The sequence below is a fragment of the Paraburkholderia sp. 40 genome, from assembly GCF_050434105.1.
In the GTDB taxonomy this organism is placed as follows: Bacteria; Pseudomonadota; Gammaproteobacteria; order Burkholderiales; family Burkholderiaceae; genus Paraburkholderia; species Paraburkholderia tuberum.
On the sequence record NZ_JBNPVY010000004.1, the window covers coordinates 1,326,446 to 1,787,818 of the forward strand.

The following is a 461,373-nucleotide window of genomic DNA, read 5'->3' on the forward strand; positions in this document are numbered from 1 at the left end:
TGGTCGAGGACCTTGTCGCTATATGCCATGATTACACTCCTTGATTCGTTTCAACCTGCAATGCGATGAACGTTCGATGTCCGCTTCGTCCAGCCGGCGCGTCAGTGCGCGGCCCACTGGATGGTCGACAGATCGATCCCGTCCTTGTGCATTTCCCACAGCGGCGACAGATCGCGCAGCTTGGAAATCTTCGACTTCAGCAGGTTGATCACGTAATCGATTTCCTGCTCGGTCGTGAAGCGCCCCACCGTGAAGCGGATCGAGCTGTGCGCGAGTTCGTCGTTGCGGCCAAGCGCGCGCAGCACGTACGACGGCTCCAGCGACGCCGATGTGCACGCCGAGCCCGACGACACCGCGACGTCCTTCACCGCCATGATCAGCGATTCGCCTTCGACGAAATTGAAGCTGATGTTCAGGTTGTGCGGCACACGCTTTTCCATGTCGCCGTTCACATACACTTCCTCGATTTGCGACAGGCCTTTCAGCAGCCGGTCACGCAGCATGCGGATGCGCTCGTTTTCGGTCGCCATCTCTTCACGCGCGATACGGAACGCTTCACCCATGCCGACGATCTGGTGCGTGGCGAGCGTGCCCGAACGCATGCCGCGCTCGTGACCGCCGCCGTGCATCTGCGCCTCGATTCGGATACGCGGCTTGCGACGCACGTAAAGCGCGCCGATGCCCTTCGGGCCGTAGGTCTTGTGCGCCGAGAACGACATCAGGTCGACCTTCAGCTTCTGCAGATCGATCTGGATCTTGCCGGTGGCCTGCGCCGCGTCGACGTGGAAAATGATGCCCTTCTCGCGCGTGATCTCGCCAATCGCCTCGATGTCCTGGATGACGCCGATCTCGTTGTTGACCGACATCACCGACACCAGAATCGTGTCCGGGCGCAGCGCCGCCTTGAAGGCGTCGAGGTCGATCAGACCGTCGTCCTTGACATCCAGATAGGTGACTTCGAAGCCTTCGCGCTCGAGCTCGCGGGTGGTGTCCAGCACCGCCTTGTGCTCGGTCTTCACCGTGATGATGTGCTTGCCCTTGCTCTTGTAGAAGTGCGCGGCACCTTTCAGAGCGAGGTTGTCCGACTCCGTCGCACCCGAGGTCCAGATGATTTCGCGTGGATCAGCGTTCACGAGCGCGGCCACCTGCTCGCGCGCTTCCTCGACTGCGCGCTCGGCGGTCCAGCCATAAGCGTGACTACGCGACGCGGGATTGCCGAACTGCTCGCGCAGATACGGGATCATCTTGTCCACCACACGCGGATCGATCGGCGTCGTGGCGCTGTAGTCCATGTAGATGGGCAGATGGAGAGAGTCGTTGTTCATCAATTGCTCCGGGGACGTCATGTGCTCTGGCTTCTGGGTTCGATATGGGGCTGCGGCGAGGGTTTTCTTTTGCGTGCCGCGCTTCACGAACCGGCCATGTTGAAAACGGAATTGGGACCCTTGGGCGCCACGCGGACGGGTTCGACCGCCGGAGCGTCGTTGCGCCTGTCGCGCAGCACGGCCGGCGTGCCTTCGCGCGAACGCTGCTGATCCACCAGATCCTTCAGCGAAACCGAATCGAGGTATTCGACCATTTTCTGGTTCAGCGTCGACCACAGTTCATGCGTCATGCAGTGGCCGTCGTGCTGCTTGGTGCCTTCGCATGTGCCCTTACCGCCGCACTGGGTGGCGTCGAGCGGTTCGTCGACCGCGATGATGATGTCGGCCACCGTCACCTCTTCGGCACGGCGCGCGAGATTGTAGCCACCGCCCGGTCCGCGCACGGACTCGACGATTTCATGACGGCGCAGCTTGCCAAACAGCTGCTCGAGATACGACAGGGAGATGTGTTGGCGCTGGCTGATACCCGCAAGCGTCACCGGGCCCTGCTCCTGGCGCAGCGCCAGGTCGATCATCGCCGTGACGGCGAAACGGCCTTTCGTGGTGAGTCTCATATGATGTGGGAACCGCAATTCTCGACAAGTTTGGTCAAGTATAAATACATGAGCAAATGAGTCAAGTATGGGCGGTAAATTTTGTGTCATTCGCTTAATTGATCGCCATACGTCGACGCCGCGCCCCCACCCGTGGTGCGCCTGCGTTCTTCGCCCGATGCCTACGCGAGCAACTGCGGGCGCAGCGCGGCGATCAGCCCGCGGCAGGCTACTTCGCACTGATCGAGCACGACCTCGAAGCCTTCCGCGCCGCCGAAATACGGATCGACAACCTCTCGCGCGCCGCTCCAGCGGCCATCCGACTCAGGCACGAACTCCATCAGCAGACGGATCTTGTCGCGCTGTGCGGGCGGGCACAGTTGACGCAACGCGGCGACGTTTCGGTCGTCCATGGCAATCAGCAGATCGAAGCGCTCGAAGTCCGCGACCGTGATCTGGCGGCCCCGCAGCGCGTCGAGCGCATAGCCGCGCTGGCGGGCCGCGTGTTGCGCGCGTTCGTCGGGTGCCGCGCCGATGTGCCAATCGCCGGTGCCGGCCGAATCGATCAGGATGCAGTCCCCAAGCTTCGCCTCGTCGACCAGATGACGCATCACGCCCTCCGCCGTCGGTGAACGGCAGATATTCCCGAGGCAAACGAAACAGATGGATACAGTTTTCATCAGGGATTTTCGACGCTCGAGGCGCCGCGCGTCAGGTCGTCAGACAGTCAGCAGACTGCGCCGCGATTATACAAATCTCGACAGATTCGCGCCGAGCGGGGCGCAGCCAGCAAAATCAGCGGCTTCGGACCGTCGCGGTCCGCCGCGTCGGCTTACGATGCCTCGGCGAGCGGCGTCGCCGTGACGGCACGCATTGGCTTGGCCGGCAATGCCGACGCCGTATCGATCATGCCGTACGACACCGCGCGTGCGAGTTCGGCGGTCAGATGGTTGGCGTCGAGCGGCATCTGCGAAGCGCGTGAAGCGGTTTGGCCGTTGACGTGCAGAAAGGCGAGCACCGCGAGCGGTACAACGATAGCTAGGGGCCAGTACACCGATATTGTCTTTTTCATGATGTGTTTTTCAATTAGGGGCGCATGAGCTTATGACGCACTATGCCCTAACGAAATGCTATAGGAATTCACAATCGGGAAAAACCCACCCGCGCGAGATAGATCGTTGCTTGATACGAAACAGTCAATTGACACGTCTTTCGGGAAGAGTGGGGCATCGCTGGCACACAAAAGTAAAGCTTACAAACGCATACAAAGCCGCCGCGACGGACGGCGACAATGACGGTCTTATTCTTATCCTTACGCTTCTTTGCACTTGCATCGGTCCCACAAAATGAAACGCATTGCACCTCTCGCTGGCCTGGTGGCCGCCGCGCTGCTCGGCGGCTGCGCGATCTATCCGGACGGCACACCGACGTACGGCAACGGCTACGGCGCCTATAGCGGCTACAACGGTTATGACGATTCCGCATACGCGCCGGGTGCCGCAGTCGTGCCGCAAACCAATGTGTACCTCGGTTACGGCGATTACGGTCCGGGACGCTACTACGGCCCGGCGCCGGGCTCTGGCTATCGCGGCTATCCGGATCGCGGTCATCCGAACGACAATGACTGGCAGCACGGCGCTCACGGCAACGGTCATGGCAACAATGGCGACGGTCCTGGACAAGCGCACGGCGGCCCGCCGCCGCAGGGCGCAGCGGGCGGTCCGCATGGCCCTGGTGGCGCCAATGGCGGCCCGCACCCCGGCGCGGGCGGCCCGCCGCCGGGCCAGCCGCAAGCCGGCAACGGCGGCGGACGAGGCAACGATTTGGGGAGAAATGCGCCCGCGCGTCAGCCGGGGCAGATGACCGAACATTGAAGACCAAGCGGCGCTGAAGCATCCCGCCGGCTTCTTCGCCCATTTCGACGGCTGCGCGAGCGTGCAGCCGTCAAATCAATCCCAATGCCGCCCGCTCAGCCAATATGGCTGCGCTGCGCGGCATACAACTCGCGGAACGTACGACCCACCGGCGCCGGCATGTCGCGCGTATCTGTCCAGCCCGCGCCGCCGAGCGGCAGTTTGGCGATCGACCGATTGCGCCCACCCATGCGCTCCAGCACGCGCACGGCGAGTTTGGTAAAGAGCGCATAGGCATCGGGATGCAGCGCGAGCCAGCCCCACAGCGCCAACCCGGCGCGCTCCTTCCACGGCCGCAGGTGTCGCTCCATCTGCTTTTCGCGCAGCTTGCGCAACAGATCGGACAGCGGGATACCGACCGGGCACACGCTATTGCATTCGCCGCATAACGTCGCCGCTTGCGGCAGGTCGAGCGCCTTGTCGATGCCGACATAGCTCGGCGTCAGCACCGACCCCATCGGCCCCGGATAGACCCAGCCATACGCGTGCCCGCCGACCTTCTGATACACCGGGCAATGGTTCATGCACGCGCCGCAGCGGATGCAGCGAAGCATCTCCTGGAAGTCGCCGCCGATCAGCCCTGTGCGGCCACCGTCGACGAGCACCACGTACATATGCTCGGGCCCATCCTGATCGCCCGCGCCACGCGGCCCGGTCAGCATCGAAAAATAGTTCGAGGTGGCCTGGCCGGTTGCCGAACGCGGCAGCAGGCGCATAGCCGTCGCGAGATCCTCGAGCGTCGGCAGCACCTTCTCGATGCCGGTGACAGCGACATGCACGCGCGGCATCACCGTGCACATACCTTCGTTACCCTCGTTGGTCACGACCGCGACCGAGCCCGTTTCCGCGATGATGAAATTGCCGCCCGTCACGCCCATGTCCGCGCTCAGAAAATGCGGCCGCAGCATCTCGCGCGCCTCACGCGTCATGTCGGGAATCTCGGTGAGCCGCGGCCGGCCGTGCGTCTTCGCGAACAGATCGGCGATCTCGTCCTTATCCTTGTGAACGACCGGCGCGATGATGTGGCTTGGCGGCTCGTTGTCGTTGATCTGCAGGATGTATTCGCCAAGGTCGGTTTCGATCGACTGCACGCCCATCTGCCCGAGCACTTCGTTCAGACGCATTTCCTCGGTGACCATCGACTTGGTCTTGATCACCTTCTTCACGTCGTGCTTGCGCGCGATGTCGCCGACGAGCCGCGCGGCCTCCTGCGTGGTCTCCGCGAACAGCACAGTCACGCCGCGCCGGGTCGCCTCGCGCTCGAAGGTTTCGAGCCACACGTCGAGATTCTCGAGCGCGCGATCACGGCGCTCCTTGAGCGCGGCCCGCGTCGCGGGGAAATCGATCGCGGTCATCGCGCTCGCGCGCGCCGACACGAACTTCGTGGACAGCTTGGTCAGATTCTGCTGCAGGCGCTGGTCGGCGAGTTTCTGACCGGCGCGAGCCTTGAACTGCATCGATTGGACTTGCATGGCGGCCCTGATGAGATCGGATTGAAACGCGCGGCGCATTCGCGCCCGACGCAATGCGTGACAGACAAGATAAACGTGACGCGAACAATGGCGGTGTTCGCCGCGCGGGGATTACACGTCGCCGGCCAGCACCTGTGCGATATGCAGCACGCGCGTCGTCGAGTCGCCGTTGCGGCGCAGCCGCCCTTCGATATTCAACATGCAGCCGAGGTCGCCGAGCACCACCGCACCGGCGCCGCTCGCGGCGATGTTCGCGCACTTTTCGTCGACGATCGCGGTCGAGATATCGCCGTATTTGACCGCGAAAGTGCCGCCGAAGCCGCAGCAATGCTCGCAGCCTTTCATCTCGGTGACCGCGACGCCGACCTGCGCGAGCAGTTCGCGCGGCTGTTCCTTGACGCCCAGTTCGCGCAAGCCCGAACACGAGTCGTGATAAGTCACCTGTCCCGCGAACTCGCCCGGTTGCAACTGCACCTTCGCGACGTTGACGAGGAAATCCGTCAGCTCGAACACCTTGCCGCGCAGGCGGCCGAAACGGTTCATCAGTTCGGGATCGTCGCGGAACAGGTCGCCGTAGTGCGCGCGGATCATGCCGCCGCACGAGCCCGACGGCACCACCACATAGTCGAACTGTTCGAACTCGCGCAGCGCTTTCTCGGCAAGGTCGCGCGCGAGGCGGCGGTCTCCCGAGTTATACGCAGGTTGCCCGCAACAGGTTTGCGCGGGCGGCACGACGACCTCGAAACCGGCGCCTTCGATCAGCTTGATGACGGAGAAACCGATCTCGGGACGCATCAGATCAATCAGGCAGGTGACGAACAATCCAACTCGCATGAGCCCTCCTTTCGGGGAAACGTCCCTGATTATCCGCTGTTTGCCGGTGCAATACCAACGGCCGGAAGGCATAGGAAGCACGCCGCACCGGATTGGAAGTGCGCCTCGAAGCGTTCGCTTTTTTCACAATACGAGATACAATCAGTTTTCGCTGTTTGACGCATCCACCGATTCTCATATGAGCGATACGAACCCGGATCCCAAAACTTCGATCCAGGTGATCGAACGCATGATGCGCCTGCTCGACGCACTGGCGGCGCATAGCGACCCGGTCAGCCTGAAAGTACTGGCCATCCGCACCGAGCTGCATCCATCCACCGCGCACCGCATCCTGAACGATATGGTGATGTGCCGGCTGGTCGACCGTTCAGACCCGGGCACCTACCGTCTTGGCATGCGCCTGCTCGAACTGGGCAATCTCGTCAAGGCGCGCCTGTCGGTGCGCGACGCGGCGCTCACGCCGATGCGCGAGCTGCACCGCGAGACCGGGCAGACCGTGAACCTGTCGGTGCGTCAGGGCGACGAAATCGTCTATATCGAACGCGCGTATTCGGAGCGCTCGGGCATGCAGGTGGTACGGGCGATCGGCGGGCGCGCGCCGCTTCATCTGACCTCGGTCGGCAAGCTGTTCCTCGCGGCCGACGAAGCCACCCGCGTGCGTGCCTACGCAACACGCACCGGTCTGTCGGGCCACACGCAGAACAGCATCACCGATCTCGCGAAACTCGAGCGCGAGCTGTCGCATGTGCGCCAGCAGGCCTGCGCGCGCGACAACGAGGAACTGGAGTTGGGCGTGCGCTGCATCGCCGCCGGCATCTACGACGATACCGGCAAGCTGGTCGCGGGACTGTCGCTGTCGGCGCCGGCCGATCGTTTGCAGGATTCATGGCTCGGGCAGTTGAGCCAGACCGCGTTGATGATTTCGGAATCGCTCGGCTACCGGCCGCAGCCACAGCAGGACCATGCGCACGGCGGGCACGGCTCACATGGCTCGCACGGCCAGCATTAGTAAACGGTGCGGCCGCCCAACCGCCGTTGCACCCTTTGCCCTCCCGCCGGCGCCATGAAAAAGCCTCGCATCCGCGAGGCTTTTTCTTTGCACGTCAGCTGCAGCCGGACTGACTACCACCGGCTGAGCATGCGTTGCGGCTTCAGGTACCCGGACCGCCGGCATCGGCGCTCGTGATACGCGGCTGGTCGCCGCCGTTGTCGAGCCACGTACGCAGACGCGTCGCGTCCGCGAAACGCGAGTACTTGCCCGACGAATCGAGCAGCACCAGGATCATCGGCCGGCCATGGATGGTCGCCTGCATCACGAGACACTCGCCCGCTTCGTTGATGAAGCCGGTCTTCTGCAGACCGATGTCCCACGTCGGGTTGCGCACCAGCGCGTTCGTGCTGTTGTACGCGAGCGTGCGCTTGCCGGTGTACACCTCATAGCTGTGATCGGTCGAGAACTTGCGGATCAACGGGTACTGATACGCCGCGTTGACCATCTTCACGAGATCGCGCGCGCTCGACACGTTCATGCTCGTCAGACCGGTCGGGTTCTCGAAGTGCGTGTCGTTCATGCCGAGCTGCCTGGCCTTCGCGTTCATCGCCGCGAGGAACGCCGGACGGCCGCCCGGGTAGTAGCGCGACAGCGCCGCCGCCGCGCGATTTTCCGACGCCATCAGCGCGATGTGCAGCATGTCCTCGCGCGACAGCACCGAGCCCACCGACAGACGCGAACCGGTGTTCTTCTCGTAGTCGCGGTCTTCGTCGGTGACTTCGATCTGATCGGTCATCGGCTCTTTCGAATCGAGCACCACCATCGCCGTCATCAGCTTGCTGATCGATGCGATCGGTACCACCGCGCGCGAGTTCTTGTCGAACAGCGTCTCGCCGCTGTTCTGGTCGATCACATAGGCGACGCTCGAGCGCAGCATCAGCGCGTCCGGCGTCTCGTGCAGACCAAACGCCTGGCCGACGCTCGGCTGGCGCGGCTCGTACGCGACGCGTCGCATCACCGAACGGTGTCGGCCGTTCGCCGTGAACGTAACGCGCTTGCGTTTGACGCCGGCGTGCGGGGCATCTTCGTCCGCCGCAGCGGCTTTCACGGCGTCACCCTTGCCGGCTTTCGCAGCAGGGCTCGACACCTTTTCGGTGGCGGCCGCCTGCGCCGGCTTCCTGGCAGTTTTAGCGTGTTTGGAAGTTTTTGCGGATGCTGCAGACGTAGCTGCAAAAGTGCTGACAGGCGTAGCGAACGCCGCTGCGACGGCCAGCGAGACGGCCACCGACAGAGCGGTGCTGCGCGCCGCGCCGTGGAGCACTTTTAGCGACGAAAACATGTCGGTTTTCATGGGTGTTCGATAGGGAGCGGCGAGAGGTTTCCGCAAGTGTAGTAAAGCAACGAAAAATTAGCAATTTGAAGCACTTATGCGCGCTCCTTAAACCGGCTTGTCAGCTCCGATCGCGAAAACACAAATAAGTGCCGCGCCTCGATCGAAAAAAACGATCGTCGCCAGCAAGCCTCGCCATTGCCGCCGCCCGGCCCAATCGAGCAGATCCTTGCAGGATAACGGCAATTTTGAGACAACCTTGATCCGGGGAAATACTGTCAGCACAGGCGGAAACTACTGCGCCGCGCCATGAAGGCGTTGCGAGCGTGCGACGGACTTTTTTAAGTGTCTGACGAAAGTCGCTAACGCGCGTTCGACTGCCATCGTTCTTTAACGTTCCTTGTCATCTTGTGGTTTACATCGAATTGATGATGATCGGTTTTTAGGGGCGAATTGCTGCCACACGGAAAAAATAATCTCCCGACAGCCTGCTGAACGGCTGGTTTATGTCGCACCAGCATGGTGCAACGAGCAATCGTTCCGCGTCATATTAATGACATGCCTACTGTATAACCTATTGTTTTGTCGGCACTTTCTTAATATTGTGCGACGCACAAAAAACGCTTGACATTCCTCGTGGGCATCCTAAAATGGGAACCATTGCTGCGATGCACAATACATCGCGGTCCGGGGAGACGATGAATCTGCGTCTCGCCACCCACCCAATGCGGTCCGCACAGACCGGCCGCGATCCAGGAGCGTAAACCATGACTCTGCTGACCCCTGAGCAATTCGCCGCAGCCCAAAAAGCCAACTTCGAAACCCTGTTCGGCCTGACGACCAAAGCATTTGAAGGTGTCGAAAAGCTGGTCGAACTGAACCTGCAAGTTGTGAAGTCGACGCTCGCCGAAAGCCAGGAAAATGCCCAACGCGCGCTGTCCGTGAAGGACGCGCAGGAACTGCTGGCACTGCAAGCAAGCCTCGCACAGCCGGTGGCTGAAAAGGCGCTGTCGTATGGCCGCCATGTGTACGAAATCGTTTCGGCAACGCAGGGTGAATTCACCCGCGTCGCGGAAGCGCAATTCGAAGAGCAAAATCGCAAGGTTCAGGCGCTCGTCGAAAACGTCGCCAAGAACGCACCGGCCGGTTCGGAAACCGCTGTCGCCGTGATGAAGTCGGCTATCACCGCCGCCAACACCACGTACGAAACGGTCCACAAGGCAACCCGCCAGGCTGTCGAAATCGCCGAAAGCAACTTCAACGCAGCTGCAACGGCCGCTTCGAAGGCAGCTTCGCAAGCCGCTGCGCAAGCATCGCGCGCCGCCGCCAAGAAGGCCGTCTAAGCTTCACGCGTCAACACGCCAGGCTTTATGCCTCGCGTCGTCTTTCGCGCCGGCCCAGCCTATGCGCTGCGCCGGCGTTATCGCAAGCAACAGCGTCGTGCCGTTGCCGCTTATACGGTTTGATGAGCCGAACGCTCCGATACGTTGCAATGGCGTATCGTTTGCCCGGCCGCCAAGCCGGGATTTTTTTGCCCGCTACCGGCCGCCACGAAAACAGAAACGGCGCGCTCCGACATGGAGCGCGCCGTTTTTCTTTGCCGTACGGCTCGACCGGCTTTGCCGCGCCCGCATGTCGTCACGCAGGCGCGGCGCACCGCGTTACTTCTTCTTGACGGGCGGCAGATCGGTACAGACGCCTTCATACAACTCGGCCGCCATGCCGATCGATTCGCCGAGCGTCGGATGCGGATGGATCGTCTTGCCGATATCCGTTGCGTCCGCGCCCATCTCGATCGCGAGACAGACTTCGCTGATCAGGTCGCCCGCATTCAGACCGACGATACCGCCGCCGATCACGCGATGCGTTTCCTCATCGAACAGCAGCTTCGTGAAGCCCTCGTCGCGACCGTTGGCGATCGCGCGACCCGATGCGGCCCACGGGAACACCGCCTTGCCGAACTTGACGCCTTCGTCTTTCAGCTGGTCTTCCGTCTTGCCGGCCCATGCCACTTCCGGATCGGTGTAGGCCACCGACGGAATCTGCAGCGCGTCGAAGTACGCCTTCTCGCCATGCGCGGCTTCCGCCGCCACGTGGCCTTCATGCACAGCCTTGTGCGCGAGCATCGGCTGACCGACGATGTCGCCGATCGCGAAGATGTGCGGCACATTCGTGCGCTGTTGCTTGTCGACTTCGATGAAGCCGCGATCCGTCGCCGCGACGCCGGCCTTTTCCGCGCCGATCCGCCCGCCGTTCGGCGAGCGGCCGACGGCCACCAGCACGAGGTCGTAGCGTTGCGGCTCGACCGGCGCCTGCTCGCCCTCGAACGACACGTAGATACCGTCGTCCTTCGCTTCGGCGGCGATGGTCTTGGTCTTCAGCATCACGTTCGCGAAACGCTTGCTGTTGTACTTCTCCCAGACCTTGACCAGATCACGGTCCGCGCCGGTCATCAGGCCTTCGAGCATTTCGACGACGTCGATCTGCGCGCCGAGCGTCGAGTACACGGTCGCCATTTCTAGACCGATGATGCCGCCGCCGATCACGAGCATGCGCTGCGGAATCTGGCGCAGTTCGAGCGCGCCGGTCGAATCGACGACCCGCGGATCTTCCGGAATGAACGGCAGCTTCACCGCTTCCGAGCCCGCTGCGATGATCGCCTGCTTGAACCTGACGACCTTCTTGCCGCCCTCGGTCTGCACTTCCATGTGGTACGGATCGACGAACGCACCCGTACCGACCACCACTTCGACCTTGCGCGCCTTCGCCATGCCGGCGAGACCGCCGGTCAGCTTCTTGACCACGCCGGACTTGAAATCGCGCAGCTTGTCGAGATCGATCTGCGGCTTGCCGAACGTGATGCCGTGCGCGGCAAGATCAGCCGCTTCGTCGATGACGAGCGCGGTGTGCAGCAGTGCCTTCGACGGGATGCAGCCGACGTTCAGACACACGCCGCCGAGCGTCGGATAACGCTCGACTAGCACGGTCTTCATGCCGAGGTCGGCGGAGCGGAACGCGGCCGAATAACCGCCAGGGCCCGAACCGAGCACGAGCATGTCGCACTCGATGTCGGCGCTGCCCGAATAGCTGCCGGCTTGCGCAGCCGCTGCGGCGGCCTTCGGCGCCGCAGCGGCAGGCGCCGGCGCGGGAGCCGCCTTCTCGGGCGCTTTCGGCCCCGCAGCGGCCGCAGCCGCGCCGCCCGCCGTTGCCTCGACGAGCGCGATGACCGTGCCCTGCGAGACCTTGTCGCCCGGCTTGATACGCACTTCCTTGACGGTGCCGGCGGTATCGCTCGGCACTTCCATCGACGCCTTGTCGGATTCGAGCGTCAGCAGCGACTGCTCTTTTTCGATGGTGTCGCCCGGCTTGATGTTGACTTCGATGACGTCGACGTCCTTGAAGTCACCGATGTCCGGCACTTTTACTTCGACGAGACTCATGGTGTCCCCTTCTCTTATTGATCGATGATGAGCGGCGCCTTCGACGCGCACAGCACACGCGAGCGCGAACGCGCGGACGGCGCGACGCGGATCGGTCGAAACCATCCGCGCACGCGCCGGCGGACCTCACCAGCCGGTCAAAGAATCACACGCCGGAAATCGGCAAGAATCGAACCGAGGTATGCGTTGAAGCGCGCGGCTTCCGCTCCGTCGATCACGCGATGGTCGTACGACAGCGACAGCGGCATGGTCAGGCGCGGCTCGAACTGCTTGCCGTCCCACACCGGCTTCATCGCGCTGCGCGAAAGGCCGAGAATCGCGACTTCAGGCGCATTGATGATCGGCGTGAAGTGCGTGCCGCCGATACCGCCCAGCGACGAGATCGAGAAGCAGCCGCCCTGCATCTGGTCCGGCTTCAGCTTGCCCTCGCGCGCGGCCTTCGACAGGTCGGCCATTTCCTTCGCGATGTCGACGAGGCCCTTCTTGTCCGCGTCGCGAATCACCGGAACGACGAGGCCGTTTGGCGTGTCCGCGGCAAAACCGATGTGGTAGTACTGCTTGAACACCAGGTTGTCGCCATCGAGGCTCGCGTTGAAGGTCGGGAATTTCTTCAGGGCCGCCACGCAGGCCTTGATCACGAACGCGAGCATCGTGAACTTGACGCCCGCCTTCTCGTGTTCCTTGTTCAGCTTGACGCGCAGCGCTTCGAGCTCGGTGATGTCCGCTTCGTCGTTGTTCGTGACGTGCGGGATCATGACCCAGTTGCGATGCAGGTTCGCGCCCGAGATCTTCTTGATACGCGACAACGGCTTCGGATCGATCGGACCGAACTTCGTGAAGTCGACCTTCGGCCACGGCAGCAGATTCAGCTCGCCACCGCCGGCGGCCGGCGCCGCCGCACCAGCCGGCGCCGCGCGCTGGCCCGTCATCACGCCCTTCACGAACGCGGTCACGTCGGCCTGCGTAATGCGGCCCTTCGGACCCGTGCCCTTCACCTGGCCGACATCGACGCCGAGTTCGCGCGCGAACTTGCGCACCGACGGCGACGCATGGCTCGGATGACGCGAGCCGCCTTCTCCAGCCGGGATCAGCGGCGCCTGCGCGAGCGCGGACGGCGCGGCCGGTGCCGGGGTCGGCGTGGCCGGCGCGTCGAACGGCTTTTCAGTCGGCGCCTTCGCGGCCGGTGCCGGCGCGGGTGCCGGGGCAGCGCCGCCTTCCGCTTCGATCACGACGATGACCGAGCCTTCCGACACGGTATCGCCAACCTTGACCTTCACTTCCTTGACGACGCCGGCGGCCGAGCTGGGCACATCCATGGTCGCCTTGTCGGATTCGAGCGTGACGAGCGACTGTTCCTTCTCGACACGATCGCCGACCTTCACCGCGATCTCGATCACGGGAACGTCTTTGTAGTCGCCGATATCCGGCACCTTGATTTCCTGCACGCCACCGCCTGCTGCCGCGGGCGCGGGCGCCGCAGCGGGAGCTGCCGCCGGCGCAGGAGCAGGAGCAGGAGCAGGAGCAGGAGCAGGAGCCGGTGCGGCGGCCGCCGCCGGCGCGGGCGCCGCGGCAGCGGCGTTGGCGCCTTCCAGCACGATGATCAGCGTGCCTTCGGACACCGCATCGCCGACCTTGACCTTCACTTCCTTGACGACGCCGTCGGCCGAGCTCGGCACGTCCATCGTCGCCTTGTCGGATTCCAGCGTAACGAGCGATTGCTCTTTTTCGACGGTGTCACCCGCCTTCACCAGCACCTCGATCACAGGGACGTCCTTGTAATCGCCGATGTCCGGCACCTTGACTTCGATCGCTTGACTCATTGTTAGTGTCTCCTGGGCCGCGCACGCCGCCGGCCCCTCGCGATGAGGAGCAAGCGCGTGCATCGTGGCACACGGGTGATGCCTTAGACGGTCATCGGGTTGGGTTTGGCGGGATCAAGGTTGTACTTCTTGAGCGCCTCGGCGACCACCTTGCGTTCGATCGTGCCTTCGTCCGCCAGCGCGTTCAGCGCGCCGACCGTGACCCAGTAGCGATCGACTTCGAAGAAGTGACGCAGCTTCTCGCGCGTGTCCGAACGGCCATAGCCGTCGGTGCCCAGCACGACGAACTTCTGCGGCACGAACGCGCGGATCTGCTCGGTCAGCGCGCGCACGTAGTCGGTCGATGCGATGACCGGACCCGGCGCATCTTTCAACAGCTTCTCGACGTGCGACAGCTTCTTCTCTTCGGTCGGGTGCAACAGGTTCCAGCGCTGCACTTCGTGACCTTCGCGCGCGAGCTCGGTGAAGCTCGGGACGCTCCACAGGTCGGCGTTGACGCCCCAGTCGTTTTTCAGCAGGTCGGCCGCGGCGATCACTTCGTTGAAGATCGTGCCCGCGCCCATCAGCTGCACGTGCGGCGCCTTTTTATCGGCTGCGGTCTTGCTGAACGAGTACATGCCCTTGATGATGTCGGCCGCCACGGTCTCGCCCTGCGGGATCGCCGGGTGCTCGTAGTTCTCGTTCATCACGGTGACGTAGTAGTAGACGTCTTCCTGGTCGGCGACCATGCGGCGCAGACCGTCCTGCACGATGACCGCGAGTTCGTAGCCGAACGTCGGGTCGTAGCTGATGCAGTTCGGCACCGAAGCCGCCCACATCAGCGAGTGGCCGTCTTCGTGTTGCAGACCTTCGCCGTTCAGCGTCGTGCGGCCCGCCGTGCCGCCCAGCAGGAAGCCGCGCGAGCGCATGTCGCCAGCGGCCCATGCGAGGTCGCCGATGCGCTGGAAGCCGAACATCGAGTAGAAGATGTAGAACGGGATCATGATCTCGCCGTGCGTCGAGTACGACGTCGCGGCCGCGATCCAGTCGGCCATGCCGCCGGCTTCGTTGATGCCCTCCTGCAGGATCTGACCGGTCTCCGACTCACGGTAGAACATCAGCTGATCGGAATCTTCCGGCACGTACTTCTGGCCGTCCTGATTCCAGATACCGATCTGACGGAACAGACCTTCCATACCGAACGTACGCGATTCATCCGGCACGATCGGCACGACGCGCTTGCCGAGCGCCTTGTCCTTCAGCAGGATGTTCAGGATCCGCACGAACGCCATCGTCGTGGAGATCTCGCGGCCTTCGCCCGTGCCCTTGAGCAGCGGCTCGAATGCCGACAGTTCCGGCACCGGCAGCGACTCGGCCTTCTGACGACGCGCCGGCAGATAGCCACCCAGGTCCATGCGCTTCTGGCGCATGTATTCGAGTTCCTTCGAGCCTTCCTCGAACGTCAGGTACGGCACGTCGACGATCTGCTCGTCCGTGATCGGCAAACGGAACTGGTCGCGGAATTTCTTCAGCTGCTCCACCTGCATCTTCTTCTGCTGGTGGGTGATGTTCATCGCCTGGCCGGCTTCGCCCATGCCGTAGCCCTTGATCGTCTTGGCGAGGATGACGGTCGGCTGGCCCTTCGAATTCGACGCTTCCGTGAACGCCGCGTAGATCTTGTGCGGATCATGGCCGCCGCGGTTCAGATTCCAGATGTCGTCGTCGGACCAGTCGGCGACGAGCGCCTTCAGCTCCGGCGTGTTGAAGAAGTGCTCGCGCACGAACGCGCCCGACTCCGACTTGTACGTCTGGTACTCGCCGTCGACCACTTCCATCATGCGACGCATCAGCACGCCCGACTTGTCGCGCGCGAACAGCGCGTCCCAGCGGCTGCCCCAGATGACCTTGATGACGTTCCAGCCCGCGCCGCGGAATTCGCTTTCGAGTTCCTGGATGATCTTGCCGTTGCCGCGCACCGGACCGTCGAGACGCTGCAGGTTGCAGTTGATCACGAACACGAGGTTGTCCAGACGCTCGCGGCCGGCCATACCGATCGCGCCAAGCGATTCCGGCTCGTCCGTTTCGCCGTCGCCGAGGAAGGCCCAGACCTTGCGGCCGTCGGTCTTCGCGATGCCGCGCGCCTGCAGGTACTTCATGAAGCGCGCCTGGTAGATCGCCATGATCGGGCCCAGGCCCATCGACACGGTCGGGAATTGCCAGAAGTCCGGCATCAGCCACGGATGCGGATACGACGAGATGCCCTCGCCGCCGACTTCCTGGCGGAAGTTGTCGAGCTGCTTGTCGGTCAGGCGACCGAGCAGGAACGCGCGCGAGTAGACGCCCGGCGACGAGTGGCCCTGCACGAACACGAGGTCACCGCCATGCTCGGCCGACGGTGCGTGCCAGAAGTGGTTGTAGCCGACGTCGTACAGCGTGGCGGCCGACGCGAACGACGCGATGTGGCCACCGACGTTGGTTTCCTTGCCGGCGCGCAGCACCATCGCCATCGCGTTCCAGCGGGTGTATGAGCGGATACGGTGCTCGATGTCCTGGTCGCCGGGGTTCTTGGCCTGGCGCGCGACCGGAATCGTGTTGATGTAAGGAGTGTTAGCGGAGAACGGCAGATGTTCGCCGTGCACGCGTGCGAATTCGATCTGTTTTTCGATCAGGTAGTGGGCACGGTCAGGGCCAACAGCAGAAATCACGCCATCCAGCGCTTCCAGCCATTCGCCGGTTTCCTGGGGATCGTCGTCTTTATCGGCGGCGACATATTTCATGACTTCGTCGGGTACAGCGGACATGCTCGTCTCCTGGGTATGGGAACGCACTTTTGATCAGACGACGCGGACGCAGGAATGGCCGCGGCAGCTCCGGCCGATTGTAATGAGGGTCCAGACGTCAGCGCAACCAAATTTTCAAATTACGAGATCAATTCTCATAATGCGGCAAATTGCTGCAACGCAACCTGGTTTGACTGCCGATCGACTGATCCGTCGGCTAGTTTGCGCCGATCAACTGCACTTTCCGTGCTTTTTTGCGTCATTTGTCGGGGACGTGCTGAGCTACAATGCCACGCATGTTGACCGAACGGCTCTTCTCTCGCTCGGCGCGCACCGCGGGTTCGCCGGCGGATTCGTCGCCGTCCTCGCGCTGGCACCACGGACCCTGGTGGTCCAATTCCTATTTGCTGACGCCGCTCCTGTCGATCCTGGTGTTCCTGGTCGTCATGAGCCTGATTCTGTGGAGTCTGAACCGGCGCGAGCAGCAACAGCAGGAAGACACGCTGTACCGCAACGTCGCGTGGGCGCAGCAGCAGATCCGCCTGTCGATGACGGGCGCGCAAGAGCAGATCCAGGCACTCGCGCGCGACCTCGCCGCCGGCCATGCCGACGAGCATTCGTTCCAGGTGAGCACCACGGACATCATGCAGGGGCATCCTGAGATCCTCTACATGAACTGGTACACGGGCCAGCAGCAGCCGCGCTGGCCCAACGCCGCGCCGCCGGTGCTCGGCCAGCGGCTCGCGCGTCCGAACGACGCGCAGATGGACGAAGCTGTCAAGGCCGGCTTCGCCGAGGCGCGCAACACGCGCCGCCAGGTGTACTCGCCGCTCATCTACGACGACCTCGGCAACGGCTTCATCACGCTGCAAACGCCGATCTTTCGCGATCGCGATTTCCTCGGCACCATCGCCGCGGTCTTCTCGGTGGAAGGCATTCTGAAGCGCGACATCCCGCCCGAGCTGTCGGCCAAATACAAGATCTCGATCATCGACGTGAACAACCGCGAGTTGACCACCACGTCGACCCGCCCGCGCCTGCCGCGCGACATGTTCTACGACCTGCCGCTCGACCCGCCCGGGCCAGGGCATCTCGGTGCGCGTGTACGCGTTCCCGCAGATCACCAACTTCACGAACAACACGCTGGTGTGGCTGGTGGCCGGCCTCTCCTGCTTCGTACTGTGGAGCCTGTGGAGTCTGTGGAAGCACACGCGCCAGCGCTTCGAGGCGCAGCAGGCGCTCTACGCGGAAGCGTTTTTCCGCCGCGCGATGGAAAACTCGGTGCTGATCGGCATGCGCGTGCTCGACATGCACGGCCGCATCACGCACGTGAACCCGGCGTTCTGCCGCATGACCGGCTGGGACGAAAGCGACCTCGTCGGCAAGAGCGCGCCGTTCGCCTACTGGCCGCGCGACGCGTACCCCGAGATGCAGCGTCAGCTCGACATGACGCTGCGCGGCAAGGCGCCCTCGTCCGGCTTCGAGCTGCGCGTGCGGCGCAAGGACAGCTCGACGTTCCACGCGCGGCTCTACGTGTCGCCGCTGATCGACAGCTCGGGCCGCCAGACCGGCTGGATGTCGTCGATGACCGACATCACCGAGCCGAAGCGCGCGCGCGAAGAGCTCGCCGCCGCCCACGAACGCTTCACGACCGTGCTCGAAAGCCTCGATGCGGCGGTGTCCGTGCTCGCCGCCGACGAAGCCGAGCTGCTGTTCGCGAACCGCTATTACCGGCATCTGTTCGGCATCCGCCCGGACGGCCACCTCGAACTCGCGGGCGGCGGCTTCGACGCCTCGCAGGCGTCGTCCGATTCGATCGACATGGTCGACACCTTCGTCGGCCTGCCCGCCGCCGCGCTGACCGACAGCGCCGCCGACGCGCAGGAAATTTACATCGCGGGCATCCAGAAGTGGTTCGAGGTGCGGCGCCAGTACATCCAGTGGGTCGACGGCCATCTCGCGCAGATGCAGATCGCGACCGACATCACGACCCGCAAGCGCGCGCAGGAACTCGCGCGCCAGCAGGACGAGAAGCTGCAGTTCACGAGCCGCCTGATGACGATGGGTGAAATGGCCTCGTCGCTCGCGCACGAACTGAACCAGCCGCTCGCCGCCATCAATAACTATTGCTCCGGAACCGTCGCACTGGTTAAATCCGGTCGAACGACGCCCGACAATCTGCTGCCGGTGCTCGAAAAGACCGCGCAGCAGGCGGTGCGCGCCGGCATGATCATCAAGCGTATCCGCGAGTTCGTGAAGCGCAGCGAGCCGAAGCGGCAGGCCACGCGGGTCGCGGATATCGTCGCGGACGCGGTGGGTCTCGCCGAAATCGAGGCAAGGAAGCGGCGCATTCGCATCGTTACCGATCTGCGCTCGCGGCTGCCGGTGATCTACGTCGATCCGGTGCTGATCGAGCAGGTGCTCGTGAACCTGCTGAAGAACGGCGTCGAAGCGATGGCCGAAGCGCGCCCGAACGCGGTCGACCCAGTCATCCGCGTGGTCGTGCGACTGGAGAGCGGCTTCGTCTGCATCAGCGTCGTCGACCAGGGGCCCGGCGTCGACGAAGCGACCGCCGAGCGTCTGTTCGAACCGTTTTACAGCACCAAGTCCGATGGCATGGGCATGGGGCTGAACATTTGCCGTTCGATTATCGAATCGCACCGCGGCCGTCTGTGGGTGGTCAACAACGTCGAATCCGACGGCCACATCACGGGCGCCACGTTCCATTGCAGTCTGCCCATTGGGGAGCCTGACGGCCCGAGCAACGGCGGGTCCGAGGCGCCGATACCACAAACCGTTACGGGAGAGCTATGAACAGCCCAGTCACCACACAGGAAACCGTCTTTGTCGTCGACGACGACGAGGCCGTGCGAGATTCGCTGCGCTGGCTGCTGGAGGCGAACGGCTACCGCGTTCAGTGCTTCTCGAGCGCCGAGCAGTTCATCGACGCATGGCAGCCGCATCAGCATCCGGGCCAGATCGCGTGTCTGATCCTCGACGTGCGGATGTCCGGCATGAGCGGGCTAGAGTTGCAGGAACGCCTGATCGCCGACAACGCGTCGTTGCCGATCATCTTCGTGACGGGCCACGGCGACGTGCCGATGGCGGTGTCGACGATGAAAAAAGGCGCGATGGACTTCATCGAAAAGCCGTTCGACGAAGCCGAACTGCGCAAGCTTGTCGAGCGCATGCTCGACAAGGCACGCAGCGAAAGCACCAGCGTCCAGCAGCAGCGCGCCGCGGCCGAGCGCCTCGGCAAGTTGACCGCGCGCGAGCATCAGGTGCTCGAGCGGATCATCGCGGGCCGCCTGAACAAGCAGATCGCCGACGACCTCGGCATCAGCATCAAGACGGTCGAAGCGCATCGCGCGAACATCATGGAAAAGCTGAACGTCAACACGGTCGCCGATCTGCTGCGACTCGCGCTGTCGAACAAGCCGCAAACGGCGCAGTAACAGAGGCACGGGCGGCCTTTCGTTCGGAGGGGTTGGTACGTGGCCGCCATCCGTGGCGGTTGCGTCGCCGATTCGCGACGGCCTGACCGACGCCGAGTCCGGCGTGCGCGTGGCGTGCGAGCGGCCTGCCCCGCCGCTCGCAGTGCGCTTCCTGGCCGCCACAGGACCGCCGCCTCACATCCCGGACGCTCCCACGCGCGCCGCGCGCCCCGAATCCACTGCGAAAGCGCGCCCCCGCGCCGGTATAATGTCGGACTTCGCAGCGGCACCTTGCCCGAACCGGCAGCGCGCCTGTCGCAGGGCGACGGGGCTCCGTCAGCCAGCCGAAGCACGCCGTCGCGCGCCCCTCCGCGCGAGCGCTTCGCCCCGCCTGCCAAACCGTCTGTCCCGACCTGATTCCCGATCCCAATCTCGACCCAACGTTCGACCGACCATGACTGCCAAACTGATCGACGGCCTCGCCCTCTCCAAGACCCTGCGCGCCGACGTCGCGGCGCGCGCCGCCGCCCTGACCGCCCGCGGCCATCAGCCGGGCCTCGCCGTGATTCTGGTCGGCGACAATCCGGCCAGCGAAGTGTATGTGCGCAACAAGGTGAAGGCCTGCCACGACAACGGCCTCGGCTCGTCGTTTGACCGCTATCCGGCCGATCTGCCCGAAGCCGACCTGCTCGCGCGCATCGACGAGCTGAATCGCGATCCGGCCATCCACGGCATTCTCGTGCAGCTGCCGCTGCCGAAGCACATCGACAGCCACAAGGTGATCGAGGCGATCGCGCCCGAGAAGGACGTCGACGGTTTCCACGTCGCCAATGCGGGCGCGCTGATGACGGGTCAGCCGCTGTTCCGTCCGTGCACGCCGTACGGCGTGATGAAGATGTTCGCGGCCTACGGCATCGATCTGAAGGGCGCGAACGCGGTCGTGATCGGCCGCTCGAACATCGTCGGCAAGCCGATGGCGCTGCTGCTGCTCGAAGCGGGCGCGACCGTCACGATCTGCCACAGCAAGACGCGCGATCTGGCTGCGCACACGCGCAACGCCGACGTCGTGGTCGCCGCGACCGGTCTGCGCAACATCCTGACCGCGGACATGGTGAAGCCGGGCGCGACCGTGATCGACGTCGGCATGAATCGCGACGACGCCGGCAAGCTGTGCGGCGACGTCGACTTCGCGGGTGTCAAGGAAGTGGCCGGCCATATCACGCCGGTGCCGGGCGGCGTCGGCCCGATGACGATCACGATGCTGCTCGTCAACACGATCGAAGCGGCCGAGCGCGAGGCGGGCGCGGCCAAGGCATAACCGCCGGGCGGTGAGCGCGAGGCGGAGTGAGGCGAGTCATCCGTCTCGTCCACCGGGTCATCACCCGCCCTTCTCTCTCGCAGAACCACCACCTCCTTACCGCGTCGCCGGATCCCACGGCCCACGCCCTGCCCCAACGCGCGCCCAACGCGCCGCAACATCTGTTAATTTGTCAGCCGATGGATTGGAATCGGCGCCCCCGCCCCAATAATGTCCGTAGCCGGTGCCGCCATGCGCCATGCGCCGGGCGCCGGGCGTCGAGCGACCCAGCACGAGACGGCACGCGCGAGCGCCGCACCGCCCCCTTCACCCGCGTCAGACAGGAAGCCTTATGTCCACTACCGCCACGCATCAAGACAACCCGCTCCTCGATTTTTCCGATCTGCCGCGCTTTGGCTCCATCCGACCCGAACACGTGACGCCCGCCCTCGACGTGCTGCTCGCAGACGCGGCGGCCGCCGTCGAGCGTGCCGCGCTGCCGGCCACGCCCGCGTCGTGGGCCGACGTCGTCGAACCGGTCGAGCGCGCCACCGAGCCGCTGTCGCGCGCGTGGAGCGTGATCGGTCATCTCAATGCCGTCGCCGATACGCCCGAGCTACGCGCCGTGTACGGCGAAAACCTGCCGCGCGTGACCGAGTTCTGGTCGAGCGTCGGCCAGAATCTCGCGCTTTACGAGAAGTACAAGGCACTGAACGCCAGCGACGAATTCGCATCGCTGAACGGCGAACGCAAGAAGATCCTCAGCAACGCGCTGCGTGATTTCCGTCTGTCGGGCGCCGAGTTGCCGGAAGACCAGAAGCCGCGTTTCGCCGAATTGCAGGAGCGCCAGGCGGCGCTGTCGAAGGCGTTTTCGGATCACGTGCTCGATGCGACCAACGCGTATGCGTACATCGTCGATGCGGGCAACGAAACGCAACTGGCGGGACTGCCCGAAGACGTGATCGAAACCGCGAAGGAAGCCGGCGAGCGAGACGGCAAGACTGGCTACAAGTTCACGCTGCACTTCCCGTCTTATTTCCCGGTCATGCAGTACTCGGAAAACCGTCCGATGCGCGAAGCGATGTATCGCGCCTATGTGACGCGCGCGTCCGAGCTCGGCGCGCAATACGGCAACGGCAAGACCGAGTGGGACAACACCCTGGTGCTCGCCGACGAACTGAAGCTGCGCGCTGAAGAAGCGCAGATGCTCGGCTACGGCAATTTCGCCGAAGTCTCGCTCGCGCCGAAGATGGCCGAATCGCCGGCGCAGGTAATGGCCTTCCTCGAAGACCTCGCGACGCGCGCGCGTCCGCATGCCGAGCGGGACTGGAAAGAGCTGCGCGAATTTGCCGCGAGCGAACTCGGCATGACCGATCTGCAGCCGTGGGACATGACGTTCGCCGCCGAGCGCCTGCGCCAGAAGCGCTATTCGTTCTCGGAAAACGAAGTGAAGCAGTACTTCCCGGAAGACGCGGTGTTCAAGGGCCTGTTCAAGGTCACCGAGACGCTGTTTGGCGTGCGCATCCGCCGCGACGAAGCGGCCGTCTGGCATCCGGACGTGCGCTTCTTCCGCGTCGAGAATCAGGACGGCGGCCTCGTCGCGCAGTTCTATCTCGACCTGTATGCACGCGAAGGCAAGCGCGGCGGCGCCTGGATGGATGATGCGCGCGGTCGTCACAAGCTCGCGCATGGCGCGGTGCAAACGCCGGTCGCGTATCTGACCTGTAATTTCTCGGCGCCGGTCGGCGGCAAGCCCGCCTGCTTCACGCACGACGAAGTGATCACGCTGTTCCATGAGTTCGGCCACGGCTTGCATCACATGCTCACACGCGTCGATGAGCTCGGCGTGTCGGGCATCAACGGCGTCGAATGGGATGCGGTCGAGCTGCCTTCGCAGTTCATGGAGAACTTCTGCTGGGAGTGGGACGTGCTGTCCGACATGACCTCGCACGTCGATACCGCGAAGCCGCTGCCGCGCGAGCTGTTCGACAAGATGCTCGCCGCGAAGAACTTCCAGAGCGGCCTCGGCACGCTGCGGCAGATCGTGTTCTCGATGTTCGACATGCAACTGCATACCGGCTTCGACTCGAACGGCGCGAAGAGCGCCAACGAACTCGCGCGCGAAATCAACGAACGCTTCCACGTCGTGCCGCAAGCGCCGTTCTCGCGCTGGCCGAATACGTTCAGCCATATTTTCGCGGGCGGTTACGCGGCCGGCTACTACAGCTACAAGTGGGCCGAAGTGCTGTCGGCCGACGCGTATGCTGCGTTCGAGGAAGCCGCGCAAGCGGCGGGCAGCGTGCTCGATCAGACGACCGGCATGCGCTATCGTCGCGAGATTCTCGAAGTGGGCGGCAGCCGTCCGGCGATGGAATCGTTCAAGGCGTTCCGTGGCCGCGAGCCGAATATCGATGCGCTGCTGCGGCATAACGGCATGGCGCCGGGTGCCGCGCGCTGAGCGATTGAAACGTCGCGATGATCGTTCGTTCGGCCTGGATGCGATGGCGCTGAATGAACGATGCCGGTAGAAAAACCGGCGGTCTGCTCGCGCAGGCCGCCGGTTTGTCATTGATGCGCGAGATACGTCGCTACGCGCGATGGAGCTTGAAATCGACCTGCTCAGGCCGCCCTTCGAGCGATAACGACACGCTCGCGGCCGGCGCGCGGCCGACCACCCTGCCCCGGCTCACCACCACGAGCCGCGCGGCGCGCAGACGGATCGCCTCGAGCTCGTCGCGCGCATCGAGCACGACGAGATTGGCCGCGCATCCGGGCGCGATGCCATAGTCTTCCAGACCGAGAATGCGCGCCGCGTTCACGGTCACCGCGTCGAAACAGGCGTGCATGCCGTCGACGCTGGTCATCTGCGCAACATGCAGGCCCATCTGCGCGACTTCGAGCATGTCGGCCGAACCGAGGCTGTACCACGGGTCCATCACGCAGTCGTGGCCGAACGCGACCGTGATGCCCGCGGCCAGCATCTCCGGCACCCGCGTCATGCCGCGCCGTTTCGGGTACGTGTCGCTGCGGCCTTGCAGCGTGATGTTGATCAGCGGATTCGCGATCGCCGCGACGCCCGACTCGCGAATCAACGGCAACAGCTTGCTCACGTAGTAGTTGTCCATCGAATGCATCGACGTCAGGTGCGAACCGGCGACACGTCCGTGCAGGCCGAGCCGGTGCGTTTCGGCCGCGAGCGTTTCGATGTGGCGCGATAGCGGATCGTCCGATTCGTCGCAATGCATGTCGACGCGCAGGCCCTTTTCGGCCGCGTACTCGCACAGCATGCGCACCGACTGCGCGCCGTCGGCCATCGTCCGCTCGAAATGCGGAATGCCGCCGACCACGTCGACGCCCATGTCGATCGCGCGCTTCAGATTATCGAACGCACCGGCGCTGCGCAGCAGACCGTCTTGCGGGAAGGCAACCAATTGCAGATCGAGATACGGCGCGACGCGGCGCTTCACTTCGAGCAATGCCTCGACCGCGAGCAGACGCGGATCGCACACGTCGACGTGGCTGCGGATCGCGAGCAGGCCGCGCGCGACCGCCCAATCGCAATACTGCATCGCGCGTTCGATCAACGCTTGCTGCGTGAGCTCGGGCTTCAGCTCGCCCCATAGCGCGATGCCTTCGAGCAGCGTGCCCGACGCGTTCACGCGCGGCAAACCGTACGACAGCGTCGCGTCCATATGGAAATGCGGGTCGACGAACGGCGGCGTGACGAGCGAACCGGCCGCGTCGATTTCGTCGCGCGCGCTCGCGGCCAGGTTCGGCTCGATGGCGACGATACGGCCCGCGTCGATGCCGATGTCGACTGGGGACTGGTGATGCGGGGACAGCTGGGCGGCACTGCGCGGCAGCGTCGCGTGGCGGATGATCAGATCCATGTTCGCTCCGGTTGATCGCATTCGGACTCGCTACGATTCTATCGGCGCCAGAATAATGCGGGCACCGATGCGTACCGGCGCGCAGGCCGAAATCCGTACCGGCTGCGCGCGATGCGACGCGCCTATACTCGCCGTTTCGGCCATGCACTGACGGAGCGTACAGATGAAAACGATCGGCGTGATCGGCGGAATGAGCTGGGAGTCGTCCACCGAGTATTACCGGCTGCTGAACCGACACGCGAAGGCGCGGCTCGGCGGCCATCACAACGCGCGCAGTCTTCTGCTGACCGTCGATTTCGCGTCGATCGAGGCGAACCAGCGCGCCGGCGACTGGCACGCGCTCGGCGAACAGATGGCCGACGCCGCGCGCCAGCTCGAACGCGGCGGCGCCGATCTCGTGATTCTTGCGACGAACACGATGCATCGCGTGTGCGAATCGATCGAGCAGGCAATCACGGTGCCGTTCCTGCACATCGCCGATCCGACGGGCGCGGCGCTGCGCGCGGCGGGCGTCGAGCGGGTGGGCCTGCTCGGCACGCGCTACACGATGGAGCAGACGTTCTATATGGGCCGGCTGCGCGAGCGCTATGGACTCGACACGCTCGTGCCTGATGAGGACGAACGCGCGGACGTGCACCGCATCATTTACGACGAGCTATGCCACGGTAACGTGGCCGACGCGTCGCGCAAGGTTTATCAACGCGTGATCGAGCATCTGGCCGCGCGTGGCGCGCAGGCGGTGATACTCGGCTGCACCGAGATCACGCTGCTGATCAAGCCGGAAGATTCGGTGCTGCCGGTGTTCGATACCACTGCGTTGCATGCGCAGGCGGCGGTGGAGTGGGCGATCGGGGCGGAGTGAAAATGGGCGCGGGGCTCTGCTTTTGCGCCGGAAGGAAAACAGATTCGCCTCCCTTTGTCGGTGAGAGAAGGCGCGAGTCGAAAGCGATAGATCGACACTGAGAACGTCCCGTGCATAGACGTCGGACCGCACGGGACTGTCCGCAACTGGCAAAAAGCCGATCATTCGCTCAGAACGCGCTGGATCTCGTCGAGAAAAGAGGCGGTTGTGTAGCCCCAGCCTTCGGGACGAAACCCCCTCCTGAACACCTGTTTGAAAGTGGCGTCCAGGTCACTCGGATGTTCGCTCCTGAACGAGTCAATTTCGCGAATCAAATTTTCATAATCGTAAGGGCTGTCTTTCTTGTAACACGCGATAATTTCTTGCACGTTCTCCCCGAACAGGTCGAAGTCCTGGCCGAAATACACATTAAAAATATGCTCCATTGCTGGATAGCGCTCGGAGTAACTCATTGATTTCTCATTCAAGGTAGGCGGTAAGGACGTAATATGGCATGCCGTTATAGGTTTCGTATTTCAGGACGACGAACACCTGGTTCATGCGCGTGAGTGTGCCTGTTTCCCGCGTCACTCCATATCCAATGTCGCCTGAGACGACTTTGGTTACCATGATCGTCGCGCTTCGAGTCGAAGACTGCGCCCACGTCCTGATTCTTCCAGCATTGGCATCCACTGCTTCAGAAATGGCACGTTCGGCCTGCTCGAGATTTGTAAATGACGACACGATGTCTCGCCCGGACTCGCGTTTCAGCCGCTCCCTGAGCCATGCTTCGTTCTTACCAACATGCTTCTGGAGCGTGTGCCCTCCGAGCCTTGGATTGAGCGCTTTCGCCTCGTGCATTTGCAGATGGATCCGGCCCATCGTAACGCTGGCCGCACGTGCTGCCTTGATCGAGCCAGCAAAGCCGAACGGCACGGCCATATCGATAGACAGGCCGATCTGGTCTGCCCTGTCAGGGCTGACCCGCATCGCCTCTGCCAGCTTCGCCGTGCCGTGCTGAGTCAAGGTGGCGGTATCGCGCCCTGTCCAGACCTGACGCAGGCCCGCCGCGGCCGTGTCCGAACCATGCGCCCCGAACACTACACATCCGGCCTTGCTTGCCATCGTCGGTTCGGGCAACACGCACAGCGCTGCCGCTCCAGCCATTTCAAGCACCCCGCCGACAACCTGCAAACCGCCCCACAGACGGTTGGAAAGCATTTCGGTGGGGCTAATCGAGTGGCGAGCCAGCACGGCCGACAGCTGCGGGGCGCTCAGCACCACGCGCACGCTGTCTGAATCCTGTTCATATGACATCTGAAACCTACTCCTGGTCGTTGGGACGACCACGCTAACCGTCGGCTTAGACATCGGATATGGGCGATGGATGATTCTTGCGTCCCATCGGTCAACGAAGATTCGGATACTGACTCGCGCTCGGCGAACGGATGGCCAACGCCGCGCGCCAACTCGAACGCAGCGGCGCCGATCTCATGATTCTCGCGACGAACACGAGCCGGAAGATTCAGTGCTGCCCGGCTTCGATACCGCCGCGTTGCATGACGAGGCGGCGCTGCAGTGGGCGATTGGAGGAGAGTGACGATGGGATCGAGGCCTCGATCCCGCGCGAATCGTGTTGCCTATTCACGCGCGCAGCATACGCAGCGAGCGCCACAAGCAAAACGTAGCGCCGAAAGTCAAAAAGCCCGCATGGCTTGCGCGATGCGGGCTTTCAACAATGCTTTGGTTGCGGGGGTAGGATTTGAACCTACGACCTTCGGGTTATGAGCCCGACGAGCTGCCAGACTGCTCCACCCCGCGTCAGAGAAAAAAGAGTATATCGGATCGCTGACACAACGTCAAATGTTGGCGCGAAATACATATCGAGTGCGATCGAGCAAGCGGCACATTCGCGCGGCGCGATGCGTCGCGCGCGCTCTATCTTTGGTCTCGCATCCTTCCAGGCGTGTCATCTCAGGTTCTCGGTATCCCGGCGCTTCGAAGGTCGCGGCTTCGCGCGAAGGGTTGAGCAACGCAATCGACCACGTCATTAGCACGCTGCAACGGCATCGCGTAATGGCGAATTACCGGCCCGACAATCTGCGCAGCACGCGACTCCTCGAGCGGCTCGGCTTCGAAAACGAAGGCCTCGCGCGTGCGTATCTGAAGATCGACGGCGCGTGAGCCGATCATGTGCTGACATCGCGAATCAACTCGCGCGACTGACGCCGATAGCCATGCAAGCGCCGCAGCGCGCCGCGCGGCCCGTGCTGCGCGACCACCGCCACAGCCTGAAACGCGACCGGCGCAAACACCAGCCCGAGCAAGGTCGCCGTCACGACGCCGCCGAACACGCCCGTACCGATCGACCGGCGGCTTTCCGCACCGCCGCCGCTCGCCAGCACCAGCGGCACGACGCCCAGCAGGAACGCCGACGACGTCATCACGATCGGGCGAAATCGCGCGCCCGCCGCGCGTATCACCGCGCGCGTCAGCGGCACGCCGCGTAGGCTCAGGTCGCGCGCGAATTGCACGATCAAGATCGCGTTTTTCGCGGACAAGCCGATCACTGTGATCATCCCAACCTTGAAGTAGACGTCGTTCGGCATGCCGCGCATCAGCATCGCCGCAATGGCGCCGACTACGCCAAGCGGTACGACCATCAACACCGCGAGCGGAATCGTCCAGCTTTCGTATAGCGCGGCCAGCGCCATGAACACCGCCAGCAGCGACAGTCCGAGCAGCAACGGCGTCAGCCGCGCCGCCGCGCGTTCTTCGCGCGCCGCATCGACCCAGTCGAACGCGATGCCCGCAGGCAAGCTCGCCGCGAGCCGCTCCATCGCCTCCATCGCCGCCCCCGAACTGACACCGCTCGCCGCACGGCCGTTCAGATCGAGCGACGGATAGCCGTTGTAGCGCGTCAATGCGACTGGCCCGATGGTCCAGCGGCGCGTCGCAACCGACGACAGCGGCACCATCGCGCCCGACTGGTTCGGCACCGACAACGCCAGCAGATCGGTTTCCGTCATCCGCGTCGACGCATCGCCCGCCACCAGTACGCGGCGCATCCGGCCACCCGCCGGAAAATCGTCGACGTAGTACGAGCCAAAGGTGCTGCCGAACACGTCCGCAATCCGGTCGAACGATACACCGAGCGCGTACGCCTTCGCGCGGTCCACGTCGAGTTCGATACGCGGCGCGTCGGGCAGATCCTCGAAATGAATCGACGTCAGCGACGGATCGGCCTTCGCGCGCTCGGCAAGCTGGTCGCGGGCGGCCTTCAACGCGTCGCGGCCCAAGCCGCCGCGATCTTCGAGCCGGAACGTGAAGCCGTCCGAATGCCCGACGCCCGGCACCGACGGCGGCAATTGCGCCTGCACGTTGCCGTCGAGAATCCGGCTGAACGACCGGTTCAACGTGTCGCGCAGCGTCATCGCATCAACGCCGCGCTGGCGCCAGTCTTTCAGCGTGACGAATGACATCGCTACGTTCTGTCCGCTGCCCTCGAAACTCCAGCCGATCACGCTTGTCACGTTCGCCACCGCCGTTTGCATGCGCAAAATCGACTCGGTCTTTTCGACGACGGCGAGCGTGCGCGCCTGCGTCGCGCCGGCCGGCAACTGGATCATCACCTGCAGCTGGCCCTGGTCTTCGACGGGCAGGAAGCCGCCCGGCATCCGCCAGTACAACGCGCCGCACAGCAGCAGCAATACGGCATACACCGCGAGCAGCGGCCCGACCCGGCGCATCGCGGCGGCCGTCATGGCCCGGTAGGCGCGCGACGCGCGATCAAAGCCCTGTTCGAAACGCGTCGAGAGGCGGGCGGCAACGCCACGCAAACCGCGTCGCGCGTCACGCTGACGGACCGATTGCGCAGGCGCGCTCAGCAGGTTCGCGCACAACGCGGGCGTCAACGAAAGCGCCATGAAAGACGACACCAGCATCGACGCAATCATCGCGACCGCGAACTGCCGGTAAATCCCACCGACGCCGCCAGGAAAGAACGCCATCGGCACGAACACGGCGGTCAGCACCGCCGTCACGCCGACGATCGCACTGCCGATCTGTTTCATCGCTTTCAATGTCGCGTCGCGCGGCGCCATGCCCTCTTCGTCCATCACGCGATGCACGCTCTCGACCACCACGATCGCGTCGTCGACCAGAATGCCGATCGCCAGCACGAGGCCGAACATCGTGAACACGTTGATCGACAAGCCGAATGCGTACATCGTGACAAACGCACCCATCAGCGTGACCGGAATCACCACTGTCGGCACCAGCGCGTAGCGCAGATCGCGCAGAAACAGCCACATCACGAGAAACACCAGCAAGATCGCCTCGGCCAGCGTGATCAGCACTTCGCGAATCGCAACGTTGACGAAGCGCGCGCTATCGAACGGCACCTGAACCGCGACGCCCGGTGGCAAACGGCTCGCCAGTTCCGCGAGCCGCGCCCGAATCGCGTCCGATGTTTCGAGCGCGTTGCCGCGCGGCCCGAGTTGAATCCCGACCGTCGCCGACGGCTTGCCGTTCAGGCGCGACCAGAACGTATAGTTGTCGCGGCCGATCTCGACCCGCGCGACGTCGGCAAGCCGCACTGCCGAGCCGTCGGGGTGCGCTTTCAGCACGATCTGGCCGAATTCCTCCGGCGACAGCAACTGCCCTTTGACATTCACCGACGCGGTCAGCTGCTGGCCGTCCACCAGCGGCGCGGCGCCGAGTGCGCCTGCCGCGACGCTCGCGTTTTGCGCGGCAATCGCGGCGTTGACGTCGGACGCGGCGAGGCCGAATTCGCGCAGCTTCATCGGATCGAGCCAGACGCGCAACGCTTCGTCGGCGTCCCACAGTTGCGCGGAACCGACGCCCGGCGCGCGCTTCAGTTCGCGCATGATGTCGCGGCTGAGGATATCGCTCAGTTGCGCGGAATCGCGCGTGCCATCGGTGGATGTCAGCGCGACCAGCATCAGGAACGTATTGGCGGCCTTGAAAACGCTGATACCCTGCTGCACCACCTGTTGCGGCAAACGCGGCTCGACCTGCTTGAGCCGGTTCTGCACGTCCATCATCGCGATATCGGGGTTGGTGCCGGGCGCGAAGGTCGCCGCGATTTCAAGGTTGCCGAGGCCGTCGCTGCCGGTTTCGTAGTAAAGCATCCCGTCGGCACCGTCGAGACTTTCTTCGATGATGCTGCCAACGTTCGCATCCACGGCTTCCGTCGATGCACCCGGATAGACGGCGTCGATCACGATACGCGGCGGCGCGAGTCGTGGATATTGCGCGACCGGCAGTTGCGTCAACGCGAGCGCGCCCGCGATGATTACCGCAAGCGCCAGAATCCACGCAAAGACCGGTCGGTCGATAAAAAAGGCGGCCAAGGCATGCTCACGCGTGTAGGTTCGGTGCGAGCGCGACCGGCGAAGCGAACACCGGCGCATCGGCGAAACGGGCCATATGGAATGCATCGACCAGCTTGCCGTCGCGCATCGCGAACGCTGGCGAGCGTCCTTCCTCGACGAAACCGAAGCGCTGGTACAGAGCGATCGCGCGGTGGTTGTCGACGAACACGGTCAACTCCAGCCGACGCAGGCCGAGCAGCGTATCCGCGCACTCGACGGCCGCCGCGAGCAGCGCCGTGCCGACGCCGCGCCCGACGTAATCGTCATGCACGCAGAGACCGATTCCCGCGCAATGCGCCATCCGGTGCATGCGCGGCAACACGTCGATCATCCCGACTACGCGACCGCCCGCCTCCGCGCACAGTCCGAGCGTGTTCGCGGGCATTTTTTCGAGCCAGCTCCCAACCGTCGCGTTCGAGCGATACGGCGTCTGCAACGTGCCATGCCGCGCGCCGGGGCAGTTCATCAACGAAGTGATCGCGTCGAGGTCGGACTCTTCGCGGGCGCGGACAATCACATGCGCCGTGTCGGGTTTCAACGAGACGTTCATACGGCCGCCTCGATTTCCGCTTGCAGATGACCCATCGGCGCGCGTAAGCGGCCCATGAACACCGAGTCGATCAGCATGCCGTCGCGCAGCACGGCGCCGCGAAAGGTCGCTTCGTGCGAAAAACCGAACTTGCGATACAGCGCAATCGCGCGATGGTTGTCGGCGAACACGTTCAGCTCGAGACGGCGCAGCCCGTACCAGTTGTCGGCGGCATCGATCAGTTCGGCCATCAGCCGCGTGCCGACGCCCTTGCCCTGCCAGTCGTCGTGCACGCTGATACCCAGCCAGCCGCTATGCGCGCGACGCAGCGCGCCCGGATGCAGATCGGCCGAGCCGACCAGCGTATCGCCCACCAGCGCTGCAATCGCCATCGACGGCGCCGCGAGCTTCGCGAGCCAGCCTTGAGTCTGCTGCAAGGTCGGATACGGACGCATCGGGTTCTGGCGCATCACACCGGGGCATGAACGCAGCGCGTGGAGTTGCGCGGCGTCGTCCGGATGCAGCGGCCTGATGCTGATCTCGACCGGTTCGGCCCCGAACCGTGTCGTGCTCTCAAATATTGTCTTTGGTTCTGTCATTGTTATGGCGTTCAGTCTGTCATCGGAAACTCGCTCACAGCGTCAGTTCGAACGAGCGTGCCAGCAAGCCGGGTAGTTTCCAGCCGCCGGTCTGCCGCTCGCCCCACGTTCCATCGTTCAGCAGCAGTTCCGGCTGGGCGTCGAGACGTTCGAGTTCGCTCGACAGCAAACGGTACAGGCTGTCGTCGAAACGCATCGCGTCGACCGGCGCGACGATCTGCCCGCGTTCGACCCAGAACGTCGCGAAACGCGTCATGCCGGTCAACCGGCAATTCATCCGGTCAGAAAAATTCACGTACCAGAGATTGCCGACATACAGCCCGGTATCGAGTGCGGCAAGGATATCGGCGGCGTCGAGATCGCCGCCAGCCATCGCCAGCGACTCGGGCGTTTCGCTGGCGAGCGCGCCGTTCGGCGTCAATCCGTATTCGCGCGCGCTACGGGCGTTGGTCAGTTGCCCGGCGTTGCGGCCGTCGTGAATCAACGGCACGCTGTCGCGCTGATAACCGTCTTCGTTGAAGCGCGGCGTGATATTCAGGCTCAGGTCTTCGGTCATCGACACGCGCGGATCGAGCGCGACTTCGCCGCTGTGCAGCCGGTAAAACGGGCTGCGCGCGGTGGCGTTCGCGCGCGCGGAAAACCCGCCCCACGACGCCGTGCCGACCAGTTCCAGCATCGCCGACGGCGCCAGATACGTGCGATACCGCCCCGGCGACAACGCGCGCGGCGTGTGTCCAAGCACCGGCAAACGTGCGGCGGCCTGTTCTACCTTCGCGGCGAACACGCTGTCGTCCCAGTGGTCGCCGGTGTACGTGCTTTTGATCGCACGGCCGCTCGGGTCGTACAACGACCAGCTAAAGCTGAAGTTGCTGACTTCGTACCAGCCGCGACTGCCGCGCGACGACGAGAAGCCGCGCACCATCGAGCCACCTGCATAGAAGCCGACGAAATCGAGTCCGCGCGCGCTTTCGGTGGCGATCCGCAACAGTGCGTCGGGCGCGGGCAGCTTGCCGCTGCGGCGCGTCGATTGGGTCCATTGGGTGGCGTCGTACAACAGATGCGGGTCGTCGGGCGCATCGCGCAAGCCGTCGCGCAACGTATTCAGCGCATCGGCGATATCGCGCAGATCCGTCGCTGGATCGCCGCATACCGTGAAGCTCGAATACGCCTGCCTGGCGCCGTCGATCAGGCGGACGGTCAGTTTGCCTTGCGACACCTGGCCGATCTGCCGGACCTTGCCACCGTTGAAGCGGATAAAGTCGGATTGCTCCGCCGACAGCCTCGTCAACACCACTTCGTCGCCGCTGAGCAGCGTGTCGATCGCATCGGCGAGCAGCGCGAAATGCGCGTGCCAATCCGGCAACTGCGCGTTCGAGGCGAAATCGAAGCCGCTCGATGCATTGACTGCATTGGTTGTCGTCATCGCGCGCCTCCGAATACATCGACATGCGTGAACACGCACGGCGGCGACGCATGGCCGACGCGCACCAACTGCGCCGGTTCGCCTTTGCCGCACATCGACGTGCCGAACACTTCGCGCGTGCCGGCATTGCCGACCGCGCTCAGACTGCGCCAGAAATTCGCGGATATGCCGCGATAATTCGGTTGCTTGACGATTTGCGTGAGCTTGCCGTTTTCGATCAACTGGCCGAACTCGCAGCCGAATTGAAACTTGTTGCGGTGATCGTCGATCGACCACGACGTATTGGTGCGCATCAGGATGCCGTGTTCGATGCCGGAAATCATTTCGCCCAGCGTGCTGGTTCCCGGTTCGATATTCAGGTTCGCCATCCGGTCGATCGGCGCGCGATTCCAGCTCGACGCACGTGAATTCGCGACGCCCGCCATCTTTGCGCGCTGTTGCGACAGCGCGCCACCGAGCGGACGTTCGAGTACGCCATCGCGAATCAGATACTGTTTGCGCGCTTCAGTGCCGTCGTCGTCGAATGCGTACGACGCGGCTTCTTCTCGCAACGACGGATCGAATGTCACGTTGAGCAGTTCCGAGCCGTAACGGTAAGTGCCGAACATCTCCGGCTTCACGAAACTCCATCCGGCGAAGTTGCGTTCGTCGCCGAGAATCCGGTCGAGTTCGAGCGGATGCCCGATCGATTCGTGAATCTGCAACATCATTTGATCGGGCATCAGCAGCAGGTCGCGCGGACCAGCCGGACAGTTCGGCGCGGCCAGCAAGGTCAGCGCGTCGGTGGCGAGCCGCACGCCTGCGCCGTCGAACGCGTAGCGGTCCAGCACTTCGACGCCGCCTTGCGCGAGCGTGCCGTAATTGCCGCCGAGCGTGCGCACCTGCGTGTCGCCGTTCGCGTGCGCCGCGACGCTCATTTCCGGCATCACGAGGCAAAAGCGCTGGTCGATTCGCGCGCCGTCGCTGGTCAGATAAACCTGTTCGGTGCGCGTGATCTGCACGGATGCCGTGCGCTCGACGATCCGGTCGTCGATTTTCGCGGCGGCGCATTCGTGCGCGAGACGCGCGAGCCATTCGCCGCGCGTCGGCAGCGGCTGGTCGGCATTGGGCGAGACATACGCGCCGCTGAGCGCTTCGCGCGACACCGCGCGATGGTCGATCAGCGATGCGCCGGCGCTCGCCAGCGCACGTTGCGTCGCGATATCGAGCGCAGCCTGCAAGCCCCCGATGGACAGATCCGTGGTTGCCGCATAGCCCGCGCCCGCGCCGGCCCACGCGGTCAGCATGGCGCCGCGTTCGCGCTGCGTGCGCAGCGGCTGCGCGACGTCGTTGCGTACTTCGTGGTCGTCGATCTGTTCATCGACAATCCGTAAGGACCAGAACGCCGCATTGCTCTTCAACGCACGGGCGGCCTGCGTCCAGCGCGATTCGCTCATTGCAGTACCTCGGGTTCGTCGTGCTCCGGCGCGATCATCGACGCGGCGAGCAACGACTGCGTATAAGAATGTGACGGCGCATGCAGCACGTCGAGCGTGTCTCCCGCCTCAATCACGCGGCCGTTCTTCATCACGATCACGCGATGCGCCATCGCACGCATCACCGCCAGATCATGGGTGATCAATAGATAGCTTAACCGGTACTTCTTCTGCAAGCCCGCCAACAACTTAAGCACCTGTTGCTGGATCGACACATCGAGCGCGCTGGTCGGCTCGTCGAGAATCAGCACTTCCGGTTCGACCGCCAACGCACGCGCGATCGCTATCCGCTGCCGCTGCCCGCCGGAAAACTCGTGCGGATAGCGCAGCATCGATTCTTGCGGCATGCCCACTTCTTCGAGCATCGTCCCCACCCGCGCGCGGCGCGTGCGCGCGTCGATTTCCGGCCGGTGCACCTCGATCCATTCCCCGACGATCTGCTCGACCGTCATACGCGGCGATAGCGACCCGAACGGGTCCTGAAACACCACCTGCATCCGCGAGTACAACGCGCGGCGCGAGTTCGCGCCACGCAAAGCCGATAACGGCGCGCCGTCGATATGGATATGACCGGCGGCGGGCCGTTGCAGACCGAGCAGCGTCGCCGCCAGCGTCGATTTTCCGGAGCCCGATTCGCCGACCACGCCGAGCGTCTCACCGCGACGCAGCGTCAGATCGACGTCGTGCACTGCGCGAAACGTCGAACCGCTGAACAGCGAGCGCCAGCCTTTCGCGGCCGTCCGGTAATCGACCGCGAGGCCTTGCACCTCGAGCACCCGACGCGCGTGTGGTTCGATCGGCCCGATCTCGCGTTGCGGTTCGCTGTCGAGCAATCGCTGCGTGTAAGGATGCTGCGGCGCTGCGAACAGCGCCTGGGTCGTATTGGTTTCGACCAGCACACCCTTTTCCATTACCGCCACGCGTTGGGCGAAGCGGCGCACGAGATTCAGGTCGTGCGTGATCAGCAGCACCGCCATGCCGCGATCGGCGGCTTCCTGTTCCTGCAGTTCGACCAGCAGATCGACGATCTGCTGACGCACGGTGACGTCGAGCGCGGTAGTGGGTTCGTCGGCGAGCAGCAGGCGCGGACGGCACGCGAGCGCCATCGCGATCATCGCGCGCTGGCGTTGTCCGCCGGACAGTTGATGGGGGTAGCTGTCGATCCGCCGTTCCGGCTCGGCAATGCCGGTACGGCGCAGCAGTTCGATGCCGCGGGCGCGCGCCGCGTTCGACCGCAAACCCTCGTGCAGACGCAGGCTTTCGGCGATCTGCTGACCGATCGTGAACAGCGGATTGAGCGCGGTCATCGGCTCCTGAAACACCATCGCGACGGCGGCGCCGCGAATCCCGCGCATCTGCTGCTCGGTTTTCTGTAATAGATCGAAGCCGTCGAGACGGATCTGGCCGCTGGTCTGCGCATGTTCGACGAGGCGCAGGATCGACAGCGCCGTGACGCTCTTGCCCGAACCGGATTCGCCGACCAGCGCAACCCGCTCGCCGCGCCCGATCGTCAGATTCAGTTCGCGAACCGCGACCTTGTCGCCGAAACGGATCGAGAACGTGTCGATTTCCAGCAAGGGCTTGTGCAACGTTGCGTCGCTCATCACTTCCTCCCGCCGAATGCCGACCCGCGTGAACGGGCGTCGAGCGCATTGCGCAACGCGTCGCCCATGAACGTCAGCAGCAACAACGTGATCACCAGCGCGGCAAACGCAGATACCGAAATCCACCATGCGTCGAGGTTGTTCTTGCCTTCCTGAAGCAGTTCGCCAAGGCTCGGCGTGGGCGGTGCGACACCCAGCCCCAGAAAGTCCAGACTCGTCAGCGACAGAATCGCGGCGCTCATCCGGAACGGCAGGAAGGTGATCACCGGCGTCATGCTGTTCGGCAGCAGATGACGCCAGATGATCTGCCAGTTGCTCAAACCCATCGTGCGCGCGGCGCGAACGTAATCGAGCGAACGGTTGCGCAGGAATTCGGCGCGCACATAGTCGGACAGCACCAGCCAGCCGAACATCGACAGCAGGATAAACAGCAGCCAAAAACTCGGCTCGAAGATCGACGCGAAGATGATCAGCAGATACAGGTCCGGCATCGAACTCCATACTTCGATCAGGCGCTGCCCGATCAGGTCGGTGCGGCCGCCGTAAAAGCCTTGCAACGCACCCGCCAGCACGCCCAGCACGATACCCGACACCGTCAGCGCAAGCGCCATCAACACCGACAGCCTGAAGCCGTACAGCAATCGCGACAGCACATCGCGGCCGTATTGATCGGTGCCGAGCCAGTTGGTCGCGGACGGCGACGCCGGAAACGGCCGCGTCGCGAAGTAATCGATCGTGTCGTAGTGGTAGTGATTCGGCGGGTAGATCGCGAAGTTGCCTTTCTCAGTCAACTGCTTGCGGATAAACGGATCGAGATAGTTCGCGCGGGTCGGAAAATCGCCGCCGAACATCGTTTCCGGATAATCCTTCACGATCGGAAAATAGTCATGGCCGTCGTAACGGACCATCAACGGCCGGTCATTCGCGAGCACTTCGCCGAGCAGGCTCAGCACGAACAGCGTTGCGAACACGATCAGGCTCCAGTAACCGAGCTTCTGCTGGCGGAAACGCTGCCATACGCGTCGCCCAGGCGACACGGACACCGGCAACGCGCCGGGCGGCAGCTTATCGGTCCAGGCTGTTGAATTGGATGCGGGGGTCGACGAGGACATAGCAGACGTCAGCAATGAGTTTGGTCACGAGACCAATCAGCGTGAACAGGAACAGCGAACCCAGCACGACCGGATAGTCGCGGCGGATCACCGAGTCATAAGACAGTTGGCCCATGCCGTCGAGCGAAAAAAGCGTTTCGATCAGCAGGTTGCCGTTCAGGAAGGCGCCGATAAACGCGGCGGGCAGTCCGGTCAGCAAAGGAATCGCGGCGTTGCGCAATACGTGCTTCCACAGCACGTCACGCTTGGGCGCACCTTTCGCCCGCGCGGTCAGCACGTATTGCCGACCAATCTCTTCGAGAAACGTATTCTTGGTCAGGATCGTGACGATCGCGAAGTTGCCCACCACCGACGCCGTCACCGGCAACGCGATGTGCCATAGATAATCGAGCACCTTGCCGAACGCGCTGAGTTCGTCGAAGTTATCGGACGTGAGGCCGCGCATCGGGAAGACCTGCCAGAACGTGCCGCCGCCAAACAGCATCAGCAGCAGCACGCCGAACACGAAGCCCGGAATCGCGTAGCCGGTCAGCACCATCACGCTGGTGGCGGTGTCGAAGCGCGAGCCGTTGCGCACCGCTTTCGCGATCCCGAGCGGCACCGACACGATGTAGGTCAGCACGACCGTCCATAACCCGAGCGTGATCGACACGGGCAGTTTCGAGCGGATCACCGCCCACACGCTCTGATGGTGATAGTAGGACTGGCCGAGATCGAAACTCGCGTAGTCCCTCAGCATCTTCAGATAGCGCGTCAGCGGTGGTTTCTCGAAGCCGAACTGCTTCTTGATCTGCTCGATCTGCTGCGGATCGACGCCCTGGCTGCCGTGATACGCGTTGCCTCCGCCTCCGCCTTCGCCGCCGCGCTGCTGGCCGTGACGCAACTGCGTCATCATCTGTTCGACCGGGCCGCCCGGCACGAACTGCGTCACGAAGAAAGTCAGCGTAACGACGCCGATCAGCGTCGGGATCATCAGTAGCAGACGTTTGATGATGTAGATAAACATAAGCCCCTCACTTCGCAGCGGCGGTGTTGGCCGCAGCGGACGGCATCTTGCGATACCAGTAGCTGACGATCCAGTCCTCGCCCTGGAAACTGACCGGCGTCACCGACGGGTAGCCGAGCGCGCTTTTGTACGCGATCCGCGTATCCGGCGCGAAATATTCGGGCACCAGGTAATAGCCGTTGATCAGCACGCGGTCGAGCGCATGGGTCGCGGTTTCGAGTTCGTTCAGCGTGCTCGCGTGGATCACCGCGCGCACCAGCGCATCGACCGCCGGCGACTTCACGCCCGGATAGTTCTCCGAGCCGACCTGCGATGCCGATGCGCTGCTGAAACGACGCTCCAGTTCGGCACCGGGAATCGTCACGCGCAGATAGATGAACGTCGTCATATCGAACTCGAAGTTGTCGATCCGCTTCTGATACAACGCACTATCTATCTCGCGCATATGCGCATCGATGCCGAGCAGTTGCAGGTTGCGCATATACGCCAGCAGTACGCGATCCATGCCCGGCTGATCGTCGATGATTTCGATCGACATCGGGTTGCCGTGCGCGTCGCGCAACTGGCCGTCGCGCACTGTCCAACCCGCTTCAGCGAGCAGGCCGCGCGCTTCGCGCAGGTTCTCGCGCAATGTGTGCGGCGCAATCGTGTCGGCCTGCCTGACCATTGGACCGAACACGGCCGCCGGCAAACTCGCGCGATACGGGTCGAGCAGCGTGAGTTCGGCATCGGTGGGCACGCCTTGCGCGGCGAACGGGCTATCGTCGAAGTAGCTGTTGGTGCGCCGGTACTGGCCGTAGAAGGTCATCCGGTTCAGCCAGTCATAGTCGAACGCAAGTGCAAGGGCATGCCGCACCCGCACATCCGAAAACATCGGCCTGCGCGTGTTGAACATCAGCCCCTGCATCTGCGCGCCGTGATCTGGAAACAGTTTGCGCTGCAACGCGCCGTTCTCGAAGTTCTTGCCGATATAACGGCGCGCCCATTGCATCGAACTGTATTCGACCATCACGTCGGTATCGAGCGCTTTCAGCGACTCGAGCTGCGTGTAATGATCGTGATAGAGCTTGAACGCGACGCGCGCGAAATGGTACATGCCGCGCCGCGACGGCAAATTTGCGGCCCAGTAAGCCGGATTGCGACGGTAGACGATCTGCGTGTCGTTCTTGCGCTGCTCGATCAGATACGGGCCGCTCGACACCGGCGGCACATTGGTCAACTGATCGAACGCGATGCGCGTGCCGTTGGCTTGCATTGCCCACTTTCGCGAGAAAACCGGCAGGTCGCCTGCGATCAACGGCGCGTCGCGTTCCACGTGCCTGAAGTCGAAGCGCACCCGCGACGGGTCGAGCACCGTGGCGCGGCTGATCACCGCGAACTGCGAGTTGAACAGCGGCGATGCCTGCGGGCTGGTCAGCGTATCGAACGAATACTTGACGTCGTCGGCGGTGATCGGATCGCCGTTCGAAAAGCGCGCTCGCGGGTCGATATGAAACACCGCTGATTTGCCATCCGGCGCCACCTCCACGTCGTCGGCGATCAATGCGTATTCCGACGCGAGTTCGTCCCAGCTGCGCTGCATCAGCGTATCGAACATCAGATGCAGGATGTCCGGCGCCGGCGCACCACGCGTCAGGAACGGATTCAGCGAATCGTAACTTTGCGCTTCGTCGTAGTTCTGGAAGACCAGCGTGCCATCGGTCGGCGCATTCGGGTCCGCGTAATCGAAATGCGTGAACCCGGACGGATACTTCGGCGCGTCGTATTGCGCGATCGACGCCCTCGCGAACGCGGGCGCCGTCGTCAACGGCACGACCAGCAGCCCCGCGACGAGCGTCATCGCAACCCGCGCCGCGAACGCCGTAACGACGCGCGCGCGCGGGCCTCGAAACCTGTCGGTTGTCATCATGCGTGTCTGGACGCGCATCGGCTCGTAGCCGACGCGCGATGCTTCGAAACCGCGCGGGCGGCGGCGGGTAGCCACCGCTCGCGTGGTTCCGGGTTGAAGGCCGGAGGGGTATAAATTGCGAAGGCCGGAAGTTCGCGTCGAAGCTGAGCTTATTCGTCGTCGTTACTCGTCGTGGTTACTCGTCGTCGGACGGTGTGGTCTTGAACGAGAACTGAACTTCGCCGACATACGGCTCGGCATTCTTCTCGCACTTGTACGCCTTGCCTGCGGCAATCACGGCTTCGTTGAACACCGACGTCGGCGGCGTGACGCGCATGATCTTCACGTCGCTGACATTGCCGTCCGTACCGATCGTCAGATGCGCGATCACGTCCGCCGAAATACCGTCCGTCAATGCCTTGCGCGGAATCACCGGCTGCACCGACTGGCAATGACCGCGGCCGTCCACCACGCCATGCAGCGCGGGTGGCGCCGGCGGCGCGGCCGGTGCCGGAGCGGGTGCCGGCGCAGGTGTCGGCGACGCGACCGCCGGAGCGTTCGGAGCCGGATTCGCCGTGGGCTGGATCACCGGCTGCGGCGTCGGTCGCGGCGGCGGCGGCGTCGGGGTCGGCTTCGGTATTTCGTGCTTCGGCTGCGCTTTGGGCGGCGCCGGCGGCGGCTCCAGCTTCTTCACCTCGGGCGGCGGTGGCGGAGGCGGCGGCGCAATCTGCACGCGCATCTCCTTCGGCGGCGGCGGCGGCGGCGGCTGGAACTTCATGTGCGACACGCCCAGAATCACCAGCGCCTCGACCAGCACCGCAACGCCGATCGCCAGCTTCATGGGCATGCGACCGTGATGCGCCGGCGTCGTCGATGCCCAGAGTGCACCGTCCAGGCGGTTTTGCGGATCTTTCATGTCGATGGCCGGTGAACTCATGTCGTCGGGTTCGTGGCCAATGCAACCGAACTGATGCCCGCCGCGCGCACCAGGTCCATCACCTTGACGATATTCTTGTAGCTCGTGCCTTCGTCGCCGGCAATCGCGACATCTACTTTCTTCGAGTCGTGAACCAGACCTTGCAGACGCGCGGTCAGTTCGTCGGGCGTCACGGGCTTCGAATCCAGATAGATTTCATCCGTCTTCGTCACGCCGATCGATACCTTGATGGTCTGCTGCAACTGCTCGGCGGTGCTCGATTGCGGCAGGTCGAGCTTGATGCCTGCGCCCTGGATCATCTTCAGCGTCGCGAGCATGAAGAACACCAGCAGGAACATCATGATGTCGATCATCGGGATGATCTCGATGCGCGCTTTCTCTTCACCGCCGAGGTAATGGCTGCGATGGTTTCGCATGGTCCGTCTCCTTGAGTGCCGGCGTCAGACTGCGAAGCGCGATACGAGCAGCGACTTGATGAGGTCGAACTGGTTGACCGTCATCCGGATACGCTTGTTGAAGTAGTTCAGGAAGATCACGCAGATGATCGCGATGGTCAGGCCGCACGCGGTGGCCGTCAGCGCGTGACCGATGCCGCCCGTCACACCGTTCGGGTTCGCGGTGCCGCTGGTGCCGAGCACGTTGAACGATTCGACCATGCCGATGATCGTGCCAAGCAGACCCAGCAACGGGCCGAGCGTCACGGCCGTATCGAGAATCCACAGGTTACGGTCGAGACGCGGCAACTGGAACATGATCGTTTCCTCGATCTCGCGTTCGACCACGGCTTCGCTCTTGCCCTTCACTTTCATCGCCGACTTCACGAGTTCGCCTTGCACGGTCTGCTTGTAGTGCTCGGCCACTTTGGCGGCATCGTCGGGATTGGCTGCATCGACGAGTTTCAGGTCATGTTCGAGGGTCTTGCCGGCACGCACGGCACGCGAGAAGAACATCAATCGTTCGATGATGATCGCGATGCCGAGCAGGAAGATGACCGCGAGGAGAGGGATCAGACCCATCGACTGGATCGAGTAGTTAATGAGGGTATTCAGCACTGCGGACTCCGGTTAGTACAGGCTCAAGCGGCCGTTGAATAACGGTAGGTTTCGAGATGCCGGCTGCCTTGTGAGTCGCCGGCTAAAGGCCCGCCACCTATGCAAAGCCCGTACCAGGTCAGGCGACCGGTTTCTCCGTAACGAACGTCGCCAGTCCTTTACACAGGACGCTTTGCCTTTTATTTCATGGACTTGCCGAGCGCGACAAAGATCTCGCATGCCCGCGGCTTGCGTGGCGCCCGCGCACGCATATAGCAAAACAAATTTATTTTTGTAATTAGAGTAAGTCCGCTTTCCGAGACTTCTTCTGCCAAAGCCTTTAATTCCCTATTGCAGAAATGGTGCGAAAAGTCGCACTTGAAGCGTTTTGGTGCAATCTCAGAATGCCTATAGACAATTTCATTACATGCACCTTTCATATTACTGTCGATTTAATATGACAATAGGCACCAATTGAAGACCAGCTACCACCCACAAATGCCTACACGTAGCGCGAAACAAGCTTACCGAACCACTTTCTTACACTTATTACCATTCCTTTCAACGGCACATTAATCGCCCCGAATTAGGGAATTTAATCGCCATGGACCATTTTTTATTTAATGCACCAATTCTGTAATTAAGCATTCTTACGGTGCGTAAGCTGCACCAAATCGTAATTAAAATAAGCCGTCTAACTTTATTTTTTTCTAATGGAAACTTTCCTGCGTTCTGTTACGCGCGAGGAATGCTTTATTTCCAGGCACTACCCGCGCGACACAATTTTTCGTAACTCTGAATTCCTAAGCAAATCAATCGCTTCGATGCATTTGCGGAGGCCGCTCAAGGCCTTTCCGACGATCCGCGACCTCACACATGGCATATCTCGTGCTCTTGCTGCGCTCGCTTCAAGACCAAGGCGCGCGTCCGACACGATCGGCGACGCACCCTGGACGGAATGTGCGGGACGGCGCGGGGATGCGCCGGACAGCGAAGAACTCGCTGACGTCAACGCACTGCAGCGCATGCGCAACTCGCGCCTGCGTTTGCGTGATCGTTCAACGGAAGTGGCCTTAACGACAAGAAGGAGCGGAAGTGAAACAAAAGCGATTGGCCTCAGCCATCAAAAGAATCATCGGAGCCGAGCTGGTGTTGACAGCGGCGTTCGTCCCGCTGGCACACGCACAGAGCCAACCTGATACAGCGGCCGCTCCGACGGCCGCAAGCACGCCAGCGGCGACTCCCCCCGCCGTCAGCAAGCTCGAAAAAGTAGAAGTCACCGGTTCGCTGATCCGCACATCGGACAAGACCGGCAACGTCGAAGTCCAGACCGTTACAGCAAGGGAAATCCAGCAAAGCGGCTACACGACCGTGGCCGACTTCCTGCGCGGCATGTCCGCCAACTCCGCGTCCAGTTGGGGTTCCACCACGATGAACGGCACGGCGCCGGGCGGCTCGGGGATCGCATTGCGCGGTCTGTCCGAGAAGTACACGCTGGTGCTGGTCGACGGCCAACGCGTCGCGAACTACGCACAGGCGGTGAACTTCACCGACACGTTCTTCGACGTCAACACGATCCCGCTGAACATCGTCGATCACATCGAAATCGTGAAGACGGGCGCCGTGTCCGCATACGGTTCCGACGCGATTGCCGGCGTGGTCAACATCATCACGAAGAAGAACTTCCAGGGTCTTGAGATCGACGGGCAACTCGGCAAGGCACAGCATCCGGGCAACGCTCAGGGCAACTTCAGCGTGCTCGGCGGCTTCGGCGACCTGAACTCGGATCGTTTCAACGTGACGGCAGCCGCCAGCTACTATCGCGATTCCGGTTCGACGCTCGACCAGCGCGACATGACCAAAAACGAAGACTTCAGCCAGTTCCCAGGTGGGTCGGCTGGTCCTCTGGGTCCGAATCAGCAGTCATTCTGGAAACTGCCCGACGGCTCGACCGCCGCGTTGAACCCATGCCCTCCGGGCAGCACTAACGCGGCGGGCGCATCGTGCGTGTACAACAACGCGAACACGTACTCGCTTATTCCACAGACGACGCGTATGAACGCGAAGGTGCGTGGTACCTTCAAGATCAACGACGACGTGCAGGCTTACGCCGACCTGTGGGCGAGCCGCAACGAGACGGTCCAGTATTTCGGCAGCCCGGCCATCACCAGCACGTCGAACGTGTTCAATCCGGTGACCGGCTCGGTGTCGCAACTCGACCGCACGGTGTCGGCGCTGAATCCGTACAACCCGTACGGAGTCGATACGCCGATCAACCTGACCTTCCCGGGCATTGCGGCGCGCGCAGACACGGTATCGACGTTCTGGAAGGCCTCGACGGGCGTGAAGGGTTCGTTCACCACGGCGAAGATCGGCGACTGGGACTGGTCGGTGGACTATGGTCATTCGCAGAGCACGGTCGACACGACGTACTCGAACATGATCAACACGGCCGCGGCTGAAAACATCCTCGGCCCGAACGGCGGCTACAACTTCGCGAACCCCGCATCGACGCCGAACGGTCTGAACGGCCTGTTCCAGAACGACTACCAGCAGGCGATCTCGAAGCTCGACAGCGTGACGGCGAAGACCTCGACCGGCAATCTGTTCAACCTGCCGGCTGGCCCGGTCGGCATCGGTTTCGGTACGGAATTCCGTCACGAAAGCTCGCTGATCAACCCGCGCACGTACTCGTCGCAAGGGATCGTCGTGCCGGCGAACGTTCAGTCCGTCGACGGCGAACGCAACATCGCGGCCGTGTATTACCAGATCGATATTCCGATCATCCACAACCTGACGTTCACGCAAGCGGGCCGCTATGACCACTATAGCGACTTCGGCGGCGCGTTCTCGCCGAACTTCGCACTGCGCTTCCAACCGGTCCAGATGCTGACAACGTACGCGTCGTACAGCCGTGGTTTCCGCGCGCCGACGCTGATCGAAAACTCGCAGGCAACCTACCTGGCTCACCAGAACCTCGTCGATCCGAACGACCCGAGCGGCGTGCCGACCAAGCACTTCACGACGGAACAGGTCAACGGCAACCCGAACCTCCAACCGGAGCACACCAAGAACTACAACATCGGCTTCGAACTGTCGCCGGATGCGTCGACCGATATCGGTGCAGCGTTCTACAAGATTCATATCGACGGCGTGATCGGTACCGACGATCCGAATGCCGTGCTGGATGCCAACGACCCGTCGAGGGTCGTGCGCAATCCTGACGGCACGATCCGCTACATCGCGCAACAGTTCATCAACCTCGGCTCGCTGGATACCGACGGCTTCGACATGAACTTCCGCAAGTCGGTCGGCACGAAGTACGGCACGTTCACGCTGTCGGGCGACTGGGCGTACGTGTGGCACTTCAAGCTGAACAGCCCGGGCTCTGCAACGCAGGACTTCGCGGGTAACAACCTCGCGCTGCTGCAACCGTTCGGTGCGTCGAATCCCCGCTGGAAGGGCAACACGAGCCTGACGTGGGATTACCGCAAGATGACCACGACGCTGAGCTGGCAGTACACGGGTCCGTACACCAACGCAGTGGCAGCCGAGTTCGGCGACGGTGGCACGGGTTCGGTGGCGTCGTATAGCCAGTTCAACCTGATGATGACGTATCGCGGCTTCAAGAACTGGACGATCTATGGTGGCATCCAGAACATCTTCGACAGGGAGCCGCCGTTCGACGTGGAGTGGCAATCAACGCCGGACATCACCGGCTACGACCAGTCGCTGTACACGAATCTGGGCCGCTTCTTCCAGATCGGTGCGACCTACCGCTTCTGATCGTCGCAGCGGGCTTTATCGCAGGACCGTAGGTCTCCTCTTGCCTCTTCGTCGTTGTTGAAGAGGATTGGCGGCGGTGCCTCGCGCACCGCCGGCTTTTTTGCTTTACGGATACCACTTGAAATACGCAATGAAACCGATTCACGCCACCCAGGCGGCGTTGGCCGCGTTCGCGCTCGCCCTTCTCTCCCCCGCCCACGCCGTGACGATCCCGCCCGGCGTCACGCTCGCAGCCACCCAGGAACTCACGCGGCAAACACCCGTCGAGGCAGAATCGATCGACCCCGCGCATATCGAGTCCTGGGCCGCCAATACCATCGGCCTCGACCTGTTCGAAGGCTTGACGCGAATCGCCGCCGACGGTGCGGTCGTGGCGGGCGTGGCGGAATCGTGGAGCCGCAGCGCGCCCGATACATGGATCTTCAAGCTGCGCCACAACGCGCGCTGGAGTAACGGCGAGCCGGTCACGGCCGCCGATTTCGTCTATTCGTGGCAACGCGTGGTCGATCCGAAGACCGGCTCGAAATACACAATCCTGGTCGAGTTCGTGAAGAACGCGAAGGCGATTCTGGCGGGCAAGGCGCCGCTCTCCAGTCTCGGCGTGCGCGCGGTCGATCCGTACACGGTAGAGGTCAAGACCGAAGACCCGACCGCGTTCTTTCCGCAACTGACCGCGATGTCGACGATGGCGCCGGTGAACCGCGCGACGGTCGAGAAGTATGGCGACGAATGGACCCGTCCCGGCCACATGGTCAGCGACGGTGCGTATGCATTGAGCGACTGGCAACCGGGCAACCGTCTCGTGATGGTGAAGAACGACAAGTACTGGGATGCGAGCAAGGTCGCGATCACGAAAGTCACCTATCTGCCGATCGAAAGCGACGAAACGGCAATGCGGATGTATCAGGCCGGCCAGTTCGATTACACGTATACCATTCCGTCCGGCATCTATAACCAGGTCAGCAAGCAGTTCGGTTCCGAGCTGAAGACCGGGATGTTTATCGCCACCTACTACTACTCGCTGAACAACGCCGACCCGGCCTTCAGGGACAAGCGCGTGCGCGAGGCGCTATCGATGGTGATCGACCGCAACCTGCTGACGTCTAAACTGACCGCAAGCGGCGAGTTGCCGCTGTACGGCCTGATTGCGACAGGCACGCAAGGCGCGGCGCAATTCCAGCCCGACTGGGCCGCGTGGCCGATGGCGAAGCGCATTGAAACCGCGCGAGACCTGCTGAAACAGGCGGGCTATTCCGCTGCAAAGCCGTTGACGTTCACGCTGACATACAACACCAACGACCTGCACAAGAAGGTCGCGCTATTCACGACATCGGAATGGCGCACCAAGCTCGGCGTCAACGTGAAGCTCGAAAACGTCGAGAACCGCGTGCTGCTGAAAATGCGCCACGACGGCAAGGTGCAGGCGTCGCGCGACGGCTGGTTCGTCGACTACAACGACGCGATGTCGTTCTTCGACCTGATCCGCTGCAACAGCCTGCAGAACGACCAGCACTACTGCAATCCGAAGGTCGATGCGTTGATCGATCAGGCGAACCAGCAGATGGACGAAGCGAAGCGCACCGCGATGCTAACGCAGGCGCACGACATCGCGATGAACGACTATCCGCTGATTCCGATGTTCCAGTACTCGGCAGTGCGGCTCGTGAAATCGTATGTGGGCGGCTATTCGCCGACCAACTACGTCGATCAGCGGCAGTCGCAGGACATGTACATCATCAAGCACTGAGCGCAAGGAGCCTTGCCATGCTGGCTTATACATTGCGCCGCGCGTTATGGGCGATCCCGACGATTCTCGCCGTGATCACCGCGTGCTACCTGCTGCTGCACCTAACGCCCGGCGGCCCGTTCGATTCGGAGAAGCATCTGTCGGCGGCCGTGCTTGCCAATCTCGACGCGAAATACCACATCGATCAGCCGCTGTGGAAGCAGTATTTGCTGTACATCGACTCGCTGCTGCACGGCGATCTCGGCGCGTCGTTCCGTTACACGGACTGGTCGGTCAGCGAACTGGTGTGGAAAGCCCTACCGGTCAGCCTCGGCGTCGGCGGCATTTCGGTGCCGATCGCGCTGGTGATCGGTGTGGCGCTCGGCACGGTTGCGGCGGTGCGCCGCAATGGTGTGATCGACTACGGCGTGATGTTGCTCGGCAATCTCGGCGGTGTGGTGCCGCCATTCATTCTCGGCCCCGTGCTGGTGTGGGTCTTCGCGATCCTGATCAAGCGCGGCGAGCATGGTCTGCTGCCCGCTGGCGGTTGGGGTGATGGCGACTGGCACTACCGCGTATTGCCGATCGTACTGCTCGTGATTATCAACGTATCGACGATTGCGCGCGTGATGCGCGGCAGCATGATCGAAGTGCTGTCCGGCAATTTCATCCGGACCGCGCGCGCGAAAGGTCTGGCCGGCCGCACCATCGTCTTGCGTCATGCGCTGAAACCGGCGCTGATGCCGGTCGTATCGCTACTCGGCTCGCTGTGCATTTCGTCGATCACCGCTGCGGTCGTCACCGAATCCGTATTCGCGCTGCCCGGTCTCGGGCAACTGGTCGTGAACGGCGCGATCAATCGCGACTACACGCTGGTGCTCGGTCTGGTCGCATTGATCACGGCATTCGCGGTCCTGTTCAATCTGCTGGTCGATCTTGCTTACGCATGGCTCGATCCGCGCATCCGGTACTGACATGAAGATTCGTCGATTCAACCTGGCCGCGCGTGCGTTCGTCGCGCCGCCGGCCGATGCGGCGTCCGCAGGCGGCTGTCTGTCCGGCGGCATCGTCATGAAGACTTCGCGCGGACCGTTCGCGATTGCCGGCATGCGCTTTTTACGTAATCGCGCGGCATTTGCAAGTCTGGTGATCCTGCTGCTGATCGTCGTCGCATGCTTTGCGGGGCCGCTGTTTCTGCCCAACAATCCGGTCGACAGCGACTGGGGATCGATCAGTCTGCCGCCGTCGTGGCTCGGCATGCATCTGTTCGGTACCGACGAACTCGGTCGCGACCTGCTCGCGCGCACGCTGGTGGGCGGGCGCGTATCGCTCGAAGTCGGGTTGCTCGGCACGCTGGTGTCCGGACTGATCGGCGTCGCGTGGGGCGCGACAGCCGGCTTCATGGGCGGACGCGTCGATGCCGTTATGATGCGCGTCGTCGACGTGATGTACGCGATTCCGTACATGCTGATCGCGATCATGATGATGACGCTGTTCGGCCGCGCATTCTATCTGGTCGTGCTGACCATCAGCGCGTTTTCGTGGCTCGATATGGCGCGCGTGGTGCGCGGTCAGACGCTGTCGCTGCGTTCGCGCGAATTCGTCGACGCGGCGCGTGCGACTGGCGTCAGCACCCGCGCCATCATCGCGCGGCATATCGTGCCGAACCTGATCGGCGTGGTGGTCGTGTATGCCACGGTCACAGTGCCCTCGATCGTGCTGACGGAATCGGTGCTGTCGTTTCTCGGACTCGGCGTCCAGGAGCCGATGACGAGTTGGGGCGTGCTGATCGAAGACGGTGCCCAAAAACTCGAATCGATGCCGTGGCTGCTGCTCTGCCCTGCCGTCATGCTGTGCGTGACGCTTTATTGCGTGAACTTCGTCGGCGACGGTTTGCGCGACGCTCTCGACCCCAAGGATCATTGACATGGCGCTACTCGAAGTGAAGGACCTGAGTGTGCGCTTCACGCGCCGCGAAGGCCCGCCGGTCGATGCGGTCCAACGCGTGTCGTTTTCGCTCGACGCGGGCAGCACGCTGGGCATCGTCGGCGAATCGGGGTCGGGCAAGAGTCAGACCGTGATGGCGCTGCTCGGTCTGCTGTCGTCGAACGGCAGCGTGTCGGGCACCGCACTGTATCGTGGCGAAGACGGCGGCGATCTGCTGACGATGAACAACGCAGCGCTGAACAGGATTCGCGGCAACCGGATCGGCATGGTGTTTCAGGACCCGATGACGGCGCTCAATCCGTTTTTGACCATTGAACGGCAGATGACGGAATCGCTGCAATTGCACAAGAAGCTGTCGCGTCGCGAAGCGCGTCGGCGTGCCATCGAGGTGCTCGACACGGTGCGGATTCCCGATGCCGCACGCCGCATCGGCATGTATCCGCATGAGTTTTCCGGTGGTATGCGGCAGCGCGTGATGATTGCGATGGCGTTGCTGTCCGAACCGGAAATTTTGATTGCCGACGAACCGACTACCGCGCTCGACGTCACCGTTCAGGCGCAAATCATCGAATTGCTGCGCGAACTGAATCGCGAGCGCGGCACGGCAATCGTCCTCATCACGCACGACATGGGCGTGGTTGCCGGGTTGTGCGATACCGTGATGGTGATGTATGCAGGGCGCACGGTCGAGCAGGCAGACGCGCACGCGCTGTTCGCCGCGCCGACCCATCCGTACACGATCGGCCTGCTGAACGCGCTGCCGCGCATCACCGACGACGACGACCGCCCGTTGCAAACCATTCCGGGCAATCCGCCCTTGCCGGGGCAAATCGGCGCGGGTTGCGCGTTCGCACCGCGTTGTTCGTTTGCAGACGATACTTGCCGCACCACAGTGCCGTCGCTCGATGCGCGTAGCGATCTGGCGGGTGCATTGCGCGCGTGCCACCGTCCGGTTCCAGCCATTCTGGGGGCCGTTCGATGAACCAGCATTCCGCTTGCAACAGTACCGAACCGCTGCTGTCGGTGAACGAACTGAAGGTGCATTTCAGCGTGCCGCGCGGCAAATTACCGTGGTCTGGCAAGGCCACGCTGCGCGCTGTCGACGGCGTGTCGTTCGATGTACGGCGCGGCGAAACCGTCGGGCTGGTGGGCGAATCCGGCTGCGGCAAGTCCACGCTCGCGCGCGCGATCGTCGGTCTTGCGCCTGCGTCGGGCGGCAGCGTCAAGCTTCATGGCGTCGAAACCGTGCAAGGCGCGAAGCGCGATCTCGGCATCTTGCGGCGCGACGTGCAGATGATCTTTCAGGACCCGCTGGCGTCGCTCGATCCGCGCATGACGATCGAGCAGATCGTCGCGGAGCCGTTGATCACGCATCGGCCCGATGTCGCGCGCGCCGATGTGCGCGCTCGCGTGCTGACCATCCTCGAACGCGTCGGCCTGAATGCGCAGCATCTGCGGCGCTATCCGCATGAGTTTTCGGGCGGGCAATGTCAGCGCGTCGGAATTGCGCGCGCATTGATCAGCGAGCCGCAACTCGTGATCTGCGATGAACCGGTGTCCGCGCTCGACGTGTCGATTCAAGCGCAAATCGTTAATCTATTGCGCGACTTGCAACGCGAACTGTCGTTGTCGCTGCTGTTCGTCGCACACGATCTGGCCGTGGTGAAAGCAATCAGCCATCGCGTGATGGTGATGTATATGGGGCGCGTGATAGAGTTCGGCGAAAAACGCGCGCTGTACGCGGCACCTGCGCATCCCTATACCCGTGCATTGCTGTCGGCCGTACCGGTTCCCGACCCGACCGTCGAGCGCGCGCGACGGCATCTGCTGCTTCAAGGCGAGATTCCGTCGCCCTTGCAACCGCCGTCGGGATGCGCGTTCCGCACGCGCTGCCCCGCCGCGATCGACGCATGCGGCGATGCGCAACCGCAAGCGGTTTCCCAGCAAGGCGATGCACGGCGGGTTGCGTGCATCCGGGTTCCCGTTCCTACCGAATAGCGCCTGTTTCATGGGCGGCAGCTCAACAACCGGGACAGCGGCGAAAGCCCACGCTCGACCGGCCCGAGGTGATGGTCAGAATGCACCCGGTGCGCGTGCCCCGCACATTGCCCGTCGTGCTCAGTCCCGATGAAGTGCGTCGTCTCATCGAGGCGGCCGGCAACCTCAAGCACCAGCCTGGTGATGGGCCAACAGAAAAAAGCCCGTTCAAGTTCCCATGAACGGGCTTTCTGGCGGAGTGGACGGGACTCGAACCCGCGCCCCCGGCCTGACACGCCGTATCATATAGGCTGCGACGCCGGACTGGCATTGGCGTGTGACTCCTGAGTAACGGAACACCAGTCGCGCAATGGTATATCGATACGTATATCACGACCACATCAAGTCAAATATTTATTGAAAATCAACAACTTGTGCAACTGATGAAAATCGCCACCTGGAACGTCAACTCCCTCAAAGTCCGCCAGCAACACGTCATCGACTGGCTCGCGAGCAGCGGCACCGACGTGCTGTGCCTGCAGGAACTGAAGCTTCCCGACGAAAAATTTCCGCGCGCCGAACTCGAGGCGGTCGGCTATCGAAGCTGGTACGCGGGTCAGAAAACCTATAACGGTGTCGGCATTCTGGTGCGCGAAGGTTTGAACGTCGACGAAAGCAGCATCGTGCGCAACATCCCCGGTTTCGAGGACCCGCAGCAGCGCGTGATCGCGGCAACCATCGACGGCGTGCGCATCATCTCCGCGTATTTCCCCAACGGCCAGGCGCCCGGCACCGACAAGTTCGCGTACAAGCTGCGCTGGCTCGACGCGCTGCACGACTGGCTCGCAACCGAGATGACGCTGCATCCGAAGCTCGCCTTGCTCGGCGACTACAACATCGCGCCCGACGATCGCGACGTGCACGATCCGAAGGCATGGGAAGGTCAGAATCTGGTGTCGCCCGAGGAACGCGCCGCGTTCGTGCGGCTGATCGGCCTCGGCCTGCTCGACGCGTTCCGCCAGTTCGAGCAGCAGGAAAAAATCTATTCGTGGTGGGACTACCGGATGATGGCGTTCCGTCGCAACGCGGGACTGCGCATCGATCACATCCTGCTGTCGAAGGCATTGGCCGACATCTGCTCGGCGTGCGACATCGACAAGGTGCCGCGCAAGTGGGAGCAGCCGTCGGATCACGCGCCAGTGTTCGCGCAGCTGGGTTGATCCGGAATACAGCGACGAAACGAGGCAGCGCTGCCTCGTGTCCCTATTGCTTCAAGCGCCGCCCAGCACACCCCACAGGAACCCGAACACCATCGCATCATGCTCGGCCTGCTCCAGCTCATCGGAGCCGCCGTGGCCGCCTTCCGTATTCTCCCGATACCACACGTGCTGCGCGCCCAGCGCCTGCATGCGCGCGGCCATTTTGCGCGCATGGCCGGGATGCACGCGATCGTCGGCGGTCGACGTCGTGAATAGCACCGGCGGATACGCGATACCCGCCGCGAGGTTGTGATACGGCGAATACGTGGCGAGCGCACGCGCTTCATCGGGTTCGTCGGGGTCGCCGTACTCGTCGATCCACGAGGCGCCCGCATGCAACAGGTGATAGCGGCTCATATCGAGCAACGGCACCTCGCAGACGACCGCGCCGAATAGCTGCGGCCGCTGCACCATGCAGGCGGCCACCAGCAATCCGCCGTTGCTGCCGCCCTGAATGCCGAGCTGTGCGGCGCTCGTCACGCCGGTCGCGATCAGCGTCTCGGCGACCGCGATGAAATCATCGAACGCGCGCTGGCGATGCTCGCCTTGCGCCGCCGTGTGCCAGCGCGTGCCGAACTCGCCGCCGCCGCGAATATGCGCGACCACGTACACGCCGCCGCGTTCGAGCCAGCCGATGCCCTGCCCCGTCAGATAGCTCGGCAGCAGCGGAATCGCGAAGCCGCCATAGCCGCTCAGCAGACATGGGCGCGTCGGGCTGTCATCGCCCGGCGATGACAGCGCTTCCTTCGGCCCAATCACCGTGTAGGGTACGCGCGTGCCATCGGCCGATACCGCATGTCCGCGCGTCACCGCGACGCGCGTCGCGTCGAACTGCGTCGGCCAACGGTCGAGCAACTCCCATTCGCCGGGCTCCTCGAACGCGAGATCGGAGAGCCAGTAGGCGGGCGGTTGCAGATAATCGTCGGTGTCGACGAACACTTCGTCGTTCAGTGTCGACTCGACCGGCGACACGTCGACCTGCGCATCGCCGCGCGACGCGAACACGCGCTCACGCCACTGCCAGGTGCCGTCCTCGCGCTGCGACGGCGTCCAGATCAGCGTCTTGCCGCGCACGTCGTCGAGATACGACACGATCAGATGATGGCGCGTATGCGACCACTCGCAGGCCGAGGTCAGCGGCGTCGGCGTGAAGAGCGGCGTCACGTCGCGCTCGCCGCGCAGAAACGCGTCCTCGCGAATCGCGAGCAGCGCGCCGCCCGGATAGCGCGCGAGATTGCCATCCCACTCGCACTCCCAATCGAGCCGCGGCTCGAGCAACAGCCAGCCCTGCCACGCCCCCACCGCGACGTGCGACGGCACTTCGTAACGATGCCAGGCGTCGCTAGCGTCGTCGAGGTAATACGTGTGCGAATCGAAAAAGTCGACGCTGCTCGTCACCGTATGCCGGCGATCGACCGGATCGTAATGCGCCTCCACGCCGATGTCGCCAAACTCGCCGCGAAACACGACGGGCGCATCGGCGAGCGCCGTACCGCGGGTCCAGCGCCGCACGTCGCGCGGATAACCGGAGCGCGTCAGCGTCTTGCGCCCATTGTCCCAGCCGACGTACAGCGTATCGCGATCGATCCACGACACCGTGTGCTTGCCCGCCTTCGCAATCGCGAAGCCATCGTCGACGAAACGCCGCGCGTCGAGATCGAACTCGCGCACGACGAGCGCATCCGAACCGCCCGGCGACATCGTGATCAGCGCGCGGTCGCCGTCCGGATAAAGGATATCGAGATCGACGCACACCCACGGCGTGCCGTCGGCCGCGCCGAGCGCGTCGAAGTCGAGCAGGTTCTGCCACACCGGCGCGCCGTTGCGCCATGCGGCCCACGCAGTGCGTCGCCAGATACCGCGCGGATTGCGCTCGTCCTGCCACAAATCGTAGGCCCAGTCCTTCCAGCGATCCGGAATCACCGGACGCTCGCGCGGCAGATAGGCATCGGCGAGCCGCCGTCTGAGCGTGTCGAACGACTCGCCGCTGCACCACGCCACGCGGGTGCGCGCATTCTGCGCGTCGACCCATGCGAGTGCGTCAGCGTCGTACAGCTCTTCGAGCGACAGGAAAGGATCGGGGGAAAGCGGCCACTCGAACGGGGCGGGAGAAGCTGAAGAAGCTGGCATCGTCGGCTGTTGGATCGGAACAGCGTTGATTATGCCTCGTGCGCGGTGGCTGACGGTTTGCGGCGGGGCGCGATGCAACAACGACGAAGGCGGCCTGAGCCGCCCCCGCCTGCCATGCAGCATCGCTCAGAACGAGCGCGTCAAGGCTCCAGATTGAGCTCCTGAATCTTGCGCGTAATCGTATTGCGCCCGATGCCGAGCCGCTCGGCCGCCTCGACCTTGCGGCCGCGCGTGAAGTCGAGCGCCTCGCGGATCACGGCCGCTTCGAAGCGGCGCGCGAGTTCGTCCATCACGTCGGCCGCGTTTTCGCGCAGCATGCGCGCGACTTCGGTGCGCAAGCCGCCTTCCCATGCGCTCAGCGCGGTGGCGACCAACGCACCGGCCGCCCCACCCGGATGCACGAGCGCGCCGCCGTTCGTGCCGGCGAGCGGCACGCCGCCCGCGATTCCCGCATTGGTCGCCACGGTGCCATCCGTCGTCGCGCCGGCAGCGGCGCCCGCACCGAGCTCGCTCCCGGCGCCGTGCGTGGGACCGAGATCGGGCGGCAGATCCTTGATTTCGATCGTCTGCGCGGGCGCCATCACCGTGAGCCAGTTCGCGAGGTTCTCGAGTTGCCGCACATTGCCCGGAAACGGCAGCGACGCGAGATACGCGAGCGCCTCCTCGGACACGCGCTTCGGTTCGACGCCGAGATCGCGCGCACTCTTTTGCAGGAAATGCCGCGTCAGCAGCGGGATATCCTCGTTGTGCTCGCGCAACGCGGGCAGCCGCAGACGGATCACGTTGAGACGGTGATACAGGTCCTCGCGAAACAGTCCCTGCCGCACGCGCGATTCGAGATTCTGGTGCGTCGCCGCGATCACCCGCACATTCGCGCGCAACGGATTGTGGCCGCCCACACGATAGAACTGCCCGTCCGACAGCACGCGCAACAGACGCGTCTGCAGATCGAACGGCATGTCGCCGATTTCGTCGAGAAACAGCGTGCCGTTCTCGGCCTGCTCGAAGCGTCCCTGGCGCATCGCCTGCGCGCCGGTGAACGCCCCGCGTTCATGACCGAACAGTTCGGACTCCAGCAAATCCTTCGGAATCGCGGCCGTGTTCAACGCGATGAAGGGGCCGTTCGCGCGTGGGCTATGTCGGTGCAACGCACGCGCGACCAGTTCCTTCCCGGTGCCTGATTCGCCGGTAATGAGCACGGTGGCCGCCGAATGCGACAGGCGGCCGATCGCGCGAAACATGTCCTGCATCGCGGGCGCCTGGCCGAGCATCTCGGGCGCTTCGGCGACGCGGTCGTCCCACGTCTGCTCGCCGCGCATGCTTTCGTCGACCGCGCGGCGAATCAGCTCGACGGCCTTGTCGACGTCGAACGGCTTCGCCAGATACTCGAACGCGCCGCCCTGGAATGCGGCGACCGCGCTATCGAGATCCGAGAACGCGGTCATGATGATGACCGGCAAGCCCGGCACCTTGTCGCGTACGGTTTGCAGCAGCTCCAGCCCGGAGCCGCCAGGCATGCGGATATCGGAGACCAGCACCTGCGGGCTGTCGTGATCGAGTGCGGCCGACGCTTCGCGCACGTTCGCGAAGCTGCGCGTCGCGAAGTTTTCGCGCGCCAGCGCTTTCTCGAGCACCCAGCGAATTGATTGATCGTCGTCTACTATCCAGATCGGCTTCATATAGGTCGGTCAGAAGTCTTGAGGTGCTTGTGTTATCTAGAGGTCGAGCGGCAGCAGAATCTGAAACTCGGTATGGCCCGGCCGGCTTTCCACCTCGATCAGACCTTCGTGCTGCTGCACGAAGGTCTGCGCTAGCGTGAGACCGAGACCGCTGCCGTCCTCGCGCCCCGACACGAGCGGATAGAAAATGCGGTCGCGAATCTCTTCGGGAATGCCTGGGCCGTTGTCGATGATATGCAAGTCCAATGCCAGCTTGCACAGGCGTTTTGAAATCGTGACCTTGCGCGCGATGCGCGTGCGCAATTCGATGCGCGCATCGCCCTGCGAGATCCGCTCGCGCAACGCCTCGGCCGCATTGCGCACGATGTTCAGCAGCGCCTGGATCAGTTGCTCCTTGTCGCCGCGCAGATCCGGCACGCTGACGTCGTAGTCGCGCTCGATCGTCAGGCCGCGCGGAAACTCCGCGAGAATCACCTGACGCACGCGCTCGCACACCTCGTGAACATTCACGTCGCCGACGATATGCGGATGCCGGTGCGGTTCGAGCAAGCGGTCGACCAGCGTTTGCAGACGGTCCGACTCCTTGATGATGACCTGGGTGTACTCGCGCAACTCGTCGCGCTGACGTTCGCCGAGTTCGAACTCGAGCAGTTGCGCGGCGCCGCGAATACCGCCCAGCGGATTCTTGATTTCGTGCGCGAGATTGCGGATCAGATGCTTGTTGACGGCCGTCAGGTCGTTGATGCGCTCTTCGCGGTCGGTGCGCAGATGCCGCTCGTTCTCGAATAGTTCGAGCAACACGTAGTCCTGCGCGCTTTCCAGAAAACCGACGATCGCATGCACGTGCAGCGGCTCGTGGCCGGGACGCTCGAGCACGGCGTCCAGATGCGTCGCGTGAAAACGGTGCGCGGCGATCGCGGTGATCGTCGCGACCAGTTCGTCCGCGTTCGAGAAGATGTCTGGCCACGCCAACTGCGTGAGTTGCTTGCGAGACATCTCCAGCATCGACTCCGCCGACGGATTCGCGAACGCGACGCGCAGCGTGCGCTTCTCGAGCACCAGCAAGACGGTCGGCAGCGCCTCGAAGCCTGGCAGCAGGCCAGAACTCACGAGCTGCATGTCGTCCGACAGCGTCTGTTCGTGTCCTTTCCTTGCCTTGATCAGATTCTTGAGAACCATCTTGCAGTCTGGCCGGTAGGAGATGGTGATAAATCAGGAGTGCTGCTTTATTGTGCTTCACCGAATGCCGTGTTGCCCGCGCGCGGCCGGCCGTGCGTACGATCTAACGAAAAAGGGACGGCGCCGCCGTCCCTTCGTGACCGATCGCGAGCGTCGGGCAAAGCGCTTCGCCGGGTGAAGGGCGAAGCGCCATGGCCGCTTACAGCGAGTAATACATTTCGAATTCGATCGGGTGCACCGACTGACGATAACGCTGCAGTTCCGTCGTCTTCAGTTCGATGTACGCGTCGAGCATCGCATCCGTGAACACGCCGCCGCGCGTCAGGAACTCGCGGTCCGCGTCGAGCGAGTCGAGAGCCTGGTCGAGGCCCGCGCACACGGTCGGGATCTTTGCATCCTCTTCCGGCGGCAGGTCGTACAGGTTCTTGTCGGCGGCTTCGCCCGGGTGAATCTTGTTCTGCACGCCGTCCAGACCCGCCATCATCAGCGCGGAGAAGCACAGGTACGGATTCGCCAGCGGATCCGGGAAGCGCGTTTCGATACGGCGGCCCTTCGGGTTCGACACGTGCGGAATTCGGATCGATGCCGAACGGTTGCGAGCCGAGTAAGCGAGCTTGACCGGCGCTTCGAAGTGCGGCACGAGACGCTTGTACGAGTTCGTACCCGGGTTCGTGATCGCGTTCAGCGCGCGAGCGTGCTTGATGATGCCGCCGATGTAGAACAGCGCGAATTCCGACAGACCTGCGTAACCATTGCCCGCGAACAGGTTCTGGCCGTCCTTCCAGATCGACTGGTGAACGTGCATGCCCGAACCGTTATCGCCGACGACCGGCTTCGGCATGAACGTTGCCGTCTTGCCGTACGTGTGCGCGACGTTTTGGATGATGTACTTCAGTTGCTGCGTCCAGTCGGCGCGCTGCACCAGCGTCGAGAACTTCGTGCCGATTTCATTCTGGCCCATGCCCCCCACTTCGTGGTGATGCACTTCGACCGGAATGCCGATCTGTTCAAGCAGCAGACATATTTCCGAACGGATGTCCTGGAACGAATCGACCGGCGCGACCGGGAAGTAGCCGCCCTTGGTGCCCGGACGGTGGCCGGTGTTGCCGCCTTCGAATTCCTTCGCCGACGACCACGGTGCTTCTTCCGAACCGATCTTCACGAAGCAGCCCGACTGATCCGTGTTCCACTGGACCGAGTCGAAAATGAAGAATTCCGGTTCCGGACCGAAGTACGCGGTGTCGCCGAGGCCCGAGCTCTTCAGGTACGCTTCGGCGCGCTTCGCGAGCGAGCGCGGGTCGCGCTCGTAGCCCTTGCCGTCAGCCGGTTCGACGACGTCACAGGTCAGCACGAGGGTCGATTCTTCGTAGAACGGGTCGATGAAGGCCGTGTTCGCGTCCGGGACCAGCAACATGTCCGATGCTTCGATGCCCTTCCAGCCGGCAATCGACGAACCGTCAAACGCATGGCCGCTTTCGAACTTGTCTTCATCGAATGCCGACACCGGCACCGAAACGTGTTGTTCTTTGCCGCGCGTGTCGGTGAAACGGAAGTCGACAAACTTGACGTCTTCGTCCTTGACGAGTTGAATGACGTCGGCCACGGATTTACTCATAACCTATCTCCTGATTAACAATTTCGGCGGATTCAGCCGCCGCCCAATCTAGCTGACCCATCCCGGAACGTCCACTTATATGGCGTCGCGAGCGGAAAATTCTGCCGGGATAAATCGATCGGCACCAATAAAGCAGATAGTGTGCCACCTCTGGGCCTCGTATGGGCCAATCCGGCGCACACCATTACGCCGCTTACGTTTGCCGGCCACGCACGAGGCGCGAGCAGCGTCGCAAACAAACGGGCGGGCATCGCAACGCACCAATTTCGCGCATTCACCGCTTTGGAAATGACGATCCCTACCATTTTGGTGCATTCAGCAGGAAATGCACCATATTTGCGCATCGAGGTTGGGACGGCGCCCGCAGCTGCCCGGCGCCGTCCAGTCTACACAGGTCTGTGCGCTGCCTGCAGCGCGCTAGAATGATCATTTGGTCCGAAGGAGATTGACGCTCATGAGCACGCTCGAACAGCTTTACGCGAAGGCGGACGCCCGCCGCACCGAGAACCAACTGCCCTACGCGGGCGCGGTATCGCCGGCCGAGGCGTTCGAACTGCTGGAACTCGATCCGCGCACGCGTCTCGTCGACGTGCGTACCCGCGCCGAGCTCGACTGGGTCGGCCGGCCGGTGATCGGTGATGGCCAATACGCGCATGTCGAATGGACGCGCTACCCGGGCGCGGTGCCCAATCAGGAGTTCGTGCAGCAACTGGCGCAGGTCGCCTCGCCCGACACGCCGGTGCTGTTCCTGTGCCGCAGCGCCGCGCGCTCGAAACTCGCCGCGATCGCCGCGACCCAGGCCGGCTTCACGAAGGCGTATGACCTGCTGGAAGGCTTCGAAGGCGACAAGGACGGCCAGGGGCATCGGAAGACGGTGTCGGGATGGTGTTTTCGCGGCTTGCCGTGGATCGGAGCCTGATGGCGCGTGGCGCACTGCCCGCATCCGCGGAAGCCCGTGGCGCGGCGCTGAAGCAGGCCGATTGAAACGGTTCGCGCCGACCACGCGTTGATTGCATCGTCGGCGCGAGTTGTGACACTGCGATGTCGCGGTTCGCGCCAACCTGACCCTCAGGCGCGGACCGCTTGTTTCGTCGAGCGCCGCGCGGGCGGCGCTCCATTGTGTTCAGGGCGCGGCCGAAATCCCGAACACATGCAACTTGCCCGCGCTGACCTGTTTCGGCAGCGTGACGCTCGCCACGAGCTTGCCCGGCGTCAGTGGCACGCTCTGCGCGAACAGATAGGTCTTGACGCCGTCGTTGCTGCCGTCGCCGGCATTGCGATAGGTCGTCGTCAACGCGATCGGGTCCACCGGCGCCGCACCGCCACCATTGAGCGTCCAGTCGTCGAACGTGAGCGTGAAAGGTGTGGTCGTGCCGTCCGCATAGGTAACGAGCGCGGCACCCGAGCTCGGGCCATTGTTCGCGGAACCGAGCAGCACCAATGAGCGGCCCGTCGTGCCGGGCGGCATCGCGATGGTCTGCCCCACCGCCACGGCGTTATCGAGCGGACCGCCAGACAACACGAAGCTCGCGCCACCGAAGGAGAACGGTTTGCCCGGCGCTGCGCCCGCCGCCGTCAAGGCCTGCGACGAGTAGCTGAACAGCGAGCCGTCGAAGTCCGCACCCAGACCATCGGTATCGGTGCTGCCGTCGCTGCCGATGCCGTGGTTGTTGAATGCGTCGGCCACATTCCGCGCGAGCGGCACGCCATACGAAGGGGGTGCGTCCGCCGCGCTCGTCCCCCACTGGGAGGGAGACGAACCCATCACGAAGTTCAGCGTGGCGCCGTCGGCGAGCGTATCGATGTCGAGCCACGAACCATGGTGGGCCGTGCCGTTGACGCTCAGGCTCTGCACATACTTCGCGCTGGGCGCACCGGGTGCATGGATACGCAGCGTCTTGCCGTTGCCCAGATGAACGGTGATCGACGCAAACTGCGGACTGCCGATCGCGAGACCGCCGACACCCGGTATCTCCGGATAAAGACCCAACGCCCCCCACACGTACCATCCGGACACCGCGCCGAGATCGTCATTGCCGGGCAAACCGTTCGGCCCTGTGCCGAAGGCGCTCGCCATGATCTGCTGGACCACGTTCTGCGTGCCCGACGGCGAACCCGCCCAGTTATATAGCCACGGCACCTCGAAGGTCGGTTCGTTGCCCATATAGAAATTGGGCAGGCTCATCCCAGCGTTCAACACCGTAAAGAACGCGTTCAGGCGCGACACCGCCGCCGTGTTGCCGCCCAGTTGCGCAAACAGTCCAACCGGGTTGAACGGCACCATCCACGTGTACTGCTCGGCATTGCCTTCGACGTAGTTGTCGGTGCTGCTCTGCGTCTGCGCAATCCAGCTTCCGTCCGGGTTGCGCGCGGCGATCAGAGGCGGCGACAGCGACGTGTTGAGCAGGTTCTGCCAATAGGCCGAGCGGCTCAGCAGCAACTTCTGGATCGTTGAATTGCCCAGTTGGCCGGCAAACTGCGAAATGGCGAAATCGCTGCTCGCGTATTCGAGCGTCGACGATGCCTGCCCCCATTCGCCATTCGTGATGTAGCCGAACTGCAGATAACTGGCGCGGCCGCCGTTCGTGGTCACGCCATTGCACGCCGTTCCGGGAACGTTGGCCATCTTGATCATGTGCTTCAGCGCGCCCGAGGTATCGAACGCTCGCGCGCCGAATGCATAGGCGCCCGCCACGATCAGCGAGCCGGCGTCGCCGGGCATCACGCCATCCTCGACGTTGTCGTTGACCCAATGCGGAATCGCGCCGCACTGATCCGCATCGTTGACTAGCGACTGCGCCATATCGCTGGTTTCCTGAGGAAACAGCGTGGCTTTGAGCGGAATCAGCGAGCGATAGATGTCCCAGCCCGAAAAGCTGGTGTACTGCGCCGCGTGGCCCGCGCTAACCGTATGGACCTGCTGGTCGAAGCCGATATATTGGCCGTTGGAATCGCTGAATACGCTCGGCGCCCACAGCGCGTGATAGAACGCCGTATAAAACTTCGTCAGCGCAGTCGTGTCCTGACTACTCACCTGAATCGTATTGAGGCGCTGATTCCATATCGCATCGGCCACGGCCTTTACACCGTCGAAATCCCAGGACGGATTTTCCTTGTCGAGATTACCCTTGGCATTGGCGACGCTGACGTATGAAATACCGATTTTCATCATGACCGTGTTCGCTTTACCGAAATTCATCACGGCGCGTCCTTGGGTAAAAGAAGATTTGTTTGCAAATGGCTGACTGAATTGCGCATAAAAGTACACCGGCACATTCGTCGAATTGCCGCAGAAATGTCCGCCGGTCGTACTGCCTGAAATCGTCCGCGCGTCCACCTGCGTGACAGAGCCGGCCACACCCGTTTGCGTGTTCGTATAGGTCGTGTCGAGCACCAGAGTAGACGACCCTTGATCAGGATACGTGAAGCGGCCGAAGCCGGTGCGCAACGTCGCCGTCAGTTCGACCTTGATCTGATTGTCCAGCAACACCGAATAAGCGCCGGCTACCGCCTTCTCATTCGCGTGGTTGAACGTTTGCGCGAGCGGCTTTGTTGCATCGAGCGTTGGCATCATGGGGAATTCGCCGTCATTGCCGGAACAGCCCGCGCCGCTCATATGCGTGAGACTGAAGCTCTGGATCGAGCCGATGTCGTAGTAGTAACCGGCCGGCGAACCAGGCTCCGCGCTGTTCGACGGAGCCGGCGTGGTATTCGTATCGGGCGCCCATTGCACCATGCCGTTCGGCAGACCCGCCGCGGGCACCACGCTGCCGGCTTGACCCGCGGGCACCGGATTCGGCGAGTCGCTCGCCAGGGTGCCGATCAGCGGATTGACGTATTGAGTCAGGCGCTGACTCGCGTTGTTGGCCGCGAAAGCTTGCGCGTTATCGTTTGCTGCATTGGCGACGGACCCGTTGGATGCGGCGTTTGCACTACTCTGAGCCGCGCCACGAAGCTGGTTCGACGCCACCGCGGCAGAGCCGGCCTGACTGCCCGGACTATCTCCTCCACAACCCGTCAAAGCACCGGTAATAAGCAAAGCGACCGAAAGACGGCGTATATCTATCACGGCTGCCTCCTGAGTATTGTTTAGTCATCCGTTTAGTCGTCGCGATTATCGTTTGACGATCGGCTCAATGACTGGAGGCCATGCTATAGGAGCGATTCGAATTGCGTCAATCGATTATCCATTCCGATTTAAGTTTATTTTAATTTACTAAACAAACTAAAATTCGCGATGGAATATCCAATTATTGGATTAATCGAGGCAATGGAATGGACCGGGTCTGGAGGAATGCCCGGTACTGCATAACGAATTTTATTTAGCAATGCCCGTAGAGATACTTGAATGCCGACGATGAGTCGCATCGAGAGGCACGCAGAAAAAGCGGCGGTTAGTTGCGCGGAGTTGCCGGCCCCGCGCTGCGCGCATGTCGATGTGCGTTGAAGCGGCATGTGCGCGCGGCGCCCGACATCCTGAACTGCGCGGGTCGTACAGTACAGCTGCCCGGCGGACCGCTGTCACCCGCTCAGCTTCGCGGCTTACCCGTGGCCGCTGCCGCCGCTGCCGCCGCTTCAGGCTCGACGATATCGCCACCGAGCAGATGCACCCCCTCTCGCAGCTTCACGAACGCCGCGGCGACGGCTTCCGGTTCACCCTTCACACCCAGATCGATGTGATGCCGCGCATACACGCCGCCGCGCTCCGCATCCCCGACGCTCGGCAGGCTGAACACCCGCACGCCCGGAAAATCGCGCTCGATTTTCTCCATCAGCGGCGTCACGCGCGACTCCGGCAACTCGAACACCAGCAGCGATTTTTCAGCGTGCGGCGTCGTGTGATGCAGATGCGCGTACTGCGTGTCGAGCACCCACTCGATCATCGGCCAGGCCATCACCGGAAAACCCGGCACGAAATGGTGTTGGCGGATCGAAAAGCCCGGAATCTTGTTGTAGCCATTCGGAATGATGTCGGCGCCCTGCGGGTACGTGCCCATATTCAGGCGATGCCGGTTCTCGGGCGAGTTCAGATCGAGCGGCGCCGGCGAGTTCGCCGGATACATGTCGCGGATACGCTCCTGAATCAGCTTCGCGGCTTCCGGATGCAGCTCGAGCGGCACGCCGAGCGCGGCCGCCGCGCACTGGCGCGTGTGGTCGTCCGGTGTCGCACCGATACCGCCTGTCGAGAACACGATGTCGCCCGACGCAAACGTGCGCCGCAGCGTCGCCGTGATGCGCTCCGGATCGTCGCCGATGTACTCCGCCCAGCCGAGCGACAGCCCGCGCCCGCGGAGCAACTCGATGACCTTCGGCAGATGCTTGTCGACGCGTCTGCCCGACAGGATTTCATCGCCGATGATGATGACGCCAAATGCCATTGCCGCCTCTTTAGTTTGATCAATAGGGAACCGGCGCGACCTCGCGCGCGCCGCCAGGCGCTTCCGCCCGCATGCGCTGCAGCGCGCGCAGGCAGTAGTCGCCGAACCATAGCGCCGAGAACACGAGGATGAACGCGTAAATCCAGATCGTCACCGTCGTGATCACCGGGAACAGCACAATCAGCCATACCGACGACGCCCACAACAGCGTCGGCAACGAACCTAGCAGGCCGCTCACGATACCGATCAGCAGCAACGGCAGCCGGTGGCGCCGCACCAGTTCGCGCCGCTCGTCGCGCGTCGCATGCAACGAGAGCGCGTCGTAGGTCATCACGCGATACGTGAGCCATCCCCACAGCAGCGGCGGAATCAACGCGAAGAATGGCGGCACGAGCCACAGCGGCAACGTGACGATCAGCAGCGCGAGACACAGCAGCGTGGTCCAGAGCGCCTGACCGAGGCTACCGTACCACGTTCCGCCGTGGCGCATCTCCAGCCCGGCGAACTGGCGGGCCGCGAGAAAGCGGATCACGGCCGACATCGACAGCATGGCGATCAGCAGCAGCACCGTGACGACGATCAGCGGGATCGCCATCGCAATCACGATGAACGGCGCGATGACCGCGTGCAGCGTCGAAAAACCGAGCACGTCGAACAGATGATAAAGCGTGGCGGTGAAGGACCAATCGTCGAGCCAGGTGCGCGTCGCGCCGGTCAGCGTCTGCCAGAAGAACCACAGGAGTACGCCCCAGCCGACCGTCGCGACGATAAACGGTTTGAAGGTCAGCCAGAGCATGCGCGGATGCAACGCGCTTGCGAGTGCGCGCCCAAACGAGCGCAACAGATCATTCATGCGAGCCAGTGCCTGCGAACGAAACGATGGACGGGAGAATCGCGCCGCGCCCGGGCCAGGCATGCTGGGGCACTGGAGGGTGCGCTCGAACGTGCACAGCATAAACCAAGGGACGCGCCGCCGGTGGAGGTGAGCAGCACGGCGGAGTGCGCGCTCGAATGGATCCGCAGTGGACTCAGAACGGTCTCTGAACCGACTCAAACGGCAGCGGTGTCGTTGCCGGCTGCGCGACGCTTCGATACGAGGCGATGCGCGATGCGCACGAAGGCGAACCAGTGCTGCGCCCAGAATCCATCGCCATAGCGGCGGCCTTCGAGCTGATCGCTGATACCGGTCGGCTCCATGTCGCGGCTCCACGACACGCTGCGGAACAACATGTCCCACCACGGGAACAGCACGCCGAAATTGCAGCCGTAATTGAGCCCTTCATGACCGTACCCGATCGCGTGGTGACGGCGGTGGAACGCCGGGCTGACGAGCAGCCGCTCGCCGAGCCAGCCGTAATACAGGCGGATGTTCGCGTGCTGCACGCTTTGCGCGAGGTTCGTGATCGCAACCAGCACGACGAACTGCGACGGCGGCACACCGATTGCGAGCGCGATCATCGCGAAGAAAGACGCCTGCAGCAGTTCGTCGAGCAGATGGTTGCGATCATCGGACCACAGCGACATCTGCCGCTGACTATGGTGTACCGCATGCAGCTCCCACCACACGCCGAAGCGGTGCTGCCAGCGGTGATACCAGTAGCCGGCGAAATCGAGTACGAGCAGATACATGACGAACGTGACGAGCGGCTGCGTGGTCACGCCGGGCCACAGGTTGTCGAAGTTCAGGTTCGCGATGCCGTGCAGCCGCAGCCAGCCTTGCACGTTGTCGAAGAACGGTTGCAGCGCGAAGAAAAAGAACAGGTTCAGAATGCCGAGCTTGGCGATCCACGTGTACAGCACGTCGACGCGCACGGCCTTGCGGTTCTCCCATTGCTCGACCGGGCGCAGCGCCTCGAGCGGACGCAGGATCGCGTACATCGCGAGCACCTCGAGCACACCGACGATGACCCAGTACAGGCTGTCGTAGGTGTCCTCGTCGTAGTCCATCAGATTGAACCGGAACAGCAGCGGCTGCACCACGTCGACGTACAGCCACGTCTGCGCGGCTGAAACGAAGCTGTCGAGTGAGGAGAAAATCAGATGGAACATGATGCTGGCCTGTTACTTCATCCTTGGTGGCTCGTGGCGTCCTGGCTCTGCTCGGTTGCCCTCGGGCACTGTCGGGCACCCTCAGGTCCCTCAAGCGCCGTTCGGCGCCGTCACCGGCGCGCGGTCGAAGAAATAGATTCCGTGCGGCGAGCGGCCCACCGCAATGGTCTGGATCAGCTTGCGCGTGTTGAGATCGATGATGCCCACGTGCTTCGCGAAGCGGAAGGTCACCCACAGATAGCGTTTGTCGGCGGAAAGTTCCATATCGTCGGGTCCCGGCATCAGGCCGGTGATGTCGCCGACGTTGGTGAGCGTGTCTTCGTCGATGATGCTGATCGTGCTAGCGACGCGGTTCGACACCGCGACATGCTTGCCGTCGGCGAGCGAGCGGAAATTGTGAGCGCCCTTGCCCGTGTGAATCGTCTTGACGACCTTCTGGTTGCGCCAGTCCACCACGGCGACGCAGTCCTCGCCTGTCATGCCGACGAGCAGGTACTTTTCCCCCGGCGTCATCCACAGTCCCGCGGGCACCTTGCCGACCTTCATCTTCCATTTGACGGTTTGCGTGGGCAGGTCGATGGCGGCGAGCTCGCCCGAGATCTGCAGCGAGACGAACACCGTCTTGCTGTCATTCGAGAACGCCATGTGGCTCGGCATCACCGCGAGCGGCAGCCGTGAAGCCAGCGTCATCTGGTTTTTCTGGTTGTCGTAGTGATAGATGTCGAGTCGATCGAGCCGCAGTCCCGTAGTGACGAGCCACTTGCGATCAGGCGAAAAACCGATTTGATAGGGATCTTCGATGTTCTCGACCCAGCGCTGTAACTGCCCCGTTTTCGGATCGACGAACATCAGGTTGTTCGACACCGAATTGGCGACGATCAGCGAGGAATTGTCCGGCGTGGCCATCAGGTGATGCGGTTCCTTGCCCGTGGGCACGGTGCCGATGACCTGGCGGCTGTTCTCGTCGATCAGGCTCAGCGTGGCCTCGCCGGAATTGAGCACGATCACGTTATTGGCGTGCGCCGCCGGAGAAAAAAAGCCTGCGGCGGCGACCAGCACCGCGGTCGCGGCGAACGTGGCACTCAAGCCGGGAAGAAAAAATTTACGCATGAAAACTCGCTTCGGAGAACAACAGTCATTGTAGAACGTTTGCCGGTCCTAGCGGTTGACGTAAGTCACTGGCGACGACCGACAAATGATGGGTGCGATGAAGCGCGACCGCGTGCGGGAGGTTTCGTCTGCCACGTCCGGTTTGATGCTCGCGCCGCGGGTTTTCGAGTGAGGAATCAATGTGTTCTCCCTGTCAGGGTCAATCATGCATCAGCCACAGGTTAAAATCGCGCAAATGATTAGCGGGAACAATAAGAATACTCCTCTTTCCTTATCAATAAAAACCTAGCCGTATTAATATATTTTTTAGCCCGATTGAATTTCGGAGTTTGCTGATATCTGAATTGCACGCGGACATCGGAGAATTCTCCATACGCGCCGCCCCGGTAGCGCCTCCCCCATGAATCCCGAGCGCACATCGCCGGGCTGACGCGCGCTCGGCCAAATAACGCAAGCCTTACCAATGACCGGTGTTTTTGTATTTTCAATATTTTCAACCCCACCAGGCAATAACTTCACGTCAAAGTCGGAATACGCGCTGCGTGCCACTAACTACGATAATGCGGAGGACTTTTAATTGATGAACAAGAATATTTCGATAATTCGCCATACCACGTCTCAAATAAAAGTCGCAGCGCCGCGAACTGCCTGCCTGCAAAAACACCGTGCTTCCGCGCGCCAGAAAAGCATCGCCCGGGCGGTTCGAAGTACCGCGGGTGTTGCAATAGCGGCGGCGGCCCTTTACGTCACGGAAGCGACAGGCGCCGGCGTCGATTCCGTCGAGGTGGGCACGGCCAGCGCGCCCGGCGACATCGCGGTCGCGATAGGCGCACAGGCCACCGCAAGCGGCAACTCATCGCTGGCGGTCGGCTCGCAGGCGAACGCGCAAAACGACGGCGCGATCGCGGTAGGGGCGAACGCCACGGCGCAGGGCGATAGCGCCGTCGCCATGGGCCTCTCCTCTTCTGCACAAGGCGAAGGCGCGAGCGCCTTCGGGCCCTATGCGAATGCGCAAGCGGAACGCGCGACCGCGGTCGGTCTGAACGCGTCGGCGCTTGGCGTCGACTCGGTCGCAGCGGGCTCCGGTTCAATAGCGGCGGACTCGGCCGCCTCCGCGTTCGGCTCCCTATCCACGGCAACCGGCGTCGGATCGACCGCGCTCGGCTACGTCGCGCAGGCCGCAGGCGCCAACTCGCTCGCCGCCGGAGCATGGGCCTCGGCGCTCGCGGACTCGAGCGTCGCGCTTGGCAGTAATGCCGTCGCCAGCGGCGTCGGCGCCATCGCCCTCGGCGTTGCCGCGCAGGCACGCGGCGCCTACGCCAGCGCAATCGGCTTCGGCGCAACGGCCGCGGGAGCCGGCGCGATCGCGCTCGGCAGCAACGCAAACGCGAGCGCCGACAATAGCGTCGCGCTAGGCGCCAACGCCAGCACCACGACGGACCTGTCGCAAAGCGCGTTTGTGCCCGTGGGAACGGGCGCCACCCCGATCGCGGCCTCCAGCGCGACGGGCGAAGTCTCGCTCGGCTCGGCGAACAACGAGCGTCGCCTGACTAACGTCGCCGCGGGCGCCGCGCCCACCGACGCGGTCAACGTGAGCCAGTTGAGCGCGGTCGACAACAAGGTCGATGCACTCGCTCAAAGCAGCGCGCTGCATTACTTCAGCGCTGCTGACCCGGCCGACGGCTCCAACGAGGCGCTCGCAGACGGCACGCACGCGCTTGCCGCGGGCAGCAATGCCAGCGCTATGGGCAGCAACGCAACCGCATTCGGCACCAGCGCCAGCGCCAGCGCAACCGACTCGACCGCGATCGGCGCGGGCGCCGTCGCCGGCACGGCCGACGCGACCTCGCTGGGCGCGTCAGCGTCGGCCTACGGCTCCGGTGCGACGGCGCTCGGCTCCAACGCCACGGCGAACGGCGCCGGCGCCCTCGCGCTCGGCTCCGGTGCCAGCGCAACCGCCGACAACGCACTTTCGCTCGGATCTAACTCGAGCGCGCTAGTTGCAAACTCCGTCGCGCTCGGCCAGGGCTCGATCGCCGATCGCGCGGGTACCGTGTCGGTCGGTTCAACGGGCAACGAGCGCCAGATCACCAACGTCGCGGCTGGCACCGCCGACACCGATGCGGTCAACGTCGCCCAGCTGAAAGCGGTGAGCGACCAGAGCAGCGCGACCGCAGCGAAGCTCGACGGCGCGGTCATGTACGACACGAACGCCGACGGCAGCATCAACCGGAACAGCGTTACGCTCGGCGGCGATACCACGGAGGGCACCGTCATCCACAACGTCGCAGACGGCGTACAGGCGTCCGACGCGGTCAACCTCGGTCAGCTGAACGCGGCGCTCGAAGGCGCGATCAATAACGCGACGATCGGCTCGGCCGACCCGTTGTTCAGCGCGGCAGGCGATAGCGCGACTGAGAGCGCGCAGGCGTCCGGCGCGCACGCGATTGCGGCCGGGGCGAACGCGCGGGCGAGCGGCGTCAACACGGTCGCCGAGGGTGCGAACGCAGAGGCGGCCGGTACGAACGCGATTGCCGTCGGAGCGAATGCACAAGCAAGCGGCACCAACGCGGCAAGCATCGGAGCGAACGCCATCGTCAGCGGCAACAACGCGACGGCGGTCGGTGCCGCAGCCAGCGCGAGCGCCGACAACTCGGTGGCGTTAGGCCAGGGCTCCGTCGCCGACCGAGCGAACACGGTATCGGTTGGCGCGGCGGGCCAGGAACGCCAGATCGCCAACGTCGCGGCCGGCGTACGAGGCACCGACGCGGTCAACGTCAATCAGTTGCAGCAAAGCGTGAGCGGCGCGATCAGCGCGTCGAATCGCTATACCGACGACCAGATCCGCTCCGCCCGTCGGGACAGCTACGGGGGCACGGCATCGGCGCTCGCGATGGCAGCTTTGCCGCAAGCGGTCCTGCCGGGACACGGCATGGTCGCCATGGCGGGTGGCACGTACGGCGGTCAATCTGCGCTCGCAATCAGCGTGTCGCAGTTGTCGGACACCGGCAAATGGATCTACAAGGTCCAAGGCAGCACCGACTCTCGCCGACAGTTCGGCGCATCGATCGGCGCGGGGATGCATTGGTGAAATCAGCTCGTGCGAACGTATCGGACCGAGTCCGGCCGCGACGGCGTTCAAAGGACGCTCGGTGTACCCCGCGCGCACCGGTGCGCGGGCCCGCTCATCGGCCGCGGTGCACACCCAGTGTCCAGCGTCCGCGAGCGAGCGCCCTGGCTTTAGCGCTGCATCGACTCCCACACCTTGTGCAGGCGCTTCACCGAAACCGGCATCGGGGTGCGCAACTCCTGCGCAAACAGCGAGATGCGCAATTCTTCGAGCAGCCAGCGGAATTCCGCAAGCCGCGGATCCACGATGCCGCCGCGCTGCGACATCGCGCGCTGATAGTGCTGCAGCAGCGGCTGGAATTCGGCGAACTGGCGCGCGTCGCGTATGGCGTCCGCGCGCAGCTTGTCGATACGCAGCGCCATCCCCTTCAGATAACGCGGGAAATGTGCGAGTTGGGCATACGGCGTATCGACGACAAAACGCTTGCCGATCAGCGCATCGAGCTGATTCTGCAGATCGGTGTACGCGGCCGCGAATGGCTTCGCCTGCAGGAGCTTCTTCGTCAGGCTCGCGTATTCGCCAAGAATCTGACCGACCAACCGCGAAATTTCCTGCGCGAGCAACGTGAGGCGGCTACGCCCTTCGTCGCGGCGGACATGGAAGCTCGCATCGTCGTCGGGCAGCGGATCCTGCAGACACGCGCGGTCGAGTGCGGTGTCGATCAGCTGATCGCGCAGTTCCTCCTGCGTGCCTCGCGGCATGAACTGCATGGCCATTTCGCGCAGGCCCGGCAGATTCTTCTCCAGATACTTGATCGGCTCCTTCAACTGCAGCGCGAAAAGCCGACGCAAGCCCGCCCGATGAATCCGCGCGGCTTCTTCCGGCGAATCGAACACCTCGACGTCGCAATGGGTGCCACGGTCCACGAGCGCCGGGTAGCCAAACAGCGTCTGACCACCACGGCGAATTTCGAGCAACTCGGGCAACTTGCCGAAATTCCACGTGGTCAGGTTTTCATAGAGCGCGGTGGCTGGTGCGCCTTCGGGTGTCGCGGATTGCGGCGCGGCCGCGCCCTTGCCGCGCGACGCGCCACTCTGAGCCAAATCTGGAGAGCGTGCAGGTGCCGCAACACCGCCGCCCGCGTCGGCCAAGGCGGCGCCCGCCGCGCCCGAAACGAGCTTCTGGAAATGCTGCTGCGCCTGAGCGCCGAGCTCGGCGCGCAGTTGCGACAAATTTCGCCCCATCGCGAGCTGCCGGCCATGTTCGTCGATGACCTTGAAGTTCATGAACAGATGCGCGGGCAGCGTCTCGAGCTTGAAGTCGGACTGCTTCATCGTGACCTGGGTCTGCTCGCGCAGGTCGGCGATCAGCGCCTCGAGCAAGCCCCCTCCTCCGAAGCGCTGTGCGCCGTGCCGTTCGGCGAAGCCCGCCGCGTACTCGGGGAGCGGCACGCAATGCCGACGCAGCTTTTGCGGCAGCGACTTCAGCAGCATCTGCGCCTTTTCTTTCAGCATCCCGGGCACGAGCCACTCACAGCGGCGCGCGTCGACCTGGTTCAGCGCGTACAGCGGCACTGCGAGCGTCACGCCGTCGCGCGGCGTGCCCGGCTCGAAGTGGTAGGTCAGCGCCATCTCGATGCCCGCCATCGTCAGCCGCTTAGGGAACAGATCCGTCGTGACACCCGCCGCCTCGTGCCGCATCAGATCGTCTCGGGACAAATACAACAGCCGCAGCTTGTCCTCCGCCTGGCCGCTCTTTTCGACCTCGTCGCGATACCAGCGCTCGAACGCGGCGCCGGTATGGATGCCGTCCGGCAGCGCCTGATCGTAGAACGCGTAGATCAATTCGTCGTCGACCAGCACGTCCTGGCGGCGCGACTTGTGCTCGAGCTGCTCGATGTCCGCGAGCAACTTGCGGTTGTGCGCGAAGAACGCAAGCTTCGTGTCGAACTCGCCTTCGACGAGCGCACCGCGAATGAACAACTCGCGCGCCCGCGCCGGGTCCTGCTTGCCGAATGCGACGCGCCGCCGGTGATAGATCGGCAGGCCGTACAGCATCGCGCGCTCGAACGCGGACACCTGCGCCGCGCGCTTTTCCCAATGCGGCTCGGACAACGACTTCTTGAGCAGATGCGCGCCGACCTTCTCGACCCACTCCGGCTCGATTTTCGCGATACAGCGCGCGTACAGACGGCTCGTTTCGACGAGCTCGGCGGCCATCACCCACTTGCCTGCTTTTTTCAAGAGCGCCGAGCCGGGCCACAAATAGAACTTGATGCCGCGCGCGCCGAGGTAGTACGGCTCGTCGTCGGCTTTCAGGCCGATGTTGCCGAGCAGACCGGTCAGCAGCGCCAGATGGATCTGCTCGAATGTCGCCTCCGCTTCGTTCAGCCGCCAGCCGTGCTCGCGCACCACCGTCAGCAGTTGCGAGTGGACGTCGCGCCATTCGCGCAGCCGCAGTTGCGACAGGAAGTTCTTGCGGCACTCGTCCTGCAGTTGCCGGTTCGATTTCTTGTGCGCGATCGCTTCGTCGAACCAGTTCCAGATCTTCAGCCACTGCAGGAATTCGGAGCGCTCGTCGGCGAACCGGCGATGCGCCTGGTCCGCCTGCTCCTGCGCTTCGATCGGGCGATCGCGCGGGTCCTGCACGGACAGTGCACTCGCGATGATCAGCACTTCCTTCAGCGCCTGCTGGTCGCGCGCGGCGAGGATCATGCGGCCAACGCGCGGATCGAGCGGCAGTCGCGCGAGTTCGCGGCCGAGCGGCGTCAGGTGGGTGTCGTCGTCGACGGCGCCGAGCTCGTTGAGCAACTGGTAGCCATCGGAAATCGCACGGCCCGGCGGCGGTTCGATAAACGGGAAGGTTTCGATCGCCGTCAGATGCAGCGACTTCATGCGCAGAATCACCGAAGCAAGCGACGAGCGCAGAATTTCCGGATCGGTGAAGCGCGCGCGGCCCTGGAAGTCGCTGTCCTCATACAGACGAATGCAGATGCCATCGGCGACCCGACCGCAACGCCCCGCGCGCTGGTTCGCGGCGGCCTGCGAAATCGACTCGACCTGCAACTGCTCGACCTTGTTGCGATACGAGTAGCGCTTCACGCGCGCAAGGCCGGTGTCGACCACGTAGCGGATGCCGGGTACCGTCAGCGAAGTTTCGGCGACGTTGGTCGCGAGCACGATGCGGCGCGCGTTCGACGCGCGGAACACGCGCTCCTGCTCGGCGGCCGAGAGCCGCGCGAACAGCGGCAGGATCTCCGTGTGGGGCGGATGATGTTTGCGCAGCGCCTCGGCGGCGTCGCGAATCTCGCGCTCGCCGGGCAGGAATACCAGTACGTCGCCGGGGCCTTCGCGGCACAGTTCGTCGACAGCGTCGACGATCGCCTCCATCAGATCACGATCAGTCTCGCGCTGCGTCTTCGGGCGCTCGCGGCCAGACGAGGTTGCACCCGAGGTCCCTTGCGCCGCCTTGACCGCCGGGCTGTCCTCGACGACCGGACGGTAACGTACCTCGACCGGATACATCCGGCCGCTCACTTCGATCACCGGCGCGGGTTTGTCGTCGCTGCCGAAATGACGCGCAAAACGGTCGGCGTCGATCGTCGCCGAGGTGACGATCAGCTTCAGGTCGGGACGCTTGGGAAGAATCTCCTTCAGGTAGCCGAGCAGAAAATCGATGTTGAGGCTGCGCTCGTGTGCTTCGTCGATGATCAGCGTGTCGTAGGCATTCAGCAGCGGATCGGTCTGCGTTTCCGCAAGCAGAATGCCGTCGGTCATCAGCTTGACCGATGCGCCCGGCGCGAGGTTGTCGTTGAAGCGCACCTTATAGCCGACCACTTCGCCGAACGGCGTGCCGAGTTCCTCGGCGATACGGCGCCCGGTCGCCGACGCGGCGATCCGGCGCGGCTGCGTATGGCCGATCAGACCATTGCCGCCGGCACCGAGACCACGGCCAAGCGCGAGGCAGATTTTCGGCAACTGCGTGGTCTTGCCCGAGCCGGTTTCGCCCGACACGATCACGACCTGATTCTCCGCGATCGCCCGCGCGATCTCGTCGCGACGACCGGAGACAGGAAGCGCTTCGGGGAACGTGACCGGTGGAATCGGATTCGGCTCGACGACCCGCGACGGCCGCGCTTCGCGCGGCGCGCGAGGCTCCTTGCGCGGCTCGCCCGATTGTTTGTCGCGCGATCCGTGACGTTGCTCGCCGCGGGTCGATCCGCGTTGCTCGCGACGTGGCCCGCGATCTCCCTGTTCGTTGCGAGACGCACGACGCTGTTCAACGCGAGGCGTGTCCGAGCGCGCGTCGCGGATTTCATTCCGCTGCTCGCTTTGCCGCGCATCACCTTCCTCGTCGCGAGCCTGCTGGCCATGCTCACCGCGAGGCGCGGCCGAAGGCGTATTGCGGCGCTCGCCTTGCGGCCCACCCCGCTGCCCGCTGTCCGGCCCATCGCTCTGCTGCTCACGGGCCGCGTCATGAAGTGCAGTACGGAATTGGCCAAGCTGCTCGCTCAACGAAGCGCCACGTTGCTCGCCACGAGCCCCACCGTCCCGCTTCGCACCAGACGCTTCGTCCGATTCATCGCGGGATTCACCGCGCCGTTCGTCACGCGCGCCAGCGTGCTCTTCGCGACCATTTCGACCTGCACTGCCCCCTTCAGGCGGCACCTTTCGCGCAGACGCGCCCGCCCCCCGACGCGCGTCACGCGCCTGATCGGGTCTCGCATCCTGCGCTGGGCGGCGCATCGTATCGCCGGGGTTAGCCGGCTCGCCGGCCGACGCCGGTTTCTCGTTCGCCCCAGCGGGACTTTTGGGTACATTCGACATGGGGGCGCATTATAATCCCCGGCATGAATTCCCAAACCGACCTCGTCCCCGCGCCCGCGAGCGTCCCGGCCCCCGCCGACTCGCCGGAAACCCTCGCCCAGCACGCGCAATTCGTCGACTGGATGCGTTCCGTCGCCCCGTATATCCACGCGTTCCGAAACAAGACATTCGTCGTGGGTTTCGGCGGCGAAGTGGTGCATCAGGGGCTGCTGAATGCGCTCGTGTCGGACATCGCGCTTCTGCAGGCAATGGGCATCCAGATCGTGCTGGTTCATGGCTCGCGCCCGCAGGTCGAGGAGCAGATGAGCCTGCACGGCGTCGAATCGGAGTTTTCACACGGCATGCGCATCACCGACGCGCGCGCGCTCGAGTCCGCGAAGGAGGCGGCCGGCGAAGTGCGTCTCGACATCGAAGCGGCGATCAGCCAGGGGCTGCCGAACACGCCAATGGCGCACGCGCACATCAGCGTCGTATCGGGCAACTTCGTGACGGCGCGCCCCGTCGGCATTCTGGACGGCGTCGACTTCCAGCACACGGGCCTCGTGCGCAAGATCGACGCGGATTCGATCCGACACTCGCTTGCGAGCCGCAAGCTCGTGCTGCTGTCGCCGCTCGGCTTCTCGCCCACCGGTGAGGCATTCAATCTGTCGATGGAAGACGTGGCCTCGGCCGCGGCGATCGCGCTGCGCGCCGACAAGATCGTGTTCCTGACCGAAACGCCGGGCCTGATGGAAACCGGCGAGAGCGGCACGGAGCTGATCCGCGAACTATCGCTCGACGACGCCTACAAGCTGCACGAAAGCGGCGAAGTGACCGGCGACGCCGCGTTCTACCTGAAGCATTCGATCCGCGCCTGCCGCGGCGGCGTGCCGCGTGCGCACATCATCCCGTACGCGCTCGACGGCAGCCTGCTGCTCGAACTGTTCCTGCACGATGGCGTCGGCACGATGATTTCGTACGAGAACCTCGAAAGCCTGCGCGAAGCAACGCCGGACGACGTCGGCGGCATTCTCGCCCTGATCGAGCCGCTCGAAACAGACGGCACGCTGGTACGACGCGGCCGTCACCAGATCGAACGCGATATCGACCATTTCTCGGTGATCGAGCACGACGGCGTGCTGTTCGGCTGCGCGGCGCTGTATCCGTATCCGCAGGAGCGCATCGGCGAAATGGCGTGCCTGACCGTCGCGCCCGAAGCTCAAGGCACCGGCGACGGCGAGCGCCTGCTCAAGCGCATCGAACAGCGCGCGCGGGCACGCGGCCTCACGCGCATTTTCGTGCTCACCACGCGCACCGAACACTGGTTCCTGAAGCGCGGCTTCGTCAAGGTTACGGTCGACGACTTGCCCGAAGACCGCCGCCGACTCTATAACTGGCAGCGCAAATCGCTCGTGCTGATGAAACAGCTTTGAGTACTTCGTGATCGCCCCCATCTGATCCGAACCGGCGTCTGCCCGCCCCACATCGATTACAGGAGAAGCACAGCATGACTCGTATGGTTCAATGCGCGAAGCTCGGCAAGGAAGCCGAAGGCCTCGATTTCCCGCCGCTGCCGGGCGAACTCGGCAAGCGGATCTACGAAAGTATCTCGAAGGAAGCCTGGCAGAGCTGGTTGAAGCAGCAGACCATGTTGATCAACGAAAACCGCCTGAACATGGCAGATCCGCGCGCGCGGCAGTATCTGATGAAGCAGACCGAAAAGTTCTTCTTCGGCGAAGGCGCGGATACCGCGTCGGGCTACGTGCCGCCGTCGGCCTGAGCTAGCCTCGTCGAGGACGACACGACACAACGCGTCGCCCAAACCGAGCAAACACACGCCTGAAAGTCCGCGCCGCGAGCGCGGATTTTTTTTCGCACCAACATCGGCCGCGCATCGCGCCCGCCGCTCGCATCGTCTTCGCCTCAAGAAGCGCTCGCCAATGTTCTACGCGGTCCGTTTTTTCAGGGCCGTTCCGACCCCGCCAGATCTCCCGTCCCGCAATGGATCGAGTCCCATTGGCGGCCCTGCCTCGCACCGCCGATTTGCATGATCCTCTGGCATCGTGCTAACATGTGCCCTCGTTTCAGCCGCAATTCACCTTCATTCGTGTTCTTTCAAGTTGGTTCATCGTGTGTTTTCCGCGCACGCGCCATCCTGGATTGAACTGTTTTTAAACAAGAAGGCTCGTCGGTCGTTTCCCCGCCTAAGGCGGAAAATTCAAGACCGGCCTTTTTCGTTTCAAGCCTTCAGCGGCGCATGGGTCAGTTTCCCGCCAGCCCCGCGTCCCTCATGCATCTGCCCCCCTTCCACGGCCACGCAGGTGCAACAGTCAGCACAATCTAGTTGAGTGTTTTTTCGCGAACTTACCGCGAGGCACGGGCGTTTGCTTCTTTTCGCCATCCGTTCCGCCGCCGGATAACCGGTGCCGCGAATAGCCTCGCCTTGCTCACGAAATTACACTTCCCAGCAACCGTGGCGGAACGCATCACGAGTTTCGTCGCAGTCATTGGAGTTTCAACCTTGACCGCTTCCAGCAACGGCTTCTGGCGACATCACAAACCGGAACAGCGTCTTTCCCTCGACGACATCACCGTCGTCGATCACTCCCTCCTGAAACGGGCCGTCGGCGCCATGGCGCTCGGCAACGCGATGGAATGGTTCGATTTCGGCGTGTACAGCTACATCGCGGTCACGCTCGGCAAGGTGTTCTTCCCCTCGTCGAGCCCATCGGCGCAACTCATTGCGACCTTCGGCACGTTTGCCGCGGCGTTTCTCGTGCGGCCGATCGGCGGCATGGTATTCGGGCCGCTCGGTGACCGCATCGGCCGTCAGCGCGTGCTGGCAATGACGATGATCATGATGGCCGCGGGCACCTTCGCGATCGGCCTGATCCCCAACTACGCGACGATCGGCATTCTCGCGCCGGCGCTGTTGCTGCTTGCGCGCCTCGTGCAGGGCTTCTCGACCGGCGGCGAATACGGCGGCGCCGCGACCTTCATCGCCGAATTCTCGACCGACAAGCGCCGCGGCTTCATGGGCAGCTTTCTCGAGTTCGGCACGCTGATCGGCTACGTGCTCGGCGCGGGCACGGTCGCGCTGCTGACGGCGACGCTGTCGAACGACGCGCTGCTGTCCTGGGGCTGGCGCGTACCGTTCCTGATCGCCGGACCGCTCGGCCTGGTGGGTCTCTACATCCGCATGAAGCTCGAGGAAACGCCCGCGTTCAAGAAACAGGCCGAAGAGCGCGAAGCCGAGGACCGCGCGCTGCCCAGCCAGTCGTTGCGCCAGCTGCTCGTGCAGCAGTGGAAGCCGCTGCTGCTGTGTGTCGGCCTCGTGCTGATTTTCAACGTGACCGACTATATGGCGCTGTCGTATCTGCCGAGCTATCTGTCCGCCACGCTGCACTTCAACGAAACGCACGGTCTGTTCCTCGTGCTGCTCGTGATGATCCTGATGATGCCAATGACGCTCGCCGCGGGCCGTCTGTCCGATGCGATCGGCCGCAAGCCCGTGATGCTGCTCGGCTGCGTCGGTCTGTTCGCGCTGTCGATTCCCGCGCTGCTGCTGATTCGGATGGGTACGGTGCTGCCCGTGTTCGGCGGTCTGATGATTCTCGGCGTGCTGCTGTCGTGCTTCACCGGGGTGATGCCGTCGGCGCTGCCGGCGCTGTTCCCGACCCGGATCCGCTACGGCGCGCTCGCGATCGGCTTCAATATCTCGGTGTCGCTATTCGGCGGCACGACGCCGCTCGTGACCGCATGGCTCGTCGACCGGACCGGCAATCTGATGATGCCCGCGTACTACCTGATGGGCGCATCGCTGATCGGCATCGTGTCGGTGCTCGCGCTGCGCGAAACCGCGCGCAAGCCGCTGCTCGGCTCGGGTCCGTGCGTCGCGACGCGCGCTGAAGCGCACGCGGTGCTGCGCGGTGAGCGCGAGGCCGAGGAGATGGATGAACGGTTCGCGGCGGCTGCGACCGCGCGTGCCTGACCTGCGCAGTCATCACGTCAGGCGTAGTTTCTGAAGCGGGCCGGCGACATTCGCCGGCCCGCTTTTTTACGTCAGCAGCGAATCGAACGTCGCGCCAACCTGCGCGCCTTCAACGGTCAGCGTGCCCGCGCACACCGGCAGCCTGAAGCGCCGCGGCCCCGCGCTGCCAGGATTGACGTACAGCACGCCGTCGCGCTGGGCGATCGACGGCTTGTGCGAGTGGCCGCTCACCACGACGCGAATGCCATCGTGCTGCGGCACGCAGCCCAGCTCGGCGATGTCGTGCACGACCAGAATCGTCACCTGCTGGATCGTCAGCCGCGCATGCGTCGGTAGAGACGCGGCCCAGTCACCGGTATCGTTGTTGCCGCGCACCGCGGTGAGCGGCGCGATCCGCGCGAGCGCGTCGAGCACGTCCGGGTTGCAGATATCGCCCGCGTGAATGATCGCGTCGCAGCCGTCGAGATAGCGCAACGCTTCCGGACGCACGAGGTTGTGCGTATCCGAGATGAGCCCGATGCGGGTAGCGGTCGAAGGTGAGCGATGTGAAGTCATGCGCAGTCTCACTCGGTCTGCGGCTGCGCAAACTCTCGCGCCGCCGCCTGAGCACGGCGCTGGCCAGCCAGCATGCGCCGCGTCAACCCCTGCACGACGACCGACACCACCGCCGCGCACGCAAACCCCGTCGCCACACCGTACTGCGGCGGCAGCATCGCCGTCACCGCGAAGAACGCCGCGAACGAGCCGCGCCCGACCACCATGCCGCGCATCAGCAGCGCCACGAAGTCCGCGCCATGCGCACGCTGCGCCGACACCGCGAGCACGATGCCGAGCAGCGGAAACACCGACAGCACGCCACTCCACGCCGCGCCCATCGATGCCGAGGCGGCCGTCACCGCGAGCGTCAGCAATGCGCCCGCGAGCATCCGCACGGCCAGATCCGCACGCCCGACGCGCGCCGCCGGCACATGGCCCGTCGCGCGCGGCAAGCAGCTCTGCGACACCGCGACGGCCGCGCACGCCGCCGCCAGCGCCCACCCAAGCGAGCCGGGCATCCGCACGATCAGCAGTCCCGCGCCGAGCCAGCCGGCCATGCCCGCGGCCAGTGCGAGCGGCCAGTCGAAGCGTCGGCAGCTCCATCCATAAGCAAGATTGAATGCCTCGGATGCGGCGATCGCCGCAACCGACGCCGCCGACGCCTGCGCCGCGAACGCCGGCCCGCGCTCGACTGCGAGCAGCAGCATGATCGGTCCGGCGACGACCGGCAGTCCCGCGAGCCATCCCGCGACCGACGGCCCCCAGACGCGCGCGGCCGCCGTCAGCGCGGCGAGAAAGGCCGGCACCAGCACGAGCTTCAGCGCGAGCGGCATGCTCAGGCCTCCAGCACGTGTTCGATGCGACGGTCCGGTACGAACCACCACGCGGCGGCGAGCGCGTACAGCACCGCCGACGCCCACGGCACGACGAACGCGAGCCCGATGCCGGTCAGGTAAATGACGACGGAGACCTTGCCCTTGAAGTCGTTGCCGAGCGCTTTGGCCAGCGTCGAGTCGTGTCCATGCTGCGAAATCAGCGTGCGCGTCAGGATGAAATACGCGATCGCCGCCATGAACAGCACGATGCCGTACATCGCGGTCGGCCACGCGGCCAGATGGTTTTCGCCGACCCAGTGCGTCACGGCCGGCAAGAGGGATAGCCAGAACAGCAGATGCAGGTTCGCCCACAACACCTTGCCGTTGACCTTCTGCGCCGCATGGAACATGTGATGGTGATTGTTCCAGTAAATGCCGACGTACACGAAGCTCAGCACGTATGCGCAGAACACCGGCACGACCGGGCGCAGCGCCGCGAGATCGTGGCCTTCGGGCACCTTCAGCTCGAGCACCATGATCGTGATGATGATGGCGATTACGCCATCGCTGAAGGCTTCGACGCGTCCCTTGCCCATGCGAGTCCCGAAGATCAATGCGGTGGGGCGCACAGCCCGCCCTCGCCTTGCGCGCGGGCCGCGCCGCTGCCGATTATCGGTGATGGTGTGAGGATTTGTCGATGCGCGAGAGCCGGCCGCGCGGATGGCTCGATCCGCCGCGGCTCACGGGTAATGGACGGCGAGCCACACGCTCGGCTCGGTGTCGCTCGTCCATGCGACGCGGTGGCGGCAATGCGCCTCGATCAGCACGTGATCGCCGGGCTTCATCGGCCGCGGCTCGGGGTCGTCGTCGAATTCGAGCATCGCCGCGCCGGTGAGCAGCACGACCCATTCGGCGCGCGGGCTGTCGTACCAGAAACCGGGCGGACTCGCCTGCCCGGTCGAGACGATCCGCTCGATCGTCACGCCGCCCCGCTCGACGAGCGCGTCGACCTGCTCCTCGGGCGTCGTCCCCAACTGCGCGACGATGTCGAAAAGATTGCCGCTGTTACGTGCGGGTTTGAGCGAGCTTGTCATCAGCGTGTCGCGCCAGCGTCAAGGCAGTTCATTGCATCGGCTTGAGCCCATCGAGCAGCGTCGGCACCAGTTCGCTGATGGTCGGATGCACGTGCATCGCGTATTGCAAAGTCGGATACGGCGCGCCTGCGGTCATGATGTCGACGAACGTATGGATCGCCTCGTCGCCCTCGATGCCGTGAATTGCCGCGCCGAGTATCTGTTTGCTGTTCGCATCGACGAGCGCCTTCATGAAGCCGTCGGTCTCGCCACGCTCGCGCGCACGGCCCACGCGCGACATCGGCATCGTCGCGATCAGCGCTTCGCGGCCACTGTTGCGCACCTCCTCCTCCGACGTGCCGACGCGCGCGAGCGGCGGATCGACGAACACCGCATACGTCATGATCCGCGTGTCGACGCTGCGCGCGCCGCCGTCGAGCAGGTTCGCCGCGACGATCTGGTAGTCGTCGTAGGACGTATGCGTGAACGCGCCGCGGCCGTTCACGTCGCCGATCGCCCACACGCCCGACACGCTGGTGCGCAGCTGGCCGTCGACGATGATCGTGCCGTGCCCGTCGGTCTCGATGCCGGCGACGTCGAGGCCGAGGTCGTCGGTATTCGGCCTGCGACCGGTGGCCAACAGCAGATGCGACGCCTCCATGGCCGGGATGTTTTGCTCGAAGCCGATGCACACGTCGTTCGCGCGATGCGCATGCGGCTCGACGCGCGTCGGCTGCACGCCGAAATGAAACTCGACGCCCTCGCGCGCGAGCACCTTCTGCACCGACTCCGCGAAATCGGCATCCTCGCGGTTCAACACGCGCTCGCCGCGCACGAGCACACTGACGCGGCTCCCGAAGCGGCGAAACACCTGCGCGAATTCGAGCGCGATATAACTGCCGCCGACGATCACCAGATGATCCGGCAACGCGCTCAGTTCTAGCAGCGTCGAGTTCGTGTAGTACGGAATCCGCTGAATGCCTTCGAGCGGCGGCACGACGGCGCGCGTGCCGGTGTTGATAAAGATTTCGAACGCGCTGAGCTCGTTCAGCAATTCCCCGTCGTGCCCGCAGATAGCGAGCGTGCGCGCGCCGGTGAAGCGCGCGTGGCCGGTGAATACCGTGATGTTTTCCGTGCCGCGCAGCCATTTCTCGACGCCGCTGCGCGCCTCTCCGATGATCTGGTCCTTGCGCGCCTTCACGGCCGCCAGATCGACGCCGACCGAACCCACCTGCACGCCGAGCTCCGCCGCATGGCGCGCCACGTGCGCCGCGCGGGCGCTCGCCACATAGGACTTGGTCGGCGTGCAGCCAACGTTCACGCAAGTGCCGCCAAACTCCGCGCGTTCGATCACCGCGGTGCGGCGCCCGCTTTGAGCGAGGCGCACGGCGAGCGGCGAACCGCCTTGTCCGGTACCGATCACGACTGCGTCGAAGTGCTGTGGCATGGCAACTCTCCCCGGCTGGGTGCAGGTCGTAGCATCTTACGCTTAGTGCCACGCGCTGCCATGTCATGTCTGGTTGTGCGGGCGCTTTGGCGACAGCCCGTCTTCCCACGCGCCGCGCGCGAGGCGGCGAAAATCAGTTGGGATTACTGCGTATGCTGCGCGGGAAATCTCAGGCGTGGCAATGAACCGCGCAAATCAACTCGCGCGAACGTTGCAGTGCGGCCTGCGCGCCGCGCGCCGCGAACACCCAGCCGACCTGGCCGAGATTGAAGTCCTGCGACACCATCACCTGCATCAGCGCGACCATCGGCAGTACGACCGATGGCCGGTAAAACTGGTTTCTGATCAACTCTGACATTACGACCCCCATTGCGGGGCGCCGCTTCGGCACCACGCACCAATAACGTTTCGATGGGGGAATTTTAGGGAGTGCGTCGCCGCCGATAAATAGCGGCAACGCGAAGTCACTTGTTCGGCAATCTGAACAATCGCATCAGGACACCTTCGCCATGTCGATCAGCTGCGCGTCGTACAGCGTGCGCGCGTACGCGTTCGCGCCGACCGGCCGGCTGTACAGATAGCCCTGCTGCTTGTCGCAATCGATCGCGCGCAGAAACGCCGCCTGCTCGGCGGTCTCGACGCCCTCGGCGGTCACGTTCATGCCGAGCGAGTGCGCCATCGCGACGACCGCCTGCGTGATCGCGACCGAATCGCGATGATCGGGCAGCCCCGCGACGAACGATCGGTCGATCTTCAGGTTATGCAGCGGAAAGCGCTTCAGGTACGACAGCGACGAATAACCGGTGCCGAAATCGTCGACCGAGACGCGCACGCCCATTGCGTTCAGCGCGCTCAGCATCGGCAGCACGGTATCGCTGTCGCTCATCAGCAATCGCTCGGTGATCTCGAGTTCGAGCGCGGCCGGTTCGAGCCCGGACTGCGCAAGACAACGTTCGATGCGCTCGAGCAGCCCGTCGTTGAACTGCCGCGGCGACAGATTGACCGCGACGATCAGATGCGGCGCGAGCGAGCGCCGCCACTGCGCGACCTGCTGGCAGGCGTGCTCGAGCACCCAGTCGCCGATCTCGACGATCAGCCCGGCATCCTCGGCGACCGGAATGAATTCGCCCGGCGACACGTTGCCGAGCTCGCTGTTGTACCAGCGCAGCAGCGCTTCCGCACCGATCGTGCGGCCGCTCTGGCTATCGACGATCGGCTGGTACACGAGGCTCAGCTCATTCGCCGCGAGCGCGCGTCGCAGCGACTGTTCGATCGTGAAACGCCGCTGCAGATGCTGATTCAGCTCGGCGGTGAAGAACTGGAAGTTGTTGCGGCCGCGCTGCTTCGCGTGATACATCGCCGAGTCGGCGTTGCGCATCAGCGTCGCGACGTCCTGGCCGTCTTCGGGAAACAGGCTGATGCCGATCGACGCGCCCAGGTAGTACTCGTTGCCCGCCACCGCGAACGGCACCGCGATCATGTCCAGAATGCGGTGCGCGAGGCCGATCAGCTCGCCGGTATTGCCGTACGCACTGGCGACGATCACGAACTCGTCGCCGCCGACTCGCGCCAGCGTGTCGTCGCGCTCGACGCAGGCCGACAGCCGTTCGGCGACGCTGCACAGCAAGGCGTCGCCGGCTTCGTGACCGGCGGTGTCGTTGACCTTCTTGAAGCCGTCGAGATCGACGAACAGCACGGCGACGCTGGTGAGCTCGCCGTCATGGTCGCCGGCCGCGCGCGGCGCGAACAGGTCGCGCATCCGCTCGGTCAGGTAGGCGCGGTTGTAGAGGCCGGTCAGCGAATCGCGCGTGGCGAGGTACTTCAGCTGGCGCTGCGCCTCGCGCACCGGCCCGATGTCGGAAAACGAAATCAGCACGGAGTCCGGCTCGCTGTCGCCGGGCCGCAGGATCGGCACGACGTTCTGCGTGATCCACACGACTTCGCCGCCGATGAGTTCGAGGCCGACCGTCACGCCGAGCATCGGCTTGCCGGTCGCAAAGACCTGCGAGACCGGACGGTTGACTTCGCCGATGACCGAGCCGTCCTCGCCGAACGCGCGTGTCATCACGGTCCGCATGCTGCTGCCGACGACCTCCGGTGTCACGTGCAGCATGCGCTGCGCACTCGGATTGCAGGCGAGCACGATGCCGGTGCGCGACTGCACGACGATGCCCTCGCTGAGATGATCGACGACCAGCCGGTGACGCTCCTCGCTATGCGCGAGGCGCTGCGCCATCGCGTCCTGATGGACTGCGAGGCCGACGCTGCTGCCGATGTCGCGCAGCATCGCCTCTTCCTCGGGGGTCGGACAGCGGGTGGCGCGGTAGTAGACGGCGAACGCGCCGAGCACGATGCCCGCGTCGTTTTCGAAGGGCACGGACCAGCATGCGCGCAAGCCGTGCGGCAACGCGAAATCGCGGAAGTTTTCCCACAGCGGATCGGATTCGATGTCGTCGACGATCACCAGACGCCGCTCGAACATCGCCGTGCCGCACGAGCCGACGCGCGGACCGATCGCCGCGCCCTCGATCGCGGCGCTGTAGGCGGGCGGCAGCGACGGCGCGCCGCCGACGCGCACATGCACGCCGTCCGGGTCGAGCAGCAGGATCGAGCAGCACGCGCCGTCGCCGAGCAGCGCCTCGGCGCGACGGCAGACCTCGTCGAGCAGCTCGGGCAGCGGCGTGTTGCGGGTGATCAGCCGCAACACGCTGCGCTCGGACGCGAGTACCTCCTCGGCCCGTTCCGGCCGGTAGCGGGCGCCCTCCGGCGCGGCTGTCGTCGTGCCACGTGATGCTGCTTCGCAAATCATAGTTGCGCCCCCCCACCCAACATCGGCAAGTTAGTGTACGCGGCACACCGGGGTTTACGCTAAGTCCAGCGTGAAAATCTGCCATGCATCGCGTGCGGACGGCTCCGGTGTGGCGTGCCAGCATCGGTTGATGCCGGTACGACGGGCGACGGCAGTGCGGGCGCCGTCTGTTCGTGGCCCGCAGGCGCCGCAGCGGCTCGACGCTGGGCCGGCAGTTGCGCGACGATCGGGTAGTCGGCCGCAGGGCCCGCGCGCACGTTGGACCCGCTGTTCGTATAGGCCTGTGACTGCGCGCTGGCCGCGCCGGGTAAAGTCAGAAGGTCCGCTGCCATGGAAAGACCGAACACGAGTCGTCGTTGCATTCGTTCCCCCTCTTTCGATGGTCGCCTTTGACCACGCCGGCCCAAGTGCCCCCACTTCCAATATTTAGACGTTGCGCCTACTTCATGACACGCGAAGGTGCGCGAGCGCCGACCGGGGCCTTCGTGCTGCCGCCCTACCGGGCTCGCGCTCGTCTGCTCGCACACGGCACACGCCCGGCCGGTCGCCCGCGCGGCAACATCTGGTAACGACCCGCCCGAATTCCCGCGTTGTTCGGACGTCCGCGAGGCGCGCGACCGGTCGATCATCGGCGGCATGACCAATCGATGCACCGACCACACCCTGATGACCCTCTTCCGTCCCCTCCTGATCGCCGGACTCCTGCTCGCGCATCCGTACGCCAACGCTGCGAGCTTCGATTGCCAGCGCGGCCGCTCGCCGGCCAAGCGCATGATTTGCGGCGACGCCGCCCTGTCGACGCTCGACGACACGTTGGGCCAACTCTACTGGAAGGCACGTCGGCGAGTCGCCCAGCGCCGCGCGTTCATCGACGACAGCGACAGCAAGTGGGCCTGGCGCGAAGCGAACTGCCGCGACGCCGCGTGTCTGCGGACGTGGTACGCGACGCGTATCGACGAATTGCAGCGACTGCTGGCGAGCCTGCCGAGCGGCGCGCAGCACGCGGCGTCCGTGGATGTGGATGCGCACTCCGACCCGTCGACGCTGCAATGCACGGCCGCGAAGCCCGATCTTGTGGTGAACGAGCAGTGTGCGAGCGTGATCGGGCAGTCCAGCAAGCGGTGGAAGTATCAGCCGCGCGATGCCGACTGGTTCTGCGGCGTCGCCACGCTCGAGGCGGCGGACATGGCGCCATCGCGATCACAACCGCAGGTGCAGGCGAGCGTCGGGCCATGAGACGGCGGAGCGCGCTGACTACGACAACAATCAACCCGTGCGCCGGATCAATTGCGCGCCGGTGGCAGTTGCGCCGGGAAGCTCAGTCGGCGGCCGACGGCTCGCCGCCCTCGCTCGTGCCGAACAGCTCCGCGCAAAGCTGCGCACCGATTTCACTCAGCGACGCGGCTCCGGTGCCATCGTCGTGGAACATCGTATCGACGAGACGGCTTCCCGAGAGCACCGTCAATTGCCGCCGCAAGCTGCTCATCGGCACGCCGGCCTGCTTCGACAGCTTCGCGAGCGACCACGCGCGCCGGGGTGTCTCGCGATGCGCGCGCCATAGCTGCGCGAGTATCGCGGCGAGTTGCGGGTCGATGTCGTCGTCATCCATATCGGTCTACCTGTCGTGATGTGTCGTTTTGCATCGCCGTAGCGCCGGTCACGCCATCGCCGTAGCCAGCTCACCGAGCGTCTTCAACGCCGCTTCGGCCTGCGCGGTCCACGGATAGCTGTAGTTGAGCCGGATGAAGTGCCGAAAATCGTTGCGCGTCGAAAACATCATCCCCGGCCCGACCGTGATCCCGCGTTCGAGCGCCGCCTGATAAAGCCGCATCGAATCGATCGCAACGGGCAACTCGACCCACAGTACATAGCCGCCCCGCGGCGTCGACACGCGCGTGCCGACCGGGAAAAAGCGCAGCACCAGCGCGCTCATGATGCTCGCCTGCTGCCGGTACACGCGGCGCACATGCCGCAGATGCCGGTCGTAGCCATCCTGACGCAGATAGTCGGCGACCGCGATCTGGGGTACGGACGGCGTCGTCAGCGTATTCAGGAACTTGAGCTTCTCGACCTGCGCGCGATAGCGCCCCGGCAGCGCCCAGCCGATCCGGTACGACGCCGTCAGGCTTTTCGAAAACGACGCACAGTGCAGCACGAGCCCCCGGGTGTCGAAGGTCTTCAGCGTCGACGGCCGCGTGTCGCCGAAATACAGCTCCTGGTAGACATCGTTCTCTATCGCCGGAATCTCATGCGCGGCCAGCAGTTCGACCAGTTGCCGCTTGCGCTCGTCGGACATGCAGAAACCGAGCGGATTCTGGAAATTCGGCATCACCATGCACGCGGCGATCTTCTGCCGCGCGATCGCCTTCGCGAGCGCGTCGATGTCGATGCCGTCGACCGGATGCGTCGCCACCTCGATCGCGCGCATGCCGAGGCGCTCGATGGCGTGCAGCATCGCGTAGTAGGTCGGCGACTCGACCGCGACGGTGTCGCCCGGCTTGGCGACCGCCTGCAGGCTCAGGTTGATCGCCTCGGTCGCGCCGAGCGTGATCACGATTTCGCCCGGATCGACCGGTAGACCGTTTTCCGCATAGCGCCGCGCGATCTGTCGGATCAGCTCGGGGTTGCCCGGCGGCAGATCGTCGATCAGATTCCAGCTCGCGTGCCGCCGCGCGATCGCGTTGGCGTACTGGTTGATGCGCCGCCACGGGAACAGCGACGGATCGGGATACGGCGAGCCGAACGGCACGGCGTCGTGCGCGCGGATGCTGCGTAGCGTCGACAGCACGAGCCGGCTCACGTCGACCGTCGCGGGCACCGGCGGCGGCGCGGACTTGCGGCCCGCGCGGGCCGCGGCGGGCGCCGGCGCAAGCGCCCGCGCGGCCGCGTCGCGCACGAAATAGCCCGACTGCGGCCGGCTCTCGACGATGCCGCGGCTCTCCAGCAGCGCATACGCGTGCAGCACCGTCTTGATGCTGACGCCGTGCTGCTGGCTCGCCTGACGCACCGACGCAATCCGCTCGCCGGCCGCGAACACGCCGCGGCGCACGGTTTCGGTGATTTCGTCGGCGAGCTTTTCGTAGAGCTTCATGCGATTCGGGTGGATTCGGGCGGCTTCAGGCATCGTCGCGCAACTGTACTCCTATTCTTTCCGATTTTCTGTATCCGACGTAGTTTGTGGAACACAGTACGCTCTCCGGCATTGGTCTGCAAACCCTATCGAATCTGTCCACCGCCACATCATGAAGAAGAACGAAACACAAGCCGAAGCCCGCATCGAGCCGTACAAGCACCCCGCCGCTGGCTGGGGCGCGCTGAAGTATGTCGCCATCAACCTGCTCAAGGAAAAGGTCGCGGGCGGCAACTACCGCACGCTGCTCAAGCAGAACCAGCCTGACGGCTTCGACTGCCCCGGCTGCGCGTGGCCGGATCGCGAGCATGCGTCGACATTCGAGTTCTGCGAAAACGGCGTGAAGGCCGTGGCCGCCGAGGCGACCGGCAAGCGCGTGACGCCCGCGTTCTTCGAGCGGCACAGCGTCACGGAGCTGATGACGCAATCCGACTTCGAACTCGAGCAGCACGGCCGCCTGACCGATCCGCTCGTCTACGACGCCGCGCGCGACCGCTATGTGCCGATCGGCTGGGACGACGCATTCGCGCTGATCGCGAGCCATCTGAAGCGTCTCGACGATCCTGATCGCGCCGCGTTCTATACCTCGGGCCGCGCGAGCAACGAAGCCGCGTTCCTGTACCAGCTGTTCGTGCGCATGTACGGCACCAACAATTTTCCCGATTGCTCGAACATGTGCCACGAGGCGACGAGCCGTGGCCTGCCGCACACGGTCGGCATCGGCAAGGGCACGGTCACGCTCGATGACTTCGAACACGCGGATACGCTGCTGATCTTCGGCCAGAATCCGGCCACCAACCATCCGCGCATGCTCGGCGAGCTGCGCGAATGCGCGAAGCGCGGCGCCACGATCGTGTCGATCAATCCGCTGAAGGAGCGCGGCCTCGAACGCTTCGCGAGCCCGCAGCATCCGGTCGAAATGCTGACGATGGGCAGCACGAAAATCAGCTCGGTATTCACCCGTCCGAAGGTCGGTGGCGATTTCGCGCTGATCAAGGGCGTCGCCAAACGCGTGCTCGAACTGGATGACGAAGCGCTCGTGTCGGGCCTCGAGCGCGTGCTCGACGTCGGCTTCATCGCCCAGCACACAGTCGGCTTCGCTGCATTCGCCGACGATCTGCGCGCCGAGCGCTGGGACACGATCGTCGCCGAGGCAGGCGTGCCGCTCGACGAGGTGCTGAAGCTCGCCGATATCTACGTGAAGGGCCGCGCGGTGATTTCGACCTGGGGCATGGGTCTCACGCAGCACAAGAACTCGGTCGCGACGGTACAACTGCTGTCGAATCTGATGATGATGCGCGGCAATATCGGGCGGCGCGGCGCGGGGCTGTGCCCGGTGCGCGGCCACTCGAACGTGCAGGGCGACCGCACGGTCGGTATCGAGGAAAAGCCTACTGAAGCGTTTCTCGACAAGCTCGGCGCAGCCTACGACTTCGCGCCGCCGCGCGAGCACGGACTCGACGTCGTCAACACGATTCAGGCGATGCTCGACGGCAAGGTGAAGGTGTTCATCGGGCTGGGCGGCAATTTCTCGATCGCGACGCCGGACACGCCGCGCACGTGGGACGCGATGCGCGCATGCGATCTGACCGTGCACGTGACGACGAAGCTCAATCGCAGCCACCTCGTGCATGGCCGCGACGCGCTGATCCTGCCGACGCTCGGACGCACCGAGATCGATGTTCAGAACGGCGTGGCACAAGGCGTCAGCGTCGAGGATTCGATGAGCATGGTGCACATCTCGTATGGGATGAACAAGCCGGCGTCGGACAATCTGCTTTCCGAAGTGGCGATCGTCGCGCGCATGGCGCATGCGACTTTGGGCAGCGGCAAGGTGGACTGGCTCGCCCATGCGGCCGACTACGCGCTGATTCGCGACGGCATCGAGAAGGTGATCGACGGTTTCGACGACTACAACGAGCGTCTGAAGAAGCCGGGCGGCTTCCATCTCGGCGTCGCATCGCGCGATCGCATCTGGAAAACGACGAGCGGCAAGGCACAGTTCATCGTCCACGCGATCGCGCTCGACACGCCGATTCATCAGGCGAAGAAGCAACATGGCGAACGCCTGATGACGCTGATGACCACCCGCTCACATGATCAGTACAACACGACGATTTACGGTCTCGACGATCGCTATCGCGGTGTGTACGGACAGCGGCGCGTGCTGTTCGCCAACAAGGACGATCTCGCGATGCTCGGGTTCGCGGCTGGTCAGCGCGTCGATATCACGAGCGTGTGGGCCGATGGCATCGAGCGACGCGTGGACGGTTTTCTGCTCGTCGAGTACGACATTCCGCGCGGCTGCCTCGGCGCTTATTATCCGGAGACGAATCCGCTGGTGCCGCTCTCCTCGATCGCAGATGGCGCGGGTACGCCGACGTCGAAGTCGATTCCGGTGTTGTTGACGGCGTCGATGGTGGAGGATGCCTCGGAACCGGCGGCTTGAAGTCAGCTCCGTTTGTCGCGCCTGCCGCGCGGCATACCTCAAACGGTCTTCTTCGCCAGATCGCGATGCGTCAGATACAGACGTAGATCGAATTCGATCTGGTGATAACCCGGCTGCATGAACTCGCACAGACGATAGAACGCTTTGTTGTGATCACTCTCCTTCAGATGAGCGAGTTCGTGCACGACGATCATCTTCAGAAACTCCGGCGCCGCGGCCTTGAATAACGACGCGATCCGGATTTCCTTCTTCGCTTTCAGCTTGCTGCCCTGCACGCGCGAAACGCTCGTGTGCAGGCCGAGCGCGTGACGCATCACGTCGAGTTTGCTGTCGAAAGTGACCTTGTCGATCTGCTCGGCGTTGCGCAGGTGTTCGCGTTTGAGTTCCGCGCAGTACTCGTAGAGCGCGCGGTCGGTTTGCACCTCGTGCGTACTCGGGTACTTCTGCGCGACGTAGGAGCCGAGCTGATCGGCGGCGATCAGCTTTCTCACCTTGTCTTGCAACGGTGCGGGGTAGCCGGCGAGGTATTTGAGGGGGGACATGAAGGCGGAGTGAGGTTGGCGAGGGTGATGTTACGCATGGTCCGGCCTGGCGACAAGTTTGATTCTTTCCGGACGACTTAAGGCGCGTAGGCGTGCACGTTGTCGATGATTTCACCGCCTGATTCAACGCCTCCATCGTCGTGCAAGATGGCGTTGTCGTCACCGCGCAATTGATTCACTCGCTTCATCGCATCAATCACCCCGCATGCTTGACGTCGAGCGACAAGTAATCCGACTCCGCTAAGGCGGTACGGCTTACGGCAGAGGGAACTGATCCGGCCTCACGCGCGAACGCTGCTTCACTTCGGGGTGATATATCCAGAGGATGCCAAGCGCCCAGGCCCCGAGGCGGTTGGCGACATTCTCTGTCAGTTCATCACCTGGAATGGCGTCAAGCCGCCAAGGCGGCTACCACGGCATTCTCGCGCAGTTCCGCAAGATCTGAGTCTTTGAGCGAGCACATTTCGAATTGCTGAAGTTCGTCGTTGTATGAGATGACGAATGACTGTGGGGCGACCATGCTTAGTATCATCGGCACTGGTTACGGGGTGTGAATTGCACTATTCGCCAGACGGCTTCGCTGGTGTCCAGACCATCGGGGCTTCAGTCGTGATCTGCAAGCGAGACCTCAAGTCAGGATTCGAAGCGGCAAGGCTCAGGACCGCCAAGCCCCCCAGCTTCCGCGCGTCCTCGTCTGTAAATGGAGCGTCGGAGTGTTCAGCGGCATCCGGCGGCACGCTGATTGCCATGACGCGATCAATCGCGGTTTGAACGAACTGTCGCGGCACAACGCAGAATTTCACCTGTCCCGTGTGTTCGTCGAAAAAACTGATAAACGCGGTTTGTCGTTGACTCATCAATAACCTCTACAGGTCTGGTAATTCGCGAATGCCCGTTGCGCGCACAGCGCATAAGTGCGCGGGTCTTGGAATATTGCGCCAGCAGCAGAACACGCTGTCATTTCCGCATGATATATCGCGTCGCACTCAGTTTCCTCGGCAGCGCTGACTCCGCGCGCCGCGATCTGCTGCACATCGCCGCTCAGCGCGTCCGGTGCGTACTCGAACGGCTTTGCATTGCCAAAATTCTGCGGCACGCGCGGACTGTTGCCATGGAGAGCGCTTGCCATGTCCGCCTCGGCCGGTTGTTGTGTGCGGGAAGGCGCTGGACCCGAACCTTTTTCCCGCTGCTTGCGTATCGCCTCCACACACTTGCGCATGTCGTCCCGCTCGGGCACAAACAGCAGGTTGCCGACCTTTACTTCGTCGTACAGGGCTTTGGCGACCTGATGGTTGGTCATCCTGTACATATGAAAGCGGTTGTCACTTCGACCAAGCATGTCGCGCAGTTCGTCCGACTGATGGGACAGCAGTATGGATGGGGCGTGTTGCAGCCACGCTGCGCGAGCCTCCTTCATGCCCTCGACCAGGTCGTCGTGTCCATCGCGGGTCGCGCTGGCCGGCAGCGCAAAATGAAACCACCGGACCACATCAAACATCCAGGGAGACTGGATGTGAAGGTATTGCGATTTGTGAAGGCTCGGCCAGAAGAAATGTTTGTGTCGCCTCTCACAGACGTTGTGGTAAGCACCGGGAAGAAGTGAAGACATCGTGCCTCGCAGTCATTTAACCAGGCACGATTCTGCAATATGTACCCATCTCAATAAAGTCCACGTTGCGTCACGCGCCGGATGCTATACCCCGTGCCTGTATACCTGCACCTTCAAATTCATCATTACCTGCAAAAAGATCAGCGACCTCTTATTGCAACTCAAAATGAAGTCAGATAAAAAATGATTCCCGCATCTTATGTGATTCAACAATGAAATTTCACAATTGAGCGGCGCTGAGAAACCTATCCAAGGAATAACATACGTTGCGAAAGACGCGTGGTGTACAGTTAATGGCCACCCCTCTCACTAGTGGCTTCGAAAAAATCCGCTGCACACGTCTCCATACCGTCATTGCTCCAGCCCGCACTTCCGGGCTTCGCGCGTATGGAACTATAGAGGTCGTCACGTATGGCAACACTTGCCCATAGGCTCTTCAAGGTCGCCCCGTTTATCGGCCTCTCCTCGTTTCAGTTCGCTATGTCCATACGTATCCGTGGCCTATGCCCGAAAGCCAGGCGCTTGCCTGGCTTTCCATCGCGAACGGGTTTGGTCTGCACGATCCTGACGATATTTATATCCCGGCAACGGTAGTTATCGAACTGCTCGTTACAGTTCTTGCCTATATGGGAATCGTGAGACTATGGCGCAAATATCGGAGGAGAAATAAGCGCGTAGATTGATGACGCGACGTAGGCTACGCATGTCGTGCGCGAACTTGATGTGTTCGCGCTTCCATCGTGACGCGGATGCCTGATCCAAGGAATCGGCTCGCTCGCACGCGGGCGTCTCATTTGTGTGGAACCGTCCACGCCGTAATCCAATCAGGGCGCCGGCTTTGTGCTCACACTCGAGGCGGCGCAATGGCGCCGGCTAAACCCTTGTGAACTCTAGTGGTGCGGGGACCGGACTTGAATAGTTCGCGAAAAGTCAAGCCAGTAGTGGATCTAGCTAATTAGCTCCAGAACAAATGCCCCCGAAAATATCCCCGAAAAAGCGCGCTACTATGGTTCGGTTACCGGGTAGGATTCTCATTTCGGCGGGAGAGCCATATCGGGCACCATTAGGCGCCACCCTGCCTGCAAAGTACCCTCACCAAAACCCAACTGCCGCTGGCCCGCCTCGATCTCCTGCGGACGATTTCGCGATCGAGGACCTAAATCCCAGATACACAACTCACGCGATTCCGCGAGCCCAGCGTCAGGGCGACGAAACACCTGGCCCCGTGATTCCCACTCAATCGTCAATCAGACGGTTGAACCCTCGTCGAGACGGCTTTCTCGCCCGGCTATTTAGCGCCGATACCGCCAGCGATACCGAAATTTCCTCCCAGCACTTGACAGCCTTCATCGGGCCCGCACTGGCAGATCAACGCCGCCAGATTTACAAAAACGTCAAGGTCGGTCGTCTCAAAATGTCCCGCAGAGAGATACCGTCAAGTCATACTCTTTTCAAAGCGGTCGGCCGAACCTCGCCGATCATTCAAAGATCGAACAGCGCTTCCCGTAAGCAAAAGCACGCTCACTGCCGCTCCAACAACCGTTAAGCACCTGACACTTGGACGAAACAGAGGAATACCAATCTATCAGGGGCTAGCGCTCCTCTCCTCCCACCGAAATCAACGCTGCCGCAATGACGGCTTCTGAGATACAACAGGCATACGCCGCACGACGCCGAATGCCCCGAACTCGGCCATACCTGCCATTCGCGCTCTCCCGGAAGCAGCTTTTTGGAATGACCGCTCCGAGCAAAGCGACTCGGCGCTATCGACCCCGTTGCCTCCTCTCGTGTTCCGCGTAAGCGGTCGTTCGCGAAGTTCGCACAGCGGCCAAGAGCTGCCGACCGGTAAGCGCACGGGCAACCCCCGTCTTGAGTGGCATTGAAGGACTTGGGAGTACCCGGGAACAGGTGTTGGATATCCGCCCCTTCCGGAAGCCAAGTAAGTTGACGTCGCAAAACGGCCCAGCCCCACGAGCGCATTCCATGATCAGCTATCTATTGACTTCGAGCCGCCCGATTTCCTGATGGGCCACGCTGGTCACCATGGTCATGGCGGCTTTCTGGATTTTGACGCCCTCTGGGTTAGCGACGAGAGTGGCGATCCGTTGAATTGCAACGCCGAGCAAAATGTCTAACTCGGGCCCCCACGGGGAAATGTGAACGAGATGTCCACCGACGATCTCGTCCCCGCCGCCGTCCTGGATGATGCCGAACAGGATCTGCGCGACCTGCCCATAAATGCCGGACGGCACCTTCACCTGCGGATGAGGCGGAACGATATCCATCCAGAGTTCCTGAATGCCCGTCCGGGTGTCTGTCCAGAGCGGATAGAACCCATTGGTGCTCGCGTCGAGGCCAAAGTATTCGCCGATGAACGACGCGATTGGATCCACGAGCGAGACGGGTGCGTCGATGGTCGGGTCCCAGGGACGGTCAGTCACGGTAAAGCGATTGAACGACACCCCGCCGTCAAACGATTGGGCCATGATCACGTCAATAAGATAGGTACTCGCCTTTGGCCCGAACTCATAAAAGGCGCATCCGATGACGCCCTTCGGATTAGCAATGATCTGCGGGTGGAAGTATTGCTGGTTCGCGGCGAGCGCACCGGTAAGGAGTGGCCGTCCGGAGGGAGCGGTGTCCCAGCCGGCGCCACCATTCGTGGACAGCGCGTAGTAGATGCGGGAGACACCTTCGCGGTAATCGGCCCACGCGACGAGCACGGTCTGTCCCGACACACAGGCCGTAGGCAGGGTAAATACCCGAAAGGTCCCTCCGGGCAGGACCGGCCAGCCATGAGGTTTCCAGGGCGGTAGCGATGACTCGAGTGTCGTGATGCCAGTGGCCGGCGACGCTACCGGATGGAAACTATTGCCACCGTCCGAGGACACCATCATCTTGATTTCACTTCCTGCGGTCCAGGCGATGTAGATGGTTCCGTCGGCAGCTACGTTGATCTCAGGCGAGAAGGGGGTGTCACTGGCGAGGATACTGCCTGCTGGATCAGTTCCGATCCCAATCCAGGTGATTCCATGATCCAGCGTGCGCGCGAAGCGCAGGCTCACGCCATCGTCCCAGGCAGCGTAGACGCAGCCGTGAAAAGCGCTACTTCCGGCATCGCCGGCAACCCATGGCTTTTCGTCCTCGGCGCTCGCATGGATGAGGCTCGGCGCGCTCCAGGTTTGTCCCCCGTCGAAAGACCTGTAGACGGCGATCCCCACGTAGTCAATCGCGGGCGGATTCCTTATCGCGGCGCACACGAGGAAGATGTTGCCGCTATCGTCCCACGCAAGCGCCGGGTCGGAAACGCCAGTCCAGTCGGGCGTTGCCAGATTCGCGGAATCGTGCCATGTGATGCCGGCGTCGGTGGAATAGACCGTCGCCGAGGTGAAATCATAGGCGGCGATGTCTTTGCACTTCCTCGACGCCGCAACCAACTGCAGCGGATTGTTGGGGTTGATGGCGAGACTGCTTTCGCTTCTCGCGTCGTTCGGACTGGCACCGCGAGTCACCTGGATGTTGGCCATCTCCGTCGCTCCCTATCCTTTTCGTGCGCGCCTGCGCACGGATCCGCACTGCTCGCGCCTGCGCAAACGGGCCGACTCGATCGCGCCCGTCAGATCTGAAGCGCACCGCCACCGACGCAACACGATCCACCGCCGTCGATACGGTGGATCGCGCACGCCGCTCACGCTGACGCACAGCCGCGCACGTCTATCCGAGGTAGTCTTGCATCGCGCGAAAATGCGGACGCAGACCCGCAGCCGTCGCCACGATATAAGTCAGCACGTTGGTGAACTCTCGCACCGCGCGCTGGTCGCCTATCCTTTGCCTTCAAGACGCTTTACTTCCTGTTGAGCTACGTGCGCCACCATGGCCATGGCTGCTCTCTGAATGCCGATACCCCCGGGGCTGGCGACAAGCGTGGCGATCCGCTGGATCGCGACACCCAGCAGAATATCCAGTTCGGGTCCCCAGGGCGGAATATGTACGATATGCCCGCCCACGATCTCGTCGCCACCGCCGTCCTGAATGATGCCGTCCAAAATCTGGGCGACTTGCCCATACAGGCCGGGCGGAATCTTGAGCAGTGCACGGGCCCGCACGATGTCGGTCCAGAGTTCCTGGATACCAGTCCGCGTGTCCGTCCAGAGCGGATAGAATCCCCGCGTGCTGGCGTCCAGCCCGAAGTAGTCACCAATGAAGGTGACGTTGGAATCTCCATGGGACCACGGTGCGTCGATGGCCGGATCCCATGGCTGGTCCGTCACGGTGGCACGATCGAACGAGATCCCGCCATCAACCGACTGGGCGATCATGACATCGATGAGTGGCGTCGACGGCTTGGGGCCGAACTCGTAGAAGGCGCACCCGATCACGCCGTTGGGATCAATGACGATCTGCGGGTGAAAGTGCTGCAAACCCGAGGGTAGCGGTCCTGCCAGCAACGGCTTTCCCGAGAGACCGGTGGGCCAGCTGGCGCCACCGTCAGACGACACTGCGCAGTAGATACGGGACACGCCTTCGCGGAAGTCGGCCCATGCCACGGCGACCGTGCTCCCGAAGACGCTGGCCGATGGGATCGTCAGCACGCGAAAGTTTCCGCCCGGAAACACCGGCCACCCATGAGGGGCCGGCAATCCGGCATTGAGCGTCGTCACGCCCGCGGCCGGCGACACGGCGGGCGTAAAACTGTCGCCCCCGTCCGTCGACACGATCATCTTGATCTCGCTTCCCGCGATCCAGACGATATAGATGTCACCGTTGGCCGCGACTCTTATGTCCGGTGAAAACGAATCATTGACGAGCACCGTCCCCGCGGGTGTCGCGCCAGGTCCCGCACCGATCCAGGTTACACCATGGTCCGTGGTGCGTGCGAACCGCATGTCGGATCCGTCGTCCCAGACTGCATAGACGCGGCCGTGAAACGGACTCGACGGATTCGTGTCTCCTGCCGCCCACTGCTTGTCATCGCCAGCGCTGTTGTGGATCGGCAGCGGAGCGCTCCAGGTCTGTCCGCCATCCGATGACTGGTAGATCACGATCCCGACGGTGTCGAAGGTCGGCGGATTGTTGCCCGACAGACCGACCAGATAGACGTTTCCCACATCGTCCCAGGCAAGCGCAGGGTCGGTGAGCAGCGTAAAACCGGATAGCGTCAAGGCGGCCGAATCATGCCATGAGATGCCACCGTCCGTGGAGTATTCGGTGGCCAGAATGAAGTCGTAATTGTGAATGTCCCCGAACTTCTTGGACCCCGCTACGATCTGCTTCGGGTTATTGGCGTTGACTGCGATATTGCTTTCGCTTCTCGCGTTATTCACGCTCGTATCGTGCGTGACCTGGATATTCGACATGATCCCCCCTTATCGATTATTCGAAAGGTCGAGTGATCGCCCGGCGCGAAACCTTTATTCATGGGGTGGTCACGAAGACACGACCAGCAGAATGAACAAAGCCCCAGGCGGTAACAGCTGGCCGATGGAGCCCGACAGCCCAGCTCGGAAAAGGCGCCTCGCAAAATCACGTGTAAACAAAACCGTGCAGGCAGGACGATTTTGTAAAGTGCGTGCAGTAAAAGCTGGAGTCCGATGGTGCGCGGCGTCATCGCCCTTTTTTGCGCGTCGAAGAATCACGTTGTTTCCGTTCGTGGTTCGCGTCCTCATCGTGGCCGCGAACGAGCTCCAGGATGGCGCTGCCGGTGGTGACATGGCTGTCATTGCGCTGGAAGATCGTCAGCCTTGTCGGCGCGTCGAGATCGAATTCCTTCGGAAGCTTCAGCGACAGCTTCATGCGAAGCGTCTGCCCTGGCGCAACCGTAAAGCCGACTCCAGCCACTCGATGGGTCAGGTTCCAGTGCTTGCCAGAAAACTCGGCCCCGTGCATGTGATTCTCGGTCGGTAAAGGCTGTTTCTCCCCTTTCCTCGGGGGCAGGACGGCGAGCTTCATGGGAACATCGGCCAGCCTGTGGCCCTTGTGGACGATGACCTCGATGAGCGTCGCGTGACTGTACGGGCTGCCGATGATGAAGGGCAACTCGATCAGGCTGTCGGCGGCCGCGAAGACATGGGCGTATGACAGGTTGCGCTGACAGACGTTGTTGTCGCCCCAGAAGTAGCTGCCGTAATCGCACGTACCGGGGGCGACCGACACCGGCGCGCCATCGGTACCGCCTGCGGAGTCGTTATTGTTGCCGCGCGCCTCTGCCAGGAGGCATGGGTGCCAGGTGCCCTCTTGAGGAATCTGTGCGGCAGGCCAGCGAATGGGTCCGAAGATACGGGTGGCGCCCACCGCCAGACTCATCGGCGCACTCTCACCGAGGTACAGGTGTCTCTGTTGAACGGCCGCCGTCTGCCAGTCGCCTGGATACCAATCCTGCGGATAACGAAACTCCAGCCCGGGCAGCGCATCGAGCGCGGGATAGTTGCCTACGGTCACGGCGAGCGTGACGTTCTCCGCGGGATTGGGCCCGAGGTTGGTGATCTTGCCGTAGATGAAATGATCCGTCACGCCGTCGCGCAGCAGATCCTGATCGACCCAGATGGCGTTGCCGTCCTGCTGCCGGCGTACGATCAGATCCGGAGCCTCCCAGTGATTGCCGGGTGACGGTACCGTTCCTGTGTCGCTCGAGGAGTCCCGGATATAAACATTCGCGGGCCGGGCCGCGACGCGCGCCGTGAACATTTCCTGGGTTCCGGTGCGCGTATCCATCCACAATGGGAAGAACCCGAGCTGGCTCGCGGCCAGACCGAAGTAGTCGCCAATGAAGGTTACGTTGGGATCTCCGTGCGCCCAGACGGCGTCCACTGTCGGGTCCCACGGCATCTCGGTCACCGTGGCCCGATCCACGAAGCTCGCCGCGTTGTCGGCCGACGCTGTCAGGACAACGTCGATCAGCGGTGTCGTGCCGCCTCCCTTCGGTCCGAAGAGATAGAGATCGCAGCCGACGTCCCCCTGTGGCGTGCAGGCAAGCTGCGGCTGGAACTCGTGTTGATCAGGGGCAGAGACAGCGCCGCCGCTCATCAGCGGCATGCCGGAGCCACTGCCCGCCTGCCAGACGGCGCCGCCATTGTTGGAGCGCGCATAGTAGATGCGGGCGATTCCCTGTCGATAGTCGGCCCAGGCAACAACCAGGTCGGTCGCATTGACCCCAACACTCGCGGTCGCGACCGTGGGCGTCCGGAACGTCCCACCGGGTAGCTGGCCGGGCAAGCCCGTGATTCCGCTCGCAACGGTCGCCGGGTTCGAGAATGAATCCCCCCCATCGGTGGATTTGACGAACTGGATGTCGGTGCCGGCGATGAAGAAGATGTAGACGCTACTGTCTGCAGCCACGACGACCTGGGGTCCGAACGAGGCCGGAGCAAGCGACGTTCCGACCGGGTTCCCTCCGGTCCCGCGCCAACTGGCCCCGTAGTCGATCGTGCGCCCGAAGAGCATGCCACCCGGACCGTCCCAGGCGGCGTAAACACGGCCATGATAGGGGCTGCCGGGATTGGTATCGCCTGCGGCCGACTGCTTGTCATCGCCAGGCGCCGAGTGAATGAGGTTCGGAGCGGACCAGGTCAAACCGCCGTCCGTAGACTTGTACACGGCGATGGCCATCGGCTCGGCTCCCTGAAACGGAAGAGCGACGAGATACGCGCCTCCGACATCATCGAAGGCGACCGTCGGATCCGAAACGCCGTCCCAGCCCGCGAGGAGCCCGAGGGGTGCAGCCTCCTGCCACGATCGGCCCGCGTCGAATGTCGAATACGCGGCGAGCGAGAACGCATACGTGTGCGGGTCGGTGAATCGTTTGGACGACCCGACCATGTTGTACGGATTGGTAGGATTGACTTCTATCGTCGATTCACTTCGGTCATTGCTGGGGCTGGCATCGCAGGTGACGCGGATGTTGTATCTTGGTCCAAGAATGAGCGGGAGCATCGCTTCTCCTAGGTAACGCTATTGGCGGTAACCTCTCTATTTTCTTATCCACCTCGGGAAATAGTTTTGCATCCGTGGTCGACACTCGGAGACGGATTGGACTACGAATCCCCGTTGTTGTTAGATCTAAGACGAACTGACCCGGCTAGAATCGCAGTCGACCACCTCAAATTTTTCGATGACCCGAGCGACCCTGATAGGGGAGCGTTGGTCGGTAGGCATCACGCATGGTGCGGGCGTACTCGCGTACCATCTACAGCGTCTCGCGCCGACGCGCCCATTCCCTGTATCGGCGTGGTCGTCTGCTTACGAGAAAGTCCAATGGCTGAAACGATTCGATAGCGCCTGTTCGGAGTGCCCGGAACCGGCCATTCGCGTTAGGTCGAACTCGCTGAGGTACGAAGGACCGCAATGGCCGAAAAGCTGCGGCCAGCCCGGCGTCAGCGAATGACCGCTGGACATGGGTGAACCGCCGTTGACACCGCTGCGATCCGTACCGATCGTAACGGGAGTCAAAATTCGTTTATGCGGCGAGGCCGGGTTTTCGCGCTGAGCGTTGAGCAGAGTGCCGCGCCTCACCCGTTCCAGGCGTCCATCCGGGGCGCAGCAGTCAACCCCGTCCCCTCCTAGCCAGGCGTGGCCGGCACGGCCACGCTGCCGCGCCTGCCGCGCGGCACCCTCACCCGGTCAACTCGTGGCATGGCATGCACCCGGCTCCCAGGTTCCCGCCCTTGACCCGCGACCGTAGCCGATAGCGGGCAGGCATCAAGGGGCGAGGGACCGTGTCGCCCGCACCCCTCCCTCGCCTTTTTCCTTGACGCCTGCCCGCTATCGGCTCCTCCAGTCGCACGGGCGGGAACCCGGGACCCTGGCGGCAGCAACGCCAACCCCGAGTTCCACCGGGAGGTGTCCAGCCGCAACGGCAAGTCACATCCCCTCGCCCGGTTCAGGTCCTCAACCTTGACTGTGGAGACTGCCATGCAACTCGCTTCCTCTTTCCGTTACGGCTCCCCGGTGCTGCGCGCTGACTCGCCCCTTTCAGACGATCAGATTCGCCGTGTTGCCCCGTCCATCTTCGCGGACGGCAAGCACGAAAGCCGTTCGGAACGCTACACGTACATTCCCACCATCGACGTGCTGCGCGGCCTACGCAACGAAGGCTTTCAGCCGTTCATGATCTGCCAGACCCGCGTGCGCGATGACGGCAAGCGCGAATTCACCAAGCATATGCTCCGGCTGCGCCATGCCGACCAGATCACCGGCGAGGAAGCCGACGAAATCGTGCTGCTGAACTCGCACGACGGCACGAGCAGTTACCAGATGCTCGCAGGCACGTTCCGGTTTGTGTGCCAAAACGGCATGGTGGCTGGCGAGAACATCGCCGATATCCGTGTGCCGCACAAAGGCAACGTCGTTCAGAACGTGATCAATGGCGCGTTCGACGTGCTCGACGGCTTCGACCTGATCCGCGAGCAGAAGGAAGGCATGCGCGCCGTGACGCTCGACCGCGACGAACAGCACGCGTTCTCCCGCTCCGCGCTCGCGCTGCGCTACGACCCGAGCGACGCCGAAGCACCCGCCCCCATCACCGAAAGCCAATTGCTCGCGCCGCGCCGTTACGAGGATCGCCGCGATGATCTGTGGACGGTCTTCAACCGCATTCAGGAAAACCTCACCAAAGGCGGCCTGCACGGGCGCTCTCGCAGCGGGCGCGCCATGTCCACGCGTCCCATCACCGGCATCGATCAGAACGTGAAGCTGAACCGTGCCCTCTGGATGCTCGCGGACGCCATGCGCCAGATGAAGGTGTAACCGACCGTGGGGCGGCGCACTCGCGCCGCCCATTCTCCCCCGTTGCTGAAGCAGGTCGACGCCGCTGCCACCGCCGAACTGCGGCCCGCGAAAGTCGCACGGGTCCCGGAAGTCCTCACCGTTCGCGAGATTTCGACCATACCCTCGTGGGCCGTCCGCGACGACGTGGATGAGGACGACTCCGTTACCGGAAGCGACACAGGAAACTCGCGGGACAGCAGCGACGACGACGCGGAATCAGCGCACAGCCGGCGTGGCCCTTCCCGACTGCCGCCATAGTGAATACGGCGCAAGGCTGCCCTTCGCGACGCGTAAGCTTCGCCTCGTACTGATGACGCGGCACAGCAGGCGGCAGCACCCTTTAGGGGCCGCCGTGTGCCTGCCGCAACTGCACCGCGCGACAATTCGCGCCCGCCGTATGACCACCCGCCCCCCCTTCCACTAAACCGTCCACGACCAGTAACATCAGGCAGAGCACGGCTCCGCCCATCAGCAATAGACGGCGCATCGAGCGTGCAAAACGCCTTTCCATCCCTGTCGCCATCGCATCCACCCGCACCACCGTTGCATCAGTTGCCTGTCCGAACGCGCCAATCGCATCATCCAGCCGCTCACGCTGCTCGCGCCCCGAAATTGCAGCTGCGCCAATCAGCCGATTACCTGCCGAGCGCGCGACCCGATTTGCTATACGCACGGTCAAAGCCGTCAGCGCCGCCTCATTGAGATTCGCCAGCGCAGCCCGATACCGCGCCTCATGTTCCCGTATCAGCTTTTCCGCGAGTTGGATCGTCGACTTGCACCGCTCAAGCGCATCCTGGTGTTGTTGCATCAGAGCATCGGTCGCGCCGCCGACTTCTCGGCGCGCGGCTTCGAGACTGCCCTCGCTCGCCCACCGAATACGTTCCCGCATCCCCTCATACAGGCGCGCATAGTATTCGAGCACCGCGATGATCGACCATAGCGCGTCGTTCTCTTGCAGATTCAGTACGCTCGATACTCGACGCATACGGGCCAGACTAGCCTCGTCCGGGACATCGCCGGATATTTCATGAAACAGGCGCATGAGCGGATCAACCGGCTGCGATCGTCTACTGCTCATGGGCCGTCCCGTCGGCGCCGATCGCCTTCGCGAACATGACATCGCACAACGCCCGCCAACGCAATAGTTCCGCTCGCTCCCCTATGTGCATCATTTCCGACGCCTTGCGGATGGACATCCGCCGACTCCGAAGTTCGTCGGCCACACGATCCGCAAGATCTGGAAAATCGAGTGAGTGCCCTCTCGCCTCAATGGTCTTGCGAAGCTGCGATAACTGATACAGCGCGAACTTGTCGGGCGTGCCGAAATAGCCATTTCGCACCACGTGCGTCACCGCATCGGGAAATGTCTTACTGAATGCGTGCAGCAGCTCGAGGCTGTCGCGCTGCCGGTTGATCACCCACAGCACGACGAGCTGACGCCGCAATTCGCCGAGCGTACTGGCGAGTGTCGCACCGAAGCGTGCGACACCCGTCTGACTGCGAGCCGCCGTGTTCACGATGACGGCGGCGTCCCGGCGTTCGTCGCAGAAGTTGACAAGACCGATCCAGCCGTCTGCCTCGTCCAGGCTATAGGCGATGCAATGCATCTCGTCCTGGACGGATTTCATCACGTCTGGATTGGAAGTATCGGTTTCAACCAGGGCGACAGGAAAGTCGTGCCGCTGCAGGTAATCGGCCAGCGCGAGTGAAACAAAGCTCTTGCCAACACCGCCCTTGCTGCCACCGACCAGATAAATGGGATAAGTCGTTGCCATATGAGCCCTCTACAGGTTTTCGATATCGGGCGTGATCTCGAACGAGAACGCATCCCGAATCACCATTGACCCCGGCGTGGTCACTGTCTTTCCCCCATCCTGCCTGGATTCCTTCTCTGCGCTGTCCGCGCTCCGCGACCTTGTCTGATTGGGCTTCTTGGCGCGAGGCGATGCTACCGTCGGAGTCGTCGTGATTTTCTTTCCCACGGGCTCAGACTTGCTTTCCTTCGTCGCGCGTTGAATCGCGTACCTCAACGTGCTGGTACTGATGTCCACGCCCTCCTGCGCCAGCTGCTGGACGATCTCTTCGAGCGTGTACCCTTTCCTTTTCGCGCCACTGATTTGAGGTTGCATCGACTTCACCGCATCGCTCACATTGACGCGATGCTCGTGCGCAGGCTTTTCCGGCAGCGCGTCGAGACGGCGCGCCGCAGCGTCCCATTGGGCTTGAGTAAAGCTCTTCACGAGCGGCATGATCCGCCTCAACACACTGCCTTCATGCCATCTTGCGGAGGAGATTAACGGTCGTCAATCCCTGAAAACAGACCCAATTCGAGGTATCGGAACGTCCAGGAGTGGACCGGAATTGCCCGGAATCAGAAATTTTTTTGCTCCGTCGCGAGCGGCAGTGCCTTCAATTGCACGCGAAGATATGCAGCGACGTCGCGCCTCCGATCTAACGATCAATCACCGTTCGTTGGCAACTGACTGTCTTTGAAATTCGTGGCTCCCGATACTATGTCAGGTGATCGCAGGACCTGCTGAAACCTGCACGGCAGACAAGGTTTTCCTGCGCTGCCACACGGGAGCAGACTCGTTTAACCTGCGCGAGCATTGACACCCTCGTGCATCGGAGCGGCTGTCTTTTTTGCGCGAAGCATGACCGGAATGGTTTTGCATGCTGCGCTCGGCATTTAGCTTTCGTGTTCCAAGTGGATCAGCTTACTCGCGCGAACGGCCGGAGATGTCCATGCGACGTCCTGTTCGTTTCACTGCGCATGTTTCATCTTCCTGCGCGGGCCACGTGTTTTTCCTGCGCGTCCAGACACGGCGTTTTGCAGCGGTAGTCCATCTGTCCGCTCGACCATGGTCAGGCCCACTCACCGGATTCGCGAACGGCGATCTTAAAGACATAAAAACCAGTAACGGCAGGATAGGCTATCGCCGGTTTCAGGCGCCGAAGGGGCCAACGCTCGAATTCCAGAGTTTCATCCGCGCCGCTTCCGAGTCGTCATAATGCTCGTCGCAGTTGCATTCGTCGCCGACGCACTGAACTGAATGCCCAACACTGAGCCCTACACAAAACACGACAATAGGATATAGCCGCTACAACCAAAATTTTTGCTCATTTCTTTTATGTCTACATGAACGCCCCCGTTTGCGCCAGATGTTCGAGGTCTTGACGAATAGGATGGGCTGCAGCTCTACATCCGGCCTCTTTGCAGCGTCCGCTTCGCTGCCGGCCCCTATGAAATCCGCTGACTCACGCCTCATTCAAATCGCGAGCTTGTGAAGCTCAGACATAAAAGCAGGCTTGGTGAATCCCGGGTCCCGCCCGATTTGTCATTACACTCGAATGCCGCCGCAACTTTTGACGTTCCATCCCTTGAAACAAGAAACCTTCCAGCAGACCGGTGAGATCAGGCTGGCCTCGTACTGACGTAATCCTTCCGATAGGGCTGTTGATGCGCCAGCACCGCCCAGATTATTCGCGCAAGCTTGTTGGCCATTGCGACGATGACGACATTCAACGGGCGCCGCTGTTTCATCTGTTCGACCCAGAGACCTGGCTCTTTCGCGCGATAGATGATGCTCCGCGCGCCGTGAACCCGTAGAGTTCTGAGATACGTGTCACCTCGCTCGCTGATTCCCTGTAGCTTGATCGTGCCGCCCGATCCGGTCTGTCCCGGCACAAGTCCGAGCCAGGCCGCAAACTCGCGGCCAGATTTGAAGGCTTTGGCATGCCCCATCGTTGCCACGGCAGCTGTTGCGGTAAGCAGCCCCACGCCTGGGATTGCTACGATTGCCTTGACCGCCTGATCACCTTTCATCCACTCCTGCATCCGGCGCTCGATCTGGCCGATCTGACGGTCCACGTCATCCAGACCTTTCCATTGCTCTCGCAGCGTATCGGTCAGTATCGCAGGCAAGCGTCCTGACAGTCTTTCCAGAACTCCCACCATTGCCTTGTCCAACGCCGCCCTGCCTACTCCCATCACCTCGCCGTACTCGCTGATCAATCCGCGAAGACTATTGGTTTGCATCGTGCGAAACTTCACCAGTTGTTGACGCATACGATGCAGTGCAAGGATGGCCTGCTGCGCTTCGCTTTTTACGGCAACTTCCTTGCAATCCATCTGGGTGGCCATCCAGATTGCCCGCGCGTCGGCCGCATCGTTCTTGTTGCGGATGTTGAACGCCTTGACGAACTTCGCCGGCATCAGCTTTACCCGATGCCCCATTTCGATCAACCGTCGGGCCCAATGCTGTGATCCGCTGCCCGACTCCATGCCGACAATGCCGACAAGGCACGGTTTGCGATTGGCAAAGTACTCGAGAAACCCCGCTCGCTTGACGGACCGGTTCACGATTTCGCCGCTTTCGGGATCCACCCAGTGAACCTGCATTACATTCTTTGCGATGTCCACGCCCACGATCATATGTGCCATGACAGATCCCCTCTGTTCGGTTGAGCAGATGAGTATGATCAACCACTTCTCAATTCGGTAGAAATTCCGCATAGCGGTGGATCGCTCACACGGACCGACTGAGTGGGGGCGTTCATATCATTCAAATTGTGGAGGGCTCCTCAATCAAAGCGCATCACCGACCGGAGCGTCCCATTCTGCGTTTCAACGCAACACGCGTCACTTCCATCCTTCAAGCCTTAGTAGTCCGGCGAACTAAAGTTGCGACATTTTTCACGTTAATCAGTCAATTTTAGACTTTGCAGGAGTGTTGCAACTTATTTCTCGAGCATTCACGTAGATGCATAAGGGCGCGGAAGTAAATATTGAGATTTTTCGGAACTTAATCCTTCCAAGCCCATGCAACGCGGCATGTTTGCCAAATTTACTTCCGAACCAATATAGCGCAACCCCGCGAGCGCTCCAACGCAACTGGCCATCCAAATTCGGCATATTTCGATGCAAGACTGCGTTCAAATGCGAAATTTCAGCGATTTCGTTATTGGGATGCATCTTTGCGTTGGCAGTTTTTTGTCATTTCTTTTTGACCGCACGGTTGCGTAGCTATCGTGTTCGCCGATGGGCGCGCGGTACGACGAGCAGTTGAGCGCACTGAACAACAGTGCTTCGGGGCTAAAATGTGAGTGCGGGCAATTTTTCCTTAGATATCCACAGATTTGCCCCCTGAATCGCACATTCACAAGTTTGCTACTCGGCCGTTCAGGCCCATTCGACATTCACAGATTTGCTGTCGCGCTTTGTGCCGCCCAGCTTCACGTGCCGAACTTGCGACCGATTGGCGATGGGTTAATAGTGCTTCGGAGCTAAAATGTGAATATTGGCTCGTTTTCCTTCGACTTTCACAAATTTCCCCCCTAAATTGCACATTCACAAGTTTGCAGTGCGCCGGAGCATGAATATGCGGTTTGACGTCGACGGCACCACAACCGTATATCAATGCTCCTGACGTGCTCTGACCGCATACGATTGCTCCGCTCGAGACCTCACGGACGAACGCCGCATAGCTATACTCCGGCGCGTTTTTGTGCCATCAGCATAGAAACCGCATAGCTATGCTCCGTTCTCAGGCGTTCAAATTCTCTTAGGTACGGTCCTTCGGCTCTCGCCGTAGTGCATACCCCGACTACGCCGTCGTCTTGCGTACGAGTGCGGCAGACGGCAACGTCGATATTTTCTGCGGCAACTTGAACCGGACGTCCTGAGCCGCAGTCCGAGCGGTAAAGAAACTCCGTGTGCCATTCATCCGTGAGATCGATCGCGACCGACGGGTACCGGCTCCGACAGGCGTGCCAGATGTGATACACGGATCGACGAACGCGCCGACGCCCGTCACGACTTCGACCTTGCGCGCCTTCGCCATCCCGGCGAACCCGCCCGTCAGCTTCTTAAGGCGACTTCCAAGTTAGCGTCACGCGACATCTCGGCAACTTCGACGACGAGCGCCGTGTGCAGCGGCGCCCTTCGATCGACTACATCAACGTTCAGGCACACGCAGCGCAACGCCGAATATCGTTCGACTAGCACTATCTTCATGCCAGGATCGGCGGCGCACGCTTCTCAGAAAGCGGAAAATCCGATTAGTCTCGCGACACGCTCCACCTTTCCGGGACCTGAAACATCCGCACCCACACTCTCTTATTGCCATGCCGTGAGCTCCGAGGCATGCCCACACGCCCTCATGACGACTCTTCAAGTGCACTGAGCTCTGCGAGCGTTATCGGCTTTAGTGGAGGCCGCACGCGTTGGAAACCAACCGCAGCAACGGAGCGACATTGCGCAGATGCAAGCAAATTAGCAACGGTGTAGCCGCATTGACGACCCTGACACGGGCCCATGCCCGCGCGCGTGAACGCTTTTAGCTGGTTCGGCCCCGGCTGGCCGAGCTGCGCGGCCAGCCGTACATCGCCAGCGGTTACCTCTTCGCAGCGACAGACAATCGTCTCATCGGGCGGCGTGAAAATCTCCGTACGCGGCCGATAGATCGAATCAAGCAGAGGCCGCATCGCCAGTTCATGTCCGAGCCGCCGATGCAGCGGCGCTGCAAGCTCGCTTGCGCGCCCGACTGAGAGTGCGCCCGAGGAAAGCGCGACGCCGGTAGCAGCAAGTTCACCGCGTGTGCACGCGGCTTTCGCGCCGCCGATGCCAGCGCCGTCGCCTGCGACATAGAGACCAGTCACGCTGGTTTCACCCCACGTATCAACTTCCGGCTCAAAGCAAAGTTGTGCTTCGTTCCATCGATGGCTGCATCCCATCGCCTGAGTGAAGTGGATAGACGGCACGACGCCTTCATGAACCAGAAGAATGTCGGCAGCCACATCGCCCGACAGCCCGTTCTCGGTGCGATAGACAATCTGTTCAAGACGGCCGATACCGAAAGCGCGAAGGCTACTGACGTTTCGAACAATGGGGAACCCCCTCCCGCGCAATCTTGCCGACCACAGTAGCCCCTTAAGGAGATCATGCCAGCCGTCAACTGCACCACGTAGAGTCGGAAGGCCCCGACGGAGGGCGCCGCGGGGAGTCGTGTCAAGCCAACCTGCAATCCTACCGCCGGCGTCGAGCAGCTGGGTCATGTAGAGCAGTGGCAATGGACCACTACCGGCTATCCAGACGGATTGATCGGGTATCTGGTGAGCGCTTTTATGCAGAATCTGCGCGGCGCCGACTGTCATTACACCCGGAAGCGTCCAACCTGGGAAAGGCATGGGCCGTTCCTGTGCGCCCGTCGCTAGTAACACATGGCGCGCGCGAATACTTTCGGCGCCATCCGCGCGGCTCAAAAAGACAATCCACTCCCCGGAACCGGCGGGTTTCCCTGGGCTAGGCACTCGCTCGATCTGCCATACACGGGTCTCCGGCAGGTAGTGCGCACCGCATTCGCGAAAGTTCTGTACCACTGCCGCGCCTGCGCTGTACGCAGCGCCTATCCCTTGATGAACACCACGTCGGACGTTTTCTTCGATGGCGCGCCATATCTGACCGCCCGGTGCTGGCTGTTCGTCTACGAGGATCGTGGTCATTCCAAGACGAGCAGAACGTATTGCGGCACTCATGCCGGCAGGTCCTGCACCTACAATCAGAATATCGAACGTTCGCATCACAAATGCACCTCACCACCAGGAAGATCGCCACCACCGTCGTCTGACTCAGCGATCGCCTCACTGAGATTGCGGCGACCGTGTTGGCGTTGGATGCGCATTCCGTCGCGCACGATCGTCAGACAGGTCTGCGTGGACGCTACACCATCGACGACAGCAAGGCATTCGAAGCACACACCCATCATGCAAAAAGGTCCGCGTGGACTGCCGCTTCGCGGCGTGGTGCGAGCGACGGGGTTGTCCTCGCGCACGAGGACTGCCGCCACGGATTCGCCTCGCTCGGCGTTCACACGCCTGCCGTCGATCGATACCGTGACCACGGCGTCCTCGGCAGGACTAGATAACTTGCGAAACATCAAAGCGCCTATGATGGAAGAACTCGAAGTTTTCTGGCAGTACGTTGCGCGCGAGAGCATCCGCAACTGGTCCAGCATGAACCGCCGCGAGGGTGATGCCGGAATGACAGAGCGCGATCCAAGCACCAGGATACGTTGAAGATTGTGCGTACACAGGATGCCCGTCCGGGGTGATGATGCGCAGACATGCCCAATGCCTAACAAGGCGAGCCATAGCAAGGTCCGGCAAAATTCGTAGGGCTCGCTTTGTCATCTTGGCGGCGGTGAAAGTAGTAGTACCGAGATCCATACCGACTTCCTCATGACTTACACCTATCATTACTGTACCGTCGCGAGTCTGGCGAATGCCGCTAGCGGGGAGGCGCAGAATTGGGTAGAGCCGTTCAGTGACCAGCAGCTGGCCACGCTGGGGACGCAACGGGACGTCGAGCGCCACCATTGCCCCCAAGGCTGTGGAACCAAGCCCGGCCGCAATGATCAACTGTCCCGTTTCGAAACAACGCGGACCTGTCGAGGTTTGCACATGAACACGAAAACTACCGTCAGGACATGGCTCAATCTTCGACACCGTGTGATTGCCAGCTAGAGTGCCGCCACGTAACTCAATGGCTTGCTGGAGCGCCCGCAACAGCTTAAGCGGATTGCAATGGCCATCGGCAACGCCAATTCCAGCCCCCACCACTTCCCGCCCGAGCCGTGTACCAGGCAGCAGCCTTTCTAATACCGATCGATCGATCATGCGCGAACACGGGTCGATTTTCGGGCTTTGCGCATTCCAGCTCGCGAGGAATTCGGCTTCCTCTTCAAAATCCGCTTCACTTAGGCAAAAGCGCAAGCAGCCATCGTTTTCATACTCGACATCAATGCCAGTTTCATCGTGCAGCGCTTTTGCGAAAACGGACCAAAGTGCGACGCTCTCGCGTGACAGCTGCTGATAGCGGGGCGCGCCATATCCCTTCCCGTATGCGCCGACAAGACCGAAATTCGCTTTCGACGCGCGCGGGTCGCAATCACCCCCGTCGAGCACAAGCGCGCGCTTCCCGCGCCCCAGCATCCCGTGCGCCAATGCGCAGCCGACAACACCGCCGCCAACTATGATGACGTCATGGTTTTCGCGTATCAAGCCCGCCTCTTTTCCTGAATGATTTGGTTAACTCTATGATCGTCGCAGCAAGGCGTCAAAGTCGAATTTCAAGTACGAGGTATTCTCAGCGGTTATGGTCCAAAACGCGGGCGCCCCCGGTAGGCGATAGAGCTCCAGAAAAAAACCGCGAGCGATTTCTCGAGCAACGCTCGCTCACCAGATTCTTCAACGAGGCGGTAGCCATCGCTGAGCGCACGGGCCGACTCTCAGGCAAACAAACCAGCGCGGACGACACGCTAAACCACGCGTGCCCATGGAATACGAGAATAGAGTGCGACGACCGCTTCCATCACGACAACAATCTCGGCAGCACGGGCGCTCACAAAAGCCCCAAACCCAGCAACGAGACGCTACACTCCATGCGTTGGTCCCAACGCATAACTTCATTGCCAAGGCGATACGATCAATGGACTGTGTTACGCGGCCGTAGCTGACCGCGAATTTAGTCAGCCAACGAAACTTCTGTGGCGGCGTTCGGCTGCGGTCGAGACAAACGCCGCAGTTGGGGTTACGCCATCTCGCAGAAAAAAAGGCAACTCAATCGAAGGCTTTGGGTGGGCGAGCATCGCGGGAGCATTCGCCAAGCAACGGTGTGCACGCTGAAGAAGGTGACGGGATGTTCGCGCGCTCAACGTAAGCCCCTACGATCTCGTGTTCATGCTATCCCAAACACAGGTCAGCATGTAGTAGCGGCAAATGACAACTGAAGCCGACGCGGAATCAAGGCCGTTTTGTAGTGGTCAAAGTTATTTCGGACAGGCAGATAGGTTCTTTCACTGTCGGTTTCGCCTCGTAGGCAACGGGCGACAGATACCCCAAAGTCGAATGCAAGCGTGCAGCGTTGTACACAAGTGCGTTTCATACTGCCCAACCTCGCTATGTTGTTGATAAATCTAGAGAGCCCTGTTGTGTCGTTGGTATTGTGGGGTGTCCGCGCCGTGCGCGAGCCCGCCCGACGAGTTCGGTAACTACGTCCCCGGTCAGCGAATTGCGATTGAAGATCCACGGCCCGTTGGGCAACGGATGTTCGGCTGGGATCTTGTTGCGCTCGACTGCAAGCCTGAGCGTTCCGGGGCTCACACCGATGAACGCCGATGCCTCGGTCAACGTCATCCATCCTTCAGCGGCACGCCGCTCGCTCGAATAGACAGGGATCTGATGGTGGTGGCTGCGCAACGCGGTGACTCGCTCCTGGGTCCAGAAGTTACCCCGGCCGGTTCGCAGGTCATTGCGATTGAGCACGCCGGCAATTACCAGATCCGGACAGATACGGACGAGCTGGCGCACGGCATCAATTGCTTCGCGTGACGTATGCGTGGTGTTCTCTCCGCGACGCCGCCGCGGCACGCGAATCTCGGTATGTACTCCGCCCTTCCAGTGGATGACGAGCACGATTTCGCTCGTTGCGTTGTCAACGTCGACGACGACTTCGTGGATCAGGGTGCGCACAATGCGCTTCTTCAGGCGGGCGTCGGCCTGCGGCCAGATCGATTCCAACGCAGCGGCAAGATCGGTAAACTCCTCTGGCTGGGTAGGCGGTATCTGGCCGGATGTGCGCGACTGTTGCTCGATACGCGATTCCAGTTCCTCCACGCGCAGTAGCGCATCATTCCAGCGCCGCTCCAGTTCGTCGGCGACTAGCCGGTTCTCGGGGTCAGCAGCGTCGTACTGTTTCTGTGCGCGTTGCGCGGCGTAGCGTGCCGCCTGAAGATCCCGCTGCAACGCGGCCAGCACTTCGTCCTGCTTGAGGGTCTCTTCTTCGCGCGCCACGATTGCTGCCTCAATTGCCGCCGGTTGAACGACCTGCAAGACCGCCTCGGCGATGGCCGCGTCCGCGCGTGTGCCACCGAACGCAATACAACGCGGTTGTCCCTTGTCCAGCCAGCCGCGATGACAGCTATAGCGCAAGGCGTCGTGCCTGTTACCCGTGTAGTGTAGCGTCAGCTTGCTCGCGCAGCGCCTGCAGCGCAACAGTCCCGCCAGCAGGGCCGCACCGTTCTTCGGTGCGCCAGCGTGTCCGGCCAGACGCAGGTTGCCACTGATCGCGCACTGGATCCGTTCGAATTCGTTCCAGTCAACGTACCCGTCGTGGGCATTCGGAATGAGCGCAAGCCACTGATCCCGCGGTTTGCGGCGATCACGTTTGCGCGGTTCCCCTGGATCGCGCATTCGGTCTTGCCATATGCATACGTGCCGCCGTAGATCGGGTTGGTCAGGATCCGGTACACCGTGCCGTAGCTCGGCCGTTTCCATTGGATTTCGCCGCGCGGCGTGCATGCCGGCAACTGCAGGCCGTGCTCCAGGAACCATAACAACGTCTGACGCACCGAACCAATCGCGCCGAACTGGCGGAATATTGAGCGGATGGCGTCCTGCACGCGCAAATCCGGATCCTTCTCCAGGCGCGGGTCTTCGGTCTTGAAATAACCCACCGGCGCCGCGACAATGAGTTCGCCGCGTTTGGCCTTCTCCCGACGAGCTTCGAGCGAACGCTGACGCAACAGATCCAGCTCGTATTCGTTCAGGCTGCCCTTCAAGCCGAGCAGCAAACGATCGTTGCTCTGCCGCGGTGAGTAGACGGTCTCCTGATCGACGAGCACCGTGTCGACGACGCGGCACACCTCAGCCAGTTGCTGCCACTCGCGACTGTTGCGCGCGAATCGTGAAACCTCGCGAGCGGCAACTGCGCCGACGTGCCCAAGACAGACCTCTGCGACCATCCGTTCGAAGCCCGTGCGCGTTTGCGTTCCGGCCGCAGAGCGTCCCAGATCCTCGTCGATCACCTCGATCTCGTTCCAGCCCAACTGATGCAGACGATCCTGCATCGCATACTGCAGCTTCTGGCTCTCCAGATTGTGGCTGACCTGGTAGGCCGACGACTGGCGCACGTACAGCATGGCCTTGCGCGCCAGATGCTGCGCCCGAATCTTGTCACTCATCGCGCACCTCCGGCTCGTGTACGGCGGCGAGCAGCCCGCGACGGTGTTGCCGCAGCAGCTGCGCCAGCAAACGCACCGTCTGCTGCCGGACCTCTTGCGGCAGGTGCTCCCATTGTGGTGTCTTCGGAAAGAGACGGAACAGGTCGAGTTGACCGCCCGGTTGTAGATTTGTCTGGCGTCGCATCAGCACCTCCTGTACGGGACAACGGATGGTGCTCGGCTTGTACCACACCGTCCTGCCCGGCACGAGGTCTCTGCGCCAGCAGGCGCTTCAATTCCCGCAACGCCTCACAGTTGACGGCGGGAGACGTTGCCGAAGTAATGCGAAAGCAGGCAACTGGATCGAACATCCACTGCGGCACTTCCCGCAAACGCGCCGTCTCGAACGGTTCCAGCGCGCAGCGCAAAACCGTCTCTGCATTCTTCCTCTCGACCGTCCTGAAAATCCACACCGTGCGCCCGCACCACGGGTGCCAGCGGTAGAGAACTTCCTTTGATTCGCTAATATGGGTGTTGTGTTGTCGGCTTGTATAATTCGCACCGACCACACTCGACGCTCGAGTACGTCAGCCGCATGACGTTCGAGAAAAACTGGTTCGCCGCCCAAGAGGGGCGAGCCGCGCAAATCTCTCAGCTATGGGATTCGCCAAACAGGGGCAAGGTCATGATTCAATCAGCCACTGCCCGGCCGGCGGTCATGTTTGCCAGGTCTGAGCGCCCTCAATCCGTCTTCTCGCAAACGCTTCGTCTTCATGCCCGCATAAGGCATCCCGCACTATTTGGTGAACTCATCAGTACGATGATCAATCTCAGCGTTCTGCTAGGTTTGCTTTGTCGCCGACTCACCGAATATCTCCGTCCACGCCTCTTCCGCAACCTGTTTAGCGCATCGTTCATACTCCTGAACACGCTCGATGTTTTTCGCCAATCTCGCATGACAGAAATGAAAATACTCGGGAATATCGGGCTTGAACCGCCTGATATCTAAGCGACAGCTCATGTCGATGACAGATAGGGGATGCACCAAGGAGATCCCCAGTCCCGCCGAGACGAATTCACACAGGGTGGGCGTAGTTTCGCTTTCTAACACGACGTTGAGGTCGACGCCGTAGGAACGGATAGCGTCATTGAAAGCACTGGTCGTCCGGTTATCTGCCGCATATCCGATAAAAGGGATTCCCTCAATATGCTCGGGGGTGATAAATTCAAGTTGGCTCAGCGGGTGTCCTTTTGGCATGATGCAAACTAACGGGCTCTCCATGATAGGCGTCACCACCGAATTTGGGCTGCTCATCAAGCTCGTTGTGAATCCAACGTCCATCTGACGCGTGGCGACGCGATCCGACACAATGTTGGACGCTCGCATATGGATCGTCGGACGAACGTCTGGACACCGAGAGAGGAACATCATCGTCGCCCGCCTGATGAATGATCCGGATAATTCCGGAAGCACTCCGATAGCAAAGTGACTCACGTCCTTCCGCCGAATGATTGCGATCGCCTCTTCAATTTGTCTTAGACCAGCAAATACTCGATCGACTTCACCGTACAAGCGCATGCCTTGTGCCGTCGCAGTTAGTCGGCCTTTAACTCGTTCGAACAGTAGAAGACCTGTCTCCTCCTCAAGGTGGACTAGCAGTTTGCTCACGGCAGGTTGGGTCACGTGAAGAACCTCGGCCGCTCGACTCACCGTGCCTTGCTCGATGAGAGCTTTAAATGCCTCTATCTGCCGTAGTTGAAGTTGTCTTTTCATATGCCGGCTGCTTTTTCTAATGTCATTCCTAGACTAGGAAAATGCTGATTAATGTGCGGCCCGTTCGGCATGCAGAAGAACAGGCGTCGAAATTTCCGGATAACGAATCGAATCGGCGCTCATTTCGGTGAATTTGGCTCGTAAACGAGCCTCTTGGTTTGCTCGCGCTTGTCTACGCCGATGTAGCCCGCGTCGCCGATCTGTCCTTTTGAAGCTATGAAGAACGCTTGTTCTGACGGTCGCAGCGTTTACCCGGCACCGCTGAGCGTCCCTGCTAGCAGTCACTTCCATATGCAACCCATTTTCAGCTCCTTGGATGCCGGGTAGACAATGCAACTCGCTCGCTGATGCAACGGTAGCCACAGCTTGCGGACGATCCTGAACAAGCAGAGACATTTTTGTCATTTCTTACATCGATGACCGATGAGTTTCCGAACTACGCGGGCTACACAAATACCGTTCTTAAACGAACTGGATCTCCGACAAGCTTTCCGTCAAACCACGCATGTCGCCTCGTCTGGCGTCCAAGATGGCCCCGACCACAATGTTCTGCTGCTCGGGAGTGGCAACGAAACGCGTGGCCTGTCGAAACTTATCCTCGAGTTTATCCCACGGAAGACCGTTATCCTTCGGGAAGGTTACAGGTGAAACAAAGCGCTGATCCCCGCATGTGACCGTGACACGGGCCGGCAGCATGCCGCTTTCCGCATAGATCTTGTCCAGCTCCGGACTTAGCGAAAGCTCCACCTTGTGTGAAAGCGCAGTGACAGAGGGATTGTTTAGGACATCGCCAGTCAGTGGCAACAGAGCCTCGTGACCGTAGTGCGCGACCAACGCGAGACAATATGGATGACTATACTGAACATCCATTATATCTCGAGGTTCTTTCCAGTTCGAAATGCGTAAGGCCGGCCCGTATGTTTCGACCACAATCCTGTCGATATTTCGACCCACTAACCGATGTTCATTGATCAGCTCGATTAATGCATCAAGCGCACCGTGTAGATGCCTGCAACAGCAATATGGCTTAAATCCCGTCGTGCGAATGTACTGGTAAGAACCGAGGTCTAGATCGTTCGGAAAATTGTAGTAACGCGTTGCGTCCAAGATATTGCGGGCGCCGTGAAATCCGTTCTGCGCTGATGCAAGCGACTCCAAGCCGGTCACGACAGCCCACGTGATGCCTTCCTTGACATGGTTTGGCTCGGGATGCGGTTTTCGGGGAGCGGGAGCGCTCGCCAACGACTGATTGGGTGCACTTTCCCCAGCAATCGCCAAAGCGTGTTCAATCACCTCGCGGGAGGACCGGCGAAGCGCCGCAGCCGTTGCGACGACCGCGTAAGGCGCCCACGTACCACTACTTCCGTAGGCGCGCGCAGCGCTAATCGCTGTACCCACTTCATAACCGATGACAATCGCATTTAATAGCTCTCCCAAGGTGGCTTTCGTCTCTTTGGCAACGGCAATGGCTGTTGGAATGACGGCGGCTCCAGGATGGCCCCGAGATGCCGGCGTGTCATCGTCGAGGTCTAGCGCAGAACCGGCGGCACTGTTTGCCCAAGCAGCTCCAATGACGGAACTGGTCTCTCCCGTGAACCAAATAGGAATGTCGCCAGGAGGTCGCGTTTCGTGAGCCGTCTTTCGGATCGCAAGGGCCGCCGCCTGCCCAACTCCAGCGCCAACAGCACTGAGCAGATCTAGGATACATTTGAGCGCAAATTCCAGCGACTCTTCTGGAGCTCGATTTTCCCGCGCCTCCACGATATAAGCGGAAAATTTTTGGACGATCCCGCCTTGGGGATAACGCTCGTCCTCGATTACATTAGTCGTCATGGTGCCTCGATAACATCAATTGAACATTTCGAACTTGATAGTTGGCTGCAAGTGACACTTTAATGCGCAACACCGCGATGTCCACCCACGATCCCGTTTTGCTGTCGGCCTGCCATAATCGACGCAGCCGGGCACTCTTCAAACATCAAGCCGTCGGCCGTGAGAAAAAAGCCGTACACAAGGGCCAACTACCCTCGTGTACCCGGACGGAGCCGCCCGTAACGGGACAATGTCGGTTCGTGCCGTCAGGCCACTTCTATGTCGTCGAACTTTTGATGCGTTCATGGACGACGGACACCGTAGCGAAGTGCTTAATGCATGGCCGCTGCAGCAGAAGATCCGAACGTGCCGCGATCGCGTCTCTTCGGACTAATCCGCCTTTCGATCATGAATATAACTCTGCTGATAAGAAAGTTCATGCTGAGATATATGCAGCCAGCTATCAGAAATACCTCTAGGGGGCGGTAGCTTTCAGAGATGATTTGCTTAGCCACTCCTGTCACTTCGACTATGGTGATTGTCGACGCAAGTGACGTTGACTTGATCATAATCATAAGTTCACTTCCATAAGCTGGGAGTGCTTGCCGCATTGCAATCGGGAAGACAATTCTGCGGAATAAAAGGACGCTCGACATGCCAATTGACCGCGCCGCTTCAATTTGTCCCCATGGTACTGACTGAACACCACCACGAATGATTTCGCTGGTGTATGCCGCAGTGTTCAGCGACAGAGCTAAAATCGCACAAAACCACGCATCGCGAAATAGCGCCCACAGGCCGAGGTGTTCCAAGACAATTCTAAACTGCCCCGATCCGTAATAAATCAGGAACATTTGCACCAGAAGCGGCGTGGACCGCACTACGTATACGTAACCATAACCGAGAGAAGCCAAAATTCTACTGTGTGAAAGCCGAGCCAATGCAACTGGGACCGCAAGCAGGAAACCAACAAAAAGCGACACGGAAGCCAATGCGACGGTCGCAGGAACCGCCGCAATAAGCTTGGGAAACGACTCATATATCAGCTGAAAATCCATCACCGACTCCTTACGCCGCGGTTAGCCCACTTCTCTGCTCTCAGAAATCCCTGGTTAGAAATCGAAGAAAGCAAAAGGAAAATCACGAAGGCGACCAGATAAAACGTAAACGGTTCTTTGAAAGATCCAGCTCCGATGGCAGCTGTGCGCATGATTTCAACCAACCCAACAACGGAAATGAGCGAGGTATCCTTTAACGCCAGTTGCCAGACATTCCCCAGACCGGGCAAGGCGAATCTCGCGGCCTGTGGGATAAGAATCCGACGAAGTAGCACTGCCCGCTCCAATCCCATTGCCACTGCCGCTTCAATTTGTCCTGTTGGAATGGCTATGACCGCGGCCCGTATGACCTCTGTCGCATAGGCGCCGGCACTGATGCCGATGCAGAGCACACCGACTGCGAACACGGGCAGTTCTATATAACCTTCGAAGCCGAAAACAGCGTTCGCGACATAGCGAAGCAACGTATCCCCACCAAAGAACACCAGAAAAATTATCAGCAGCTCGGGAATTCCGCGTACGACCGTCGTATAGACGTCAGCTAGAAAACGCAGCAAACTGAAGCTAGAGAGTTTTGCCGCGGCAAAAACCGAGCCGAGCAAAATGCCGACGGGAAATGAACACACCGCGACGGCGACGGTCATAAGGGTGCCACGCGCAAATTCATCAACCCACGCTGTGCTTCCCCATGCGAGCACTGAAATATTCACTTTCATTCCCCATCAAATTGAGTTCGGCTATGCATAAACGACCGTATTCACTTACCTATTCCTTCGGCGAATTGTCGAAGCCGAACCACTTGATGGCAAGTCTGCGCAGGCTGCCATCCGAAATTGCTTCCCCGATCGCCTTGTCGAACATCGCACGTAGTTGATCGTCATTTTTGCGAAATCCAGCGGCCACTCGGCTGCCGAACGGCCCGTTCGTCATACTAGGGCCAAATGTCCGCAGGTTCTTGCCGTCGGGCTTGTCCATCAACGGCTTGAGGAAATTGAACGAAACCATTCCCGCATCAATTCTCCCCGCCGTCAAGTCGAGCATCATGTTATCCGTGGTGTCATATGTCGAAACTCTCACGGTCGGCATGAACTTCTTCATGAATGTCTCGAAGTTGCTGCCCACCTGTACCCCAACGGTTTTTCCCTTTAGAGCGGAGGTGATTTTTTTTATCGCTGACTCCTCATCAGCATCAAATTTGTCCAAATTCAGATTTGATGGCGATATTTTGAGGGCGGTTAGATCGCTCGCCGATGTGGTGACGAAAACCATCGGAGTGGTTACGTACGGCCTGGAAAATGAGATAACCTTTTCTCGGGCGGGTGTGATCCCTATTGCAGCCATAATTGAATCGAACCGACCGGACAAGAGAGAGGGAATTAGGCTGTCATAGGCCTGATCGACGATTTCGCACTGCGATCCCATCCGTCGGCACAAGTCGCTAGCTACATCGATCTCAAAGCCAACCATCTTGCCGCTCTTGTCCTTGAAGGCATACGGAGCATACGAAGCTTCGGTACCAATCGTGATTCTCTTGTACTCCTTGGCCATAACAGGGTCGCAGAGCATCAATGCAGCAGACAGCATTCCAATAAGCGCGCCGATTTTCAGGAACTTCATGAGCATCTCCTGGACTATGTCCTATCTTCTTCGTTTTCCGATTCTCGGAATTTCAATATCGCGTTTTAAGTCAGTCAAAGTACACGCGAGAGAAATTCACGACATCTCGGCGATGCTGGATTTTTGAAAACCTCTTCTGGCGTCCCTTCTTCCTCAATGCGTCCCCTTTCAAGAAAGATCATCTTGTTGGAGACATCACGAGCAAAACCCATCTCATGAGTCACGACTATCATAGTGCGCCCCTCTTCCGCCAACTTCCTGATGACTTTGAGCACTTCTCCCACTAATTCGGGATCGAGTGCGGAGGTCGGCTCGTCGAAAAGGAGCGCAGCCGGTTGCATCGCGAGCGCACGCGCGATGCTTACTCGTTGCTGCTGCCCACCAGACAACTCGGATGGGTAACACGCATGCTTGTCCGCAACGCCAACTTTCCCAAGGAAATCCATTGCCCTATCGCGCGCTTCGTTCTTTGGTAGCTTCAGCACATGGACTGGCCCTTCCATCACATTTTGCAGCACGGTCATATGGGACCACAAATTGAAGCCCTGGAAGACCATACCGAGTTGCGTGCGCATCTGGTCAACTTTCTTGCGATCCATCCCGACGACGCGACCGGTTGCGTCGGTTTCCACGCTGATCTCGCGCTGCCCCACCGCGATGCGGCCTCTGGTAGGGACCTCGAGGAGATTCATGCATCGCAAAAACGTACTTTTTCCCGAGCCAGAACTGCCAATCAACGAGATCACGTCGCCCCGCTCAGCCTGAAGCGAGACCCCTTTGAGCACTTCGTGGACGCCGTAACTTTTGTATATGCCATCGGCTACGAGAGCCGGTGTTTTATGGCCCACCATGCCGATCGTGGTCCCGCACGCCTCTGGGGTCATTGACAAAGCGTAACTCGCAGATTGGTACGCCGATCGAAGTGCATTGACCACCTTCATCTCATCTCCTCATGACTGAACATCTCAGGTTTGACATTTACGTCAACCTGAGAAGGATTATCGTTATAGAATTAATTAAACGTTGTACTGCCTTGCGCTGTCGGACCTGCAATGAACGCGATGGAAGCGCCAAGCACACTCGACGGACGAAAAAAGGCGGCCGCCGGTCGTTCGCTCGATTTACGCCCGTCTCAGCGCCCAGCGATTGCGGATAAGCTCAGAATACGTATGCCCAAATTGGGTGTCAAAGTCGAGTTGAGACACGATGGTATTCCTCCGGGTTATACCTGCCTTGCGTTACATCGGGCACGTTTGCGGGTCGCAGGAGCGCATCTTGAGGTTGCGCCCCAAGACTTCGGTCGCCCGTTGTGGATTTGGCACAATTTGCACCGCATACGCAATGCGAGCATTCTGGTGTCAAGGAGACCGCCGCACGCCTCCGAAAATGGCCGTCTCCAGGCGCCAACCACCACAGAACCTTTCGTGATCGAGCCCCTTTTACTCTTCGATCCAATTTAACGATCGCCGAGGGTCGAAATTGTTCCAAGGTTTTCGTTTGCCTGCGGCCGATCGGCAGGGCGCCCGCAATTTGACTACCAATGTCATGAGCGACCAATGATCTCTTGACGGGCGAGGTAGGCGCTGGCTTGCCTCGGGCTGCCAGCGATGCGGCAATAATGCGGCGATGGGCTGGCCCTCGTGGGCAGGCGCGTGAGGATGTCCTGGAGATTGCGTGCGGGTCTTGCCTATTGAGTTGCGCGAAGCGTAGTAGGCCACCGGCCGATACGCGCGTCTTCGCCGGCGGTAAAGCGCACGAAGCCAGCACGGCTGTAGCCGAGACGGCATACCACTTGCCCCCGATATGTCCCTCTAATGTAAATACACCCGGTCCGTAGTCGAGCTTCTCCCGGATGTCCTCGCCGATTCGCACGCATTTCATCACCGAAACGATGATGAGGCTAACCTCAATCCTTGAAGTTATCCCCCCCAAAAATCATATTATTAGAGCTTCTTAGGCATTCGGCACGCGCAATACTATTTTTCGAACGAAGTACTCATACAGGCCTTTAACGGCTCCAGGTCAGCTTTTGAGCGCAGTTCTTCAACCGCGGCGAGCAGTTGCTCCTGCTGCGCACCAGTGGCGTGAAACCGCGTCGCCGCAACGTACTTTGCCTTGAGTTCTTCCCAAGAGAGGGAGTCACCGGCTTCGCCGCGTGGCTCGGTAACCTCCGATACATACCGACGTCCCCCGCACACGATTGTGACTCGCGCGAGTGTTCTGGCAGGGAATTGTTTATCAATTTCGGCGTCGACCGTTAGCGAGACCTTGTTGGCGAGTGCGCTCACTCCCTCGTAAGTTAAGCAGTCTATCGTGAGGGGCAAAAGCGACTCTCGTCCCGCGAGGGCGGCGAGGGCCACGCAATAAGGGATGCTGTACTGAACGTCAACAAGGGTAGCTGGGCAGGTCTGATTCGCGATGCGCAGCGCCCCGCCGTACGTCTCGATGTCGATCGCCTCAATCGCCTTCGCGTCGAGTTGATATTGCTCGATCAGCTTCAGGGTGGCTTCCAAGGGGGGGTGAACGTGCCGACAGCAGCAATAGAGCTTGTAGTAGGCATTGCAGATATGCAGAGACTCCCCGAGGGGCGATACGTCGGCAAACCTATAGAGCAGACCGCTGTCAAGTATGTTCCGGGGACCGGTGAACCCGCCTTCTGCGAGATCGAGCGCGAGCATCCCGGTCACTACGGACCATGGTATGCCCTCCTTAATGTCGCTGCTCTCCGGTGTTGGGAAGGAGAGCGGTGGCGCGCTCATGAACAACGAATTGGGCGCGCTTTCGCCTGCGATAGCCAACGCATGCTCGACAACACGACACGAGCCACACCTCAAGGCCGCGGCTGTTGCGACAACTGCGTAGGATGACCACGTACCTGTCGTACCGTATGTTGTACGGGCCGCTGCGATCGATACGCCGACTTCATAACCGATGACGATTGACGCGATCAAATCTTCCAGCCCGGCTCCCATTTCAGCCGCAACCGCAAAGGCCACCGGAATGACCGCCGCGCCCGGGTGCCCGCGCGCGCGTCGATGCCCGTCGTCGAGATCTAGCATCGACGCAGCCGCGCTATTCGCCCACGCAGCACCGACGACCGAACTGCCCGTTCCCGTGAACCACATCGGTATATCGCCCGATCCCAGATATTTACATGCTGTCGCGCGAATCGCGACAGCACCTGGCTCGCTAGCCCCTGCCCCCACCGCGCATAAGAGGTCGAGGATGCGTTTTAGCGCAGATTCCCTGGCAACCCCGGACACCCGCCTACCGCGAGCCTCGACGACATAAGATGCAATACGATGAATCGTGCTTTGCTGCAGAGAAAACTCGTCATCAGGCGGAGGATTGTTCATGACGTTCCAGAATTATGTGACCGACCAAACGTGCGTAACGCACAAATCTATGTTCAAAATGATTGCACCGCGTGCGACCGCCCAGGGATCCGATGGAAGCCCCTGATTGTCGCCACGGATACGACGGACGGGTCGTAACGTCCGTCTCCAAGGGGACTCGAAGCTTTGTCAATGAGCATGCGAGTACTTGCCGTGAAAAATCGGAATGCCGCTTTTCGCAAGTAACCCGAACCCGACCACCTCTGGCAACATCTACGCCGATCTGCGACGCCCGACCGTCCTTAATAACAATTGTGCGCTGATGCTACTGTCAACCCTCCCGACGCTCACTCGAGTGACGAGACATGTTAGGCGCGTCTCGTCGAAAAATCAAAGTCTGATTTTCAAACGTCAACATTGCAGAAGGTTATAGCGCTGCATTGTTTTATCCCGAGCATTTAACGAAATGCACGCTCTATTGGCGAGTACATCATCTCTGCATAAACGCCAGAAACAGACGGGGATATGTCGTTGCACAATGACCCGGGTCTGGGCGCGAAAGGAAGAGAGCTGGACCATACGCGGAACATCGCACTACGGGCAGGATCCGCTTTTGTCCGAAACCGAAGCCCCTATCCACGCGCCGCGTACCGAATGATGCACTGCGCTCACCGTCCAGCGCGGGAGATCACGAAGCTGCAGACGTTGGTGAAGATGAAGACAAACGGCTTGGAGCAAAGGTGCGACGTGAACTGCCTGAGTTGCTCGCTTTCCTAAAGGCAACTCCGCACCCATAACCTCCCAGAATACATCCACGATCAAACCGGACTTTGACACGAGATTTTTGCCTCTCTATGCTGAGCCCCATTAGCTTTGCTTCTCACTGGATAAGACGGAACGTGCCTTTTCTGCCGCAGTTTGATGCAGCCAATAAAAGACTTTACAAGGACAAACGCTTGTCTTGCAACCGATAGTGTTTTCGCACGTAAGAGCATCTCGCATTGAGCACCAAAACCCACCACACTCAAACGTGACGTTTCGTTTGCCCTCTCCTAAAGACGATGGGTTCGGGCTTGGGCTGAGAAATTTAGTACATAACCGCCTAGGTCGTGCACGGCCAGTGGACTATTCCAAGGTAGAAGGCACATGCAAGTGACAATCGTGGGAGCCGGTGCAATCGCTTTGGGTTATGCGGCGTATCTCATACAGAATGGACATAAACCGAAAGTCTGGTCTCCATCGGGAGCCCGGACTGCAGACTTCGTTGCTGGACTCCCCCTTCACGTGAAGGGAGCGGTCGAGGGAGAGTTCTACTTAGAAGTTTGCGGGAAAGCGGAAGATGTTGGCGACGCCGATGTCATTATTTTGGCATTGCCGGCCTACGGATACCGATTCGTCCTCGACAGCATCATCCCTCATATCCGCGCACACCATAGCGTAATCATCAGCGCTCATCTTTCATTTGCCGCTCTCTACATTTCCCAGCGCCTTGCGGCGCGGGGGCTCGTCATCCCCATAGCAGCTTGGAGCACCACGGTGCTAACGTGCAAGACTCAGTCTGCGAGAGCTATCACGGTAGGCACGATCCGCGCCAAGGTCGACATGGCCGCATTTCCAACCCGCCACATCCACCGGATTCATACCACTTGCGTTTCACTCTTCGGAGACCGGTTCGCACTGAAGGACGACATGCTGACGTTGACGCTCAGCAACATTAATCCGCAAGATCATATGGGTATTGCGCTAGCCAACTTGACCCGTATTGAGAAGGGCGAAAGCTGGAGGCAAAACTCCAATCTGACACCAACAGTCGGGAGACTCCTTGAGGCTCTAGACCAAGAGAGACTTACCATTGCAACAGCATTCGGAAAGTCAGTGAGAACGACCTTTGATCATTGCAGGCTGTCTTTTGGCGTGGTTGGTGACTCACTTTCGGCAATATCGGAACAACTGGTCCGGCAAGGGAGTAATCCGCTCGGGCCGACAGACATCGCCACACGCTACGTGCTCGAAGACGTGCCGTTCGGGTTGGTACCGACGCTTCGACTCGCCGAGCTGGCTGGGGTGAGAGCACCCTTGCACGAGAGCGGCGTGGTAATTCTCGGCGCTTGTTACGGTCGGGACTTTGTGGCGGACAACGACATTCTTCCCGAGATTGGACCGCTTCAAATGGACACCTTCAAGAGGCTTGTGGTCGACGGCTATGCCGTTCCAACCTAGATGCCATTACATCCGGCGCGGCGCTCGATGGGCGTTCGAGTCCGACGCCACCGACGCAATAAAAGGAGAAGTACTATGCCGCAAATCCAGACTTGGAGTTTACGAGAAACCAAAATGAAGATTAAAACGCTACTGGTCGCCTTGTGCGCAACGTGCATTCCATTTGCGGCATTCGCGTACGATGGAAAGGAACTTAAGTTCGGAGTCGACAGCGCTTACCCGCCATTTGAGTCGAAAACCCCGAGTGGCGAGCTCGTTGGATTTGACATCGATCTGGGTAATGCAATTTGCGCGAAGGCAATCGATTTCAGCCACAAGATATACGCCAACTTCGAAGCGCTGGTTGTAAGGGGCGGCTCGGCTCTGGTGGCAATGCCCGAATCGCCCAACGAAGAGCATATCGGAGTCTTGCAGGGAAGCACACAGGAAGCCTATGCACGGAAGCATTGGACGAATGGAGTTGACATTGTGCCCTACCCTTCGCAAGACCAGGTTTGGAATGACCTCGCGGGTGGGCGGCTCGATGCGGCACTGGCTTCTGGGCCGACGGCTGAGTCGGGATTCCTGATGCTGCGCAGGGTCGTGATTTCGGTTTCGCGCAAGGTCCGGCCATCCAAGACGCCGCCATCTTCGGTCCCGGCGTCAGCATCGGTGTGAGAAAGGGTGACAGAGCCCTGCTCGAAGCAATCAACGGTGCGATCGACAGTCTCCGCAAGGACGGGACGTATGACCGAATTGCAAAGAAGTACTTCACGTTCGACATTTACGGCGGTTAATCGACGTCAACTGCCCAGCAAAAAAGACCGCGTGCCCGACCCAGGGTTGCGCATAAAAAAGCATCGAGACACACAATATAACGTTTGGAGACCTCAATGAAAATCAAACTTCTTGCAGCTTTCGTGATGTCAGCCGCCGCAGCTCCCGCAATGGCCCAAAGTACGGTGACGCTCTACGGTCTGATCGATGAAGGAATCAACTATACGAATAACGTCGGTGGCGACAAGCTGTTCGAGCTCCAGAGCGGTACGGTCCAAGGGGGTCGTTGGGGCTTGAAGGGAGCGGAGGATCTCGGCGGCGGTCTCAAGGCAGTTTTCCAGTTGGAGAGCGGCTTTAATGTCAATAATGGCAAGCTCGGTCAGGGTGGCCTGATGTTTGGGCGACAGGCGTGGGTCGGCGTCGCATCCAACCAATACGGGACGGTTACTCTCGGTCGACAGTACGACTCCGTCGTCAACTATCTGGCTCAAACGACGGCGAATGGCACATGGGGCGGGGGCATGTTCTCCCATCCGTACGACAACGACAACACGGACAACACGTTCCGTGTCAACAATACTGTCAAGTACACAAGCCCCGAGATTGCTGGCTTTAAATTTGGCGGCACGTACAGCTTTAGCAACGACACCAACTTCGCCAACAATCGCGCGTACAGCATGGGCGTCCAATACGTCATAGGCGGCCTGCTGCTGGAAGCCGCCTATCTGCAGGCGAACAACCAGTCGTCCACCGCCGGTGGTGCAATCGGGAACAATCCCGCTGCGGATGAAAATTTTCTGGGGAACAAGCTGCGCATCTTCGGCGCGGGGGCAACCTACACGTTTGGTTCGGCCAACGTGGGCATCTCGTATTCGAATACCTTCGTCGCCAATCCGGTATCTTCGGGATACGTCGGCAAGATTGCGCCAGCCTCGGGCACGCTTTCCAACCTGCGTTACCAGAATTTCGAAATCAACGGCAAGTACCAGTTCACGTCAGCCTTCTTCGTCGGGGCGATGTATACGTACACCCTGAGCGGTTTCAACGCCACCACTGGAAAGCTAAAGCCGAATTACGAAACTGCGGGGCTGATGGCTGATTACTCACTGTCAAAGCGCACGGACGTCTATGTACAGAGTGCGTATCAGCACGTCGGTGGTGACCGTACTGGCAGCGTCCTCGACTTCGCCTTTGTGCCGGTGGCCGATGACGTATCGTCGAATCGCAATCAGGTGGTTGCACGCGTCGGCCTGCGTCATAAATTCTAAACCGGCCAGATATCGCTCGATTGACGTTCGTCCACGTTCCGAGCGAACCTAGTGGGCGGCGCCTTGCGCCAGCCCAGTTCCTACAGAAGCGGAGAGCGTCCTCACAAGCGCACCCACATGCCGGCCCTCCGCGGTGATCTCCTGCGAGTGATGTTTGCGCTTGCACATGTAGGCGCGCGTTCGTCGCATCAGCGCGTGCCTGCGTCGGCCCTTTCTTCGGCGCCCAACTGCCATAGGGTGATGGAACTGCTCAACCATATCCCGCCCCGCCTGACGATGCTGAAGCAAACTACTACCCGCAATTCAACAATACTGTTGCAGCCGGTATCGACTTAAAATCAAGCGGCCTCCAGGATTCCGAAGGCGATTCAATTTACCCGATGGATGCGGTCACTTCTTAGTAGCCGAAGCTAACGGCAATCGGAAAGTCGCGCTATCTACGAATTGCAATAGCTCCGCCTTCGACATGTGGTCTACACCGAGGCGCTTCAGATTACGGCCAGTTTGAAAATAGTTAACGCCGTTGATGGAGGAAGCGATTTCGATCACGGCTTTGATTGCCCGAGACTCTATGCCCACTCTGGCGCCGAGTTCGTACCAAGGGACCAAGATATATGGAATATCCTCACATATATATCTATGTTGCATACGATCAGGCGTTTTGACCTTCGTGGAGTTATGAGTTTTGGATTGGAAAGCGAAATCGGAGAAGTTGACACTATCTCCGCCGTAAAAGCCGATCATTTCCTCCAGGACTGTCGGCAGTCGAAAACCGAAAGCCTCTCCGATTTTCAATCGCTCATTGTCCACAGCCTCTACGACCCTTCCGACCGAGGGTGAGATCCCGTCACGATAGAAGAAAAAATCTCCTTTTGTGCTTTCTATCCATCCCGTATTTAAAATACCCCCGACAGGATGGATGACACCATTATTCGACTGCATTCCAATTGCGAAAATGTTATCCCACCATAAAAGCCTTTCCGGAAAGATTGCGGTGATTTGCGACAACTGTTTCTCATCCATGGCCTTCGAAAAAGCAGCAATCGGCAAACAATTCTTAATACCAGTGATCCGGACTTCGCCGTCCCTGACCGACGACGCATAGGGCGAGGAATTTGTCTCTAGAACTGCCTGCGGGTTTAGCTTTTTTGAACCCATTGGCGAAAAAAAATTGGCATTATTGACTATGATGACATGTCGACTCAAATCGAAACCTTTTAGATCGCCAATGAGGTCGTCATGCGCGTATGCCGGAACAGCAACCACGAGAAAACGCGAGAAGTTTACGGCCTCATCCATATCAGTAGTTACAGTCGGATAAAACTCACCCGTGATAGCCATGCTAGCCAACAAGCGACCGTTCGCTCGGATCGCATCAATATTACGACGATGATCTGGCTTCCCGTAAAGGAGAACTTCGAATCCACGACTAGCCAAATCGGCCGCGAAAGCGCATCCACAATTTCCGGCACCGATGATTGAAACTGGAAACCTTAATGGCATGTCCTCTCCGCATAAACAAACAGAAGTTTTCTGTGACGCCACCCAATATTGCGACGTCATGCAAGGCTGAACGCCGATCAGTAGTTGTGCGTTAGCACGACGACGGCATGCAACGAACGTGCCACCGCAGAACGAGGTCACCTCTTTAAACGGCTCATATACGGGTTAATCTGGTGAGCAGAACAAGACGCGATTCCTCGGCCAGTGCAGATCATGTCGCAAACGTTACAAATCCAGCATCTTGAGTTAGATCTGTCCGAATATCGACGTGTTTGTAAGGCAACGCGTATCAACCACCGCTGAACAATCATCTGTGCGGAGAGGTTATGAGGCAAAACGGTCTTTTTGCACTCAGATCGCGCAGGTATGTTGGTGCGAGCTTCTTACAAGGCCTCTCACGCCGGCCCAGTGATCGACTGTGATATTGTGGCCACAGCGATGACCGAACTCGGTTCCGATAGATAGATCAAACATCCGAGCGAGCGAGTCGGCATAATGGTCCGGCTGAACGCGAAAACTGCGTCTATCGCCGTTAATGATTCGGAAGGCCATTGGCGGGTCTCGTACGCTCTGCTACGAACGACTGTTGACATCTACCCTTTGCGATCCCGTGAACACGGGTTCCGCTGACGGATACATCTCAATGATCTTCAATTTGGCGCCCTAGCAGGTTGCGGAAATACCTCACGCGGAAGTCATCGCGACGGATAGTAAAAGCGTTGATGTGAGAAGCTCACCGGACCCCCAAGGAGATCATGCGCGGCGCCGACACGTTCACCGAAAGTCTGTTTTCCGTGCGCAAGCTGGACGATTTCGTTCCGGGCTCGCATCCGCTGCGCTCGATTCGCATCATGGCGAATGAGGCGCTGGCGAAGATGGACCGGTTGTTTGCCGGAATGTATGAGGCTGACATCAAGGGCGGCCGCCCGAGCATCGCGCCGGAGAAACTGCTGCGGGCCATGCTGCTGCAGGTGCTTTACAGCATCCGGTCCGAACGCCAGCTCATGGAGCAAACGCAATACAACCTGCTGTTTCGATGGTTTATCGGCCTGTCGATGGACGATCCGGTGTGGGTGCCGACGGTGTTCACGAAGAACCGCGAGCGTTTGATCCGGCACGATGCGGTGGTCGAATTCTTCAACGAAGTACTGTCCATCGCGCAGAAGAAGAACTGGTTGTCGGGCGAGCACTTCAGCGTGGATGGCACGCTGATCCAGGCTTGGGCGGGGCACAAGAGCTTTGTGCGCAAGGACGATGACGACAGCAGCGGGGAAGGCGGCTTCAAGGGTAGCAAGCGGAGCAACGAAACGCACGAGTCGAAGACCGATCCCGATGCACGACTTTACCGCAAGGGCAAGACGGCCAGCGAACTGCGTTACATGGGCCACACGCTGACGGACAACCGCCATGGGCTGGTGGTCAACGCCCGTGTGAGTTGCGCTGACGGCCATGCCGAACGTGACGCGGCCAAGGTCATGATCAACGATGCGCGGCAAGCATCGAGCGATGCGGCGGCGCAAATCACGCTGGGCGCGGACAAGGGTTACGACGCACAGGAATTCATCGAAGCCTGCCAGCAGATGAAGGTCACGCCGCACGTGGCACAGAACACCTCGGGTCGTCGTTCAGCAGTGCCCGATGCCATCGCACACAGCGTGGGCTATGCGATATCGCAGCAAAAGCGCAAGCTGATCGAACAAGGCTTCGGATGGGCGAAGACCGTGGGGCGCATGCGCCAGGTGATGGTGCGCGGGTTGGAAAAAGTCGACCAGATGTTCGTGTTGAACATGGCCGCCTACAACCTCGTGCGCATGCGTTCGCTAGGACAGGTCTGCCCGCAGTAGCGGAAATCGCGGTAATCGGGCGAAAAATGCGCCTCAAGCCGTCGAAAAAGGCGTTGGGTTGGCGTTGAAATTTCGCCATGCAGAAAATCTGCGGCGGCAACCGCTCAGCGAGATGGACGTTGCTTCTGCTGGGGTGTATTTCCGCAGCCTGCTAGTGCCGTAGGCCCGCGAACACCTCCAATAGAGCCTCCCACTCTGTACTTAGGGGCGTTCATTCCATATGTCGTCGCGTAGTAGCCGATGCCGCGCGACTGGGTCATCCGTCGTGAAGTGTGACGGACCCAATCGCGCGCCAGGACGGGACACGAAGGCACCGCTTGCGACAAACCACGCGCCGTTTGTCGGGAATCCGACGTCGGCAATGTTAGCCGAGGCAATTTCGCGAAATGCGCCAAAAGTTCGTTCACCGGGGATTTCGAGCTTTCAGGCCGACATGGTGCGAAAACTGCATGCAGAAAGCTATCCGACCTGGGATATTTCGACAAACCGCGACGTCCTTAACGCTGCTCAACCAATCTTTTTTGACGCGCCCGATGCGAAGTCGATCGCCGTGTCGAAGAGACAGCCGCTACAGCCATGGCGTTGTCCGTTGAGGGCTGTGCTGCCTGAAGCCCTCACGCGCAGCCCGAGCTGAAATCAGCGTTCCGTCCGCGCTGAAATGGCCCCGACAGTTAGCCGGTATGCGCCGTGTGGGCTTCGTTACCACACGCGATCGAGCAGGCACTCCTTTTCGCGGGACCTTCGCAACATGAGAAAACCTTTCGTGATGACGCGCAGAACGAAATTCTGCCTTCTGCGGTATGTCGGTTTGAATTTTGTTACGTTATGGAATCCTCATATAAGTCACGATTCGTTTGAGACATCGGAGCAGTCTGGCTACAAGTTGGCAACCGAAAATCGGCTTTTTCGCACAAGATTTAGAAACCTGCGCGGGATTGCGTTCATGTTCTACGCGATTCTTCTCTTCGCAATAAGCAATGCGGTTGCGAAGCTCATTCCGGCAAGATATCCGGCGAACGAGATGATGTTCTTTCGGATGCTATCGGGATTAATTCCCGCCGCGTTCGTGTTCGGGACTCGTCGCATTCAATGGAAGGAACTCACGATTTATCGCTTAGGCGGTCATTTCATCAGAGCCGTCACAGGGCTTGCCGCAGTAGGATTTTTCATTGCGGGTGTGCCATATCTGCCTTTATCAACTGCTGTAACGCTGAAGGAGACAGAAGCAATCTTTGTCTGCTTTTTCGGCATCGTGTTCTTGGGTGAGCGTTTTCGCCTACCTACGGCGATAGCGTCGATGTCCGGATTCGTGGGAGTCGCGGTGGCTTCCTCACCATTTAGCGCCAATGGTGCGTCGCTGCGCGCAATGATTCTAATTCTGCTGAGTGCTATGTTTAGCGCCGGTTCAGTCATCCAAGTCAAGAGACTCTCGCGAACTGACGAGCCAGCGACAATCGTCTTCTATTACACAATCATAGCGACGATTGTTAGCGGAGTGTCACTTCCCGTCGCTTGGGTAACGCCAGATCTAAGGGATTTCGGGTACATGGTTCTATTTGGGCTGACTGCAGGTGTAGCGCAACTTATGCTAACGATCGCAGTCGCGACTGTCGCCACCCCAATCGTCGCCTCATTTGGTTACCTCAGCATTGTATGGGCAATCATTTTCGACTATTTGATTTGGGGGGAGGTCATTTCTATACAGGTAGCACTCGGAACGGTCATAATTATTGCAAGTGTGCTCTACCTGTCGTGTCGCGCCTAAATGATCCTTTGTGACAGGCATTCTGCGCATGACCACGGCCCAGATACTGATATGACTGTCGCAGTCGAGTACCGCAAAGGTGACGGCGCGAGCGACAGGACGCGCCGCTCAAGCTCGTCTTCTTCCAGATGTTCGACCGACGCCTAGCCCAGTCCTGCCGCTGCGGCAAGCTGAAGATACTGCGTGATCGTCCCCAGACCGACGCTGAGGGCGCCCTGCACGCTGGCGGTGCGTGAGATCGCATGCCCACTTCAGGCGGAGTACTTCCTTGATTTTTGCGCATGGTTGTCCGATGAGCCGGCATCGTCGGTCGCTCCAACAACGGATCTACCTTAACGCCAGCGGATTGGTCTATGCGCGCGAGCGCAACGAGCAGATGTAGATCGAAACCCATAAAACGCATTTCTCAACATATCCACGCTATAGATGCAAGGCATCAACGCAATCGATTTTACAAATCAATTTTTGTGTTGCACAGTGAAGCCTATCGTTGCGGAAATGGAAATCGAAGTTGATTGATCGAATACTTCAAATTTATAAGTACTACGACAATGTTTAGACGTGTCTTCATGATTACCATACTTTTAGATGTATCTCTCGACGCGCCACCTAAGCTTACCGGAACCGTGCCCGTCGTAGCCTTTCGGTTGGGACTATCGACCGTGGAGCGGCCTACTGGCTCGATAATTGAACGAAACGGTCCAGATCTGTGAAGGTTTTCGATTGCGTATCCGAGGCGCGCGACGAGTGCCACGATCGCGCCGGATGTCACGACGTCTACTTAACCTTTGACGACAGTATCAATTCCTTTTTCATACCGAATTTTCTCGATTTATTCGGGCCATTCCGGGTTCCAGCAACATTCTGCGTTATCGGCGCGTACGCAGCGGACCAGCCGAAGCTGATCCGACGGATGATCGCGGACGGGCACGAGGTCGCAAACCACACGATGACTCGTCCGGACCTGTCCAGATGCGAACCCACCGAAGTACAACAGGAAATACTAACGGCAAGCAGGGTCATCAGGATGGCGAGCCCGCATGCTTCGCTGCGGTATATGCGTGCCCCGTATGGCATGTGGACCGAAGCAGTGCTCACTACGTCAGCGAGCGCTGGTCGGCGCGAGCAGACCCTCATGGCGCTTTCCCTCATGATTCCAGCATTGCATGACCGGGGGTTTGCAATCCGATCGCTTCCTCAACCTCACCGGACGAACCAGATACCCTATGAACATGCTTGCCGCAACTAGCACTGTCGCTGTCTCGTTTTATGCGCTGCTTTCGACTGTCTATAAAAGCACGCAGGCGCTTTATGCTCAGCCGACAAACGTGTCATCGCTGTCGGACGGCCTGGTCGACTCCGACACTCTGCCGGGCGTGGATGTCATCGTTCCCTGCTTCAACGAGGACCCGCCCACGCTCTCGGCATGCCTGGAGTCCATCGCAAACCAGGACTACGCCGGAAAACTGCGCGTCTATGTGGTTGATGATGGTTCTGCGAATCTCGACGCCGTGAGGTCGGTTTACGATGCATACACGCGCGACCCGAGATTCAACTTCATTACGCTTCCCCAAAATATGGGAAAGCGCAAGGCACAGATCGCCGCGATACGCTCCTCATCCGGGGAACTTGTACTCAACGTCGACTCGGACACGACGCTGGCGCCCGATGTCGTCAAGAAGCTCGTATTGACAATGCGAGACGCGACGATAGGCGCCGCCATGGGGCAGTTGACGGCCAGCAACCGCAGCGACACCTGGTTGACCCGTCTGATCGATATGGAGTACTGGCTGGCTTGCAACGAAGAACGCGCCGCACAGGCTCGCTTCGGCGCTGTTATGTGTTGCTGCGGTCCATGTGCTATGTACCGCCGGTCCGCGCTCCTTTTGCTGCTAGATCAGTACGAGACGCAATTTTTTCGCGGGAAGCCGAGCGACTTCGGCGAGGACCGTCATCTGACGATTCTCATGCTGACGGCAGGTTATCGGACCGTGTACGTTCACGACGCCATTGCGGCGACAGTCGTTCCAGACAGACTGGGGGCGTATCTGCGCCAACAACTGCGCTGGGCGCGCAGTACGTATCGGGACACGTTCCTTTCGCTGCGCCTGCTGCCCTGTCTCGATCGTTACCTTACGCTGGACGTGGTCGGACACAATCTGGGCTCGCTATTTCTCGGCTTATCGCTACTAGCGGGTCTCGCGCAGCTCGCATTGACAGCGACAGTGCCGTGGTGGACTGCCCTGATAATCGCATCATCGACCATGATCCGCTGTAGCGTGGCATCGGTTCGCGCTCGCCAGGTTCGATTTCTTGGCTTTTCTCTTCACACACCCATTAACCTCTTTCTCTTGCTCCCCCTGAAAGTCTATGCGCTGTGTACATTGAGCAATAGCGATTGGCTGTCCCGTGGCTCTGCGGGCAACGTATCGAACGTTCATGAAAAACAGGTCGATACTCCGGATCCGGTTACAAAGCCGAACGTGACTTCAGCGTCAAGAGCTGCAACTCCGCACCGTCGACCGGATCACGCGTGTGAGTCTTCAACATTAGCAACGTCTGACGAAGCATTCGATGGCAATTAGTTAATCGTACATAGGATCTCGAATATTGCGCCAACCCAGAACCGCCCACCATCGGCAGGGTCCGCTTGAGTGCGATCGTCTCACGCAAAGGTTCGATTGTCGCCTTCCCAACGCGAGTGCATTCACCGAAATCCTGGTACTCCATTGTCAGCAACTCTCCCACATGGCAGGCAAGGATGTTCTATCGACCAGTGCGTTTTCAATAGGGCCGCGGCAGCAGAACGGCTTCTTTTTCTCTAAGACGAGTGCGTAATTTCCCTTCTTATCTCCATGTCCAAAGCAGCAATCAGCTTCGCCGGCGTAAGTAAGTCATATGGCGACAAGATCGTAGTCGACGGATTGTCGTTCAGCGTCGCGCCTGGAGAGTGCTTCGGTCTGCTAGGGCCAAATGGCGCGGGCAAGAGCACGACGGTGCGTATGGTTCTCGGCATGGCGCCGCCCGACGCAGGCAAGATCATCGTGCTCGGGGAGCCAGTGCCGGCGCGCGCTCGCTCGGCACGTATGAGCATTGGCGTGGTGCCGCAATTCGACAACCTCGAGCCTGGGTTCACCGTGCGCGAGAACCTTCTGGTGTTTGGGCGCTACTTCGGCATGAGCACACGTGAAATTGAAGCGGTCGTGCCGTCGCTGCTCGAATTTGCCCGCCTCGAAAGCAAGGTCGATGCGCGCGTCACCGAACTATCCGGTGGCATGAAGCGGCGGCTGATGCTGGCACGCGCGCTGATCAACGATCCACAGTTGTTGGTCATGGACGAGCCTACAACGGGTCTCGACCCGCATGCGCGCCACCTGATCTGGGAACGCCTGCGTTCCCTGTTGGCGCGCGGCAAGACGATCCTCTTGACCACCCATTTCATGGAAGAGGCCGAGCGGTTGTGCGACCGACTGTGTGTGCTGGAGGAGGGGCGAAAGATCGCCGAAGGCGGGCCTCGCGCGCTGATCACAGAACAGATCGGGAGCCACGTGGTCGAGATCCACGGCGGCAATCCGCATGAGCTGCGCACGTTGATCGCGCCGCACGCGCAGCGTATCGAGGTCAGTGGTGAGACACTCTTTTGCTATGTGTCCGATCCGGAACGGGTGTGCGTACAGTTGCGCGGTCGCGCGGCGCTGCGCCTTTTACAGCGTCCCGCAAATCTCGAGGATGTCTTTTTGCAGTTAACCGGGCGCGGGATGAAGGAGTGAACGATGAGAGAGTTTTATGCAGCGGCCCTGCCCGCGAACGTGTGGAACTGGGTTGCAGTGTGGCGCCACAACTATCTGGCATGGAAAAAAGTCGCGTTTGCCTCGATTCTCGGTAACCTTGCCGATCCTATGATTTATCTGTTCGGCCTCGGCTTTGGTTTCGGGATAATGGTAGGTCGCGTCGATGGCGCATCTTATATCGCGTTTCTCGCGGCGGGTATGGTCGCCACGAGCGCGATGACCTCCGCGACCTTCGAAACGATTTACGCAGCTTTCTCTCGCATGCATGTTCAGCGCATGTGGGAAGCGATCCTGTGTACACGGCTCACGCTCGGCGATATCGTTCTCGGTGAACTGGCATGGGCCGCCACCAGGGCCTTTTTTGCCGGCATCGCCGTCATGGTGGTAGCCACCGTGCTGGGTTATGCAGCGTGGTCATCCATTCTCTATGCATTGCCTGCCATAGCCCTGACTGGCCTCGCCTTCGCGAGTCTGGCGATGATCCTCACGGCGCTTGCACCCAGTCACGATTACTTCGTGTTCTATCAAACGCTCGTTCTCACGCCCATGGTGCTCCTGAGCGGCGTGATCTTCCCGATCAGTAAGCTACCTGCCGTTTTTTGCGACGTAGCGCGCTTCTTGCCGCTCGCACATTCCGTCGACCTTATCCGTCCCGCGATGCTCGGACGCCCGGTGGGCAGTGTTGCCCTGCATATTGGCGCTCTCTGCATTTGCACGGTGTTGCCGTTCTTTCTGTCGGTGGCGCTGTTACGTCGACGCCTCATGTCTTAATGCCAGCTATGGCCAGTACGAGTGACCAGGAAAAACACCATGTCGTATCAACGCGAACGCTTCGTGCATCCGCGCACGCGCCTCATCCGCCGACGGTATCCCCACAGCCCGAGATAGCACCGGAAACGAGTCGCGATGTGGGCAAACAGCGGCGTCAGCGCGCTGCTGATCGCGTACGACCTGTAGTGAAGGTCGGCGACCCACACCTCGTGGCAGCCGAACGTTTGGGCGGCCGGCGCGTTACGCACGGTTTGCGTCAGCGCATCGCGCGCGTCGCCGGCGGGGTTCTCGACGTTGAGGAAAAGGCCGTAGCGGTGTGCGGAATCGGACATTGCAGGCCCTCTCGTGGAAAGACCACGTCAAAGGCAAGTTTTGCGCCCACATCTCGCGGTATGTAAAGTCATGACGACGTCAGCCATGCCTCAGGCAGAAGCGCGACGCTGCGACCACGCCGCGCGGCTGGGCAGGCCGAGCCCGCAACACGCCCGCGATGAAGCTCGTCACGCTCGACGAACGCAAAGCGGACCACGGCGCGCGGTGACGCGCGCACAACCGCCGCAGCGCGACCAGCGAGTCCGGGTCGATCAGATCCAATGGGCACAGCACCCGGTAGGCGCCTGACAGCAAAGCCTCGAAGCCTTCGGCACGGCTATCGTCGTCGATGGTCCCGGTGTGATGAACGAACTCGCCTCCGGCCGCCTCCACCAGCGCACGCAGCACGGCGTTGGTGCTTGGCCGCCCGCCCACATAAACCCATCGACGCCCGCTCAATGCGCGCGTCAATGCGCGGTCGTCGAGCAGCGCCTGCTCAACCGCGAACAACTCGTGCTGCAGGCTCGCGACATGTGCCCGCGCGCGCTCCAGCGACAGGCTCGCACTGCTGTCGGGAAGGCATGTGCCGCGGTTCTGATTCATGACGGGCTGCGCTTCGGATCGCACCGTTACGGCAACGGCAGGCGGCATGGGTCTCATGGCGAGTGCCTCGTGGCATGGCCCGCAAGCCGTTCGCCCGCTGCCGGAGTGAGAAACCAGCTACGCACCGTGTCGTACGTGTAGCGCGTCCGGCCGGCATGACGCGCGTGCGGCGCCAGCCGATGCTCGGACAGCGGCTTCGCCCAACCCCAGAAGTCGGCGCGCAGCGCGGGCGGGAAACCGACGCCGTCGAACGCGTGCCAAAGTTGAATCAACCAAGGTTCGCGGCCCTCTTCGTCAAACAGCAACGGCGGCCCGAAAGCCCGCCTGCAGATGCGCATGCCGCTCGCCGTAATACAGCAGCCCGCCGCAGGACTCGACCACGAAGTCGGCCACCCGCGATGCGACACAATCGAAGCGGTGACCGACGCGTGCTGCCTACTCCGCTCTAAAGCAAAGCGCATGGTCCGAACAGACACCACAACTCGGCGCCTTGCAGATGAACAGGCCCTCGCGCTCGCACAGTTGCTTGTAGAAGAACTTCTTCCACTTCATGTCATGCGTATTCTTCGCGGCCAGCCGCGGAAACCAGTGGCTGATCAATGCGGACAACTCGCACCGCGACGGCAGAAGCAGGTCTTGCCAAAGGTGGTTTTGCCCGAGGCTCGCGCAGGCCAATGCATGGGCCACGCAGTTCGCCTCGTCTGCCGGGCCGGCGCGCGGATCGGCATGGTGATTGAGCAACGCCACCAGGTCCTCCAGTTCGTCGTCACGCGGCATCGTGGCGGGCGACAAGACGCACGTAAGACCGAGCGCCGGCCCGGCACCCGGGAACCAGCGCGCAAGCATTCGGCGCGTCTGGTCGGCGTCCAGTCCGGGCATCGGCAGCACATCGACGCCGTGGTGCTCGAACCCGCTCGACAGCACGCCGGCCAGTGCCAGCACGGTGGGATCGCCCACATCCACCGCACACGCCATCAGGGTTGCATAGGCGTTCATCGCGGCATCGCTCAGAGAACGGCCGCTGCGTGCGTGTAGCACTTTTTCGGGCAGATCTTCGCGCACGCGGTGCAGCCGACGCACAGTTCCCGATGCACGATAATCATCACCTTCTTCTCGTACTCGTCGTCGTCTTCGTCTTCGTCGTCGCCGTCCAGTGCGACGTGCGCGCCGTCCTCGTTAAGCCCGACGAGTTGCAGCACGCCACGCGGACAGACACGGAAACAACGTCCGCAACCAATGCATTTTTCTTCGTCGAGCCTGTTGACGAAGGTCGGCGTCCAGGTGGCGCCGCTCGGCAGCGTAACGCTGAAGGTATCGCTCATGACGTGGCTCCATGGCTTCGCTGGTTCAGGCCGCTGCCGCAGCGGCAGCCTTGCGGGCTGCCATCAGCGCGGCGTGGGCGTCATGGCAGCGCTGGGCGACAGCGAGAATGTTCTCCCAGTTGGTCGGGAGTTCCTCTGAGAGGTCGTGCAGGTCCAACTTCGCCCGGGTCGCTTGCGCGTTGAGTTTCTTCAGGTGCGCCTTGAGTTCATCGGCATCGGTGCTCATCGTCTCGGTCCCCTCACGATTCCTTCACGCGCCGTACTGTGCGACGGCGGGGTACATCCGGATCACCTCGACCGCTTCGTCGAGAAGCTTTGCGCCCGCCTCGGCGAGCTTCTCCAGCGAAGCGAAGCCGAACCGGTGTACGTCGCGCAACTGCTTGTTGACGACAACGAGCCGCCCCGCGAGCAACACCATGCGGCCGAAGCCTTCGTGGCTCATCTTCATCATCGGCGAAACCATTTGGCCGGTCTCACGCTCGATCGCCACCGCAATCGCGCTATAGAAAAGCTCGAGCCGCCACAGCGTTTCGGGGTCGGGGTCGCCCATGATCGGAATCGCGCGGCGTTCCTCCGGCGTGTGGATGTACGGCTTGAGCAGTTGCAGGTCGGTCTTTCCGTCCCACACGCCGTGGGTGTCCTGCGCGCGCAACTGCCTGACGAGCTGCTGCACGAACGGTGCGACCAGCAGCATTTCGTCGCTGGCCTTGGACGGAATTGCGGATGATTCAGCCATGGGATACCTCATCGTCTTCAAAGTCGTATACACGTTCGCCACCCTTCGCCAGCGCCTTGCGCAGCCACGGCGGCGGCGTGCCCTTCAGCACCTGTTGCAACTTGCCGAGAATCTCCTCGATGGACTCGGGCCGCGGCACCTTGATCGGGTGAATCTTCAGCGCAACCACTCGAGCCGCGGCCGAGCCGCCGATTGCGGCGACGTACAGGATCGCGCAATCCTTGACGGCTTCGAGCTTGGGCGCGACCTTATCCTCGTCGCCGTCCTCTTCGAGCTTGCCACCAAAGTCGAACGCCTCGACGAACTGGTAGCCGTCCGGTGTGACGTTGTAGGTGACGATGCTCCTCGCCCAGCCAAAATGCGCATCGACGAACTGCCTGTCCTGGGTGGCGAACGCGATCTTCATGCTGTGTGCTCCTTTAGGTGGGTCAAGCACCGGCCGCGACGACAGGAATGCTCGCTTCCCGCGCCGGATCGCGCGCGGCCAGATCGATAGCGGCCTGCGGCAGCGGCCAGTCGCCCGGATCGTGATGCGGAATCTGCTCGATCATCAAGTTGGCGATCTCAAAGATCAGGTTCATCGTGCCGCGGTAGCCGACGTAGCGTCGATGTGCGTTTCCAACCCGGTCGAAGACCGGAAAACCGATCCGGAAGAGCGGCTTTTGCAGGTGCTCGGCCATCTGCCTGCCGTGCGAATGGGTGATCAGCAGGTCGCAGTCCGCCGCGGCGCGCTCCATGTCTTCGAGATCGCCGATCACGACCTGATCAGCGGGCAGCAACGCGTGCGCGGGCGATCGCGTCGTGCTGATGCAGCAGCGCAACTGCGCGCCCATCTCGTGCAGCATGCTGCCGACCGCGAACAGCAGATCGGGCTCTGCGCCGATCGCGACCTTGATGCCTCCAGTGTAGAAATGGCCATCTAGCATCGCATCGAGCAATTGGCTGCGCTGACGCCGGTATTTCGCGGGGACGGGTCGTCCGGAGCGCTGCGCGAGCAATTGCAGCAGACGATCGTTGGGTTCCAGTCCGGTGAGCCGCCCGAACACTTCGAACGGTGTGCCGGCGATAGCATGCAATGCCTCAGCGCCGTCGCGCGTCTGCTCGCCCACGCCAATCGTAAATGCCGATGCACCCGCGGCCCGGATCTCCGCGAGCGTGGTACCGCCCAGTGTGGTGCCGCGCCAGTCCGGCGCGACATGGCCGTCGAGCGAGCCGGAAATGTCGGGCAGCACGATGACATCGAAGCCGAACGCTTCGATGATCTCGCGCAGTTCGTCGATGTCGCCAGGCGATAGATGGCTGCCGGGCAGCAGCGTCACCTGATTGGCCACCGTTGGCAACGCCTTGACCAGCGCGTTGACGATGCCGGTAATCGCATGCCGGTAGCCGTCTTCGAATGCGCCGACATAGTCGGGGGTCGACACATAGACGATCTCAGTGTCGTTGAGTTCGGGCTTGCGCTTGCGCACGGTAACGAGATAGCCGTCCACGTCGTCGCCTTCGGTCTCGGTGAGACCCGTTGAACAGATCGCGATGACCTTCGGCGCAGCGCGCGTGCGGATGTTGAGCAGCGCGGCCTCGATGTTCTCGTAGCCGCCGAGCACCGCGGTGACTTCGTCCATGGCTGTCGTCTGCAGCGGGATCGCCTCCCTGAAGTGGCGCACCAGCAGCACGAGGCCGAACGACGTGCAGCCCTGCGAGCCGTGCATCACGGGCATGCAGGCATCGAGCCCAAGGAACGCGAGGCTCGCGCCCAGCGGCTGGCTCATCTTGAGCGGATTGACCGCACAGGCTTTCATAGATTCGACGACATCGGCCATGGCATTTTCTCGAGTTCGGGGGCGTCAGGTCGGTATACTGGGTTCGAGGCTCATCGCCCCCACCCCGGGGCGCTCGACGGCGGGCGCGCGGCTTGCGCTTGGACCACACCGAGCGCTCCCCCGTGCGCGGCGCTCGACAGCGGGCGCGCGGCTTTCGCTTGGACCACACCGAGCGCTCCCCCGTCGTCGCCCCACGGAGCAGGGATCCGCACCTGTTGCCACACCGGGTTGTAGATCGCGCGGTCGATCTCATGCACCAGCTCGACGATCCCCTCGTAGCCGCCATAAGGGTGGTGGCGTTCCTGATTGATGTCGAGCCACGGTATGCGGGCCTTCAGTGCGACGAACTGTGAGCGGCCACCCGACAGCATGATGTCGGCCCGCGCGTCCCTGAGCATCGCGTACATCTCGCGCGGCGTCATACCGTCGATCATGTGGGCGTCGTCGCCCATGATCTCCCTGATCTTGTCCTTGTCTTCCTTAGTGCTCTTCTTGACGCTGGTGCCGACGATTTCGAGCCCTGCTTCCTGCAGCGCGGAAACCACCGACCAAGACTTCACGCCACCTGTGATGAGCAACACCCGCTTGCCGGTAAGGCGCGCTTTGTAGTGCGCGATGCGCTCACACGCACGCGCTTCCTCGGCGGCGATCAGGCGCTCGGTCCGCTCGAGCAGATCGTCCGGCGCACCCTGCTGCACGAGCAGGCTGGCGATATGGCGCAGCGTGTCGCTCATGTCGCCGATTCCATAGAACGAGCCCTCGAAGTAAGGGATGCCGTAGCGCCGCTGCATCTTTGCCGCGATGTTGATCATCGACTTCGAGCAGACCATCATGTTGACCTTGGCGCGATGCGAACTTGCGATCTCGTTGTAGCGCCCGTCGCCGGAGATGCACGAGAGGATACGGATGCCTAGCGCGTCGAGCAGCGGCTTGGTCTGCCAGAGTTCGCCCGACAGGTTGTATTCGCCAATGACGTTGATGTCATACGGCGTCGTGTACTCGGGCTCGCGCGTGCCGATCACATAGTTGAGGATCGCCTCGCCGCCAAGCTTGTTGCCCAGATTCTTCGGCCCGGCGAAACCGGGGGAAATGACCGGAATCACCGGCTTGCCAAATTGTTCGGTGGCGCGCTTGCAGACCGCCTCGATGTCGTCGCCGATCAGCGCAGTGACGCAGGTCTGGTAGACGAACACTGCGGGCGGATCGTATTTCTCGATGATTTCGCGCACGCTCCTGAACAGGCGCTTCTCGCCGCCGTACACCACGTCGAGTTCGTTGATATCGGTGGTGAAGCCGGTGCGATAGAGTTGCGAACCGGATGAAGCGGCGTGCCGGTTGTCCCACGAGTTACCTTCACAGGCAATCGGCCCGTGCACGAGGTGTGCGACGTCCACCACCGGCTGCAAAGCGATCTTCGCGCCGTCGAACGCGCAACCGCCTGCGGCCGAACCCGGCGAAAGCTGCTTCGTGCAGCCCCTTTTGCGTTCCTTCTCGCTCTTGCCTTGATTCTTGTCGCAACCCGGCTCGTCGAAAACTTCGGCGATTTGGGCTTTGAGCGAAGCAGACATGACGTGCTCCTGATGGATGAACGTTTCTCTAGTGGCAAGTTCCATCCCACCGGGAAACGCCTTGAAAACGTGCCAATTGGCGCTGAAGCAGTCGCTCGCGCGCATCGCAATGGCGGGTTCGAACGGTTTGCGACAGACGGTTCGCGACACAGAAAACGACAACACGCGTTCACTGCCTGCCTTGCCGTTCCGTATGGAGCAGGACCCGTGCGATCGCATTCGCGCGCGCCTCCAGCAACGCGTCCGGCCCCAAGGGTTCGCGAACAGCCAGGTAAGCAGTCAGCGCGCGGCGCATCCGTGGAGCTTTCGCGTAGTCCCACCGCACAGATCGACAGGTACTCTGCCCGTCCGTTCGCATCGGAAACGTCGTCGACAACGCGAGCAGTTCGCGCGGCGTTACCTCGTCATTGATCTCCGCAAGGCTCAACGGGTCGGACGCCGCCACCTCGCGCTCAAAGTCGTCGTGGGCGAACCGCGCACTCATCAGCCCTGAGTCAGACTGCTCGACTACATAAATCATGCCCCGCTCCCTCGCTTAGGTTCGTCACGCAGGCTAGCTACAAACAGCGCAGCAATTTTGTTTTCAGCGGTGCCCCGCTACTCGACACCCTCCGCCGGAATCTTCGCCCACACCGCACGAGGTAACCGCGGCGCGATGCCCGCCGGGCTCGCGTCGAACTGCCGCCGAGCCGCCGACCTTGCCCCCTGCGCAATCGCAATCTCCTCGTGCGTCAACGGCAACCGGCGGCCACATGCGCGGCCCCCCGCAGCACTTTGTCGATCACCTGCCGGTTCGGGTGTTCGAGCAGCGGGACGAGGTGATCGGCCTCGCCCACACGGGGCAGGCAAACCCAGCCGTTGATGACCTCGACGTTACGGCCAGAACTGCATCTGCCGCGCCCGATGCATCCGCTGTGTCTGCCATGGCCGCGCTCTCCTCGTCAGCGAATGATGTCGTAGCTGTAGTCGGTCTTCGCCACGTCGATCGTGTTGGCGTCGAGCGCTTCGAAGAACTCGTCCAGCAGCGTGACCAGCACCCGCAACGCACCTTCATAGCCCCAGGTCGGGAAGCGATGGTAATGGTGGCGATCGAAGATCGGGAACACCATGCGTATCAGCGGCGTTTTGGTATCGCGCTCGAGATATTTGCCATAGGTGTTGCCGATCAGGAAATCGACCGGCTCTGTAAACAGCAGTGAGCGCATGTGCCACAGATCGCGTTTCGGATACACCTTGCAGCCGGCGCCGTAGGGCGACGCGTCGAACAGCGCCTGCACCTTCGCAGCCCAGGTTTCATTGCCGTTGGTCGCCAGCACGTGAGCCGGCTCGGCGCCGAGTTCCAGCAGGAACTGCGTGTAGCCCAGCATCTGGTCCGGGTCGCCGTAGAGTGCAAAGCGCTTGCCGTGCAGGTGAGCCTGGCTGTCGGCCATCGCATCGACGAGCTGGCCTCGCTCCTTCTCCAGTTGCGCCGGAATCGGCTTGCCGGTCACGCGCGAGATTTCCATCAGGAACTGATCGGTGCCCGCGACGCCAACCGGCGAGTTCAACACCACCACTTCCTGTCCATGCTCGCCAATGAACTTGCTGGTCTTCTCGCAGCAGTATTCCTGGAACACGAAGGTCGCCTTCGCGCTCAACGCGCGCTCGACTTCCTCCTTGGTCGTGCCGCCTTCGTACATCCGGAACTCGCCGTCGGTCGGCGTATTCCACGTTTCGGATGGGTCGCAGATGATGTTCACCGTCACGCCGAACAGATCGAAGATGCGGCGAATTTCCTTCATGTTGCCGACCACGTAGCCGTCGAAGCCGCCGATGAAGTTAACGCTGTCGTCGGGCACACGCTCAAGCGGCGTCGCTGTGCCGGCCTTGCCGTCCCAGAAGTGCCTGAGGATGCCGAGGAGCGCGTTGTCGTAGCCGGTCACGTGGCTGCCGACGAAGGCCGGCGTGTGCGCGAACGGCACGTCGTAGTCTTCCGGCACGCTGCCCTTCTGCTTGCTGTTCTTGATGAGCGCGTCGAGGTCATCGCCGATCACTTCCGCCATGCAGGTCGTGGAGACCGCGATCATGTCGGGCTTGTACAGGTTGTACGCATTTGCGAGGCCGTCGATCATGTTGTTCATGCCGCCGAACACCGCCGCGTCCTCGGTCATCGACGAGCTGACGCACGAGGTCGGCTCCTTGAAGTGACGCGAGAAGTGCGAGCGGTAAAACGCTACACAGCCCTGCGAGCCATGCACAAAACTGAGGGTCTTGTGAAAGCCGTTGGCCACGTACACTGCGCCGAGCGGCTGGCAGGCCTTGGCCGGGTTGATGGTGAGCGAGTCGCGTGCAAAGTTCTTTTGCCGGTAGTCTTCGCTCTTGGTCCACTCGGACGATCTGCTTGACCTGCTCGTCTGAATGGTTGAACTCGAAGTTTTCCTTTTTCGCGCGGAAAATTTTCTGGTACTCGGGCTCACGGAACAGGAGTTCCTGGTCGAGAATGTTGTCTGCAGATTGGGGCACGGGATGCTCCTGATATTCAATTCAATGGCCTGCCGGCCGGTGATCAGTCCGGTGATCGGTGCGGTGGCCGGCGCTTAGGGGGTTTTCTTCCAGGGCGCCTTGGCGAGCCCCCACACCGGGCTGGAAATGGCCATGTCCATGTCGCGCGCGAAAATGGCGTAGCCGTCGTAGCCGTGATATGGACCGGAATAGTCCCAGCTGTGCATCTGGCGAAACGGCACGCCCATCTTCTGGAACACGTACTTTTCCTTGATGCCGGAGCCGACCAGATCGGGCTGGACCTGTTCGACGAACCTCTCGAACTCGTAGCCGGTCACGTCGTCGTAAATCAGTGTGCCGTCCTTCACGTAGTGCGTGGTGCGCTGATAGTCGTCGTTGTGGCCGAATTCGTAGCCGGTGCCGACCACGTTCATGCCGAGGTCTTCGTAGGCGCCGATCACATGGCGCGGACGCAGGCCGCCAACGAACAGCATCACGGTCTTATCCTGCAGGCGCGCTCTGAACTTCGCGTTCACCGCATCGACCAGGGGACGATACTTGGCGATCACCCTCTCCGCGTTGGCTTTGATGGTGTCGTCGAAGTGGCTGGCGATCTCGCGCAGGCTCTTCTCGATCATCGACGGGCCGAAGAAGTTGTATTCCGCCCACGGAATGCAGTACTTCTCTTCCATGTGCCGGCTGATATAGTTCATCGAGCGGTAGCAATGCAGCAAATTGAGCTTGGCCTTGGGCGTATTCTCGAGCTCGGCGATCGAGCCGTCGCCCGACCATTGCGCGATCACGCGCAGGCCGATCTCTTCGAGCAGAATCCGGCTCGACCAGGCATCGCCTCCGATGTTGTAATCGCCGATGATCGCAACATCATAAGGCGTCGAAACAAATTCGGGCCGCTTGTCCGGATCGGCCTTGTCGAATATCCAGTCTCGAATCGCATCGTTAGCCAGATGGTGGCCCAGCGACTGGCTGACGCCGCGAAAACCTTCGCAGCGCACCGGCAAAATGGTGTGCCCTTCATACTGCGCACTCTTCTTCTTAGAGACCGCCTCGATGTCGTCGCCGATCAGGCCGATCGGGCATTCACTCTGGATCGAGATGCCCTTGTTCAGCGGAAACAGTTCCTGAATCTCGTCGATGATCTTGTCGAGCTTCTTGTCGCCGCCGAAGACGATGTCCTTTTCCTGGAAGTCCGACGTGAACTGCATCGTCACGAAGGTGTCGATACCGGTAGTGCCGATGTAGTAGTTGCGACGCGCGGCCCACGAGTACTGGCCGCAACCGACCGGACCATGACTGATGTGGATCATGTCCTTGATGGGCCCCCAGACCACGCCCTTCGAGCCGGCGTACGCGCAACCGCGAATCGTCATCACCGCCCGGCAATGACTTGATGTTTGATTTCACGCCACAGTCGGGCTTGCCGTCCTCGAAGGTGCCCAAATGCTTGGCGCGCCGTTTGGCCATCTTCTCCGGATAGGCCTTCAGAACTTCATCGATCAGGGCCTTGTTCGCGGCCTTGCGCTCTTCAACAGTGACGCTCATGGGGGAATGCTCCATAGGGTGAGTATCAAGCCTGGCAGCGGGTAGCCGGCATGGCCCGGTTCTTCGCGTGAAGAAGAACACCGGGCCGCGCGCGGCGGCGCTCGCTTAGGCGGTCAGTTCCGCTGCAGGCTTGCCGACTTGCGATTCGTCGATGGACGTCATGATTCCGTGCTCCATTAACAGGTCTTCCAGTTGATCCATCGTGATCGGCGTCGGGATCGTCCCGTTGCCCGCGTTGTTGTGCACCTTGGTGGCGAGCTGGCGATACTCTTCCGCCTGTTTGGATTCGGGCGCGAACTCGATCACCGTCATGCGGCGCAGCTCGGCGTGCTGCACGATGTTATCGCGCGGCACGAAGTGGATCAGCTTCGAACCGAGCATCTTCGCCAGCGCTTCGGCGAGTTCGAGTTCCTTGTCGGTCTGACGCTCGTTGCACACGAGCCCGCCGATCCGCACACCGCCGCTGTTCGCGTACTTCAGAATGCCCTTTGAAATGTTGTTGGCCGCATACATGGCCATCATTTCGCCGGACATCACAATGTAGATTTCCTGCGCCTTGTTCTCACGAATCGGCATTGCGAAACCGCCGCACACCACGTCGCCGAGCACGTCGTACGACACGTAGTCCACGCCGTCATAGGCGCCGTTTTCTTCGAGGAAGTTGATCGACGTGATGACGCCACGGCCCGCGCAGCCGACGCCCGGTTCCGGACCACCGGACTCCACGCAACGGATGTTGCGGTAACCGATCTTCATCACGTCCTCGAGTTCGAGGTCCTCCACCGAGCCGGCTTCGGCCGCTAGCGACAGGATGGTGTCCTGCGCCTTTGCGATGCAGGATCAGGCGGGTAGAGTCCGCCTTGGGATCGCAGCCGACGATCAGGATTTTCTGCCCGAGTTCAGTCAGGGCTGCCAGGGTGTTCTGCGAGGTGGTCGACTTGCCGATACCGCCTTTACCGTAGAACGCGATTTGCCGAAGTTTAGACATTGCATTTCTCCATTCAGGAAGAAGGGTTGAAATCAGGGTTGCGTAACCGCGACCATGTCAGCCTGTCGTGCCTGTATGGGTCTTCTTATATCGAGTCACGCATCGGCCGGACCTGTGTCCGCGCTGGACTCCAAACGCAGCTTCTGTGCCACGTCACCAGCGGTACTGCGACGCGTCCGCCCCGCCGCGCTGCGGCGGTTGGTTCGGGACTTTTGCGGACTCCTCTTCTGTCTTGTCGATTTCGCGACAAACCACGCGAACTTCGTCGCCAATGAAACCATTCGGGCGCGTTTGTCGTGCGATTTCTGTCGCATCGGCCTGCGTGCAGCCGGACAATCGCCGGGTTTGCGGCCTGGTTCGGTTATTGCGTTGATCGCGCCATGGACACACCAGCCACCCAACCTTCGCGACCCGTGCCACGCGAGACGCACTTCGACCGTCTAGGCGGCGAGACCGCCGTCATCCGCCTTGTCGATGCGTTCTATCGGCACATGGATACGCGGGCCGACGCGCAGCGCATTCGCGCGATGCATCACCCGGACCTGTCTTCGACGAAGGCCGTGCTGGTGCTGTATCTGTGCGAATGGCTCGGCGCCGACAAGCGGTACTCGGCACAGCGCGGCCAACCACGGCTGCGCATGCGTCATGCCGCATTCGCGATCGGCACCGCCGAACGGGATGCGTGGCTAGCTTGCATGCGCGCCGCGTTCGACGAGACGGGTGTCGATCCGGTGCTACGCGATGAACTGATGCAGGCCTTTTTCAAAATCGCCGACCGGATGCGCAATACGCAGACGTGAATCCCTCTTCAACGCTGTTTAACCCAAGGATCTGTGATGACCGAAACGCTCGCGCACAAGGAGATCGACGACACCGCGTTCGCCCGTCTCGAACATGAAGGCCGTCTGCTCAACCCGGTTCTCAAGGGGCTGACGAACAGGTTCGGCCGGGTCGGCTTCCGCGGCGAACTTGCGCTGCGGTTTGCCCCAAAGCTCGCCGACGAAGCGCGGCCGCCGGAGCTGACCTGCGATCAGGTGATGGCATGCGCGACGATCGGCCATAAGCACTTGCCGTTCTTCGCCGGGTATCTGTTGAGCTTCGAGCATCTGAAGGACGTGGCCGAGGTGCTCAGCGACACGCTCTCGGCGGATGGCAAGTACTTTCTGTTTTGCGACAACATCGACCTGAGCAAGCGATATCAGGTGCCGTACACGGGCGCGATGTTCTATGTGCTGCCGATTCTCGAGTCCACCGTCTACAACGAGATGCTCGAACTGCTGTACCTCGAAAAGAACGAATTGAAGAAAAAGGACTCAGGCGGCAAGCTGGATGCGGTAGCGGATGCGGCCATCAAGTTCGACGTGACCTTCGACACGATCACCTACAGCGAAGGACTTGAATTGATGGGGCCGGTGCGCAACCCCAACGAGAACCGGCCCGTCTGAGGCGTGGGTCCGACGGCTGCCGCCCGCGCGGCTGCGCCAACCGATGTTCCCTTGTACCCGAACGCGACCATGATCATGTACACCGACACTGCTTTCGTCCTCCGCGAACGCCTGGCCTCGCGCGTTGTCCGGAACGCCGATGCACAACTCGAAACGATCGTGCCCGCCGCACTTTCCACGTGGCTGGCGTACCACGGCTTCCCTGATCCGCATTCGCGCTGCGTGAACGGCGAAACCCCGTTGATGCGCGCCGCGCAGCATGGCGAGGACGCGGTCGTCGAAGCGTTGCTCGCACTCGGCGCACGCGCCGACGCGCTCGATGACGACGGCAACCATGCGCTCTGGTTCGCGTGCCTGCACGGCGGCCCCGCGACCATCCTGCGGCTGATCGACGCCGGCGCGCCGATCGACCATGTGAACGACGACGACATCACATGCCCGATGCAGGCAGCCGCGAGCGGTCGCCTCGACGTCCTGCAGATGCTGCTTGCGCATGGGGCGAACGCAGAACTGTGCGCACCGGATGGCCGCAGCGCGCTCGACATGGCAGCCGACCTCGGGCTGCAACTGCTGCTTGCTTTCGGATGACAGGCTTTTTGTTAGCGAGTCTTAAGAAGGACGTGCGTCGCGCGACCAGCGAAATCGGTCCACTGATCAGTCGAAAAATCGTATAGTTTGCAGCCTCGTGCGGTGTCGAAGTACCAACGCCACGAAAACCGCTGCACGACGATCCGTTCCGGAAGCATCGCTTCGAGGGTTCGCTGAGCATCGACGAGCCCGTATAGAGGGAGACTCATGTCGACGTGATGCGCGGTGTGCTCCATGATGTGATGAAACAGCGCGCCAAAACGCCAGCGAAAGGTCAAGTGCACCGTCGTGGATACGAACGGATCCGAACGCCCCCATTTCGCGCGATCGTCGTACCAGCGGATTTGCGGATGCGTGTGGTGCGCGTACACGACGAAACCCACCATCGCGCACCAGAACAGGAACGGCACCCCGAACCCGCATGCGATTGACGGAACCACCCCCCGCTGCGTCGCGCGAGCGATCCACGCGAGCGCGCCGATCCACAGCAGTGCGAACACCGATACCAGCGTGCAGTCACGGAAGAACACGGGGCGCCGGGTCGGCATTGCGGCCCGCGACGGGAAAAACATCTTCGTCCACCAAATTTCGATCATGTAGTAGAGACCGGGCGCCCAGCCGCTGCGATAGATACGTTCCAGTGCGCGCCGTGGCCCACTCAAGGCGCGATATTCTTGGATCGTCAGCGGTGCCCACACAAAATCGACGCCTTTCAGGTTCGTGTAGCCGTGATGCACCACGTTGTGACCCACTTGCCACAGGCTGTACGGCGTGAGCGACGGCAGGAAGGCGATCCGGCCCAACCAGCGGTTGAGCGTGCGGTGCCGGGTCAGGCTCTCATGACATGCGTCGTGACCGATGACGAAGAGCCGTCCGATGACGAAGCCCGCCATGCATCCGAATACGGTCTTCAGCACGAACCCGTGCGCGAACACGCTCGCGGCGAGCGCACACAATAGCAAAACGTAGTCGAACACGAGCAGCAGAAGCGCGTAGGCGGTGCGGCGTTCGGCGAACGGTGTCAGCCACGAGCGGATGACCTTGCGATGGGGCAATGGCTCATTGGCGGGAACGGGGTGATTCGGACTGTTCATGAAGAATGACCGGTAGAGCGGTGCAGCAAAACACTACGTACGCGGTCGACGGCTGCATGCCGTGTCCGCGATGATGTGACCAGACCGTTTCGCGCTGGTGGCGAGTCAGCGCGACATCATGTTCATGCTGACATTGTGCATCACCCAGATCGTGCCGAAGATCAGGAACAGCGCGGCGAGCGCGGTGTAGCATAACGCCAGCACGTTCCAGCGCTGGCCGCGCGACAGGTCGAGATGCAGGAACGTCACCAGATGCACGACGATCTGCACGAACGCCAGCAACGCGAGCGCCATAATCGCGGAGCCGGACGGCAGCAACCGTTGCGTGACGATCGAGAATGAGCCAGCAGTCAGCGCCACGGCAAGCACGAAACCGGTGATATAACCGGCGACGTCACCACGCGAGGCGGTCGTGGACGTCGAGTCTGAATGGACCATTTAGAGCATGCTCCCGAGATAGACAAACGAAAACACGCAGATCCACACGATGTCGAGGAAGTGCCAGAAGAGGCTCAGGCATGTCAGACTCGTGAGGTCGCGACCGGACAGTTCAGGCGAGCGGACGACATGCACGACGAGCACGGCCATCCAGACGAGGCCGGCTGTCACGTGCAGGCCGTGGGTGCCAACCAGCGTGAAGAACGACGACAGGAAGGCGCTGCGACTGGGCCCAGCACCGTCGGCGACCAGGTGCGAGAACTCGCGCAGCTCTAACGCGAGGAACAGCGCGCCAAGCACGAACGTCACGAGGAGCCAGCAGATCACGGCACCACGCCCCTGGCGCTGCGCGCCGAGCATCGCGAAGCCGTAGGTGGTGCTGCTCAGCAGCAGCGCGCCGGTTTCAAGTGCGACACCCGGGATGTCGAACAGGTCCCGTCCGGACGCACCACCCGCGAACTGGTGCGCCATTACGGCGAACACGGCGAACAGCGACGCGAACAGCACGCAGTCGGTCATCAGGTACAGCCAGAAGCCGAACACGGTGGGCGTTGGGCCGTGGTCAACGCTCGACCTGCCGTGATGGACGAGTAATGCAGATTGCGTCATGGATCAGGTCTCCGCGGATTCGGGTAATTCAAGGGCGGCCGGGGTGGGTGCGCTGCCGCGTCGTGCTTCGATTTCGCGCACGCGCGAGGCCGGAATCACGTAGCCATGGTCGTCGCGGAAGCTACGCGCGATCAGCGCGGCGACGATCGCGACGAAGGCCAGCACGGCGAGCCACGTGATGTGCCAGACGCCGGCGAAGCCGAGCACGAGGCTGAATGCGCCGATCAGGAACCCGTCCGCGGTGTTCGACGGTAGGTGGATGTCCTCGTAATGCGCCAGTGCGGCATTTGCTGCGCCGCTTTCCTTCATGTGCGCGAACGCGTCGAGCTTGTGGACGACCGGTATGCGCGCGAAGTTGTAGACAGCGGGCGGCGACGCGGTGGCCCATTCGAGCGTGCGGCCGTTCCACGGGTCGCCCGTCAGGTCGTCGTATTCCGGCTCGTTGCGATGGATCACGCTCACGACGACCTGGGCGATCTGGTGCACGACACCGAGTGCGATCAGCACCACGCCGCATGCGGCGACGAACAGCCAGGGATGCCAGGTCGGGTTGTCGTAGTGATTCAGGCGCCGGGTCATGCCCATGAAGCCGAGCACGTAGAGCGGCACGAACGACACGTAGAAGCCGACGAACCAGCACCAGAACGCCCGCTTGCCGAGCTTCTCGTTAAGCTTGAAGCCGAACGCCTTCGGGAACCAGTAATGGAAGCCTGCGAGATAGCCGAACACGACGCCGCCTATGATCGCGTTGTGAAAGTGCGCGATCAGGAACAGGCTGTTGTGCAGCACGAAGTCCACGCCCGGGATCGCCATCATCACGCCCGTCATGCCGCCGATCGTGAACGTGACCATGAAGCCGATCGTCCACAGCACGGGTGCGGTGAACTCGATGCGACCGCGGTACATCGTGAACAGCCAGTTGAAGATTTTCACGCCCGTGGGGATCGCGATGACCATCGTCATAATGCCGAAGAACGCGTTAACGTCCGCGCCGGAACCCATCGTGAAGAAGTGGTGCGCCCACACGAGGAATGCGAGCACCGTGATCGCGCACGACGCGTAGACCATCGTTCTGTAGCCAAACAGCGGTTTCTTCGCGAAGGTCGCGATCACTTCCGAGTAGATGCCGAACGCGGGCAGCACGAGGATGTACACCTCCGGGTGGCCCCACGCCCAGATCAGGTTCAGGTACAGCATCGCGTTGCCGCCGAGCTCATTTGTGAAAAAGTGCATGCCTGCGTAGCGGTCGAGGCCGAGCAGTGCGAGCGTCACGGTTAGGATCGGGAACGTTGCCATGATCAGCACGTTCGAGCACAGCGCCGTCCACGTGAACACCGGCATCTTCATCAGCGTCATGCCGGGCGCGCGCAGCTTGACTATCGTCACGAAGAAGTTGATCGCGGTAATCAGCGTACCGACGCCGGAGAGCTGCAGACTCCAGATATAGTAGTCGACCCCGACGCCGGGACTGAACTGCAGCTCCGACAGCGGTGGATACGCGAGCCAGCCGACCTGCGCGAACTCGCCGATCACGAGCGACAGATTGATCAGGATCGCGCTGATCGCCGTCATCCAGAAGCTCAGCGAATTCAGGAACGGAAAGGCGACGTCGCGCGCGCCGATCTGCAGCGGCACGACAAGATTGAAGAGGCCGACCATCAGCGCCATCGCCATGAAGAAAATCATGATGACACCGTGCGCGGTGAATATCTGGTCGTAGTGGTGCGGCGGCAGGTAGCCGGGGCCGTGAAACGCGATCGCGAGCTGAAGCCGCATCATTACGGCGTCGACAAAACCGCGCATGAGCATCAGCACCGCGACGATGATGTACATGATGCCAATCTTCTTGTGATCGACGCTTGTCAGCCACTCGGTCCAGAGCCACTTCCAGCGGCCGAGCTTCGTGAGCGTGACGATGACCGCCAGCACGATGAGCGCCATGAACGCGGCCGCGCCCATGATGATCGGCTGATCGAACGGAATCGCGCCGGGCGTGAGTTTTCCAAACATGGCTTACTCCGTGGTCTGCGTGCGACAGGCGGCGTCGCGGAAGGCCGTGACGTTGCCGTTGTTGTATCGGGCAACGATGTTGCGAAACAGGTGCTGGTCGATCGATGAGAAGTAGCGTACCGACTGCTTCTCGCTCGGCTTCGCGACTTCGGCGTATTCGTCCATGCTCAGGCGGTCCGGCGAAGCCTTGACCTTCCGCACCCATGCGTCGAAGTCGGGGGCGCTCGTCGCGAGCGTGCGGAACTTCATGTCGGCGAATCCCTTGCCGCTGAAGTTGGCGGACATGCCTTCGAAATTTCCCGGTGCATCCGCGATCAGGTGCAGACGGGTCTGCATGCCGACCATTGCATACACCTGGGTGCCGAGTTGCGGGATGAAGAATGAGTTCATCACCGAGTCCGACGTGATCCGGAAATTCACCGGCGTATCGACTGGCACGGCGAGCTGGTTCACCGACGCAATGCCGAGGTCCGGGTAGATGAAGAGCCACTTCCAGTCGAGCGCGACCACCTCGAGGTCGATCGGCTTCACGCTCGACTGCAGCGGCCGGTACGGGTCGAGCTCATGCGTGGTGCGCCACGTCAGGATACCGAGGTACAGGATGATCAGGGCGGGGATCGTCCAGCAGACGATCTCGATCGCCGTCGAGTGCGCCCATTTGGGTGCATAGACCGCGTGACGGTTCGACGCACGGTAGCGCCACGCGAAGAACAGCGTCAGCAGGATCACCGGGATCACGACGATCAGCATCGCCCACGTGGCGGTGGCGATCAGCGACTTCTCGGCCGCGCCGACGCTCCCTTTTGGATCAAGCACAGTCAGAGCACATCCCGATAGACAGGCGCTCAATGTCGTGACGATCGCTATCGACCGTTTCCTTAAGGCTTTTCTGTCTGTCATAGTGGTTAAGTCCGGGTTGTGGCACTTTTGACCTGAAACTGGCTTGACGCATGCGGCATCACACTCGCAGCGTCATGGTCCGACAACCGGCCAGCTTTGTGATTGATGTCGATCAAGGATGAACAAAGCGGCGGGGTGCGGTGCACTGACGCAGTGCGCGGGCAAAATCAGGCGATCGCTCATGTCTTCATGGCTGAACAGAAGCAGAGCCAGGCTGCGAGGGATGGCCTCGATCTGGCAATCGAGGGTCGTGACGGGCACGTGGCGCGGAACGAAGGACAGACTTTACGGCGCCCGTGTGAACAGGGGAACACCTTGCTGACGGTGCGGTTTGCGGGTAATGCAACGCTCGCAGCATTCTCGATGCGCGGGACAATCTGATCCGGATCAGCGAATACGCACCTTGGCGTTGCTATTTCGGAGTTCGACGAACACGTCTCGTCGCGTTGTTTGCGCCAGCCGCCGGCGGTCGTGCCGCTAGATCAGTTTTGACCAGGACGAGCTCGAGGGGCGCTCCAGATAACCGTCGAACACCATGGCCACTGCGCGCACGAAGAACCGGCCTTTTGGGGGAATCGAGATGCCGTTTCCATCGATGCTCACCAGTCCCGCCTCCCGGTATGGTTCCAGGGCGGTAAGCTCACTTGAGAAATAGCGGACGAAGTCGATCTGATGCGCTAGCGAGATCGCCGCGAAATTCAGCGGCACGCTGCACATGAGCGTCATGATCACCTCCCGACGCAACGCATCGTCAGGCGATAGGGAAATTCCGCGTTCGACCGGAAGCCGGCCTTCGTCGAGTGATCGGTAGTAGCTTTGCAACGAGCTCGTCGACTGGCTGTACGCGCTGCCGATCTTGCCGATGGCCGACACACCGAAGCCGACCAGATCGCACTCCGCGTACGTCGTGTAGCCTTGGAAATTACGATGGAGGCTACCGTTGCGCATCGCAATGCTCAGCTCGTCGTCGGGTCTGGCGAAATGGTCGAGACCGATATAGATGTATCCGGCATCGAGAAAGCGCTGGGCCGAGAGCATAAATATGCGCAGGCGCTCCTCGGTCGATGGCAATTGGGCTGCGTCAATTAATCGCTGGGCCTTGAAGCGGTCTGGTAGGTGCGCGTAGTTGTAGAGCGCGACGCGATCGGGCGCCAGCCGGATCACCTCGTCTAGTGTGTGGGCAAAGCTGGCGACAGTCTGCTGCGGCAAACCGTAGATCAGGTCGACGTTAATTGAGAGAAATCCCGCATCGCGTGCGCCGCTGAGTGCGCGTTCCACCACATCGAGTGGCTGGATGCGATTGACAGCCTGCTGGACGTCGGTAGCAAAGTCCTGTACGCCGAAGCTCGCTCGGTTGAAGCCGAGGCGCGCGAGTGGTGAAAGCGTTTTGGTGCTGACGGTTCGCGGATCGATTTCGATGGCGAGTTCTGCGTCGATCGCGAACGCGAAGCGGTTCTGCAGTTGCTGGACAAGCTCTTCGAGCTCGGCAACAGGAAAGAAGGTCGGCGTTCCACCGCCCAGATGCAGCTGCACGGTTCGCCGGTCAGGTCCGAGATGTGACGCGACCAGGTCCATCTCACGAACGAGGTAGCTCAGATATCTAGCGCTGCAGCCATGGTCGTGCGTGATGACCTTGTTGCATGCGCAGAAGTAGCAGAGTGATCTGCAAAACGGCAAATGAACATATAGCGAGAGCGGCGGATTATTCTCGGCAGTAGCACGAGCGGCAAGCTGACGTTCGTATGCCCGCTCCTCGAACCCGGGGTGAAATCGATCTGCGGTGGGATATGAGGTATAGCGAGGCCCCGAACGGTCGAAGTGGCGAACCACCTCCGCGGGAATCTCCGGACTGTCAGGCGTTCGGGATGCCGCTTCCCGCATCCGCGTGCGCTGCTTCGGCTGATAATCTGCTTCGCGGTGTATTCGTTTCTTCATCCCCATCTCCAGAACCTTCCGCGCGGACAGCGCCGCGAACACGGTTGCCCCGATTGTCCTGCATGGAGCCCGGAAAGCTCTGATCTGTGTCAATACGAGGTGTCGTTAGCGCGATAGTCCTGTGTAGGTGAGAGGCGAGGCGCGGGACGTGTTCATGATATACACGGACGTTCGTTCTGGAATAGCGCTACGCTCAGGCGCGCAATCTCGCGAAGCCGGCCGCCTGAAATTATGTGCCTGCGACCGGGCAACGGGACGGCACGCCCCGGCGAGCTCGTGTTGATGGTGACGGCAGAGCCTGCGGCCGAGCGTCCAGAAGTGCATCCAGGACGGGAAGACGTCAGATACGGGCGGGTCGGGTGCGCTAGATAGCCTTGACAACGGCTTCTTCGGGAAGCTGACTGGCTTCGCCCGCGGCACGAATTGCCAATGATCTGCCGTACAGCCTGAGTGGTCGGGCACTGGGTACGCGACGCGTGTCGCGCGGCGCTTTCGCACCCGCCAGATAGATCTGAACTGCGGAGCATCGCGCATGGCTGTGCGGTTCGGCGGCTGCAGGCAGTTTGGCAATGGCTGCGAAATCGGTCCTCCGGGTGCGAGAAACATCTTGGGTACCAGTCAATGCGGTTGAAGGCCCATAGTCCGTCCTCAAGGCTCCCGCTATCTCGACATTCCTACGCGTGACCCGATGTCGCAACTTGACTTCGGGCTCGGGACCGGTTGATCTTGCGCAAGGGCCACCCTGATTTGCGCGTCGACAATTCCCCGCATACATCAACAAGGGGAAAGCGATGAAGCTGATTAAGGCCGTCATGATCGTGGCAAGCCTGTGCGCTACCGGTTTGTTCGAAGTGCTGGCATACGCGGATGACGTAAGCGCGAACGGAAGCACGATGGCAGGCGAGGTGCGGGCGGATGGGATCCACGCCGGTGACGTGCTCGTGCGTCTGCGTGCCATCTCGATCGAGCCCGAAGTACACACCAGCGGCACGTTGTCGTCGCTCGGCGTGGGTGTCAATAACGCACTCGTGCCGGAGTTGGACCTGACCTATATGATCCGCGACGCGATCGGCATCGAGCTGATTCTCGCCACCTCGCGGCACCACGTGACGTCTGGCCTCGGCGATCTCGGTGGCGTGAACGTGCTGCCACCGACGCTGCTGCTGCAATATCACTTCAACCATGCTGGCATGATCCGACCGTATGTCGGCGCGGGGGTCAACTACACGTACTTCTACAACGACGGCCTGAGCGCGGGCTCCGAAGGTATCCAGGTATCACGCAGCAGCTTCGGTCCGGCGGTGCAGGCTGGCGTCGACGTGCAGATCACGAAGACCGTCTTTCTCAACGCGGATATCAAGAAGATCTGGATGCACACGGACGCCTCGGTCGGCGATAGTTCGTTGGGCCGGCTGGACATCGACCCACTGGTACTGGGAATAGGCGTCGGGATGAAGTTTTAGCGAGCGCAGCTAGTGTCCCTTTCCGTTGTTAAGTGCGCACGCTGCTCGGGCTGGGCGCCGATCCGGCTGTGCGTTATCAGGACGACTTCACTGCCATCGACACGGCGGCCAGCCTCGACTGCCTGCAACTGCTGCGTCAAACCTGAGAACCCCGGCAATGGCCCACCTCATCCAAAGGCCCGGCTGCTCCGGCAATGCGCGCCAGAAAGCCCTGCTGCGCATAGCCGGCCACACACTCGACGTGCGCAACCTATTGAGCTGGCTCTGGACCGCCGCACGCTGCGGGCCTTCATGGCGCCGCGGCCGGTCAGCGAGAGGTTCTACCGCGCGGCACGGCGCATCAAGTCGAGCGAAGTGGTGCCGGAAACGATCGACGCCAATGTCGCGCTGGCGCTGTTGCTGGCCGAGCCGCTGCTGATCCGTCGGCCGCTGATGCAATGCGACGAGCGCCGCATGGTCGGCTTCAATGCGGCCTTGGTGCACACCTGGATCGGGCTCGGCGCGCACGCACCGGCCCCGGACATGCCGCACGAAGGCTGCGCCGCAATGACAGACCACAGCTCGCACCAACGGGCGATCCGCTGCGCCCCATCCACCTGAAACGGAGATCTGATCACTATGCCCCTGTACGACTACCGCTGCGCGGCCTGCGGCCACGCATTCGAAACGCTGGTGCGCGCCGGCCACACGCCCGTCTGCCCGCAATGCGGCGGCACAGCGCTGGACAAGCAGGTCAGCGCGCCGGCCTCGCCCGGCAAGAGCCGCGCGATCATCTCCCGCGCGCGGCGTCAGGCGGCGCGCGAAGGGCACCTCAGCAACTATTCGCCGGCCGAGCGCCGCAAGCTGCTGCGCTGAGCCCAACGGGGAATCGCGCTGTCGATGTATATGAACCTCGAGGGCGCCTACGGGATGGCACTCAGTCTCACCGTCTTCATGGCCGGCACGCTGGATCAGGCCACCGCCGACAGCCTGCTGGAACGCGCGAAGGGCATCTGCCCGTATCTCGACGCGTGGCTTCGCAACATTGCGTCAGCACGGCCGCCCTCGCGCTCGCGCGCTTCGATGACCACGACGGATACGTCCTGCGCATGCAGTACGCGCGCCAGCGCGAGGCCGAGTTGCCTGCAGCAGAGTCGCGCCGGCGGCAACGTCGTAGGTCTTGCCCGAAGGCAGTACGGTCAATGTGGTCATGACGGCGATCTTGATAAAAGGCTACGGATAAAGAACGATGGATAGCGGCCACGCTTCACGCGGCCAGTGCGGGTTGCAAGGCATCCACCAACGCTTCGGCGAACCCGCCCAGCGGCATCGCGATGCACGTGATGCCCTGCTCTTCGAGAAAGCGCGCCTCCGTACGCGTCGGTTCGTCGGACAGCACGGCCCAGTGCATGTCGGAGGAGCGCTTCATGATCTGGCGCGCGAAACTGCGTGTGAGCTGGTCATCGAAACGGCAGCCCAGAAACAAAAAACTGCGACCGCTGCGCCACGCCTGCACGGCGGGCGGAATGGGCGTCTGGATATCGATCTCGGTCATGACTTCGACGAAGTCGCTGTCAGAGACCAGGTAGTTAGAGGCCGGCGCATGGCCGCCAATCGGCTTGTAGAGCAGCGCGCCCGAGGCCGGCACGTCATCCAGCAACGCGCCGTCTGCGCTATAGGCCGCGAACCAATGGCCGAAATGCTCGGCCTGCGACAGCCCCTGCAACTGCGCCCAGCCGCCCTGCGGCCGCGCCTGCGCCAGCGCGCAGGCGAAGGTGTCGTCGTACCAGCTGTCGACAACCAGCCCGGCGCCGATCGCAGCCAGCGCGCAATGCAGTGCCGACGGCGTCGGCGTCATGGCGAAGGCCTCATTCATGACGCTCACCAGCGACTTGCGATGCTTGAAGTTTTCGATGAACTGCGCCGCCTGGGTCAGCCGGGTGCGGATCTTGTGCAGCACGCTGACCTTGGCCGTGATGATTTCGGCGAGCGCGAGCGGCGTGGCAGGGACGGCCGTATCGGGGCACAGTGCGAGCAGCGCCGGTCCCAGGTACGGAATGACGCCGCCCGCACACAGGCGTTCGGCGATGGTCTGGACTGAAACGGTCATGGAGTGCGCCTCACAGATAAATGGCGGCGCCAGCGCCCACGTTGGTCGCGGTGTCTTTCAGCGTCTTGACGATGTACTTGACCTGGTCGGTGTCGAGCAGCGTGTGCAGCGGCAGCGCCAGCGCGCGATCGCCGATGCGCTCGGTGTCGGGCAACAGGCCGCTCTTGCGGCCGATCGCATCGCCCGCGTTCATGTAGTGGAACTGCTGATGCAGCGGATGGCTGTAGGCCACCGTCTCAATGCCGCAAGATTTCATGTCGTCGATCATTTGGGCGCGCGCGCTCTGCGTGAAACGCTTGCCCAAATGCACAACATAGAGCATCCAGTGCACTTCTTCGACGTCCTCGGCCACGTAGGCCGGCTTGATCCCTTCGAAGCTTTGCATCTCTTCGTGATACCAGGTCTCGACCTGCTTTCGCTGCGCGAGGCGCGTGTCGAGTTCGGCCAGTTGCGCGAGACCGAGCGCGGCGGTCAGATCACTGATGCCCGCCTGCAGCGGCACCCGCGAGCCGACCGAGACGGACGCGCGGTCCGTGACGCGCCGCTCGCGCAGATAGCGCAGTTCATGGACGAGTTCGTCATCGTCGGTGACGAGCATGCCGCCCGCTCCTGTGCACAGCGCGGACGGGCTGGAGAAGTCGAACACTGATACGTCGCCGAAACAGCCGACGTTGCGGCCCCGGTAGCGCGAGCCCAACGCCTCAGTACTGTCTTCGATCAGCCGCAAGCGCTGCGCGTCGGCCAGTTCGCGCAGCAGCGCCCACGCGGCCGGGTGGCCGTTGGTATTGCCGGCGAGGATGGCGCGCGTGCGAGGGCCGATCTTCTGCGCGGCTTTCTCGGCGCTCAGACAACCGCTCCAGTAGTCGATGTCGGCGAACACCGGCACGGCTCCCACCAGCGTGATCGCCTGCGCCACCTGATGCCAGGTGTGCGACGCGCAGACCACCTCGTCTCCCGGGCCGATCCCCGTCGCGCGCAACGCAATCCAGGTGGCGAGCGTGCCGCTCGCCACCGCGACCGCATACTCCCGGCCAACCCAGCCCGCAAACGCGCGCTCGAACGAATCAAGCATCGGCCCGTCGCTCCAACGCGAGGATTGCAGCACCGCGTTGACGAGATCGATCTCGCGCGCCGCGCAAGCCGGTTCGCTCAACGCGATCTCATCGATTTCCATGCGCCTTGTCCTCAGTCAGGATCAACGCATCGGCCTCTTCAGGCCGCTGCGTGATGGTCCTGTAATACCCGGCCGATATCGCGAAATAGATACTGCGCACACCGAACCGGAGCGCTGCTGTCTCGTCGCGCATCACCGTTGCGCTGACATGCATTGTGCGCACCTCGGGATAACGTTCGTGCCATTGCGCGGCAGCGTCGCGTAGCGTCGGTGCCGTGCGGAGCAGGTCCGCCGCGAAGTCCAATTGCTCGGCGTTGAGGCTCATCTCACTCCTCCACGCCAGCAATGCGCCGCGCTTCGACCGTGATGGGCAGTGGCGTATCGTCGGCCATCGCGGGCAATTCGAGTTGCCAGCCGTTCGCGAGCGTGACGAGACCGCCCCACATCCCGGGCTGCGCCATCGCGACAATGGGCTCTTCCAGGTCCTTCTTTGGCACGTAGGCGCTCAGCGCGCCCTTGCTGTCCTTGCGGATCATGACTTTCATGGTTGCGGACTCCGGAGATTGATGACAGGTTCAAACCAGGTTCAAGCGGGATGCGCTGCTTCCTCCAGCAGTGGACGAAGCAAACGCCGCGTGCAGCCAGCCCACGCGCCAGCTTCAGGTGCGCTGCATGTTCGATCGCGCTGATACGCCACGGTGCCGGCCCTCCGGCGCCGCCGCGTGCAGCCCGCACACGGCCAGGTGATTGGCTTCGGTGGCGCCGCTGGTGAAGATCAACTCTGCGGGCTTGCAACCGAGCGCTCGCGCGAGCGTCGCGCGGGCCGCAGCGAGCGTGCCCTTCGCCTGCTGCCCGACGGCATGCTGCGACGACGCGTTGCCCCACACATCCGTCAGGATGGACAGCATCGCCTGCCACGGCGGAGGCTGGCGGCATGGTCGTGTTGTGGTCGGGATAGATCGTCGCCCGGCTCCGTTAGTTTGCTTCACGGCCAGAACACGCATTCGCGATCGATGCACAGCGTGTCCAGCAGCTCGGCCAGATCGGTGCTCTCATGCTGGAGCATCCATCGGTGCGACGCATGATCGCGCGCGCTCAGGTGCCACATACCGTCTTCATCGCGCGTGAGCCAGGCTATGTCGATCAGCCCGCCATTCGCGTCGACATTGCGGGAGCAGCACGGGCTCTCGACACGGAACCCCTGCCCATCGCGCAGCACGCGCGGCAGCACATAGCGGTAGCGGGTACGCTCGCGCAACGCTTGCTCGATCTGGCGCTGGGTCAGGTCGAACGGGTGGCCCGCGCGCAAACCGTCGCGCGGCGCCGCCGCTTCTGGCGCGCTCGCCTGAACCGTCATGACATGGCTCCTTCTTCGGGTAGCAGGCCGGCGGGTGCGGGCGCAATTTCATACTCCGTGCATCCGACGACACAGTTGCCGAACTCCACCAGATAGACCGGCTCGCCGCTCTCAACCACCTGGCCGACGTTGACGATTTCGCCGACCGTACCCGCCTCGGCCAGACAATCGTCCTGGCCGCGCTCCGGAAAGCTGCCGTCGTTGCACAGGTCATCCAGCGCGATCACGCGCATGCCCCACTGATAAGCAGGCTGAACCGGTTCGATACTCATGCTGACGGCTCCTGCGGATGCGACGTTTCCGGCTGGACCCGCGTGCCGATCTTGTGCAGCGCTTCCGCCCGCTCGCCCAAGCCTTGCAGCACGTCGTCCGGCAGGTTGTCGAGCGTGCATAGCTCTTTCGCGCGCATGCCGACACGGTGGCCGCTCTCGACGAAATACACCGCGTAGATATAGAACTGCTGAAGGAAGGTGTCGATGCTGGTGACGTAGCCAATCTCGCCCTTGTTCACCAGCACTTCGCCGATGTCCTTGCCGTTGTAGGTGCCGTCGTTGCGGATCACCGCGCGTGCGATCACGCGCTCGCCGTAGTTGAAACGCGGGGGAAACGCGACCTCGATCAGGTCGTCGTCGCGGTTGATGTCAGCCATGCTTCACTCCTGCTGATCGTTGCGTCTGTCCGGTGGTCATCACGTTAGCGACCTCGCCCGACTGCCGGCGCTGCCGCGCGAGCGCGCGCACCTCTTCGTCCGCGTCATCCAGCAGCGACGCCACGATTTCGCCAGCGGCGCGCCGCGCGACTTCCCAGCGCACTCGCCAATCGGGATCGAACGCGAGGCGCGATAGCAGCGTCGCGGGCAGACGCTCGGCGACGATGCGGCGTACCTCGACCTTGCTGTCGTCGGCAATACGCAGCAACGCGGGCATCTCAAGACGCTCGGCCAGTCGCATCCGGACTACGCGATCAGGGTCGCCGATCATCTGCGGCAGCAGCGCGAGCGGCAGACGCTGCGCCACCCATTCGCGCACGCCGTAGTCGGAATCGCCCCGCATGCCGACCAATGCAGCAGGCGACAGGCGCTGCGCCACGCGAATCCGCACCTCGCGATGCGGATCGTGGATCAGGCGCGCCAGTTGCGCCTGCGGCAATCGCAACGCGAGCTGCAGCCGGACCATCTCGTCCGGGTCGCCGAGCAATGCCGGCACACAAAACACACCGGCGTGACTCTCTGGCCCGCAACCGTGCTCCGCCGGCAACTCGCGGAACCGCACGTACCCGCAGCCGGCGCAGTCGAGCGGGCCGCCCTGCCAGTGGCGCGGTGCAATGTCGCCGCCTGGTACGCGCACGTTCTGTACGCTCATGGTTGCGTCCCCGTCCAGCCGCGCGTCGGATACGCACTCAGCGCATCCATTGCATCGTCGGACCCGACGCCGGTCTCATGACGATCCAAGACCTGCGAAAGCAGCGCGCCCCCCACCCGGTCTTCGGGATCGAGCCGGCGCAATTCGCGCAGTAGCATGCGCGCTTCTTCAAAGTCGCCGAGACGCATGTTGAGGTACGCGAGGCCCTTCAGCGTGAACAGATAAAAACGCGCGGCCGCGTCATAACGCGTGGTCACGATCGCGGCCGCAAGCGGTTCGTCGCCGAAATCTGAGCCCAGCGCGGTGCGGGCGACCGCCAGCGCGTCTTCGCCGATCGCACGTGCCTGCGCCAATTGATGGCCGTAGAAGTAAAAGCGGTACAGCGCGATCAACGGCACCGGATGGCGCGGCGCGGCGGCGCGGGCGCGTTGCAACAGCGCGAGCGCCTCGTCGGGGCGCTCGCGCAACCGACCCGCCTCGGCGATCAATGCATTGACGCCTGACGGCAAGCCGCCGCCAATCGCGCTCTGCGCAAACGCGGTCATTGCGTCGTCGAGGGCACGGTCGCCTGACTCCATCGCCATCGCTCCTCTTCAGGAGATCTGACGCGGCAGCGGCGGCCGCCCGCGGCCAATCGCGCTGACATCGATGGTCGCCACGCTCGGCGGCGCCGACTCCGCACTGCTGCTGCAACCACAAGCGACCTGGTTCGGATTGGAGAAGATAAAGCCGGACTGAGTTGGCGTGTCGGCGAAATCGATCGTTATGCCTTCGAGCATCAGCCGGCTCTCAGCCGGCAGGAATACGCGCAGGCCGTTGATGTCGAGTTCCTGTTCGCCTGGTTGCAGCGCCGGCTCGGCGGTGAATTCCGCGGTATAGCCGGAACAGCCGCCGGCGCTCACCACAAGACGAAAGCCGGCGCCAGCCGGCAGGCCCGAAAAGCGCACGATACGACGCATGAACTTCTCGGCGGCGCTCGTAACAGTTACGTTGGACAGCATGATGCGTAGTCTCCTGATGGATGAATGGCCGGCCCGGCCACGAGCCAGACTCAAACCTGAACGATGCAGCCGTCCACGGGACACACGGCGACGCACTGCGGGTCGTCGTAGTGGCCTTCGCATTCGGTGCATTTCTTGGGGTCGATCGCGAACACGCCGCCTTTCTCGCTGATCGCGACATTGGGGCATTCGGGTTCGCAGGCCGAGCATCCCGTACAGGTGGACGCAATTATCTTCAGAGGCATGGAGGCTCTCCTGTTGTCCTGTCTGGAAGGGTGTGGGGTGTCACGCCGCTGAGGCTGACGAGGTGTAAGCACCCTGGCGGATCGAAGCATCGCCGCGGTCCCGGTGCACGATGGCGCCGCTGGCGATGCGACTGCGATAGTCGTTGAACCAAGCAAGCACCGCTTTTTCGATAAATTCGCCGACGTACTGATCGACCGGCTCGATGCCCGCTTGCGCCAGTTCGTCTTTCGGGCAGGCGCCGATCTTCGCGACCAGCACCGCGTGGCAGTCGTGGAGCGCGCGCACGACCGACGGTAGTTGCTCGTCGTCGCCGTAACCGCCCAGGCAATACAGGTCCACCCGGCGATGGCCGACGAACAGCGCTTCGGCTGCCGAGACCTCGAAGATCTGAAACTCCGTGACGTGCCCGAAGTGCTCGTTGACCCGGCCGCCGCCCTTCGTTGCGACCGCGACCAGCGCCTTCATGCCGTCGGCGATGCCGATCTCGCGAGAGACAGCCAGCGCTTCCTGCTTCGCGTCGTGCTGCGCCTGACGCTCGGCTTCGACGCGCTTCTGGTATTCACGGCGGCGGTCGAGGTCGTAGACCACTTCCATCTGCTCGATCTTGTCGAGCGTGAAATCCTCGCTGCGGTCCTCGCCCAGCAGGCCAACCGCATCCGCGCGGCACTGGCGGCAATGACGCATCAGGTTGGCGCCCGCCCATGCAGGCGTCCTGCACGGCCTTGAGTTCCTGCGCAGTCGGTCCGCGCTGGCCGCTCAGGCCAAAGTGAGTGCCGTGCTCGGGCTCCGAGATCAGCGGCATGATGTTATGCAGGAACGCGCCGCGTTTCTTGACGTCGCGGTTGACCTCGATCAGGTGCTCCTCGTTGATGCCGGGAATCAGCACCGAGTTGATCTTGGTCAGCACGCCGCGTGCGGTGAGCATCTCGAGACCCTTCATCTGCCGGTCATGAAGGATGCGGGCTGCTTCGTAACCGGTCACGCGCTTGTGCTTCCAGAAAATCCACGGATAGATTTTCTCGCCCACCGCCGGGTCGACCATGTTGATGGTGATTGTCACGTGGTCGATGTTGTACTTGCAGATTTCGTCCACGAGGTCGGGCAACGCCAAGCCATTGGTCGACAGGCACAGCTTGATGTCCGGCGCCTGTTCCTGCAGCATCCGAAACGTCTCGAAGGTCTTCTTGGGGCTCGCCAGCGAATCACCGGGACCGGCGATGCCAAGCACCGTCATCTGTGGAATCTCGCTTGCGACCGCCACGACCTTCTTCACTGCCTGTTGCGGCGTTAGCTTCTGAGAGACCACGCCGGGACGCGACTCGTTCGCGCAGTCGTATTTGCGGTTGCAGTAGTTGCACTGGACGTTGCAAGCCGGCGCCACCGCCACATGCATGCGCGCATAGTGATGATGGGCTTCTTCCGAGTAGCATGGGTGATTCTTGACCTTCTCCCAGATGTCCGGCGGCATGTCGTCGAGACTACCCGACGCGCCGCAGCTGGCCTTACCCTCGCCACCGTGCGTGCCGCAGCCGCCACCGGTGGACGGGTCTTCGATCTTCACGCCGAGCGGTTTAATCTGCCCGATGCTGATATAGGCCGCTGCGGGCAAGTCGCTCGCATTTGAACTCGCTTGCATGGATATCTCCTCGCAACCAACGGCGGCCGCGCGCAAGCCATAGAGCCAGATCCATGCCACTCGACAAGAACGCCAGGAATCAACGAGTTAGGATATATTTCGCAGTTCTGTTTGATCCCGGCGCGCGACGTATCCCTACAATTTCGTTGCGTCGTGTCGGTGTTGCGACAAATCTCACACGACCCGGACAGCATGTTCTGAACCAGCGAGGCCTGAAACGACGGCGAGATATCGCCGATCTCGTCAAGGAACAGCCTACCGCCGTGCGCCAGTTCGAAGCAGCGCTTACTTGGCCCCTCCGCGCCGGTGAACGCACCGTTCTCGTGGCCGAACAGCTCGCTTTCCCGCAGGCACTCAATCAACGCCGCGCAATTGCCCCGACGAACGACTCGCTGCTGTCTGGACCGCGCCACCCATGCAAACAGGAGCGCCGGTTCATCGTTCACGTTGGGCACGATCACCCCAATGCCGCTCCTTCACGCGCGGCCGACGGTGCCTTCGCCGGGCCGGAACTGAAGACGCTACTGCTCGTCACACGAAAGACCCGTAGCGCTCAGGCCGCGCAGTTGCCCGTCCGGTTCGGCCAGCACCACAAAGGCGCGCCGCCACTCCATCGTCTGCACAAAATAGTTCAGGGACTCGCGGAAGGCTTTCGCCACATCGAGCGACGAAACCAGCGTCTTGCTCACCTCGTAGTTGCCGTCCAGCGCTTGCCGGGCAACGCTTGCCTGAATGTTCACCATTGACTTCCCCTTCGTGCGCTGAGCGCTTTCGATGTACCAGCGCAAGGCGCACGATCGACGCAAAGACACAGCGTTTGAAGTAAGCGCATTTCTACGCGAGCCATCGCGCATGGCAATCCCGCGCGCGTAACGACAAATCCGACAAAAAGAACGGCGGCAATCCTCACTCGTCGGGCGCATCGACACAAAAACAACAGCGAAACAACAGCGGCCCAACTGAAAGAGGCCACTAGAGCGTGAAAATCCACTGGCATGGAAGTTGCCCTGAAGGTCGCATTACCCCGCTTTCAGGAGCCTGCGATGTCGGATTTCCAACGCGTCAGTACCGGCCTCCATCCGCGCGGCGCCAACCCGGTCCCTCTGGATCATGCCGCCACCACGCCGGTCGATCCGCGCGTGATCAGACGCATGCTGCCTTACCTGACCATATGTACGGCAATCCTGCCAGCCGTTCGCATGCCTATGACTGGGTCGGCGAAGAAGCGGTGGAACTGGCCCGCGAGCAGGTCAGCTCGCTCGTCAACGCGGACCCGCACGCGATTGTCTGGACCTCCGGAGCGACGGAATCGAACAACCTCGCGATCAAGGGTGCCGCGCACCTTCATCGCGCCAAAGGCAATCCCCTGGCGACGCTCACGACCGAGCACCAGTCGGTGCTCGGCGCGATGCTCGAACTTGATCGCGATGGCTTCGAGGTCACAGTGTTGCCGGTGCAAGAAAGCGGTCTCGTGGACCTCGCCGTGTTCGAAGCAGCGCTCCAGCCGGGCGCCGTGCTTGCGTCGGTGATGTTCGTCAACAACAAGACGGGCGTGATCCAGGACATCGCCGCAATCGGCGCGCCCCGCCGCGCCCGGGGCATCCTGCCGCTCGTGGATACCGCGCAGGCCGCCGGCAAGGTGCCGATCGATCTCGCCGCTTTGCCAGTCGATCTGATGTCGTTCTCGGCTCACAAGATGGACGGCCCCAAAGGCATTGGCGCGCTGTATGTGGGGCTCCGGCCGCGCATGCGGATCGCGTGCCGAATGCACGGCGGCGTCCACGAGCGCGGCATGCGTTCGGGGACGTTGTGCACGCATCAGATCGTCGAGGAACTGCCATTGCCGCCGGTCGAGATCCAATGCTCGGTTCTCGCCGAGGACGCGATCAAGGCGGCCGTGTCTGACTTTCGCTCGCGCCAGACGATTCGAGGCGCAGCAGCCGACGACCTGTAACTCGCCGAGCAACCGACCTGCTCGTCTAACCCGAAGTGAGTCCATTCAAGCCTGAGAGGAACCTCCATGGAAACGCTCACCCAACCGGCTTCCGCCACACCCGGCGTCACGCCCGGCCTACTCGAATTCACGCCTCAGGCCGCTGCGAAAGTGGCCTCGTTGATCGAGGAAGAAGGCAATCCCAACCTGAAGCTGCGGCTGTACGTGTCCGGCGGCGGCTGTTCGGGCTTGCAGTACGGCTTCGCGTTCGACGACCAGGTGGCGGACGACGACATGCAGATCGTCACGGACGGCGTCACGCTGCTAGTCGATTCGATGAGCCAGCAATACCTGCCCGGCGCGCGCATCGACTACGAAGACGGCCTGGAAGGTTCGCGCTTCGTCATTCACAACCCCAATGCGCAGAGCACCTGTGGCTGCGGCAGTTCGTTTTCCGTGTGAGGCAATCATGAAAATCTCACTGACTGGCGCCTCTCGACGACGAGGAGAACAACCAGTTCGACAATGCGTGGGGCCTTGACGTGCAATCGCGTCTCGCGGGCTGCGTGAAGCTGCGCGACGCCGACCTGACGATCGAACTGCCGCCACATACGCGCGACCTCGCGCGTGAGCGTTGAGGGCATGCGTCCTTAGCGCTGTGCGGCCTCTTCAAGCGCCGTAGCGGTCATCGCCGCGAGCGCATAGCCGCGCTGATAGCCGCCGCCTGTGTTTATCTTCCCGGATCGCCGTTCCTATGGATAGCCAATCCTTACAGCGTTTGCATCGCGCCGACCGCGTCCGCACGTCCTGGCTGACCACGCCCATCGCATCGCGCATCGCTTTCTGCAGCGCCGTGTTCATCACTACACCTGGCTGTTCGAAACAGGACATTCGCGACAGGTCTTCGTTGGAACCGCTTCATCACAGCGCAAGCGAACACCGGAAAGCCCCGCGGCAAGCGGCTATTCGCACTAACCGTGCATGGCGCAGTACTTGCGAACCGTATGATCAAATGCCTAAAGGACAACTTCCCGTGTCGAATCCGATCATCAACGACACCACACTGCGCGACGGCGAACAGACCGCTGGCGTCGCATTCACGGTTGCCGAAAAATGCGCGATTGCCGAGGCGCTCTCAAGCGCCGGCGTATCCGAACTGGAGATCGGTATCCCCGCGATGGGTGCCGAGGAAATCGATTGCATCCAGACCATCGTCGCGCTGAATCTCGACGCCGATCTGATGGTGTGGGGCCGCCTCACCGACGCGGACCTGGCGTCGGCCTTGTGCTGCAATCCCGACATCATTCACCTGTCGATTCCCGTGTCCGATATTCACCTTCAACACAAATTGCGCCAGCCGCGCTCGTGGGTGCTCGCGCAGGTGAATCGCGTGATCAGCGCCGCCGTCAAAAGCGGCCGCAAGGTTTCGCTGGGCGCGGAGGATGCCTCGCGCGCGGACCCCTCGTTCCTTGCCGACGTGGCGCGGCACGCGCAACAGTGCGGTGCGCAACGCATCCGCTTTGCGGACACGCTCGGCATCCTCGATCCTTTTTCGACCTATGAAGCGATTGCGCGATTGCACGACGCGGTCGATCTGGAAATCGAAATCCACGCGCGCAACGACCTCGGGCTCGCGACCGCGAACACCCTTGCCGCACTGCGCGCCGGCGCAACCCACTCCAGCACCACTGTCAATGGTCTCGGCGAACGCGCCGGAAATGCCGCGCTGGAGGAGATCGTGATGGGCGTGCGCCATATCATGGGTCGCAACACCGGCGTCGACACGACCGCGCTGTTGAGCATCTCGCGGCTTGTCGAACGGGCTTCAGGACGCCCGGTCGCGCTGAACAAAAGCATTGTCGGCGCCAGCGTATTCAGGCCCGAGTCCGGCATCCACACAGACGGGCTCGCGAAGAATGCATCGACCTGCGAGAGCTTCGATCCTGCCGAACTCGGTCGCGAACGCTCGGTCGTGCTCGGCAAGCATTCGGGTTCGCAAAGCGTGCGCCGGGCTTATGACGCGCTCGGCCTGGCCGTCAGTGAAAAGCTGCTCGTGCTGCTGCTGACCCGTATCCGCCACCATGCCACCCAGCACAAGCAAACGCCCAGCGCCGCCGACCTGTATCGCTTCCTGATCGAGTTGCGCTACACCGTCGGAGAATTGTCATGAGCGGCGTTGTAGTCGGCTTCACGAAGTGCGTCGCGCGACCCGAACAGTCGGGCACGACGACGCCGTGTGCCACCAGCGGCGCCTGCGACAAGTACTTCGCCGAGCCGACGCTCTGTCCATACCTATCCTCATCCGCTTGCAAGGAGTAAACGCGATGGAAAGCTTTGTCCAGCAACTCAAGGCGCTGTCCTCAGCCGAGGACTTCCTGCAGTTCTTCGGCATTCCGTTCGACCAGAAGGTCGTCAACGTGAGTCGACTGCACATCCTCAAGCGCTTCTTTCAGTACATCCAGCAACAGGACGCGCTGCCGGAAGGCGACGAACCCGCCCTGTTCGCGTCATATCACGCGCTGCTGCTGAAGGCTTACGGCGACTTCGTCACCTCCACGCCGGCGCAGGAAAAAGTGTTCAGGGTGTTCCGGGACACAAATGGGAGGCAGCACGTTTCAGTCGACAGTCTGCGCGCGTCGCTGCCCGCGCGCACCCTTGCCTGACAGGTGGAGCAAGACCATGCACATCGTTAAGACCATGCACATTGTCGTCTGCATCAAGCAGGTCCCGGACTCGACGCAGATCCGCGTTCATCCGGTCACCAACACGATCATGCGCCAGGGTGTTCCGGCGATCGTCAACCCCTATGACCTGTTTTCACTCGAAGAGGCGCTGCGACTGAAGGACCGCTTCGGCGGCAAGGTCACGTTGCTTTGCATGGGCCCGCCGCAGGCCGAGGAAGCGCTGCGCAAGTGCATCAGCTTCGGCGCGGACGACGCCGTGCTGCTCACCGACCGTGCATTCGCTGGCGCGGATACGCTCGCTACGTCGTACGCGCTAGCAGCGGGTATCCAGCAGATCGCGAAGGAGCAAGCGGTTGACGTCGTGTTCACTGGCAAGCAGACGATCGACGGCGACACCGCGCAAGTCGGCCCCGGTATCGCCAAACGCCTCGGGCTGCAACTGCTGACCTACGTGTCGCGCATCGTCGAGACCGTTCTCGATGCGCGCACGATCACCGTCGAGCGACGCGCCGAGGGCGGCGTGCAGGTGCTCAGGACTGCGCTGCCGTGCCTGATCACAATGCTGGAGAACACCAACGAACTGCGTTTTGCGACGCTGCCCGCGATGATTCATGCGGCCGGCTATCCGGTGCACAAATGGAACTGCGAACAGGCCGGCATCGAAGACCTCAGCAAGATCGGGCTGAAGGGCTCGCCGACAGCGGTCAGAAAAGTCTTTGGACCGACGCCGCGCAGCGAGAAAGCGGAGATGCTCGACCTCGACGCATCGAGTCTGTGCGACGTGTCGGTGAACCTGCTGCAAAAGATCTTCACGCGCCATCCAACCCTGGAAGCTGACCTGCTGATGAAGGAGGGGTCATGAACGCACCCGCCGCCCCCGCGAAGAAACCCGCCGGCCGTGCGGGACGCAACCTCGAACTGCCGGAACACCTGAAGGCCTACAAAGGCGTCTGGGTCTTTATCGAGCACGACCGTGGACACGTGCACAGCGTCTCGTGGGAACTGCTCGGTGAAGCGCGCAAATTGGCCGACACGCTCGGCAGCCGAGTGGGCATCGCGGTGCTCGGCGGCGCGAATGAACCGCTCGAACAGTTCGCCGCAGAAGCCTTCACTTACGGCGCGGACGATGCGTACATCGTCCACGACCCGGTCTTGCAAGGCTATCGCAACGAGCCGTTCACGAAAGGGCTGACCGACCTCGTCAACCGGCATCAGCCTGAGATCCTGCTGCTGGGCGCGACGTCGATGGGCCGCGACCTCGCCGGCTCCGTAGCGACGACCCTGCTGACCGGGCTGACCGCCGATTGCACCGAACTCAACATCGATCCCGCGTCGCGGGCGCTGGCGGCGACGCGCCCCACCTTCGGCGGCTCGCTGTTGTGCACGATCATGACGCTCGCGTACCGTCCGCAGATGGCGACGGTGCGCCCGCGCGTGATGCCGATGCCGCTGCGCGACGCCGAACGCACCGGCAACATCGTCCATGGAACGCTGGGGATGATCGAGACGGACATCGTCACGAGGCTGCTCGACTTTATCCCGGATGCGAGCAGCAACCGGATCAACCTGCCCTATGCCGATGTGATCGTGAGCGGCGGCAAGGGGTTGAAGAGCCCTGAGAACTTCCAGTTGGCGTTCGAACTGGCGAACGTGCTCGGCGGCGAAGTGGGTGCGACCCGGCCATGCGTGCAGGCCGGCTGGGTCGAGGGGGAGCGCCAGGTGGGACAGACCGGCAAGACGGTGCGGCCCAAGCTCTACATCGCCGCCGGCATATCCGGCGCGATCCAGCACCGCGTGGGCATGGAAAGCGCAGACGTGATCGTGGCGATCAACACCGACCCGAACGCACCCATCTTCGATTTCGCACACTACGGGATTGTCGGCAATGCGTTGCAAGTGTTGCCCGCGCTGAAGCAGGCTTTTGTGGAGCATTTGACCCGGCGCCGCAAGCAGGCTGCCTGAGGAGAATCACGATGAGAAAACCTTCACAGTTCGATGTGATTGTGGTCGGCGCCGGTCCGTCCGGCAACGCTGCCGCTTACACGATGGCCAAGGCAGGTCTGGAAGTGCTGCAGATCGAGCGGGGCGAATATCCGGGCAGCAAAAACGTTCAGGGTGCGATCCTGTACGCGAAGGCGCTCGAAGAGATCATCCCGGACTTCCGCGACGACGCGCCGCTGGAGCGCCACATCATCGAGCAGCGGATGTGGATGCTCGACGATACGTCGTTTGTCGGTACACATGTGCGCAGCGAGGATTACAACAAGCCGCCCTATAACCGCTATACGATCATCCGCGCGCAGTTCGACAAGTGGTTTTCATCGAAAGTGCGCGAAGCCGGCGCACTGCTGCTCTGCGAGACCACGGTGAAGGAACTGATCATGGACGGCGACGTGGTGGTCGGCGTGCGGTGCGATCGCGAGCACGGCGATGTCTATGCCGACGTGGTGGTGCTCGCCGACGGCGTGAATTCGACGCTCGCGCGCAAGGCGGGCTTTCATGGAGAGATCGGGGCCGGCAACGTTGCGCTCGCCGTCAAGGAGATTCTCTTCATGCCAGAGGAGACGATCCGCCAGCGCTTCAACGTCGGCGAGGACGACGGCGTCGTGATCGAGATGGTCGGCAGGATCACCGACGGCATGATGGGCACTGGCTTCCTCTATACCAACAAGGAATCGCTCACCATAGGCGTGGGCTGCATGCTGAGCGACTTCAAGAAAAACCCCAACCGCACGAGCCCCTACGTGCTCCTCGAAAAGATGAAGCAGCACCCGTCGATCGCACCGCTGATTGCGGGCGGCGAGATGAAGGAGTATTGCGCGCATCTGATTCCCGAAGGCGGTTTTCACGCAATCCCGCAGGTCTACGGCAACGGCTGGATGATCGTTGGCGATTCAGGCGGTTTCGTGAACGCCGCTCACCGAGAAGGATCGAATCTTGCGATGACCACGGGACGCCTCGCCGCCGAAACGGTGATCCACGCGAAAGCCGCGGGCCAAGGCTACCGCGCCGGCACGCTCAAGGCCTACAAGGCCGCGCTCGATCAGAGCTTCGTGATGAAAGACCTGCACAAGTACCGCGACATGCCGGCCGTGCTGCACCAGAATCCGCAGTTCTTCACGACCTACCCCGACCTCATGGCGCGCGCCGCGCGCACGATGATCACGGTCGACGGTAAGGACAAGAAAAGCAAGGAGCGCGAGATTTTTTCGAGCTTCCGCACAGCCCGTTCGCTTTCCGGCATCGTGGGTGACGCCTACAAACTCCTGAGGGCCTTCCGATGAGCACCCTACCCGTCAACGTAGAGGAAAAGCTGTTCCAGAACCGTTATCGCGTCGATGCAGGACGGCCGCACGTCCACATCAAGGATGCCGACGTCTGCCAGAGCGAATGCAGCGCGAAGAGTTGCACCTTCGTCTGCCCGGCCTCGTGCTACAAGGCCGAAGGCAACGGCGCGGTGACGCTGATCACCGACGGCTGCCTCGAATGCGGCAGTTGCCGCATCCTCTGTACCGACCACCAGAATATCGAGTGGGACTACCCGCGCGGTGGTCACGGCATCCTGTTCAAGTTCGGTTGAGGAACATCGTCATTGCCAGACCAGAACGACATGTGTTTGCTTGCACCGAGAACCGGCCGCCGCCGCATCCGCGGGGCGCCGGGCGGCAAGGGCTCGACCGCGCTGCTGAAGGCCTTCTGGGCGGAACAGCAGAAACGCTAGGCGCCCGATACCGTCGCGATCACGTATTCGGGCTGCCTCGGCTCGTGCGATCAGGGCGCGCACGTGCTCGTCTATCCCGACGCGGTGCTCTACAGCGGCGTGACGATGGCCGACGCGGAGAAAATCTTCACGCGTCACCTCGAAGGCGGCGAACCGGTGCAGCGCCTCATCCCTGCGGAGACGGTGTGGTGAACCTGCTGTCCGGGGTCGAGTCGACCGAACTGTTCGGCGGCGAGGTGTCGGCCGCCATGCGGCGCCTCATCGAAGGCCTGCACGGCGCGCCGGCCGAGCAGATCGTCGCGGTCCTGTGGAGCGTCACGCTGACCTCTCCGCAAAGCCTTGCCGCCTACTATCTGCTCTACAAGTTCCATGCCGGACGCTGCGAACTCGATGAGGCAGAGCACGCGGCCCATCTGGGACTAATAGCATCTGCGCATGCCGCCGGGTTGAATGAGAACTGGCAGATGGTACAAGCCGGCGACGCGAACTTCCACGCGCCCGGTCCTGCCTGCTTCTGGCTGTTCACGCTAAAGGCGCTCGCCTTCATCGGCCTGCGGCGCGGCGAACGCGAAACCGCCACACAGTTGATCGCACAACTACGGCAACTCGATCCGGCGGATCACCTCGGCTTCGGCGCTGCAACGGTCCGTCTGAGGAGACACACGATGTCCAAACAGCCCGCCATCGCATCGTTGGCCGACGACAATCTGGCAGCCGGCGGCGTGGCAGCAGTCGACCGTGCGCTGAGCGCGACATGGCCAACGAACCGGCGATGACAGCGCCGCGTTCGCACCACCTTAGTCGAGATACGGACCGCCCCCTAAGGTCGGACGTGCTGTTCTCGACGCTTACCGAATTAGCGCCGACACGGGGGCCGCTTCCGATCGTGATCGTGCCAAGGTCCGCCAAATCCAGATTTGACTTGTCCGAGCCATTCGCCTCAGTCGCGATGTCGCGGCCCCGACACGCCGCAAGTCCGACAGTCCTTTCAGAGACGCTTGATCTCGACACCGTATTTCCTCAGCGCGTAGCCAATCTGGCGCGGCGTCAGTCCAAGCAGCCGCGCCGCCTTTGCCTGCACCCAGCCGGATCTTTCCATGGCGGCGATGAGACGCTCGCGGTTGGTCATCTTCGCATCACTTCCGAGGACTGCGCCGCAAGCCGCTAACGGAGCCCGCTCGCTGCCGACAGGCTGGACCGCAGCAACCGCGCCCGACGTCGCAGCCTCAGCCCGCGGCGTAGCGGGCTTCACGGGCACTGGTACGATTGGCCCGGGCTGCAGCGCCATTTCGTCCGATCGGCTCTTCCACAGCATCGCGGACAGGCACTGGCCGTGGCAGCAGGCAAAGTCGTTTCTCACGATCGCTGGTCCCGGCGCCAGGGTCGCGCTCCGCTGCACGCAATTCTCGAGCTCGCGGACATTGCCGGGAAAACCGCAGTTCATCAATACTTCAATCGCGCTCGCATCGAAGGTCAGCGTACGGCCGTTCTCGCTGTTGAAATTCTTGAGAAACTCAACGGCGAGGAGCGGAATATCACTGCGCCTTTCACGCAACGGCGGCAACAGCAAGGGAACCACGCTGATGCGATAATAAAGGTCGGCGCGGAACTCGTTCCTTGCCACCGCCTCTTCCAGGTTTTTATTCGTGGCGGCAATCACGCGAACATCGACCTTAATGGTCTGGTTGCTGCCGACGCGCTCGAATTCTTGCTCCTGCAGGACGCGCAGCAGCTTTGCCTGGAACGAGGCCGAGATCTCGCCGATCTCGTCCAAAAAGAGCGTCCCCTTGTCGGCGAGCTCGAAGCGCCCCTTGCGCGAATTGAAGGCGCTGGTAAAGGCACCCTTCTCATGACCGAACAATTCGGATTCCAGCACCGTCTCATGGAGCGCCGCGCAATTGAGCTTGATGAAGGGCCGCTTGGCGCGCGGCGACAGCTCGTGAACGGCCTTGGCGACCAGCTCCTTCCCGGTACCGGATTCGCCGCGCAACAGAACTGTGCTGTTCGATTCGGCTACCACCGCGATCTTCGCGAGCAGCCCGCGCAGCGCCGGGCTGTCGCCAATGATCCCCTCGATCTGAAACTTCTTACGCTCCCCTGCAGGGTGCTTGAGCTCGGACAATGGCTTTTGCAGCCCGTCCTTCCCCGCCATCAGTCGCTCGCGGTCGCTCTTGAAAAAGCGATGCAGCTTCACCGTCTGCCCCACCAGGTTGGCGACCATGGTAAGCAGCGGCACGTCGTAATCGAGCCGGAAGTTCGACCCATAGTCCAGGATGCGGTCGATGGTCAGCGTGCCTACGACTTTCGCGTCGATGCGAATAGGGACGCCAATGAACGACACTCGCACGTTGTCGGAGGCACCGAGCACGCCCATGTCGGCGGCACTGAAGCCCGAATGCACCGCTATGTTCTCGGCGACGAGCGGCCTGTCCGACGCCATGATCTGGTCGATTGCCTTCTGCGGCAGGCGCATCCGGTAGTGCTCATCGCTGCCTTCGCTCCAGTCCGCGCCAACGGTAATGTCCGGTACGCCATCATCGTCGAAGAGAGAGACGATACCGAGCCGCATCTGAACAAACGATTGCAGGAGATCAATGACGTTGGCCAACGTGACTTCGAGCCGGTAGGGGGCGGTGAGTACCTTCGATATTTCGAAGATGCCGGTAAGCACGCTCTCGTGCCACTGCACAATAGGGACCGCGTGGTCCGTCTCGGACTTTGAGCTAGGCCTTTCGCGTACGGAAGCGATATGCAGCATGACGACGTCCCCGTTGTGGGGACCGTGCTCCCCGTCACCTTGTTCGGATTTGCGGGCATTGTGTTGCATATCATCCTCGATCTAGCGCCCAATTTCACGGGCTGACTTCAAAAGATAATGCCTTTTCATGGAAGGACGGTGAAACTGTAGTGCCTTGATTTACTTATTTTCTGCGTTTGCGATCTCGCTGTGTGGATTCCGTTAGGAACGCGAGTTCCATTGATGTCGCTCAAATCAACTGCGATTTGTCTACTCCAGGTGCAGCCGATTACAGGTGTCGTCCATCATTGATTGCTGCCTCGGTGCCCGTGAGATAACTCGCCGCATCCGAGCATAGGACGAAGATGATCTATCTTTGTGACCTCTTCGGGCGTGCCCACCCGGCGCAGCGGGATATTTGGCACAAGAAGCGCTTCCGTGTCGGGCGACAAAATGTCCGTCTTGAACTGGCCGAGGACGTATGGAAACTGTTTTCAGATCGTCAGATCCGAGCCTATCGGTCCGATTAATCTGGTTTGATAAGTCATGGCTGCGTTAGCGTAACGTTTCAAGTGCAAAAAAAAGCCCCTCCGGGCTCTAGGTGCCAGCCATCCTCACTACCTCTATTGTTTTGGCAACCCCAAGTATCTTCACGACGCGCTTCAGGTTGGTAGGCCAACACCTGTAGACTCATTTCGGTGCTGACCCGTCCGAGCGTTCGGGTCAGGAAGTGTGTGGCCCCCAATCCAGTGCTTCAGCGTGCCGAAGACATGTTCGACAGTGCTTCTGCGGATGGTCATTGCATCAGGCTTGCGCTCTAGCCGACGCTGCATTGCCTCAAGTATATGCTCATGTTCCCATCGTCGAATGCCCCGGTAGTCGCTGGGTGACATCGTTCCTTGAGCGGGCAACGCGGGCAGGCGGTAAGCGCCTCGCGTCGGCCGTTCGTGATGTGTCGCGCGCATGTGGCACGCTATCGGTAACGCGTTGATCGATACCTCGCGGATACCGGCAGGAGACGTTGCGGCGATCAGGTTGTCGCTGACGGCGGAGTGGATTGCGTGGGCAACTTGCCGACCATGTTCCAGGGCAGCAGTTCGTCGATGCGACTGATTTTGTGGTCCGCGATGTGAGTCAGGATGTATTCCAGATATGCACGGGGGTTGATGTCATTCAGTTTGCACGAGCCGATCAGACCGTACATGGCAGCGGCCCGTTCGCCTCCACTGTCGGAGCCTGCAAACAGGAAGTTTTTCCTCCCCAGACTTACACAGCGCAGAGCGTTTTCGGCGAGAGCGTTGCTGATCTCAATACGACCGTCTTCGCAGTACAGAACGAGTGCGTTCCATTGATTGAGCGAGTAGCGTATCGCCTTGGCCAACTCGGATTTTGCCGACAGGGTCGCGATCTTGTCCGTCATCCACGCCTTGATGGTCGCGAGCACCGCGAGGCTTCTCTCCTGCCGTACGCGCAATCGTTCGGCGGCGGGCTCGCCCCGGATATCAGCCTCAATGTCGTAGAGTTCGCCGATCAGCTCGAGTACGTGCCTTGTCGACTCAGTCGGCGTGCGGACATGAACGTCGTATATGTACCGTCTCGCGTGATCCCAGCAAGCCGCCTCACGAATCTTGCCGCCTGCATACAGCTCGTCGAAACCACCGTAGGCGTCGGCCTGCAGGACGCCCTTGAATCCGGCCAGATGAGTCTGCGGATGTATCCCCTTTCGGTCGGGCGAGTAGGCAAACCAGACTGCGGCCGGGTCCGTCGAGCCCGAACGGCTGTCGTCGCGAACGTACACCCACAGGCGACCCGTGCGCGTCTTTTTGTTGCCCGGTGCAAGCACCGGGATCGGCGTGTCGTCCGCGTGCAGCTTGAACGTTGCCATCGTGTAGACGCGCAGCGCTTCGGTCAACGGCTCGCACAAAGCCTCGCACTGGCCGACCCAGCGCCCCATGCTGGCGGGGTCGAGCTTAACGCCGTCACGCGCGGCAATTGCCGACTGCCGGTACAGCGGTTGATGATCAGCGAACTTCGAAACGAGGATGTCAGCAAGCAGGCCCGGATGCGCGATGCTGCGCTCAATTGGCAAGCCCGGCATCGGCGGCTGCGAGATGTGATTGCAGCAGGTGCAGACCGCCTTGCGGCGGATCGTGCGAATCACCTTGAACATGGCGGCGACACGGGCAAGCTGCTCGGACACGTCCTCGCCGAGTGGCCGCATGGTGTTGCCGCAGTTCGGGCAGCTCGGATCGGGTTCGAGCACGCGCTCTTCACGCGGCAGATGGGGCGGCAACGCCTCCTTCGAGGCTGCTGCGCCGGCGGGCACACTTGTGCCCGATGTGCGGTCGCGGCGAACATCCGCGACACCGCGCCCACCGCTCAGCTCATCCAGTTCCGTTTCGAGCCGCTCGATCTGCCGGTCCAGCTGCTCGGACTTGCGGCCAAACTGCACCCGTTTGAGTTTGTCGATCTGGGCCTTGAGCTGTTCGATCTCGATATCGCGCTCGGCAAGCTGGGCACGAGCCTCCAGCAGCAAGGCCTTAAGCGCATCGACGTCATCCGGAAGACGGGCATCATCGGTCATGCGCCGGAGTTTACGCGTGCCCCGAAGCGTTTACAACACCGATAGCGCCGCGGTTCGACGCGGCTGCCGCCAGTCAATGCCCTCGAGTAGCATCGAGAGTTGTGCCTGTGTCAGATGGACCTTACCGCCGTCGGCCTGCGGCCAGACAAACCGCCCTCGCTCAAGCCGCTTCGCCAGGAGCCATAGCCCGTCCTCCGTGGCCCACAGGATTTTGATGAGGTCACCGCGCCTGCCCCGGAAGATGAAGACGTTCCCGTCGAACGGATTCTCCTCCAGTGCAGTTTGCACCTTCGCCGCCAGGCCCTGAAATCCGGAACGCATGTCGGTGACGCCAGCCGCAATCCAGATGCGGGTGCCCGCCGGCAGCCCGATCATCGGGACAGTTCTCGTACCAGTAACCGCAGCATATCAGGCGACACGTTGCCGCGGATGCGCAGGCGTGCACGGTCAAATTCGATCTCGCAGACGTTCTCCGACACAGCCTCGCGCATGGACATCGATGTCTCGGTTTCGGCGACAACGCTCACCGGAAGAAACGGTGCAACGTCAACCTCTGACTGCTGTTGCACATGCGCCGGATGTGGTGCTCCGAATACGCCTTGAAGATATTGGCGACGCCATCTGAACAGCAGGTTGGTGTTAATGTCGTTGCGACGCGCGACCAGCGATACGGAAGCTCCCGGTTCGAAGGTCTGTTCGACCAGCTGTCGCTTGAATTCGCGCGGAAAGTTCGGGCGCCTACCGGGCGCTTCGTTCTTGCCATCTACTATGTCGGCCACTTTGGTTCCCGCCAAAAAATTTGGTGGGAACCAAATTACCTCCATTTATGGCTGCTTAGAGAACGGCCGAGATGAGGCGCTTACGGCAGGCGCTGGGCCAGTAGCCGTCGTACTTGCGCACGTTCTGGCCAAGGAAATCGAAACCGTCTGCAATGTTCGTGATCCGGGTCTTCTCTTCCGAGCGCTCCAGACCTTGAGCGGCCATAAACTGCCTGACCGCCGGAAGCACCTCGAATTCGGGCACTTCTTTCGACATACCGGTCACAATAAAGTCATCGGCGTAGCGAACGACGTTGAGCTGGGCCTTGCTACGCGCGGGGCTTCGACGCTCCCACGCTTGCATAAACTGCTGCCTCAAGTCCATCCAACGCCATGCTGCCGGTTACAACCTGCGATGGTTGGAGCGCGCCATCATCCGTCAGGGCCTGGGGCCTGTATTTTTTATCCTCGCGGTGCTGCATTGACTCGCCAATGTCACGCTGCAGCCGAGCGCTTGCTCGGCACAACCGCTTTCGATGGGCTGAGTCCTGTTCGCCGACAGGCGCACCCTTGGCTTGGCTCGCTACCGCAATCTGAATTTTGCAGGACCGACTATCTACCGGCACTATTTCTTTGATTTGTGGATAGAGCGATGGCGGCGTCACCGCGCGCAGCAGGGGCCCGGCTTGAGGTGGAGATATATGCCGCACATCAGCGCTCCCGCGAGAGTTATGGGGCCGGACGCCTGCAAAGGCACCTCGGAGCGCATGGCTTGCACGTCGGCGTACATCCGATAAAGAGACTGCGTCGCAAGCACGGGTTGCGTTGCAATCAAAAACACAAATTCAAGGCAACAACCAGATTGACACACGGCTTGCCGGTCGCGCCGAACCTGCTCGATCAGGCGTTTGCCGTCACCGTGCCGAATCAGGCCTGGTGTGGCGATATACGTTATATCGCCACAAAGCCCTCGAAACCCCACGAATCCATGACGCAAAAACCTTGCTGAAAGATGCCATTTTCTAACTTGGGTGGATTGGTCTTCGCGCGGTCTCACGCGGAGGAACCATGCGTGACGCCTCCTGCAATATTATCTCCCCCCTCATCGTAAATAGTTCATCGCGGAAATAGGCGCGTAGCCGGGCGACGGCCGCACTCATGACCGGCTGGCTCAGGTTGATGCTGCGTGCCGCCGCGGTGAGATTACGCTCAGTCATCAGAGCATCGAGCACGACGAGCAGATTTAGATCGAGGCCCTTCAAACGCATGATCCCAACTTATCCATAGTGTGGATGCGTTCCATCAAAACAATCTATTTTACGAAATGTACTGCATGGAGGATAGTGTTCCTGGTAAATCCATTTCAATTTCGCAAACCTGCTGGCGCCTTCGTCGTGCCGGGGTAGCGGATGAAGTGTGTCGTAGAACTGAGCGAAGCCGAGGAAATGACGTTGCAGCAGTTGTCGATCAATCACATGCATCGGGACACGCGCACGCGAGCGGCGGCCCTGTCGCTGCTCGGACACAGGATCAAGCGCAAGCTCACGGTCGAGCAACTCGGCGTGAGCGGGCAGTCGATCTGTGACTGGCTCACGCATGGCGCAACAGCGGCGTGTCCGGCCCGATGGACGGCCATAACGGTGGGCACATAAAGCAACACTGGCGACGCTTCATCACCTGGACGAAGGAAATCGCAGATCCCGAACTCGCTGAACTTTCTCGGCGGATGCGGCACCAAATTTCAAGTCAATTTCTCGTGGACGCTCTCATGAATACGGTAGCAAAACGTCGGGCCGGAGATCGCGCCGACACGACGCGAGAAGCGTCTGGCAGGTCGCGTAGGCGCTTACTACCGGCAAACCTTCGCATAGTTCTCCAAACCCTTTCTATATCGGCCGATAACCTTCGGACAGTTGAGGCAACCCTCGACTTCGCCTTGGCTTCGCGACGAATCGGGAGCAGCCGATTGCAGGTGCCAAATGCTTCAGCGACCTGGCGAAATGGATCTCGTGTCAATCGCGGTCAGATCGTGCGGAAGATGCGGGAGAAGGCTTTGGTAAATCTGGTGCGAAAGGCACGCGCACTCGATGTACTCTCCATCGTGGATGAGGTTCGATCGGTCAGTGAAGCGTTGACGGAAATGCTCTTTTCTTCGGGCTTCATCCCAGAACTGTCCCAGAGTGCAGATGATTTCTTGAAATCGAACCGCTTTCTCAGCAAGTCTTTCGCGTGCGTCAGGTCCACCCTCAAAGGCCGGACGGCGCAAAGGAGGCAGTCGTGAATTTTGCCGTGTCCACAGCTAGAGGACCTCTCTCCATGCGCTCTCAGGTGCGGTGGAGGGTGGTTTGGGAAAATGAGTTGCGACTCGCCGACCACATCGAACTGTCCGAGTTCTTCCGAAAGACCTACGGACCGACCGGGGTGTTTAATGCAAAACCATTCGAAGGCAATCACAGTTGGGCTGGTGCGAGGCCAGAGGTCCGTGTAATCGGCTACGACGCGCGCGGCGTAGCGGCTCATATCGGCGCACTGCGTCGTTTCATCAAGGTTGGCGCAGTCGATCTACTAGTGGCCGAACTAGGATTGTACGCGGTACGTCCGGATCTTGAGGGACTCGGAATCCCTCATTTAATGCGCGTGATGTATCCCGTGTTGCAGGAACTTGGCGCTCCATTCGGCTTCGGCACGGTTCGACACGCGTTGCGGCAACATATTGCAAGGCTGCTCGGCCGACCCGGTCTGGCGACTATTGTATCTGGAGTTCGCGTGAGGTCGACCCTTCGAGAAGTGCATCTCGACACGCCGCCCACGCGCACCGAGGACGTACTCATTGTCGTCTTACCGATTGGACGGTCAATGAGCGATTGGCCGACCGGAACGATAATTGATCGGAACGGGCCAGAGCTGTGAGGCACTGCTTATCCGAAGTGCGCAGCGAGTGCGCTGACACCACCGGACGTCGCTGCGTTTATTTGACGTTTGACGACGGCCCTAATCCACTTTGCACACCGGACGTCCTCGATGTGCTGGCGGAACACCGGGTGCCAGCGACTTTCTGCGTCATCGGCGCGTACGCAGCGGACCAGCCGAAGCTGATCCGACGGATGATCGCAGAAGGGCACGAGGTCGCAAACCACACTATGACTCATCCGGACCTGTCCAGATGCGAACCCACCGAAGTACAACAGGAAATACTAACGGCAAGCAGGGTCATCAGGATGGCGAGCCCGCATGCTTCGCTGCGGTATATGCGTGCCCCGTATGGCATCTGGACCGAAGCAGTGCTCACTACGTCAGCGAGCGCTGGTCTGGCGCCCCTCCACTGGTCGGTAGACCCGCGAGACTGGTCTCGTCCCGGCGTGGACGCGATTATCAGCGCAGTGCTGGCCTCTGTCCGCCCGGGTGCAATTGTGCTCTTGCACGACGGATGCCCTCCCGATGAGTTGGGACGATGCACTCACGCTGGTCGGCGCGAGCAGACCCTCATGGCGCTTTCCCTCATGATTCCTGCATTGCATGACCGGGGGTTTGCAATCCGATCGCTTCCTCAACCTAAGCGGACAAACCAGACACCCTATGAACATACGTGGCGCAACTAGCACTGTCGCTGTCTCGTTTTATGGGCTGCTCTCGACTGTCTATAAAAGCACCCAGACGCTTTATGCTCAGCCGACAAACGTGTCATCGCTGTCGGACGGCCTGATCGACTCCGACACTCTGCCGGGCGTGGATGTCATCGTTCCCTGCTTCAACGAGGACCCGCGCGCGCTCTCGGCATGCCTGGAGTCCATCGCACTCCCAAAGCATCTAGATGACGCTCGTGCTTTCCGTTGAGAATCTAGCAGTTGGTTTCTAAAATCCCTTACCGACTAACGATTTGTGCATCCGTCGACTCCGTGAAACCTGGGAGCTTCTGAGCCTTACCGCAATCAGGTCGGCACTGGCCCACCGCCAGATTTTGCACGGACAGGAAGATTCCCCTGTGAAACGTTGCCCGCGCGGCAAAGCGTTCGTACCGCATCCACATATAAACGTCTCAATCTGATGCACCATTACCTTGGGGGCCTGCAGAAATATTCGAAGGACATCACCCTCTTTCTGGCGCCCCACATCAACTCCTACAAGCGATTCCAGATCGGTACGTTTCCGCCGACCAAGGTCGCATGGAGCCAAGACAATCGGACGGTCGGTTTCCGCCTTTACGGCGAAGGCTCGGACGCCGTCCGCGTTGAGTGCCGCATTGGCGGTGCGGATCTGAATCCGTATCCCGCTTTTGCGGCCCTGATCGCGGCGGGGCTTGCGGGCATCGACGAGAAGCTGGCATTGCCAGACCCGCTTGTCGGCGACGCTTATCGGGATGCCGATCTATCGGAAATTCCGAAAACGCTGCGGGACGCCACCGACATCAGTTCGACATTCTGTCCGCTAGCGGATGGAACCGATCGAGCCACCTCCAGCGCGGCCGCATTGTCCGGAACGTAACATTCGCGACACGAACAATCGGACGATGCACCGCCATAACCCGACATTGTGCCGGTCAACATCCCGCAAATTGTGCTCCGACTGTAGATGCTCGCTTGGCACAACGCTTGCGATCCATCGCCGACAACTCAAGAGACCTGACATGCTCAATCCGATCATCAATGACACGACACTTCGTGACGGCGAGCAGACCGCCGGCGTCGCGTTTCGCACCGAGGAAAAATGCGCGATCGCCGCCGCACTGTCGCAAGCCGGCGTGGCCGAACTCGAAATCGGAATTCCTGCCATGGGCGAAGACGAAATGGCGTGCATCGCTGCAATCGTCGACCTGAACCTCGACGCCCGCCTGATGGTTTGGGGGCGCCTCACCGACGAGGATCTCACCGCGGCATTGCGCTGCGATGCCGATATCGTTCATCTCTCGGTTCCCGTTTCGGATATTCATTTGCAACACAAGCTGCGGCAGTCGCGCAGTTGGGTACTGGCGCAGATCGCACGCGTCGTCGGCGAGGCAGCGAAAAACCATCCCAAGATTTCCCTCGGCATGGAAGACGCCTCGCGCGCGGATCCCTCATTTCTCATAGAAGTGGCTCAATGCGCGCAGCAGCATGGAGCCCAGCGCGTGCGCTTTGCCGACACTGTCGGTATCCTGGACCCCTTTAAGACCTTCTACGCCATTGCAGCGCTGCGCGTCGCCGTCGATCTGGAGATCGAAATCCATGCGCACGACGATCTCGGGCTCGCCACAGCCAACACACTGGCCGCCCTTGGGGCCGGCGCGACCCATGCGAGCACCACCGTCAACGGGTTGGGTGAGCGCGCCGGCAATGCAGCGCTGGAAGAAGTCGTGATGGGCGCGCGGCACCTGCTGCGACGAGACACTGGCGTCGACACCAGAGCGCTGCCCGACATTTCGTCGCTGGTCGAACAAGCCTCAGGCCGCGCAGTTTCCTTCCACAAGAGCATCATCGGTAGGAGCATCTTTACTCACGAGTCGGGCATTCACACCGACGGCCTCGCGAAGCACCCCACGACCTACGAGGGATTCGATCCAGCAGAGCTCGGCCGGCAACGGTCGACGATACTCGGGAAACATTCTGGATCTCAAAGTGTGCGTGAGGCCTACGACGCTCTAGGCGTGAGGGTGTCGGAGCGGCTCATCCCGCTCCTGCTTGCGCGCATCCGCTCTTTCGTCACGCAGTACAAGCAGGCGCCAAATGCAAGCGATCTGCTCCGCTTCCTGACCCAAGCCCACAGCACGCGGGTGAAGGTGTCGTGAGTGTGGATGGCGGCCAAACTTGTCCAATAGAAGTAACGACATGCAAGAAGTTATCGAACAACTGCGTCACCTGTCGTCGGCCGAGGATTTCCTGCGATTCTTCGACATCGCATTCGACGAGAAGGTGGTGAACGTGAGCCGCCTGCCCATCCTCAAGCGCTTCTTTCAGTATATCGAGCAACAGAAAGAACTGCCGCGTAACAACTCGACGGCCGTGCTCGCCGTCTATCGATGCTTACTGCAGAAGGCCTACAACGACTTCGTTGTCTCGCTGAAACTCGTGCACAAGATATTCGCTCGCCATCCGACATTGGAGGCGGACCTGTTGATGAAGAGGGCCCCATGAACTCGCCCGCTGCCTCGGAAAAGAAGCCGGCCGCGCCGGTCAAACGGGCCGCCGGCCGTAACCTCAATCTGCCCGAACATCTGAAAGCCTACCAGGGCGTCTGGGTCTTTCTCGAGCACGACCGCGGCCACGTGCATAGCGTGTCGTGGGCGCTGCTCGGTGAGGCGCACAAGCTCGCCGACAAACTCGGCAGTCGTGTCGCTGTGGCCGTGCTCGGCGGTACCGACGAGCCGCCTGAGCAGTTTGCCAGTGAGGCGTTCAGTTTCGGCGCGGACGAAGCGTATGTGATTCACGACACTGTGTCGCTCGGCCATCGCAACGAACCGTTCACGAAGGGGCTGACCGACCTGGTCAACAAGTACCGCCCCGAGATTCTGCTGCTCGGTGCAACCTCGATGGCCCGGGATCTCGCCGGATCTGTCGCAACGACGCTCTTGACCGGCCTCACCGCCGACTGCACTGAGCTGAACATTGACCCGTAGTTGCCGCATTCTGTGCACGGACCATCACAACCTCGAATGGGCGTGTCCGCGCGGCGGGCATCGCATCCAGTTCAGGTTCGCGTAGACAAACACATCCATCGTCACATCGGCTTCCGAGCGCCGCAAAAGCGGCCGGACGCCTCACCACTCACCATATCGGAGCAAATTGATGAATCTCATTACTGGTATCGAATCGACTGATCTCTTCGGCGGCAACGTTCCCTCCCCCGTGCTACAGTTGATCGAGAGAACCCGCGGCGGCAGCAATGACGATGTGGCCGCCGCGTTGTGGACTGCGGTCCTGTCGTACCCGCGCTGCCTGCCACCCTACTATCTGCTGTATAAGTTCCATGCGAACCGGGGTGAACTTGGCGAGGCGCAGGAGGTCGCGACCAAGGCTTTGGCGGTCGCCGCCCGGCAAGCGTCGCTCGACAGCGACTGGTGTGCGGTACAGCCGGGCGACACCGACTTCACCATTCCTGGTCCGGGCCGCTTCTGGCTCTTCACACTGAAGGCGCTCGCGTTCATCAGCGTGCGGCGCGGTGAGCGCGCCGTTGCACTGAAGCTGATCGCCAAGCTGCGCAGGCTGGACCCGATCGATTGCATAGGCTTGGACGTCGTGGAAGCCTTGCTCGCACAGTCCGGATCCCGATAATCGCCGCCGGAAGATCAGCTGACAGATTGACAATATGTCCCCGGCATGGCTGCAGTTCATGGCGATCGTTTCAGTAGTCAAAGGCGACGCTCACCGCACACTTCGCGCGGGCGCGCACGCTGGGCTACCTAGACAGCCAGATCTTCATTCTGGCCCGAAGCAATTCGCGAAATCGGCACAATCGCCGCAGTTTGAAGCCTTGCAGATAATCAACGCCTCGCGCTCGCACACGCGCTTGTAGAGGAATTTTCTCCACTTCATGCCGTGGACGTTTTTTCAGCGAGCCGTGGAAACCGGTAGCCCAGCGGTGCCGACAATTCGGCGTACATCCGATAAAGAGACTGCGTCGCAAGCAGGGGTTGCGTTGCAACCAGAAACGCAAATCAAGGCAACAACCCAAATTGACACACGGCTTGCCGGTCGCGCCGAACCTGCTCGATCAGGCGTTTGCCGTCACCGCGCCGAATGAGGCCTGGTGTGGCGATATACGTTATATCGCCACAAGACCCTCGAAACCCCACAAATCCATGCCGCAAAAACCTTGCTGAAAGATCCCATTTCCTAACTTGGCTGGATTGGTCTTCGCGTGGTCTTAGGCGGAGGAATCATGCGTGACGCCTCCTGCAATATTATCTCCAGCATCCAATTGCTTGCCGGATCACTGTTGTGAAGGGCAGACCATTGGACGGCCTCGGTGAATGTGGGACGTGGCAGCGGAAGTTCGACGATCCGCAGAGGCATCGTTTTTTCGAAATACTTGACCAGCCTTAAGGGCATCGTCCCTATACGGTCAGTGTTTAATAGCATAGGCGGGATCATGCTAAAGCTCGGCACGATGACCTCGTCCCGTCTCTTGAGACCGTGCTGAAGCAAAAACCATTCCTCGATGGAGGGCTGCCGCGCACGCCCGAACTTGACCACAACGTGCCCCATCGACATATATCTCTCGAATGTGAGCTGCCCTGATAGCTGCTGGTTCGTGCGGCAGCCTACGCACACGAGCGTCTCCTCGAACAGCTTCGCTTTAGGGTGCGCGCTCGACATGAAAAATTCCGGCAAGATAAGAAAATCGGCTTCGCCGCGCCGGAGAACCTCATCGGGGTCATCGGCAAGTGGCAGCAATTCGAAACTGACGGCGGGAGCTTCCCGTGCAATACGCTCCACGATCTTTCGAAAAAATACGACTGTCATGAAATCGGAAAGAATGATCCTGAAGCGGCGATCCGATTTGGCTGGGTTGAACACGTCCTGGGAAATAACGGAGAGCTGGATGTGCACCAGAGCCTCCCGGACTGGAGCAGCGAGCCCTTCTGCACGCGGTGTTGGGACAAGTTCCCGGCCCCTCATCGTAAATAGTTCGTCGCAGAAATAGGCGCGTAGCCTGGCGACGGCCGCGCTCATGGCCGGCTGGCTCAGGTTGATGCTGCGTGCCGCCGCAGTGAGGTTACGCTCGGTCATCAGAGCATCGAGCGCGACGAGGAGATTTAGATCGAGGCCCTTGAAACGCATGATCCCAACTTATCCATAGTGTGGATGTGTTCCATCAAGACAAACGATTTTACGAATTGTACGGCATGGAGGATAGTGTTCTTGGTAAATCCGATTGAATTTCGCAAACCTGCTGGCACCTTCGTGGTGCCGGGTAGTGGATGAAGTGTGTCGTAGAACTGAGCAAAGCCGAGGAAATGACGTTGCAGCAGTTGTCGATCAATCACATGCATCGGGAGCCATCCTCCGAACCCGCCGCATGTTTGGCAACGATTGGGGATTTCCTCGGGGTTCCAGCGCTTCAGCTTTCTGGTCGCGCCATCCTTCGTCGCCAAAGAAACGCGACCCTGGACCAAACGGTACAGAATTTTCATGAATTGCGGCGCCATTTTGCAGACGGACCCTACGCGAGATTCTTTGGGACTGGTGACGTCTGACCGGTGTTCGCAGCGGCGAGCGATACCCTACCTATGTGGTAGGGGTTCGAGTCTTGCCAATAGGGGCTTCCTACCACGATGAAGGAGAGAAACATGCTGTGCTTAGGAGTGAGCGGCGGGCTAGACAAAGTTCATGAAAATTCACTCGAACTGCCGAACACATTTCTGCACGACGGCGCTGCGGTGCTTGTCCGGGACGGACGCGTAATAGCGGCCGTCGAAGAGGAGCGCCTCAACCGGATCAAGCACTCTAACAAGTTCCCGAGCAGTTCAATTGAATACTGCCTCGCATCCGCAGGGATTCAGCTCAGCGATATCGACCACATCGCGTTCTACGCTACCGAGGCCTATTGCAACGTTATGCTCGAACGCCTGTTCCTGTCCCAGCCGAACATCTCCATTCCGGTGGATGCCAAGCTGTTTCTGCGTCACTTACTAATGCGGGAATTCGGTACCGAGGTCGATCCTTCGCGAGTCTCATTCGTGAGTCACCATCTGGCGCATGCCGTGAGCGCGTTTGCGATGTCTGGATTCGAGCAAAGTCTGATCCTCGCGGTCGATGGCGGCGGTGATTTCCTCTCGGGGCTCTTGGCGCTCGGATCTGGAACCGAAATTACGCAACTCGCGACTTTCGCAGAGAATAATTCTCTAGGGCTGTTTTATCTCGAAACAATCCGGTATCTCGGTTACGGCTTGTTCGACGAATACAAGGTCATGGGGCTTGCACCTTATGGGGATCCCGCTCCCTATCGCGGGCTCTTCGAGCAATTCTATCAACTGTCCGCCAACGGTGAGTACCGCGTCTACCTGGACCGCATCGGTCCGACGTTGCTCCGCAGCATCCAGGTCCGGCGAAAGGGAATGCCATTCACACAGCAGCATCGAGATGTGGGTGCTTCATTGCAGGAAGCGCTGGAGCGGATCGTGTTTCACATTCTCCGCCATCATCGCGAGGTCACCGGTATGAAGCGGCTGTGCATAGCCGGAGGAGTAGCTCATAACTGCACCATGAACGGTAAGCTGCTGTATTCGGGACTTTTCGAAGACATCTTCGTGCAGCCCGCAGCGCATGACGCCGGTTGCGCATTAGGCGCTGCCCTTATGATGTCAAACGACTTCGGTCGGCCCGCGCCGCGTGAGCGATTGCAGGAGGTTTATTGGGGGCCCGATCTGGGGAGCGATCTGGTCGTGGAGCAAGAATTGAATGCGTGGGCCGGACACCTCGACGTTGAACGCAGTGATGACGTGGCAGGCAGAGCAGCGGACTTGATGGCCAATGGCGCCGTGATCGGCTGGGTGCAGGGTCGTTCGGAGTTCGGGCCACGCGCGCTTGGCAACCGCAGCATTCTTGCCGATCCCAGGCCGGCGGCAAACAAGGACCGGATCAACGCCATGGTCAAAAAGCGTGAGGGTTACCGACCGTTCGCGCCATCAGTGCTCGAGGACGATGCGCGCGAATTTTTTGACCTCCCAGAGGGCACCCGCGAATTCCCTTTTATGAATTTTGTAGTTCGCGTGCGCGACTCCAAGCGTCCCTTGCTCGGCGCCATCACGCACATTGACGGTACAGCGCGGCTGCAAACAGTATCGCGCAAGACCAATCCCCCCTACTGGGAGGTTATTAATGCGTTCAAGAAGCGGACAGGAATCCCAATTCTGCTCAATACTTCCTTTAATAACAACGCTGAGCCGATCGTAGATTCGGTTGCAGACGCGATTGCCACATTTCTGACGACAGAGCTGGATGGACTTGTGGTCGGGCCGTTCCTCGTCAAAAAGCGGCCCGCAACGCAGGAACATTGGACCGCGCTCGCGGTTTCACTGCCGCCCTATGCATCGCTCTATCGAGTCCGCGCTCACACAGCGCGGGATCGTCAGGAGACGGTGTGCGAAATTCGCACCGGCGGCTCCAACTGTGACAGTGTGCGTATTTCACATGAGTTGTTCGATCTGCTGATGCGGATCGAAGGCGAAGCCGTGCTCGGACATCTTCTCGATACGATTACGCCTGAGCAGACTCGACGTGAAGCCCTCGTCGAGGAGCTGCGCGGATTGTGGGAACAGCGTCGGGTTCGGCTACATCCCCCACGGGCGTTGTCACGGTAACGACGCCCTTCCAATGAGTGGCTGAAGATCTGAAACTGGTAACAGCGCTCGCGAGCTATTTTTCTAGAACGTTAAACAATAGCGTTTGGCCGCCGTGCAGTTCTTGTACCAACACGCCGGTTTCCAACGGAGCACCAGTCCCGGCCCAAGGTCCGGACACTTGCAGCGGCGCACCATAAAGGTAGGCGGAATTGACACATCAAACGAACTTCGAATTGCTGCGTCGGGAATTGGACGCAGACGATCCATGGCGGCTCGACAGCAATCCCTTTGAGCACGAGCGCCACAGGCAAATGCTTCGGATGGCACTTTCGCAGGGATCCGTCACAAATGCGCTCGAAGTCGGATGCGCAGGCGGAGCCTTCACGGAAAAATTGGCACCGCACTGCCAACGGCTCACCGTGATCGATATCGTGCCACACGCAATTGCCAGGACACGCGAACGGATGATGGACCCACCACACATCAATTGGATCGTCTCCGATGTCCAGCATTTTTCGACTGAGCAACAGTTCGATCTGGTCGTGGTGGCGGAGGTTCTCTATTACCTCGACGGCAGCGCCGAGGTGCGCGCGGCTGTCCGCAATTTAGCACGGATGCTTGCGCCCGGTGGACAGCTGGTTTTCGGATCGGCACGCGACGCCAATTGCCGGCGATGGGGCCACATTGCCGGAGCCGAGACGGTCATAGCCATCCTGGAAGAAGAGCTGGTTGAAATCGATCGTTTGAGGTGCGTCGGTCAGTCGTCGAATGAAGACTGTCTGCTCGCCTGTTTTCGAAACGCGGCTTCGCCTTCGTGTGGACCAACTTACCAGCCTTAAGCCGGGAGATATTATGCGCATCTGTGGGATCAAACTGACGCACGACGGAGCGATCGCCCTTGTCGAGGATGGAAAACTGGTTTTTTGCGTGGAGCAGGAAAAGCGAGACAACAATCCACGGTATCAGGCGATCGGCGACCTCGACGCGATCGCGATCGCATTGGCCGAGCATGGTTTCCGTGCGCACGATATCGACCAGTTTGTCATCGACGGCTGGGACGGAGTAGTCGAGTCGCAGTTTCGCGTCCTCAGTGGGTCGATTCCCGTCAGCCTGAAAGGGGCTCCTTATGCCGAACGCCGAGCCGATGATCTTCTCGCTTCGCTCGACGGCTCCGGACTGCTTGTCGGCGGCCAGTCCTTTCCTTATAAAAGCTATCCTCACGTGTCAGGCCATGTGGCCTCCGCGTACTGCACCAGTCCCTTTGCCCAAAGCGGGCAACCTGCATTCTGTTTGGTGTGGGATGGTGGCATCGTCCCACGCCTCTACCATGTAGAACGCCACCACGCCCGCCATGTTGACTGCCTGTTCCCCGTGATAGGTCACATCTACGCTGCGGCGGGTCATCACTTTGGTCCTTATAAGAAGCCGGGCGGCGCCCGGTGGGATCTGGGTGTGGCCGGCAAGCTGATGGCTTACATCGCGCTCGGCTCCGTTGACGAAGATATCGTTGAGGTATTTCGCGAGCTTTATCAGGCACGCTTTGCTGGCGACACGGAGTGTGCGCAAGCATATCGCGAGAACATCCACAGCGCGGACGCGTCACTAGCAGCTGTGGGAGAGTTCTTCGAAGCAAGCGCGCTGCGACTGGAAGCCAAGCCGCCCGAAGACGTACTCGCCTCGTTCCATGTATTCCTCGAGCGTCTTCTCGTTCATGAAATGGGTATCGCGCTGCAGCGCCATTCGATTGCGGGGCCGAAAAATTTGTGCATCGCTGGCGGGTGCGGACTCAATATCAAATGGAACAGCGCCCTGCGCGCGAGCGGTTTGTTCGACGCAATCTGGGTGCCGCCGTTTCCCAACGATAGCGGGTCTGCGATTGGCGCCGCTTGTTGCGCGCTGGCAGCCGAGAAGGGCTTCGTGCCGCTGGAGTGGTCGGTATATAGCGGACCGGCCTTAAAAGGTTGCCAAGTACCGCCCGGATGGACGGCGTCTACTTGCTCCATTGCAGAACTCGCCAGCATACTCGCCAGTAGCAAGCCCGTCATTTTCCTTGCCGGCCGAGCCGAGCTCGGACCACGAGCATTGGGGGGCAGAAGCATTCTGGCCGCCGCGACTTTGCCCACAATGAAGGATCATCTCAACGACATCAAGTTTCGAGAGCACTTCCGTCCCGTGGCGCCAATTTGCCTTGAGGATCGTGCGCCGACCATTTTTAGCCCGGGGAGCCCTGATCCCTATATGTTGTTCGATCATCAGACGCGCGCGGAATGGCGAGAAAAAATCCCTGCCGTCGTGCATCTTGACGGATCTGCCCGATTGCAGACCATTTCAAGAACTTCCGAGCATCCGGTGGCGCAACTTCTGGTCGAATACGAAAAGCTGACGGGTATTCCGTTGCTCTGCAACACGAGCGCCAACTATCACGGACGAGGTTTCTTCCCGGACGCAGCTTCAGCCTGTGCGTGGGGACGTGTCGAACGTGTGTGGTGCGATGGTTTGTTACTGACCAGGACTGGTCTGTCGCCGTCAGTCGACGAAACACTTTTCGCTACGTCGCCGTTCGAAGATTGCTGACGTTGCAGCTCAGTGGTCAGTACGACGCGGTCAATTGTCCCGGCAGCTCGCTCTATCGCAGCTACGGTCCGAAGACGATCAGCAGGCCGCCCCTGGCTCGATTTTCGCAAGCACTTATCCCGGACGGAGGTTGCTCATCGACCCGCGGAACCTCGATGCCATCCTCGGAAACTTGGCATCTTCTTCAAAATTCTGTGGGTGACGGGGCTCACGGAGCGTGCGGGTTGAAGCTGGAGAAATACAGCTTGCCGGCGATGAGAAAGAGGACGGTGCGCATCGTCGTGAAGCGCGTGTAACCGCGAGCCTTGCGCTTGGCAGCTTGAATCAAGCCGTTGATGGCCTCGATGAAGCCGTTGGTCTGGCGGGTCTGAGTCCAGGCGACGATGCCATCGAAGTGCCGGCAAATCAGACGTGCCACGTCCTTCATCGGCTCGACTTTCGAGCGCATGACGTTGGTGCACCACTGCCGGCAACATCGCGGAAACAACATGGATTTGCTTGCGCTCGAGAATCTCGCGCAGTTGCTCGCGATACAGCCAGGCGCGGGCGGTGCGTTTGGTGGCGTACTGCCTGACCAGCGCCTCGAGGTCGGTCAATTGCGCCAGATTCAGTTTGTTCACGTCCTTGAGCAGCGTCCAGCCCATCCCCTTGAGTTCCGGGTCGGCTTTCTGCTGCTGGCGGCGGACCGTATCGAGCGCCTTGGGCGCGTGGGCGACGACGTGAAACTTGTCGAATGTCAGCCGCGGATTGGGCAGATGTTCGCCCATGCCCTTGATGAACGCCGACGACATGTCAATGTTCACCGAGGTGACCTGTTCGGGCGTGCACCGCATTAAACTCAACTGCAAGTCTATCCGTCGAACCGGGTCAACTCAAACCGCGCTATCGGGTCGCTGTCAGCGCGCGTAAAGGTGGAATTTTTGAGCGGCTTCGGCACGGCAGCAGGCGCTGCCGGCGCCTCGCACCTTAAAGGGCTACCGCGTATCGACGGGCGACCACGCCAGCAGCTACGCGGCCTTACCAGGTTGTTGAGTTCGATGGCCACCGGACAGGTTCCGGCCATAGATGACATCAGGCCGAGTTCGGTGCAGAGCGAGCCGTTTAGTTCGTCACCTGGTAGATGCTTCCGGCTTGTCCGATACGCCATCTTCCCCACGAGTGCTAACACTGGAAGAATCAGGAGGTCCACTTCGCCCCAACGCCTCGGTCACCAGGCGATGCTGTTCGGCGAGATGTGCGCGAACTGACGAATGTGCACCCGATGCCGTAGAGGTGCGACAGACTGGCGTAAGAACAGATCCGGACGGCAAGATGGTCTCGAGTTCGTCGCGAACAAACCGCCAGGCCCCCTGGTTTGCGTCCTCTTCCTGTGCCCAAACAACCTCCCGCAGGTTACTAAATTCAGCCAGAATGCAGGCAAGCTCGAGTTGAGGAAACGGATAGAGCTGCTCGACCCGTATCAAAGCGGTAGCCGAATCAACGGCATCACCTCTGACCCCTTGCAGTGCATAGTGAAACTTCCCACTAGACAGTACGACTCTCCTCACACGGTTCGCGTCAGAGATCGAGCTATCCCGGATCACCGGAGAGAACGCCCCTCCGAGGAATGTCGATACTACCGAGTGCGACCGAATATCGGAGTGAAGTTGCGTTTTTGGTGCCATCACGATGAGTGGCTTGGGATGCCGTGCCGTGGCCTGCTGGCGCAAGATATGGAACCACTGAGCAGACGTCGACGGACAAACGACGCGCAAATTGTCGCTTGCACAAAGTTGAAGGAACCGGCCCAGAAACCCGTTCGAGTGCTCCGAACCGTCTCCTTCGTGACCGTGCGGCAACAGAACGACTAGCCTTGACTGATAACCCCATTTGTATTCGCCAGCCGCGATATATTGATCGATGATGACTTGCGCGCTGTTTGCGAAGTCACCCAATTGCGCCTCCCATATCGTTAGGCGCGAGGGGGATTCGACGCTATATCCATACTCGAAACCGAGCACCGCCTCCTCTGTCAAGGGCGAGTTAACAATATCAAACTTACCCTGCCCTGCAGAGACACTGGTCAGCGGGATGTGAACGCCACCAGCATCCTTCTGATCACCCTGGAGATGCCATACAGCGTGCCGGTGCATGAAGGTACCTCGCCCTACATCCATTCCTGATATCCGGACGCTATATCCATCGTCGAGCAGCGAAGCATATGCGAGGTTCTCCGCGAGGATCCAGCTTACCTGATTTCCCTCACCTGATAGAGCATCGCGCCACATCGAGAGCAGCTTGTCCACGAACTTATGAATCGCAACCCCTTGTGGAACTCGTGTAAGCGCCTGGGTTAGCGACTGAAGCCTTTCGAGGGACAGCCTCCGAATCGAAATCGTCGCATCGAGGTTCCGATCAAATCGAGGTGCGACGCTGGAATCGACTGCCTCCTTTCCACGACCAAACTGATGAAGCGCTTCCTTGCGCAGGAGATCGATTGGCGGGATCTCCTCGAACAATCCGTGATACAGCTCTGTTACTGTCGGATGAGAGTCGATAGCGCGCTGCCGAGCCGGGTGGGTGATTGCCGGGATGTCTTGCTCGAAGTGGCCGAGTCGGCGGTAGCCGATCAAGTCGATGACAATGTCCGAATTGAATGTCATCCGGTATTCGAGCGCGAGCTTCGCCGCCGTCACGACAGCATCGGGGTGGTCAGCGTTGACGTGCAGAACAGGCACATCGGCCACTCTCGAGACGTCCGTGCAATACGCATTCGCCTCTACGTTGATCTGATTTGGTGTGGTGCCGCCGATCTGATTATTAACGATGACGTGGATCGCCCCGTTCAGCGAGTATCCCTTTTTCCGCGCGAGAATCAGCGTTTCCATGACGACACCCTGCCCCGCGAAAGCCGCGTCACCGTGGACCACGACCAGGACGCAACCACTCTCTGGATGGTCGTCCTGATATGCACGCGCCATCCCACTGACTACCGGATACACGCTTTCCAGATGAGAAGGGTTGGGTGCAAGCTGCACCGACACGTCACCGTACGGCGTTTTTTTGAGGGCGATGGCGCCCAGATGGTACGGTAGATCCGTCTGCCGCAAAGCGAAATTAGAGTCCGGGTCTAGATACGTCAGGACTTTTCCGGGCGGGAAGTCCATTACATTTACGAACGCATTCAGCCTGCCTCGGTGGGACATTCCAAGAAACATCTGGCTCACTGCGTGGCGACCGGCACTTTCAATCAAGGCATCAAGCAGAGGAATCAGGCTCTCACACCCCTCTAGCGAAAATCGTTTCGCGTCACCGAAGATTTCGGCAACGTGTAGTTCCCACATCTCCGCAGAGAGGAGCCGAGAGAACACAGCGCGGCGCTTCTCGATGGCTAACTCAAAGTCCTCCGGCAGTGACTCCATATACTCAAAGAGCCAGCGCTGTCTTGTCCCATCGCGAACACCACTGCAATCCAGTCCGATCGCTCCGCAGTAAATGCTTTTGAGGCGCTGTTCAAGTTCTCCAACAGTGCTAGCCGCTTCGAATCCGACATAGGGTACAACTAGCAGGTCAGTTCCTCTGAGTCCATGGAACTCGGCCGTCAACTGCGACAAGTCCGGATGAGAGAGGAGCCCAAGTGGGTCAATGCCTGCAATACGATAGCCAATGTGCCGGTATGCATCGATAAAGCGCTCAGCCTGCGAAGGTGCGATCTTTTGTGAAGCCTTCGGAATTCGATCACTTGGTGAGCCGATGGCGATAATGGTGGTGGGCTCGTAATATCTGCTGGACATGTCGAATGTATGGTTGGACAGAATTGGTTAATCGAGTCTCGCCACCCGAATCATGACAATGCCAAAATTTCCGATCAAAGCTAGGAGACTGCAGCAGGAAATAGGGGGCTTACGTCGGATAACGAGCCGGGCCGGAGCGCTCCTCTTCAAGCATTTGCGCTCCTTCAAATCTCATCGAACCTTCCTCTCAACGTTTCGTGTCTCTCCGTCCTTCTTGCCACCCTGAGTTTCTGTCGCAGTAAGGCTGATATTCTAAATTAGAAGAGTAAAGGTCGATGACGTAATTGACGATGCAAAAGGTGAAATCGACCTTCACGCGAGTTTGTAAACGGTTGCACTACCCATTTGATGTGATCCTGTTGTGCGTTGGCACGCCATCTATCCGTTGAGGCTTCGGCACCTGAAAGAAATGATGACGGAGCGAGGCGTCTCAGCGGAACATTCAACCGTACATTGTTGGGCCATCAAACTGCTGCCGATGCTGGAAAAAGCGTTTTCCCGCAAACGCTCCGTTCTTCGGTCCGGCGGAATTCGAAAAATAGATATTCCTGAATGGCGAACCTGGATCGACAGAAGCGGCGCCTCAAGGTCCGGCAGGCTACGTACCTGAACAATATAACTGAGCAGGACCACCAGGTGATCAAGCGATACACCCGTCCCATGTTCCGGTTCAAGAGTTTCCGGTGCGCACGCATCCTACTCGGCGGCATCGAGGCGGCTCACACGATCTCCAAGGGACAGTTTAAAGGGCAACGGCACCTGATAAACATTCGCCGACCGATTCTTTCGTTGGAAGCGTAAGCAATCCTACTCATACCGTACTTTGCTCCACCTACAATCGTTATGGCGACAGAAACTTCCGGTCCGCACCGCTCGGAGGCTTTCTAGCAGCCAGTACTCACGTCATTCATTCCTCGCTTACTGATACCGAGAAAGTAACATTCTGGTTACGCCCACAGGAAAACTGTGTGGGGGCTCGCGCTCCGACTTCCAAGCGACATAGGTCGGGAACCGTGGACGTGTTGGACCGCATGGTAGGCCGTACGAACCCGCAGTTGCTCACGAAGCTGCATGAATACTACACAGATCTTCAACGAGCGTGGTTGATGCGCGTCAATCAGTTCATTGCTTCGGAAGCTTCTGTTCCCATGACACTGATAATCATATAGCCGGCCTGCTTTCGGTCCAGCAGCGACGGCCAGCGTAAAGTCAAGGTCCAAACCGACTTGATGCACGGGAGGTCAGCATGGACAAGTTTGGCGGAATCGACTTGCACTCGAACAACAGTGTGGTGGTGATCTGTGATGAGGTTGACCGGGTCCTCTACCAGCGGCGATTACCCAACGATCCGATCCAGATTCGGGCCGCTCTGGCACCGTACCGCGCCGAACTGGTCGGGGTGGTCATCGAAGCGACGTTCAACTGGTACTGGCTGGTGGACGAGTTGATGGGGGATGGCTATCAGGTCCATCTGGCGAACCCGGCGGCAATCAGGCAGTACGAGGGTCTGAAATACAGCGGCGACTTCACCGATGCAGCCCATCTTGCGCAACTCCTGCGTCTGAGGCTATTGCCAGAAGGCTACATTTATCCAGCAGAAGAGCGGCCAGTGCGGGACCTCTCGCGCAAACGAATGCAACTGGTGCGCTGCCGGACCGCACAGATACTCTCAATCGAAAACCTGCTTTCCCGACAGACAGGTCAGCGGATGACCGGAGAAGTGATCAAGCATCTGAGCGACGAGCAGGTAACCGCGCTCGGTTTTGCGCCTGATGTGACGCTCGCCATGAAAGCCAGTCTGGCGGTGATGCGCACGCTGCAGGAGGAAATCATCATCTTCCAGAAGCGACTCATGGAGCGTGTACAACTGCGCCCGGATTATGCGCTGCTGAAGTCGATACCCGGTGTCGGCCCCGTACTGGCGACAACGATCATGCTAGAGACGTGGACCATCACGCGCTTTGCCGACGTTGGCAACTTCAGCTCGTATTGTCGCTGTGTGGATAGCCGACGGGAAAGCAACAACCGCAAGAAAGGGGAAGGCAACACGAAGAATGGAAACAAGTACCTCGCCTGGGCGTTTGTCGAGGCGGCGAACTATGCTATTCGCTACTGCCCGCAGGCCAAGCGTTTTTATGAGCGCAAGAAGCGCGCAAGGAATGGAATTGAACCGGCCCGGGATTTCCGGAGGCTCCACTTCTTGAGAAAATGGAGCTATGGAAAACACCAAGAAGAAGTCCCCAAGGTACTCGCCGGAAGTTCGTGAGCGGGCTGTGCGAATGGTGCTGGAACACCAGGGCGACCGCGAATCGCAATGGAAAGTGATCGCGTCGATCGCAGCGAAATTTGGCTGCTCGGGTGAAACGCTGCGTAGCTGGGTGCGCAAGGAAGAGCGGGATCGGGGTTTGCGCCCGGGCACAAGCACGCAGGAGCAGGATCGGCTCAAGGAACTGGAGCGGGAGAACCGTGAGCTGCGCCAGGTTAATGAAATCCTGCGCAAGGCGTCAGCATATTTCGCACAGGCGGAGCTCGACCGCCGACCGAAGTGATGATCACGTTCATCGATGATCACCGGCACGTCTACGGGGTCGAGCCGATCTGCAGGGTGCTGCCAATTGCCCCGTCGACGTACTACACGCATGTGGCCCGCCGCGTCAATCCAGGCCTGGTGCCGCCGCGGGCCCAGCGCGACAGGATGCTCAAGGATGAGATCCGGCGCGTGTGGGAAGAAAATTTCCAGGTGTATGGCGCAGACAAGGTCTGGACGCAATTGAAGCGGGAAGGCATTGTCGCGGCGCGCTGCACGGTCGAGCGGCTGATGAAGCAGATGGGCCTGCGCGGTGTGGTGCGGGGCAAGACGGTACGCACGACAGTGAGCGATGGTTCGACGCCGTGCCCGAAGGATCTCGTGAACCGGCAATTCACGGCCGAACGGCCCAATGCGCTGTGGGTGTCAGATTTTACCTATGTATCGAGCTGGCAGGGCTTCGTCTATGTCGCGTTCATCATTGACGTGTTCGCCCGACGCATTGTCGGCTGGCGTGTGTCGAGCTCGGCGCGCACGGACTTCGTTCTGGACGCACTGGAGCAGGCCTTGTACGAGCGACAGCCGGCGCAGCAGGACGGGTTGATACATCACAGCGACCGCGGCGTGCAATACGTATCGATCCGCTATACGGATCGGCTGGTCGAGGCTGGCATTGAGCCGTCAGTGGGCAGCGTGGGCGACTCCTACGATAACGCACTGGCGGAAACGATCAACGGCTTGTACAAGGCAGAGGTGATCCATCGCCTCGGACCGTGGCGCAATCCGCAGGCCGTTGAAATTGCGACGCTCGAATGGGTCGACTGGTTCAACAATCGTCGGCTCTTCGGCCCCATCGGCAACATTCCACCTGCTGAGGCAGAAGCCGCTTATTATTCAAAACTCGCTGGGTCCGCCATCGCGGCGTGACTCAAGCAAAACAGCCTCCGGGAAACCCCTCAGGATTACCCATAAGTCGCTCGCGACTGTGCGATTGAAGGGCGATGGCTTGTAAACGGTGACGACCGATGTTAACTTTGATCCGGTTCGTGATCTGTGATGCCGGGCATTGTCGGACACCTCTGACCTTGATGATTGGGCAAATGAAGAGTTTGGCGCCGCCGAGCTCGGCGACGCTCGCCTGACCAGACGGCTCGTGACGCTGGCACGCAAGCTTTCGTTGGGCCCACATTGCTCTTTTCCGCAGTCGTTCAATGGTTCGGAGCTGAAGGCGGCATATCGTTTTTTCGACAACCCGCACGTGGATGTCGATGGCGTGCTGGGTGGGCACATCGGTCAAACGCTGTGTCGTATGCAACAGGTGCCAGTCGTCCTTGCTGTTCAGGACACCACCGAGTTCAATTTGTCTCATCTGCGGGCAACCGAAGGTCTGGGATATGGCTCCGATCCACATGTGCGTGGTTTCCTGATACACAGTCTGCTTGCGCTCACGCCAGAGGGGCTGCCACTCGGGGTGATCGGGATGAAGACCTGGATACGCAGGCACGAGGAGTTGGGCAAGAAACATCTGCGCGGGCAACGAACCGTACAACAGAAAGAGAGCGCGAAATGGCTCGAAGGCATCGAGCAACTGGGCGTACTCAAGACGCACTGTCCGTGCACGCATGTCATCGGCGTGAGCGACCGTGAAGGCGATGTCTATGACGTGTTCCTGGCGCAGCGGCCTGCCGGTGTCGACTGGTTGGTGCGCGCGTCGTGGAACCGACGCGTTGCTCACCCCGATCGATATTTGTGGGAAACCGTGCTGGCCTCGCCAGTGCTTGGAGAGGCGCAACTGCAGGTGCCTGCACGCGAAAACCGCCAGGCACGCACCGCACGGCTGGTTGTGCGCTGCATGCCCGTACGCCTTCGTCCGCCGCAAAATCGTCGTCGCGAGAAGCTTCCCGAAATTGAAGTGTTTGCAATTCATGCACAGGAAACGAACTTGGACGAAGGAGCAGAGCCATTGGAATGGCTTCTACTGACTTCGGTGCCTACGCAAACACACGCAGAGGCCCTCGAGCGTCTGGCATGGTATGCGCGCCGATGGACGATTGAATCGTGGCATCGTGTGCTTAAAAGTGGCTGTCGCATTGAAGCCCGCCAATTTGGCAATCTCGATCGATTCGTCCGCGCCACCGCATTGTTCGCCGTCGTAAGCTGGAGGATCCTGTACTCCATGTTGCTTGCCAGGCTTGATGGCAACCTGCCATGCGAAGTATTGCTGCAGCCAATCGAGTGGCGAGCCCTCTACTGTCGTACGCATGGCAGTACTGAAATACCTGATAAACCGCCGTCACTCGCGCAGGTCATCTTGTGGATCGCCAGACTCGGCGGATATCTCGCTCGAAAGCATGATCGTCCACCTGGTCCTACCGTCATCTGGCGTGGATTTCTTGTCCTGCACGAAATCACGATGATGTACCGAATATTCAGGCAAAACGAATAGCACCATCACATTACTTGTGGGTAATCCTGAGGGGTTTCCCGGAGGCTGTTTTGCTTGAGTCACGCCGCGATGGCGGACCCAGCGAGTTTTGAATAATAAGCGGCTTCTGCCTCAGCAGGTGGAATGTTGCCGATGGGGCCGAAGAGCCGACGATTGTTGAACCAGTCGACCCATTCGAGCGTCGCAATTTCAACGGCCTGCGGATTGCGCCATGGTCCGAGGCGATGGATCACCTCTGCCTTGTACAAGCCGTTGATCGTTTCCGCCAGTGCGTTATCGTAGGAGTCGCCCACGCTGCCCACTGACGGCTCAATGCCAGCCTCGACCAGCCGATCCGTATAGCGGATCGATACGTATTGCACGCCGCGGTCGCTGTGATGTATCAACCCGTCCTGCTGCGCCGGCTGTCGCTCGTACAAGGCCTGCTCCAGTGCGTCCAGAACGAAGTCCGTGCGCGCCGAGCTCGACACACGCCAGCCGACAATGCGTCGGGCGAACACGTCAATGATGAACGCGACATAGACGAAGCCCTGCCAGCTCGATACATAGGTAAAATCTGACACCCACAGCGCATTGGGCCGTTCGGCCGTGAATTGCCGGTTCACGAGATCCTTCGGGCACGGCGTCGAACCATCGCTCACTGTCGTGCGTACCGTCTTGCCCCGTACCACACCGCGCAGGCCCATCTGCTTCATCAGCCGCTCGACCGTGCAGCGCGCCGCGACAATGCCTTCCCGCTTCAATTGCGTCCAGACCTTGTCTGCGCCATACACCTGGAAATTTTCTTCCCACACGCGCCGGATCTCATCCTTGAGCATCCTGTCGCGCTGGGCCCGCGGCGGCACCAGGCCTGGATTGACGCGGCGGGCCACATGCGTGTAGTACGTCGACGGGGCAATTGGCAGCACCCTGCAGATCGGCTCGACCCCGTAGACGTGCCGGTGATCATCGATGAACGTGATCATCACTTCGGTCGGCGGTCGAGCTCCGCCTGTGCGAAATATGCTGACGCCTTGCGCAGGATTTCATTAACCTGGCGCAGCTCACGGTTCTCCCGCTCCAGTTCCTTGAGCCGATCCTGCTCCTGCGTGCTTGTGCCCGGGCGCAAACCCCGATCCCGCTCTTCCTTGCGCACCCAGCTACGCAGCGTTTCACCCGAGCAGCCAAATTTCGCTGCGATCGACGCGATCACTTTCCATTGCGATTCGCGGTCGCCCTGGTGTTCCAGCACCATTCGCACAGCCCGCTCACGAACTTCCGGCGAGTACCTTGGGGACTTCTTCTTGGTGTTTTCCATAGCTCCATTTTCTCAAGAAGTGGAGCCTCCGGAAATCCCGGGCCGGTTCAGTCGCACCACTGGAGGATCGTCTCGTAGGTCACGCTCACACCACGTTCGAGCAACAGCTCCTCGATGTCGCGCAGACTCAGATTGAAGCCAAAGTACCAACGAACCGCGCAACTGAAGATCGCCGCCGGGAAATGAAAGCCGTGGTACGGTGATTTGCTCTTCTTCATCCCGACATTCTTTCTGGCAGCGATCTCAAGTTGACAGTGCCAGCCAGATGGGCTACGAATGCGAACGTCCACACCCGACGTCCGGGTATCTGCATCGATGAGGCGGCTGCAGTAGATGTTCAATCAATTCGACGAAGAGATTGTTTGTGCGGGAGCGAACGAAGCGACAAAACCGATCGCATCAGGCTTTGTCTTACTGTGTCATATAATTCGTTGTGCAGTTTATTTCCGCACAGGAAAAGTACCATCTTTGTATGAGGCGTAGTCCAAGCAGGATACGCAACGTGGTAACGAAATCAGGAACGTGACGTTATGCGCGCTGGACTGCCCCGTGGGATGTAATCCGGGGGAAGGACAGGCAGCGTGCGGTCAAGGAAGTTTTTTTATCGTTTGCATCTGATCCCATCCTGAGTCGCTGAGCCAGCATAAACCCATATGCGATGATACTCACTCTGGCGTGGTGGTGAAAGCCACGCCAGTCGCGCCCCTCGTAATGATCGAGCGCGAACTCCTGTTTCAGGTCCTAATAGTCGCGCTCGATGCGCCAGCGCATCTTGGTCACGAACACAAACTGCTCAAGCTTCGCCTCCTCTGGGACCGGCTCAGATTGTTGCGTACTGGCCCGACAAACAGCAGCCCTCAAGGACCACCTGAGCGATCACTTAACCAAAAAGAGTTGACCTAGATTAAGGGTACACAGGGAGACCGCGGATAGTATGAACGAATACGAAGGGCGGATATCGACGTCCGTCACGCCAGTTCACCCACATTACTGATGCGAACGCTGCAGTGCCTACGCCAACGGGGGACCGATTCCAACGAACTATTGCATCGACCGGTTGAATCCGCCGTGACCAGTCATTGAGTCCGCGGGGAGCCCAATAGCGGAATGGGGTGGGAAGAGGCGCCCTTCTCTTGCCTAGACGGTGCTGCCCGTCCACCAACAAACTGCACTATCAATATCATGAGCATGCCAAATTACGACCTACCGAAAGACATAGCAAACCATCTGGTTGATCCGCAGTCCTATACCAACCTCAATCGTCTCCATGAAACCTATACTTGGGCGCGTGCAAACAACCCTGTCGGGCGCGCAATGGCGGACGGACATGATCCGTTCTGGGTGATCACGAAACACGCCGACGTCTCCATGATTTCACGAGACAATGTCTTGTTCCGCAACGGCGACTATTCTGTCGTCTGCAGGCCAAGAGCGTCGATCGAGCATATCATTTCCATCACCGGTAGTCCAAACATCGTCCGATCGCTCGTGCACCTCGACGGCGACGAGCACAAGAGTCTACGTGCGCTGACACAGTCGTGGTTCATGCCGAACAGCATTCTCGAGCTTGACGACCGCATTCGATCGCTGGCAAATATGTCGATCGCGAAGCTGTTGCATCACAGCGGGCAAGTGATCGATTTTGCGAATGACTTTGCATTGCATTTTCCACTGAACGTGATCATGGATATTCTCGGCGTTCCGCAGGAAGATTCCCTGCGCATGTTGACGCTGACTCAGGAGATGTTCGGAAGCGAGGATGCCGAATACAAGCGCGAAGTGCAGCGCCAAGGCGATGCGAGCGGTGCGATGGGCAAGGCTCTGCTGTCCATTGTGGCCGACTTCAAGGATTATTTCGACCGCCTGACCGAAGACCGCCGGAAGAACCCACGTAACGATATCGCAAGCTTGCTGGCCAACGCGGTGATCAATGGACAGCCTATCGATGAAGCGACCCGTCTTGGCTATTACGTGATCATCGCCGCAGCAGGACATGATACGGTTTCGTCGTCCATATCGGTCGCGATGTGGGCGTTGAGCCGCTTCCCTGAGCTACTGCCGCGACTACAGACGGATCGTTCGCTGATTCCGCAGTTTATCGACGAAACCCTTCGCTACGCATCGCCGGTGCGTCATTTCATGCGCACAGCGACTGCCGACACCAACGTCCGGGGTCGGACAATCCGCAAGGGCGATTGGCTGATGCTCTGCTATGGCTCGGCAAATCGTGACGAGCAAGTCTTCCCTGAGCCGTTCGCATTCAATATCGACCGCCAACCGAACCGGCATCTCGCTTTCGGCGTCGGCGCCCACGTGTGCCTGGGTCAGCATCTCGCGAACATGGAAATGCGCATCTTGTTTGAGGAACTGGTCCCGAGGTTGCGGCTTATTGAGCCGGCGGGCGAAATCGAATTCGTTGCGTCCAGCTTCGTGAGCGGCCCGAAGCATCTTCCAGTTCGTTGCGTGGTGCATCCGCATTGAGCCACCGGAGCCTGTAGTTGGAGTGAACCCTTGAGGCTCGGCCTTCACTGCGGAACTTACCAGGCGCCTATGTACGGGTCCCCGGCATGAAGCCGCATATGAGCTCGGGCTTGACGATGAACCGAGCGTCCTCTTTCCGCACCTCTGCATCCAGCGCAGGTTGTGGCGGCCGCACAGCATGGTGATTTCGGCGAGCAGTACGTCAGCCAGTCGGAGGCAGCGCAGTGTAAGCGGCATTGAGCGCGCGGCTATAGCAATGACAGCGGCATCGCGCGCATCAATCTTGGCATTGCCATCGAGCAGGTCGGCAATGCGGCGCATAGCCAGGCTGGTAAGGATGCGACTAAGACACCAAGGTCAGGAGCGACTGCCGCGGACAATGCTTCGATGGTGAGGGTGATCTACGACGAACAAAAGTTCACCGAACGTCTTCAGTTCGGAGATGAGTGCACAGCTTGGCCTCATCGTCGGGCCAGCGCTTTGCTGTACCAACGCTTTCAGGTTCGGGCCGAGGGCTACGGGGTGATGGTGACCTTTGCCTACGTCAACGCTCATGAATGGGTCGACTAAGCGATGTTGTTGGCTTTTCATGCATCGAGGGCTTCGCACGTTGCACGGCTCGGTCTGCAACATCGGCAGCAAGTCTCCGCATTCACGTACTGGATGGCCTAACGATGTTCCGGCTGAACTCCTATTAACGATCACCTGCCCAACCAAGCCCTGCCCCCCGGCTCACGACTGCAACTTGGAGAATCATGCCGGGCCTAGATTCCCAATTCTCAATTATCGAGGCGTGAAGATAGTAACGGAGTGCGAAACTCCACTTTCTGTCGGATTTGTTCAATGACCACGATATTGGTTCATCAGAAGCAAAAAGAGATTTGGCTTCCAAATGATAAAATCGGTATACGCAGTGGTGATGGGAGTATTTTTTGGATTAGCGTGCGATTCAAGCCGAGCGCAGAGTGGCGTTACGCTATATGGAGCATTAGATGTTCTCATTGATATCTCAAATCAGGGCAGAGGAACCTTAACTAAAATGTCGAATGGCGGCACCTTCGGATCGCGACTTGGCCTTATGGGTAGCCAAGTCTTCGGCGACGGTTACAAAGCTATTTTCAGACTTGAGAGTGGTTTCGCGCCTAATGCCGGCACCATACAGCAGGGCGGTGCACTTTTCGGCCGGCAAGCGTATATTGGCTTCGAAGGTCCTGAAGGGACTTTAACTTTTGGTCGTCAATACTCGCCAGAGTTTCTTGCTATAAGTGACAACGACGTTTTTTTGGGAGGCTTAGGAGGGAGCATCTGGGGCGTTGATCGTACTTTGCCTAATGGTACCGTCCAGGCTACGCTCCTTACCGAGGTCATTACGTGCCGCGTTAATAATTCCGTTCTTTACTCATCTCCGAAAATTTATGGATTCTCGGTTGGGTTCATGTACGGTCTCGGCGGTGTTGCGAAATCTACAAGTGGCGGAACAACTTTTAGCGGGGCAATCAATTACACCAATGGCCCCGCAACGTTTCATGCCGGATATGTCTATCAGAGAGACGCATTGGATCAGGGATATTACAAAGCATGGGGTGTCGGCGGTAACTATGGGATTGGGCCGGTAAGAGTATATCTCGGATACACCAAAGATGACTATTCAATCATAACTGGCGCATCATCGTTGAATAATTCGTTGCGGTATGCAATTGCCAATCTTGGGGCGAGCTACCAAATCACCCGTTCGACCGTATTAATGGCACAAGTTATCAAATTGATTGACACCTCGAATGGAATTACTCAGTCAAAAAGCTCGTACATTGTAGGACTCGGTGTTTTTTATTCTCTTTTGAAAAACACCAGTATATATATCGGGTATGCACAAACAAAAAATAAAAATGGGTCCGCTTACACGTTGGGGCAAGCCCTATATTACGGGGAACCGGCATACCCCAACTCCACGGCACGCGTGTTTAGATTCGGAATGCGAACGACCTTCTAGATTAAAGTTGAAAATCGGCGGCTAATTAGTCGTGCCTGAACAATCCGGCGAGCCTTATATGGCATGGCTTTGGGGCCGAAATGGTGTTGTTGGAATTGCGGGAACCTGGCATATTGACGCGTAAATCCTGCATTTTTCGACGAGGTGCAAATGGGTCCGAAGACGCCTGTGCCGGAACAAGATTTCTCCGGCAGCCGCTGCGCGAGCAGATCAGCCTGAAGCACCCATTGGTGCGACTGGCCGACCTGATCAACTGTGAGGTTTGTCGGAATTCGTGGACGCCAACGGGTTAAGCAGCGGTTTTACTCAAATGGAATCGCTGCGTGAAAGCGGCCGGCGACAGATAGTCTAGACGCGCCTGTGTGCGCTGCCGGTTGTAAAAGATTTCGATGTATTCCGTGATCTCGTTGCGGGCCTGGTCGCGGGTCGCGAACTTGCGATGATAGACGAGCTCATTTTTCAGTGAGCTCCAGAATGATTCAATTGGTGCGTTATCGAAACAATCTCCGCGTCTGCTCATTGATGCCTGCATGCCGGACTGTTTGAGGAGCTTCTGATAGGCATGGGCGCAGTACTGACTACCGCGGTCCGTATACTGTATTAGACCAGCCGGTGATCAGTGAGATGCGACGGCACGAAACAGCGCCCGCATTACCAGCTGTTTTGTCATGCGCTCGCTCATCGCATAGCCGACTACTTCTCCGCTAAACAGGTCCTTGTGGCCGGCCAGATACAGCCATCCCTCATCGGTCGCGACGTAAGTGATGTCACCACGCCAGGCCTGATTCGAAGCGCTCGCACGGAAGTCACGGTCCAGTATATCCGGCGCGACTGGCAGGTCGTGCGTTGAATTGGTCGTCGCCTTGAACTTGCGCTTTTGCTTGCAGCGCAGGCCGAGCTTCGTGCGCAAACGCATGATGCGGTGAACACCAATCTGGACGCCGCGGTGCGCCAAATCGTTCTGTAGCCGTTCCGGGCCAAAGGTTTCTCGCGTCCGCTCGTGAGTTGCACGCACCTATGCTTCGAGTCGACGCTCTTGCTGAGCGTGTAACGACAGCGGCCGTTTGCGCCAGGCAAACTAGCCACTGATGGACACGCCCAGGAACCGGCACATTGAACGCACTGGATGTTACTGTCGCATCTGTTCAGCTACGCCGTACTTCACCGCGACTCTGTCGCGAAGTACGTTGCGAACTTTTTTAACAGATCGCGCTCCATTTTTATTTCGGCCAATTCCCGCTTGACCCGCCCCGGCTCGGCCTCGACCTCTGTCAGTGGTCTCTGATGCTGCCCAACATTCTCCAGCTTGCCGTCGTTTGCAGCACGAACCCAGTTTGCTAACGTCTTCATCGAAATTGACAATCGACACGCGGCTTCGGACACGCCGAGGCCATCGGCTATTACCAGCTTTACTGCTTCTTCACGAAATTCCTTCGTGTACACAGCCTTGGGATTCGGTTCATCAATGCCTCCATTCCTCAATTTTACGGAATGTTGGCGTCCACTTTTTCAACCGGCCTCACCATCGCACGACGCGATTGATGACGATCGCCGGAAGCGATGGCCACGATAGACCGATTCGATGTTCTGAGTCCCGGATGTTATCCGAACCACTGAGCAACGTGACAACTCTCTTTGGACTGCGGGTGATCCGGCGTCTGAATCCGACAACGCCTCGTGGACAATTGACGCACCGCAAGGTTTGCGTATGTTCAAGGTGTTCAGCTTCTTAATTCCTCGTATGATTAACTCAGGCGCCCGAGGTAATGTCAAAGCTGGTCAGAATGCCATTGGGAAGAAAAGCCATCGTCATCTACGGCTTTCGTTTTCCTGCATCGAGCATCGGCTACTCAGGACGCCGGCACCACCGTCTCAATCTTAGTCGACGGGAATTGCGCTGCACTATATCGGTTGGCCAATTCCCCTCTAACGGCGGAACAACTTCCTATGGACATGCTAGACGTCATCGGTATTGGTATCGGACCGTTCAATCTAAGCCTCGCGGCGCTCATTCAGCCCACCGGTTTGCGAGCGCTCTTCTTTGAGAAGCGCATAGAATTCTCCTGGCATCCGGGGCTCATGCTGCCCCAAAGTCAACTCCAGGTGTCGCCGCTCAAGGATTGTGTGACCCTGGTGAATCCCACAAGCCCATATTCCTTTCTCAACTATCTCGCTGTACATCGACGCCTGTACAGCTTCGCGAATAAAGGTGGAAACAGCACGTCGCGACGTGAGTTCACCCACTATTACCAATGGGTCGCGCAATGCCTGGACACGCTTCGATTCGGCGAGGAGGTGATCGATATCAGGCCCTGCAATAAGGGCTATTGCGTGACCACTACCGCGCGCACATATCATGCGCGCGCGGTAGTGGTTGGGGTCGGCGTCGAACCCAAGGTGCCGGCATGTGCGCGGCAGGTGGTCGGCGAGACGGTCTATCACGTAGACGACTACCTTAACCGGAAACCGTTCAGCGAAGACGAACATGTGCTGGTGGTGGGCGGCGGGCAGAGCGGCGCGGAAGTCGTCGAGCACATGCTGACCGAGTCAGGTCCCGACAAGATCACTTGGGCGACGTCGCGCGCCAATCTGTTTGCGATGGACGACAACGCATTTGTCAATGAAGCATACATGCCCAGTTATAGCCAACGCTTTCACACGCTGCCGATCCAGCAGCGCCGGGCCATTGTCGAAAGCGAAAAGCTCACGAGCGACGGCATCTCCGCCAGCCTGTGCAACCGGCTCTATGAAGCGTTGTATGAACGCAGCGTCCATGGCACGCTAGCCGACTGCTTTCGTCTGTTGCCTTCGGTGACAATGGACGAGATCACACGCCGCAGCGGTCGCTGGCATATCGGGTTGACCTCGCTCGTCACGTCGCAGCGCAATGGCATAAGCGCGGACAGAATCATCCTGGCAACCGGTTTTCAGCCGCGCCATTTGCCATTCGTTCAGAAACTGCTCGACGGCGCAAGCCGTGAAGACGGTCTGCCAACGCTCGATCCCGATTACGCCGTGCGCTTCGATGCGCCAATGCCCGGTCCCGTGTATCTGCAAAACCAAAGCCGCGTGCAGCATGGCCTGCAAAGCGTCAATCTTTCGCTGGTCGCGTACAGGAACAGCCGCATCATCAACAGTCTGCTAGGTCGTGCGTTCTATCCGGATGTTCCGGACCGGCAACTGCTCGATAGCCTTGAGGATCAGAAGACTGAAGCAGGATCGATACTGTGCGACGCGCCTCAGGCCTCGCGTCAACCGGCAGTGGCGTAAGCGCATGACTGGCTCCTCCATTTATCTATCGACCGGCGAGCGTGCGATCTCACACGCCGAGCACTTGCCGGCATCCCTCCAATTACGGGCGTTCATTCCGTTTCTGATTGCTTCACTGGTGATCGCCGCTTCGTACGGGACGAGTTTTCTCCTGCCCGAGTACCTGCAATCCCTGGGCATGAAGAGCGATGTCGCCGGCGCCGTGATTTCGAGCGGCATGGTCTCGACCATGATCTGCTGCTGCGTGGCTGGGCGCATAGCCCAGCGTATCGGTGTCATGCCGACCATCGCGCTGGCCTCGCTCGTCATGGCAGGCAGCATGCTCTGCTTCGCCGCTGCGCCAATGGACATTCGTGCCGTCTATGCAGGCGGTTTGCTGTTGGGCGCTGGGTGGTCCGTGTTCTTCATACTCGCGCCGCTGCAAATCATCCATCATCTGTGCCCCAACGCGCGTATCCAGTACCTGACCTTCGTCTCCGGCACGCAAATGGCCGGCCTAGGCATGGCGGCGCCTTTGAGCCGCCTGATCGCCCAACATACCGGCTCGATCGCGCTGGCCTACCTTCTGTTCGCTGCGGCATGCGCGGTGGCGGCAGTCTGCGTCAAGATCGCCAGCGACGCGATGAGGGATAGGTCCTGTTTGCCGATGACGCGCGTGGCCATTACCGCGACCGACACGTTGGCCCTGCTCAGGGCACGAACAGCAGTGCCGATCGCAATGATCGCACTGGCAGCCTGTGTCTTCGCCGGGCTGGCGACTTACCAGACACCCTATGCCGTCTCGCGTAACCTCAGGCCAGACCTGTTCTTCCTGACGTTCACGATAACCAGCGTGGCACTGCGCTTGTCGCTCGCGAGAACCATGGGACGCATCAAGCCCGCGCGACTTGCGCACGCATTGTTTTTGCTGACCGGCGCCTCGCTCGTACTGTTCCTGTTGAACCACGGCAGCACGACGCTTTATATCGTCGCTACCGCGCTGTTCGCCACGGGCTACGGACTGAGCTACTCGACCCTGAACGGCATGGCGGTGAACCTCGCCGGAGACCACGGCGTTTCGGTGCCGGTGACTTCGCAAATCTTTACGCTTGCCTATTTCATCGGTCTGTTCGGATGCCCTTTCCTATGTGGCGCCCTGATTCACGTTTTCGGCGCCGATGCAATGCTCGTCGTCCTGCTAGGCGCCGTACTCGCCAATCTCGTGCTACTCGGCGTCATGCGAATGAAGGCGCATTTCGCCGCCTGACTTCTCCTTGAAAACTCCGTTCCTTAACGAGGTGGTTCGTATGCTGAATGAAACGCAAAAATCCAAGTGGCATGAAGATGGATATTTAAAAGTAGAGGGCTTTTTCGATCCGGTCACCCGCGAAAAGATTTCTGCTCTGGTCAACGATGTCTCGCGCTGGGAAATCAGCGAAAACAAATGGATGATGTGGTTCGAGAAGACCGAGGATGACCGCAAGATCGTTTCAAAGATGGAGAATTTTTTGGACTTCAACGACGAGCTGCGCGACCTGTTGCTGGCCGACAAGCGCATCCAGACGGCCGTCGAATCGCTTCTCGATGAAGATACCCGCATGCTCAAGGAACTGCTCATCTTCAAGTACCCGGACAGCGGCGGCTATCGTCCGCATCAGGACATCTATCACATCCCCCACAATATTCCTGAACGCATGGTGCATGCCGTGGTCGCCATCGGCATCGACGATTCCGATCCGGACAACGGCGGCCTGTTCTTCAGTCCGGGCAACCATCAGAAAGGTGTGTTTCCGATGGACGCCGGCGGCGTGATTCATCCGGAAGTGGCCGAGACGTTCAAGTGGGAACCCGTGCCCTGGAAGGCCGGCGACATCTTCGTCTTCGACGACTACGCGCCGCACTATTCGCAGCCCAACAAAAGCAACCGTTCGCGCCGCACGCTCTATCTGGTGTTCCAGCGGGCCTCAACTGGTGGCCCCACGCGTACGGAATACAACAAACTGAAGCGTGCCTACAACCCACCCGAAGGCAAGGAATCGGATATCCACAATCTGAAGCCGGCAAATGGCATTTTCTATCGCACCTAATGTAATTCACCGGAGGATGTGCGTGTACACAAAGCAGATTGACCCATCCATGATGCGGCCGGAATACGGCGTTCTTGTTTGCCGGCTGCTCGAACATCTGCCCGCTGGCCTGACAACAGCGTTCGGCGCGTCGATTGTTGAGGTCGTGCCGGCGGGCGCTGTCAATCTGCACTCCCATTCCGAGCATGAACTGTGGGTACTCATTTCAGGCAAGGGAGTCTTCGAGGTGAATGGCCAGGCGCGGCCAGTGGCAGATTCAACGCTGCTCTATATCGAGCCGAATCAGGAGCACGCGATTCGCAATGCCGATCCGGCAGCGAGCCTGAAATTTCTATCGATATGGTGGGACTAACGTGGCCACACGCACTTTTTTCGTTTGCCCCGCACCGCCCTGCCCGAACGGCAAACTGCATCTCGGCCATATCGGCGGGGTCTATCTGCTCACCGATCTTTTCGTTCGCTTTCAACGCATGAGAGGTCACCGCGCCTACCACGTCACAGGTGCGGACGAGCATGGCACCTATACGGTAGTGAAGGCGCGCAAGCTCGGTCGCCCGATTGACGAAGTCGCGCAGTTGCATATTGACGAGATAATGGATTGCTTGCGGGCAATGCACATCGAGCCCGATGTCTTCGTCAGAACAACGGACGCTATGCACAAGCAGAACAGTCTGAAGATCTTTCGCGAGCTGGAAGCTGCAGGCTACATTGATGTGCGTGATGGACATCAACTCTACTGCGAAAACTGTGACGAGTTCGTGGCCGATTCGCTTGCCGTCGGCCTCTGCCCCGCGTGCGATGCGTCCACCGACAGCAACTTGTGCGAAAACTGCGGTTTGGCGCAACAGCACTCGAAGTTGCGAACGCCAAGCCACACGTCGTGCGGCAAACCGCTATCGCTTCGCCCCATCGAACAGGCGGTTTTCGACATCCCTCGCATGGCAGCCATGCTTGACGATGCGATCAAGGGGAGTGAATGGGATCAAACGATTCAGCGTAAAGCGCGTGCATGGTTGCGTGACGAATTGCGGCCGCTGCCTATGTCGCGCATTTTCGACCGGGGTGTGACACTTGAAGCACCCACGAAGATTGCGGGGCAAACGTTGATGACGTGGTTCGAGGGGCTTTGGTGTTTCGAGACGGGGATCCGCTTGCAGTGCGCGCGCGACGAGGTCAACTACGACACCGTGATGCGCGACCCCGATACACGCCTCCTGTTTTTCATGGGCCAAGATAACCGCTTCTACTACACCATCGGCGTGACTGGCAGCCTGCTTGCGCGCGGCTATCCGCTTCCGGCAAAACATTCGATACAGGACTTCTACAAATTGGAGGGCGAGAAATTCTCGACCAGCCGCGACCATGCACTCTGGGCAGATGAAGTATCCCGGCAGGTCGACCCGAGTGTGTTGCGCTATGCGCTCGCTCGGATTGCCAAGCCGTTCGGCACCAACAACAACGATTTCCAGATCGGCGAACTGATCCGGTCGGCTTCGCACATCCTTGCGTGGGAAAGCGCCATCCGCCGCGATTCACTGCACTCGGCGAATGTCGATGGAAGCGGTCTTACGCCGGCGCACGACGACATAGTCCAACGTTATATCACCGCGATGGACCAGGTACGCTTCTGGAACGCCCTCGATCTGATTGACGAATACTTCGTCGCGACGGGCTTCGGCACGAGCCCGGAAACGTGGCGGCCGGTGCACGTATCCGTCTTTCTGAGCATGCTCCATCCCGTGATGCCAGTCCTGGCCGAACGCTATGGAAACGTGTTCTTTGGCGAGAATTGGACACCGGCACTCGGCGCAAACGCCACGCTATTGGCTACGCCTCCCAGAGCGACGGCCGAATTTCCGCCGTTCGGAATGCCGATTGCCGACTCGTTCATCCGCCAATATCAATCGCGCTTCCAGCGCGCCGTCGATGCCGCGTAACCAACGATGGAGCCAGTCATGTCGATGCGCAGTCGCACTTCGCTCAGTTATGGGATATTCGACTACACCTCAGGCAAGGACACAGTCGACTTCGCCTATGGGCTTCCCGATCCTTTGACGTTCGCCCGCCTGCAATGGCCGGACCCGCTTACCGTCCAGACGGGCGTCAGCATCTCCGACCTACCGCAGTACACCGACGCCTATGGCCTTCCCGAACTGCGCGGACAGCTTGGCCAAAGGTACCGGATGGGGCGTGGCAATGTCATTCTGACGAACGGCGCTTCACAAGCCCTGCAACTGCTCGCCGATGCTTTTATCGACCCAGGAGACGTCGTGCTGACCGAGGACCCGTCCTATCTCGGTGCGTTGCGCATCTTCTCTATTGCGGGCGCCACGGTGGTGCAAGTAGGTGCGGATCCCTCGGGCGTCGACCTCGATCTGCTCGAACAAGCATTGCTGCACGCAAAGGGGCGAGCCAAGTTGTACTACACCACTCCGGCGTTCCACAATCCGACTGGACGATACTTTGCACACCGGCATATGGTCGAGGTGGAGGCTCTACTGTCCCGCAACGGCGTGCGGCTGGTGCAGGACCTGGTTTATAGCGAGTTGCCCTATGGTGGCGCGTCGCCCGAGATTCTGCAGGCGGGTGGTAACATCATCAATGTGCATAGCTTCTCCAAAATCTCAGGCCCCGGGCTTCGCGTAGGCTGGGTGCTGGCCGAGCCGGAAATTGTCGACCGCCTAGCCCACCTGAAATGCGATGGAGGTGTGAGTCCCATTGTCAGCAATATGGCGCTCGCCTTATTGCAGTCGTCGTCTTTGGACGCTCACGTCGAACACCTACGGACGCACTACCGGAGCAAGCGCGACGCAATGCATAGGCTGTTACAGGCCTGCCGATTCTGCAAACCGGATTACGAGATTCCGAGTGGAGGATTTTCGTTCTGGGTCTCGCTTGCCGAAGGCGTCGATTCCGCCGAATTGGTCGGCGAGGTGCGCCGGAAGCACAATGTGAAACTCGTCGAAGGAAAGCACCATGGACCGAGCGGTGCAGCCCGTGTACGCTTAAGCTTCAGTTATCTCCAGCCGCGTTTGATCGAGCGCGGCTTGGCTCAGATAGACGATGCGCATGCGAGCCTTCTGACATCGACGCGCTTTAAGCGGCGTGGCTAGAGAATGCCAAGTACTACGGATAGTCGGTGCGAGATGTACAAGCGTAGGCCGAGCGAAGACATCTCCTGCGCCGCCCTCTACCGCAAACAACTCGACGAACGCTTTTCGGCATGGCACTACGTCACTGATTTCGCTCAGGATCCGTCCGTTATATAGGCAGCCCCCCCTTCGCGCCTGTCTCGGAACCAGTCAATTCCTGTGCGTTCTGTACGATCAGCACGTCATCGCTCTGCAGCCGATATCAACATCAAGACCTACCCGATGTAAACGGTATGGGTCCGACCAAAATCGAAACAGGAGAGCAAGTGAAGAAACTGCTGATCGTGTCGATCGCCGTCGTGCTGATAGGCTATCTCTGCAACAGCGGTATCGCGTACATACACGACAAGGACTATGCGGAAAGAGCGGCCGTGAGACTGGCCGCGTCCCCACAAGCGTCCGGCATCCGCGAAGTGTTGGACCGAAACGCGTGCTATTACTGCCACTCGACGAAAACTGTCCTGCCCAACTATGCCGCGCTACCGGGCATTCGTCAGCTAGCCGAGCACGACATACAGACGGGCCTCGCCTACTTCCGCATCGACAGCCTGTACGCGGCGCTCGAAAGTGGCGTACCGGCCCCCGAAGCCGATCTTGCAAAGCTGGAAACCGTTGTGAACGAACGCAGCATGCCACCAAAGCCGTTCCGCTTCGTACACTGGACCACCGGCTTGAGCGCCGACGATCAACGCGCGCTTCTCGACTGGATCGCGTCACAGCGACACAGCGCATATGCGACGCCCGGCGTTGCACCAGAGTTCGCTAACGAGCCGGTACAACCGTTGCCACATTCGTTGCCGACTGACGCGGGCAAAGTCGCGCTCGGGAAGCAGCTTTTCAACGATGTCAGACTATCGGTGGACAACACGATATCGTGTGCGAGCTGCCACAAGCTAGCGATCGGCGGCGTAGATGGAAACAAGGTTTCGTCCGGCGTGGGTGGCCGGTTGGGTGCAATCAACGCACCGACAGTGTTCAACTCGGCACTCAACCGCAAGCAGTTCTGGGACGGTCGCGCCGCCACGCTGCAGGAACAGGCCGGCGGCCCACCGCTGAATCCGGTCGAAATGGCGTCCACGTCATGGAGTGAGATCATCGATAAGCTGAAACAGGACTCATCGCTGACGCAACAGTTCTTGCGGGTGTACCCGGACGGTTGGTCAGGCGAGAACATCACAGACGCGATCGCCGAATATGAGATGACACTGCTAACGCCGAGTCGCTTCGATGCTTACCTGCGCGGCGACAGGGATGTGCTGAATAGCGAGGAACTGCGCGGCTACCAGTTATTCAAGGCAAACCATTGCGCGACCTGCCACGTTGGCAAAAATCTGGGCGGGCAGTCGTTCGAACGGATGGGCCTCGCGGCCGACTACTTCGCCGCGCGGGGCTACGCGCGCACCGACGCGGACAACGGCCGCGCCAACTTTACGAAAGATCCGCTCGATCGCCATGCGTTCAAGACGCCGACGCTGCGCAACGTTGAGCTGACCGCGCCCTATTTCCACGACGGCAGCCGCATCGATCTGCGCAAAGCTGTACGTGACATGGCGACATATCAGGTCGGCAAACAATTGGCGGAATCGGACATTGACGCAATCGTCGCGTTCCTGAGGACGCTAACGGGTACGCACCAACCCGCGGCGACCCATTGATCCGACCACCGCGGCTGACATCAGGGCCCGACAAAGGCACTTGCAACGGCCGCGCGCAACTATAGGTCGAATGCCAAGGGCTTCATGCGATGAGGGGTTCTGATGTCCTGATACTTTGTGTTGACAATTCTATTGGATCGCACTATGAAGAAAACGGTGCGCCACCGAGGGCTTTGGCAATTTTTATTTTTCTGATGGTCTATTTTCCCGTCGGTGCGTTGGCGGAGGTCAACGATCGTCGCGTAGTCACCTGGAATCTTCAAGGCTCTCGCCGATGATCACCAGCAGACATTGACCGTCCAAGTTCTCGCTGCGCAGCCCGGTGTGAATGCCGTCGACCCACCAATATACGTAGCGCGATTTCGACAGATCGCGTCGGCTCCAGCTCGCATGCTCGTCGGCCCACTGCGCCTTCAGACGGCTCACCACATTGGCCGACAGGCCTTTGGCGGCGTCACCGAGCAACACGCTCAGCGCTTCGCTCATGTCGCCCGTGGAGATGCCTTTCAGATAAAGCCATGGCAGCGCGGCACTCACGCGCGGCGACTTCCTCACATACGGCGGCACAATCGACGAATTGAACTTCACACCTGATCCTGAGTGATCGCGAACCTTCGGCACCTTCACGGCAATCGGGCCGGCCGCCGTCAACACCTCGCGCTCCGGCAAATAGCCGTTGCGCACCACGGCGCGCTGCCCATGCAGGGTCTTGACGTTCTCGAACCGCTCCAGCAGCGACGCGAGCTCCGCTTCGATCGCCTGCTGGATCACCTGCCGCGCTCCATGACGCACCAACTCGTCCAGTCCCAGACCGACTTCCGATAGACCTACAACCGCTTTTTCCGTAAACTTCTTCATGGTGGATAGTTTGTTGTTTGCTGGGTTCCGACTTCGACAATCAGATTCTCAGCTAAAACCTCCACCGCCTTCAATCTCCCGCGTCAACTCCCCGTACACCAGAATCGAGCTTAGCTCCCGCGCGATCGCGCTTGCCTTTAACGGTATCCGTGGGAGAGCGCTCCAGAAGCGCGCGGCAGGGTGGCCGCCCAGCGCGGGCGTCTTGCCTTCGTAACTTTCCACCCCTGGTCTGCGCACGCCCGTATCCTTCACGCGTGTGCAGTCGCTACCGCGCGGCACGAGCGCTACTGGAACGAGTTCCAAGCCAAGCAGCCGAGAATTTACGGGTCGGCCCGGCCTTGCTGCACCTACCGCGGGCGCCAGGGAGTGGTCAAACAGCGGTGCCTGATCCACTGGTTACTCTCGCGGTCCGGCATGGATGGCTCGAATTTCCTTCGGCGCCGACACTTGATCCTGCTCGTCGCATTCCGCCTGCCGGCCAGCGTCGGATCTCATCGGCGTCATCAACTACTCACTGGCAGCTATAACTGGCGGCGGTATTAGGATCGCCGGCGACGAAGGTAGCCTTCTTTGGGTACCTGACCGCAATAGCTGTATGTCGGCCACTAAAGTCGCCTTACGCAAATCAAGCCTCTGCAAGACTAGACTGATCCTTGAACCGTCCGCCGTCTTGCAAACCGCTTGTCGCAAGTTCGAGTCTGCAATGGGCGCTGCAATCTGGCACGACATTGCTAAGGATTCCAACTACTCCTTTTCAGCGATTCGCAGACAACGACAGCGCCCCCGCACTCAATGTACTCATCTCCGTTAAACCGGTGAAGTACTCACAAAATCAGTGGGAAGGACCCGACCACAGTTTTGCTGTGGTCGCACGGAGACAGCGATCAACCTGTCGCGTTCTCTGACAATCAGTGACCGGCATAGTGATGTGCCACGTCGTGTCTCCAACCACACCATTCTTGACCGCTCTACGAAAGCCACGTTGCATTCGTCCGACGACCGTCTATATTGGGGAAGAACATAGCGAGACATGTCTTTCCCGCGAATCCAGCGCAGAAAGGAGCACCTCGCAAAGGAGAACGTCGCATGGACATCCTGAAGCTCGCCATCGTCGTGGCTATCCTGTGCGGGGTTGCAAAGGGAATCCAGCTATTCAGTCGCCATTGCCGGCGTCGGTTCCGTCACAGTTTCTTTTCGGCGCGCGGCTTCTGGCTCGCGGCAATCGGCATCAATTTCCTCTGGTGGGGATACTATTTCTGGGTAACTGCCCCGCTTCGCCATACGCAGCCGTCCGGCGGACTTGTCCTCATGGCGATGGGCCTCGCTATGGCGATCTGGCTGGTAGTTGAAAACGTTCGTGAGACCGACGTCCTTCACGGCGTTGGCGGCTCGTCTCTCCAGTTCGTGCTGTTTTTCCCTGTTGCCCTCTACGGTATTCCGCTTCTCGTGATCGTGATGTTTTTCCTGCTTTTCGCGACTTATAAGGGCGGACCTGCATGGTTTGTCGATCCATGATCCTTGAACATGGGCCCATTAGTTGGAGCCCGCTCACGGCCGCATGAAGAAGTGCCGCGGCGTCGGCAAACACCTCCATATGGCAGAGATGCAGCGGAAAGCGCAAGAGCAGGATATGAGATGCCACTTGCCGCCGATCCGAGGCAATCTGGGCATCTCCGCATCAACGCTCGATGTCCGGACCTGTTTTATCGGGTTGGGCGCCACGGTCCGTCACTATGGGACTCCCGCCGACGGGCTCCCTTTCCGGTCGCGGTCCAATAGCTGGCGCATCCCGCTGCACTGGCATTGCTTTCACGAAATCAACAATGTCGACGGCCATCGCGCGATCCGCTTTTGTGGGCGACGCTGCCATCACCTTCGCCACCTCCCGCCACGCAGCAAATACTCCATCGTGAGATTTCCAGCCTGCCTGCCTCTGCTCCGTGCTCACGGCCGCCCGCCAGTACATCGGCACTTCTCCACGCGCCAGCATGTGCGCGACACCCTGCCTGGGATAACGCTGCGTAATGCCGCGCGTGCGCCTGGGTGTCGCATTCGCTTCGACGCCGTGCTCGCGAAGCTGCTCTGCGAACCGTTCACGCCAGCGCCAGAGATCCTGCTTGCGCGGATTGAGACGCCGACCATCCGGCCCACGCACTTGCACGCTCAGATGGATATGCGGATGAGCCTCGTCGTCGTGCGCCGCAAACACATAAGCGCGCCCATCCCCGAACTCGAGCGCTGCGAAATCCCGTGCAGCATCGCGCACGGCCTGTCGGTTCGTCCCCGGCGGCATCGACAGCAGAATATTGAATACCTCGCGACGGGTATTCGTCTCCGGAATCCCCCACCCTCCGAGTTGCCAGGCCCGCACAAGGTCACGTACAGCGTCGGCACCAGCAATCGAATCCCCGTTCTGGTCTTCCAGTTCGACCTGCCCGTTGCGGGAGATATAGCGCAAGTGCCGACGCACCGCGCCCATACCCTGAGCACTCGACGCCTTGTTGGTAATTTTGACCATGACTTCAGGCGAGCGCCTGAGTGTCCGGGCCAATTGATCGCGCATGCGCGTGGCTTCATCACGCATGCCTGCACGCGAAAGCCGCTGCGCGCGGGCATGCCTGAACGGTTCATGAAACAGACGGTCGCCCCAGTTCAAAAGCATCGCATCAATGTAGACCTTCGGATAAGGCATGTCACCGGCTCCATCGATCAAGATTCGCGCGAATTACGGCTGCCACGGCGCGCAGATGAACATCTATCACGTCCCGGATTGCGTCCATATTCCCACCTCCATTTCGTCCGATATCCGCCAAACTTCCGTCTCGCGCAATCTGTCCAAGCCACCGGTTGATCGCGGCAAGCTGCCGGTTCGAATCAGCCAGAACTTGCATCTCCTGCACGCCGAACTGGGGTTCCCTCAAGAACTGCGCGCGGATCAACGCAACAATCCAGCGGTTACTGGTCTGGCCTGACGCTACCGCACGCCGCTCCACCGCCTCCAGTTCAGCGCGCGCCAGCCTGATCTCGATTCGAGCGCGAGGATCGCCGACAGCGCCCCATCGGAGATTTGCTTCGGCACGGATGTCGGTATCGTCGGCATCCGCACGCAGTGCGGATGCCATCAGTAGCCGCACGCCTTCACCAACCGTCCTCCCCCTGCGCGCGCACCATTGATCCCAAGCCGGCCGCATTTCGCCGAGTTCAACGCACAGGCGTTCGCGCTGAGGCATGGCCCCCTCTAGCGCGCAGGTGAGGGTTCGGTGGGTGTCCGCTCCATCTCGCGGACCGGTGCGCGCCGCGTCACCCGGCCGTGCCCGGCTGTCCCGCTCCGAAGGTGCTGTCGGATCAAAGACCTTCGGCCGGGGCAATGGGATACCCTCCTTGCCAAACGCGTCCAGCATCTGTTCAGCACGCCGCTGCACGCGTGAAATCGACCGCGCGCTAAACCCCTGCTCCCGCATGGCGCCGACCAGAACGGCCAGATGAAGAACCTTTTCCTCGTCGGATATCGTGGAAGGCTGACGTCCCTGCCTGTTCTCGTTCATCGGCTTGCCAATAGGAGCCGTGGCATGATCGAATGCGCGCCCGGAGCGGGACACAGGCCCGGCCGCCGAGCGTTCGCGCTCCACCACTTCGACCTGCCAGGTATTGCGGTAAACGTCCTTCTCTTCCTCGCCCACCACCATGCCGTGGTCATCGAGGATCGGCACATTGACCGTGACGAGCCGCCGACCCAGGTTTTCCAGCGTAACTTGGTGCCCGGGTTCGGCACGCGACTCCAGCACCGCCCGTTCGAGATCCACACCCCAGACAACGTGGTCGGCACCCGTCGCGTCGCGGAACATCACGTAATACGAGTCGCTGCGAGCGGGGTTGTTCTGATGGGGTGCGCGGTCATGTTCGCGCAGTTCGCCGGCATACCGCCGCGGAGCATCAGGCTCGTCGCCAGTCGCCGGCTGTCGTTCAACCTGGCGTAGCCGCACATGTTCTCCGGTGCGGGGCGCCGCCGCACGAGCAGTGCCGCCCACCCCGCCAGGCATTTCGGTCGTGGATGCGGATGCGGGCGCCGGTGTGCTGGGCTCTTCTGCTCGCGCTTGCGATGCGGTCGCACGCATCGACGCATCGGCCTCGATCCGGTTGTTCAGGCGTGACTGCCGGGCGTCCGCCAAACGCGCGAGATCCGCCATCTTCGGCTCGTAGCCACTCACCTCGATTCCGAGCAACGTCCCCCGCAGCCACACTTCGCTTCGGAATACCTCATGTCCCGACACCCGAACGCGACGCCACGATTTTGCCGCCACGATGTCTACCATCGACTCCACCACATCCGGCCGATTGTGTTCCGTGACGAGGTACGGTCCCAGATCCTCGAACGCGAGCTGATACGGCGCATCTTTGAGGAAATACTGGTGACCCGCACGCAGGTATCGCTTACGAACCCGTTCGGGCGGCTGATCAAGTGGCACGCGCGCCGTGTCGTTGTTCCCCGACGGCGCATCTGCAGTCGGACCCGTACCGGGCTGCCGTACCGCCTTGGCATCGTCGCGGATCGCCTGATCACGCAGGCGTGAGCGCGCCGCGTCGAACTCGCGGCGGCGCCGGGCTGATACGGCATCCAGCGCGGTCGCATCCAGTTGACGGGTCCGACCATCGCCACCGGACTGCTCCGCAAACCCCGGACGCCCGGGAATATCGTGCTCGATCACGTTGATGACCGGAGGGGTAAAAGGTGATGTTTCAGTCATGATGCGATCTCTTCCTGATCAGGTACGACTCGCCACAAGCGGCGACACGTGAGACGACGGTTTAGCGGTCCGGCCCGGGAGGATCCTGCGACGCCGCCCGCTCCTTTGACTGCTCCAGCGCCGCCGCGCGTGCTTCGCGTATTCGTGCCCACGATCGCGCCTGCAACTGGTCGAGCATTCCCTCGAGATTCGGACTGAAATTCAACTCACGCGCGGATTTCTTGAGTGAGCCGACGGTACGCTCCAGCAGGTCACGCGCCCGATCCCACGGATAGACCTTCGGCCGGTCACCGTCGTAACCGACCTGCAATTCCGAGCCATTCACCCGGGCGTTCTGATCCATCCATCTGATCCGGTCGGAGACGAACTCCATCTGCGCCTTTGGATGAAAGACGACACTGCGCGTCGCCACCTCCTGGATCAGGTAGTGCTCAGTGTTGAACACCTCGCCGCGGTAGGGGCCGCCGTTCTCACGCGGTGTCCCCATGCGCAACGGTGTGCCGAAACGATGTTCGGCCAGCGCCCGGATCTCGTTGGGCACATCGGCCACTTCGAACAGCGGCTCACCCACCGGTGGGCGTATCGGCGCCAGACGTCGCGACTCGACCGCAGGAGAACCACCAGCCGGAGGTACCACGGAAGGCTCGGTTGGCGGGCGCTCTGGAGTCGCTGATTCGCTCGTCGGCGCAGAGGATTCCGGCGTGTTGTGCTGCTTTGGCTCGGTACGTTTCGACGAGCGACGACGAGAAACATCCTCTGCATCGTTCACCAGGGTTTCTTTCACGCGGCTCATGATTTCCTCCTTCAGGTCGTCCAGCTTTCCGCCGGTTGCAATACCTACTGTCGACTCCATACCCACAGCCGCCAGCCCGACATCCCGGTACGCGATTTCCCGCAGGCAATCGCCCACATCCCCAAAGCCCGACAGCACCGCCATGTCGTTGAAATCGGTCGGCACCTTGTCGTTGATACGCGCGCCGCTGGCGAATACCGGCAGTGCCAGACGCGCCTGCGACTCTTCCACCGCCTGACGGGCTCTGGTCTCGCCCGGACCGAGATCCCCAAGCACAACCAGCCCGACGTCGGGATATCGTTCGCGCAGGATTGCGGCGACCTGAGGCAGCGTCCCGCTCGACAGCGTCGCGAGCGCCGGCCAGTCCGTCGCCCGGTAGGCGGACAGTACGGTGGCCATGCCCTCGCCGATCAGGATCGGTGTGGAGGAGTCTCCGGCGGCCGGTGCCGGCCCGGCAATCCAGTACCCACCCTTCTTGAGGCCACCTGCCAGCGAGGATTTGAGGCCATGTTCGTCGATCAGCTCCAGCGTAGAGATCGCCTCGCCGATCCAGAACGGCACCACCAGCACGCGTCCCGTGAGCGGCTGCTCTTCGCTCGCTGGCGCATAGCCCAGCAACGCGTGCAGTTCAACGGCCTCCAGCTCACGCAGTGCCGGCACCGGCTGGAGGTGCTTGCGTACGAGATACGGGTGTTCCGGACCGACTGGGCGCGCCCACTGCCAGATCGCCTGCGCTTCACGGGCTACCGCCTCATGACGGGCCTGCTGCCGTGCCTCTTCACGTACCCGCCGTTCAAGCACTTCGGGACTCGCCGCAAATGTTGTCGCCATCCGGTCGGGATAATGCGTGCGCTTCAGATCGAAACCGTGCTGCCGCGCGAGCCAGAACAGCGAGGCGAGCGTCTTGCCACCCGACTCCTTCACCGAGCGCCACGTGGTGCGGGCAGCACGCTCGTTGTAATTGCCGGCCGTGCGGCTCCATTCGTCCCAGATCTCGAAACCAGCGTCACCAAAGCCGTTCTTGAGCGCAAATGCCATGTCTACCCACGTACCGTATTCGTCCGCGGGAATTACAGCGAGCGCAGCACGCGCGCGTGCGGTCTCGTCAACATGCGGTGCACTCATTTCCGGCCTCCCTGTATCTGCACAACACCCGATCTGGCGGCGGGCACAGGTCTGCGCTTCGCACGGATGGGTTTAGCTGGCACCAGCTCCGCGACGTCGAGGTCCGCCACCGACAAGCGACGCTTCGCCTGCGCAAGCCGTGCGGCCGGGACACCCAGCAGCATGAAGTGCCGTTCGACATAGGCTGTCACTTCGTCCTCACTGAGATCAGCCAGACGCGGCGGCAGGTCGCGCGGATCCCAGGCCTGCAGCACTTCCAGATACTCAGCCGGCAGATGAACGAGGCCGGTGCCTTCCGGATCGATCTCCTCGGGCTGCACCTCGCGCAGCCGCCGCTCGACCTGGGCACTGAAACGCGCGAGATTCATGGCAGGCACCGATGGTGCGCTTAACACCCGCGAGGCAAAGACGGGATCACGCCAGTAGGAGATCCTGTCGGCGAGGATCGGCTTGGTGTTCTCCAGCACGATGATTTCCTTGTCGCGCCCGAGCTCCTTGATCTCCTGCGGCAACAGTAGCGGCCTACGCTGCTCGGATATGCTCTCGCTCGATCCACCGCGGCCACCAAAAATCGCATTCGATCGGCTGATGCTACGGGACTGATCTGTGAAGGTGCCGAGCATTTCGGAGTAGTCGTTCGCATCTTTCTGCTCGCGCGGTGCATACAGGATCTGCATCGCGTGGTTCGTGATGAAAGTGCGCGCATCGGCCCTGCCGTAGACGGATTCGAGTTGCGAAACCGACTGCACGATGGACAGCAGCCGCAGGTTGTAGCCCGCCATGTAGGCCACCGCGCGCGCGATAATGTGGATCTTGCCAATCGCCGTCATCTCGTCGAGCAGCAGCAGGCACTGGAACCGGAGTGCGGGATCGGCCTCGGGCAACTGCTTCGTGTTGAGATTGACAACCTGCGAAAACAGCAGATTCACGATCAGGGCTGCTTCCGACAGGTGATCGGGCGTGATCCCGATATAGACCGACATCCTACGACGCCGCAGGTCGCGCGGATCAAAGTCGTTGGCGCTCGTGGCCGCATCGACAACCGGGTTGGCCCAGATCGTGAGCGGCGCGTGGAACGTCGCTAGAATGCTCGCAAGTACCTTGTCGTCGTTCGACAGGAATCGATTCAGCGCATCGACACATGGCCCGGTCAGCAAACCACGGTACTGGACGAGCGCGCGCTGCAGGTACGACTTGACCGGCATGCCGTTGCCCGACGACTGCCGCAGCACCTCGCCGATCGTGACCGGATAGTCGGGAATCGACTCCCCCTTCCCGGTCCTTCTCGCGTCGCGCCACTCACACAGCAATAGCACGATGCCCAGAAGCAGGTTGCGCGCCTGGTCCTTCCAGAAATCATCGTGCCCGCCTGGTGGATACAGCGCATAACCGATCGCGAGGATGTCGCCTACGCGGAACAGCCCGTCCGAGATCGCCGATAGCGGGTTATACCGATGCGTGCGACCATCCTCGGCGAACGGATCGAACAGATATACCTCCTGCCCGTGCGCACGCCGGAACCCGGCCGTGAGCGCATAGTTTTCACGCTTGATGTCGAGTACCACGACTGAATCGGGGTAGCTCAACAGGTTCGGGATCACGATGCCCACACCCTTGCCCGAGCGTGCGGGAGCAGCGAGCAGCACGAACTGCTGACCGGTAAAGCGCAGATAACGCCCCCGCCATACGCCGACGACGATGGCTGGTGCATCCGCAACGGGGCGCGCATTCATAGCAACCCCGCCGCGCGGATTTCCGCTTCACTGGCAAACCGCGCGCTGCCATAGAGGCGCCGACGCCCAGAGTGCTCCCATAGTGTGTAAAGCCCCATCAAGGGCCCTCCCACCGCAACGAGTAAGCCCAGAAGCGCCGCACCCGCCAGGCGCCGGCCGCCGTGCGGCATCTGGCCGTCATGCCAGGCAAGCAGCGCATCGCGCCAACCCCATAGCTCCGCATGGAAGGGATTCAGTCGCAGGCTCGCGTACAGGAAGAAGGACGCGAGCCACAGCGAAGCCACCAGAGCGCCCGTTACCACCACCAATATCACGAGCGTGACCAGGGCGGTCCGCGCGTGATGCGCTACCGTGCCGGCGGCTTCCACGTGAGTCAGGGATCGATGGTTCGTGTTCATGCCGTTCTCACGCGAACGCCGTGCGCGCCTTGCGCACAGGATCGAACCAGATTTCCGTCATGCCCCAGCGCTTGCCGATCTGCTTACCCGCGCCGTCGTAAAGGGCGTGCGCTTCCATGTGCGCGATCACGTCGATGGTCAGAAACAGCAGGCGCTTCAGCGCGGCATCGTCGTATGCGGCGGCTTCGGGATGCTCTTTCGCCATCAGCGCAAAGCGTTCGATCGCAACCGTTGCACTCGATGCGTGATAGCTGGTGATCGAGCCTGCGTGTCCGGTTGTCAGCAACTTCAGGAAGTCATAGGCTTCAGCACCCCGCAGTTCGGCAAGCAGCACGCGATCGGGCCGCATGCGCATCGTGCTCGCGATCAGATCGGCCGGCATTACGCGCGCCTGCCCGTGCCCACCCTTGCTGTACAGAAGGTGGACGCAGTTCTCGATGTGTCGGATAAACAGTTCCCGGACATCTTCGATCGTCACGATCCTCTCGGTTGACGGAATCGACCGGCACAAGGTTTTCATGAAGCTGGTCTTGCCGGAGCCCGTATTGCCGACGATGACGATATTGAGCCTCCCGGTCACGGCCAGCCGGAAGAACGTCCCCCAGTCCCGCGCCTCCAGGCACTGGACGAGCTTGCGATCCTCAGGGCGCAGCGCCGGCAGCGCCGCGTCGAGGCCATCCGGACGATGCCACACGATGTCGTCGAACAACCCTTCGTCGCGATACACGTCGAGGCTCTTTTCGCTTGCGGACGGCCGGCGGATCGTGACCGAGACCGTACGCCTCGGCACGACGGGCGGCACCACGATCTGGATACGCGCGTCATCGGGCAACAGCGCGGACAGAACGGGATGCTGGGCCGACACTTCCTGGTTTGTGAGGGTCGCGACCGCCACCGCGAACGACATCAGACGCTCGTAGTCAAGATCGGCATAGTCGTGGCCGTGCCAGCCGAGGTGTGTCTCAGTCAGCACGCGCTGCGGACGATTGATGACCACTTCCGTGACATCGGGATCGTCGAGCAGCGGCGCGAATGGCCGCATCAGCTCGCGGACCGATGCGTCGTCAGGAAGCCGCGCGAGCACCGCATCGCCAGCTCGATCCTGCATGGCAGCGTGGGCGATCATGGCGTGGCCTCCGGCCGTAGGGCGTAGACGGATCCGAAATCCAGATCACGCGCAACCACGATCGTAAATTCGGCTCCCTGCTTCTGCGTCAGCGTCGGCGGGATGTTGATCGTGCTGTCGAGCACCCGCGTGGCCATGTCGCTGCCCTGCTGCTGCGTGTTCTCGTAAACGACGGACCCATTGCTGTTGCCGCCGCGTGTGGCCAGATAGCCGATCGCGTCCTGGGCGAAGCCGAGCAGCATGGCCGCGCCGATACGCGCACGCCAGTGGTTATCCACATAGCCGTCAATCCCCATGCGCCCGAGCGAGTCAGCCGCTGGCGAATCGATCTCGACGGTCACACCGTGAGGCGTCTCGATACGGGCCGAGAGGATAAAGGTCCGCTTCTGCCCCGGCGACAGGTTCGAGCGATACTGGCTGTTGATCTGGGACCCGCGCTCGATCAGCACTACCCGCCCGTCATCGGAATAGACGTTCTTTGTCACCGTGCAGCTCGACAGCCCTGCCTCGGTCGAATCAAAAGCGGTATCGCCTGCGCAGTCGATCTTGGCACCCTGCGCAAGGATGAGGCTGCGGTTACCCAGCATGTCCGCGCGCACCCGCGGCGTGGCGGTCGGGGTCAACGCCTGGGCAAGTGCTCCGGTCCCGCTCTGACCGGGTGCGGCAGCCGACCCGGCGGAGACGGTTGCCGCCACCGGCGACGCTGCTTCCGCGACTCCGCCAGATATACCCGCCGCCGGGAGCGTCCCCGTCACGCCACCTTCCTGGCCCCCCGCCCCGGACGTGCTGCCCGCCGCGAGTAAAGGCGCATCGTAGTAGCTGCGAGCAGGTGCCCGATGCTGAACCGAAACAGGTGGACGGCCCACGACTGGCACCGACCCCGGGACAGGTGCGCTTGCCACTGGTGGCGCGGATGCCGCGCTCGCCGCAGCCGGCGTGTCGTTGAACACGCGCCCCTGAGTCGATGTTTCCGCCACGGCATCGCGATGCGCTTTCGCTTCTGCGTCGTGACGCGCAAGGAACGTGTGAATCGTCCAGACCGTGCCGGCACCGGCTACCAGGACGATGACAAGCGGCGTCAGCCACCAGACGCGCGGGCGCGTGCCCCGGTACTGCCCGAGCACCGGCATACCGCGATCAGCAGACGCTCCGGGTTCACCGGCGGAATCCCTGTCACGCGCCTCCTGGCCTCGATCAGTGGGGTCATCCGGTTCGATCGTGTTGCGGGTATCGTCACTCATCATCGCGACTCCGCAACACGCGTTTCACGCCGCTAACCGTCGTGCCATCATTGGGCGGCACGCCATCCATGTCATACGCGTCGTTCCAGATACCGACAACCTCCTCACCGAGACGTAACACGAAGCGCTTCGCCACCTCGTGAACGACGATCGTGTCGCCTTCCATATGTTTGTCGACCACGCTTTCCGTACCGTCGTCCGCCACCCGGAACGTCGCCGGGATCCGCCGGTTGCTGGGAATGCGGATATAGGTAAACCGACCATCGTCCCAGGCCGCCGTCGGCGCGATATCATCCGAATGCGGCATGGCCTGCATCGAATATCGGGTGTTGCGTATCGCGGGCGACTGGGCGAGGCGCCGGGAAACGACTTCAGCTTCGGTTTCAGCCTGCGCCTGAGCCTTCATCTCCTCCGGGTACACGAAGGTCACGCGATACATCTCGTCGCCGTTGGCGAATTTCGCCTTCAGCGGCAGCACCACCAGATCGAAGCTGTAGCTGCGTTTGTCCGTGCGGATCTCGAGATTCGAGTCATGCGCGGCAAGCTGCGGCTTCAGGTACACGTCGTGGTCGCCCCTGTTCGCCACCACCTGCCAGCCGTCGTGATCGCCGGGCGCCACCACCTGGATCTGTTCGTGCAGATCGAGCGCAATATGGGTGGCAAAGCCGCGCTGTGCTTCGATACGCACAACGGCGTCGGACGCATACACGATCTGCCGGACCCGCGAATCGTTGGACCAGCCAGGCACGTCATACGCGCGCGCAGACAGGCTCACCACCAGCAGGCCCGCAAGCCAGAGCGCCGGGAAAGGAAGTGCTCTCATGGCGTACCTCCCGCTGCCGCGGTCGAAGCCGGCGGCGTATATTCGGGATCCCGGCTGTAAGCCGTCACCCTGAAACCGAACGGATTCGCGACCGCAACGCTTTCGTGCGTGAATACAGGTGGGCGGTAGGTGTAAGCGAGCGTGATCACAAAACGCTGCGTGGGCTCGGCGTTCGCCTGGCCGTTTTTAAACGTCGTGCGCTCGAGATGCACCACCGCATGCCCCGGTTCATCGGGCGGCAGCGTGGTCGAGAGAATCCGCACACGCCGTTCGGTGCCCGGACCAAGCTGCCGGTCCAGCGCATCCGGTCCGCTATAAATACCCCGGTAATCACGTGCGACCACGTCATCGCTCATGGCCAGCACGCTGTCGTAATCCATCTGCAGCAGGCCCCAGTCGAAGCGTTCACGAGCACGCACGTATGCCTCGACCCAATGCTTGTCCTGAATTTCCTTTGTGTGCACATGACGCGCATCGAGCACGTCGATCACCTGGGACTCGCCCGTCAGGCGATCAACCTCGATCGGTAACGGCACAACCCGGTAGAACGGCACCATCACAGCAAGTGCCACCGCACTGAGCGCCGCCACGCAGACTGCGGCGTAGGCAACATGCCATGCCCGCCGTTCGGAGCGCTCCTGCAGATGCGTCAGCGACGCCTCGATGTCAAGTACGCGCCCATAGTCTTCGTGCGCGCTCATGATCCGGCTCCGACGGTCAATGCAGCGGGCGGTTTCAACGGAATGGATGACGCCGGAACGGGAAAAACGTGGTTGATCGGCACGCGATGTGATCCGTCCGGCAGGACCGGCTTTGGCGGCCCTGACGAACATCCACTAATAAGGATGACGAAGTTTACTAAAAATGATCCAATCAGAATTCTGTACATGGTCGCCCCCTCAGTTCCCGAACGAGGCCGGCACCATCTGGTCCTGCAAGCGGGTGATATTCCCTGCACGGCTCAGTACCAGCTCGCTCTGCTGCTCGGCCACGAGCCTGTCTTCCGTCTCAGCCACCATCCGGAACAGCTGCAGCTTGGTCATCTCGTTACCCACCGTGGTGGTCTCGGTCTGGATGCGCGCCTGCAGCTCGGCCACGCCCTTCGGGTCCTGCGTCACGTCGATCTGCTGCATCAGGCTCCGGATCTGGTTCAGTTCCTGCAGCTCGGTCTGATACGCCTGCAGGCCGAACGCCTTGTCCTGAAACGGCTTGTTCAACGCGCGCTGGCACACCTGCTGGTCGATACCCGCCTGGTCCTGGCAGTTGTAAATCTCACTCGCCGAGCGCAGGGACTGAGCGCTCCCGGTCAGCCCGGCGTAGCCTCCGTTCTGAACCGCGGTATAGACGCTCTGCCAGTCCGACGGCAGCGAGCCGGCAACCACCGGATTACCCAGTAGCGCACCAAAGCCGCGCGTGCCGACCGTCGACCGGTAGATCTGGATTTCCTGCTGGACCTCCTGCTCAAGCTGGAGCACCGTCGCAATGGCCTGAGCCACGTTCTGCGCGTCGAATACCGGAATGCCCTGCGCATGACCCGCGGAAGAAAGCCCCGCCCATATGACTGCGATACCGACTGTCCTGAATCGTCCTGTCATGATGATCACCTCACTCAACTACGCTGCTGTCCGAGGTTGGCGCGTGCCGCGCGTTGATACGCGGGCATCGAACCACCACCTGAATTTCCCGACCCGCCGCCTGAGCCCGTCCGGTCGCGGATCTTGCCGCCGGGGCGCGGACCGTTTCCGGTGCGATTGAATGCCTGTCCGATCGCGGTCGTGATACGGCGCGACGCGAGACCGGCCACGAATGCCCCGAATCCGGATACCGTGGCGCCGCCAGACAGCCCCGACGCCACAGAGGGCAACTGCCAGCCGACCATCGCCAGGAAAATGGCCGTCGCAAACATGCCGAGTGCTGCGCCCCACGCGGCCGACGCCTCCAGCGCTGCCTGGCCCGCTGCAACGAGGGCGGCCGGGTTGGTACCGGGCGCCGACGTTGTCACCTGGAACGGCGCGAGCTCGGTCGAGAATGCCGTCAGGGCCATGCCCAGGAAAGCTGCAACCAGCACCTGCAGCAGGGCGTAATTCGCGACTTTGGCGGTCCACGCCTCGAAGAAGCGGGCAGTCGGTGCGAAGGCGGCACAGGCAATGAAGATCGGCCCGATCCCGAGCACGAGGTCAAGCAGCATGCGCCCCATCACGACCTCGAACGCGAGCACGATCAGGAAAATCGAACCGCCCACCGCGGCCACGAATCCGCACACGATGTCGCCAATGGCGGCGGCAAGTCCACTCGGGCTGAGCCCTTCATGCGTGGCCTTTTCGGAATAAGCATCCAGCACGAGATCGATCTGCTGGTCGTAGCAGTCGAGTGCCTGGTAGATACTGGTCGCGCTAGTTGCCGTCACGCTGCTGCCGCTGACTGATCCGCACCCGGGATTGCCTCCGCCCGTCGTGTTTGCCGCGTTCTGGATCGTCTGGGCGAGGCCCGCCGTCGCGCCACTGACGGCCGTCACGACCTGCTGCTGATAGATGCCGCTGCCGAGCGCGAAGGTGAGAATCGCGGCGACCTTGAGCCCACGCCACGCGAACGCGGGCACAGCTTCCTGCGCCTCGCCCCGCACGATCGCCAGCCCATAGGCGACGACCCAGATCGTGACGGCGGTGGTCACGACGGGAACAAGCGCGCCCGACAGCGCCGACGAGACGTTCGTCACGTAGGTCGACATGCCGTTCTCGAGCGTGCCGCCGATCGCGGTAAAGAGGCCGCTCATCGCGCGCCTCCCCGCTGCGCTGCGCGGCGCTTCGCCAGATGCGCGTGGAAAACTGGCAACCACACGTCGGGGTCGTCGCCAACCTGTGCGCGGATCGTGTCGAGCAGTTCGACGTTATCGGTCGTGCCAGACAGCACATCGAGCACATCGCCCAGGCCCGCAAGGTCAAGCCGCCCGACGGCCGAGCGGTGGCCTTGCTTGACGAGGAACATGCGGCTGTTCTCGCCGAGATTGCGCACGATGTTGAACTCCGCTTCGGTCAGCTTGAAGCCGTGCACATAATCGTCGTAATCCGCCCGCGGGTTCGGCAGAAAGAAGAAGGTCGCGCTCTGCTCGACCAGTGCGCGCGCAATATCACTGCGCAGCACATCGGCCGGCGACTGCGTATCGAAAATCCCCAGGCCGTTCTGCTTGCGGATCGTCTTCTGCTTGTTCTTCGCGAAATCCGTGAAGACGGGGTCGGAGAGCCGTTTCCAGAACTCCGTCATCACGTAGATGAAGCGACGGCCGTCGATCAGACCTTCAGTCCGGTGCAGCAGGTACATCGTGACGGGCGTCGAGACTTCGGCATCATCCAGCAAGTCGGTGTCGTCGAACCCCAAAAGACCCGAGCGCGCAAGATCAATTCGGTCGGTCGGGTTGTCAAGCACCCAGCCGAGCCGCCCGCCCATGCACCATTTCGCGAGGCGCGCATGCAGGCTGTTCTCGCCCACGTTCGGCAGCAGTTGCCGCAGCATCGACAGGCGTCGCAACGGCTTGTCCATGCGGGCGACTTCCCGCACCGCGCGCGAGATGTCGAGCTCGTCTTTCGCGGACAGCGGCCAACCCGTGTCAACGAGCTTGCGCACGAGCCGCTCCCAGAAATCGAGCACGGATTCATCGGGTGTCATCTGGAACGGGTTGAGCCCGGTTGGCACGCCACGGCGAAACACGGTGTAGGTGCCGCCCATCGCGCGAATCGCGATCTCGGTACCACGGTCCTTGTCATACAGCACGGCCGTGACGCCGTACTTCATCGCCATCGCGAGCAGGAACAGCTCAAGCACCGTTTTGCCCGCACCGGCCTGGCCGACGATCTGGGTGTTGGCGAGCGCCTTTGCATCGGCCGAATCCTGCTTCTCCTGTGTGACGTGGAAATTCAGATACAGCGGCTGACCGCTCGGCGTCCTGACGATCGTGATCGCCTCGCCCCATGGATTGCCGTCGCGCTTGCCGGTCGCAAAATTGTGCAGGCTGGACAGTCCACAGAAATTCCGGGACGTGAGCTTTGCCTCACGCGGCCGGTAGCGCCAGTTGCCCGGCAGCTGCGCAAACCACGCGGCATCGGCCACGAGATCTATCAGCGCCGTCTGGAATCCAGCGTCGGCGAGCTGCGTGCGCGCCTTCGCGACGTGCTTCGACACGTCTTCAGGCGTATCGGCCAGTACGGCAAGCGAATAGTGATACTCGCCAAGCACGAAATCGCCGTTGATCAGGTCATTCAATGCCTGATCCATCGCCCCGATCTGGGAGACCGCCACATCTTCGCCGGCAATGAGCTGGTTGCGCTGCCGCTCGAGCGCTTCCTTTGCGCCAGGCTTGTCGAGGATGGTGAAGCTCTGCGTTTCGATATATTCGAAGTCGCCGTACAGCAGGCCGTTAAGCATGCCGGGCTCAGTGTCTTCGGGGTAGTCCTTCAGGTCGAGTAACGCGGCATACCGTGTCGCGGCTGGCATGCGGATCTCGACCTTCTCCACTCCGACGAACAGGCGGGAGGTCGGCAGCGCCTCACAGATTGACCCCGAGGGAACCGGCTGCGGCTCCCAGACGGCATTGACGAGATAGCCAAGCAGTTCCAGCGCCGACGAATACCGGCGAGGACGCCGGGTATAAGGGCCTGGCTTGCGATAGGCCCCGAGCGCCACCGGATCATAGGGTTTCAGGCTTGATTCGAGTTGAGCCGCCAGCTCGTCCATTGCCTTGAGTGCTTCATGCTGGTCATGCCGGATATCGTCACGCGTGCGACGCGCAGCCCGACTGAATACGCGCCCCAGCTTCGTGCGGTTCGGCCGGTAGACGAGCGTCAGATAAAGCTCGTTTGCCATCATCCGGTAGCCTGCAAAGCCCGCGTAATAGCGTGTCGCCAGTTCCTGGCAGAATCGGTTGCCGTATGGCGTGGCAAAGTGATCCGACACGCGCCGACGCAGACGATGCGACCAGAGCGCCACGTGGCCGCCGGGCAGCCCACGCACCAGCTGGTTGAATCCGTCGTGACGCACGAGGATGTCGGCCGGATCGGTGGCCTCGAATGCGATGCCCGCGAGCTTCCAGATCCGCAGGTAGTCGCCCTCGCGCGTGCTGATCACCTGATCCGTCATGTGCGTCGAATACGGGATGGTGTCGGCGAGTGCCACTTCGCGGTTCGCGACGGCGACGTGTTTCGAGGTAGCTGGCATGTCACGCCCTCCTCTTGAGGCGGACCGGCACGTAAGCGTGTACGCCCCAGGAGCGGCGGTTACCCTGACGCAGGACCATGCGCAGGCGCAATGCGTACTGCGCCAGGCGCTGGTCGTCGCGGCGCGTGATGACGCGCATCGCAACGAACACCGGGATCATCAGGAACAACAGTCCGACGCCGAGCGGCGGACTGGCCAGCAGCGCCCAGATAGCCGGAATCAGCATGCCGCCGCCAATCATGAGGAATGGCACGAGCGGTACACCCCAGATCATTGCGGGCCGCGTGCATCCCTTGAAAACCGGATCCTTGAGCGAGTTCATGATTCGTCGCCTCGGATCAGCTCGTCGGAATCAGCATGCCGGCGATTACCGTCGCGCAACCGACAAAGAGACCGCCGATAAACACGTTTGCGATATCACCGAACCGGGCATGCTGGAACATCATCCGGAAGCCCGCCCAGATGATGGAAATCGAGCAGATCACGCCGCCCACGCCGAGGAGCGTCGTCTGGATTGTGCTCAGGAGAGTGTTTACCTGCGAGAGCTGTGCCCAAGCCGGGGAGGCAACGAGTATCGTCGTAACCGTAGCGGCGATTTGACGTCCCACTTTGCGACCGGGCTGAACTCTGATCAGCATGTTCCGACAACACCGATTAACAATATGCATTCCTGAATTCATCATTGACTCCTTTCTGCTTTCGATGGGACTGCTATCGTCTGTCCAGTGGACTAAAACACCACGGCGCTGCTGTCTGGCTCGCCAACATTTGTACCCGGTGAGGCGTCAGGTGGCTCCGATACCGGGTGATCAGCTGATCGGGATCGCACCGGATTCGAAGGCACGGCATGATCAACCGGAACAACTGGAATGGGCTCAATCGCCGGTACGACTGCATGAGAGAACGGTGGCACCGGCAGCCGCGCGTTATCGACCACCCGCTGTACATAGCCGGTGCGGTACCCTGTCGAGAAGTTGCCGCTTGCGTAGCACGACAGGCTCGCGCGAAGTGCAGCCTGCAAATCGCGCATGGTATCCGCTCGCGCGCGCCGCGCCAGTTCGAAACAGCCCCGCAGTATTGCAGCGCCCGCGGCCAGGTTACGGCACGGGTCGAAGGCGCTCCGCTCGCTCAGCCCGTACATGGACCAGTTCGCACGGTTCACCTGTGCAAGCCCGACGCTGAAATTCCAGCCACCGGCAGCGAGTGCATGGGCGGTGGCCACCGCCTCGGCCTCACTCACCGGCTGACGCACCAGCCGGCCTCGCACGACCCCGATCGCATAAGGATTGAAGCCCGACTCAGTCCTCACGATCGCCGCCATAGTGATCGATGCGACTTGTGGCGCACACAACTGAGCGAGCGTGGTGAAATCGAGCGGCGGCATCATTGCCCTCCTTCACCGAAGCCGTTTTGCTGTTCGGTCGGCTGCAGGAACAGCGCAGCGGACTGTGACGGGTCATACGGCACCTGCGTGCTGCCCGCACCATAGAACTCGTTGATCGTCGGTTCCGAACCCGATACGTCCCACCAGACGCGGGTATATAGCTGGTTGTCGATCTCGACGTTGATTGCCCCGGTGGCTTGGCACAGCAGCTCGCTCTGCTCGGGACCGCCCCAGTACAGGAGATCTTCTCGGCAGTAAGCACCGCTCGCGAAGATGTTGGTCGCGAACGTACCCTGCGAGCCGCCTGCGCCAAAATCACAGGTCGGGAAAGGATCGCCGTGGCGCAGCGCGTTCCAAAGTTTCTCGATCGGCGGCACGCACGCGCCGTATTGTTCGGGACCACCCGGATTGGAGAGACAGAGGAGAACCTGGCAGCCCCAGTCGTCGGCGTGAGCCAGAGCCAGGCCGGGCGCGAAGACCGACGTACCGGCGAGCAACGACAAGGCAAGCGACCGCCGGCGCATGATGCCGTGCATCGTGCGCAACCGCGATCCGTCCACTATCGGCTGAAACATCTTCATGATCCGCTTCCTTCCATCAATGCAGCACCGGCGTATGAGAGCGGAAGCGGGAAGAGGAGCCCGCGGCGCCGAGAGGCTCACCGCAAGCTCAAGGGGATCAAAGCAGAGAAGCCTTCAAACGCAGGCTTCGGGACGTGAAATAACCACCGTGCATACACGCATCCGTCGATACGTCGGGGCCGCTCACGCGTACTCGGTTGTGCCAATCACACATTGGCACGTTGACCGGAACAGATTGTCGACTACGAACGGAGCTTTACCGCCGGCAACCGAAATTGAATCTTATCGGCCATCTGCTCCGTTTCCCAGCGTATTGCCGGGCCGTTCTACCTCATGGCTTCTCCATCAGCAAACCCGCTAATGCCTGCTTGGCGCAGGCCAGTTCGAGTTCAAACCGGCACCACGGATATCGTGGAATCCTGAGTCGACGGCAAATCACTTCGCGACCGGCGCGCCACAGGTACACCATGCGCAACAAATCCCGCTGAGGCGTTGCGAGCCGCCGCCACGCCTCTTCTATGCGAACTGCATCCGCCGGGTCATACGGACCGCGACTCGCACTCGCCCAGTTATCCAGACGGGCATCGAGCGAACGCGGTTTCAGGTGATCATCCATCGCGTGCCTCGTCGTCGGACGGGGGCGTGCGATACCCAGCGGGATCTTCAAGAAAAAGCTCGATGTCGGTCGCACGCCAGCCAACCGCCCGTTCACCCAGGCGGATCGGACGCGGAAAAGTCCCCTCCTGCATCCGCTGGTAGATTGTCGATCGTTTCAGCCCGACTTCCTGTTCGACCTGGCCGCGCCGCAATATCGCGCCCACCCCACGCAATCTATCGGACATGATTGACCTCCCGCTGTATTGCCCGAATGAGTTCCTGCATGGGCTCCATTCAAGCAGCGGGAGAACCTGACGGGCAATTCCGTCATATCGTCGGAACATCCCGTCGGGTAGTGAACGTCAGCGATGGCGGCCATCGGACTCAACAACCGAATCCGGCCTCAGTGCGGCAGCAAAGGTCTGCGCGCTGCGCGAGGCTTCACCATTGGCCTGCCCCTTGAGGCCCAGCTTCTCATCAATGGCGCGCGCAACTGTAGAAGATTTAGGCGGTCGTTCGGGATCCCACTCCGACCAATGCTCCCGCATAACGTCGAAAAGAGCCTCGAGAGTGTGCGTCAGGTGAGGAAGATGAACAATTACTGCGCCCTCACGCTCTGAAACGGCTTCATGCCTGCGGGCCTGACCTGCCACACCGGCCAAAGGCAACCGCTCGAGCCTGTGTTCCAGATGTGTGGCCCAGACATGATGCATGACGGCCGTCCGGGATATGGCGAGTTCCAGCAACCTGATACGACGATCACGCCCTCTAAGACGGGCCGTCAGACGTGCAATTAAAGCCTGCGATTCTTCACTACGACGGCGCCAGTATTCAAGATCAGGGTTTGCATCGATTTCCGGTAGTGTCGGGGCTGGATGATCCTCAGCCGATTCGAACATATTCCCTCCTTCCCAACTCTGCGCGGAGTCGTAAATGTAGTCCCCTCAGTCAAAGCACGACTGGACCAGATGCTCCGACAGTCCTCCGACATATCTTCTTATGTTTTCTTTAATTTATTGAACACATGACACCGGAGCAAGACCGAACCTGTAGGCGCGAAGAAAATTGCCGGCAATGCAGAAAAAATAACGGGCCCGGGCAGTCCGCGAAATCTGACGTGCAAGTCCAGTTCAAGGACAGTCGCAGGACGTCGCCGCGATTGTCCGCAACACGGTCATTGCCTCTTCCACCTGGTCAACCGGAACGAGGATGTGATCGTGGTAATAGCCCGCGATCGTATTGCATGGGATACCCGCCGCCGCGAGTTCGCGGCTGACTATTGCGATAAATCCAACTGCCTCGAGGCTGGAATGAACCGACAAGGTGATCAAACGGGCATCGTATGTGTACGGCAACCCAAGGCGTTGGGCATCATCGCGCTCCACGATTGCCGTTAGCCCCTCTCGCTCCCTTACGGTACAAAGGGCCAATAGCCCGGACGGCAAGACGGAGTCTGGAAAAGAACAATAGACATAGGTCGGCTCCGCCATAACTGGACGGAGAGTCGCACACAGCTTTGCAAGATTCTTTTCGCTCAACGTACCCCTCCGAAAAAAGTGACGTTATGCCACAGGAGAGGGTGTTCACGCTCCCTGTGTTTAGAAATTCTAGACGCTGCGTAGCAGTTCTAACCGCAGCCTCCCACATACGATTGGCCGACTAAGATCAGATCAATGCTTCTACTGACACAAAAACGTATCCGAGAGTAGTTCCATCGGGGACTTAACGTAACCAGAAGGAGCCTGCGATGAGTTTAGCCACATCATCGTCGGTCATGGCCGATCAGACAACTATACATTCAGCTATCGCCCTGACAGGCGCACGCTGGCACATCCCTCGCGCCAGCGCTTGGCGATCGCTATTGGACATCGCCTTGGACTGGGCGATCATGTGCTTTGCGGTCTGGAGTGCCTACCGCATCGGCGCCTGGATTACGGTTGTGGCAATCTTCGTGATCGGCAACCGGCAGCGGGCACTCGGCAACCTGCTGCACGAAGCCAGCCACCAAAACCTGAGTGCCCGCCGCAACGTCAATGACTGGATGGCGCGCATCTTCCTCGCTCCAGCACTCTTCAATGACCTGACGCTCTACCGCCTCCAGCACGCGCGGCATCATGCCTGGCTCGGCGATCCAACTCACGACCCTGACTACCTATCGAGCGTTACGCATGAGGGTGATCACTGGTTCGACGCTTACCGGCGAGTACTCAATAATCCAGCGATATTGGCTGGTTCTCTCTTCGGGCACTTCGCCGGAAGGCGACTCGCACACCGCCAGCGGCTCGAGATCGTTCTGTGGTGGGTTTCATGCGAAACCTTACTCGACGTAGTCTTCGGCATGCGTTTCGCGCTTCTGTTCTTCGCACTGTGGATGATTGCGAGAGGTACCGTGTTCCATGCCATCACAACGTTCCGCGAAATGACCGATCATTACGGACTGCAACCCGGAGGAATTTTCCAATACACCCGTGACGTTCCGGACCACGGATTCGCCTCGACCTTGCTGCATCCGCATCACAATGGCTACCACCTAACACACCATCTCCTCCCGCATATTCCCTATCGCCATCTGCCGCAGGCGCACGCACACCTGAAGCACATTTCTGCGTTCAATTGCCGAGCGATCATCTGCGACACCTACCTGAGCGGCGTACACGCCAGCGTAAAGGGTTGGGGAGCAGCTCATGTCTGAACGAACATTGAACCTGGCACAGGTAACGAGCCTGCTGGTCTCTACGAGCTGCGGTATTGGCTTTCTCCTGCGCACAGGCGAACTCGCCCTGCGCGGGGGGATGGCTGGCTGCCTCTACGCAATCGCGAGCGCCTTGGGTCTGCTCGTACTCGCCGCATGGGCGCCGGCCCTGTCGATTGGACGGCAATCCATCTGGGTCAGATTTGATCAACTCTACGGTGCCTCGGTCAGCCGCAGCGTAGCGCTACTGTCGCTCGTCTGGATGACCGGTGTCCTTGCTGCTCAGATGCGGGGAGGATCCGCAATACTGACGCTGGCCGGCTTTCGACCGACTACGGCACTCCTACTGATAGCTGGTCTTTTGATTTGCCTTTCGCTGATGCGGCTCTCATGGCTTGCCGCAGGATTCGCGATCTGCATGCTTGCGTGCAACGTCGCACTCGTGCGTACGCTGCTCGAAACGGATGGGTTCAGCGTCTGGCTGCATGCGCCAATGCAGTTCTTGGATGGGCTTCGCACAATGACGCTGGCGCATACCGGATTTACCGTCGTCTCCGTCGTGGTGATGGTCATATGTGGAGCGGACTATCAACAGTTCGTGGTCGCAGCGCGAGCTCCTACGACGGCCCGCGCTGGCTGCCTGTTTGCAGCAGCGCTCGTGTTCTTGATCGGATTTCTGCCGGCCTCCGCGGTAATCGCGGCTGCCCCGGTCTGGCATCTGGAGCACGTCGTCGATCCCGTACAGGTTGTTCCGATTGTACTGATGCATACCCTTTCGAGTTACGCAGTGAGCGCCGCGAGCGGTCTCGTTGTCGCCGTACTAGGCTTAACAGCTCTTGGTGCCGGATGCTCGATTCTGCGAGCGATGGCTGAAGCTATGGCCACACTCGGCCCACCTTCCATGACAGGACCAATCTGGTCCCGCGTCCTGCCCGTCGTACTGGGTTCCCTCGTCGCCACGCGCGAACAAAGTCTCGTCGACATGATGATCGATCTCAATATGGTCTACATCTCCGCAGTGGGTCCGCTTCTAATATTCGGCTTAGTACGTACGTCCGTCTCGCATGCAATTGCCAACGCAACAATGGTGACCGGATTCTGCATCGCCATGACCTGTTACCTGATGCGCTGGACAGGGGCAACAGAAATACCTGAAGCGGCCCCCCTGCTTTTCGCGTTGCCGACTTCGCTTGCGATTGGAGTTTTGATGGTTCGCCGATCCAACAACTTTACTTCAGCTACCCGCGCTGGGCATCGGCTACCACATTGGCCGAAGGGGTCCCCAAATGGTCAGTCCGCGACTTCGCCCTCATCCCCCTTACCGGATGACGCGGGCGCTGGTTGAACCAATGCTCGACGGGCCTCACGCATCACAGTTTCGCTAATCGCGGTCGCATTGGGCGGTGCCACCTCCCAATGATGCCAATACAGATCAACGGCAATTCTGTTACGCGGCGACAAGGCAACCAGATCACCGGAATCAATCAGAGATTGAGCCTGCATGGACGGAACAAGACCATACCCGACACCCGCCAGAATCGCCGTCAAGAGCGCCATTGGGGAGGGGAAATAATGCGTGGCATAACCGCTGACTGGGAAACCGAGCAGGCGTTCAAGGAACGCTGCATGTAAGCCATCCTTTCGATTAAAGAGCACAGCGGGGGCGGCCAGGATATTGTGCATATTGAGTCCATGCGTAAAACAGGCCGCAAAAAATTCCGGAGCAGCCACACATTCATACTCCATCGCACCAATAGGTTCTGCAACAAATCCGGTCGGCGCAGTACTCGCCGTCGAAACACACCCGATAGCCTCTCCGCGTGCCAATACCGGCAGGGTATGATCCTGGTCGTCGACTATAAGTTCCAGAGCGAAACTCTCCTTCGCTATAGCACAGGCGGCGGGGCCAAACCATGTCGCCAGCGAATCTGCATTGACCGCAATTGCGGTCTTTGCCCGCGCGTGTGCACCTGGCTTGATTTGCTGAATAGTATCCGCCTCCAATGACCTTAGCATGTGGATATGCCGAAGGAGCGCTTCACCAGCCGGTGTTGGCGTAACCCCATCACGCACAAGCAACGGCGTACCAAACGACTCTTCTAGAGCGATTATTCGTTGGGAGACAGCACCACGAGTAATGTTTAACGCGCGCGCCGCTTGCCCAAAATGTCGAAACTCAACGACTGCAAAAAATGTTTCCAGTTGTTGACGGTCGAAATTCATATAGAGCTGCCCCGATATTGGTCCGGACCACGGTTAGGGTACGAGGTTAAAAGACCGCCGGGCTTCATGCCCAGACAAACTACTTGGACGTCGGTACCTTAGCACGGCCCGGTTAATCCTACGGTAGATGCACTCTGTGCAACAATGGAAAACCGCAACTGAAGCCGCAGCACATTGGTATAGAAAACGAAGTACATGACGCATTACGATGCGTAAGGCATATGAGCATGGAGGCGAACGACACGGCAAAGAACATCATGTCGGCCTCCGGCACCGCTATTTTCATGCCTATGGCGACGCGCGCCGCGACGAACGCGCCCACTGCGCCGCAGATCCACCAGCGCAACCAGCAGCAGGCCGAGCCCGGGCCGAGATTCGAGCCGACCGCTGCGGCCTGCTTGGCGATCAGCGGATAGCGATCGCCATCCGGACCATGCCGAAGGTATTGCCCATACCCGCCATCTTCGTATTCGACAGCCCCTTGAGGGCCTGAATGAAGCAGACAGAAGCGACCGGATACAGCAGCGTGACGACGTAGATCGCCAGCACGAAGATGGTCAGGTTGATCACCGTGTGATTGATGACTTCCATCCCTGCTCTCCTTTATGATCTGCGCGCGACTTCGCCATCGCGGGACAGAAACGTGGCCGCGACGATATCGTCGGAGAGATCAATGTTCAGCGCGCCTTCCTTCGTGACGATCAGATTCAGGAAGTCGAGCAGATTGTGCGCGTAGAGCGACGACGCGTCGGCCGCGACCATCGACGGAACGTTCGTAGCCGACGAGCGCCACGCCGTGCTTCGTCACGACCCAGTCCGCTTCGTTCAGCGGGCAGTTGCTGCCGCGCCGGCCTTCATATTCGGCGCCACGTCCCGCCGCGAGGGTCCGTTGTGCCGTCTGTGGGCGCTACGTAGCGTTTGTCGTCAGCGACGCGACGGCATCGGGAATGTTCGGCAAAATGCTAGCCCCTCCGAAAGAGAGGTGGGCGCGCAAATTCGGACAGTCGGATAAGTGGAACGCTCGGGGCCTGAGCCGGCGATAATGCCGACAAAGGAACCAGGAAGATGACGAAGAGAACCCGACGGACGCACTCAGCCGCGTTCAAAGCGAAAGTGGCGATGGCGGCGGTCAAGGGCGAGCGGACGCTAGCCGAATTAGCGCAGCAGTTCGATGTGCACCCGAACCAGATCACCGAATGGAAGCGGCAGTTGCAGGAACGTGCCGCCGACGTGTTTGGCGCAGGCGGCACGGCGTCGAGCGAGCCGCAAGTCGATTTGAAGGAGCTACATGCGAAGATCGGCCAGCTCACGCTGGAGAACGATTTTTTAAGCGGCGCGCTCAACAAGGCGGGATTGCTGAGCGCAAAGCGATGATCGATCGTACACACGCATTGCCGGTCTCGCAGCAGGCGCGACTCGTTGGTATCGCAAGATCGAGCGTGTATTACCGGGCGCAACCGGTGAGCAACGCAGACCAGTTGCTGATGCGCCGGATCGATGAACTGCACATGGAGTTTCCGTTTGCCGGAGCGCGGATGCTGGCGCGACTGCTGCGTCGCGAGGGACACGAGATTGGCCGTCGGCACGTGCGCACGCTGATGAAGCGCATGGGTATCGAGGCGCTGTATTGCAAGCCGAATACGAGCCGACGCAATGCGCAGCACAAGATCTGGCCGTATCTGCTACGGGGCATGACGATCAGTCGGGCAAACCAGGTCTGGGCACTGGATACCAGTTATATCCCGATGGCGCGCGGCTTCGTGTATCTGACCGCCGTGGTGGACTGGGCCAGCCGGAAGGTACTGGCCCACCGCGTAGCGATCACGATGGAGGCGATGCACGCTGTCGAGGCGTTGGAAGAAGCGTTCGCGAAGTACGGGCAACCTGAGATCGTCAATACCGACCAGGGCAGCCAGTTCACCGCGATAGCGTTCACCGAGGCCGTGCTCAGCCGGGGCATCCGCCTGTCGATGGACGGCAAAGGTGCCTGGCGAGACAACGTGTTCGTCGAGCGCGTGTGGCGAAGCGTGAAATATGAAGAGGTGTATCTGAAAGCCTATGAATCGGTAGGCCACGCCCGGCGCTCAATCGGCGATTACATCAATCTGTACAACCAGAGACGGCCTCATTCGAGTCTGGAAGACCGCACGCCGGATGAGGCATACTTCGCAACACTGCCTGCGATCAAATTGGCAGCATGACTGCCCCGGACGTTCCACTTAAAAATATCGAGAACCTGTCCGAACAAGCGAGGCCACCTCTAACCGTCAGAAAACGGCATGTCGTTACCGGTGTGTGCGGTTGCCGTGGGCATAGCACGCACCGGTAAACGTGCGAGCAAAGCCGTCCCGAACTGAGCAACGAACGCGTCCGCTACCGTCCCCGAAAATTCCGCTTTGTTCCCGCGAGAGCCGTCCGTCCTGTGGGGGAAACGTGGGGGCAAAATCGGCCCCAAACGAAAAAGGCTCTCAGAGCCGAAGCCATGAAAGCCTTATATCTATTGGTCGGGGCGAGAGGATTTGAACCTCGCTGAGGACCGCCCAGTAAGGCTCTGGCGCTGATCCACGTACCGTATGGATACGGGTTGTGGGACAATTTGTATTGTAACGCAACGTGGCAAATTGCTCGAAAGATCGTCACGGACTAAGCTGACACTGAGTACAACTTGGGTGCGCTTTTTTGAACGACCGATTTTGCTCCGCTATCCTGCGGTATCGCGCTCGCGTCTCGGTATCGCGCTCGCGTCTCAGTCCATGTTCGATTGCGGATCCTGCGGTGTTATTTCACCTCGGCAGACTCACTGTCACGAATTGCAAAAATAGCGTCGGCCAACCTCGTGCCGGTCGATGCTAGCTTTGCTAAGACTCGGAGTTGCTCTTTACAAGGTAGGCTCGTGGTCGGCTGCGGATAGTTGAGGGCATGATCGATTTCTCCCCAAACCTCCTCAAACAGCGTACGCACTTGAATCTCGCAGGTAATGTCTACTCGCTCTTGTGGCTTAACGATGTAGTGAATACTGGTGTAGTACGTTTCACGCGTCTCTGCCCGCAGCCCAAGACTTTGAAAGAAAGCCGTCGCCTCTGGGTCCCAACTATACGCAACAGGAGGTTCGGATAAAAACCAGTAACCCTGCTCGACCTGACTCATCGTCGCCCGATGAATCTTTTCTAATTGACGGGAATGCAGATGCAATACCCTTACCCCGGCCGCGTCGTTGATACGTTCAAAAAAGTTCTCCGCCGTGATTGGACCCGCACTCCACTTTCTTGCGATCTTCTCTTTTAGATGCGACGCGTCTTTCACTCTGGACTTAACGGAATGAACCGCCGGTAGGGGTCCGGTAGTCAGCACCCGACTCGTCGTGAAGAAATCCGCTACTTGCTTGCGGAACCAATCAACTTGATCGCGCCTTGACTCGAAAGCAGCTAGAGCGGCATCCAGTTCCTCGGGCGTCGGTCCATTCATAATTGCGTTGCCTCGTTCGGCGCGAGAGCGTCAATCCGAGCGATCACATCAGCCGCGAATGTCTCGTACGCTTCCTTAGTTTCATAATACTTTTGACGACTAGCTTGAATCGTAGGGCTGTCGGACGCATCCAAATTCTCCAAATTGGGGAGTTCCCACATTGGACTGTGATACTTTTGGGCGTGGGACGGAAATGTGTTATGAGAGTGCATCACTGACATTTCGCCAATTGGCAACCGCAGGCTCGCCTCCGAGATACCCCCGCTTAACTCTGACGGCAAATGCCCGGCAATCGTCTCGGGAATTTGGCGGGCGTAATCAAAATGCGCACCTGCCATGTCCCATTCGCTGGCTCCCGCACGTCGCTTAGCGTTGTAAATGGTGTAGCCAAGAAAACGAACCATCTTCACCGGCAAAGCCCCTCGCCGAGTCGGCGAGATTAGCGTGTAAAGCGTTTTAAATTCGTGTGCCCATCGCTGGAGTGAATTCCCGATGTTGCGAATCCCATAGAGACTAAATAAGTCCGGAGCACAGGGAACCAAGAATGCGTCTACCGTACTCAACGCGACCTTATTGAGCAATCCGAGACTAGGTGACGTATCAACAATGCAGTATTCGTATTTATGCTCTTCAGCATACGCCAAAATAAGACGGCGTATTTCGCCAAGCGTGCGGAGAGCTAACGGGTGCCCGATGAAAGCATCGCTCCACCGCCTAGAGATCTGTTCCTCGAACATGTGCAAAGTAAGTCGCCCGGGTATAAGATCCAAATTCTTGGCGAGAGCGATCGGTGGCGGCAACGACTCTAGTTCTGCGGTCCCCTCCTCCGTCGGCTTCAAAAGAAAGTGCATGGTGCGCGGCTCAGTCAGCAGCCGCTTGAAATCGTCCGCCGCGACGACCTTTCGGGTATCAGCGAAGCCGGGTTCGTCAATGTACGGAGTTTCGTCATCCCACACAGATTGAATCCGCTCTACCGGAACGCCATAAATCGAAAGGTTGCATTGAGGATCGAGGTCCACCATGAGCACCTTGTGCCCCATGCCTGCCAACGCGTGTCCAAGGTGAAACGTCAGAGTAGTTTTACCGACGCCGCCTTTATTATTGAAAACAGAGATGATTTTCGGATTCATTTTAGCAACTCTTAGTCAGCCCGCTCGTTAAGAGCGCAATGATACGCCGGCCCCTTAGGCGTGGTGATTATTATTATTATTAATTTTTTAGCAGGGTATTGACTCGACTGCCAAGTCCGCCTAGACCAGATTTCACCATGCCTATTCGCGGGGACTTACGCCACACGCCCGCGCCCGCTAACCCTTGCAGCTAACGATGAGATTTCGAGTGACCATCGGGCCGTAGCCTGTCGGCGTACTGGTCATGTTGCTATTGATGACGTCGTACTTACCGCCGCACGCCTGCGCCGCAGCTTTGTAGCATTTAGTCCAACTGTCGGCGGACCCGTCACAGGAAATTGAGAATCCTTGCTTTCCATCCGGTGTCGGCATCGGTTCGACTACCGCAGCGCAAGCGGCAAGGGTGACTACGGAAACCATCACAACAAGGGTTTTTATCATTTGGTCGGGCGAAATCGAAAATCGACGGAAAGTCAGCAAACGAATAATAATCGTAACAGAGTGTAAGCGGGCGGTGGGCGGGACGAATCCGGCGTCGGGTTCGCCAAACAAGCCGCCGAGATTTTGCTGCACCTATTCGCGGGGACTTTACGGCGCGCACATGCGTCCATGCGCCCCCATAGGCGGGCGCGGGCGCGCGTCTTTCCAGCCGGGAGGGTGGCATGGTGCTGGGGTCGCTGTTTCGACGCTGACGCTGCGCTGCGGCAGTAAGTGCCAGTCTGTTCACTCCTGCTTGGCAGGTGTCTGCACGCCCAGTTGCAGGTAGATCAATACCACCAGGGGGATGAGGCCCAGGCCATAGACGAGGATGAGCAAACTGGAAACCAAATAGAGGAAGACCTTTTGCCCGTTCGTGATGTTTGCGTACCAGTTCTTCATAGTCTCTGCGGATGGTCTGTTGATGGCTCGCTTGTTAACGGCAGAAAAGGCGAAGTCTTGATGGTACTGGAAGGGCATACCTGAACCGACCTGATCAAATCGGTACTGCAAATACCGCTTGCGATACCTCAGCAGTACCGGTACCATCTAACCACCTTAACAGTACCGGAGCGGTCGAGATGATGATTCGTGCCTACATGCGGGCGTCCACTGACGAGCAGGACGCGAAGCGCGCCAAGGGTGCATTGCAGACGTTCGCCAAGGAGCACGGTGTGCGGGTGGCCTCGTGGTATTGGGAGAACGAGAGCGGTGCCAGCCTTCAACGGCCTGAGTTGTTCCGGCTGCTATCGGATTGCGAACCGGGCGACGTGCTGCTATTGGAGCAGGTGGACCGGCTCTCACGCCTGAATGCTGACGACTGGGCGCAGCTGCGCGGCGACATCTCGGCGCATGGTGTGCGCGTTGTTGCGCTCGACCTGCCGACATCGTACGCAGCGCTTAAGGCGGGCAGCGGTGATGACTTCACGGCTCGGATGCTGGATGCGATCAACGACATGTTGCTCGACATGTTGGCCGCGATTGCACGGAAGGACTACGAGGACAGGCGCAGGCGGCAGGCCGAGGGCATCGCGAAAGCCAAGGCTACACCGGGGAAGTACAAGGGTCGCGCGGTGGACACGGAGAAGCGGGATGCGATCCGCAAGGCGCTCGACAAGGGGCTGTCGTGGCAGTGGATACAGACCAACCTTGAATGCTCGCGGGCCACTATCGCGGCTGTCTCTAAGGAGATGCAGGCCGCAGAGTGACGGGCTGGCGCGTGCTAATCTGACCGCCACGAGGCCCGCCATTGAGCGGGCTTTGTGCTTTATGGGCTGACCTTGGGGCTGGCCCTTTTGCATTTCGAACGACTTAGCAGACACACCTAGTCGATGGGCGTCGATTCGACACCTAGTTGATTACGGACGACTCAGCAGACAAGAGAACGTCGCCCGGATGCCTAGTTGAATTTGGACGACTCGGCAGACACAGAACCGTGTCGCTTCGAAGCTACAACCACTATCACGAGGAATGACATGACCACTACGACGAAACAAAAGGCGCAGCGCGCCAAAGGCAGCGCGCCGCTTCATCCGCTCGAAGGCAATCGCAAGCTGCGCAAGCTGGCGGCGCTGTACCGAACGCAAGGCAGTAACGGAGGTACGCGACTAGCCGCACTGCGCGCAGGCATCGAAGCCACTCACGGCAGTTTGCCGAGCTATCTGGAGCGCACCCGCGAACCGAGCCGCAGCGTACTGGCTTGACGGCGACGGAATAGCACGAACTAGGCGCGATGCGCCGAGGCCGCTGGCGGGCCTTCTAAGCAGCCAGAGCATCAACCCAACCAAGCGGCGCACAGCCGCGAACAACCAAGGCGCAGTAAGCGCCGCATTCCAAGGAGTAACGCACATGGCATTTCCGAAATCTCAACTCGACGCATCCAGCGACCGCCGCGCATTCAATGGCCGACTCCCATCCGCAGGTAGCGGCGCGGTGCAGAGCCGTAGCTGGTCCGTAGGTCCGAACGGAGGGGCCGGCTGGGCGGGTCCGATTGGCGCGGGGGCAGCGAACCCGGTGCAGATCGACCGCAGCGCTCAGGATGCATTTACGGCAGGCGCAATGCCCGCGTCGTTGCGTGATGGCAGCGGCGCAAGCTGGAACTATTCGACCAACCCGCTTGAATACGCGGCGGCGGCAGGACTGGTCCCGGCGAGCGAGCAGGACGCAGCAAACCTCCTGAAGTATCCCGAGCTTGCCCTGCATGGGCTGGCAGGCACGGCGAATCAGGACGTTGGCCGCTTTCATTCGAGCGCGCACATCGTAGGCCCGCGAACGATTCACGCTGTCGGCGGGGCCAACACACCCGCAGCTTGCCGCTGCACTTTCCGCATGATCGCTGGCCGCCTCTGATCGTCTGACGGCAGACGCCCGCCGTGGGCGCACCACGGCACCGATAATTAGTATCCCTACTCACTTACAGGAAGCAACCATGACCCGAGCAACCAAAGCAGCAGCAACGGCGGCACACGCCGCACCGATCACCAACACCAGTTTCTCCAGCGTGCAGGAGGCACAGCACCGCCTGACCCAGTTGGGCCAAGGACTCGACGCCGTACGTGCGGCTGCTGCTGAGTATGCACGGCTACGCGAGGCGTTCGAGGGCCTTCCCACTATTGAAGCGGAGATGGCCGCGATCCGCGCAGCTATGCCCGAGATCGAGCGCAACGACTTCGAGCGGCAGGTGGACGCGTACGAGATCGACGCGATCATGCCGATTGACGAAGGCAAGTACGCGAATGCGCTCCGCAAGTACACCGTGCACGGCACGTACGAGGGACGCCCATTCGAGCAGCCGCTGGCGAATCAGAGCCGCGTACTGTTGGCCGCAGTGGCTCGCAGGCCGGAGTTGATCCCGGTTGAGATTCTGGCGCGCGCCGATGAGCCGATGGACGCGCTGCTGCGGAATGTCCGCGACGTGAACCGAGGCTATCGGGACTGAGCACGCCGAAGCGGCGATAGCCACGCAACACGAAGCGCTGCACCTATGGCGTGGCGCGATCACCGAAGTAGCCGACCCAATACAGCGCGTCACGGTGTAGCCGTGGCCGCTTCTTCAAGGCCCGCCAGCAGCGCGGGCTTTCTCTTATCAGAAGGACCAACCATGACCCGAATCACACCCCGCGCTGTCCGCGCAGCACGCATCAATCACTTCAATGAGCCGTTCAATCTGACGGCGGCACACCTTGGCATCCACCCGGCTGACGTACACCGCGCCGTCAAGACTGAGGCGCTGGACGCTGACGAGCGGCAAACGCTGGTGAATGGGTTCCTACGTGGCGAGAAGGTAACGGACCTTGCAGCCGTGAACGGCGTGACGAGCGCGTGCGTGATGAGTACCGTCCGTACGGCATTCATCCACGAGAAGGTGGAGCGCGGCATTCTGAGGTTGACCCGGTTCGACGGTAAGCGATCCATTTTCGGCGTCTAGCCGCTGGGGACAGGAGCGAGGAGCATAGGTGTCCACCTATCCGGAGGTGGACACCTATGGCTGACAAAGATCCAGAGTTAAGAGTAGTTCGACGCAGCAGCGACGGTCGCCGTCGTTACGACGATAAAGGCAAGCGTGCGCTCGTTGAGGAAGCGCTGCGTTCTGGCGTGTCGGTTGCCCGCCTGGCGCAGGAGCACGGGATCAACGCCAACCTGCTACGCAAGTGGATCACGAAGTACCTTCTGGAGCGCGAGAAAGGCATCTCGCCGGCATCGCAGGATGATGCTACCGGCGAACAGGAACGTCCGCATGCCCCGGAGGAAATCGTACTGGAGGGCGCGCTCGCGGTGATTGATGGCGCGCCCATTGACATCCCGGGTTCGCGCAAACGCTCCCCACCTGTCGCCTCGCCCACGGCATTCGTGCCTGTCGTTGCAGCACCACCAGCACTGCCAACCGCACCGCCGTCACCATCGCCATCGCCATCGCTGACGCTCGCACTGCATGTGCGACTGTCCAACGGCGTCGAGTTTGATCTCGGCGAGGCGAGCATCGACGAACTGACCACCGTGGTCCAGATGCTGGGGAGGATGCCGTGTTCCGGTTCGACGAAGGCCTGAAGGTCTACCTGCATCGGGAACCCGTCGACTTCCGGTATGGCATGAACAGCCTGTCGATTCTCGTGGAGCAGGCCATGCATTTGAACCCGATGGATTCCTCGCTCTATGTGTTTACCAACCGGAGATGCGATCGCATCAAGATCCTGGGCTGGCAGGGCAACGGTTTCTGGCTCATGCTCAAGAGACTCGAGGCAAACGATCGCTTCGTGTGGCCTGACAGCGCGAACCGGGTCGCGACACTGAGCGTCGAGCAGTTGCACTGGCTTATCGAGGGCATCGACATTGCCGCAGTCCAGCGACATCCCAGTCGAAATTATGCACGCGTGAGCTGAACACGTCACCGGCGTGCCGGTCTAAGCGGTATGCCGATCAACGTGATCATCGACGCCGACGAACTCAAGGCACTGCTCGCGATGCGAGAGGCCTATGGTTCGCTTCAGCGCGATCATGAGGAGGTTCGCAGCGCACTGCGCCTCGTGACAGCTGAGCGCGATCTCGCCGAGGAACGACTGCGCGCTTACCGTCGCGAACTGTTTGGCGCGAAAAGCGAAGCGCGCGCCTCGGACCAGTTCGGCCTGTTCAACGAAGCCGAAGCGCTCGGCGCGAACGCCACTCCCGCGCAGGAAGATACCCCCGGAACCGAGGTCGCGGCCCACAAGCGCAAGAAGCGCGGCCACCGCAAGCCTCTCGATCCCAATCTGCCGCGTGATGTCGTGCGACACGAACTCCCTGAGGCAGAGCGCTTCTGCGATCACGACGGACACGCGCTCGTCGAGATCGGCGTCGAGATCAGTGAGCAGCTCAATGTCATTCCCGAGCAGTTGCGAGTCACCCAGCATCAGCGTATCAAGTACGCCTGCCCATGTTGCGATCTCGGCATCAAGGTTACGCCGGCACCGCCCCGTATCATCCCGCGTGGGCTGCTGAGTGAATCGGCGCTCGCGTGGATCGCCACCGGCAAGTACCAGTTCGGCATGCCGCTCTATCGCCAGGCCGGTCTGCTGCGTCGCTTCGGCGGCGACATCTCGTCGAACACGATTGCCGCGAGCATGGTCCGCGTCGGTCTTGCGACGCAACCCGTCATCAACCTGATGCGCGATGCGCTGCTCGATGCCGAACTGATCTACGGCGACGAGACGACGTTCCAGGTCCTGAAGGAGCAAGGGCGAAAGCCGCAAACGAAAAGCTATCTGTGGGCGCAGATGACCGGTTCGGGCATCCCCATCCGTTGCTTCACCTATACGCCAGGTCGTGGCGCCAGGCTGGCTGACAGGCTGTTTGCCGGTGTCCGTAAAGGTGCCGCCCTGATGACCGATGGATACGAACCCTACAACGGCATCGCTGAACAGTACCAGCTCGTGCACCTCGGATGCTGGACGCACGCAAGACGGTACTTTGTGAAGGCGGAAGACAATGTCCCCAAAGCAGCGCGCCCGCCCGATCTGCTCGCGACACGCTTCATCAGCCTGATCGGAAAACTGTTCGCGGCCGAAGCGCGAAGCCAGACGTGGACGGCTGGGCGACGACAGCGATTGCGACGACGATACAGCGCGTGCGTACTCGATGTTATCGAAAAGCTGATGCTTGAGCACTCGCCTGGCGTCGTGCCCAACAGTCTGCTCGGCAAGGCGCTGACCTATCTGCACGGGCAGTGGCCGAAGCTGATCCGTTACGTTGAAGACGGCAACTGGCCCATATCGAACAACCCTTGCGAAAATTCCATTCGCCCGTTCTGCCTGGGACGCCGCGGCTGGTTGTTTGCTGACACCGTCGATGGCGCAAACGCGAGCGCCAATCTCTACTCACTGGTCGAAACCTGCAAGGCGAACAGCATTGATCCGTATCGCTATCTCACCTGGCTATTACAGCGTCTCCCGCTGGCACAGACCGTCGACGACTACGACGCGCTCTTGCCCTGGAAGATGCCCATCGATCTCCGCTGACTGAGCCCTGTAACACATCTCATGAGAACCGCGCCCTTACTCTGAGGGGTGTCGTCAATGGATCGCGTACGTTCGACGGACGGATTTGCAGCCTGCGATTTGATGCGATCTAACCTCCGTTGAGTGTTGAGTCGCGGGTTGTCCACGGGCGGGCGGCGGGTCGCCTCTCACGACCATGACGCTGCCCGCCGGTGGACAACCCGCAAGGCGATACGGTTTGCCTTTTAACGTTGAGGTTTTCGAATTCAAGCGGCGAACGATAGCCAATGCCGCTGTGTAAGCGGCGTACGTTGTACCAGCCCTCCAGGAACCAGAAGATGCGTTGCCGGGCCCGTTCACGAGTCGCAAAGAGTTCTCGCGAGAGTAGCTCCGCTTCAAGCGTGCCGAAGAACGATTCGCACATCGCGTTGTCGTACGCGTCGCCGGCCGTCCCCATCGACGGTTGCACACCGGCTTCGCGGCAGCGCCGTCCGAATGCAATAGAGGTGTATTGGCATCCCTGGTCCGAATGTAGAATTACGCCCTCGTGGCGTCGCTGCAGCAACGCCATATCGAGTGCGCGCAGCATCAGTTCGGTGTCCAGATGGCTTGACATCGCCCAGCCTACAATTCGGCGACTGAACACGTCGAGGACTACGGCCAGATACAGAAACCCCTCGCCAGTCGGGATGTAGGTGGCGTCCGCCACCCACAGCATGTTTGTCGCCTCCGCGCAGAAGTGCCGACGCACCAGATCCGGAGCGCGCCGAGCCCCCGCGCGTTGCCGCGTGGTGTGTGGCCAGCGCCGCCGGCTCGCACCATGCAGGCCGGCCAGGTGCATCAGACGTGCGACCCGCTTGCATCCCACATGCACGCCTTCCCACGCGAGCTGCGCATGGATACGTGGCGCCCCATATGTGCCGCGTGAATTCGCATGCAGCGTGCGGATGCGCTCGAGCAGTTGCGCATCGCTACACGAGCGTTTCGATGGCTCACGCACCAGCCATGCGTAGTAGCCGCTCGCGGAGACCCTGAGCAGCCGTGCCATCGTGGCAATGGGCCACCTGGCCCGGTTCGCTCTCATGAATCCGTACCGCCCTTCGGCGGAACGGCTCCCGTCTCCCTCGCGAACCAGGCCGCGGCCTGCGAGAGAATGTCCCTTTCCATCTTCAGTTGCCGGTTCTCGCGACGCAACCGTGTGAGTTCCTGCCGCTCGGCCGTGGTCAGCCCGTCGTGACGCACACCCGCATCGCGATCGGCCTGCGCGACCCAGTTGTTGATCGTCTGTTCGGTCGGCTCGAACTCGCGCGCCAGATCCTCAGGCGTTCTTCCGGCCTTAACCAGCTCGACCATGTGAGCCCGGAATTCCACAGGGTATGGGGTACGATGCCTGCCCATTTTCGACACCTCCTGATCAAAAGCATAGGTGTCCGTTTTCGCGGGTCAACTTCAATTCTGGCCGAGCAGGTGGAGGCAAGCGCCCCGCGCGCCGCCGACCGTACGGAGAAGCTGGCCGCCTGACCCGCCGCCCGAACCACCAGCCGTAGTATTTCCCTCACTTTCAGAGGGGTGCATTTCGTTTTAAATCAATGACTTGCAGTGTTCTCTATAAGATAACTTCTCTATAAGATAACTTACCGCGCGCTAGCCAGTCACCCAACGCTAACCGAGGATCGAATAATGCAGCATCCGAGCAGCACCCTTTACAAGCATGGCCGGTGTTTGGCAGACCTTATCACCACCTGCGACCGCGTAGAGTCCGTGGACGAGTGGGCAGTCTTCGAGACAGTACAGAAGTGGCGACGGCTCGCGAAGCCGCTGAGAGTGAATGGGCTTACCGTCACCCGCTATCAGGCACGGGAAGCCGTCAGTTACGTCAATCTCGTGACCGGTGAAGTAATCCCGGCAGCAGACGCAGGGAAAGCGGGCCTGTCCATCGCAGGCCACGTCAGCGAGAAGATGCTGCGGCGTGAAGCCATCCTCGGCGCACTGAGACCCGAGGCCCGAGCATTCGCAGCGTTCTGTCTGGAGTTCCGCAACAGCCGCCGAGGTGTCACACCCGGATTCGACAAGCTGTGCCATTGGTTTGCGGAATTGACCGGTAAGCGCGCCGATAACGTGCGCCGTCTCCTTCCTGCACTGCGTAAAGCCGGGATCATGGCGGGTGAATCGCTGGTCGGTGTCGAGTGGCAGATCAGCGGGAGTAACAAGAGCGCGGCCTACCATCTGAAAGAGGACGCAGATGCAAAACACAAGTTCGGGCTGATGCTGGCGAACAAGGGAGCCGGGATCACCTTCGAATGTAAGAACCTTATTGCGACCATTACCGGCAAGCTGGCCGACCCTGTATGGGCCACAGATGCCGTGGGCGAGTTCGAAGCAGAGGCCACGCTGGCCGCGCTGCTGTCGGGCGGAACACTGCCGAAGAAGCCGCTCAATAGGAAGATCACGCAGGAGCGGGAGCGCGCACTGTTGCGGGCTGTGGTTCTCCTCGCGGAGCAGGGCCTGACTGGCGTACCGGAGACAGCATGAGCGCATCGACCGTAGCCGCGCAGCTTGCCAAGGCCAAGACGCGCTGCCAGCGCATCATCGAGCAACAGCGCTGGCGGACGCGTCAGGAAGGCCGCAGAGCCGCTGGAGATGATCAGGTTAACCGACGCCCGCCCAAGGCGCGGCGGCCCGCCAGAGAGGGCGTACGCGCGTCCTAGCGGCCAGAGCAACCAACACACGACGGTCCGCAGAAGGCTGCGGACCGCAATAAACACACAGGACACCTAACATGATGAATACGATGGACACGATGAGCTGCAGCACAGGCGCGGCGTTGGAGAGCAACGACGAAGCACGGCTGTACTTCCTGAAGGGGAACCGACACACGCGAGCGGCGTACCGGCGCGCTCTGCGCGACGCGGGCGTTGAGCTTCCATCGTGGGTCGCTGATAAGCGCAATGTGACCACAAAGGACTGTGACCACTTTAGCAATGTGACCACAAAGGCCGCTGAGATCGCCCCCTCCGACGACGACCTTAACGCACTCTATGGCGGCCAGTGATGCGGACCATGTGGGCACTTCTGAATTCCGCTGCTGTCAGGCGCGCGCTCGAAGAACCTCCTCCGATGACGGCGCGGCACGTGTTGCTAGCGACCGGGGACGCCGACGCAGGCGCGTGCCCTCCTCCTTCCGGCAATCCGCCCGTTCGCGCCCAGTCGGGCACACAGAGGGCAATCAAATGACGACTGAGACAGCCAAGCGAGGGCGCGGACGCCCGCCCCTACTCTGGCCGCGATGCCAGATTGATGACCCGATCCGGGGACGTATCGAGCCGCCGAGAAGCAAACTCACGCACAGCCTGATCCGCCATTGCCGGAAGTGCAGCCAGTGCGAGGCGTTTCATTCGCGACGCTTCGACGCTGGCCGCTGGCGGGCTGCGATGCGCGGGAACAAGACGTATCAGGGGGAGCCGTGCCGGAAGTGCGGCAGCACGGCGCGGCGGGTGCATGACGGCTCTTGCTATGCCTGCCAAGCGAAGCGCCGGGGCCGCCCGATGGTGCAGCACGAGAGGCCGCTACTCAACCGGGGGCGGCGAGTCGTGAGCCGCGCCGAGCATTACCGCAAGCTGGCCGAGGCGAAGCAGGCCGGGAGGCTGGTTGCGGAAGCAACGGTAGACGTAGGTGGATGGAAAGCCGAGGGCTGGCTGTACGGTGACGGCAGGCGACACCTTCGCGTGACGGATACCGGGGCCAAGGGCGGCGGATGGGGCATGTGCGTATGCAATTCAACACGGCCTTAGGGAAGACGTTCCGCTGTCGCTGCGTGGAGTGATCCCTCGTCACAAGAAAGGCCATATTCCGGCGATCACGAAACCCTCCGAGATCGCGCCGCTAGTAAGAGCGATTAATGGCTATAACTCGCCGATTACGCGGGCCGCTCTGAAATTGACGATGCTCACTGGTTTGCGCCCGGGCGTGGTCGTAGGCGTCCCGTGGGACGAAATGGACCTCGACGGCGCCGAATGGCATGTGCCAGCACTCCGGATGAAGATGCAACACGAACACATCGTGCCACTGCCAAAGCAAGCGGTTGCGCTGTTGAAAGAACTTCAGACGCTCACGGGCCGCGGCGACTACGTCTTTCCCTCGCCTGCGCGGCAGAAAACGCCGCATTTGCACCGCCCCCCAGAGCAAAGCGCTTCGAGAGATGGGCTTTCAGGGAAAGCACGCGGCACATGGATTCCGCGGCATGCTTCGCACGGTGGGGAGGGAACGCTTGGGCATTGACATCGACGTTCTAGAGGCGCAATTTGCGCACGCAAAACGCGGCGACGTCCAGAAGGCTTATGACAGGACAACGTTCGACGAAGATCGTTGCCGCGTTATGCAGGAGTGGGCTGATTACATTGACCGGCTTTGCGATCTAAAGGCCTGGTTCTCGGCGGCCTTCGGCCTCGTCGTCGCGGCTTGGAGTGTCCCATCTTTTCTGCGCTCGTCAACTACTGGGCCGCCCCTTTTGTCATCCCCACTCGATTGACACCCCCCGCCGCAAACCCAACGCTGGGCCCGACTCGGGTCCCATCGCGCCCGCCCATACCGTCAGCGATACCTCCAGGCCGTCCATATCTTTCGGCATCCCAACCGGTCGTCGGCTCTTCGATTGTGTAAGGAACTGACCGGGCCTGGTGCAGTTCGCGTCGCCTGGACAGATATCGACGCCCGGAGGCACGCAATCTTCGGAGGCGTCGAGCGCGACAAGAGTAAGAATTCGAGCAGCAGCAGAGGCAGGCAGGCGCGCCGGGCTGATCGAGCGGATACCGTTGCACTACAGAACCTGAAAGGCGGTGAATGCGCCGCCCACGAACACTTGCTGGGAGAAGATCTGCCAAAGCCCGCCCACTCGCACGCCAATCATGCACATGTATTGGAGTGGATTTGCGCCAACGCCCGGCTCCGGGTAGCCATTTGGAAAGCCGGCGATGTTGCTGTGCCCTGCGCCATAGACCATGAAAGGGGCGGCACCTGCATGATTCGCGAAATCGCCGGCGCCAACGTTAGCATTCATTCCGCAGAGCTGCTGGGCCATGCTAGTGCCGACGTGCGGGTTCGGATGCCCCGGAATGCTGGGCGAAATATGAGCGCCATAGATCACCCCTCCCACGTCCTTCATGCAAAAACTGCAGCCGGTGAACTGTGTGGTGACCATCACGTCGGAGCCATCGAGACGTATACCGTCGATGGCGCCAAAGCTGGCAGCGCCCGGCGGTGGCCCCGGAATTACCACGATTCCTCTACCGGGGACGGCGGTCCAGTGCACGGCGCGCACGCTTGCTGCTGAAAAGCCGTACGCGCCTGCAGGAACCGGAACCCCCGCGACAGGCACGAACATGTAGCGATCCTGGGCCGCGTCGTAGGTGAAGTAAAAGTTCACGAGATTGCGGTCTAGCGCATCTGGCGCATAGCCCGTCGAACCGCGAACCATAATCTTGTTGTCTGTGAGAAACTGCAGTGGCGCGGCCGGGATAACGGTCGTCAGCAGATTTCTGCTGCCGTGGTCGCGCGCATGATGTGCATCCTCTACTATCCTGGCTTTCTGCAACAGGCGGCGATACTCAGCTGCCAACAATCCGGCACCGAGCGTCGTGGCCCGATTTGCGAGCGCATTGTTTCCAATGGCATGCCACAGGAGATAAATGACGCGTCGCATTTCGCGCTGGGCCTCGTTACCCGCGTTGTGCAGATTCTTCATCGACATCCCGTTTGAGAAATTCACGTAGCCGGCCTGGTGCGCGTTGGCCGGGGGATAGTGGTTCTGAATATAGGAACTGGCCAGAGCGTGCGCGCAGGCCTTCTCGGCGAAGGTCCCGATTGCCGAGGTTTGAATGAATCCAAGCGTGTCGTTGATCCTGACAGTCACGTCTTTCATGGCTATTCCCAAAGTGTCGTGTGCCGCAGCAATGGTCTCGCACCGATCCGTCCGCTCTCATGCATCTTTGACGCGAGTGGCGTAACAGCCCGACTCCTCTTGAACCCAAAAACCACAAGATCGTTGATATCAACTTCCCATCTCGACCTGGTTTTCGCGTCCAGATCGCTCGGGCAGAGGATGAGTAATCCGGGACGCATATCGCCACCCTCGCGGATCCTCGTGTAATTTTGCGTGCCTGGACGCCACGGTGATTCAAACCACGTGAACGAAATCCAGGTGCTTGTCCAGGATGTGAAGATGATCGCTCGGCGTCTGGATATCTTCTGTCACGGCGATCATCATCCCGTCCCTCCCCTCTCGCTTGAGGTTTTCGCGAACGGCGTCATTGTCACTGGCGGTAATGTTTACCTTCGACGACCGCTTGATCCCGATGGTGGGATTGCGCTTGCCGGTATGAAACGCAAAAGTGCACAGATCGGAGGTTGGGCTGGGGGTGAAGACTTTCCCCTTTCGCGCCTGGAAAGCCTGCTGGTTGACCAGATCCCCGCTGTGTTTGTTTTTGATGATGACGTCAGCGTTGTGGTAGTCGAGCACATAGGTCGCCACATCGGCGCATCCCAGCGCATTCTGAATCTGACTGATGTTGTGATATTCCTTACTTCCCACGTTCCAGCCGGCGATATAGAGCTCGTAGACCCTGTCACCACCGATCAACGCGACGGCGCGCGCGAACAAAGTGTTTGTGCTGCCGCGCCAGCCCTGGGTTTTGTGGACGCCCACGAGCCGGTCGACGAGGACGCAGATAATCGCAGAACAGGTCGACATCGTGGGAAATGCGAGCGCTGTACCCTCTCCCGTCTGATCATCGTGAATCGACATCACGGTCCTGGTAACCGGCATGACATTCTCCTGAATTCCCCCTGCTGTCTTCGGTATCTGACCGGCCGGTAATCTCACGTAGCCCGGGCCACTGGCGCTCCCGCAGATGCCACGGCCTGCTCCCGTCACTCATGCCACGCCTCCAAGACATGCTGAAGCAGCCCCTGTCAGGCCGGCATCGCCGCGGGGCCGCTCGCTGCGTCAATCCGACTTCTCTTCCTCCTCGATCCAGGCTTTAGTGGGTCTGGTCCGGTTATCCGTCGCCACTACACCCACGCATTTGAACTTGCTGTTCTCACGTTCGAGGCAATTCTGCAGATTTTCGGCGTCCGTCGTCTTCGCATCGACCAGCATGCCGGGCGGGATGCAGCCATTCAGATCCTGAACCACGGGTTTCAGGGCTTCGTAGATGAGGCTGTAGCGGTTTCCCTTTTTCAAGGCCACGAAATTTTGCGGGCCCAACAGAAAGTCCTTCGCCTTCTGTGATTGCAGGGACATGTTGTGCAGCGCGGCGTGCAGGCTGGCTGCCTGAAAACAGTACGTGACGAACTGCGAGCAGCTGATTCCCTTGCGACTGGAAAGCTTCACGCCCGTGATCCCGCGGTGCCAGGCTCGCACCGCGCGGACCAAAGAGTCGGCAGTCCAGGCTTCATTGGTCTGGTATTCATCTCCGCGCCGTCCGAAGGGAACGGTCGCCTTCACGACCTGTTGTTTCGTTTCGGCATATTTCACCATCCCAACCACCATGGGATCGTCGCTGCGCGTGGTCCATCTTGCGGCGAACCACGCTGCCGCCTCGGCCACGGCGGAGTTCCCGTAACGATAGACGAAGTACTTGATGTCGTCGTCGGTGACCGCTAGCGCGCCGACGGACTGCTGCACGACTCCCTGCAGGTTCCCGACGTCCTTGCTGTGGATGACGGTTTTTCCCTTGGCGTCAGCCACCCAGATCAGCGCATGCTTCGCTTCGTCGGTACTGTCGTCGTACTCGATAATGATGTCGCCGGGGGAAAAGTCCATATCTCGATCGGCTGATCAGAGCGGCCGTTGCTGTTGCGGAATGTGTGCCTGAACTGGGTACCTGAATTGCAGAGGCACCGTCATCGTATGCAGAGATCGGCCTTGACCAGAATCGCCGGGTTGATCCCGCCACTCTGGACGATCTGAACCACGATTGCACGCCCCCGCCCCGCCTCCGACGAATATTCAACGGGCTCCTCCACGACGACCCCTTCGCTAGCATCGATACTGTGACGAAAGCGCACCGCCTTGCCTTCCTTGGTGGTGGTCACCTTGAATTTTCCGTCACCGATATCTGTAACGGAATGGGTAATCTGAAATCCTGAGCATGGCGCAACCGTCCACGGTTTCGTGCCATAGACGAAGACCTGGTATAGAACCATTTCACCCGGGCCGGTTAGTGCGATCTCGGCAGGAAAGCCGTGCTCATCGTTGCTTTGTCCCAGGTATGTATCCACCTTGCTGGAAACATGAAAACCTCGATTGGCGAAACAGCCTGTGGCCTTTATCGGCGCGGATATGAGCTCGTTGCTATACACCCCCGCGAGATGCAAAAGATTGCCATCGGCAGATTCCCAAACCATCTTCACATCCATTCCGCATTTATCCTTCATCACCGTAAGCGGCACAAAGTGATCAAAACTGTAGTTGCAGGGATAACTGAAGACTGTCTTTGGAATGGTGATGGTTAGCCCAAGTTTGTTGGGTGTAGACATGTCCGCCCCTTCCGCTGAGTAGCACACGGGCCGCACTTAAGCCCGGATAAAAGGATAGGTAAACTGCACCGCCCAATCAACAAGATCAGACGTTTGGGTCTCGTCGACTCCCAAGCCGCCAGAGACGCATTTTTCCCGTTCCTATCGCTGCTCCTTCGCGACACTCTCCTCCAGGCCGCGCTTAACCTTCGCCACGTTGATCCTTCCCGCGCCCGGCGTATCGACAAGCGGCATATACGATGCAGGCGTGTGCAGCAAGCAGGCCTGCATCTCGTCGATCACGATCCGGTCGCTTGAGTCGTACCCCATGCCCTCCAGCTGGCGCGTCAGCCCCTCCCCTCAACGCGCCAGCGAATTCTCGTTGCTGCGAAAGATCAACGGCCGCTCGTCCACGGGTTTGGGATGGCGCGCCACCTGCACCGCTTGCACGACTTGTCCGTGATGCGCCGACTTTGCGCAGACCGGATCGGCCGCGGCCGGGTCGCCGGTCAACATCCAGGCCTGGCAGCGGCAACCGCCGTGATCGCCATGCCGTTCGTCACAGTCGCGACATGGCTCGCGCATCCAGCCTTCGCCGCGAAACGCGTTGAACGCGTCGCTTTCATACCAGATCTGCCGGAGCGACATGTCACGCAGGTTGGGCAACGCAAGCCCCGGCAGCGAGCGCGCCGCATGACACGGCAGCGCGGTTCCATCCGGCGCGACACCGAGAAACACCGAGCCCCAGCCGTTCATGCACGCCTTCGGACGCTGCTCGAAATAGTCGGGGACGACGAACAGGATCCGGCAGCGCTCGCCAACCAGCTTGCGATAGCGGTTCACCGTGTCCTCCGCTTCGGCAACCTGCTCCGCGGTCGGCATCAACTGGTCGCGGTTGAGCATGGCCCAGCCGTAGTACTGCGTGTTGGCGAGTTCGAGGTAGTCGGCGCCGAGATCGAGCGCCATCTCGATGATCTGCCCGACATGCGGCAGGTTGAACCGATGCAGAACGCAGTTGAGCACCATCGGATAATCGTGCGACTTGATCAGCCGCGCGACCGCGCGCTTAAGCTCGAACGTGCGCGTGCTCGTCACGAAGTCGTTGAGCTCGCGCGTCGAGTCCTGCAACGACAGCTGGATATGGTCGAGTCCCGCGAGTTTGAGCCGCTCGATGCGCGCCGCGGTCAAGCCGATACCCGAGGTGATCAGGTTCGTATACAACTGGTTGCTAGTTTCGTGAATGTCGCCGGCGTCCTGCGAGCCGCACAGTCACGAAACTAGCAACCAGTTGCTTATATCTATTGGTCGGGGCGAGAGGATTTGACTCCCGCTGAGGCCCGCCCAGTAAGGCTCTGGCGCTGATCCACGTACCGCATGGATACGGGTTGTGGGACAGCCGACAGTGTAGGCGATCTGCCAGACCAGTTGCAAGCCGTGCAGTTCGACGTGCCGTTATCGCTGATGCAAGCAGCCGTTATGACACTCAGAATTTGAATGTGACGTGGGAGCCACCGATTTGCGCGAGGTTTTCCAGAGTAACCGGCAAGCAGTTAGACGCATTGATCGTCACATGTCCCCCGCTCCCTGCGGCCAGCCGAACCAAATTCTCCAGCGTTTGTGGCAAATAAGCATGACCAGAAAGGTCTAGGTGCACGCCCGTTCGGGCGAGTGCTTCAAGTGTTTGAGGTAATGGTCCCATCTTTAATCCCGTTGTCGCATTGTTCGTGGGCTACTTCTTGTTCTTCGGAGGCGGCGGCGGTGGCAGATTCCCGGTCGGTGGCTGGTATCCCGCGCCCGGGCTCGGTTTGCTCGTTGGCTGATAACCCTTGTGCATCGGTTGGAACCCGTCGTTCGTCGGTGTCCCCGGTTTCGTCGTTCCCTTGTTCGTCGTCATCGTATGGTCCTATGAACTCGATTGACTCAATGGCGCTGCCCGCAATGAGCAAGCCGCGTGTTTTGACGTGTCGCCGAACAAAGCCTTCGGCTTCGTCTACATCCCAAGCTTCCTCTACGTAAATCTCGGGGTCAGCAGGATAGCTGGAAGCGAATGAGTTATTGCCGTACGTCGCGCCTATTCGCTTACCCGAAATCAATGTGATTATCAGGTAAAACGGCTCACGTTTGCCGAATACATAGTCCCATGCGCGGTCTACCGGGTGCGGCAACCAGCGGCCCATCCACTTTGCACGGCGTAGCATAAAGACTCCGACTGCCAACAACAGTGGGCCCACCAAGAGAATGCCGACCCAAGCGATCGCATAGACTACAGGTTGTCGCGTAGCCAGTCCTGCATAGCGCATCCAGTAGATCGGAAAAGCGAACACAGCGTAGTTGCAACAGCTAAATGCGATTGCGTCGATTACGGCCTTTGACGCGTCAAGGCGTGGCCCGGAACTGAGAATCGCGTACGTCTTCATCGCAACGAAACCGGGAATCACGAACAACACGCAAAGCAGCAGTTTGTCCGCTGAACTTACATCCATTACTCAAATCCTTGCTGAGGTTGTGCCGTGCCCATCGCGTACTCTGCGCGGACAGAAACAAGCGGGGGGCGCACGCCGGATCACGTGCGACGGGTCGTGTCTACCTGAGCGATGGACGGAAAAACCCACGCGGGACGCTCGACATTGTCAAAATAGATACCCGCACCCATGTTGTAGTCCTCGGTTAGCCTTCGCAGTTGTTCAACATCGGACTCGAAAATCGTGAAGCGATAAGTCCGTTCTGCCTTGACGCGCTTCATAGTCGTCTTGACAGAAAGCACGAGTTGGTACTCCCCCGCTTGCCAGCGGATGGGATTTCGCCCGTACATTGTTACCAATGGCGCGACGAACTGGTTGTCTGCTGTGATCGCCTGCGTACTTCCGGGCGGACGTTGGTGGATCTTCTGGTTTATGTTTGTACGCAGCGCGTATTCCACTTCTCGATACTCTCGCTCATTGTCGCGTGACAGTTGCCTAAAAAAATTAGTCACGTAGCCCCACTCGTCACGAGCTTTAAGCGTAAACGGTGCGAACAGCAGTGGAGGCGCGGACTGAGCCTGAAGATAGCTTAGACCGGACAAATTGAATGGCTCGCCGTTATCGCGCCGAAGGTTAGCCTCAAAGGACGTTACGCGCACCTCGCGCCCACCAAGGTTGCGCACAACCACGCGTACCTGTAGTAGAGGGTTGCCGACCTTGTGCGTTAAGGCCACGCGCTCGTAAAGTTCCAAGTCAAGTTTCGGAGGGCGTAGCCAGCGCCAAATGTGCGGACCGAGCGAAACGGCAAGCGCGCAGAAAGCAATTGCAGCGCTCCAAAGCGACCAGTCCAGATACCAAGGTGCGGTTTTCATAGTTGTATGCGAGGGCAGAGTGAAAGCGTCTGCGATAAGGTCTGACGTTACATTGTACTGGGGCCCCGGACCAATTTTGGTGAGCTTGTTCGCGAGGACTTACGCCGCGCACGTGCGGCCATGCGCCCCCGTAGGCGTGCGCGCACGGTACTAGCGGTCACATACGCCTGCGAGCCATCCCTGTAACCTCTCATTCTTATTGGCCTGCGGATGGTAGCTATTCAGTGTCAGTCGACCATAGAACGCGCCGTTGCCGTCAACAATGACAGGCGGGTCGTTCGCGTATTGGTTGCAAGGACTGTCATTTGAATACGGCGATCCGTATTGACCGTAACGATTAAAGATGCTGTCGGTCGCGTATGGCGAGCCGTGGTCGCCATACTTATTGTGAACTGAGTCCGTCGCGTACTCGGAGCAGTTTATGCATCCCAAGTACGTCTTGTGATCTTCACCGCCGAAAAGCATTAGCTTGGTGGTTTGCGCGTTCACTTGCGACGCGCATGCCACCGAACAGGCGGCGATTATCGCAGCGATCCATTTTGTCATTTTGATCCCCGAGTTTTCGTTGATTAAACCATGTCTAATGAAAGAACGCGACATTCGCTCCCTTCGCGCAGGTGTTCAACAAACGACCGTATGTTGCGCACGAGCAACGCGGCGCAAAAGATGTGCAACAACGCCATTGACGGCGTTTATGAACAGAGGCAGTATGTGCACACGTTTGATGAACACACCAGGACACCGACATGAGCCGCACGTTTCTCTACGCACGAGTCTCCACCGCCGATCAGGACACTGCAAATCAGGTACTGGAAGCCAAGCAAGCAGGCTTCGACATCCCGAAGTCTCGCGCCATTGCGGAGACGGTATCCGGCACCGTGGCAGCGATGGAACGCGCAGGGTTCCGGGCGCTGGTTGAGCACAAGCTGGAAGCCGGGGACACGCTGGTCGTGACGAAGCTGGACCGACTGGGCCGCAACACGAGCGACGTGCTGGCAACCGTTGAACGGCTGTCTGCGATGGGTGTCCGCCTGCACTGCCTAGCCATTCCGGGGACCGATCTGACGAGCGCAGCGGGCCGCCTAACGATTACGGTACTGGCCGCCGTTGCGCAGTTCGAGCGTGACTTGCTGATCGAGCGGACGCACGCGGGGCTGGCGAAGGCACGGAGCGAGGGGCGCGTAGGCGGCAGGCCGGATGCCCTGACGGACGCACAGAAGGCCGAGATTCGGGCAGCACTGGCGCGGGGCGATACGAGCGCCCGAGCGCTGGCGAAGGAGTACTGCGTTGCACCGAATACAATCCTGAAGGTGCAGAAGAAGAAGACCGCCGCCTTGCTGGCACAGCGAGCGCCTTTCGAAGGTTCTGGGGACAATTGAATGACAGTGACCGCCATGATGCAGCGCGCCGCGATCGAGGCCGCAGGCGCTGAAGTAACGAAGGCCCGCGCCGAACTGCGGCGCGTGGTTCTGATGGAAGCGCCTGACGTAGTGGTGGACTACGCCGTGCATTTGCTGGAAGCAGCGCGGGTCCGACTGCTGGCGTTGCCAGACCCCGACGCCGAAGGTTGAAGGTGCCCGGTTCGAATCCGTATTGGTTGAAGTAGCAACGATGAACCTGAGAGGTCCGGCATGAGTGGGCTTCTTGCTTATGGGCTGGCCGCGAGGCTGGCCCTTGTCATTTCAGGACCCTCTCCAGACACACACCTAGTCGTTAGGTCGATTCGACACCTAGTTGATTTCGGACGACTTGAAAGACACAGAACCGTGTCGCTTCGAAGCCACAACCACTATCACGAGGAATGACATGACCACTACGACGAAACAGGAGGCGCAGCGCGCCAAAGGCAGCGCGCCGCTTCATCCGCTCCAAGGCAATCGCAAACTGCGCAAGCTGGCCGCGCTGTACCGGACACAGGGCAGCAACGGAGGCACGCGACTGGCCGCTCTGCGTGCCGGTATCGAAGCTATTCATGGCAGCCTGCCTAGCTACCTTGAGCGCACGCGCGAGCCGAGCCGCAGCGTACTGGCTTGAGAGTGGCGAACGGTCGGCTGACGCGTAGCAGATCCACGCCCTGGCCGAGATAAAGGCGCACCGCGCCGAGGCCGCTGACGGGCCTTAGAGGTGGCCTCGCTTGTTCGGACAGGTTCTCGATATTTTTAAGTGGAACGTCCGGGGCAGTCATGCTGCCAATTTGATCGCAGGCAGTGTTGCGAAGTATGCCTCATCCGGCGTGCGGTCTTCCAGACTCGAATGAGGCCGTCTCTGGTTGTACAGATTGATGTAATCGCCGATTGAGCGCCGGGCGTGGCCTACCGATTCATAGGCTTTCAGATACACCTCTTCATATTTCACGCTTCGCCACACGCGCTCGACGAACACGTTGTCTCGCCAGGCACCTTTGCCGTCCATCGACAGGCGGATGCCCCGGCTGAGCACGGCCTCGGTGAACGCTATCGCGGTGAACTGGCTGCCCTGGTCGGTATTGACGATCTCAGGTTGCCCGTACTTCGCGAACGCTTCTTCCAACGCCTCGACAGCGTGCATCGCCTCCATCGTGATCGCTACGCGGTGGGCCAGTACCTTCCGGCTGGCCCAGTCCACCACGGCGGTCAGATACACGAAGCCGCGCGCCATCGGGATATAACTGGTATCCAGTGCCCAGACCTGGTTTGCCCGACTGATCGTCATGCCCCGTAGCAGATACGGCCAGATCTTGTGCTGCGCATTGCGTCGGCTCGTATTCGGCTTGCAATACAGCGCCTCGATACCCATGCGCTTCATCAGCGTGCGCACGTGCCGACGGCCAATCTCGTGTCCCTCGCGACGCAGCAGTCGCGCCAGCATCCGCGCTCCGGCAAACGGAAACTCCATGTGCAGTTCATCGATCCGGCGCATCAGCAACTGGTCTGCGTTGCTCACCGGTTGCGCCCGGTAATACACGCTCGATCTTGCGATACCAACGAGTCGCGCCTGCTGCGAGACCGGCAATGCGTGTGTACGATCGATCATCGCTTTGCGCTCAGCAATCCCGCCTTGTTGAGCGCGCCGCTTAAAAAATCGTTCTCCAGCGTGAGCTGGCCGATCTTCGCATGTAGCTCCTTCAAATCGACTTGCGGCTCGCTCGACGCCGTGCCGCCTGCGCCAAACACGTCGGCGGCACGTTCCTGCAACTGCCGCTTCCATTCGGTGATCTGGTTCGGGTGCACATCGAACTGCTGCGCTAATTCGGCTAGCGTCCGCTCGCCCTTGACCGCCGCCATCGCCACTTTCGCTTTGAACGCGGCTGAGTGCGTCCGTCGGGTTCTCTTCGTCATCTTCCTGGTTCCTTTGTCGGCATTATCGCCGGCTCAGGCCCCGAGCGTTCCACTTATCCGACTGTCCGAATTTGCGCGCCCACCTCTGCTGACCGGCGAGAATTGAGCTTGTGACACGCGGCCCGGACGGAGCGCCTTGGCGGACGCGGGTTTCCGGGCGTGAATTGCTGGCAGGTAACGTTAGAGAGCGCGAACGCGGGGCGATGAAGTCGCCTTGTGTCGCGCCGTTCATCTGTTGGCGCGGGCGTCAGCCGAGCGAGGCGAAGCCGACGCGAGCCGCGCAAGCTATTCGTCGTCGTCCGTTAGCCCACCGGGCGGGACCACGCCCCTGCATGGATGCTCGTACTCTGTCGGCTGCTGATCGTCTCCCGGCTGTGGCGGCGGACCATCGCCCTGCTGTGCATCCTGATTGTCAGGCTTTTGCATGTCATTCTCCCGAGTTTGACCACGGTTGAGGCAGAGTCATTCCGTGAATCCGATAGCGCTGCATGGCGTCCACAAGAGGCGCGAGCGGATACAGGGTCGCGCCGTAGCGTCTCCCCACCGATGCCGAGGCATGGCCGGTAATGGCGTCGCTGACTTCCTCTGTTACTCCTGCTTCTCGCATCGTGTGCTTCAGCAGGTGACGGAATGAGTGAAAGACCATTCGCGGGTCCGTGACGCCAAGCTTGCGAATCCACTTGCCGAACCACTTACCCCATAGTGCACCTTCACGCCCGTCCGTGTCTGCCTTGAGCATGGGGAATAGACGTGGGCCGCCGATCGACTGCGCGTACGTGATGAAACCAAGCGCGATCAGATCGGGATGGATGGGCAAGCGGCGGCGTGAGGTGGCTGTCTTGACGCCCTGCCCTGCGCCTTCGTCCGTGATTCGAATAGTCCAGCACGAGCGCCGCGCGCCTTGCGCGTCCGTGTACGGTGTCTCGCTGACATCGGCGGGCGATAGTTGCGCGAGTTCTTCGAGCCGAGCGCCAGTGTAGAGAGCAAGCAGCGGAAGCCAATACGACGCTTCGCCAGCACCACCCGCTGGCCGCGCATGTTCTGTGTAGACGGGCGAGCCGAAGATTAGCTTGAGGGCCGCGACATCGAACGGCAGGCGGGCCGCCTTCGCATTCGAGCGTGCGCCGACCTTCACGCCTTTAGCTGGATTCGATGCAAGCCAGCCCTGATCGTGGGCGTACGAGAGCACCGTCGAGAGCATGGTGAGAATTTTGTCCGTGTTCACGGCTGTCTGGCCGGATGACAGCAGCGCATCCTTGAAGCTGACGACGTGGGTGCGCTCGATAGACGCGACCAGGACGGGGCCAACCATCTCACGGAAGCGGCGCGCGCAGCGTTCGGCAATCTGCACGGTGCGGGCTTGGGGCTGGCGTTCCCTGGCCCATGCGTCGATGACATCGGGCAACAGGCGACCGGACGTGTTACGCGGGGACTTGGCGGGCTTCGAGATGCGCGCTGAAGTGTTGGATGGAGTATCGGCAGGCGGTGCGATGCCCGCGAGCTTATGGGCTTCACGCAGCACGGCAGCTTGGCGCGCGGCATCATCTTCGAAGCGCTCGCGCTCCTCCTCCTCAACGCCTTCGTCCTTAACGTACCTGAAGTAATACTCGCGGTCCTCCTCAGCAGCGCGCTCGCGGTCTTCCGCTTCACGCTTGCGGACGGTCGTCCGTGCTGTCTCAGAGGCGTGTGTGATGGCGTGCTTGGCTTGGGAAGCTGCGCGAAGCGCCGACCATTCGGCGTCTAGGCGGACGCCTTCGAGTCGGCAACGTGTAATGGCTTCAGCACGGTCGCTGGTACGGAGTGCTTTAGTGATCTCGGATTTACCGAGGATCGAGACGAGATCGAGCGGGACTCGACGGCGAATGTAGTAACGAGAACCGCGCTTTATCAGGTGGGTACACATAGCTGAATTCTACTCGCTGTGTAGCATCCACACGGACCCGGACCCGCGCCACATAAGACTTTGCTGGTGAAACCCTTATCCAGCAAGGAGGGGAATTGGTCGGGGCGAGAGGATTTGAACCTCCGACCACCTGCACCCCATACTGTCGCTCGAACTTACACCGATTCGGAGTCAGCCTGCCACGCCACCAATACGAATTATCTTTGCGCCCGCCTTCAGCTTGTCTAGATAGTCCGCCCACAACTGCATCATCACTCGGCGCTCCCTGATGAACTTAGTCCGGTTATACGCCGAGCCAAGATTGTCCGGTACGGCATGTGCGAGTTGGTGCTCGATCACCTCTGGTTTCTGCTCCAGTTCCTCGTGCAGGATGGTACGGGCCATCGCGCGAAAACCGTGGCCGGTAATTTCCGTTCGGGTGTCGTAACCCAGTCGTCTGAGTGCGGCATTTATCGCCGCTTCGCTCATTGGACGCAACGTCGAACGAGCGCCGGGAAAAACAAAACGCCCTTTACCGGTCAGTGCCTGCAACTCTCGCAGGAGAGCCACAGCTTGGGTTGCAAGTGGCACCAAATGTTGAGTCCGCGTCTTTGTCACTAGATAGCGCCACTCCCCCTTATCCAGGTCGAATTGCACCCACTCGGCCCGGCGAAGCTCGCCAGGCCGCACGAACAGCATCGGCGCAAGCTTGAGCGCGCAGAGCACGGGAAACGTCCCCGAGAAGCCATCGAAGGCCCTGAGCATTTCCGCCACCTTCGCGGGTTCGGTCAGCGCAGCAAAGTGCTTTTCTATTGGAGGCGGAATCGCCCCGATCAGGTCTTTTGCCGGATCGCTTTTTGCCTTGCCTTCCTTGATCGCATATCGGAAAACGCGGCTGATTTCACTGCGTACCCGGTGCGCTGAATATCGCGCACCCCTACTATCGATCCGCTTGAGCACCACCAGAATCTCGGGCGCGTCGACCTCGGTGATAGGACGCTTGCCCAGCCAGGGGAATACGTCATTTTGCAGACGGGCGAGTGTCTTTTCGTGCTGACCGATCTGCACAACCGACTTGCGCTCCTCCAGCCAGTCGCGGGCTACACCCTCAAATGAATTGTTGGCGTTGAGCCTTGCGGCGCGCTTATCAGCCTTTTTTACGTCGCTCGGGTCGATCCCGGCCGCCAGTTGTTCACGCGCCGCACTTCGCTTCCTGCGCGCTGCCGCGAGCGATACGTCAGGGTACACACCTAGCGCTAAACGTCGTTCTCTACCACCGAATCGGTATTTGAGGCGCCAGTATTTCCCTCCCGACGGCGCAATCTCCAGATACATCCCGCCACCGTCAGTCAGTCGATAGGCCCTCTCGCGAGGGGCTGCGCTACGCACAGCAATGTCAGTCAGGGGCATGAAGACCTCCTGGGGGCATTTTTTGCAAGGACGTCGGCTACTCACCAACATTCCCCCTAAGATGTCCCCACATGCCCCCGGATGTCAATGGAACTCCGCGAATTTTCTGGAAAACAAAAAACCCTCGAAGCATTGCTGCATCAAGGGTTCAAGGAATTTACAGGAATCAGGTGGAATACTTCTTGGTGCCGGGGACCGGACTTGAACCGGCAAGCCCGAAGGCGGCGGATTTTAAGTCCGCTATGTTTACCAATTTCATCACCCCGGCAGAGGTGGCAATCGCGCGTGGTCGCGAATTCTACCATCGCCCCGCGGCCGCCCCAAAAAAGCGCCCGACACCCGCATTCATCCCCAAGTCACAAACGTTGCCGATAATCCGCTCACGAAAACGATTACAGCGGGCCGAAAACCGATGACGCCGACGATCAAGGATGTCGCCGCCCACGCGGGCTTTTCCATCGCCACGGTATCGCGCGCGATCAACGCGCCGCACACCGTGAACCCCGTCACGCTCGACAAGGTACGTCAGTCGATCGACGCGCTGAACTTCCGCCCGAGCCCGCTCGGCCGGCAATTGCGCGGCGAGCGCACGCGCCTCGTCGGCGTCGTCCTGCCGACGCTCGCGAACCCGGTGTTCGCCGAATGCCTGCAAGGCATCGACGATCTCGCGTCAGCGCAAGGCTATCGGCTGATGCTGATGACCACGCAGTACGACGTGGACCGTGAACGTCACGCAATCGAAACTCTGCGCGAGCATCGCGTCGAAGGACTGATCCTGACCGTCGCCGATGCCGATACCCATCCGCTGCTCGACGAACTCGACCGCGACGGCCTGCTATACGTACTGATGCACAACGACACGGTGCGCCGCCCGTCGGTGTCGGTCGACAATCGCCTCGCCGCCTACGACGGCGTGCGCCGGCTCATCGCGCACGGCCATCGCCGCATCCTGATGCTGGCCGGCTCGTTCGCGGCGTCGGATCGCGCGCGTCAGCGTCATCTCGGCTACACGCAGGCGATGCAGCAGGCCGGCCTCACGGCCGCGCCCGCGCTCGAAGTCGATTTCAACGCCGACGAACTCGCGCCGTCCGTGCTCGCGCACCTGACGCACGGCGCAAACCGTCCGACCGCCCTCTTCTGCAGCAACGATCTGCTCGCGATGGTCGTGATGCGCGGCCTGCGTCGCGCGCGTCTGAGGATTCCGCAGGACATGTCGATTCTCGGCTTCGACGGCCTCGCAATGGGCGAACTGCTGTCGCCGGCGCTCGCGAGCATCTGCGCGCCGAATCGCGAAATCGGCTGTGCGGCGTGGCAGCGCTTGCTCGCACGCATCGGCGGCGCGCGCGACGAGCGCGCCTTCTGCGCAACCTCGCGCGCGTTGACGCTGCCGCACAGCTTGCGCGAAGGCGCGACGATCGCGGCGCTCGGGTCGCCCGCGAATCTCGACGGAGCGTCGCCGACCCACGTCCCGAGCGCTGCGGCCGCCATCGAAAAGCCGCTCGCATAAGAAGCCCAATGAAGGCACGCGCATACGCGCGCCCTGGCTGTCATCCCCAACCCGCGCAACCCATCCGACACAGGGAGACCCGCAGTGCCCCGCTCAACCTCACGCTTCGCATCCTCGCTCATACCGCTGTGGCAGAAACTCGCGCGCGCCGCCGCGACCGCACTGCCGGCGAGCCTGCTCGTCGCCGGCGCGGCGCTCGTCGCGCTCGCGCCGCAAGCCGCGCGCGCCGACGAAACCGCGATCTGCTACAACTGCCCGCCCGAATGGGCCGACTGGGCGAGCCAGATCAAGGCGATCCAGCAAAAGACCGGCATTCGCGTCCCGTTCGACAACAAGAACTCAGGACAATCGATCGCGCAGCTGATGGCCGAGCAGAAAAGCCCGGTCGCCGACGTCGTGTATCTCGGCGTATCGTCGGCGTTCCAGGCCAAGGACAAGGGCGTGATCCAGCCATACAAGCCTGCGCACTGGGACGACATTCCCGCCGGCCTGAAAGACCCACAAGGCTACTGGTTCACGATCCACTCGGGCACGCTCGGTTTCTTCGTCAACAAGGACGCGCTCGAAGGCAAGCCGGTGCCGCGCTCGTGGGCCGATCTGCTGAAGCCCGAATACAAAGGCATGATCGGTTATCTCGATCCGTCGAGCGCGTTCGTCGGCTATGCGGGCGCGGTCGCGGTGAACCAGGCGCTCGGCGGCACGCTCGACAACTTCGAGCCGGGTCTCGACTGGTTCAGAAAGCTCAGGGCGAACGCGCCGATCGTGCCGAAGCAAACCGCGTACGCGCGCGTGCTGTCCGGCGAAATTCCGATCCTGCTCGACTACGACTTCGACGCGTACCGCGCGAAGTATAAGGATCACGCGAACGTCGAGTTCGTGATTCCGCAGGAAGGCACGATCTCGGTGCCGTACGTGATGAGTCTCGTGAAGGGCGCGCCGCACGAAACGAACGGCAAGAAGGTGCTCGATTTCGTGCTGTCCGACGAAGGCCAGAAGCTGTGGGCGCAGGCGTATCTGCGGCCGGTGCGCGCGAGCGCGATGAACGCCCAGACCGCCGCGCAGTTCCTCCCCGCCAGCGAATACGCGCGCGCGAAGCCGGTCGACTTCGCGAAGATGGCCGACAAGCAGTCGAGCTTCGGCGAGCGCTATCTACAGGTGATGCATTGAACGACGTCACGTTCCCGCTGCGCTGGCGCATCGCGTTGCTCGCGCCCGCGCTCGCGGTCTTCATCGCGTTCTGGCTGCTGCCGATGGTCGCGCTCGCGCAGCTCTCCGGCGGCGGCCATGCGTTCGCGACCTATCGCGCAATGCTGACGAATGCGCGTTACATGTCGAGCCTTGGCGCGACCGTCGTACTGTCGGCGGGGGTCACGGCGGCCACGCTGGTGCTGTCGGTGATCGCGGGGCTGCTGCTCGCGCGTCGAGAGTTCGCCGGCAAGCGCACGCTGCTCGCGCTGCTGACGTTTCCGCTCGCGTTTCCGGGCGTCGTCGTGGGCTTCATGGTCATCATGCTCGCCGGACGTCAGGGGTTGATCGGCGCGCTGTCGCTGAAACTCGCGGGCGATCGCTGGGTGTTCGCGTATTCGATGAGCGGCCTGTTTCTGGGCTATCTGTACTTCTCGATTCCGCGCGTGATCGTCACCGTGATGGCATCGGCGACCAAGCTCGACGCATCGCTCGAAGAGGCCGCGCGCTCGCTCGGCGCATCGCCGTGGCGCATCATGCGCGACATCGTGTTGCCGGCGCTGTCGCCCGGACTGATCGCGGCGGGCGCCGTGTGCTTCGCGACCGCGATGGGCGCGTTCGGCACGGCGTTCACGCTCGCCACCGACATCGACGTGCTGCCGATGACCATCTATACCGAGTTCACGCTGAACGCGAACATGGTGACGGCCGCGGGCCTGTCGATCGTGCTGGGCATCGTCACGTGGGCAGTGCTGGCGATCGCGCGCAGCGCGAGCGGTTCGGGCGTGGCGGCGAGCGCGTGAACGGCGCGTCGCCGGAGCCGCGCGTTCGCGAACGCAACGACTACCTACCTATGAACTCAATCACCGCCCCTTCGCCGTCTTCGCAACCGGCAGCGCGACCGCGCGCGCGACGCGCGTGGCCTTCCACGCGAACATGGCTCGCCGCGGGTCAATGGTTCGTCACACTGCTGCTGTGCGCGTTCCTGATCGTGCCGGTCGTCATGTCGATCGTCGCCGGGCTGACGGTCAACTACTTCAAGGGTGTGTCGAGCGGACTCACGCTGCGCTGGCTCGTCGAAGTGTGGACCCAGTATCACGACTCGGTGTGGCTGTCGCTCGAAGTGGCCGCGGCGACGCTCGTCGTCACGCTGCTGACCGGCGTGCCCGCGGGCTATGTGCTCGCGCGCAGCAAGACGCGCTTCGCACGCATCGTCGAAGAGTTTCTGGTGCTGCCGATCGCGCTGCCCGGCCTCGCATCGGCACTCGCGCTGCTGGTGATCTACGGCGGCTTCACGGCGTTTCGGATGAGCGCGGCATTCATCGTCGTCGGGCATGTGGTGTTCACGCTACCGTTCATGGTGCGCGCGGTCGCGGCGGTCTGCGCGAGCAGCGATCTGCGCACGCTCGAAGAAGGCGCGGCGAGCCTCGGCGCGAGCTTCTTCCCGCGCTTCGTCACGATCGTGCTGCCGAACGCGCGGCCAGGCATCGTCGCGGGCGCGCTCGCGGTGCTCACGCTGTCGATCGGCGAATTCAACCTCACGTGGATGCTGCACACGCCCGACACGAAGACGCTGCCGGTCGGCCTCGCCGACACCTACGCGTCGATGCGCATCGAGATCGGCAGCGCGTACACGATCCTGTTCTTCATCATGACGATGCCGCTGCTCGTCGCGATGCAATGGCTCGGCGTCGATGCGACCGGCCAGCGCAGCGCGTCGAAGAAGCGCGGCGCCGCCTCTTCCTCGAAGCCCATCGACACGCCATGAAACTGACCTCGGTTCCCATCACGCTCACGCAGTGCGCCAAAACGTTTCGCGGCACGCGCGTGCTCGAACCGCTCGACCTGACGATCGGCGCGGGCGAAACCCTCGTGCTGCTCGGACCGTCGGGCTGCGGCAAAACGACGACGCTGCGCCTGATCGCGGGCCTCGAAACACCTGACGCGGGCGGCCGCATCGCATTCGGCGACGACGAAGTGACCACGCTGCCGATCGAAAAACGCGCGGTCGGCATGGTGTTCCAGAGCTACGCGCTGTTTCCGAACCTGACCGTGCGCGGCAACATCGGCTACGGTCTGAAGATCAAACGCGTGCCGGCCGCAGTCGCGCGACAACGCGTCGACGAACTGCTCGGCATGATGCGGCTCATCGCGCACGCCGACAAACCGATCGATCAACTGTCGGGCGGCCAGCGTCAACGTGTGGCGCTCGCCCGCGCACTCGCGGTGCAGCCGCGCGTGCTGCTGCTCGACGAACCGCTGACCGCGCTCGACGCGCGTCTGCGCGACGCATTGCGCAGCGAGATGAACGCGCTGTTGCGCGAACTCGGCATCACGACCGTCTACGTGACGCACGATCAGGCCGAAGCAATGGAGCTTGGCGATCGCATCGTCGTGATGAGCGCGGGACGCATCGAGCAGATCGGTTCGCCGCGCGACATCTACTATCGTCCGGCCAATCGCACGGTCGCGCAGTTCGTCGGCACGATCAACCGCGTCGCGGGCGAGCCGCGCGACGGCATGCTGGCGACGAGCGGCGGCGCCGTGCCGTTGCCCGCGCATGCGTCGAACGCACGCAGCGCGCACGAAATCTTCTTTCGCCCCGAGGATGCTCGGCTCACCGACCCCGCGCTCGCGCAGCTGCGCGGCCAGATCGAAAGCACCGCGTTCCTCGGCGAACGCACGCGTCTGACGATTGGCGGTGCCGCGCCCGAGCCGCTCTTCGTCGACGTCGCGGGCCGCATCGAGCTTGCGCGCGGCACGCCGGTCGGCATCTCGATCGAGCCGGACGCACTGATTGCGCTATCGTAGGTAAAAACAGCGCCGCATCCTGGCGCCCGACCCGAAGCAACCCGAAGGACCTCTGTCATGCTGCTGGCTCAAATTAGCGACCTGCATATCAAGCAACCCGGCGCACTCGCGTATCGCCGCGTCGATACCGCCCCCTACCTCGCGCGCTGCGTCGACGCGCTCAACGCGCTCACACCGCGCCCCGACGCGGTGTTGATCACCGGCGACCTCGTCGATCAGGGCGACCCCCAGCAGTACGCGCGCCTGAAAACACTGCTCGCGCCGCTCGCGATCCCCTACTTCCTGATGGTCGGCAATCACGACGAACGCCACGCGCTGCGCGCGGCGTTTCCCGAGCGCGAGGAATTGCTGAGCGGCGGCGAGTTCGTGCAGTACGCGCTCGACGTCGGCCCGCTGCGCGTGATCGCGCTCGATTCGCTGGTGCCCGGTTCGAGCGCCGGCATGCTGTGCGACACGCGGCTCGCGTGGCTCGAGCGGCAGCTCGATGCGGCGCGCGGCAAGCCGGTCGTGGTCGCGCTGCATCACCCGCCGTTCGCGTGCGGCATCGGGCATATGGACGAGATCCGGCTCGACCGGGCGGCGTCGCACAAGCTCGCGGCGTTGATCGCACAGCATCCCAACGTCGAGCGCGTGCTCTGCGGGCACGTGCATCGGTCGATGTTCGTGCGCTTCGGCGGCACGATCGCGAGCGCGATTCCAGCGCCCGCGCACCAGGTGGCGCTCGATTTTCGCGAGGACGGACCGTCGGCGTTCGTGATGGAGCCGCCCGCGTATGCGCTCCATTACTACGATCCGGCGACGGGCATCGTCACGCATCATGCGTATGTCGACCCGGCCGACGGCCCGTATCCGTTCTACGACGCTGGCGCGTTGATCGACTGAACCGCCGGACACGCTTCGCAACTGCCTGATACCGGCTGCGCGGGCGAGCCTCGCGCGGCCGTCAGCACGAACCCCGCCGCTCCGGTATGATCGGCACGCTTGAGGACCGCGCATGGGCCGGTCCGTCGATCCGCCCCTGTCATGTCCACTTCCGACGCTTCCGCTTCCGCTTCCTCCGCCCGGTCGTTGCGCGGCGTGTTGCTGCTGCTCGCGACGATCGCCGGTGTCTCGGTCGCAAACATCTATTTCAACCAGCCGCTGCTCGGTAACTTCCGCCAGTCGTTTCCGGGCAGCGCGTCATGGGTCGGCGCGGTGCCGGCCGTCACGCAGCTCGGCTACGCCGCCGGCATGCTGTTGCTCGCGCCGCTCGGCGATCGCTTCGACCGGCGTCTGTTGATCCTGCTGCAGATCGCCGGCATGTGCGTCGCGCTCGTCATTGCGGCGTCGGCACCGACGCTCGCGGTGCTGATCGTCACGAGTCTCGCGATCGGCGTGCTCGCGACGATCGCGCAACAGGCGGTGCCGTTCGCGGCCGAACTCGCGCCGCCGTCCGAGCGCGGCCACGCGGTCGGCACCGTGATGAGCGGCCTGCTGCTCGGCATCCTGCTCGCCCGGACCGCGGCGGGCATCGTCGCCGAATACTTCGGCTGGCGCGCGGTGTTTGGCGCATCCGTCGTCGCGCTGCTCGCACTCGCGGTCGTCATCATTTTGCGTTTGCCGAAGAGTCAGCCGACCTCGACGTTGCCGTACGGCAAGCTGCTCGTGTCGATGTGGCACCTGGTAACCGAGCATCGCGCGCTGCGCGAGGCATCGCTGACCGGTGCGGCGTTGTTCGGCGCGTTCAGCATTTTCTGGTCGGTGCTCGCGCTGCTGCTCGCGGGCGCGCCGTTTCATCTCGGGCCGCAGGCGGCAGGGCTGTTCGGTATCGTCGGCGCGGCCGGCGCGCTGGCCGCGCCGCTCGCGGGCAAGTTCGCCGACCGGCGTGGACCGCGCGCCATCATCACCATGTCGCTCGTGCTGGTCGTGATCGCGTTCGTGATCTTCGGTGCGTCGGCGAAGAGCATCGCGGGACTCGTGGTCGGCGTGATCATTCTCGACATCGGCGTGCAGGCCGCGCAGATTTCGAATCAGTCGCGCATCTACGCCTTGAAGCCCGATGCGCGCAGCCGCGTGAATACCGTGTACATGGTTGCGTATTTCATCGGCGGGGCGCTGGGCTCGGGTGTCGGCGCGATCGTGTGGCCGGTGTTCGGGTGGGTCGGCGTAACTATCGCGGGGATCGCGTTTGCCGGGCTCGGCGCGTGGAATCATTTGCGGTTGCCGGCGCGGGCTGGGCATTGATATCAGGCTGACCAGAGCCGGATAAGAACCGTCTTGTCGATTTGCCACCGCTGGGGGCAGCCTGGCAACGCCTGTCGCATTCCGTCGCGCGGAATCATCCTGCGCCCATTTCATAATTCGTCGTTACTGGATAGCTTAACGGACTAGTTTGGCACGAGTCGAAGACTTGAGCCATTTTTCATAGACGTGTTAAGCGTCGTCCCCAGCCCGATCAAGTCTGAACTACTGCGCGTGAAGTTGACGAGCCATCTGGGCGTATTCGTCGGTCGAGCAATTCCCGGAGTGGGGTGGATAATCACCGCATCTGACGTGGCAATAATCGGCTACAAGACGGTTAATGCATATAACCGCCTGGTGAAACCGGAGGATCGTCTGTAATGAACGACGTATGGCTCGATCTCGCTCGGTTCATCCGCGAAATGCGCACTCCCGCCGGGCTGCCTCTCGACGACAAGCTGACCCGTGACATGGATCTGTATCACGATCTGGATTGGGAGCCGGCGAAAATCGTCGAGGTGATGCAGGCATGGGCTGACCGCTTCCACGTGGACCTGCGCGATTTCGACGTCGCTTACCACGTTCCATCCGCCAACATGCGAAAGCGCGACATCGTCGGGGCCGCGTTGAAGTCCCCGTTCAGTTCCAGCGCGCGAGAATCACTCGGCGGACGTTCGCTTACCCTTGGGATGCTCGAAGAAGCGATGAAGCGCGGAGCGTGGAAACAGGACTAGAAACGCCAACTACGGTCGAGTCGTTACACTCCCCCACCCCTCCCCAACGCATACTCATGCAGCGCATCGAGCACGCGATCGAACTCGAACGATTTGTCGTAAAAGTGTCGCACGCCATACTGCTCGCAGCGCTCGCGGTACGCGGGCAACGCGTGATTGGTCAGCACCGCCGCGAACATCGAATCGATCAGCCCCTCGCGCTGCAGATACGCGAGCACCGGCACGCCCGAGCCCAGCTTCAGCTGCAAATCGACGATCACCGCGTCGAACGCTTCGTCGCCGAGCAGCGCGATCGCCTGATCGGCGGAATCGGCATAAGCGGCCACGCGCAGCAGGCCCGACGCATCGATCGCCTCCACGAGGCTGCGGCGGATCAGCGGCGAATCCTCGATCAGCAGCACGCGCAACGGCGCGCGGCTGGCTGACTCGGTAGCGGGGTTCGGTTCGCTGTTCATCGGAATATCTCGATCGTCCGTCATTCGATCAGGCCATTTTTGATCGCGTAATACGTGAGGTCCGCGTTGTTCGCGAGACGCATCTTCTCGAGCACCCGCGCGCGATACGTGCTCACCGTTTTGACCGACAGATGCAGCTCTTCAGCAATCTCGGTCGGCAACTGGCCGGCCGCGAGCTTGCAGAAGATCTGGAATTCGCGCTCCGACAGCGCTTCATGCGGACGCCCGGCGGCAGGCTTGTCGAGATTGTCGGCAAGCGTATCGGCGACCGCCTCCGACAGATAGCGATGCCCGCGCGCGACCGAGCGGATCGCGCGCACGATTTCTTCCGGCTCGCAGTCCTTGTTCAGATAGCCGTTCGCGCCCGCGCGCAGCAGATTGATCGCGTACTGGCTCTCGGGATAGCCCGATAGAATCAGCACGCCCTGCTCGGGACGCACCTGCTTGATCACACGCAACGTATCGATGCCGTTCTTGTCCGGCATCGCGATGTCGAGCAGCACGACGTCGAATGCCTGCTCGCGCACGAGGCTGATCGCTTCCTCGCCGGTGGCGGCCTCGGCGGCGACGCACATGTCCGGCTCGTCGGCGACGAACTGTCTGAAACCACCTCGAACGATCGCATGATCGTCAGCTATCAGCACTCGAATCATCGGTTGGGTTCCGTGCAAAGGGAGTCGCTCCGATGCGGACATTGTAATGATCCGGGGCCACGGCTGAACGCGGAATGCGAGGGCGGCATCGCACCGCAGCCGCCGGCATTCCCGAGTTCGCCCGCGACCCGGTCCTTCGACGCTTCCCTTGTCGCCTGGTGCGCTACTCGCGCCCCGCGAGCAGATCCGCCATATCGTCGGCATGCTCTTCTTCGACCGCGAGAATCTCCTCGAACAGCCGGCGCGTGGTCACGTCCTTCTCGCCGAGATACCGTACGATCTCGCGGTACGTGTCGATCGCGATGCGCTCCGCGATCAGGTTCTCGCAAATCATGTCGGTCAGATCGGTACCTTCCTTGTATTCCGAATGCGCGCGTGCCTTGATGCCGTCCGGCGCGAAATCCGGTTCGCCGCCAAGCTGCACGATGCGCTCGGCGATGCGATCGGCGTGCTCCTGCTCTTCGGTTGCGTGCTCGGCGAATTCCGTCGCGACCGCTTCGGAATTGATGCCCTTCGCCATGAAGTAATGGCGCTTGTAGCGCAGCGTGCAGACGATCTCGGTGGCGAGCGCGTCGTTGAGCAGCTTGAGCACCGTCTCGCGATTCGCGCCATAGCTCTGCGTGACCGGACCATCCGACATATGCTTGCGCGCGTCCTCGCGGATCTTCTTGATGTCCATCACGAACGTGTCGCCAGATTGCTTCGCCATCGAACTTCTCCTTTATCCGGTACTGGGGGAATCGCGCATCAGCACGAATCGCGCCTGATGCGCCGAGGGTGGAATGACGGCGCGCTTCGAACGCGGGCGCCTCGATCGGGGGTTCAAACGCCGCGCGTTCACGCGCCTTGTTGACTACCTGTTCCTACATTGCGTACTTCGCTGCCTACCTCATGTTGCGTTCATCCGGCTCGCGCGGCTAGGTTCGAAACACGCCGAGCAGCAACGTGACCACGAACACGACGAGGAAGATGTAGAACAGGATCTTCGCGATTTCGGCCGCGCCGGCCGCGATGCCGGTAAAGCCGAACACGGCTGCGATGATCGCAATCACGAAGAAGACGAGAGCATAGTGAAGCATGGCATTTCTCCCTTTTGTTGGCCTTCCAATCGACTACCAGCAAATCGCTCGCCTGCTGTGAGGGCGCGGCTTGCCGCCACTGCGATGGCCGCGCTAATCGATCGTTTTCTTCGTCACGACGAAGCCCAGCACGAGGAACACCACGCACAGCACGACAAAGACGAAGAACAGGAACTTCGCGATCGCCGCCGCGCCGGCGGCGATGCCGGTGAAGCCGAGAAGACCGGCGATCACCGCGACGATCGCGAAGAATAGTGCCCACTTCAACATGATGGCTTCCTCCCGAAACATTGCATGAACGATCGGGTCCATGCTATCGATGCGCGGCGCCGCGCGCATTCCGACGCTCGCCGTTTTTCGTGTGAGAATCCGCTTACATTGGATTACGACGACATTACGCGCGCGGCTTCGCGCGATGCCGGAGTCGATGCCGGAGTCGATGCCCTCTTTCTGGAGCCGAAAGTGTCGAATCTGCAGAACCCGCCGGAACAACCTGGCGCGCGCGCCACGGTGCGGCTCGCCGACTGGATGCGCAACCGCAGCTGGGCGATCGCGATGACGGCGGCGATCGTGATCACGGTGGGAGGCCTCGTGATTCTGGAGACCGCGCGTCAGCGCATCACCGCCGAGTATGAAACCGCGCTTGAAGCGCGCGACGTCACCGTGCGACTGAGCACACTCGCGAGCGATCTGTCGCGCCTCACCGCGCAACAAAACCAGTTTCTTGTGACGAAGGACGACGCATCCGCCCACGCGTTCTGCGCGAGCGCCGCGCGCATCCGCGACACCACGCAGCAGTTGGACCACTTCTATCGCGGCGGCCACGCGGACAGCGCGGAACTCGCGAGCTTCACGCAGATTCTCGCTCTGATCGACGCGCGCATCGGCGCGGGCGCCGCCGCGATGCAGCACGCCGCGCCGCATCCGCTCGATCTCGGCGCATGCGGGCCCGCGAGCGACGTCAACCCGGCGGACGCGTCGCTGATCGACAGTACGCTCGCGCTGCTGCGCGACAATGAGGAGCGCCGCGCTCAGCACGCGCTGGCCGCGAGCCGCGCCGACCAGCGGCTGTCGACGCTGTGCGCGGCGGGTCTGTCGGCGCTGAACATCGTGCTGTTCATTCTGCTGTTTCGCAATCTCGGCATCCAGATCGACCGGCAGGCGCGCGCGCAGCGTCAGTTGATCACGCAGCAGGAGGAACTCGACCAGCTCGTCAACGAGCGCACGCGGCAGCTCGAAGCGCTCGGCTGGCATCTGCAGGCGGTCAGCGAAAACGAAAAGACCCAGCTCGCGCGCGAGTTGCACGACGAACTCGGCGCGATTCTGACCGCATGCCGGATGGACGTCGCATGGGCGCGCCGCAAGCTGAAGGACAGCGAGCCGGACATCGCCGACAAGCTGCAGCGCGCGCTCGCCAATCTCGACCAGGGCATCGCCTTGAAGCGGCGCATCATCGAGGACATGCGGCCGACCGTGCTGGCCAATTTCGGGCTCGTTACCGCGCTGCGCACGCTCGCCGACGAAGCCGCGCAGCGCAACAACTGGACGCTCGAGCTGCACCTGCCCGCCGATGATATCCAGCTCGACGAGCAGACCGAAATCGCGCTGTTTCGGGTCGCGCAGGAATCGCTGACGAACGCCGCCAAGTACGCGCGGGCCTCGAAGGTCGGAATCGCATTGCGGGTCGGCGACGGCGAGGTCGCGCTGCATATCGCGGACAACGGCGTCGGTATCATGCCGGCCGACCTGAAGCGCACACATACGCACGGCCTGCTCGGCATGCGTCAGCGCGTGGCCGCGCATGGCGGGCGCTTCGACATCCGCCGTGGCGCGCAAAACGGCACCGACATCGACGTCGTGATGCCGAGCGCGAGCGCCGCGACGCCTTCGGTCGATCAGCCGCCGACGTCGCCGGCCACGCCGCCCACTTCGTCGCAAAGCCCCGTCTGACAGATGCTCGCCGCAGCGCCCCCAAGCCGTTGTAGGAGTGCGCCGACGCAAACACCGGAGCACGCCTACAACAAAATCGCGGCACGGCCGACAGCGCCGCCCCCGCCCTTTTTTTACCATGCAATCAGGCCGGTTCGAAACCGGATCGAGACCTGATCGACTGGCATGGCCCCGGTCGGACGACATCAACCGATGCATTCTCGACAAGGAGAAGTTTCATGACTCGACTGATCGCTTTGCTTGTGCTCGCAGGAACCGCCATGCTTGTCACCGGCTGCAACACGATGGCGGGCGCTGGCGAGGATATTTCGAAGGGCGGCCACGCCATCACGAACGAGGCGGATAAGGCGAAATAAGCCGGCACATGGCAGCAGGATTTGCAAAGCCCGTCGCGGGATGCCGCGGCGGGCTTTCTTTTCGTGAATGATCGCGTGCTGGCTGGCACTCGACGCGACGCGTTTTCAGAACGCGATGAAACGGCACGGCGACCCACCCTCGCGGATCGCCGTGCCGTCCCCCCGGCGCGCGGTGTATCGTTCGTGCGGCCCCCACTTACACGGTCCCTGCATGTCTTGCCAACGTCGCGACCGGCATCGTGCCGCGGCGGCCGGCGATTGCCGGCATCGATGGGCCCAACGTGCTGTCGTATGTCGACGTGCTGCGCGGTGCGCCGGTCGGCGCGCGCGTCGCCGTGATCGGCGCGGGCGGCATCGGCTTCGACGTCAGCGAGTATCTGCTGCATCGCGTGGGCGAGCCGTTGCCGGTGCCTCGCGATACATGGCTCGACGAATGGGGCGTCGACCTCGCGGTGCGCGAGCGCGGCGGCCTGAAGCCGCCTGTTGCCGCGCAACCGGTGCGGCAGATCTGGCTATTGCAGCGCAAGGCCGGCAAGCTCGGCGCGGACCTCGGCAAGACGTCGGGCTGGGTGCATCGCGCGACGCTCGCGCGCAACGGCGTGCAAATGTTCGGCGGCGTCGAGTATCGGGAGATCAGCGCGCGCGGTCTCAGAATCGCGCGAGACGGTGCCGACGCATGGCTCGACGTCGATACGATCGTCGTGTGCGCGGGGCAGGAGTCGTTGCGCGAGCTGTTGCCGTCGACGGTCGACGGCAACCACGGCAGCGGCGGCCCGCGTTTTCATGTGATCGGCGGCGCGAAGCTCGCGACCGAGCTCGATGCGAAGCGCGCGATCCGCGAGGGCGCGGAGCTGGCGGCAAGGCTTTGATAGCGGGCGCGCGGTTCGACGAGAACCGCGCCGCTATCAGGCGCTGCGCTTCTTTCGGTAATCGAACCAGAAAGACATGCCGACGCTGATCAGAATCACGATCGTCGCGATTACCGTCGAGCGGGTGACCGGCTCGCCGAGCAGCAGCGCGCCCAGCGCGACCGCGACGACCGGATTCACATACATGCAGCTGCTCGCGATGATCGGGCTCGTGTGGCGAATCAGATAACCGTAGGCGACGTACGCCGCCATCGTCCCAATCAACATCAGATACAGGAACGCGGCGAGAGGCAGAAAATGCAGCTCGAGCATCCGCTCGCCCGACGCCCACGCGACCAGCGTCGAGATCGCGCCGCCGAGGCCGATCTGCAGCGAGGTCGACAGAAACAGGTCCGACGGCAGCTTCAGCTGCCCGGCCAGATGCGCGCCGCCGGCCCAGAACAGTGCGCCGCACAGAATCGCGAGACTGCCGCCCGTCGAGCCCGGCGTGCTGTCGCCGTGACTCAGAATCACGATGCCGGCGAGCCCCAGCCCGACCGCGAACCATTCGCCGCGGCCGATCTTGCGTCCGGCGACGGCCGCGATCACGGTCGCGAACAGCGGCACGGTCGCGACCATCACGGCCGCGGTGCCGGTGCCGACCGTGCGCATGCCGTAGGCGAGCATGCCGCTCGACAGACCCACCAGCATCGTGCCGACGAGGCCCGCGTTGCGGATTTCGGCGAAGCTCGGCCAGATCGGCTTGCGGCGCGCGGCGAACACGAACAGACCGATGCCGGCGAACAGGTTGCGCAAGCCCGACATCAGCAGCGGCGGGAACGAGCCGAGCGCGACGTGCACGCCGAGGTACGTCGAGCCCCACACCAGATAAACGACGGCAAGCGCGAGCACGATCCGCCCGTTGCGCGACTGCGGCAGGCGCGGCGGCCAGCCACGCGGAGAAAAAGCTGAACGTTGCAGCGACATGCTTCAGCCCGCCGTCGCCACTCGACCCGCGCGATGCGCTCGATGCCCGCGAGGCGCCGAGCCTGCGTCGATACCTTTCGGGCGGGATGGCGGGCACCGCATCGGCGATGCGGTCGGACGGGCGAGGCTGGCGGACATGTCGGTGGAACGGTAAGACGATGGGCGGCGCCGGAAGCGCCAGAAACGGCGGTGGCGGCCGCGTCGGTCAAAACGACGCGATGCAACGCGGCCGCGCTGCGCGGCGGCAAGGTTGGCAAAGCCGCGGCGCGCACCGCATTATGCAGTAAGCGCCGAGAACGCCACGCGACAGAATCGTAACTTTTTGGTTTCCCGCAACAGAAAAGCCGGGGACGCATCCCCGGCTTGCGGTCAGTGTCGGATCCTTTCGATGCGCGGCCGCGCATCGGCAGGATCGCTAAGCACGCTCGGCGCCGACTCAGTTGCCCATCGCGCCCGACGCCTCGTGCTTCATCGCGTCGCCGCCCTTTTTCATCGAGTCGTGCTTCATCGTGTCCTTTTTCGTGCCGTCCTTCGACATGCTGTCTTTGGACATCGAATCTTTCGACATCGCATTCTTCGACATCTCATCGTTGGACATCGCGCCGCTCGCCTGCGCGAAGGCCGTGCCGCCGCTTGCCAGCATCAACAACGCGATCGTGGTAACTGCAATCTTCTTCATGGGATGACTCCTTGGTGGTGGATGAATCGAAGCCGGCGAGAGCCGGCGTGCTTCCGAAGCCGCTGCCGCAAGCGCGCGTGCGCCCGCATGCGTCAGGAGCCTCCGAACCAGTTGTAGCCCTGGTCGACCCAATAGCCGCCGGGATACGTGTTGGTGACGAATATTTCGACGATGTGCTTCGGATTCTTGTAGCCGAGCTTGGTGGGCATGCGCAGCTTCATCGGGTAGCCGTATTTCGCGGGCAGCCGTTCGCCGTCGTAGGAAAACGTCAGCAGCGTTTGCGGATGCAAAGCGGTCGGCATGTCGATGCTTTCGAAGTAGTCGTCCGCGCATTTGAAGCCGACGTACTTCGCCGTCGTGTCCGCGCCGACGCGCCGCAGAAAATCGCCGAATGGCGTGCCGCCCCAGCGGCCGATCGCGCTCCAGCCTTCGACGCAGATATGTCGCGTGATCTGCTCCGCGTGAGGCAGCGCGTACAGCTCGGGCAGCGTCCACACGCGCTGGCCGGTCACGAGGCCGCTCAGCTTCAATTGATAATCTGAGCCGTCGACGTGCGGCACCTCGTCGATGCCGTAGTACGCGTTGAATGGAAACGGCCGCGTGATCTGCGCTTCGGTGTAGGTCGGCGCGAGCTGCTTCGGATCGAACAGCGCGGCCTGCGCGCGATCGTTCAGCCGCGACACGGCGGTGAGAAAACGGTTCACGGAAGCGTCGTCGGTCAGCGAGCAGCCGGTCAGCATCGACAGGCCGCCGAGCGTCAAGAGCTGCTTGCCGAACAGGCGTCGCGACGGCATCGCCAGTTCGCGCTTCGCATCGAGCAGGATCGATGCGCGGTCGAGCTTGTGGCTCACACGCTGCGTGGTTTGGTCGGCTGGATTTTCGATCGGCTTGTTCATGATTCGGTATCCGTAGGGAATTCGCGTTGCGGTTTTCATGAGCGTGAGCATGCGCGTGGGTAGCCGCGGGCTCAACGTCCGCGCAACATCGCGAGCAACGAGCGCGGCACGAGCGCGACCATCGCCAGATGCACGGCGAGAAACGCGGCCAGCAGCGACATCGCGCTGAAGTGCACGATGCGCGCGTTGTCGTAGCCGCCCATCAGTTCGCGCAGCAGCGGAAACTGCACCGACTTCCAGATCGCGAGCCCCGATAGCACGAGCACGATCAGATCGGCGATCGCGAAAAGGTAGGCGAATTTCTGCACCGCGTTGTAGACGCGCAGATCGCCATGCGAAAGCTTCCCGCGCAACGCGGCGACGAAATCGCGCAGTACCGCGCGCGGCGTCAGCGGCAGGAACTTGCGCACGAAGCGCCCGCTCGCGAGATTCAGCGCGACATACACGAGGCCGTTGAACACCAGCAGCCACATCGCCGCGAAGTGCCATTGCAGAGCGCCGCCGAGCCAGCCGCCCAGCGTGATCGCGGTCGGGAAGGTGAACGCCGGAAAGATCGGCGACGCGTCGTAGATGCGCCAGCCCGACAGCATCATCACGATCGCGGCGAGCGCATTCAGCCAATGCGTGATGCGCAGCCACAGCGGGTGAATGACGCCGCGCTTCGGCGCGGTGGGCGCGGCGGGTGCGCTGGGGCGCAAGGCGTGGGGTGTGGACATGGGGCTCTCCTCGAGCAGCGGTAGTGAGTACGGCGCGCGCGAGGTCGATCAACGGCACGCGGGAAGGTCGGTCGCTTGTAGCACGTCGCCGCTCGCGTCGCTTTCGACGAACGCGACCACGCCGAAGCGGTCGGCGGCGTTGGCGCTCGGATCGGCTTGCGCATCGACGCTCGCAGCGTGTACATCGATGTCCTGATGAATCCGCGCGTGACCGGAGACGAGCGGCACCGGCCCGAACCAGGCGCGCACGACGCGCTCGTGATGCAGCGTCGCGCCGCGGTTTTCGCCCGCGCCGACCTGCGTCGTCAGCGCGTTCTCATAGATCGCGAGATAGGCGCTCAACGCACCCGCGGCGGCGGCTGCCGTCGTGCTGAACTGCGCATCGACATCGAACGCGCCGGGCGCACGCGGGCTCAGCGCAAGTGCGACGCTCGCCTGGGCGGGTTCGGCGACGAGCTCGTCGATGCGGCGCTCGAAACTGTCGCGTTGCGACCAGTCGCGCAGCTCGCGGCCCGCGACGAACACTTCCGGCGTATAGAGCGTGTGCGCGCCCGCGAGACGCGTCAGCGTTTGCTGACGTTCGGTGAAGCGATGCTGGGAAAAGCGGTCGGTCCAGCCGAGGCTGTTCCAGTAGTCGACGTGCAGCGCGAGCGGCACGATGCCGTGCGCGGCACCGTCGCCTTTCCATTGACTGAGCCAGCGGTCGGCGGGCGGGCAGCTATCGCAGCCCTCGCTGCTGTAGAGCTCGACGAGCGCGACGCGGTGCGCGGGGCTGTGCGTGGCGCATAGGGGCCCGGCCGCGTCGGCCGCACTGATGCCAGAACCGCTCAGCAGAAAAAGCGCGAGGCCGACGGCGGGCGTCGAAAAAGTCGTAAAGCGCTGAAGTATCGAGCGATTGTGCGCGGTCGACATGACGTGCTCCGATCGTAATCTGCACGTTTGTCGAGCCGCGCGGCCGGTTATGACAAGCCTCTTTTAATTTTTTTCCGGCGTGGGATGAGCCAGCCAAAGCTCGCCCGCGACTCAGTCGTAACTGACCACCACCATCACGCGCGTATCCGTATCGGTGCGCTTCGCGTTCAGCGACAGCACGCCGCCCGCGCGATCGACCGCGTAGTGGCCGTCGCGGGCCGTCGCGACGCGCCCGGTGCCATCGACGAACCGCGCCGCCACCAGATCGCGCGACTGCGTGCCGCCGTTCACTTCGAGCGCGACATCGGCCCCGCTGACGACGCCCGGCGGCGCGCTGAACGTCACCGTGCGCGAGAAGCGCTGACCCGCGACGCTCGCGCTACCGACGGCGACGCCAGGGGGCGCCGTATCCACGCTGATCTGCATCGGCGGTGCAACGATCATCCCCTCGAACCGGATCACGCCGCCCGTCACCGTCGATGCCGCCGGCGCCGCCAGCGGCGCGGCAAGCAATGCCACCACCGCGACTGTGCGACCGAACGTTCGCCACCGCCTGCTTTCCGCTTTCATGTGCACCTCTTTGTCAATCGGCGCGAGTCGCCTCGCGCCATTCACGCGCCATCCCGCGAATCGCTTCGCTGGAGTGCGGCGTTCGCTGCACTTTGTTTAACGGCAATCCTCTGACTGGCTTGAACGCAATGCGGACCTCACCGCTTTCTTCTCGCACCGCACAAAAACGGTCAATCGACGGGCGCGACGTCGCAAACGGAGCTGCGTGAGACAGCGTGCTAACATCAAACTTTCGTCTCTCTGCTGCCGCGCGGCCTCACGCTTTGTCGCCCGGCACCTCTCGATCGCTCTTCCCCAACACCTGGTCGTTTTGCCCGTGACTTCTCTGCGTCGTCCGACTTTCCGTGCTCTCGCCCGCTTGCGCCCATGCCGCGCAGGCGAGTGCGCGCGCGCGGACGTCGCGTCGCACGGCCCCGGCGAGACGTCCCGAACGGTCCCGCTTCACGCCGCCCGGCGCCCTCGCTGACGCAGCCCGCCAATACCCAGGGCCGCGTCGCCGGGCACCGGGCTCTCCCATTCGTCCACTCATCCGCCGACCACCCCATGGGTCGTTGCACGCCGCCTTCCATGACCGCCTTATCCGGAGTCCTGATGATGAAGAAGATCAAAACCTGCTACCTGACCGAACTCGACGTGACCCGCCTCGAGAAATACGCGGCCGCCGACGCCAAGTTGCAGCACATGCTCGACGATGTGCTCGAACGCGCGGTGATCGTCGACTCGCACGACATCCCCGCCGACGTCGTCACGATGAACTCGCAAGCGACGCTGATCGACACGGCGAGCGGCGAACAGATGACATGGACCGTCGTCTATCCGCCCAACGCCGATTTCGGGCAAGGGCGCCTGAACGTGTTCTCGCCGGCTGGCCTCGCGCTGCTCGGCGCGCGCCGCGGCGAGAGCATCCGCTTCACGCCACCCAGCGGCGATCAGAAAGTGCTCAAGCTCGACAAAATCCTGTATCAGCCTGAAGCCGCCGACGATTTTTCACTGTAAGCCGGCCGTTCCCTCGCTGTAAGTTGCCCTGTCTGATGCGATCTCGAATCAAGCATAGGAGATGTCTGGTTTCATCCGGACCAGTTTTTGAATCATTCAGACAGGTTGCCAAACCGCGGGCGGGCGGTGTATCGTGTGCGCTGCTAACGCGGGGGTCCTGCGTAGCGCGGAGCTGGAGGTCCGTGTTGCGTGGGTGAGAAATACCCTTTGAACCTGATCTGGATAATGCCAGCGCAGGGAAGCGTACGGATTTCGCTCCAGCCTCAAGGGCCTCACCTCTCCGCGATTTCCGACTACTTCCATCTCGGTCTCCTGCTTAGCCGCCCCACTTTGTACGGAGACTTGCATGAACGCCAATCCGAAGTTTATTTCCGCCGAAGCCCACGTGGACGAGGCCGCCGTCGCGCCGTTGCCGAATTCGCGCAAGGTCTACGTGAGCGGCTCGCGCCCCGACATCCGCGTGCCGATGCGCGAAATCTCGCAGGCCGACACGCCCGACAGCTTCGGCGGCGAAAAGAATCCGCCGATCTACGTGTACGACACGTCGGGCCCCTACTCCGACCCGGACGCGGAGATCGACATCCGCGCGGGTCTACCCGCGCTGCGCCAGGCGTGGATCGAGGAGCGCGGCGACACCGAGCCGCTGACCGGTCTGTCGAGCAGCTTCAGCCGCGAGCGCGCCGCCGATCCGGCCACCGCGCAGCTGCGTTTTCCGGGACTGCATCGCACGCCGCGCCGCGCGATCGCCGGCAGGAACGTGACGCAGATGCACTACGCGAAGCAAGGCATCATCACGCCGGAAATGGAATACATCGCGATTCGCGAAAACCAGCGCCGTGCCGAATACCTCGAGACCCTGAAGACGAGCGGCCCGAACGGCGCGAAGCTCGCCGCGATGATGGGGCGTCAGCACCCCGGCCAGGCATTCGGCGCGAGCGCGTTCGGTCCGAACGGCCTCACCGAAATCACCGCGGAATTCGTGCGCGAGGAAATCGCGCGCGGCCGCGCGATCATCCCGAACAACATCAATCACCCGGAAAGCGAGCCGATGATCATCGGCCGGAACTTCCTCGTGAAGGTCAATGCGAACATCGGCAACTCGGCGGTGACATCGTCGATCGGCGAGGAAGTCGACAAGATGACGTGGGCGATCCGCTGGGGCGGCGACACGGTGATGGATCTGTCGACCGGCAAGCACATTCATGAAACGCGCGAATGGATCATCCGCAATAGCCCGGTGCCGATCGGCACGGTGCCGATCTATCAGGCCCTCGAAAAGGTCAACGGCAAGGCTGAAGACCTCACCTGGGAAATCTTCCGCGACACGCTGATCGAGCAGGCCGAGCAAGGCGTCGACTACTTCACGATCCACGCGGGCGTGCGTCTGCAATATGTGCCGCTCACGGCGAACCGGATGACCGGCATCGTGTCGCGCGGCGGCTCGATCATGGCGAAGTGGTGTCTCGCGCATCACAAGGAAAGCTTCCTGTACGAGCATTTCGAAGAGATCTGCGAAATCATGAAGGCCTACGACGTGGCCTTCTCACTCGGCGACGGCCTGCGTCCCGGCTCGATCTACGACGCGAACGACGAAGCGCAACTGGGCGAGCTGAAGACGCTCGGCGAACTCACGCAGATCGCGTGGAAGCACGACGTGCAGGTGATGATCGAAGGTCCGGGCCATGTACCGATGCAGCTGATCAAGGAAAACATGGACCTGCAGCTCGACTGGTGCGACGAGGCGCCGTTCTACACGCTCGGGCCGCTGACCACCGACATCGCGCCGGGCTACGACCACATCACGTCGGGCATTGGCGCCGCGATGATCGGCTGGTTCGGCACCGCGATGCTGTGCTACGTGACGCCGAAGGAACACCTCGGTCTGCCGAACAAGGACGACGTGAAGACCGGCATCATCACGTACAAGCTCGCCGCGCATGCCGCCGATCTCGCGAAGGGTCATCCGGGTGCGCAGGTGCGCGACAACGCGCTGTCGAAGGCGCGCTTCGAATTCCGCTGGGAAGACCAGTTCAATCTCGGTCTCGACCCGGACAAGGCGCGCGAATTCCACGACGAAACGCTGCCGAAGGATTCGGCCAAGGTCGCGCATTTCTGCTCGATGTGCGGCCCGCACTTCTGCTCGATGAAGATCACCCAGGACGTACGCGAGTTCGCCGCGCAACAAGGCCTCACCGACGACGAAGCACTGAAGAAAGGCATGGAAGTAAAGTCGATCGAGTTCATGAAGCAAGGCGCGGAGATTTATCAACGGCAATGAGCGGGTTGCGCGATTCGCGCTAACCAGCACTGCAGTATCGAAGCCCGCCGGCATGGCGGGCTTTTTTATTCCACCGCATCGAGCAGGCACGTTGCGTGCTGAGAGAAAGAAACATCTGTTTCCAACAACGAGCGGAGTCAGCATCATGAATTCGATCCGTCATCCCGGTACTCGTCTTGGTACGGTCGCAGCCGCCCTTTCACTTGTCGCGGGTCTCGCGGCATGCGGCGACATGTCCCCACGCACACGCGATACCGCGATCGGCGCGGGTGTCGGCGGCGCGGCCGGCGCGGCGATCGGCGGCAATGGCTGGTCGACGCTGGGCGGCGCGGCGGTAGGCGGCGTCATCGGTAACCAGGTCGGCAAGTGAGCGTTGCGTCCGATGACGTGTCTAACGATTCATACAGGACAGCAAACGATTTTTTCGAACCACGATCCGGACTGCCGAGGGCGGCGGATGCGGTGCGCCCTCGTCCCGACGACGCGCGTGGAAATAGACTGAAATATGCGGTTGCGGTTTTGCCACAGCGCTGCCGCGGCAAGAGCGTAAGCTCCTCATAACGACGTCGCGCAAGGCGGCATCGGTTCATCGAGGAGCGCGCCATGAAGTCCCGCTTCGTCACCCATCTTTGCGTGGTGCGCCTCTCGACGCCACGCGATTCATCCAGTTTTTCCGCAAGGTTCGCGCGGCCCGCCACCGCGATTTGCGTGCTCGCCTCGAGTCTCTTTTTTGCAGGCTGCTATTACCCCGCCGGCTACTATCCCGCCGGCTATTACCCGTCGTACTATTCGACCGCGCCCGCGACCGCAGCCGACCAAACCGCGCCGGCGACCGATCAACAGCAGCCGCCTCAAGCCCAGGCGCAAATGCAGGTCGCACCGCAAGACATGCCGCCCGGTTATGCGGTCCCCGCGCCCGTGTATGCGGCGCCGCCGGTTTATCCCGCCTACTATCCGCCGCCGGCTTATCCTTATCCCGCTTATTACGGCTACCCCGCCTACTACGGACCGTCGATTGCGATCGGCATTGGCGGTTATTGGGGCGGTCATTGGGGCGGCCATTGGGGCGGTCATGGGGGCGGCCACTCGCATTGACCTGTCCTCTTTCGTCGCGGAGCGCGCACGCGCCGGCACTTCAACTGCCGGCGCGCGCGCTTCTTCATGAGTCGTTTTTCCGCGCGTATCGCCCTCCGCCGCGCATACCCCGCCCGTACTTTCCCGGCTTGACGCGCCGATAGGGCGCTCTATCCTTGGAAGGTTTCATGCAGCACCCGCTTAAATCGGGCGACGCCGCTTTGTCGAGGCCACTTGCGAGCGTCCGCCGTGTCAGAGCGACGCGCCGTCATGCGCAATCCCCCGCGTCGAATTACACAACAACGAAGGAGACGTGATGTTTCATCAACTACTCACTCCGGTTGGCAATTCGCTTTTTCCGTCGTTCATCGTCGCCGCGCTGCCGATCATCGTCGTGCTCGCGTTGCTCGGCTGGGCGCGCAGGCCCGCGTGGCAAGCGTCGCTCGCGGGACTGATCATTGGTTTGATCGTGGCGATTTTCGTCTGGCAGTTTCCGGTCGGGCTCGCGTTCAACTCGGTCGCGGCTGGCGTCGTGTTCGCGATCTGGCCAGTGATGTGGATCGTGTTCACCGCGATCCTGCTGTACAACATCGCGCAGCGCTCGGGACGCTTCGAGGCCTTCCGCCTGTGGATGATCGACAACCTGCCGAACGACCGGCGCATCGTGCTCGTCGTGGTCGGCTTTTCGTTCGGCGCGCTGCTCGAGGGCATTTCGGGTTTCGGCACGCCGGTCGCGATCACGAGCTCGCTGCTGATCATGCTCGGCTTTCCGACGCTCGAAGCGCTGACCTTCACGCTGATCTTCAACACCGCGCCAGTCGCATTCGGCGCGCTCGGCGTGCCGATCACGGTGCTCGGCGCGGTCACGCATCTGCCGTCCGACGTGCTCGCGAAAATGGTCGGGCGGCAATTGCCTTTCTTCGCGGTCCTGCTGCCCTTCTATGTGATCGGCGTGTACGCGGGTTTTCGCAACATGCTGCGGATCTGGCCGGTGCTGCTGGTCTCGGGCCTGAGCTTCGCGCTGACCCAGTTCGTCGTCTCGAACTTCGTGAACTACAGCCTGACCGACGTGCTGTCTTCGCTGGTTTCTCTGATCCTCACCGTTGCGTTCCTGCGCGTCTGGAAGCCCGCCGTCGATCCGAAATTCGCGGTCAACGTCGATCGCGTCAGCGAGGTGCGCGGCAAGATCGGCGGCGCACAGGGCTGGTATCCGTGGATCATCGTGTCGGTCGTCGTGATCATCTGGACGATCGCGAGGATCTTCACGATCGGCGACATCAAGGTGTCGTGGCCCGGTCTCGACAAGGCCGTGTTCATCACGCTCTACAACACGCCGTACGGCGCGATCTGGGACTTCCAGCCGCTCGCGACCGGTACCGCGATCCTCGTCGCCGCGCTCATCACGGCGTTCGTCGTACGGCTCTCGCCCGCCGAGTTCGGCAAGGCGATCTCCGATACGTGGGTGCAAACGCGCATCGCGATCCTGACCGTGGCAACGATCGTCGGCCTCGCTTACCTGATGAACTACTCGGGACTCACCTACACGCTCGGTCTCGGCGTTGCGTCGGTCGGGCCGCTGTTTCCGCTCGTGTCGGCGTTCCTCGGCTGGGTGGCGGTGTTCCTGTCGGGCAGCGATACGTCGGGCAATGCGCTGTTCGGCAATCTGCAGGTGGTCGCGGCCAACCAGCTCAATCTGAATCCGGTGCTGATGGCGGCGACCAACTCGTCGGGCGGCGTGATGGGCAAGATGATCTCGCCGCAGAACATCGCGACCGGCGTCGCGACCACCGAGTTGAAGGGCAAGGAAGGCGTCGTGTTCGCCAAGACCTTCAAACATTCGATTCTGCTGACGGTGCTGCTTGGCGTGCTCGTCTGGGCGCAGCAGAACGTCCTGCAATGGATGATTCCGCATTGAGGCCGCGCCAGTAACGGCGCAATGCAATTCACATCTTTTCGGACGGCCGCCCGCGCATCGCGGGCGCCGTTTCCGATCCCTCCCCACTGCCGTTCCGCCTGATCGCAATTTTTCTCACATATCGGTGAGAATTGCTCGTTTGGCGCGCGCCCTCGCAGCGCTTACCATCGACCTCACCGGACGCGGCGGTCTCCCGGATCTTGCCGTTTCATCCTGTACTGAAACGATTCGCGCGATCGCACTGTTACGATGAGCTGGCGTCCCGACTCAACTGCGCGTGGCGCCATTCCAATGAAAACCAGAAACCTGCTGCAACTGCTGATCCTCGCTGCCCTGTGGGGCGCATCGTTCCTGTTCATCCGCGTCGGCGTGACCGACTTCGGCGTCGCGCCGCTGATGGCGCTGCGCGTCGGCATCGGCGCACTCTTTCTCGCGATCGTGCTGATCGCGCGACGGCCGCTGCAACAGTCCGCCACCGTGTTGCGCACGCGCGCAGTGCCGCTGCTCGTGGTCGGTATCCTCAATTCGGCGGCACCATTCTGCCTGTTCGCGTATGCCGAGCTGACGCTGTCGGCGGGCGTCACGTCGGTGATCAATGCGTGCGCGCCGCTGTGGGGCGCGCTGGTCGGCTTCCTGTGGCTGCGCGACCGGCTCAGCGTACTGCGCACGCTCGGTCTCGTGGTCGGCTTTCTCGGCGTGCTGATGCTCGTGTGGGATCAGATCGCGGCGCCGGCCGGCTCGGCCGCCTCGCCGCTGAGCGTCGCGCTCGCGGCCGGCGCCGCGCTCGGCGCGACGCTGCTCTACGGCATCGCCGCCAACTACACGAAGCGTCACCTGACTGGTGTCGACGCGCTGACCGTCGCGACCGGCACGATGATCGGCGCGACGATCGTGCTGCTGCCGCTCGCGGTCATCTACTGGCCCGCCGCGCCGATCTCGCTGCGCGCGTGGGGCGCGGTGATCGCGCTCGGCGTCGCCTGTACCGGCATCGCGTACATGCTTTTCTTCCATCTGATCGCGGTCGCCGGGCCGACGCGCGCGATCACCGTGACCTTCGTGATTCCGATCTTCGGCATTCTGTGGGGCGCGTTGTTTCTCGGCGAGACGGTGTCGCCCGGCATGCTTGAAGGGTGCGCGGTGATTCTGGTCGGCACCGCGTTGGCGACCGGCGTAGTCAAGCGCTTGCCGTGGATGGGGACGCGGCGCGCGGATACCTGAGCGCACGGAGTCAATCGGCAACCGCGCCGGGTCGCGGCTTGCCGATCCGGTCACGTTACATCGGCTCACGCGCGCGCCCTTCGCGCGTCAAATGCATAGTCAAAAAAAACCGCCCGGATTTCTCCGGGCGGTTTCGTCGAACCGGCGGCGTCGGCCGCAAGGCTCTCGTATCAGTGCAGCTGGTCGGCCATCAGGCTCATGATCTGCTTGGCCTGCGAGCTTTCGTCGAGCTGACCCTTGTCGTCGACCACGGCCACGCGGGTCTGGTTCGGCGTCACCGCGCGCACGTTCACGCGATACTGCCTGGCGACCTTCTCCTTCTTGCCGTGGAAGACCTGGCTCCAGAAGCCCTGCTCGGCCGACGACATATCCTTCGGATCGACGTAGCGCACGAAATAGAGGCCGCGGCTCAGGTCGCGATCGTCGACCGTGAAATTGCTGCGATCGAGCGCGAGGCCCACGCGCAGCCACGCGCGGTCATACGGCTCGGCGAGCGTGAGTTCGGTCGATGAAAGCTGCGCCGACGTGTTGTTGGCCGAATCCGCGTCCGGCATAGGCGGTTGCGCCGCGAGCGCGACGTTCTGCGCGACAACGGCGGCCGTCGCCGACTTCGCACCCGCCGTCGCCGCGTTCGGCGCGATCTGCGTGCCCGCGGGCGACAGCTCGGCGTTCTGTGTGCCACCCGCGTTGCTACCCGAATCGGCCCGCGCGAGCGAGGCCATCAGGCGCTTCAGATATTCCTGCTCGAGCGCCGGGTCGTTCGGCTTGGGTTGCCACTGGGTCGACTCGTTGTTCGTACCGGTGATCGCCTCACGCATGCCTTTCTGGCTGACGAACACATAGGTGCCGCCCTTCGGCGCCGCTTCGAGACGCGTGCGGAACTTGTTGCGCTCCGAACTCACGTAGCTGTTGCCCATGGCCTTCGACAGCGTGTTGCGGATAAAGCCGTCGTTGATCTGCGCGTGGGTTTCGTTCCAGTCGGTTTCCATCACGCCCTTGTCGCGCTGGTCGACGACGAGCAGGAAGCCCTGCTCCTGCCAGAAGCGGCGGATTTGCGGCCAGGCCTGATCGGGCGTTTTATTGTCGATCACGAGCCAGCTCTCGGTGCCGTCGCGCTGGATGTGGATGCCCTGGACGGGCGGCACGACCGCGACCGCGTCGCCGGCCGGCGCCTGTGCCTGCACGTGTTTCAGCGTGGACAGCGAGGTTTCGCCGCCCTGCGGCGGCAGCGAACGCTGATCGGCCGTCTCGTCGATCATGTTCGGCGGTACGGCAAGCGATACCTGCTTCGAACGGGAGTCGCTCCTATAGTCGATTTTGGTCGGCGACGAGGTGCCGCAGCCGGCGACCAGCCCGCCTGCCATGAGCATTACTGCGAACCGCTTGGTGAGACGAAAATCAGTCATGTTCGGGGAATCCTTCCGCTACGCCACGGCAAGTTTCCGTGGATCAACCCAACATTTTACCGGTCCCGGCGAGGCCTGTGCAAAAACTGGGGTTTGCCCGCGAATCGCCGCATGCCACGGCTACGAAGCGACCACGGGAAAAAAGTCCGCGCCCGTCATGATATTTGCCTTCTTATGAGGTAAATTTAACACTCAATAACACTTTCGAGTTGACATTGGGAGTATTCCCAAGTCTTTGCCGGAGGCCCGCCGAATAAGGGCTTCCGGTCTGCATGCGGCTTGTTTTTAAACATGGCGCGCGGTCCTGTCCGCCGCGATGTGCAAAGACCAGAAAAAACCGGCGCCAGGTTAATCGAGTTATCTCAATAAAAAATCCGGCGCCAAACGAGGAAGGCCTCATGTCCCAGTCCTGTCTCAATCCATCCGCGATCGCCTCGGCGATCGCCGTCGTCGCGTGCTGCGCGAGCTTCGGCGCGCATGCCGAATTGGGCGGCACGATGCCGAGCCAGGCGGTTTCGGGCGCGAGCGCGCCGCGCACGCTGCTCAATGGCGCACTGCGCGAGCGCACGTGGACCGACGCTGGCAATACGACCATCAACGAATACGCGACCAGCACCGGCCTGATCGTCGCCTACGCGTGGCAAGGCCCGACGATGCCGGATCTGCACGCGCTACTCGGCAAATACGGCGACTCGTACAAGACAGGCGCCGCGGCGGCGGCCGGCAGCGGCAATCTGCATTCGTCGCGGGTCACGCGCGCCGACGTGATCGTCGAGTCCGGCGGACCGATGCGCGGCTACGTCGGCCGCGCGTGGCTGCCGGCGGCTTTGCCCGCCGGCGTCACCTCCGACGACATCCAGTAACGCGTGCGCCCCGCACGCGTCGCTCGCGCCCCCTTCACGCCTGAGTTCCACCCGACGGATCGCCACGCCATGAAATCCGCCTTGCGTTTCCATGCCCTGCTTCTGATCGTCTGCGTGGCCCTCGTCGGCTGCGGCGGCGGAGGCGGCAGTTCCTCGTCCAGCTCGTCCGGCTCGGGCTCGACGCCGTCCGCGACCGCGCCGACCTCGTCGGCCAGTTCCACGAGCGCGTCGAACACGACGCAGAGCGCGAACGTGCCGCAATCGACCACGCCCAACGTGCAGTTGGTCACGGTCGGCGTATCGCCCGGCAATACGCGCAACATGCTGACGACGAGCGTCACCGTCTGCCAGGCCGGCACCAGCAACTGCGCGACAATCGACGACATCCAGGTCGACACCGGCTCGAACGGCCTGCGCATCCTCGCATCGGCGCTGCCGACGACCCTGTCGCTGCCGACCATCGCCGCGGGCGGCGGCGTGAGCGCCGAATGCGCGGTGTTCGGCAGCGGTTATGCGTGGGGCTCGATCCGCAACGCGGACGTACGCATGGCTGGCCAACAGGCGTCATCGATTCCGATCCAGGTAATCGCCGACAGTGCACTGCCCGCCGCACCCACCGACTGCGCGAACGCCGGCGCGTCGCTGCTGACGGTGTCGAGCCTGCACTCGAACGGGATCCTCGGCGTGGGCCTGTTCCCGGTCGACTGCGGCAACGGCTGCTCGAACTCCGCATTGCCGCGCTGGTACTACAGCTGCACGACGAGCGGTTGCACCGCAACCGCGCAGCCGCTCGCACAGCAGGTGACCAACCCGGTCAGCAGCTTCCCGCTCGACAACAACGGCGTCGTGATCGAGCTGCCGGCCGTCGCCGATGCGGGCGCGGCCAGCGTGTCGGGCTCGTTGATCTTCGGCATCGGCACCCAGTCGAACAACACGCTGACGAGCCCGAACGTCCTGAAGGCGAACGCCGCGACCGGCTACGTGACGACGAACTCGGGCGGTCAGACCTATGCGGTGAGCTATCTCGACAGCGGCTCGAACGGCCTGTTCTTCCACTCGACGCAGTTCCCGTTGTGCGGCTTCTGGTACTGCCCGACTTCGACGCAGTCGGCGAGCGCGTCGATCACCGGCATCGATGGCGTGTCGAGCACGGTGTCATTCGACATAGCCAATTCGAGCACGCTGTTCTCATCGTCGAACAACGCTTTCGACAATCTCGCCGGCAATTCGAGTCAGGGCTTCGGCTGGGGCTTGCCGTTCTTTTACGGCAAACGCATTTACACGGCGATTGCGGCCCGCAATACGTCGGCCGGCCAGGGGCCGTATTACGCGTTCTGAGATTGATTGGGTTGGATGCGCAGCGATGCCGCGAGACGCGGACGGGAACTCAGCCCGCCGTGCTGGCCGGTTGCGCGGCCGGCGCGGCCAGCTTTGCCGGCGCGAGCCAGCGGAATACGTCCAGCTCTTCGCCGTGGAACGTGCACTCGGCGGCGGCCGGCGTGCTGACCCTCTTCGGCTCGGCCTGCTTCGCGGCCACATTGACGTCCGTCGCCGCTTGCGATGCCGATGCCGCGAGCGGCGCGGAGACCGCCACCTCGGACGCGCTTACCCGATGGTCGATCGTCCCCTCCACCACGACGCGCGAGCCGCGAATCGCGGCCCCGCGATGCGTGACCCGCAGCGTATCCGACGACATCCCCGACGACGCCTCGGCCAGCTTGCTGCGCATCAATTGTTCGCACGCGCTCGAATTGCGGGTACCGATCGTGCAGGCCGCCAGCAGCGCCGCGGCGCTCGCGACACAGGCGATAGAGAGAAGGCGAATCTTCATCGATGTTCCGTTGTTCCAGGCCTCGGTCATTGTAGCTTACGACCCCGTCGCCCGACTTCGCGGCCGCCTGCCGCTTGACCTTGACGCGGCGCATCGGCATCGTGTTGACCGGCCGCGTCCTCGATGGCGCAGCCGGCAGCCCGGTTGCCCACATTGCACGGCGAATTCAAAACGACTCTACTCCCGGTAACGATCTCGGCTTCTTCATGCTCAGCCTCGTCCTGCTCGCGATCGTCGCCTACGCCGCGACCAATATCGACAACCTGTTCGTGCTGCTCGGCTTTCTGACCGAAACGGGCGTGGAGCGGCGCCGCGTGGTCGCGGGACAGTACGCGGGCTCTTTGATCCTCGTCGCCGCGGCGCTCGTGCTCGCGGCCTTGCTCACGCGCCTGCCGGCCGGTTATGTGGGCCTGCTCGGCTTGCTGCCGATCGTCGTGGGCCTGCACAAGGCCTGGCAGCGCTTCGGTCCCGGCCACGCGCGGCGCAACGCCAGCGAAGATAGCGAGGACAGCCGCGCAAGCGCTCCGCCATCCGTTCGCGGCTCATCGAGCTGGACCGTCGCGAGCGTCGCCATCGCCAACGGCTCGGACAACCTCGCCGTCTACGTGCCGCTGTACGCGAGTCGTACACCCGCCGAGAACGCGCTGGTTTCGCTCGTGTTCGTCGTGATGATCGGGCTCTGGTGCGCGGGCGCGGCATGGCTGGTCGACCACCCGTTGCTCGGCGCGCCGATCCGGCGCTACGGCTCGGCGCTGCTGCCGCTGATCCTGCTCGCGATAGGCGTATCGGTGATTGTGAGCAGCGATACGTTGCGACTTTTGTCCGGCGCGTGATCAACGCGGGGCGTCGACGAAGACTGCGCGGCACGCAACCGCTTCAGCTTGCCGCCTTCAGCGTCGTAGTCCTCGTCTGCCGATCCTGCTTCGCCAGTCTCAATTCGCCGGCTGGGGCGGTTGCACGTAAATACGCACGCCCGCCAGCGGCGCGCCATAGCCGCCCGCGCTCGCGTTGTTCGGCAAGCCGTTGACCAGTTGCGCACGCGGATCGGTCGGATTCAGATTCAGCTCGCCCGCCTGCTGGTTGCCATGCGTCGGATACTCGCTGCCGCGCGCCGCCTGCGGCATCAGACGCGTACTGTTCTGCGGCGCGTTCACGTCGTTCTGCGCGCTGAGCCCCTGCGCGCCCGCCTGCCCGACGAACCCACATGCCAACGCCGCGCACGCGCAGATTCTCGCGAGGCTGGATATCTTCGCTACCCCTTTCATGTTCACCTCCTGCTCTGTGAATTGACGACGCCTCGTGAGCTCACCCCTGAATCGGGTGCCGCGCGAGCGTCCCACGGCACCTTCCCTGCGAGCGGCCGCTCGCCCCCTTCTGCAGCCGAGCAGGCCGCGGCCCACTCCACCTCGGCCCTTGACGCTTTCTCAATAATATGTTCCCATTGCGCACTATGTACCGCGCCCAGACCACCCTATCGCTACTACTAGCCCGCTCTACCGGGCTAGGTCTGCTGCTGCGCGCGTCCGCTTCTCTCTGATACACCGAAGCATCGCTTGAATCCCCAGTAACTGACCCAGCCCCGGTTTCCGACCGGCGGCCCAGTATCGCGTTTTCGTCGTCCGGTCGACACCCGTTCCACGGTCTCTCCCCCGGATGATGAAAATGTTGAAAAATCCTGCTACCAAGTACCGTTCGTTCAAGCCGATCAATTTGACGGATCGCCAGTGGCCGTCGCGCACCATCACGCGCGCGCCGATCTGGATGAGCACCGACCTGCGCGACGGCAACCAGGCGCTGTTCGAGCCGATGAACGCCGAGCGCAAAATGCGCATGTTCAAGACGCTGGTGCAGATCGGCTTCAAGGAAATCGAAGTCGCGTTTCCGTCGGCGTCGCAGACCGATTTCAACTTCGTGCGCGAGCTGATCGAGGGCGGCCATATTCCCGACGACGTGACGATCGAAGTGCTCACGCAGGCGCGCGACGATCTGATCGAGCGTACTTTCGAATCGTTGCGCGGCGCCCCGCGCGCGATCGTCCATCTGTACAACGCGACCGCGCCGGAATTCCGCAAGATCGTGTTCGGCCTCGAAAAGAGCGGCGTGATCGAACTCGCGCAGAAAGCCGCGCGCACGATGAAGCGCCTCGCCGACGCGCAACCGGACACGCACTTCACGCTGCAATACAGCCCGGAAGTGTTCAGCGGCACCGAACTCGAATTCGCGAAGGAAGTCTGCGACGCGGTGTTCGACATCTGGCAACCGACGCCCGAGCACAAGGCGATCGTCAATCTGCCGGCCACCGTCGAAATGGCCACGCCGAACGTCTACGCGGACCAGATCGAATGGATGCACCGCAATCTCGCGCGCCGCGACTCGCTGATCGTCTCCGTCCACCCGCATAACGACCGCGGCACGGCCGTCGCGGCCGCGGAGCTCGCGGTGATGGCGGGTGCGGATCGCGTCGAAGGTTGTCTGTTCGGCAACGGCGAGCGCACCGGCAACGTCGACCTCGTCACGCTCGCGTTGAACCTGTACACGCAGGGCGTCGACCCCGAGCTCGATTTCTCGAACATCAACGAAGTCGCGCGCACGGCCGAGGAATGCACGCAGTTGCCGGTGCATCCGCGTCACCCGTATGTCGGCGATCTCGTCTTCACCGCGTTCTCGGGCTCGCACCAGGACGCGATCAAGAAGGGCTTCGCCGCGCAGAAGCCGGACGCGATCTGGGAAGTGCCGTACATGCCGATCGATCCGAACGACCTCGGCCGCACCTACGACTCCGTGATTCGCGTGAACAGCCAGTCGGGCAAGGGCGGTATCGCGTACCTGCTCGAACAGAGCTACGGCGTCGTGTTGCCGCGCCGTCTGCAGGTCGACTTCAGCTCGGCCGTGCAGCGCTTCACCGACCAGAGCGGCCAGGAAGTCACGCCTGCGCAGATCTGGGAACTGTTCCAGCAGGAATACGTGCGCACGGCCGAGCCGGTCCGCTATATCAGCCACAGCCTGTCCGAGCATGACGGCCGCGAGCACATCAAGCTCAACGTCGAAATCAACGGCACGCCGCGCGTGCTGAGCGGCGCCGGCAACGGCCCGCTCGACGCGCTGATGCACGCCTTCGACGTGCCCGTGCGCATCCAGCACTACGAGGAACGCGCGCTCACGCAGGGCGCCGATGCGCGCGCGATCGCGATCGCGGAAATGGCCGGCGCCGATGTGGCCGGCAGCGCGTTCGGCGTCGGTGTCGATGCGAACCTGATCACCGCGTCGATCCGCGCGGTGATCAGCGGCGTGAACCGCGCGTATGCACGCGTGAACACGGATGCCCAGGAGCGCTTCTTCGACGCCGCGCTGAGCGACGCGACGGTGTGAGGCCAGCGTCTGCCGCGTTGAACGTGCGGCACGCCGTATGTTCGACGGCCTGATGACAACGAAGAAGGGGCGTTTCGACGCCCCTTCTTTTTTAATCTGGATTTATCCGCATCAACGTTTCGGCCGACGGTCAATGAAACACGTCCCGGCCGAAGTACTTCAGCGAAATCCGCTGATACGTACCGTCTTTTCTCATGCCGGCGAGCGCGTCGTCGATCGCCAGGCGCAGCTTCGGATTGCCCTTGCGGATCAGTACGGCCGACTTGTCGCTGCTATCGGGCGACGTATCGACCGCGACGACCTTGATCCTCGCCTCGGGCTCGCGCTTCCTGTAGTCGAGAAACGACAATGAATCGTTGACGGTCGCATCGACGCGGCCCGCGACGAGCAGATCGATCGATTCGTCGAAGCCCTGCGCCGGAATCACCTGCGCGCCGTGCGCGGCCGCGATCCTGCCGACGTTGCTGGTCAGCGTATTGGCCGATTTGCGGCCCTTCAGGTCGTCGAAAGATTTGATCGTCGTGTTGTCCGATGCGACGATCAGCACCGCGTGCGACGTGATGTACGGGGCCGAGTAATCGTATTTGAGCTTGCGCTCGTCGGTGATCGCGACCTCGTTGATCACCGCGTCGTAGCGATTGACGTCGAGACCGGCGATCAGTCCTTCCCATTTGCCTTCGATGAATTGCGGCTTGACACCGAGACGCTGCGCGATCGCGCTCCCAAGCTCGACGTCGAAGCCGGTCAGCTTGCCCGCGTCGTCGTGGTAGGTGAACGGGGCGTACGTACCTTCAGTGCCGATCCGGAACACGCCCGATGCCTTGATCCGCGCGAGATCGTCGGCGCTCGCCGGATGCGCCAGTGCTGCCTGCAACAGCGCAATCATCGCAAGTGATCGAATCGGCTTCATCGGACGGCTCCGTCTGAGTGCCTGCGCAGGTGGCGGACTGCCGCGTTTGGCGGGGAGTGCCGGCGGGCGGCCGGCTGTCTGGGCCGACTGTAGCAAACCGTCCGCGATTTTCAAAGCGCTTCGCGCGCGGTGCGTCGATCCGCACAGGTCAGCCGCTGCGCTCTGTCAAGCATATGGCGCAGGCAAAAAGGCCCCGCAAGCGCTCATGCTTTCACGAGCCTTTGCGGGGCCTTTTCGCGGAGCTTTCGGTGTGGGTCGGCGTGTCGGCGCGCCGCTCAGTACGTCTCCAGATGCAGCCGCCCTTCCCGCTTCAGCTTCGCCCACAACGCTTCCCAATCGAGCTGATGCTGCTCGCCGATATCCTTGAGCGCCTGCAGCACACCGTCCTCCATGCCCTTGAGGCCGCACACGTAGATATAGGTGTTGTCGTCCTTCAGCAGGTTCGCGACGTCGGCCGAACGTTCGCGCATTGCGTCCTGCACGTAGCGCTTCGCCTGTCCCGGGGTGCGCGAAAACGCGAGCGTGGTGTCGATGAAATCCTTCGGCAGATTCGTCAGCGGTCCAAAGTACGGCAGCTCCTCCTTGGTACGCGCGCCGAAGAACAGCATCAGCTTGCCGGTCGCGCCTTTGAGGCGCTTGCGGCGGCGATACTCGGTCATCGCGCGCATCGGCGCGGAACCGGTGCCCGTGCAGATCATCAGCAGATGCGAGTTCGGATGATTCGGCATCAGGAAGGTGCTGCCGAACGGACCGATCACGTTGACCACGTCGCCCTTCTTCAGATCGCACAGATAGTTCGAGCACACGCCGTCGATCGCGTCCCCGTGCTGCTGCGACACCCGCTTGACCGTCAGCGACACGTTGTTATAGCCGGGCCGCTCGCCATCGCGCGGACTCGCGATCGAGTACTGGCGCGCGTGATGCACGCGGCCGTCGGCGGCAGCTCCCGGCGGCAGAATGCCGATCGACTGGCCTTCGAGCACCGGAAACGGCATCGAGCCGAAATCGAGCACGATGTGATGGATGTCGCTCGACGTCGCGCTGTCGGTGAGCCGGTAGTTGCCGACCACCGTCGCGGTGGTCGGCGCCTTATGCGTGTAGAGATTCACGTACGGCTTCGCCGCCGACCACGGCGGCACGACCGCGCCACGCACGGTATCCACTTCGATGCCGTCCGCTTCGGCGGCGCTGTCGCCCGCGGTGGACGCGGCCACCGGTTCTTCAGCCGGCACCGCCATCGTGTTCTGCTCCGGCAACACGTCCCACGTAAACTGCTCGTCGATCGAATACGCGTCGGCCTTCAGCACCGTGCGCCAGTTGTCGATCGCGCCGGTCGGGCACGGCGGCACGCAGGCCATGCAGCCGTTGCAGACGTCGGCCTTCACGACGTAGTTGTTGTCGTCGTGCGTGATCGCATCGATCGGACAGGTCTCTTCGCAGGTATTGCAGCGAATGCAGATTTCCGGATCGATCAGATGCTGCCGCAGAACTTCGACCGATACTGGGCCGTTCATGACTTCCTCCACCTGGATACGGCGAGCGCGTAGCGCGCCTTTCGTGCTTCGCCTGCTTCAGTTGAAGCGCACGTATTCGAAATCGACCGGCTGACGGTTCACGCCAATCGCGGGCGGCGCGATCCAGTTCGCGAACTTGCCCGGCTCGGCGACGCGGCCCATCAGTGAAGCGACGAACGCGCGGTCTTCCGGCGTGGCGAGCCAGTTCGCTTCGTTGGCGGCCCATTCGGCTTCGCTGAGCACGCGGCCGTCCGGCGACACCCGCGTGCCGGCGAACGTGCCGATCTGCCGGTTGAACGCCTTGTGCGGCACCGTCATGCGAAAGTCGATGCCGGCCTTCTCGAGCACCTTGTTCCAGCGCCCAACGCCCGCAACCGAGTCCTTGATGTAATCGTCGCGCAGCACTTCGTTCATCGCGTTGAGCATCGGCACTTCGCGCTCGACGAGCTTGCCGTCCCGCACGTCGAGCAGCTTGTAAGCATGCTCGTTCAGGCGATGATCGTCGTCGCGCTTGCCTTCCTCGTAGCGGCCCTTCAGACCCGAGCTATAGAACGTCGCCGCGTTCGACGAATGATCGGCGCCGAACAGGTCGATCGTGACCGAGTAATGGAAGTTCAGATAGCGCTGGATGGTCGGCAGATCGATCACGCCGGCCGCGCGGATCTTCGCGACGTCGTCGGTGCCGAGTTCGTTCATCATCTGAGCGGTGCGCTGGATCACGCGCGACACGCCCGATTCGCCGACGAACATATGATGCGCTTCCTCGGTCAGCATGAACTTCGTCGTGCGCGCGAGCGGATCGAAGCCCGACTCCGCGAGCGCCGACAACTGGAACTTGCCGTCGCGGTCGGTGAAGTACGTGAACATGTAGAACGCGAGCCAGTCCGGCGTTTTCTCGTTGAACGCGCCGAGAATGCGCGGGTTGTCCTCGTCGCCCGAGCGACGGCCGAGCAAGGCTTCGGCTTCCTCACGACCGTCGCGGCCGAAGTAGCGATGCAGCAGATACACCATCGCCCACAGATGACGGCCTTCCTCGACGTTGACCTGGAACAGGTTGCGCAGATCGTACAGCGACGGCGCGGTCAAACCGAGGTGACGCTGCTGCTCGACCGAGGCCGGTTCCGTATCGCCCTGCGTGACGATGATGCGGCGCAGGTTCGCGCGATGCTCGCCGGGCACGTCCTGCCACGCGGCTTCGCCCTTGTGCTCGCCGAAGTGGATCGTTCGATCCTGCTCGCCCGGCGTGAGGAAAATGCCCCAGCGGTACTCGGGCATCTTCACGTGGTGGAAGTGCGCCCAGCCGCCCGCATCGACGCTGACCGCGGTGCGCAGATACACGTCGTAACCGTGCGAGCCTTCCGGGCCCATGTCGCCCCACCATGACAGAAAGTTCGGCTGCCATTGTTCGAGCGCGCGTTGCAGCGCGCGGTCGTCGGCGAGGTTGACGTTGTTCGGAATCTTTTCGCTGTAGTTGATCGAGGACATGGTCGGTTCCCTGGGTCAATTCCCTGTTCGGAAGCTGCAGTGGCGAGAGGCGCGTATCGGCAGGCGGCGTCGTTTAGTCGGAGTGAGCGCGGCGCATCTCACACGCGCGACACATCGAATTGCGCCTTGCTGCCCTTGCCGTACACCTTGAGCGCCCCCTTCTCGCCCACTGCGTTCGGCCGGTTGAAGATCCAGTTCTGCCAGGCGGTGAGACGGCCGAAAATGCGCGTCTCCATCGTCTCCGGCCCATTGAAGCGCAGATTCGCTTCGAGGCCGGTCAAGGCATCGGGCGACATCGCCGCGCGTTCTTCGAGCGCGATGCGGATTTCGTCGGCCCAATCGATATCGTCAGGCGACGCGGTGACGAGACCGAGGCGCTCCGCGTCGAGCGCCTTGACCGGCTGGCCGATCAGCGCGCGCGCCGCGTCGAACGGCTCGGCTTCCTCGTAGAAGCGCCGCGCGAGCCGCGACTGATGCGTCACCATCGGATACAGGCCGAAGTTGACTTCCGACAGCGTGATCGCCGGCTCCTCGTCCTCGTTGTCGGGCAGCGCGGCCATGTAGGTGCGATCGGCGGCGAACGCGAGTTCCGCGAACGTGCCGGCGAAGCATGAACCCGGCTCGATCAGCGTGAAGATGGAACGCGACGACACGTCGAGGCGCGCGAGCGTGCGGCGCAGCATGCCGATCGTTTCGCGCACGAACCAGTGATCCCGGTGCTGCAGCAGCGTCGCATCGACCGCGAGCAGGTGGCGCGCGTCGCCTTCGGACTTGAACACCCAGGTGCCGATGTCGAGCGCGTTGGTGCGCATCGAGAGGATCGCGTCGTCGAGTTCGCGGGCGAATTGCAGCGGCCACCAGTTGGCGCCGGCCGCGACGATCGCGGCGAGGTCGGTCGGTTGCTCGGTCTGTGGCGCGCGCGCGGTGAAGGTCGCCATACGTTTTGCGCGATCGATCGTGACGTCGACCGTCTGATAGCTGAGGCCAGCTTCGCGATCCGTGCGTTCGATGCGCGTGAGCGCGACGCCCGGCACTCCGGCCGGACGATCGCTGTGCGCGCCGAGTTCGAGCGCGCGCGCCTGAATGGCCTGCTCGAACTGGTTCGGCTTCACGACTTCGTCGACGAGACGCCAGGCCTTCGCGCGTTCGCCGCGCACGCCCTCGACCACCGTGCAGAAGATATCCGCGCGATCGTGGCGCACCTTGCGCTTATCGGTCACGCGCGTGAGTCCGCCGGTGCCGGGCAGCACGCCGAGCAGCGGCACTTCCGGCAGCGACACCGAAGAGGAACGATCGTCGATCAGATAGATTTCATCGCAGGCGAGCGCGAGTTCATAACCGCCGCCCGCGCACGCGCCGTTCACCGCGGCGAGAAACTTGAGCCCCGAATGGCGCGACGAATCTTCGAGCCCGTTGCGCGTTTCATTCGTGAATTTGCAGAAGTTGACCTTCCACGCGTGCGATGACAGCCCCAGCATGAAGATATTCGCGCCCGAGCAGAACACCCGGTCCTTCAGGCTCGTCACCACCACCGTGCGGACTTCCGGATGCTCGAAGCGAATGCGCTGAATCGCGTCGTGAAGCTCGATGTCGACGCCGAGATCATACGAATTGAGCTTCAGCTTGTAGCCGTCGCGAATGCCGCCGTCCTCGGCGATGTCGATGCCGAGCGTCGCGACCGGACCGTTGAAGCTGAGCTTCCAATGCCTGTACTGCGACGGGTCGGTGCGATAGTCGACCGGCGCGGCCTGAGCAACGGCGGTGGGTGCTGTGGACATGGGGCGTCTCCTGGCTGGACGATGCAATCTGTTTTTTGAACAATAGTGCATCGTCACACCCGCGTAAAGCACTTTAGTGCATTTTCACGGGGAAACCCTGGCGCCCGCGATCGGTCAGTTCACGCGCGCCTCGTCGGGGGCTTCCGCCGCGAGACGCGCGGCGAGATGGTCGCGCAACTGCAGGTACGCATCGGCGAGCGTCTTTTCGCTGGTGTCGAACGACATGTCCGCGCGTCCGTACAGCTCGGCGCGCCCGGCGAGGATGCGCTTCAGGTCGTCCATCGCCTCGCGGTTGCCGGACATCGGCCGCAGATCGCCTTGCGCGACGACGCGGCGCATATGTTCCTCGGGCGTCGCCTGCAACCACACGGTGAAGCAGTGCGACAGCAGCACATTGAACGTGCCCGATTCCGACACGAGCCCGCCCGGCGACGCGATCACCGCGTGCGGATGCTCGTGGATCACCGCCTCGAGCGCGCGTTGCTCGTAGCGTCGATACGCGCTCGCGCCGTACAGCGAATGAATCTCCGACGGCGGACAGCCCGCGAGCTGTTCGATCACGCGCGTGAGCTCGATGAACGGCACCTTGCGCTCCTGCGCGAGCATGCGCCCGAGCGTCGACTTACCCGCGCCGCGCAGGCCGATCAGCGCGATGCGGTCCTTGCGGTGCGGGTCGCGCGGCGCCTGCGCGAACATCTCGGCGAGCGCGATGCGCGCGCGCTGCAGTGCCGCCTGGTCGCGCCCCTGCAGCAGCTCGCGGATCAGCAGCCATTCGGCGGACGCGGTGGTTTCGTCGCCGATCACCTCGGCGAGCGAGCAGTTCAGCGTGGCCGCGAGCTGCCGCAGCACCAGCACCGACGCATTGCCGACGCCCGATTCGAGGTTCGCCAGATGCCGCTCCGACAAACCGGTTTCGGCCGCCAGCGTCTTGCGTGTCATGCCGCGGCGCGCGCGCAGCAAACGCACACGCTCGCCCATCGCGGTCAGGAACGGATCGCGTTCTTCGCGCTCGCCGCCACGTTCGGCCGTGCGTTCACCCACGCGCTCGGTGCGTTCGGCGCGGGCCGCGTCGTCGTCGGTTTCGTCCAACCGTGCGGGAGGGTACTTTGGATTCATGTTTTTCGACCTCGTGACTACGATACATGTACTATAGTGCTTGACACGCACCAGGTGAACGGTTTAATTTTCGCCAAAAGCTGATCCAATCACAAACACAGTCGCGCGCCGCTTTGGCATTCCGGCCGCGTCACGGAGACGGCGCCGCAATACGCAAGCACCCAAGTTCCGGCGGCCGGCGATCCGGCGGCCGGCCTGCGTGAGCGCGCTTCTGGAGGCTCGCATGTCCCCACAGGAATTCCAGCGCCTGATCGCAGGCGTCACTGGGCAACTCGCCGGGCGGCCACTCGACGCCGCGCTCGCCGACTGGCTGAACGACACCTGGCCCGCCGGCAGTCCCACCTTTCACGAACTCGAGAACGCATGCCGCAGCGGCGTCGCCGAAGGCTGGCTGTGCAACCGCGAGGCCGGCGGCATCCGCTACGGCCGCATCTTCAAGGCGCTGCCCGACACGCACGGCTTTTCCGTCGACGTCGTCGACATGCAGGACATTGCCGGTCCGCACCACGTTCATCCGCACGGCGAGATCGATCTGATCATGCCCCTCACCGACGGCGCGACGTTCGACGGCCATCCGGCCGGCTGGTGCGTGTACGGCCCCGGCTCGGCGCATCGTCCGACCGTCGCGGACGGCCGGGCGCTGGTGCTGTATCTGCTGCCGCAAGGGGCGATCGAATTCACGCGCGCGTGAGCCGCGAGCAGATCACGATCACACAAGAGCCGGACCGTGTCCACGGATGGAGGAGACATATGGAAGCCCTGCTGGAAACGAGCGCACGCGAGCCGGTTGCGCCGCCGCCCCCGCTGTTCAACTTCGCGAGGCATCTGTTCCAGTTGAACGAAGCGCGCGCGAGCAAAGTCGCCTATATCGACGACTACGGCGCGATGACCTACGGCGAACTCGAACAGAGCGCGCGGCGCTGCGCCAGCGCACTACGTGCGCTCGGCGTACATCCCGAGGAACGCGTGCTGCTCGTGATGCTCGACACCGTATCGCTGCCGGTCGCATTTCTCGGCGCGCTTTACGCCGGCATCGTGCCGGTCGTCGCGAACACCTTGCTGACCGCCGCCGACTATACGTACATGCTGACGCACAGCCACGCGCGAGCGGTGATCGTATCGGAACCGTTGCTACCTAACGTGACGGAGGCGCTGAGCAGCATCGACGACGACGGCTGCCAACCGATCGTCTCGCAGCCTCACGCCTCCACCGAAGCGCCGCTCGCGGCGCCCCGCTTCGAAACGCTGGTCGACACCGCGCTACCCGCGGTCAAAGGCTGCGCAAGCAACGCAGACGACATCGCGTTCTGGCTCTATTCGTCGGGCTCGACCGGCAAGCCGAAAGGCACCGTCCATACGCACGCGAATCTGTACTGGACCGCCGAGCTGTATGCGAAGCCGGTGCTCGGCATCGTCGAGAGCGACGTGGTGTTTTCGGCGGCGAAACTGTTCTTTGCATATGGGCTCGGCAACGCGCTGACGTTTCCGCTGTCGGTCGGCGCGACCGCGATCCTGATGGCCGAGCGCCCGACCGCCGAGGCGATTTTCGCGCGCCTCGTCCGGCATCGCCCGACCGTGTTCTACGGCGTGCCGACCTTGTACGCGAACATGCTGGTGTCGCCCAACCTGCCCGCGCGCGCCGACGTCGCGATCCGCGTGTGCGCGTCGGCCGGCGAGGCGTTGCCACGCGACGTCGGCGAACGCTTCACCGCGCACTTCGGCGCCGAGATTCTCGATGGCATCGGCTCGACGGAAATGCTGCACATCTTCCTGTCGAATCGCGCGGGCGAAGTCGAATACGGCACGACCGGGCGCCCCGTGCCGGGCTACGAAGTCGAGTTGCGCGACGAAGCCGGGCGGCCGGTGCCCGATGGCGAAGTCGGCGATCTGTTCATCAAGGGGCCGAGCGCGGCGCTGATGTACTGGAGCAATCGCGAGAAAACGCGCGCGACGTTTCTCGGCGAATGGATCAGAAGCGGCGACAAATATCGGCGTCTCGCGAACGGCTGCTATGTTTACGCGGGCCGCAGCGACGACATGCTGAAAGTGAGCGGCCAATATGTGTCGCCGGTCGAGGTCGAGATGGTGCTCGTCGCGCATCCGGCGGTGCTCGAAGCGGCGGTGGTCGGCGTCGATCATGGCGGGCTCGTGAAAACGCGCGCGTTCGTCGTGCTCAAGCGCGACTTCATGCCGTCCGACCTGCTCGCTGAGGAACTGAAGACCTTCGTCAAGGAACGGCTCGCGCCGCACAAGTACCCGCGCGATATCGTGTTCACCGACGATCTGCCGAAGACCGCCACCGGCAAGATTCAACGCTTCAAGCTACGCGAACAGTCATAGGTGATTCATTGATGCAGAACCGAGGTACCGCCCCTGCCACTTCCTGCGCGAGTGCCGCCAGCCGCTTTGCCGAACTGCCGGCGAGCGCATCGCATGGATCGCTGCGCATCGAGTACCGCTGGGTCAACGAGCAGGCGAATGCTCAGCAGGACGATTCGCCGATCGCGGTATTCCTGCACGAAGGTCTCGGCTCGATCGCGATGTGGCGCGACTGGCCGCAGACATTGTGCGCGCGACTCGGCATGCGCGGGCTCGTCTATTCGCGGCCAGGCTACGGACTCTCGACAGCGCGTGCGCCTGATGACAAATGGCCGGTCGATTTCATGACCGCACATGCGCGCGACATCCTCCCCACCCTGCTCGACGCGCTCGATATCGACCTGCGCCAACGCCAACGCATGTGGGTGATCGGTCATAGCGACGGCGGTACGATCGCGCTGCTGTATGCGGCGCTGTACCCCGATGCGCTCGCGGGCGCGGTCGTGATCGCGCCGCACGTATTCGTCGAAGACATCTCGGTGCAAAGCATCGCCCAAACGAAGCAGCTTTACGAAACCAGCGATCTTCGCGCGAAGCTCGCCCGCTATCACGCGGACGTCGATTCCGCGTTCTACGGCTGGAACGATATCTGGCTCGACCCTGCGTTCAGGCGGTGGTCGATCGTCGAGGCGCTCGCGCCGATCCGTCGACCGCTGCTCGCGATCCAGGGCCACGACGACAACTACGGCACGATGGCGCAGATCGACACGATCGCCGCGCGCGTGCCGCACGCCCAACTCGTAAAGCTCGACGCATGCGGACACTCGCCGCATCGCGACGCGCCCGCCGCGCTCAACGACGCCATCGCGGCATTCGTGCGCGCACAACGATAAGCGGCGTCCGCCTGTTACCGATACTTCATAAAAATTACACGGATCGGCGATTATGCTGCTGCATCGCTGACCTCGGCACATCGATTGCGAGGCATCCCTTCCCCGCCCGGAGACAGTGTCATGCCCTTCGTGTCGAAGCCGATTCGTGCGCCCCGTCGCAAACGTTTGACGGGCGCCATCGCGGTGATCGCGCTGTGCGCGCTAGCAGGAGCGTGCAGCGACGACGCCCCGCCCGCCAGCACGAATACGATCAGTTCAACCGACCATTCCGCCGCTAACCCCGGCGACCCATCGATCGCCCCGCCGCCGGCCGACTCCGGGCCGCCGACGCTGACGATCCAGACACCGGCGGCACCCGCATCCGAAGCCGGCACGGCGCTGTCCGCCACCTCGCCGCCGCTGGCCAGCCCCGTCATCCATACCGTCGATTGAGAATCGCGCCGCGCGCGGCGGCTAGCCCGCCTTCGCGTCCGACGCAGCATCGCCGTTTCAGTACCGCAATTTGTCGTCCCCGTGCCTTTTTCCTCCACCGAAGATCAAAGCCACCACCGCCCCAACCATGACCTCAAACAATCGTCGTGATTTTCTGCGCTCGGCCGCGCAAGCCGCCGGTTCCTTCACCGCGTTGAGCATGCTGCCGCCGGGCATCCGCAATGCGCTCGCGATTCCGGCCAACAACCGGACCGGCACGATCCGCGACGTCGAGCACATCGTCGTGCTGATGCAGGAGAACCGTTCGTTCGACCACTACTTCGGCACGCTCAAAGGCGTGCGCGGCTTCGGCGACACGCGCGCGATCAACCTCGCGAACGGCCAGCCGGTGTGGTATCAGCCGCAAGCCGCCGATGCCAGCGGCGCCAGCTACGTGCTGCCGTTCCGTCCGAGCGCGCCGAACCTCGGCCTGCAATTCCTGCAGGATCTCGCGCACGACTGGGGCTCCACGCACGCCGCATGGAACGGCGGCCGCAACGATCAGTGGGTACCGTCGAAAGGCGCGACCACGATGGCCTACCTGACGCGCGACGACATCCCGTTCCACTATCAGCTCGCCGACGCATTCACGATCTGCGACGCCTACCACTGCTCGCTGATGGGCCCGACCGATCCGAATCGCTACTACATGTGGAGTGGCTGGGTCGGCAACGACAGCAACGGCGGCGGTCCGGTAATCGACAATTCGGAACTCGGCTACGGCTGGTCGACCTACCCCGAAGTGCTGCAGAACGCGGGCATCTCGTGGAAGATCTATCAGGACATCGGCACCGGGCTCGACGCGAACGGCTCGTGGGGCTGGACGCAGAACGCGTACATCGGCAACTACGGCGACAACTCGCTGCTCTATTTCAATCAGTACCGCAACGCACAGCCGGGCAACCCGCTGTACGACAACGCGCGGACCGGCACCAACGCGGCCAACGGCGACGGCTACTTCGACATTCTGAAGCGCGACGTGCAGAACGGCACGCTGCCGCAGGTGTCGTGGATCGTCGCGCCCGAAGCGTACAGCGAGCATCCGAACTGGCCGACCAACTACGGCGCGTGGTACATCGATCAGGTGCTACAGATCCTCACGTCGAACCCGGACGTGTGGAGCAAGACCGTGTTGCTGATCAACTACGACGAAAACGACGGCTTCTTCGATCACATCGCCGCACCGTTCGCGGCCGCGTCGAGCGCGAACGGTTTGTCGACCGTCGACATCACGCACGAAATCTATGCGGGCGATCCGAAGAACGTCGCCGGGCCGTACGGGCTCGGACCGCGCGTGCCGATGCTGGTGGTCTCGCCGTGGTCCAAAGGCGGCTACGTGTGCTCGGAAGTGTTCGACCATACGTCAGTGATCCGCTTCATCGAAAAGCGCTTCGGCCAGCAGCACAATCTCGGCGAATCGAACATCACGCCGTGGCGTCTCGCGGTGTGCGGCGATCTGACCTCCGCGTTCAACTTCGCGAATCCGAACGCGTCGGTGCCATCGCTGCCGGGCACGAGCGGCTACGTGCCGGCCGACCAGAACCGTCACCCGGACTACGTGCCGCAACCGCCGACGGTGCAGACGGTGCCGAAGCAGGAAGCGGGCGTGCGCCCGGCGCGCGCGTTGCCGTACGAACTGTTCGTGCGCGTCGACGAAGGCTCGAGCGGCAAGCTGACGATGCGCTTCCTCAACACGGGCCGCGCGGGCGCGGTGTTCCTCGTGTACGCGGCCAACAGCGCCGACGCGCCGCGCAGCTATACCGTCGAAGCGGGCAAGCATCTGCAGGACACGCTGCTGCTCAACGCCGACGGCAGCTACGACTTCAGCGTGCACGGGCCGAACGGCTTCCTGCGCCGCTTCGCGGGCAAGGTGGTCGCACGGAACTGGTGGCAAGGTTCGGACACCGCACGGCCGGCCGTCGCCGAAGGCTACGATGTCGCGAACGGCAATCTGCAACTGCGGCTCGAGAACGTCGGCAGCGCGCGTTGCCAGTTCACGATCGTCAACGCGTACGACGCGAGCCATGTGATCAAGCATTCGGTACGCGGCGGCGACACCGACAATCTGTACCTTGATCTGCGCAAAGCATACGGCTGGTACGATCTCGCGATCACCGTCGATACGGACCCGACGTTCGCGCGCCGCATCGCCGGCCATGTCGAGACGGCAAACAACAGCATGAGCGATCCGGCACTGGGCGGCTGAGCGTCGCTGTAACCCAACGCTGCAAAAGCAGCGGCCGCTGGCTCTTCGGGCACAGCGGCCGTTTTTTATCCAGCTCTCGAACGCAAGCCCGCAATCGCGCGCGAGCGTCTACGATTCGAAATCGAGCCCGCCGATCAACGTAACCGGCTCGCCCTGCGTGTGCGTGGAGAAATCGAGTTCGCGCGCCTGGGTCCACGCATTGAGCTTGCGCGGCAGCGCGGCCAGATATCTGGCGAAACGCGTCGCTCCCTGCTCGCCCATCAGCCTTTCGATTTCGTCGCTGTCCCAGGTCAGATACAGATTCAATGGATGCGGGTAATGACCGAGCTCATCGAGCGGCGTGGCGTGAATCCGCACACGGGTGGGGTGACCCTGTTCGCCATGCGGCAACACGTCGGTGTGCACGGTCTTTGCGATACACGCGGCGATCGCCTCGGCAATGCGCGGCGCGAACTCCTGGTCGAAACGCATTGCACTCTCGGGGCGCATCCAATCTCTCCGCTGTGATTCCCATCGTGGGTTGGTCATCGTAGCAGACTCAGTTTTTCGCCGGTGAGATCGCGTCCGGACCGTGCGTCACCGCCTCGCGCAGCGTCTTGCGGATCACCTTGCCGGTGGCCGTCATCGGCAGGCTTTCGACGAAGCGAATCTCGCGCGGATATTCGTGCGCGGCCAGACGCGTCTTCACGTGCTGCTGGATGTCGCGCACGAGTGCATCGTCGCCGACGAAACCCGCTTTCAGCACGACGAACGCCATCACGATTTCGGTGCGCTCGCGATCGGGGGCGCCGACCACGGCCGCCATCGCGACGGCCGGATGACGCAGCAGCGAATCCTCGATCGACGCCGGCCCAATCCGGTAACCGGCGCTCGTGATCACGTCGTCGCCACGGCCGACGAAGCGAATGAAGCCGTCCGCGTCGCGCGTGCCGAGATCGCCGGTCAGCAGAAACCTGCCGCGGAATTTGTCGTTGGTGGCCGCTTCATTGCGCCAGTAGCCGAGAAACATCACCGGATCGGGCGCCGCCACCGCGATATCGCCGATCGCGCCGGGCGGCAGTTCGTTGCCGGCGGCATCGACGATCGCGACATGGTGCCCCGGCACCGCGCGCCCGATCGCGCCGAAGCGCGGCTCGAACAGCGCCGCGCACGACGACACCACGACGTTGCACTCGGTCTGCCCGTAGAACTCGTTGATCGTCACGCCGAGTGCGTCGCGCCCCCAGCCGATCAGTTCCTCGCCCAGCGATTCGCCGCCGCTCGCGACCGATTGCAACGCGAGACGCAGATGAGCGGGCCGCTCGACGCCGCGCATCATCTTCAGCGCGGTCGGCGGTAGAAACGCATGGGAGACCGCGTGACGCGCGAGCAGATCGAACGCGGCGTGGCCGTCGAATTTCGCAAAACGGCGCGCCAGCACTGCGACACCGTGATGCCACGATGGCAGCAGCACGTCGAACAGCCCGCCGATCCACGCCCAGTCAGCGGGCGTCCACATCAGCGTCGCGCGCGCGGGAAAGCCCTGCTGCGACATCTCGACGCCGGGCAGATGCCCGAGCAAAACGCGATGCCCGTGCAACGCGCCCTTCGGTTTTCCGGTCGTGCCCGACGTATAGATGATGATCGCCGGATCGTCCGCGGCGGTGTCGGCCGGCGTGAACCCGGCGCAAGCGCCATTCAACGCCTGCCAGAACGACCGCACGGGCGCGTCCGATGCTTCGTCATCCTGCTCGATATCGACACTGAACACGTGTCGCAACTCGGGCAGCGCGCCGCGAATTTCGTCGATCTTTTGCACGCCGGCGTGATCGGTGATCAGCGCGAGCGCGCCGCTGTCGCCGAGCCGATGCTCGATCGCGTCCACCCCGAACAGCGCGAACAGCGGCACCGCGACCATGCCGGCCTTGTAGGCCGCGAGATGCGCGATGGCCGTTTCGATCGATTGCGACAGAAAGATGCCGATGCGCTCGCCGCGCCCTGCGCCCGCCGCGAGCAGCGCATTGGCGAAGCGGTCGGACAGGGCTTTCAGTTCGTCGAACGTATAGCGGGTCGCGCGGCCGTCGGCGTCTTCGTAGATCAGCGCGAGACGCCCCGAGCCATCGGCCCACCTGTCGCATGTGTCGACGCCGATGTTGTAGCGCGGTGGAATACGCCACGCGAATCTGGCCGTGAGCGAATCGTAAGTCTCGCCGTCGAGGTTCATCGGGTCTCCTGGATATCGTCGTTGCCGCTGCATGGCGTGATGCATGGTCCGTCGCTTGCTACTTCTGCGCGCATGGCCGGTGTTCCGCAGTTTAGCCCACGACCTTGCGCACTCAGTTGATGCATTGCCGTGCGCAACTGAATTCGCCAGATACGACATAGTCCCGCTCATAATCGCCGACTCGTTGCGCTGAACTCAACGTTTTGCGACAACTCCTGTGCGATTCAAGCCCTTTACATCTGGCCTGTGCCGTGCCCGTCTAGGATCGTTACACAGGTTCGGCGCGCATGTTGCGTCGCACGATCGCTACCCTGGATGACATATGCGCAAGGCAAGATTTGCATCGTTCTGGCATGGCCCGGAACTTTCTCCCTACGAGATCGCCTGTCTGAATTCGTTCACGCTGTATGGCAGCGAGGTCGCGCTCTATAGCTATGAGCCGATCGACACTCTGCCGCCCGGCGTGATCGCGAAGGACGCGACCACGATACTGCCGCGCGATTCGCTGCACGATTTCCCGATTCACGGCGTACCGTCGATGGCGCATTTCACGGACTATTTCCGCTTCGTGATGTTCACGAGGACCGACGAGATCTGGGTCGATACCGATCTGCTGCTGTTGCGGGATTTCGATCTCAACGCCAAGGGCGACCTGATCGGGCGAGAGACCTCATCGAGCATCTGCACGGCGATGCTGCGGCTCGACCCGGATCAGCCGCGCTTGCACGAATTAATCGAACGTGTCGAAGCAATGAAGGGCACGGCACTGAAGTGGGGCGACACGGGCCCGCGTCTGTTGACCGCCGTCTACGGCGTGAAGGCGGGTCTTCCCGAAAGTCTGTTCTATCCGGTGCATTTCAACGATTACTACAAGGTGTTCCTGCCGCGCTATTTCGACGAGTGCGCGGCGCTCTGTTCCAATGCGTACACGCTGCATCTGTGGAACAACCGGGTGGTCAAGATGGGACTGTTCAAGCGCATCGGCCCCCCCGTTGGGTCGTTCCTGCACCACGTGTTCGAGCAAACCGGCGCCAACACGCTGTTTCGCGAGTTTTATCCGGCGAGCGTGATGCAGGCGATGATCGACAACGCGGTGGGCAAAGTCGGTAGCGACGAAGGTGTGCGCAAGCTGCTGCGCGTCGGCGTGCCGATGGTCACGACGGCCATCGCGCGCAGACTCGGCGCCTGAGTTCGCAGCTTCAGTTCGCGCCGCCCCTGCCCGAGCCCTGCGCCTGCTCCAGCACGAAGTCGATGAACGTCGCCGCCGCGCGCGTGTGATGCCGATTCGGCATGTACAGCATGTACATGTGCGTGCCGAAGATGCTGAGCCGCCAGGCATCGAGCGCGGTCAGCACGGCGCCGAGCTTCAGATCGTCCTGCACCACGTAGTCGGGCACGAGTCCGACACCGAGACCGGCCAGCACCGCCTGGCGCAAAAATAGAAAGTTTTCCGAAATAATCGTCGGTTCGAGCAGGACTTCATGACGCTCGTCGCGCAGATACGCGGCGAGCCGCAACTGCTTGCCGATCACGGCCGCGGTAATCAGCGGCGCGGTGCGCAGGTCGTCGAGCGTCGCGGGCATGCCGTGTGTCCGCGCGAATTCGGGGGATGCGCAGGCCACGTACCGGACTGGCCCCATATCCCGCGCGACGAGGTTTTGCGGCGGCTCCGACATCACGCGCACCGCGATGTCGATCTCCTCGCGCATCAGATCCTCGACACGGTTCTCGAACATCACATCGAGCACGATACCCGGATACAGCCGCTTGAACGCGATCAGCCAGTCGGACATCACAAGCTGGCCATAGCCGCTCGGCACGCTGAGCCGCACGCGCCCCTGCAGGCTCTGGCCCAGTGTCGTCACCGACTCGCGCGCGGCCAGCAGCGCGTTGCGAATCGTGCGGCCGTGCTCGTAGAGCCGCAGACCGATCTCGGTCGCCTCGACGCGACGCGTGGTGCGTCGCACCAATTGCAGGCCGACCGAACGCTCGAGCTGATTCAGGTGATAGCTGACGTTCGCGCGGCTCATCTTGAGCCGGCGTGCCGCTTCGCTCAGATTGCCGGCATCGAGGATGTCGACGAGCAGGGTCAGCGAGTTGACGTCCATTCGCCCAGTCTTTGTCAAAATAATTTTGACAGTCTGTCAATCAACGGTGTAATTGTCAATGAACGTTGACCACTCCAGAATGGGACGATCCGGCGCGCCTCGCCATCCTCAAACGGAGACCCCTACGATGACCCTTTCCTCCTCAGCCGACGTCGTCACGCGCGAATTGCACGGCCAGGTCCTGCTCGTCACGATCGACCACGCGCCGGTCAATGCGCTATCCGCCGACGTGCGGCGCGGCCTGCTGGCCGCGATCGAAGCCGCCGACGCCGACCGCGCGATCGAAGCCGTGCTGATCGTCGGCGCGGGGCGCAACTTCATCGCCGGTGCCGATATTCGCGAGATCGGCAAGCCGCCGGTGCCGCCTTCGCTACCGGACGTGTGCCACCGCATCGAGGCATGCACGAAACCCGTGATTGCCGCGCTGCATGGCGCCGCGCTCGGCGGCGGGCTCGAAGTGGCGCTCGCCGCGCATTACCGGATCGCCGTCGACGGCGCGAAGCTCGGCCTGCCCGAAGTGCAGCTGGGTCTGCTGCCTGGCGCGGGCGGCACGCAACGCACGCCGCGTCTGATCGGCGCGCCGGCGGCGCTCGACCTGATGCTGAGCGGCCGTCACGCGAACGCGAAGGAGGCGCTCGCGCTGGGCCTCGTCGACCGTCTCGGCGACAGCGGCGACATCCTCGCCGAAGGGCTCGCCTACGCGCACGAGTTGCTCGCCGCGCACGCGCCGGTACGCCGCACGCGCGACGCCGCCGCATTGATCGATCGCGCCGCGAGCCGCGCCGCCGTCGCGAAAGCGCGTGACGAAACCGCGAAGAAAGCGCGCGGCCTGTTCTCGCCGCTGAAAATCGTCGATGCCGTCGAAGCCGCGATCGAACAGCCCTTCGAGGAGGGCTTGAAGCTCGAACGCAAGCTGTTCCTGCAATGCCTCGACAGCCCGCAGCGCGCCGGCCTGGTTCACGCATTCTTCGCCGAGCGCGAAGTGCTGAAGGCGCCCGAAACGCGCGACGCGAAACCGCGCGCGCTCGAGGCGATCGGCGTGATCGGCGGCGGGACGATGGGCGCGGGCATTGCGGTCGCAGTGCTCGACGCGGGGCTGCCCGTCACGCTGATCGAACGCGACGAAGCGGCGCTCGCACGTGGCCGCGCGCACATCGACAAGGTCTACGACGGGCTGATCGCCAGGGGCCGCCTCACCGCTGAGAAGAAAGCCGCGACCATGGCGCGCTGGAGCGGCAGCACGTCGTACGATGCGCTTGCTCACGCCGACCTCGTGATCGAAGCCGTGTTCGAAGATCTCGACGTCAAAAAGGCCGTATTCGCCGAGCTCGATCGCGTCTGCAAGTCTGGTGCGGTGCTCGCGACCAACACGTCGTATCTGGACATCGACGCGATCGCAGCCAGCATCTCGCGCCCCGCCGACGTAATCGGCCTGCACTTCTTCTCGCCCGCCAACATCATGAAGCTGCTCGAAGTCGTGGTGCCGAAGCAGGTCAGCGCCGACGTCGTCGCGACCGCGTTCGAGTTCGCGAAGAAGCTGCGCAAGACGCCGGTGCGCGCCGGCGTGTGCGACGGCTTCATCGGCAATCGCCTGCTTGCCGTGTACCGCGCCGCCGCGGACGCGCTGCTGGAAGACGGTGCATCGCCGTATCAGATCGACGCGGCGGTGCGCGCGTTCGGCTTGCCGATGGGCCCGTTTCAGGTGGTCGACCTCGCGGGCGGCGACATCGGCTGGGCGGCGCGCAAACGCCGCGCGGCCACGCGCGACCCGAACTCGCGCTACGTGCAGATCGCCGACCGCCTGTGCGAGCGCGGCTGGTTCGGCCAGAAGACCGGCCGCGGATTCTATCTGTACCCCGAAGGATCGCGCGGCGGCATGCCCGATCCCGAAGTCGAGGCGATCATCGACGCCGAGCGTGCGCGCGCTGGCATCACGCCGCGCAGCTTCACCGACGAGCAGATCATGCGCCGCTATCTGGCCGCGATGATCAACGAAGGCGCGAACGTCGTCCACGAAGGTATCGCGCTGCGCCCGCTCGACGTCGACGTGACCCTGCTGCACGGCTACGGCTTTCCGCGCTACCGCGGCGGTCCGATGAAATACGCGGATAGCGTAGGCCTGCCGACGATTCTCGCCGACATCCGCGAGTTCGCGAAGGAAGACCCGCTGTTCTGGCGGCCGTCGCCGCTGCTCGTCGATCTGGTCGAGCGCGGCGCGGATTTCGCGAGCCTGAACACGACGGCCTGAACCACCACAAACACTGACGGAACGACTGCGATGGATCCGAACTTCACCTCCGAGGAAGAAGCTTTTCGCGCCAGCGTGCTGGCGTTTCTGCGCGACAAGCTCCCGCGACGTCTCGCCGGCAAGGTGCACGGCGGGCGGCGTCTGACGCGCGACGACATGGCCGAGTGGCACGCGATTCTGAACGCGCAAGGCTGGCTCGCGAATCACTGGCCGAAAGAGTACGGCGGCCCGGGTTGGAGCGCAGTGCAGAAATTCATCTTCGAAAACGAATGCGCACTCGCCGGCGCGCCACGCGTCGTGCCGTTCGGCGTCAACATGCTCGGGCCGGTGCTGATCAAGTACGGCAGCGAGGCGCAGAAGCGTCACTGGCTGCCGCGCATTCTCGATGGTTCCGACTGGTGGTGCCAGGGCTATTCGGAGCCGGGCGCGGGCTCCGATCTCGCGTCGGTCAAGACGACGGCAGTGCGCGGCAAGGACGCGCAGGGCGAGCACTACCTCGTCAATGGCCAGAAGACGTGGACCACACTCGGTCATTACGCGAACATGATTTTCTGCCTCGTGCGCACCGCGACCGACGTGCGCAAACAGGAAGGCATCAGCTTTCTGCTGATCGACATGAACGCGCCGGGCGTCGAAGTCCGGCCGATCATCACGCTCGACGGCGAGCACGAGGTCAATGAAGTGTTCTTCACCGACGTGCGCGTGCCGGCCGGAAATCTCGTCGGCGAAGAAAACAAGGGCTGGACCTACGCGAAATATCTGCTGACGTACGAGCGCACCAATATCGCCGGCGTCGGCTTTTCCGTCGCCGCCCTCAACCGTCTGCGCAAGATCGCCGCGACACAGCTGCGCAATGGCCGGCCGCTCGCCGAGGATCCGGCGTTCGCGGCACGCATGGCGCGCGTCGAGATCGATCTCGAGAACATGAAGACGACCAACCTTCGGGTGATCGCGGCCGTGGCGGGCGGCGGCGTGCCCGGTGCCGAGAGTTCGATGCTGAAGATTCGCGGCACCGAGATCCGTCAGGAGATCTCGTCGCTGACGCGGCGTGCGATGGGCGCTTATGCGCAGCCATTCGTCGAGGAAGCGCTGCACGAAGGCTTCGACGGCGTGCCGGTCGGCCCCGACGAAGCCGCGAGTGCCGCGTCGCAGTACGTCAATAATCGCAAGCTGTCGATCTTCGGCGGCTCGAACGAAATCCAGAAGAACATCATTTCCAAAATGATCCTCGGACTGTAAGAGGCGCACGTCATGAATTTCCAGCACACCGAAGACCGCCGCATGCTGGCGGATACGCTGAATCGGTTTATCAGCGAGCAGTACGGCTTCGCGACGCGCGATGAAATCGCACGCTCGACGCAAGGCTTCAGCACCGAATTGTGGGCACGCTTCGCGGAGCTTGGCGTGATCGGCGCACTGTTCGACGAAGCGAGCGGCGGTTTTGGCGGCGGCGGGTTCGATATTTCCGTGGTGTTCGAGAGCATCGGCCGCGGGCTCGTCGTCGAACCGTTTCTCGATACGCTGGTCGTCGGCCGGGCGATCGCTCGCAGCGGCGGCGGCGTGCAGAACGCGGCGCTGGGTTCGTTGATCGACGGCTCGCGGATCGTTGCGCTCGCGCATGGCGAACCGGACAGTCATTACGAGCTTGCCCGGGTCGCGACGACGCGCGCGCGCCGCAGCGTAAATGGCAACAGCGGCGTGTGGACGTTGCACGGCGCAAAGGCCGTCGTTCAGCATGGCGAGCATGCTCAGGTGTTCCTCGTCTCGGCACGCACGAGCGGCGAGGACGATGCCGAAGCCGGCATCACGCTGTTCCTGGTGCCGAGGGACGCGACAGGTGTGAGCGTGCGCGGCTACCGAAAGATCGACGGAGGACGCGCGGCCGAAGTGACGTTCGACGACGTCACGCTCGGCGAGGACACCGTGCTCGGCTCAGTGGATCACGGCTTTGCGACGCTCGAATATGCGGTGAGTTGCGGCGTGCTCGCGCTGTGCGCGGAAGCGGTCGGCGCAATGGACGTCGCGAAAGACTACACGCTCGACTATCTGCGCACGCGCAAGCAGTTCGGCGTGCCGATCGGCAGCTTCCAGGCGTTGCAGCATCGCATGGCCGATTTGCTGCTCGAAATCGAGCAGGCGCGCTCGGCGGTGATCAACGCGGCGGCGGCGCTCGACGGGGAACGAAACGCGCGCGAGCGCGCGGTGTCGGCGGCGAAGTACAGCATCGGCCGGATCGGCACGCGAGTCGCGGAGGAATGCATCCAGTTGCACGGCGGGATCGGTATGACGTGGGAACTGCCGCTCGCGCATTACGCGAAGCGGCTCGTGATGATCGATCATCAGCTTGGGGATGAGGATCATCATCTGGAGCGGTTTGTGGCGTTGGGGGCTCAAGGGCTGTGATTCGTGTGCGCTTGCGAATGCGACCGCGTGCCGGTGACAAGTCTGCTAGATTGCACTCGCCTGTTCTTGAGGAGCTGAGCCTGCCAAACGAATCAAAAAAGTTGACCGATGCCGGATGGACTGCATTGCGGATGCACGAGGGCGCTGTCCTTCGCTACGACAACGACGTAGCGAACAATTGCACCTTCGGGATAGGCGCGCTTGCGCACTTTGGCCGATGCACCAATGACGAAATGCGGCGACCGGTGTAGGCTAGCGCCGGTTTTGGGCGCCGCGGCGCGACAAGCGAGTGTCGTCAAATGATCCGTCTAGCCGAAGCCGTCGCCTTCCAGCGCGCGAGATATTCCGTCATCAATTGGAACGGTCGCCGTTTACCGCCACTCGTCCATGGACGACGATTCGTCGGCGCATTGCTACGTCTGGTTATTCGTCGAGTGCACCAGGGGTCCAGAATGGGCCACGCGGTGTGGATGTTCGAAAGCGCCTATGTGGCTTCCAGTTCATACGACCTGGTTACCTTGCTCTTCGAGTTCCAACGACATACGAGACCTTCGATCAGTGACCCCTCATCCGGCCACGAGGCAACAATTCCTTTGGTGACGTCGGCGATGTCCTCAACAACGTCCCAAGGGTCGAACTCACGCATCGCCATCGTCATCGTCATCGTCATCATCCCAGGATATAACCATGCGACCTCTCAAGGACTGGTTAGCCTTCACGAAATGCAACGTTGCTGCCCCGGTCGGCGCCTGGGGCGGGTCATTTCAAGGTAGCCAGAACACGACATTTCGATAAAGCCTCTTGCCGGCTCCCCGTCCTACCTCAACTCACAAACGGCAACTTGCTGTCCCGCGCCTGCGCGAGCATCGAAACAGTGATCTTGCGGACTTCGAGCCTGCTCTGCGTGACATGCGCGCGCAGCATAATGCCGGCTTCGGCGAGCTTTCCGCGTTCGATCAGCGTGAGCATCGTGGCGTGCTCGTCATAGGTTGCGTCGGTGCGATGCGGCTTCAGGAAATCGAGTCGTCGCACGATGCGAATGCGCTCGGTCACTTCGTTATGCACGCGTAGCATTTCGGCGTTGCCCGTCGCTTCCACCAGCCCGCGATGAAAGCCTTCGTCGAGCCGGAACATGCGCGCCGGATCGGTCTCGCGTGCGTCGCGCGGCACGCACCAGATGGCCTTGAGCGCGTCGATCGCGCGATTGTTCGAGCCGCTCGTCACACGCTCTATAGCAGCCAGTTCGAGCACGATGCGCAGGTCGTACAGCTGATCGAGCCGCTCGAAGTCGATGTTGCACACTTTCCAGCCGCGCCGGAAGCCGACTTCCAGATAGCCTTCGCGTAGCAGACGGAACAGCGCGTCGCGCATCGGTGTGCGCGACACGCCGTAATGCTGCGCGATGTCAGTCTCCGAGAAGCGATCGCCCGGAAACAGCCGGAAGTCGAAAATGTCCTGCTTGAGTTGCAGATACACCTGCTCGGCAAGCGGGTTCGCGCCATAGACGACTTTCGACGCATCAGGCGCCACGTCGTCCGGTTCGTCGATCGGGTCTTTAGCTTCGGTCAGCCGTTTGGGTTCGATGACCAGTCTCATGCAAATCGTCCCCGCATTATCCGCGTTTCCCGTGGGCGGCTTGCACGTCGGGCACATCGGGCGCTTTGATCAGGCTCACGTGCGCAGCAACGACGATCCAGCCGCCGAACGGCGCATCGTGCGCGCCAAGCCGCGCCCACGACTGCATCTGACGGCCGACGAGCGGCGTCGCGTCGCTGGTGAACGTGGTGCTGACCGTCGCATAGTCGCGGCCGAACGTCGTCACGACCGTGCGATGCCGTCTGCGCGAAGCCGGCACCGGCACGCACGATTCCCGCCACGCGCGAATCTCCTCGCCGCCGTGCTGGATTTCGGCGATTCCATAGCGTACCGTTTCCGGTGCGTCCCAGAACAACACGTTCATCGTGCCGATGTCGTTATCGACCAGCGCGCGTTCGTAGGCTTCGAACACGGCGGTCACTTCGGCGACGATCGCCGGGTCGTTGATAACTGGCGATGTGGTCAAGCGTCGGCCTCCAGCAATTGTTCGAGCGTCGCAGTCCAGCCGACTATGCCGCCTTGCGAACGGATCATCGCCAGCGTTGCTTCCTTGAACGCGGGAATGTAGCTCGCGGTCGCGCCTTCGATCACGAGACAGTCGTAACCGCGATCATTCGCTTCGCGCATCGAGGTCTGCACGCACACTTCAGTCGTTACGCCCGCAAACACGAGATGCGTGACGCCGCGCATCGCAAGCTCTTCGCCGAGCCGCGTCGCGTAGAACGCACCCTTGCCCGGCTTGTCGATCACGAGTTCACCTTCAATCGGCGCGAGCGCTTCGATGATTGCATTACCCGGTTCGCCTCGCACGAGTATGCGTCCCATCGGCCCTTTGTCGCCGATGCGCGCGCGCGGCTGCCCACGCAGACGTTTCGCCGGCGGACAATCGGACAGATCAGGCACGTGCGATTCGCGCGTGTGCACGACGTGCCAGCCGTGCGTGCGCGCATGCGCGATCAGCCGCGCGACATCCGGCACGATGTCCGCGAGCAGCGACACGTCGTTGCCGAGCGCCGCGCCGAATCCGCCCAGCTCGATGAAATCGCGTTGCATGTCGATCACGACGAGCGCCGTCTTCGACGGCTCGAATGCGAACGGCGACGGTAACGCCTGGTTGACGGTCGGCATGGCAGTCAACCCTTGTAAGTGCGTTCCGGCGGTGCGAAGCCGCAAGGAGTGCCATCGGTCACGCGCACCTCGGCCTCCCAAGGCAAACGATATTCGCCGCGCACCATGTCATGCATGAACGTATAGGGGCAATCCTGCGCGCCGCCCGTCACCGCAACGTAGCCGCGGTGTCCGAACTGATAGATGTTGTTTTCGACGCCCCAATGGATACGCGCCTCGCGCACGAGATCGGGCCGCATCTCGCAGACGATGACCTCGTCCGGGCGATGACTGCCCTCCACCATCACCGTTCCGTCGAAATCGCAGAACATGCCCTCGCCCATCGAATCGAACGTGCCGTCGCTGCCGCACAGACAGACGCTCGCGGTCTGCGCGAGATTCTGGAACGCGTTCGACTGATTGGTGATGCGCCACGCGTGGCGGATCGGCGCGGTGTATCCCGCCGTGCGCAGAATCACTTCTGCGCCCTTGTAGGCGGTTTCGCGTGCCATCTCCGGAAACATACCGTCGTGGCAGATGATGAGGCCGAGCTTCACGCCGCGCGGCCCGGTGCAGACCGGCACGCCGAGATTGCCCGGCTCCCACGGTTCGACCGGCACCCACGGATGCAGCTTGCGGTAGTAGAGCTGGATTACGCCTTGGTCGTCGATGATCAGTCCGCTGTTGTACGGATTGCCGCCTGGATTGCGCTCCATGATCGAAAAGCAGCCCCAGATGCGGTGCTCGACGCACGCCGCCTTGAACGCGGCCACTTCGGGGCCGTCGAGGCTGCACATGATCGCGTCGTCGATGCGCATGGAAAGGCCATGCAACGCGTATTCCGGAAACACGACGAGATCCATCGCCGCGTTGTTGCGCCGCGCCTTGCCGATCACTTCGACCACGCGCTGCGTCTGCGCCGCGAGCTGCGCGGGCGTTTCTACATTGGGATTCTGCAATTGCACGAGGCCGATTACGACGCCCGCGGGCGAGCGGTTCAATCCGCCGAGTCCACTCGAACTCATCTGTCATGCTCCATGAAAGGCGGCGGCGGTCTCCGCCGCTTCGGGTTGCCGATCGTCGCCGTGGCCGGCCATGTGGCGCCCGAGCACCACGCGGTCCGCGTTTTCCACGGCGGTTTCGAAAACGAGCCGCCCTTCCGCGATTACCGCGATGCGGTCGGCCAGTTCCAGCAATTCGTCGAGGTCTTCGCTCACCAGCAGCACCGCCGCGCCCGCGTCGCGGGCCGCGAGAATGCGCGCGTGGATATCGGCCACCGACGCGAAGTCGAGGCCGAACACCGGATTGGCGACGATCAGCACATCGACCGGCTGGCCGAGTTCGCGGGCCAGTACCGCGCGCTGCACGTTACCGCCCGACAGCGTGCCGATCGCGCGCTCCGGCACCGGCGGCAGCACGTTGAACTCGGCAACGCGCTGTTCGGCGCGTTCGCGTAACGCGCGACGGTTGAGCCGCCAGCCGCCCGCGCGCAACGGCGAGCGATCGAAGTCGCGCAACGCGAGATTTTCCGCGACGCTCAGATTCGCGACACACGCATTACGCAGCGGCTCCTCGGGCAACGCGAAGACTTTCAGACGCGTCATTGCTTCGCGCGTCGCGCGGTACGCTTCTCCCTTCACGCGCATGTCGCCCGATCGCACGCTCCGCTGGCCGACCAGCGCCTCGATCAGCTCCTTCTGGCCATTGCCCGACACGCCCGCCAGGCCGAGAATCTCGCCCGCGCGCACCGCGAGCGACGCATCGCGCACCGCCACGTGTCCGCGATCGTCCACCACCGTCAGCGCCGACAGTTCGAGCGCCACCGGCGCATCGGCGACAAGCGGCCGGCGCGCAGGACGCACGTCGTCGATGCCAGCTGTCGCGCGCGCGTCGAAACCGGCGTCGCTGCCCATCATCCACGATGCGAGGCGGTCGCGGTCGGTGTCGCGCACCGCGCAACTGCCGACCAAGCGGCCCTTGCGCAGGACCGTGACGTCGTCCGCGTAGGCCATCACTTCGCGGAATTTGTGCGTGATCATCAGCACGGTGAGTTCGCTGCGCGTCGCGAGATCGCGCATGAGGCCGAGCACTTCGTCCGCTTCCTGCGGCGTCAGCACCGAGGTCGGTTCGTCGAGAATCAGGAAGCGCTGACGCAGATACAGTTGCTTCAATATTTCGAGCTTCTGCTTTTCGCCGGCCGCGAGACCCGACACCGGCGTGTCGAGTGCGAGCCGGAACGGCATGCCGCGCATGAACGCGCCGAGCGCCTTGCGTTCGGCTTGCCAGTCGATTTTCCACGGCATCCGGCCACGCGCGAGAAGCAGGTTCTCTTCCACCGACAAACCCGCCGCCAGCGTGAAATGCTGGTACACCATGCCGATGCCGAGCGCCTGCGCATCGCGGGGCGAAGCAATGCGCACTTCGCGGCCGTCCGCGGCGATCTGGCCGCTGTCGAGCACGCCATAACCGACCAGACCTTTCACGAGCGTGCTCTTGCCCGCGCCGTTCTCGCCGAGCAGCGCGTGCAGCGTGCCGGCGCGCACCTTGAGCGTCACGTCGTCGAGCGCGCGGAAAGCACCGAAGCGCTTGCTCGCGCCGAGCACCTCGATGCCGAGCGCGCCGGTGTGTGACGGCAGCGGTTTCATTCTGGCGAGCGTCGACATGATCAGCGTCCGAGCGCCGCGATCAGCGCGCTGGAATCCGACACCGTGCCGAACACGCCGCCCTGCATCAGCACCATGTTCAGTGCCGCGTCGTGATTGCCCTTGTCGGTCGCGCCACAGCAGTCGGCGAGAACCGTGCATTCGAAGCCGCGGTCGTTCGCTTCGCGCATCGTCGTATGCACGCACACGTCGGTCGTGATGCCGGTCAGCACCAGATTGACGATGCCGCGCGTGCGCAGAATGAGTTCGAGATCGGTGGCGCAGAACGAGCCCTTGCCCGGCTTGTCGATGACGATCTCGCCCGGCAGCGGCGCCAGCTCGTCGATGATGTCCCAGCCCGGTTCGCCGCGCACGAGGATCTTGCCGCACGGACCGTCGTCGCCGATGCCGATGCCGTCCGTGCCCGCGCGGCGGCTGCGCCAGCGCTTGTTGGCAGGAAGATCCGACAGATCGGGCCGGTGTCCTTCGCGGGTATGGATGATGGTGAAACCCTGCTCGCGCATCGTTGCCAGCACGCGGCTGATCGGTTCGATCGGCGCGCGCGTCAGCGACAGGTCGTAGCCCATCTTGTCGACATAGCCGCCGATGCCGCAGAAGTCCGTCTGCATGTCGATGATGATGAGCGCCGTATTGTCGGCGCGCAGCGCGCCGTCGTAGGGCCACGGATACGGTCGGGCTTCGATGAAACGGGCCATGTCGGACTCCCGGAGAGACGAAAAGTAGGTGGATCGCTTCGGCGGTTTCAGCGCGTGAGACTCAGTTCGCCGGGCGCACCTGCGAGCGTGCGATCCGGCCGGCAGTTGACGATCATGATTGCGAGCGTGAGCATGTACGGCGCGGCGTTGAACAGGTAGTAGCCGCTCGTCACGCCGATCGCCTGCAGCGCGGGGCCGAGTGCGCCGGCCGCGCCGAACAGCAGCGCCGCCCACAGACAGCGCAGTGGCTGCCAGCGCGCGAAGATCACGAGCGCGACGGCCATCAACCCCTGACCGCTTGACAGACCTTCGTTCCAGCTGCCCGGATAAACGAGCGACAGATACGCGCCACCGACGCCCGCGAAAAATCCGCCGACCGCCGTCGCCGCGATGCGTACGCGCGTGATCGGATAGCCCATCGCCCGCGCGCTCTCCGCGTTTTCGCCGACGAGCCGCAGCGTCATGCCCCAGCGTGTGGAGCGCAAACCCCATTGCAGAACGAACGCAAGCACGACGCCGATCAGGAAAAGTGGATTCACGTGCAGCGCGTTATGCAATTGCGGCGAAGCGCTCCACGCGCCGAAGTCGAACGAGCGCAGCATCGCCGCTTGCGGCTCGATGAACGGCTTGCCGAGATAGAACGCGAGGCCGGTGCCGAACAGCATCAACGCGATACCGAACGCGATGTCGGACACGCGCGGCAGCGAGCAGACGAGTCCGTGCAGGCAGCCGAGCAGCAGGCCCGCGCATCCGGCAAGCAGCACGCCCAGCCACGGCGAACCGGTCAGGTACGAGCCTGCGTAACCGCTCATCGCGCCCGACACGAGAATGCCTTCGAGCCCGAGATTCACGCGACCGCCCTTCTCGGTCAGGCATTCACCGAGGCTCACGAAAAGATACGGCGTGCTGACGCGAATCGCGCCCGCGAAGAGCGAGAGCAGCAGCACGGCAACGGGCGAGTGCAGATCAGGCATGAGTTTGCTCCAGCGGATGCGGCAGTCCGGATTGCGCGACCGCCTGCAACTTCACGCGCCACGCGGCGAGCCGACCGCCGAGCGCTTCCCACGCGAGCAGGTTTGCGAACAGCAGGCCTTGCAAGACGAGCGTCGTTGCGTCGGGCAGATCGAGGCGGCGTTGCAGCAGACTGCCACTCGCCTCGATGCCGCCGATCATCAGCGCGCACGCGATGATCGCGAGCGGATTCTGCCGTGCAGCGAATGCGACGAGGATGCCCGCGTAGCCGTACCCCGCGAGCAGCGACGCGTTCGCGCTGCCCTGCACCGCCGAGACTTCGAACATGCCGGCGAGTCCCGCGGCGGCGCCGCCGAGCACGCATGCGGTCAACGCGAGCGAGTTGACTGGCAGGCCGACGAGGCGCGCGGCGCGCGCGTTGCCGCCCGTCACGCGCATCGCGAAACCCTTGGTGCTGTGACGCACGAAGATCCACGCGCCGACGCACGCGAGCGCGCCCCAGAAGAGTCCCCAATGCACATCGAGTCCCGGCAGCGAGCCGACCGTGAACGCAGCGGGCAGCGGCAGCGTCGACGGCTTGTTCAGGCTCGCCGGATCGCGCAACGGCCCTTCGACCAGATGCTTGAACAACGCAATCGCGATATACGACATCAGCAGCGAGCTGATGGTCTCGTTCACGCCGCGCCACTGCCGCAACGCGCCGACCGTGCCGATCCACGCACCGCCGACGATCATGCCCGCCAGCGCCATCGCGGGCGTCGCGACGAACCACGGCGTGCCGTGCGGCAGCAGTTGCGGCGTGACGGCCGCAGCGAGTCCGCCGAGCGCGAGCGCGCCCTCGCCGCCGATCACGATCAGGCCGACCTGCGCAGGCAGTGCCACGCACAGCGCGGTGAGCATCAACGGCGCGGCGCGCAGCAGCGTGCTCTGCCACGCGAACGCCGAGCCGAATGCGCCTTGCGCGATCAGCACGATCGCGTCGCCCGCGGGCTGGCCCTGCACGAGCAGAAAGATCGCGAACAGCAGCAGCGTGCCGGCGACCGCCGCGAGCGTCGGCAGTGCGGGCAGCACGCCGAGCAGCGCGCGGGCAATGCCGGGCGACGTCACCGTGGAAGCATGAGCACGCATGGTCTCTCCTTCAGTTGCGCGAATTGCGCTGTCAGCACGCTGGATCAGATCTGGCCCACCACACCCGTGACGAGATAATTCATGCTTTCGAGCGTCATGTCGGTCTGAGCGTAGGCCGTGCCGGACGCGATCGCGGTGCCGCCCTTGTTGTCCTTCAGCGGGCCCTTGAAGATGACGAACTGGCCGGCCATCATCTGCGCCTTGACGGCGTCGGCTTTGGTCTTCGCGGCGGCCGTCACCATGGCGCCATAGGGCGACATCTTCACGAAACCTTCCTTGAGGCCGCCGCGCAGAATGTTCGGCTGCGGCGTGCCGGTCTGCGCGTCAGTGACGAGCGTTTTGTACGGCGTCGCCCAGTCCCACTCGGCGCCCGTCAGATAGCCCTTCGGCGCGAGCGCCGCCTGGCTCGCGTGGTAACCACAGCTCATCGCGCCGCGCTTCTCCGCCGTTTCGATCACGACCTTCGGACCGTCGACGTGGCAGGTCAGCACGTCGCAACCCTGATCGACGAGACTGTTGGTCGCTTCGGCTTCCTTGACCGGCATCGACCAGTCGCCCGTGAAAATGACGTGTGTCGTGATGGACGGATCGACCGACTGCGCGCCGAGCGTGAACGCGTTGATGTTGCGCAGCACTTGCGGAATCGGTTTGGCCGCGACGAAACCGAGCTTTTTGCTCTTGCTCCTGTGGCCCGCGACGACGCCGTTCAGGTACTGGCATTCGTCGATGTAGCCGAAGTAGCTCGCGATGTTCGACGGGTTGCCTTGCTTCCAGAGGCCGCCGCAATGTGCGAAACGCACCTTCGGATACCTGGCCGCCATCTTCAGCACGTGCGGATCGAAGTAGCCGAACGAGGTGGCGAAAACGAGCGTCGCGCCGTCCTGCTCGATCATGGCTTCCATCGACTTCTGCGCGGCCACCGTTTCCGGCACATTTTCTTCTTCGACCACCTTCACGTTCGGCATCTTTTTGATGACCGCGGCGGCCTGGGCCTGCGCCTGGTTGTAGCCATAGTCGCCCTTCGAGCCGACGTAGATCACGCCGACGGTGAGCTTTTCGGCAGCGAACACGCTTTCGAGCGGCAGCAGGCTGCCGAGCGCAAGCGCGCCCGCCTGCTTGATGAAGTCGCGACGTTGAGTCATGGTGTGGTTTCCTTGAGTTGGCCGTTCTCTGCGTTCTGAATGCTGGATTTCCGATGACGGGCATCAGGCGTTCGGCTGCGGCGCGCGGTGCGCGAGATACGCGCGCCAGCCGCCGTAAGCGGTAATGTCGAGGGCGCCCGCGCCGTGCGCGATCGCCGAGGGCTCACAGACGAAGCCCTTCACGCTGCGTCCGTCGATGGTCTCGAGCGTGCCGATGGCGAGCGGCGCGGGCACGGCGGCGACGAACGCGCCGAAGGTGCGCAGCGGCACTTCCCACAGTTCGATAGCGATGGCTTCGCCTCCTGCCGCGTCGCCCGTCCGGCGCACGAGGCCGGGTTTCGGCGGCAACGTGCCGGCGAGTGCAAAGAGCTGGTATTGAGGCGCGGTCGTCGTGGCTTCGACGAAGCGCGCGCCGGCTTGCAGCAGTTGCCAGTTCAACGGCTCGCCCCGCAGATGCGCACCGACCACGGCGAGCATGACGACCGGTTCCTGGATCGGCAGCGGCTGGCTCGCGATCGCGTCGGCATCGCGTTGCTCGACGGCTTCGCTGAACAGCGCCTGAATACGCGCGCCGAGCAACGCGATCTGCTGGTCCGCGCCCGATGGGCCGATCAGCGTCACGCCCGCAGGCAGACCGTCGGCGCGCGGCACGCCGGGCACGGCGAGCGCACACAGATCGAGCAGATTGACGAAGTTCGTATAGACGCCCAGACGGCTGTTCACCTCTACCGGATTGGCCTGCACGTCGGCGATGGTCGGGTGCGTCGGCGTGGTCGGCACGATCAGCACGTCGGCGTGCTCGAAAAGCGCTGCGGCTTGGCGCCTCAGCCTCGCAAGCGCGTACTGCCCGTCGAACGCGGCGGCCGCATCGAAACGCTCCGCCTGGCCGATTACCTTCGCGACGGTTGTGTCGATATCGTGGTGATGCGTGATAAAAAACGTCCCGAGCGCGGCGCGGCGCTCGGCCACCCACGGGCCGTCGTAAAGAAGCGCGGCGACTTGCTGCAACGGCGCGAAGGCGAATGTCGACGGCGTCAACGCGAGATGCCTGGCGATGCCATCCATGGTCGCGGCGAAGGCGGCCGATGCGTGGTGGTCGTCGAAGAACGTGAGCGTGTCGGGAATCGCGATGCGCAATGGCGCGTGTTGCAAACCGCGCGAGGGCAGCGGCCTGGAGTAACCGTCGTGCGGGTCGTAGAACGCGAGCCGGTCGAGCACTTGCCAGGCATCGGCGACGTCGTGCGCGAACACCGACAGCGTATCGAGCGTGCGGCACGCCGGCACGACGCCGCGCTTGCTGACGAGCCCGAGCGACGGCTTGAGCCCCACCAACCCGTTGAAGCCCGCAGGCACGCGTCCGGAACCCGCGGTATCGGTGCCGAGCGAGAACGCGACGATGCCCGTCGCGACCGCAATCGCCGAACCGGAACTCGATCCGCCCGACACGTATTCATCGCGCGTGATCTGACGCACCGCGCCGTACGGCGAACGCGTGCCGACGAGACCCGTCGCGAACTGATCGAGATTGGTCTTGCCGACGAGAATCGCGCCCGCGTCCAGCAGACGCGCCACCGCGAACGCCGTTTCGTCCGGCGTGTAGGCGAAGGCATCGCATGCGGCGGTGGTCGGCAGCCCTGCGACGTCGACGTTGTCCTTCACCGCGAACGGCACGCCGAAGAGCGGCATGCGGGCGAAGAGCGCCGGGCCTTCGTCGGCGAGCAGACGTTCGAGTTCGGTGGCGCGCGCGACGAGCGAGGCTTCGGACACGCGAAGGATCCACGCTTCTGGACGATGCGTGGTGGCAAGACGTTGCAGCACTGTGGCGACCGTGTCGCATGGCGATGTTTCGCCTTGGTGATAAGCGTCTAGCAGCGCGCGAACCTTGAACGGAGCATTGCGTTCCATGAGTTCAATCTTGAATACAAGTTGAGCGATGGAATGCAGGCTTCGTGCCAGATTTGCTGGCATTGACCGCAAATGCTTATCCGGAAAGGCTTTGCGACTATCGACGACTATTTCCTGACGGCGCGGTCGCGCGGCGCAGAACCAGACGCGCTTCATCGTGGACCGTTTCGCGGTGTGCTTCGGTGCACTGATTCACGGCGGCTGTGCACGGCGCAGCCGCTTGCTTCAACCAGCGTGATCGACAACCACACATGGCCGCGCTCAGACACGCGCCGCCGCCATCCGGCCAGGTGTACGGCTTGCATCGGCCGGCGCTGCCCGGCAATGAACGCGCCAAATCTCGCAAATGCTCGTTGCGTCGCCGGACCATAATGTCGTCAAAAACCGCCGGGTTGACGCCCGCTCCGGCAAGGTGTGTGGGTATCGCGCTGTCCTACCCTGCCCGGCTTCGGCGATTCAATGGCCGGACTCAAACGACACCTGCTGCGTCATTTCTCTAGTTGGTGAGGGCTCCACGTGAGCCAGGGGCGAAGGCCAGAACACCGGCACCCGCCGTGAACCCGATGGGTGACTGGTGCGGATCAGTTCCGCAATCAAATGAACGAAATACCGGATGCGCCGCGACGCTTCGCTTCGCATGGGGCCTGCGACCGCTTCGCAACAACGCAAGGCCGCGCCTTGTGGATAGCGTTGTACCGCTTTGCAACGGCCTTTCAATGGGTGACAAAGCCGTCGCGCATGCTGCTCGAGCATTAGGACCAGGAACGTGAGGACGTAGGCACACATGCGGTGCGAACCAAAGTCAATGGAAAGTCCCGCCCGCAAAAGCGATCTCGTCACGGCGCAGCACAGCACAGCACAGCACAGCACAGCAATGCTCAAGAATATTCGTGCTCCCGAACGACTCACCGGTCAACACATTGTCAACATCCTCGGCATTTATCGTATCGGACACCTCACATAAATTCTTCTCCACGAAACTCAACAAGGAGAAGCGAAATGCAAATCACGGTAGTCGGATATGGGAATGTCGGCGCGGCGATGGTCAAGCAGTTGAGCGCTGCCGGTCACCAGGTTGAAGTCACCGGCCGCAAGCCCGAAGGCGCAGAAAAAGTGGCCGCGCAATTTGGCGCCAAAAGCGCGTCGCTGGCTGGTGCCGCGAAAGAGGCCGAACTCGTCGTGCTCGCCCGTGCCGTACGGCAATGCCGCCGCCGCGCTCGCCGAACTGGGATCGCTCGAAGGCAAGGTGCTGGTTGATGTGACGAACCCGCTGACCGACGACTACATGGGCCTCACCATCGGTCACACCACGTCGGCCGCCGAGGAAATCGCGAAGCTCACCGGCGCGTCGGTCGTCAAGGCGTTCAACACGCTGTTCGCTCAAGTGCTCGACGGCGGCGCGGCGTTCAGCCTGATCCCCGCATTCGGAAAGGTCGCGCTTCACGAGTTGCGCTGGCCGCAGATCAAGGCGTGGCTCGAGGAGCGCGAGTGCGGCAACAAGTCCCTCGGGAACCTCCAGTCGTGTTTGCGCTCGGCGCATCGCGGATGCGGTCGAGGAGAACCTCCTGACCGAGAACGTCATGTATGGCAAGCGCTACTCGGTCGCGCGTACGGTGCGCGCGAAAGGCAAGGAATACGAAGTAAACCCGCTCGAGCGCGATGAGGTCGAGGCGATCCTCGCGGTTGCCCCGCCTGACTTCGCGAACCTGATCAAGTTCGCGATCTGGACGGGCCTGCGCCCGAGCGAATACGTCGCGCTCGACTGGAAAGATATCGACTTTGCGAAAGGGATCATCCGCGTACGTCGCGCGATGACCGACGACGCCCGCGCGAAAGGCAAGGCGAAAGGCGAGTTCAAGGGAGAGGGAGAGGCCGAGACGACCAAGACGCTCTCGGGCAGGCGAGACGTCCAGATACTTGCGCCCGCGCGCGAGGCGTTACAGGCGCAGAAGAAACGCAACCCCGACATGAGCGGGCCGGTCTTTATCAACCCCTATACGGGACGGCGCTGGAATATCAAGAATAACATTTACCGCAACTGGACCAAGGCGCTAGAGCGCGCGAGCGTTGCCTATCGCAACCCGTACCAGACGAGGCATACGTACGGCTCGATGATGATCTCGACGGGCGAGAATCCGAGCTGGGTCTCGAGGCAGATGGGGCATTGCGATATGACCGTAACGCTCAAGTCGTACGCGCGCTGGATGCCGGTCGATACCGAGTCGATTGGCGCGCGCGCGATCGCCGCGTTTTCGCCCTCGAGCCGGAAGCTCGCGAGCGTACGCAATGCGGGATAAGGGAGAGGAAAAGCGAGGGAACCTTTCAACGCGTCGTGTTAAAACGTAGGCTACCTGAGGCTACTCGAGGCTACTTTTTTAACACAACGCGAATCTACACACTTGATTTTAAAGCGAATTTTGGTCGGGGCGAGAGGATTTGAACCTCCGACCACCTGCACCCCATGCAGGTACGCTACCAGGCTGCGCTACGCCCCGAACAGAAGAAAAATTATAACAGACACTTCATTCGATTAGAACCGCTCGACACGAACAAAGCGAACAAGTCCATGAATTAGTGGCCCAGCAGATCGATTACGTTCTGCAGTTCCTTGCGTAACTTCTCGACATCGACCGCAACCGTTGCCGCCGATGCCTGCACCTGACCCGCGACTCCGGCGGTAGCCTCACCCTCTTCGACCACCGCATCCGGCCCACCGCCGCCATGCGAATCGAGCCGGTTGCGCGCCCCGTTGATCGTAAAACCCTGCTCGTACAGCAACTCTCGAATCCGCCGGATCAGCAGCACCTCGTGATGCTGATAATACCGACGATTGCCGCGCCGCTTGACCGGCCTCAACTGGGTGAACTCCTGCTCCCAGTAACGCAGCACGTGAGGCTTTACCCCACAAAGTTCGCTGACCTCACCAATCGTGAAGTACCGCTTCGCCGGAATCGGAGGCAAGACGACTTTTTCGATAGTCGCTGTCATCGTCAGTTAGCCGTGGTGGGTTGCCCGAAAGCGCGCCAGTCAATCAGCGCGCGAAGCTCGCTTCGGCGCCGTTTTCGACGAGCGCCTTCAGCTTTTGACTTGCATGAAACGTCACCACGCGACGTGCCGCGATCGGAATCGCCTCGCCCGTCTTCGGATTTCTGCCGGGACGCTGCGGTTTGTCACGCAACTGGAAGTTGCCGAAGCCCGACAGCTTCACGCTGTCGCCGCTCTCGAGCGCATCGCGGATCACCTCGAAGAACGCCTCGACCATGTCCTTCGCTTCCCGCTTGTTGAGCCCGACATTGTCGAACAGCAACTCGGCAAGTTCCGCCTTGGTGAGTGTCGGCGTTTCATTGGAAACGACGGCGGATGATGTCGGAATATCTCGAATCATGGCGCTGCGTTGCGCCGTAAGAAGGGCTTCGAAATCACTCGAGTTCATTTCATTCATATCTATCAAATGGCGCGCCAAGCGTAAAACAATGGATGCGGAAACAGCCGTGCAATTGTTAAATGCGGGTTATCCGCGCAACCGTGCGCCATATACTCGAGCTAGACGTTCCACCAGAGTTTGAATAGCCAGATCGACCGTTTCATCCTGAAGGGTTCCGCCAGTATCTTGCAAGGTCACCCGGAACGCAAGGCTTTTCTCGTGCGCGGCCAGACCACCGGAAGTGTTTGATTTTGGACGAAATTCGTCGAAAAGTGCAACCTTCTGGACAGCCTTGCAGGCCGGTTCGGACTGGGCCTTCTGAAGCTCGTCGAGCAGCGCCTGAACCTCGATTTTCTGATCGACGACCACCGCAATATCACGTCGTACCGGCGGGAATTTTGAAACTTCCGACGGAATCGGCAATACCCGTTGCATTAATGCCTCCGCTTCGATTTCAAACAGAATCGGCGCATGCGGCAAATCATATTTTTGCATCCAGCGCGGATGCAATTCGCCAATCCAGCCCACTGCGCGACCATTCAATTCGATACGCGCGCTGCGTCCCGGATGCAGCGCCGGATGCTCGGCCTGTACGAACCGCGCGACCGCCGGTGCGACCAGCGCTTCGAGGTCGCCCTTCACGTCGAAGAAGTCGACGGCACGCGTCGGTGCGCCCCACTGCTCGTCGAGCGCGGGCCCATAGGCGAGCGCGCCGATCATCTTCGGCTGCGCGAAACCTTCGACGGTCAGCTCGCCGGCCTTGATCGACGGATCGTGCAGGAATACGCGACCTGCTTCAAACACGCGCACGCGGTCCGCCGCGCGACGGTTCAGATTCGTGCGCAACACATGAATCAGGCTGCCGAACAACGTCGTGCGCATCACCGACAGCTGGCTCGCGATCGGGTTGATCAGACGCACGGGGTTGCTGTTGCCTGCGAAGTCCTGCTCCCACTCCGCGTCGACGAAGCTGAAGTTCACCGTTTCCGCGTAGTCGCGCGCGGCGAGCGCATGACGGATCGCGTGGATGGAGCGTTGCGTCTCGTTGGTCGCGCGCATTTCGCTGGTCGCGACCGGCGGGCGCGCCGGAATCTTTTCGAAGCCGTGGATACGCGCGACCTCTTCGATCAGGTCCTCTTCGATTTCGATATCGAAGCGATACGACGGCGGCATCACCGAGAACGTATCGCCGTCACGCTCGAACGAGAGGCCGAGGCGCGTGAAGATCTGCGCGATTTCATCGGCGCCGATCGCGACGCCGATGATGCGGTTCGCGCGCGAAACGCGCATCGTCACGGGCGCGCGCTTCGGGACGTTGACGATCTGATCGTCGACCGGACCCGCTTCGCCGCCGCAGATGTCGAGGATCAGCTGCGTGATGCACTCGATATGATCGACGGTGCTGGCATAGTCGACGCCGCGCTCGAAGCGATGACCCGCATCGGTCGAGAAGTTGTACTTGCGCGAGCGGCCACGAATGCTGTCGGGCCACCAGAACGCGGCCTCGAGATAGATGTTGGTGGTGTCGAGCGTGACCGCGGTGCTGTCGCCGCCCATGATGCCCGCGAGGCTTTCGATATGCTGCTCGTCGGCGATCACACCGACCGTTTCGTCGAGCTCGACCGTGTTCCCGTTCAGCAGCTTCAGCGTTTCGCCCTTGCGGCCCCAGCGTACGTCCATGCCGCCGTGGATCTTGTCGAGATCGAACACGTGCGACGGACGCCCCAGCTCGAGCATCACATAGTTCGAGATGTCGACGAGCGCGGAAATGCTGCGCTGGCCGGAGCGCTCGAGACGCTCGACCATCCATTGCGGCGACTTCGCGCGCGCATTGACGCCGCGAATCACGCGGCCCGAGAAACGGCCGCACAGATCGGGCGCGGAGATTTTCACGGGCAGCGTTTCGTTGAGCGTGACCGGAGCCGGCTTGATTTCTAGCGGACGCAGCGGCGCTCCGGTAATCGCCGACGTTTCTCGCGCGACGCCGAATACCGACAGACAGTCGGCCTTGTTCGGCGTCAGCTTGATTTCAAAAACGGTGTCGTCGAGATTGAGCGTATCGCGGATGTCCTGGCCGATCGGCGTGTCTTCCGGCAGTATCATCAGACCGCTGTGATCTTCGGAGAGCTTCAGCTCGCGCGCCGAGCACAGCATGCCCTGGCTTTCCACGCCGCGCAGCTTCGACAGCTTGATCGCGAACGGTGGGCCGCCCTCTTCGGCCGGCGGCAGTTGCGCGCCGACCAGCGCGACCGGCACCTTGATGCCGGGTGCAACATTCGGCGCGCCGCACACGATGTTCAGCGTCGCGCCGGTGCCAGCGTCGACCTGACACACGTTGAGCTTGTCCGCATCCGGGTGCTTGACGACTTCCAGCACCTGGCCGACGACGATCTTCGAGGTCGGCGGCGCGGCCGTCCGCAGGTCTTCGACTTCGAGACCCGCCATCGTCAACGCGCGCGACAACTCGTCGGTGGTCAGTTGCGGATCGACAAAAGTTCTGAGCCAGGATTCCGGAAATTGCATGGTTCTGTGTACGTTGTGATCAGGTTAGGTCCACGTCCGGCAGATGCTTCGCAAAGCCCGGTGGTCTTGCGCCGGTTCAGCGAGCTCTGCCGGGGACGCTCGCGGCGCGCACCAGGTGCGCTGCCGCGATTTATGCTTCGTCGCGCTCGCGCGCGCCGGGTCACGCGAATTGACGCAGGAAACGCAGGTCGTTTTCGAAAAACAGGCGCAGGTCCTGCACGCCGTAACGCAGCATCGTGAGACGCTCGAGGCCACTGCCGAAAGCGAAGCCGATGTAGCGCTCCGGGTCGAGACCCATGTTGCGGATCACAGTCGGATGCACCTGGCCGGAGCCCGAAATTTCGAGCCACTTGCCCGCGTTCTTGCCCGTTTCGAACTGCATGTCGATCTCGGCCGACGGTTCGGTGAACGGGAAATACGACGGACGGAAGCGCACGAGAATGTCGTCGCGCTCGAAGAATTTCTTCAGGAAGTCGGTATAGACGCCCTTCAGGTCCGCGAAGCTGATGTTCTCGTCAATCCACAGGCCTTCGACCTGGTTGAACATTGGTGAATGCGTCGCGTCGCTATCCACGCGATACGTGCGGCCAGGCACGATCACCTTTATCGGCGGCGAGTTGGTGCGCGCGTAGCGCACCTGCATCGGGCTCGTATGCGTGCGCAGCAGCAGTGGGCGGCCGTCGGCATCCTTGCCGTCGACGTAGAAGGTGTCCTGCATCGAACGCGCCGGATGGTTTTCCGGGCTGTTCAGCGAGGTGAAGTTGTACCAGTCGGTTTCGATCTCGGGGCCGTCGGCCACGTCGAATCCGATCGTACGGAAAATCTGTTCGACGCGCTCCCAGGTGCGCATCACCGGGTGCAGGCTACCCGCATTGGCGCCGCGGCCCGGCAGCGTGACGTCGATCGCTTCAGCAGCGAGACGCTGGTTCAGAAGTGCGTCGGCGAGCGCCTGACGACGTGCCGTCAGCGCGGCTTCAACCTGTTGCTTGACGAGGTTGATCCGTGCGCCTTCGGTCTTGCGCGCTTCGGGATCGAGTTTGCCAAGGCCCTTCAACAGCTCGGTCAGCGCACCCGCCTTACCGAGAAAGCGCGCTTTCTCGTTCTCGAGGGTGGTGACGTCGGAGGCTTCTGCGAAGGCTTTTTGCGCGTCGGCGACAATCTGGTCCAGATCCATTGATCCCATCATTTCAACGTCAGTGTTCTATCGAAACAAACCTGGTTCTACCAACAAAAACGGGGCTCGGTGAGGAGCCCCGTTTTTGTTGCAGCGTCACCGAGACTACCGGATGTTCGCTGCAACGAACCACGCAGTTTTAATTGCCAGAAGCGCAATCAGGCTGCAACGGCGGCTTTCACCTGCTGAACGATCGCAGCAAAAGCAGCCTTGTCGAACACAGCCATGTCGGCCAGCACCTTACGGTCCAGTTCGATCGACGCCTTCTTCAGGCCGTTGATGAACACGCTGTACGTCATGTCGTGCTGACGCACCGCCGCGTTGATACGCGTGATCCACAGTGCGCGGAACACACGCTTCTTGTTGCGGCGGTCGCGGTAGGCGTATTGGCCTGCGCGCATGACCGCTTGCTTGGCGATGCGATAGACGTTATTGCGACGGCCGCGGTAACCCTTGGCCAGCTTGATGATCTTCTTGTGACGGGCCCGTGCGGTAACCCCACGTTTTACTCGAGGCATGTTTCGCTCCTATGAGTGTCGGTTAAGGGTTAAGCGAACGGCAGCATTGCGCGAACGGAGTTCAGATCGGAATCGTGAACTGCCGTGGAGCCGCGCAGATGGCGTTTGTTCTTGGTGGTCTTCTTGGTAAGAATGTGACGCTTGAAGGCTTGACCGCGCTTGACGGTACCGCCCGGACGCACCACGAAGCGCTTTGCAGCGCTCTTCTTGGTCTTCATCTTCGGCATGACAACTCCATTATTAGATGGACATGGGTGTGCGGTCGGCCAGATGGCCATTTCCCGCCCTTCGAAACCCATTCCACTTGGTATGCAGACCGCCGATACCGCCAGCGGCCGCTTTTCGGGAACCACTGCGCACTTGCATGCGCGACGTTCCGAAACCTTCCGACACCAAGCCGGACACCCAGCACAGCATCAAACAACCTTGCGCCTCCGGAGCGCGCGCCACATGGCACGCCGCCGCTCCGGCCAACTGCTTCGCGCTTACTTCTTTTTCTTCGGAGCGAGCACCATGATCATCTGGCGCCCTTCCATTTTCGGCATCTGCTCGACCTGACCGACTTCGTCGAGGTCGGTGCGCAGGCGTTCGAGCATGCGCATGCCGATTTCCTGGTGAGCCATTTCGCGGCCACGGAAACGCAACGTGATTTTCGTCTTGTCGCCATCTTCGAGGAAGCGGACGAGGTTGCGCAGCTTGACGTTGTAATCACCGTCGTCGGTACCTGGGCGGAATTTGACTTCCTTGACCTGGATGACCTTCTGCTTGAGCTTGGCCTCGTGTTGCTTCTTCGCTTCCTGGTACTTGAACTTGCCGTAGTCCATCAAGCGGCAAACCGGCGGAACCGCTTGCGGAGCGATTTCGACCAGATCTACGTCCTGCTGTTCCGACATGCGGAACGCATCAGCGAGTTTCACGATGCCGAGCGGTTCGTTCTCGACGCCGACCAGTCGCACCTCGGGTGCTGTAATTTCACCGTTGATGCGGTGCGCAGACTTATCAGTAGCGATGTTACGTTTCCTCTAAAAATTAAAAAAAACGAGCCGGGTACCAAGTGGCTCAGTTGAACGACTGCACCTCCTGGCGCAGACGCTCAATGAAGGTGTCAACAGGCATTACACCCATATCGACACCACCACGGGCACGCACGGCTACTGTTTGCGCTTCACGCTCCTTGTCGCCGACCACCAACAGGTACGGGACCTTTTCCAGCGTGTGCTCGCGTATTTTATAGCTAATCTTCTCGTTGCGCAAATCGGCCTCGACTCTAACCCCTTGTTTTTGCAACGATTGGGCTAGCGCGTGCGCGTATTCGGCCTGACTTTCCGCAATATTCATCACAACGACCTGCATCGGCGCGAGCCAAGCGGGCATTGCACCAGCATGGTGCTCGATCAGAATCCCGAGGAAACGCTCCATCGATCCGACGATCGCCCGGTGCAGCATGATCGGGCGACGGCGACTGTTGTCTTCGGCAACGTATTCGGCACCCAGCCGCTCCGGCAACACCATATCGAGCTGCAGCGTACCGCACTGCCACGAGCGGCCGAGCGCGTCCTTGATGTGATACTCGACCTTCGGGCCGTAGAATGCACCCTCGCCGGGCAACTCTTCCCACGTGACGCCGCAGGCCGTCAGCGCCTCGCGCAGTCCCTGCTCCGCGCGATCCCAAGTTTCGTCGGTGCCGGCGCGCGCATCGGGGCGCAGTGACAGCTTGATCTCGACGTTATCAAAGCCGAAGTCGCGGTAGACGCTCATTGCCAGCGTGTTGAACGCGATCGATTCGCTGATGAACTGATCTTCGGTACAGAAAATATGCGCGTCGTCCTGCACGAAGCCGCGCACACGCATCAGTCCATGCAGCGCGCCCGACGATTCGTTCCGATGGCACGAGCCGAACTCCGCGTAACGCAGCGGCAGATCGCGATACGAGCGCAGACCGTGGTTGAACACCTGCACGTGACCGGGGCAGTTCATCGGCTTGATCGCGTAGTCGCGCTTTTCCGATTCCGTCGTGAACATGTTTTCACGATAGTTCTGCCAATGGCCCGACGCTTCCCACAGCGAGCGGTCCATGATCAACGGCGTCTTGATTTCTAGGTAGCCGGCGTCGTTCACGCGACGGCGCATGTACTGCTCGACTTGCTGCCACAGCGTCCAGCCGCGCGGATGCCAGAACACCATGCCCGGCGACTCGTCCTGCATGTGGAACAGGTCGAGCTGCTTGCCAAGCTTGCGATGGTCGCGCTTCTCGGCTTCTTCGAGCATGTGGAGATACGCTTCCTGGTCTTCCTTCTTCGTCCAGGCCGTGCCGTAAATGCGCTGCAGTTGCTCGTTCTTCGAGTCGCCACGCCAGTACGCGCCCGCGACTTTCATCAGCTTGAAGACCTTCAGCTTGCCGGTGGACGGCACGTGGGGGCCGCGGCACAGGTCCGTGAAGCCGCCATGCGAGTACAGTTTGATTTCGTCGCTAGCGGGGATCGATTCGATGATCTCGGCCTTGTACTTTTCACCGATGCTCTTGAAGTACTCGACCGCTTCGTCGCGGGACACCACGCGACGCGACACCGGCTCGTCCCTCTTCGAGAGTTCTTGCATGCGCTTTTCGATCTTTTCGAGATCTTCCGGCGTGAAAGGACGGTTATAGTAGAAGTCGTAATAGAAACCGTTGTCGATGACCGGGCCGATCGTGACCTGCGCTTCCGGGTACAGATCCTTCACCGCGTACGCGAGCAGGTGCGCCGTCGAGTGGCGAATGATATCGAGACCGTCTGCGTCCTTTTCCGTGACGATGGCGAGCGCCACGTCGTGATCGATCAGCGCGGACGTATCGACCAACTCCCCGTCGATCTTGCCGCCGAGCGCGGCTTTCGCGAGACCGGGGCCGATCGAGGCGGCCACTTCGGCGACGGTCACCGGATGCTCGTACTGTCGAACAGAACCGTCAGGCAAACGTATCGAAACCATTGCGTTCTCCGTGGTGCCGACCGGCGGCGGCACATACAACCGGGGTCAAAAAGATAAAAAAAATGCGGCCCCGCTTTCGAGGGGCCGCATTCACATTTTATGCAAACTTCACTGGCGAAAGTGGTCCTCGACTAGCGTCGTTCCGAAGTGGTTTCGGTCAACGTTCGCGGTGTCATAACCGTATTCGCCTTTTTGCGCTCAAAGCGCTTACTGCAGCTTGCGAAACCCCAGCGAGGCCGGAATTTCATTTTCGTTGGTAGGCTCGATTGGACTCGAACCAACGACCCCCACCATGTCAAGGTGGTGCTCTAACCAGCTGAGCTACGAGCCTGAAGAGACGAGAGTATATGGGGTATAGCGCAGCTTGGCAAGTACTTTTATGCAGCGACTTTAATCCGTCGCGCCACTAGCGGGGCTTTTTCCAACCGCCCGCGCCTCAGTTCTTGCGCGCCGCCCGCACGACACCCGTGATCTCGCCCAGCAGCGTGCACGCGCGCTGAATCTGCGCGGAGCTCGACACCTCGACGGTAAATTGCATGAACGCGGCAGTGCGGCGCGATTGCGTCCTTACGCCGATCACGTTCATCTTTTCCCGCGCGAATACTTCGGAGATATCGCGCAGCAGACCTTGCCGGTCCGTCGCCTCGATGCTGAGGTCGACCGGGTAGACGGAGTGGCCGCGGCCGCTCATCACGTCCGCCGACCACGCCGTCTGAAGCACGCGCTCCGGCGCGCGCTCCTCCATGCGGCGGAACGTCGCGCAGTCGCTGCGATGAACCGACATGCCCTTGCCTCGCGTAACGAATCCGCAGATGTCGTCGGGCGGCGCCGGCCGGCAGCAGCGCGCGAGCTGGGTGAGCAACGCATCGACGCCGACCACCAGCACCCCCGTGGATGCGCCGCGCGCGACGCTCGCGCCGCTGCTGCGTTTCTCGAACTTCTCCGGCGCATCGACCTCGGGCTCGGGCGGCGGCGCATCCTGCAACGCCTGCTCGACGAGCCTCAGACTGAACTCCTCCTTGCCGACCACGGAGAACAGGTCGTCGGTGGTCTTGAAACCGAGCCGCGCGGCCAGTTGATCGAGATTGACCGAGGTCTTGCCTTCGCGCTGCAGGGTTTTTTCAACCATCGCGCGACCGTTCGCGATGTGCTCCTGTAACTCCACCGCGTTGAACCATGCGCGCACCTTCTGCCGCGCGCGCGGGCTTTGCAGATAGCCAAGTTGCGGATTAAGCCAGTCGCGCGACGGACCGCCCTCCTTCACCGCCACGACCTCGACCGTCTGGCCGTTCTGCAGCGGCGTGTTGAGCGGCACCATCGCGCCGTCGACGCGCGCGCCGCGGCAACGATGCCCAAGCTCGCTGTGCAGGTGAAACGCGAAGTCGATCGGCGTCGCGCCGTGCGGCAACGGAATCACGCGCGCCTGCGGCGTCAGCACGTAGATGTGATCGTCGTCGAGCGTGGCCTGGCGCAACTGCTCCCACGGCTGTGCCGAGCCCGCTTCGCCATGTTCGCCCTCGGAGACTTCGTCCTTCCATGCGAGCAGCTGTCGCAGCCAGGCGATCTTCTCGTCGTATTTCTCGCTCGCGGTGAACGTGCCACCATAGCCGCGCGCACCCGCTTCCTTGTAGCGCCAGTGCGCTGCCACGCCGTATTCGGCGAAGCGATGCATTTCCTGCGTGCGGATCTGCACTTCGAACGCGCGGCCGTCGTCGCCGATCACGACGGTGTGCAGCGACTTGTAGCCGTTCGGCTTCGGCCGGGAGATGTAATCGTCGAACTCCTTCGGCACCGGCTGCCACAGGTTGTGCACGATGCCGAGCACGGTGTAGCAGTCCTTGATGTCCGGCACGATCACGCGAAACGCGCGCACGTCGTACAACTCGGCGAAGTCCAGCTCCTTACCGCGCATCTTGCGCCAGATGCTGTAGATATGCTTCGGCCGACCGCTCACTTCCGCTCGGATATGCGCGGCGGCCAGCTCCTGCTGCAGGCGTTCGATCGCCTGCGCGACATAGCTCTCGCGCTCGACGCGCTTCTCGTCGAGCAGTTTCGCGATGCGCTTGTAGGTGTCCGGCTCCTCGAAACGGAACGCGAGGTCCTCGAGCTCCCACTTCAATTGCCAGATACCGAGGCGGTTCGCGAGCGGCGCGTAGATATCGAGGGTTTCGCGTGCGACGTCGGGCGACGGCGTGAGCTTCGCGGCCGCGTAATAACGCAGCGTTTGCAGCCGCGACGCGAGGCGGATCAGCACGACGCGAATGTCCTGCGCGAACGCGAGCAGCATTTTGCGCAGCGCCTCGACCTGCACGCGGCGCGCAGCCTGCGCGTCACGCCCGGCCTCGGGCATCGCGTTTTGCGCCGCGCGCGAACTGACCGTGCCGAGCCGCAGCAGCTTGCGTACGTCGCCGACCAGTTGGGCGACTTCTTCGCCGAAGTCGTCGGCGATCACGCGCTCCGGATCGCGCAGATGCGGTGTCAGCGCAAACAGCGCAGCGGCCAGCACCGCCGGCGGATCGACGTTGAGCTTGCGCATGATCGACGCGGTGCCCGCCGCGTGATCCGCGAGCAATTCGCCCGACGACAGCCGCACCTCGCCCGCATGTTCGCGCACGAACGCCATCGCTTCGTCGAAGGAACGATGGGGATGAGGCGCGCTCGGAACGGTATCGGTGTTCATGGTGCGACGGCCCGCCGGGCCAGACGATTCAACGAAAAATCAACCACGGTGCTGCCGGACGGCCGCGACTCAGTTGCGCTGCGCCGCGATCACGACGATTTCGACGAGGCACTTCGAATTCGCGAGCTTTGCCTCGACGGTCGCGCGCGGCGGCGTGTCGCCCTGCGCGACCCACTCGTCCCACACGGCGTTCATGCCGGCGAAATGCGCCATGTCCGAGATATAGATCTGCACCGACAGCAACAGCGACTTGTCGCTGTTCGCTTCGGCGAGCAGACGGTCGATGTGGCCGAGCACTTCGCGCGTCTGGCCGGCGATGTCCTGATCGTCGTCTTCGGCGATCTGACCCGCGAGGTACACGGTGCCGTTGTGCACGGCCATTTCCGAGAGACGCTTGCCGACGTGATAACGAATGACTGCCATGAAAAGTCCTGAGCTGAGGGGTTAATCGAACTACGTCCCACACGACACTGCCGATGAAAACGTCATGCGGAACTCAATATTATGACGCGTTCGCGGCCTGACCGATGAAGAACTCCCTCGCGAGCGCGATCTGGTCCGCCGCCAGGAACGCCGGCGCATGCCCGACGCCGGCGATCTCCACGCTCGATGCGGCACGCGCGGTCGACACCATCTTCGCGACCGTTTCACGCGACAGCAAATCCGACTGCTCGCCGCGCACCACCAGCACCGGCCCCTGGAACGACGCGAGCGAATGCCACAGCGCCGCCTCGCCGAGCTTCGCCGCTTCCTCGGTGACCGCCGCGAACGGCTGCGCGATGCGCGGGTCATAGCGCAGCACCCATGCGCCGTCCTCTTCGCGCAGCAACGGCGTATTGATTTCGCGCCATTCGTCCGGAGTCAGCGGTCCGAAGCTCTGCGCGAGCTGCGCGGCATAGTCAACGCCCTGCTGCAGCGTTTCGAAGCGCGCGGGCTTGCCAAGGTAATCGCCGATGCGCTTGACCGCGACCGGCTCCAGATGCGGCCCGACGTCGTTCAGCAGCAGCTTGCGGATCGGCGTGTCCGGCAGGCCGGCGAGCCCCATGCCGATCAGGCCGCCCATCGAGGTGCCGAACCAGTCGACGGTGTCGACGTCGAGCCGCGCGATCAGTGTGACCATGTCGGCGACGTACTGCGGCACCGCGTATAAGTTGGGGTTCGCGAGCCACGACGACAAGCCCCGGCCAACCACGTCCGGGCACACCACGCGATAGGTGTCCGCGAAGTTGGCGGCGAGGCGGTCGAAATCGCGCCCCGATCGCGTGAGTCCGTGCACGCACAGCAACACGCGCGGATTGTCCGGGTCGCCCCACTCGGTATAGGCGACGCGATGCAGGCCGGCAGCGCTCGCGCACCGCACGTAACGTTGACGCGGCGCGGGCCGCCCGGTGGTGGAAGCGGAAGTCGTTGCGGTCATCTCGTGTCCTTGCAAAGACGCTGCGGATTGGGCTGCAAACGATTGTAAACCGCTTCGTCGCGCGGCAAGCATCGGCCAGAAGGCTTAGGAAGGTCGATCCAACCGTCCGGCGCATCCGCCGCCGCGCGCCAAAAACAGAACGGGCGAGACTCACGTCTCGCCCGTCCGGAACACACCGTTGCCGCCGCGCGGTCGCGCCGACGCGCGCAGCGGCGTTTCAACCCGCGTCAGCTCACCGCGCTCACATCGAGCGGTGCGCCGGTTTTCGCCTTGATTTCGTCGACGCTCACACCCGGCGCGAGTTCGGTCACTTTCAAGCCGTTTTCGGTCACTTCGATCACGCCGAGATCGGTGATGATCTCGTCGACCACACCCACGCCGGTCAGCGGCAGCGTGCATTCTTCGAGGATCTTGTGCTGGTCGCCCTTCGCGACATGCTCCATCAGCACGACCACTCGCTTGACGCCTGCGACCAGGTCCATCGCGCCGCCCATGCCCTTGATCATCTTGCCCGGGATCATCCAGTTCGCGAGATCGCCCTTCCTGCTGATCTGCATCGCACCGAGAATCGCGAGATTGATGTGGCCGCCGCGAATCATCGCGAACGAATCCGCCGAAGAGAAAATCGACGAACCGGGCAACGTCGTCACCGTTTGCTTGCCGGCGTTGATCAGGTCGGCGTCGACTTCGTCTTCGGTCGGCGACGGGCCGATACCGAGCAGACCGTTCTCCGACTGCAGCCACACTTCGACGCCCGTCGGCACGTGGTTCGCGACCAGCGTCGGCAAGCCGATGCCGAGGTTCACGTAAAAGCCGTCCTGCAGTTCCTTCGCCGCGCGCGCGGCCATTTCGTCACGAGTCCATGCCATGATCAGTCTCCTTTCGCGCGGACGACGCGTTGTTCGATGCGTTTTTCCGGATGCGCATTCAGCACGATGCGCTGCACGAAGATGCCAGGCGTATGGATCGCGTCCGGATCGAGCTCGCCCACTTCGACGATCTCTTCGACTTCCGCGACGGTGATGCGGCCCGCCATCGCGCACATCGGATTGAAGTTGCGCGCGGTGCGGCGATAGATCAGGTTGCCGGCCTTGTCGGCCTTCCATGCCTTGACGAGCGCGACATCGGCGGTCAGCGAATGTTCGAGCACGTAGTGGTTCTCGCCGAACTGGCGGGTTTCCTTGCCCTCGGCGATCTGCGTGCCGTAGCCGGTGTTCGTGAAAAACGCCGGGATGCCCGAGCCGCCCGCGCGCAGCTTCTCGGCGAGCGTGCCTTGCGGCGTGAATTCGAGCTCGAGTTCGCCGGCCAGGTACTGGCGCTCGAACTCCTTGTTTTCGCCGACGTACGACGAGATCATCTTTTTGATCTGACGCGTCTCGAGCAGCAGGCCGAGGCCGAAACCGTCGACGCCCGCGTTGTTGCTGATGCAGGTGATGCCCTGCACCTTCGAATCGCGCAGCGCACCGATCAGCGCCTCAGGAATGCCGCATAACCCGAAGCCGCCGACGGCGAACGTCTGCCCGTCCTTGACGATGTCCTTCAGCGCCTCGGCGGCGCCTGGATAGACCTTGTTCATCTGTATGTCCCTTCCTCTATGGAAACCCGAAACCTGTACGTGGTCCGCCGGATCATTGCGGCTGATATCGCAACGGGCGAACTTCACGTCGCCTCACGATACCGCTACGTCATTCTAGTCATCCGCGGCTTGAGCCGCGTTGTCATCCGCCCGAAAGAGTACGCTGGGCCCGCCATGCGGCACAATACGCAAAAATACATAAGTACTTGCCGCCCGCCCATGCCCGCCCTGGATTACCGCACTGCGTTTCACCTCGCGCCGATCGGACTCGTGCTGTCCCGCGAGCGGACCATCGAAGACTGCAACGACGAGCTAGCGTCGATATTCGGCTACGCGCGCGACGCGCTGATCGGTCAGTCGTTCCAGGTGTTGTATCCATCGGCGGATGAGTTCGAGCGGATCGGCGCGCGCATTCCGCCGATCATGACCGCGCAAGGCAGCTACGCGGACGACCGGATCATGAAGCGCGCGAACGGCGAGCTGTTCTGGTGTCACGTGACGGGCCGCGCGCAGCAGCGCACCGACCCGCACGCGGCGGGTGTCTGGACCTTCGAGGATTTGAGCGCAACCCGGCGGGTCGCGGTGGAACTGACGCCACGCGAGCGCGAAATCGCCGCGCAACTGGTGACGGGCAAGACCAGCAAGCAGATCGGCCGCGTGCTCGACATCAGCCCGCGCACGGTCGACGTCTACCGCGCGCGGCTCATGCGCAAATACGATACGGGCAATGCGACCGAGCTGTTGCAGCGGCTGCTCGGAGATTGAGAGAGGGCGTTTGAAGCGCGCGACAGCGCTGTCAAGCCGCGCGCTCAGGCCGCCTTGACGAGCGCCGCGCTCTCGATGGCCGCGCGCAGTACGTCAGGCACCGGCACCGACTTGCCCGCCGCGTAGTCGATCCACACGCATCGCGCGGCGCCTCGCGCATAGAGCGTATCCGGCTCATCGGCGCGCAGGAGCTCGAAAGCCGTATCGAAGCTGCTGCGCCCCGGTGTCGCCACCGACATCCGGCCGATCACGTCGCCCGGATAGTGCAGCTGCTTCAGAAACTCCATCGACGCATTGACGATCACCGGCCCCTGCCCGTCCGCGCGCTGGCCGACAAAGTCCATGTGCTCGAACCAGGAAATCCGCACCTGCTCCATGTAGCGGAAATAAACCGTGTTGTTGACGTGACCGAAGGCGTCCATGTCGCCCCAGCGGATCGGCATCGTCATTTCGAAAACTGCGTGAAAATCGCTCATTCTGTACTTCCGTTCTTCCTTTTTCTGCCTGATTGTTGAAACTTTGGACGACCCGCTCACGCGAGTCCGAAGCCGTCGTCGGCGACGATCACCGAGCCGTTGATGAACTGCGATTCATCCGCCGCGAGCAGCAGGAGCAGCCCATCGAGATCCTCCGGCTTGCCGACCCGATGACGCGGCAGCATCGCCACGAGTTTCTGGCCCTGATCGGTCGACCAGTGGTGATGGTTGATCTCGGTGTCGATATACCCGGGGCAGATCGCGTTCACATTGATGCCGTGCTTGCCCCACTCGAGCGCCATCGCCTTCGTCATGTGGACGACCGCGGCCTTGCTCATCGAATACAGGCCGATTTGCGGCAGCACGCGCAAGCCCGCCATCGACGCGATGTTGATGATCCGGTACGACGGCTTCTGCGCGTTGTTGCCGCGCATGATCATGCGCTTGGCGACTTCCTGCGCCACGAAAAACGCGCCGCGCGTATTCGTGTCGAACACGTATTCGAAGTCCGCCGGCGTGACCTCGGACAACTTCTGCGTGGTCGACACGCCCGAGTTGTTGACGAGGATATCGATGGTGCCGGCCTCGGTCTCCGCATGCGCGACCGCCGACTTGATGCTCTGATAGTCGGTCACGTCGAGCGACACGACGTGCGCGGCGCCGCCGGACGCCTCGATTTCCGCGCGCAGCTCCTTGAGCCGCTCGGTACGTCGGCTCGCCAGCACGACCTTCGCGCCGCGCCTGCGACAGCACCTGCGCGAAGCGCTTGCCCAGCCCGCTCGAGGCGCCCGTAATCAGCGCGACCTTGCCTTCCAGATTGATCGAACGGCCCATTGTCTTTCCTTGTTCGGTTGTGGTGACAACTGCGGTTGACGGGTTCGGTAGGACCCGACTAAGGGTCTATACCGTATCATGAAATAGTACGGTCGTGCTAATCTGTGGCTTTCAGGTTGCGGCGCGGGAATCGATCGCCCACAATACGAACCCGAAAAAAGCATTCTAACGGTAAGAGGAGCATCAATGACCCCCGCAAGTCTCATTGAGCAGTACGGCCCGCGCGAGTCGATGGAGTATGACGTCGTCATCGTCGGCGGTGGCCCTGCGGGCCTGTCGGCGGCCATTCGCCTGAAGCAGCGCGCCGCCGAACGAGGCGCTGACATTGGCGTGTGCGTACTCGAAAAAGGCTCTGAGATCGGGGCCCATATTCTGTCGGGCGCGGTGATGGACCCGCGCGCGCTGACCGAGCTGATCCCGGACTGGAAGGAAAAAGGCGCGCCGCTGACGGTCGACGTGACCGAAGACCGCTTCCTGTTCCTGTCGGAGACGGGCGCGAAGAGCGTGCCGACCTGGGCGCTGCCGGACAATTTCAAGAACCACGGCAACTACGTGATCAGCCTCGCGAACGTGACGCGCTGGCTGGGTCAGCAGGCCGAGGCGCTCGGCGTCGAGATATTCCCTGGCTTTCCGGCGGCCGAAGTGCTGTACAACGACGACGGCTCGGTCAAGGGCGTCGCGACCGGCAACCTCGGCATCGGCAAGGACGGCGAACCGACCGGGAACTTCCAGCTCGGCATGGAGTTGCACGCAAAGTACACGCTGTTCTGCGAAGGCGCGCGCGGCCACCTCGGCCGCCAGCTGAACGAGAAGTTCAAGCTGCGCGACGGCGTCGATCCGCAGGTGTACGGCATCGGTATCAAGGAGCTGTGGGAGATCGATCCCGCCAGGCACAAGCCGGGTCTGGTGATGCACACGGCCGGCTGGCCGCTCGAAAACGACACGTACGGCGGCTCGTTCCTCTACCACATGGACAACAACCAGGTCGTGGTCGGCTTCGTGGTCGGCCTCGGCTATTCGAATCCGTATCTGTCGCCGTTCGAGGAATTCCAGCGCTACAAGACGCATCCGGCGATCCGCGCGATTCTCGAAGGCGGCAAGCGCGTGTCCTACGGCGCGCGCGCGATCACCGCGGGCGGCCTGATGTCGTTGCCGAAGCTGGTGTTCCCGGGCGGTGCGCTGGTCGGCGACGACGCGGGTTTCCTGAACGCGTCGCGCATCAAGGGTTCGCACGCCGCGATCAAGACCGGCATGCTCGCCGCCGATGCCGCGTTCGACGCCGTCCAGGCCGGCCGTCAGTCGGACGAACTGAGCGCCTACCCGGAAGCGTTCAAGACGTCGTGGCTCTACACCGAGCTGTATCGCGCGCGTAACTTCAAGCAGTGGATGAGCAAGGGTCTCTACCTCGGCACGCTGATGGTCGGTCTCGAGCAGAAGCTGCTTGGCGGCAACGTGCCGTGGACGCTGCATCATCAGCATTCCGATCATGAAATGCTGAAGCCGGCTTCTCAGTGCAAGCCGATCGCGTATCCGAAGCCGGACGGCAAGCTGACGTTCGACCGGCTGTCCTCGGTGTTCATCTCGAACACGAATCACGAGGAAAATCAGCCGGCGCACCTGACGCTGAAGGATCCGACCGTGCCGGTCAACGTGAACTGGCAGACCTACGCGGGACCGGAGGCGCGTTATTGCCCCGCTGCAGTGTACGAGTTCGTGAAGAACGACGATGGCAGCGAGCGGCTCGTCATCAATGCGCAGAACTGCGTGCACTGCAAGACCTGCGATATCAAGGACCCGACGCAGAATATCGTGTGGGTCACGCCGGAAGGCGGTGGCGGTCCGAACTATCCGAATATGTGATTGATGTGCCGTCTGCCTTTGCGGCGCTGCGCGATAACCGGCAGCGTCGCGTAGGCAAATTCCGATAGCGCGCTCGCGCTTTCGTCTGCGCGCATTCTTGCGCGTTTCGTTGGTCCCCTTCCCTATTCTTTTTTATGGCGGCTCGTTCGCCGCCAATCGCGGGACCGCGTCAGGGTTACGGCGCGCTCGCCGCGATCTTCGGCGTGCTCACGGCCACATCGCCGCATTGCGCGCGATGCCGCAGCGCGTGATCGATCAGCACGAGCGCAAGCATCGACTCGGCGATCGGCGTCGCACGAATGCCGACGCAGGGGTCGTGCCGCCCGAAGGTTTCGACGATCGCGGGGTTCCCCGCCTTGTCGATCGAACGGCGCGGCGTGCGAATGCTCGACGTCGGCTTGATCGCGATCGACACCGTGATGTCCTGCCCCGTCGAAATACCGCCGAGCACGCCGCCCGCGTGATTGCCGACGAAACCTTCCGGCGTCAGCTCGTCGCCATGCACCGAGCCGCGTTGCGCGACGCTCGCGAAGCCCGCGCCGATCTCGACACCCTTCACCGCGTTGATGCCCATCATCGCGTGCGCGATGTCGGCGTCGAGGCGGTCGAACAGCGGCTCGCCGAGGCCGACCGGCACGCCGGAGGCAACCACGTTGATGCGCGCGCCGATCGAATCACCGTCCTTGCGCAGCGCGTCCATATACGCCTCGAGCTGCGGAACGATCTCCGCATTCGGCGCGAAAAACGGGTTTTCGCGCACCTGCGCCCAATCGACGAACGGCACGTCGATCTGGCCGAGCGCGGCCATATAGCCGCGAATTTCGGTGCCGAACTTCTCGCGCAGCCACTTCTTCGCGACCGCGCCCGCCGCGACCGTCGGCGCCGTCAGCCGTGCCGACGAGCGGCCGCCACCGCGGTAATCGCGAATGCCGTACTTTTGCCAGTACGTGTAGTCGGCGTGGCCGGGGCGGAACGTTTCCGCGATGTTGCCGTAGTCCTTGCTGCGCTGGTCGGTATTGCGGATCAGCAGCGCAATTGGCGCGCCGGTGGTTTGACCTTCGAACACGCCCGAGAGGATCTCGACCTTGTCTTCTTCCTGGCGCTGCGTCACGTGGCGCGACGTGCCCGGCTTGCGGCGATCGAGTTCGAACTGGATGTCGGCTTCGTTGAGCGCCATGCCCGGCGGGCAGCCGTCGATCACGCAGCCGATAGCGGGGCCGTGCGATTCGCCGAAGGTCGTGACAGTGAAAAGCGTACCGAGCGTGTTGCCGGACATGAGCGTCGTCCAAAGAAATACGGGGAGACCCCCATTATGCCAGCCCGCTCGCTTCGAAGCCGGGCCTGGCGACGGCGATGGCCGATCGGCCAGGGCGCACTCGGCCGAAAGCGGGTGATGGTGGGCGAGCTCGCCATCTCGGCGTCCGCGCACCGGCCCACGACTATTTGCGGGCGCCGCGCAGATCGGTCACGATCCGCTGCAGTGTCTCCGGCGTCGCGAGCGCCGGGTCGATCGGCTCGCCGACGGCGAGGCTCAGCCGGCTCATCACACCTTTGCTGATCGGCCGCGGCCAGGTTGCGTCCACCGCGCGCGAAAACACGCTGCCCCACAGCCCGCGCAACGCCATCGGAATGACGGGCGCCGGCGTCCGCCTGACGATCTCGGCGACGCCGTGGCGAAACGGATTCAGCTCGCCGGTACGCGTCAGCTTCCCTTCGGGAAAGATGCAGACGAGTTCGCCGTCCGCGAGCGCCTGCGCGCACAGGTCGTACGCACGCGCGAGCAGCGCCGCGTCCTGATGCGCGGACGCGATCGGAATCGCCTTCGCGTGCCGGAACAGCCAGCCGACGAACGGCGAGCGGAAGATCTGGTGGTCCATCACGAAGCGGATCGGCCGCGGGCTTTCGGCCATGATGACGATCGCATCGACGAAACTGACGTGGTTGCACACGAGCACCGCCGCGCCCTGCTCCGGAATCCGCTCCGCGTGCACGAGCCGGATCCGGTAGAACGTATGCACGAGCAGCCACGCGATGAAGCGCAGCAGGAACTCGGGCACGAGCGAATAGATGTAGCCCGCGACGACCACATTAAGAAGCGCGGTGACGAGGAAGATCGCCGGAATACTGAAGCCCGCGGCGGTCAGGCCCACCGCCATCAGCGCCGACACGATCATGAACAGCGAATTGAGGATGTTGTTCGCGGCGATGATGCGCGCGCGATGGCTCGGCTGACTACGACTCTGGATCAGCGCATACAGCGGCACGCTGTAAAAGCCGCCGAACATCGCGAGCAGGAACAGATCGGCGAGCACGCGCCAATGCGCTAGCCGCGCGAGAAATTCGCCAACGCTGAGCAGATGCCCCGCCGGCGGCAGCGCGTGGCTCGCGAAAAAAAGATCGATCGCGAACACGCTCATGCCAATCGAGCCGAGCGGCACGAGGCCGACTTCGATCCGCCGCTTCGAGAGCCGTTCGCACAACAGCGAGCCGATGCCGATGCCGATCGAAAACGTGGCGAGCAGCACGGTCACGACGTCGGGATCGGCGGACAGCACGTCCTTCGCGAAGTTGAAGAACGACGCGAGGAACGTCGCGCCGACGAACCACAGCCACGAAATGCCGAGCAGACCAAGAAACACCGTGCGGTTTTCGTGCGCGAGCTTCAGATTGCGCCACGTTTCGCTGACCGGGTTCCAGTTGATGCGCAACCCGGGCTGCGGCGCGGGCGTAGCCGGCACGAAGCCCGACACGGCGCGCCCGATCAGCGCGATCGCGATACACGCGCAAGCGAGCACCACCGCGCCATGCTCGGCGAACCCCGCGCCCGCGCCGCCGACGATCGTGCCGATCAGGATCGCGACGAAAGTGCCCATCTCGACCATGCCGTTGCCGCCGACCAGCTCCGCCTGCGACAGATGCTGCGGCAGATACGAGTACTTGACCGGCCCGAATACCGTCGAATGCACGCCCATCAGGAAAGTGCACAGGTACAGCAACGGCGCGCCATGCAGCCAGAACCCCGCGCCGCCGACCAGCATCACCGCGATCTCGAAAGTCTTGACGAGGCGCGTGAGCAACGCTTTGTCGTACTTGTCCGCGATCTGGCCGGAAGTGGCCGAAAACAGCACGAAAGGCAGAATGAAAATCGCGGAGATCAGGAACGCAGCGGTTTTCGGGTCGACGCCCGAAAACCGCGCCGCCTGATACGTGACGAGCGACGTGAAGCCGATCTTGAACACGTTGTCGTTCATCGCGCCGAGAAACTGTGTCCAGAAGAACGGCGCGAAGCGGCGCTGGCCGAGCAGGCGGAACTGGGATTCGTGCGCTTCGTGCGCGCGAGCGGCGCGGCGGGCGGCGGGCAACGGACGATCGTTCATGAAGTCAGGAGAACGGCGCGGAAAAATGGCGATGAAGCGGGCGGCACGGCCGGCAAGCGGATCGCCGCGACTCGCGCACGCGGCTCCCGCAATCCGCCCGCACCAGTTCCAGACACAAAAAAAGCGCCCGCTTGCGCGCGCGCCCTGTCGGCGGGTTCGCGCTCGCGGCGACGGCCGGAGCGCGACCTTCGAGCCACGCGCATCAACGCGCCGGCTGCTGGTCCTGTCCTTCCTGCTCTTCCGGCCAGTCGCGGATATAGGCCTTCAGCATTCGGTTCTCGAACCCCTGCTCCTCGACCACCGCCTTCGCGACGTCGTAAAACGAGATGACGCCCATCAGCGTGCGACTTTCCATGACGGGCAGATAGCGCACGTGATGCTCGAGCATCATGCGGCGCACTTCGTTGACGTCGGTTTCGGGCGTGCAGGTGAGCGGATGGTCGTCCATCACCTTGCGGATCGTCGAGGTGCCGACGCTGCCGCCGTTCTCGCTCAAGGTCAGAATGATTTCGCGAAACGTCAGCATGCCGACGAGGTCGCCGTACTCCATCACGACGAGCGAGCCGATGTCGTGCTCGGCCATGGTATTGACGGCGTCATGCAGCGTGGTATCCGGCGTGACCGTAAAAAGGGTATTGCCCTTGACTTTAAGAATGTCGCTGACTCGCATGATCTATCTCCTGATACCGCCAATCTTGCAGTGCATGAAATGTTTTTTCGATCCTATCGGAAAGGCCCATAAAAGGAAAGCGGCCCGCCAGCCAAGGCGCGGCGGGCTTCGGAGACTCGAATTCGTCTGACTTCCAGCTTGCGAGCATGCCCCGCTCCCGGCACGAGCCGCACGAACCCGCGGGAAAACCGCGCTTGAAGCGGCGCGCGCCAATGGTAGGATGGCCGCCCACCCCGATCTTTCGCGAGGCCGCTCGCGGCCCGCCGCCCACGATGTCCGCCAACCGTTTCGATACGCTTGCGCTGCACGCCGGCGCTGCCCCCGACCCTGCCACCGGCGCGCGCGCGACGCCGATCTACCAGACCACGTCGTTTTCGTTCCGCGACTCGGATCATGCCGCCGCGCTGTTCAACATGGAGCGCGCCGGCCACGTCTACTCGCGCATCTCGAATCCGACCGTCGCCGTGTTCGAGGAGCGCGTCGCCGCGCTCGAAAACGGCGCCGGCGCGATCGGCACCGCGAGCGGCCAGGCCGCGCTGCATCTGGCGATCGCGACGCTGATGGGCGCGGGTTCGCACATCGTCGCGTCGAGCGCCCTGTACGGCGGCTCGCACAATCTGCTGCATTACACGCTGCGACGCTTCGGTATTGAGACGACCTTCGTCAAGCCCGGCGACCTCGACGCGTGGCGCGCCGCGCTGCGCCCCAACACGCGCCTGCTATTCGGCGAAACGCTCGGCAATCCGGGCCTCGACGTGCTCGACATCGCCGCGCTCGCACAGATCGCGCACGCGCACCGCCTGCCGTTGCTGGTCGACTCGACCTTCACGACGCCCTACCTGCTGCGCCCCTTCGAGCACGGCGCCGACCTCGTCTACCACTCGGCGACCAAGTTTCTCGGCGGCCACGGCACGACGATCGGCGGGGTGCTGGTCGACGGCGGCACGTTCGACTTCGAGGCTTCCGGCCGCTTTCCCGAATTCACCGAGCCGTACGACGGTTTCCACGGCATGGTATTCGCCGAGGAAAGCACCGTCGCGCCGTTTCTGCTGCGCGCGCGTCGGGAAGGCTTGCGCGACTTCGGCGCGTGCCTGCATCCGCAGGCCGCGTGGCAGCTGCTGCAAGGCATCGAGACACTGCCGTTGCGCATGGAGCGTCACGTCGTCAACACACGGCGCGTGGTCGAGTTTCTCGCCGGTCATGCGGCGGTCGAATCGGTCGCCTATCCCGAGTTGCCGACGCATCCCGACCACGCGCTCTCCAGGCGGCTGCTACCGCGCGGCGCCGGCGCCGTGTTCAGCTTCAACCTGCGCGGCGACCGCGCGGCCGGGCGCGCCTTCATCGAAGCGCTCACGCTCTTCTCGCACCTCGCGAACGTCGGCGACGCGCGCTCGCTGGTGATTCACCCGGCATCGACGACGCACTTCCGCATGGATGCCGCCGCGCTCGCCGCGGCCGGTATCACCGAAGGCACGATCCGTCTGTCGATCGGGCTCGAAGATCCGGATGACCTGATCGACGATCTCAAGGGCGCGCTGAAGGCCGCGCAAAAAACCGCGCAACCGGCGAGCGGCGGTCGTACCGCAACGCCGAGCAGCGCCTCACAACAGACCGCCACTGCCGCGCCCGCCGCCACGAGCACCCCCGCCCGCCCGGAGTCCGCATGATCGTCACCGTTCAAGGCAAACCGGCCTACGCCTACACCGGCGGCAAACCCTTCGACGCGAGCCTGCCAACCGCCGTGTTCATCCACGGTGCCGAGCACGATCACAGCGTGTGGGCGCTGCAAAGCCGCTACTTCGCGCATCACGGCTTCGGCGTGCTCGCGGTCGATCTGCCGGGCCACCGACGCAGCGCCGGCCCCGCGCTCGCCAGCATCGCCGCGCTGGCCGACTGGCTCGCCGCGTTGCTCGACGCCGTGGGCGTCACGCGTGCGTTCGTCGCCGGTCACAGCATGGGCTCGCTGATCGCGCTCGACTTCGCCGGCCGCTATCCGCAGCGCGCAACGCATCTTGCGCTGCTCGCCACCGCGCTGCCGATGACGGTCTCCGACGCGCTGCTCGACGCCGCGCTCAATCGCGAGCCCGAGGCAATCGGCATGGTCAACCAGTGGTCGCATTCGACGCTCGCCGCGAAGCCCTCGTGCCCCGGCCCCGGTTTCTGGCTGCACGGCATGAACCAGCGGCTGATGGAGCACGTGTCCGCCAGCGGCGAGCCGCATCTGTTCCACACCGACTTCACCGCCTGCCATACCTATGCGGACGGCCACGCTCGTGCGGCGCAGGTGCGTTGCGCCACGCGCCTGATCGTTGGCCGGCGCGATGCGATGACGCCGCCGCGCGCGGCGAAAGCGCTTGCCGATGCGCTCGCGCAGGCGGGCACGCCGGTCGACACCGTCAGGCTCGATGCGGGCCACGCGTTGATGACCGAGCAACCCGACGCGACGCTCGATGCGCTGTACGACTTCGCTTCGCGGCCGCCGCACAAAGCGGGCTGAAGGGGCGCGCGATGGCCGCTCGCCGCGCGCCTCGGTGCTCCGCGGGCGGCCGTCGGGAATGCCGTCGGGAATGCCGTTGCGAATCGCCACCGAATCACTACCGAACGACCACGATACCCACGCCGAACCCGCCGCGCCATCTGCCGAATGGCCAGGTTGCGCCAGGCAGGCGATCGCCGGAGAATGATCGAAGCTGTCTTTTTCAGCCTCCGGAGGCCGTCATGGCTCATACAGCACATACCGATCACTTCGCGAACTTCGCGGAGTTTTATCCGTACTACCTGAGCGAGCATCGCAATCTCGTGTCGCGGCGGCTGCATTTCGTCGGCTCGCTCGGCGTCATTGGCTGCCTCGCGATGGCGCTCGCCACCGGCGACTGGCTATGGTTGCCGGCGGCCGTGGTGTGCGGCTACGGCTTTGCGTGGGTCGGCCATTTCTTCTTCGAAAAGAACCGGCCTGCCACCTTCCGTCATCCGTTTTACAGCCTGATGGGCGACTGGGTGATGTTCAAGGACATCTGCGTGGGGAAGATTTCGTTGTAGTTTTATCGGGGCGGCCCGAAGTCTGGCCACCCTATCACGCTGCCTGGTGCGGCATCGAAGCCGCCGCGCGCTCGCCATCGCCGGGTCGCGCCGCCCGTGCCGCCGCGCGCGAGGTGAGCAACGCGGCGAGCGTCACCTTCAGCTGGTCGCTGTCGAGCGCGGCGAGCAGCATGCCGCCGTCCACGCGCGTGGAGTCGAGTTCGAGCTGATACGTAAGCTCCGCGCGGTCGATCACGAACAGGTCGTACAGCCGCTGCACGGTCACCTGCGCCGGGTTCGCGAGGAGCACGAAGTGGGGGCCGGTATGGTCCTCCTCCAGCCGCGCGATCCACTCGATCTCCTCGAGACGCTGCAACAGCATCAGCGTCGTATCCTTGTCGCGGCGAAGCATCCGGGCAAGCTCGGGCATCGTGTAGCCGCGTCTGCCGCCCTCACGCGCTTCGCACAGCCGCGCGAGCAATTCGAGCGAATCGAACAGATTGCTGCCATAGAACACGGGGCGGTGAAACTGACCGATGCGAATCGCCGGCAACGCCGATGCGATCATCGCGCCGGTCAGCGTGATGAACCAGCACAGGTACATCCACACCAGGAACAGCGGCACCGCTGCGAACGCGCCGTACACCGCCGTATAGGTCGGAATACGGCGCACGTAGTAGCCGAAGCCGCGCTTGGCGAGCTCGAACGCGACCGCGGCGATCACGCCGCCGACCACCGCGTCGCGCCATTCGACACGGCAGTTCGGCAGATAAACGTAAAGGATCGTGAACGCGAGCATCGTGAACGGCAGCGAGGCGCTCGCGAGCGCCCATTCGATCAGCGGTGTGATGCGCTGCGCGGCGCTAAACGACATCGATTGCGTGAACACATACGACGAGATGGACAGGCTCACGCCGATCAGGATCGGACCGAGCGTGATGATCGCCCAGTACACGAGAATGCGCTGCGCGACGGGCCGCGCCTTGCGCACGCGCCAGATCACATTGAACGCGGACTCGACGGTCATCATCGTCATCACCGCGGTGACGAACAGGATGATCATGCCGATCGTGGTCAGCCCTTTGGCCTTCGATGCGAACTGGTTCAGATACTTGAAGATCTGATCGTTCAGTTGCGCGGGCATCAGGTGGTCGGCAAGAAAAAACTGCAGCGACGCCTGGAACGAGCTGAAGATCGGAAACGCGGTGAACAGCGCAAACGCGACGGTGGCGAGCGGCACGAGCGCGAGCAACGTCGTGAACGTCAGGCTGCCCGCGACCTGCGGAATCCGGTCTTCGCCGATGCGTTGCGCCGCGAATTGCGCGAGCCGTTTGAGCGTGTCGAGATCGAAACGCACCCTAACCAACAAACCTGCCTCCTTGCTTGCCGAACCGTCAGACCGGGCCTGCGGGAACTCCGCGCGGCGTTTGGCCGAAGCTCCTGGCCGAACGGCTATGAGCGGCCTGTGCAACTGACCGAACCCCTATAATACCCGTTCAATGATGAGGCCTATGAAAGACATTCTCGTGCTTTATTACAGCCGTCACGGCGCCACCCGCGAGCTTGCGCTGGCGATCGCGCACGGCGTCGACAGCGTCCCCGGCATGCAGGCGCGCGTGCGCACCGTGCCGGCGGTTTCCACGGTTTGCGAGGCGAGCGAGCCGGACATTCCCACCGAAGGACCACCGTACGTCGAGCTGCGCGACCTCGAAGAATGCACGGGCCTCGCGCTCGGTTCGCCGACCCGCTTCGGCAACATGGCGGCCGCGCTCAAATACTTTCTCGACGGCACCACGCCGCAGTGGCTATCCGGTGCACTGTCGGGCAAGCCGGCCTGCGTGTTCACGTCGACCGGCAGCCTGCACGGCGGCCAGGAATCCACGCTGCTGTCGATGATGCTGCCGCTGCTCCATCACGGCATGCTGATCGTCGGCATTCCATACACGGAGAGCGCGCTGTCCACCACGCAGACCGGCGGCACGCCGTACGGCGCGTCGCATTACGCGCGCGCGGGCACGACCGGCCATGGCATCTCCGCCGACGAACGGACGCTGGCGATTGCGCTTGGTGCGCGCGTTGCGCGCACGGCGGCGTCGATGTCCGAAAGGCCGTGAGCGTAAAGCCGTGAACGAACCGGATCCGCAACCCACCGAACGCGACGACGCCCGTCGTGACGCGGGTGGCGCTGAACTCGCGGCCACGAACTCCGGGGGCCACGCGAACGCGGCGCCCGCAAGCCTCGCGGCCAACGCGCCGGCATCTACAACCGTCGTGCCCGTGCAACCCAAAGCTGCCGCCGCGCTCGTCGCCGCTTTCACACTGGTCTCGATGATCGTGCTTGCCGTCGCATGGGAATGGTGGCTCGCGCCGTTGCGCTCTGGCGGCTCGCTGCTCGTGCTGAAAGCGTTGCCGCTACTCTCCGCGTTGCCGGGCGTGTGGCGACGTCGGCTTTACACGATGCAATGGGCGTCGATGCTGATCCTGCTGTATTTCGCCGAAGGCGTCGTGCGTGGCTGGAGCGATCATGGCTTGAGCGCGCGGCTCGGCTGGCTTCAAGCGGCGCTCGCCATGATCTTCTTCACCTGCGCACTCGCGTATGTCGGACCGTTCAAGCGCGCGGCGAAACGAGCCGCGAAGCAGGCTGCAAAGCAGGCTACAAAGCAAGCCGCCAGCGAACCGACCCCGCCCGCCTGACGCCCAGGCCCCAACACCGTCAACCGATCTATATGACCCACACCGCTTTTCTCGCCGCCTGCCGCGACGCCATCGGCGCGACTTACGTACTGACCGATCCGCACGACACCGCTCCCTTTCTGACCGACTGGCGCCGCCGCTACACCGGCGCGGCCTGCGCGGTGTTGTGCCCGGCCACGTCCGCGGAAGCCGCCGCGCTCGTCAGGCTTGCGGTCGAACATTGCGTCGCGCTGGTGCCGCAGGGCGGCAATACCGGCCTCGCGGGCGGCGCGACACCCGACGCGAGCGGCGCGCAGGCGGTCATCAGCCTGCGCCGCCTGAATCGCGTGCGCGACATCGATCCGCACAACAACACGATCACGGTCGAAGCCGGCGTGATCCTCGCCGACGTGCAGAAGCACGCCGAAGCAGCCGGGCGTCTGTTTCCGCTGAGCCTCGCCGCCGAAGGCAGCTGCACGATCGGCGGCAATCTGTCGACCAATGCGGGCGGCACCGGCGTGCTGCGCTATGGCAACACGCGCGAGCTATGCCTCGGCCTCGAAGTGGTGACGCCGCAAGGCGAACTGTGGGACGGCCTGCGCGGGCTGCGCAAGGACAACACCGGCTACGATCTGCGCGACCTGTTCATCGGCGCGGAAGGCACGCTCGGCCTGATCACCGCGGCGGTGCTCAAGCTGCATCCGCAGCCGGCCGCGCGCGTCACCGCGCTCGCCGCGCTCGCGTCGCCGCATGCGACGCTCGATTTTCTCGCGCTCACGCAACGCGTCGCCGGGCCGCTCCTGACCGGCTTCGAACTGATGTCGGATTTCTGCCTGCGCCTCGTCGGCCGGCATTTCGAGCAGATGCGTTATCCGTTCGCCGAACCACATGCGCAGGTCGTGCTGCTCGAACTGTCGGACAGCGAAAGCGAAGTGCACGCGCGCACGCTGTTCGAGGGGCTGATGGAAACCGCGCTCGAACAAGGTCTCGTGGAAGACGCCGTGGTGGCGGAAAACCTCGCGCAGTCTCGAGCGTTCTGGAATCTGCGCGAGCACATTCCGCTCGCCCAGGCCGCGGAGGGCCTGAACATCAAGCACGACATCGCGGTGCCGATTTCACGCGTCGGCCACTTCATCGAAGCGACCGATGCGGCAATCGCGCAAGCCGCGCCGGGCGCGCGCATGGTCACGTTCGGCCATCTCGGCGACGGCAATCTGCACTACAACGTGCAGGCGCCCGAGGGCGTCGATGCGAAGGCGTTTCTGCGGCAGTACCAGAGCCCGATCAACCGGATCGTCTACGACAGCGTCGATGCGCATCGCGGCAGCATCAGCGCGGAACACGGACTCGGCCAGTTGAAGATCGACGAAGCCGCCCGCTACAAGCAGGACGTCGAGGTGCGGATGATGCGCGCGATCAAGCAGGCGCTCGATCCGCTGAACCTGATGAATCCGGGCAAGGTGCTACGCTAGTGTCTGAAGCCTGCGCGATCCGGCGTGCAGGCGTTTTGCAGGAGTCGCGTCCGTGAAGATTCGCGTGCTGTCCGATCTGCATCTGGAAAACGACGAGCCTGAACTGATCCCGCATGCGCAGGCGGATCTCGTGGTGCTGGCGGGCGACATCCACAATCATGCGGCCGGCCCGCGCTGGGCCGCGCAGGCGTTCGACGACGCGGTGCCGGTCGTCTACGTGCCGGGCAATCACGAGTACTACGACGGTGAATTCGGCGCGCTGGAGAGCGCGATGCTCGACGCGGCCGCGCAGGTCGACAACGTGCATGTGCTGAACAACGCCGCGCTGGTCGACAGCCAGGGCCGCTGGCGCGTGCTCGGCACGACGTTGTGGACCGACTTCGCGCTGTATGGCGCGACGCCGGATGCAATCGAGGAATCGATCGTCGCCGCGCGCCGGGTCATGCTCGACTATCGCGGGCTGATCCAGATGAACTGGCCGCACGACCCGCGCGACGCCGCGCGCGACTTCACGCCCGCCGATTCGCTCGCGCTGCACCAGCATGCGCGCGCGTGGCTCGAAAGCGAGCTTGCCAAACCGTTCGCCGGCCAAACGATCGTGGTCACGCATCACGCGCCGCATCGGCTGAGCCTGGCCGGGCGTTTTGCCGAAGACCGCGTGTCGGCGGGCTTCGTCAACCATCTGCCCGAGCTCGTGCGCGCGCCTGTCGCATTGTGGATTCATGGCCACACGCATACGTCGTTCGACTACGTGGTGGACGGCACCCGCGTCGTGTGCAATCCGCGCGGCTATTTCGACCGGCGCACGCGCCAGTGGGAAAATCCGCTGTTTGCGTGGGACAAGGTCGTCGAGATCTAGCGCGTGCTAGCGGGCCTCTTGCATCAGATCAACCCGCCGCCGCTCACCGCTCGCGCCGCGGCGCATCCTGTGACTCGACCTCGACCGGCACGAGCTGCGGCTGCTGTTCGCGCATGCGGCGCAGCAGATCGCGCGACGCGGCGACGCCGATCAGTCCAAACATGACGGCCAAGCCGATCATCAGGTGCGTATCCATGGATGTGTCGTCCTTCAGTGGTTGCGAGGCGCCGAACGGCGGCGAATCCAGCGCGTCCGGCCAGAGCGGCGATGCGTGAACGACACGTTAACAAATCGACTGCGCGGCAGAAGTAAAGAAATGTTGCGACGTGGCGCGTGTGTAACAGGCTGTCACGCCGCGTGCCCACTCCGCGTGCCGCTCGAACGTCAATGCATGACGAGCAGACCGTTCAGGTCCGCGCGAACTGCCGCAACTCCTCCTGATCCGCCGCCAGCGTCGAAGGCAACTCGTCGCGCAGGAATTCAACCCACGTGCGGATCTTCGCATCGAGATACTGCCGCGACGGATACAGCGCATACAGATTCATCTGCTGCGACGTGTACTCGGGCATCAGCCACAGCAGTTCGCCGCTGCGCAAACGGCTGATCGCCGAGTAGATCGGAATCAGCGCTACGCCCATGCCCTGGGCGACGGCCACGACCATCGCCTCGGCCACGTTCACCTGGAACGTCGCCGCGCCGAGCGAGACGGTTTCCTCGCCGTTCGGGCCGTCGAAGGTCCATTTGTCCGGCGGATTCACCGGCGTCACCATCTGCAGGCAGGCGTGCTGCGCGAGGTCCGCAGGCGTTTGCGGCACGCCGCGCCGTTCGAGGTACGCCGGCGACGCGCATGCAATGCTGAACGCGCTGCCAAGGCGCTGCGACACGAGCCCCGAATCCGGCAGGCCGGTCGCGAGCGTCAGGGAGACGTCGAAGCCTTCGTCGAGCAGATCAGGCATGCGCTGCGCGAGCGTCAGTTCGATATGCACGTCCGGGTAGCGCTGCTGGTAACGGCCCACGGCCGGCACCACGTAGTGCTGGCCGAAGCTCGTCATCGCGTGAACCTTCAGCTTGCCGGACGGACGCGCGTGCGCGTCGCTCGCCTCGGCCTCCGCCTGATCCACGTACGCGAGAATCTGCTCGCAGCGCTGCAGATAGCGCTCGCCAGCTTCAGTCAGCGCGATGCGGCGCGTGGTCCGGTTCAAAAGCCGTGTGCGCAGATGCGCTTCCAGATCGGAAACCGCGCGCGACGCATAGGCCGTCGTCGTATTCAGATGCTGCGCGGCGCCCGTGAAGCTGCCCGCTTCGACGACGCGGACGAAAACGCGCATGTTTTGAAGCGTGTCCATACCTATCCTCAGAAATCGGCAGCGATTGTTACACGAACAGCAATGGCGATTATCTCATGTCGGGTAAAAATGCCTTGCATCTTTACCGGTTATTCCGCAATCGATCAAAAAATATAATTGCACACAAGCTTCTATAGTCAAATTTGGAGGAAATCGTGCAGTCCCCGGTACCCAAAGGGATCGCCGCAGTCGCGGTTCTTACGATCCTATTAACAATCGCCGGATGCGCAAGTACCGGAGGCGTCGCGCCGCAAACGCACACGATCAATCCTGCGTCGCTCGATGCGGGCAACGCAATCCGCGCCGCCAACGCCGATGCGCAGTGGCCCGCCGCCGACTGGTGGCGCGCCTATGACGATCCGCAGCTGGACCGGTGGATCGCGGACGCGCAAGCCGGCAATCCCAGTCTCGCGGTCGCCCAGGCGCGCGTGCGCGAAGCGGCGTCGATGGCCGGCGTCGCGCGTGCGGCGCTCGCGCCGCAAGTCAACGGCAGCCTGTCGATCCAGCGCCAGCAGTGGGCCGACAACGTGTTCTACGGTCCGGGGCCGCTCGCCGGCGAGCAGTCGTGGAACAACACCGGCACGCTCGGCCTCGCGTATCACCTCGATTTCTGGGGCAAGGACAAGAACGCCGCCGAGCGCGCGCTCGACCTCGCGCACGCCAGCGCCGCCGACGCGCGCGCCGCTCAGCTCGAACTGCAGGCGAACGTCGTGCGCACCTATATCGAGATGTCGCTGAACTACGCGTTGCTCGACATCGCGAAGGCCACGCTGCAGCAACAGCAGCAGATCGTCGACCTCGCGAACCGGCGCCTGAAGGGCGGCATCGGCACGCAGCTCGAAGTGAGCCAGGCCGAGACGCCGATGCCCGAGTACGAGCGCCAGATCGACGCGATCGAGGAGAAGATCGCGCTCGGCCGCAATCAGTTGGCCGCGCTCGCGGGCAAGGGTCCGGGCGCCGGCGACGCGATCCAGCGCCCGGCGCTGTCCCTCGCCGCGCCCGCTGGTCTGCCGGCCGCGCTGCCCGCGGATCTGATCGGCCACCGGCCCGACGTGGTCGCGGCACGCTGGACGGTCGCCGCGCAGGCGCGCGGCATCGACGTCGCCAAGGCCGGGTTCTATCCGGACATCAACCTGCTCGCGTCGATCGGCGGCTATGCGGCGATGGGGCCGCTGTTCCAGTTCCTGAAGAGTCCGTCGCATAGCTGGAGCGTGGGTCCCGCGCTGACGCTGCCGATCTTCGACGGCGGCCGGCTGCGCTCGCAGCTCGGCGCGGCGTCGGCGGGCTACGACGAGGCCATCGAGCGCTACAACCAGTCGATCGTGGGCGCGCTGAAGGACATCTCCGACCAGGTGATTCGCATCCGTTCGCTGACCACCCAGGCCGACGACGCCGACCGCTCGGTCGCCGCCGCGCGCAGGAACTACGAGCTGTCGCGCGAAGGCTACCGGCGCGGCTTGACCGACTATCTGAACGTGCTGGTCGCGCAAAACCAGTTGCTGCGCGCGCAGGAAGGCGTCGCCAAAGTGCAGGCCGAGCGGCTCGGCGCGCATGCGTCGTTGATGACGGCGCTCGGCGGCGGTCTCGACGATCCGGCCAACGGTCCGCGGGATAACGAAACGTTGCCGGCGCATGGCAAGGGCAGCGGCGAGAGCAAGAGCGGCGCGGCGAGTAGCGACACGGCAACAGCAGATGCCAACGCCAGGACCAACGCCGCCATCACCGCCGCCACCACCGCCTCGCGCGCCCCGAACGCGCCCGCGTCCGAGTAAGGAAGGCCATGTCCTCCTCGCCCTCCCCGTCGAGCGCGCGCCCCGCCTCGTTCGCCGCGCTCTACGAAGCCGCCGCCCACTGGGCGCGCACCGACGGCCTCGTATGGATCTATCTGTTCAAGTCGCTCGCCGCGTGCTTCCTCGCGCTCGGCATCGCGATGAAGCTCGATCTGCCGCAGCCGCGCACCGCGATGACCACCGTGTTCATCGTGATGCAGCCGCAAAGCGGCGCAGTGTTCGCGAAGAGCTTCTACCGGATCTGCGGCACGCTGGTCGGTCTCGTCGTGATGCTCGCGCTGATCGGACTGTTCGCGCAGCAGCCCGAGCTGTTCCTCGTCACGACCGCGATCTGGGTCGGCATCTGCACCGCCGGCGCCGCGCGCAATCGCAACTTCCGTTCGTACGGCTTCGTGCTGGCGGGCTACACGGCCGCGCTGATCGGCATCCCCGCTTCGCAGCATCCGGACGGCGCGTTCCTGAGCGCGCTCACGCGGGTCGCGGAAGTGGTGATCGGCATCATCTGCGCGGGCGCGGTCAGCGGCCTCGTGTTTCCGCAGTTCGCCGGCCTGCAGATGCGCGGCACCGTGCGTGCGCGCTTCTCGGCGTTCGTCGAGTACGTGTCGGCGTCGCTTGCCGGGCGCAACGACCGCGCCCAGACCGAGGCGACCAATGCGCGCTTCGTCGCCGACATCGTCGGCTTCGAGGCCGCGCGCAGCATCGCCGTGTTCGAAGGCCCCGATTCGAGGATGCGCGGCGGGCGCCTCGCGCGTCTGAACAGCGAGTTCATGACCGCGTCGACGCGCTTTCACGCGCTGCATCAGCTGATGAACCGTCTGCGCGACAGCGGCACGCACGGCGCGGCGATCGCAATCGCCGCGCTCGAACCGTACTTCAACCAGATCGCGCCGTTGCTCGCGAAGTCGGGCGAGCCGGTGCTGAGCGCGGCCGACGCCGCGCACGCCGCGGCCCAGCTCGACACCTACAGAAGCGAGTTGCCCAAACGCGTGCGCGCGACGCGCGGCGAGCTCGAAACGTACCCCGACGCGCCGTTGCTCGATTTCGACACGGGCGCCGAGCTGCTGTACCGCTTCATCGACGACCTGCATGCGTACGCGGCGACCTACGCGTCGCTCGCCGTCGACACGCACGCGCGCGAACGCTGGATCGAGCGCTACGAGCCGAAAACCAACGCGATCGCGGCCGGCGTCGCGGGCCTGCGCGCGGCCATCGTGATGATGGTGCTCGGGGCGTTCTGGATCGCCACCGCGTGGCCGAGCGGCTCGACATTGACGTTGGACGCGGCGGCCGTGTGCGCGCTCGCGTCGGCGTCGCCGGATCCGAAGCGCACCGCGTTCCAGATGGCCGGCGGCACCGTGCTCGCGACGCTGATGGGCATGATCGCGGTGTTCGGCGTGTATCCGCACATCGACGGCTTCGTGATGCTGTGCGTCGCGCTCACGCCGTTCCTGCTGCTCGGCGTGTTGATGACCACGCGTCCGACGCTCGCGGGCTACGGCGTCGGCTACTGCATCTTCTTCTGCTTCCTCGCCGGCCCCGACAACGTGGTTCACTACGACCCGAGCGCGTTCATGAACGACGCGCTCGCGCTGGTGCTGTCGATGCTGGTGTCGTCGATCGCGTTCGCGGTGCTGCTGCCGCCGTCGACGCCGTGGCTGCGCAACCGCCTGCTCGTCGACCTGCGGCGCCAGGTGGTGCTGGCCGGCCGCGCGGGTCTGGCACGCGTGCGCTCGCGCTTCGAAAGCGGCGCGCGCGATCTGATGTTCCAGATCAACGCGCTGTCGCAGAACGAGCCCGAAACGAAGCGCGACACGCTGCGCTGGCTGTTTTCGGTGTTGGAGGTCGGCAACGCGGTGATCGACCTGCGCCGCGAAATCGCGACGCTGCCCAACGAGCCGCGCTACCACAAAGCGGCACCGTGGCGCGTCGCGCTGCGCGCGCTGCGCGATGCGCTCGCGGCGCTGTTCGAGCGGCCGCGGCGGCAGCACTTCGCGCGCGCGCTCGCGGCGACCGCCGATGCGATCGCGCAAGTGCAGCAGCTAATGGCCGACTTCACGCCATCGCGTGAAGAACGCCATCAGCTATTGCGCATCCTCAGTCAACTGCATTTCATCCGTACCGCGCTGCTCGATCCGCAGTCGCCGCTTGCCTCGGCGATCGGCGCGCGCGCGGACGCATCAGAAGAAAAAGGAGTTCCTCATGCCGCGTGATATCGCCGTGCTCGATGCCTATGTGCCGGCCATTGTGCTGCTGTTCATCGCGGGCGCCGCGCTGACCTGGCTCGTCGATCGCGTGATCGCCTATACGGGCCTCTATCGCGTGGTGTGGCACCCCTCCCTGTTCCGGGCCAGCTTGCTCGTGTCCGTGTGCGGCCTTCTCGGCCTCGCCGTTTATCGTTGATCAGAGTCGAAACATGACCATCCGAAATCTTGTGGGCTTCATCGCGACAGCCGTCATTTTCATCGTCGCGATCGTGATTGGCCGCGTGCTGTGGGTCCACTACATGGACGAACCGTGGACCCGCGACGGCCGCGTGCGCGCCGAGATCGTCAACGTCGCGCCGGACGTGTCGGGGGCGATCGTCGATCTGCCGGTCAAGGACAACCAGTTCGTGAAGAAGGGCGACCTGCTGATGCAGATCGATCCGTCGCATTACCAGATCGCGGTCGAGCAGGCGCAGGCCGCCGTTGCCGCGCGCAAGGCCGAATTGCAGATGAAGCGCGATGACGCGCAACGGCGTGCCGACATGGATTCGCAGGTGGTGTCGAAGGAAAGCCGCGAAAACGCGACGCATACCGCGTCCGCCGCCGATGCCGCCTATCAGCAGGCACTCGCCGCGCTCGACGCCGCGAAGCTGAACCTCGAGCGCACGCGCGTGGTGTCGCCGGTCGACGGTTACGTGACGAACCTCTCCGTGTTCCGCGGTGACTATGCGAGCGCGGGCGCGGCGAAGCTCGCGATCGTCGATAGTCACTCGTTCTGGGTGTATGGCTACTTCGAGGAAACCAAGCTTCCGCACGTGCGCGTCGGCGATCAGGCCGAAGTGCGGCTGATGAGCGGCGGCACGCTGCAAGGCCACGTGGAGAGCATCTCGCGCGGCATCTACGACCGCGACAATCCGCAAAGCCACGAACTGCTCGCGGACGTGAATCCGACCTTCAACTGGGTGCGCCTCGCGCAGCGCGTGCCGGTGCGCGTGCGGATCGACTCGGTGCCGCCCGACGTGATGCTGGCGGCGGGCACGACCTGCACGGTGGTGGTGCGGCCGGGGACAGGCTCCGGCTCCTCGTTGGCCAACGCGAGCTGACGCCCGCGCCGCCTTTTATAGCCTGAACTGCCCCACCATCGCCTTCAGCCCGCGCGCCTGATCGTCGAGCGAGCGGGCCGCGGCGGTGGCCTCCTCCACCAGCGCGGCGTTCTGCTGCGTGCCCGAGTCCATCTGCGTGACCGCGAGACTGATCGCCTCGATACCGGCGCTCTGCTCGGACGACGCCGCCGAAATCTCGCCCATGATGTCGGTCACGCGCTTCACCGCCTTCACGACTTCGTCCATCGTCTGACCAGCGTCCGCGGCGAGCGTCGAGCCGTTGCTCACGCGCTCGACCGAAGTCTGGATCAAGCCCTTGATCTCCTTCGCGGCCGCCGCGCTGCGCTGCGCGAGATTGCGCACTTCCGCCGCGACCACCGAAAAGCCGCGCCCCTCCTCGCCCGCGCGCGCCGCCTCGACGGCCGCGTTCAACGCGAGGATGTTGGTCTGGAACGCGATCCCCTCGATCACACCGATGATGTCGCCGATGCTGCGCGAGCTGTCGTTGATGTCGTTCATCGTCGCGACCACGCGGCTCACGACCGCGCCGCCCTGCTCGGCGATCGCCGACGCGTTGTTCGCGAGCGTGCTCGCCTGCTTTGCGTTGTCGGCGTTCTGACGCACCGTCGAGGTCAGCTGCTCCATGCTGCTCGCGGTGCGCTCGAGCGCGAGCGCCTGCTGCTCGGTACGCTGCGACAGATCGAGATTGCCCATCGAAATCTGCCCGGACGCGGTCGCAATCGCATCGGCGCTCGACGCGATGTCGGCAACCGTCGTCGCGAGTCCGCTTTGCATGTCGGACAGCGCGAACAGCATGCTCGCACGGTCCTTGCCGCCGAGCGCGATGCGGTTCGACAGATCGCCCGCGGCGATGCGGCGCGCGATCTCCGTGGCGTACGCGGGCTCGCCGCCGAGCTGCGCGGTGAGCCGCCGCACGACCCACGCGGCGATGCCGAACGCGAGCACGATCAGCGCGAGCGTCATCACCGCGATCATCACGAACGACGAGTGATAGATGAAGCCGGACGCGTCGATTGTCGCCTTCGCGGCCGTGCCGCGCTGCGCGACGAGTTCGTCGACGAGCTTTTCGAGCTTGCCGGTTTCGACGAGCAGCGACACGTCCTGCGTGCCGACCTGCCAGTTCATCTGCGACAGATCGAGCGGCTGCGCTTTCACGAGCGTGACGAAGTCGCGCAGATGACTGCTCCATGCCGCGACCGCCGCGGCGAACGCCTTCTGCACGCCGACCGCCTTCGCGTCCGACTTATCGACGTACTGCTGGAGCGTGCGCAGTTGCTCGTTGAGACCCGCGAGGCCGCGCTCGATGTCGGCCCCGAGTTCGTCGCGCTCCTTCGCCGTGGTCGCGGTGAGCAGCATCTTTTGCGCGCGGCTCGCGCGCAGCATGTGGCCGCGCGCTTCCTCGGCGGCGCGGCTCGCGACGTGGCCCTGGTCGTAGATCGATTGCGCGGACGCGTTCAGCCGGCCGATCTGCAGCAGCGAAAACACGCCGATCAGCAGCGTGCCGGCGAGCAGAATCGCAAACGCGATCCGCAGCGTCGCCTTGACCGACAGGCCGTTGAACTTCGTTGCCGCTGCGCTGTGTGCCACTGCTTTCATAATCCCCGTCCCCACATGTCGACGCGCCGGACGGTCGGTTCCGGCATCACCACTTATCTCTCCGGGTCTACGGCAGCCTGCCCCGCGATCTTGAATTTCGCTTGTGCAGGCCGCGGCGGGTCGTGCGCCGCTTGCCGTTCCCGGCTCCATGTTCGACGCGCCGCTTCGTGAGCCGCGCAATCGCGAGCGCTTTATACCGTGGCCAAAAACTCGCCAAAAAAAGTTTCTTCAGGCAAAGAGCTGACGATTCGTCCTTTCACCGTCGAATGAAAGTCATCCGCCCCCTTGTCCGATTCGCGACAAAACTTGTCCTTACAATTCGCTCCGGCCACATTAAACTTCGGCTAAATATTCAAAACGGCGGTTGCCGCGACGAAACGCCGCAGTGCTTCGCGGAACGCGCCTACGAGGCGTGCTGCCCGCACAGGTTTTCGGTGCCGATCTTTCATTCCACCGTTTTCCCGATCTTTTTTTCTAGCGCATGGAAACGAGCCTCGATAAAAGCGCCCTTGCCGGCGCATCCACCACGGGGACGAGCACGTCTCCGGCCGCCGCTGCGCCGGCGGCCGCCAAGGTCCAGCGCACGGTGTATTCCGTGCTCGGTGCGATCAGCTTTTCGCACCTGCTCAACGACATGATCCAGTCGCTGATCCTCGCCATCTACCCGATGTTCAAGGACAACTTCTCGTTGTCGTTCGAGCAGATCGGTCTGATCACGCTGACCTACCAGATCACCGCGTCGCTGCTGCAGCCGCTCGTCGGCAGCTATACCGACAAACATCCGAAGCCGTACTCGCTGCCGGTCGGCATGGGCTTCACGCTGGCCGGGCTGCTGCTGATGTCGGTCGCGCCGAACTTCGGCGTGCTGCTGGTCGCCGCGGCGCTGGTCGGCTGCGGATCATCGGTGTTCCATCCGGAGTCGTCGCGAGTCGCGCGGATGGCCTCGGGCGGCCGTCACGGTCTCGCGCAGTCGTTGTTCCAGGTCGGCGGCAATGCGGGTTCGTCGCTCGGGCCGCTGCTCGCCGCGCTGATCGTGATTCCGCACGGGCAACGCAGCATCGCGTGGTTCTCGGCGGCGGCGCTCGTCGCGATCGTCGTGCTCACGCAGATCGGCCGCTGGTACAAGCGTCATCCGTCGGTCAGGAAGGCGCGCGGCCAGGGCGCGCATGTGACGCTGCCGCGTAACGAGATCATCCTGGCGATGAGCGTGCTGGTGTTGCTGGTGTTCTCCAAGTACTTCTATCTCGCCAGCATCAATAGCTATTTCACGTTCTATCTGATCGACAGGTTCCATCTGTCGGTGCAGGCCGCGCAGATCCATCTGTTCGTGTTCCTCGCGGCGGTCGCGGCGGGGACGGTGATCGGCGGGCCGATCGGCGACAAGATCGGGCGCAAGTACGTGATCTGGGTGTCGATTCTTGGCGTCGCGCCTTTTACGCTGCTGTTGCCGTATGCGAATCTGTTCTGGACTGGTGTGCTGACGGTTGTTATTGGGGTGGTGCTCGCCTCGGCGTTCTCGGCGATTCTTGTTTATGCGCAGGAGTTGATTCCTGGGAAGGTTGGGATGGTGGCTGGGTTGTTCTTTGGTTTTGCCTTTGGGCTTGGCGGCGTGGGCGCCGCGGTGCTTGGGGAACTCGCTGACGCTACCAGTATTGCGTTTGTTTATAAGGTTTGTTCGTTTTTGCCGTTGATTGGGGTGCTGACTGTTTTGTTGCCGGATGTTGAAGGGAAGCGGGTTAAAGGGTGAGCGCGGGCCGCGGGGTTGGGGGCTTTTCCTTATCGTGCTTTGTTGGCCTTTCCTTGTTGTCTTGTCGGTCTATTAGCGTTGCCCCTGTGCGGGGCGGCACCTACTTTCTTTGCTGCTGCAAAGAAAGTAGGCAAAGAAGACAGCTAAAACCGCCAACTCTTAAGCGGGTCCCTCTGTCTGCATGAGGTAGTGGTGCATCTGGAATCCCTGCTCCCGCACATTCCGCGGTAGTGACAAGGCCGTCATTCTTCCGGCGGCGCTACGCGCGCCGAAACCCCGTTCAAAAACCACTGGTTGTTTCGGCGCATCGCCGAGGCGCAGCCGAGGGCCCCCGCTGCGCGGGCAAAACCATTGGTTTCCCTGGCAGACCCATCCGCGACGCACGTAGTGCGGAGTGGGAGGGATGACGGCTTTGTCACGAACGGCGGAATGTGCGGGGGCACTGATTCCAGATGCACCACTACCCCTTCCAAGCCAGGGGACCCGCTTATGGGCTGGCGGTTTTAGCTGTCTTCTTTGCCTACTTTCTTTGCAGCAGCAAAGAAAGTAGGTGCCGCCCCGCACAGGGGCAACGCTAATAGACCGATAAGCCAACAAGGAAAGGCCAACAAAGCCAGAACAACGAAAAAAACCCAACCCATATCCAGAAGAACAAAAAAAACCAAAAAAAGCGCCGCCCCCGCCGGGGCATATAATGTCCCCCGAACTGCGCCTCAGCAAAAAAATGCCCGACCTCCTCTCGAATCTAAACCCCGAACAACACGCCGCCGTAACGCTCCCGAATGAGCCCGCCCTGATCCTGGCGGGCGCGGGGAGCGGCAAAACCCGCGTCCTGATCACCCGCATCGCGTGGCTGATCCAGCAAGGCCTCGCGTCCCCCGCGACCGTCCTCGCGGTGACCTTCACGAACAAAGCCGCCCGCGAAATGATGGCGCGCCTCTCGGCGCTATTGCCGATCGACACGCGCGGCATGTGGATCGGCACGTTCCACGGCCTGTGCAACCGTATGCTGCGCGCGCATCACCGCGACGCCGGGCTGCCCGCCACGTTCCAGATTCTCGATACCGCGGACCAGCTGTCGGCGATCAAGCGCCTGATGAAGGGCCTCAACATCGACGACGAAAAGTACCCCGCGAAAAATCTCCAGTACTTCATCAACAACGCGAAAGAGCAGGGTCTGCGCCCCAAAGACGTCGACGCCACCGACAACTTCAACCGCAAGTTCGTCGAACTCTACGAAGCCTACGATCAGCAATGCCAGCGCGAAGGCGTCGTCGACTTCCCCGAGCTGCTGCTGCGCTGCTACGAACTGCTCGCGCACAATCCGCCGCTGCGCGCGCATTACCAGGCGCGCTTCAGGCACATCCTCGTCGACGAGTTTCAGGACACCAACAAGCTGCAATACGCGTGGCTGAAGCAACTCGCGGGCCAGCACAACGCAATCTTCGCGGTCGGCGACGACGACCAGTCGATCTACGCGTTCCGCGGCGCGAACGTCGGCAACATGCGCGACTTCGAGCACGAGTTCAACGTGCGCAATCTGATCAAGCTCGAGCAGAACTATCGTTCGCACGGCCATATTCTCGATGCCGCCAACCAGCTGATCGCGAACAACTCGCGACGCCTCGGCAAGAATCTGCGTACCGACGCGGGGCACGGCGAACCGGTGCGCGTCTACGAATCGGCGACCGATTCGCAGGAGGCCGGCTGGATCGTCGAAGAGATCCGCGCGCTGATCAACACCGGCCTGTCGCGCAGCGAAATCGCGGTGCTCTACCGCAGCAACGCGCAGTCGCGCACGATCGAGCACACGCTCGTCAACGCGGGCATCGCGTATCGCGTGTATGGCGGCCTGCGCTTTTTCGAGCGTCAGGAAGTCAAGCACGCGCTCGCGTATCTGCGCCTGATCGACAACCCGAACGACGACACCGCATTCGGCCGCGTCGTCAATTTCCCCACGCGCGGCATCGGCGCGCGTTCGATCGAACAGCTCGCCGACGCCGCGCGTCTGTACAACTGCTCGATGGCCGCGGCGATTCCGTACGTCGCGGGCAAGGCGGGATCGAGCCTCGCCGCGTTCGCGAACCTCGTCGGCAAGATGCGCGCCGACACGCAGCAGATGAGCCTGCCTGAGACCGTCGAGTACGTGGTCCGCGCGAGCGGTCTCGCCGACTTCTATCAGAACGAGCGCGAAGGCCAGGAGCGGCTCGAGAACCTGCAGGAACTCGTCAACGCGGCCGCCGCGTTCGTCAGCGAAGAAGGCTACGGGCTCGATACGCCCGCGCGCTCGATTCCGCTGCGCCCAGGAGCCAGCGCCGCGCCCGAACTCGCGGTCGCGACTGACGATCCGAACACGGTGGTCCTCGACGCGCCGGGCATCGCCGATCCGGCGCAAAACCCCGACACGATGACGCCGTTGGCGGGTTTCCTGTCGCACGCGTCGCTCGAAGCGGGCGACAACCAGGCGCAGGCCGGCCAGGAAGCGGTGCAGCTGATGACGGTGCACGCGGCAAAGGGGCTCGAATTCACCGCAGTGTTCATCACCGGCCTCGAAGAGGGGCTGTTCCCGCACGAGAACAGCGCGATGGAGGCCGACGGCCTCGAAGAGGAGCGGCGTCTGATGTACGTTGCGATCACGCGCGCGAAGGAGCGGCTGTACCTGTCGTTCGCGCAAAGCCGGATGCTGCACGGCCAGACCCGCTACAACATCCGCTCGCGCTTCTTCGACGAATTGCCGCAGGAAACGCTGAAGTGGCTCACGCCGAAGGTCGAGGCGGGCTCGCGCTGGGGCGGCCGCTCGGACAACGCCGGCTACGGGCGCGACTGGTTCGCGCGGCCGGGCTACGGCGGCGGATCGACGGCGACGGCGGCGGTGACCTCCGCACCGGCACCCGCGTTCGCGAACGAGCAACGCGCGGCCGACACGGGCTTCCGGGTCGGCCAGCAGGTGTTCCACACGAAGTTCGGCGAAGGCACGATCACCGCGCTCGAAGGCAGCGGCACCGACGCGAAGGCGCAGGTCCGCTTCAAGCGGCACGGCGAAAAGTGGCTGGCGCTCGCGGTGGCTAAATTGCAGGCGGTCGAATGAGCGCGTCCTTGAACACGAGCCACGACGTGCGGCGGCCGCTCGGCATCCTGGCCGCGTTGCCGCAGGAACTCGGCGACCTGATCGAAGCGATGCGCGCCGAGTCCGGCGTGCGCACGCTCACGCACGGCCAGCGCGATTACCACGTCGGCACCGTGCACGGCACGACGTGCGTCGTCACGCTTGCGCGCGTCGGCAAGGTCGCGGCGGCCGCGACGGTCAGCGCACTGATTCACGCGTTCGATGTCGAAGCCATTGTGTTCACCGGCGTTGCGGGGGGCGTCGGCGGCGACGTGCATGTCGGCGATATCGTCGTCGCGAGCACGCTGATGCAGCACGATATCGACGCATCGCCGCTGTTTCCGCGCTTCGAGGTACCGCTGCTCGGCATGTCGCGCTTCACCACCGATGCGGCGCTCGCCGACCGTCTAACCGCCGCATGCGAGCAGTTCGTCGCCGAGGAAGGCGCGGCCTGCGCGGCGCGCTTCGGCACGCGCGCGCCGCGCGTGCATCGCGGCTTGATCGTCAGCGGCGATCAGTTCGTCGCGAGCGCGGCGGCCGTCGCGGCGTTGCGCGACGCGCTGCCCGACGCGCTCGCGGTCGAGATGGAAGGCGCGGCGATCGCGCAGGTCTGCTACGAGTACGGCGTGCCGTGCGCGGTCGTGCGCACGATCTCCGATACCGCCGACGACCATGCGCCCGGATCGTTCATGTCGTTCCTGACCGGGATCGCGGGCACGTATTCGAACGCGATTCTCGCGCGCTTTCTCGGCACGCGGGACACCGCGGGCTGAGCGCCCGCTTATTTCTTCCTGCCGTCGCCGAGCGCGTCGCGCACCTGCTGCAGCGCGGCCGGATCTTCGATCGTCGGCAAATCGCCCGGCTCGCGCCCTTCGGCGAGCGCCGCGATAGCGCGGCGCAATAGCTTGCCGGAGCGCGTCTTCGGCAGCATCGATACCATCACCACGCGCGCGGGCCGCGCAATCGAGCCGAGATGGCGGTCGACCGTCATCGCCAGTTCGGCTTCGAGCCGCGCGCGCTCGCTCGGGTCGCCTTCTCCCTGCGCGCCGCGCAGCACGACGAAGGCCATCGCCGCCTGACCCTTGACCGGATCGGTCACACCGACCACCGCGACTTCCGCGACAGCCGCATGGCTCGACAGCGCCTCCTCGATCTCGCGCGTGCCGAGGCGATGGCCCGCGACGTTGATGACGTCGTCGGTGCGGCCGAGGATCGTCACGTAGCCGTCTTCGTCCTGCACGCCCCAGTCGAACGTCGAATACACCTGCTGGTTCGGCACGCTCGACCAGTAGGTGCCGACGAAGCGCTTGTCGTCGCCCCATACCGTCGACATGCAGCCGGGAGGCAGCGGATAGTCGAGCGTCAGCACGCCTTTCTCGCCGGGCGCGCAGGGCTCGCCGGTCAGCTCGTCGCGCACGGTCAGGCTATAGCCGATCGAGGGCACGCCCGGCGAACCGAGCTTGGTCGGCAGCGCCTCGATGCCGCGCGGAATCGCGAGCATCGGCCAGCCGGTTTCGGTCTGCCAGTAGTTGTCGATCACCGGCTTGTTCAACGCGTTGGAGATCCATTCGGCGGTCGGTTCGTCGAGTGGTTCGCCGGCGAGAAACAGCGTGCGCAGGCTCGACAGATCGGCTGCCTTCATCAGCGCCGGGTCCTGCTTCTTCAGCACGCGTATCGCGGTCGGCGCGGTGAACATCAGGTTGATCTTGTGCTGCTCGACGAGCCGCCACCAGATGCCGCCGTCCGGACGAATCGGCGTGCCTTCGTACATCACGGTGGTCAGCCCCGCGATCAGCGGCGCGTACACGATGTAGCTGTGGCCGACCACCCAGCCGACGTCGGACGCGGTGAACATGGTGTCGCCGGGCTTGCCCTCGAAGATGTATTCCATCGATGCCGCGAGCGCGACCGCGTAGCCGCCGACATCGCGCTGCACGCCCTTCGGTTTGCCGGTCGTGCCCGACGTGTACAGCACGTACGACGGCTCGTTCGATTCGAGCCACTCGCACGGGACGTGGGCGTCGAAGAACTGTTCGCGCAGCGGCTCGTAGGCGACGAGGTAGGGCGCGTTCAGTCGCGCGGGCGCGAGCTGCCGGTCGATCAGCAGCACATGCGGTGTCTTGTGCATGGCACGCGCGAGCGCTTCGTCGACGAGCGGCGTGTAGTCGACCACCTTGCCGCCGCGCGCGCCGGCGTCGGCAGTGACGATCAGCACGGGCTTCGCGTCGTCGATACGCGTGGCGAGGTTCGGCGCCGCGAAGCCGCCGAACACGACCGAGTGGATCGCGCCGAGCCGCGCGCACGCGAGCATCGCGAACAGCGCCTCGGGGATCATCGGCAGATAGATCAGCACGACATCGCCGCGCTTCACCCCGAGCGAGCGCATGACGGCGGCCATCCGGTTGATTTCGGCGTACAGATCGGCATACGTGTAGTGCCGCTCGATGCCGGTTTCGGTCGATACGTAGACGAGCGCGTTCTGCTGCGCGCGTTCGGCCAGATGCCGATCGACCGCGTTATGGCAGAGATTCGTGCGACCGCCGACGAACCAGCGCGCGAACGGCGGCTTCGAGCGGTCGAGCACGGTGCCGAATGGCGTGTGCCAGTGAATGCGCCGGGCTTCTTCGCGCCAGAAGGCTTCGGGGTGGTCGATCGAGCGGCGGTGGAAATCGCGGTAGCGGGTCATCGGCGGCGATCCTCGTGCGGCGGGAGTGGACGGGGTTCGATGAAACGGAATCACAAATTGCGCGCCCGGTGCGGCGCTGGTTATGCGCACAAGCATAGCCACGGGCGGGAGGGGGGGCAAGCGGGTTCGCCGTAAGGGCGAAGGGCAACAGAAGAAAGTCGTTGTTCGTCATTTTCATCCGTCGCCCATTTCTTGTTTCTGCACCGCCAGGTAGGGTAGAGGCGATCAACGTGACAGGTCGTTTTCCCCCAGATATTGAGGTTTGTATGTCCGATCGATACGCCTCGGAGCGTGGTAGTCCGCGTGTTCCAGCTTGCGCGAGGTCTCAAGTATTTCTAAACTTTAACGGTCGTTTTTTGACCATGAGTGGTTCGACTTCCCGTATCTATGCCGCCGTGTCCGGAAGAACGGATAGCGGCGGAAAATTCGATTATTCGTCGATGCGTCAGCGCAAAGATGGCGTGGGTCCAATTCCCCCCGGCCAATATTGGATTGAGCCTTCGCAGATGTGGGAGAACCATTGGTACAACTTTGCCCCGCGTGCTGCCTGGGGTGATCATCGGATCACGATTCATGTCTATCCCGGAACACAGACGTATGGACGGGGCGGCTTTTTTATCCACGGCGGCACGCATGCGGGTAGCGCGGGTTGTATCAACCTGCATGCCGGGATGGAATCTTTCGTACGCGACCTGAAGGAGGCGGCTACGCCGTCGCCAGATTGCTACATTCCCTTGACGGTTAGGTACTGACATGCGGAAGTCCAGCATCGCCCGTTTTCTCGCTGGCGTAGTTCTGCTTGCCCTTGTCGTTGCGGTTGCTGCGGTTAACGTGATTAACCTGGACGAAGCGTATGGAAGCGGCGAGCCCTATTATTCGCGCACGACGAACATGGACAAGTGGAGCGATCCTTTGCCGGTGCTGGCTGTTGTCGACGGTGTTGCGGTTAACGTCATTGCGGTGGGTTTTTTGCTGTGGAGGCGGATGCGGGGCTAAGGCGAGGGTGGTGTTCTTTGCGGTGTTGGCCTTTCCTTGCTGACTTATCGGTCTATTAGTGTTGCCCCTGTGCGGGGCGGCACCTACTTTCTTTGCTGCTGCAAAGAAAGTAGGCAAAGAAGACAGCTCAAACCGCTAATTCTTAAGCGGGTCCCCTGGCTTGGAGCGGGTAGTGGTGTATCTGGAATCCGTGCCCCCGCACATTCCCCGTTCGTGACAAAGCCATCATCCGCTCCCACTCCGCACTACGTGCGTCGCGGACGGGGTCTGCCTGGGAAACCAATGGTTTTGCCCGCGCAGCGGGGGCCCTCGGCTGCGCCTCGGCGATGCGCCGAAACAACCAGTGGTTTTTGAGCGGGGTTTCGGCGCGCGTAGCGCCGCCGGAAGAATGACGGCCTTGTCACTACCGTGGAATGTGCGGGGGCACGGATTCCAGATGCACCACTACCTCATGCAGACCGAGGGACCCGCTTAAGAGTTTGCGGTTTTAGCTGTCTTCTTTGCCTACTTTCTTTGCAGCAGCAAAGAAAGTAGGTGCCGCCCCGCACAGGGGCAACGCTAATAGACCGATAACAAAGCAAGGAAAGGCCAACAAAGCCAGAACAACGAAAAAAGCGCAACCCCCTGTCCACACCGGCCGCCGGCCGGCAAAAAACCTCGTCCAGCTATAATCAACCCTTCCCCGCCTCCAAAATCCTGCCTTTAACAGAAACATGAGCGACACCCCGAGCGACCCGACCTCGACGCTTGCAAAAAGCTTCGAACCCCACACCATCGAAGCCCACTGGGGCCCTGAATGGGAAAAGCGCACCTACGCCGCGCCCTCCTTCGACGCGAACCGCAAGGATTTCTCGATCCAGCTGCCGCCGCCGAACGTCACGGGCACGCTTCACATGGGCCACGCGTTCAACCAGACCATCATGGACGGCCTGACCCGCTATCACCGCATGCTCGGCGAGAACACGCTGTGGGTGCCGGGCACCGACCACGCGGGCATCGCTACGCAGATCGTCGTCGAACGCCAGCTCGACGCACAGGGCGTGTCGCGCCACGACCTCGGCCGCGAGAAGTTCCTCGAGCGCGTGTGGGAGTGGAAGCAGCAATCCGGCTCCACGATCACGAATCAGGTGCGTCGTCTCGGTGCATCGATCGACTGGTCGCGCGAATACTTCACGATGGACGACAAGACGTCGGCCACCGTGCGCGACGTGTTCGTGCGTCTGTATGAACAGGGCCTGATCTATCGCGGCAAGCGCCTCGTGAACTGGGACCCGGTGCTGCTCACCGCCGTATCCGACCTCGAAGTGGTCAGCGAAGAAGAAAACGGCCACCTGTGGCACATCCACTATCCGTTGACCGACGGCTCGGGCCATCTGACCGTCGCCACCACCCGTCGCCACCACCCGTCCGGAAACCATGCTCGGCGACACCGCCGTGATGGTGCACCCGGAAGACGAGCGCTACGCCCACCTGATCGGCAAGACCGTCACGCTGCCGCTGTCGAACCGCGAAGTGCCGATCATTGCCGACGATTACGTCGACCGCGAATTCGGCACAGGCGTCGTCAAGGTCACGCCCGCGCATGATTTCAACGATTATCAGGTCGGCCTGCGCCACAAGCTGCCGCAAATCGAAATCCTCACGCTCGACGCGAAGATCAACGACAACGCGCCCGAAAAATACCGCGGCCTCGACCGTTTCGAAGCCCGCAAGCTGGTGGTCGCCGATCTCGAGGCGCTCGGTGCGCTCGAATCGGTCAAGCCGCACAAGCTGATGGTGCCGCGCGGCGACCGCACCGGCGTCGTGATCGAGCCGATGCTGACCGACCAGTGGTTCGTCGCGATGAGCAAGCCGGCGCCTGAAGGCACGTTCAATCCGGGCAAGTCGATCACCGAAACCGCGCTCGACGTCGTGCGCAACGGCCAGATCAAATTCGTGCCGGAAAACTGGACCACCACGTACTACCAGTGGCTCGAAAACATCCAGGACTGGTGCATCTCGCGTCAGCTGTGGTGGGGTCATCAGATTCCGGCGTGGTACGGCGAGAACGGCGAAGTGTTCGTCGCCAAGACCGAAGAGGACGCGCGCGCAAAGGCCGTCGCGGCCGGCTACACGGGGGCGTTGAAGCGCGACGAAGACGTGCTCGACACGTGGTTCTCGTCCGCTCTGGTGCCGTTCTCGTCGCTCGGCTGGCCGAACGAAACCGAAGAGCTCAAGCACTTCATGCCGTCGTCGGTGCTCGTCACCGGCTTCGACATCATCTTCTTCTGGGTCGCGCGCATGGTCATGATGACCACGCACTTCACGGGCAAGGTGCCGTTCGAAACGGTCTATATGCACGGTCTCGTGCGCGACGCCGAAGGCCAGAAGATGTCGAAGAGCAAGGGCAACACGCTCGACCCGATCGACATCGTCGATGGCATCGACCTCGACGCGCTCGTCGCGAAGCGCACCACCGGCCTGATGAATCCGAAGCTGGCCGCGTCGATCGAGAAGAAGACCCGCAAAGAGTTTCCGGACGGCATTCCGGCGTTCGGCACCGACGCGCTGCGCTTCACGATGGCGTCGATGGCCACGCTCGGCCGCAACGTCAATTTCGACCTCGCGCGCTGCGAAGGCTATCGCAATTTCTGCAACAAGCTGTGGAACGCCACGCGCTTCGTGCTGATGAACTGCGAAGGCCACGACTGCGGTTTCGGCCAGCCGGCGCAATGTGGCGAATGCGGGCCAGAAGGCAATCTGCATTTCTCGCAGGCCGACCGCTGGATCGTGTCGCAACTGCAGCGCGTGGAAGCGGAAGTCGTCAAGGGTTTTTCCGACTATCGTTTTGACAATGTGGCCAACGCCATATACAAGTTCGTATGGGACGAATATTGTGACTGGTACGTCGAACTCGCCAAAGTGCAGATCCAGACGGGGCAGCCGAACCAGCAGCGTGCCACGCGGCGGACGCTTTTGCGTGTGCTCGAAACGGTGCTGCGCCTCGCGCATCCGGTGATCCCGTTCATCACCGAAGCGCTGTGGCAGAAAGTGGCGCCGCTCGCGGGACGCTACCCGGAAGGCAAGGCAGAGGGCGAGGCGTCCATCATGGTGCAGCAGTACCCCGTCGCGGAGCCGTCGAAGCTCGATGAAGACGCCGAGCGGTGGGCGACCGACCTCAAGGCGGTGATCGATGCATGCCGTAATCTGCGCGGTGAAATGAACCTGTCGCCGGCGGTGAAGGTGCCGTTGCTCGCCACCGGCAATGCGGAGCGTCTTCGTACTTTCGCGCCTTACGCTCAGGCACTTGCGCGTCTGTCGGAAGTGCAGATCATCGCCGACGAGGCCGCGCTCGACGCCCAGGCGGATGGCGCGCCTATTGCTATCGTAGGAACGGACAAGCTGGTGTTGAAGGTCGAAATCGACGCAGCGGTCGAACGCGAACGCCTGTCGAAAGAGATCACGCGGTTGAGCGCCGAAATCGTCAAGTGCAACGGTAAGCTGCAGAATCAGGCCTTCGTTGCGAAGGCGCCGGCGGCGGTCGTGGAACAGGAGCAGAAGCGGCTGGCCGAGTTCGAAGCCACCGTCGGCAAGCTGAAAGCCCAACTTTCCCGCTTGCCGGCCTGACCGAGGCGCCCGCCCCCTCAACGGCGGGCAAGGATTTAACCAGAGGACTTAGGGTACTCACATGCTAAAAGTTACGAAGGCGGTCTTTCCGGTAGCAGGTCTTGGCACCCGCTTCCTCCCCGCCACGAAGGCTAGCCCGAAGGAGATGCTGCCGATCGTCGACAAGCCGCTGATTCAGTACGCGGTCGAAGAGGCGATGGCGGCCGGCATCACCGAAATGATCTTCGTCACGGGCCGCAGCAAGCGCGCGATCGAAGATCATTTCGACAAGTCCTATGAGATCGAGGCCGAACTCGAGGCGCGCGGCAAGGACAAGCTGCTCGAACTCGTGCGCAGCATCAAGCCGAGCCACGTCGACTGCTTCTACGTGCGCCAGGCCGAGGCGCTGGGCCTCGGCCACGCCGTGCTGTGCGCCGAGAAGTTGGTCGGCGACAACCCTTTCGCCGTGATTCTCGCGGACGACCTGTTGTACGGCACGCCGCCCGTGATGACGCAGATGATCGAGGTGTTCGATCACTATCACAGCTCGGTGATCGGCGTCGAAGAGATCCCGCCGCAAGATACAAAATCGTACGGCATCGTCGACGGCAAGGAATGGGAAGACTCGATCATCAAGATGTCGGGCATCGTCGAAAAGCCGGAGCCGGGCGTGGCGCCGTCGAACCTCGGCGTGGTGGGCCGTTATGTGCTGAAGCCGCGCATCTTCGAACACCTGCGCTCTATCAAGCCGGGCGCGGGCGGTGAATTGCAACTGACGGACGCGATCCAGTCGCTGCTCGCCGACGAACAGGTGCTCGCGTACAAGTATCACGGCACACGTTTCGACTGCGGCAGCAAGCTGGGTTACCTGAAGGCGACCGTCGAGTTCGCCCTGCGTCACCCGGAAGTAGCCGCCGATTTCGAAGAATATCTGCGTACCCGCTCGCCGGTTCTCGAAGGCTGACGTCGAAAGTCCGGCTGAAACGAAGAAGGCGCTGTACCCCGAATAATGGGGACAGCGCCTTCTTTTTTACATCGGACGGACAGTTTTACCGAATGCAGCTCAACGACGCCGCATCAGAAACGTAAACACCTTGTCATGCGCCGAGCTTTCGACGATCTCGTTGCCGGTCTGCTTCGCGAACGCGGCGAAATCGCGCTGCGAGCCGGGATCGGTGGCGAGCACCTTGAGAATCTGGCCGCTTTCCATGTCGGCGAGCGCCTTTTTGGCGCGCAGGATAGGCAGCGGGCACATGAGCCCGCGCGCATCGACTTCCTTGTGAATCTGAATTTGCATCGACGATGACCTTCGGGACGGGGCGTCGCTGACGACGCCGGACAGAGGGTCAAATTCTACAGCAGGTGGAGCAGCGGCGCCGGGCATCGCCACGACGCCCATTTCCACGTGCGAGCCGTGCCGCGCGCCGTTACAGCATCACCGCCTCACCGCTTTGCAGCGACTCGCGCAGCGCCACGCCGATACGCGTCGCTTCGAGCGCATCGGCGAGCGTCGCGCCACTCTGTGCCGCATCGCCCTTCCCTGGCCCTTTTTGCACCGATGCGACGAACGCGCGTGCCTCGTGCAGAAACGCGTCCTCGAACCGGTCGAAGAAGTTCGGCGTGCATTCGTTGCGAATGCCGGTCGCGTCGTAGATCTCGACGCGGTTCGCGCGCGGATTGCGGCCGATCATCAGCGCGCCCGCCGTGCCGATCACTTCGCTGTGCGTATCGTTGCCGTGCGCCTGCGTGCGCGACGCGTAGAACATCGCGAGCTTGCCGCCCTCGAATTCGCAGATCGCGACACCGTTGTCGACGTCGCCGAATTCTCGCAGACCCTCGTGCAGCGCGACCGTGCCCGCCGCGAACACGCGCGTCGCGCGCGGCTTGCCGAGCAGCCAGCGGGTGACGTCGATGTCGTGCACCGTGCAGTCGAGAAAGATGCCGCCCGAGGTCGCCGCGAAGCGCACGAAGAAACCGTCGTCGTCGTTTTTATCGGTGGTTTGCGAGCGCACGAGGAACGGCCGGCCGATCTGGCCCGCGGCGATTTTATCGAACGCGTCGCGGTAGCTCGGATCGAAGCGGCGCATGAAGCCGATCGTCGCCTGCAGGTGCGCATAGCGCGCCGCTTCGGCCTGCACGCGCTCGCATTCGGCAACATCGAGCGACAGCGGCTTTTCGCAGAACACATGCTTGCCGGCGCGCAATGCGTCGACGATCTGCTGCGCGTGCAGCGACGAAGGCGTGACGAGCCATACCGCGTCGACGTGCGGATCAACGAGCAGGTCCGCGTAATCGGCGTAGAGACGCGGTTCGTGCAGCGACCCATGCATCGCATCGCGCGCCCATGCGAGTTCATCTTCGAGCGGACTGCACGCGGCCGTGAGCGTCGCGCCCGGCACGCGATACGCGAGATTCTCCGCATGCCGCTTGCCAAGCCGCCCAAGGCCGACCACGCCGATCCGCAAGCGCTCCGTGGCGGGCTTCATCACGCTGCCTCGCCGAGTTTGATCGCACGGCCCTCGCGCCACGACCGCGTCGCGGCTTCCGCGAGTTCGAGCGCTTTCAGGCCATCCGCGACGGTCGTGCGCACCGGCTTGCCATGCGTGACCGCGTCGAAGAAATGCGCGATTTCGAGCGCGTATGCCGCGCGATAGCGTTCGAGAAAAAACGCCTCGGGCACGTCGGTCGATACTTCCGTCTTCGAGTACGCGGTGACTTCGGTGGGCCGAACGTTGCCTGCTTGCAGCATGCCGGTGCTGCCGAGCACTTCGAAGCGCTGGTCGTAGCCGTAGGCAGCGCGCCGCGCGGTGTTGATCTGGCACAGCCGCCCGCGTTTCGTGCGGATCGTCACCGCGGTCGAATCGATGTCGCCCGCGTCGGCGATCGCGGGGTCGGTGAGGCAACTGCCGGTGGCGTGCAGCGTGTCGGCTTCGTCGTCGAGAATCCAGCGACAGATGTCGAAGTCGTGAATCAGCATGTCCTTGAAGATGCCGCCCGAGTGCCGGATGTACTCGACCGGCGGCGCCCCCGGATCGCGGCTCGTGACGACGAGCATTTCCGGCGTGCCGATCTCGCCCGCGTCGAGACGCGCTTTCAACGCGGAAAACGTCGGATCGAAGCGCCGCTGAAAACCGATCATGCACACGACACCGGCGCGCTCCACCGCTTCTGCGCACATCCGCGCGCGCTCCAACGTGAGATCGACCGGCTTCTCGCAGAACACGTGCTTGTTCTGCGCGGCCGATTTGACGATCAGGTCCGCATGCGTGTCGGTGCTCGAACAGATCACGGTCGCGCCGATCGATGCATCGCCGATCGCGCCGTCGCTATCCACAACCTGCGCGCCATACTGCGCGGCGAGCGCGGCGGCCGCCTCGCGATTCACGTCGACCACGTATTTGAGCCGCACGCCGGGCTGCCGCGCGAGATTCGCCGCATGGATCTTGCCGATGCGCCCCGCGCCGAATACGGCGACGTCGATCCTGTTTACCGCGTCAGTCATCGTAGCCTCCAGTGTCGTTGGATTCTTCAACGTTCAGTTCGAGCTTGTACGCGAGCGCGATGAAGAGCGCCTGGCACAGGCAGATCGTGCTGGTCAGCGAGCGGAACGCGAACGCGCTGCCCTCTTTCACGTACAGCTGCGTGCTGGCGTAGCGTGCGAGCGGCGACAGTTGGCTATCCGTAATGACTAGCGTCTTCGCCTGAAGATGATGCGCGACGCGCAGACAGTACTGTGTCTCCTTGCCGTACGGCGCGAAGCTGATCGCAATCACCACGTCGCCCTTCCTGACACTGCGGATCTGCTCGCGATACATGCCGCCGAAGCCAGACACCAGATGCACGCGCTTGTGCGTGTGCTGCAACGCATAGACGATGTAGCTCGCGACCGGAAACGAGCGCCGCACCCCGATCACGTAGATGTTGTCGGCCTGCTGCAGCATCTTCACGGCGGCGTCGAACTGCTTGTCGTCGAGGCCCGCTTCGAGTTCTTCGAGGCCGCCGCGCGACGCGGCGATGAACTCGCGCGCGACCGCGCCGCCCGACAAGGTGCCGGGCTTCTCGTCGATCAGCTTGCGGATGCGCTGCTGATAGCTCGACGACGACACGCCCTGCCCCGTATACGCCTGACGAAACACCGCCTGCAGATCCGAAAACCCGGAAAAGCCGAAGCGCTGCGCAAAGCGCACGACCGCCGACGGATGCACGCCGCAGCTCGCGGCGATATCGCTCGTGCGATCCATCATCACGCTCGAGCGATGCTGCTCGATGTACGTCGCGACGCTTTTCAACTGCCGCGGCAGCGACTCGTAGGTATCCGCGATGCGCTGCATCAATTCGTCGACGCTCGGCACCGCTTCTTCGGTGATCTGTTCCGCCATGACAGCCTCTCGGGGTTTCCTGCAATGCGGCAGACGCGCCCGCGGCGCGCCGCAACGTGCATCCGACGTTGCCGAGTATAGGCGGCCGCCCCGTCAAATGGAACGTATTTTCCATTTTTATTTCTCATGAAATTTTCTTTGCAAGGCTTCGGAAGATGACCTACTCTTGGTCGTGAGCGATGGCGCGTCGGCCTCGTTGTGTGGGTCATCGGAATGGAAAGCCGCCCGCCAGTCGCTCCCTCAATAACGAACGACAGACCGAGAAAGGTGGAGACAATGAGACTTTGCAGAGGCAAGGCAACGCTCAGGATTCTGGTGACGGCGTTGACGTTGGCGACGGGATTCGGCGCGGCCTCGGCCGCCCGCGCGGCGGACGCCCACTTCGTGCTGATCAGCCACGCGCCGGATTCGGACTCGTGGTGGAACACGATCAAGAACGCGATCAAGCAGGCCGACGAGGACTTCAACGTTCAGACCGACTACCGCAATCCGCCGAACGGCGACATCGCCGACATGGCGCGTCTCGTCGAGCAGGCGGCCGCGCGCAACTACGACGGCGTGATCGTGTCGATCGCCGACTTCGACGTGCTGAAGAGCTCGATCGCGAAGGTCACCGAGAAGCACATTCCGCTCGTCACGATCAATTCGGGCACCGAGGAGCAAAGCGCGAAGCTCGGCGCGATCATGCACGTCGGCCAGCCCGAGTTCGCGGCCGGCAAAGCCGCCGGAGAAAAGGCCAAGGCCGCCGGCATCAAGTCGTTCCTGTGCGTGAACCACTACGCGACGAACCCGGCTTCGTTCGAACGCTGCCGCGGTTTCGCCGAAGCGATCGGCGCCAACTTCAAAACCTCGACGCTCGACACGGGCCAGGACCCGACCGGCGTGCAGTCGAAGGTCAGCGCGTTCCTGCGCAACCATCCGGATACCCAGGCGGTGCTGACGCTCGGTCCGCTGTCGGCCGATCCGACGCTGAAGGCGCTGCAGCAGATGGGCCTCGCCGGCAAGATCTGGTTCGCGACGTTCGACTTCGACAGCGACATCGCGAAGGGCATCCAGGACGGCACGATCCAGTTCGCGATCGACCAGCAACCGTACTTGCAGGGCTATATCCCGGTTGCCGTACTCGCGATCGTGAAGAAGAACAACACCACCGATCCGGCCAGGATCCGCGAAATCCTGCAGGCGAATCCGAAGTTCAAGGAGCGTCTTGCCACTTATGGGCTCGCGCCGTCGTACGGGCCGCGCAATATCGGCTCGGGCCCCGGCTTCATCACGAAGGCCAACGTCGACAAGGTGCTGAAGTACGCCGGCCAATACCGCTAGACGCACGGCAACGCATCGCGTCGCGCGCCTAAGCCGCCGCGCTGGCGGCAAGGTTAAAAAAACAGTGACCGGCGGGACGCATGGCGTCTTGCCGGCGCTCGCCCGCTCAGCGGATTCGCAAAGGCCCACGGCATTGCGCCGACCCGCCGGTCGCGGGCGTATCAAGGAGAGCTTCAATGGGTGTCGCCGACCTGTTTCATCCCCATCACCGCAAGCAACCGCCACCTGATCCGCAGGATCCGGCAAAGTCCGCTGCGACGACCGTCTCGCAATCCGCTGCCGTCGACGAACGCGTGCGCGAGGAATCCTGGTTCCGCCATCTGCTCGGCCGACCGGAATTCGCGGCGCTTGCCGGCACCGTGATGGTGTTCATCGTGTTCGGCGTGGCGGCCGGCAACTCGGGGATGTTCAATCTCGACGGCGTGATGAACTGGTCGCAGGTCGCCGCGTATCTCGGTCTGATCTCGGTCGGCGCGTGCCTGCTGATGATCGCCGGCGAGTTCGATCTGTCGATCGGTTCGATGATCGGCTTTGCCGGCATGATGGTCGCGCTGCCGACCATGTACTTCCACTGGCCGATCTGGCTGGCGATCGTGTTCGCGTTCGTCGGCTCGATGCTGCTCGGCGCGCTCAACGGCTATCTGGTGATGCGCACGCGCCTGCCGTCGTTCATCGTCACGCTCGCGTTCCTGTTCATTCTGCGCGGTCTCACGCTCGCGCTATCGGTGATGTTCGCCGATCGCACCATCATCTCCGGCGTCGGCGACGTCGCGCGTCAGGACTGGTTCGCGCACACGTTCTTCCAGGGCGTCGCGTTCAGAGGCCTGTTCGTATGGCTCGGCCACCTCGGCCTCGTGAAGATGCTCGACAATGGCACGCCGCTCGTGCCGGGCATTCCCAAGGTGCTGCTGTGGTGGCTCGTGCTCGCCGTGGTCTGCGCGTTCACGCTCGCCAAGACGCGCTTCGGCAACTGGATTTTCGCGGTCGGCGGCGACGCCACCGCGGCCAAGAACGTCGGCGTGCCGGTGCGTCGCGTGAAGATTTCGCTGTTCGTGCTGACCGCGTTCTGCTCGGCCCTGTATGCAGTACTTCAGGTGTGCGACATCGGTTCAGCCGCGGCCGACCGCGGTTTGCAGGCGGAGTTCGAGGCGATCATCGCCGCGGTGATCGGCGGCACGCTGCTGACAGGCGGCTACGGCTCCGTGATCGGCGCATGCTTCGGTGCGCTGATCTTCGGCGTCGTGCAGATCGGCATCACGTACACCAACGTCGATTCCGACTGGTTCCGCGTGTTCCTCGGCGTGATGCTGCTGTTCGCCGTGCTGTTCAACCACTACGTGCGCGGCCGCGTCGCGGCATCGCGCTAGACGGAGGTTCACGATGAGCACCCCCGAACAGAACACCGATGACATCATTCTGTCGCTGGAAAACGTCAGCCGTTATTTCGGCAACATCATCGCGCTGAACGACATCACGCTGCGCCTCATACGCGGCGAAGTGCATTGCCTGCTCGGCGACAACGGCGCCGGCAAGTCGACGCTGATCAAGACGCTCGCGGGCGTGTATCAGCCGAGCAAAGGCACCTACCGGGTGGACGGCAAACCGGTGCACTTCACGTCGCCGAAAGACGCGCTCGATCTCGGTATCGCAACCGTCTACCAGGATCTCGCGCTGGTGCCGCTGCTATCGGTCGCGCGCAATTTTTTCATGGGCCGCGAGCCGCAGAAAAAGCTGTTCGGCCTTCTGAACGTGATGGACCTCGAAACCTGCGCAACCACCGCGCGCGACAAGCTCGCCGAAATGGGCATCAACGTGCGCGACCCGCATCAGCCGATCGGCACGATGTCGGGCGGCGAGCGTCAATGTCTGGCGATTGCGCGTGCGATCCACTTCGGCGCGCGCGTGCTGATTCTCGACGAACCGACCGCCGCGCTCGGCGTCAAGCAGAGCTTCAACGTGCTGAAGCTGATCCACAAGGCGCGCGCCAAAGGCATCTCGGTGATCTTCATCACGCACAACGTGCACCACGCGTATCCGATCGGCGATTCGTTCACGCTGCTCAACCGCGGCCGCTCGCTCGGCACGTTCACCAAACAGACGATCAGCAAGGACGAAGTGCTCGACATGATGGCCGGCGGCGCCGAGATGCAGAAGATGATCGGCGAACTCGAAGGCGCGACGATCTGACCGATTCGCGCGGCACGTCCAGCCTCGGCGCGTTTCGCCCGGCTGGCCGACGCGCACCTACCGCGCACTGTTACTCAGGACTATTCATGGCTCACTCCAGCACCTCCAGCGGTAACGCAGCGGACAGCCGGTTCGCGCCGGGGCGCGCCCGCGACATCGTGTGCCTCGGCCGGCTGGCCGTCGATCTGTACGCGCAGCAGGTCGGCGCACGGCTCGAAGACGTGTCGAGCTTCGCGAAGTATCTCGGCGGCTCGTCAGCGAACATCGCGTTCGGCTGCGCGCGGCTCGGGCTTGCCGCAGCCATGCTGGCGCGCGTCGGCAACGATCACATGGGGCGCTTCCTGACGGAGACGCTCACGAAGGAAGGCTGCGACGTGAGTCACGTGCGCATCGATCACGATCGGCTGACCGCGCTCGTGCTGCTCGGCCTGAAGGACCGTGACACCTTTCCGCTGATCTTCTACCGCGAGAACTGCGCGGACATGGCGGTCGACGAGGCCGACTTCGACGAGGCGTTCATCGCGTCGTCGAAAGCGCTGCTGATCACCGGCACGCATTTCTCGACCGAGCAGGTCAATCGCACGAGCCGTCGCGCGCTCGACTACGCGCGCCGCAACAACGTGCGCACCGTGCTCGACATCGACTACCGCCCGGTGCTGTGGGGACTCACGGGCAAGGCCGACGGCGAGACGCGTTTCGTGGCGAGCGAAGGCGTCAGCGCGCATTTGCAGCGGATTCTGCCGCTGTTCGATCTGGTGATCGGCACCGAGGAAGAGTTTCGCATCGCCAGCGGCAAGACCGACCTCGCCGACGCGCTCGCGATGGTGCGCGCGGTGACGCCGGCCACGCTCGTGCTGAAACGCGGGCCGCTCGGCTGTCAGATCATTGACGGCGAGGTGCCTGCATCGCTCGACGATGCGCCGATTCATGGCGGCGTCGAAGTCGAAGTGCTGAACGTGCTCGGCGCGGGCGACGCGTTCGCTTCCGGCTTCCTGTCCGGCTGGCTGCGCGATCAGCCGCTCGACGCCTGCGCGCGCGCCGCGAATGCGAGTGGCGCGCTGGTCGTGTCTCGGCACGGCTGCGCCCCGGCGATGCCGACACCGGCCGAACTCGACTACTTCCTGCGCGAAGCGCAGGCCGATCCGCAACGCATGCGCCGCCCCGATCGCGATGCGAAGCTCGCAAGACTGCATCGCGTGTCGCCGGCGCGCAAAGCGTGGCACGAGGTGCTCGGCTTCGCTTTCGATCATCGCAACCCGTTCTTCGAACTCGCGCAGCAGACCGGTGCCGACGAAGCGCGCATTGCCCGGTTGAAGGGCTTGTTCGTCGAAGCGGTCGCGCAAACCGAACGTGCATTGAACTTGCAGGGACGCATCGGCGTACTGATCGACGACCGCTATGGTCAGGACGCGCTGAATGCCGCGACCGGTCGCGGCTGGTGGATCGGCCGCCCGGTCGAACTGCCCGGCTCCGTGCCGCTCGTGTTCGATCATGGTCGTTCGATCGGCACCACGTTGATCGCGTGGCCGCAGGAACACGTCGTCAAATGCCTCGTGCAGTTTCATCCCGACGAGCCGATCGAGCAGCGGCTCGAACAGGAGGCGCAACTGCGCGCGCTGTATGACGCGACCCAGGCAAGCGGCCACGAACTGCTGCTCGAAGTGATTCCTCCGAAGCATGCGTCGCTGCCGCAGGGACCGGACATCGTGTTTCGCGCGTTGAAGCGCCTGTACAACCTCGGCATCTACCCCGAGTGGTGGAAGCTCGAACCGATGGACGCCGCGCAATGGCAGGCCATCGACGCGTTGATCGCCGAGCGCGATCCGTATTGCCGTGGCGTCGTGCTGCTCGGTTTATCGGCGGCGGTCGAGCAGTTGAGCGAGGGCTTTCGCGCGGCCGCGCAAGCGGCGACGTGCCGCGGCTTCACGGTCGGCCGCACGATCTTTCACGAACCGAGTCATGCGTGGCTCGCTGGTGAAATTGGCGACGACGAACTGATCGCGCGCGTGCGCCTCACGTTCGAAACGCTGATCGCCGCGTGGCGCGGTGCGCGCGGCGAACCGGCGGCGCATGGCACACCTCATCACGCTCATCAGGAGCAGGCCGCATGAACGAGCGCATCATGGATGACGACACCCCATCCGCCAGCGGCGCGACGCAAGCGCACGCGCCTGCGCGCACCAGCGGCGCGATTCGCCTGACGATGGCGCAGGCGCTCGTGCGCTATCTGGCCGCGCAACGCGTCGCCAGCGAAGACGGCACCAACGTCGAACCGCTGTTCGGCGGCGTGTTCGCGATTTTCGGTCACGGCAACGTCGCGGGCATCGGCGAGGCGCTGTATCAGCATCGCGACGCGCTGCCGACCTTGCGCGCGCACAACGAGCAGGCGATGGCGCACAGTGCGATCGCCTACGCGAAGGCGCACTTTCGCCGCCGCATGATGGCCGTGACGACGTCGATCGGCCCAGGTGCCACCAATCTGCTGACCGCGGCCGCGCTCGCGCACGTGAACCGTTTGCCGGTGCTGCTGTTGCCCGGCGACATCTTCGTGTCGCGCGCGCCCGATCCGGTCTTGCAGCAGGTCGAGGATTTCAACGATGGCGGCGTGTCCGCGAATGACGCGTTCAAGCCGCTGTCGCGCTACTTCGACCGCATCGTGCATCCTGCGCAATTGCTGAGCGCGCTGCCGCGCGCGATCCGCGTGCTCACCGATGCCGCGTTGTGCGGCCCCGTCACGCTGGCGCTGCCGCAGGACGTGCAGGCGCAGGCGTGGGACTTCCCGGAGGACTTTTTCACGCCGCGTGTCGTGCGCTTTCATGCACCCGCGCCGCGTAGCGACGATATCGACGCCGCGTGCGCGCGCTTGCGGCACGCGAAGCGTCCGTTGATCGTCGCGGGCGGCGGCGTGCTGTACAGCCGCGCGGCCGATGCGCTGCACCGCTTCGCAAGCGCGCATGGCGTGCCGGTCGCGGAAACGCAGGCCGGCAAAAGCTCGCTCGCGTGGAACGATCCGCTGAATGCAGGCGCGCTCGGGGTGACCGGCTCAGCGGCTGCCAACGCGCTTGCGCATGACGCCGACTGCGTGCTCGCGCTCGGCACGCGGCTGCAGGACTTCACGACCGGCTCGAACACGCTGTTCACGCAAGCCGACGTGATCGCGATCAACGCGAACGGATTCGACGCGCTCAAGCATCGCGGCTTCGTCGTCGAAGCCGATGTGAAACTCGCGCTCGATGCGCTAACGGGGCCGCTGCAAGGCTGGCACGCCGAGCGCAGCTGGACCGCGCGCGCACACAAGCTCGCGGCGAGCTGGCGCGACACCGTGCAAACGCTCACCCACGCGCCGCAACGCGACGCGGTACTGCCCTACGAGGGCGACGTGATCGGCGCGGTGCAGCGTTCGAGCGCGCACTCGCCGACCGACGACATCGTCGTCTGCGCGGCCGGCACGCTGCCCGCCGATCTGCACAAGCTATGGCGCGCGGGCCGGCCCGGCGCGTATCACGTCGAATACGGCTATTCGTGCATGGGCTACGAGATCGCGGGCGGCCTCGGCGTCAAGCTCGCGCGGCCCGAGCGCGAGGTGATCGTGATTCTCGGCGACGGCAGCTATCTGATGATGAACAGCGAGATCGCGAGCTCGGTGATGCTCGGCGCGAAGCTGATCGTCGTCGTGCTCGACAATCGCGGCTTCGGCTGCATCAATCGACTGCAACAGGCTTGCGGTGGCGCACCGTTCAACAATCTGCTCGACGATTGCGTGCACGCACCGGAAGGCGCGCCGCGCATCGACTTCGCCGCGCATGCGCGCGCGCTCGGCGCGCAAGCCGAGCATGCGCGCAATCTCGCCGGGCTCGAAGCGGCACTGCAACGCGCGCGCGCGGCGCGAGGCACGTACGTGATCAGCATCGACACCGACCCGGCTCGCACCACCGGAGATGGTGGCTGGTGGTGGGAAGTCGCGGTGCCCGAAGTGTCGACGCGCACCGAGGTGCGCGACGCCCGCGCGAAGTACGACGCGCAGCTCGCCGCGCGCGCGGCGCCGCCCGCGACGCCTGCGCCGTCACAGGGCGGCGATCACGACTGAGAACCATGAGGACTCCGGCATGACTGCTTTCGACGTACGCATTGGCATCAACCCGCTGTCGTGGATGAACGACGACCTGCCGTCGCTCGGCGGCGAGACGCCGCTCGAAGTCGCGCTGACCGAGGGTCGCCAGATCGGCTATCAGGGCTTCGAACTCGGCAACAAGTTTCCTCGCGAGCCGCAAGCGCTGAAAACGCTGCTCGCGCAATACGGCCTCGCGCTCGTGTCTGGCTGGTACTCGGGACAACTGGCCAGGCGCAGCGTCGCCGAAGAAATCGACGCGGTCGGCCCGCATCTGGAGTTGCTCGCGCAGAACGGCGCGACCGTGATGGTGTATGGTGAAGTCGCCGATTCGATCCAGGGCGCGCCGCGCCCGCTGTATCAACGGCCGCGCTTTTTCAGCGACACGCAATGGACCGGCTACGCGGCACGCGTCGATGAATTCGCGCGTTATACGCTGAGTCGCGGCGTGCGGCTCGCCTATCATCATCATATGGGCGCGTACGTCGAAACGCCTGCCGACGTCGATCAGTTGATGGCGCGCACAAGCGACGCGGTCGGCCTGCTGTTCGACGCCGGACACATCACGTTGGCGGGCGGCGATCCGTTGGCCGTGCTCGACCAACACATCGCGCGCGTTTGCCACGTGCACTGCAAGGACGTGCGCCCCGCCGTGATGAAGCTCGCACGCAATCGCAACTGGAGTTTTCTCGATGCGGTGATCGCCGGTGCGTTCACGGTGCCCGGCGACGGCGCGGTCGATTTTCCGGCGCTGATCGACCGGTTGAAGCGGCACGGTTATTGCGGCTGGCTCGTCGTCGAGGCGGAGCAGGACCCGGTGGTCGCGCCGCCGTTCGACTATGCGCAGAAGGGATATGGAACTTTGCGGGCGCTCGTCGATGCGCCGCTCGGCAAGGAGGCAGCATGAGCTTATTAGTGAAGGCAGAGCGCGAAGGCCAGACGATCGCGCGCGTGACGCCGCAGTCGGCCTGCTGGCGCTATGTGGGATTCGCCGCGTACCGGCTCGGCGCGAACGAACTCGTCTACGTGTTCGAGCCGGCGCGTGAAGCTTGCATCGTCGTGCTGAGCGGCGCGGTCGATATCGAAACGCCGGGCACGACGTGGAGCTCGCTCGGTTCACGCGACAGCGTGTTCGAAGACGCGGCGCCGTACGCGGTGTATTTGCCGCCGAAGGTGCGTGCGACGGTGCGCGCATGCCGCGACGCGGAGATCGGTGTCGCGAGCGCGCCGGCCAAGGGCGAGTATCCGGCGCGGCTGATCGAGCCAGCGTCGATGAAACGCTCGACGCGTGGTAAGTCGCTAAATACGCGTTACGTGTGCGACATTCTTCCGCACACCGAGCCGGCGGAATCGCTGCTGGTGGTCGAAGTGAGAACGCCGGGCGGTCACGCGTCGAGCTACCCGCCGCACAAGCACGACACCGACAATATCCCGCTCGAAAGCTCGCTCGAAGAGACCTATTACCACCGGCTCGATCCGCCGCAAGGCTTCGCATTCCAACGCGTGTACACCGACTCACGCGATATCGACGAATCGATGGCCGTCGAGGATCACGACGTCGTGATGGTGCCGCGCGGCTATCACCCGGTCATCGTGCCGTACGGCTACGACTCGTATTATCTGAACGTGATGGCGGGCAGCCAGCGGGTCTGGCATTTCCATAACGATCCGGCGCACGAATGGATCATCAACAAGGATGCTTGACTAACTAGTCCGTAGTCGCGCGTCAGCCAACCCCGAGCCATTCGCGCGTCACGTCGTCGCGCGACATAAACGACGCCAGCGCGCCGTCGAACACGATCTCGCCGTGCCCCATCACCGCGACGCGGCACGCGATGTCCCGCGCGATCACGAGCCGCTGCTCGATCAGCAACATCGCGACGCCACGCTCGCGCAGCGCGTGCAGACAGGCGGCGACCTGCTGCATCACGAGACTCGCGAGCCCTTCGCTGGGCTCGTCGATCAACAGCAGATCGGGATCTCCGAGCAGCGCCCGCGCGAGTGCGAGCATCTGTTGCTCGCCGCCCGACAGCGCGCCGGCGCGCGTGCGCTTGCGCCCGGCGAGCACCGGGAACAGCGCGTACGCGTCGTCGAGCGTGAAGCGCGCCGCGCGGCCGCGCGCACGCGATGCGGCAGCCGGCGCAATGCCGAGCAGCAGGTTTTCATGCACGCTCAGCGCGGCGAACACGTCGCGATGCTCGGCCACATAGCCGAGCCCGAGCCGCGCGATCTCGAACGTGCGCCGACCGGCGAGCGAACGCCCCGCGAAACGCAGTTCGCCCTCGCAGCGCACGAGGCCCATGATCGCGCGTGCGAGCGTCGAGCGGCCCGAGCCGTTGCGGCCGACCAGCGCGACCACTTCGCCGGGCTCGATGCTCAGCGTGACGCCGTGCAGCGCCTGGCTCGCGCCGTACCACGCATTCAGGTCGCAAATGTCGAGCAGCGCGCTCATCGGCCTGCTCCGTGGTCCGGTTCATCACCCGCCCGCGCGCCTGAGCCGACGTCGAAGCGTTCGCCCAGATACGCGGCCCGGACCGCCGCGTCCGCGCGAATCGCGGCCGGCGATCCACTTGCGATGATGCGCCCTTGCACCAGCACCGAAATGCGATCGGCGATCGCGAACACCACATCCATATCGTGCTCGACCATCAGCAGCGTGCGGCCGGCGGTGGTGTCGCGGATCAGCTCGATCGCGCGTGCCGCTTCCGCGCGGTTCATGCCCGCCGTCGGTTCGTCGAGCAGCAGCGTGTGCGCGCCGCCCGCGAGCGCGATGCCGAGGTCGAGCGCGCGCTGCTCCGCGTAGCTGAGCGTGCCGGCCGCGACGTCGCGGCGCGCGCCGAGGCCGACCGCGTCGAGCACGTCGGCGGCGCGCGCATCGACCGCGGCCGTGCCGGTCAGACGCTGCCACCAGCGCGTGCGATCGCGCTCGGCAAGCTGCGCCGCGCAGCGCAGGTTGTCAAACACGGACAGCCGTGCGAACACGCTGGTGCTCTGAAAGCTGCGCGCGAGGCCACGGCGCGCGATCGCGGCCGGCGCGAGCCGCGTGATGTCCGCGCCGAACAGGTGGATACGCCCCGCGCTCGGCCGCGCGCAGCCCCCGATCAGGTTGAACAGCGTGGACTTGCCCGCGCCGTTCGGGCCGATCAGCGCGTGCCGCTCGCCTGGCTCGATCGCGAGATCGACGCCGCGCAGAATTTGCGTCGAGCCGAAACGCTTTTCGATGCCGTGGAGCGCGAGTGCGGGGATCATCGTGCGGCTCCGGGGAATCGTGCCGCGCGTGCATGGGCCGTGATGCGCGCATGCGCGCGCAGCGCGTGGCGCGTGGTCAGCGCAGCCAGAGCGGCGAGCGCAACGAGCGCCAGCGCAAGAGGAAGCGGCGAGGCGGCAAGCGGCGACAGCGGCGGCGCGACGGTGACATCGGTACCCGCGCCAGCGCCCGCACCTGCACCTGCACCGGCGCCGAACAATGCGCCGAACAACACACCTGAAACCGCACCTTCGTCCGCGCCGAACTGCGCCGCATAGGCCCACTGCACCGCGAACACGATGGCCGCGAGCCACAGCAACCCCGCCGCCGCGCTCCACAAATACGCGGCGCGGCAAGGTCGCCAGCCGTTGGCGGCAATCCACGCCGTCTGCCGCGAGGCAAAGCCGGCGAGCCCATCCGGCGCGGCCAGCACGACGACGACGAAGAACAGCCCGAGATAGAACAGCCACGCCCGCGTGACACTGGCGACCACCACGCTGAAAAACGTCAGTACGATCGCCCCCGCGACCGGCCCGAAGAACGCCGCCGTGCCGCCGATCACGGTCGCGATCAGCACCGCGCCCGAGCGCATCATGCCGACGCTCTCAGTCGATACGAGCTCGATATTGATCAGCCCGAGCGTGCCCGAGATGCCCGCGAAAAACGCCGACAGCACGATCACGCCATAGCGAACCCGCCGCGGATAGCAGCCGATCGCCGCCGCGCGCGCCGGGTTGTCGCGCACAGCGTTCGCGAGCCGCATGAACGGTGTGCGCGACAGCGCGAACAGCGCGACACTGGCGACGACGCTCCACAGCGCGATCAGCGCATAGGCCTCGCGCGCCGGACCGAAGCTCCAGCCGCCGAAGAGTGGCCCGCTCGCGCGATCGATCGCGACGCCCGCCTCGCCGCCGAACCAGCCCGGCAGCGTCCACGCGGCCGCGACGACTAGCTCGCCGAGACCGAGCGTGATCATCGCGAATGCGGTGCCGGCACGGCGCGTCGCGATGAAGCCGAACAGCACACCGCACAGCGCGCCGCCGATGCCGCCGACCAACGGCAGCAGCACGAGCGGCATGCCGCCCGCGTTGAACACCCGCGCGGCGATCAACGCGCCGAGCCCCGCATAAGCGGCGTGTCCGAACGACAGCAGCCCGGTCCCGCCGAGCAGCAGGTTGTACGACAGCGCGAACACGATCAGCGTCGCGCTTTGCGCGAGATAGCCGAGCAGCCAGCTGTGCGGCCAGATGAAAGGCGGTGCGGCCAGAAAGGCGACGAGCGCGAGCCACGGCGCGAGCGCACGGCCGGCCCCGCGAGGCGGCACCTCGCCTTCCAGCGCGTTTGACGACCCGCTCCGCTTACGCATGATCGTCACGCCGTCCGAACAGCCCGCGCGGCCTCGTCGCCAGCACCGCGACGAGCAGCAGGTACGGCAGCAGCGGCGCCAGTTGCGCGAGCGTCAGCGCGTCCCATTCGGGCGGCAGCACCGCGCCGGCGAGCGACACCACGTCGCCCAACGACAGATCGCTCGCGACCGCCAGCGTTTGCAGGCACCCCACCAGCAGCGATGCGACGAGCGCCCCGCTCAGCGATCCGAGCCCGCCGATCACGACCACGACGAACACGATCGAGCCGAGCGACTCCGCCATCGCCGGCTCGATGACGAACAGCGGCGCGCCGATCACGCCGGCCAGCGCGGCGAGCGCGGTGCCGGCCGCGAACACGCCGGTGAACACGCGCGGCACGTCGTGCCCGAGCGCTTCGACGGCCTGCGCATGCGTGAGCGCGGCGCGCACGATCAAGCCCGTCTTCGACACGCGCAGCATCGCGACGAGCGCCGCGAGCATCGCGAGCGACACCGCCATCATGAACGCGCGGTAGCGCGTGAAGACCGCGCCGTACAGCGAGAACAGCGGACCGTCGAGCACCGCCGGAATCCTCGCCGACAGCGGACCGAGCCCCCAGCCGAGCTTGACGAGTTCGCCGAGCAGATAGGCGGCGCCGAACGTCAGCAGCAGTTCGGGCAGATGCCCGTGCCCGCGCACGCGCCGCAGCAGCCAGCGTTCGAGCGCCGCGCCGAGCAGACCGACGAGGAGCGGCGCAACCACCAGCGCGCTCCAGAAGCCGGCGCGCGCCGCCACCGAAAAGCCGACGTACGCGCCGAGCATATAGAAGCTCGCATGCGCAAAGTTGAGCACGCCGAGCATGCTGAAGATCAGCGTCAGCCCGGCCGACAGCATGAACAGCAACAGCCCGTAGCTCAGGCCGTTGAGCAGAGTGATGATGAACGACTGCACGCGTCTAGTCCGCCGGCCCGACGACGCACAACGGTTCGAGCGCCGCGCGCAGCTCGGCGGGCAGGTTCACGGGACGACGCGTCGCGCGATCCACGTAGACGTGCACGAAGTGTCCTTGCGCGGCGGGCTCGGCGTCGCCGTCGCGAAATAGCCCCACCTCGTAGCGCACGCTCGACGTGCCGAGCCGCGCGACGCGCAAGCCCGCGTCGATGCGATCGGGAAACACGAGCGGCGCGAAGTAGTTGCACTGCGTCTCGACGACCAGCCCGATCGTCGTGCCGTGTTCGAAATCGAGTACGCGCGCGCGGATCAGATACTCGTTCACGACGGTGTCGAAATAGCTGTAGTAGACGACGTTGTTCACGTGGCCGTAGACGTCGTTGTCCATCCAGCGCGTGGTGATCGGCAGGAAGTGCGGATACGCGGCGCGGCCGGCGGGGGCGGGTTTGTTCATCGGACGTGGCGGTTGGTGGATGCGAGGATCACAGCGACTCGGTCAGCATGCGGCGATAGTCGTCGGCGCTCGCCTCGCGCGGATTCGTGCGATGACAATGGTCGACCAGCGCGCCCTGCACGACCTTCTCTAACATGCTTTCGTCGACGCCCATCTGCCTGAGGCCGGTCGGCAGTCCAAGCCGCGCCGTCATGTCGAACAGCGCCTGCGCGAGATCCGCATGCTCGGGCACCCCCATCACGCGACGCATGCGCGCATAGCGACGCTCGGCCACCACGCTCGGCGCGCGCTCGTTGAAGCGCAGCACCGCGGGCAGCACGACCGCGTTCAGCGTGCCGTGATGCAGCGACGTGCGGCCGTTCACCTTCAGGCCGCCCAGCGGATGCGACAGCGAGTGCACACAGCCGAGGCCCTTCTGGAACGCCATCCCGCCCTGCATCGACGCGCTCATCATGTTCAGGCGCGCCTCGCGATCGCGGCCGTCCGCGCACGCGCGCTCGATGTTGTGCCACGCGCGTTCGAGGCCGTCGAGCGCGATACCGTCGGCGGGCGGATTGAAGGCCGGCGCGAGGAAGGTCTCGATGCAATGCGCGATCGCGTCCATGCCAGTCGCGGCGGTCAGCCCCGGCGGCAGGCCGAGCGTGAGACCGGGATCGCACAGCGCCGATTTCGGCAGCAGATTCCACGAGTGAAAGCCGAGCTTGCGGCCGTCGTTCAGAATCACGATCGCGCCGCGCGCGACTTCGCTGCCAGTGCCGGCCGTGGTCGGAATCGCGATCAGCGGCGCGACGGCGTCGGTGATCTTCGCGCTGCCGCCTTCGATCGTCGCGTACTGCGTGAGCGGCCCCGGATGCGTGGCCGCAATCGCGACGCCCTTCGCGAGATCGATCGACGAACCGCCGCCCACCGCGATCAGCCCGTCGCAGCGCTCGTCGCGATACACCTGGGCGGCCGCGAGCACCATTTCCTCGGTCGGGTTCGACGGCGTGTCGTCGAACAGCGGCACGTCGCCGAGCTTCAGCGCGTCGAGTGCCTGCCGCGCAATGCCGGCCGCGACGACGCCCTTGTCGCTGATCACCAGAGGCCGCTCGATGCCGATGCGCGCGCACTCGGACGACAGTTGCGACAGTGCGTCGTAGCCCAGATGAATATGGGTCAGGTAGTAGATGTAGGCCATGCCGTTTTCTCCCTGAGCGTGCGCTCATTGACCGCCGATTGACGTGGATGATCGGTTCGGTGATGCGTCGATGGATGTGCCGAATCGTGTGGTGTCGCGTGCGTTGTGGGCTGTCTCCATGTTGGCTGTGATTTCTGCGTCGTCTGTGTGCTGGCTAATGTTGCGGCTCGATGGGCCGAACGCCTCACTGCCCCGGCCGCTCGACGAATTCGAACGGCAAACCGCGTCGCCGCATCCATTCGCCGAGCGCCTGGCCGGTGCCCGCGCGCCACGGCCGCAGCTTCGCGGGCTCGACGAGCCGGTATTCGAGCAGCTCGGGCGACAGCGCGATCGTCCCATGCGCCTTCACGTGATACGCGATGATCAGTTCGTTCTTGCGGATGAATTCGTACACGCCGATCAGCTCGACCGACTCGGCGTGCAGCGACGTCTCCTCCATCACTTCGCGCGCGATGCCCTGCTCCGGCGTCTCGCCGTTTTCGAGGAAACCGGTGATCAGCGCGAACATGCCCTCGGGCCACGCGGCATTGCGCGCAAGCAGGATCTTGCCCTCGTACTCGACGATCGCCGCGACGACCGGCAGCGGGTTATTCCAATGGACGTAGCCGCACTCGGTATCGGGACAGCTCTGACGGACGCGGCCGCCCTCGTGGTCGGGGTCGGCGCGTTCGGTCAGGGGCTTCGCGCAGCGGGGACAGAATCGGTACTCGGTCATGGCGGGGGACGTCTCTTTGTTTCGTGTTTTTTAGCGGGGCGTAGTTGGGTGGCTTCGCGAGTGTGCCGAGTGGTGCATCCAGGCGCCGGTGGTAACTCGGGTTCCAGCAACCTCACGCGTCTTCCATCACGCGACGCACAGCTCACGCACGTCGGCGGCGAAACGCTCGACCGTGTCGGGCTGCGTGTCCCATGCGCACATCAGCCGGCAACCGCCCGCGCCGATGAACTCGTAGAACTTCCAGCCGCGCGCGCGCATCGCCTTCGCGGCACGCGGCGGCAACTGCGCGAACACCGCGTTCGATTCGCTCGCAAACATGATGCTCACGCCGGGGATTTCCTGCAACCGCGTCTCCAGCAGACGCGCCATCGCGTTCGCGTGACGCGCATTGCGCAGCCATACGTCGTTGTCGAGCAGGCCGAGCCACGGCGCGGAGATGAAGCGCATCTTCGATGCGAGCTGTCCCGCCTGCTTCAACCGATAGGCGAAATCGTCGGCGAGCGCGCGGTCGAAGAACACCACCGCCTCGCCGACCGGCAAGCCGTTCTTGGTGCCGCCGAAACACAGCACGTCGACGCCCGCGCGCCACGTAATCTCCGACGGATGCACGTCGAGCGCGGCGGCCGCGTTCGCGAAGCGCGCGCCGTCCATGTGCACCTTCAGATGACGACGCTTCGCGATCGCCGCGATGGCGCGGACTTCCTCGACGCTGTAGACGGTGCCGACCTCGGTCGACTGCGTCAGCGTGACGACCTTGGGCTTCGGATAGTGGATATCGGCGCGCCGCGTGACGATGGACTCGATCGCATCGGGCGTGAGCTTGCCGGCGATGCCCGGCGCCGTCAGCAGTTTCGAGCCGCCCGAAAAGAACTCGGGACCGCCGCACTCGTCGGTCTCGATGTGCGCGAGTTCGTGGCAAATCACCGAGTGGTACGACTGGCACAGCGACGCGAGCGCGAGCGAATTGGCCGCCGTGCCGTTGAACACGAAGAACACCTCGCAATCGGTCTGAAACAGGTCGCGCAGACGGTCGCAGACCTGGTTGGTCCAGGAGTCGTCGCCGTAGGCCGGCTCGTGGCCGCTGTTGTTGGCGGCGATCAGCGCGTCGAGCGCTTCGGGACAGATGCCGGCGTAGTTGTCGGACGCGAAATGTTGCATGGTCGAGCGACGCGCCCGGCGACAGGCGCGAGGGAATGACGGAAAGCGGTCATTTTAGTGCGCTCGTGCGAGATTTGTTTTCGCGTCTTAGCTGCAACCGCAATCCGGCATGCGGCCACGGCGCGGGCCACGCGGCACGCGCGTCACCGCGATGAGGCCCGCCGCCCCCGCCAGCAGCGCGCCCGCGGCGAGCCACAGCGCCAGCGAAAACGACCCCGTGCGCGCGGCAATCGGCGCGGCCATCAACGGACCTGCGATCTGACCGATGCCATAGGCCGCCGTCGCATAACCCATCAGCCCGGCCGCGTAGTCGCCGCGCAGACGCCGCGCCTCGCGCATCGCGAATAGCGTGATCGCGGTGAACGGCAGGCCAATCAGGATGCTGCCGAGCGAGATCCCGCCCGCCGTCGGCCACACGATGCCCAGCGCGATGCCGAGCGCCTGCAGCACATACGAGCCCGCGAGCAGCGCGCGGTTGTCCCAATGCACGGGCAAACGCGCGGCGAGCAACGCGCCGACGATCAGCGCCGCACCGAACATCGGCCAGAACAGGTCCGGCCACGCCGAGCCCGGCAACGCGTGACGCGCGATGACCGGCAAAAAGGTCGCGGTGATGATGTAGCCGAAGCCCGGTATGCCGTAGAGCAGGACCAGCCAGAACGCGTCGGCGCGGTGGACGGCATGGCTCGTCTGAATGCCGGCCGTACGAGGCGGCTGGTTTGTGCTGGCGCGCGATCCGGTGGCGGGCTTTGCGGTTGCGGAGCTTGCAGCGGCAGGCTTCGCTATTCCCGCACGCAGCGCTTCGCCAAACACCGGCCACACCAGCACCGACAGCACCGCGCCGATCACCGCAAAGCCGATCCATCCGACCACCGCGCCATAGCCGCCCGCGACGCTGACCAGCAAGCCGGTGCCGACGATGCCCACGCCCGGCCCCGTATAGATGACGCCGCTCCACGCCTGCGCGCCGAGTTCCGCGAGCCGCCGCAAGCCCCACTGCGACGCGAACACGAAGGTCCATGCGCTGACCGCGCCGGCGACGAAGCGCACCAGCGCCCACGCCCAGAACTGGCCGGTGACGCCCATCGCGAGCGTCAGCAGCACGGTCGCGGCGAGTCCGACGCGCACCATGCGCGCGGGCTCGACCCGCAGCGCCGCGCACGTCATCGCGCCGGCGAAATAACCGGCGTAATTGAACGATGCGAGCCAGCCGCCATGCTGGATATCGATCTGCGGCTGGCCGAGCGCGGCGCCGTGCAGCATCAGCGGCAGCAGCGGCGTGAATGCGAAGCGCCCGATACCGAGCGCGACGGCCAACGTGACCATGCAGGCGAGCGCCGCGCGCCGGGCGGTGTGCGGCTCGTGGAAGCGCGGGTACGCGTGGGAAGCGAGATCGTTCATGGTCGGACGGTCAATCGGCGATGGTGTGAATCCATATTAGCTTGACCTTTTGATCACGAAAAGTGAATAATTAGGATGTTATTCATCGCCAGGAGAGAATCATGGATCTGGCCGCTCTGACCATTTTTCGCGCGGTCGTGCGCGAAAACGGCGTGACGCGCGCCGCGGCGAAGCTCAATCGCGTGCAATCGAACGTGACCACGCGCATCAAGCAGCTCGAGGAGCAGCTCGGCACCGAGCTGTTCATCCGCGACGGCCGCCGCCTCGTGCTGACGCCGGCCGGCGAGACGCTGCTGCCCTACGCGGAACGGCTGCTCGCGCTCGCCGACGAGGCGCGGCACGCGGTGCGCGAGGATCGTCCGAGCGGGCGTCTGCGTCTCGGCACGATGGAAAGCGTCGCGGCGACGCGTCTGCCGGGCCTGCTCGCGCAATATCACCAGCAATGGCCGGCCGTCGAACTGGAATTGGAGACCGGCACGACCGGCAGGCTGATCGAGCGGGTGCGCGAGTTCGAGGTCGATGCGGCGCTGGTCGCGACGCCGCTAGATCCGGCCACGCTCGGCGATCTGTTCGAGACCGTGCCGATCTTCCGCGAGGAACTCGTGATGCTGACGCCGCGCGGTCATCGGCCGATCCGCGAAGTGCGCGACATCGCGCTATCGACGCTGATCGCGTTCGAGCGGGGCTGCGCTTATCGCGCGTATATCGAGAAGTGGTATCTGGAGCACGGCACGCGGCCGCAACGGGTGCTGGAGCTCGGCTCGTATCACGCGATCGTCGCGTGCGTGGCGGCCGGCGCGGGCGTCGCGGTCGCGCCGCGCTCGGTGCTCGATCTGCAGACCGACACGAGCAATATCGCAGTGCACGAATTGCCCGATATCGGCATGATCGACACGCTGCTGGTGTGGCGACGCGGGCATTTTTCGTCGGCGCTCAATGCGTTGCGACGCACGCTGGTGGCGTCGCAGGAAGGGACGGCCGAGGTGGATGCGGTGGCGTCCGCGGATGCGAACGTGGTCTGATCGTTGAATCCGCCCCGGCAACAAGGTTCGGCGCAACCCGGTCGGCTTCAGCAAAAGCGAAGGGGCCACGCAACGCGCCGATCCTGCTGGCGCACCGCGTGGCCCCTTCGTCGAACCCGGCTCGACTTCGCGTCGAGCCGGACTCAACCGACTATCAGAATCAAAGCTGCCCTTCGACCCAGCCCTTGACGCCCGCGAGCGCCGCCGGCAGGTTGGCCGGCTCGGTACCGCCGGCCTGCGCCATGTCCGGACGGCCGCCGCCCTTGCCGCCCACCTGCTGGGCCACGAAGTTGACCAGTTCGCCCGCCTTGACCTTCTTGCTCGCGTCTGCGGTCACACCCGCGATCAGGCTGACCTTGCCGCCTTCCACCGACGCGAGCACGATCGCCGCGCTCTTCAGCTTGTCCTTGAGCTTGTCGACCGTTTCGCGCAGCGTCTTCACGTCCGCGCCTTCGAGCGTCGCCGCGAGCACATGCACACCGCCGACTTCGATCGCCTGGCCCGCGAGTTCGTCGCCCTGGCTCGACGCCATCTTCGACTTCAGCGCGCCCAGTTCTTTCTCGAGCGCCTTCACCTGGTCTTGCACCTGGCCGATGCGCTGCGTGAGTTCCGCCGGTTGTGCCTTCAGCACGGCCGCGGCCGCGTTGACGCGCGCTTCGAGCTCCTGCACGTAGCGCACCGCGTTGTCGCCGGTGATCGCCTCGACGCGACGGATACCGGCCGCGACGCCGCCTTCCATCACGATCTTGAAGAAACCGATGTCGCCCGAGCGATTCACGTGCGTACCGCCGCACAGCTCACGCGAGAAGCCGAGGTCGAGCACGCGCACTTCGTCGCCGTACTTTTCGCCGAACAGCGCCATTGCGCCGCCCTTCACCGCCTCGTCGTACGACATTACACGCACGATGCCGGGCGCGTTCGCCAGCACTTCGGCGTTGACGATTTCCTCGACGCGGCGGATCTGCTCGTCCGTCATCGGCGCGTTGTGGGCGAAGTCGAAGCGGGTCTTGTCGGCGTCGACGAGCGAGCCCTTCTGCTGCACGTGCGAACCGAGCACTTCGCGCAGCGCCTTGTGCATCAGGTGCGTGGCCGAGTGGTTGCGCGCCGTGCGGGCGCGGCGCACCGCGTCGATTTCGGCCTTGACGATGTCGCCGAGCTTCAGCGTGCCCTGCTCGAGCGTGCCGTGGTGGCCGACCACGTCGGCCTGAACCTTCAGCGTATCGACGACCGCAAAGCGCGTGCTGGCGTTCGCGAGCACGCCCTGGTCGCCGACCTGGCCGCCCGACTCCGCATAGAACGGCGTGTGATCGAGCACGACGACCGCCTGCTGGCCGGCCTGCGCCTGCTGCACCGACGCGCCATCGACGTACAGCGCGACGACCTTGGCGTCGTCGAAGACGATTTCTTCGTAGCCGTGGAAGGTGGTCTTCGCGCCCGAGTATTCGAGACCCTGCGCCATCTTGAACTTGCCCGCCGCGCGAGCCTGCTCGCGCTGACGCGCCATCGCGTCGTCGAATGCGGGTTCGTCGACCGTCACTTCGCGCTCGCGGCAGACGTCCGCCGTCAGGTCGAGCGGGAAGCCGTAGGTGTCGTGCAGCTTGAACGCGAGTTCGCCGTCGAGCGTCTTGCCACCCCTGGCGTCGAGATCGGCCAATGCGGCCTCGAGAATCGACATGCCGTGCTCGATCGTCTCGAAGAAGCGCTCTTCTTCCTGACGCAGCACGTCGGTCACGCGCTGCTCGGCCTGCTTCAGTTCAGGGTAAGCGTCGCCCATCTGCGCGACGAGGTCGGCGACGAGGCGATGGAAGAACGAACCCTTCTTGCCGAGTTTGTAGCCGTGGCGGATCGCGCGGCGCACGATACGGCGCAGCACGTAGCCGCGGCCTTCGTTGCCAGGAATCACGCCGTCGACGATCAGGAACGAGCACGCGCGGATGTGATCGGCGATCACCTTCAGCGAGTTGTTGCCCAGATCGGTCACGCCGGTTTCGCGGCCAGCGGCTTGAATGAGCGCCTGGAACAGGTCGATCTCGTAGTTGCTGTGCACGTGCTGCAGCACCGCGGCGATGCGCTCGAGGCCCATGCCGGTGTCCACGCATTGCTTCGGCAGCGGCGTCATGTTGCCCTGCGCGTCGCGGTTGAACTGCATGAACACGAGGTTCCAGATTTCGATGTAGCGGTCGCCGTCTTCCTCGGGCGATCCCGGCGGGCCGCCCCACACATCCGGGCCGTGGTCGTAGAAGATTTCCGAGCACGGGCCGCACGGGCCGGTGTCGGCCATCTGCCAGAAGTTGTCCGATGCGTAGCGCGCGCCCTTGTTGTCGCCGATGCGGATGATGCGCGCGACCGGCACGCCCACTTCCTTCGCCCAGATGTCGTGCGCTTCGTCGTCTTCCTGGTAGACGGTGACCCAGAGCTTGTCTTTGGGCAGCTGGTAGACGCCGGTCAGCAGTTCCCACGCGTAGTGGATCGCGTCGCGCTTGAAGTAGTCGCCGAACGAGAAGTTGCCGAGCATCTCGAAGAACGTGTGATGACGCGCGGTGTAGCCGACGTTCTCGAGGTCGTTGTGCTTGCCGCCAGCGCGCACGCTGCGCTGCGCGGTCGTGGCCCGCGAATACGGACGCGATTCCGCGCCGAGGAACACATCTTTGAACTGCACCATCCCCGAATTGGTGAAGAGCAGTGTCGGGTCGTTGCCGGGCACGAGGCTCGACGAACGGACGATCGTATGGCCCTTCGATTCGAAGAACTTGAGGAATTTCTCGCGGATTTCAGCGGCTTTCATAGCGGGCGGGGGACGGTCCTGACGGTTCCTGACGGAGACTGGCGGTCGGTGGGATGCGCCAACTGTCTGTTTCTTTAAACGACTGATTATACGGGATCGGCAAGCGCGCGCGGCACTGCGCGCCGCCTGGTTGGCGCTCGCGTGTCCGATCGTCCGATCCGCGCCATGACGTTCGGCTGACTGCGCCCGCGAGCGCGAATCGCTTAAGATGACTTCCACGAAACTTCGCGCGAAATAACGCATGGCAGCTCGCCGCGCGGCCTGCAACCATCAGGAGACATTCAAGAACATGGGCGCTCTCAGTCACATCCGCGTGCTGGACCTCACCCGCGTGCTCGCCGGTCCGTGGTGCGCGCAGACGCTCGCCGATTTCGGCGCCGACGTCATCAAGATCGAACGCCCCGAGGTCGGCGACGACACGCGCCACTGGGGGCCTCCCTATCTGAAAACGCCGGACGGCGCGGACACGCGCGAGGCCGCCTACTATCTCGCGGCGAACCGCAACAAGCGCTCGGTCACGCTCGACATCGCGTCGCCCGAGGGTCAGCGGATCGTGCGCGAACTGGCCGCACAAAGCGACGTCGTGCTCGAGAACTACAAGGTCGGCCAGTTGAAGAAGTACGGCCTCGACTATGACTCGCTCAAAGAGGTCAGGCCCGACCTGATCTACTGCTCGGTGACGGGCTTCGGGCAGACCGGCCCGTATGCGCAACGCGCCGGTTACGACTTCATCGTGCAGGGGATCGGCGGCTTCATGAGCATCACCGGCGAGCGCGATGGTCAGCCGGGCGGCGGCCCGCAGAAGGCCGGCGTCGCGATCGCCGACCTGATGACCGGCATGTACTCGACGATCGCGGTGCTGACCGCGCTCACGCACCGCGACCGCACGGGCGTTGGCCAATACATCGACATGGCGCTGCTCGACGTGCAGGTCGCGATGCTCGCCAACATGAACTCGAACTACCTCGCGAGCGGCCAGCCGCCGGCGCGCTGGGGCAATGCGCATCCGAACATCGTGCCCTACCAGACCTTCCAGACCAGCGATGGCTGGATCATCGTCGCGGTCGGCAACGACGGACAGTTCCGCAAGTTCGTCGAAGTGGGCGGCCGCCCGGAACTCGCCGACGACGAGCGTTTCGCAACCAACCCCGCGCGCGTGCGCAACCGCGAACTGCTCGTGCCAATGCTCGCGGACATGGTCCGCCGGCAGGGCAAGCAGCAATGGATCGCGGCGCTCGAAGCGGCCGGCGTGCCGTGCGGGCCGATCAACAACCTCGACGAAGTGTTCGACAACGAGCAGGTGGTCGCGCGCGGTCTGCAGGTCGATCTGCCGCATCCGTCGGGCGGCACGGTCAAGCTCGTGCGCAATCCGATCACCATGACCGGCACGCCGCCGCAGGCGCTGAGCCATCCGCCGCTGCTTGGCGAGCATACCGAGCGGGTGCTGAGCGACGTGCTCGGATACGACGCGCAGACGATTGCCGAGTTGAAGCGCAAAGCGGTGATCTGATCGAGGAGGCGGCGAGACTCAGCGCATCGCCATTAGCGAAGCCAGCCAGCCCCGCCCCTCGTCCCAATCGTCGAGACCGCTGTCGGCGTTGATGTGGCCGCGCGCGCCGATCCCGATCCAGCGGCTGCCCCACGCGTTCGCGCAGGTTTGTGAAAACGCCACGCCGCCATAAGGATCGTCGCTGCTCGCCACCACGATCGTCGCAAACGGCAGGCGGGTGAGCGGCACCGGCGCAAAGCCGCCCGCGTCCCTCGGGAAGTGCGCTTCGTCCGGATCGGGCACGGCGACCAGCAGCGCGCCGGCCACCTTCGCAAGCTGCGCCGCGCTTGCGTACTGCGAGGCCCAGAACGCCGTGGTCAGACAGCCGAGGCTGTGAGCGGCGAACACGATCGGCGCGTCCACGGCGTCAAGCGCGGCGGCCAGCGTGCGGCACCAGGCGTCGCGCGAAGGGTGGTCCCAGTCCGGCATCTGCACGCGGACGAACGCGGGATCGAGCGCTTCCCAGCGCGTTTGCCAGTGGCCTGGGCCGGAGTCCAGATAGCCCGGCAGAACGAGTGTGGTTGGTTGGTGTTCGGTCATCGTGCTTCCCCGTTTTCGGCTTATCGCCCACTCGCGGGATAGCGCGGCGGGCCGTCTACCGTATTACGCGTGCCACGCCGCCACCACGGGGATCGCTCGCGGGCTCGGGTGTCGTGCCGTCCACGCGGATCATCTGCACGTCGCCGTTGAACGACTGCTGCTCGACCGTAAAGCCGAGCGCCTTCAATTGCGTGGCGAGCTCATCCGGCGCGGGACGGTACGGCTCGAAGTAGATCGTCTTTTGCGGCAGCAGCTGATGATGGAAACGCATCGCGGCGAGCGCGTCCGTCGGTGACATGTCGAAGTCGTACAGATTCGTCATCACCTGGAAGATCGTCGTCAGGATGCGAGAGCCGCCGGGCGTGCCGATCGCTAGCGCGATCTTGCCGTCCTTCAGCAGCAGCGTGGGCGTCATCGACGAAATCGGGCGGCGGCCCGGCGCGATCGCATCCGGCTCGGCATCGGCGGCGCCGGGTGTCGACGCGCCCGTCGCGCCAGCGACGGCTGGCTTGATCACGAAATCGTCCATCGCATCGTTCAGCAGGAACCCGCCGCCGTCCACCACGACGCCCGAGCCGAAATCGCCGTTCAGCGTGTAGGTGTTCGACACCGCGTTGCCCCATTTGTCGACCACCGAGAAATGCGTGGTTTGCGTCTTCTCCGTCGCCGCGCCGCCGTCGACACCGGGTTTCACCGTCGCGGCGGCCGGCGCTTCGTCGGCTTTGACTTCGGCCGCGCGCTGCGCGAGGTAGGCGTCGTCGATCAGCTTCGCGACCGGCACCGGCGATGCGTCCGGGTCGCCGATATGGCGCTGCCGGTCCGCGAACACGCGATCCTCGATCTGCGCGATCAGATGGATGTACGGCGCTGAATTCAACGCAAGGCCGTCGAACGCTGGCTGCAGATCGGCCCGCATCTTCAGCATCTGGATCAGCCCGAGGCCGCCCGAGCTCGGCGGCGGCGCGGTGATCACGCGGTAGCCGTGCCAGTCGGCCGCGAGCGGCTCGCGCCACAGGGCCTTGTACTGGCTCAGATCCTGGCTCGTGATCAGGCCGTGGCCGTACATCTGCGCGGCGATCATTTGAGCGGTGCGGCCCTCGTAAAACTCGCGGCCGCCGTCGCTCGCGATCCGCCCCAGCGTCTGCGCGAGTTCCGGTTGGCGCAGCATCGCGCCCGCCTTCAGGTTCGCGAAGTAGGCGTCGAAATTGGTCTTGCCGGCGAAACTCTTCGCGGCCGCGTCGCGTCGCTGCCGCAGCCGCGGGTCGACCTGGAAGCCGTCGGTCGCGTAACGGATCGCGGGCGCGAGCACCTGCTTCCATTTGAGCTTGCCGAAGCGCCGCTGCGCTTCCCACATGCCATCGACAGTGCCCGGCACGGCCGCCGCGCGATGCCCGACCGTGCTCATGCCCGGCGCCACGTTGCCCTTGTCGTCGAGGTACATGTCGCGGGTCGCCTGCTGCGGTGCGCGCTCGCGATAGTCGAGAAAATACGGCTTGCCGTCAACCAGCAGCGTCATGAAACCGCCGCCGCCGAGGTTGCCCGCATCGGGCCGCGTGACGGCGAGCGTGAAGGCCATCGCAACCGCGGCATCGACCGCGTTGCCGCCTGCGGCGAAGATCTGCTGCGCGGTGTCAGCGCTGTAGCTATCCGGCGCGGCGACTGCCGACGCATCGAGCGCCGGCTTCGGCGCCGGTGTTTTCGCGGCGGCGGACAGCGGCGCGGCCACGTTCACGGCAAGCGCGGCAAACCAGGCCGAAGCGAGCACACGACGGTTACGGCAAGAAAATCGGGCGCTAGCCAAAGCGCGGGCAAAGGGCGCGCGAAACGCGCCGTGCGTCGGGACAAACATCCGAGAAAACTCCGGCAACGAGGCGAGCATGGCGCACGAGCAGCGCAGCCTCGTGCAGGAAGATGAAGGACAGCGTGGACGGCTCGGGCAAGCCCGCCCCGCGCGAAGGCCCAGCACAGGCGCGCGGGCCGCGCGCAGCAGCGCATCCTAAGTCGGCGCGTCGCGCGTCGCCAACCCGTTTTACCTCCTGTTACAGCCCCGCGCGCCGGCTTCCCTGACTCCGGCAGCCGCGCCAAACCCACTCCGCCGTTGGCTGCGCGCCGCAACCACCTGCCGCGAACGGGCTCGTCAGGTAGAATTGACGGCTACACGGGCGCATTGCGCGCCCCCACGGACTCTCATCTTCTCGCATGAATACCGAACGCAACGACGCGCCCGCGGCATCCAATTTCATCCGCAACATCATCGACGACGACAACCGCACCGGCAAATGGAACCAGCGTGTCGAAACGCGCTTCCCGCCGGAGCCGAACGGCTATCTGCACATCGGTCACGCAAAGAGCATCTGCCTGAACTTCGGCATCGCGCGCAGCTACGGCGGCGTGTGCCATCTGCGCTTCGACGACACCAATCCGGAAAAGGAAAGCGTCGAGTACGTCGAGTCGATCATCGACTCCGTGCGTTGGCTCGGCTTCGAATGGGAAAAGGACCGCACCGAGCATCTGTACTTCGCGAGCGACTACTACGACAAGCTATACGAGTTCGCGGAGCTGCTGATCCAGCGCGGCCGCGCGTACGTGGATAGCCAGTCGGCCGAGGAAATCCGCGCGAACCGCGGCTCGGCCACCGAAGTCGGCACGCCGTCGCGCTTCCGCGAGCGTTCGGTCGCGGAAAACCTCGACCTGTTCCGCCGCATGAAGGCGGGCGAGTTCAAGGAAGGCGAGCACGTGCTGCGCGCGAAGATCGACATGTCGTCGCCGAACTTCAACATGCGCGACCCGGTCATCTACCGCATCCGCTTCGCGCATCACTACCGTACGGGCGACGCCTGGTGCGTGTACCCGATGTACGACTACACGCACTGCATCTCGGACGCGCTCGAAAACATCACGCATTCGCTGTGCACGCTCGAGTTCGAAGATCACCGCCCACTGTACGACTGGATCCTGAACGAACTCGCCGAGGCCGGTGTCTTCGGGCGTCCGCTGCCGCAGCAAATCGAGTTTTCGCGCCTGAACCTGACCTATGCGATCACCAGCAAGCGCAAGCTGCTGCAACTCGTCAACGAAGGCCATGTGGAAGGCTGGGACGACCCACGCATGCCGACCATCGTCGGCTTGCGCCGGCGTGGCTTCACGCCCGAGTCGATCCAGCTGTTCTGCGAGCGCATCGGCGTGACCAAGGTCGACTCGTGGATCGACATGAGCGTGTTCGAAGGCGCGCTGCGCGACGATCTCGACGAGAAGGCGCCGCGCATTGCCGCCGTGCTCGATCCGGTCAAGCTGATCATCGACAACTTCCCCGAACGCCTCACCGAGCCGTGCCACGCACCGGTGCATCCGCATCATCCGGAACAGGGCCTGCGCGAGTTTCCGATTTCGCGCGAGTTGTGGATCGAGCGCGAGGACTTCACGGAGACGCCGCCGAAGGGCTACTTCCGCCTGTTCCCGGGCAACAAGGTGCGGCTGCGCTACGGCTACGTGATCGAATGCACGCACGCGGACAAGGACGAGAACGGCAATATCGTCGCGGTGCACTGCAACTACTTCCCGGACAGCAAATCGGGCACCGAAGGCGCGAACAATTACAAGGTCAAGGGCAACATCCACTGGGTCAGCGCGGCGGCCGCGTGCCCTGCCGAAGTGCGCATCTACGACCGGCTGTTCAAGGAACCGCAACCGGACGCCGGCGGCCGCGACTTCCTCGAAGCGCTGAATCCGGACTCGAAGCGCGTGGTCCAGGCCTACCTCGAAACCGGCGCGCGCCATGCGCTGCCGGAGCAGCGCTACCAGTTCGAGCGCCACGGCTACTTCGTCGCCGACCGCGTCGATTCGAAGCCGGGTAAGCCCGTATTCAACCGCATCGTCAGTCTGCGCGACAGTTGGGGCAAGCCGGCCTGAGACCGCGCCAGCGAGGGCCCGGCGTTGCGGGCCCATCCGGGTTGCCGGATGTTTCGATCGACACTCACTGCGCGCTCGCCTGAGCGCGCCGGTCCGGGAGGTCCGATGAAGGTTGCAGACCGCCACGGGGAAGGGTCTGAAGGTAGGGTTCGCGTCGCACGGAACGCGTGCGGCTCACGCTTCCCGCGTCTGCTACGCGGCATGCACAGCGTGCTGCTTACGCTGGCCGCCTGGGGCGCGCTCGCGTTCGCCGGCCCCGCCCGCGCGGATGAACTGACCGGCACGCTGAGAAAGATCCACGACGACGGCGTCGTCGTGCTCGGCGTGCGAGAGGCGTCGATCCCGTTCTCGTACTTCGACGGCAAGCGCACGGTCGGCTACTCGCAGGCGATCGCGATGCAGATCGTCGATGAAATCAGGAAAACGCTCGGCATGGCGCAGCTGCGGGTTCACGAAATCACGGTGACGTCGTCGAACCGCACGCCGATGCTGCTGAACAACCAGATCGATCTCGAATGCGGCTCGACCACGCACACGGTCGAGCGCGAGAACGTCGCCGCGTTTTCAGACAGCATTTTCCAGTACGCGGTGCGCATGATCACGCGCAGGAACAGCGGCATCACCGATTTCCCCGATCTGGCCGGCAAGCCGGTCGTGACGACCGCGGGCACGTCCGACGAGCGCCTGCTGCGCAGCCTCAACACCGACAAGCAGCTGAACATGCGCATCATGAGCGTGCGCGACCATCAGGACGCCTTCAACGCGATGAAGGACGGTCACGCGGTGGCGTTCGTGATGGACGAGCCGATCGTCTACGGTTTCAAGGCGACCGACCCGCATCCCGACGATTTCATCGTGACGGGCACGCCGCTTGGCTACGAGGTTTATGCGTGCATGTTCCGCAAGGGCGACGAGCCGTTCCGCGCGCTCGTGAATCGCGTGATCGTGCGCTCGCAGACGTCCGGCGACGCCGAGCGTCTGTATCGGCAGTGGTTCACGCAGCCGATTCCGCCGCATGGCATCAACGTCAATTTCCCGCTGTCCGAGCAGAACCGCGCGTTGTTCGCGCATCCGAACGACCACGCGCTCGATTGAAGGCGGCGTGCGCCGTCTATAGCGACCGGTGCAACTCCGTGAGCGACAGCGTCGTCTCGAAGAGCCGCGTCAGACTACGGCTCGCATAGCGCGGCACCTCTTCGATCGACGCCCAACGGTAGTCGTCCATTTCGGGGATCAGCGTGCCGTCCGAGCGGCGCGGAAACAGCGACGTGCAGGTGCACGTGCTCAGATCGAGCTCGCCGACACCCGCGCGCGCCGCGAACAGATGCAGGTCCTTGTCGCGCCGGTAGACGAACAGGCCGAGATCCTTCAGCCGATCGGCCTCGAGCGCGATGCCGGTTTCCTCGACCATCTCGCGCAGCGCCGTCACCTGCGGCGCCTCGCCGTCCTCGCACTGGCCTTTCGGGATGTCCCAGTGCGTCGTTTCGGTGGCGTGCGCGAGCAGCACGCGTCCGTCGGGATCGAGCAGCACGATCCCGCACGAGACGATTCGCGGGCTCATCGCGCAGCCTCACTGCATGCACCTCTCGCGCCGCGCTCACGCATGCTCAACGCTTCTGCAGCTGCCAGGCGCCACCTTCCTTGCAGAAGTTCGGACGCAGGTTCATCGATTGCCCTTTCGCATTGAGTACGACCCCGAGGATGCGGCAGGTGCGTCCGCCTTTGGTCGAGGTGCTGTCCATCGAAATGGTCGCGTCGATCTTCACGCTATTGCCGGTGCCGTCGTTGACCCACGTGAAGCTCTCGCCGTCCTTCCTGTCATTGAGCGCGCTCATGACCGCATGCTTGATCGAGTCGTTGTCACGCTGTCTCATATAGGTGATCGGCGTGTCGCTCAGAAAGCCAAGGTTCGCAGCTTGCGCGCCGATCGCCGCGCCGAGCAGGAGGCTCGCGGCACTGAGGTGGAACAGCACACGGGTTCGCGTCGACATGTAGGACTCTCCTCGAAGTGTGCACGGCGCGCACGGGCGCACGGCGGCTTTTGATCCTGACCTCAAAAGCATAGCATGCACACTTCGGCAGGCAGCGCGCCATCGCCGCGGCCATCAACGCGCGGCGGCCGTCCCCTGCAGGCGGAACGTGTTGACGACGTCGCGCAGCATCTGCGCCTGCTCCTGCATCGACTGCGCGGCGGCCGCCGCCTGTTCGACCATCGCCGCGTTCTGCTGCGTGGTCTCGTCCATCTGCGCGATCGCGAGATTGACCTGCTCGATGCCGCGGCTCTGCTCGTCGGACGCGGCGGAAATCTCGCTGATGATGTCGGTCACGCCCTTCACCGCATCGACGAGCGACTCCATCGTGCCGCCCGCCTTCTCGACGAGCGTCTTGCCGCTGCCGACGCGCGCGACCGAATCCTCGATCAACGTCTTGATCTCCTTGGCCGCGTCGGCGCTGCGGCGCGCGAGGTTGCGCACCTCGCCCGCGACGACCGCGAAGCCGCGGCCCTCCTCGCCGGCGCGCGCGGCTTCGACGGCCGCGTTCAGCGCGAGGATGTTGGTCTGAAACGCGATGCTTTCGATCACGCCGATGATATCGACCACCCGCGCCGAGCTCGCCGCGATGCTTTGCATGTTCGCGACGACGTGCTGCACGGCCTCGCCGCCCTCGCCCGCGAGCTGCGACGCCGAGCGCGCCATGCGGTTGGCCTGCAGCGCGTTGTCGGCGTTCTGCTTGACGGTCGCCGTCAGCTGCTCCATGCTCGCGGCCGTTTCGCCGAGCGACGACGCCTGCTGTTCCGTCCGCGCCGACAGATCAAGATTGCCCGCGGCGATCTCTTCGGCCGCGACCGTGATCGTTTCGGTGCCGCCGCGAATGCGCCGGATCGCGTCGGCGAGGCGGCTTTGCATGCGCTGCATCGCGAACAGCATGCTTTCCTGATCGTCGCCGGCCAGTGTGACCGGGCACGACAGATCGCCGTCGGCGATCGTCTCCGCGACGCTCGCCGCATAGGCGGGCTCGCCGCCGAGACTGCGCTTCACGTTGCGGATGATCAGCACAAGCGCGAGGGTGCTGAAGCTGCCGATCACGAGGATCGTCAGCAGATAGCGCAGCAGGTTGGCGCGGAACGCCGCGTCGATGTCGTTGACGTAGACACCCGAAATCAGAAACCAGTCCCACGCGGCAAAGCGCTTGACGAAGCTGATCTTCGGCACGCGCTCGTTGTTGCCGGCGAGGCGGCCCATGTAATCGACGAAGCCCTGCCCGTGCGCCTGCGCGACCTTGACCATTTCGACGAACAGCAGCTTGCCGTCGCTGTCCGCGTAGTGCGACACGTCCTTGTTGCGCAGATCGGCGAGCATCGGATGCATGATCACGACCGGCCTGGCAGTCGACACGATCATGTAGCCGCTGCCGGGGTAGCGGATCGCGGACAGCCGCGCCAGCGCCTGCTGCCGCGCCTGTTCGGGCGTCAGCTCGTGCTGGTCGGCGCGCTGCGCGTAGTCGGCGACGATGCCGTACGCGCTTTCCACGACGTTCTGCACCGCCGACTTGCGCTCGGCCAGCATCGTCGCGCGCGACTGCCATGCGGCCCAGCCGCCGAGGCCGAGCAGGCCGAGCCACGTAATCAGCAGCGCGAGCCAGAGTTTGGTGTTGAGGCTAAGTCGGTTCACGCTGGTTCCTCCATCGCGGCGCGTCACACAGTTCTGTTGAATTAACGGCGCCGCGCGCGATTTCCTGAGTCGGGAAACACCCGAAGCGAGCCGTACGAACACGCGACAACCTGGCAGCCACCGGGCGCGCAACATTGCACAAAAACAAAAAGGGTTACAGGCGTGACGCCTGTAACCCTTCGATGATTCTGGTACGGCAGGAGGGACTCGAACCCCCCACCCTCGGCTTAGAAGGCCGAACGTTCTGGCATTTATCGGCATTGATCCGTTTCCATGAAAAGCCACAAAACCCTGTCAGATAAGGTCTTTAGGCAAATACCTGCATTCAACCGTGTTGATAAAAATTGATTGATTACCGTATTATTTGCCTACACAGTGCCTACACGGCACATCCATGTAGGAAATCTGATGAAAAAAGAGAACTTCACGCCCGAGCGAGTGGCGGGCCACCAGTGCGATCCGGGGCGGCAACAAACCATCTTTTGGGACCGGAAGCAGCAAGGGCTGGGGCTTCGCGTTACGGCATCCGGGCGGAAGGCGTACATCTATGAGGGCCGCTTGTTCGGCAAGACGTTGCGCATCACGATTGGCGCACCTGATGCGTGGCCCATTGAGTCGTACGTCACGATCGATCCGACCGGCAAAAAGATAGAGCGCCTGGGTGCGCGGCAAGAGGCTGCGCGGCTCAAGGCTCTCTTGGACCGACACATAGACCCACGCGAAGAAAAGGCAGAACAGCGCGCCGCCCATGAGGCCCGCAGGCTCGAATCGCGCCGTCAGGACGCGACGGTAGGCGATGCTTGGCGAGCATATCTTGACGCGAGCCGGGCCAAGTGGAGCGAGCGCCACTATAAGGATCATGAAAATCTGGCTCACGCTGGCGGCGCGGAGAAACGCCGGGGGGCGGGGTTGACGGTGCCGGGGCCGCTTGCGCCGCTTATGCGCCTGAAGCTATCGAGCCTGACCGCCGAGACGATAGCTGCATGGCTTGAAGCCGAGGCGCAAAACCGCCCGACCAACGCCGAGCAGTCTTACCGCAAGCTGCGGGCATTTATTCGCTGGTGTGACGACCGACCGGAGTATTCCGGCATCGCTGCGCAGAACGTCTATAACGCGCGCTCAGTCCGTGAGGCGGTGCCGCGCACCAACGCAAGGGACGACTGTTTGCAGCGCGAGCAGCTACCGGCGTGGTTTGATGCTGTGCGCAAGATTGGCAATCCGATTATCTGCGCATACCTGCAAGCGCTGCTCATCACTGGCGCGCGGCGTGAGGAAATGGCCGCGCTGAAATGGCACGACGTTGATTTTAAGTGGCGCTCCCTGTCCATCGCCGACAAGGTTGAGGGTTCGCGCGTCATCCCGCTGACGCCATACCTCGCATCACTACTCCGCGAACTGAAGCGGATAAACGACACGCCGCCCAACGTCCGGCAGCTACGTCGCTTGCAGGGGCGCGGCGGAAAATGGCAACCGTCGCCTTGGGTGTTCGCCAGCAAGACCGCCGCTGACGGCAAGATTGCCGAGCCGCGATACGCGCACAATCAGGCACTCGCCGCTGCGGGCCTACCTCATGTGAGCTTGCACGGCCTGCGCCGCTCGTTCGGGACATTGAGCGAATGGGTAGAATGCCCAGTCGGCGTTGTTGCTCAGATCCAAGGCCACAAGCCGAGCGCGATTGCCGAAAAGCACTACCGCCGCCGGCCGCTCGACCTGCTTCGCATGTGGCACGATAAGATCGAGGCATGGGTCCTAGGGCAGGCCGGGATTCAATTCCGGGTCGACGATGTGGTTGTCGGTCTGCGTGTCGTGGTGTGACTACGATGAGCGTGGCCGTCACGGTGTCGGCAAGATTCGGCGCGCAGAGGTAGTCAGCAGTGCTTGAATGTTGGCAAACGCCTAGTTCGGTGAAAACGTCCGGCAGACACTTTCGTCGTGGAAGGGCGCGCAGTGTCGATCAGACACCGAGAAACCCGCAGCACGACGCAGGGGAAGAAGTGCGACGGTGCGGCCAGCACTCAGGTTAAACGTCGTCAAGCCACCGATCACGATGGCGATCGGTCGACTGGCAACTTGGCGGCTCGTCCACTCGCTGCCGGCGATGCGCGTGTTCTTCACGCCGCGCGACCACCGTGCGGTTCGACATTCGATCGCCGTGCGCGCCAACTCAGGCAAAGGCACTTACCATGATGCCCAAAATCTTTCTCGAACTACCCGGTAAAGCGCGGCAGGCGCCGGCCGACCTGAACGACGAATACACGATCACGGTGACGCGACCGGATGGATTCGCGTGTACCGACGATGAGGCCAGAACGGTGATGGTCATGTGTCTGCGCGAAGGGCCGCGCAAGCGCCGCAAGGCCAAGGTGCCCGAGCAGCAGCAGCTCGAGGCGCGCGGGCAGATGCGCCTGATGGAGTGATGCGGTTCGAACGCGCCGGGCACCAGGCCGCGTGGCGGGCCCGACATGGCCCTCGCCCAAAATCCGTTACCGGAACGAAAAAATGTTCCACTGCCTTGTAGGGCGGCGACCGCGATACAGTGCCACTACTTGGGACGGGAGCGCCCGCCAGATCATTGGCGCAGGGCCTGCTGACCGGCATCGCCGAGTCCTTGAAGGGCGCCAGCGAACATGGCGCCGCCCATGCCGCTGCAACCAGCGAGGACTGAGGCAAGCGTTATTACGATAATCGTTTTCATTTATCTAGTCTCCTTAAGCCATGCGGGCGTGTTAGCGTATTGTTGCTGTAATTCCTCGTTGTACATTCGCTCCGATGCTCGCGAAAGCCTCAAAGATCGAAGCGGTTGGCCACTCGAATCTGGTCAGCGATTGCTAGAGAACTGAATTGGAGAATTCGGGGCGCCGGAGCGCCCCGCGTTATAGCGCGGCTCGAATTCGACTCTAATCACTGGTCCCAACGTAAGACCCATCGGGTGCCATGTGCGGAGCGCCGCCGACATATGAGCCATCGGGTGCCATGTGCGGAATGCCGCCGACATAAGACCCACTGGGAGCCATCTGTGGGGTACCGCCAACATAAGTGCCATTGGGAGCCATCTGTACGTTTTGAGCATAGGCGGGTTGAATTACAGCAAGCAGCGCCACAGTTGCTGACATTAGAATCGGCTTCATAAGTATTCCTCTTGGTAAATCATTTTTTACCCGTCTTAACGGCTTTGCATACAGGATTAAGCCCGCCACTTCAGAGCCCGAATCACCCCAACCATCGCGAGAACCCACACGATGCCGATGGTTCTGAGCAAGACTGGATCGGGGCCAAAAACCTGCTCTATGAGAACTTTGGCGATGAAGAGGCCAAACAAACCTGACAACATTGCGATCGCCACGCTTTTCATTCTCCCCCTCCCTTCTCGTTGGCCTCACTTCCAAGCGTCTTCGTTATGCCACTTCAGCGACACTTACGTCTGTTGGATGCCCCGCTTTTTCGGACTTACGAAACTGTGCAAGCTTTTGGTGGCCGTGGGACCTGAGTCGAGCCGACAAAGACGCTAGCGAATCGGGCGCGCCGGCCGCACGCCACTTTCGATAGATGTATGACTGTCTCAAACGGGAATGAAGGCGGTCGCTCGAACGTGCTTCTTAACTGACCGAGATGGACACAAAACACGCAAATTCGCTTTTTTGCGTCTTTTGCGTCCATGCTCAAGCAGCCCACAGCCAGTTGTTTTTGACCTGATACAGGCGACGCGACGCCATCGCCTCGATTGCCCGCTTGGCAGTGGTGCGACGGCGCTTCAGATCTTCGTCGATGAGCGCCGCGCTGGCGGCAGTGATGGCGGCTTCCAGTTCGACGCACGGACAATCCTCCGGCGAGCCCTCTTTGCCGTGGTCCATCGATTCGCGCAGCAACTGCTTCAGGGCGTCGTGGACGAGGGTCTGCTTCGTCCCTTGAGGCTTGGGGCGGCGCACTTCCTGCATGGTGCTGTCGGACTCGACAACGCAGCTCGTGATCGGATCGCTGTACTCATCGTCGCCCAGCGCCACGACGCGCAGCGCAAAGGCATGCACGCCGCCGGTTTCATCATCCTTGGACTTGGCGATGACCCACTCTCGCCGGTCAGTCACCTCAATGGCGGAATCGAGCGCTGCGAGCAGGCTCGAATGCCCCCGCAGTCCCTTCGTCGCGTCCTTGCCGGTGTGATGCACCAGCAGCACCAGGCCGCCAAGCCACGCCTGCAACATCTTGGCGGCCGCGATGATGTTGCCCATATCCACGGACGAGTTCTCGTCGGCTCCTGGCGCGGCGCGGTTCAGCGTGTCGAGCACCACCAGCCCCCCAGCGCCGCCAGCGTTGCGGATCGCCTCGGCAAGCTCGACGAGGTCCGCCCGTTTGCGCAGGTCGAACGATTCGGTCACGAAACGCAGGTCATGAGGCAACGGCTTTCCATGGTGCAGCGCCCACGCCTTGACGCGTTTGCCCATGCCCGCCTCCCCTTCCAAGGCGCAGTACACCACCGGGCATTGGGTGATGCGGCGTCCGGACCAGTCAGGGTCGCCGCCCGCCACGGCGGCGGCAATGGCGAGCGCCAGAAAGGACTTGCCGCAGCCGGGGGGGCCGAACAGCGCGGCAATGCCTTCGCGCGGCAGCACCCCGCGCAGCATCCACTCCAGCGGCGGCATATTCGCTAGGTCGGCAGCAGAGCGCAACTCAAAGCGCTTCGCCGGAGATTTCTGCATGGGCTCCGGCTCGTCGGCGTTCTGACTGTCTTTCTCCGCCACCGCCCGCACTTCCTTCACCCAATGCTTGAGAGTTCCAATCGTCACGGCGTCTCGCCGGTCGCCAAAGCTCTCCCATTCCTTTTCGCACAAGCCCGGCTGGTACATCAAAACGCCGTCCGCATTCACGCGCTCGTCGTTCGAGGACCAGGCATCCCACAGCCCGCACCACTCGTCGTCGCCATCACCTTGGTGATGCAGGATCATGCCCAACTTCAACCAGCGTGCCCGACCCCATTCATCGGAATTCGGGTCGAGATACGAGAGCAGCTCGTCTTTGACACGCTCAAGGGTCCAGCGCGGGTCGGGGTGTTTAAACTCCAACGCGCTAAAGTCGTCGTCCACGACTGCCAGCGCCCCGCGCGTTGCTATCTGCTTCAACACTTCGGGATCGACGTTCGCCAGGTAATAGTCCGGGTTCAGGTAGCCGTCGCCAGCATGCGCGCCGCACTTGAACTCAGCGCCCTGGTTTTGCACGGGTCGATACATGATGCGCTCAGCTTCCAACGAGCCACGGTCAAGCGGCGCGGGGAAATATGCGGCGATGGCTTCAACCAGCGGGCGGTGTTCGGCACGCGAAAAATTACGTCCGACAGGAACAATCACACGGATGCGAGGGTGCTCCTGCGTATGGGAGCGGGTCGTATGCCATAAATAGGCAAAGAGGGCGAGCACATCGCCGCGCACAAGCGCGGCGTATAATTCTGCGCAACCGCGGTCAAAGTCGAGCGGGATTGCCGAGCCGTACTCGAAGGACGCACCGTCGCGCTTGTTGTCTTTGAAAGATGCGAACGCGACGAACGGATCGCCGGCTTTGGCCTTGCTCTTCGTTGCGGTATCGAGGGCCATGAAGTCGCTATGCGGCATGGGATTCTGCTGCGGCTTTGAGGCGAGGGCCGTCAGCGTGGCAAAGTCCAGCGTTCCCTTTTTGGTGATAGCGCCACGGTTGCCTTGGCCGAGAGATGCGATGATCGGGCGGGGTGCCATCACCATAGGCTGATGTACCTGAGTGGGTTGGTGCGATATCATGTTATTATTTAGTTATACTTACCGCCCCGGAGGCTGCTATGAACAGCTGGTCCGGGGTTTTCTTTAGTGTGAGGGGAAACCGGGATAGAAGTCGGTTTTAGACTCCTGCACGCTTCGCCGCACCCTTTGCTTTATCTTCCATGCGATCGTGTGCGCGCTGCGCAACGAGCATGAACGCCGCCAGTGCAGCGCCGGTGTCGGCCTCTTTCAAACCCTCCTCGGCCAATGCTTTCTTAATGGCCTTCAGACCATGGAACAGGTAGCACTCGGCCTCGTCGATGGCGTCATCCCATCTTTGGATGGATTCATTCGGCATTACGCATCTCCCGCCAGTTGCTCGACAGAATCGGCGGGCCACAGCAAAAGACGATTAGGTCCCTTCTTAGGGACCACCCCGAAATAGCTGCCGGTCGCGCTATAGCGTTTGCGGATGGTCTGCGGGCGAAGGTTCAGCCACGCCGCGAGTTCGGCGGTGGTGAGAGAGTGGGCAGGCGTTTTCAGGTTCATCGGTTTCCCTTTTTGTTGAATGGAGAACCGATTGGAACCTGCGCACCCTCCCCCTTCGCAAGTGTCTCCCCTACTCCATTTTGGGGTAGGGTTAGGGGGCAGGGTCGCCGCACGTCTTATAAGCGATCCGCTTGTCGTCGAGCAGCCTCTGCCAGGCTTTCTCAAACATGCTGCCGGTGAACCTAGGTAATCTTTTCCTGACCTCGGCCCTTACCCCTGGTTTTCCATCCGGGTTTTGGGGAAGCGCTGTGGCCGTGTATTTAAGTGCGGCGATCTCCAGCAAGATCGCCTCCTCTTGCTGCTGGCGCACGGGTATCGGTTTCGCTGGATCGGTTACGGCGGCTTTGTCGCTCCCCTGCCCAAACCCGTTCGCAAGCATCATGGCGTCGAAATGCGGGTGGTAGTCAAGGCCCTTCGCCTTGGCGATGGCCCACCAGTCCGCAAGTGTCCGATCGACCTTGGGGTCGGCGCTCTCGAACCGATCGATCAGGGTTGCATGCGCGTCTCTAATCGCCGCCTTGACAGCGGACAGTGGGTCGGCTTCCCTATGATCGCCACCGCACAGCGCCACTGCGGCTTTCGGTGAAAGAACCACTTTGCCCGTCTTAAGCAGGTTTGCGCCGTCTATCAACTCGTACAGCCACTGCCACTCGTACAGCGACTGCCTAGGCTCGAAGGGGGGGCGTGGCGGCTCGACCCACAAGGGCGCGCTATCGCCACCTTGGAGCCAAAACAGCGGGCCGGTGTCCCGTGTAGGCGGGACCGGCACGCCACAGCACTTGGGATGCGTCGTCGCCTCGCCATCGGGAAAATCGATCTCGGCCGTATTGCCGCATGCGGCGCAGCGGTAGATGTAGCGTTCTGTCATGGGTCATTTGGGTAATAGCGGATCAACACGCTACCCGAAAACAATTCGACCAGAAGCCACAAATCAGCGGACGCAAAACGACGCACCCCTATAGGGGGTGCGTCTTTTGCGTTTTGGGTCCTACTTTACAAAAAAACCGCAAATTCGGCTTTTGCGTTTTTTGCGTGCACCAATCAGGCCTGATTCACGACGGTCAAGATACTGGCGCGCGAGATCGAGTACAGCCGGGCCAGCGAGCTGATACTTTCGCCTCGGCCGTACCGACTATCTCCGCGCGCTGCTCGGGCGTCGTCTTCGCCGGGCGGCCGAGTGTCTTGTCCTCGTCCTTCGCGCGGGCCAGTCCCGCCTGCGTGAGCTCGACCAGCAGGTCACGCTCCATCTCGGCGACCGCCGCGAGCATGGTGAGCATCATCTTTCCAGCGGGCGAGGCGAGGTCGAGCTTGCCGAGCTGTAGAACGATCACGGCCATTTTGCGTGCGCGCAGCAACTCGACCGTCGCGCCCACGTCCTGCGCATCCCGCCCGAGCCGGTCGAGCTTCGAGACAACGAGCGTTTCGCCATCGCGAATCTTCGCCAGCAGGGCGGCAAATTGCGGGCGCTGGCTGGCGCTGGTCTTCCCGCTGATGGTGTCGGCAAACCAGCAATCGACCGCGTAGCCCGCCCCTTCAATTTCGAGGCGCTGGTTTTCCGTGGACTGCTCGCGTGTGCTGACGCGGCCATAACCGAACGTTGCCATTGTGATTCCGGTGAAAACTGTTAGAAATCACCGTCAGAATATTGCGGACCGTTAGCAATGAAAAAGGCTATTTTTCCAACATGGAGTGAGTTGATTGCTGAACATGTTAGGAAACGGTCGTTTTCTGACGTCATGTGAGGCGAGGGCCAGAGCCAGACATCCGTTTCCATCGGGTGGGCTGCTTCGGGGCAGTCCGGCGAAGCCTCCCGGTTCAGCGGAAGATTTCATGGCAGGTAGTTCAATCCGCTTTGATACTCGTCTGATGTGGTTTTCAGCGGGTGATTGCAGCGATTCCAGCACTGAAAGGATTGTCGAAAAGCATTCTCTCGGCACCGTGCTATTGATGAATTTCTGCCCCCGGCACACCAAAAATCGCTTTGAAAATGGGTCCCATACGATTCGTGGCCAAAGACAGGTAAAGAAATTTCAAAAAATTTTGCATGTCGAAATCGGGAACGGGACTGCGCCGAGTTGGAATGGGTGTGGGCTCGGATCGCGGTACCTCATCGCGAATCCGTTTTGCGCCTTGTTGGGCCTCGTGACCTTACAGGTATCGCACACGCGCGAGCCGGCGGCAGCCCTCAGGTCGAATCAGTGCGACCGCGTGATGACTAACCGATATATCGGCTTCCCGCTCCGAAATGGCGGAATCCACTCTGCTGCCACACGAGGCAGCGATGCATGGCAGGGCCATAATTCAAGTTTGCGGCGGACGGCCGCAAGCCAGGAAGTCGAACGCTCCTTCTCGACCCTTCTCGGCCGCTCGGGCTGTCGCCGACTGAATGGCGGTTCGCAGAGTATATCGGCCTTCCAATTGATCGGTGTCAGGCGGATCGTTGGCCGGATGTGCTTCGCCAACGAACGTTCGCGATTCCCGGCCATGCGTACGGGTAGCAAGACGGCTTTCGGTCGTACGCTCTGCGTGAATCGGTGCATGTCATCCGCCGGGAAGAACGACCACGGCAGGGCGAAACTCGCGAAAAATCTGTCTGCCGCGTCCCGCGACGCGGCAGACGCTCATGCAAGCGTCGGTACGGTGCCTAAGGTTCAGTGCCCGGTGACTTGCCAGGTCAGAACGGGGTGCGTCGCTCCGGGCGGCATCGTCCATGCGCCGTTCGGCCCGAAATCCCAGCCAACAAAACTGGCCGGGTCGCTCATCTGGGCCGTAGTGAGCCCGTTCGACGCTGGCAGGTTGCCGCCGCTCGACGACTGTCCGGTTGTCTGTACGTTCCAGTAAACGTCGCTCCCGATGATGCCAGCGCAACCGGTGGGTGCGCAGATGCCGCCGGTCGTGGTCGAACTGCCGGTCGTGCCCGAACTCACGGGACCCGCAACGAAAGACTGAGTGATCGTTCCTGGTGTGAGCGTTCCTCCGTGTCCCACGCCGTACCTTACACTTTCGTTGCTCAACACGAGTCCTCCCGCGGAGAGGGGGGAACCTACTCCGGTGACTGATCCGGTTGTGTATGACTCAGTGATCGTGCCTCCGTTAGTGAGGGCCAGCCCGGCGGCATGACCCCCCTGGAGGGTTGCGCTGCTGCCCGAGCGCGCGATCAGCCCGTCGTTCTCAGCGACAAGTCCGGCGATCTCGGTGTATGCATTGCTGACCACTGTGCCAAAGGCCCCGGAGGTAAAGACGTTGGCGATCGTTCCGTAGTTATAAAAGGCCAGTATCCCGGCGCCGAGGGGTAAGGTTTCAAAGGGAGCCGTGAGGCTCACGTTCGAGTTGACGTTCACGTCGCGCACGACACCGGTTGCGCCAATATCACCAAATATCGCGAGACGGCTCGGCACGACGTTGGAAATCGTATGCCACATACCGTCGAACTGGCCGGTGAACATAATCGGAACCTCAGGGGGAGGAACACCGAGTGTTACGAACGCGAAATTGCTTCCATCGATGTCCTTGCCGAGTGCGTAGTTGCCGGCCATGTTGTTCGCGACATTCTGCAAGTCCGTGACCGAATTGACGAGTTGATAACCAGTTATCTGTGTCACGAGCCCGCTGTAAAGCGGTGCGCTCCATACCGGATTGGCGACAAGCGTGCCGGGGCTGTAACTACCGTTCATATCGTAGAGCGCGCTGACGACGCCCGTACTCTTCGACCAGTCGATCGTGCCGTTGTTGATGACGCTGCCACCGTTGTCAATTCCCGACGCGTCGGCGCGCAACGTCAGGTTGCCCGCACCGGAGTTCGCGATGGTCGTACCCGTCGCTACCGAGACATCGTGGTACGCGGCAAGCGTGAGCGAAGCCGGACCGGACCAGCGCAGGCTCGACGCGACGCCGAGGTCGCCCGTTGCACCGTTCGCGCCCGTCGTGGTCACGTCGACCGAAGTGCCCGCGTTCAGACTGCGCTGCAACGCATGCGCTGCGACATCATCGATGGTGAGAGCGGGCGTCGAGAGATTCCATTGGCCTGCATCGACCACCGCGTGCTTGCCGAACGTCAGTTGTGCCGCTTGTGTATCGACCGTTCCGCCGCTGCCGTCCGCGTTCCTGGCCGTGATCACGCCCGACTGCTCGACCCGGCCGCTGTCGGCGACGAGCCACACATGTCCGTCGCGGTTCGCCGTGCCCGTCGCGCGGATGCGCGCGCCACCGCCGGCGAGCGCATACACGTTGCCATCGGCGGCCTGGAGGCTGATCTGGGCGGCTGCGATGCGTCCCCCGTTGACGACCAAACCATCGCTGCCCGTCTGCACGAAAACCTGTCTGCTGCTGGTCGAGTCCTGCAACAGCACCTGACCGCCTGCCGCCAGTTCCACCGTGCCGGCAGGCGCTTTGATAGTGCCCGCGTTGACGACCGCCTGTCGCGCGATCAGGAAGACATCGCCGCCGCTCGAACTGATTTTGCCGAGGTTGATCACGCTCGCATTCGAATCTCCCGACAGCGTGAGCGCGCCACCCTTCATGAACGCACAGTTGCAGACATCGAGCGTAGACGCGACGAAACGGCCTCCCGTGCTGATCACGCCCGATGGCCCCACGACGATGCCCTGCGGATTGATCACATACACGCTGCCGGTTGCACCGAGTCTGCCGAGGATGGCCGACGGCGAGCCGCCCGTGACCCTGTTCAAGGTTGCGCCCGTGCCGTTGTCGAACCTAACGCTGTTGTTCCCGCCGACCGAAAAGCTGTTCCAGTCGATTACCCCGCGGGTCGAACCAGGTTGGGTGATCACGAGGCTGTTGCCCGCGCCCGCTATCGTGCCCGTGCCGGCGACGTAACGGCCGCCCTGCGGAAGGCTGCCCGCCGCGAACGCCACGGGTGTCAGGGACAGCCCAGCCAGCGAAATGCCAATGGCGAGCCAGAGGCGTCGGTTTGACTGTTGACGATGGGGTGCGCATCGCGCGGACCGAAGTTGTTCTGGACGTGACATACAGCCCCCTTTCCGCATGCATGCGGAATGGCCACCAACGACCCGCGGAGCCGACCGGAGACGCGTGAGTCGCCGTGTCTGAAGAATAGCAGTTGGCGTCGCGCATGCATGCCGATATCTCAGCGTTTGGCACCTTCTTATGGGGACTTTTGTGCCACTTCGCCAGGTCAGAACGCGCTAACCATAAGGGAAACAAGGGAAGGTCCAAACCAAGGCTGTAGATATACCGAACCCGAAGAAGGCGGACCAGGAAGATCAGTTGTGTTCCGGTGGCCAATGGCCGCTGGCGGCTGCAGAACCGACGTCTAAATGTCTGGTCAACAGTAGCGGCGAATGACACTTCCTGGCCGAGGGTGTGTCAAAACTCGAAACTGCCAGGTTTTCGAGCGTCGCTTTACCCCTCCCCACGTGCCGCGAAGCCGATACAGCGCGTTCTGGTGGGTCGACTTTCGCACTCGACTACGAAGCAGCACGTTTTGACACACCCTCGGCCGACTGCTGCCCGATGCGGTCGGCCGTACTCGACCCACTGCGGACGTAGAGCCTGCACAACCTTGACGGCAGTTTCCGAGGTCCACCGGCCATTTGATTGGTCACATCGGAGAGCGGATGCTGGGCGAAAACAGAAGCACGCCTCGTTTGCTCGCCGGCCAGCTCCGTGGATGGAGGCAATCGCTGGCTTGTCCCGCCGCCGGGCGGGCGATCACTAGCAGCAGCTAGCGGTCCTCCGAGCCGTTCGAATGCAACCGTTCGAGCTCGCCCAGGCTCACGGCGGATGCCGTTTGTCGTGGCCCACGTTGACCTGCAGGAAGCGTCAGGAATGCGGGCCCGCGACATGTGGCCACGACCGTACAGCAAAATGGCGCGAAACGCGGAGACATCGGCATGCCTGCGCGAGGCCAGCAGCTATTCTTTAGACGGAGTACGTTTCAGTTCGTGATGGTCCGCAACGGCTCAGTCCCGACCCTAGCCGCATCACTGACAATGGAGGTTCAAGTGCGCAAAGTGCTGGTGGCTGCTCTCCTCGCCCTAAGTATGGCGACTTTGTCTTACGGCTTCGACGGAAGCGGGTCAGGCGGTAGGGAAAGCGGCGAACGGGGTGGGCAACGCACCCCGAAGGTCTTTGACAGCCAAGGCAAGGTGGTGGGGCCGCTGATTAGCTATGAGCCGCTTGGCACTGTTCTTCTCGTGAACGGCGCGGTGATTTTTGCTCCGATTCAACGGGTAAGCATCAGTAACGGTAGTCAGCATTCAGCGTCGCAATTTCAATGGGCGGGCGACTTCTCTGCATATCCGACATCAGACTGCAGTGGCAGCCCGCTGATCACTCCGACCGCTGCCGCGACCTCGCAAGTACGGCCATCCCAAATCGTCAGACAAGGAGTCGATGCGACCGTATATATTGCGGGCGACACTTACTCAGTCCAGACGACGTTTATGTCTTTCTTGATAAGCGGCCGATGCTCGCCCGGTCAGGAGACGTTGGAAGCCTGGTCTCCCGAAAGCTCCTATTCGCTCACGCAACACTATCCCGAGCCGCTGACAATTCATTACTGAGCGCCCCGCTTGCCTGCTCCGCGCGCTTAGGCGCCAATAATTTATTGTGCCATTTCGCCGACAACCGTCTCAACGTGTCGCGCGCATCATCGCTCTGTTGTGCGCTGAATTTTGTTGCAGCAGGGCAGGCACATCACGGCGCTATCGACGCGATTCGGATTCCAACTTAAGCCGTGTTAACCGTGTGCCTGCCGCGCCAAGGCGCGAACAGTCTCGGAGCCGGGGCCGCCATGCTCAAAGAATGACTATCGGACGCTTTCACCGAAGGCTCGGACAAACATCTGATTCCCCGGTGCACATGCCGGTCGATCTCAAAGGCTGTTCCCGATGTCGCTAGCGACGTTCGAATGGCAAGATGACCGCATCGATGAGCGACCGCTTGTGGCCGAGGGTGTGTCAAAACGTGCTGCTTCGTAGTCGAGTGCGAAAGTCGACCCACCAGAACGCGCTGTATCGGCTTCGCGGCACGTGGGGAGGGGTAAAGCGACACTCGAAAACCTGGCAGTTTCGAGTTTTGACACACCCTCGGCCGATCCCGGAAATCGAGCGGCCTCCGGTGATCGTCGGCCGCACCTCCGCGTCGAACTTCCGTAGCCGACCCGTTCCGGCCGCTCGCATTTCTCTTGAACGGTCATTCGAGCGCGTAATGGCTTGCCCTGCGAGAGCCGACTCGAACGCTACCCCTCGAACGGTTCCCCGTCAGTGAAGCGGGACTAGCGTGTCAATCAGTCGGTGGTTACTGGCAAGTCATGGCGGGCACCCCATTCAGACCAAGAGCCGTCATATACCTTTATATCAGTTACGCCGATCACCTCCGCCGCTAGGGCGGGAACGCACGCCGTCACTCCGGAGCCACAACTAAAAATGAGTCGCTTCGATGCCAAAGAATGACTATCGAAGATGGTTTGCAATTCGTCCGCCGAACGCATAACGCCTTGATCGAGTACCGAGTCGAAGGGCATATTTACTGCGCCTGGGATATGTCCGCCGCGCAGGCCCGCACGTGGCTCTGGAGCCGTTCCCTTGAATCGCCCCGAAGACCTCGCATCGACAATCGCATGCTCAGCGGATTGCATCGCTTTGCAGACAGATTCAGCGTCGCAAAACACCCTCGGTCGAAAGTTCGCAATGAAGTTGCCTGGCTGTCTGCGCGAGCCGGACTTACTCGGTGAACTCGTGGGACCGGTCGCTCGCCAGGCAGGCAGGCCGCCATTGAGCACCGTGACCTTGTCGTGGCCCATGGCCTTGAATGCGAGCCGCAGTCGCGGGCTTGCGTAAATGCCAAACTTATCAAACACAACGATCGTATGGTCTTGATTTACTCCCAGCGCCTGCGCATCCTCCGAAAATTTGTATGGTGTGGCTAGCATGTGAGGTAAAACCTGATCCTCGTCTGCGAAATACTTATTGAGATCAACGTATATGGAACCTGGAATTCCCTCGTCCTCAGGCGGTGGTACTGCACCGGCTGAAACCGCCGATGGCAGGCCTGCCTCCAGAATAATGAGGTCCGGTCTTGTCAGGTTTTCTTGCAACCAGGCAACAGAAATAAGCGGTTCCATAGTTTCGTTTAGTTCGAATTTAGACGTCGAGTTGCGAATGTTGCACCGGCCTCGCGGCCATAGCGCGAAGAGTTCGATTGTTGACGATTACAGCCAAGGCGTCGAGTGGCCGAAATTGGCCGATCGGCGACAGATGCGATCAGCGGACGTCGACTCACAATGGAAAGGCGAATCGGCCGATAGCGGACGCTCAGTCGGGTGGTCGATCATCACCTCGCAGGCTGCCTGCACGGTGTCGGGAAGCCTTCCTCAAGTCTCAGACTGCCGGGTTTGGGTTGCCTCCGCGTACTCCGCAGAGTGATGCGGTGAACCTTCTGCCCCCTTCGCGCGCGCCCGCGTGAATGCTACACGCAGAGACGGCGGCGCTACGCCTTTGCTATCGTGCCGGGCGCCTGATGGTCCGAGCGGACGGGGCACCCCATGCGCGATGACTTGACCGTTTCCCAACTAGACGCGAACTTTGCCTGCGCTGGGCAGATCAGCAATACCCGCTCGTGCCAGTTGGCGACACGCGACGCTACACCAGCGCGTGTCGCTAGAGATTACCTACACAGTGCCTACACGGATTCCAGAAAGCAAAAAGCCCGGCTATCAAAACCGGGCTAAACACCTGATTTTATTGGTACGGCAGGAGGGGCTCGAACCCCCGACCCTCGGCTTAGAAGGCCGATGCTCTATCCAGCTGAGCTACTGCCGTATGGATCGATATCTGCATGAAACCGGCACTCGCGGCGAGCCGCCCGATTTCCCACAAACTGAAATTCTAACTGACCTGCAACCAACCGGGCGCGGATTATAACCGATCGCCCGGCGCGCTCAGACCGGCTGCGGATGCAGCATGAACCAGCCGAGGAACAGGATCCCCGCGATCGCGCAGTACGCGCCGAACGACGCGAGACGTCCGCGGCCTTCGAAATAGCGCATCAGGAAACGCACGCTCAGGTACGCTGCGATCGCGGTCAGCACGCCGCCGAGCACCGCGTCGGCAAGCTGGCTCGGCGCGTGAAGCAGCTTCGGCAGTTCGAGTACGCCAGCCGCGAAAATGATCGGCGTGCCGAGCAAGAACGAAAACTCGGCGGCTTTCTCGGTGGTGAGGCCGGCCGCATTGCCGGCGATCATCGTCAGGCCACTGCGCGAGAAGCCCGGAATCAGCGCGCCGATCTGCGCGAGGCCGACGAAGAACGCCTGGCGGAACGTCAGCTTTTCCGGCGGTTGATGCGCGCGCGCGCGTTGCAGACGATCGCCGAACCACAGGAGCACGCCATTCACGATCAGCGCAATCGCGACGATCCGCAGATCATGAAAAAGCGCCTCGAGGCGCTTTTCCAGCACGAGGCCGACAAGGCCCGCCGGAATCGTACCGATGATCAGCGCCCACATCATGTGACCGTCGTCGTTGCGGCGGCCGCCGAGCGACGCGAAGAAACCGCGCACCAGCGCGTACCAGCGCGCGCGGAAGTACCACAGCAGCGCGAACGCGGTGCCGAGATGCAGGGCGACGAGGAATGGCAGCAGTTGCGGTGCATGCTTGTCGATATGCATGTCGAACACGGCTGGCACGAGCAGCGTGTGGCCAAGGCTGCTCACCGGAAACAGTTCGGTAACGCCTTGCAGCACGCTCAGAAAAATGAGAAACGACAGGTTCACGCGGCGGTCCTTGTAAGCAAAGTTGTCGGGAACTGCGCGCCGCACAAAAGGGGAGCCGGCGCGTCAAAGGCGCACCGATTATGCCTGGCTACACACCCAGCGCCAAGCGGTTAGGCGACATTCGGAGAGATATTGACGCGCCGCGTCACAACTCGACACCGTTGTTACGCGAGAGCAAGAAAGCGGGCGGCGGATTCGTCGCGCGCGTGCTGCGAAAGCAGGGAATGAAACCAGCGGATCAGCGCTTGAGAGAGTGGAAGAAGTAGTACGTGCTGGCGGTGAATATACCGAATAAGGCCACCGCCATTGCCATTGCGAGATCCATGATGCCTCCTGAGCCGATTCGCCCGGGAGTCGGATGGACCGGACGCTCAGACGGATTATCAATAGGATTCGCCCTTTTCCGACACCCGCAATTTCCCGGGAAGGGTTTCCCCGTAGCGCAAAGCAGCGCAAAATCGCGGTTTCGCCGCGCGACACGCAGTCGCAGCGAATGACGCAAAACGCCGCTTCGATGCAGATGCGACGGCCGACCCACGCGGCCGCTTTGCGCGACCCTCAACCTCTATCTGGCTAGCTATTGACCATGCCCCTCTCCCCGGAACAGGACATTCTCGAGATCGCCCAGGACGCCTCGGTGCTCCGTTTTTCGCCGCAAGCCGGCGGCCGTCTGCTTTCGTGGACGATCGACGGCGAAGAGGTGATTCACTGGCCCGAGCACGCCGACTGGAGCGTGCCCGCGCGGATTCGCGGCGGCAATCCGCTGCTGTTTCCATTTCTCGGCCGTCATCGCGTCGACGGCAAGATCGGCTATTGGCGTGACGCGCGGGGCACCGTGCGCGAGCTGCCGATGCACGGCTTCGCGCGCGACCTGCCGTTCGAGCCTCACGCCGACGTGCATGGCGCCGGCCTGCGGATGGTTCTAACCGACAGTGAAGCGACCCGCGGCTCTTATCCGTTCGGCTTCCGCTTCGAGGCCGCCTACGAGCTCATCGATCCGCGCACGCTCGACGTGACGCTGACCACCACCAATACCGGCGACGCGCGCCTGCCCTACTACGCCGGCCATCACTTCTACTTCACGCTGCCGCACACGCAGCGCGCGCAGACGACGATCGAACTGCCGCGCACCGAGCGGTGCCGTCAGCTCGAGGACGGCTCGATCAGCCCCGCCGAGCCGGGCGAAGCGAGCTACACGCTCGACGAAGACCGGATCTACGACCGCTTCCATTGCCTGACCGGCACGCCCGATCGACCGGTGAGGGTCGAGGCGCCGGGCATCGATCGCGTGATCACGATCGATCTGCAGCGGCCCGGCTCGGTGCCTTGGTACGCGGTGACGACGTGGACTGAAACGCCGCAGTCGGACTTTTACTGCGTGGAGCCGTGGCTCGGGTTGCCCGATGCGATCCACAACGGCCGAGGTTTGCGCTGGCTCGAGCCGGGACAAACCGAAACGGCGGCACTGCGCATTACCGTCGAGACGACCAGCTGATACGCCGACGCCCGCGGCGAGCCGCTCGAAGCGGCCGCCCGCCACTTCGCCCCCCTCGCCGGGGGGCGCAACACAAAACCGTTAGAATCGAACGCTTTGTCTGTCTGTGCCGCGTGATCGGGATCCGCGCGCGGCAGTGCTTTGCGAGGTCCAATGCTGGAAACGACAAGAATCAAACGACTCGGCTGCGCGGCATTGCTCGCGCTGCTCGCCGCGTGTGGGTCGGCGCCGGTGGGGCCGGGCTACTACCGGGTCGAACGGGGCGACACGCTGTCGAAAATCGCGCGCGGCAACCGGCAATCGGTGCAGAACATCGCGCGCTGGAACAATCTGACCAATCCCGACAGCATCGAGGTCGGCCAGGTGCTGCGCGTCGCGCCGCCAGGCGGCGCGGCGTCGACGAGCGGCGCGATCCGCAGCGGCGGCGGCGGTAGCAGCAGTGGCAGTGGCAGCGCGAGCGCGGCGGCCGCGCCGCGTCCTGCGCCCGCGGACACTGCGCCGGCGACCGCGCCCGCGCCGATCTCGCTGGTATGGCCGGCCGACGGCACGGTGTTCCGCAGTTTCGACGGCGGCAACTCGAAGGGTATCGATATTTCCGCGGCGGCCGGCACGCCCATCGTCGCGGCGGCGCCTGGCACCGTCGTCTATGCGGGCAACGGTCTGCGCGGCTACGGCAATCTGCTGATCCTCAAGCACAACGCCGACTATCTGACCGCTTACGCGCATAACCGCGCGCTGTTGGTGAAGGAGGGCGAATCGGTCAAGCGCGGCCAGAAAATCGCCGAAATGGGCGACACCGATACCGATCGCGTGATGCTGCATTTCGAACTGCGATACCAGGGCCGCTCGATCGATCCGTCGAAAGAACTGCCACCACGCTAGACGGCGGGCGCGGGAACCCGCCGTGCTATAAACGCTCAATTCGAAGCGGCGTGGGTGCGCGCCACGCCCTTCCGTTTTTTGCAAGGAATCTGAAATGAAAAGCCCATTGGCGCGCGTCGCGACGGCTGCAACGATCAGTCTTGTCCTCCTGACGCTCGGCGGCCTCGGCGGCTGCTCGACCACGACCACGATGACCTATCTGCCGAGCGGCGACACCGGCTTCGCGATCAACTGCAGCGGCAGCGACGCCAGCACGAGCTGGGCCGAGTGCTACAAGCGCGCAGGCGAAACCTGTGGCAACTACGGGTACGACGTGGTTTCGAAAGACGTCGACAACGGCGCGACGTCGGGCGGCACGATCGGTGGGATTTTCGGCGCGAATGTGAAAAACCGTTCGATGGTCATCCGCTGTAAGCAGTAAAGGCAGCGCGCCGTGCGGCACACGTGGCCGCCGAGCGGCAGAGCGTCACCGCTTAGCGGCGTCGCCAGCGCCCGGAGCGCGGATCGATGCGCGCGGCGAAGCGCACCAGCAACGCGAGCGTGATTAGCCACACGCCGACAAAAATGATCACCCCGGTCATGAGTCTCGCGCCGAAAAAATAATCCGCCATCATCGGCCGCATATGTGAATTGAATTCGCGGTGAAGATCGCTGCGGCGGCAGGTTAAACATCCGCGTAAATCCATTCAAAAAAAAGCCCGGCACGAGGCCGGGCTAACGGGGGTTCGGCGCATATCGGCAAAGGACCGGTTCACCATGCGCCAGAACGAAATCTAACAATCTGTATTTCCAAGCGCAATGCATTAATTTTGCGGCCAATGTTACACGGCGTACGGATTCCGCAATCCGTGAATCGGAAATGTCGGAATCAGACCGGCTTAATGCGCCGCAGCTGGGATACTCCACACGCCAAATCATTCAAACCAGGAATGTCGGAGTATCGCACCGGCTAATGTTCCTGGGCTATCGGCGGAAAGCCCCGCCAAACCGGCAGAGGAAAGACGTCTGGCCGAATAACACTAACTCATTCGGCAATAACGCCGCTTTGGCTTGCGAATATTAACTTGGTGCGGAAACGCACGTAACGCATCGATTAGTCGCGGCAACTCTTCCGAATAAGCGCCGATACGTCTTCACAACAAATTCGCGAATAGTGAAATCTTTAACATTGATAATTCCCCCGACAATAGTGAAACCGCATTCAAACTCGTTTCAGTTTTGAATATTCGGACGATTAATGGCCGGTGCTGATGGGCGGCACGCCTCGTGTGCCGCCGTCGTTGAATCCGCCGGCATCCAGGTTCAGAATCCGATTCAGTCCGCGCTGCATAAAAGGCCGTCCGGCGCGTTGCGCAAGGCCGCCACGCGGCCCGTCGTTCCTTGCCAATAGTTTATAGTGACGGCCCCGTCCGCCCCTGCCCACGATGACTTCCAACGACGCCTCCCAAAGACCCCTTTATGCGAAGCTGCTCGGCGAAACCGCCAAGATCGGCTGGAGCGAACTCGAACGTTTCTTCGCGCGCGGCATACTGCTGCACGTCGCGCGCGACCTCGATCTCGTGAGCGTCGCCGAAGCAATCGCCAACGACGACACCACCCGGGTCGCCCAATGGTTGTCCTCCGGCCTCGTCGTGCGCGTGCAGTCGGAGACGGCCGCCGATTTCGCCGCGCGCGACCCCGAGCTGTGGGCGGTCGTCGTCTCGCCTTGGGTGTGCGTGCAGGAGCGCTCTTGAACGACGCGAGGACGCCCGATGCCGGTACGCCCCCCGCCGCGCCCTCCGAAACCGCCGCACACCCAGCCAGCGCGCCGACGCTGCCGGTGCGCTGGCATCGCCGGGTGCTCGCGCTCGCGTTCCCGATCGTCCTCGCGAATCTGACGCAACCGATCCTCGGCGCGGTCGACACCGCCGTCGCTGGTCATCTGGACAGTGCCTCTTACCTCGGCGGCGTCGCGCTCGGCGGGCTCTTCTTCAACTTCGTGTTCTGGGGCTTCGGCTTCCTGCGCATGGGCACCACCGGCCTCGTCGCGCAGGCGCACGGCGCGGGCCGCAGCGACGAGTTGCGCAACACCGTCGTGCGCGCACTGCTGATGGCGGCCGCGATCGGCGCACTGGTGCTGCTCGTGCAGCAACCGCTGATCGACTATGCGCTGCGGGCGATCGGCGGCAGCGACGCCGTGCAGCGGCACGCGCAGATTTATTGCCACGCGCGCATCTGGGCCGCGCCGCTCGCGCTCGGCAACTACGTGATACTCGGCTGGCTGCTCGGCACGCAGCAGGTGCGGCTCGCGTTGCTGTCGCAGGTCTTCATCAACAGCGTGAACATCGCCGCGGTGCTGCTGTATGTGTACGCGTTTCATTGGGGCGTGGCCGGCATCGGCGCGGCTACCGCGACCGCCGACGCGCTCGGCTTCGCCCTCGGCCTCACGCTGCTATGGCACGGCAGGCCGCGCGGCCTGCCCGCGCTGACTCGCGCCGCCTTGTTCGACGCCACCGCGCTGAAGCGGCTCGTCGTGCTCAATCGCGACATCTTCGTGCGCACGCTGTGCCTGCTGTCGTCGTTCGGCTGGTTCGCGCATCTCGGCGCGCGGCAAGGCGACGCGACGCTCGCCGCGAACGCATTGCTACTCAATTTCCAGACCTTCATGGCGTACGGGCTCGACGGCTTCGCGCACGCGGCCGAGGCGCTGGTCGGCGCGGCGATCGGTGCGCGCGATCGTCACGCGTTCGCGCAGGCGGTCAAGGTCACCGCGCTGTGGTCGGCGCTCGGCGCGATCGGCTTCTCGTGCGTGTACTGGGGCGCGGGCGCGTGGATCATCGAGCGGCTGACCGATCAGGCCGCCGTGCGTGCCGCGGCCGAAACCTATCTGCCGTGGGCGGCGCTGTCGCCGGTCATTTCGGTGTGGGGCTTCCTGCTCGACGGCGTGTTCATCGGCGCGACGCGAACGCGCGAGCTGATGATGTCGATGGTGGTGTCGCTTGCGGTGTTCGTGGCGGCGTCGTCGGCATTGCTCGCGTGGCACGGCAATCACGGGCTGTGGATCGCGCTGCTGATCTTCATGGCCACGCGCGGCGCAACGCTCGCGCGTTACCTGCCGGGCGTGTCGCGGGGGATTGCGGCCGCCTAGCGCGGTGCGCTGGGCACCGTTGGCTATTCGGCGGACGACAGACCGTTACGGCTTGAAACAAGCGCATACATATCGCATAACGAGCGCGTCCTAGAATGCTCTCAGCCCGTGCTCTCCGCGCGAACAGTCGGCACGGGTCAGAAGTGCCGGCGTGCCCGCGCCGGTGCTTCGCTTTCCCCGCCCTTTCCCGATCGTTTTCACTTCAGCGAGCGCTCACTGTGCGACGGGCGCGGGCACCATCGCGGGCGGCCGATCGTCGGTGGGCACGCCGTGGTAGTCGGCGGGATCATGTGGTGGGCTGCCGCGATGCGCGGACGGATTGTCCGCACAGCCGGCGACGCCGGCACACAACAGCAAGGCAAGAGTCAGAACGCGGGTCATTTTGCAATCGTCTCCGGGACAAAGCGATGGCGGACGTCCGCCGGCGCGCCGAGAGTCTAACCGCAAAGCGCGTTCCGCGACGCCATCACACACCTTGTGCGTCGCCCGTTCCATTTCGTGAGATTTCGCCGGACCTGCGCTACTATGGCTTCATGGCTGAACCTACCGGGAGACTGCCATGGACGGTGAATCGATCGCGGGCCTGATCGGGCTCGCAATAGGCCTGATCGTGCTGGTGGCGTTGTCGATCTTCGAATCGCGGGCCTACCGGCGTGAACACGATGGCGAGGGCATGCTGCATCACTGGACGCATCAGCATCTACATATGCCGCATTGGAGGCGTCCAAGGCATTGATGCGGGTGATCTTCGACTCGGACCGAATGGCCTCTGGCCGCGGCACCGGCATGTCACGGTGCCTCAGTCGCGCGTCCGCTCGATGACGCGATGACCGGCGTTGCGGCGCCTGCGCGCATCGAGGTCCGCTGGACGTGCGCAACGCCTTTCCGGTTCTTTGGGCATACATACATCGAACGACGACGCTTCCTGCGTCGCTCTCTCCTTCTGCGCCTTCGTCCAAGGCCTCACTGCATCGAGCTTAACGGGTGATGGGCACATGCCTTGCTGATTCCGACCCAGCAACAGACGCGCGCCGCATCAATTGTCGCGGCGCGCGTGCGCCAAACCAGCGTGAAGATGCGGCCAGCGATTTCGCGGCCCCCTCAAAAGGAGAACGCCATGACCGTCGGAACCATCCTGCTAATCGTGCTCATCCTGCTGCTGATCGGTGCGTTGCCAAGCTGGCCGTATAGCAGCGGCTGGGGCTATCGGCCGACTGGACTCGTCGGCGTCGTGCTGATCATCGTGATCGTTCTGCTGTTGATGGGGCGTATATAGCCCACCGCGAGGCCCGCGCGAGCCCGCTACGGTGAACGTCGTTGCCCGTGCGGTTGGGGCCGCCAAGGGATTGACGCTCCTGCCCGCACCCCCTATACTCCCGGATTCGTCGGAGCGTAGCGCAGCCTGGTAGCGCATCTGATTTGGGATCAGAGGGTCGTAGGTTCGAATCCTATCGCTCCGACCACGAAAAGCAGGTCGAAACCCGCGAAGCCTCCGGCTTCGCGGGTTTTTGCTTTTTTGGCTCGCGTTCACGTGGACGCCGACAGCCGACCCGTCAGGCACTCGCCTTGCAAATCATCACCCGCGCATGCGACAGTGCTTGGGCAGGTACCTCGCTGCGAAGACGCGCAAGCCCACCGCAACGCCATCCCAAGCCGCTCAAAAAGGAGACTCCCATGGACCTGATCCTCTGGCGTCACGCCGAAGCAGAAGATGTCGCCGCGAGCGATCTCTCCCGCGCGCTCACCACGCGCGGCCGCAAGCAGGCGCAGAACGCCGCGAAATGGCTGCGCGCCCGTTTGCCCGACGACGCGGTCATACTCGCGAGCCCCGCCGTGCGCACCATCCAGACCGCCGAGACGTTGAGCGACCAGTACCGCGTCGTGCGCGAACTCGCGCCGAACGCGAGCGCGAACGACGTCCTGGAAGCGGCCGGCTGGCCCGGCGGCATCGCGCAAACCGTGGTGATCGTCGGCCATCAACCGACGCTCGGCCACGTCGCCGCGCAACTGCTCGGCGACAGCCGCGCGAGCTGGCCACTGAAAAAAGCCGGCATCTGGTGGATCGAGAGCCGCGAGCGCAACGGCGAAGATGAGGCGGTGTTGCGCGCCGCCATCAGCCCCGATCTGATCTGAGCGCGCGTGTCGCGCGACGCCTCCGACATTACAGGCACCCACGCGAGGGCTTACGGGCAGTCATCCAATCGTCACGGCTTTGCCATGCGAGCGTCACCGCGCGTTACTACATTGGCGAAAAAAGAAATCCTCACTCTTTTCGACCAGGACAGCCAATGCGAGAACTGCCGACGCCCACCCTGCCCTTCGCCTCGCTTTTCGAACCGCGCCGTCTGCCGCGCGCCGAGGAAACGGTCACCGCGCAGCATCGCCTGCAAGTGTCGTGGGCGCGTACCGACGAAGAGCTGCGTGAAGCGCAGCGTCTACGCTATCGCGTCTTCGCCGACGAAATGGGCGCACGCCTCAGCGGCCCCGCGGGCCTCGACGTCGATACCTTCGATTCGTACTGCGACCATTTGCTGGTACGCGATCTCGACACGTTGAAAGTAGTCGGCACGTATCGCGCTCTGCCGCCGCATCAGGCCGCGCGCATCGGCCGTCTATATGCGGAAAGCGAGTTCGACGTGTCGCGTCTCACGCATCTGCGCGCGAAGATGGTCGAGGTCGGCCGCTCGTGCGTGCATCCCGACTATCGCAGCGGCTCGGTGATCATGTCGCTATGGGCTGGGCTCGCCGCGTACATGAAGCACAACGGCTACGAGACGATGCTCGGCTGCGCGAGCGTCGCGATGGCCGACGGCGGCCACTATGCGGCGAACCTGTATTGCTCGCTGCGCGACAACGCGCTGACCGCGCCCGAATATCGCGCGTTCCCGCATACGCCGCTGCCGGTCGACGAACTGCAGACGGGTGCCGCCGTCGCGCCGCCCCCGCTCGTGAAGGGCTACTTGCGTCTCGGCGCGAAGATTTGCGGCGCACCGGCGTGGGACCCCGACTTCAATACCGCGGATTTCCTGACGCTGTTCCGTTTGTCCGATATCAACGCGCGCTATGCGCGGCACTTCCTCGGCGATGCGTTGCCGCGATAAGCTGCGCCGAGATACGAAAAAGCCCTGCATTTGCAGGGCTTTTTTTGTTCATGCACACGCCGCGAATCGACGCGTGCGTCGATCCGCATCGCGTCAATCGTCCGTATAAACGACACGGTACGGAATCCCGACTTTCTGCCACTCCGCCGCCTCCTGGATCAGGCTGTAATCCGTCAACGGATTGTTGGCCACCCACTCGTTCGGCAAACGTACCTCGTAACCGCCGTTCGCCTGAGCAACCGTGATGCCCGGCAGGCCGACGTCCGCGCGTCGACGGCACAGCAACGCCGCGAGCCGCAAACAGAACAGCAGCGGCCATTCGACGTCGCGCGTCTGCGACAGCTTGCCGAGCTTGCCCGCGTGGCCGAGCACGAGCGCGGCGAGGCGCGCCTGGTCGGTACGCGAAAAGCCCGGCATGTCGGCATTGCTTGCGATATAAGCCGAGTGTTTGTGATACGCGCTATGCGAGATCGACAACCCGATTTCGTGCAGCGACGCCGCCCAGCCGATGAACATGCGGTTTTCCGCGCGGCGTTCCTCGTCCGGTTCGACGAACTGGTCGTAGAAGCTCGTCGACAGATTGCCGATGCGCCCCGCCTGCGGGCGATCGACGCCATAGCGGCGCGTGAAGCCCTCGACCGTCACCGTACGCATGTCCTCGTGCTGCGAACGGCCGAGCAGGTCGTACATGACGCCGAGGCGCAGCGCGCCGTCGGTGGTGTCGACATAGTCGACGCCCAGTTCGTCGAACACCGCGATCATGATCGACAGGCCGCCCGCGAGCACCGGCACGCGGTCGCTCTTCAGTGCAATCAGTTTCAGCCGGTTGACGTTTTCGGCCTTGATCAGCGCGCGCTTGAGCCGCTCGAGGCCGCCGCGCGAAATGCCGTGGGTGACGCCCGCATCGTTGAAATTGTTCGCCTCCACCAGTTCGGCGAGCGCGCGCGCGGTGCCCGACGAGCCGATCGCCTGCTCCCAGCCGGTCTTCTTGTATTCGGCGGAAATGATCTGGATTTCGCGGCGCGCGGCGAGCTCGGCCTGGCGCATCGTGTACTCGTCGACGTTGCCGGCCGGGAAAAACGCGCGGCTATGGCTCACGCAGCCGATATACAAGCTCTCCATCATGATCGGCGTGTAGTGCGAGCCGATGATGAATTCCGTCGAGCCACCGCCGATATCGACGACGAGCCGCTTGCCCGCGCTCGCCGGCACCGAGTGCGCGGCGCCCGCATAAATCAGGCGCGCTTCCTCGCGCCCGGCGATCACTTCGATCGGAAAACCGAGCGCGGCCTGCGCTTCGCCGAGAAATTCGCCCGCATTCTTCGCGATGCGCAGCGTATTGGTCGCGACCGCGCGCACGTGGTCCGGATGAAAATCGCGCAACCGCTCGCCGAAGCGCTTCAGCGCATCCCAGCCACGCACCTGCGATGCGCGATCGAGCATCTTGTCGCTCGATAGCCCGGCCGCGAGCCGCACCGGCTCGCGCAAGGCGTCGACCTGATAGATCTGGCTGCCCGCGTCGGTTTCCTCGACCCGGCCCACGATGAGCCGGAAGCTGTTCGAACCGAGGTCGACGGCGGCGAGGAGATGAGGAATATTGACCATCGGGTAAGCGTACTCCATGCGCGCGAGCGCGGCGGCTGCGGTCGAGGGCGTGGCGGCGGACTCCGGCAGCGCCAGGCGCCTGCCCGGCGCCTTCGGCGCATGGTGCGCGTCGCGGCCAGCCGCACTGTTCAAAGACGCCATTCTAAGCGTAGCAGCCTTCACGGTGTCACCTCGCGGCGCAGGGAGTTCGGTATCGTCGCATAGGTAGCGCGTCATATTGACGACAGACGACGATTGCGGCATAAAATCTAAAAAACATCGCCGACGTCATCAGGACGTCATCAAACCGTGAGAATTTCCGAGCGTCTTTCTGTCTCCATTTCAGACATTCCAATCTCGCCGCCGATGTCCATCCGCTATCCCCTATTGAATCGCGAGCTGGGCATTCTGGGTTTCAACGAGCGTGTGTTGGCGCAAGCCGCCGATCCCGCCGTCCCCTTGCTCGAACGTCTCCGCTTTATCTGCATCACCAGTAGTAACCTCGACGAATTCTTCGAAGTCCGCATGGCCGGGCTTCAGGAACAGATGCGCGACAACCCCGGCGCACTGTCGCCGGACGGCATGTCGCTGCAGCACGTGTACGACCTCGTGGTCGAACGCGCGCAGAAGCTCGTGCATCGCCAGTACACGATGCTGCACGATACGGTGCTCAGCGCGCTCGAGCAGGAAGGCATCTATTTCCACGGCACCGAAGCATGGAGCGACGCGCAGACCGACTGGGCGCGCAACTACTTCTTCGACGAACTGCTGCCGGTGTTGACGCCGATCGGTCTCGATCCCGCGCATCCATTTCCACGTGTGCTGAACAAGAGCCTGAACTTCGTCGTCGAGCTCGAAGGCAAGGATGCGTTCGGCCGCCAGGCGATGATGGGCATCGTGCAGGCGCCGCGCGCGCTGCCGCGCCTCGTGCGCATGCCGCAGGATTTGTCGGGTTATCCGCATGGCTTCGTGCTGCTGAGCTCGCTGCTGCAACGCTTCGTCGGCGAGCTGTTTCCGAATCTCTTCGTGCGCAGCTGCAATCAGTTTCGCATCACGCGCAACAGCGAGCTGTTCGTCGACGAAGACGAAATCACCAATCTGCGCGTCGCGTTGCAGGGCGAACTGCCGGCGCGGCATCTGGGCAATGCGGTGCGGCTCGAAGTGTCGGCGGAAACGCCCACGCATGTGGTGCGGCGCCTGCTCGACGAAAGCGGTCTGTCGAACAAGGACTGCTACTACGTGAACGGCCCCGTCAATCTGGTGCGGCTGATGCAGCTGCCCGAGATGGTCGACCGGCCCGATCTGAAGTTCGTGCCACATATTCCGTCGACGCCGACGCAGATCGCCAACAGTACGAGCATGTTCGACGTGATCGACCAGGGCGACGTGCTGATGCATCATCCGTACGAGAGCTTCCAGCCGGTGCTCGAGCTGCTGTTGCAGGCGGCCAAGGACCCGAACGTGGTCGCGATCA

At 62.4% G+C, this 461,373-nt stretch carries 398 protein-coding genes, 6 tRNA genes, 36 pseudogenes, 1 riboswitch and 2 other annotated features (2 of these 443 only partly in view); of the genes and pseudogenes, 182 read left to right on the forward strand and 258 right to left on the reverse strand.

The window, feature by feature from the left end:
• The 5 genes from iscU to OKW28_RS27725 all read right to left on the reverse strand — a co-directional run.
• Positions 1-29, reverse strand: the beginning of a protein-coding gene (gene iscU, locus OKW28_RS27705) for a Fe-S cluster assembly scaffold IscU (protein WP_429450411.1). The gene continues 385 nt to the left of window position 1, outside the view; only the first 29 of its 414 coding nucleotides appear in the window; it begins with the start codon at positions 27-29; the stop codon falls past the left edge of the window.
• Positions 30-101: 72 nt separating this feature from the next.
• Positions 102-1,325, reverse strand: coding sequence for an IscS subfamily cysteine desulfurase (locus tag OKW28_RS27710; protein ID WP_184005994.1), 1,224 nt, complete (start codon positions 1,323-1,325; stop codon positions 102-104).
• Between the two features lie 83 nt (positions 1,326-1,408).
• Positions 1,409-1,939 (reverse strand): Fe-S cluster assembly transcriptional regulator IscR, encoded by a 531-nt coding sequence (gene iscR, locus OKW28_RS27715; RefSeq protein ID WP_018417524.1) that lies wholly within the window; start codon positions 1,937-1,939, stop codon positions 1,409-1,411.
• Positions 1,940-2,100: 161 nt separating this feature from the next.
• Positions 2,101-2,598 (reverse strand): low molecular weight protein-tyrosine-phosphatase, encoded by a 498-nt coding sequence (locus OKW28_RS27720; protein ID WP_429450413.1) that lies wholly within the window; start codon positions 2,596-2,598, stop codon positions 2,101-2,103.
• Positions 2,599-2,750: 152 nt separating this feature from the next.
• Positions 2,751-2,990 (reverse strand): hypothetical protein, encoded by a 240-nt coding sequence (locus OKW28_RS27725; RefSeq protein WP_429450415.1) that lies wholly within the window; start codon positions 2,988-2,990, stop codon positions 2,751-2,753.
• Between the two features lie 274 nt (positions 2,991-3,264).
• Between OKW28_RS27725 and OKW28_RS27730 the strand changes: the two genes are divergently transcribed.
• Entirely contained in the window at positions 3,265-3,792 is a 528-nt protein-coding gene (locus tag OKW28_RS27730) for a hypothetical protein (RefSeq protein ID WP_429450417.1), read from the forward strand.
• A gap of 95 nt (positions 3,793-3,887) precedes the next feature.
• Here the strand turns inward: OKW28_RS27730 and OKW28_RS27735 are convergent, their stop codons facing one another.
• Positions 3,888-5,303 carry a lactate utilization protein B gene (locus tag OKW28_RS27735; protein WP_429450418.1) on the reverse strand — a complete coding sequence of 472 codons (1,416 nt, stop codon included), beginning with the start codon at positions 5,301-5,303 and terminating at the stop codon, positions 3,888-3,890.
• 111 nt (positions 5,304-5,414) lie between these two features.
• Positions 5,415-6,137: a (Fe-S)-binding protein gene (locus tag OKW28_RS27740; RefSeq protein WP_429450420.1), complete on the reverse strand. Its 723-nt coding sequence runs from the start codon at positions 6,135-6,137 to the stop codon at positions 5,415-5,417.
• 178 nt (positions 6,138-6,315) lie between these two features.
• Between OKW28_RS27740 and OKW28_RS27745 the strand changes: the two genes are divergently transcribed.
• Positions 6,316-7,146, forward strand: coding sequence for an IclR family transcriptional regulator (locus OKW28_RS27745; protein ID WP_429450422.1), 831 nt, complete (start codon positions 6,316-6,318; stop codon positions 7,144-7,146).
• Between the two features lie 142 nt (positions 7,147-7,288).
• Here the strand turns inward: OKW28_RS27745 and pbpG are convergent, their stop codons facing one another.
• The gene (pbpG, locus tag OKW28_RS27750; protein WP_429450424.1) at positions 7,289-8,479 is read right to left on the reverse strand and encodes a D-alanyl-D-alanine endopeptidase; all 1,191 of its coding nucleotides are present in this window, start codon (positions 8,477-8,479) and stop codon (positions 7,289-7,291) included.
• Positions 8,480-9,225: 746 nt separating this feature from the next.
• Between pbpG and OKW28_RS27755 the strand changes: the two genes are divergently transcribed.
• Positions 9,226-9,801, forward strand: a complete 576-nt coding sequence (locus OKW28_RS27755) for a phasin family protein (RefSeq protein WP_013089827.1) — start codon at positions 9,226-9,228, stop codon at positions 9,799-9,801.
• A 318-nt stretch (positions 9,802-10,119) separates the two neighbouring features.
• Here the strand turns inward: OKW28_RS27755 and lpdA are convergent, their stop codons facing one another.
• From lpdA to aceE, 3 genes are all read right to left on the reverse strand, one after another.
• Positions 10,120-11,898 (reverse strand): dihydrolipoyl dehydrogenase, encoded by a 1,779-nt coding sequence (lpdA, locus tag OKW28_RS27760; protein ID WP_429450426.1) that lies wholly within the window; start codon positions 11,896-11,898, stop codon positions 10,120-10,122.
• A 137-nt stretch (positions 11,899-12,035) separates the two neighbouring features.
• Positions 12,036-13,718 (reverse strand): dihydrolipoyllysine-residue acetyltransferase, encoded by a 1,683-nt coding sequence (gene aceF, locus OKW28_RS27765; RefSeq protein ID WP_429450427.1) that lies wholly within the window; start codon positions 13,716-13,718, stop codon positions 12,036-12,038.
• 83 nt (positions 13,719-13,801) lie between these two features.
• The gene (gene aceE, locus OKW28_RS27770) at positions 13,802-16,498 is read right to left on the reverse strand and encodes a pyruvate dehydrogenase (acetyl-transferring), homodimeric type (protein ID WP_429450429.1); all 2,697 of its coding nucleotides are present in this window, start codon (positions 16,496-16,498) and stop codon (positions 13,802-13,804) included.
• Between the two features lie 275 nt (positions 16,499-16,773).
• Between aceE and fixL the strand changes: the two are divergent.
• The 4 genes and pseudogenes from fixL to OKW28_RS27790 all read left to right on the forward strand — a co-directional run bounded on the left by fixL (position 16,774) and on the right by OKW28_RS27790 (position 23,666).
• Positions 16,774-19,291: pseudogene (gene fixL, locus OKW28_RS27775) on the forward strand (oxygen sensor histidine kinase FixL).
• Entirely contained in the window at positions 19,288-19,932 is a 645-nt protein-coding gene (gene fixJ, locus OKW28_RS27780; protein ID WP_062129599.1) for an oxygen response regulator transcription factor FixJ, read from the forward strand. The pseudogene fixL and the gene fixJ overlap by 4 nt, the downstream one beginning before the upstream one ends.
• A 433-nt stretch (positions 19,933-20,365) precedes the next feature.
• The gene (folD, locus tag OKW28_RS27785; RefSeq protein ID WP_429450431.1) at positions 20,366-21,229 is read left to right on the forward strand and encodes a bifunctional methylenetetrahydrofolate dehydrogenase/methenyltetrahydrofolate cyclohydrolase FolD; all 864 of its coding nucleotides are present in this window, start codon (positions 20,366-20,368) and stop codon (positions 21,227-21,229) included.
• Between the two features lie 331 nt (positions 21,230-21,560).
• Positions 21,561-23,666: a M3 family metallopeptidase gene (locus OKW28_RS27790; protein WP_429450432.1), complete on the forward strand. Its 2,106-nt coding sequence runs from the start codon at positions 21,561-21,563 to the stop codon at positions 23,664-23,666.
• Between the two features lie 130 nt (positions 23,667-23,796).
• Here the strand turns inward: OKW28_RS27790 and OKW28_RS27795 are convergent, their stop codons facing one another.
• Entirely contained in the window at positions 23,797-25,098 is a 1,302-nt protein-coding gene (locus OKW28_RS27795; protein ID WP_184057358.1) for an amidohydrolase family protein, read from the reverse strand.
• Positions 25,099-25,261: 163 nt separating this feature from the next.
• Here OKW28_RS27795 and OKW28_RS27800 point away from each other — a divergent pair, with 163 nt between their 5' ends.
• On the forward strand, positions 25,262-25,960 hold the full coding sequence (locus OKW28_RS27800; RefSeq protein WP_184057359.1) for an aspartate/glutamate racemase family protein: 699 nt from the start codon (positions 25,262-25,264) through the stop codon (positions 25,958-25,960).
• A gap of 161 nt (positions 25,961-26,121) precedes the next feature.
• On the opposite strand, the gene OKW28_RS27805 is transcribed toward OKW28_RS27800, so the two are convergent.
• Both OKW28_RS27805 and OKW28_RS27810 read right to left on the reverse strand, forming a co-directional pair.
• On the reverse strand, positions 26,122-26,412 hold the full coding sequence (locus tag OKW28_RS27805; RefSeq protein ID WP_429450434.1) for a contact-dependent growth inhibition system immunity protein: 291 nt from the start codon (positions 26,410-26,412) through the stop codon (positions 26,122-26,124).
• Between the two features lie 7 nt (positions 26,413-26,419).
• Positions 26,420-27,256 (reverse strand): RNase A-like domain-containing protein, encoded by an 837-nt coding sequence (locus tag OKW28_RS27810; protein WP_429450436.1) that lies wholly within the window; start codon positions 27,254-27,256, stop codon positions 26,420-26,422.
• A gap of 113 nt (positions 27,257-27,369) precedes the next feature.
• Between OKW28_RS27810 and OKW28_RS27815 the strand changes: the two are divergent.
• Positions 27,370-27,465, forward strand: a pseudogene (locus tag OKW28_RS27815) (aspartate racemase); the annotation flags it as partial.
• A 218-nt stretch (positions 27,466-27,683) separates the two neighbouring features.
• On the opposite strand, the gene OKW28_RS27820 reads toward OKW28_RS27815, so the two are convergent.
• A tRNA-Met gene (locus tag OKW28_RS27820) sits at positions 27,684-27,760 on the reverse strand.
• A 204-nt stretch (positions 27,761-27,964) separates the two neighbouring features.
• Between OKW28_RS27820 and OKW28_RS27825 the strand changes: the two genes are divergently transcribed.
• Positions 27,965-28,123, forward strand: coding sequence for a GNAT family N-acetyltransferase (locus OKW28_RS27825; RefSeq protein ID WP_429450438.1), 159 nt, complete (start codon positions 27,965-27,967; stop codon positions 28,121-28,123).
• A gap of 5 nt (positions 28,124-28,128) precedes the next feature.
• Here OKW28_RS27825 and OKW28_RS27830 read toward each other — a convergent pair whose 3' ends face one another.
• From OKW28_RS27830 to OKW28_RS27885, 12 genes are all read right to left on the reverse strand, one after another.
• On the reverse strand, positions 28,129-31,314 hold the full coding sequence (locus OKW28_RS27830) for a multidrug efflux RND transporter permease subunit (RefSeq protein ID WP_429450440.1): 3,186 nt from the start codon (positions 31,312-31,314) through the stop codon (positions 28,129-28,131).
• Positions 31,315-31,321: 7 nt separating this feature from the next.
• The gene (locus OKW28_RS27835) at positions 31,322-31,885 is read right to left on the reverse strand and encodes a GNAT family N-acetyltransferase (protein WP_429450442.1); all 564 of its coding nucleotides are present in this window, start codon (positions 31,883-31,885) and stop codon (positions 31,322-31,324) included.
• Complete coding sequence (locus tag OKW28_RS27840; protein ID WP_429450444.1) at positions 31,882-32,463, reverse strand: GNAT family N-acetyltransferase; 582 nt, start codon at positions 32,461-32,463, stop codon at positions 31,882-31,884. The genes OKW28_RS27835 and OKW28_RS27840 overlap by 4 nt, the downstream gene beginning before the upstream one ends.
• Before the next feature lie 34 nt (positions 32,464-32,497).
• A complete protein-coding gene (locus OKW28_RS27845; RefSeq protein WP_429450446.1) occupies positions 32,498-33,886 on the reverse strand; it encodes a TldD/PmbA family protein in 1,389 nt (462 codons plus the stop codon).
• The gene (locus OKW28_RS27850; protein WP_429450448.1) at positions 33,883-35,322 is read right to left on the reverse strand and encodes a TldD/PmbA family protein; all 1,440 of its coding nucleotides are present in this window, start codon (positions 35,320-35,322) and stop codon (positions 33,883-33,885) included. Before OKW28_RS27850 ends, OKW28_RS27845 begins: the two co-directional genes overlap by 4 nt.
• A complete protein-coding gene (locus tag OKW28_RS27855; RefSeq protein ID WP_429450450.1) occupies positions 35,319-36,965 on the reverse strand; it encodes an ABC transporter ATP-binding protein in 1,647 nt (548 codons plus the stop codon). The genes OKW28_RS27850 and OKW28_RS27855 overlap by 4 nt, the downstream gene beginning before the upstream one ends.
• Complete coding sequence (locus OKW28_RS27860) at positions 36,965-38,077, reverse strand: ABC transporter permease (protein WP_429450452.1); 1,113 nt, start codon at positions 38,075-38,077, stop codon at positions 36,965-36,967. The genes OKW28_RS27855 and OKW28_RS27860 overlap by 1 nt, the downstream gene beginning before the upstream one ends.
• Entirely contained in the window at positions 38,031-39,083 is a 1,053-nt protein-coding gene (locus tag OKW28_RS27865) for a microcin C ABC transporter permease YejB (RefSeq protein ID WP_429450454.1), read from the reverse strand. The genes OKW28_RS27860 and OKW28_RS27865 overlap by 47 nt, the downstream gene beginning before the upstream one ends.
• 7 nt (positions 39,084-39,090) lie before the next feature.
• Positions 39,091-40,989 (reverse strand): extracellular solute-binding protein, encoded by a 1,899-nt coding sequence (locus OKW28_RS27870; protein WP_429454472.1) that lies wholly within the window; start codon positions 40,987-40,989, stop codon positions 39,091-39,093.
• A 178-nt stretch (positions 40,990-41,167) separates the two neighbouring features.
• Positions 41,168-41,908, reverse strand: coding sequence for an energy transducer TonB (locus tag OKW28_RS27875; protein WP_429450456.1), 741 nt, complete (start codon positions 41,906-41,908; stop codon positions 41,168-41,170).
• Positions 41,905-42,324, reverse strand: coding sequence for an ExbD/TolR family protein (locus OKW28_RS27880; RefSeq protein WP_121320625.1), 420 nt, complete (start codon positions 42,322-42,324; stop codon positions 41,905-41,907). The genes OKW28_RS27875 and OKW28_RS27880 overlap by 4 nt, the downstream gene beginning before the upstream one ends.
• A gap of 24 nt (positions 42,325-42,348) precedes the next feature.
• The gene (locus tag OKW28_RS27885; RefSeq protein ID WP_429450458.1) at positions 42,349-42,960 is read right to left on the reverse strand and encodes a MotA/TolQ/ExbB proton channel family protein; all 612 of its coding nucleotides are present in this window, start codon (positions 42,958-42,960) and stop codon (positions 42,349-42,351) included.
• 1,074 nt (positions 42,961-44,034) lie between these two features.
• Here OKW28_RS27885 and OKW28_RS27890 point away from each other — a divergent pair.
• From OKW28_RS27890 to xth, 8 genes and pseudogenes are all read left to right on the forward strand, one after another.
• Positions 44,035-46,725, forward strand: coding sequence for a TonB-dependent receptor plug domain-containing protein (locus OKW28_RS27890; protein ID WP_429450460.1), 2,691 nt, complete (start codon positions 44,035-44,037; stop codon positions 46,723-46,725).
• 130 nt (positions 46,726-46,855) lie between these two features.
• Positions 46,856-48,472 (forward strand): peptide ABC transporter substrate-binding protein, encoded by a 1,617-nt coding sequence (locus OKW28_RS27895; protein WP_429450462.1) that lies wholly within the window; start codon positions 46,856-46,858, stop codon positions 48,470-48,472.
• Positions 48,473-48,489: 17 nt separating this feature from the next.
• Entirely contained in the window at positions 48,490-49,425 is a 936-nt protein-coding gene (locus OKW28_RS27900) for an ABC transporter permease subunit (RefSeq protein ID WP_184022273.1), read from the forward strand.
• Between the two features lie 97 nt (positions 49,426-49,522).
• A complete protein-coding gene (locus tag OKW28_RS27905) occupies positions 49,523-50,377 on the forward strand; it encodes an ABC transporter permease (RefSeq protein WP_429454474.1) in 855 nt (284 codons plus the stop codon).
• Position 50,378: 1 nt separating this feature from the next.
• Complete coding sequence (locus tag OKW28_RS27910) at positions 50,379-51,380, forward strand: ABC transporter ATP-binding protein (RefSeq protein WP_429450464.1); 1,002 nt, start codon at positions 50,379-50,381, stop codon at positions 51,378-51,380.
• Positions 51,377-52,396: an ABC transporter ATP-binding protein gene (locus OKW28_RS27915; RefSeq protein ID WP_184006046.1), complete on the forward strand. Its 1,020-nt coding sequence runs from the start codon at positions 51,377-51,379 to the stop codon at positions 52,394-52,396. Before OKW28_RS27910 ends, OKW28_RS27915 begins: the two co-directional genes overlap by 4 nt.
• 50 nt (positions 52,397-52,446) lie before the next feature.
• A pseudogene (locus tag OKW28_RS27920) lies at positions 52,447-52,572 on the forward strand (integrase); the annotation flags it as partial.
• A gap of 246 nt (positions 52,573-52,818) precedes the next feature.
• The gene (xth, locus tag OKW28_RS27925) at positions 52,819-53,595 is read left to right on the forward strand and encodes an exodeoxyribonuclease III (RefSeq protein WP_090800854.1); all 777 of its coding nucleotides are present in this window, start codon (positions 52,819-52,821) and stop codon (positions 53,593-53,595) included.
• 51 nt (positions 53,596-53,646) lie between these two features.
• Here xth and OKW28_RS27930 read toward each other — a convergent pair whose 3' ends face one another.
• The 4 genes from OKW28_RS27930 to glnA form a co-directional block, all read right to left on the reverse strand.
• Positions 53,647-55,764, reverse strand: coding sequence for a prolyl oligopeptidase family serine peptidase (locus OKW28_RS27930; protein WP_429450467.1), 2,118 nt, complete (start codon positions 55,762-55,764; stop codon positions 53,647-53,649).
• 140 nt (positions 55,765-55,904) lie between these two features.
• Positions 55,905-57,443 (reverse strand): nitrogen regulation protein NR(I), encoded by a 1,539-nt coding sequence (ntrC, locus tag OKW28_RS27935; protein WP_429450469.1) that lies wholly within the window; start codon positions 57,441-57,443, stop codon positions 55,905-55,907.
• Between the two features lie 36 nt (positions 57,444-57,479).
• Complete coding sequence (gene glnL, locus OKW28_RS27940; RefSeq protein ID WP_429450471.1) at positions 57,480-58,622, reverse strand: nitrogen regulation protein NR(II); 1,143 nt, start codon at positions 58,620-58,622, stop codon at positions 57,480-57,482.
• A 199-nt stretch (positions 58,623-58,821) separates the two neighbouring features.
• Positions 58,822-60,237 (reverse strand): type I glutamate--ammonia ligase, encoded by a 1,416-nt coding sequence (gene glnA / locus OKW28_RS27945; RefSeq protein WP_429293433.1) that lies wholly within the window; start codon positions 60,235-60,237, stop codon positions 58,822-58,824.
• Positions 60,238-60,691: 454 nt separating this feature from the next.
• Between glnA and OKW28_RS27950 the strand changes: the two genes are divergently transcribed.
• The gene (locus OKW28_RS27950; protein WP_184022229.1) at positions 60,692-61,156 is read left to right on the forward strand and encodes a rhodanese-like domain-containing protein; all 465 of its coding nucleotides are present in this window, start codon (positions 60,692-60,694) and stop codon (positions 61,154-61,156) included.
• Positions 61,157-61,360: 204 nt separating this feature from the next.
• Here OKW28_RS27950 and OKW28_RS27955 read toward each other — a convergent pair whose 3' ends face one another.
• The 5 genes from OKW28_RS27955 to OKW28_RS27975 form a co-directional block, all read right to left on the reverse strand.
• A complete protein-coding gene (locus OKW28_RS27955) occupies positions 61,361-64,306 on the reverse strand; it encodes a GH92 family glycosyl hydrolase (RefSeq protein WP_429450473.1) in 2,946 nt (981 codons plus the stop codon).
• A gap of 460 nt (positions 64,307-64,766) precedes the next feature.
• The gene (locus tag OKW28_RS27960; protein ID WP_429450475.1) at positions 64,767-65,615 is read right to left on the reverse strand and encodes a competence/damage-inducible protein A; all 849 of its coding nucleotides are present in this window, start codon (positions 65,613-65,615) and stop codon (positions 64,767-64,769) included.
• A gap of 19 nt (positions 65,616-65,634) precedes the next feature.
• Positions 65,635-66,468, reverse strand: a complete 834-nt coding sequence (locus tag OKW28_RS27965) for an EI24 domain-containing protein (RefSeq protein WP_429450477.1) — start codon at positions 66,466-66,468, stop codon at positions 65,635-65,637.
• A 197-nt stretch (positions 66,469-66,665) separates the two neighbouring features.
• Positions 66,666-67,664: a sterol desaturase family protein gene (locus OKW28_RS27970; RefSeq protein ID WP_429450479.1), complete on the reverse strand. Its 999-nt coding sequence runs from the start codon at positions 67,662-67,664 to the stop codon at positions 66,666-66,668.
• 90 nt (positions 67,665-67,754) lie between these two features.
• Positions 67,755-68,774: a beta-propeller fold lactonase family protein gene (locus tag OKW28_RS27975; protein WP_429450481.1), complete on the reverse strand. Its 1,020-nt coding sequence runs from the start codon at positions 68,772-68,774 to the stop codon at positions 67,755-67,757.
• Between the two features lie 580 nt (positions 68,775-69,354).
• On the opposite strand from OKW28_RS27975, the gene OKW28_RS27980 reads away from it, so the two are divergent.
• Positions 69,355-71,865: a YadA family autotransporter adhesin gene (locus OKW28_RS27980; protein ID WP_429450483.1), complete on the forward strand. Its 2,511-nt coding sequence runs from the start codon at positions 69,355-69,357 to the stop codon at positions 71,863-71,865.
• Positions 71,866-72,014: 149 nt separating this feature from the next.
• Here OKW28_RS27980 and hrpA read toward each other — a convergent pair whose 3' ends face one another.
• Entirely contained in the window at positions 72,015-76,358 is a 4,344-nt protein-coding gene (hrpA, locus tag OKW28_RS27985) for an ATP-dependent RNA helicase HrpA (RefSeq protein WP_429450485.1), read from the reverse strand.
• A complete protein-coding gene (locus tag OKW28_RS27990) occupies positions 76,355-76,570 on the reverse strand; it encodes a hypothetical protein (protein WP_429450487.1) in 216 nt (71 codons plus the stop codon). Before OKW28_RS27990 ends, hrpA begins: the two co-directional genes overlap by 4 nt.
• A gap of 123 nt (positions 76,571-76,693) precedes the next feature.
• On the opposite strand from OKW28_RS27990, the gene argA reads away from it, so the two are divergent.
• The 3 genes from argA (at position 76,694) to proP (ending at position 80,640) form a co-directional block, all read left to right on the forward strand.
• Complete coding sequence (argA, locus tag OKW28_RS27995) at positions 76,694-78,082, forward strand: amino-acid N-acetyltransferase (RefSeq protein WP_184070952.1); 1,389 nt, start codon at positions 76,694-76,696, stop codon at positions 78,080-78,082.
• A gap of 74 nt (positions 78,083-78,156) precedes the next feature.
• Complete coding sequence (locus OKW28_RS28000; RefSeq protein WP_026225286.1) at positions 78,157-78,429, forward strand: oxidative damage protection protein; 273 nt, start codon at positions 78,157-78,159, stop codon at positions 78,427-78,429.
• Between the two features lie 741 nt (positions 78,430-79,170).
• A complete protein-coding gene (proP, locus tag OKW28_RS28005; protein WP_090800879.1) occupies positions 79,171-80,640 on the forward strand; it encodes a glycine betaine/L-proline transporter ProP in 1,470 nt (489 codons plus the stop codon).
• 66 nt (positions 80,641-80,706) lie between these two features.
• Here the strand turns inward: proP and OKW28_RS28010 are convergent, their stop codons facing one another.
• The 8 genes and pseudogenes from OKW28_RS28010 to OKW28_RS28045 form a co-directional block, all read right to left on the reverse strand.
• The gene (locus OKW28_RS28010; protein ID WP_429450489.1) at positions 80,707-81,195 is read right to left on the reverse strand and encodes a metallophosphoesterase family protein; all 489 of its coding nucleotides are present in this window, start codon (positions 81,193-81,195) and stop codon (positions 80,707-80,709) included.
• A gap of 8 nt (positions 81,196-81,203) precedes the next feature.
• Entirely contained in the window at positions 81,204-82,010 is an 807-nt protein-coding gene (locus tag OKW28_RS28015; RefSeq protein ID WP_429450491.1) for a hypothetical protein, read from the reverse strand.
• A gap of 2 nt (positions 82,011-82,012) precedes the next feature.
• Positions 82,013-82,588 carry a TMEM175 family protein gene (locus OKW28_RS28020; RefSeq protein WP_429450493.1) on the reverse strand — a complete coding sequence of 192 codons (576 nt, stop codon included), beginning with the start codon at positions 82,586-82,588 and terminating at the stop codon, positions 82,013-82,015.
• A 144-nt stretch (positions 82,589-82,732) separates the two neighbouring features.
• Complete coding sequence (locus OKW28_RS28025) at positions 82,733-83,086, reverse strand: cupin domain-containing protein (RefSeq protein ID WP_429450495.1); 354 nt, start codon at positions 83,084-83,086, stop codon at positions 82,733-82,735.
• Positions 83,087-83,114: 28 nt separating this feature from the next.
• A complete protein-coding gene (locus OKW28_RS28030; protein ID WP_429450497.1) occupies positions 83,115-84,512 on the reverse strand; it encodes an FAD-containing oxidoreductase in 1,398 nt (465 codons plus the stop codon).
• 169 nt (positions 84,513-84,681) lie between these two features.
• Positions 84,682-84,870, reverse strand: coding sequence for a hypothetical protein (locus tag OKW28_RS28035; RefSeq protein WP_429450499.1), 189 nt, complete (start codon positions 84,868-84,870; stop codon positions 84,682-84,684).
• Between the two features lie 135 nt (positions 84,871-85,005).
• Positions 85,006-87,321 (reverse strand): putative bifunctional diguanylate cyclase/phosphodiesterase, encoded by a 2,316-nt coding sequence (locus OKW28_RS28040; RefSeq protein ID WP_429450501.1) that lies wholly within the window; start codon positions 87,319-87,321, stop codon positions 85,006-85,008.
• Positions 87,322-87,530: 209 nt separating this feature from the next.
• Positions 87,531-87,683 (reverse strand): annotated as a pseudogene (locus OKW28_RS28045) (SH3 domain-containing protein); the annotation flags it as partial.
• 304 nt (positions 87,684-87,987) lie between these two features.
• Between OKW28_RS28045 and OKW28_RS28050 the strand changes: the two are divergent.
• The gene (locus tag OKW28_RS28050) at positions 87,988-88,557 is read left to right on the forward strand and encodes a lysozyme inhibitor LprI family protein (RefSeq protein ID WP_429450503.1); all 570 of its coding nucleotides are present in this window, start codon (positions 87,988-87,990) and stop codon (positions 88,555-88,557) included.
• Between the two features lie 82 nt (positions 88,558-88,639).
• Here the strand turns inward: OKW28_RS28050 and OKW28_RS28055 are convergent, their stop codons facing one another.
• Together OKW28_RS28055 and OKW28_RS28060 are read right to left on the reverse strand one after the other, a co-directional pair.
• Positions 88,640-88,930 (reverse strand): ArsR family transcriptional regulator, encoded by a 291-nt coding sequence (locus tag OKW28_RS28055; RefSeq protein WP_429450505.1) that lies wholly within the window; start codon positions 88,928-88,930, stop codon positions 88,640-88,642.
• Between the two features lie 48 nt (positions 88,931-88,978).
• On the reverse strand, positions 88,979-90,412 hold the full coding sequence (locus tag OKW28_RS28060) for a PLP-dependent aminotransferase family protein (protein ID WP_429450507.1): 1,434 nt from the start codon (positions 90,410-90,412) through the stop codon (positions 88,979-88,981).
• A gap of 151 nt (positions 90,413-90,563) precedes the next feature.
• On the opposite strand from OKW28_RS28060, the gene OKW28_RS28065 reads away from it, so the two are divergent.
• Positions 90,564-92,900, forward strand: a complete 2,337-nt coding sequence (locus OKW28_RS28065) for an FdhF/YdeP family oxidoreductase (RefSeq protein ID WP_429450509.1) — start codon at positions 90,564-90,566, stop codon at positions 92,898-92,900.
• Positions 92,901-92,938: 38 nt separating this feature from the next.
• Here OKW28_RS28065 and OKW28_RS28070 read toward each other — a convergent pair whose 3' ends face one another.
• From OKW28_RS28070 to OKW28_RS28095, 6 genes are all read right to left on the reverse strand, one after another.
• Positions 92,939-93,442: a M48 metallopeptidase family protein gene (locus tag OKW28_RS28070; protein ID WP_429450511.1), complete on the reverse strand. Its 504-nt coding sequence runs from the start codon at positions 93,440-93,442 to the stop codon at positions 92,939-92,941.
• A 560-nt stretch (positions 93,443-94,002) separates the two neighbouring features.
• Positions 94,003-94,299, reverse strand: coding sequence for a hypothetical protein (locus tag OKW28_RS28075; protein WP_184063824.1), 297 nt, complete (start codon positions 94,297-94,299; stop codon positions 94,003-94,005).
• The gene (locus OKW28_RS28080; RefSeq protein ID WP_429450513.1) at positions 94,299-95,051 is read right to left on the reverse strand and encodes a hypothetical protein; all 753 of its coding nucleotides are present in this window, start codon (positions 95,049-95,051) and stop codon (positions 94,299-94,301) included. Before OKW28_RS28080 ends, OKW28_RS28075 begins: the two co-directional genes overlap by 1 nt.
• 1,991 nt (positions 95,052-97,042) lie before the next feature.
• Positions 97,043-98,578, reverse strand: coding sequence for a sialidase family protein (locus OKW28_RS28085; protein WP_429450515.1), 1,536 nt, complete (start codon positions 98,576-98,578; stop codon positions 97,043-97,045).
• A gap of 294 nt (positions 98,579-98,872) precedes the next feature.
• Entirely contained in the window at positions 98,873-100,408 is a 1,536-nt protein-coding gene (locus tag OKW28_RS28090; protein WP_429450517.1) for a sialidase family protein, read from the reverse strand.
• A gap of 247 nt (positions 100,409-100,655) precedes the next feature.
• Complete coding sequence (locus tag OKW28_RS28095; protein WP_429450519.1) at positions 100,656-102,980, reverse strand: sialidase family protein; 2,325 nt, start codon at positions 102,978-102,980, stop codon at positions 100,656-100,658.
• Positions 102,981-103,958: 978 nt separating this feature from the next.
• Here OKW28_RS28095 and OKW28_RS28100 point away from each other — a divergent pair.
• On the forward strand, positions 103,959-104,792 hold the full coding sequence (locus tag OKW28_RS28100; RefSeq protein ID WP_429454476.1) for a DUF932 domain-containing protein: 834 nt from the start codon (positions 103,959-103,961) through the stop codon (positions 104,790-104,792).
• A 361-nt stretch (positions 104,793-105,153) separates the two neighbouring features.
• Here the strand turns inward: OKW28_RS28100 and OKW28_RS28105 are convergent, their stop codons facing one another.
• From OKW28_RS28105 to OKW28_RS28195, 19 genes and pseudogenes are all read right to left on the reverse strand, one after another.
• Positions 105,154-105,891 carry a hypothetical protein gene (locus OKW28_RS28105; RefSeq protein WP_429450521.1) on the reverse strand — a complete coding sequence of 246 codons (738 nt, stop codon included), beginning with the start codon at positions 105,889-105,891 and terminating at the stop codon, positions 105,154-105,156.
• Positions 105,881-106,588, reverse strand: coding sequence for a P-loop NTPase (locus tag OKW28_RS28110; RefSeq protein ID WP_429450523.1), 708 nt, complete (start codon positions 106,586-106,588; stop codon positions 105,881-105,883). Before OKW28_RS28110 ends, OKW28_RS28105 begins: the two co-directional genes overlap by 11 nt.
• 9 nt (positions 106,589-106,597) lie before the next feature.
• Positions 106,598-107,062, reverse strand: a complete 465-nt coding sequence (locus tag OKW28_RS28115; protein ID WP_429450525.1) for a hypothetical protein — start codon at positions 107,060-107,062, stop codon at positions 106,598-106,600.
• A gap of 1,166 nt (positions 107,063-108,228) precedes the next feature.
• Positions 108,229-109,257 carry an IS110 family transposase gene (locus tag OKW28_RS28120; RefSeq protein ID WP_429450526.1) on the reverse strand — a complete coding sequence of 343 codons (1,029 nt, stop codon included), beginning with the start codon at positions 109,255-109,257 and terminating at the stop codon, positions 108,229-108,231.
• A gap of 1,342 nt (positions 109,258-110,599) precedes the next feature.
• Positions 110,600-110,844 (reverse strand): annotated as a pseudogene (locus OKW28_RS28125) (dihydrolipoyl dehydrogenase); the annotation flags it as partial.
• 128 nt (positions 110,845-110,972) lie between these two features.
• Positions 110,973-112,394 carry an FAD-dependent oxidoreductase gene (locus tag OKW28_RS28130; protein WP_429450528.1) on the reverse strand — a complete coding sequence of 474 codons (1,422 nt, stop codon included), beginning with the start codon at positions 112,392-112,394 and terminating at the stop codon, positions 110,973-110,975.
• Positions 112,394-112,750, reverse strand: a complete 357-nt coding sequence (locus OKW28_RS28135; RefSeq protein WP_184072383.1) for a (2Fe-2S)-binding protein — start codon at positions 112,748-112,750, stop codon at positions 112,394-112,396. Before OKW28_RS28135 ends, OKW28_RS28130 begins: the two co-directional genes overlap by 1 nt.
• On the reverse strand, positions 112,731-113,873 hold the full coding sequence (locus OKW28_RS28140; RefSeq protein WP_429450530.1) for an NAD(P)/FAD-dependent oxidoreductase: 1,143 nt from the start codon (positions 113,871-113,873) through the stop codon (positions 112,731-112,733). The genes OKW28_RS28135 and OKW28_RS28140 overlap by 20 nt, the downstream gene beginning before the upstream one ends.
• An 897-nt stretch (positions 113,874-114,770) precedes the next feature.
• Positions 114,771-115,865, reverse strand: a complete 1,095-nt coding sequence (locus tag OKW28_RS28145; RefSeq protein ID WP_429450532.1) for a hypothetical protein — start codon at positions 115,863-115,865, stop codon at positions 114,771-114,773.
• Positions 115,835-116,833, reverse strand: coding sequence for a recombinase family protein (locus OKW28_RS28150; RefSeq protein WP_429450534.1), 999 nt, complete (start codon positions 116,831-116,833; stop codon positions 115,835-115,837). Before OKW28_RS28150 ends, OKW28_RS28145 begins: the two co-directional genes overlap by 31 nt.
• Positions 116,826-117,017, reverse strand: coding sequence for a hypothetical protein (locus OKW28_RS28155; RefSeq protein WP_429450536.1), 192 nt, complete (start codon positions 117,015-117,017; stop codon positions 116,826-116,828). Before OKW28_RS28155 ends, OKW28_RS28150 begins: the two co-directional genes overlap by 8 nt.
• Before the next feature lie 636 nt (positions 117,018-117,653).
• Positions 117,654-118,586 carry a LysR substrate-binding domain-containing protein gene (locus OKW28_RS28160; protein WP_429450538.1) on the reverse strand — a complete coding sequence of 311 codons (933 nt, stop codon included), beginning with the start codon at positions 118,584-118,586 and terminating at the stop codon, positions 117,654-117,656.
• Between the two features lie 462 nt (positions 118,587-119,048).
• On the reverse strand, positions 119,049-120,419 hold the full coding sequence (locus tag OKW28_RS28165; RefSeq protein ID WP_429450540.1) for an MmgE/PrpD family protein: 1,371 nt from the start codon (positions 120,417-120,419) through the stop codon (positions 119,049-119,051).
• A 311-nt stretch (positions 120,420-120,730) separates the two neighbouring features.
• Positions 120,731-121,456: an ABC transporter permease gene (locus OKW28_RS28170; protein WP_429450542.1), complete on the reverse strand. Its 726-nt coding sequence runs from the start codon at positions 121,454-121,456 to the stop codon at positions 120,731-120,733.
• Positions 121,456-122,172, reverse strand: a complete 717-nt coding sequence (locus OKW28_RS28175) for an ABC transporter permease (protein ID WP_429450544.1) — start codon at positions 122,170-122,172, stop codon at positions 121,456-121,458. The genes OKW28_RS28170 and OKW28_RS28175 overlap by 1 nt, the downstream gene beginning before the upstream one ends.
• A gap of 49 nt (positions 122,173-122,221) precedes the next feature.
• Positions 122,222-123,073: a transporter substrate-binding domain-containing protein gene (locus OKW28_RS28180; protein ID WP_429450546.1), complete on the reverse strand. Its 852-nt coding sequence runs from the start codon at positions 123,071-123,073 to the stop codon at positions 122,222-122,224.
• A 74-nt stretch (positions 123,074-123,147) separates the two neighbouring features.
• Positions 123,148-123,924, reverse strand: a complete 777-nt coding sequence (locus OKW28_RS28185; RefSeq protein ID WP_187614248.1) for an ABC transporter ATP-binding protein — start codon at positions 123,922-123,924, stop codon at positions 123,148-123,150.
• 744 nt (positions 123,925-124,668) lie between these two features.
• Positions 124,669-124,786, reverse strand: a pseudogene (locus OKW28_RS28190) (transposase domain-containing protein); the annotation flags it as partial.
• A gap of 263 nt (positions 124,787-125,049) precedes the next feature.
• Positions 125,050-126,429: an MmgE/PrpD family protein gene (locus OKW28_RS28195; RefSeq protein ID WP_429450548.1), complete on the reverse strand. Its 1,380-nt coding sequence runs from the start codon at positions 126,427-126,429 to the stop codon at positions 125,050-125,052.
• A gap of 1,125 nt (positions 126,430-127,554) precedes the next feature.
• Between OKW28_RS28195 and OKW28_RS28200 the strand changes: the two genes are divergently transcribed.
• From OKW28_RS28200 to OKW28_RS28215, 4 genes are all read left to right on the forward strand, one after another.
• Positions 127,555-128,628 carry an NAD/NADP octopine/nopaline dehydrogenase family protein gene (locus tag OKW28_RS28200; protein WP_429450550.1) on the forward strand — a complete coding sequence of 358 codons (1,074 nt, stop codon included), beginning with the start codon at positions 127,555-127,557 and terminating at the stop codon, positions 128,626-128,628.
• Between the two features lie 75 nt (positions 128,629-128,703).
• Positions 128,704-129,285 (forward strand): transporter substrate-binding domain-containing protein, encoded by a 582-nt coding sequence (locus OKW28_RS28205; protein ID WP_429450552.1) that lies wholly within the window; start codon positions 128,704-128,706, stop codon positions 129,283-129,285.
• Positions 129,282-129,404, forward strand: a complete 123-nt coding sequence (locus tag OKW28_RS28210; protein ID WP_429450554.1) for a transporter substrate-binding domain-containing protein — start codon at positions 129,282-129,284, stop codon at positions 129,402-129,404. Before OKW28_RS28205 ends, OKW28_RS28210 begins: the two co-directional genes overlap by 4 nt.
• A gap of 96 nt (positions 129,405-129,500) precedes the next feature.
• Positions 129,501-130,652 (forward strand): porin, encoded by a 1,152-nt coding sequence (locus OKW28_RS28215; protein ID WP_429450556.1) that lies wholly within the window; start codon positions 129,501-129,503, stop codon positions 130,650-130,652.
• Between the two features lie 390 nt (positions 130,653-131,042).
• Here the strand turns inward: OKW28_RS28215 and OKW28_RS28220 are convergent, their stop codons facing one another.
• A complete protein-coding gene (locus OKW28_RS28220; protein WP_429450558.1) occupies positions 131,043-132,155 on the reverse strand; it encodes an NAD/NADP octopine/nopaline dehydrogenase family protein in 1,113 nt (370 codons plus the stop codon).
• Positions 132,156-132,910: 755 nt separating this feature from the next.
• On the opposite strand from OKW28_RS28220, the gene OKW28_RS28225 reads away from it, so the two are divergent.
• The 7 genes from OKW28_RS28225 to OKW28_RS28255 all read left to right on the forward strand — a co-directional run bounded on the left by OKW28_RS28225 (position 132,911) and on the right by OKW28_RS28255 (position 140,326).
• Complete coding sequence (locus tag OKW28_RS28225) at positions 132,911-133,999, forward strand: IS5 family transposase (RefSeq protein WP_429450560.1); 1,089 nt, start codon at positions 132,911-132,913, stop codon at positions 133,997-133,999.
• Between the two features lie 361 nt (positions 134,000-134,360).
• On the forward strand, positions 134,361-134,633 hold the full coding sequence (locus OKW28_RS28230; RefSeq protein ID WP_429450562.1) for a hypothetical protein: 273 nt from the start codon (positions 134,361-134,363) through the stop codon (positions 134,631-134,633).
• A gap of 249 nt (positions 134,634-134,882) precedes the next feature.
• On the forward strand, positions 134,883-135,764 hold the full coding sequence (locus OKW28_RS28235) for a DMT family transporter (protein WP_429454478.1): 882 nt from the start codon (positions 134,883-134,885) through the stop codon (positions 135,762-135,764).
• A gap of 709 nt (positions 135,765-136,473) precedes the next feature.
• Entirely contained in the window at positions 136,474-137,013 is a 540-nt protein-coding gene (locus OKW28_RS28240; RefSeq protein ID WP_429450564.1) for a polysaccharide deacetylase family protein, read from the forward strand.
• Positions 136,991-138,349: a chitooligosaccharide synthase NodC gene (gene nodC, locus OKW28_RS28245; protein WP_429450566.1), complete on the forward strand. Its 1,359-nt coding sequence runs from the start codon at positions 136,991-136,993 to the stop codon at positions 138,347-138,349. Before OKW28_RS28240 ends, nodC begins: the two co-directional genes overlap by 23 nt.
• A 270-nt stretch (positions 138,350-138,619) precedes the next feature.
• Positions 138,620-139,534: a nodulation factor ABC transporter ATP-binding protein NodI gene (nodI, locus tag OKW28_RS28250; protein ID WP_429450568.1), complete on the forward strand. Its 915-nt coding sequence runs from the start codon at positions 138,620-138,622 to the stop codon at positions 139,532-139,534.
• Between the two features lie 3 nt (positions 139,535-139,537).
• Positions 139,538-140,326 (forward strand): ABC transporter permease, encoded by a 789-nt coding sequence (locus OKW28_RS28255; protein WP_090811273.1) that lies wholly within the window; start codon positions 139,538-139,540, stop codon positions 140,324-140,326.
• 47 nt (positions 140,327-140,373) lie between these two features.
• On the opposite strand, the gene OKW28_RS28260 is transcribed toward OKW28_RS28255, so the two are convergent.
• The 16 genes and pseudogenes from OKW28_RS28260 to nifH form a co-directional block, all read right to left on the reverse strand.
• The gene (locus OKW28_RS28260) at positions 140,374-140,658 is read right to left on the reverse strand and encodes a hypothetical protein (RefSeq protein WP_429450570.1); all 285 of its coding nucleotides are present in this window, start codon (positions 140,656-140,658) and stop codon (positions 140,374-140,376) included.
• Between the two features lie 79 nt (positions 140,659-140,737).
• Entirely contained in the window at positions 140,738-141,241 is a 504-nt protein-coding gene (locus tag OKW28_RS28265) for a hypothetical protein (protein ID WP_429450572.1), read from the reverse strand.
• Between the two features lie 53 nt (positions 141,242-141,294).
• Positions 141,295-141,673, reverse strand: a pseudogene (locus tag OKW28_RS28270) (hypothetical protein); the annotation flags it as partial.
• 3 nt (positions 141,674-141,676) lie between these two features.
• Positions 141,677-142,237 (reverse strand): nitrogen fixation protein NifQ, encoded by a 561-nt coding sequence (locus tag OKW28_RS28275; RefSeq protein ID WP_429450573.1) that lies wholly within the window; start codon positions 142,235-142,237, stop codon positions 141,677-141,679.
• Positions 142,238-142,248: 11 nt separating this feature from the next.
• Entirely contained in the window at positions 142,249-142,563 is a 315-nt protein-coding gene (gene fdxB, locus OKW28_RS28280) for a ferredoxin III, nif-specific (protein WP_184038030.1), read from the reverse strand.
• 25 nt (positions 142,564-142,588) lie between these two features.
• Positions 142,589-142,789, reverse strand: a complete 201-nt coding sequence (locus OKW28_RS28285) for a CCE_0567 family metalloprotein (protein ID WP_105512102.1) — start codon at positions 142,787-142,789, stop codon at positions 142,589-142,591.
• A 24-nt stretch (positions 142,790-142,813) separates the two neighbouring features.
• On the reverse strand, positions 142,814-143,299 hold the full coding sequence (locus OKW28_RS28290; protein WP_429450575.1) for a NifX-associated nitrogen fixation protein: 486 nt from the start codon (positions 143,297-143,299) through the stop codon (positions 142,814-142,816).
• Positions 143,292-143,705: a nitrogen fixation protein NifX gene (nifX, locus tag OKW28_RS28295; RefSeq protein ID WP_184010354.1), complete on the reverse strand. Its 414-nt coding sequence runs from the start codon at positions 143,703-143,705 to the stop codon at positions 143,292-143,294. The genes OKW28_RS28290 and nifX overlap by 8 nt, the downstream gene beginning before the upstream one ends.
• Before the next feature lie 22 nt (positions 143,706-143,727).
• Positions 143,728-145,119: a nitrogenase iron-molybdenum cofactor biosynthesis protein NifN gene (gene nifN / locus OKW28_RS28300; RefSeq protein WP_429450577.1), complete on the reverse strand. Its 1,392-nt coding sequence runs from the start codon at positions 145,117-145,119 to the stop codon at positions 143,728-143,730.
• Between the two features lie 50 nt (positions 145,120-145,169).
• Positions 145,170-146,687 (reverse strand): nitrogenase iron-molybdenum cofactor biosynthesis protein NifE, encoded by a 1,518-nt coding sequence (gene nifE, locus OKW28_RS28305; RefSeq protein WP_429450579.1) that lies wholly within the window; start codon positions 146,685-146,687, stop codon positions 145,170-145,172.
• A 169-nt stretch (positions 146,688-146,856) separates the two neighbouring features.
• The gene (locus OKW28_RS28310; protein ID WP_429450580.1) at positions 146,857-147,171 is read right to left on the reverse strand and encodes a hypothetical protein; all 315 of its coding nucleotides are present in this window, start codon (positions 147,169-147,171) and stop codon (positions 146,857-146,859) included.
• A 113-nt stretch (positions 147,172-147,284) separates the two neighbouring features.
• Positions 147,285-147,612: pseudogene (locus OKW28_RS28315) on the reverse strand (hypothetical protein).
• A gap of 16 nt (positions 147,613-147,628) precedes the next feature.
• A complete protein-coding gene (gene nifK, locus OKW28_RS28320) occupies positions 147,629-149,143 on the reverse strand; it encodes a nitrogenase molybdenum-iron protein subunit beta (RefSeq protein WP_429450582.1) in 1,515 nt (504 codons plus the stop codon).
• Positions 149,118-149,189: pseudogene (locus tag OKW28_RS28325) on the reverse strand (DUF3364 domain-containing protein); the annotation flags it as partial. The pseudogene OKW28_RS28325 and the gene nifK, both read right to left, overlap by 26 nt.
• 74 nt (positions 149,190-149,263) lie before the next feature.
• Positions 149,264-150,728, reverse strand: a pseudogene (nifD, locus tag OKW28_RS28330) (nitrogenase molybdenum-iron protein alpha chain).
• 105 nt (positions 150,729-150,833) lie between these two features.
• Positions 150,834-151,716, reverse strand: a pseudogene (gene nifH, locus OKW28_RS28335) (nitrogenase iron protein).
• A 380-nt stretch (positions 151,717-152,096) separates the two neighbouring features.
• On the opposite strand from nifH, the gene OKW28_RS28340 reads away from it, so the two are divergent.
• From OKW28_RS28340 to OKW28_RS28350, 3 genes are all read left to right on the forward strand, one after another.
• Positions 152,097-152,516: a group II truncated hemoglobin gene (locus OKW28_RS28340; protein ID WP_429450584.1), complete on the forward strand. Its 420-nt coding sequence runs from the start codon at positions 152,097-152,099 to the stop codon at positions 152,514-152,516.
• 36 nt (positions 152,517-152,552) lie between these two features.
• Positions 152,553-153,161: a hypothetical protein gene (locus tag OKW28_RS28345; RefSeq protein ID WP_429450585.1), complete on the forward strand. Its 609-nt coding sequence runs from the start codon at positions 152,553-152,555 to the stop codon at positions 153,159-153,161.
• Positions 153,162-153,236: 75 nt separating this feature from the next.
• On the forward strand, positions 153,237-153,749 hold the full coding sequence (locus OKW28_RS28350) for an ankyrin repeat domain-containing protein (protein WP_429450587.1): 513 nt from the start codon (positions 153,237-153,239) through the stop codon (positions 153,747-153,749).
• Positions 153,750-153,760: 11 nt separating this feature from the next.
• Here OKW28_RS28350 and OKW28_RS28355 read toward each other — a convergent pair whose 3' ends face one another.
• The 5 genes from OKW28_RS28355 to cyoA form a co-directional block, all read right to left on the reverse strand.
• The gene (locus OKW28_RS28355; RefSeq protein WP_429450589.1) at positions 153,761-154,843 is read right to left on the reverse strand and encodes a fatty acid desaturase; all 1,083 of its coding nucleotides are present in this window, start codon (positions 154,841-154,843) and stop codon (positions 153,761-153,763) included.
• A gap of 105 nt (positions 154,844-154,948) precedes the next feature.
• Complete coding sequence (gene cyoD, locus OKW28_RS28360) at positions 154,949-155,281, reverse strand: cytochrome o ubiquinol oxidase subunit IV (RefSeq protein WP_429450591.1); 333 nt, start codon at positions 155,279-155,281, stop codon at positions 154,949-154,951.
• Positions 155,282-155,890, reverse strand: a complete 609-nt coding sequence (gene cyoC / locus OKW28_RS28365) for a cytochrome o ubiquinol oxidase subunit III (protein ID WP_429450593.1) — start codon at positions 155,888-155,890, stop codon at positions 155,282-155,284.
• A gap of 3 nt (positions 155,891-155,893) precedes the next feature.
• Entirely contained in the window at positions 155,894-157,900 is a 2,007-nt protein-coding gene (gene cyoB, locus OKW28_RS28370; protein WP_429450595.1) for a cytochrome o ubiquinol oxidase subunit I, read from the reverse strand.
• A gap of 3 nt (positions 157,901-157,903) precedes the next feature.
• Entirely contained in the window at positions 157,904-158,800 is an 897-nt protein-coding gene (gene cyoA / locus OKW28_RS28375) for a ubiquinol oxidase subunit II (protein ID WP_429450597.1), read from the reverse strand.
• Between the two features lie 105 nt (positions 158,801-158,905).
• Here cyoA and OKW28_RS28380 point away from each other — a divergent pair, with 105 nt between their 5' ends.
• Entirely contained in the window at positions 158,906-159,181 is a 276-nt protein-coding gene (locus OKW28_RS28380) for a hypothetical protein (protein ID WP_429450599.1), read from the forward strand.
• Between the two features lie 96 nt (positions 159,182-159,277).
• Here the strand turns inward: OKW28_RS28380 and hemN are convergent, their stop codons facing one another.
• On the reverse strand, positions 159,278-160,681 hold the full coding sequence (gene hemN / locus OKW28_RS28385; protein ID WP_429454480.1) for an oxygen-independent coproporphyrinogen III oxidase: 1,404 nt from the start codon (positions 160,679-160,681) through the stop codon (positions 159,278-159,280).
• Positions 160,682-161,526: 845 nt separating this feature from the next.
• On the opposite strand from hemN, the gene OKW28_RS28390 reads away from it, so the two are divergent.
• From OKW28_RS28390 to OKW28_RS28405, 4 genes are all read left to right on the forward strand, one after another.
• Positions 161,527-162,198 (forward strand): OmpW/AlkL family protein, encoded by a 672-nt coding sequence (locus tag OKW28_RS28390; RefSeq protein WP_429450601.1) that lies wholly within the window; start codon positions 161,527-161,529, stop codon positions 162,196-162,198.
• A 291-nt stretch (positions 162,199-162,489) separates the two neighbouring features.
• Positions 162,490-162,798: an ArsC/Spx/MgsR family protein gene (locus OKW28_RS28395; protein ID WP_429450603.1), complete on the forward strand. Its 309-nt coding sequence runs from the start codon at positions 162,490-162,492 to the stop codon at positions 162,796-162,798.
• A gap of 18 nt (positions 162,799-162,816) precedes the next feature.
• Complete coding sequence (locus OKW28_RS28400; RefSeq protein WP_090811320.1) at positions 162,817-163,053, forward strand: FmdB family zinc ribbon protein; 237 nt, start codon at positions 162,817-162,819, stop codon at positions 163,051-163,053.
• Positions 163,054-163,083: 30 nt separating this feature from the next.
• Positions 163,084-163,434, forward strand: a complete 351-nt coding sequence (locus tag OKW28_RS28405; RefSeq protein WP_429450604.1) for a hypothetical protein — start codon at positions 163,084-163,086, stop codon at positions 163,432-163,434.
• Positions 163,435-163,444: 10 nt separating this feature from the next.
• On the opposite strand, the gene OKW28_RS28410 is transcribed toward OKW28_RS28405, so the two are convergent.
• From OKW28_RS28410 to OKW28_RS28475, 14 genes and pseudogenes are all read right to left on the reverse strand, one after another.
• A complete protein-coding gene (locus OKW28_RS28410; RefSeq protein ID WP_429450605.1) occupies positions 163,445-164,287 on the reverse strand; it encodes an SIR2 family NAD-dependent protein deacylase in 843 nt (280 codons plus the stop codon).
• Between the two features lie 10 nt (positions 164,288-164,297).
• Complete coding sequence (locus OKW28_RS28415; RefSeq protein ID WP_429450607.1) at positions 164,298-165,461, reverse strand: DegT/DnrJ/EryC1/StrS family aminotransferase; 1,164 nt, start codon at positions 165,459-165,461, stop codon at positions 164,298-164,300.
• On the reverse strand, positions 165,448-165,726 hold the full coding sequence (locus tag OKW28_RS28420) for a hypothetical protein (protein WP_187613728.1): 279 nt from the start codon (positions 165,724-165,726) through the stop codon (positions 165,448-165,450). The genes OKW28_RS28415 and OKW28_RS28420 overlap by 14 nt, the downstream gene beginning before the upstream one ends.
• 1 nt (position 165,727) lies before the next feature.
• Positions 165,728-165,946, reverse strand: coding sequence for a putative nitrogen fixation protein NifT (gene nifT / locus OKW28_RS28425; protein WP_007177241.1), 219 nt, complete (start codon positions 165,944-165,946; stop codon positions 165,728-165,730).
• Between the two features lie 114 nt (positions 165,947-166,060).
• A complete protein-coding gene (locus OKW28_RS28430) occupies positions 166,061-166,309 on the reverse strand; it encodes an aminotransferase class V-fold PLP-dependent enzyme (protein WP_429450609.1) in 249 nt (82 codons plus the stop codon).
• A 77-nt stretch (positions 166,310-166,386) separates the two neighbouring features.
• On the reverse strand, positions 166,387-166,758 hold the full coding sequence (locus tag OKW28_RS28435) for a hypothetical protein (RefSeq protein ID WP_429450611.1): 372 nt from the start codon (positions 166,756-166,758) through the stop codon (positions 166,387-166,389).
• Complete coding sequence (locus OKW28_RS28440) at positions 166,755-167,030, reverse strand: nitrogen fixation protein NifZ (RefSeq protein WP_429450612.1); 276 nt, start codon at positions 167,028-167,030, stop codon at positions 166,755-166,757. The genes OKW28_RS28435 and OKW28_RS28440 overlap by 4 nt, the downstream gene beginning before the upstream one ends.
• Entirely contained in the window at positions 167,027-167,407 is a 381-nt protein-coding gene (locus tag OKW28_RS28445) for a nitrogen fixation protein NifZ (RefSeq protein WP_429450614.1), read from the reverse strand. Before OKW28_RS28445 ends, OKW28_RS28440 begins: the two co-directional genes overlap by 4 nt.
• A complete protein-coding gene (locus OKW28_RS28450; protein ID WP_429450616.1) occupies positions 167,400-168,119 on the reverse strand; it encodes a 4Fe4S-binding leucine-rich repeat protein in 720 nt (239 codons plus the stop codon). The genes OKW28_RS28445 and OKW28_RS28450 overlap by 8 nt, the downstream gene beginning before the upstream one ends.
• On the reverse strand, positions 168,116-168,697 hold the full coding sequence (locus OKW28_RS28455; protein ID WP_429450618.1) for a hypothetical protein: 582 nt from the start codon (positions 168,695-168,697) through the stop codon (positions 168,116-168,118). Before OKW28_RS28455 ends, OKW28_RS28450 begins: the two co-directional genes overlap by 4 nt.
• Positions 168,698-168,712: 15 nt before the next feature.
• Entirely contained in the window at positions 168,713-169,120 is a 408-nt protein-coding gene (locus tag OKW28_RS28460; protein WP_429450620.1) for a HesB/IscA family protein, read from the reverse strand.
• Between the two features lie 50 nt (positions 169,121-169,170).
• On the reverse strand, positions 169,171-169,365 hold the full coding sequence (locus OKW28_RS28465; RefSeq protein WP_429450621.1) for a 4Fe-4S binding protein: 195 nt from the start codon (positions 169,363-169,365) through the stop codon (positions 169,171-169,173).
• Positions 169,366-169,405: 40 nt separating this feature from the next.
• Positions 169,406-171,002 (reverse strand): annotated as a pseudogene (gene nifB / locus OKW28_RS28470) (nitrogenase cofactor biosynthesis protein NifB).
• A pseudogene (locus OKW28_RS28475) lies at positions 170,924-171,745 on the reverse strand (sigma 54-interacting transcriptional regulator). The pseudogenes nifB and OKW28_RS28475 overlap by 79 nt, the downstream one beginning before the upstream one ends.
• Before the next feature lie 300 nt (positions 171,746-172,045).
• On the opposite strand from OKW28_RS28475, the pseudogene OKW28_RS28480 reads away from it, so the two are divergent.
• From OKW28_RS28480 to OKW28_RS28535, 12 genes and pseudogenes are all read left to right on the forward strand, one after another.
• Positions 172,046-172,830: pseudogene (locus tag OKW28_RS28480) on the forward strand (aminotransferase class V-fold PLP-dependent enzyme); the annotation flags it as partial.
• Positions 172,831-172,842: 12 nt separating this feature from the next.
• Positions 172,843-172,956: an iron-sulfur cluster assembly scaffold protein gene (locus tag OKW28_RS28485; protein WP_429454482.1), complete on the forward strand. Its 114-nt coding sequence runs from the start codon at positions 172,843-172,845 to the stop codon at positions 172,954-172,956.
• Positions 172,957-173,022: 66 nt separating this feature from the next.
• Positions 173,023-173,397, forward strand: coding sequence for an iron-sulfur cluster insertion protein ErpA (erpA, locus tag OKW28_RS28490; RefSeq protein ID WP_429450623.1), 375 nt, complete (start codon positions 173,023-173,025; stop codon positions 173,395-173,397).
• A gap of 23 nt (positions 173,398-173,420) precedes the next feature.
• Positions 173,421-173,573: pseudogene (locus OKW28_RS28495) on the forward strand (2Fe-2S ferredoxin); the annotation flags it as partial.
• 395 nt (positions 173,574-173,968) lie between these two features.
• A complete protein-coding gene (gene nifV / locus OKW28_RS28500; RefSeq protein ID WP_429450625.1) occupies positions 173,969-175,105 on the forward strand; it encodes a homocitrate synthase in 1,137 nt (378 codons plus the stop codon).
• 154 nt (positions 175,106-175,259) lie between these two features.
• Entirely contained in the window at positions 175,260-175,598 is a 339-nt protein-coding gene (gene nifW, locus OKW28_RS28505; protein WP_429450627.1) for a nitrogenase stabilizing/protective protein NifW, read from the forward strand.
• 34 nt (positions 175,599-175,632) lie between these two features.
• Positions 175,633-176,481 (forward strand): electron transfer flavoprotein subunit beta/FixA family protein, encoded by an 849-nt coding sequence (locus tag OKW28_RS28510; protein WP_429454484.1) that lies wholly within the window; start codon positions 175,633-175,635, stop codon positions 176,479-176,481.
• Positions 176,478-177,581: an electron transfer flavoprotein subunit alpha/FixB family protein gene (locus OKW28_RS28515; RefSeq protein WP_429450629.1), complete on the forward strand. Its 1,104-nt coding sequence runs from the start codon at positions 176,478-176,480 to the stop codon at positions 177,579-177,581. The genes OKW28_RS28510 and OKW28_RS28515 overlap by 4 nt, the downstream gene beginning before the upstream one ends.
• Before the next feature lie 11 nt (positions 177,582-177,592).
• A complete protein-coding gene (locus tag OKW28_RS28520) occupies positions 177,593-178,903 on the forward strand; it encodes an FAD-dependent monooxygenase (protein ID WP_429450631.1) in 1,311 nt (436 codons plus the stop codon).
• Positions 178,900-179,199: a ferredoxin family protein gene (locus OKW28_RS28525; RefSeq protein WP_018423212.1), complete on the forward strand. Its 300-nt coding sequence runs from the start codon at positions 178,900-178,902 to the stop codon at positions 179,197-179,199. The genes OKW28_RS28520 and OKW28_RS28525 overlap by 4 nt, the downstream gene beginning before the upstream one ends.
• A 204-nt stretch (positions 179,200-179,403) precedes the next feature.
• Positions 179,404-179,532 carry a ferredoxin gene (locus OKW28_RS28530; protein WP_429450633.1) on the forward strand — a complete coding sequence of 43 codons (129 nt, stop codon included), beginning with the start codon at positions 179,404-179,406 and terminating at the stop codon, positions 179,530-179,532.
• Positions 179,526-180,116 (forward strand): hypothetical protein, encoded by a 591-nt coding sequence (locus tag OKW28_RS28535; protein WP_429450635.1) that lies wholly within the window; start codon positions 179,526-179,528, stop codon positions 180,114-180,116. Before OKW28_RS28530 ends, OKW28_RS28535 begins: the two co-directional genes overlap by 7 nt.
• A 212-nt stretch (positions 180,117-180,328) precedes the next feature.
• Here OKW28_RS28535 and nifA read toward each other — a convergent pair whose 3' ends face one another.
• From nifA to OKW28_RS28565, 6 genes and pseudogenes are all read right to left on the reverse strand, one after another.
• Positions 180,329-182,167, reverse strand: coding sequence for a nif-specific transcriptional activator NifA (nifA, locus tag OKW28_RS28540; RefSeq protein ID WP_429450637.1), 1,839 nt, complete (start codon positions 182,165-182,167; stop codon positions 180,329-180,331).
• 507 nt (positions 182,168-182,674) lie between these two features.
• Positions 182,675-183,002 (reverse strand): annotated as a pseudogene (locus OKW28_RS28545) (transposase); the annotation flags it as partial.
• 105 nt (positions 183,003-183,107) lie between these two features.
• Entirely contained in the window at positions 183,108-184,661 is a 1,554-nt protein-coding gene (gene tnpC / locus OKW28_RS28550) for an IS66 family transposase (RefSeq protein WP_429444456.1), read from the reverse strand.
• A gap of 30 nt (positions 184,662-184,691) precedes the next feature.
• Complete coding sequence (tnpB, locus tag OKW28_RS28555; RefSeq protein ID WP_429444458.1) at positions 184,692-185,036, reverse strand: IS66 family insertion sequence element accessory protein TnpB; 345 nt, start codon at positions 185,034-185,036, stop codon at positions 184,692-184,694.
• Positions 185,033-185,440 (reverse strand): IS66-like element accessory protein TnpA, encoded by a 408-nt coding sequence (tnpA, locus tag OKW28_RS28560; RefSeq protein WP_429444462.1) that lies wholly within the window; start codon positions 185,438-185,440, stop codon positions 185,033-185,035. Before tnpA ends, tnpB (OKW28_RS28555) begins: the two co-directional genes overlap by 4 nt.
• A 55-nt stretch (positions 185,441-185,495) precedes the next feature.
• Positions 185,496-185,783 carry a reverse transcriptase domain-containing protein gene (locus OKW28_RS28565; protein WP_429450639.1) on the reverse strand — a complete coding sequence of 96 codons (288 nt, stop codon included), beginning with the start codon at positions 185,781-185,783 and terminating at the stop codon, positions 185,496-185,498.
• A 301-nt stretch (positions 185,784-186,084) separates the two neighbouring features.
• Between OKW28_RS28565 and OKW28_RS28570 the strand changes: the two are divergent.
• Positions 186,085-186,383 (forward strand): annotated as a pseudogene (locus OKW28_RS28570) (IS3 family transposase); the annotation flags it as partial.
• Between the two features lie 133 nt (positions 186,384-186,516).
• Here OKW28_RS28570 and OKW28_RS28575 read toward each other — a convergent pair.
• A pseudogene (locus tag OKW28_RS28575) lies at positions 186,517-186,687 on the reverse strand (LysR family transcriptional regulator); the annotation flags it as partial.
• Positions 186,688-186,828: 141 nt separating this feature from the next.
• Here OKW28_RS28575 and OKW28_RS28580 point away from each other — a divergent pair.
• The 8 genes and pseudogenes from OKW28_RS28580 to OKW28_RS28615 all read left to right on the forward strand — a co-directional run bounded on the left by OKW28_RS28580 (position 186,829) and on the right by OKW28_RS28615 (position 192,663).
• Positions 186,829-187,071: a hypothetical protein gene (locus tag OKW28_RS28580; protein WP_429450641.1), complete on the forward strand. Its 243-nt coding sequence runs from the start codon at positions 186,829-186,831 to the stop codon at positions 187,069-187,071.
• Positions 187,072-187,735: 664 nt separating this feature from the next.
• A complete protein-coding gene (locus OKW28_RS28585; RefSeq protein ID WP_429450642.1) occupies positions 187,736-188,329 on the forward strand; it encodes a NodA family N-acyltransferase in 594 nt (197 codons plus the stop codon).
• A 17-nt stretch (positions 188,330-188,346) separates the two neighbouring features.
• The gene (gene nodB / locus OKW28_RS28590; protein ID WP_429450643.1) at positions 188,347-189,018 is read left to right on the forward strand and encodes a chitooligosaccharide deacetylase NodB; all 672 of its coding nucleotides are present in this window, start codon (positions 188,347-188,349) and stop codon (positions 189,016-189,018) included.
• A gap of 391 nt (positions 189,019-189,409) precedes the next feature.
• Positions 189,410-189,901 carry a glutamine synthetase gene (locus tag OKW28_RS28595; RefSeq protein WP_429402229.1) on the forward strand — a complete coding sequence of 164 codons (492 nt, stop codon included), beginning with the start codon at positions 189,410-189,412 and terminating at the stop codon, positions 189,899-189,901.
• Between the two features lie 142 nt (positions 189,902-190,043).
• Positions 190,044-191,180, forward strand: a complete 1,137-nt coding sequence (nifV, locus tag OKW28_RS28600) for a homocitrate synthase (protein ID WP_429450644.1) — start codon at positions 190,044-190,046, stop codon at positions 191,178-191,180.
• A 40-nt stretch (positions 191,181-191,220) separates the two neighbouring features.
• Entirely contained in the window at positions 191,221-191,526 is a 306-nt protein-coding gene (locus OKW28_RS28605) for a nitrogenase-stabilizing/protective protein NifW (RefSeq protein ID WP_429450646.1), read from the forward strand.
• Positions 191,523-192,005: pseudogene (locus tag OKW28_RS28610) on the forward strand (electron transfer flavoprotein subunit alpha/FixB family protein); the annotation flags it as partial. The gene OKW28_RS28605 and the pseudogene OKW28_RS28610, both read left to right, overlap by 4 nt.
• 172 nt (positions 192,006-192,177) lie before the next feature.
• Positions 192,178-192,663: a hypothetical protein gene (locus OKW28_RS28615; RefSeq protein ID WP_184063013.1), complete on the forward strand. Its 486-nt coding sequence runs from the start codon at positions 192,178-192,180 to the stop codon at positions 192,661-192,663.
• Positions 192,664-192,807: 144 nt separating this feature from the next.
• Here the strand turns inward: OKW28_RS28615 and OKW28_RS28620 are convergent, their stop codons facing one another.
• Positions 192,808-192,924 carry a nitrogen fixation protein NifQ gene (locus tag OKW28_RS28620; protein WP_429450648.1) on the reverse strand — a complete coding sequence of 39 codons (117 nt, stop codon included), beginning with the start codon at positions 192,922-192,924 and terminating at the stop codon, positions 192,808-192,810.
• A gap of 41 nt (positions 192,925-192,965) precedes the next feature.
• On the opposite strand from OKW28_RS28620, the pseudogene OKW28_RS28625 reads away from it, so the two are divergent.
• Positions 192,966-193,166: pseudogene (locus OKW28_RS28625) on the forward strand (IS3-like element ISBvi4 family transposase); the annotation flags it as partial.
• Between the two features lie 58 nt (positions 193,167-193,224).
• Here the strand turns inward: OKW28_RS28625 and OKW28_RS28630 are convergent.
• Both OKW28_RS28630 and OKW28_RS28635 read right to left on the reverse strand, forming a co-directional pair.
• The gene (locus OKW28_RS28630) at positions 193,225-194,172 is read right to left on the reverse strand and encodes a LysR family transcriptional regulator (protein ID WP_429450649.1); all 948 of its coding nucleotides are present in this window, start codon (positions 194,170-194,172) and stop codon (positions 193,225-193,227) included.
• Positions 194,148-194,525 carry a hypothetical protein gene (locus OKW28_RS28635; RefSeq protein ID WP_429450651.1) on the reverse strand — a complete coding sequence of 126 codons (378 nt, stop codon included), beginning with the start codon at positions 194,523-194,525 and terminating at the stop codon, positions 194,148-194,150. The genes OKW28_RS28630 and OKW28_RS28635 overlap by 25 nt, the downstream gene beginning before the upstream one ends.
• 156 nt (positions 194,526-194,681) lie before the next feature.
• On the opposite strand from OKW28_RS28635, the gene OKW28_RS28640 reads away from it, so the two are divergent.
• The 3 genes from OKW28_RS28640 (at position 194,682) to nodU (ending at position 199,250) form a co-directional block, all read left to right on the forward strand.
• Positions 194,682-196,694, forward strand: coding sequence for a carbamoyltransferase family protein (locus OKW28_RS28640; protein WP_429450653.1), 2,013 nt, complete (start codon positions 194,682-194,684; stop codon positions 196,692-196,694).
• Positions 196,695-196,885: 191 nt separating this feature from the next.
• Positions 196,886-197,515, forward strand: coding sequence for a nodulation methyltransferase NodS (nodS, locus tag OKW28_RS28645; protein WP_429450655.1), 630 nt, complete (start codon positions 196,886-196,888; stop codon positions 197,513-197,515).
• Positions 197,493-199,250: a nodulation protein NodU gene (gene nodU, locus OKW28_RS28650; RefSeq protein WP_429450657.1), complete on the forward strand. Its 1,758-nt coding sequence runs from the start codon at positions 197,493-197,495 to the stop codon at positions 199,248-199,250. Before nodS ends, nodU begins: the two co-directional genes overlap by 23 nt.
• A gap of 208 nt (positions 199,251-199,458) precedes the next feature.
• On the opposite strand, the pseudogene OKW28_RS28655 reads toward nodU, so the two are convergent.
• A pseudogene (locus tag OKW28_RS28655) lies at positions 199,459-200,071 on the reverse strand (transposase); the annotation flags it as partial.
• Between the two features lie 288 nt (positions 200,072-200,359).
• Positions 200,360-203,023: a 2-oxoglutarate dehydrogenase E1 component gene (locus OKW28_RS28660; protein ID WP_429450659.1), complete on the reverse strand. Its 2,664-nt coding sequence runs from the start codon at positions 203,021-203,023 to the stop codon at positions 200,360-200,362.
• Positions 203,024-203,313: 290 nt separating this feature from the next.
• On the opposite strand from OKW28_RS28660, the pseudogene OKW28_RS28665 reads away from it, so the two are divergent.
• From OKW28_RS28665 to OKW28_RS28680, 4 genes and pseudogenes are all read left to right on the forward strand, one after another.
• Positions 203,314-203,824, forward strand: a pseudogene (locus OKW28_RS28665) (DDE-type integrase/transposase/recombinase).
• Between the two features lie 445 nt (positions 203,825-204,269).
• Complete coding sequence (locus tag OKW28_RS28670) at positions 204,270-205,289, forward strand: IS110 family transposase (protein ID WP_429450661.1); 1,020 nt, start codon at positions 204,270-204,272, stop codon at positions 205,287-205,289.
• Positions 205,240-206,477 (forward strand): IS3 family transposase gene (locus tag OKW28_RS28675; protein ID WP_246530497.1). Its coding sequence is split into 2 segments (ribosomal slippage): positions 205,240-205,543 and positions 205,543-206,477, totalling 1,239 coding nucleotides; the frame shifts between segments, so codons are not numbered across the junction. The genes OKW28_RS28670 and OKW28_RS28675 overlap by 50 nt, the downstream gene beginning before the upstream one ends.
• Positions 205,530-205,646, forward strand: a sequence feature (AL1L pseudoknot). It overlaps the preceding gene by 117 nt.
• A 139-nt stretch (positions 206,478-206,616) precedes the next feature.
• Positions 206,617-207,996, forward strand: coding sequence for an IS4 family transposase (locus OKW28_RS28680; protein ID WP_429443705.1), 1,380 nt, complete (start codon positions 206,617-206,619; stop codon positions 207,994-207,996).
• Between the two features lie 59 nt (positions 207,997-208,055).
• Here the strand turns inward: OKW28_RS28680 and OKW28_RS28685 are convergent.
• The 3 genes and pseudogenes from OKW28_RS28685 to OKW28_RS28695 all read right to left on the reverse strand — a co-directional run.
• Positions 208,056-209,293, reverse strand: a protein-coding gene (locus OKW28_RS28685) for an IS3 family transposase (protein ID WP_246530497.1) whose coding sequence is annotated in 2 segments (ribosomal slippage) — positions 208,056-208,990 and positions 208,990-209,293 — 1,239 coding nt in all. Because the reading frame shifts where the segments join, the coding sequence is not laid out codon by codon here.
• Positions 208,887-209,003: a sequence feature (AL1L pseudoknot), on the reverse strand. It overlaps the preceding gene by 117 nt.
• 53 nt (positions 209,294-209,346) lie before the next feature.
• A pseudogene (locus tag OKW28_RS28690) lies at positions 209,347-209,511 on the reverse strand (IS6 family transposase); the annotation flags it as partial.
• A gap of 296 nt (positions 209,512-209,807) precedes the next feature.
• A pseudogene (locus OKW28_RS28695) lies at positions 209,808-210,064 on the reverse strand (IS701 family transposase); the annotation flags it as partial.
• 411 nt (positions 210,065-210,475) lie between these two features.
• Between OKW28_RS28695 and OKW28_RS28700 the strand changes: the two are divergent.
• Entirely contained in the window at positions 210,476-211,774 is a 1,299-nt protein-coding gene (locus OKW28_RS28700; RefSeq protein WP_429450663.1) for a cytochrome P450, read from the forward strand.
• Positions 211,775-211,942: 168 nt separating this feature from the next.
• On the opposite strand, the pseudogene OKW28_RS28705 reads toward OKW28_RS28700, so the two are convergent.
• Positions 211,943-212,426 (reverse strand): annotated as a pseudogene (locus tag OKW28_RS28705) (IS110 family transposase); the annotation flags it as partial.
• A 267-nt stretch (positions 212,427-212,693) separates the two neighbouring features.
• Here OKW28_RS28705 and OKW28_RS28710 point away from each other — a divergent pair.
• Positions 212,694-213,764: a porin gene (locus OKW28_RS28710; protein ID WP_429450665.1), complete on the forward strand. Its 1,071-nt coding sequence runs from the start codon at positions 212,694-212,696 to the stop codon at positions 213,762-213,764.
• Between the two features lie 289 nt (positions 213,765-214,053).
• Here OKW28_RS28710 and OKW28_RS28715 read toward each other — a convergent pair.
• Positions 214,054-215,227: pseudogene (locus tag OKW28_RS28715) on the reverse strand (IS3 family transposase).
• 484 nt (positions 215,228-215,711) lie between these two features.
• Between OKW28_RS28715 and OKW28_RS28720 the strand changes: the two are divergent.
• From OKW28_RS28720 to OKW28_RS28750, 7 genes are all read left to right on the forward strand, one after another.
• Positions 215,712-217,034 (forward strand): lysine N(6)-hydroxylase/L-ornithine N(5)-oxygenase family protein, encoded by a 1,323-nt coding sequence (locus OKW28_RS28720; protein WP_429450667.1) that lies wholly within the window; start codon positions 215,712-215,714, stop codon positions 217,032-217,034.
• Between the two features lie 4 nt (positions 217,035-217,038).
• The gene (locus tag OKW28_RS28725) at positions 217,039-218,280 is read left to right on the forward strand and encodes an MFS transporter (RefSeq protein WP_429450669.1); all 1,242 of its coding nucleotides are present in this window, start codon (positions 217,039-217,041) and stop codon (positions 218,278-218,280) included.
• A gap of 40 nt (positions 218,281-218,320) precedes the next feature.
• Positions 218,321-219,100 (forward strand): phytanoyl-CoA dioxygenase family protein, encoded by a 780-nt coding sequence (locus OKW28_RS28730; RefSeq protein ID WP_429450671.1) that lies wholly within the window; start codon positions 218,321-218,323, stop codon positions 219,098-219,100.
• Between the two features lie 16 nt (positions 219,101-219,116).
• On the forward strand, positions 219,117-219,452 hold the full coding sequence (locus tag OKW28_RS28735) for a cupin domain-containing protein (RefSeq protein WP_429454487.1): 336 nt from the start codon (positions 219,117-219,119) through the stop codon (positions 219,450-219,452).
• A 1-nt stretch (position 219,453) separates the two neighbouring features.
• The gene (locus tag OKW28_RS28740; protein ID WP_429450673.1) at positions 219,454-221,037 is read left to right on the forward strand and encodes a class I tRNA ligase family protein; all 1,584 of its coding nucleotides are present in this window, start codon (positions 219,454-219,456) and stop codon (positions 221,035-221,037) included.
• A gap of 18 nt (positions 221,038-221,055) precedes the next feature.
• Positions 221,056-222,213: a PLP-dependent aminotransferase family protein gene (locus tag OKW28_RS28745; protein WP_429450675.1), complete on the forward strand. Its 1,158-nt coding sequence runs from the start codon at positions 221,056-221,058 to the stop codon at positions 222,211-222,213.
• Between the two features lie 305 nt (positions 222,214-222,518).
• Positions 222,519-223,907 (forward strand): cytochrome c peroxidase, encoded by a 1,389-nt coding sequence (locus OKW28_RS28750; RefSeq protein ID WP_429450676.1) that lies wholly within the window; start codon positions 222,519-222,521, stop codon positions 223,905-223,907.
• A gap of 249 nt (positions 223,908-224,156) precedes the next feature.
• Here the strand turns inward: OKW28_RS28750 and OKW28_RS28755 are convergent.
• Positions 224,157-224,765, reverse strand: a pseudogene (locus tag OKW28_RS28755) (transposase); the annotation flags it as partial.
• 1,086 nt (positions 224,766-225,851) lie between these two features.
• Between OKW28_RS28755 and OKW28_RS28760 the strand changes: the two are divergent.
• Complete coding sequence (locus OKW28_RS28760; RefSeq protein WP_429450678.1) at positions 225,852-226,280, forward strand: hypothetical protein; 429 nt, start codon at positions 225,852-225,854, stop codon at positions 226,278-226,280.
• 163 nt (positions 226,281-226,443) lie between these two features.
• On the opposite strand, the gene OKW28_RS28765 is transcribed toward OKW28_RS28760, so the two are convergent.
• From OKW28_RS28765 to OKW28_RS28860, 20 genes are all read right to left on the reverse strand, one after another.
• Complete coding sequence (locus tag OKW28_RS28765; RefSeq protein ID WP_429450680.1) at positions 226,444-227,457, reverse strand: relaxase/mobilization nuclease domain-containing protein; 1,014 nt, start codon at positions 227,455-227,457, stop codon at positions 226,444-226,446.
• 1 nt (position 227,458) lies between these two features.
• Positions 227,459-229,510 carry an LPD7 domain-containing protein gene (locus tag OKW28_RS28770; RefSeq protein ID WP_429450682.1) on the reverse strand — a complete coding sequence of 684 codons (2,052 nt, stop codon included), beginning with the start codon at positions 229,508-229,510 and terminating at the stop codon, positions 227,459-227,461.
• Positions 229,511-229,571: 61 nt separating this feature from the next.
• Positions 229,572-231,428, reverse strand: a complete 1,857-nt coding sequence (locus tag OKW28_RS28775; RefSeq protein ID WP_429450684.1) for a PriCT-2 domain-containing protein — start codon at positions 231,426-231,428, stop codon at positions 229,572-229,574.
• The gene (locus OKW28_RS28780) at positions 231,425-233,161 is read right to left on the reverse strand and encodes a type IV secretory system conjugative DNA transfer family protein (RefSeq protein ID WP_429450685.1); all 1,737 of its coding nucleotides are present in this window, start codon (positions 233,159-233,161) and stop codon (positions 231,425-231,427) included. The genes OKW28_RS28775 and OKW28_RS28780 overlap by 4 nt, the downstream gene beginning before the upstream one ends.
• Complete coding sequence (locus tag OKW28_RS28785; protein ID WP_429450687.1) at positions 233,158-233,559, reverse strand: hypothetical protein; 402 nt, start codon at positions 233,557-233,559, stop codon at positions 233,158-233,160. The genes OKW28_RS28780 and OKW28_RS28785 overlap by 4 nt, the downstream gene beginning before the upstream one ends.
• A 7-nt stretch (positions 233,560-233,566) precedes the next feature.
• Entirely contained in the window at positions 233,567-234,685 is a 1,119-nt protein-coding gene (gene virB11, locus OKW28_RS28790) for a P-type DNA transfer ATPase VirB11 (RefSeq protein ID WP_429450689.1), read from the reverse strand.
• Positions 234,682-235,926 carry a type IV secretion system protein VirB10 gene (virB10, locus tag OKW28_RS28795; protein WP_429454489.1) on the reverse strand — a complete coding sequence of 415 codons (1,245 nt, stop codon included), beginning with the start codon at positions 235,924-235,926 and terminating at the stop codon, positions 234,682-234,684. Before virB10 ends, virB11 begins: the two co-directional genes overlap by 4 nt.
• Complete coding sequence (locus OKW28_RS28800; protein ID WP_429450691.1) at positions 235,919-236,749, reverse strand: TrbG/VirB9 family P-type conjugative transfer protein; 831 nt, start codon at positions 236,747-236,749, stop codon at positions 235,919-235,921. The genes virB10 and OKW28_RS28800 overlap by 8 nt, the downstream gene beginning before the upstream one ends.
• The gene (locus tag OKW28_RS28805; protein ID WP_429454490.1) at positions 236,746-237,450 is read right to left on the reverse strand and encodes a virB8 family protein; all 705 of its coding nucleotides are present in this window, start codon (positions 237,448-237,450) and stop codon (positions 236,746-236,748) included. The genes OKW28_RS28800 and OKW28_RS28805 overlap by 4 nt, the downstream gene beginning before the upstream one ends.
• A gap of 198 nt (positions 237,451-237,648) precedes the next feature.
• The gene (gene virB5 / locus OKW28_RS28810) at positions 237,649-238,344 is read right to left on the reverse strand and encodes a P-type DNA transfer protein VirB5 (protein ID WP_429454492.1); all 696 of its coding nucleotides are present in this window, start codon (positions 238,342-238,344) and stop codon (positions 237,649-237,651) included.
• A gap of 14 nt (positions 238,345-238,358) precedes the next feature.
• Complete coding sequence (locus tag OKW28_RS28815; RefSeq protein WP_429450692.1) at positions 238,359-239,522, reverse strand: type IV secretion system protein; 1,164 nt, start codon at positions 239,520-239,522, stop codon at positions 238,359-238,361.
• Positions 239,519-241,957, reverse strand: a complete 2,439-nt coding sequence (locus OKW28_RS28820; RefSeq protein ID WP_429450693.1) for a VirB4 family type IV secretion/conjugal transfer ATPase — start codon at positions 241,955-241,957, stop codon at positions 239,519-239,521. The genes OKW28_RS28815 and OKW28_RS28820 overlap by 4 nt, the downstream gene beginning before the upstream one ends.
• Before the next feature lies 1 nt (position 241,958).
• The gene (locus tag OKW28_RS28825; RefSeq protein ID WP_184011740.1) at positions 241,959-242,279 is read right to left on the reverse strand and encodes a type IV secretion system protein VirB3; all 321 of its coding nucleotides are present in this window, start codon (positions 242,277-242,279) and stop codon (positions 241,959-241,961) included.
• Positions 242,280-242,295: 16 nt separating this feature from the next.
• The gene (locus OKW28_RS28830) at positions 242,296-242,595 is read right to left on the reverse strand and encodes a TrbC/VirB2 family protein (RefSeq protein ID WP_429450695.1); all 300 of its coding nucleotides are present in this window, start codon (positions 242,593-242,595) and stop codon (positions 242,296-242,298) included.
• A 92-nt stretch (positions 242,596-242,687) separates the two neighbouring features.
• Positions 242,688-243,341, reverse strand: coding sequence for a lytic transglycosylase domain-containing protein (locus tag OKW28_RS28835; RefSeq protein WP_429454493.1), 654 nt, complete (start codon positions 243,339-243,341; stop codon positions 242,688-242,690).
• Entirely contained in the window at positions 243,341-243,877 is a 537-nt protein-coding gene (locus OKW28_RS28840) for a hypothetical protein (protein ID WP_429454495.1), read from the reverse strand. The genes OKW28_RS28835 and OKW28_RS28840 overlap by 1 nt, the downstream gene beginning before the upstream one ends.
• Positions 243,878-244,253: 376 nt before the next feature.
• Positions 244,254-244,538, reverse strand: coding sequence for a hypothetical protein (locus OKW28_RS28845; RefSeq protein ID WP_429450697.1), 285 nt, complete (start codon positions 244,536-244,538; stop codon positions 244,254-244,256).
• Positions 244,531-244,764: a helix-turn-helix transcriptional regulator gene (locus OKW28_RS28850; RefSeq protein ID WP_429450698.1), complete on the reverse strand. Its 234-nt coding sequence runs from the start codon at positions 244,762-244,764 to the stop codon at positions 244,531-244,533. The genes OKW28_RS28845 and OKW28_RS28850 overlap by 8 nt, the downstream gene beginning before the upstream one ends.
• Positions 244,765-244,881: 117 nt before the next feature.
• Positions 244,882-245,418 carry a hypothetical protein gene (locus OKW28_RS28855; protein WP_429450700.1) on the reverse strand — a complete coding sequence of 179 codons (537 nt, stop codon included), beginning with the start codon at positions 245,416-245,418 and terminating at the stop codon, positions 244,882-244,884.
• A gap of 231 nt (positions 245,419-245,649) precedes the next feature.
• A complete protein-coding gene (locus OKW28_RS28860) occupies positions 245,650-246,057 on the reverse strand; it encodes an ACT domain-containing protein (RefSeq protein WP_429450701.1) in 408 nt (135 codons plus the stop codon).
• Positions 246,058-246,266: 209 nt separating this feature from the next.
• Between OKW28_RS28860 and OKW28_RS28865 the strand changes: the two genes are divergently transcribed.
• Together OKW28_RS28865 and OKW28_RS28870 are read left to right on the forward strand one after the other, a co-directional pair.
• The gene (locus OKW28_RS28865; protein WP_429450703.1) at positions 246,267-247,211 is read left to right on the forward strand and encodes a fatty acid desaturase family protein; all 945 of its coding nucleotides are present in this window, start codon (positions 246,267-246,269) and stop codon (positions 247,209-247,211) included.
• A complete protein-coding gene (locus OKW28_RS28870) occupies positions 247,204-248,556 on the forward strand; it encodes a hypothetical protein (protein WP_429450704.1) in 1,353 nt (450 codons plus the stop codon). Before OKW28_RS28865 ends, OKW28_RS28870 begins: the two co-directional genes overlap by 8 nt.
• On the opposite strand, the gene OKW28_RS28875 is transcribed toward OKW28_RS28870, so the two are convergent.
• The 3 genes and pseudogenes from OKW28_RS28875 to OKW28_RS28885 all read right to left on the reverse strand — a co-directional run.
• Positions 248,502-249,434, reverse strand: coding sequence for an HTH-type transcriptional regulator ArgP (locus tag OKW28_RS28875; protein ID WP_429450706.1), 933 nt, complete (start codon positions 249,432-249,434; stop codon positions 248,502-248,504). The two genes, OKW28_RS28870 and OKW28_RS28875, sit on opposite strands and share 55 nt — an antisense overlap.
• Before the next feature lie 295 nt (positions 249,435-249,729).
• Positions 249,730-249,980, reverse strand: a pseudogene (locus OKW28_RS28880) (NAD(P)(+) transhydrogenase (Re/Si-specific) subunit beta); the annotation flags it as partial.
• A 57-nt stretch (positions 249,981-250,037) separates the two neighbouring features.
• Positions 250,038-250,320: pseudogene (locus OKW28_RS28885) on the reverse strand (NAD(P)(+) transhydrogenase (Re/Si-specific) subunit alpha); the annotation flags it as partial.
• A 179-nt stretch (positions 250,321-250,499) separates the two neighbouring features.
• On the opposite strand from OKW28_RS28885, the gene OKW28_RS28890 reads away from it, so the two are divergent.
• Positions 250,500-251,635 (forward strand): IS3 family transposase gene (locus tag OKW28_RS28890; protein WP_429450707.1). Its coding sequence is split into 2 segments (ribosomal slippage): positions 250,500-250,764 and positions 250,764-251,635, totalling 1,137 coding nucleotides; the frame shifts between segments, so codons are not numbered across the junction.
• Positions 251,636-252,212: 577 nt separating this feature from the next.
• Here the strand turns inward: OKW28_RS28890 and OKW28_RS28895 are convergent.
• The 4 genes from OKW28_RS28895 to OKW28_RS28910 all read right to left on the reverse strand — a co-directional run bounded on the left by OKW28_RS28895 (position 252,213) and on the right by OKW28_RS28910 (position 255,055).
• Entirely contained in the window at positions 252,213-252,899 is a 687-nt protein-coding gene (locus OKW28_RS28895) for a RelA/SpoT domain-containing protein (RefSeq protein ID WP_429450709.1), read from the reverse strand.
• Entirely contained in the window at positions 252,896-254,029 is a 1,134-nt protein-coding gene (locus tag OKW28_RS28900; RefSeq protein ID WP_429450711.1) for a ParA family protein, read from the reverse strand. The genes OKW28_RS28895 and OKW28_RS28900 overlap by 4 nt, the downstream gene beginning before the upstream one ends.
• A gap of 177 nt (positions 254,030-254,206) precedes the next feature.
• The gene (locus OKW28_RS28905) at positions 254,207-254,602 is read right to left on the reverse strand and encodes a hypothetical protein (protein WP_429450713.1); all 396 of its coding nucleotides are present in this window, start codon (positions 254,600-254,602) and stop codon (positions 254,207-254,209) included.
• A gap of 150 nt (positions 254,603-254,752) precedes the next feature.
• A complete protein-coding gene (locus OKW28_RS28910; RefSeq protein WP_429450715.1) occupies positions 254,753-255,055 on the reverse strand; it encodes a hypothetical protein in 303 nt (100 codons plus the stop codon).
• 32 nt (positions 255,056-255,087) lie between these two features.
• On the opposite strand from OKW28_RS28910, the gene OKW28_RS28915 reads away from it, so the two are divergent.
• The 8 genes from OKW28_RS28915 (at position 255,088) to tnpC (OKW28_RS28950) (ending at position 260,496) form a co-directional block, all read left to right on the forward strand.
• The gene (locus OKW28_RS28915) at positions 255,088-255,714 is read left to right on the forward strand and encodes a recombinase family protein (RefSeq protein ID WP_429450717.1); all 627 of its coding nucleotides are present in this window, start codon (positions 255,088-255,090) and stop codon (positions 255,712-255,714) included.
• A 267-nt stretch (positions 255,715-255,981) separates the two neighbouring features.
• A complete protein-coding gene (locus OKW28_RS28920; RefSeq protein WP_429450719.1) occupies positions 255,982-256,209 on the forward strand; it encodes a hypothetical protein in 228 nt (75 codons plus the stop codon).
• Positions 256,210-256,519: 310 nt separating this feature from the next.
• Positions 256,520-256,855: a hypothetical protein gene (locus OKW28_RS28925; protein WP_429450721.1), complete on the forward strand. Its 336-nt coding sequence runs from the start codon at positions 256,520-256,522 to the stop codon at positions 256,853-256,855.
• A 79-nt stretch (positions 256,856-256,934) separates the two neighbouring features.
• Positions 256,935-257,444, forward strand: coding sequence for a hypothetical protein (locus OKW28_RS28930; RefSeq protein WP_429450722.1), 510 nt, complete (start codon positions 256,935-256,937; stop codon positions 257,442-257,444).
• 162 nt (positions 257,445-257,606) lie between these two features.
• A complete protein-coding gene (locus OKW28_RS28935) occupies positions 257,607-257,933 on the forward strand; it encodes a hypothetical protein (RefSeq protein ID WP_429450724.1) in 327 nt (108 codons plus the stop codon).
• A 56-nt stretch (positions 257,934-257,989) separates the two neighbouring features.
• Entirely contained in the window at positions 257,990-258,553 is a 564-nt protein-coding gene (locus OKW28_RS28940) for a transposase (protein WP_429442848.1), read from the forward strand.
• Positions 258,529-258,885, forward strand: a complete 357-nt coding sequence (tnpB, locus tag OKW28_RS28945; protein ID WP_090812713.1) for an IS66 family insertion sequence element accessory protein TnpB — start codon at positions 258,529-258,531, stop codon at positions 258,883-258,885. Before OKW28_RS28940 ends, tnpB (OKW28_RS28945) begins: the two co-directional genes overlap by 25 nt.
• Before the next feature lie 30 nt (positions 258,886-258,915).
• Complete coding sequence (gene tnpC, locus OKW28_RS28950) at positions 258,916-260,496, forward strand: IS66 family transposase (RefSeq protein ID WP_116117423.1); 1,581 nt, start codon at positions 258,916-258,918, stop codon at positions 260,494-260,496.
• A 238-nt stretch (positions 260,497-260,734) separates the two neighbouring features.
• Here the strand turns inward: tnpC (OKW28_RS28950) and OKW28_RS28955 are convergent.
• Positions 260,735-261,873 (reverse strand): annotated as a pseudogene (locus OKW28_RS28955) (IS3 family transposase); the annotation flags it as partial.
• A gap of 282 nt (positions 261,874-262,155) precedes the next feature.
• On the opposite strand from OKW28_RS28955, the gene OKW28_RS28960 reads away from it, so the two are divergent.
• From OKW28_RS28960 to OKW28_RS28980, 5 genes are all read left to right on the forward strand, one after another.
• Entirely contained in the window at positions 262,156-263,007 is an 852-nt protein-coding gene (locus tag OKW28_RS28960; protein ID WP_429450726.1) for a hypothetical protein, read from the forward strand.
• Positions 263,004-263,183, forward strand: coding sequence for a hypothetical protein (locus tag OKW28_RS28965; protein WP_429450728.1), 180 nt, complete (start codon positions 263,004-263,006; stop codon positions 263,181-263,183). Before OKW28_RS28960 ends, OKW28_RS28965 begins: the two co-directional genes overlap by 4 nt.
• Before the next feature lie 71 nt (positions 263,184-263,254).
• Complete coding sequence (locus OKW28_RS28970; protein ID WP_429450729.1) at positions 263,255-263,527, forward strand: hypothetical protein; 273 nt, start codon at positions 263,255-263,257, stop codon at positions 263,525-263,527.
• Between the two features lie 767 nt (positions 263,528-264,294).
• The gene (locus tag OKW28_RS28975; RefSeq protein ID WP_429450731.1) at positions 264,295-264,753 is read left to right on the forward strand and encodes a tyrosine-type recombinase/integrase; all 459 of its coding nucleotides are present in this window, start codon (positions 264,295-264,297) and stop codon (positions 264,751-264,753) included.
• Positions 264,743-265,003 carry a hypothetical protein gene (locus tag OKW28_RS28980; protein WP_429450732.1) on the forward strand — a complete coding sequence of 87 codons (261 nt, stop codon included), beginning with the start codon at positions 264,743-264,745 and terminating at the stop codon, positions 265,001-265,003. The genes OKW28_RS28975 and OKW28_RS28980 overlap by 11 nt, the downstream gene beginning before the upstream one ends.
• Before the next feature lie 288 nt (positions 265,004-265,291).
• Here the strand turns inward: OKW28_RS28980 and OKW28_RS28985 are convergent, their stop codons facing one another.
• The 8 genes and pseudogenes from OKW28_RS28985 to OKW28_RS29020 form a co-directional block, all read right to left on the reverse strand.
• Positions 265,292-266,392: a hypothetical protein gene (locus OKW28_RS28985; RefSeq protein WP_429450733.1), complete on the reverse strand. Its 1,101-nt coding sequence runs from the start codon at positions 266,390-266,392 to the stop codon at positions 265,292-265,294.
• A 255-nt stretch (positions 266,393-266,647) separates the two neighbouring features.
• Entirely contained in the window at positions 266,648-267,295 is a 648-nt protein-coding gene (locus OKW28_RS28990) for a hypothetical protein (protein ID WP_429293476.1), read from the reverse strand.
• A gap of 180 nt (positions 267,296-267,475) precedes the next feature.
• Positions 267,476-268,294, reverse strand: coding sequence for a hypothetical protein (locus OKW28_RS28995; RefSeq protein ID WP_429450734.1), 819 nt, complete (start codon positions 268,292-268,294; stop codon positions 267,476-267,478).
• A gap of 80 nt (positions 268,295-268,374) precedes the next feature.
• Complete coding sequence (locus OKW28_RS29000; protein ID WP_429293478.1) at positions 268,375-269,010, reverse strand: hypothetical protein; 636 nt, start codon at positions 269,008-269,010, stop codon at positions 268,375-268,377.
• A gap of 141 nt (positions 269,011-269,151) precedes the next feature.
• The gene (locus tag OKW28_RS29005) at positions 269,152-269,319 is read right to left on the reverse strand and encodes a hypothetical protein (RefSeq protein WP_429293479.1); all 168 of its coding nucleotides are present in this window, start codon (positions 269,317-269,319) and stop codon (positions 269,152-269,154) included.
• A 30-nt stretch (positions 269,320-269,349) separates the two neighbouring features.
• Positions 269,350-270,210 (reverse strand): annotated as a pseudogene (gene pqqE, locus OKW28_RS29010) (pyrroloquinoline quinone biosynthesis protein PqqE); the annotation flags it as partial.
• A gap of 452 nt (positions 270,211-270,662) precedes the next feature.
• Positions 270,663-271,472 (reverse strand): DUF6338 family protein, encoded by an 810-nt coding sequence (locus OKW28_RS29015; protein WP_429450735.1) that lies wholly within the window; start codon positions 271,470-271,472, stop codon positions 270,663-270,665.
• A gap of 80 nt (positions 271,473-271,552) precedes the next feature.
• Positions 271,553-272,323 carry a hypothetical protein gene (locus OKW28_RS29020; protein WP_429450737.1) on the reverse strand — a complete coding sequence of 257 codons (771 nt, stop codon included), beginning with the start codon at positions 272,321-272,323 and terminating at the stop codon, positions 271,553-271,555.
• A gap of 746 nt (positions 272,324-273,069) precedes the next feature.
• Here OKW28_RS29020 and OKW28_RS29025 point away from each other — a divergent pair.
• The 3 genes from OKW28_RS29025 (at position 273,070) to OKW28_RS29035 (ending at position 274,357) form a co-directional block, all read left to right on the forward strand.
• Positions 273,070-273,702, forward strand: a complete 633-nt coding sequence (locus OKW28_RS29025; protein WP_429450739.1) for a recombinase family protein — start codon at positions 273,070-273,072, stop codon at positions 273,700-273,702.
• A complete protein-coding gene (locus OKW28_RS29030) occupies positions 273,703-273,894 on the forward strand; it encodes a hypothetical protein (protein ID WP_429450740.1) in 192 nt (63 codons plus the stop codon).
• A gap of 235 nt (positions 273,895-274,129) precedes the next feature.
• Positions 274,130-274,357: a hypothetical protein gene (locus OKW28_RS29035; protein WP_429450742.1), complete on the forward strand. Its 228-nt coding sequence runs from the start codon at positions 274,130-274,132 to the stop codon at positions 274,355-274,357.
• 147 nt (positions 274,358-274,504) lie between these two features.
• Here the strand turns inward: OKW28_RS29035 and OKW28_RS29040 are convergent.
• From OKW28_RS29040 to OKW28_RS29055, 4 genes are all read right to left on the reverse strand, one after another.
• A protein-coding gene (locus OKW28_RS29040) for an IS3 family transposase (protein WP_429450707.1) occupies positions 274,505-275,640 on the reverse strand; the annotation gives its coding sequence in 2 pieces (ribosomal slippage) (positions 274,505-275,376 and positions 275,376-275,640; 1,137 coding nt in all).
• Between the two features lie 427 nt (positions 275,641-276,067).
• Positions 276,068-277,543 (reverse strand): DUF6538 domain-containing protein, encoded by a 1,476-nt coding sequence (locus tag OKW28_RS29045; RefSeq protein ID WP_429450744.1) that lies wholly within the window; start codon positions 277,541-277,543, stop codon positions 276,068-276,070.
• A 171-nt stretch (positions 277,544-277,714) separates the two neighbouring features.
• Complete coding sequence (locus tag OKW28_RS29050; RefSeq protein ID WP_429450746.1) at positions 277,715-278,932, reverse strand: tyrosine-type recombinase/integrase; 1,218 nt, start codon at positions 278,930-278,932, stop codon at positions 277,715-277,717.
• Positions 278,933-279,115: 183 nt separating this feature from the next.
• Positions 279,116-279,200 (reverse strand) — tRNA-Leu (locus tag OKW28_RS29055).
• A gap of 144 nt (positions 279,201-279,344) precedes the next feature.
• Here OKW28_RS29055 and OKW28_RS29060 point away from each other — a divergent pair.
• The 9 genes and pseudogenes from OKW28_RS29060 (at position 279,345) to OKW28_RS29100 (ending at position 287,389) form a co-directional block, all read left to right on the forward strand.
• Positions 279,345-280,439: a LacI family DNA-binding transcriptional regulator gene (locus tag OKW28_RS29060; protein ID WP_429450747.1), complete on the forward strand. Its 1,095-nt coding sequence runs from the start codon at positions 279,345-279,347 to the stop codon at positions 280,437-280,439.
• 84 nt (positions 280,440-280,523) lie between these two features.
• Positions 280,524-281,606 carry an ABC transporter substrate-binding protein gene (locus tag OKW28_RS29065; RefSeq protein WP_429450749.1) on the forward strand — a complete coding sequence of 361 codons (1,083 nt, stop codon included), beginning with the start codon at positions 280,524-280,526 and terminating at the stop codon, positions 281,604-281,606.
• Positions 281,603-282,427, forward strand: coding sequence for an ABC transporter permease (locus OKW28_RS29070; protein ID WP_429450751.1), 825 nt, complete (start codon positions 281,603-281,605; stop codon positions 282,425-282,427). Before OKW28_RS29065 ends, OKW28_RS29070 begins: the two co-directional genes overlap by 4 nt.
• A 50-nt stretch (positions 282,428-282,477) precedes the next feature.
• Positions 282,478-283,392 (forward strand): ABC transporter permease, encoded by a 915-nt coding sequence (locus OKW28_RS29075; protein ID WP_429450753.1) that lies wholly within the window; start codon positions 282,478-282,480, stop codon positions 283,390-283,392.
• A complete protein-coding gene (locus tag OKW28_RS29080) occupies positions 283,389-284,435 on the forward strand; it encodes an ABC transporter ATP-binding protein (protein ID WP_429450755.1) in 1,047 nt (348 codons plus the stop codon). The genes OKW28_RS29075 and OKW28_RS29080 overlap by 4 nt, the downstream gene beginning before the upstream one ends.
• Before the next feature lie 57 nt (positions 284,436-284,492).
• The gene (locus OKW28_RS29085; protein WP_429450757.1) at positions 284,493-285,317 is read left to right on the forward strand and encodes a phosphodiesterase; all 825 of its coding nucleotides are present in this window, start codon (positions 284,493-284,495) and stop codon (positions 285,315-285,317) included.
• Positions 285,318-285,458: 141 nt separating this feature from the next.
• Positions 285,459-286,658: an MFS transporter gene (locus OKW28_RS29090; protein ID WP_429450758.1), complete on the forward strand. Its 1,200-nt coding sequence runs from the start codon at positions 285,459-285,461 to the stop codon at positions 286,656-286,658.
• A 147-nt stretch (positions 286,659-286,805) separates the two neighbouring features.
• Positions 286,806-287,036: pseudogene (locus OKW28_RS29095) on the forward strand (STM2901 family protein); the annotation flags it as partial.
• Entirely contained in the window at positions 287,036-287,389 is a 354-nt protein-coding gene (locus tag OKW28_RS29100) for a DUF1493 family protein (RefSeq protein ID WP_429450759.1), read from the forward strand. The pseudogene OKW28_RS29095 and the gene OKW28_RS29100, both read left to right, overlap by 1 nt.
• A gap of 23 nt (positions 287,390-287,412) precedes the next feature.
• Here the strand turns inward: OKW28_RS29100 and OKW28_RS29105 are convergent, their stop codons facing one another.
• The 5 genes from OKW28_RS29105 to OKW28_RS29125 form a co-directional block, all read right to left on the reverse strand.
• Positions 287,413-287,844: a response regulator gene (locus OKW28_RS29105; protein WP_090800917.1), complete on the reverse strand. Its 432-nt coding sequence runs from the start codon at positions 287,842-287,844 to the stop codon at positions 287,413-287,415.
• Between the two features lie 20 nt (positions 287,845-287,864).
• Positions 287,865-288,497, reverse strand: a complete 633-nt coding sequence (locus tag OKW28_RS29110; RefSeq protein WP_429450761.1) for a response regulator — start codon at positions 288,495-288,497, stop codon at positions 287,865-287,867.
• Positions 288,498-288,660: 163 nt separating this feature from the next.
• Positions 288,661-289,206 (reverse strand): ferritin-like domain-containing protein, encoded by a 546-nt coding sequence (locus OKW28_RS29115; protein WP_429450763.1) that lies wholly within the window; start codon positions 289,204-289,206, stop codon positions 288,661-288,663.
• A 208-nt stretch (positions 289,207-289,414) separates the two neighbouring features.
• Complete coding sequence (locus tag OKW28_RS29120; RefSeq protein WP_012400904.1) at positions 289,415-289,576, reverse strand: DUF1328 domain-containing protein; 162 nt, start codon at positions 289,574-289,576, stop codon at positions 289,415-289,417.
• 93 nt (positions 289,577-289,669) lie between these two features.
• Positions 289,670-289,846, reverse strand: coding sequence for a DUF1328 family protein (locus OKW28_RS29125; RefSeq protein WP_026225929.1), 177 nt, complete (start codon positions 289,844-289,846; stop codon positions 289,670-289,672).
• A gap of 24 nt (positions 289,847-289,870) precedes the next feature.
• Here OKW28_RS29125 and OKW28_RS29130 point away from each other — a divergent pair, with 24 nt between their 5' ends.
• The 3 genes and pseudogenes from OKW28_RS29130 to OKW28_RS29140 form a co-directional block, all read left to right on the forward strand.
• Entirely contained in the window at positions 289,871-291,526 is a 1,656-nt protein-coding gene (locus OKW28_RS29130; RefSeq protein WP_429450765.1) for a sensor histidine kinase, read from the forward strand.
• 218 nt (positions 291,527-291,744) lie between these two features.
• Complete coding sequence (locus OKW28_RS29135) at positions 291,745-291,882, forward strand: entericidin A/B family lipoprotein (protein WP_018421109.1); 138 nt, start codon at positions 291,745-291,747, stop codon at positions 291,880-291,882.
• 224 nt (positions 291,883-292,106) lie between these two features.
• Positions 292,107-292,751, forward strand: a pseudogene (locus tag OKW28_RS29140) (FAD-dependent oxidoreductase); the annotation flags it as partial.
• A gap of 36 nt (positions 292,752-292,787) precedes the next feature.
• On the opposite strand, the gene OKW28_RS29145 reads toward OKW28_RS29140, so the two are convergent.
• The 6 genes from OKW28_RS29145 to OKW28_RS29170 form a co-directional block, all read right to left on the reverse strand.
• Positions 292,788-293,717, reverse strand: coding sequence for an EamA family transporter (locus tag OKW28_RS29145; protein WP_429450766.1), 930 nt, complete (start codon positions 293,715-293,717; stop codon positions 292,788-292,790).
• Positions 293,718-294,153: 436 nt separating this feature from the next.
• Positions 294,154-294,396 carry a pentapeptide MXKDX repeat protein gene (locus OKW28_RS29150; RefSeq protein WP_184022049.1) on the reverse strand — a complete coding sequence of 81 codons (243 nt, stop codon included), beginning with the start codon at positions 294,394-294,396 and terminating at the stop codon, positions 294,154-294,156.
• A gap of 92 nt (positions 294,397-294,488) precedes the next feature.
• A complete protein-coding gene (locus OKW28_RS29155; RefSeq protein ID WP_429450768.1) occupies positions 294,489-295,292 on the reverse strand; it encodes a molybdopterin-dependent oxidoreductase in 804 nt (267 codons plus the stop codon).
• A gap of 71 nt (positions 295,293-295,363) precedes the next feature.
• On the reverse strand, positions 295,364-296,008 hold the full coding sequence (locus tag OKW28_RS29160; protein ID WP_429450770.1) for a cytochrome b/b6 domain-containing protein: 645 nt from the start codon (positions 296,006-296,008) through the stop codon (positions 295,364-295,366).
• Positions 296,009-296,056: 48 nt separating this feature from the next.
• Positions 296,057-296,920, reverse strand: coding sequence for a DUF1223 domain-containing protein (locus OKW28_RS29165; RefSeq protein WP_429450772.1), 864 nt, complete (start codon positions 296,918-296,920; stop codon positions 296,057-296,059).
• 111 nt (positions 296,921-297,031) lie between these two features.
• Positions 297,032-297,490 (reverse strand): hypothetical protein, encoded by a 459-nt coding sequence (locus OKW28_RS29170; RefSeq protein WP_429450773.1) that lies wholly within the window; start codon positions 297,488-297,490, stop codon positions 297,032-297,034.
• Positions 297,491-298,081: 591 nt separating this feature from the next.
• Here OKW28_RS29170 and OKW28_RS29175 point away from each other — a divergent pair.
• The 6 genes from OKW28_RS29175 to OKW28_RS29200 all read left to right on the forward strand — a co-directional run bounded on the left by OKW28_RS29175 (position 298,082) and on the right by OKW28_RS29200 (position 304,971).
• Entirely contained in the window at positions 298,082-298,486 is a 405-nt protein-coding gene (locus OKW28_RS29175) for a GreA/GreB family elongation factor (protein WP_429450775.1), read from the forward strand.
• A 140-nt stretch (positions 298,487-298,626) separates the two neighbouring features.
• A riboswitch (TPP riboswitch) is annotated at positions 298,627-298,744 on the forward strand.
• An 88-nt stretch (positions 298,745-298,832) separates the two neighbouring features.
• Positions 298,833-300,764, forward strand: a complete 1,932-nt coding sequence (gene thiC / locus OKW28_RS29180) for a phosphomethylpyrimidine synthase ThiC (protein ID WP_429450776.1) — start codon at positions 298,833-298,835, stop codon at positions 300,762-300,764.
• A gap of 145 nt (positions 300,765-300,909) precedes the next feature.
• Positions 300,910-301,134 (forward strand): glycine zipper 2TM domain-containing protein, encoded by a 225-nt coding sequence (locus tag OKW28_RS29185; RefSeq protein WP_429450777.1) that lies wholly within the window; start codon positions 300,910-300,912, stop codon positions 301,132-301,134.
• A 233-nt stretch (positions 301,135-301,367) separates the two neighbouring features.
• Positions 301,368-301,859 carry a hypothetical protein gene (locus tag OKW28_RS29190; RefSeq protein WP_429450778.1) on the forward strand — a complete coding sequence of 164 codons (492 nt, stop codon included), beginning with the start codon at positions 301,368-301,370 and terminating at the stop codon, positions 301,857-301,859.
• 295 nt (positions 301,860-302,154) lie between these two features.
• The gene (locus tag OKW28_RS29195) at positions 302,155-303,753 is read left to right on the forward strand and encodes an L-lactate permease (RefSeq protein ID WP_429450779.1); all 1,599 of its coding nucleotides are present in this window, start codon (positions 302,155-302,157) and stop codon (positions 303,751-303,753) included.
• Positions 303,754-304,044: 291 nt separating this feature from the next.
• Entirely contained in the window at positions 304,045-304,971 is a 927-nt protein-coding gene (locus OKW28_RS29200; protein WP_429450781.1) for a DMT family transporter, read from the forward strand.
• Between the two features lie 170 nt (positions 304,972-305,141).
• Here OKW28_RS29200 and bamC read toward each other — a convergent pair whose 3' ends face one another.
• Positions 305,142-306,377: an outer membrane protein assembly factor BamC gene (gene bamC / locus OKW28_RS29205; RefSeq protein WP_429450783.1), complete on the reverse strand. Its 1,236-nt coding sequence runs from the start codon at positions 306,375-306,377 to the stop codon at positions 305,142-305,144.
• A 398-nt stretch (positions 306,378-306,775) separates the two neighbouring features.
• On the opposite strand from bamC, the gene OKW28_RS29210 reads away from it, so the two are divergent.
• Both OKW28_RS29210 and OKW28_RS29215 read left to right on the forward strand, forming a co-directional pair.
• Positions 306,776-307,240, forward strand: coding sequence for a DUF2844 domain-containing protein (locus OKW28_RS29210; RefSeq protein ID WP_018421123.1), 465 nt, complete (start codon positions 306,776-306,778; stop codon positions 307,238-307,240).
• Between the two features lie 69 nt (positions 307,241-307,309).
• Positions 307,310-308,578, forward strand: a complete 1,269-nt coding sequence (locus OKW28_RS29215) for a DUF3443 domain-containing protein (protein ID WP_429450785.1) — start codon at positions 307,310-307,312, stop codon at positions 308,576-308,578.
• Positions 308,579-308,627: 49 nt separating this feature from the next.
• On the opposite strand, the gene OKW28_RS29220 is transcribed toward OKW28_RS29215, so the two are convergent.
• A complete protein-coding gene (locus OKW28_RS29220; protein ID WP_429450786.1) occupies positions 308,628-309,071 on the reverse strand; it encodes a hypothetical protein in 444 nt (147 codons plus the stop codon).
• An 80-nt stretch (positions 309,072-309,151) separates the two neighbouring features.
• Here OKW28_RS29220 and OKW28_RS29225 point away from each other — a divergent pair, with 80 nt between their 5' ends.
• Positions 309,152-309,904 carry a cadmium resistance transporter gene (locus OKW28_RS29225; RefSeq protein WP_429450787.1) on the forward strand — a complete coding sequence of 251 codons (753 nt, stop codon included), beginning with the start codon at positions 309,152-309,154 and terminating at the stop codon, positions 309,902-309,904.
• A 99-nt stretch (positions 309,905-310,003) separates the two neighbouring features.
• On the opposite strand, the gene OKW28_RS29230 is transcribed toward OKW28_RS29225, so the two are convergent.
• Positions 310,004-310,336, reverse strand: coding sequence for a hypothetical protein (locus tag OKW28_RS29230; RefSeq protein ID WP_429450788.1), 333 nt, complete (start codon positions 310,334-310,336; stop codon positions 310,004-310,006).
• Positions 310,337-310,733: 397 nt separating this feature from the next.
• Between OKW28_RS29230 and leuA the strand changes: the two genes are divergently transcribed.
• Complete coding sequence (gene leuA, locus OKW28_RS29235; RefSeq protein ID WP_429450790.1) at positions 310,734-312,440, forward strand: 2-isopropylmalate synthase; 1,707 nt, start codon at positions 310,734-310,736, stop codon at positions 312,438-312,440.
• A gap of 130 nt (positions 312,441-312,570) precedes the next feature.
• Here leuA and OKW28_RS29240 read toward each other — a convergent pair whose 3' ends face one another.
• From OKW28_RS29240 to OKW28_RS29260, 5 genes are all read right to left on the reverse strand, one after another.
• Entirely contained in the window at positions 312,571-313,350 is a 780-nt protein-coding gene (locus OKW28_RS29240) for an amino acid ABC transporter substrate-binding protein (protein WP_429450792.1), read from the reverse strand.
• A gap of 275 nt (positions 313,351-313,625) precedes the next feature.
• Positions 313,626-314,864 (reverse strand): benzoyl-CoA 2,3-epoxidase subunit BoxA, encoded by a 1,239-nt coding sequence (gene boxA / locus OKW28_RS29245; protein WP_429450793.1) that lies wholly within the window; start codon positions 314,862-314,864, stop codon positions 313,626-313,628.
• A 57-nt stretch (positions 314,865-314,921) separates the two neighbouring features.
• Entirely contained in the window at positions 314,922-316,349 is a 1,428-nt protein-coding gene (gene boxB, locus OKW28_RS29250) for a benzoyl-CoA 2,3-epoxidase subunit BoxB (RefSeq protein ID WP_429450794.1), read from the reverse strand.
• A 98-nt stretch (positions 316,350-316,447) separates the two neighbouring features.
• Positions 316,448-318,127 (reverse strand): 2,3-epoxybenzoyl-CoA dihydrolase, encoded by a 1,680-nt coding sequence (boxC, locus tag OKW28_RS29255; protein ID WP_429450796.1) that lies wholly within the window; start codon positions 318,125-318,127, stop codon positions 316,448-316,450.
• Positions 318,128-318,241: 114 nt separating this feature from the next.
• On the reverse strand, positions 318,242-319,243 hold the full coding sequence (locus OKW28_RS29260) for a helix-turn-helix transcriptional regulator (protein WP_429450798.1): 1,002 nt from the start codon (positions 319,241-319,243) through the stop codon (positions 318,242-318,244).
• A 223-nt stretch (positions 319,244-319,466) separates the two neighbouring features.
• Here OKW28_RS29260 and OKW28_RS29265 point away from each other — a divergent pair, with 223 nt between their 5' ends.
• From OKW28_RS29265 to OKW28_RS29285, 5 genes are all read left to right on the forward strand, one after another.
• A complete protein-coding gene (locus tag OKW28_RS29265) occupies positions 319,467-319,934 on the forward strand; it encodes a DUF4863 family protein (protein ID WP_429450799.1) in 468 nt (155 codons plus the stop codon).
• Between the two features lie 59 nt (positions 319,935-319,993).
• Positions 319,994-321,583, forward strand: coding sequence for a benzoate-CoA ligase family protein (locus tag OKW28_RS29270; RefSeq protein ID WP_429450800.1), 1,590 nt, complete (start codon positions 319,994-319,996; stop codon positions 321,581-321,583).
• An 11-nt stretch (positions 321,584-321,594) separates the two neighbouring features.
• Complete coding sequence (locus tag OKW28_RS29275) at positions 321,595-322,455, forward strand: alpha/beta fold hydrolase (RefSeq protein ID WP_429450802.1); 861 nt, start codon at positions 321,595-321,597, stop codon at positions 322,453-322,455.
• A 120-nt stretch (positions 322,456-322,575) separates the two neighbouring features.
• Positions 322,576-322,887, forward strand: a complete 312-nt coding sequence (locus tag OKW28_RS29280; protein WP_429450804.1) for a hypothetical protein — start codon at positions 322,576-322,578, stop codon at positions 322,885-322,887.
• A gap of 127 nt (positions 322,888-323,014) precedes the next feature.
• On the forward strand, positions 323,015-325,132 hold the full coding sequence (locus OKW28_RS29285; protein ID WP_429450805.1) for a phosphocholine-specific phospholipase C: 2,118 nt from the start codon (positions 323,015-323,017) through the stop codon (positions 325,130-325,132).
• 108 nt (positions 325,133-325,240) lie between these two features.
• Here the strand turns inward: OKW28_RS29285 and OKW28_RS29290 are convergent, their stop codons facing one another.
• On the reverse strand, positions 325,241-325,621 hold the full coding sequence (locus tag OKW28_RS29290; RefSeq protein WP_429450807.1) for a DUF5594 family protein: 381 nt from the start codon (positions 325,619-325,621) through the stop codon (positions 325,241-325,243).
• Positions 325,622-325,670: 49 nt separating this feature from the next.
• Positions 325,671-327,335 (reverse strand): acyl-CoA synthetase, encoded by a 1,665-nt coding sequence (locus OKW28_RS29295; protein WP_429450809.1) that lies wholly within the window; start codon positions 327,333-327,335, stop codon positions 325,671-325,673.
• 322 nt (positions 327,336-327,657) lie between these two features.
• Here OKW28_RS29295 and OKW28_RS29300 point away from each other — a divergent pair, with 322 nt between their 5' ends.
• Positions 327,658-328,524, forward strand: coding sequence for a hypothetical protein (locus OKW28_RS29300; protein ID WP_429450811.1), 867 nt, complete (start codon positions 327,658-327,660; stop codon positions 328,522-328,524).
• Positions 328,525-328,534: 10 nt separating this feature from the next.
• Here OKW28_RS29300 and OKW28_RS29305 read toward each other — a convergent pair whose 3' ends face one another.
• Entirely contained in the window at positions 328,535-329,443 is a 909-nt protein-coding gene (locus OKW28_RS29305) for a LysR family transcriptional regulator (protein WP_429450813.1), read from the reverse strand.
• A gap of 127 nt (positions 329,444-329,570) precedes the next feature.
• Here OKW28_RS29305 and OKW28_RS29310 point away from each other — a divergent pair, with 127 nt between their 5' ends.
• From OKW28_RS29310 to OKW28_RS29320, 3 genes are read left to right on the forward strand one after another with little or no spacing between them, the layout of a single operon-like run.
• Positions 329,571-331,691 carry a 3-hydroxyacyl-CoA dehydrogenase NAD-binding domain-containing protein gene (locus OKW28_RS29310; protein WP_429450814.1) on the forward strand — a complete coding sequence of 707 codons (2,121 nt, stop codon included), beginning with the start codon at positions 329,571-329,573 and terminating at the stop codon, positions 331,689-331,691.
• Positions 331,692-331,721: 30 nt separating this feature from the next.
• Positions 331,722-332,930 (forward strand): acyl-CoA dehydrogenase family protein, encoded by a 1,209-nt coding sequence (locus OKW28_RS29315; protein ID WP_429450815.1) that lies wholly within the window; start codon positions 331,722-331,724, stop codon positions 332,928-332,930.
• A gap of 12 nt (positions 332,931-332,942) precedes the next feature.
• Complete coding sequence (locus tag OKW28_RS29320) at positions 332,943-334,094, forward strand: acyl-CoA dehydrogenase family protein (protein WP_429450817.1); 1,152 nt, start codon at positions 332,943-332,945, stop codon at positions 334,092-334,094.
• 484 nt (positions 334,095-334,578) lie between these two features.
• Here OKW28_RS29320 and OKW28_RS29325 read toward each other — a convergent pair whose 3' ends face one another.
• From OKW28_RS29325 to atzF, 11 genes are all read right to left on the reverse strand, one after another.
• A complete protein-coding gene (locus OKW28_RS29325; protein WP_429450818.1) occupies positions 334,579-334,758 on the reverse strand; it encodes a hypothetical protein in 180 nt (59 codons plus the stop codon).
• Between the two features lie 158 nt (positions 334,759-334,916).
• Positions 334,917-335,690, reverse strand: a complete 774-nt coding sequence (locus OKW28_RS29330; protein WP_429450820.1) for a GntR family transcriptional regulator — start codon at positions 335,688-335,690, stop codon at positions 334,917-334,919.
• 16 nt (positions 335,691-335,706) lie between these two features.
• The gene (hpxZ, locus tag OKW28_RS29335) at positions 335,707-336,156 is read right to left on the reverse strand and encodes an oxalurate catabolism protein HpxZ (RefSeq protein ID WP_429450822.1); all 450 of its coding nucleotides are present in this window, start codon (positions 336,154-336,156) and stop codon (positions 335,707-335,709) included.
• Positions 336,153-336,818 carry a cysteine hydrolase family protein gene (locus OKW28_RS29340; protein ID WP_429450823.1) on the reverse strand — a complete coding sequence of 222 codons (666 nt, stop codon included), beginning with the start codon at positions 336,816-336,818 and terminating at the stop codon, positions 336,153-336,155. The genes hpxZ and OKW28_RS29340 overlap by 4 nt, the downstream gene beginning before the upstream one ends.
• A gap of 5 nt (positions 336,819-336,823) precedes the next feature.
• Entirely contained in the window at positions 336,824-337,822 is a 999-nt protein-coding gene (locus OKW28_RS29345) for a formamidase (protein WP_429450825.1), read from the reverse strand.
• Positions 337,823-337,825: 3 nt separating this feature from the next.
• On the reverse strand, positions 337,826-339,460 hold the full coding sequence (locus OKW28_RS29350) for an ABC transporter ATP-binding protein (protein ID WP_429450827.1): 1,635 nt from the start codon (positions 339,458-339,460) through the stop codon (positions 337,826-337,828).
• Between the two features lie 2 nt (positions 339,461-339,462).
• Positions 339,463-340,155, reverse strand: coding sequence for a biuret amidohydrolase (gene biuH, locus OKW28_RS29355; protein WP_018424443.1), 693 nt, complete (start codon positions 340,153-340,155; stop codon positions 339,463-339,465).
• A 47-nt stretch (positions 340,156-340,202) separates the two neighbouring features.
• Positions 340,203-341,129, reverse strand: coding sequence for an ABC transporter permease (locus OKW28_RS29360; protein ID WP_429450829.1), 927 nt, complete (start codon positions 341,127-341,129; stop codon positions 340,203-340,205).
• Positions 341,122-342,255: an ABC transporter permease gene (locus OKW28_RS29365; RefSeq protein WP_429450831.1), complete on the reverse strand. Its 1,134-nt coding sequence runs from the start codon at positions 342,253-342,255 to the stop codon at positions 341,122-341,124. Before OKW28_RS29365 ends, OKW28_RS29360 begins: the two co-directional genes overlap by 8 nt.
• Positions 342,256-342,299: 44 nt before the next feature.
• A complete protein-coding gene (locus OKW28_RS29370) occupies positions 342,300-343,397 on the reverse strand; it encodes a BMP family ABC transporter substrate-binding protein (protein WP_429450833.1) in 1,098 nt (365 codons plus the stop codon).
• Positions 343,398-343,460: 63 nt separating this feature from the next.
• Positions 343,461-345,302, reverse strand: coding sequence for an allophanate hydrolase (gene atzF, locus OKW28_RS29375; protein ID WP_429450835.1), 1,842 nt, complete (start codon positions 345,300-345,302; stop codon positions 343,461-343,463).
• A 999-nt stretch (positions 345,303-346,301) separates the two neighbouring features.
• Between atzF and OKW28_RS29380 the strand changes: the two genes are divergently transcribed.
• From OKW28_RS29380 to OKW28_RS29390, 3 genes are read left to right on the forward strand one after another with little or no spacing between them, the layout of a single operon-like run.
• Complete coding sequence (locus tag OKW28_RS29380; RefSeq protein ID WP_429450837.1) at positions 346,302-346,559, forward strand: NAD(P)-binding domain-containing protein; 258 nt, start codon at positions 346,302-346,304, stop codon at positions 346,557-346,559.
• On the forward strand, positions 346,492-346,965 hold the full coding sequence (locus OKW28_RS29385) for a hypothetical protein (RefSeq protein ID WP_429450839.1): 474 nt from the start codon (positions 346,492-346,494) through the stop codon (positions 346,963-346,965). The genes OKW28_RS29380 and OKW28_RS29385 overlap by 68 nt, the downstream gene beginning before the upstream one ends.
• On the forward strand, positions 346,883-347,599 hold the full coding sequence (locus OKW28_RS29390) for a site-specific integrase (RefSeq protein ID WP_429450841.1): 717 nt from the start codon (positions 346,883-346,885) through the stop codon (positions 347,597-347,599). Before OKW28_RS29385 ends, OKW28_RS29390 begins: the two co-directional genes overlap by 83 nt.
• Before the next feature lie 121 nt (positions 347,600-347,720).
• Here the strand turns inward: OKW28_RS29390 and OKW28_RS29395 are convergent.
• From OKW28_RS29395 to OKW28_RS29465, 15 genes are all read right to left on the reverse strand, one after another.
• Positions 347,721-347,797 (reverse strand) — tRNA-Pro (locus OKW28_RS29395).
• A 76-nt stretch (positions 347,798-347,873) separates the two neighbouring features.
• The gene (locus OKW28_RS29400) at positions 347,874-348,290 is read right to left on the reverse strand and encodes a MerR family transcriptional regulator (RefSeq protein ID WP_184021872.1); all 417 of its coding nucleotides are present in this window, start codon (positions 348,288-348,290) and stop codon (positions 347,874-347,876) included.
• A gap of 43 nt (positions 348,291-348,333) precedes the next feature.
• Positions 348,334-348,744: an integration host factor subunit alpha gene (locus OKW28_RS29405; protein WP_026225933.1), complete on the reverse strand. Its 411-nt coding sequence runs from the start codon at positions 348,742-348,744 to the stop codon at positions 348,334-348,336.
• A gap of 69 nt (positions 348,745-348,813) precedes the next feature.
• Entirely contained in the window at positions 348,814-351,249 is a 2,436-nt protein-coding gene (gene pheT, locus OKW28_RS29410; RefSeq protein ID WP_429450843.1) for a phenylalanine--tRNA ligase subunit beta, read from the reverse strand.
• Positions 351,250-351,409: 160 nt separating this feature from the next.
• Positions 351,410-352,423 (reverse strand): phenylalanine--tRNA ligase subunit alpha, encoded by a 1,014-nt coding sequence (pheS, locus tag OKW28_RS29415; RefSeq protein WP_429450844.1) that lies wholly within the window; start codon positions 352,421-352,423, stop codon positions 351,410-351,412.
• Positions 352,424-352,581: 158 nt separating this feature from the next.
• Positions 352,582-352,941 carry a 50S ribosomal protein L20 gene (gene rplT, locus OKW28_RS29420; RefSeq protein ID WP_006052502.1) on the reverse strand — a complete coding sequence of 120 codons (360 nt, stop codon included), beginning with the start codon at positions 352,939-352,941 and terminating at the stop codon, positions 352,582-352,584.
• 29 nt (positions 352,942-352,970) lie between these two features.
• Positions 352,971-353,168 (reverse strand): 50S ribosomal protein L35, encoded by a 198-nt coding sequence (gene rpmI, locus OKW28_RS29425; protein WP_006052501.1) that lies wholly within the window; start codon positions 353,166-353,168, stop codon positions 352,971-352,973.
• A 258-nt stretch (positions 353,169-353,426) separates the two neighbouring features.
• Positions 353,427-353,951 (reverse strand): translation initiation factor IF-3, encoded by a 525-nt coding sequence (gene infC / locus OKW28_RS29430; RefSeq protein ID WP_075643713.1) that lies wholly within the window; start codon positions 353,949-353,951, stop codon positions 353,427-353,429.
• A gap of 49 nt (positions 353,952-354,000) precedes the next feature.
• On the reverse strand, positions 354,001-355,908 hold the full coding sequence (thrS, locus tag OKW28_RS29435; protein ID WP_429450845.1) for a threonine--tRNA ligase: 1,908 nt from the start codon (positions 355,906-355,908) through the stop codon (positions 354,001-354,003).
• A gap of 254 nt (positions 355,909-356,162) precedes the next feature.
• A tRNA-Val gene (locus OKW28_RS29440) sits at positions 356,163-356,239 on the reverse strand.
• Between the two features lie 105 nt (positions 356,240-356,344).
• Positions 356,345-358,588, reverse strand: coding sequence for a RelA/SpoT family protein (locus OKW28_RS29445; RefSeq protein ID WP_429450847.1), 2,244 nt, complete (start codon positions 358,586-358,588; stop codon positions 356,345-356,347).
• A gap of 69 nt (positions 358,589-358,657) precedes the next feature.
• Complete coding sequence (locus OKW28_RS29450; protein WP_429450849.1) at positions 358,658-359,011, reverse strand: RidA family protein; 354 nt, start codon at positions 359,009-359,011, stop codon at positions 358,658-358,660.
• Between the two features lie 79 nt (positions 359,012-359,090).
• On the reverse strand, positions 359,091-360,005 hold the full coding sequence (locus OKW28_RS29455; protein WP_429346209.1) for an alpha/beta fold hydrolase: 915 nt from the start codon (positions 360,003-360,005) through the stop codon (positions 359,091-359,093).
• 227 nt (positions 360,006-360,232) lie between these two features.
• Complete coding sequence (locus OKW28_RS29460) at positions 360,233-360,874, reverse strand: CoA transferase subunit B (protein WP_429363424.1); 642 nt, start codon at positions 360,872-360,874, stop codon at positions 360,233-360,235.
• Between the two features lie 2 nt (positions 360,875-360,876).
• Positions 360,877-361,581: a CoA transferase subunit A gene (locus tag OKW28_RS29465; protein ID WP_429450851.1), complete on the reverse strand. Its 705-nt coding sequence runs from the start codon at positions 361,579-361,581 to the stop codon at positions 360,877-360,879.
• A gap of 219 nt (positions 361,582-361,800) precedes the next feature.
• Here OKW28_RS29465 and OKW28_RS29470 point away from each other — a divergent pair, with 219 nt between their 5' ends.
• Positions 361,801-362,346 (forward strand): LuxR C-terminal-related transcriptional regulator, encoded by a 546-nt coding sequence (locus OKW28_RS29470; protein ID WP_018421157.1) that lies wholly within the window; start codon positions 361,801-361,803, stop codon positions 362,344-362,346.
• A 44-nt stretch (positions 362,347-362,390) separates the two neighbouring features.
• Here the strand turns inward: OKW28_RS29470 and OKW28_RS29475 are convergent, their stop codons facing one another.
• Positions 362,391-362,822: an acyl-CoA thioesterase gene (locus OKW28_RS29475; RefSeq protein WP_429450852.1), complete on the reverse strand. Its 432-nt coding sequence runs from the start codon at positions 362,820-362,822 to the stop codon at positions 362,391-362,393.
• 56 nt (positions 362,823-362,878) lie between these two features.
• Positions 362,879-363,656, reverse strand: a pseudogene (locus OKW28_RS29480) (SDR family oxidoreductase).
• Between the two features lie 186 nt (positions 363,657-363,842).
• On the opposite strand from OKW28_RS29480, the gene OKW28_RS29485 reads away from it, so the two are divergent.
• Positions 363,843-365,516 (forward strand): electron transfer flavoprotein-ubiquinone oxidoreductase, encoded by a 1,674-nt coding sequence (locus OKW28_RS29485; protein WP_429450854.1) that lies wholly within the window; start codon positions 363,843-363,845, stop codon positions 365,514-365,516.
• A gap of 175 nt (positions 365,517-365,691) precedes the next feature.
• On the opposite strand, the gene aroC is transcribed toward OKW28_RS29485, so the two are convergent.
• The 3 genes from aroC to OKW28_RS29500 form a co-directional block, all read right to left on the reverse strand.
• Positions 365,692-366,792, reverse strand: a complete 1,101-nt coding sequence (aroC, locus tag OKW28_RS29490) for a chorismate synthase (RefSeq protein WP_429450856.1) — start codon at positions 366,790-366,792, stop codon at positions 365,692-365,694.
• A 163-nt stretch (positions 366,793-366,955) separates the two neighbouring features.
• Positions 366,956-368,893: an MFS transporter gene (locus OKW28_RS29495; RefSeq protein WP_429450858.1), complete on the reverse strand. Its 1,938-nt coding sequence runs from the start codon at positions 368,891-368,893 to the stop codon at positions 366,956-366,958.
• Positions 368,894-369,095: 202 nt separating this feature from the next.
• On the reverse strand, positions 369,096-369,563 hold the full coding sequence (locus OKW28_RS29500; RefSeq protein WP_018421164.1) for a CBS domain-containing protein: 468 nt from the start codon (positions 369,561-369,563) through the stop codon (positions 369,096-369,098).
• A 272-nt stretch (positions 369,564-369,835) separates the two neighbouring features.
• Between OKW28_RS29500 and OKW28_RS29505 the strand changes: the two genes are divergently transcribed.
• From OKW28_RS29505 to OKW28_RS29515, 3 genes are all read left to right on the forward strand, one after another.
• Positions 369,836-371,230, forward strand: a complete 1,395-nt coding sequence (locus OKW28_RS29505) for an O-acetylhomoserine aminocarboxypropyltransferase (RefSeq protein ID WP_429450860.1) — start codon at positions 369,836-369,838, stop codon at positions 371,228-371,230.
• Positions 371,227-372,060, forward strand: a complete 834-nt coding sequence (locus tag OKW28_RS29510) for an alpha/beta fold hydrolase (protein WP_429450861.1) — start codon at positions 371,227-371,229, stop codon at positions 372,058-372,060. Before OKW28_RS29505 ends, OKW28_RS29510 begins: the two co-directional genes overlap by 4 nt.
• 221 nt (positions 372,061-372,281) lie before the next feature.
• Positions 372,282-372,602, forward strand: a complete 321-nt coding sequence (locus tag OKW28_RS29515; protein ID WP_184006183.1) for an Mpo1-like protein — start codon at positions 372,282-372,284, stop codon at positions 372,600-372,602.
• A 34-nt stretch (positions 372,603-372,636) separates the two neighbouring features.
• Here OKW28_RS29515 and OKW28_RS29520 read toward each other — a convergent pair whose 3' ends face one another.
• On the reverse strand, positions 372,637-373,950 hold the full coding sequence (locus OKW28_RS29520) for a YihY family inner membrane protein (RefSeq protein ID WP_429450863.1): 1,314 nt from the start codon (positions 373,948-373,950) through the stop codon (positions 372,637-372,639).
• A 142-nt stretch (positions 373,951-374,092) separates the two neighbouring features.
• Between OKW28_RS29520 and wrbA the strand changes: the two genes are divergently transcribed.
• From wrbA to OKW28_RS29540, 4 genes are read left to right on the forward strand one after another with little or no spacing between them, the layout of a single operon-like run.
• Positions 374,093-374,695, forward strand: coding sequence for an NAD(P)H:quinone oxidoreductase (wrbA, locus tag OKW28_RS29525; RefSeq protein ID WP_429450865.1), 603 nt, complete (start codon positions 374,093-374,095; stop codon positions 374,693-374,695).
• Between the two features lie 10 nt (positions 374,696-374,705).
• Positions 374,706-375,275 carry a DUF2069 domain-containing protein gene (locus OKW28_RS29530; RefSeq protein WP_429450867.1) on the forward strand — a complete coding sequence of 190 codons (570 nt, stop codon included), beginning with the start codon at positions 374,706-374,708 and terminating at the stop codon, positions 375,273-375,275.
• A 32-nt stretch (positions 375,276-375,307) separates the two neighbouring features.
• Positions 375,308-376,726 carry an FAD-binding oxidoreductase gene (locus tag OKW28_RS29535; RefSeq protein ID WP_429450869.1) on the forward strand — a complete coding sequence of 473 codons (1,419 nt, stop codon included), beginning with the start codon at positions 375,308-375,310 and terminating at the stop codon, positions 376,724-376,726.
• 52 nt (positions 376,727-376,778) lie between these two features.
• Positions 376,779-377,585 carry a metallophosphoesterase gene (locus OKW28_RS29540; protein WP_184021786.1) on the forward strand — a complete coding sequence of 269 codons (807 nt, stop codon included), beginning with the start codon at positions 376,779-376,781 and terminating at the stop codon, positions 377,583-377,585.
• 43 nt (positions 377,586-377,628) lie between these two features.
• Here the strand turns inward: OKW28_RS29540 and OKW28_RS29545 are convergent, their stop codons facing one another.
• Positions 377,629-377,781, reverse strand: a complete 153-nt coding sequence (locus tag OKW28_RS29545) for a hypothetical protein (RefSeq protein WP_167544144.1) — start codon at positions 377,779-377,781, stop codon at positions 377,629-377,631.
• Between the two features lie 211 nt (positions 377,782-377,992).
• Positions 377,993-378,931, reverse strand: coding sequence for a LysR family transcriptional regulator (locus tag OKW28_RS29550; RefSeq protein WP_429450871.1), 939 nt, complete (start codon positions 378,929-378,931; stop codon positions 377,993-377,995).
• A 155-nt stretch (positions 378,932-379,086) separates the two neighbouring features.
• On the opposite strand from OKW28_RS29550, the gene OKW28_RS29555 reads away from it, so the two are divergent.
• Genes OKW28_RS29555 through OKW28_RS29570 form a run of 4 tightly spaced genes read left to right on the forward strand, consistent with a single transcriptional unit; the run spans position 379,087 to position 384,028 of the window.
• Positions 379,087-380,703, forward strand: a complete 1,617-nt coding sequence (locus tag OKW28_RS29555) for an efflux transporter outer membrane subunit (RefSeq protein WP_429450873.1) — start codon at positions 379,087-379,089, stop codon at positions 380,701-380,703.
• Positions 380,704-380,711: 8 nt separating this feature from the next.
• Positions 380,712-382,931 (forward strand): FUSC family protein, encoded by a 2,220-nt coding sequence (locus OKW28_RS29560; RefSeq protein ID WP_429450875.1) that lies wholly within the window; start codon positions 380,712-380,714, stop codon positions 382,929-382,931.
• On the forward strand, positions 382,921-383,121 hold the full coding sequence (locus OKW28_RS29565) for a DUF1656 domain-containing protein (protein ID WP_018421177.1): 201 nt from the start codon (positions 382,921-382,923) through the stop codon (positions 383,119-383,121). The genes OKW28_RS29560 and OKW28_RS29565 overlap by 11 nt, the downstream gene beginning before the upstream one ends.
• 13 nt (positions 383,122-383,134) lie before the next feature.
• Positions 383,135-384,028: an efflux RND transporter periplasmic adaptor subunit gene (locus OKW28_RS29570; RefSeq protein ID WP_429293571.1), complete on the forward strand. Its 894-nt coding sequence runs from the start codon at positions 383,135-383,137 to the stop codon at positions 384,026-384,028.
• Between the two features lie 15 nt (positions 384,029-384,043).
• Here the strand turns inward: OKW28_RS29570 and OKW28_RS29575 are convergent, their stop codons facing one another.
• Positions 384,044-385,645, reverse strand: a complete 1,602-nt coding sequence (locus tag OKW28_RS29575; RefSeq protein WP_429450876.1) for a methyl-accepting chemotaxis protein — start codon at positions 385,643-385,645, stop codon at positions 384,044-384,046.
• A gap of 481 nt (positions 385,646-386,126) precedes the next feature.
• On the opposite strand from OKW28_RS29575, the gene OKW28_RS29580 reads away from it, so the two are divergent.
• The 3 genes from OKW28_RS29580 to OKW28_RS29590 all read left to right on the forward strand — a co-directional run bounded on the left by OKW28_RS29580 (position 386,127) and on the right by OKW28_RS29590 (position 391,271).
• Positions 386,127-387,392 (forward strand): MFS transporter, encoded by a 1,266-nt coding sequence (locus OKW28_RS29580; RefSeq protein WP_429450878.1) that lies wholly within the window; start codon positions 386,127-386,129, stop codon positions 387,390-387,392.
• Positions 387,393-388,116: 724 nt separating this feature from the next.
• Positions 388,117-390,480: a UvrD-helicase domain-containing protein gene (locus OKW28_RS29585; RefSeq protein WP_429450880.1), complete on the forward strand. Its 2,364-nt coding sequence runs from the start codon at positions 388,117-388,119 to the stop codon at positions 390,478-390,480.
• Positions 390,477-391,271: a 5'-methylthioadenosine/adenosylhomocysteine nucleosidase gene (locus OKW28_RS29590; RefSeq protein WP_429450882.1), complete on the forward strand. Its 795-nt coding sequence runs from the start codon at positions 390,477-390,479 to the stop codon at positions 391,269-391,271. The genes OKW28_RS29585 and OKW28_RS29590 overlap by 4 nt, the downstream gene beginning before the upstream one ends.
• Before the next feature lie 8 nt (positions 391,272-391,279).
• Here the strand turns inward: OKW28_RS29590 and OKW28_RS29595 are convergent, their stop codons facing one another.
• Positions 391,280-393,184 (reverse strand): propionate--CoA ligase, encoded by a 1,905-nt coding sequence (locus OKW28_RS29595; protein ID WP_429450884.1) that lies wholly within the window; start codon positions 393,182-393,184, stop codon positions 391,280-391,282.
• Positions 393,185-393,345: 161 nt separating this feature from the next.
• On the opposite strand from OKW28_RS29595, the gene OKW28_RS29600 reads away from it, so the two are divergent.
• From OKW28_RS29600 to galU, 4 genes and pseudogenes are all read left to right on the forward strand, one after another.
• Entirely contained in the window at positions 393,346-393,936 is a 591-nt protein-coding gene (locus OKW28_RS29600; RefSeq protein ID WP_429450885.1) for a tlde1 domain-containing protein, read from the forward strand.
• Between the two features lies 1 nt (position 393,937).
• Positions 393,938-394,180, forward strand: a complete 243-nt coding sequence (locus tag OKW28_RS29605; RefSeq protein WP_429450886.1) for a hypothetical protein — start codon at positions 393,938-393,940, stop codon at positions 394,178-394,180.
• 713 nt (positions 394,181-394,893) lie between these two features.
• Positions 394,894-397,786 (forward strand): annotated as a pseudogene (locus OKW28_RS29610) (valine--tRNA ligase).
• 61 nt (positions 397,787-397,847) lie between these two features.
• A complete protein-coding gene (galU, locus tag OKW28_RS29615; protein ID WP_429450887.1) occupies positions 397,848-398,729 on the forward strand; it encodes a UTP--glucose-1-phosphate uridylyltransferase GalU in 882 nt (293 codons plus the stop codon).
• Positions 398,730-398,828: 99 nt separating this feature from the next.
• Here galU and OKW28_RS29620 read toward each other — a convergent pair whose 3' ends face one another.
• The 4 genes from OKW28_RS29620 to OKW28_RS29635 form a co-directional block, all read right to left on the reverse strand.
• Positions 398,829-399,056 carry a sulfurtransferase TusA family protein gene (locus tag OKW28_RS29620; RefSeq protein WP_026225937.1) on the reverse strand — a complete coding sequence of 76 codons (228 nt, stop codon included), beginning with the start codon at positions 399,054-399,056 and terminating at the stop codon, positions 398,829-398,831.
• Positions 399,057-399,192: 136 nt separating this feature from the next.
• On the reverse strand, positions 399,193-400,251 hold the full coding sequence (locus OKW28_RS29625) for a Gfo/Idh/MocA family oxidoreductase (RefSeq protein WP_429450888.1): 1,059 nt from the start codon (positions 400,249-400,251) through the stop codon (positions 399,193-399,195).
• A complete protein-coding gene (iolG, locus tag OKW28_RS29630; RefSeq protein ID WP_429450890.1) occupies positions 400,251-401,267 on the reverse strand; it encodes an inositol 2-dehydrogenase in 1,017 nt (338 codons plus the stop codon). The genes OKW28_RS29625 and iolG overlap by 1 nt, the downstream gene beginning before the upstream one ends.
• Positions 401,260-402,144 carry a MurR/RpiR family transcriptional regulator gene (locus OKW28_RS29635; RefSeq protein ID WP_429450892.1) on the reverse strand — a complete coding sequence of 295 codons (885 nt, stop codon included), beginning with the start codon at positions 402,142-402,144 and terminating at the stop codon, positions 401,260-401,262. The genes iolG and OKW28_RS29635 overlap by 8 nt, the downstream gene beginning before the upstream one ends.
• 276 nt (positions 402,145-402,420) lie before the next feature.
• Between OKW28_RS29635 and OKW28_RS29640 the strand changes: the two genes are divergently transcribed.
• The 7 genes from OKW28_RS29640 (at position 402,421) to iolB (ending at position 411,466) form a co-directional block, all read left to right on the forward strand.
• Positions 402,421-403,467: a sugar ABC transporter substrate-binding protein gene (locus tag OKW28_RS29640; RefSeq protein WP_429450894.1), complete on the forward strand. Its 1,047-nt coding sequence runs from the start codon at positions 402,421-402,423 to the stop codon at positions 403,465-403,467.
• Between the two features lie 176 nt (positions 403,468-403,643).
• On the forward strand, positions 403,644-404,834 hold the full coding sequence (locus OKW28_RS29645) for an ABC transporter permease (protein WP_429450896.1): 1,191 nt from the start codon (positions 403,644-403,646) through the stop codon (positions 404,832-404,834).
• A 13-nt stretch (positions 404,835-404,847) separates the two neighbouring features.
• Positions 404,848-405,654 carry an ATP-binding cassette domain-containing protein gene (locus OKW28_RS29650; protein WP_184006205.1) on the forward strand — a complete coding sequence of 269 codons (807 nt, stop codon included), beginning with the start codon at positions 404,848-404,850 and terminating at the stop codon, positions 405,652-405,654.
• Between the two features lie 86 nt (positions 405,655-405,740).
• Entirely contained in the window at positions 405,741-407,765 is a 2,025-nt protein-coding gene (locus tag OKW28_RS29655) for a bifunctional 5-dehydro-2-deoxygluconokinase/5-dehydro-2-deoxyphosphogluconate aldolase (protein WP_429450898.1), read from the forward strand.
• On the forward strand, positions 407,762-409,741 hold the full coding sequence (gene iolD, locus OKW28_RS29660) for a 3D-(3,5/4)-trihydroxycyclohexane-1,2-dione acylhydrolase (decyclizing) (RefSeq protein ID WP_429450900.1): 1,980 nt from the start codon (positions 407,762-407,764) through the stop codon (positions 409,739-409,741). The genes OKW28_RS29655 and iolD overlap by 4 nt, the downstream gene beginning before the upstream one ends.
• Before the next feature lie 19 nt (positions 409,742-409,760).
• Positions 409,761-410,669 carry a myo-inosose-2 dehydratase gene (gene iolE, locus OKW28_RS29665; RefSeq protein WP_429450902.1) on the forward strand — a complete coding sequence of 303 codons (909 nt, stop codon included), beginning with the start codon at positions 409,761-409,763 and terminating at the stop codon, positions 410,667-410,669.
• A complete protein-coding gene (iolB, locus tag OKW28_RS29670; RefSeq protein WP_187616897.1) occupies positions 410,666-411,466 on the forward strand; it encodes a 5-deoxy-glucuronate isomerase in 801 nt (266 codons plus the stop codon). Before iolE ends, iolB begins: the two co-directional genes overlap by 4 nt.
• 22 nt (positions 411,467-411,488) lie before the next feature.
• Here the strand turns inward: iolB and OKW28_RS29675 are convergent, their stop codons facing one another.
• The 9 genes from OKW28_RS29675 to OKW28_RS29715 all read right to left on the reverse strand — a co-directional run bounded on the left by OKW28_RS29675 (position 411,489) and on the right by OKW28_RS29715 (position 420,211).
• Positions 411,489-412,214: an ABC transporter ATP-binding protein gene (locus tag OKW28_RS29675; protein ID WP_429450905.1), complete on the reverse strand. Its 726-nt coding sequence runs from the start codon at positions 412,212-412,214 to the stop codon at positions 411,489-411,491.
• Positions 412,211-413,011, reverse strand: coding sequence for an ABC transporter ATP-binding protein (locus OKW28_RS29680; RefSeq protein ID WP_429450906.1), 801 nt, complete (start codon positions 413,009-413,011; stop codon positions 412,211-412,213). Before OKW28_RS29680 ends, OKW28_RS29675 begins: the two co-directional genes overlap by 4 nt.
• Positions 413,008-414,375 carry a branched-chain amino acid ABC transporter permease gene (locus tag OKW28_RS29685; protein WP_429450907.1) on the reverse strand — a complete coding sequence of 456 codons (1,368 nt, stop codon included), beginning with the start codon at positions 414,373-414,375 and terminating at the stop codon, positions 413,008-413,010. Before OKW28_RS29685 ends, OKW28_RS29680 begins: the two co-directional genes overlap by 4 nt.
• A complete protein-coding gene (locus OKW28_RS29690) occupies positions 414,368-415,306 on the reverse strand; it encodes a branched-chain amino acid ABC transporter permease (RefSeq protein ID WP_429404992.1) in 939 nt (312 codons plus the stop codon). The genes OKW28_RS29685 and OKW28_RS29690 overlap by 8 nt, the downstream gene beginning before the upstream one ends.
• Before the next feature lie 4 nt (positions 415,307-415,310).
• Complete coding sequence (locus OKW28_RS29695; RefSeq protein WP_184028416.1) at positions 415,311-415,760, reverse strand: acyl-CoA thioesterase; 450 nt, start codon at positions 415,758-415,760, stop codon at positions 415,311-415,313.
• Positions 415,761-415,788: 28 nt separating this feature from the next.
• A complete protein-coding gene (locus OKW28_RS29700) occupies positions 415,789-416,937 on the reverse strand; it encodes an iron-containing alcohol dehydrogenase (protein WP_429450909.1) in 1,149 nt (382 codons plus the stop codon).
• A 184-nt stretch (positions 416,938-417,121) separates the two neighbouring features.
• On the reverse strand, positions 417,122-417,652 hold the full coding sequence (locus OKW28_RS29705) for an NUDIX domain-containing protein (protein ID WP_429450911.1): 531 nt from the start codon (positions 417,650-417,652) through the stop codon (positions 417,122-417,124).
• 126 nt (positions 417,653-417,778) lie between these two features.
• Complete coding sequence (locus tag OKW28_RS29710; RefSeq protein WP_429450912.1) at positions 417,779-418,810, reverse strand: threonine aldolase family protein; 1,032 nt, start codon at positions 418,808-418,810, stop codon at positions 417,779-417,781.
• Positions 418,811-418,897: 87 nt separating this feature from the next.
• Positions 418,898-420,211, reverse strand: a complete 1,314-nt coding sequence (locus OKW28_RS29715; RefSeq protein WP_429450914.1) for a YbfB/YjiJ family MFS transporter — start codon at positions 420,209-420,211, stop codon at positions 418,898-418,900.
• Between the two features lie 101 nt (positions 420,212-420,312).
• Here OKW28_RS29715 and OKW28_RS29720 point away from each other — a divergent pair, with 101 nt between their 5' ends.
• The gene (locus OKW28_RS29720) at positions 420,313-421,233 is read left to right on the forward strand and encodes a LysR family transcriptional regulator (RefSeq protein ID WP_187610861.1); all 921 of its coding nucleotides are present in this window, start codon (positions 420,313-420,315) and stop codon (positions 421,231-421,233) included.
• Between the two features lie 160 nt (positions 421,234-421,393).
• Here OKW28_RS29720 and alaS read toward each other — a convergent pair whose 3' ends face one another.
• Positions 421,394-424,018: an alanine--tRNA ligase gene (alaS, locus tag OKW28_RS29725; protein WP_429450915.1), complete on the reverse strand. Its 2,625-nt coding sequence runs from the start codon at positions 424,016-424,018 to the stop codon at positions 421,394-421,396.
• Between the two features lie 289 nt (positions 424,019-424,307).
• On the opposite strand from alaS, the gene OKW28_RS29730 reads away from it, so the two are divergent.
• Positions 424,308-425,528, forward strand: a complete 1,221-nt coding sequence (locus tag OKW28_RS29730) for a CaiB/BaiF CoA transferase family protein (RefSeq protein WP_429454497.1) — start codon at positions 424,308-424,310, stop codon at positions 425,526-425,528.
• An 18-nt stretch (positions 425,529-425,546) separates the two neighbouring features.
• Here the strand turns inward: OKW28_RS29730 and OKW28_RS29735 are convergent, their stop codons facing one another.
• Together OKW28_RS29735 and ggt are read right to left on the reverse strand one after the other, a co-directional pair.
• Positions 425,547-426,107 carry an RBBP9/YdeN family alpha/beta hydrolase gene (locus OKW28_RS29735; protein ID WP_429450917.1) on the reverse strand — a complete coding sequence of 187 codons (561 nt, stop codon included), beginning with the start codon at positions 426,105-426,107 and terminating at the stop codon, positions 425,547-425,549.
• 55 nt (positions 426,108-426,162) lie between these two features.
• On the reverse strand, positions 426,163-427,956 hold the full coding sequence (ggt, locus tag OKW28_RS29740) for a gamma-glutamyltransferase (RefSeq protein WP_429450918.1): 1,794 nt from the start codon (positions 427,954-427,956) through the stop codon (positions 426,163-426,165).
• A 350-nt stretch (positions 427,957-428,306) separates the two neighbouring features.
• On the opposite strand from ggt, the gene OKW28_RS29745 reads away from it, so the two are divergent.
• Both OKW28_RS29745 and OKW28_RS29750 read left to right on the forward strand, forming a co-directional pair.
• Entirely contained in the window at positions 428,307-430,016 is a 1,710-nt protein-coding gene (locus OKW28_RS29745; protein WP_429450920.1) for a glutamine--tRNA ligase/YqeY domain fusion protein, read from the forward strand.
• 105 nt (positions 430,017-430,121) lie between these two features.
• Positions 430,122-431,111 (forward strand): transporter substrate-binding domain-containing protein, encoded by a 990-nt coding sequence (locus OKW28_RS29750; protein ID WP_429450922.1) that lies wholly within the window; start codon positions 430,122-430,124, stop codon positions 431,109-431,111.
• A gap of 16 nt (positions 431,112-431,127) precedes the next feature.
• On the opposite strand, the gene OKW28_RS29755 is transcribed toward OKW28_RS29750, so the two are convergent.
• The 3 genes from OKW28_RS29755 to OKW28_RS29765 all read right to left on the reverse strand — a co-directional run bounded on the left by OKW28_RS29755 (position 431,128) and on the right by OKW28_RS29765 (position 433,687).
• Complete coding sequence (locus OKW28_RS29755) at positions 431,128-431,577, reverse strand: NUDIX hydrolase (protein WP_429450924.1); 450 nt, start codon at positions 431,575-431,577, stop codon at positions 431,128-431,130.
• Positions 431,578-431,623: 46 nt separating this feature from the next.
• The gene (locus OKW28_RS29760) at positions 431,624-432,007 is read right to left on the reverse strand and encodes a hypothetical protein (RefSeq protein WP_429450926.1); all 384 of its coding nucleotides are present in this window, start codon (positions 432,005-432,007) and stop codon (positions 431,624-431,626) included.
• A gap of 114 nt (positions 432,008-432,121) precedes the next feature.
• The gene (locus tag OKW28_RS29765) at positions 432,122-433,687 is read right to left on the reverse strand and encodes a methyl-accepting chemotaxis protein (protein WP_429450928.1); all 1,566 of its coding nucleotides are present in this window, start codon (positions 433,685-433,687) and stop codon (positions 432,122-432,124) included.
• Positions 433,688-434,095: 408 nt separating this feature from the next.
• Between OKW28_RS29765 and OKW28_RS29770 the strand changes: the two genes are divergently transcribed.
• Positions 434,096-435,502, forward strand: a complete 1,407-nt coding sequence (locus OKW28_RS29770) for a tyrosine-type recombinase/integrase (RefSeq protein WP_429450930.1) — start codon at positions 434,096-434,098, stop codon at positions 435,500-435,502.
• Positions 435,503-435,870: 368 nt separating this feature from the next.
• Positions 435,871-436,104: a hypothetical protein gene (locus OKW28_RS29775; RefSeq protein ID WP_429450932.1), complete on the forward strand. Its 234-nt coding sequence runs from the start codon at positions 435,871-435,873 to the stop codon at positions 436,102-436,104.
• Between the two features lie 152 nt (positions 436,105-436,256).
• Here OKW28_RS29775 and OKW28_RS29780 read toward each other — a convergent pair whose 3' ends face one another.
• From OKW28_RS29780 to OKW28_RS29815, 8 genes and pseudogenes are all read right to left on the reverse strand, one after another.
• Positions 436,257-436,382, reverse strand: a complete 126-nt coding sequence (locus tag OKW28_RS29780; RefSeq protein ID WP_429450934.1) for a hypothetical protein — start codon at positions 436,380-436,382, stop codon at positions 436,257-436,259.
• A 489-nt stretch (positions 436,383-436,871) separates the two neighbouring features.
• Positions 436,872-437,039: a hypothetical protein gene (locus OKW28_RS29785; RefSeq protein WP_429450936.1), complete on the reverse strand. Its 168-nt coding sequence runs from the start codon at positions 437,037-437,039 to the stop codon at positions 436,872-436,874.
• Between the two features lie 307 nt (positions 437,040-437,346).
• Positions 437,347-439,413, reverse strand: a complete 2,067-nt coding sequence (locus tag OKW28_RS29790; RefSeq protein WP_429450938.1) for an AAA family ATPase — start codon at positions 439,411-439,413, stop codon at positions 437,347-437,349.
• Between the two features lie 133 nt (positions 439,414-439,546).
• Positions 439,547-439,765, reverse strand: coding sequence for a hypothetical protein (locus tag OKW28_RS29795; protein WP_429450940.1), 219 nt, complete (start codon positions 439,763-439,765; stop codon positions 439,547-439,549).
• Positions 439,765-439,956 carry a DNA-binding protein gene (locus OKW28_RS29800; protein WP_429450941.1) on the reverse strand — a complete coding sequence of 64 codons (192 nt, stop codon included), beginning with the start codon at positions 439,954-439,956 and terminating at the stop codon, positions 439,765-439,767. Before OKW28_RS29800 ends, OKW28_RS29795 begins: the two co-directional genes overlap by 1 nt.
• Positions 439,957-440,047: 91 nt before the next feature.
• The gene (locus OKW28_RS29805) at positions 440,048-440,824 is read right to left on the reverse strand and encodes a hypothetical protein (RefSeq protein WP_429450943.1); all 777 of its coding nucleotides are present in this window, start codon (positions 440,822-440,824) and stop codon (positions 440,048-440,050) included.
• A gap of 173 nt (positions 440,825-440,997) precedes the next feature.
• Positions 440,998-441,560: pseudogene (locus OKW28_RS29810) on the reverse strand (recombinase family protein).
• Between the two features lie 1,047 nt (positions 441,561-442,607).
• Entirely contained in the window at positions 442,608-444,944 is a 2,337-nt protein-coding gene (locus tag OKW28_RS29815; protein WP_429450945.1) for a filamentous hemagglutinin N-terminal domain-containing protein, read from the reverse strand.
• Positions 444,945-445,940: 996 nt separating this feature from the next.
• Here OKW28_RS29815 and OKW28_RS29820 point away from each other — a divergent pair.
• Positions 445,941-446,501 (forward strand): hypothetical protein, encoded by a 561-nt coding sequence (locus OKW28_RS29820; protein WP_429450947.1) that lies wholly within the window; start codon positions 445,941-445,943, stop codon positions 446,499-446,501.
• A 725-nt stretch (positions 446,502-447,226) separates the two neighbouring features.
• On the opposite strand, the gene OKW28_RS29825 is transcribed toward OKW28_RS29820, so the two are convergent.
• The 3 genes from OKW28_RS29825 to OKW28_RS29835 all read right to left on the reverse strand — a co-directional run bounded on the left by OKW28_RS29825 (position 447,227) and on the right by OKW28_RS29835 (position 449,710).
• Positions 447,227-448,063 (reverse strand): sulfurtransferase, encoded by an 837-nt coding sequence (locus OKW28_RS29825; protein WP_429450949.1) that lies wholly within the window; start codon positions 448,061-448,063, stop codon positions 447,227-447,229.
• A gap of 620 nt (positions 448,064-448,683) precedes the next feature.
• Positions 448,684-448,760: transfer RNA gene (locus OKW28_RS29830), tRNA-Arg, on the reverse strand.
• 119 nt (positions 448,761-448,879) lie between these two features.
• Positions 448,880-449,710: an undecaprenyl-diphosphate phosphatase gene (locus tag OKW28_RS29835; RefSeq protein ID WP_429450951.1), complete on the reverse strand. Its 831-nt coding sequence runs from the start codon at positions 449,708-449,710 to the stop codon at positions 448,880-448,882.
• 586 nt (positions 449,711-450,296) lie between these two features.
• Here OKW28_RS29835 and OKW28_RS29840 point away from each other — a divergent pair.
• The 5 genes from OKW28_RS29840 (at position 450,297) to OKW28_RS29860 (ending at position 455,214) form a co-directional block, all read left to right on the forward strand.
• On the forward strand, positions 450,297-451,205 hold the full coding sequence (locus OKW28_RS29840) for an aldose epimerase (RefSeq protein WP_429450953.1): 909 nt from the start codon (positions 450,297-450,299) through the stop codon (positions 451,203-451,205).
• 153 nt (positions 451,206-451,358) lie between these two features.
• On the forward strand, positions 451,359-452,087 hold the full coding sequence (locus OKW28_RS29845; RefSeq protein ID WP_429450954.1) for a peptidoglycan DD-metalloendopeptidase family protein: 729 nt from the start codon (positions 451,359-451,361) through the stop codon (positions 452,085-452,087).
• A gap of 94 nt (positions 452,088-452,181) precedes the next feature.
• Positions 452,182-452,508: a hypothetical protein gene (locus tag OKW28_RS29850; RefSeq protein ID WP_429450956.1), complete on the forward strand. Its 327-nt coding sequence runs from the start codon at positions 452,182-452,184 to the stop codon at positions 452,506-452,508.
• Between the two features lie 1,003 nt (positions 452,509-453,511).
• On the forward strand, positions 453,512-453,820 hold the full coding sequence (locus OKW28_RS29855; protein WP_429450958.1) for a DUF2288 domain-containing protein: 309 nt from the start codon (positions 453,512-453,514) through the stop codon (positions 453,818-453,820).
• Positions 453,817-455,214: an MATE family efflux transporter gene (locus OKW28_RS29860; protein ID WP_429450960.1), complete on the forward strand. Its 1,398-nt coding sequence runs from the start codon at positions 453,817-453,819 to the stop codon at positions 455,212-455,214. The genes OKW28_RS29855 and OKW28_RS29860 overlap by 4 nt, the downstream gene beginning before the upstream one ends.
• 213 nt (positions 455,215-455,427) lie before the next feature.
• On the opposite strand, the gene OKW28_RS29865 is transcribed toward OKW28_RS29860, so the two are convergent.
• Complete coding sequence (locus tag OKW28_RS29865; protein WP_167368601.1) at positions 455,428-455,595, reverse strand: hypothetical protein; 168 nt, start codon at positions 455,593-455,595, stop codon at positions 455,428-455,430.
• Positions 455,596-455,773: 178 nt separating this feature from the next.
• Here OKW28_RS29865 and OKW28_RS29870 point away from each other — a divergent pair, with 178 nt between their 5' ends.
• The 5 genes from OKW28_RS29870 to OKW28_RS29890 all read left to right on the forward strand — a co-directional run bounded on the left by OKW28_RS29870 (position 455,774) and on the right by OKW28_RS29890 (position 458,315).
• The gene (locus tag OKW28_RS29870) at positions 455,774-455,950 is read left to right on the forward strand and encodes a hypothetical protein (RefSeq protein WP_018421224.1); all 177 of its coding nucleotides are present in this window, start codon (positions 455,774-455,776) and stop codon (positions 455,948-455,950) included.
• Between the two features lie 381 nt (positions 455,951-456,331).
• Positions 456,332-456,490, forward strand: coding sequence for a DUF3309 family protein (locus OKW28_RS29875; protein ID WP_090801093.1), 159 nt, complete (start codon positions 456,332-456,334; stop codon positions 456,488-456,490).
• Between the two features lie 110 nt (positions 456,491-456,600).
• A tRNA-Pro gene (locus tag OKW28_RS29880) sits at positions 456,601-456,677 on the forward strand.
• Between the two features lie 211 nt (positions 456,678-456,888).
• The gene (locus OKW28_RS29885) at positions 456,889-457,347 is read left to right on the forward strand and encodes a SixA phosphatase family protein (RefSeq protein ID WP_018421227.1); all 459 of its coding nucleotides are present in this window, start codon (positions 456,889-456,891) and stop codon (positions 457,345-457,347) included.
• A gap of 155 nt (positions 457,348-457,502) precedes the next feature.
• Positions 457,503-458,315 carry a GNAT family N-acetyltransferase gene (locus OKW28_RS29890; RefSeq protein ID WP_184047719.1) on the forward strand — a complete coding sequence of 271 codons (813 nt, stop codon included), beginning with the start codon at positions 457,503-457,505 and terminating at the stop codon, positions 458,313-458,315.
• Positions 458,316-458,408: 93 nt separating this feature from the next.
• Here OKW28_RS29890 and ppx read toward each other — a convergent pair whose 3' ends face one another.
• A complete protein-coding gene (gene ppx / locus OKW28_RS29895) occupies positions 458,409-460,061 on the reverse strand; it encodes an exopolyphosphatase (RefSeq protein WP_429450962.1) in 1,653 nt (550 codons plus the stop codon).
• Between the two features lie 204 nt (positions 460,062-460,265).
• Here ppx and ppk1 point away from each other — a divergent pair, with 204 nt between their 5' ends.
• Positions 460,266-461,373, forward strand: the 5' portion of a protein-coding gene (ppk1, locus tag OKW28_RS29900; RefSeq protein ID WP_429454499.1) for a polyphosphate kinase 1. 956 nt of this gene lie beyond the right edge of the window; the window shows 1,108 of its 2,064 coding nt (coding positions 1-1,108); its start codon is at positions 460,266-460,268; its stop codon lies beyond the right edge, outside the window.

Coding starts and splice junctions, on each gene's coding strand:
- OKW28_RS27710 (WP_184005994.1), bottom strand. CDS start 1,325: ATGAACAACGACTCTCTCCATCTGCCCATCTACATGGACTACAGCGCC.
- iscR (WP_018417524.1), bottom strand. CDS start 1,939: ATGAGACTCACCACGAAAGGCCGTTTCGCCGTCACGGCGATGATCGAC.
- OKW28_RS27720 (WP_429450413.1), bottom strand. CDS start 2,598: ATGAAAACTGTATCCATCTGTTTCGTTTGCCTCGGGAATATCTGCCGT.
- OKW28_RS27725 (WP_429450415.1), bottom strand. CDS start 2,990: ATGAAAAAGACAATATCGGTGTACTGGCCCCTAGCTATCGTTGTACCG.
- OKW28_RS27730 (WP_429450417.1), top strand. CDS start 3,265: ATGAAACGCATTGCACCTCTCGCTGGCCTGGTGGCCGCCGCGCTGCTC.
- OKW28_RS27735 (WP_429450418.1), bottom strand. CDS start 5,303: ATGCAAGTCCAATCGATGCAGTTCAAGGCTCGCGCCGGTCAGAAACTC.
- OKW28_RS27740 (WP_429450420.1), bottom strand. CDS start 6,137: ATGCGAGTTGGATTGTTCGTCACCTGCCTGATTGATCTGATGCGTCCC.
- OKW28_RS27745 (WP_429450422.1), top strand. CDS start 6,316: ATGAGCGATACGAACCCGGATCCCAAAACTTCGATCCAGGTGATCGAA.
- pbpG (WP_429450424.1), bottom strand. CDS start 8,479: ATGAAAACCGACATGTTTTCGTCGCTAAAAGTGCTCCACGGCGCGGCG.
- OKW28_RS27755 (WP_013089827.1), top strand. CDS start 9,226: ATGACTCTGCTGACCCCTGAGCAATTCGCCGCAGCCCAAAAAGCCAAC.
- lpdA (WP_429450426.1), bottom strand. CDS start 11,898: ATGAGTCTCGTCGAAGTAAAAGTGCCGGACATCGGTGACTTCAAGGAC.
- aceF (WP_429450427.1), bottom strand. CDS start 13,718: ATGAGTCAAGCGATCGAAGTCAAGGTGCCGGACATCGGCGATTACAAG.
- aceE (WP_429450429.1), bottom strand. CDS start 16,498: ATGTCCGCTGTACCCGACGAAGTCATGAAATATGTCGCCGCCGATAAA.
- fixJ (WP_062129599.1), top strand. CDS start 19,288: ATGAACAGCCCAGTCACCACACAGGAAACCGTCTTTGTCGTCGACGAC.
- folD (WP_429450431.1), top strand. CDS start 20,366: ATGACTGCCAAACTGATCGACGGCCTCGCCCTCTCCAAGACCCTGCGC.
- OKW28_RS27790 (WP_429450432.1), top strand. CDS start 21,561: ATGTCCACTACCGCCACGCATCAAGACAACCCGCTCCTCGATTTTTCC.
- OKW28_RS27795 (WP_184057358.1), bottom strand. CDS start 25,098: ATGGATCTGATCATCCGCCACGCGACGCTGCCGCGCAGTGCCGCCCAG.
- OKW28_RS27800 (WP_184057359.1), top strand. CDS start 25,262: ATGAAAACGATCGGCGTGATCGGCGGAATGAGCTGGGAGTCGTCCACC.
- OKW28_RS27805 (WP_429450434.1), bottom strand. CDS start 26,412: ATGAGTTACTCCGAGCGCTATCCAGCAATGGAGCATATTTTTAATGTG.
- OKW28_RS27810 (WP_429450436.1), bottom strand. CDS start 27,256: ATGTCATATGAACAGGATTCAGACAGCGTGCGCGTGGTGCTGAGCGCC.
- OKW28_RS27835 (WP_429450442.1), bottom strand. CDS start 31,885: ATGAACGTCTCGTTGAAACCCGACACGGCGCATGTGATTGTCCGCGCC.
- OKW28_RS27840 (WP_429450444.1), bottom strand. CDS start 32,463: ATGACAGAACCAAAGACAATATTTGAGAGCACGACACGGTTCGGGGCC.
- OKW28_RS27845 (WP_429450446.1), bottom strand. CDS start 33,886: ATGACGACAACCAATGCAGTCAATGCATCGAGCGGCTTCGATTTCGCC.
- OKW28_RS27850 (WP_429450448.1), bottom strand. CDS start 35,322: ATGAGCGAATCGCGCTGGACGCAGGCCGCCCGTGCGTTGAAGAGCAAT.
- OKW28_RS27855 (WP_429450450.1), bottom strand. CDS start 36,965: ATGAGCGACGCAACGTTGCACAAGCCCTTGCTGGAAATCGACACGTTC.
- OKW28_RS27860 (WP_429450452.1), bottom strand. CDS start 38,077: ATGTCCTCGTCGACCCCCGCATCCAATTCAACAGCCTGGACCGATAAG.
- OKW28_RS27865 (WP_429450454.1), bottom strand. CDS start 39,083: ATGTTTATCTACATCATCAAACGTCTGCTACTGATGATCCCGACGCTG.
- OKW28_RS27870 (WP_429454472.1), bottom strand. CDS start 40,989: ATGACAACCGACAGGTTTCGAGGCCCGCGCGCGCGCGTCGTTACGGCG.
- OKW28_RS27875 (WP_429450456.1), bottom strand. CDS start 41,908: ATGAGTTCACCGGCCATCGACATGAAAGATCCGCAAAACCGCCTGGAC.
- OKW28_RS27880 (WP_121320625.1), bottom strand. CDS start 42,324: ATGCGAAACCATCGCAGCCATTACCTCGGCGGTGAAGAGAAAGCGCGC.
- OKW28_RS27895 (WP_429450462.1), top strand. CDS start 46,856: ATGAAACCGATTCACGCCACCCAGGCGGCGTTGGCCGCGTTCGCGCTC.
- OKW28_RS27900 (WP_184022273.1), top strand. CDS start 48,490: ATGCTGGCTTATACATTGCGCCGCGCGTTATGGGCGATCCCGACGATT.
- OKW28_RS27905 (WP_429454474.1), top strand. CDS start 49,523: ATGAAGACTTCGCGCGGACCGTTCGCGATTGCCGGCATGCGCTTTTTA.
- OKW28_RS27910 (WP_429450464.1), top strand. CDS start 50,379: ATGGCGCTACTCGAAGTGAAGGACCTGAGTGTGCGCTTCACGCGCCGC.
- OKW28_RS27915 (WP_184006046.1), top strand. CDS start 51,377: ATGAACCAGCATTCCGCTTGCAACAGTACCGAACCGCTGCTGTCGGTG.
- xth (WP_090800854.1), top strand. CDS start 52,819: ATGAAAATCGCCACCTGGAACGTCAACTCCCTCAAAGTCCGCCAGCAA.
- OKW28_RS27930 (WP_429450467.1), bottom strand. CDS start 55,764: ATGCCAGCTTCTTCAGCTTCTCCCGCCCCGTTCGAGTGGCCGCTTTCC.
- ntrC (WP_429450469.1), bottom strand. CDS start 57,443: ATGAAGCCGATCTGGATAGTAGACGACGATCAATCAATTCGCTGGGTG.
- glnL (WP_429450471.1), bottom strand. CDS start 58,622: ATGGTTCTCAAGAATCTGATCAAGGCAAGGAAAGGACACGAACAGACG.
- glnA (WP_429293433.1), bottom strand. CDS start 60,237: ATGAGTAAATCCGTGGCCGACGTCATTCAACTCGTCAAGGACGAAGAC.
- OKW28_RS27950 (WP_184022229.1), top strand. CDS start 60,692: ATGAGCACGCTCGAACAGCTTTACGCGAAGGCGGACGCCCGCCGCACC.
- OKW28_RS27960 (WP_429450475.1), bottom strand. CDS start 65,615: ATGGCATTTGGCGTCATCATCATCGGCGATGAAATCCTGTCGGGCAGA.
- OKW28_RS27965 (WP_429450477.1), bottom strand. CDS start 66,468: ATGAATGATCTGTTGCGCTCGTTTGGGCGCGCACTCGCAAGCGCGTTG.
- OKW28_RS27970 (WP_429450479.1), bottom strand. CDS start 67,664: ATGTTCCATCTGATTTTCTCCTCACTCGACAGCTTCGTTTCAGCCGCG.
- OKW28_RS27975 (WP_429450481.1), bottom strand. CDS start 68,774: ATGCGTAAATTTTTTCTTCCCGGCTTGAGTGCCACGTTCGCCGCGACC.
- OKW28_RS27980 (WP_429450483.1), top strand. CDS start 69,355: ATGAACAAGAATATTTCGATAATTCGCCATACCACGTCTCAAATAAAA.
- OKW28_RS27990 (WP_429450487.1), bottom strand. CDS start 76,570: ATGCGAGACCCGATCAGGCGCGTGACGCGCGTCGGGGGGCGGGCGCGT.
- argA (WP_184070952.1), top strand. CDS start 76,694: ATGAATTCCCAAACCGACCTCGTCCCCGCGCCCGCGAGCGTCCCGGCC.
- OKW28_RS28000 (WP_026225286.1), top strand. CDS start 78,157: ATGACTCGTATGGTTCAATGCGCGAAGCTCGGCAAGGAAGCCGAAGGC.
- OKW28_RS28010 (WP_429450489.1), bottom strand. CDS start 81,195: ATGACTTCACATCGCTCACCTTCGACCGCTACCCGCATCGGGCTCATC.
- OKW28_RS28015 (WP_429450491.1), bottom strand. CDS start 82,010: ATGCCGCTCGCGCTGAAGCTCGTGCTGGTGCCGGCCTTTCTCGCCGCG.
- OKW28_RS28020 (WP_429450493.1), bottom strand. CDS start 82,588: ATGGGCAAGGGACGCGTCGAAGCCTTCAGCGATGGCGTAATCGCCATC.
- OKW28_RS28025 (WP_429450495.1), bottom strand. CDS start 83,086: ATGACAAGCTCGCTCAAACCCGCACGTAACAGCGGCAATCTTTTCGAC.
- OKW28_RS28030 (WP_429450497.1), bottom strand. CDS start 84,512: ATGCCACAGCACTTCGACGCAGTCGTGATCGGTACCGGACAAGGCGGT.
- OKW28_RS28035 (WP_429450499.1), bottom strand. CDS start 84,870: ATGTCAGAGTTGATCAGAAACCAGTTTTACCGGCCATCGGTCGTACTG.
- OKW28_RS28040 (WP_429450501.1), bottom strand. CDS start 87,321: ATGATTTGCGAAGCAGCATCACGTGGCACGACGACAGCCGCGCCGGAG.
- OKW28_RS28050 (WP_429450503.1), top strand. CDS start 87,988: ATGACCCTCTTCCGTCCCCTCCTGATCGCCGGACTCCTGCTCGCGCAT.
- OKW28_RS28055 (WP_429450505.1), bottom strand. CDS start 88,930: ATGGATGACGACGACATCGACCCGCAACTCGCCGCGATACTCGCGCAG.
- OKW28_RS28060 (WP_429450507.1), bottom strand. CDS start 90,412: ATGAAGCTCTACGAAAAGCTCGCCGACGAAATCACCGAAACCGTGCGC.
- OKW28_RS28065 (WP_429450509.1), top strand. CDS start 90,564: ATGAAGAAGAACGAAACACAAGCCGAAGCCCGCATCGAGCCGTACAAG.
- OKW28_RS28070 (WP_429450511.1), bottom strand. CDS start 93,442: ATGTCCCCCCTCAAATACCTCGCCGGCTACCCCGCACCGTTGCAAGAC.
- OKW28_RS28075 (WP_184063824.1), bottom strand. CDS start 94,299: ATGAGTCAACGACAAACCGCGTTTATCAGTTTTTTCGACGAACACACG.
- OKW28_RS28080 (WP_429450513.1), bottom strand. CDS start 95,051: ATGTCTTCACTTCTTCCCGGTGCTTACCACAACGTCTGTGAGAGGCGA.
- OKW28_RS28085 (WP_429450515.1), bottom strand. CDS start 98,578: ATGGCCAACATCCAGGTGACTCGCGGTGCCAGTCCGAACGACGCGAGA.
- OKW28_RS28090 (WP_429450517.1), bottom strand. CDS start 100,408: ATGTCGAATATCCAGGTCACGCACGATACGAGCGTGAATAACGCGAGA.
- OKW28_RS28095 (WP_429450519.1), bottom strand. CDS start 102,980: ATGCTCCCGCTCATTCTTGGACCAAGATACAACATCCGCGTCACCTGC.
- OKW28_RS28100 (WP_429454476.1), top strand. CDS start 103,959: ATGCAACTCGCTTCCTCTTTCCGTTACGGCTCCCCGGTGCTGCGCGCT.
- OKW28_RS28105 (WP_429450521.1), bottom strand. CDS start 105,891: ATGAGCAGTAGACGATCGCAGCCGGTTGATCCGCTCATGCGCCTGTTT.
- OKW28_RS28110 (WP_429450523.1), bottom strand. CDS start 106,588: ATGGCAACGACTTATCCCATTTATCTGGTCGGTGGCAGCAAGGGCGGT.
- OKW28_RS28115 (WP_429450525.1), bottom strand. CDS start 107,062: ATGCCGCTCGTGAAGAGCTTTACTCAAGCCCAATGGGACGCTGCGGCG.
- OKW28_RS28120 (WP_429450526.1), bottom strand. CDS start 109,257: ATGGCACATATGATCGTGGGCGTGGACATCGCAAAGAATGTAATGCAG.
- OKW28_RS28130 (WP_429450528.1), bottom strand. CDS start 112,394: ATGCGAACGTTCGATATTCTGATTGTAGGTGCAGGACCTGCCGGCATG.
- OKW28_RS28135 (WP_184072383.1), bottom strand. CDS start 112,750: ATGTTTCGCAAGTTATCTAGTCCTGCCGAGGACGCCGTGGTCACGGTA.
- OKW28_RS28150 (WP_429450534.1), bottom strand. CDS start 116,833: ATGAGTGACAAGATTCGGGCGCAGCATCTGGCGCGCAAGGCCATGCTG.
- OKW28_RS28155 (WP_429450536.1), bottom strand. CDS start 117,017: ATGCGACGCCAGACAAATCTACAACCGGGCGGTCAACTCGACCTGTTC.
- OKW28_RS28160 (WP_429450538.1), bottom strand. CDS start 118,586: ATGAAAAGACAACTTCAACTACGGCAGATAGAGGCATTTAAAGCTCTC.
- OKW28_RS28165 (WP_429450540.1), bottom strand. CDS start 120,419: ATGACGACTAATGTAATCGAGGACGAGCGTTATCCCCAAGGCGGGATC.
- OKW28_RS28170 (WP_429450542.1), bottom strand. CDS start 121,456: ATGGATTTTCAGCTGATATATGAGTCGTTTCCCAAGCTTATTGCGGCG.
- OKW28_RS28175 (WP_429450544.1), bottom strand. CDS start 122,172: ATGAAAGTGAATATTTCAGTGCTCGCATGGGGAAGCACAGCGTGGGTT.
- OKW28_RS28180 (WP_429450546.1), bottom strand. CDS start 123,073: ATGAAGTTCCTGAAAATCGGCGCGCTTATTGGAATGCTGTCTGCTGCA.
- OKW28_RS28185 (WP_187614248.1), bottom strand. CDS start 123,924: ATGGTGGGCCATAAAACACCGGCTCTCGTAGCCGATGGCATATACAAA.
- OKW28_RS28195 (WP_429450548.1), bottom strand. CDS start 126,429: ATGAACAATCCTCCGCCTGATGACGAGTTTTCTCTGCAGCAAAGCACG.
- OKW28_RS28200 (WP_429450550.1), top strand. CDS start 127,555: ATGCAAGTGACAATCGTGGGAGCCGGTGCAATCGCTTTGGGTTATGCG.
- OKW28_RS28205 (WP_429450552.1), top strand. CDS start 128,704: ATGCCGCAAATCCAGACTTGGAGTTTACGAGAAACCAAAATGAAGATT.
- OKW28_RS28215 (WP_429450556.1), top strand. CDS start 129,501: ATGAAAATCAAACTTCTTGCAGCTTTCGTGATGTCAGCCGCCGCAGCT.
- OKW28_RS28220 (WP_429450558.1), bottom strand. CDS start 132,155: ATGCCATTAAGGTTTCCAGTTTCAATCATCGGTGCCGGAAATTGTGGA.
- OKW28_RS28225 (WP_429450560.1), top strand. CDS start 132,911: ATGCGCGGCGCCGACACGTTCACCGAAAGTCTGTTTTCCGTGCGCAAG.
- OKW28_RS28230 (WP_429450562.1), top strand. CDS start 134,361: ATGTTAGCCGAGGCAATTTCGCGAAATGCGCCAAAAGTTCGTTCACCG.
- nodC (WP_429450566.1), top strand. CDS start 136,991: ATGAACATGCTTGCCGCAACTAGCACTGTCGCTGTCTCGTTTTATGCG.
- nodI (WP_429450568.1), top strand. CDS start 138,620: ATGTCCAAAGCAGCAATCAGCTTCGCCGGCGTAAGTAAGTCATATGGC.
- OKW28_RS28255 (WP_090811273.1), top strand. CDS start 139,538: ATGAGAGAGTTTTATGCAGCGGCCCTGCCCGCGAACGTGTGGAACTGG.
- OKW28_RS28260 (WP_429450570.1), bottom strand. CDS start 140,658: ATGTCCGATTCCGCACACCGCTACGGCCTTTTCCTCAACGTCGAGAAC.
- OKW28_RS28265 (WP_429450572.1), bottom strand. CDS start 141,241: ATGAATCAGAACCGCGGCACATGCCTTCCCGACAGCAGTGCGAGCCTG.
- OKW28_RS28275 (WP_429450573.1), bottom strand. CDS start 142,237: ATGAACGCCTATGCAACCCTGATGGCGTGTGCGGTGGATGTGGGCGAT.
- fdxB (WP_184038030.1), bottom strand. CDS start 142,563: ATGAGCGATACCTTCAGCGTTACGCTGCCGAGCGGCGCCACCTGGACG.
- OKW28_RS28285 (WP_105512102.1), bottom strand. CDS start 142,789: ATGAGCACCGATGCCGATGAACTCAAGGCGCACCTGAAGAAACTCAAC.
- OKW28_RS28290 (WP_429450575.1), bottom strand. CDS start 143,299: ATGGCTGAATCATCCGCAATTCCGTCCAAGGCCAGCGACGAAATGCTG.
- nifX (WP_184010354.1), bottom strand. CDS start 143,705: ATGAAGATCGCGTTCGCCACCCAGGACAGGCAGTTCGTCGATGCGCAT.
- nifN (WP_429450577.1), bottom strand. CDS start 145,119: ATGGCCGATGTCGTCGAATCTATGAAAGCCTGTGCGGTCAATCCGCTC.
- nifE (WP_429450579.1), bottom strand. CDS start 146,687: ATGTCTGCTTCGCTCAAAGCCCAAATCGCCGAAGTTTTCGACGAGCCG.
- OKW28_RS28310 (WP_429450580.1), bottom strand. CDS start 147,171: ATGAGTGCGCGGTTCGCCCACGACGACTTTGAGCGCGAGGTGGCGGCG.
- OKW28_RS28340 (WP_429450584.1), top strand. CDS start 152,097: ATGGACACACCAGCCACCCAACCTTCGCGACCCGTGCCACGCGAGACG.
- OKW28_RS28345 (WP_429450585.1), top strand. CDS start 152,553: ATGACCGAAACGCTCGCGCACAAGGAGATCGACGACACCGCGTTCGCC.
- OKW28_RS28350 (WP_429450587.1), top strand. CDS start 153,237: ATGTACACCGACACTGCTTTCGTCCTCCGCGAACGCCTGGCCTCGCGC.
- OKW28_RS28355 (WP_429450589.1), bottom strand. CDS start 154,843: ATGAACAGTCCGAATCACCCCGTTCCCGCCAATGAGCCATTGCCCCAT.
- cyoD (WP_429450591.1), bottom strand. CDS start 155,281: ATGGTCCATTCAGACTCGACGTCCACGACCGCCTCGCGTGGTGACGTC.
- cyoC (WP_429450593.1), bottom strand. CDS start 155,890: ATGACGCAATCTGCATTACTCGTCCATCACGGCAGGTCGAGCGTTGAC.
- cyoB (WP_429450595.1), bottom strand. CDS start 157,900: ATGTTTGGAAAACTCACGCCCGGCGCGATTCCGTTCGATCAGCCGATC.
- cyoA (WP_429450597.1), bottom strand. CDS start 158,800: ATGACAGACAGAAAAGCCTTAAGGAAACGGTCGATAGCGATCGTCACG.
- OKW28_RS28380 (WP_429450599.1), top strand. CDS start 158,906: ATGTCGATCAAGGATGAACAAAGCGGCGGGGTGCGGTGCACTGACGCA.
- hemN (WP_429454480.1), bottom strand. CDS start 160,681: ATGCGGGAAGCGGCATCCCGAACGCCTGACAGTCCGGAGATTCCCGCG.
- OKW28_RS28390 (WP_429450601.1), top strand. CDS start 161,527: ATGAAGCTGATTAAGGCCGTCATGATCGTGGCAAGCCTGTGCGCTACC.
- OKW28_RS28395 (WP_429450603.1), top strand. CDS start 162,490: ATGGCGCCGCGGCCGGTCAGCGAGAGGTTCTACCGCGCGGCACGGCGC.
- OKW28_RS28400 (WP_090811320.1), top strand. CDS start 162,817: ATGCCCCTGTACGACTACCGCTGCGCGGCCTGCGGCCACGCATTCGAA.
- OKW28_RS28405 (WP_429450604.1), top strand. CDS start 163,084: ATGAACCTCGAGGGCGCCTACGGGATGGCACTCAGTCTCACCGTCTTC.
- OKW28_RS28410 (WP_429450605.1), bottom strand. CDS start 164,287: ATGACCGTTTCAGTCCAGACCATCGCCGAACGCCTGTGTGCGGGCGGC.
- OKW28_RS28415 (WP_429450607.1), bottom strand. CDS start 165,461: ATGGAAATCGATGAGATCGCGTTGAGCGAACCGGCTTGCGCGGCGCGC.
- OKW28_RS28420 (WP_187613728.1), bottom strand. CDS start 165,726: ATGAGCCTCAACGCCGAGCAATTGGACTTCGCGGCGGACCTGCTCCGC.
- nifT (WP_007177241.1), bottom strand. CDS start 165,946: ATGAAAGTCATGATCCGCAAGGACAGCAAGGGCGCGCTGAGCGCCTAC.
- OKW28_RS28430 (WP_429450609.1), bottom strand. CDS start 166,309: ATGCTGTCCATCCTGACGGATGTGTGGGGCAACGCGTCGTCGCAGCAT.
- OKW28_RS28435 (WP_429450611.1), bottom strand. CDS start 166,758: ATGACGGTTCAGGCGAGCGCGCCAGAAGCGGCGGCGCCGCGCGACGGT.
- OKW28_RS28440 (WP_429450612.1), bottom strand. CDS start 167,030: ATGAGTATCGAACCGGTTCAGCCTGCTTATCAGTGGGGCATGCGCGTG.
- OKW28_RS28445 (WP_429450614.1), bottom strand. CDS start 167,407: ATGGCTGACATCAACCGCGACGACGACCTGATCGAGGTCGCGTTTCCC.
- OKW28_RS28450 (WP_429450616.1), bottom strand. CDS start 168,119: ATGAGCGTACAGAACGTGCGCGTACCAGGCGGCGACATTGCACCGCGC.
- OKW28_RS28455 (WP_429450618.1), bottom strand. CDS start 168,697: ATGGAGTCAGGCGACCGTGCCCTCGACGACGCAATGACCGCGTTTGCG.
- OKW28_RS28460 (WP_429450620.1), bottom strand. CDS start 169,120: ATGCTGTCCAACGTAACTGTTACGAGCGCCGCCGAGAAGTTCATGCGT.
- OKW28_RS28465 (WP_429450621.1), bottom strand. CDS start 169,365: ATGCCTCTGAAGATAATTGCGTCCACCTGTACGGGATGCTCGGCCTGC.
- erpA (WP_429450623.1), top strand. CDS start 173,023: ATGGAAACGCTCACCCAACCGGCTTCCGCCACACCCGGCGTCACGCCC.
- nifW (WP_429450627.1), top strand. CDS start 175,260: ATGGAAAGCTTTGTCCAGCAACTCAAGGCGCTGTCCTCAGCCGAGGAC.
- OKW28_RS28510 (WP_429454484.1), top strand. CDS start 175,633: ATGCACATTGTCGTCTGCATCAAGCAGGTCCCGGACTCGACGCAGATC.
- OKW28_RS28515 (WP_429450629.1), top strand. CDS start 176,478: ATGAACGCACCCGCCGCCCCCGCGAAGAAACCCGCCGGCCGTGCGGGA.
- OKW28_RS28520 (WP_429450631.1), top strand. CDS start 177,593: ATGAGAAAACCTTCACAGTTCGATGTGATTGTGGTCGGCGCCGGTCCG.
- OKW28_RS28525 (WP_018423212.1), top strand. CDS start 178,900: ATGAGCACCCTACCCGTCAACGTAGAGGAAAAGCTGTTCCAGAACCGT.
- nifA (WP_429450637.1), bottom strand. CDS start 182,167: ATGCAACACAATGCCCGCAAATCCGAACAAGGTGACGGGGAGCACGGT.
- tnpC (WP_429444456.1), bottom strand. CDS start 184,661: ATGACCGATGATGCCCGTCTTCCGGATGACGTCGATGCGCTTAAGGCC.
- tnpB (WP_429444458.1), bottom strand. CDS start 185,036: ATGATCGGGCTGCCGGCGGGCACCCGCATCTGGATTGCGGCTGGCGTC.
- OKW28_RS28565 (WP_429450639.1), bottom strand. CDS start 185,783: ATGCAAGCGTGGGAGCGTCGAAGCCCCGCGCGTAGCAAGGCCCAGCTC.
- OKW28_RS28580 (WP_429450641.1), top strand. CDS start 186,829: ATGAAGTGTGTCGTAGAACTGAGCGAAGCCGAGGAAATGACGTTGCAG.
- OKW28_RS28585 (WP_429450642.1), top strand. CDS start 187,736: ATGCGCTCTCAGGTGCGGTGGAGGGTGGTTTGGGAAAATGAGTTGCGA.
- nifV (WP_429450644.1), top strand. CDS start 190,044: ATGCTCAATCCGATCATCAATGACACGACACTTCGTGACGGCGAGCAG.
- OKW28_RS28605 (WP_429450646.1), top strand. CDS start 191,221: ATGCAAGAAGTTATCGAACAACTGCGTCACCTGTCGTCGGCCGAGGAT.
- OKW28_RS28615 (WP_184063013.1), top strand. CDS start 192,178: ATGAATCTCATTACTGGTATCGAATCGACTGATCTCTTCGGCGGCAAC.
- OKW28_RS28620 (WP_429450648.1), bottom strand. CDS start 192,924: ATGAAGTGGAGAAAATTCCTCTACAAGCGCGTGTGCGAGCGCGAGGCG.
- OKW28_RS28630 (WP_429450649.1), bottom strand. CDS start 194,172: ATGCGTTTCAAGGGCCTCGATCTAAATCTCCTCGTCGCGCTCGATGCT.
- OKW28_RS28635 (WP_429450651.1), bottom strand. CDS start 194,525: ATGAAAATTCTGTACCGTTTGGTCCAGGGTCGCGTTTCTTTGGCGACG.
- OKW28_RS28640 (WP_429450653.1), top strand. CDS start 194,682: ATGCTGTGCTTAGGAGTGAGCGGCGGGCTAGACAAAGTTCATGAAAAT.
- OKW28_RS28660 (WP_429450659.1), bottom strand. CDS start 203,023: ATGTCCAGCAGATATTACGAGCCCACCACCATTATCGCCATCGGCTCA.
- OKW28_RS28670 (WP_429450661.1), top strand. CDS start 204,270: ATGGACAAGTTTGGCGGAATCGACTTGCACTCGAACAACAGTGTGGTG.
- OKW28_RS28700 (WP_429450663.1), top strand. CDS start 210,476: ATGAGCATGCCAAATTACGACCTACCGAAAGACATAGCAAACCATCTG.
- OKW28_RS28710 (WP_429450665.1), top strand. CDS start 212,694: ATGGGAGTATTTTTTGGATTAGCGTGCGATTCAAGCCGAGCGCAGAGT.
- OKW28_RS28720 (WP_429450667.1), top strand. CDS start 215,712: ATGGACATGCTAGACGTCATCGGTATTGGTATCGGACCGTTCAATCTA.
- OKW28_RS28725 (WP_429450669.1), top strand. CDS start 217,039: ATGACTGGCTCCTCCATTTATCTATCGACCGGCGAGCGTGCGATCTCA.
- OKW28_RS28730 (WP_429450671.1), top strand. CDS start 218,321: ATGCTGAATGAAACGCAAAAATCCAAGTGGCATGAAGATGGATATTTA.
- OKW28_RS28735 (WP_429454487.1), top strand. CDS start 219,117: ATGTGCGTGTACACAAAGCAGATTGACCCATCCATGATGCGGCCGGAA.
- OKW28_RS28745 (WP_429450675.1), top strand. CDS start 221,056: ATGTCGATGCGCAGTCGCACTTCGCTCAGTTATGGGATATTCGACTAC.
- OKW28_RS28760 (WP_429450678.1), top strand. CDS start 225,852: ATGGACATCCTGAAGCTCGCCATCGTCGTGGCTATCCTGTGCGGGGTT.
- OKW28_RS28765 (WP_429450680.1), bottom strand. CDS start 227,457: ATGCCTTATCCGAAGGTCTACATTGATGCGATGCTTTTGAACTGGGGC.
- OKW28_RS28770 (WP_429450682.1), bottom strand. CDS start 229,510: ATGACTGAAACATCACCTTTTACCCCTCCGGTCATCAACGTGATCGAG.
- OKW28_RS28775 (WP_429450684.1), bottom strand. CDS start 231,428: ATGAGTGCACCGCATGTTGACGAGACCGCACGCGCGCGTGCTGCGCTC.
- OKW28_RS28780 (WP_429450685.1), bottom strand. CDS start 233,161: ATGAATGCGCGCCCCGTTGCGGATGCACCAGCCATCGTCGTCGGCGTA.
- OKW28_RS28785 (WP_429450687.1), bottom strand. CDS start 233,559: ATGAACACGAACCATCGATCCCTGACTCACGTGGAAGCCGCCGGCACG.
- virB11 (WP_429450689.1), bottom strand. CDS start 234,685: ATGATCGCCCACGCTGCCATGCAGGATCGAGCTGGCGATGCGGTGCTC.
- virB10 (WP_429454489.1), bottom strand. CDS start 235,926: ATGAGTGACGATACCCGCAACACGATCGAACCGGATGACCCCACTGAT.
- OKW28_RS28800 (WP_429450691.1), bottom strand. CDS start 236,749: ATGAGAGCACTTCCTTTCCCGGCGCTCTGGCTTGCGGGCCTGCTGGTG.
- OKW28_RS28805 (WP_429454490.1), bottom strand. CDS start 237,450: ATGAGCGCGCACGAAGACTATGGGCGCGTACTTGACATCGAGGCGTCG.
- virB5 (WP_429454492.1), bottom strand. CDS start 238,344: ATGACAGGACGATTCAGGACAGTCGGTATCGCAGTCATATGGGCGGGG.
- OKW28_RS28815 (WP_429450692.1), bottom strand. CDS start 239,522: ATGAGCGGCCTCTTTACCGCGATCGGCGGCACGCTCGAGAACGGCATG.
- OKW28_RS28820 (WP_429450693.1), bottom strand. CDS start 241,957: ATGCCAGCTACCTCGAAACACGTCGCCGTCGCGAACCGCGAAGTGGCA.
- OKW28_RS28825 (WP_184011740.1), bottom strand. CDS start 242,279: ATGAACTCGCTCAAGGATCCGGTTTTCAAGGGATGCACGCGGCCCGCA.
- OKW28_RS28830 (WP_429450695.1), bottom strand. CDS start 242,595: ATGCTGATCAGAGTTCAGCCCGGTCGCAAAGTGGGACGTCAAATCGCC.
- OKW28_RS28835 (WP_429454493.1), bottom strand. CDS start 243,341: ATGCCGCCGCTCGATTTCACCACGCTCGCTCAGTTGTGTGCGCCACAA.
- OKW28_RS28840 (WP_429454495.1), bottom strand. CDS start 243,877: ATGCACGGCATCATGCGCCGGCGGTCGCTTGCCTTGTCGTTGCTCGCC.
- OKW28_RS28845 (WP_429450697.1), bottom strand. CDS start 244,538: ATGGATGATCACCTGAAACCGCGTTCGCTCGATGCCCGTCTGGATAAC.
- OKW28_RS28850 (WP_429450698.1), bottom strand. CDS start 244,764: ATGTCCGATAGATTGCGTGGGGTGGGCGCGATATTGCGGCGCGGCCAG.
- OKW28_RS28855 (WP_429450700.1), bottom strand. CDS start 245,418: ATGTTCGAATCGGCTGAGGATCATCCAGCCCCGACACTACCGGAAATC.
- OKW28_RS28865 (WP_429450703.1), top strand. CDS start 246,267: ATGAGTTTAGCCACATCATCGTCGGTCATGGCCGATCAGACAACTATA.
- OKW28_RS28870 (WP_429450704.1), top strand. CDS start 247,204: ATGTCTGAACGAACATTGAACCTGGCACAGGTAACGAGCCTGCTGGTC.
- OKW28_RS28875 (WP_429450706.1), bottom strand. CDS start 249,434: ATGAATTTCGACCGTCAACAACTGGAAACATTTTTTGCAGTCGTTGAG.
- OKW28_RS28895 (WP_429450709.1), bottom strand. CDS start 252,899: ATGAATGGACCGACGCCCGAGGAACTGGATGCCGCTCTAGCTGCTTTC.
- OKW28_RS28900 (WP_429450711.1), bottom strand. CDS start 254,029: ATGAATCCGAAAATCATCTCTGTTTTCAATAATAAAGGCGGCGTCGGT.
- OKW28_RS28910 (WP_429450715.1), bottom strand. CDS start 255,055: ATGGTACCGGTACTGCTGAGGTATCGCAAGCGGTATTTGCAGTACCGA.
- OKW28_RS28915 (WP_429450717.1), top strand. CDS start 255,088: ATGATGATTCGTGCCTACATGCGGGCGTCCACTGACGAGCAGGACGCG.
- OKW28_RS28920 (WP_429450719.1), top strand. CDS start 255,982: ATGACCACTACGACGAAACAAAAGGCGCAGCGCGCCAAAGGCAGCGCG.
- OKW28_RS28930 (WP_429450722.1), top strand. CDS start 256,935: ATGACCCGAGCAACCAAAGCAGCAGCAACGGCGGCACACGCCGCACCG.
- OKW28_RS28935 (WP_429450724.1), top strand. CDS start 257,607: ATGACCCGAATCACACCCCGCGCTGTCCGCGCAGCACGCATCAATCAC.
- OKW28_RS28940 (WP_429442848.1), top strand. CDS start 257,990: ATGGCTGACAAAGATCCAGAGTTAAGAGTAGTTCGACGCAGCAGCGAC.
- tnpC (WP_116117423.1), top strand. CDS start 258,916: ATGCCGATCAACGTGATCATCGACGCCGACGAACTCAAGGCACTGCTC.
- OKW28_RS28960 (WP_429450726.1), top strand. CDS start 262,156: ATGCAGCATCCGAGCAGCACCCTTTACAAGCATGGCCGGTGTTTGGCA.
- OKW28_RS28965 (WP_429450728.1), top strand. CDS start 263,004: ATGAGCGCATCGACCGTAGCCGCGCAGCTTGCCAAGGCCAAGACGCGC.
- OKW28_RS28970 (WP_429450729.1), top strand. CDS start 263,255: ATGATGAATACGATGGACACGATGAGCTGCAGCACAGGCGCGGCGTTG.
- OKW28_RS28985 (WP_429450733.1), bottom strand. CDS start 266,392: ATGAAAGACGTGACTGTCAGGATCAACGACACGCTTGGATTCATTCAA.
- OKW28_RS28990 (WP_429293476.1), bottom strand. CDS start 267,295: ATGCCGGTTACCAGGACCGTGATGTCGATTCACGATGATCAGACGGGA.
- OKW28_RS28995 (WP_429450734.1), bottom strand. CDS start 268,294: ATGGACTTTTCCCCCGGCGACATCATTATCGAGTACGACGACAGTACC.
- OKW28_RS29000 (WP_429293478.1), bottom strand. CDS start 269,010: ATGTCTACACCCAACAAACTTGGGCTAACCATCACCATTCCAAAGACA.
- OKW28_RS29005 (WP_429293479.1), bottom strand. CDS start 269,319: ATGGGGTACGACTCAAGCGACCGGATCGTGATCGACGAGATGCAGGCC.
- OKW28_RS29015 (WP_429450735.1), bottom strand. CDS start 271,472: ATGGATGTAAGTTCAGCGGACAAACTGCTGCTTTGCGTGTTGTTCGTG.
- OKW28_RS29020 (WP_429450737.1), bottom strand. CDS start 272,323: ATGAAAACCGCACCTTGGTATCTGGACTGGTCGCTTTGGAGCGCTGCA.
- OKW28_RS29025 (WP_429450739.1), top strand. CDS start 273,070: ATGAGCCGCACGTTTCTCTACGCACGAGTCTCCACCGCCGATCAGGAC.
- OKW28_RS29030 (WP_429450740.1), top strand. CDS start 273,703: ATGACAGTGACCGCCATGATGCAGCGCGCCGCGATCGAGGCCGCAGGC.
- OKW28_RS29035 (WP_429450742.1), top strand. CDS start 274,130: ATGACCACTACGACGAAACAGGAGGCGCAGCGCGCCAAAGGCAGCGCG.
- OKW28_RS29045 (WP_429450744.1), bottom strand. CDS start 277,543: ATGTGTACCCACCTGATAAAGCGCGGTTCTCGTTACTACATTCGCCGT.
- OKW28_RS29050 (WP_429450746.1), bottom strand. CDS start 278,932: ATGCCCCTGACTGACATTGCTGTGCGTAGCGCAGCCCCTCGCGAGAGG.
- OKW28_RS29060 (WP_429450747.1), top strand. CDS start 279,345: ATGACGCCGACGATCAAGGATGTCGCCGCCCACGCGGGCTTTTCCATC.
- OKW28_RS29075 (WP_429450753.1), top strand. CDS start 282,478: ATGAACTCAATCACCGCCCCTTCGCCGTCTTCGCAACCGGCAGCGCGA.
- OKW28_RS29080 (WP_429450755.1), top strand. CDS start 283,389: ATGAAACTGACCTCGGTTCCCATCACGCTCACGCAGTGCGCCAAAACG.
- OKW28_RS29085 (WP_429450757.1), top strand. CDS start 284,493: ATGCTGCTGGCTCAAATTAGCGACCTGCATATCAAGCAACCCGGCGCA.
- OKW28_RS29090 (WP_429450758.1), top strand. CDS start 285,459: ATGTCCACTTCCGACGCTTCCGCTTCCGCTTCCTCCGCCCGGTCGTTG.
- OKW28_RS29100 (WP_429450759.1), top strand. CDS start 287,036: ATGAACGACGTATGGCTCGATCTCGCTCGGTTCATCCGCGAAATGCGC.
- OKW28_RS29105 (WP_090800917.1), bottom strand. CDS start 287,844: ATGAACAGCGAACCGAACCCCGCTACCGAGTCAGCCAGCCGCGCGCCG.
- OKW28_RS29110 (WP_429450761.1), bottom strand. CDS start 288,497: ATGATTCGAGTGCTGATAGCTGACGATCATGCGATCGTTCGAGGTGGT.
- OKW28_RS29115 (WP_429450763.1), bottom strand. CDS start 289,206: ATGGCGAAGCAATCTGGCGACACGTTCGTGATGGACATCAAGAAGATC.
- OKW28_RS29120 (WP_012400904.1), bottom strand. CDS start 289,576: ATGCTTCACTATGCTCTCGTCTTCTTCGTGATTGCGATCATCGCAGCC.
- OKW28_RS29125 (WP_026225929.1), bottom strand. CDS start 289,846: ATGTTGAAGTGGGCACTATTCTTCGCGATCGTCGCGGTGATCGCCGGT.
- OKW28_RS29130 (WP_429450765.1), top strand. CDS start 289,871: ATGAACGATCGGGTCCATGCTATCGATGCGCGGCGCCGCGCGCATTCC.
- OKW28_RS29135 (WP_018421109.1), top strand. CDS start 291,745: ATGACTCGACTGATCGCTTTGCTTGTGCTCGCAGGAACCGCCATGCTT.
- OKW28_RS29145 (WP_429450766.1), bottom strand. CDS start 293,717: ATGTCGCTGCAACGTTCAGCTTTTTCTCCGCGTGGCTGGCCGCCGCGC.
- OKW28_RS29150 (WP_184022049.1), bottom strand. CDS start 294,396: ATGAAGAAGATTGCAGTTACCACGATCGCGTTGTTGATGCTGGCAAGC.
- OKW28_RS29155 (WP_429450768.1), bottom strand. CDS start 295,292: ATGAACAAGCCGATCGAAAATCCAGCCGACCAAACCACGCAGCGTGTG.
- OKW28_RS29160 (WP_429450770.1), bottom strand. CDS start 296,008: ATGTCCACACCCCACGCCTTGCGCCCCAGCGCACCCGCCGCGCCCACC.
- OKW28_RS29165 (WP_429450772.1), bottom strand. CDS start 296,920: ATGTCGACCGCGCACAATCGCTCGATACTTCAGCGCTTTACGACTTTT.
- OKW28_RS29170 (WP_429450773.1), bottom strand. CDS start 297,490: ATGAAAGCGGAAAGCAGGCGGTGGCGAACGTTCGGTCGCACAGTCGCG.
- OKW28_RS29175 (WP_429450775.1), top strand. CDS start 298,082: ATGATGAAGAAGATCAAAACCTGCTACCTGACCGAACTCGACGTGACC.
- thiC (WP_429450776.1), top strand. CDS start 298,833: ATGAACGCCAATCCGAAGTTTATTTCCGCCGAAGCCCACGTGGACGAG.
- OKW28_RS29185 (WP_429450777.1), top strand. CDS start 300,910: ATGAATTCGATCCGTCATCCCGGTACTCGTCTTGGTACGGTCGCAGCC.
- OKW28_RS29190 (WP_429450778.1), top strand. CDS start 301,368: ATGAAGTCCCGCTTCGTCACCCATCTTTGCGTGGTGCGCCTCTCGACG.
- OKW28_RS29195 (WP_429450779.1), top strand. CDS start 302,155: ATGTTTCATCAACTACTCACTCCGGTTGGCAATTCGCTTTTTCCGTCG.
- OKW28_RS29200 (WP_429450781.1), top strand. CDS start 304,045: ATGAAAACCAGAAACCTGCTGCAACTGCTGATCCTCGCTGCCCTGTGG.
- bamC (WP_429450783.1), bottom strand. CDS start 306,377: ATGACTGATTTTCGTCTCACCAAGCGGTTCGCAGTAATGCTCATGGCA.
- OKW28_RS29210 (WP_018421123.1), top strand. CDS start 306,776: ATGTCCCAGTCCTGTCTCAATCCATCCGCGATCGCCTCGGCGATCGCC.
- OKW28_RS29215 (WP_429450785.1), top strand. CDS start 307,310: ATGAAATCCGCCTTGCGTTTCCATGCCCTGCTTCTGATCGTCTGCGTG.
- OKW28_RS29220 (WP_429450786.1), bottom strand. CDS start 309,071: ATGAAGATTCGCCTTCTCTCTATCGCCTGTGTCGCGAGCGCCGCGGCG.
- OKW28_RS29230 (WP_429450788.1), bottom strand. CDS start 310,336: ATGAAAGGGGTAGCGAAGATATCCAGCCTCGCGAGAATCTGCGCGTGC.
- leuA (WP_429450790.1), top strand. CDS start 310,734: ATGTTGAAAAATCCTGCTACCAAGTACCGTTCGTTCAAGCCGATCAAT.
- OKW28_RS29240 (WP_429450792.1), bottom strand. CDS start 313,350: ATGAAGCCGATTCGATCACTTGCGATGATTGCGCTGTTGCAGGCAGCA.
- boxA (WP_429450793.1), bottom strand. CDS start 314,864: ATGAACGGCCCAGTATCGGTCGAAGTTCTGCGGCAGCATCTGATCGAT.
- boxB (WP_429450794.1), bottom strand. CDS start 316,349: ATGTCCTCGATCAACTACAGCGAAAAGATTCCGAACAACGTCAACCTC.
- boxC (WP_429450796.1), bottom strand. CDS start 318,127: ATGTCCACAGCACCCACCGCCGTTGCTCAGGCCGCGCCGGTCGACTAT.
- OKW28_RS29260 (WP_429450798.1), bottom strand. CDS start 319,243: ATGAATCCAAAGTACCCTCCCGCACGGTTGGACGAAACCGACGACGAC.
- OKW28_RS29265 (WP_429450799.1), top strand. CDS start 319,467: ATGTCCCCACAGGAATTCCAGCGCCTGATCGCAGGCGTCACTGGGCAA.
- OKW28_RS29270 (WP_429450800.1), top strand. CDS start 319,994: ATGGAAGCCCTGCTGGAAACGAGCGCACGCGAGCCGGTTGCGCCGCCG.
- OKW28_RS29275 (WP_429450802.1), top strand. CDS start 321,595: ATGCAGAACCGAGGTACCGCCCCTGCCACTTCCTGCGCGAGTGCCGCC.
- OKW28_RS29280 (WP_429450804.1), top strand. CDS start 322,576: ATGCCCTTCGTGTCGAAGCCGATTCGTGCGCCCCGTCGCAAACGTTTG.
- OKW28_RS29285 (WP_429450805.1), top strand. CDS start 323,015: ATGACCTCAAACAATCGTCGTGATTTTCTGCGCTCGGCCGCGCAAGCC.
- OKW28_RS29290 (WP_429450807.1), bottom strand. CDS start 325,621: ATGCGCCCCGAGAGTGCAATGCGTTTCGACCAGGAGTTCGCGCCGCGC.
- OKW28_RS29295 (WP_429450809.1), bottom strand. CDS start 327,335: ATGAACCTCGACGGCGAGACTTACGATTCGCTCACGGCCAGATTCGCG.
- OKW28_RS29300 (WP_429450811.1), top strand. CDS start 327,658: ATGCGCAAGGCAAGATTTGCATCGTTCTGGCATGGCCCGGAACTTTCT.
- OKW28_RS29305 (WP_429450813.1), bottom strand. CDS start 329,443: ATGGACGTCAACTCGCTGACCCTGCTCGTCGACATCCTCGATGCCGGC.
- OKW28_RS29310 (WP_429450814.1), top strand. CDS start 329,571: ATGACCCTTTCCTCCTCAGCCGACGTCGTCACGCGCGAATTGCACGGC.
- OKW28_RS29315 (WP_429450815.1), top strand. CDS start 331,722: ATGGATCCGAACTTCACCTCCGAGGAAGAAGCTTTTCGCGCCAGCGTG.
- OKW28_RS29320 (WP_429450817.1), top strand. CDS start 332,943: ATGAATTTCCAGCACACCGAAGACCGCCGCATGCTGGCGGATACGCTG.
- OKW28_RS29325 (WP_429450818.1), bottom strand. CDS start 334,758: ATGACGATGACGATGGCGATGCGTGAGTTCGACCCTTGGGACGTTGTT.
- OKW28_RS29330 (WP_429450820.1), bottom strand. CDS start 335,690: ATGAGACTGGTCATCGAACCCAAACGGCTGACCGAAGCTAAAGACCCG.
- OKW28_RS29340 (WP_429450823.1), bottom strand. CDS start 336,818: ATGCCGACCGTCAACCAGGCGTTACCGTCGCCGTTCGCATTCGAGCCG.
- OKW28_RS29345 (WP_429450825.1), bottom strand. CDS start 337,822: ATGAGTTCGAGTGGACTCGGCGGATTGAACCGCTCGCCCGCGGGCGTC.
- OKW28_RS29350 (WP_429450827.1), bottom strand. CDS start 339,460: ATGTCGACGCTCGCCAGAATGAAACCGCTGCCGTCACACACCGGCGCG.
- biuH (WP_018424443.1), bottom strand. CDS start 340,155: ATGGCCCGTTTCATCGAAGCCCGACCGTATCCGTGGCCCTACGACGGC.
- OKW28_RS29360 (WP_429450829.1), bottom strand. CDS start 341,129: ATGCCTGATCTGCACTCGCCCGTTGCCGTGCTGCTGCTCTCGCTCTTC.
- OKW28_RS29365 (WP_429450831.1), bottom strand. CDS start 342,255: ATGCGTGCTCATGCTTCCACGGTGACGTCGCCCGGCATTGCCCGCGCG.
- OKW28_RS29370 (WP_429450833.1), bottom strand. CDS start 343,397: ATGACTCAACGTCGCGACTTCATCAAGCAGGCGGGCGCGCTTGCGCTC.
- atzF (WP_429450835.1), bottom strand. CDS start 345,302: ATGGAACGCAATGCTCCGTTCAAGGTTCGCGCGCTGCTAGACGCTTAT.
- OKW28_RS29380 (WP_429450837.1), top strand. CDS start 346,302: ATGCAAATCACGGTAGTCGGATATGGGAATGTCGGCGCGGCGATGGTC.
- OKW28_RS29390 (WP_429450841.1), top strand. CDS start 346,883: ATGTATGGCAAGCGCTACTCGGTCGCGCGTACGGTGCGCGCGAAAGGC.
- OKW28_RS29400 (WP_184021872.1), bottom strand. CDS start 348,290: ATGACAGCGACTATCGAAAAAGTCGTCTTGCCTCCGATTCCGGCGAAG.
- OKW28_RS29405 (WP_026225933.1), bottom strand. CDS start 348,744: ATGAATGAAATGAACTCGAGTGATTTCGAAGCCCTTCTTACGGCGCAA.
- pheT (WP_429450843.1), bottom strand. CDS start 351,249: ATGCAATTTCCGGAATCCTGGCTCAGAACTTTTGTCGATCCGCAACTG.
- pheS (WP_429450844.1), bottom strand. CDS start 352,423: ATGGATCTGGACCAGATTGTCGCCGACGCGCAAAAAGCCTTCGCAGAA.
- rplT (WP_006052502.1), bottom strand. CDS start 352,941: ATGCCTCGAGTAAAACGTGGGGTTACCGCACGGGCCCGTCACAAGAAG.
- rpmI (WP_006052501.1), bottom strand. CDS start 353,168: ATGCCGAAGATGAAGACCAAGAAGAGCGCTGCAAAGCGCTTCGTGGTG.
- thrS (WP_429450845.1), bottom strand. CDS start 355,908: ATGGTTTCGATACGTTTGCCTGACGGTTCTGTTCGACAGTACGAGCAT.
- OKW28_RS29445 (WP_429450847.1), bottom strand. CDS start 358,588: ATGAACACCGATACCGTTCCGAGCGCGCCTCATCCCCATCGTTCCTTC.
- OKW28_RS29450 (WP_429450849.1), bottom strand. CDS start 359,011: ATGGCAGTCATTCGTTATCACGTCGGCAAGCGTCTCTCGGAAATGGCC.
- OKW28_RS29455 (WP_429346209.1), bottom strand. CDS start 360,005: ATGACCGCAACGACTTCCGCTTCCACCACCGGGCGGCCCGCGCCGCGT.
- OKW28_RS29460 (WP_429363424.1), bottom strand. CDS start 360,874: ATGGCATGGACTCGTGACGAAATGGCCGCGCGCGCGGCGAAGGAACTG.
- OKW28_RS29465 (WP_429450851.1), bottom strand. CDS start 361,581: ATGAACAAGGTCTATCCAGGCGCCGCCGAGGCGCTGAAGGACATCGTC.
- OKW28_RS29470 (WP_018421157.1), top strand. CDS start 361,801: ATGCCCGCCCTGGATTACCGCACTGCGTTTCACCTCGCGCCGATCGGA.
- OKW28_RS29475 (WP_429450852.1), bottom strand. CDS start 362,822: ATGAGCGATTTTCACGCAGTTTTCGAAATGACGATGCCGATCCGCTGG.
- OKW28_RS29485 (WP_429450854.1), top strand. CDS start 363,843: ATGACCCCCGCAAGTCTCATTGAGCAGTACGGCCCGCGCGAGTCGATG.
- aroC (WP_429450856.1), bottom strand. CDS start 366,792: ATGTCCGGCAACACGCTCGGTACGCTTTTCACTGTCACGACCTTCGGC.
- OKW28_RS29495 (WP_429450858.1), bottom strand. CDS start 368,893: ATGAACGATCGTCCGTTGCCCGCCGCCCGCCGCGCCGCTCGCGCGCAC.
- OKW28_RS29500 (WP_018421164.1), bottom strand. CDS start 369,563: ATGCGAGTCAGCGACATTCTTAAAGTCAAGGGCAATACCCTTTTTACG.
- OKW28_RS29505 (WP_429450860.1), top strand. CDS start 369,836: ATGTCCGCCAACCGTTTCGATACGCTTGCGCTGCACGCCGGCGCTGCC.
- OKW28_RS29510 (WP_429450861.1), top strand. CDS start 371,227: ATGATCGTCACCGTTCAAGGCAAACCGGCCTACGCCTACACCGGCGGC.
- OKW28_RS29515 (WP_184006183.1), top strand. CDS start 372,282: ATGGCTCATACAGCACATACCGATCACTTCGCGAACTTCGCGGAGTTT.
- wrbA (WP_429450865.1), top strand. CDS start 374,093: ATGAAAGACATTCTCGTGCTTTATTACAGCCGTCACGGCGCCACCCGC.
- OKW28_RS29535 (WP_429450869.1), top strand. CDS start 375,308: ATGACCCACACCGCTTTTCTCGCCGCCTGCCGCGACGCCATCGGCGCG.
- OKW28_RS29545 (WP_167544144.1), bottom strand. CDS start 377,781: ATGGATACGCACCTGATGATCGGCTTGGCCGTCATGTTTGGACTGATC.
- OKW28_RS29550 (WP_429450871.1), bottom strand. CDS start 378,931: ATGGACACGCTTCAAAACATGCGCGTTTTCGTCCGCGTCGTCGAAGCG.
- OKW28_RS29560 (WP_429450875.1), top strand. CDS start 380,712: ATGTCCTCCTCGCCCTCCCCGTCGAGCGCGCGCCCCGCCTCGTTCGCC.
- OKW28_RS29565 (WP_018421177.1), top strand. CDS start 382,921: ATGCCGCGTGATATCGCCGTGCTCGATGCCTATGTGCCGGCCATTGTG.
- OKW28_RS29570 (WP_429293571.1), top strand. CDS start 383,135: ATGACCATCCGAAATCTTGTGGGCTTCATCGCGACAGCCGTCATTTTC.
- OKW28_RS29575 (WP_429450876.1), bottom strand. CDS start 385,645: ATGAAAGCAGTGGCACACAGCGCAGCGGCAACGAAGTTCAACGGCCTG.
- OKW28_RS29580 (WP_429450878.1), top strand. CDS start 386,127: ATGGAAACGAGCCTCGATAAAAGCGCCCTTGCCGGCGCATCCACCACG.
- OKW28_RS29585 (WP_429450880.1), top strand. CDS start 388,117: ATGCCCGACCTCCTCTCGAATCTAAACCCCGAACAACACGCCGCCGTA.
- OKW28_RS29590 (WP_429450882.1), top strand. CDS start 390,477: ATGAGCGCGTCCTTGAACACGAGCCACGACGTGCGGCGGCCGCTCGGC.
- OKW28_RS29595 (WP_429450884.1), bottom strand. CDS start 393,184: ATGACCCGCTACCGCGATTTCCACCGCCGCTCGATCGACCACCCCGAA.
- OKW28_RS29605 (WP_429450886.1), top strand. CDS start 393,938: ATGCGGAAGTCCAGCATCGCCCGTTTTCTCGCTGGCGTAGTTCTGCTT.
- galU (WP_429450887.1), top strand. CDS start 397,848: ATGCTAAAAGTTACGAAGGCGGTCTTTCCGGTAGCAGGTCTTGGCACC.
- OKW28_RS29625 (WP_429450888.1), bottom strand. CDS start 400,251: ATGAAGCCCGCCACGGAGCGCTTGCGGATCGGCGTGGTCGGCCTTGGG.
- iolG (WP_429450890.1), bottom strand. CDS start 401,267: ATGACTGACGCGGTAAACAGGATCGACGTCGCCGTATTCGGCGCGGGG.
- OKW28_RS29635 (WP_429450892.1), bottom strand. CDS start 402,144: ATGGCGGAACAGATCACCGAAGAAGCGGTGCCGAGCGTCGACGAATTG.
- OKW28_RS29640 (WP_429450894.1), top strand. CDS start 402,421: ATGAGACTTTGCAGAGGCAAGGCAACGCTCAGGATTCTGGTGACGGCG.
- OKW28_RS29645 (WP_429450896.1), top strand. CDS start 403,644: ATGGGTGTCGCCGACCTGTTTCATCCCCATCACCGCAAGCAACCGCCA.
- OKW28_RS29650 (WP_184006205.1), top strand. CDS start 404,848: ATGAGCACCCCCGAACAGAACACCGATGACATCATTCTGTCGCTGGAA.
- OKW28_RS29655 (WP_429450898.1), top strand. CDS start 405,741: ATGGCTCACTCCAGCACCTCCAGCGGTAACGCAGCGGACAGCCGGTTC.
- iolD (WP_429450900.1), top strand. CDS start 407,762: ATGAACGAGCGCATCATGGATGACGACACCCCATCCGCCAGCGGCGCG.
- iolE (WP_429450902.1), top strand. CDS start 409,761: ATGACTGCTTTCGACGTACGCATTGGCATCAACCCGCTGTCGTGGATG.
- iolB (WP_187616897.1), top strand. CDS start 410,666: ATGAGCTTATTAGTGAAGGCAGAGCGCGAAGGCCAGACGATCGCGCGC.
- OKW28_RS29675 (WP_429450905.1), bottom strand. CDS start 412,214: ATGAGCGCGCTGCTCGACATTTGCGACCTGAATGCGTGGTACGGCGCG.
- OKW28_RS29680 (WP_429450906.1), bottom strand. CDS start 413,011: ATGATCCCCGCACTCGCGCTCCACGGCATCGAAAAGCGTTTCGGCTCG.
- OKW28_RS29685 (WP_429450907.1), bottom strand. CDS start 414,375: ATGCGTAAGCGGAGCGGGTCGTCAAACGCGCTGGAAGGCGAGGTGCCG.
- OKW28_RS29695 (WP_184028416.1), bottom strand. CDS start 415,760: ATGAACAAACCCGCCCCCGCCGGCCGCGCCGCGTATCCGCACTTCCTG.
- OKW28_RS29700 (WP_429450909.1), bottom strand. CDS start 416,937: ATGGCCTACATCTACTACCTGACCCATATTCATCTGGGCTACGACGCA.
- OKW28_RS29705 (WP_429450911.1), bottom strand. CDS start 417,652: ATGACCGAGTACCGATTCTGTCCCCGCTGCGCGAAGCCCCTGACCGAA.
- OKW28_RS29710 (WP_429450912.1), bottom strand. CDS start 418,810: ATGCAACATTTCGCGTCCGACAACTACGCCGGCATCTGTCCCGAAGCG.
- OKW28_RS29715 (WP_429450914.1), bottom strand. CDS start 420,211: ATGAACGATCTCGCTTCCCACGCGTACCCGCGCTTCCACGAGCCGCAC.
- OKW28_RS29720 (WP_187610861.1), top strand. CDS start 420,313: ATGGATCTGGCCGCTCTGACCATTTTTCGCGCGGTCGTGCGCGAAAAC.
- alaS (WP_429450915.1), bottom strand. CDS start 424,018: ATGAAAGCCGCTGAAATCCGCGAGAAATTCCTCAAGTTCTTCGAATCG.
- OKW28_RS29730 (WP_429454497.1), top strand. CDS start 424,308: ATGGGCGCTCTCAGTCACATCCGCGTGCTGGACCTCACCCGCGTGCTC.
- OKW28_RS29735 (WP_429450917.1), bottom strand. CDS start 426,107: ATGACCGAACACCAACCAACCACACTCGTTCTGCCGGGCTATCTGGAC.
- ggt (WP_429450918.1), bottom strand. CDS start 427,956: ATGTTTGTCCCGACGCACGGCGCGTTTCGCGCGCCCTTTGCCCGCGCT.
- OKW28_RS29745 (WP_429450920.1), top strand. CDS start 428,307: ATGAATACCGAACGCAACGACGCGCCCGCGGCATCCAATTTCATCCGC.
- OKW28_RS29750 (WP_429450922.1), top strand. CDS start 430,122: ATGAAGGTTGCAGACCGCCACGGGGAAGGGTCTGAAGGTAGGGTTCGC.
- OKW28_RS29755 (WP_429450924.1), bottom strand. CDS start 431,577: ATGAGCCCGCGAATCGTCTCGTGCGGGATCGTGCTGCTCGATCCCGAC.
- OKW28_RS29760 (WP_429450926.1), bottom strand. CDS start 432,007: ATGTCGACGCGAACCCGTGTGCTGTTCCACCTCAGTGCCGCGAGCCTC.
- OKW28_RS29770 (WP_429450930.1), top strand. CDS start 434,096: ATGAAAAAAGAGAACTTCACGCCCGAGCGAGTGGCGGGCCACCAGTGC.
- OKW28_RS29775 (WP_429450932.1), top strand. CDS start 435,871: ATGATGCCCAAAATCTTTCTCGAACTACCCGGTAAAGCGCGGCAGGCG.
- OKW28_RS29780 (WP_429450934.1), bottom strand. CDS start 436,382: ATGAAAACGATTATCGTAATAACGCTTGCCTCAGTCCTCGCTGGTTGC.
- OKW28_RS29785 (WP_429450936.1), bottom strand. CDS start 437,039: ATGAAAAGCGTGGCGATCGCAATGTTGTCAGGTTTGTTTGGCCTCTTC.
- OKW28_RS29790 (WP_429450938.1), bottom strand. CDS start 439,413: ATGGTGATGGCACCCCGCCCGATCATCGCATCTCTCGGCCAAGGCAAC.
- OKW28_RS29795 (WP_429450940.1), bottom strand. CDS start 439,765: ATGCCGAATGAATCCATCCAAAGATGGGATGACGCCATCGACGAGGCC.
- OKW28_RS29800 (WP_429450941.1), bottom strand. CDS start 439,956: ATGAACCTGAAAACGCCTGCCCACTCTCTCACCACCGCCGAACTCGCG.
- OKW28_RS29805 (WP_429450943.1), bottom strand. CDS start 440,824: ATGACAGAACGCTACATCTACCGCTGCGCCGCATGCGGCAATACGGCC.
- OKW28_RS29815 (WP_429450945.1), bottom strand. CDS start 444,944: ATGTCACGTCCAGAACAACTTCGGTCCGCGCGATGCGCACCCCATCGT.
- OKW28_RS29825 (WP_429450949.1), bottom strand. CDS start 448,063: ATGGAACCGCTTATTTCTGTTGCCTGGTTGCAAGAAAACCTGACAAGA.
- OKW28_RS29840 (WP_429450953.1), top strand. CDS start 450,297: ATGCCCCTCTCCCCGGAACAGGACATTCTCGAGATCGCCCAGGACGCC.
- OKW28_RS29845 (WP_429450954.1), top strand. CDS start 451,359: ATGCTGGAAACGACAAGAATCAAACGACTCGGCTGCGCGGCATTGCTC.
- OKW28_RS29850 (WP_429450956.1), top strand. CDS start 452,182: ATGAAAAGCCCATTGGCGCGCGTCGCGACGGCTGCAACGATCAGTCTT.
- OKW28_RS29855 (WP_429450958.1), top strand. CDS start 453,512: ATGACTTCCAACGACGCCTCCCAAAGACCCCTTTATGCGAAGCTGCTC.
- OKW28_RS29865 (WP_167368601.1), bottom strand. CDS start 455,595: ATGACCCGCGTTCTGACTCTTGCCTTGCTGTTGTGTGCCGGCGTCGCC.
- OKW28_RS29870 (WP_018421224.1), top strand. CDS start 455,774: ATGGACGGTGAATCGATCGCGGGCCTGATCGGGCTCGCAATAGGCCTG.
- OKW28_RS29875 (WP_090801093.1), top strand. CDS start 456,332: ATGACCGTCGGAACCATCCTGCTAATCGTGCTCATCCTGCTGCTGATC.
- OKW28_RS29885 (WP_018421227.1), top strand. CDS start 456,889: ATGGACCTGATCCTCTGGCGTCACGCCGAAGCAGAAGATGTCGCCGCG.
- OKW28_RS29890 (WP_184047719.1), top strand. CDS start 457,503: ATGCGAGAACTGCCGACGCCCACCCTGCCCTTCGCCTCGCTTTTCGAA.
- ppx (WP_429450962.1), bottom strand. CDS start 460,061: ATGGCGTCTTTGAACAGTGCGGCTGGCCGCGACGCGCACCATGCGCCG.